The following is a 461,373-nucleotide window of genomic DNA, read 5'->3' as shown; positions in this document are numbered from 1 at the left end:
GCCCCTAAAAACGGATATGTTTATTAACTCTATAAATAAAAACATAAGATTTAAAGGTACTGTTGATAGAATTGACATATGCGATCAAACACTTCGAATAATTGATTACAAAACTGGAAAAGTTGAAAAGGAGCAGTTGAAAATGGACGATTTTTCTGTTATTCAAGAATCCTATAAATACACGAAGGCATTGCAAGTTATGCTATACGCTAAAATGTTTCTTGATACTTATCCAGAATATGCGAATAAAAAAGTTCATGCAGGAATTTATTCATTTAAGAATTTAGGTTCTGGATTTCTTCAAATGAATTTTGCTCCAGGTAGAGGTAAAGACTATGATATAACTTCAGATAGGATTGACGATTTTATGACGATACTAGATGAGATTCTTTTTAACATATTTGATTCTTCAATACCTTTTATAGAGAATTTAGAGAAGAGTTATGGCTAAAAGTTTAGTATATACGTCATCTGATATTTCGTTGAAAAATATTAATAGATTGGCAATTCCGGCTATAATAACGGGTATTGCAGAACCTATTTTATCAATTACAGATACCGCCATAGTTGGCAATGTGCCTGTTAACGCCACAGAAGCACTCGCAGCAGTTGGAATAGCAGGTTCATTTATATCTGCCATAATATGGATATTGGCTCAAACAAGAACTGCAATTTCTGCTACCATAGCAAAATATCTAGGAGCTAAAAAGTTGCGTCATGTACTAAAACTTCCTTCTCAGATTATTTTTTTTAATCTCATTTTAAGTTTGATTATTTATGGATTAACTTCTTATTTCGCATATACTATTTTCGGTTGGTACAATGCAAAAGGCGTAGTTCTAGATCAAGCAGTTTCGTATTATAAAATCCGTGCATTAGGCTACCCATTAACACTCTTTGCTTTTGCGATATTTGGTGTGTTTAGAGGGATGCAAAACACCTTTTGGCCTATGGTAATTAGTATAGTAGGAGTAATACTAAATATTGCCTTGGATTTAATTTTAGTATTTGGTATTGATACCTTAATAGAGCCGATGCATGTGGAAGGAGCTGCTTGGGCAAGCGTAATTGCTCAAGCTGTAATGGCCTTAATGGCATTGGTATTATTCATAAAAAAAACTCCATTTTCTTTCAAAATTGAAGGGAAATTCCACCCTGAGATTCCTACCATTGTGAGTTTGAGCTTTAATTTGTTTTTGCGAACATTGTTTTTAAACATTGCGCTGTATTTCGCCAATGCCTATGCTACAAAGTATGGAAATCAATATATAGCCGCTCAAACAATCGCGTTCCAAATTTGGTTGTTCTTCGCTTTTTTTATTGATGGATATTCAAGTGTTGGTAACATTATGTCAGGTAAGTTGTTGGGAGAAGAAGATTTCTTCTCTATGAAGAAACTGAGTATTCGTTTGAATAAGGTAGCATTGGTAATTTCAGTATTCTTAATTGTAGTTTGTGCTATTTTCTATCAAAAAATTGGGGTTGTGTTTAGTAAAGAAGAAGCCGTACTTAGTTCTTTTAAAGATGTTTTTTGGATTGTGTTGTTAATGCAGCCAATAAATGTGATTGCATTTATTTTTGATGGTATTTTTAAAGGGTTATCAGAAGCTTCAATTTTGAGAAACTTATTAGCAGCAGCAACTTTTTTTGGATTTATACCTAGTTTATTATTGGGAGACTATCTTGGTTGGAAGCTATACGGAATTTGGTTTGCCTTTTTTGTATGGATGCTCATCAGAGGGGGAGTTTTAATCATCATATTTAAAAGAAAATATTTAGCAAAAATCACGTAAATTTGTACCCTATGGAACAAGGTTCAATTGATGTTGTAATAAAGGATAGGGTAGCAAGAGTTGCCTTTTATCACCCTGCTGGAAATTCTTTTCCAAGTAGTTTATTACAGTCTTTAACCAATCATTTAAATAAGCTTTCACAGGATAATTTGGTTGCGGTAATTTTATTACAGAGCAAAGGAGAAAGGGCATTTTGCGCAGGTGCATCCTTTGATGAGTTAGTGGCAATAGAAAATATGCAACAGGGTCAAAATTTCTTTATGGGTTTTGCAAATGTTATCAACGCAATGCGTACTTGTAAAAAACCAATAATTGGTCGCGTACAAGGAAAAGCAGTTGGTGGAGGTGTAGGACTTATTGCTGCTTGCGATTTCGTTTATGCTACACAATATGCTGCGGTTAAATTATCTGAATTGGCAATTGGAATTGGCCCTTTTGTTATTGAGCCTGCTTTAGAACGCAAAATTGGTAGAGCTGCCGTTTCAACAATGGCCTTTAATCCTACAGAATGGTATACCGCTGAATGGGCAGAAACTAAAGGATTGTTTAGTAAGGTGTTTGAATCAACTGAGATTATGGACGAACAGATCTATAAGCATATTGCTAAATTATCAAGTTATAACGTACAGGCTTTAGAAGATTTAAAGGCTACTCTGTGGCAGGGTACTGGAAATTGGGGTGCTTTGTTAAGTGATCGTGCCGCAATTAGTGGAAAATTAGTGTTGTCTGAAGCTACAAAATCGGCATTGCAACAATTTAAAAATAAATCGAAATAAATCGAGATGAGTAAAATTCGAATTACAAAACAATTTGATTTTGAAACAGGTCATGCATTATATGGCTATGATGGAAAATGCAAAAATGTGCACGGTCATAGTTACAAACTTTCAGTTACCGTTATTGGTACTCCAATAAGTGATAGTAATGAAGTTAAATTCGGAATGGTTATCGATTTTACCGATTTAAAGAAAATTGTAAACGAAGAAATTGTAGATAAATTTGATCATGCCACAGTGTTTAACCAAAACACACCACATCTAGAGTTAGCTAATGAGTTGATCAAAAGAGGACACAATGTAATTTTAGTAGATTATCAGCCTACGAGTGAGATGATGATTATTGATTTTGCAGAAAAGATTAAAGCCCAATTACCCGAGAATATAGAATTACATTCCTTAAAGCTACAGGAAACAGCTACTTCTATTGCGGAGTGGCATGCAAGTGATAATACCTAAAATTATTTGCCATTAAAAGTATTCATGGTGTTATTTGCACCAGCTGTACCAAACGATTTTATCAAAGAGCGTGAGGTTTCTAGCCTTTCAATAAGTTGAGATGCTTCTTCAGAACTCCATTCGCCAAGTACAAAATCTATTTGCCTACCTTTTGAATAATTGTTGCCTACGCCAAATCTAAATCTAGCGTAAGATTGGGTGCCAAGTTTCTCATTAATGTCTTTTAATCCGTTATGCCCACCAGCACTTCCTTTTGTTTTTAATCTAATAGTGCCAAAATCAATATTTAAATCGTCACAGATTACCAAAACATTTTCAAGTGCGATTTTTTCCTTAGTCATCCAATACTTAACAGCTTTGCCACTTAAGTTCATGTATGTAGAAGGCTTGAGCATTACAAAGGTTCTGCCTTTAAATTTAAAAGTTGCAGTACTACCAAGTTTGTTATCTTCAAACTTACAGTCTTCTTCTTTTGCTATATAATCTAATATTTTAAACCCGATATTATGACGTGTATTATCGTATTTAGGACCAATATTTCCGAGTCCTACGATTAATAACTTTTTCATGTCTAATTCTTGTTTTGGTGATTTAAATAAAAAGGATAACCAATTTTTAAAGGACATTGTATAAATTAAAAAAGCGCTATAAAAATAGCGCTTTTAATTTCATTGTAAATTTTCTTTACTCTGCTGCAGTTTCTTCTACTGCCTCCTCTTCGCCTTCTTCTGCTTCGTTCATCATAGAGTTACGAGATTGTCTTACTTGCACAACAACAGTATTGTCTGGGTGTAAGAAAGTACAACCGTGATTGTCTATCTCAGTAACATACAATTTGTTTCCAATTGCCAATTTAGAAATATCAGCAGAAAAGAAATCTGGTAAATTAGCAGGTAAACCTTTAGCTCTTAATTTACGTTTTGGGAAACGTAAAGAACCACCGTTCATAACACCTGGTGAATTACCTTGTAATTTCACAGGAATGTTCATTGTTACTTCTTTATCTTCAAATAATTGATAGAAGTCAATGTGTAAAATTTTATCAGTTACTGGGTGAAACTGGATATCTTGTAAAATAGCGTTAAAAGACTCGCCACCTTCCAATTCAATCTTAGCAGTATATACATTAGGCGTATATACCAACCCTTTAAATGATAACTCCTCAGCTGAAAAGTGTATAGGTTGATCACCTCCGTATAAAACGCAAGGTACCTTTCCAGCATTACGTAAGGCTTTAGTAGCTACTTTGCCTACGCTTTCTCTTTTAGATCCTTTGATTGTAATTGATTTCATTACAGTTTAAATATTTAATAATTATAAAATAAATTTATCGCTTATTGATGTATTATTTTGAACATTATACATCACCTCTGCAAATAAAGTGGCGCAAGATACAACTTTTATTTTAGATGACGTTCTGTTTAAAGGAATTGTATCTGAAATAATTAACTCTGTTAATTTGGAATTTTCAATACGTTCTATAGCCCCACCAGATAAGATACCGTGAGTAGCTAATGCACGTACACTAATCGCACCTCTTTCCATCATTAAATCAGCAGCTTTTGTCAATGTTCCTGCGGTATCAACCATATCATCAACCAATACAACATTCTTACCTTGTACGTCACCAATTAATTCCATATGAGCGATTACATTTGCCTTTAAACGCTGTTTGTAGCAAATTACCACATCACTTTTTAGGTGTTTAGAATAGGCATAAGCTCTTTTAGAACCACCCATGTCTGGAGATGCGATTGTTAAATTGTCTAATTTCAATTCCTTTAAGTGAGGCATGAAAATAGTTGATGCAAATAGGTGATCAACTGGTTTTTCAAAGAACCCTTGAATCTGATCTGCATGTAAATCCATAGTAGCAATTCTTGTTGCTCCTGCAGCTTCTAACATTTTAGCAACTAATTTTGCTGTAATTGGTACTCTAGGCTTGTCTTTTCTGTCTTGACGTGCCCATCCAAAATAAGGCATTACAGCAGTAATGTGTCTTGCAGAAGCTCTTTTAGCAGCATCAATAATCATCAGCATTTCCATTAAATTATCTGCTGATGGAAATGTAGAACCAATTATAAAAATTCTACGACCTCTAACAGACTCTTCAAAGGCTGGTTGAAATTCACCGTCGCTGTATGTTGAGAAATTAATGTTACCTAACTTAGCTCCGTAAGCAGTAACAATTTTTTCAGCCAATTCTGTACTCTGTCTACAAGCAAAGAATTTAGGCTCTAAAGAAGTGGTTGGCATACTGTGTGTTGTTTAAAGTGTGTGTATGCAAAATTAAAATAATTTATTTGGATAGAACTCTTTAAAAAAGAGAAATAATTTATAGATTTGCAGTCCAATTTTGAAGCCTTGGTGGCGGAATTGGTAGACGCGCTGGATTCAAAATCCAGTTTCTTCGGAAGTGTGGGTTCGATTCCCACCCAAGGTACAAAAACCATAGTATTTTACTGTGGTTTTTTTGTTCTTAGTAGGTTTATCTCAAGTAATTTTATTATACATTTAACTCTCAAATAAATTATTTCTAATTATTTTCGTCAGATTGAAATTTTGCGATGAGTAAAAAACAAAAACGCTACGATATAGCATACATGAAAATGGCTTTTGAATGGGCGAAACTTTCCCATTGTGAGCGTAAGCAAGTTGGTGCATTAATTGTTAAAGACCGTATGATAATATCTGATGGATATAATGGAGCGCCAACCGGATTTGATAATTGTTGTGAAGATGAAAAAGGCGAGACTAAATGGTACGTTTTACATGCCGAAGCTAATGCAATTTTAAAAGTAGCTGCATCAACTCAATCTTGTAAAAATGCCACGTTATATATTACATTATCACCTTGCAAAGAATGTAGTAAATTAATTCATCAGGCAGGAATAACAAGAGTGGTGTATGCCAATGCATATAAAGATTTGTCGGGTGTTGAATTTTTAAGAAAAGCGGGTGTAGAACTAACACGTTTAAAGTTTGACGATGAAAGAAAGTAGAACTCCATTATATATTGGTATAGCCGTAGCTTTCGGTATTTTGATTGGTAGCGTTTTAAATTTTAATAATAGAGCGGGCTCTATTTTTAGTAAAAGCTCAGAAGAAGCTAAGATTAAAAGGCTTATAGATTATATAAAATATGATTATGTAGATCAGGTTGATACAGATCATCTATTAGATGGAGCCATCAATCAAGTAGTAAGTAAATTAGATCCTCATTCGGTGTATTTTACAAAGGAAGAATTACAAGCTGAAAACGAACAATTTCAAGGGAATTTTGTTGGTATTGGTGTGCAGTTTGTAATGAATCAAGATTCAGTAGTGGTTACCAAAGTACTCAAAGGGGGACCGAGTGAAAAAATTGGATTAAAAGCAGGGGATAGAATTGTTCAGGCAAATCAAGATTTGTTATCTAGCGCTGGATTAACAAGTAAAGATGTAATTAGCATTTTAAAAGGGGAACCAGATACTGATGTAAATTTAAAGGTGTATAGGCCTTCAGATCAGAAATTACATACTTATAGACTCGAACGTGGAGAGGTGCCAATTATTAGCGTAACTGCCAATTACATGTTAAATGATTCATTGGGTTATATTAAGATAGAGCGATTTGCCAGAACTACTTATGATGAGTTTAAAACAGCTTTAGATGGGTTGATAGAAGATGGCATGAAAAAATTGGTTTTAGACTTGCGAAACAATCCAGGAGGATATATGGATATTGCCAATGATATTGCAGATGAGTTTTTAGAAAAAGGAAAATTAATAGTATTTACAAAGAACAAAAAAGGAGATATCCGCGAAGATTTTGCAACCGAAAAAGGAGTATTTGAAAATGGAGAAGTCTATATTTTGATTAATGAGAATTCTGCTTCTGCTAGTGAAATTATTGCTGGAGCACTTCAAGATAACGATCAAGGTCATATTATTGGTCGCAGGTCGTTCGGCAAAGGATTAGTTCAGCAGACCATGGATTTAGGTGATGGTTCTGCAGTTAGACTAACGACATCTAGGTATTATACTCCTACGGGAAGATCTATTCAAAAGCCTTATAATCTGAGTGAAAGTGATAAGTATTACGATCAGTTTTCAAAGCGATATGAAAATGGAGAACTTATTAGCGCAGACAGTATTAAGGTGAACGATTCGCTAAAATTTACGACACCTAAAGGTAAAGTTGTTTACGGTGGTGGTGGTATTATTCCTGATGTGTTTGTGGCAATTGATACCACAAAATATGTAGAAAATAGATACTTAATAGGTATGAACAGATTCGCATTTGATTATGTAGATGCAAATCGTGAGGAAATGCAGCAATGGTCTGTTGAGCAATTTATAGAGAATTTTGATAAGGAAGAGATAATTTTAAATGAATATCTCAATACTTTAGATGTAAATACAAGTTTCTTGTCATCTAAAAAACGCGCATTGATTAAAGAGTATTTAAATGGAGTTTTTGCTCAAAATATGTTTGACGAAAATGGCTTCCATCAAGTTGTTCAACAAGATGATAGAATGATTGATCAAGTCAAACAAATTGAAAACTCCAACTAATATCCGTACTTTTCAGATTAATTATGAAGTCGTCTAAAAAGATTTATTTCGCCTCAGATCAACACCTTGGTGCACCAACGCCAGAAGAGAGTTTACCTAGAGAATTAAAATTTGTTCAATGGTTAGATAAGGTTAAAAAAGATGCAGAAGCCATCTTTTTATTGGGCGATTTATTCGACTTTTGGTTTGAATATAAAAAAGTTGTTCCAAGAGGCTTTGTAAGGGTGTTGGGTAAGCTTGCCGAAATTAAAGATAGCGGTGTTCCAATCCATTTTTTTGTAGGTAATCACGACCTTTGGATGGCAGATTATTTTGAAAAAGAATTACAGATTTCTGTATACCACAAACCTAAAGTTTTTGAGTTTAATAACAAGTCTTTTTTTATCGGTCATGGTGATGGTTTAGGCCCTGGAGATAAAGGTTATAAGCGTATGAAAAAAGTGTTTGTTCATCCGTTTTCAAAGTGGTTATATCGTTGGTTGCATCCTGATATTGGAGTAAGTTTAGCCCAGTATTTATCTGTTAAAAATAAATTGATTTCTGGAGACGAAGATGTTGTGTTTTTGGGAGAAGAAAATGAATGGTTGGTACAATACGCTAAACGTAAGTTAGAGAGTCAACATTACGATTATTTTTTGTTTGGACATAGACACTTGCCTATGGAAATTGAACTGAATAATACCTCAAAATACATCAATACGGGCGATTGGATTTCACACTTTACATATGCAGTTTTTGACGGTGAAGAATTGCATCTTAAAACCTTTAAAAACTACGGATTTTAGTCTTTTATAAGGGTATTTTTAACCTATTTTTAACAGCGAAAAAAAAATTATTTCTGCTTCTTGCATCACTCAAGAAAGCATAGTAAATTCACGCTTTAAATTTTTTGACATGATAGAAGAGAATAACCAATCAGTTGACATCAGAGCCATCAATGAAAAAATTGAAAAAGAGAGCGCTTTTGTCGATTTGTTGATGTTAGAAATGAATAAGGTAATTGTAGGTCAAAAACACATGATCGAACGATTGCTTATAGGGTTGTTAGGTAACGGACATATTCTACTTGAAGGGGTACCAGGGTTAGCAAAAACGCTTGCCATTAATACACTTTCTCAAGCTGTAAAAGGAGATTTTAGTAGAGTGCAGTTTACGCCAGACTTATTACCTGCCGATGTTATTGGAACCATGATTTACAACATGAAAGACAATGACTTCTCAATTAAGAAAGGACCAATTTTCGCTAATTTTGTTTTAGCAGATGAGATTAACAGAGCGCCAGCTAAAGTGCAATCTGCATTGTTAGAAGCTATGCAGGAACGTCAAATAACTATTGGTGACGAAACCTTTAAGTTAGATGAGCCTTTCTTGGTAATGGCAACTCAAAATCCAGTGGAGCAAGAAGGTACCTATCCTTTACCAGAAGCGCAGGTAGACCGTTTCATGTTAAAAGTTGTGATAGACTATCCTAAATTAGATCACGAACAACTCATTATGCGTCAAAACTTAAATGGAGGTTTTGAGAAGGTAAAATCAGTAGTGAGTTTAAAAGATATTATCAGTGCGCGTTCTGCAGTGAAAGAAGTGTATATGGATGAGAAAATTGAAAAGTACATTCTCGATATCATTTTTGCTACGCGTTATCCTGAAAAATACAACTTAGCAGATTTACAAAACTTAATCAGTTTTGGAGCGTCGCCAAGAGGTAGTATCAATTTAGCTATGGCTGCTAAATGTTATGCCTTTATCAAGCGTCGCGGATATGTGATTCCAGAAGATGTTAGGGCGGTAGTAACAGATGTGTTGCGTCACCGTATCGGAATTACCTATGAAGCCGAAGCTGAAAATGTAACTTCAGTTGATATCATCAACAAAATTGTAAATGAAGTAGAGGTGCCTTAGAGGTTTAAGACATTCCTACTGGAATACGCTGTTAAGATATAGCACACCAAACAAAATATATTTAGAATCCTTTCTCAAAAGGAAAGGGTTAGATTGGGTAAAATGGATACGAAAGAAATACTTAAAAAAGTACGAAAAATCGAGATTAAGACACGTAGGTTGTCTGATCATATTTTTTCGGGGGAATACCACAGTTCCTTCAAAGGTCGTGGTATGACATTTTCTGAAGTACGGCAATACCAGTTTGGAGATGATATTCGTACCATAGATTGGAATGTAACGGCGCGTTATAACGAACCTTATGTAAAGGTGTTTGAAGAAGAGCGAGAATTAACCATGGTTTTAATGGTTGATATAAGTGGTTCTGAATTATTTGGTACAACCCAGCAATTTAAGAGAGATACTATCACAGAAATTGCAGCTACCCTTGCATTTTCTGCAATACAAAATAATGATAAAGTTGGCTTGCTTTTATTTTCTGATGATATAGAGTTGTTTATTCCTCCTAAAAAAGGAAAAAGCCATGTGTTAAGAATTATTAGAGAGTTGATTGAATTCAAACCTAAGAGTAATAAAACAGATATTGGTAATGCGTTAAAATATCTTTCTAACGTAATGAAGAAAAAAGCCATTGTTTTTGTGCTTTCTGATTTTATGGATGACAACTACGATCACTCCCTAAAAATTATGGGTAATAAGCATGACCTTACCGGAATTAGGGTGTTTGATAAGCATGATGAAAAGTTGCCAAACCTTGGAATGCTTCCTGTAAAAGATGCAGAAAGTGGTGCAACAGTGTTGGTTAATACCATGTCTAAAAGTGTCAGAAATAGTTATCATGCTAACTATTTGAAAAGTGTAGATTACTACGAGAAATCATTTAGTAGAAGTGGTGCAGGTACCATAAGTACTAGAGTAGATGAAAGCTATGTAAAGAAACTATTGGGTTATTTTAAACGTAAAGGTGCAAAGTAAATTGAATAGATTTTTTAAACATATAAACTCCTTAAAAGCAGCAACTACTTTCTTTTTAATATTGGTATTTGCTGTTTCTGTAAATGCTCAAGAACAAGTGCGTGTTGAGGTAGATACTACTTTTATTAGAATTGGTGAGCAAATAAATTATAAGATTACAGCTGATAAAATAGAAGGTGTTCAGTTTCCTAAATTGAAAATGGATAGCCTTAAAAAAGTTGAAGTTGTAAAATCCTTGCCTGTTGATACCACGTCAAACAGTTATGTTAAAGAATACATTCTTACAAGCTTTGATAGTGGTCAATATTTAATACCAAAACAAGCTGTTTTTATCAATAGTAAAAAGCATGTACTAGACTCATTATTGGTAAATGTTACTACAGTGCAGGTTGATACTTTAAAGCAACCTTTGTTTGCTGCAAAGACCATTCAAGAACAGCCAATTATATTTGATGATTATAAGCATATAGTATACATTGTGCTGGCGGTGCTATTGGTTATTGCCGCTATTGTTGCGTTTATCATTTACACAAGAAAAAGAAGGAATGGAGACTTTGTTAAGATGATTCCTCCTTATGAAATGGCAATGCAACGTTTGACTGAATTAGATGAAAAAGATTTAGTTCAGCAAGAAAAAATTAAAATGTATTACAGCGAACTTACAGGTATTTTAAGAACCTATATTGAACGCGAATTGCATATACCGGCATTAGAATCTACATCAGATGAATTGATGGAGTTGATTAAAGATTTCAATCAGGTGAAATCATTAGACCTTCCTAAAGATGTAATGAAGAATTTGCAATTGATGTTGCAAGAATCAGATTTAGTAAAGTTTGCTAAATCAAAACCAGATGGAGGTACCATTAATTTACATAGGTCATTTACAGAAGAAATGATTAATAAATTAAGGCCTGAACCGTCTGAAGAAGATGAAAAAGTAGAAGGAGTGAGTGAAGTTGATGTGCAAACTCCTGTAAAGAAAAAATTCCCGACAAAATTGGTTGTTACCATTGTTTCTGCCTTAATAGTTGGAACGCTATCATATTTTGGAGTAAAATCTTTAATGTCTAAAGCAATTTCAGCTTTAGATGTGCCAACACTAGTTCAAGAAATGAATGGGCAAACACCGGCAATGTTGGATAGTGAAAGCAGGTTAGAACAAGTTGTTCAAGTTTCTGATAATAGCATTCAATTCGATTTGACCTTGGTGAATTTTGAATTAGGTGCCGCAGATATTCAGACACTGACAGAGGTGTTAAAAACTGAAATAGTAAAAGGAGTTAAGAAAAGTGAGCAAATGAAATTGTTTAGAGATAAACAATTGACATTGATTTATAACTACAAAGATAAAAACGGGTATAGTGTTACAGAAATTGTAGTTGAACCAAAAGATTATGAAGAATAATGATAGGTGATTGGGGTCAAATAGAATTTACACATCCGCATTTTTTGTGGTTGCTTTTAATTGTACCAATGTTGGGGGCTTATTACTTTTTCAATCGAAATAATGCGAGCGCAACACTAACGGTATCAAGTACGAAAGCATTTTTAAAACCATCAATTTGGTCTAAATTGAAACCCTTATTATATGTCTTAAGACTATGTGCATTGGCAGCATTAGTAGTTGCATTGGCAAGACCTAGAATTACATCCGTTAGTACCAAGGTTAATACCAACAAAGGTATTGATATTGTAATGGCCATTGATGTTTCGGCAAGTATGTTGGCAGAAGATTTAAAACCAAATCGATTGACAGCCTTAAAAGAAGTTGCAAACAATTTTGTGAATAAAAGACCAAGCGATAGAATTGGTATTGTGGTTTATGCTGGCGAGAGTTTTACACAAACACCTATAACCAGCGATAAAAGAATTGTTAAAAACACCATACAAAATATTCAATGGGGCCAACTTGATGGTGGAACTGCAATAGGTATGGGGCTTGGTTCTGCAGTAAACAGATTAAAAGAGAGTAAGGCAAAAAGTAAAGTCATCATTTTATTGACAGATGGTGTAAATAATACGGGTTTTGTAGATCCTAAAACTGCCACCGAGTTAGCCAAAGAATTAGAGATTAAAACATATACAATTGGTATAGGAACTAAAGGTACAGCCTTATCTCCAGTTTCAATTATAAACAATCAATTACAGTATCAACGTGTTCCAGTAGAAATTGATGAAGAGTTGTTGCAATACATCGCAGACGAAACGGGGGGTAAATACTTTAGAGCTACAAATAATAAGAGCTTAAAAGAGATTTACGACGAGATTAACAAGTTAGAAAAAACAGAGATAGAAGAGTTCAAATACTACAATTACGACGAGCGTTTTAGAAGTTGGGTGCTGCTTGCAGGAATCCTTTTGGCTTTTGAAATGTTATTGAGATTAACAGTATTTAGAAGTTTTATTTAGAGATATGTATCAAATAGAAGAGCCGTCATATTTTATGTACCTATTGGTAATTCCAGTGATTTTCGCACTGTTTATTGCTGTTTCTTGGTGGAAAAAACGTACGCAAAAAAAATTCGCTTCCGATGTTTTATTGCGCCGTTTAGCGCCACAACGCTCAATGTTTAAGTCGTATCTTAAAATGATTGTGTTCTCGGTAGGTTTGGCATTTTTAATAATTGCCTTGGCCAACCCTAAAATGGGAACAAAATTTGAAACCGTAAAGAGGCAAGGTGTAGATATTGTTTTTGCATTAGACGTATCAAGAAGTATGTTGGCAGAAGATATTGCTCCAAACAGACTTGAAAAATCAAAACAAATTATCTCTAAGATCATCGATAAATTAGGGAGTGATAGAATAGGCATCATTATTTATGCTGGTAATGCATATCCATTATTGCCAATTACAACAGATCAGAGTGCGGCTAAAATGTTTTTGCAAAGTGCAAATCCAGATATGGTGTCTAGTCAGGGTACTGCGATCAATGAGGCTATTAAATTGGCGACCACTTATTATAATGACGATGAACAAACAAATAGGTTCTTGTTTATTATAAGTGATGGAGAAGATCATCAAGAAGACGCCTCTAGTGCTATAGATGCTGCAACCAAAGAAGGCATAAAAACGTATACCATTGGTGTTGGTAATCCTGAAAAAGGATCGCCGATTCCAATCAAACAAAATGGTAAGATAGTTGGTTATAAAAAAGACAGTAAAGGTGAAGTCGTATTAACCACCATGAATGATGCTACGTTAAAAGAAATTGCCGATAAAGGAAAGGGAGAATATTATTTAGGAAACCGCACGCAAAAAACGGTAGACTACGTAGAAGAACTATTACAAAAAGCAGAGAAAAGTGAGTTTGAATCAAAGGAATTTGCAGATTATAAAGACCAGTTTCAATGGTTTGTAGCAATCGCATTATTCTTCTTGATAATTGATGCTTTAATGTTTGAGAAAAAAACCAAATGGATTCAAAAATTAAATCTGTTTAACAAAAAATGAGAATCATAATTTTCATATTATTACTATTACCGCTGGGTTTATCAGCACAGCAAAGTGAGGCTGCTCTAAAAAGAGAGGCTCGAAAGTTGGTGCGCGAGGGTAATGAATTATACGCTCAAGAAAAGTATGCCGACGCAGAGGTTGCTTATAAGAAAGCACTTAAGAATGATCCACAATACGAAATTGCACAATACAATTTAGGAAATGCATTGTTGGCTTTAGATAGAAATGACGAGGCCAGAGCTGCCTACGATTTGGTAAATAAAATGTCTGAAAATGACCTAACCAAGGCAAGCACTTTCCACAATATTGGTAATAGTTTTTACAACGAAAAGAATTACCAAGCCGCAGTAGATTCTTATAAAAATTCATTGAGGTTAGAACCTTCGGATGAAGAGACAAGATACAACTTGGCTTTGGCTCAAAAGATGTTAGAAGATCAGCAGAATCAGCAAAATCAAGATCAGAACGACGATAACAAGGACAATAAGGATCAACAAGATAAAAATCAAGATCAGAATAACGAAAATCAGGATAATAAAGATCAAGATGATCAGAATAAAGATGAGAATCAAAACAACGATAATCAGCAAAACGATCAAAACGACAAGAAACCTGAAGACCAGAAAAAAGATCAGAAACAACAACCGCAACCAGGTAAATTATCACCTAAACAGGTACAGCAGTTGTTAGAGGCTATGAATAACGAAGAAAAGAAGACACAAGAAAAAATGAATGCCAAAAAACAAAAAGGCAAAAAAACCAAACAAGAGAAAGACTGGTAATAATGAGGCTTAAACATTTGTATATACTCAGTTTTGTGCTGTTTGCCTCGTTGCAAATGCTAGCGCAAGATGTATCTCTTACAACTACGGTTAGTAAGAGTAAATTGGGTATACATCAACGTTTAAAAGTTGAGTTTAGTTTTAATAAGCAAGGTGGGGATAATTTTAAATTACCTGAATTAAAAGATTTTGATGTTTTGGGAGGACCGAGTACTTCCGTAAGTCAGTCTTGGATTAATGGAAAGTCTTCTTATACCCAAGGGTATATCTATATCTTTAAACCTAAGCGAATAGGCACTCTTTCTATTCCACCAGCTACAATTGAATACGAAGGAGAACTTATTTCTTCTAATGAAGTTAAGGTAACTGTAGTTCCTGAATCAGAGATCCCAAAAGATCCAAATGACCCCTCATACATCGCTTCAGAAAATGTGCATTTAGTCGCAGAGATTTCTGATACCAAACCTTATGTTGGAGAAAGTGTGTATGTGGTTTATAAAATGTATTTCAGCTCTCAAGTTGGATTGAGCGATTATAAATTAACCAATGCGCCGCAGTATAATGGTTTCTGGAATCAAGATATTCAATTAAGACAACAGCGTGTAGAAACTACAACATATAAAGGAGAAAAGTATCGTTATTTAGTTTTGAGTAGGGCCTTATTGATTCCTCAGAAATCAGGAGAATTAGAAATACCTGCTGTAGGTTTAGACGCCTTGGTAGATGTACCTACTGGTAAAGGAGATTTCTTTGGTAACCCAATTACAAGACGTGTTACCTTAAGTACTAAAACTAAAGCTAGAAAAGTAAAGGTGAAGGCCTTACCGTTAGAGGGGCAACCTGAAGACTTTAATGGAGCTGTTGGTAAATACGATTTCTCAATTTCAGCTACAAAAGATATTTTAAGAGCCAATGAAACTACGCAAGTAAGTGTTAGTGTTACTGGTAAGGGTAATTTAAAGTTGTTTGAATTACCAGAAATTGAGACGCCAAATGAGTTGGAGGTCTATACTCCTGAGCATTCAGAAGATGTGAGAACTACCTTAACCGGTTTATCAGGTACAGTTAAAGACAGTTATACGATAGTACCAGAGTACAAAGGAAAATATAGAATTCCAGAAGTGTCATTCTCGTATTTTGATGTTGACGATGAAGTTTATAAAACGATAACAACAGAGCCGTTGATAATTGATGTAGCTGAAGGAAAAAGTTTACCGTCAGAATCTACTGATGAAGTAGCAGAAGTAAAGGTTACAAAAGAGCCTGTAGTTGCCGTTGCAAATGACTTTAAGTTTATACAATTGCGCAGCGCATTTCAACCTGCTACGAGATCATATTTCTTTAAATCGTCTACATTTTATACCTTATTGTTAGTTCCTTTTATCTTGATACCAATTGCTTTGTTTATCAGCAAGCGTAAAGAACGATTAGATAGTGATGTTGAAGGAAAGCGTTTGCGTAAAGCAGATAAATTAGCGAGAAAGTACTTGTCTCAAGCAAAGAAACAATTAGGTAAAAAAGAAGCATTTTACATTGCTCTAGAGAAAGCATTGCACAATTACTTAAAGGCTAAATTAAAGGTAGAAACATCTGAGATTAGTCAAGAGCGAATTTCAGAATTATTACAAGGTAGAAATGTTAGTGAGGCAACTATTAAGGAATTAATAGAAGTATTAAACGATTGCGATTTTGCGCGCTATACACCTACAACAAATGTTATGATGCAGCAAGAGTTTGATAAAGCAAAAGTGGTATTGGCTAAATTAGATAAGCAAATTTAAGATGAGGTTAGTAGTTTACATAGTAGCATTGTTGTTTTGTGTTGCGAGTTATTCGCAAGACACACAAGCCTTGTTTGAACAGGCTAACGAGCAATACCGTACGGAGAAATATCAAGATGCCATAGATAGTTACCACCAGATAGAAAATCTAGGGTGGGTAAGTGATGCCTTGTATTTTAACTTAGGGAATAGTTACTACAAACAAAATAAGGTGGGTCCTGCGATTTACTATTATGAAAAAGCGTTGCAGTTAAACCCATTGCATACCGATGCACAAACCAACCTAATTTTTGCCAATAGGTTGGCATTAGACAATATTGAACCGTTACCAAAAACCATCGGACAAAAATTCGCTGATTCAATTATCTACCCATTGAGTTTTGATATCTGGGCCGTATTAGCAGTAATCGCTTCTTTTTTAACGGTTATTTTATTCTTGTTGTATTACTTTTCTTATAGCTCAAGAGCCAAATTATTGTTTTTTAACACAAGTATTCTCAGTGCCGTTTTATTGGTGTTGAGTGTGGTATTTGCGTTTAAGGCATATGATTATAATTTAACCACCAAACACGCCGTGGTTTTTGAAAAAGTAACCGATATTAAAAATGCACCTACCTTAAATGCAGACAATGTGTTTAAACTTCATGAAGGAGCAAAAGTTGAGGTTGTAGACGCTATAGATGATTGGAAAAAAATCAAATTGGTAGACGGTAAAGAAGGTTGGGTAATTGCAGCCTATATTAAGGAGTTATAACAACTGCTGTATTTCTATATTTTAAAATTTCACTGTTTTTAGGGATTGTAGATTTAACTTTTTGTGTCTAAATTTATTTATTGTTAACTACTTGATTCAATATTGTTTTTTTCAATGATATGTTAGCCAGATATAGGATCAAAAATTTAAAAATACTTTTACCTGGAATAATATGTGTTTTAGTATTGTTTCTTACTAATATGTCAATTTGGTATTATCCTATAACTTTTGGGTTAGTCATTGGATTATTAAACTTTCGTAGACATGTTTATCAACCTTTTATTGGTGTGTTATTAAGTTTAGCGGCTTCGTTGGTTTCTTTTTGGGCAGCATATTTTTGTTTAGGCGTTTTTACTTCGCTGAGAAAGAAATTATATACTAATAATGAAATTATAGTAGATGATTTAACATTTTACGATGCTTTAATTACTCCATTTGTTATTACACCCTTACTAACATTTTTTTTCTATAGACATGTTTTTAAAATAGGTATATCAAGATCAGGTTTTTTTGTAATTATAGCAAGTGTACTATTATTAATATTGGTATTTAGTTTTTTTTGGTTTTATCTGCAAGAATTTAATTTTTCGAATAAATTGCCTTATATGATATGGCAATTAATTATGGCTACGGCTTTGCAAATTCTTATAAATAAAAAAGTTAATTGAAATTTCACTGTTTGTGGGGATTGTAGAACTATTATCTCGGCATTAAATTTGAATGAAATAATTCAACCATGAGTAATAGAATTTCAATATTGTTAATGCTTTTTTTATTAGTAGGTTCTACTGTATTCTCTCAATCTCGTGATCATTCGTTAGACTCTATTTTTTATGCTATTGTAAATCACACAGTTTCTAATCAAAGGTTCATAAGTTCTGATCTTGAAAACTTAAAGATTGAATTTCCTGAAGAGTATAAGGGAAAAAGAACTCCTAAGCTAAATTTGAATACAAAGGCTAAAAGATTAACAGATTTGATTTTTATAAACTTAAATGCTAAGCGAGATTTATATGAATTTTTTGGTATAGAATTACTTACTAATGCAATGGCTTTGAATTTAATAGATTTTGAAATGGATTCATCAAAACTATATTCAGATATCGAAATTGTAGATTCATCGCTGGGTTATACGTTTTCTCCTTTGATGCAATTGAATGAGTATTTACTAATTGCTTTTAAATATCGTTATACCTACAATAGTGCTGAAACAATGATTATGGTTTATAGATTTAATGAACAGGACAAAAGAATTGAATTTATCGATAATTTTCACCATCGAAAGATGTTTTCAATATATGATTAACAATTCCTTTTTGGTTATTTTTGTTATATGACCTTATTCGACTTACTCGACTTTATTGGTACTGCTGTATTTGCCATTTCTGGTGCCTTAGCCGCTATGCGCAGTAAATTTGATTCTTTTGGTGTTTTAATCTTGGCTGCTGTTACCGCTATAGGTGGTGGAACTTTAAGAGATGTGTTGGTGGGTAGAACTCCTGTTGGTTGGATGATTCATTGGGAGTATTTAATTGTAATATTAGTTTCGACCATAATTGCCATGATTTTTAGAAAACGCTTAGCGTATTTTAGAAAGACCATGTTTTTATTTGATGCAATTGGCTTGGGTATTTTTACAATTATCGGGTTTGAAATTGGTATGAGGTCTGGTTTACACCCTATTATTTGTGTGATTTTAGGTACAATGAGTGCTGCTTTTGGTGGAGTGATTCGAGATATCTTATGTGGTAAGGTTCCACTGATATTTCATAAAGAGGTATACGCTTCTTTAAGTATATTAGGAGCAATTACTTTTTACGTATTGTTACAAACTCCGGTACCAATTGAAATTAATTATGTAATTACAAGTGCGTTAGTAGTAGTATTGCGTATTATGGCTGTTAGATACCAATGGATTTGGCCAAAGTTTTACAAGACCATCAATTAAATTACTTCGTCTTCTTCTGGAGTATTGTCTTCTGGTTCGTTTAATTCTTTAATTTGATCTTCAACATCTTCTACAGTTAAGAAGTCTTGAAAAATAAGCGGTGCAAAGTCACGAACAGGTTCAAACAAAGTAGCGTCTTTTGTAGTGTCATCTGATACAAAAGGTAAATTTTTATTCAGCTTATCAAATACAATAAATACAACACTCAATAACAAAGCAAATTTTAAAACGCCAAAAGCACCACCTAATAATTTATTTAAAAAGCCAAGAGCTACGGCATCTGCAACTTTTGTAAAAAATCTTCCAACAAGAGAAATGATGAGGATAATGACTAAAAATGTAAGTCCAAAAGCAGCAATTGAAATATAATTATCTTCCCAATCCACATAGTTTAGCAACAAGCCTTCTGCTATGTAAGAAAAGTAAATCGCACCGTAAATTCCTGCTACTAGGGCAACCAAAGAAGCGAGTTCCATAAATAGCCCTTTGCTGAATCCGCGTATAAAGCCAATTAGCAACAAAACAATAATTACAATGTCAAATGTGTTCATAGTAGTTTGATAGGTGTTCAAATATAACGAAAAAATACCCCGTTCTATTTTGTAGTGTATCAGATTTGAATCGAGTAGATATTGTATCTTTGTACTATGATTGGAGAGCAGGAGTTAAAACAAAACTGGCAAGAAGTAGTCGCATTAATTTCAGATAAGTTTGGAGATGGCGAAACCTTAGATTTAGACGCTATTATTTATTTGATTGGAATACAAGAATTAGGAACCCCAAGAAAGTTTAAAAAAGACGAAAAAATCAATTTAATGCATATTGCTATTTGTCGTTTGTTAGAACCTTATGGTTATTACGAGTTTGATTTTTTTGACAACGATGGATGGCCGCATTATAAGGTAAAAGAAGAATTGCCAACCTTAAAACCTGGAGAACAATCTATTTTAATGAAAGAAGCTATTGTACGTTACTTTAAAGAATCTGAACTGATTTAAGTAACATTTACTTTTCTAATAATTTTTGATAACAGCCCCGGGAAGAATCGCTTGAGATAAACACTTGCTGTTTCTTTCGTACCACCAATAATTACTTCTCTTTTTTCTTGAGCAATTGCATGCATCATTTTTTTAGCAAAGACTTCAGGTAAAATGCCTTTGTCTGTAGCTGGGTCCATTTTGTTTTGCAAACTTCCATCACCAACCAGTGCATTAAATGATAGCTTGGTTCTAACATAACCAGGACAAATGAGGGTTACTTTTAATCCATCGTTAAAGGTTTCAGCTCTGAGGCTATCAAAAAAACCATGTAGTGCGTGTTTAGAGGCTGCATAAGTAGAGCGAACAGGAGTAGCCACTTTACCAACCACACTTGTTACCACAACAAAATGCCCCTTTTTTGAAGAAATAAAATAAGGTAACAGTGCCTTAGATAATGCCACAGTTCCCATATAGTTAATATCCATAATGCGTTTGTCTACTGCCAATGCAGTATCGATTGCTTTTGCGCGTTGACTCACGCCACCATTATTCACTAAAATGTCAATCGTACCGAAAAATGAAAGCGCTTCTTTTACAATAGCATCGAACTGTTCGTATTTTTCTAAATCTAAAGGAAGAATTTTAACCAGTTCTGGTTTACTGCAATTAGCCTTAACTTTTTCTAGCGATTCACGATTTCGAGACGATAAAATAAGTTGTGCATTTTGCTTCGATAATTCCAATGCCAATGCTTCTCCAATACCCGAAGAAGCCCCTGTAACCCAAACTACTTTATTGCTAAAATTCATTTCTAATTATTTGTTAGCAAAATACTCATTTTAAGTGTATTTTTGGTCGGATTCTTGTACACCTACTAAGAAACAGCTACATGATAAAAAAATGGACCTTTCTTTTATTGTTTGTGAGTTTTTACTTGCAAGCACAGCACACGGTTACTGTTGAAATTGAGTCAGAACAGCAATACGATCGTGTTATTTTGTATGGTTTATATGGTTCTTCGCAATCATATGTTGCCTTTGCAGATGTGCAATTTGGCATATTTGAATTGACCATGCCTGAAAATTCTAAGACAGGGATGTACCGTTTGTATTTTTCTAACAACGACTATTTTGATTTCATCTATAATCAAGAAAATGTAAAGGTAAAGTTTAAGGCTGAAAACCCGGAAGAAACAGCGGTTTTTGAAGTGTCTGTAGAAAATAAGATGTATCAATCTTATTTAAACGAAACAAGTGCTTTTCAATACAGAGTAGACTCAATTCAATACGCTCATTTTAGCAGCCCTTTGCCAATCAATAATGCCGCTTATGCAAAGGCTGTAGTAGCATTAGATTCGATTCAAAATTCCTTTGAAGAGGCTTCAGAAAATTTGTTAGCGCAGCATTTTATAAAAGTGAATAGAAAATACAATCAGCAAGAAATTCATTCGGATGTAAATGCATTTTTAAACGATACTAAAAATCACTTTTTCGATTATATCGACTTTTCTGATACCGCTTTATATCCTTCAACGTTTTTTGTGGACAAGGTGGTTGAATATGTGTTTTTTATCAATACAGCTGAAGATGTAAACACTGATATATTACTTAAAAAAGAAGCCATTACAAGAACTATTGAAGCTATTGGCGAAGAAGACTTTGTTAAAGGACAAATATTAGGATCTTTAATGTATGCTTTTGCTTCTGATGAACACATAGAATTGACAGAGTTTGTTAGAGCAAACTATTTAGAATTACCTGTTGAATTTCAGCAACAAGAATTACTTAAAACCATAGAAGGTATGTTGTCTACAGCTTTGGGGTCTAAGGCTCCAAATCTCTCTTGGGAAGAGGCTGGAGTTCAAAAAGATTTACATGGTTTAGAAGGGGCAGCTAACTATTTAGTAGTTTTTTGGAGCACGGACTGTTCACATTGTTTAGAAGAAATACCTCAATTGTATCAATGGGCTCAGGATAAAACAGGATTACAGATTGTAGCTGTTGCTTTAGAAGACGAACCTAAAGCTTTTGAAGAGCAAACCAAAACCATGCAAAATTGGATACATGTATTAGGATTAGGTAAATGGGAGAATGAATATGCCAAAGAGTATCAAATCAGTGCTACACCAAGTTATTTTGTGTTAGATGCTGATAAAAATATTATAGCTAAACCAGAAGAATTTAAAGACGTAAAAAGTTATTTTACGGAGTAGTATTGTAAAACTTCTCTTGATGTTTTTTAGCGTAATCCGTTAAAGTTTCAGCAATTTCTGGATTTGATTCAATCACATTTTTTGACTCCAACGGATCATTTTCCATATCGTACAATGCCAAAGGTTGCTTTAGGTCAATGTATTTTCCTGGGAGCCCATCGGCCCCAATAGAATCAAGTTCAATATAATTATGTTCTAAATGTAGTTTCCATTTTCCATCGCCAGAAGCGATTGCCTCCAAATTAGCAACGTTGCTATAAGCGTAATAGGTATGAGGAACATTTGTAAAAGATTCATTCAAATACGGCCATACGTTTTTCCCATCAATTTCGTGTTCTAAATTTATATTTGCTAAAGCACTTAGAGTAGGCAAAAGATCAATAGAATTAAATAATTTATTTGATGTGGTATTGCCTTTTAATTGAAGGGGATATTTAATAATACAAGCACTCCTAGTACCTCCTTCAAAAGAGGTGCCTTTATAAGATCTAAAAGGAGTTTTTCCAGCGTGATTGCCATATACAGCCCACGGACCATTATCTGATGTGAAGATTACTATGGTGTTTTCATCTAGATTGTTCTCTTTCAAAGTTGCTGTAATTTGACCAATGCTCCAGTCTATTTCGCTAATAACATCATAATACAAACCTTTACCTGAAATTCCTTCAAAATCATTACTAACGTATAAAGGTACATGAGGCATAGAGTAGGGTACATACAGTAAAAATGGTTCCTCTTTTTGATTTTTAATAAAGTCTACAGATTCTTGAGTAGCCCATTGCGTTAATTGTTTTTGATGTGCTCCTGTAACTTTATCTATGGTTACTTTGCCGTTTTTCCAATATTGCAAAGGAAATTTCCCCCAATATCTTGGGTTTTCCGGATGATGCTCCCACATGTCATTTGAGTACATTAACCCAGCACTATAATCAAAACCGCGATCATGCGACCTAGTGCCTTCTTGATCACCTAAATGCCATTTTCCAAAGATGCCAGTAGTATATCCATTTTGTTTAAAAATTTCAGCCATGGTTGGATAAATGGTATCCAATCCTTTTGCTTTTGGTGGATGTGCTCCAAACACTTTTGTTCTCCCTGGATAAGAACCTGTAAGTAAAGCAGCTCTTGAGGCAGAACAAATTGCTTGTGGCACATGAAAGTTTGTGTAGGTTACACCTTCTGATGCTAATTTGTTTACATGTGGTGTTTCGGCAATAACATTATTTGAGTCAGTAAATGGATTAAAGTCGGCAAATCCCGCATCGTCTAGAAAAAAGATGACAACATTTGGTTTTTCAGGAGTGGATTGTTGGGTGCAACTTATACAATAGAATCCTAATAGGATTGCAGTGAATAATACACGGAATTTCATTTGGTTGTTTTTTACGTTTGCTAAAAATATAGAAAAGCATCTACAATATGTTCTATTTTTAATTTATTTGCCTCTTTTAGAATCGCAATAATATCAAATCGAATTTCTTTGTCACTATTTTGCTCTTTTGCATAGGCATCCATAGCAAGAACTAAAAGTTGAATTTTTTTCTTAGACACAAAATCTTGTGGATCTCCGAAATAATCAGAAGATCGTGCCTTTACTTCAACAGCAATAAGGGTGTTATCTTTTTCAGCGATTATATCTACTTCAGCTTTTTGATATCGCCAATTTTTTTCAAGTATGGCATAACCATTAGTTTTGAGATGTTCAATCGCAAGTGCTTCTCCTTTTTTACCAAACTCATTGTGCTGTGCCATACACTTATTTTTTGCGAAGCTCTGTGATATAGCGTTTGGTTTCTTTGCGCACTTTTGGAGCCAGAATTACCGTAGTTAACATTGTTGGAACTGCCATAAGTGCAAAAGCACTATCTATTAAACCTAGCACTAATGTTAAACTTGTAGTGGTACCTAAAAGGATACTTGCTATATAAATGTAGTTGTAATACTTTTTTCTATGGGCTCCGAAAATAAATGACATGGCCTTGGTGCCATAATACGAATAAGAGAACAACGACGATATACTAAAAATTGCAACGCAAAGCATTAATGCGTATGTGCCATAAACGGGCATTGCATCGCTAAATGCTACAGCGGTTAAGCTAACTCCATTGACATCACTTGATTGCCAAACACCTGTTACCAAAATTGCTAAGGCGGTTAATGTACAAACCACAATGGTGTCTATAAATGGTCCGAGCATTGCTACTAAACCTTCTCTTATTGGCTCAGATGTTTTAGCGGCGCCATGTGCCATAGGGGCGGTACCAATACCAGCCTCATTTGAGAACGCGCCTCTCTGAACTCCGTAAATTATTAAGGCACCTAACGCTCCACCAAATAATGACTCATTATCAATAAAATTTGCTGAAAATGCGTCTGTAAAAATCAGTTGTAAATACTTTGGTACTTCTTCTATATGTGTAGCTAAAATGATTGCTACAAGAACAAAATAAAGTAATACCATAGCAGGAACTAATCTAGAGGTAACTTTTCCAATGCGCTTTAAACCTCCTAGAATTACAATGGAAGTTATAACAATCAATACCATACCAATGGCAATATTGGAAGTAAGACTTACCTCATAACCATTCGGAATTAAAACAATATCATTTATTGCCTGTGTTAATTGATTGACATTAAAAATAGGTAAGGCTCCTAACATTAAGCAAGCACTAAAAAATACTGCTAGAGGTTTCCATGCTTTACCCAATCCTTCGGTAATCATATACATTGGGCCACCCTGAATTTCACCGGCACTATCTTTACTACGATACATAATAGCCAAAGCAGCCGTAAAAAATTTTGTACTCATACCAACAATGGCGCTTACCCACATCCAAAAAATGGCTCCAGGGCCACCAATAGCAATAGCTACGGCAACGCCAGAAATATTACCCATTCCAACGGTTGCAGATAGGGCAGTAGTGAGCGCTTGAAAATGACTGATTTGACCTGGATCATTTGGATCGTTGTATTTACCTCTCAATAATTGAATAGCATGTCCGAAAAATCGAAATTGTAAAAAGCGAGATACAATTAACAAATACAATCCTCCGCCAATCAATAAAATCAGTAATGGAAGTCCCCAAACAAAAGAGGAGAAGTCTGAAACAAGTTGTTCGATAAAAGTCATTAAAAATCTAATGTGGTATGAACTTTAGAAACAGACAAAGTTACTTTTTTTCCAAAAATTAAAGCTCGGTTGTCGTCTTCATGACCTGCAGGAAAATTAAATGCCACAGGAAAATCATAGGAGTCAACAACATCTAAAATGAGCTGTTCTATACTGGAACCCCATTCTGTTGTATTCTCTCGAATGTTACTCATATCTCCAATAATTAAACCATTGAGATTGTCAAAATAACCAGCTCGTTTTAAACTTTGTAACATGCGATCTATATGATATGCATATTCGCCAATTTCTTCTATAAACAAGATTTTTCCATCAGTATTAATGCTAGAGCGAGAGCCTAACATTGTATGTAATAAGGTAAGGTTGCCTCCAACCAATTCGCCTTGTACGTTGCCTAATTTGTTGTATTCTGAAGCATCAATTTCATAGTTTAATTGCTCTCCAAAAAGGGCTTTTCTAAAGGTGTCAATACTTTGATCTAAGTTCTTTAAATCTTCAGTAAGACTCGTGCAAAGAATTGCTTGAATACTCTGATAACCAAGTACATTTAAATCGTTGTGTATTGCAGTGATATCGGAATAACCAATAATCCATTTCGGCGATTCTTTAAACTTGGTGTAGTCTAAATTATCTATTATTCTAACAGCGCCATAACCACCTCTTGCACACCAAATTGCTTTAATATTTGGGTTGTCTAAAGCTATTTGAAAATCTTCTGTACGTTCCTTGTCTGAACCCGCAAAATGATTTCCATCTTTAAATACATGCTGACCTACTAGAATTTCAAGCCCCCAACTTTTTAATAAATTGGTAGCACGTTGTATATGTGCTTCTTTATTTTTTAAAATTCCTGAAGGCGCAACTATTGCAATAGTATCTCCTTTTTGTAAATAAGGTGGTTGAATCATTGTTTTTTTATCATTTTGAGCCGATAAACAATTCGATAGCAATAGGGTGAAAATCAAAAGAATTAAAGGTCTCCCCATCATACATTTGGCTTTTGGTAAATATAGCGATTTCGTTGCATACAATGCATTAAAATGCCTTTAGATCTGCTGCTTTAAAACGAAGAAATTACGTACTTTTGTGCCTTCAAATAAAGACAAATGGCAAAAAGATATACTATTACTTCTGCGCTTCCTTATACCAACGGTCCGGTTCATATTGGGCACTTAGCGGGAGTGTATGTTCCTTCTGATATTTATGCACGTTATTTAAGATTAAAAGGAAATAATGTAGCTTTTGTTTGTGGTTCAGATGAGCATGGAGTACCTATTACTTTAAAAGCCAAAAAAGAAGGAATTACTCCGCAACAAGTGGTAGATAAATATCACGCCATCATTAAAAAGTCTTTTGAAGATTTTGGAATTTCATTCGATAATTATTCAAGAACGTCTGCAGAGGTTCATCATAAAACGGCATCAGAATATTTTAAAAACTTATACGAGCAAGGTAAGTTTATTGAGAAAACAGAAGAGCAGTTGTACGATGAAACTGCACAGCAGTTTTTAGCAGATAGATTTGTTATAGGCACATGTCCTAAATGCGGAAATGAAGAAAGTTATGGTGATCAGTGTGAGCGTTGTGGTACTAGCCATAATGCAACAGATCTTATAAATCCTAAAAGTGCGATTACTGGTAATGTGCCAACATTGAAACAAACAAAGCATTGGTATTTACCTTTAGATGCTTATGAGTCTTGGTTAAAAGAATGGATTTTGGTTGGGCATAAAGCAGATTGGAAGACCAATGTGTTGGGTCAAGTAAAGTCTTGGGTAGACGATGGTTTGAGACCGAGAGCAGTAACTAGAGACTTAGATTGGGGAATTCCTGTACCTGTTGAAGGGTCAGATGGCAAAGTGTTGTATGTTTGGTTTGATGCACCTATTGGTTATATTTCATCAACAAAGGAGTGGGCCGAAAAGAAAGGAATTGATTGGGAACCTTATTGGAAAGATAGGGATACCAAATTGGTTCACTTTATTGGAAAAGATAATATTGTATTTCACTGTATTATTTTCCCAGCGATGTTAAAGGCACATGGAGATTATATTCTACCAGAAAATGTGCCAGCCAATGAGTTTTTGAATTTAGAAGGAAATAAAATTTCGACTTCTAAAAACTGGGCAGTTTGGTTGCACGAGTATTTAGAAGATTTTCCCGGTAAACAAGATGTATTGCGTTATACTTTAACAGCCAATGCACCTGAAACCAAAGACAACGACTTTACTTGGAAAGATTTTCAAACAAGAAACAACAGTGAGCTAGTAGCAATCTTTGGAAACTTTATCAATCGTGTTGTTGTTCTAACAAACAAGTACTACACTGGTATTGTACCTACACCCAATGAATTTGAGGCTGTAGATGAAGAAACTCTAGCTAAAATGAAAGACTACCCGAGTATTATTGGGCATTCAATTGAGCGTTATAGATTTAGAGAGGCCCTTGGTGAATTGATGAATTTAGCCCGATTAGGAAATAAGTATTTAGCGGATGAAGAGCCTTGGAAACAAGTAAAAGAAAATCCAGAGCGTGTACAGACCATTATGTATGTTGCGCTACAAATAAGCGCTGCTTTAGCAACCTTAGCAGAACCATTTTTACCTTTTACTTCTGATAAATTGAAAGGAATTTTAAAGGTGAATTCTGAAGCAGTTCAAATTTCTTGGATTGATGTTGAAGCTAAAGAAGTATTGGTAGCTGCAGGACATCAAATTGGTAAAGCTGAGTTGTTATTCAATAAAATTGAAGATAAAGAAATTGAGGCTCAGTTGGCAAAATTGGAAGCTACAAAGCAGGCCAACGAGGCTGCAAATAAAACGGTAGAACCTCAAAAAGATACGGTTGCTTTTGATGACTTTTTGAAATTAGATATCCGCATAGGAACGATTTTAGAAGCAGAGAAAGTTCCAAAAACTAAGAAATTATTGAAGCTTAAAGTTGATGTTGGAATTGATACTCGAACAATTGTGAGTGGTATTGCCGAAAGCTTTAAATCAGAAGATATTATTGGGCAACAAGTAAGTGTGTTGGTTAATCTAGCTCCTCGAAAAATTAGAGGTGTTGAAAGTCAAGGAATGATTTTAATGACTGACACCCCTGATGGTAAATTAGCTTTTATAGAACCAGAACAAGCTGTTGAAAATGGAGAGAGTGTGAGCTAACAGTTTAAAATATTGTAATAAAAAGGGCGTGCATTTGCACGCCCTTTTTTATGTTAGTATAAATTGTAATTTAATAATTACTCAAATCAAAAAACTCAAAAGCTGGTAATGCTTCGTTATTGTTAAAAGCGTCAAAAAAAGTAGCGTTATCCCAATGAGAACCTTCTCCCCAAGCAGTTTGTGTATTTGATGTTACCCAAGCAGGTTCCCAGTATAATACACCTAATCCATTGGCATTTTTTACCTCGTTTGTTAAGTCGATTAGGTAATCTAATTGTCCTTGAGCTGTTGCTGGATAACCTGAAATCAAAGCATCATTACCAAGAATATTATTTGCGTTGTCTACATTTTGTAAACTATGCGGATAAGCAGTTTCAACAATAAATACGGGTTTCCCAAATTGGGTTTGCAAAGAAGCAATTGCTGTATCAATCTGATCCAAACTATAGTCAGACCATTTCGGGTAGTACGAAAGCGCTATAATATCAAATGCAGTTAATCCATTTTGATACGCTTGTTCAAACCACCAAAATGCATTTTCAGGTTGAGCTATGTGCAGCAAGGTTTGAATGTCTGTATTATAATTTGAATTAAAATCTTTAACGGCATTTAAGCCTGATTGCAATAATGTGCTGTTACGATCCCAATTAATTGGTCCGGGAGTGCTACCAGGATATTGCATGACTTCTATATTAATTTCATTGCCTATCTGAACCATTGTTGGCACCACGCCGGCAGTTCGAAATTGCTCTAATGTATTATAGGTATAATTATATACTGTTTCTGCCAGTTCTTCCGTATCCGTAATATGTGCCCATGTTGCAGGAATTTCTTGTTTTTGAGGGTCTGCCCAAAAGTCTGAATAATGGAAATCTAACAAGGTTTCCATTTGTGCAGCTTTTGCTCGTAACATGGTTTTTTTGACATCCTCAAAATCTGAATACCCCTTAGGTGGAGTGTGCCATAATCGCACCCGAACCATACTTGAACCTGCTTCAGAAAAGAGTGTGAAAGGATCGATTAAATTCCCATTTTTACGATATGTTGCTCCAAAATCTTCTAGTTCATTTACATAAGACAAATCTGTGCCTAGATAAAAAGCATTAGGTGTTTCAGTCGGAGGATTCGGATCTGCTTCTTGTGCATCTGAATCAGAACAGCTCGATAATGGGAGTACAAAAAATAAGATAGCTACTTTTAAGCCGATGTGGTGTATGTGTTTAAAATAATCCATGAATTTGGGCATCTATTCGCTCTATAACAGAAGCCAAATCTTCAGGATTATCGACAAAGTTTAAATTATCTACATCAATTACGAGTAATTTACCTTTGTTGTACTGACTAATCCAAGCTTCATAGCGCTCGTTTAACCTACTTAAATAATCAATGGAGATTGAGTTCTCGTAGTCGCGTCCTCTTTTGTGAATTTGCCCCACAAGGGTTTCTATGCTTCCTCTTAAATAAATTAATAAATCTGGAGGTGTTACCAAGTTTTCCATTAATTCAAATAAAGATGCATAGTTTTGAAAATCGCGATTAGTCATCAATCCCATTGCGTGTAAGTTTGGTGCGAAGATGCTTGCGTCTTCATAAATGGTACGATCTTGAATAATGTCTTTTCCACTTTTACGCAATTCTAAAACTTGACGAAATCTGCTGTTTAAAAAATATACTTGCAAGTTAAAACTCCAACGTTCCATTTCACCGTAAAAATCATCTAAATATGGGTTTTCATCCACAGATTCAAAGTGAGGTTCCCATTTGTAATGTTTGGCTAAAAGCTTGGTTAGAGTCGTTTTACCTGCGCCAATGTTTCCTGCAACAGCTATATGCATGTGTCAAATTTTTATAAGGCTAATTTAGTTATTTTTTTGATGATATTTTGTTTCTAATAAAGCTAAATATTGGTCAAAAATTAGTGATTTATTTTCACCAATTAGCGTAACAGAATTAAAATTGCTTTTCATTTCTATCGGAACAAAATTGGCAATAACAGGAGAAGAACTAATTACTTTTTTTAATTTATAATCATATAATTCTAATACCTGAGCGGTTTCGTTATAGCGCCAAATGGTATTAACAATGCCTTTGTTTACAAAAAGTATAGTTGGAATAAAGCGTAATTCATGAATTTGATTTAATCTATTATCTAGTATGACAACAGCATTAAAATCGGCATAAAAAACAACAATTTCTAACGTATTTACAAAATCTACACTGGTTACATTGCCAAGTGCTAGATTTTGGTAATTGTAGGTTTCTTGATCTGTAGTTTTATAAAGAATATTGTTTTCTAATGTATAAGTAGCACTAAAAATATCGATTCCTAATGTATCTATTTCTGTGCTTTGAGCGAAGATGGTAATACCAAAAAGAAGGGGTAAAAAGAAAGTAAAGCGCTTCATAGTATCAAAGATACTTAAATTGGTTAACATATCATTTTATAACCAAAACCTCGCACGTTTAGTATTTGAATACTGCTATCTTTCTTCAATTTTTTACGTAGTTTCGAGATAAAGACGTCCATGCTTCTCGCGTTAAAAAAATCGTCTTCACCCCACAATTTTTTAAGAATAATAGACCGATCTAAAACTTCGTTCTTTTTGCTGTACAAATGCCAAAGCAGCTGTGCTTCTCTATGAGTAAGGTTGGTGCAGTCATTTTCAAAACACAACTCTTGTTTGAGTAAATTAAAAGAGTATAGGCCAATAGCTACATCATTACTTTGTGTTTTTTGTCTTTTTAGTAGTGCATTGATTCGGACAATCAATTCCTCCATACTAAATGGTTTTTTTAGATAATCATTCCCTCCAATTTCAAAGCCTTCAACCACATCTTTCACCTGTGATTTGGCGGTTAAAAATAAAATGGGAATTTGACTATCTAACGCTCTAATTTCTTTGGCCAAAGTAAAGCCATCTTTTTTAGGCATCATGACATCTAGTACCAACAATTGCGGACTATCATTCAAATAAGCTTGCAAAGCGGCTTCTCCATCTTGACAAAACATCACTTCAAAGTTTCGAGTTTCTAAACTCTCTTTGATTATCTGTCCTAAACTAGGTTCGTCTTCTGCTAAGAGGATTTTAGTTGTCATTCCAAGTAATTTTAAAAACGGTTTTACCAGGTTCGCTAGAAGCTACAAATAAGGATGCATTATGTTTATTAAGTACTTTTTTGGTGTAGTGTAATCCAATACCGAAACCTTTTATGTTATGTACATTTCCTGTTGGGATTCTGTAAAACTGGTCAAATATCTTTTCTTGCTGATTTTTAGCAATTCCTTTTCCATTGTCAATTATCAATATTGAAGCGTCATCTTGAATAAGAATTTCTACCATTCTGTTTCCGTATTTTATGGCATTATCAATCAAATTTAATACTGCATTTTCAAAGTGGAGGATGTCTAAATTTAACTCTTTATTACTTAATGCCGAAGAAAACTGAATGGTACAAGTTGGGTTAGCAATTCGTTGCTTTTCTACTAAAGATTGAACCAATGCAACAATATCTACCAATTCTTTTTCTAGATTGAATCTACCATTTTTTAAGGTGGCTGTTTCTAGCAGTTTTTCAACCATCAAATGTAACTTGCCTAACTGCTCTTGAGACATGTTTACATATTTGTTAGCCCTTTCTGGATCTTTAATGGCATCAAAATTTTGTAATCCTTCTAAAGCAACACCAATAGTAGCAATCGGAGTTTTAAACTCATGTGTAATATTGCTGATGAGGTCGTTTTTAATATCAGATAATTTCTTTTGCTCATTAATGATTTTCAATAAATAGACCAAGCAAAGAATTACAGCACTTGATAGAATTAGTGAGAGAAAAATGCCGAAGGAACTCTTTTTTAAGGCCGATAAACTAGGGTCTTTATAATAGGTTGTGAAAAATTGATTCTGGCGTAAATAAGTAGATTTTGAACTCACTTTATACTCGAACAATTGATTCGAAGCTCTATTGGTTTGAGAGATACTATCGTTTGTTTTTAGTTCAAAATAATAGGGTGTAGAGATACTGTTTTTTGCCAACTGATTTAAAAAAAGAGAGTCCATCTGTTGGAGGTTTAAAGTATCTGTAGAAAATGCAATCATTACAGATTGAATACCTTTTAAAACTCGAATACTATCTACACTTTTTTTATCGTGGTATACACGCAACGGTTTCTTTTCAATAACTGGATCGTTCTGATTCAGTTCTTTCAACTCTGCACTATCACCATCAAATAAGAGCTCATTAATAAGTTCTGGCATTTTTGCGTACTCATTTGGATCGTCAGTTTTAATTTCTAATGAGTTGATAGTAAATTTTGCCTTTTTCTTTTTTGGTGACGAATCTGATTCTTCAGGGTAAAAATTAGCGAATAAGTTGTAGTCATTATTAAGGCTATCAACATTAATTATAGTAAGAAACTTGTCTTTTGAAAGCGTGCTGTAATACTCATCAATGGCATTGTCTAAACTACTCTGTATTTCGTTGTTTACACGTACTTTATTTTCGGAGTAATTTTTATAATTCCAATAAAATTGCACTCCAATTGTTGCTACAATTGTGAGTGCAATAGAAAGAATTATCCATTGATATTTTTTAGTATTCATACTATAAAATCAATTAAGCTTTATCTAGTTCGCGTTTCTAACTTAGAAATTTTGGACAAGGTTTTAGACATTTGTTTGGTTAATTTATCTATTTCAGATGATTTACCTGTAACCTTAAACTCAAGGTTGTCTATATAAACATCATCACCTTCTTCTTTCTCAGCTTTGTTTGTGTAAACAAATGCTAAGGTAATGGTTTCTTCAGGATTATTATTTTCAAATATTTCATGAATCGAAGCCCAGTCAAAAGAAGTTAATTCTTCAAAATTGTCGGTCTCTATTTTAAAATCTGCAACTTTAGTTATCTTGGTTTTTGTATAGGTTGTTTTTTGACTAAATCCTACATAAGAAAGCAATAAAAGAGCGATTAAAAGAATTCCGTATTTTTTCATAATTATTTGTTTTTTTGGTTTTACGTGGTTCAAAAGTAGCGAGTTAAATGCGAAGAAAAAAGGTGGTTAACACTCGTTAACACTACTTAACGCTGTGTTGTAAAAGCACCTCATACATTTGTAACGACAAAACCAAAAAACTGAAAAAATGAAAAACCTAGTATTAACATTACTATTAATTGCAACTACATTTTTTGCGAATATTTTTGCGCAAGAATTTCAAGGACAAGCTTATTATCAAACACAACGTAAAGTTGAGATTGGACTCGATGATAATAGAATGACAGACGATCAGAAAGCCAAGATGCAGGCCATGTTAAAGAAGCAATTTGAACGCACTTTTATTTTGACCTTTAATAAAGAGGCTTCCATTTATAAGGAAGAAGAATCGTTAGAAACTCCTCAGGCAAATGTGAGTTCTGGAGGAATTAGAGTGATGTCTATTGGAGGCGGTGGAGCTGGATTAAAACACTATAAAAACACTAAAACTAAAATTTATGCCGAAGAAGAAGACCTTTTTGGGAAACCATTCTTGGTAAAAGATTCACTGCGTGTCTACAATTGGGAATTAACTGAAGAATCTAAAGTAATTGGTAAGTACTTATGTTTTAAAGCGGTGGCAACTTTTGAAACAGAGGGAATGAGTATTCGTTTTGATAGTGATACTGATGAAGAAGCAGAAAAGGAAGAAACAATTGATAAACGTGAGATTGTAGCATGGTATACACCTGAAATTTCTGTTAGTAATGGTCCAGATGATTTTTGGGGCTTACCAGGATTGATTTTAGAATTGCACGATGGAGATAATATGAGTTATTTGTGTACTAAAGTTGTTATGAATAGTAAAGACAAAACCGATATAAAAGCACCAACAAAAGGGAAACAAGTTACCGCTGATGAATACGAAGTTTTAATGCGTGAAAAAATTGAAGAAATGCAAAAGAACTTTGGAGGTAGAGAACGTAAAGGAGAAGATGGAGGTACATTTAGTATAAGAATTGGGGGGTAATTTTTTAGTTTGATTTAAACCTATTGCAATTATTATAGTCTTAATTTTGGACTAATTGTAAATAGTTGTCAAATGAATCAATTTTTAAAACCAATCTTACTAACTTTTTTAGTAACTGCAAGTGCATTTGCACAAGACTTTCAAGGGAAAGCAGTTTACCAATCTAAAACTCAAATAGAATTAAACTTAGACAGTTCTCAAATGTCTCCTGAACAAAAAGAACGTATTAAAAAACGTATGAAAGACATGACTGAGAAAGAATTTGTCTTAAGTTTTACCAAAGCTGAATCTTTGTATAAAGAAGAAGAGAAATTAGAACAACCTGGTCAAAGTGGTGGTAGAATGCGCTTTGGTGGATTTGGAGCAGGAAAGACTTATAAGAACACAAAAGACCAAGTGTTTTTGCAAGAGCAAAATCTAATGGGAAAAGAGTTTTTAGTGACAGATAGTCTAGAAAACTACGTATGGGAGTTTCAAGACGAATCAAAAGTAATAGGGCAACACTTAGCATTTAAAGCTATTGCTAAAAAAATGGTTCCCAATACACCGTCATTTAGATTTGGCAGAAGAGGAGGAAATAGTCAAAATAGTGAAAATGACGAACCGAAAGACTCTCTTAAAGAAATCGAAATTGTGGCGTGGTATACTCCAGAAATTCCTGTGAGTCATGGCCCAGGTGAATATTGGGGATTACCGGGTTTAATTTTGGAGGTTAACGCAGATAATACCACCATTTTGTGTACAAAAATTGTAATAAACCCTAAGGAGAAAGCAGAAATTAAAGCACCTAAAAAAGGATCTAAAGTTACACGAGAAGAGTTTTCGGAAATACGAATAGAAAAAATGAAAGAGATGCGTGAAATGTACGGAGGCAGAAGAAGCCAAGGGCAACAGCGCAGAGGAATCTAACCAAGAATAAACGGACTTATTTATTATGAAACAACTATTTACAATTGCGATTGTATTCATATCCTTTTGTGCCTATTCTCAAACGGCACGTTTAGAAGGAACAGTAAAAGACAGTGTAGGAAATCCACTTGAATTGGCAAATATTATTGCTTTGGTTCAAGGTACGAGTAAGGTAGAATCATACTCTATTACCAATGATAAAGGTGAGTTTAAATTGGTTTTACCAACCAATCAGAGCTACAATTTGCGTATAAGTTATATTGGTTTTGTAACAGCTACAGATTCGTTGTTTATTCCGGATGGGTCCTCGGTAGAAACGCGCAATTTCACTTTGTACGAAGAAGAAAACACCTTGGATGATGTGGAACTCACGTTTGAAATGCCAGTAACTATAAAAGGAGATACCATTGTCTATAATGCAGATTCTTTTAATAATGGTACTGAAAAGAAATTGGAAGACGTTCTTAAAAAATTACCAGGAGTTGAAATTACCGAAAATGGAGAGATTGAAGTAGAGGGGAAAACAGTTCAGAAGGTTATGGTTGAAGGCAAAGACTTTTTTGATGGCGACTCCAAAGTAGCCTCTCAAAACATTCCTGCTGATGCGGTAGATAAAATTGAGGTGTTAAGAAATTATAACGAAGTAACTCCTATGCGAGGTGTTGGCGATGATTCTGATAATATAGCTTTAAACATTAAACTAAAAGAGGGTAAAAAGAACTTCTGGTTTGGAGATGTAAAAGCGGGTGTTGGCGAAGATGAAGGGTATTTAGTGCATCCTAAATTGTTTTATTACAGTCCAAAAACCAGTATCAATATTATTGGAGATATGAATAATATTGGAGAGGTGCCATTTACGCGTCAAGATTATTTTCGATTTACTGGTGGTTTCAGAAATATTATGAATAGGGGTGGCACATCATTCAACGCTGGAAATGCAGGGTTAGGTCTATCTGGTTTGCAGAACAATATGGCCAATGAAATAGAAACTAAGTTTGGCGCTGCTAATTTTAGTTATACGCCTAAAGAAGCATGGACCATTAGTGGCTTTAGTATTTTTAATGATCAAGATGTAGAGATGATTACCAATACAATAATTCAAAACATTGTTACTGGTACCATAGAAAATAGAACCAATTTAACACGTCAAAACACAAAATTAGGCTTGTTTAAATTCAGTTCTACCTATAAGCCAGATAACAATACACAATTTGATTATGATGTGTTATTAAAAACTTCAAGCTCTTCAGAAGAAGAGATGATCAACTCTCAATTAAATGATGGTACCGAAGAGAATATTGTAAATCGTCAAAAAGAAAAACCAACATCGGTAAATCAAAATTTGAATTATTATAAGGTGATGGATGATAAGAACATTTTTTCTTTTGAGGCGCAGCACATGTATCAGAATGAAAATCCATATTTGAATTTTTTAAGAAATAACCAACCGTTTGAAGATATTATACCAACTGATCCAGAGACGATTTATAATATGAATCAGAACGAGCAGAATATTACAAGTAAGTTAGATGCAAAGCTTGATTACTATTTTATTTTAAACCGTAAGAGTAATTTAAACTTTACACTTGGTACTACTTTAAGTGAACAGCGCTTTGATTCTGGTATATTTCAAATATTAAGTAATGGTGGTAAGAAAGATTTTGACGAGCCCGAATTAAACAATGATGTTACCTATAATTTTACAGATCTATTCTTAGGTGTGCATTACAAAGCGGTGGTTGGTAAATTTACATTTACACCTGGATTTAATGTGCATAATTATATTACAAAAGATCAGCAATTAGGAGATTCGTACAAACAGAACGATTTCAATTTTACTCCAGATTTATTGATTCTATTTAAGATTAAACAGTCTGAAACGCTTCGTTTTAATTATAGAATGACTAGGCAGTATACAGATATAAATAATATTGCTGAAGGCTATGTGTTAAATAATTTTAACTCGTTATTTCAAGGTAACCGTTACTTAGAGAGTTCTTTGGTAAACCGTTACTCATTAGATTTCTTTAGTTTTAGCATGTATAATTTTACCAATATAAACGCAGCGATTACTTATACCAAAACTGTAGATGCAATTAAAAATCGTTCTGTTTTTTCAGGTAGAAATCAAACAATTTCAGAACCATTTAATTCAAATTTGGCAGACGAAACATTAACGGCACGCGCTAATTATGGTAGAAGATTCGGAAAGTTTAAAGTAAATGGTCGTATTAATTTAAGCTATAATAAATTCAATGGTTTTGTTGAAGATACACCAGATGTATCTGAAAGTTATAATCAGAATTATACGGTTAGTTTTGCGACCAATTTTAAAACTGCTCCGAATATTGAAGTAGGTTACAACAAATCTTTTAATGATTACCAATCGTCCTTTAGTGAAAATAAATTTACTACAGACAGACCATTTGCGAGATTAGACGCGGTGTTCTTAAAACACTTTAGTTTTGTAGCAGACTATAGCTATTACAATTATTCAAATGATGCCGGTACTGTAGAAAATAAATATTCGTTTTTAGATGCTACTTTGTTCTTTCAAAAAACCGATAGTAAATGGGAGTTCAGTGTTTCTGGCAAGAACTTAACAGATAACGAAGCCATAAATAGAGATAATTTTGTGCCAAACTTTAGTACGAGTACTTCAAGTTATTTAGTAATGGGTAGGCGAGTAATGTTTAACATAAAGTACAATCTTTAATCATTTTTTTAAGTAGTTTTGCTGCTTAACTATTTTTTATGAAAAAGACACTTTTTATATTTTTTGGAGCACTATTGTTTACAATTGGATTTCAAGCTCAAAGTTTTGAAATAACTCCACAATTCGGATATCAAATTAATTCGAAACTGAACTATAATGGTGGTTATGTAAAACTACCTGGTGGAGAGCAATACGGAGTTACCGGAAGTTTTAATACAGGAAATCGCATAAATTTTGAATTTTCTTGGACACATCAGGACAGTGAGATTAGAATTAAAGATATTTTATTTAACCCTTATGAAGAGCGTAATTGGGGAGATGTGGCAATTAATCATTATTTGTTTGGGGCAATTCAAGACTTTGGTAATGACGATCAAGTAAAACCATTTTTTGGCGTTGCCATTGGTTGGTCTACTTTTAACCCAGAAAATAATGGAGCTGCAGAATTTAATTTGAGCTCTTATACCACATTTACATTTGCGCTTTCTGGTGGTGTAAAATACATGTTTAACGATTATTTAGGTTTTAGGTTGCAATCTCAATTACTGTTGCCAGTTTATGGCGGTGGTGTATATTACGGTGGGCCATACGGTTATGCTGGTTACTCTAAAGTGGCTGCAATGCTGAACTTTAGCGGTGGTTTAATCATTGCTTTTGGAGATAATAAAACGACATTTAATTAGAGAATTATTTTTTCTTGTAAAATATCATTACTCCTTTCGACTTTTCGGAAGGAGTAATTTATTTTAAATCAGTATCTTGTCCACAACTTCTAATATGTAACCCCCTTATATTATGAGGCAGTTCCCCAAAAATCGTAATCACAATAGAGGTATTTTTTTACATCTACTATTTGTATTATCAGTTTTAAATCTATCAAGTCAAACATGGTCTTCCTACACCTTTAACAATTCCGCAGATCTCGGCCTTATCAATAATAAAATCAAATATTTGTACATAGATGATGGAGGAGGTTATTGGTATGCTACAGATCTCGGAATATCTAGTTTTGATGGTGATTCATGGAGTTCATTAACTATTTCAGATGGTTTAGTAAATGCAAAAACAAAAGCAATTACTCAAGATGCAAGTAACAACTATTGGATTGCCACCGATGGAGGCATTAGTGTATACAACGGAAGTACTTTTACAACTTATACAAAAGAAAACACCAGTAATTTAATAGGTCATAATAAAATTAGACATATTATTAAAGATGCATCTAACGATATGTGGGTTGCAACAAGAAGTGGTGTTTCTATTTTTGATGGTTCAAATTGGACGAGATATACAACTAGTAATACGTCAAATGGTTTAGTGAGTAATAGAACAACCTATATTTTTATTGATAATGCGGGAGACTATTGGATTGCTACTGATGGAGGAGTTTCGAAATATGATGGAACTACTTGGAGCTCTTATACTATTGCAGACGGCTTAGTAAATGATAAAGTAAAGGCCATAAATCAAGATAGTTCTGGCAATTATTGGTTTGCAACAGAAGGAGGAGTTTCAAAATTTGATGGTACTGCATGGACTTCTTATACCGATCTAGATGGTTTAGCAAATAACATTGTTAGAAGTATTGAGTTTGATTCTTTAGATAATTTAGTGTTTGCAACCAATGCTGGGGTATCAGTTTTTGATGGAACTTCTGTTTGGACCACATATACAAAGGCAAGTACTTCAAGTGGGTTGTTAAATAATAAAACATTTTACGTAATAAGAAATAGCACCGATGAACTTTATTTTGCTACAAATTCTGGAGTTTCAAAGTTTAATGGTTCCGATTGGGCAACATATACGGTAAATAGTACTATAATTAATAAAGGTTTACTAAGCAACAAAGTAAAAGATATTGAAATTGATGCTTCAGATAATTTATGGATCGCTTCTGATGGTGGAGTATCTATGTTTGATGGAGTTGATTGGACGAACTATACAACCACACATGGTTTGTTAAACAATAAGGTTAAAAATATTTTAATAGATACAAATGGAGATTACTGGTTTGCAACAGATGGAGGAGTTTCCTTTTTTGACGGAAATACGTTTACCAACTACACCAAAACGAGTACTTCAAATGGAATAGGCTCCAATAGAATTAGAAAAATTTATGAGAGCACTTTGGGAGATATTTGGGTGGCTACACAATCTGGTGTTTCTAAATTTGATGGTACTACTTGGACGAGATATACCAATGGCAACACTGCTGGCGGATTGGTCAATAACAATGTACATTATATGTCAGAAGATGTTTTTGGTACAATGTGGTTTGTAACTCAAATTGGAGTTTCAAGTTTTGATGGTACTACTTGGACAAGTTATACAAACGCTTCAACATCTGGAGGATTAAATTCAGACATAGTAAGAGGAGTTGCAACAGATGCTATGGGCAATCTTTGGTTTGGCACTTCTAGTGGTGTGTCGGTTTATGATGGCGTTTCTTGGACGAGCTATTCTAATGCTTCAACTTCTGGCGGATTGGTAAATGATATTTTGAGGCAAATTGTTGTAGATAACGAGGGAGATTATTGGTTTGCAACAGATGGCGGAGTTGCACAATACGATGGCGTTTTATGGAATAGTTTTACCACCGCAAGCAGTGATTTAGTTAATAATAAAGTTAAGGCTATAAAAGTAGTGTCTGGTCAAGATGTAATTTACTTTGCCACAGATGGAGGGGTTTCTAAAGTTGAAGGATTAAATCAGGTGCTTAGTACAAATAAAGATGATGAGTTATTTGCGTTTAATGTATATCCAAATCCAACATCAGAATATGTAGAAATTGATTTGGGAAGAGAATATGGAGACATAGAAATTAAGATTATTAATATGACTGGTAAAGTGCAAATGCATTCTAAATTTTCAAATATTCGAGCGAAAAAAATTAATGTTAATAATTTGCCGAAGGGAGTGTATGTTTTGCATATTAAATCCGACTCAAAAAAAAGCTCAATTAAATTATTCAAATATTAAAGAATAGTTTAATTTCAATATATAAAAAAGCCGAAGTAAATAATGTTTACCTCGGCTTTTCACTTCTATATTTTAATAGGTTTTAAATATTGAAAGCAATTTTCACTTTCTCAACAAAATCTAATTTCTCCCAAGTAAATGTTTCTACCTCTAAACTTACCTCTCTACCTTCTGTAGAAATAAATTTCTTAGTAATAACTTCTGGTGTTCTACCCATATGACCATATGCAGCAGTTTCTAGATATATTGGATTTCGAAGTTTTAGACGCTTTTCAATAGCTGCAGGACGCATATCAAAGATTTGCTCTACTATTTTTGAAATTTTGCCATCGGTTAAATCAACTTTTGCAGTACCATAAGTTTCTACATTAATAGATGTTGGTTGAGCTACACCAATAGCATATGATACTTGAACCAATACTTCGTCTGCAACACCAGCAGCAACTAAGTTCTTTGCAATGTGTCTAGAAGCATATGCTGCAGATCTATCTACTTTACTTGGGTCTTTACCAGAAAAAGCTCCACCACCGTGTGCGCCTTTACCTCCATAAGTATCCACAATAATTTTTCTACCAGTTAAACCTGTATCACCGTGTGGTCCACCTATTACAAACTTTCCTGTAGGGTTGATATGATACGTAATATCATCGTTAAACAATACTTGTATGTTTGCTGGTAATTGCGCAACTACTCTAGGTATTAAAATGCTGATTAAATCTTCTTTAATCTTTGCTAACATGGTGTTGTCTTCATCAAACTCATCATGTTGAGTAGAAATAACAATCGTGTCTATACGTTGCGGTACGTTGTCATCTGAATACTCAATAGTAACCTGACTTTTAGCATCAGGCCTTAAATAGGTAATTTCCTTATTTTCCCTTCTTAAAGAAGCGAGCTCTTTTAAAATACGGTGACTTAAATCTAATGCCAAAGGCATATAGTTTTCTGTTTCTTTAGTTGCATAACCAAACATCATTCCTTGATCACCGGCACCTTGCTCTTCGTAAGAAGCTCGATCAACACCTTGATTAATATCTTGAGATTGTTCGTGTATAGCATTTAATACCCCACAAGAATTACCATCAAACATGTATTCACCTTTAGTATATCCAATGTTGTTAATTACATCTCTGGCAATTTTTTGAACATCTAAATAGGCAGTAGACTTCACTTCTCCTGCAAGAATTACTTGACCAGTAGTTACAAGCGTTTCACAAGCCACTTTTGAGTTTGGATCGAATGCTAAAAAACGATCTATTAATGCATCACTAATTTGATCTGCTATTTTATCTGGATGTCCTTCAGATACTGATTCTGACGTAAATAAATATGACATAGTCTTATTTTTGTTTAATAAATTAAGAATCAAAGAGAGGGATATGTCTAAAGGAAGTGCTTTTAAGTACTGCTTTAGCATTTTTTTGAAAGAGGTTGCAATCAGTCAAATTTTTCCTCGGTGATTCGGCTGCAAATTTATAACAATTAAAAATAATTAACCTCAAAAAAAAGAGTCTTTTTTTATGAATATCATTAAAATTCAAAAATTTAGAAGATTTATTTGGTGGAGAAAAATCAGTTTATCATATTTGCCTATCGAATAAGTAGAGTAATAGAGAGATTAAGATATATTTGAATTAAAACCAAACGGAGAAAGATTTAATGAGGTGACTACTTAATTGATTAATTAACTATGCAAAACCTCTGAACTTGTTCAGAGGTTTTTTAAGAACAGAACAGCAAACAAATGAATAGATATAATAACATGATAATGCCAAGGTATTGCCGCTCTTCGAAACTAGAGGTCAATGCGGTAATACCCCAAACATTTTTATAGACCCATTTCATAATATAAAAAACAAATTTTAAAATGAGTTCACAAAAATTTTCAACACAAGCATTACATGCAGGGCACGATACCACTGCAACAGCAGGTACAAGAGCTGTGCCAATTTATCAATCTACTTCCTACGTTTTTAATGATACAGATCACGCGGCAAATTTATTTTCTTTAGCTGAACCAGGATTTATTTATACAAGATTAAACAACCCTACCAATGATATTTTAGAGCAGCGATTAGCAGCTTTAGAAGGAGGAGTTGCAGCGGCAGTTTTTGCCTCTGGGACAGCGGCAATTTCTACCGCATTACTTACTTTGTTAAAAACAGGAGATCACATTGTCGCTTCAAGTTCTTTATATGGAGGGACCTTTAATTTATTGAACAATACCCTTCCAAGATTAGGGATTACGACAACATTTGTAGATGCGTCTGACCCTTCAAATTTTGGTAAGGTTATTCAAGAAAATACTAAAGTAATTTTCGCAGAAAGTTTAGGTAATCCGAAACTAGACGTTCTCGATTTAAAAGCAATAGCCAATGAGGCCAAAGCAGCAAAAATTCCGTTTATAGTAGACAATACCGTTGCAACACCCTATTTGCTGAACCCAATTGAACATGGTGCTAATATTGTTATTCATTCTCTTACAAAATACATTGGAGGTCAAGGGAATTCGCTTGGAGGTGTTATTATTGATGCCGGAACTTTTGATTGGGCGAGTGGTAAATTTCCAGAATTTACAGAGCCAAACCCGAGTTATCATGGATTAAATTATGCAGAGGCACTTGGCGCTATTGCTTACATTGCAAAAGTAAGAATAGAAGGGTTGCGTGATTATGGTGGAGCGTTAAGTCCATACAATGCTTTTCAAATTATTCAAGGTTTAGAAACCTTAGAAGTCAGAATCAAGAAACATAGTGAAAATGCACTTGCACTTGCAAAATGGCTTGAAGGTAATGAGGCTGTTACTTGGGTAAATTACCCTGGGTTAGAAAGTAGTAACTATTACAACATTGCTCAAAAGTATTTGCCAGAAGGTCAAAGCGGAATTGTAACTTTTGGTTTAAAGGGAGGCTTTGAAGCCGCAAAACAGTTAACAGATAACACCAAAATATTTTCATTGCTAGCCAATATTGGCGATACCAAGTCGTTAATAATACATCCGGCTAGTACAACACACCAACAGTTAAATGATGAAGAACAAGAGGCGAGTGGTGTGACTAAAGACTTGATCAGATTATCAGTAGGATTAGAGAACGTTGCCGATTTGATTGCTGATATTGAGCAAGCTATTCCATAAGAAAGGTTGATTTGTTTGTATAAGTATCGAGATCGAAACTAACAAAGGTTTCTTCTCGATACTTTTTTGTTTTTTAAGAAAATGAACAAAAACATTGGCGGTCACATTTTTTATGCATTACTTTGTACGCAAGTTCAGCTATTTATTGAAAATGTTATAAAGAAAGGCAGAGGGAATAGACCCGATGAAGCCTTAGCAACCCTTTATCTTTTAAAGAAGGTGCTAAATTCTACCGAGCTACGTTACTTTAAGTTTACTTAAAGTTTGGATAGATAACAATAGAGTCAATGCTATTCTACACTTTTTTTATACAATTTTCTTGAACACAATTTTAATTTAAAAATTAGTGCATTGAAACAACCATTGCATCATATTGAGGTAGATAATTTTACAACAGAATCTGGGTATACGGGTTCTTATGATATAACATATCAGGTATATGGGAAACCTTTACACACCGCACCAATAGTTCAAATAAGTCATGCGCTTACAGGAAATTCTGAAGTGGCCGGTGAACAAGGTTGGTGGAAAGGAATCATTGGGGAGGATAAACTCATTGATACGAATAAATACACGGTTATCGCCTTTGATATTCCTGGTAATGGCTACGACACAAATCCTGATAAGTTAATCAAGAACTATAAAGATTATACACCTAGAGATATCGCAGGAATTTTTGGCAACTGTTTGGAGCAATTAAATATTTTGAAATTACATGCTGTTATTGGTCCATCTTTAGGAGGTGGAATTGCTTGGGAGATGGCCGTATTATTTCCTGATTTAATCGAGCACCTTATTCCACTTGGTTCTGATTGGAAGACCTCTGACTGGATAATAGCTCATAACCTTACGCAAGAACAGATTTTAAACAACTCTAAAAACCCAATGCACGATGCCAGATTAATGGCTATGTTATTTTATAGAACACCTATTTCATTCAAAAGGCGATTTAATCGAACTAAAAATGATGAACTAGGAATCTTTAATGCAGAGAGTTGGTTATTGCACCATGGTAAACGAATTGGAGAACGTTTTGATTTTGAAGCCTATCAATTAATGAATCATTTGCTAACACATATTGATATCACCAGAGGCAGGGGAACTTTTGAAGAGGTTGCCAAACAAATTAAAGCAAAAATTACACAGGTATACATTGATCAAGATATCTTTTTTGTACCTGAAGAGAATATAGAAACTACAGAAAAATTGAATGCACTTGGTATTCAAAACAGTTTAAAAGAATTGAAATCTATTTATGGTCATGATGGATTTTTAATTGAATTTGACCAACTAGAAGAATTATTAAAAGACATATTTTAATTAAATTGAGGTATTGAGCTATTTCGATATTTCGTAATATAGAAATCATGGATAAGTACCATTTTGAAACACAGGCTATCAGAAATCAAATAGAGCGTTCACAATTTTCAGAGCATTCTACACCTATGTTTGTAACATCTAGTTTTGTATTTGATGATGCAGAAGATATGAGAGCCTCTTTTGCTGAAGAAAAAGAAAAAAATCTTTACAGTAGGTTCAGTAATCCTAATATGACCGAATTTGTTTCTAAGGTAGTTGCCATGGAGGGGGCAGAAGATGGTTATGCCTTTGCAACAGGTATGGCTGCAATTTTTTCAACTTTCGCAGCCTTGTTGGATAGTGGAGATCATATTGTTTCGGCAAGATCAGTATTTGGTTCTACCCACTCTTTATTTACAAAGTATTTGCCTAAATGGAATATCGAAACTTCGTATTTTGATATTAATAAACCTGAAACAATTGAGGGGCTTATTCAACCAAATACCAAAATTCTATATGCAGAAACACCTACTAATCCTGGTATAGATATCATAGATTTAGAATTGTTAAATGCAATTTGCAAAAAGCACAAAATATTATTAGTAATCGATAATTGCTTCGCAACACCATATATCCAGCAACCAATTAAGTTTGGGGCTGATTTAGTATTGCATTCAGCCACTAAATTAATGGATGGGCAAGGTCGTGTTTTGGGAGGTGTAGCTGTTGGAAAGAAAGAATTGATCAGAGAGATTTATCTGTTTTCAAGAAATACAGGCCCTGCAATGTCTCCATTCAATGCTTGGGTATTATCAAAGAGTCTGGAAACACTAAGTATTCGTGTAGAAAAGCACAGTAAAAACGCCTTAAAAGTGGCTTCGTTTTTAGAGGAAAACTCCAATGTAAATTGGGTGAAATACCCATTCTTAAAGTCGCATCCTCAATATGAAGTAGCTAAAAAACAAATGAAGCTTGGAGGCAATATTGTTGCATTCGAAGTTAAAGGTGGTATTGAAGTTGGTAGAGCATTTTTGAATAAACTTAAAATGTGCAGTCTTTCTGCTAATTTAGGAGATACGCGAACAATCACAACGCATCCTGCGTCTACTACCCATAGTAAGTTGAGCTCTGAAGAGAGAGCTGAAGTAGGAATTTCTGATGGATTGGTAAGAGTTTCTGTAGGATTAGAAAATGTAGAAGATATTATTGCAGATTTAAAGCAAGCACTCGAATAAAAGCCTTTAAATTCGAAGATTAGATTAATTATATTTGTAGTAAAGCTAATTACTATGAATAGAATTTTAATTTGTTTTTTATATCTTTTCACGGCATCATTGTTCGCTCAAAATGATTCAGTCTTGGTTAAAGACGAAAAAAAAGTAAGACTAGTTGGTATACCAATAATTAATTACAGTAATAGTTTTGGGGCTTCGTTTGGTGGATTCGGATCTGCTTATTATAATGTAAGTGCATCTGATACAATATCTCCGCTTTCTTCAAGTGGATTGTTTGGTATTTATTCAACCAATAAAACATGGTTTATAGCTCAGATTAATAAATTCTATTTTAAAGAAGATACATTTCGCCTAAAAACGGCAATGGGTGCTGGAACCATAAATTTTCAAACTTTTATTGGTTGGCCAAATATTATAAGTGACATTCCATATTTTGGTGGTCTTGCTTATAGTGAAACAGAAGATGATGGAGTTTTTGTGGATTATCAAACTAAGGTGTTTTTTGCTTATACGGAGTTGTTGTATAATGTTTATAAAAAGCTTTATGTTGGTCCGCAATTTGTCTATTCTCAAAACAAAACTACGTTCGAAAGTATTTTTATTCCTTCAGAAGAAATTAGTCAGTTTGGTTTTGGTGTCTCATTAGTTTATGATACCAGAGATAATCAGTTTGCTCCTGTAGATGGTTTTCATGCAAAAGCGAACAATATGAGTTTTTCGGAGAATATTGGAAGTACAAATTCATATACAAGATTAAATTTGGTCTACAATCATTATTTCTCAATTGGAGAAGAGAATACAATATTAGCAAGATTTTACAGTGATTTATCAATTGGAGATGTACCATTTTCTGGTCAGAATGTAGTTGGGAGAGATGATCTTAGAGGATATTCTGAAGGAAAATATAGAGGAGATCAAGTATATGCAGTTCAATCAGAATATAGGCATTGGTTTGCAGATCGATGGGGTTTTGTAACTTTTGCTGGGGTGGCAACTGCAGTAGATAAGTTAGATGAAATGCGTTTTGATAATTTATTGCCAGCAGCTGGTGCTGGTATCCGATTTAAAGCATTGCCTAAACAACGAATTAATATAGGAATAGATGTTGCCGTTGGTAAAGACGATTGGGGACTTTATTTCAGAATAGGAGAGGCCTTTACTCGATAACTAGATCTATTTGAATTAGAAAAGCCTCAATAAAATTGAGGCCTAAAATTTGAAATCTAATTAATCAAACTACTTTTAATTATATATAATTCCTGCTCCAAATGCGTATAATGAGTCTTTGGAGTCAAAAGGAACATCTTTTTTTTGATTTTCTACAGCTTCTTGAGAAGAAGGTGATTCAAACAGTAATTTAACCGAAGTAGTTTGTGCACCAAATAGAATGTCAGCTAGTATTTCATCTGAAGTGCCAAACTCTTCCAAAAGCGCTTTTAAATGTTATTATAGAAACTGGATAAAATATTTCTTTGTTATAATGAACAATATTAAAACGATTCATTTTTCGTTTAGCTATCATTTTAGAACAAGATGGCATTGCTAAAAAGGATATAAAGTCAAAAGTTGGAGTTGTAAAGAATGATTTATCAATTATTTTAAATTACATGTGTAAAAAAACACACAATGATGTGAAAAATATTATTGTGTATAATTGACACGCTTATTTATTACTATATTTGTCCTATGGGGAAATTAATTACATCATAATGTCAAAACGGGTTAATATTGGCAATTTACTTTCATCAATTTCAATTGATTGCGTGGTTTTTGGTTTTAAAGAAGGTAGATTGCATGTGCTTTTATTGAAGTGGAAGGGTATTGATAAATGGGCTTTACCTAGTGGATTCATACAGAAAGAAGAAAATCTTAATAATGCAGCGGTAAGAATTTTACAGACACGAACAGGGGTTTCACTCCCTTTTTTAGATCAACTTTATACTTTCGGAGATAATGATAGAAAGCATTCTAAAGAGATAATTGATAGTTTTAGCAATGAAGTGCTATCTGAGGATTTAAAAGATTGGATAATGCAGAGATTCATTAGTACTGCTTATATTTCTTTGGTAAAGATAGATGAATGTAATATTGCACCTGACCATCTATCTGATGCTTGTAAGTGGATTGCAATTGATGAAGTACCAGATTTAATTTTAGATCACAATTTGATGATTGAAAAAGGTATCGAAAAACTAAGACATGAATTGAACTATTTGCCAATTGGTTTAAATATTTTAGATCAGAAATTCACCATGAAGGACTTACAACAGCTTTATGAAAGTATTTTGGCAAGACCATTAGATAGAGGGAATTTTCAAAAAAAGATGCTTAAATTAGGGTTTTTAGATAGACATGAAAAGAAATTAAATTGTGGTGCGCACAAAGCGCCTTATCTATATTCCATAAATACTGTTAAATACAATCAAATATTGAGTCAGGGAATTGGCTTTATAAATTAGAAAATATGCTTTCAAAGAAAACGAAATACGGACTAAAAGCACTAGCCTATTTGGCAAGACACAACAATAAAGCTCCTGTTCAAATTGCAGAAATTTCCAAAAGTGAAAATATTTCTCAAAAGTTTTTGGAAAGTATTTTACTATCTCTTAGAAAGAGAGGCATTCTCGGTTCTAAAAAAGGAAAAGGTGGAGGTTATTACTTAATAAAAGATCCGTCGGATGTTTTAATGACAGAGGTTATTAGAGTATTGGAAGGTCCAATTGCTATGTTGCCTTGTGTTAGTTTGAATTTTTACGAGAAATGTGATGACTGTCCAGATGAGAATACTTGCAGTGTTCATAAACTTATGATTCAAGTTAGAGATAGTACTCTCGAGATTTTTAGAAATACAACACTAGCAGATTTAACTGCCTAAATACTTCTCAATTATTTAATGTATTTATTTCCTATTAAACTTGTAGGGTAATAAAATATTCTTACATTTGCAAATAAATCTACTAAACCGATAGGGAAAAAGAGTAATTGTAAACATTGGGAGAATGAACATACAACTTGAAAAAGAAAAAATTGCTGAGGTTAATAAAGTACTTAAGGTTAAATCGCCTCAAGAAATAATAGAATGGGCATTGGAAATGGCCAACAGACCAATAGTTACAACAAACTTTAGACCATATGAAGTAGCAATTTTATATGCTACTTCCAGGGTTAAAGGAAACTTACCTGTTGTATGGTGTGATACTGGTTATAACACGCCACAAACATATCGTCATGCGAAAGATATTATAGAACGCTTTAAATTAAATGTGCATTTATATGTGCCAAAGCAATCTGTGGCATTTAGAAATGTTGAGATGGGTATTCCTGATATAGAAAGTGGAAATCATAAAATATTTACAGAGCAAGTAAAGTTAGAGCCATTCAGAAGAGCTATGGAAGAACACCGACCAGATGTTTGGTTTACTAACCTTAGAAAAGGACAGACTGCTTTTAGAGATAGTATAGATATTGTATCGGTTAGTGCAGACGGTGTGCTGAAGGTGAGTCCCTTTTACCATTGGTCTGATACCGAATTGGATGTGTATTTAAAAGATCATGGGTTGTCAAATGAATTTAAATATTTTGATCCTACCAAGGTCTTAGAAAATAGAGAATGTGGTTTACACCTTTAAGAACTAGAAATTATGTTTAGCTTTAGAACCGAAATAGAAAATCCGATTGTTCAAAAAGATATTATTGAATTAGAACAAAAAATTAGATCCTTTAAAGAAGGTAAGGTTGATGAAGAGCGTTTTAGATCGCTACGTTTGGCGCGTGGTGTTTATGGTCAGCGTCAGCAAGGTGTTCAAATGATTCGTATTAAACTACCTTTTGGCAGAGTTTCTGGAGCACAATTGCGCAGAATTGCTGATGTGAGTGATGAGTATTCAAGAGGTAGGTTGCATATAACAACGCGTCAAGATATTCAAATACACCATGTAAGCTTAGATAGAACTCCAGAATTGTGGGCGGAATTAGAAAAAAGTGATATAACACTTAGAGAAGCATGTGGTAACACAGTTAGAAATATTACAGCTTCAGAAACTGCAGGTATTGATCCTGATGAGCCATTTGATGTATCGCCTTATGCTGACGCAATGTTTCGTTTTTTCTTGAGGAACCCAGTGTGTCAAGAAATGGGTCGTAAGTTTAAAATTTCCTTTTCTGCTACAGATGCTGATTCTGGTTTAAGTTATATGCATGATCTTGGTTTTATAGCCAAAATTAATAATGGAGTTAGAGGGTTTAAAGTATTACTTGGTGGAGGTTTAGGATCACAACCAAGGCATGCAGATGTGTTGTTCGACTTTTTAGCTGTAGATAAAATAATTCCTTTAACCGAAAGTGTTTTAAGAGTTTTTGATCGTTATGGTGAGCGAAGTAGAAGAGCGAAAGCTCGTATGAAATTTTTAATTAAAGAAATAGGTTTAGAAGCGTTTAAAGAATTGATAGCCGATGAAGAAAAAGCACTATCTAAAAAAACAGTGGCAATCGATGCTTCAAACTTTGAACAAGAAATAGAATTATCAACTTTAACTGCTCCAACAGTTCATATAGATGATGCACAGCATTATGAACAATGGAAGAAATACAATGTAATTACTCAGAAGCAATCTGGTTTGTATGCAATTGGTGTAAAAGTATTGTTGGGTGATTTTTATACTGATAAGGCGAGAAAATTGGCAGATTTGGTTACAAAATATGCTGGAGATGAAATCCGATTAAGTCTTCGTCAAAATATTTTAATCAAACATGTACAAAAGCAATTGTTACCGTTTTTCTACACAGAATTAAAGAAATTAGGTTTTGTAGAATTAGGTTACAACGCGACTCAAGATATTACTGCTTGTCCAGGTACAGATACATGTAACTTAGGTATTTCGAGCAGTACTGGTATTGCAGTAAGATTAGAAGAAGTGTTGGCGCAAGAGTATCCTCAGTACATTAACAATAAAGATATTACTATAAAAATATCGGGTTGTATGAATGCATGTGGTCAGCACAATATGGCTGAAATAGGCTTTCAAGGTATGACTATAAGAACCAAAGACAAGCAAGTGGCACCTGCATTACAAGTTTTGCTCGGAGGAGGAAATCTTGGCAATGGTAAAGGTAGGTTTGCAGATAAAGTTATAAAAGTGCCTTCGAAAAGAGGAGATGATGCATTACGATACCTATTAAATGATTTTGAAAAGAATGCGTTAAGTGAAGAACGCTTTTTAAAATATTATGACCGCCAGGGTGAGAAGTACTTTTATGAACTGTTAAAACCTTTAGCTGATATAGAAAATTTACAACCTTCTGATTTTATTGATTGGGGTAATGAAGAAAAATATGTAAAAGCAATTGGAGTAGGTGAATGTGCAGGTGTAGTTATTGATCTTGTACAAACACTAATTTTTGAGAGTGAAGAAAAATTGGAGTTGGCAGATGCAGCATTTACCAATGAGCAATGGTCAGATGCAATTTATCATGCCTATGCTGGTATAGTTAACGCTGCAAAAGCATTGTTGTTATCAGAAGGTAAAAAGACAAATACACATGCCGGAATTGTCCGTGACTTCAATACTTATTTTGTAGAAAATCAAAATATAGAATTACCAACCGATTTTAGTACTTTTGTGTATCAGATAAATAAGAACGCACCTTCAAAAGAGTTTGCTGTAAACTATATACAAGATGCTAGACTATTTATCAAAAATATAATTGCTTATAGAGAAGTTGAACTTAAAAGCGTGGTGTGATGAAAAATGAATTGTATCCTGTATTTTTGAAAGTATCAAAACTCAATGTAATGATTATTGGGGGTGGTACTGTTGGATTTGAAAAATTGTCTTTTCTTTTAAAATCAAGTCCTAATGCCAATGTAGTAGTGGCTGCAAAAGATTTTTCTAAAGAACTCATAAGTTTAGCTAAAAAGTATAAGATTCCATTAATGTGGAGGCCTTATACTAAAAACTTATTACACAAACAGCATATGGTTATTGCCGCTACAAATGATGAAGAGGTAAATAAAACAATTCATCAAGATGCAAAGCAAAAACAATTGTTAGTTAATGTAGCAGATACTCCAGAATTATGTGATTTTTATTTAGGAGGTATAGTTACTAAAGGCAATGTAAAAGTTGCTATTTCTACCAATGGTAAATCACCGACAATGGCTAAGAGATTGCGTCAATTTTTTGAGGAAGTGATTCCTGATAATATTGACGATTTAGTACAAAATTTGAATGCCTACAGAAAACTAATAAAAGGAAACTTTAGTGATAAAGTTTCGCAATTAAATAAATTAACTTCAAGTCTAGTAACTAAGAAATAAGGAGTCCCCTTATACATAGCTTATGATTAAAACAGATATATTAATAGTCGGTGCAGGCCCAGTAGGAATGTTTGCCGTATTTGAAGCCGGATTGCTAAAATTACGTTGTCATATTATAGATGCTCTACCACAACCAGGTGGTCAATGTGCAGAAATCTATCCTAAAAAACCTATTTACGATATTCCTGGTTTTCCAGAAGTATTAGCGGGTGAATTAATCGATAATTTATCAGAACAGATTGCACCCTTCGAGCCAGGATATACGTTGGGAGAACGTGCAGAAACTATTGAGAAATTAGAAGATGGTTCGTTTTTAGTTACAACTAATAGAGGTACAGAACACAATGCACCAGTAATTTTTATAGCTGGTGGTTTAGGTTCTTTTGAGCCGCGTAAACCACCTATTCCAAACATTACAGATTTTGAAGATAAAGGTGTTGAATATATTATTCGCGATCCAGAAATCTATAGAAATAAGAAAGTTGTAATTGCTGGTGGAGGAGACTCTGCATTAGACTGGTCTATATTCTTAGCCGATGTGGCGAGCGAGGTTTCTTTAGTACACCGTCGCAAAGAATTTAGAGGTGCATTAGACTCTGTAGAAAAAGTAGAGGAGCTATATAAGGCAGGAAAAATCAATTTAATTACTGATGCCGAGGTTAAAGAAATTTACGGGAATTCTCATGTAGATTCTGTATTAATTAAACATAAAACAGATGGCGATATTCTAAAGTCTACAGATCATTTTATCCCGCTATTTGGTCTTTCTCCTAAATTAGGACCTATCGCAAATTGGGGGCTAGAGATTGAAAAGAATGCCATTATTGTTAACAATGCTTTGGATTATCAAACCAATATTCCTGGAATTTTTGCCATTGGAGATGTTAATACATATCCTGGAAAATTAAAACTAATTCTTTGTGGTTTTCACGAAGCCACTATTGCAGTGCAATACGCCTATAATATCATTCACCCAGGTAAGCGTTATGTAATGAAATATACTACGGTAAATGGAGTTACTGGTTTTGATGGTGAGACTAAGAAAGCTGAGGCTGCAGTTGTAAAAAGTATTGGATAACCTCATTAAAAGAAATTCGAAATAAGTATTTTTGTGGTTCTTGTTAACACGCTGATAATAGTGTAACAAGAACCATTTTAAATAAAAAAACGATGTCCGACATAAACATAAAAATAAAAGATAGAGACGGAGTCACTCACGATATTCAAGCCCCAACAGATATGGCAATGAATGTAATGGAAGTAGTAAGAGCTTATGAGTTGGCTCCAGAAGGTACTGTTGGTATCTGTGGTGGTATGGCCATGTGTGCATCGTGTCAGTGCTATGTGCATTCAGATCACCAATTACCCGAGATGAGTACTGATGAAGATTTGATGTTGGCAGAAGCATTTTATGTTGAGGATAATAGTAGATTAGGGTGTCAAATTCAAATAACTCCAGATTTAGAAGGATTAGAAATTGAACTCGCCCCCGAATCAGACGTATAAAATTAAAACCCTCAATTATTTGAGGGTTTTTTTAAACAATCTATATAGTATTTAGTGGCGGGATTAAATATCTTTGCAGCTTGATTTTTTGTAATTAGTAAAATGGTTTAAACTAAACCTAGAGTCAAATTATATACAGCATGTCAGAAATAAAAAACATTTTAAAAGAACGTATACTTGTTTTAGATGGTGCCATGGGAACCATGATTCAACGTCATAATTTTACTGAAGAGGATTATCGAGGGGAACAATTTAAAGACTGGCACACACCTGTAAAAGGAAATAATGATATGCTTTCTATTACGCAACCAGAAGCGATAAAAGATATTCATAGACAATATTTTAATGCTGGTGCAGATATTGCCGAAACAAATACCTTCTCTGGCACAACCATTGCCATGGCTGATTACGACATGGAGGACTATGTGTATGAATTAAACTATCAATCTGCAAAAATTGCTAGAGAGGTAGCAGATGAGTTTAAAGAAACTGAACCAAATAAACCAAGATTTGTTGCTGGTTCTATGGGACCCACTAACAGAACTGCTAGTATGTCCCCAGACGTAAATGATCCTGGTTTTAGAGCAGTTACTTTTGACGAGTTGAGAATTGCTTACAAACAGCAAGTAGAGGCACTTGTAGATGGTGGAGTTGATATCTTATTAGTAGAGACTATTTTTGATACTTTAAATGCGAAGGCCGCTTTATTTGCTATAGAGGAAGTTAATGAAGAACGAGGATTGAATTTACCAATTATGGTAAGTGGAACCATTACTGATGCCTCCGGAAGAACACTATCAGGACAAACAGCAGAAGCTTTTTTGATTGCTGTTTCTCATGTAGATTTATTAACAGTAGGTTTTAACTGTGCCTTGGGAGCAAATCAATTAACGCCATATTTACAAATAGTTTCAGATAAGTCGCAATACGCAATTTCTGCACATCCAAATGCGGGATTACCAAATGCTTTTGGAGAGTATGATCAGACTCCAGAAGAAATGGCATCTCAAATAGAAGAATATTTGGACAAAGGATTAATTAATATTATAGGTGGTTGTTGTGGAACAACTCCTGATCATATAAGTGCTATTGCAGAAGTAGCATCAAAGTATTCTCCAAGAAAAATATGATTTTAGAGGTTGCCATATTAAATATTAAAAATGGACAAACTGATCAATTTGAAATTGCCTTTGAAAAAGCACAAAAAATAATTTCTTCGATACAGGGATATATTTCTCATGAGTTGAAGAAATGCGTTGAAGAGGTGAATAAATATATCCTCTTAGTGAATTGGGAATCAATAGAAGATCACGAAATAGGATTTAGAAAGTCAGAAGAATATCAGGAGTGGAAAGAATTATTACATCATTTTTATGACCCTTTTCCAACTGTACAACATTATAAGTAAAATTAGAATTGAATAGTCAAGATTTAAATACTTTGCAAAGAAAACCAATGAGATTATCTGGTTTAGAACCTTTGATTATTGATGAAAACAGCAATTTTATCAATGTTGGTGAACGTACCAATGTGGCAGGTTCTCGTAAGTTTTTGAGATTGGTGAAGGAAGAAAAATTTGATGAAGCCTTGGCTATTGCGCGTCATCAAGTTGAAGGCGGAGCGCAGATTGTTGATGTAAATATGGACGATGGTTTAATTGATGGAAAAGCAGCCATGGTTCGATTTTTAAATCTGATTGCGTCTGAGCCAGACATTGCACGGGTACCAATGATGATTGATTCCTCTAAGTGGGAAATTATCGAAGCAGGATTGCAAGTAGTTCAGGGAAAATGTGTTGTAAATTCTATCAGTTTAAAAGAAGGTGAAGCTGAGTTTATAGCACAAGCAAAGAAAATAAAGCGATATGGTGCTGCTGTAATAATTATGGCATTTGACGAAGTAGGGCAAGCAGATACTTATGATCGTAGAATAGAAATTGCTAAAAGATCGTATGATGTACTTGTTGAAAAAGTGAATTTTCCGCCAGAAGATATCATCTTTGATTTAAATATTTTTCCAGTAGCAACTGGAATGGAGGAGCATAAAAAAAATGCCATAGATTTTATTGAGGCTACGCGTTGGGTGCGTCAAAACTTACCTCATGTAAGTGTAAGTGGTGGTGTAAGTAATGTTTCGTTTTCTTTTAGAGGGAATAATACTGTGCGAGAAGCAATGCACTCGGTATTTTTATTTCATGCCATAGAAGCAGGTATGAATATGGGGATAGTTAACCCTACTATGTTAGAAGTTTATGACGATATTCCAAAGGATTTATTAGAACATGTTGAAGATGTTATTCTCGATAGGAGGGATGACGCTACGGAAAGACTTCTTGAGTTTGCAGAGACTGTAAAAGGCACAAAAAAGGAAATTGTTGAGGATTTGTCTTGGAGAGAAGAGCCACTTCAAGATCGAATTACACGAGCTTTGGTAAAAGGAATTGATGCCTATATTGAAACAGATGTAGAAGAAGCACGATTATCTGTTGCAAAACCTTTAGAGGTAATTGAGGGACATCTTATGACAGGAATGAATGTAGTAGGAGATTTATTTGGGTCTGGAAAGATGTTCTTGCCCCAAGTTGTAAAATCTGCACGTGTTATGAAAAAAGCTGTGGCATACTTACTACCTTATATTGAAGAAGAAAAAAGAGCATCGGGTTCAGATGTTTCGGATTCAAATGGTAAGATATTATTAGCTACAGTTAAAGGAGATGTGCACGATATTGGTAAAAATATTGTTGGTGTAGTTCTAGCATGTAACAACTACGAAATAGTAGACCTTGGTGTTATGGTGCCACCAGAAAAGATTTTAGAAACCGCTCAAAAAGAAGATGTTGATATTATAGGTTTAAGTGGTTTGATTACTCCATCTTTAGATGAAATGGTGTATTTAGCTAAGGAAATGGATCGATTGAATTTAAAGCTGCCATTAATGATTGGTGGAGCAACTACCTCTAAAGCGCATACCTCTGTAAAGATAGATCCTGAATATCAGAATGCAGTTGTGCATGTAAATGATGCCTCTAGAGCAGTTACCGTTGTTGGTGACCTTTTGAACAGTCAGTCTCAAAATTACGTTTCGAATCTTAAAACTGAATATCAAGATTTTAGAAGTAAGTTCTTAAGTAGAACCAAAAAGAAAAAGTTAATTGGCTTACAAGAAGCACGTTCTAGAAAGTTTAAGATTGATTGGGATAATGCTGAAATTTTTAAACCTAATAAGTTAGGTGTTTATGTTTTAGAGCATATAACCTTAGAAGAGCTTTTACCTTATATTGATTGGAGTCCGTTTTTTAGATCTTGGGATTTGCACGGAAAATACCCTGACATTTTGAAGGATAAAGTTGTAGGAAAACAAGCTACAGAATTATTTGCGGATGCTCAGAAGCTGTTAAATGAGATTGTATCTAAAAAGTTATTGCAAACTAAAGCTGTTTTTGGAATATTTGAAGCCAATTCTGTGAATTATGACGATATTGAGCTTACTCTGAAATCTAAAAGTGAAGAAGAAAAATTCACTTTTAGAACTTTAAGGCAGCAATTGGATAAAAGGGTAGGAAAGCCTAATTACGCCTTAGCAGATTTTATAGCTCCTTCTGAAGCCAATATTCAAGATTATATGGGCTGTTTTTGTGTCTCTACTGGTTTTGGGACTAAAGAATTAGCCGATAAATATGAAGCACAAGGAGATGACTATAACTCGATTATGGTAAAGGCATTAGCAGATAGATTTGCAGAAGCGTATGCTGAATTTTTACATAAAGAGGTTAGAACAAATTATTGGGGTTACGCTGCAAATGAATCCTTGTCGAACGAAGAATTAATTTCTGAATCTTATAGGGGGATTCGTCCAGCTCCAGGGTACCCAGCTTGTCCAGATCATACAGAAAAGGAGACTATTTGGGAGCTCTTAAAAGTTAAAGAGCGAATTGGTGTTGAGTTAACAGAGAGTTTAGCCATGTGGCCAGCTGCTTCTGTTTCTGGATATTATTTTGCCAATAGAGAAGCTACTTACTTTGGTTTAGGAAAAATTACCGAAGAACAAGTTGCTGATTTGGCTGAAAGAAAAGGAATGCCTCTAGAAATTGCAAAGAAATGGTTAAACCCGAATATAGTTGATAGTTAAATTATTCAGAATTTGACAAAGTATCTTGTTAAAACAGAAAGTAACTAAATGAAAGTAACAGAACATATAAAAAACGCCAACGGAAACACCCTATTCTCATTTGAAATAGTACCACCAGTTAAAGGTCAGAATATTCAGGAGCTCTATAATAATATAGATCCATTAATGGAGTTCAAACCACCATTTATAGATGTAACAACTTCAAGAGAAGAATATGTTTATGTTAAAAAAGCAGGAGGTCTTTTAGAACGAAAAACAACAAGAATGCGTCCGGGTACTGTAGGAATTTGTGCTTCTATTAAACATAAGTATGATGTAGATGCGGTGCCACATGTACTGTGTGGTGGTTTTACGCGAGAAGAGACAGAATATGTTTTGGTTGACTGTCATTATTTAGGAATTGATAATGTTATGGCTCTGCGAGGCGATAGTGCAAAACATGAACAGTATTTCAAACCAGTAGAAGGAGGAAATACGTACGCGTCTGATTTGGTAAAGCAGATTGCAGATTTGAATGAAGGAAAATATTTACACGAAACTATAGAGTCAAAATACTCATCAGATTTTTGTGTAGGTGTTGCAGGTTATCCAGAAAAACATATGGAAGCTCCGAGTATGCAAACTGATTTACATAGATTAAAACAAAAAGTTGATGCCGGTGCACACTATGTAGTTACCCAAATGTTTTTTGATAATAAGCGTTATTTTGAGTTTGTTGAAGCCGCTAGAGATATGGGTGTCACAGTTCCAATTATCCCTGGAATTAAACCTATGGCAGTAAAAAGACACTTAAATATTCTTCCTCAGGTATTTAGTTTAGACTTACCGGAAGATTTAGTGAATGCTGTAAATGCTTGTTCAGATAATAAGGCAGTTCGACAAGTGGGAATAGAATGGGCAATTCAGCAAAGTAAAGAGTTAATTGAAGCTGGAGTACCAGTAGTGCATTACTATTCTATGGGTAAATCTAGCAATATTCAAGCAATTGCTAAAGCTGTTTTTTAATATAAGTATTACTAGATTAGATAGACTATTGTGATGGTAAAATGATAGTTTAAATAGTGTTATAAATAAAAGTGATAAATTTGATATTTAGGGCATCAATAATTAACTATTTTTGCAATACAAAATGAACTTATAACAGATTAACAAATAAGATTATGGCATTAGAAATTACAGATGCTTCTTTTGATGAAGTAGTATTAAAGTCAGATAAACCAGTATTAGTAGATTTTTGGGCAGCATGGTGTGGTCCTTGTAGAATGGTAGGTCCAATTATAGAAGAAATCGCTACAGATTACGATGGTAAGGCCGTTGTTGGTAAGGTAGATGTTGATGCACATCAGGAATATGCAGCTAAATACGGTGTTCGTAACATTCCTACTGTTTTATTATTTAAAAACGGAGAAGTAGTAGATAAGCAAGTTGGTGTGGCACCAAAAAGCACGTATACTGCTAAAATAGATGCTGCACTTTAATTAGTAAGAATCTTAGAAATATAAAAAGGCTCAACAATGCGTTGAGCCTTTTTTATTTAACAACTTTTCAAGATAACACAACTATTGAAATAAGTATATTTGTTTTAATGAGTGATATTTCTGTAAAACATATAGCCGAATTAAAAAATCTAGAGCTGCTCGCTAGGGAAGTGGTGGAAGGATTTATTACTGGCATGCACAAAAGTCCGTTTCATGGATTTTCTGTGGAGTTTGCTGAGCATCGTTTGTATAATAAAGGAGAGAGCACAAGACATATAGATTGGAAACTTTTTGCAAAGACAGATAAACTTTATGTAAAACGATATGAGGAGGAAACAAATTTACGCTGTCATATTATTATAGATAACTCTGCTTCCATGCATTATCCGCAGGTAAAAGAGGTGAATTTAAATTCGTTAAACAAGATTGGATATTCGGTTTATGGTGCTGCAGCATTAATGGAAATTTTAAAACGACAAAGAGATGCTGTTGGCTTGAGTATTTATAATGAACAATTGGAATATTACACTCCAGAAAAAGGTAGTGATGCGCACAGAAGAATATTGCTGTCTCAATTAGAGAAAGTTTTAGACAATCCTTCTATTGAAGCTACAGATACTTTTAAAGTGTTGCATGAGATTGCTGAGAAAATGCACAAAAGATCGATGGTGTTTTTGTTTACTGATATGTTTCAATCAACAGTAAATCAAGAGAAGTTATTTGAAGCATTAAGGCATTTGAAATACAACAAGCATGAAGTAATTTTATTTCACACTTTTGACGGAAAATTAGAGCGTAATTTTGATTTTGATAATCGACCAAAAAAATTTGTAGATGTTGAAACAGGTGAGGCTATAAATGTTTATGCCAACAATATTAAAAAGACATATTCGGATGAGGTGAATACTTATTTTGAAACACTTAAGTTAAAGTGTATGCAGTACAAAATTAGCTATGTTCCTGTTGATATCCATCAAGGGTTTGAAGCAGTACTAATTGCTTATTTAGTAAGTAGAAAAAGTTTTTTATAAAATAGTTTGCAGATTTAAAAAACCACTGTATATTTGCATCCGCTAACAGCAACGGTTTGGTAGTTCAGCTGGTTAGAATACCTGCCTGTCACGCAGGGGGTCGCGGGTTCGAGTCCCGTCCAGACCGCAAAAGGGAAGTTTTTACTTCCCTTTTTTATTGGAGAATATTTAGTCAAATGATATAACAAAAATAGCCGCTTAAAAAGCGGCTATTTTTTATCATATTTAATTCAAAGATTCCTATTAGTGAATCACAATCTTTTGAGAAATTGGAGTTCCAAATTCGATTAAAGAAAGTCGAGCAAAATATACTCCTGTGCTTAATTGAGAAGTGCTGATTGAAGTATTGCTGTCATTTGAATTGATTTCTTGAGCATAAATCAACTTACCTGTTGCATCATAAATTTCAAGATTTTCAAGACCTTCTGTATTTGGATTTTGAATATTTAATGCTTTTGCTCCATTATCTTGGAAAATTTTTAATTCAGTTAATCGCTCATCACCAACAGATAATGAACTGTTAGTTCTAAAGGTAATCTCAAATCTATCAGAATTGGAACCTGCTTCAACAAATAATTCTGGTTGTTGCGTAATTAAATCGTAATAAATATCCTCTTGTTTGTCATGCAAATAAATTGGATTATTATCAAATTGTTGGATATCAAATAGTCTGAATCGAATGTCGAGATTATCACTTGCGTCAAGGTGTAAAGGAATAATTAAGTCATCACTGTAAGCATTAGCCTCAGAAACATATTTTATATCCCCTATGAGCCAGTGGATATCGTTTGTTAAAGTTGAAGCTGTTTTAGATTCATATCCTCTGTCATAACCAATTGTAGCTGATGGAGTAAATGTTTGTACTAATTGCCTTGTATAGGTGTTGTTAAAATCAATATTAATTCTAAATCTCATAAAGCCATTTGGAACTAAACTAAACCCATTATTTCCATATTGAATTAGATTTTCAACTTGGTATGAGTTACTTTCCTCCCTTCTATCCATTTCTAAACTAGCAGTAGCAGGCCTAAATAAGGCGGAAGATCCAGGATTACTTTCTTTAACAAAATCACGGTGAGAATTTTTAAATATTGCTGTTCCATTTGCTGTGCCTTCTACCATAAAACCTTGAGCAATTGGTAAATACCTTCTAACATCTCTTCCGCCAGGAGGTAGAGGAAGTGATGGCCCTCCGCCATTAATTGTGCCATCAACATTATAAGTTCTATAGGTTGCAGGTGTGAACGTTTCGACAGATCCATCAGAAGTTACAGTATAGCTAGCATACCCTCCATAATAATCTGCAAGCAAATGAGAATTTACTGCTCTATCTTGATCCCATAAATAAATAGTTGAGCTAATATTTGATGTATTGCTTACATCGTACAGAAAATCAACTAAATCTAAAGCAGAGGCATATGGATTACCAACTAAAGTATAATTCCCATTAAGAACATTAACAGCTATATCTCCTGAGTTTGGTTTACCTCTAAAATCATAGTTTTGAGAACCACCATGACCACTAGTTCCTTTCATAGTAAAACCATAACCAGCGGCTAATTGCCCTGTTTGACCAAGATAACTCCAATTACTATAGGAAGTACCTGGGGCAAAAGCGTATAACCAACGAGTAGAAATATTCAAAGGACTTGAAGTTCCATTAAAATTTACAGTAAAAGAGGCTAAATTACTATTCGTATCATTAACTATATCATGCAAGACATCGTTGGCAATAAACTCTTCGTTACCTGTTGTATTGGAAACTGTATTTCCTACTGGTGATCCCCAATAGTGATATTCAAATTGATCAACCTCTCCATCTTGATATAAGCTTAATTTACCGGTGCCGGAATTTCCCGTTGTTCCAGTACCTTGTATTAGTTGACTGTCATTTCTTAAATAAAAAGTTGCAGTACTTTCTTCTAAATTAACATCGTCTTCAACAAAAACAACAACATCATCTGCATAAATAAAACTAGTGTTTCTAACAGTTAATTGAGCTATTGCCTGAATACTTAAAAGAAAAATAAGTATTTGGGGGTAAATCTTTCTTTTCATGGGGTTCAGTAGATTTATTAAAATAATTGATTTTCAAATATAAACAAATATTTCCATGTATAAAGAATGTATGATTATTGTTTTTACCTTTCTTTTGATGATTATTATCCATTTCACTTTAGTAAGAAAGTATCAACCCCAAAATACGATATCGAACCAGGTCTTTTGATTGAATCATTTTCAAAACGATTTGTGTTAAGAATAATTACAATTTTATCATTAATTGTTCATCTAAAATTGGATTCTGATCAATTAAAGAATGACAAGCTATATCCAATTTTACAATGATTTTTTATGTATTTTGACGTTAAATCTTAATTGAAATCAAGTCAAAAACCTAATTTTCTTTTCTGTTTGGCAGATGACCAAGATCAATTAGATTGCAGAGTGCATAGCAACTCGAGAGTTCAAACCGCTACTTTAGATAATTTAGCTTTAGAAGGAATGCTTTTTACCAATGATAATACCATTCAAAGTTTTTGTGTTTCCTATCGAATTTGGTAAATCCTTAATGCTTAAGTTAATGGAATGAATAGTAAAGATGAAATTACAACAGTATTTCAATTTGATCCTTTATTTGTGAATGTTGCAGCTTATAATTTTTACTTTACAGCAATCAGTTCAGCAATTCATGCAATTACTGCTTCTGGATTTTTAGTAATCTTGGTAATACCATTGTTGAACAATATTTACCAAGAATCGATTTTTTGGAAATGATAGAAGTCTTACTATTACAGATATTGGGGCTATTGAGAACAGTTCTAGTTTGAATAAACCAGATTATAAAAAAAGACTATAATTTTATCCAAACCTTTCATATAATTATATTACTATTGGTAGTTTTGCTCCGGTAAATGTTGTAAAAATTTATGATGTACTCTGCTTTCTTGTATTAACTTCGAATCAATTTTGTAGAATAGATATTTCTTTGTTAAAAAGTGGGATCTATTTTGTAATAGGAACTTCCTACAAAACGAAATTAATAGCGCAATTTTTAAAGAAATAAATTTTTGTTCAACTATTAATGTTGAAAAGTTAAACAAAAAATTGTATATTCGTATCCATAAAAGTAACAATTATGGAAAAGTTTTTAATAGAACCCGCAATTAACAAGATTTCAATTGACAATTTTAGTTTAGAAGAAATTGGCGATAATCATTTATTTACCGGCTTAGAAACTCCTATGAAAAAAGATGCCTTTTCTATTTCAGATGAGGATAAAAAGGCTCAAATAGCTTTTCACTTTAAAGAGATAATGAATTTATTGGGACTTGATTTAACTGATGATTCATTGAAAGGTACTCCGAAGAGAGTAGCTAAAATGTATGTTGACGAAATATTTTCAGGATTAAATCCTAAGAACAAACCTAAGGTGGCTCTGTTCGATAATAAATACCAATATAACCAAATGTTGGTTGAAAAAAACATTACTTTTTATTCTAATTGCGAACACCATTTTGTTCCAATAATTGGTAAAGCACACGTAGCATACATTTCGAAAGGTCAAGTGATTGGTTTGTCGAAAATAAATAGAATTGTTCAATACTATGCAAAAAGACCACAAGTTCAAGAACGTCTTACAAATCAGATTGGAGTTGAATTACAGCAATTATTAAAAACAAAAGATGTAGCTGTAATTATTGATGCCAAGCATTTGTGTGTGTCATCAAGAGGTGTACAAGATGATTCTAGTGCTACGGTTACTAGTTTTTATGGAGGTGCTTTTGAAAAGCAAGAGCGCATTGTTGAATTACAAGGATATTTAGATAAATAAATTGTTATGGAAACACTTTTAGTTATTGGTGGTAGTAAAGGAATAGGAAAAGCGATTATTGAAGAAAACATTTCGGATAATTATGTTATAAATATAAGCCGAACACCTCCTGATTTGAATCACGCAAATTTAAAACACTTTTCACTCGATGCCTTGGTTGATGCATTACCCGATATTGAACAAGTTGATCGTTTAGTCTATTGCATAGGCTCTATCAATTTAAAACCTTTTAAATCTTTAAAAGAATCCATAATAATTGATGATTTTAACGTCAATGTTTTAGGGGCTGCTAGAATAATGCAAAAGTACTTGCCAAAATTAGAAGTATCTTCAAATGGTAGTATTGTTTTATTTAGTACGGTGGCTGTTAAATTGGGTATGCCATTTCATGCCAGTGTTGCGATGGCAAAAGGGGCATTAGAAGGATTGGCAAAAACAGTAGCAGCAGAATATGCCACTAAAGTAAGGTGTAATATAATTGCACCTACAATTACAGATACTCCTTTAGGGAGCAGAGTGCTTAGAAATGATAGAATGCGAGAAGCTATGGTTGAAAGGCATCCTTATAAACAATATTTACAACCTAAAGAAGTAGCGCAAATGGCAACATATCTTATGAGTCCTATTTCAAAACCTGTTTCTGGTCAAGTATTTCAGCTTGATGCCGGAATTACTACAGTGAAACTATAATTAAATAGAAATATTAGAAACTAATTGGGTTACCGTTGGGTGTTTACTTCCACCTTTAGGTTCTATGGTAATGTTTAGTGAAGTTGCATTTTCATAATAGGTAACAGCCATCATTTTGTTATCACTGTTTAATACACCCATGTTTAACATTTCTCCATCGACATCTGCCCATAATTGATAATCATGATCCTCATCTAATTCGTTCAGACGTTCGACATTTACAAATGCAATTTTTTCAACCGGATTGATATAACTAATTAAAACAGAGTTAGGAGATAAATCGTTTCCAGTTAAAGTGTATTTTTCAACGTCAGGCTGATTGATTCGCTGGTACCAATCTTGAGTAGTTTCAAAATTTGTTAATAAAGTCTCTAAATTTTCTTTTAAAAGTGTGTTAGAATCATTCACTTCTACCATCCTATTTTGTAATTCTGAAAGGTTTAAATACAAATAAGTTGTACTAACTATAAAAATCATGGCAATAGCAGCTGCGGCGTAATATAGTCTGGAATAATTAGGCAATGAAATTGTCTGATTATCTCGATTTGAAATTTTACTTACAAGATGATTCTTAATAGAAGCTGGTGGTCTTATCTTATTTTCATTTGCAACAGACTCAAGAGTTTCTTCTATGAGTGTTAACTCATTCTGCAATTCTACATTTTCGGCAATAAGAGCCTCTAATTCTAGAATTTCAGTTGCAGACAACTCTCCTAAAACATATTGGTATAAACTATCGTTTTCTAATATTTCATTTACCGAATTCATTTCTTAAAAAACACTAATAATAGCGTAGGCAATGCTTTGTAAATTGATTTTAATTCTTTTATTGCTTGTCGTATGTAAGATTTAAATGTCCCCAATGGAACATTCATTTCTTTATGCGCTTCTTCATGGGTATATCCATTGTAATATACCAGCTTTATAGCTTGTTTATGATGGTTGCTTAGCTTTAGTATGGCCCCATTAAGATTTAAATCATCACTAAGATTTAGATCTGTACTCTCAATTTTATATACACCTAAATTATCTGTATAGATGAGCTCATTCTTTTTTCTGAGTTCATTGAGACTTTTATTTCGAGCAATTCGATACATCCACGTATAAAATGCGCCTTTAGAAGGATTGTACAAATCAATCTTATTCCAAACCGAAAGAAAAGTATCTTGTAAAAGTTGCTGTGCTGTGGCTTCGTTTTTAACAATTCTAATAATTACCCCATAAATAGCTCCAGAATACAAATCGTATAGCTGAGACAGTGCTTTGTCATCTTTAGATTTTAATCGAGCTATGAGCAATTTATCCGTTGGCATATTTTGTTAAATATTTCCTAAAAATAAGAAAAAAAAGAATGTAGCTCATCTATTAAAAAAGACGAGGTGTAAATAGATTGAATCCACATTAGAAGTGGAGATTTTTAACTTAAATAATATTATCATGAAAAAAGTATTTTCTATTCTATTTGTAAGTGTTGCCTTATTTGTAAGCCAATCGATTTCAGCACAAAAAACAATTGTTGATGTGGCTGTGGGTAACGATGATTTTTCAACTTTAGTTGCGGCCTTAAAGGCAGCAGACTTAGTAGGAGCTTTGCAAAGTGACGGACCCTTTACAGTATTTGCCCCAACCAATGCATCTTTCGATAAAATTGATGCTAACACTCTAAATTCACTTTTAGAACCAGCTAACAAAAAAGCATTAAGCAACATTTTAACTTATCATGTAGTTTCAGGTAAGCTTATGGCTAAAGATGTTGCTGGGGCTTTAGAAAAGGGAAATGGTGAGGTGGAAGTTACTGCCCTAAACGGTCAAAAATTAAAGGTGCTACAAAAAGATGGTAAGATTTGGCTACAAGATCAAAATGGTGCGTATAGCCAAATTGTAGCAACAGATGTAACAGCTAATAATGGAGTAATTCATGTGATTAGCGATGTTGTAATGCCTAAATAAAACATCTCTCTAATTATTAAACCGCCGAAAAAGTCCTTGAGTTATTCGAGGGCTTTTTTTATTCGACATAATAGAGGAGTTTACTATTTATTGGATTATCATTTAATAGTAAGATAACCTGGTCGAAATAATTAATTTGAGGAGTACGTTTTTATATATTCTTTTGGACTCATTCCCACTATCTTTTTTAAGACCCGCTTCTTTTTTTTGAATAGTTAAATAATTTGTTCCCTTTGAAAATTAATATTAAAGAACTATTCAATTCTCTAGTTGAATTGTTACTTTTAGCGCCTTAACTATTTAAACTATGAAATTACTATTAGCAAAATCATGTTGCGCTATTTTGTTTGCAACCTTAATTACGGGCTGTTCAAACAAAAATAAATCAGAAGAAATAGAAGAAGTTGTGGAGAAAACTCAAGATATTATTGTAGGTACCTACACTGGAGAATCGAGTGAAGGCATTTATAAATTAGAATTTAATGCTGAAACAGGAGCTTTAGCCACACCTCAATTAATTGCAAAAGCTTCAAATCCTTCATATATTGCGATTAGTAAAGATAGGTCTAAGATATATGCTGTTGCAGAAGATGGAGAGGGCAAAGCAATGGTCTTCAAATGGAATGCAGATCAAACTTCTTTAGAATTGATTAATGAAGCGCCTACAAACGGAATGCATCCTTGCCATATTAGTTTGAATGAGTCGAATGATTTGGTAGTAGTTGCAAATTATTCATCAGGAAATGCCGCTATTTATGCAATAGATGAGAATGGTGCATTATCAGAATCACCTGAAATGCGTCAACATGAAGGCAAGGGACCGAATACTGCAAGACAAGAAGGACCACATGCCCATTTTGCAACTTTTTATAAAGATGAGTTTATCTATGTTGTGGACTTAGGTATTGATGAAATTGCCTTATACAAAATAGGAGAAAATAGAAAGGCAGTTGGAGAAAAACAAACTGCTTTAAAATTAGAAGGTGGAGCAGGCCCTAGACATATAGAGTTTCATCCAAACAAGCCATTGGTTTATATTGTAAATGAATTAACAGGAGCAGTAACAACTGCAAAAGTAGATTTGAATACAGGCTTAATGACTGCAATTAATACTATTAGTACCTTGCCAGAAGGTTTTGAAGGCGAAAATTCTAGCGCCGACATTCATATGACGAAAGATGGATCGTTTTTATACATTACCAACAGAGGTCCGAATAATATTGCAATATTTAAAGTAGATACTGATGGTATGCCAACTTTAATGGGACATGAATCAGTAAGAGGAAATTGGCCAAGAAACTTTACGCTTTCTCCTGACGAGAAATTTTTGCTTGTTGCCAATCAACTTTCAAATAACATTGTAGTATTTAATAGAGATGCGTCAACAGGTGTGCTAACTTTTAGTGGACATGAATTAGAAATGTCTATGCCTGTTTGCTTGAAATTTTAATTTTCTGATAATCAGATTTTTGAATTTGTGATAAATACTATGTGTCAAAAGTAATATATTACTAATACAAACAAGGTTAAAGTTTTTATTTGCTAAAAATATAAAGCACTTGTTGTATTTTTAATTTTAATTTTTAGATTTGTCCCTCAATAACAAAACAATGACAGTACAACGCACTTGGTTTTTTAACTATTTCTACTTTTATTTTTTCAATAAGAGATAGAGGCTTTGTGTGTTTAAGATAATAACAAAATAAATTAGTAAAGTCTCGAAGTTTTTAAGTCGAGACTTTTTTTTTGTGCATAATGAGAGTAGCAATACAAGGAACAAAAGGATCATTTCACCATATCGTAGCTCAAGAGTTTTTTAACGAAGATTTTGAGTTGATAGAGTGCATGACATTTTCTGAAATGCCAAAACTATTGATTAACAATAGAGCAGATGCATTGGTTATGGCCATAGAAAATTCTATTGCGGCTTCTATATTGCCAAACTATGCTTTGATTGATAAATATCAATTAAATATTATTGGAGAGTTTCATTTAGGGATTCAACAAAACTTAATGGCGTTAAAAGGTCAAGATATTCATGATATTAAAGAGGTGCATTCACACCCGATGGCGTTGTTGCAATGTGCTCAGTTTTTTGAGAATTACCCTCAAATAAAGTTGGTTGAAGATAAAGATACCGCGGAAACGGCAAAGAGAATTCAAGAGGGTCAACTGAAAGGTATAGCAGCTATTGCAAGTACATTGGCTGCGGATATTTATGACCTGGACATTCTCGCGCCAAGTATTCAAACCATTAAGAATAATGCAACGCGTTTTTTTGTTTTAGATAGAAATGAAGAGGTGCGTTTTGAAGAGGGAAATAAAGCCTCAATTAGATTTACTGCTTCTCATAAAGCGGGAAGTTTAGGTACAATACTTACCACCTTTGGAGAGAATAATGTGAGTTTGTCTAAGATTCAGTCTATGCCAATAATTGAAACACCTTGGCGCTATGCATTCTTTGCAGATTTAGTTTTTGATGATTATAAAAATTATGAGAAAAGTTTAGAAGAAATTGCTCATCAAGTAGAGTCGATAAAAATATTAGGAGAGTACAAAAAAAGTAAGCGATAATGATTGCAAAGGCAAAGAGATTACAAGAGGTAAAAGAGTACTACTTCTCAACTAAATTAAGAGAGGTGGCTCAATTAGTGGCAGAAGGCAAGCCTATATTAAATATTGCAATAGGTAACCCAGATTTGGCACCGTCAGAAGGAGTCTTGTCTGCCATAAAAGACTCGCTAACATTTGAAAAAGCACACGGATATCAGTCGTACCAAGGCTTGCCAAAACTAAGGGAGGTAATTGCTGCTTTTTACCAAAAAAGTTATGGAGTTGATTTGAATCCTGTAAATCAAGTTTTGCCTCTTATGGGTTCTAAGGAAGGAATCATGCATATATCTATGGCCTTTTTAAATGAAGGCGATGAGGTGTTGATTCCAAACCCTGGGTATCCAACATATACATCAGTTACAAATTTATTGGGTGCCAAACCTGTTTTTTACGATTTAGAAGCTAGCAATGACTGGCAACCAGATTTTGATGCTTTGGCAAAAAAAGATTTGTCTAAAGTAAAAATCATGTGGGTTAATTATCCTCATATGCCAACAGGAGCGAATGCTTCTATAGAACTGTATCAGAAATTTGTTGATTTTGCAAGAGCTCATAATATCTTATTGGTCAATGATAATCCTTATAGTTTTATTTTAAACAATAATCCGTTAAGTATGCTTTCTGTAAAAGGAGCAGATGGAGTTGCACTCGAGTTAAACTCTTTGAGCAAAACATTTAACATGGCAGGATGGCGTGTAGGAATGTTATTAGGAAATAAAGATTTAATACAATCAGTATTACAGGTAAAAAGTAATATGGATTCTGGTATGTTCTACGGTATTCAGCAAGGAGCCATTACTGCGTTGCAATTATCTGATAAATGGTATGCAAATATTAATAGTATTTATGCAAAGCGTAGAGAAATTGTATATGAAATTTTAGATGCTTTAAACTGTAAATATGATACCAATGCAGTGGGAATGTTTGTGTGGGCTAAATTACCAGAGGGTGTAAAAACGCAAGAAATAGTAGACGATTTGTTGTACAATAAAAACATTTTTATAACTCCTGGTACTGTATTTGGTTCTAATGGAGAAGGATATATTAGATTTTCTTTGTGTGTAAGTGAAGATCAATTGTTAGAAGCTTTAAAAAGAGTAGTATCATGAAGAATGTTGTAGTGATAGGACTTGGTTTAATTGGTGGCTCTTTTGCCGTTGATATAAAAAAGGCATTTGGGAGTCATATTGTTGGTGTTGACGCAAATGAAGAACACGGTATCAGAGCCAAAGAAATTGGTTTTATAGATAGTGTTGGTACCATTGCAGATGTTACAAAAGCAGATGCTGTTATTATAGCAACGCCTGTTCATTCAATTGCATCAATTTGTGCAGAAGTTCTAGATGCTATTGGGGGAGACACAATAGTCTTTGATGTGGGGTCTGTAAAAGAAGATATTTGTTTGGCGCTGAAGAACCATCCAAAAAGAAACCAGTTTTTAGCAGTACATCCAATTGCTGGCACAGAATTTTCTGGTCCAGAAGCGGCCTTAGAAGGGTTGTTTGATGGAAAAGTTAATATCATTTGTGAACTAGAAAAAACAAAAAGAAGTTTAGCAAATAAAGCATTTGATATTTTTGATGCTTTAGGCTTAGAATATAAATATATGAGTCCGGTGGAGCATGACAGACATATTGCCTATGTTTCACACCTTTCGCATGTGAGTTCTTTTATGTTGGGTAAAACAGTCTTAGAGATTGAAAAGAATGAGCAAAATATTTTTGATTTAGCTGGTTCTGGATTTGAATCTACTGTGCGATTGGCTAAAAGCTCACCTGCAACATGGACACCTATATTTAGTGAGAATAAAAAGAATTTATTAAAAGCACTTTCTACTTACATTGCGAATTTGAAAGACTTTAAAGAATTGATAGAAAAAAATGATTTAGACGCCTTGTATAAGGTGATGGAAGAAACCAATCATTTAAAAGATATCTTAAACGGAATCAACAACAAACATAAACATATTAATTAAAAATTGTCAATATCTTTGGCAACTCAAAACAAGTAAAAATAGAATAATGGAAAACAAAAAAGAAATGAGATCATGGTTGGATGCATTGAACTTGGATCATCCACTCGTAGTAGCAGGGCCATGTAGTGCAGAGACTGAAGAGCAAGTATTAAAAATAGCACATGAGCTAAAAGATACCGATGTAAATTACTTTAGAGCAGGTATTTGGAAACCGAGAACGCGTCCTGGAAACTTCGAGGGAGTGGGAGCTTTAGGTTTGAAGTGGTTGCAAAAAGTAAAGGCAGAAACTGGTATGAAAACTGCTACAGAAGTAGCAAATGCAGCCCATGTTAAATTAGCATTAGAGCACGATATCGATTTGTTATGGATTGGAGCTCGTTCTACAGTGAGTCCTTTCATTGTTCAAGAAATTGCAGATGCATTAGAAGGAACTGATAAAATTGTATTGGTAAAAAACCCTGTAAATCCGGATTTAGCTTTATGGTTAGGAGGTATTGAGCGTTTGTATACTGCTAATATCAAAAACTTAGGAGTTATTCATAGAGGATTCTCAACATATGAGAAAACAAAATACCGTAATATTCCTGAGTGGCAATTGGCTATTGAATTACAGAATAAGTTTCCAGATTTACCATTGATTTGTGACCCATCACATATTACAGGAAAGCGTGATATGATTTTTGACGTTTCACAAACTGCTTTAGATTTAAACTTTGATGGATTGATGATTGAAACCCATTTCGATCCAGACAATGCTTGGAGTGATGCTGCTCAACAAGTAACACCAACTTCTCTAGTTCAAATTATGAAAGATTTGAAAATAAGAAAAGAGAGTAGTGAAGAAGCCGAGTACCAACATAAATTATCGAATTTAAGAGCTCAGATAGATGTTATTGATAATGGTTTAATTGAAACTCTTGGTAAGCGCATGAAAATATCTGATGATATAGGGACTTTGAAAAAATCTGGTAATATTGCCGTTTTACAATCTAACCGTTGGAATGAAATTTTAGGACGTATGATTTTAGAAGGGGAGAGTAAAGGATTAAGTGAAGAATTTGTTTTGAGAATGTTTAAAGCCATTCACCAAGAATCAATTAATCATCAAGAAAAGATTTTAAAATCTTAAGAATAAAAAAAGGCTCGCAATTGCGAGCCTTTTAATTTATTGAATGTTGCGTTTAAATATGTATCGAGTAATAAAAATGGCATTTCCATCACCTTTTCCCGCGTCACTTTCAACACCTGTATTTACAAAAGCAAGTTCCCATCCTTCAGAAACTAGTTTGTTGATTTTAGAAGTCATTACCGCATCGTTAGCAGCAATGTTCTGAAAGCGTATACCTGTAATGTTATAGAAGTTTAACAATTTAGTTTCTTCATAATTTCGCATTCTAATATCTCCTCTGTCAGACTTATTTTTTTTGTCAGTATTTTTATCGTCTGTTCTAATTGTAGTATAGTCCTCATAGTTTTTTTCTTCATTGGCATCTATAATTCTAGATCTACCAACTCCACTTGTTACCAAAGACTCGACTGCTGTAACAACCTTATATTCAACTTGTGCAACAATATCAGAGCTGCAAATAACAATTAACAATAAGGCAAAAAAGATTTTTTTCATGTTCGGAAAGTTTGAAATTAATTATGGAAAGATAGGACTAATTGTTTGAATAAAGTGTTATTTTGTAATTTAGTTTTAGGCAGTATTTTATGACAGGGTTAGTAACAAAGTCTACAGGTAGTTGGTACTATGTAAGAACAGAGGAAGGGGTAATATATGAGTGCCGTATACCTGGTAAGTTTAGAATGAAAGGTATAAAAAGTACCAATCCTGTTTCAGTAGGAGATATTGTAGATTTTGAGCTAGAACCTCAAAAGGAAAAGGGTGTTATACAACGCATACATGATAGAAAAAACTATATTGTTCGTAAATCTGTAAACCTATCTAAACAAACTCATATAATTGCGGCAAATATAGATATTGCCTTTTTATTGGTGACGATTGATAATCCTCCAACTTTTCCAGGTTTTATAGACCGATTTTTAGCAACAGCTGAAGCCTATAATATTACCTCAGTAATTCTATTTAATAAGATGGATACCTATGATGACGATCAGTTAGAAATGGTAGAAGAGTTATATGAAATCTATAATAATATTGGGTATGAGTGTATAGAAATATCTGCTATAGAAAATGTGAATGTTGATGTAGTTAAAGCGTTAATGAAGAATAAGGTTTCAATGTTTTCAGGTCACTCCGGGGTTGGTAAAAGTACCTTGGTAAATGCTATAGAACCTGAGTTAAAGATTAAAACAGCAGAAATTTCTAAACAACACAAACAAGGGCAGCATACAACAACCTTTGCAGAAATGCATGAACTGTCTTTTGGTGGATTTATTATTGATACTCCAGGTATTAAAGGATTTGGAGTTGTTGATTTTGAGCCTCAAAATATAACAGATTACTTTCCTGAATTCTTTGCCTTAAAGAAAGATTGTAAGTTCAACAATTGCTTGCACCAAAAAGAACCTAAATGTGCTGTAAAAAAGGCGCTAGAAGAAGATAGGATTGCGCCATCTAGATATTTTAGTTATTTGCAAATGTTGAATGGCGAAGAAGAGAATTACCGTGTAAACCAATATGAAAAATGAAAGTTGTAGTTCAAAGAGTTTCTGAAGCTTCTGTAACTGTAGATGGAATTGTAATTAGCGCAATTGAAAAGGGGTTGTTGGTATTACTTGGTGTTACCCATAATGATGATGAAGAGGATATTGATTGGTTGATTAAAAAGGTCATCAATCTTCGGATTTTTAATGATGTAAACGGGGTAATGAATGAATCCTTATTACAGCAAAACGGAGATGTTATTGTAGTAAGTCAATTTACGTTACAGGCTAGTACAAAAAAAGGAAATCGACCGTCTTATTTAAATGCGGCAAAACCAGAAATAGCAATTCCTATGTATGAAAAGTTTGTTTCAGATTTAGAGATAGCCATTGATAAAAAGGTTGGAACTGGAGAATTTGGCGCAGATATGAAAGTATCATTAATTAACGATGGTCCCGTAACTATTATCATTGATTCAAAAAACAGGCAGTAATTGTTGTGGATAATTCGGTAAAACTATACATTTACTGAAAACTAACCAACAGACATTTCCTATGATACGCAAGTATTTTATTGCGATGGCTTTATGCCTTTCCATATCTACTTCTTACACCCAAGAATTTCAATACAATGTATTAACTATTTCTCCTGAATTAAAGGAGAATGCCAATGTAGTTGTTAGAAAAGATGATATGCACATCGAAATTAAGTCTCAGGATCATATGATTACTGAAACTGAATACGCGATTACCGTTTTGAATAAATTAGGTGATAGATTTAGTTCGATTAATGTATATCATGATGATTCTCGAAAGATTGAGCAAATTAGCGGTGTTGTTTACGATGCCATGGGTAATGAAATACATAAATTTAAAAAGCGAGATTTTGAAGATAGAAGCGCTTATGATGGATTTTCTTTATTTAATGATGGTAGGTATTTAAGTTATAAATATACACCAACCTCTTATCCATATACAATACATTATAAAAAGCGAGAAGTAAAATCTAGTACTGCATTTATCCCTAAATGGTATTATTTGGGGAGTTACTATACAAGTATTGAAAGTTCTGTAATGTCAATTACCTATCCAACTGATATAGGATTCAGAAAATATCATAAAAATTTCGAAGGGTATGATAATATCGAAATTAATGAAACTCCTAATAAGATTACATATACAACGCTTAATCTTCCAGCCATGGCCTATGAACCATATGCCCCAGATATAGCAGATTTTTTGCCAATTGCTTATTTTGGTATATCTGATTTTGCATTAGAAGGAGTTAAGGGTTCAGCTGCTAACTGGCAAGAGTTTGGAAAGTGGAGATACATAAATTTAAAAAATGGTAGCGGATCTATTTCTGAAGAAAATACAAGAGAAATTAAAAACCTAGTTGCAGGGGTAGAAGACCCAATTGATAAGGCTAAAATTGTTTATGAATATGTGCAAAATAGAGTGCGATACATTAGTATTCAAGAAGGTATTGGTGGTTGGACACCTTTCCCTGCGGATGAAGTTCATAGATTGAAATACGGAGATTGTAAAGCCCTCACCAATTATACATTAATGCTATTAAAAGCAGTAGGTGTGGAATCTTACTATACGGTGCTTTGGGGAGATGAATCTAAAATAAATGTTGAAAAAGAAATATTTTCAATGCAAGGCAATCATGTGATTTTAAATTTGCCTACAGAAGAAGGAGATATTTGGTTAGAATGTACAAGTCAAGATGTTCCGTTTGGAGAAATTGCAGGTTTTACAGATGATAGAGACGTACTAGTAATAAAGCCAGAAGGAGGTGTAATTAAGCACACTAGAATATATGACGATAGAGAGAATAGCCAGTACACAAATGGAAATGTTCGTGTAGGAGCCGATGGAAATTTAGAAGCAGAAGTTTCTATTATAAGTAAGGGTTCACAATTTGACAATAGATTAAGAGCTGCTAGTAATAATGAAAAAGAGAACGAGAAACTTTATAAAGAATTTTTTAGCAACATTAACAATATTGAGCTGAGAAAAATAGCAGTAACTAATAATAAAAAGAGTTCTCAATTCGAAGAAGAAATAGATTTTATAGCAACTAATTATGGAGTTATTAGTGGTACAAGAATGATTATTCCCTTAAACGTTTTTAATGTTATAGAGTCTGCTCCAAGACGTGTAAGAGATCGAAAATTGCCTATAGAAATTACTCGGGGTTTTTATGATGTAGATGAGGTTGAAATGCAGCTGCCTAATGGATATACAGTTGAAGCAATGGCCAAAGATATAAAGGTAGAAACAGAATATGGTAATTACGAAACAACCTTTGAATCGTTAGAAAATAATAAATTGAAAATAACTCGAAAATTACTATTTAAAACAGGAAACTACAGCAAAGAACAGTATACAGATTTTAGAAACTTTTACAGAAAAATCGTGAAAAGTGATAAATCTAAAATCGTACTTATAAAACAATAATTAACCAACCAATAAACATCATGAGAGCAATTATTTTTGCTGTGCTATTGGCTATTATATTGCCAATGAATGCACAAAACTACAAATTTGGTAAAGTATCAAAAGAAGAATTGCAAGAGCAATTTTATCCTTTAGATAGCAGTGCAAATGCGGCTGTATTATATAAAAAGCGACGTACCCATACAAGATCAACGGGTAGCGGCTTAGAAATTGTTACTGATATTCATGTTAGAATGAAACTGTATGATAAAGAAGGTTTTGATCATGCAACAGAAGAAGTTTTTCTATATATGGGTTCTAATTCTAATGCAGAATCTGCAGGTAGTTTTAAAGCTGTAACATATAATTTGGAAGGAGATAAAATAGTAAGTACCAAACTTGAAAAGAAAGCAATTAAAACACAAAATTTAAGCGAAAGGTTGAAAGTTAAGAAATTTACAATGCCTAACCTTAAACCAGGATCTGTTATAGAATGGTCATACACAATAATATCGCCATTTTTGTCTCAAATAGATCCATTAGAAATTCAATTGGATATTCCTGTTAAAAGGTATGAGGCAACATTAAAATTATTAGAGTGGTACAAATTTAGAAAACTTCAAAAAGGGTATATTCCGTTTAATATTAAAGAATCATATGATTCAAATATAGATTTGGATATTCGTAACCAAGTTATAACCGTAGTGGAGTCTAATATTCCGGCCTTAAAAGTAGAACCTTATGTTGATAATATTTGGAATTATGCCACTGGTTTAGAATTAGAAGTGGTAGCATTAACAGCACCTAAACTTGGTATTTATCAGAATTACGCGACAAGTTGGGAAGAAATTGCAAAAGACATTTATAATTCAGATAATTTTGGTGGTCAATTAAGTAGAAGTGGTCATTTAAAAGAAGCGGCATTAGAATTAATGACTAAATATCAAACGACTGAATCCAAATCTGCTGCAGCCTTAGACTATATAAAATCTAAAATTGCTTGGAATGGTAACTATGGAGAATATCCGCAAAATGGATTGAAAAAAGCTCTTAGGGAAGGTGCAGGAAATATTGGCGATATAAATCTGAATTTGGTGGCCCTCTTAAGAGAATTAGGCTTAAATGCAAACCCTGTACTAATAACTACAAGAAGTAGAGGTATTCCATTATTTCCTACCACCGATAAAATTAATTACGTAATTGCAGTAATAGAAACACCAAAAGGGCAAGTTTTATTGGATGCATCAGAAAAATATAGTAAACCAAATTTATTGCCTTTGAGAGCGGTAAATTATCAAGGTATAATTGTAAGAAAAAACAAAACCATTGGGTATACAGATCTTGGCTCAAATTTAAAATCTACTACAGAAAGCAATCTTTCTTATAAATTGGAAGAAGATGGTTTTGTGACTGGAATGAATAGACGTAAATATGATAATCTTAGAGCTTTAAATTACAGAAAACGAAAAGGTCGTTTAGATGAAGAGGATTTAATCAGTCAAATTGAATCGCAAGATGATGATATTGAAATAGTAAACTTCCGCTTGTCCAATAGAGATGATGTTTTTAAGCCTGTGGTTGAAATGTATAAGTTCGAAAAGGAAGATGCTGTAGAAGAGATTGGTGGTAAATTGTATTTTTCTCCTTTGTTATTTTTAGCTAACACGGAGAATCCATTTAAATTGGAAAAAAGAGAGTATCCAGTAGATTTCGGATCTCCATTCCAAAATAAAAATATTGTTAATATTACCATTCCAGCAGGTTTTGCGGTAGAAGCTTTGCCAGAAGATGTTGCTGTGGGAATGACGGATAAACTAGGTACATTTATATATAGAGTAAAAGTAGTGGGAAACAAGATTCAAGTTACTTCTATGTTCGAAATAAATGCAGGTGTTATTTCTGGATTTAATTACGAAGAATTGAAAGGATTTTATCAATTAATGATATCAAAACAAACGGAGAAAATTGTTTTGGTTCCTGTGGAAGGATAATTTTATAAAGATTATGAGTCTATTACATACTAATATTCAAATTCTTACGTTGAATAATTGATGAACTTCCGAGTATCATTCAGATTCCATAAAACTTTTGAAGCCTCCTTATTTTTTAAGGAGGTTTTTCATTAAAATAAAATTATTTTCCTAGGAATATATTTAAATTATTTTTTATATTAGCACCAGAAACATTTTAAAACTCAAATAATGAAAAAAATTATAGTTGCTTTATTAATCGCTGCTACTGCATTTTCTTGTAAAGTTGATAGTAAAAACAAAGTTGAAACATCTGATGCTAAAGAAGTAAAGGAAGTTGCCGCTGCAGATATTGCTGTTGATACTACAGCTTCAGAAGTTAATTGGAAAGGATTTAAACCAACTGGAGAACACTTTGGAACAGTAACAATTACAGAGGGAACTCTTAAAACTGCTGATGGAAATTTGGTAGGAGGTACCTTTACATTTGATATGAACTCAATTGTAGTTACAGATATGCCAGCCGATAATGAGTATAATGCAAAATTAGTAGAGCATTTAAAATCTGGAGATTTCTTTGAAGTAGAAAAATTTCCAACTGCTTCTTTTGAAATTACTGAAGTTGCTAAAGCTGAGGCAAAAATTAATATTAGTGGAAACTTAACTGTAAAAGGAATTACTAAAAACATTACAATTCCTGCAGCTGTTTCAACAGTAGATGGTGCAATGGTAATTACAAGTGATGCCTTTAAAGTAGATAGAACAGAATTCGGAATTCAATATAAGTCTACAAAGTTAGCAGACGTAATTAAAGAAAAATCAATAGATGATTTATTTGAAATGAGCTTTATAGTAAAAGCGTCAAAATAAATTAAAAAATCTAATTACTTTAAAGTCTGAGTGGTTCACTACTCAGACTTTTTTTTGTGCCCAAAAAAGCCGTAATTTGGAACTCTTAATAACTACTTTATGGCAAACAAAGACAACCTCGAATCTTTTGAAGCAGGAGGGCAAAGAATAATTGACAACAAAGAATTAAGTATTGGTGAAGCAATGATACCTGTTGTGGTATTGATTGCTTTATTAGCTTTTAACGTATCGGTTTTTAAAGATGATGCACTAGGTGGTAGTAATCAGTTTGTACTGTTGTTGGGTGCCGCCGCTGCCGCAGTTGTTGGATTTTTTAATAAGGTTTCATACAAAACCATGATAGAAGAGGTTGCAGAAAATGTTAAATCTACTGCAGGGGCAATTCTTATATTATTAATGGTTGGTGCTTTGGCGGGTACTTGGCTTATAAGTGGTATTATTCCTTCTATGATATATTATGGACTCAAAATTTTGAATCCCACTATTTTTCTCGCAGCCTGCTTAGTAATTTGTGCGGTTATTTCTATTGCAACGGGAAGTTCATGGACTACCTCTGCAACCGTAGGTATAGCGCTTATTGGTATTGGTGATGCCTTGGGAATTTCGATAGGTATGACGGCAGGAGCAGTATTGTCTGGGGCATATTTCGGTGATAAAATGTCACCAATGTCTGATACTACAAATTTAGCCCCGGCCATGGCGGGTGCAACTTTATTTTCGCATATAAAGTACATGACTTACACTACGGTTCCAACGGTTTTAATAAGTTTAGTTGTTTTTGTAATAATTGGCTTAACCTTAAATACGACTGGAGAGGCAGAAACCTCTGCAATGTTGACAGATATAGAAAAAGCATTTAATGTTACTGGGTGGATATTTCTAGTGCCAGCTGCCGTTGTATTTCTTATCGTCAAGAAAACACCACCTTTAGTTGCTTTATTGGCAGGTACTATTTTAGGAGCCATTTTTGCTTTAATATTTCAACCACAAGTGGTAGCTACTATAGCCGGTGTTGAAAGGCTAGATTTGGTATCAGCATATAGAGGAGTGATGGATGCTATAACGGTAAAAGTTTCAGTGCCTACAGATAATGAAATATTAGCAGATTTGTTTACAGCTGGAGGAATGAGTAAAATGTTGGGTACCGTATGGTTAATACTATGCGCCATGGTATTTGGTGGGATAATGGATGCTATTGGGGCTTTAGCTGCTATAAGTAAGTTTATGTTGAATTTATTTGATTCCATCTTCGGATTATTTGCATCTACAGTTTTTACCTGTATCGGGTTAAACTTTACAGCCTCAGATCAATATTTAGCAATTGTTGTTCCTGGTAAGATGTATGCTAAAGCATATGAAGATAAAGGATTGGCACCAGAAAATTTAAGTAGAACCTTAGAAGATTCTGGTACGGTTACATCCGTGTTAATTCCATGGAATACTTGTGGTGCCTACCAATCTGGTGTATTAGGAGTACCTGTTTTTGACTATGCTATTTATGCTGTTTTTAATTGGTTAAGTCCGTTTATGACATTGATTTTTGCTGCTTTTAGAATTAAAATAAAGCAATTAGTAAAAGCATAGATTCATGAGGAAACTAGTCTTTTCGATTTTAACTGTATTTATTTTGATATCGTGTTCAAAAGAACAATCTATAAGCAAACAATATTTCGAACTTTTTAGATCAAGTTATACAGGTAATTCAGCCTATGAAACCACTACTTTCGTTGAAAAGTATTGGAGAATTGCTGGAAATTCAGGGTTTAATAATTCAGTGTATTACATAGAAGAAAAACTGAAAAAGGCGGGCTATGTTTTAGAATCTAATGCAACAGAGTCAGACAGATTGGTATATCGAATAGAAGAGCGCGAGATGCGCAATCCAACTTGGGAACCAGTGAGTGCATCGCTACAAATCGTTGGACAAGATGCTCCAATATTAGAACAAATTACAAATAGAAATATGGTCTATTTGAATTCTTCATCTACTCCTTCTGAGGGAGTAAAAAGCGAGGTTATTCATATTCATGATATGAAAGACTTTGAAACGATAGATGTAGAAGGAAAGATTGTCTTTGCAGAAATGAGTCCCTATAGATTGTATGAAACTGCAATTTTAGAGGGAGGAGCAATTGGTTTAATTACATATAATAATCCTGCGTATTTACAACCTGAGAAAAATGATACTTCAATACAATTTAGAGCAATTCCGTTTAACAAAGATTATCCTGTTTGGGGCATCGCCTTATCGTATAAAGCAAAAGAAGCATTAAAAACAGAATTGCAGAAAGGATCTCTAGAAGTTGCTGTTACTATTGAAACTAAAATTTACCCTTCTAAAGAGCTTACCATAATTGCATCTATTATAGGAAGTGAATTGCCGGAAGAAAGTTTGGTAATGAGCGCTCATATTCAAGAACCAGGTGCTAACGATAATGCAACTGGAGTAGGAGTGCAATTAGAAATGGCTGAATTAGCTGCTTCTAAAATTAACGCAGGTGAGTTAGATACAAAACGAACTTTAGTCATGCTATGGGGAGATGAAATTATTTCAACTCGCAGGTATGTAAAAGAAAAAGAAAAACGCAATTCTATAATTAATTGGGGATTAAGTTTGGATATGGTTGGGGAGAACACTTCCATAACTGGGGGCTCTTTTTTGATTGAAAAAATGCCTGATCCTAGTGCAATCTGGACACGAGGTAAAGATAAGCACTCAGAATGGGGAGGTGAGGTTTTAAAAGAAGAAGATATGATGCCTCATTATTTCAACGATTTTATGATTTCAATTTTTGAGGAACAAGGTGCATTTGCAAACTGGGAAGTAAATACCAATCCATTTGAAGGAGGGAGCGATCATATACCGTTTTTAAAAGAAAATATTCCTGGTTTATTATTATGGCATTTTACTGATCAGTTTTATCATACCGATAACGATCGCTTAGACAAAGTGTCCCAAGAGACATTGAGAAATGTTGGAACAGGTGCGTTGGTAAGTGCTTTTACTTTATTAAATGCAGATACGCTAACGGCATTAGAAATTTTAAAATTACTAGAAGAACGAGCGGCTAGTAGAATAGAAGATGAATTTATTTTAAGTGCTGATATAATTAAGAATGGAGGCGAATTGGAAAGTGAATTATTAATTCTTAAATCTTGGAATAAATGGTATGTTGCAGCGATACAATCTGTTTCTGATATCTCAAATGCAGATCAAGAACAATTAAAAAAAGCAATTGAAAGTGCCACCAATCAATTGAATTTACTTACTTCTTCTAAAATTGAGGAATTGAATAATCTATAAATAAAATTACTATGACATATTCCATTTTTACAGATCAAATGTTCTTTGTAATGTTGGGTATTGGAGCCTTGTTTATTGGTATGGCATTTTTACTGAATAAAAGTAATGCTAAGTTGCTCTTATCTGGTTATAATACAATGAGTGCTGAAAAACAAGCAAAGTTTCCGATTGAAGCATATTTAAAAAGATTTAAGCAGTTTCATTTATACTTAGGTGTTTCTTTTATAGCTGTTGGAACATTAGTTGGATTGTTATTTGGCACGAGATATTTAGGTTTATTTATAGGTTTGTACCCTTTGTTTGCCTATGCCTATTTTATATATAACTCGAAGGAGTTTGACGAAAATAGAAAACGAATGTACCAATTAGCAGCTGTCTCATTAGTTGTAATGGCATTAGTTATTGCAGGTCTTTTCTTTAGAGGATTAGAGGAAACCAAAATTCAATTTTCAGAAAATGCTATTACTATTACAGGTTCATATGGACTCACTGTACAATCTAGTGAGTTAGTAGAAATTCATTATTTTGAAGACTTTTCTAAGTTTAAAGCAACCAAAAGAAATGGTTTTGCAATTGACAAGATTAAAAAGGGGAATTTTAAAACTGCTTCTGGAGATGTTTTACTCTTAATAAATGATACTTCTCAACCAGTAATTGGAATTAAACGTATGAAAGAAAAACCAATATATGTTTCGGGTACTTTTGAGGAGTTCGAACAAATATTAGAATTAGAATCTAAAAATTCTAGATAAAATAATTCCAAACAATACCCAAACGCACCGTAAAGTCGCGATAAGGATGCAATGGAGCACTGTAATAATTTCGTCCTGTAAAACCAGCAGTAATATTTTCTAAGGCAAAAAAGATGCGCATTGTTCTTACACGTGCATTGGCAAAAAAGTCAAACATTGGAAATCCTCCATAATCCTGGTCTTGTAAATAAAATTCACTCAATACAGGGTCGTACGCATTCATCTGGTATTCACTAAAGTATTTAAAGGTAATACCAGTTTGAAGATACATTGGTTTCTTTTTAAAGATGTGGTTGCTATAATACAAAGAGTTTCTTGTAACAAATGTTGGCACTCTTAAATAATCTGCGCCCTTTGTAACATTTTGATACATGATTGTGTTTTCTATAGACATACGTCTAAAGAAATTAAATGTTTTTTCAGCTTTAATTTTATAATACGCAACATTCTCATTGGCTTGTTGTGGCTTTGAGTCATGATCAAAATAAGTAAAGTTCTTAATTTGATGAATACTACCTGAAACATTAAACCATTGAACAGAGTTAAAATCTAGAGCTAGGCTACTAGTTTGAATGTTATCGAAATTAGTGTTTTGCCAATTATAGTCTACATAATCACTTTGAAAATGTAAAAAATTAAAATCTGGTGATTTTGATACATTTTGTATGCTTGCTGTTACACTAAATACGCTATCTGTTGCATAAGTTGCCGCTGCCGCCAATGTATTACCATTAATATCTCCGACTACAATACTTGATATATCGGCTTGTAAATTGAAATCTCCAATATGTGCATCCCATTCTGCTCCAATAGAAATAGCATCTCCCTCTAATTGCCTTTCAACAATAGAACCATTTCCTAAATGCACTTCTCCATTAAAGTAATGATTGTAATAATAATAAGAAGCTTTACCCTTAATTGTACCTAGAACATATGGCGAAATAATGTCGATAAATGCCATGTTATTCATAGTTCGAAGTCCAGTGTCATCGTTTATGGAACTATCATAAGAATCACCTAATAAATCATTTTGGGTTTGCTTGTATTCGTAATGTTTGGTTTCATAGCTGAAATGATGACCAACTTTTAAATTTGATTGATTTTTGACAGAATCTTTTTCTTTAAAAATTTTATAATCATGCTCAAAATGATAGCGTTTTGCTAAAATTCTATTTTCAGCATCATCAAAATTTACTTCCAATCGACCCCTATCCGTATAATCAGAATCGCCACTTTCAAACAATTCAACAGACTCATCTGTTAGTCCACCATTTTCCTCAAAACGATATTTATGAGAAACAAAATGCCCTCTAATGTAATATTGCTTATTATTAGTGAAGTAATTAAAAGTGGTTCTAAAATTACCATTACTTACTAAGGTTTCTCGATACTTACCTAAAGAACGAAGTCCCTTAAAAGAAAACGAAACATTTAGATTTGGAGACATATTCATGGCAAATTTAGCATCCAGTGTCTGTCCTTGCTTTAAACCGGTGCGCCATTGTAATTCGGTAATAGGGGTAGGAACATGGTAGTATACTACATCTTTAACTTCTTTGTAATTAATGTGCTTAGCAGTCATCCCCATTTTTGGGATGTATGAAGTTCCTAAAAAATCATATCCTAAACTATTGTATTGTTGACCCTGGTTGTGAAATGGCATGTATTCAAAATCGTCTTTTCTTACGAAATTAAATTTGTAATACTTTTTCATAGTTAAAGTGGTATCTATCAAAAAAGTATCGCGTTCGTAGGTAATTATTTTGTAATCGTTAATAGAGGTTTCACCATCTAATTCTACGGTAATCTCTTGCCGATTATTATAAAGTGAATCTTGACGTTGCGTGCTTATATCATTACTGTAATATTGTTCTTTTGTCAATCCAGTTTTAGATTTGCTTTGAGCAATAAGCGTACCAGAAAACAGTACACAAAAAAAGACCAATAAAATGTTTTTCATAATGCTTGTTAATGCAGCAAAGGTAAAGTTTTTAAACGAATAACTTCCATTGAAATTATTTGCAAAAAAGACTTATTTTTAGACGGAATATTTGGTTAATGCTAGACTTAAGATTTCAACATAAAACATTAGAAGCTGGCACTGATGAGGCGGGTAGAGGTTGTTTATCTGGACCTGTTGTTGCAGCTGCAGTTATTTTGCCCGATGGATTTTCACATCCTCTTTTGAACGACTCGAAACAGCTTTCTGAAAAACACAGAATGGAGTTAAGGCCCATTATAGAAAAAAAGGCCATTGCATGGGGAGTAGCGTTTGTTAGTCCTCAAAAAATTGATGAGATCAATATTTTACAAGCTTCAATTTTAGGAATGCATTTGTCTATTGATCAACTAAAAACAATTCCAGAATATATTGCTGTAGATGGTAATAAATTTAAGCCTTATAAAGATATTCCTCATCAAACAGTAGTAAAAGGAGACGGAAAATATATGAATATTGCGGCAGCATCTGTGTTGGCAAAAACGTATAGAGATGATTACATGGAGAAAATTCATCAAGAGTTTCCTATGTACGATTGGAATAAGAACAAAGGCTATCCAACAAAAGCACACCGTAAAGCTATTTTAGAACATGGTGCTACTGAATATCACCGTAAATCATTTCGATTATTACCTGAAGAGCAATTGAAACTATTTTAGAATCATGTTTCAATTTTGTGGGTGAAAATGTATTTTTGCTGACCTTAAAACTATTGGCATGATTAAAAGATCGAGAGCAGCAATTTCTAAATTTATTATCCATAAAGTTGGAAATAAATTCAACAGTGCAACAAACGCTTTTTCTGAAAACCCAGTAACTTTTGATCAAGAGAGTTATGAATTAATGTTGCCATTTTTATTGCGTCCTTTTGGTAATGTTTCGCAGAGTTATCGTTTTAGTCATCATGCCAATATAGAGTTAAACGAAATCAACAATTACGCAACAGAGTTGCTAAAATCGCCAGATGAGTTTGTTGAAACATCTAAGCATATTGTAAACCATTTATACGAACAGTCTAATTCTGCACAAATTAAAACAGGTGATGTAATTATAGCATTGTTTGAAGATATTGAGTATAAAGATGTAATTACCAATGCGCTTGGTATTTTTAAAATTGAAAATAAAATAGACTTCTTTCAAACATACTTAGAAGAAGACAATTTTGATGTGTTTGTGCAGAAAGGAATCAGTACGAAAAAACTAGATAAAGGCTGTTTGATTGTTAATTATACAGACGATGAAGGTAAGACAGTATTGAGTGTAGATAACAACAATTATGACGCGCAGTATTGGACAAAAAATTTCTTAAACATAAAGTTTGCTGACGATGCCAACTTGCACACCCAAAATTATATTGAGCTGTGTAAAGAATTTAGTGATGAGATATTGAAACCAGATTATGGACATCAAGAACGCAGTAAATTTTTAGCGAGTTCGGTAGACTACTTTAAGGAGAATGATCATGTAAATGTGCACAACTTTAAAGAAGAGTTGTTTGAAGACGATAACCAAAAAGAGCAGTTTGAATCGTATAAAAAGCAATACGAAACTTTACATGATGTGTTGATTAGAAATGATTTTCCGGTTTCTGAATTGGTGTTGAAGAAAGAAAAATCTAAAATCAAATCTGAAATCAAGCTAGACACCAATATTCAAATCAAGATAGATGTAGACGCTCCTGATGCGCCAACAGAATATATGGAACGTGGCTACGACGAAGAAAAGAAAATGAAGTATTATAAAGTGTACTTTAATGAAGAAAAATAGCTAAACCAATTCCGCTTCAAATAGAGCAGAAAAGTGTTTATTAATTTTTTCTTTTACTTCTTCTATAGGTATTTCTCTACCCAATTCTAATTGAAGAGAAGTTACTGCTTTACCTTTAATACCACAGGGTATAATATGATCAAAATATCCTAAATTGGTATTGACATTTAATGCAAAACCGTGCATGGTAACCCAACGTGAAGCACGTACACCTAAAGCACAAATTTTTCTAGCAAATGGCGTTCCAACATCCAGCCAAACACCAGTTTCGCCATCACTACGTGTTCCTTTTAATCCGTATTCAGCAATCGTTAGAATAATAGTTTCTTCTAGTAAACGGAGATACTTGTGAATATCTGTAAAAAAGTTCTCTAAATCTAAAATAGGATAGCCCACAATTTGACCTGGGCCATGATAGGTAATATCACCACCACGATTGATTTTATAAAAATCAATGCCTTTTTCTTTTAACTGTGTTTCGTTTAATAAAAGATTGGAAAGGTCTCCACTTTTACCTAGAGTATAAACGTGAGGATGTTCTACATATAAAAAGTGATTCTTAGTAGGTACTTCTGTATTGTTTTTGCGATTCTCAAATTTAGTATCTACTGTTTCTTGAAATAAAACAGTTTGATAATCCCACGTTTCTTTATAGTCTTTGCGTCCTAAATCTTGTATGCTTACCTTTTTCAATTATCTGGATTGTTTAGAATAATGAGAGCAGCAATTACTCCCGGAATCCATCCGCATAAAGTCAATAGAAAAACAATAATTATAGATCCGCAACCTTTATCAAAAACCGCTAGCGGCGGAAATAATATGGCACATAATACTCTTAAACAACTCATATATAAATTAAATTAAAAGTATTTAAAAACCATGATTCTATTAACTCAACGAGTGAATTAAAATTATGTTACAAAGGTCTTGAATTTTTGAGTATAAAAAAAACTTTCAAAAAATACTGAAAGTTTAGAAAATACATTATATTTGTTCCATGCAATTAGATGAAGCGAAACATAAATTTATTCAACATTGGGGTTCTTTGGGCTCTAATTGGGGCATTAATAAAACAATGGCGCAAATTCATGCATTACTTTTAGTAACACCAGAATTACTATCTACAGAAGATATTATGGAGGCATTGCAAATATCGAGAGGTAATGCCAATATGAATTTAAGAGGTTTAATTGATTGGGGTATTGTGACCAAAGAATTTAAAGTTGGAGAGCGTCGTGATTTCTTTAGGGCAGATAAAGATATTTGGGAGATCGGTAGAAAAATTATGAGAGAGCGTCAAAAGCGAGAAGTAGAGCCTGTGTTAAAATTGCTGAATGACCTAAAAAAGATGGAAGCACAAACAGAGGAAGAAAAAGAATTTACTAAAACCATAGCCGATTTAGAATCATTTACAGGTTCTTTGAACGGAGTAGTAGATAAATTTGTGAAATCGGATGAGCATTGGTTTTATAAAAATCTACTGAAAGTAATAAAGTAAATTTTTTTACACACAAACTTTCAAAAATTATTGAAAGTATAAAAAGAAAAATTATGAAAACAACCACATTTATGACCGGACATTGGACTGATTTAATTATGCGCTCTTATACTATAGAACCGGATGTATTAGTACCATTTTTACCCAATGATGTAGAACTCGATTTATTCAATAACAAAGCTGTTTTTAGTGCTGTTGCATTTCAATTTTCTAAAGTTAAATTCTTTGGAATTAAAGTGCCTTTTCATCAAAGTTTTGGTGAAATTAATTTTAGAGTGTATGTAAAATCTAAAATTGACGGTCGCAAAGGGGTGGTGTTTTTAAGGGAGTTTGCCCCAAAACCATTAATCGCATTTATTGCAAATAAGATTTATAATGAACCATTCTATTACAAATCGATTCAAATTCGTAAAGAACATAATAGTGAATCTATATATACCCAATATAACTTTCCAGGTGGAATTCTCGCGGTAAATGCCTCTCAAGAATTTATGGAGCCTGAAATAAAAAGTTTTGATCATTTTATAATTGACAGGTATGTTGCTTTTGTAAAGAATGAAGATTTAAGTTCTAAGGTGTACCTAATCCAACACAAGCTATGGGCATTCTCAAAAAATACTGAAGTATCTGAATATGGAGCAGTTTTAGATTTATTGCCACCAGTTTTTAAAAGAGCAAAATTGTTACATACTCATTTTGTAAATGGTTCTGAGGTAGGAGTTGAAATTGGGTTTCAGCAACAAGATTTTATCAAATCACCCGTTATCAGTTAAGAACATTTATATTTGCAAACATGTCTATAGAATTACAAGAAATATCTAAGAGTTATGGTACTCAAAAAGCAGTTGATACCATCAGTTTTAGCATTGATAAAGGTGAAATAGTAGGTTTTTTAGGTCCGAATGGAGCTGGTAAATCAACCACTATGAAATTAATAAACGGTTACTTAAAACCTGATACAGGAACCATTACGGTAGATGGTATAGATTTAGCTCAGGCACCATTGAACGCTCAAGCTAAAATCGGATATTTACCAGAACACAACCCGTTGTATCTAGACATGTATGTAAAAGAGTATTTGCAATTTTGTGCTCGAATCTACAAGGTGTCAAAAGATCAAATACCATTAATTATTGAAAAAGTGGGTTTAGGTGTTGAATCACATAAAAAGATAAAGCAACTTTCTAAAGGGTATAGGCAACGTGTTGGCCTTGCAGCTGCTTTATTGCACAACCCTTCTGTTTTAATTTTAGATGAGCCAACCACTGGATTGGATCCACATCAGTTAGTGGAAATTAGAAGTTTAATTAAAGAAATTGGTAAAGACAAAACAGTGCTGTTTTCTACGCATATCATGCAAGAGGTAGAGGCGCTTTGTGACCGTGTTATTGTTATAAATAAAGGGCAATTGGTTGCAGATAAGCAACTAAAAGAGTTAAAATCTAACAAACATCAAATTATTGAAGTTGCCTTTGATTTAAGAATAGAAGAGCAATTTGTAAAACAAATACCGCATTTGGTAAAAGCCAAAAACACCTTTGATTTTAATTGGGAACTGACTTTTAACACACAAGAAGACATGGCGAGTACTGTGTTTGATTTTGCAAAAAATCACGGATTAAAAATTCTACAATTACAAACCAAAAACGCAGATTTAGAAACTTTGTTTAGATCGTTGACAAAGTAATTTATCTAAAAATCAATTTCCCTTGAAATAGTTCTTCTACATTAACTGTAGTTGGTTGGTTGTATGCAATCACATCTCCATAAGAATAGATACTACCTCTAATAATATCTATAGGATAAACCAACATATCATTAGTGCTTTTATGAGTGAAAAAAACTTTATTAGCTCTTAAATTTTGACCTTCAAAACGCGAATCGCCAGCAGCAAATGTTATACTTAGTGAATTTGTGTTTCCATCAATGTAAAAATTTCCATTTCCATTTGAAATTACTCTCAACTCTTCGTTATTAATTGATAAAAAGCAATCCCCAGTATTTAAATAGTCACCAAAATAGTCTTCAATATAAACAGTTAAATTAGGGTAGGTAAGTGTTCCATCTGATCGTACTGGGAACTGTGAAGAATTTCTAATCTCGGTGATATTAGGCGATGTCACATATACTTTTGTGATATTGTAATCTCTAAAAAAATTACAACTGTTATTATCTGTTAGAATGAGTTCATTGTTTGAAACAACAGCAGTTACATCATTCAGTAAGTTACGACCTGTTTCAATCACAACCTTTTGTTCAGCACCTTCTTTTACTATTAATTCTACACCTTCATAAATTAGAATCTTATCAAAAGCGGCCACTTCAATTTCGTTTTGAATGGTGGTACCTGTGGTTTGAAAGCAGTCGCTTGCATCTTCATTGTTGCAAGCAAAAATCAATACAAAGCAAACTATGTATAAAAACTTTTTCATCATACTTTTTATTTAAAAGCGATAGCCCAGTCCGAATTCCAATCCTTCAGCCCTAAACATATTAATTTTTAAAGATAGAGCAGCAAACAAGTGCTCTCCAAATCGTTTTTTGAATCCAAAACGTTCGTAAATTCTACTCACGTATTCATAAGGGTAATACACGTGATACCCTATTTGTCCAATCACAGAAAAACTGTGCATATTCATTTCGTATCCAGCAAATAAACCTGCTCTTTTCCAATCTGCATCAGAAACTGGTTCATCATTTTGTATGCTGTCCCATTCAATATAATCTTTCATAAATACAGGAAAAAAGAAGTCTGCTCCAAAAGTAATGGTGGATACGTTTGTCAACTTTTTATCACCATATGTAGACAAGGTGTAAAATGGAAATAACCCACTTCCATTTATAAGACTTTCATTAAATCCCGCTCTTAACACTGCATTTATATGAATTGGTTCTTTTAAGGTTTCTTTTTCTAAGACTCTGTCTGGAGCAAGTGTTTTAGGGTTTAAATCATAATGTACACCAACCGTTGCTGCAATGGTATTGACACCTAAATTAGGAACATTAAAACTACCATTGGAGTAATGAATGAGAGAAAACCCAGCATTCATACCAAAATTGCCAATTAAATAATCGTGCTGGTACTGTAGTTTTAACAAAACAGCGGCCACTACTTTAGATCCTATTGCCCAATTTTTTGGATTCTCTTCTTTATCAAATGGAGAAGTGGCATAACCCAAACCAAAACCACTTGTTAATTTAAGTTGATGTGAATTGTTTCTATTTAGTAAATAGAAATTATAATGACGCAAAATAGAATAGACTTCGCCCATTTCTTCAGTTTTAAAATCTTGAAAAATGGCGGTATAACCAGCATCGGGAAAGTTGAATTGATTGCCGAAAAGGTTGTTTTCTAATAGATGTTTGTTGTACTGTAAAATAATTCCCGTAGGATGCTTTTTTATAAGCGGTTTCAATTCTGGAGCGTGTTCAATAATATTGCCATAAAAAATATGGGCATCAATAGAGTTATTGCCTTGAGAGTGCCCTTTCAAAAGGACTGTAAAAAATATGCTAAACAGAATATACTTTTTCATATTTATAAGCGAATTCCGACTCCAAATTCTACAGTTTCAGCATTGGCCGCATGTGCTTTTAGACTTATAGCAGCAAACCATTTATCTCCAAAATAGCGTTTTAATCCAAGGCGTTCGTAATACCTTGTCTCATATTTAAATGGCCAATACACATAATAACCAACTTGTGCTATTACGGAGAATTTATTTACAAATAGTTCATGTCCCACAAACAAACTTACACGAGTAATATCTGAAGTGCTAGCATCAGATTCTCCAGGAAAATTAACGTGGTAATACTCTATAAATTCATTTAGGAAAGGAGAAATAAAAACATCTGTCCCCAATTGGATGGCACTTTTTCTACTAACGCGTTTATCAGCATACCCAGAAAAAACAAAAAACGGATATAAGCCACTACCAATATTTTCGGATTCATTTACACCACCTCTAAACACAAAATTAAATTTGATAGGTTCAATATATTTGTTAGTTACATCATGTCTATAAAAAGGCGCATCTTCCTGTTCTAAATTGTAGTGTAATCCTACAGTTGCACCCCATGTATTTAAACCTGTATTAGGTGATTTATAATTTGAGTTTGACGCATGAATAAATGTTAAGCCTGCTTGAACGCCTAAATTATTAAAGATACGTTCTCGTTGGTAGTATAATTTAAAATAGGTACTTGAGTTTAGATGTGTACCAAACGAAACATTCTTATTGTTTGTTTCTTTATCATACGGATTGGTATTGTATGCTAAACCAATACCAGCTCGCAGCATTAACTGATTTTTACTAGCTCTATTTAATAGGTAAAAATTGTAATGCGCATATAGCGAGTATAAATCTCCAACAATCTCACTATTGTAATTTTGATAGGCAAAAGAAAAACCGACGTCTGGGTAATTAAATCCTTGCTCCCAAGATTCTCTACCAAAATTTTTGCGATTGTAGCTCAATATAAACCCTTGTGGATGACCTGCAACAATAGGAGCTACAGTGGGTTGATGCCTCAAAATATTACCATAGAAATACTCAGCGACAAAACTGTATTGTCGAGGTACGCTTTCATTAGGTTCCGCATCTTGAGCTTGTAATTGCAATGCAATTGCTAAAACAAATAAAAGAGCAATTATATTTTTATTTGAGCATTTAATTGAGCTTAAAGGCAACAGATTCATCTTTAAGTTGGGTTAGCAATTCGTTAGTAATGTTGACTTTTTTTGTGCGGCTATTCATAGTAACACTCGTTTTTTCTTTTAAATCATTCAATTTAAAATAAATAGGTTTTTGACCCACATTTGTAACTATGATATGTTCTAATTTTTTAAGCGTATTTTCATTGATATCATCTACAGATAAATGTAGTGTAATGTTTTTGGCGAGTCTTTCCATAACATCATGCAATAATTGCATTTCAGTAAACTTCAATTTTATATCGTCGTTATAATAGTTCTTTTGACCTGAAATTCGAATATGTAAAAATGCGTTTGGAGCCAAGAAGTGTCTAAACTTCATATACTCTTCTCCAAATATTCTAAACTCTTGTGCAGCTTGATAATCTTCAACAGTAAATGTGGCCCACCCTTTTCCTGCTTTCGAAATACGGTGTTCTACTTGAGTGATAATTCCGCCAATAGAAACGGTCCTACCATCCATGTGTTTTAGGTCACTGAAAATGCCTAAATGAGCATTGCAGAAACTGCGAAGTTCATTTTTAAAATCATCTAAAGGATGACCAGAAATATAGATGCCCACCATTTCTTTTTCTTTAGATAGTTTTTCCATCATTCCCCATTCTTCACATTCTGGAATCAACGGTTCGTCAAATTGTACTTCTGAAGCCTCTCCAAAAAGTGATACTTGCGATGAGTTTTTGTTCTCTTGATATTTTGAGCCAAATCGTATGGCACGTTCTAGGAATGTTTGACCGCGATCATCCAACATAAAATATTGGGCTCTATGTTGATTAAAACTATCAAAACCTCCAGCAAGCACAAGTCCTTCGAACGTTCTTTTGTTTGCCGCTCTGAGATCTACACGTTTGGCAACATCGAAAATTGATCTAAACGGACCATTCTCTTTTCGTTCGTTAATAAAGGCTTCAACGGCACCTTCTCCCACACCTTTAATGGCTCCCATACCAAAACGAATAGCACCTTCATTATTTACAGCAAACTTATAATAAGATTCATTAATATCTGGACCCAATACTGGCAAGCCTGCTCGTTTACACTCTTCCATAAAGAAAGTAATAGACTTAATGTCTCGCATGTTATTAGAGAGTACAGCCGCCATATATTCAGCAGGGTAGTGCGCTTTTAAATAAGCCGTTTGATAAGCAATATAGGCATAGCAGGTAGAGTGCGACTTGTTAAAAGCGTAGGCCGCAAATGCTTCCCAATCTTTCCAAATCTTCTCTAATGTTTCCTTTGGATGCCCGTTTTTTTCACCACCACCCATAAAAAGTGGTTTTAGCTTTTCTAGTAAGGCAAATATTTTTTTACCCATGGCTTTACGTAGCATATCGGCTTGACCTTTTGTAAAGTCAGCCAATTTTTGAGAAAGCAACATTACTTGCTCTTGATATACTGTAATACCATAGGTTTCTTTCAAGTATTCTTCCATTTCAGGAAGGTCATAGGTAATTTCTTCTCTACCGTGTTTTCTATCAATAAAAGAAGGAATGTACTCCATTGGACCAGGTCTGTATAGCGCATTCATTGCAATAAGATCCGCAAAAGTTGTCGGTCTTAAGTTTTTCATGTGCTTTTGCATTCCAGGAGATTCGTACTGAAAAATACCAATGGTTTCTCCTCTTTGGAATAACTCATAAGTTTTTTCATCGTCTAACGGAAAATCATCTGGAATTAATTCAACACCGTGTTTTGCCTTTACAATCTTAACCGTATCCTTTATCAAGGTTAAGGTTTTAAGACCCAAGAAATCCATTTTTAATAGTCCTGCACTTTCTACTACACTGTTGTCAAACTGTGTAACGAACATGTCAGAATCTTTGGCCGTAGAAACCGGAATTAAATTGGTGATATCTTCTGGCGTAATAATAACACCACAGGCGTGAATACCTGTATTTCTTACAGAGCCTTCTAAAGAAACTGCTTGATTAATTGTTTTTGCTGATAAATCATCACCATCTGCAATAGTAACAAGTTCTGCTACTTGTTCTTTTTCTTCACTTCTTAACCCTGCAATTTTAGACTTACTTTTTTCGTCTGTACCAAAGATGTGATTTAGTTTGGTACCCGGAATTAACTTTGCAATTCTATCTGCTTCATGAAGCGGTAGATCAAGTACTCTAGCAGTATCTCTAATAGAAGATTTAGCTGCCATGGTACCATAAGTAATAATTTGTGCAACATTACTTGCTCCGTATTTTTCAATTACAAAATCAATAACACGCTGTCTACCTTCATCATCAAAATCAATATCAATATCAGGAAGTGAAACACGATCAGGATTTAAGAAACGCTCAAAAAGTAAGTCGTAAGCAATAGGGTCTATATTAGTAATCCAAAGGCAATATGCCACTGCAGAACCTGCTGCCGAACCACGACCAGGTCCAACTGAAACATTCATTTGACGTGCTTCGTGAATTAAATCCCAAACAATTAAAAAATACCCTGGATACCCAGTTTTTTCGATAATTTCTAATTCAAAATCAAGGCGTTCAATGGTTGATTCATCCAGTTCTTTACCCCAACGCTTATAGGCTCCTTCATAAGTTAAATGTCTTAAGTAAGCATTTTCACCACGTACTCCACCATCAACAGCATCTTCTTCGTGAACAAACTGTTGTGGAATATCAAATTTTGGTAAGAGTACATCTCTTGCTAGGGGATAAGGTTCTACCTTGTCTATAATTTCTGCAATACTTAAAATAGCTTCAGGAGTATCTTTAAAGATCTCCTTCATTTCTTCCCCACTCTTGAAATAATACTCTTCGTTCGGTAGGCCATATCTAAATCCTCGACCTCGACCTTTTGGTGTGTCAAACTTTTCGCCATCTTTTACACACAACAGAATATCATGCGCAGTGGCATCGTTTTGATTGATGTAAAAAGTATCGTTAGTAGCAACTAATTTAACGGCATGTTTCTTAGAAAATTCTTGTAACACTTGATTTAAGTGCTGCTCATTTTCTTGACCATGATTGGTAATTTCTAAATAAAAATCTTCTCCAAACTGTTCTTTCCACCAAATCAGTGCTTCTTCTGCTTGTTGCTCACCAATATTTAAAATTTTACTTGATACTTCACCATAAACGTTACCACTTAAAACAATAACGTCTTCTTTATATTCTTCTATTAATTGTTTGTCAATTCTAGGGACATAATAAAATCCTTTGGTATGAGATATCGAAGAAAGTTTAGCAAGATTATGATAGCCGTTTTTATTCTTTGCTAATAGCACAATTTGATACCCATTGTCTTTGTGTGTTCTATCTAAATGATTTTCACAGACATTAAACTGACTCCCAACAATAGGAGTGATTTTCTGTTTTGGTGTATCACCTTCTTTTAATTCGGCATTATGCGTTTCAACAGATTTATTATGAGCGAGTATATCTTTCACAAAATAAAACGCCCCCATCATATTACCGGCATCGGTTAAAGCCACTGCAGGCATATTGTTTTTAATGGCTGCTTTTACAATATCTCCTACACTCGCTGTAGATTGTAAAATGGAGAATTGCGAATGGTTGTGTAAATGCGCAAAAGGCGCATCTTTTAATGCAGAAATATCTACTTTGCTTACAGAGTCAACAGGTGTATCTGTAATCTGTTCTTTTTTAAGTAGAGCACTTTCCGCTTTTAAGTTGAGGTGTTTTAATCCGATAACTTTAATTGGTTGCGGATTGTGCTCACCAAATTCTTTAAAATAGGTTTCGTCTACATCTAAACTTTCCTTTGTAAAAATGCGTTGACGAATTAATTCTAAAAAACAACGCGTTGTTGCCTCAACATCAGCGGTTGCATTGTGTGCCTCGTTAAATGCAGCACCAAACAAATGTTGGTGTAATTCTGTTAGTGTCGGAAGTTTAAAGCGACCACCTCTACCACCTGGTATTTTACATAGTTCTGCTGTTGTTTCGGTACAAGTATCTAAAACAGGAAGTTCTACTAAAGGACTTTCTACACCTTCTCGATAGAATTCACAGCCCATTATATTTACATCAAAGCCTACATTTTGTCCAACCACATGAGTAGCTTTAGAAAGTGCGATATTAAATTTTGATAAAACCTCAGCTAACGGGATACCTTTTACCTCGGCAAGTTGTGTTGAAATACCATGAATCTGCTCAGAATCATACGGAATATTGAAGCCATCAGGCTTTATTAAATAATCTTGATGCTCTATTAGATTACCCAAATTATCATGCAATTGCCATGCAATTTGAATACAACGTGGCCAATTGTCTGTATCTGTTATAGGGGCGTTGTAATTCTTAGGTAATCCAGTAGTTTCAGTATCAAAAATTAGGTACATAAATGGCCTTGGTTTGAAAGGTTAAAAGTAGCAAAAAACAGTCTTTTTTTATCGGCTTAATTCTCATTATTTATCAACAAAAAATGGGGTGATTTACGCAGGAATAATAGGTGTGTGAGATGTTTAATTCATTTGTATTTATTTGAAGCTAAAAATAGACTGCAATTTTTAAAGCATAGTGATTGTTAAAAGGAATAAAATCAGTACATTTGCACCCTCAAACCCGAAACGAGTTCGGGGAGTATTTAATAATCAAGGTCGAGTACCTTAAAATTTTAAAAAATGCCTGTAAAAATTAGATTACAAAGACACGGTAAAAAAGGAAAGCCATTTTATTGGATCGTAGCAGCTGATGCTCGTGCGAAAAGAGATGGTAAATACTTAGAAAAGTTAGGAACTTATAATCCTAACACAAATCCTGCAACTATTGATTTAGATGTTGATGGTTCAGTAAAGTGGTTACAAAATGGAGCACAACCTACAGACACAGCGAGAGCATTATTGTCTTACAAAGGAGCTTTATTAAAGCATCACTTATTAGGAGGTGTCAGAAAAGGTGCTTTTTCTGAAGAAGAAGCAGAAAAGAAATTCCAAGCATGGTTGGATGAGAAAGCTGGTTTGGTAAATGCAAAAGTTGAAGGTTTAGCAAAAGCAAAAGCAGATGCTAAAGCGGCAGCATTAGCAGCAGAGAAAGAAGTAAACGAAGCTCGTAAGAATGCAGTAGCAGAAGCTGAAGCAGCAGCTAAGGCTGAGGCTGAAGCAGCAGCGGCAGAGGCAGCGGCTGAAGAAGGATCAGAAGCACCTGCAGAGAATGCAGCTGAAGAAGCAACTGAGGAAACTGCAGAGTAGTTTAAATTTCTAACAACCATGAAAAAAGACGATTGCTTTTATCTTGGTAAGATCGTTAGAAAACACAGTTTTAGGGGAGAAGTTGTTATTAAATTAGATACAGACGAACCTCATTTATACGAAAATTTGGAATCAGTGTTTGTGCAACACGGCGCAAATCTGATTCCTTTTTTTATGGAGAAAACCTTGCTTCAAAAAGGTAATCAACTACGTGTTAAATTTGAAGGGGTAGATACAGAGGCAGATGCTGAGGCCTTAATGAAATCAAGTATTTATTTACCATTATCACTTTTACCGAAATTAGAAGGTAATAAGTTCTATTTTCACGAAGTAATTGGATTTCAATTAGAAGACGTTAATCAAGGTATAGTTGGTGAGATTACCGGTATTAATGACACTACAGCGCAACCTCTTTTTGAAGTTGATAGAGAAGGAGTGGAGCTCTTAATTCCTATGATAGACCATTTTATAAAAAAGGTAGATCGTAGTAATAGAACTATTCTAGTAGAAACTCCTGAAGGATTAATAGACCTTTATTTGGAATAAAATATTGTACTGCTAAGATTTTAGCACTTGGAGTGAATATGAGCATAGCGAGTTTTTGTATCGAGAAGTTTTCTTGTAATAAATTCTCGATATGATTTTTATCAAAATCTACTCGTACTTACCTTTCATTATAATTTATTAGATGAAACCATTTCAATTCAAACAATTTACTATTCACCAAGATCAATGTGCTATGAAAGTTGGTACAGATGGTGTCTTGCTTGGTGCTTGGGCTCAACCAAAAGATATATTTTCAATTTTAGATATTGGTACTGGTTCGGGTTTAATCGCCTTGCAAATGGCTCAAAAATCTTTTGCTGAAGTTATTGACGCGGTCGAATTGAATGAAGGTGCTTATGTACAAGCTGTTGAAAATTTTGAGCAGTCAGATTGGGGAGATCGCTTGTTTTGTTATCATGCTTCTTTTCAGGAATTTGTAGCTGAAATGGAAGGCGAAGAGTATGATTTTATAGTGTCGAATCCGCCGTTTTATACAAACACAGTAAAAGAAGGTTCTATGGTTGCTTCTAGGCAGCAAGCAAGGCATGAAAAAAGTTTACCGGCTGAAATTCTATTAGGTGGTACGGCAAAATTGTTGTCAGAACATGGCTCGTGTGCTTTTATAATTCCTTTTCAAGAAGAAGTGAAATTCTTAGAAGTCGCTCAAAAGTTTAGTTTATTCCCAAATAGAATAACCCGCGTGAAAGGCAAGAAATCTGCTCCTGTAAAAAGAACTTTATTACAGTTGTCTTTTGAAAATAAATTAATTCAAGAAGATGAATTAATTATTGAATTAGAAAGGCATGTGTATACCAAAGAATACACTGAATTGGTTAAAGACTTCTACTTAAAGATGTAAACCGCACTCAGTTTTTGGGTGGTTATTCCATCTGCCACTTCTACCTTCTCCGGGTACTGTACAATGTTTGCAACCCACAGAACTATATCCTTTTGCTACTAATGGATGAAAAGGCAATTTATGTTCTTTAATGTATACTTCTCTTTCTTCTTTACTAACATCTAGTAGTGGATAGAATTTTAAAATACCATTTCTCAATTCAAAAATGTCTAAGGTAGATCTATGGTCACTTTGCCATTCCATCAAGCCAGAAACCCATAAATTGAATCGTTGTTTTATAAGGCTTAAGGGCCTTACTTTATTGATGTCACAGCAAAACTCAGGTGTAGTTTTCCAAGTTTCATTTCGAGTGGTGAAATCGTTGTCAATTTTGTTAGCTCCAATAGATTCAACCTTCAAACCATAAAGTCTAGTTAGCTCTTCTTTGTATTTTAAGGTTTCTTCAAAATGGTATTTGGTATCGATAAAGTAAATAACTTGTTCTTTGTTTACCTGAGAGAATTCGTGTAGTAAAAAGGCTGAACTAGTAGCAAAAGAACTGGTTAACATAACCTCGTTAACATCAAAATCTTGGTATAAGGCTTTGATTCGTTCTCTAATTGTTAAGGTTCTATATTTTTTATTTAAAACCGCAATTTCTTGGGCGGTAAATGTTCTTTTCTCCACTATGCTAGTATCCATTCTAGTTGGCTATTTTTAAAACCTATCAAATATATAGAGTTTGTGTGATACTAGCTAACATTTTCTGAATTATATCCTAAAAAGGGTACTTTATACTCCTTGAATAAGATGCCATAAGGCTCTAGTTCATTTAAAATTGGAGTATAAATCTTTTTAGATATAGGGCGGAGAACTCCTTTGTTTGTAATTTCACCATTCAATATTTTTAAAGCAGCAATCGCTACAGGTAGGCCTACTGTTTTTGCCATAGCAGTATGTTCTTGATTATCCCCTAATACGACCATTTGAGCATCTATTTGCTGTTTTTCTCCATTTATTTCAAAACCAAACTTGTGATACATAACAATCATGTCTTTATCGTCTTTTTTTAGACTCCAACTTTCTGTTAGAATTTTTTGAAGCATTTGCGCTGGTGTAGCATTTTTTAGACCAATTTTTTTGTTAGGGTTGAATAAGTCAAGTTCAATGAGTTTTGCCCATAAAATATCATCTTGGTCAATTTTCAAATAATGGCGTAATTTGAGTTCAACAGAATCAGTTGGGTGATACGCTAAAAATGAATTAATAAAATCTCTGTACGACATATTTTCTGATCCCTCCATAACAAAACTATCATCGGTCATACCTAACTGGACAAAAATATTCCAAGCTCTGGAGAAACCAACGCGTCTAATAGTTCCTCTATAAAGGGTTGGAATAGTATCTAACCCATAAACGCTGCGATATTTTAGTGAATCGCGATTGGCATAGGCTTCAAATTTACCATAGCCTTCAATGCTTAAAAATTCTGTTCGTCTAAATAATTTGTGGTACGGTATGTATTTGTACTTGCCTTCTTGAATAAATTTAGCGACGCCTCCTTGACCAGATATCACCACATTTCTTGGGTTCCATGTGAATTTGTAATTCCAGAGATTGTTATCGTATTCAGGAGCAACCAATCCTCCCGTAAAAGATTCAAATAAAAGCATTTTACCCCCCTTATTTTTTATACGATCTATAACATGCATTGCACTCATATGGTCAATACCTGGGTCAACACCAATTTCATTCATAAAGGTCAGATTGTTTGAAATGGCGGCCTCATTTAATTCTTGCATTTCTTTGGAAATGTAAGAAGCCGTAACAAGATGTTTTTTATATAGAATACAGTCTTTGGCTACCTCAATATGATAATGTGCTGGCAGCATAGATATAACAATAGAGGCATTAGAAATAGCTTTCTGCCTTTCAGGTTTATTAAAAACATCCAACTCAATTGCAATTGAATTTGGGTGGTTGTTTAGTTTTTTTTGAGCATTCTCAATAGAAGTATCTGCAAGTTGTATTTGAAATTGCTCAGAGGTTGATTTATGTAATAAATAATCTATTAGTACAGCAGAAGATTTACCAGCACCGATAATTAGAATTGTTCTCATTCAAAAATTGATTGTAAAGTTTGTTTGGCTTTATCTAAGTCTGTAGCATTCACTTGGAGTCTATATCCATCAGAAAAAGATGTTCCAATTGTAGAAGTGGCATACTGATCTGCTAAAAAGCTATTAATGCCTTCAATTGCAAGTTGATCTTTTACGATTTGAACTTCATGTAATGCAGTCGTATTTAAAATAGATACTAAGTTATTTTCTTCTTTTTTCATAGTTCATGGTTTATTTTTGATGCATAAAAATTGAATCATGCAAAAAATATTAATTGCTGTAGCTATACTTGGAGCTATTACTATTGTTCTTGGAGCTTTTGGCGCACATGCCTTAAAAGAACAATTGTCTATCACACAAATACAAAGCTTTGAGACAGCTGTAAAATACCAAATGTACCATGTTTTAGTGCTACTGTTTGTAAACATATATCAGAAGTTTCCAAATAAAACTAAAAAGAATTTAAGTTTACTTTTCTTTATAGGAATCTTGTTTTTTTCTGGATCGATTTATGCGATTACCATTTTCAATATTCCGGCTTCAAAAATTTGGTATACAACACCTATAGGTGGTACAATATTAATACTCGGGTGGCTAAAATTATCAATTTCGTTTTTTAGAGCCAAATAATAACAGTCAAATTAAATATTAGGTAAAAAAATAGGTTTTAAAATGATATAATTAAAAAAGTTGCTTTAGTTTTGCCTGCAAAACCAATATTAAATTTGTAAAACTAATGGTATCTAACGATTTAATTTCGAAAACGATTTCGTTAACCGAGTATGGGATTGAAAATGTGGTGGTTCGCTACAATTTAACTCCCGATGAATTACATGCTATTTGTCTTGAAAAAGAATTAGGAAAAGAGGCTTCTACTGGAGCTTTAGCCGTAAATACAGGCGAGTTTACAGGTAGGTCACCAAAGGATAGGTTTATTGTGAAAGATGAGCTTACAGAGGATAAAGTTTGGTGGGGAGATATTAATATTCCGTTTGAAGAAGCTGCATTTGAAAAATTGTACAACAAGATTACCAATCATCTTTCTGGTAAAGAGTTATATGTAAGAGAAGCGTATGCCTGTGCAGATGACCGTTATAGAATGAACATTCGTGTAATAACTGAGTTGCCTTGGGTAAATATGTTTGCCTATAACATGTTCTTGCGTCCTTCTATAGAGAATTTAAAATCTTTTAAACCCGAATGGACAATTTTGCAAGCGCCAAGTTATATGGCAATTCCAGCAGAAGATGGAACGCGTCAGCATAACTTTGCGGTTCTTAGTTTTAAACGTAAAACGATTCTAATAGGAGGAACTGGTTATACCGGTGAAGTGAAGAAAGGAATTTTCTCAGCCTTGAATTTTATTTTACCTGTTGATAAGAATACATTGCCAATGCATTGTTCTGCTAATGTTGGAGAAAATGGAGAAACAGCTATTTTCTTTGGATTATCTGGAACTGGTAAAACCACTTTATCTGCTGATCCAAAACGAAAGTTAATAGGTGATGATGAGCATGGTTGGACTTCGGATAATACAGTTTTTAATTTTGAGGGAGGTTGTTATGCTAAAGCTATAAACTTGAAAGAAGAAAATGAGCCAGAAATATTTGGGGCTATAAAAAAAGGAGCATTGTTAGAGAATGTTGTTTTTAAAAATGGGACGAATGAAGTTGATTTTGATGATGTTTCAATTACTCAAAATACGCGTGTAAGTTATCCAATACATCATATTGATAATATTCAGATACCATCTCTTGGTAAAAATCCTAAGAACATTTTCTTTTTAACCTGTGATGCTTTTGGTGTTTTACCTCCAATTTCTAGATTGTTACCAAATCAAGCTGCTTATCATTTTATTTCTGGATATACTGCAAAAGTTGCAGGAACAGAGGCAGGGGTAACAGAACCGCAACCATCTTTTTCTGCTTGTTTTGGAGCGCCATTTATGCCGTTACATCCCGCCAAATATGCTGAAATGTTGAGTGCTAAAATGAAAGAGAGCAATGTCAATGTTTGGTTGATAAATACCGGTTGGATTGGCGGTCCATATGGTGTTGGTGAGCGAATTAAATTAAAATATACGCGTGCAATGATTAATGCAGCTTTGAACGGAGACTTAGGTAAATATTGCTATGAAGATTACCATATTCATTCTGTTTTTGGTTTGGCACAACCGCGAAAATGTCCAGGAGTTCCAGATCAAATTTTAAGTCCTAGAGCAACTTGGAATAATGATGAGGCCTACTATAAAATGGCATTTAAATTATCGAATGCATTTAGAGAAAATTTCGACAAGTTTGAAATGGCTTCAAATGAAGAGATACGACGAGGTGGACCGCAAAGATTTTCACATTAAATTAAAAAGGCTCTGAATATTCAGAGCCTTTTTAATTTAAGTAATTACAAATTGTATCTCTTTGCCTGAATAGAGGATTTATACGGATTCCAAGAATCTTCGAAAGATCTCTTAAAGAAAAACTCTTTATAGTAGGCAATTGTTCGAATAATTCTCAAATAGGTTCCAGTGTAAATAGACATAAATACCACATAAGGCCAAAGATAAAACTCTTCTTTTTTTCTCTCAGAAAATAAATAAATACTTAGCATTTGAATATATGACATTACAATGTAGAGTGTTAAGTTCATAGCTATAACAAAATAAAGTTGCCCCGTGTAATTAATGATAATATCAATTATGTATATCCACCACAACAAATCTAATACGACATTGTAAAAAACGTTTTCAGCAAGAGCAAAAAAATTAGACCATTTAAAATTTGAATTAGGGAAATATATATCGCGATGTTTTCTAATTCTAAATCTTATAATAGATTTATCCCATCTTAATCTTTGCTTAGTAAGAATCTTAAATTTAGAGGGTGCGTTAGTTAAGCAAATTGCTTCTGGTTGAAAGTATACCTGATAACCAGATTTTCTAATTTTCACCGTAATATCCCCATCCAATCCTGGACCAATATCCCAGCCACCTATGCTATCTAAAACATCTTTTCGAAAGGCTCCAAAGGCTCCGGATATGATTTTGTAAATACCCAAATAGGAGGTAACAATTCGTCCAACAGAAACGGTTTTTAAATACTCTATTGCTTGCAGTTTTGAACAAAGACTCATTTTGTAATTACGTACTTTAACATTACCACCAACAGCACCAATGTTGTTGTCTAAATAAAATGGAATTAAAACTTTTTCTACAGCGTTATAGTCAAAAGAGCAATCAGCATCTAAATGAATGATGTATTTACCCTTAGAATAACTTAAAGCTAGATTTGCAGCGGATGCTTTTCCTCCACGCATTTCATTTCTCAGAAATAAATCAATAAGTCCTAATTTTTCTAAATTTCTTCCTATGGTAGGAGTTTCATCATCAGAACCATCATCAACAATTATTAATTCAAAATTTTTAAAGCTTTGTTCAGAAAGTGATTTGGTTAATTTATATAAATGTTTACCTTCATTTTTACCGGGAATTATTACTGAAACAAATGGGTTTTCATTGTAAAGTTTGATTTTGGCATTTTGAAATGCTTGATTTCTTTTATTCTTGTTAATGAAAAAGATAAATGCAATAATATAATCTAATATGATATATCTTGTAAATTCAAAAATTACAAAATACCAAAACACTCTAATAAATTTGTTAAAACCAACTTCAAACCAATAAGAAATGTATTCTGGTGTTATGTCGTGAATACTAATGAACATTTTGAAGTAGTTTATTCACCTCTGATTTTTCTGATAATTCTTGAATATAAATATCTATTGGTTTTTGGTTAAATTCTATATTATCATTTAATAGTTTTGTTAAGTTATAGTGTATCAATTCTAATCTTTCAATTTTATTACCTTTTGTCTCGGGTAACAGTAAATAATACAGATTGAATCTTTTGCTTGTTAGGATGTCGGTATCTTTTAGATATGACGAAATGATGGATTGAATTTCAATTGAAAGCTTGGATTTAATTTTTTTATTAAGAACTTCCAATGAACTATTTTTAAATTCAATAACAACAAATTGACTTTTATTACCAAAATTTTTTATCCGAGTAATTTCTTGATTTAATAAAATTTTAAAAACAGGAATACTTATATAATCTAATTTTTCAGGATTCTGAGATAAAGATTTTCCATGTTTAAGGAAATTTTCTCCTATTTGAGTTAGACCAAATACTTTTAGATTTAGTGGTGTTAACTCATCGATTTTTTGTTCTGTATTGCAATCTATGCATAATGATTTCATCCCGTGATTTTGGAAATTTGTATTGCAAGAATTGCATTTGAATATTGAAGAAGGTTTGTCGTAGTCCACACCAATATGGCGTAATTTTCTATAGCATTTCGGACAGATTAAATCATCTTCAGATTTAAATTTTGATTCAACAGAAATGTGGGCGCAGACGAAATGATGAATCATATCTTCTTCTTCAATATCAATTGAATTACAATTTGGACAACACTCTCTTATGTTGAGATAATTTCCGTTACAATTTTTGCATAGATGTACTTGATCAAAAAACGATTGCGAAAGTAGTTTGTCCTTACTCATTTGATTTAATAAGGTTACTTGTGCTAATTCATCTTTTTCTTTAAAAAGAGTTGAGATGAATGGATATTCAAAACCAATCAAACTTTTTCTTGAGGGAAATGGTTCTAAAACTGCATTTCGAGTAAAACAGAATGCTGTTATTTTCAATTTTAACAAATCGGTGTAGTCGAGATTAAACGAATAATTTATTTGTTCAATCCTCTTGTTCATTACTGTTATAGGCTGCAAGTAAGAGGGTAGATTCTCCAATGAAATATATCCATCCGTATGATCTAAAATATTTTTAGATAATTTATAAATAGAATTAACAAATAAAGGTTTTAAAGCATTTTTTATGTTTTTTACAGTGCGTAAGTATTTAATGATTTCTAATACTCGATTCTCTTCATTCACATTAATTATAAATCCATCATAATCATTCAATTGCTCTTTTCGAAGACCATATGCACTGGAAATTAAAAGAATTGAACAATTTTCAACTCTTACAATACTTGAATTATTATGAGGACTTACGAGATTCATTTCTAGTAAAATTGATTATAAAGACATATACACTTCTTTAGGAATTCTATTTCTTTTATTTCCTCTAATGTCAAATATTAGTGTCTCAGATGTACCATTATTTAGCAACTCCATATAACTAATATCTTTATATTGTTCATGTTCTACCGCTAGTATTATTACATCAAAAATTTCCTTTGTTTCAGAAACCAGGTTTAGACCATATCTTCGTTTCACTTCTTTTGGGCACGCTAGATAATCCTGTACAATAACGTTGTAACCCTTTTTCGTTAATTTCACTGATAATTCAGCGGTTTTAGAGTTCCGAATATCGTTTACATTTTCTTTAAATGTTATTCCTCTTACTAAAATTGATATGGGTGCATTTAAAAATTTCTTTGGATAAAGTTTTCTTTCTAAAAGATGAATAATATGATTTATCATTCCTTCGTTAACTTCTCTAACCTGTTCTAATAATCTTGGGGTATATTTGTTTTCTTTCGCCTTGCTTATTAAATAATAGGGATCGACTCCAATACAATGACCTCCTACTAGACCCGGAAAGTAATTGTGAAAGTTCCATTTGGTGCTTGCTGCTTCAAGTACATCTTTTGTATTTATATTTAAAACTCCGAATATTTGCGAAAGTTCATTCATTAAGCCAATATTTACATCACGTTGAATATTTTCTACAACTTTTGCCGATTCAGCAACAACAATACTTGGAGCTTTATGGATTCCTGATTCCAAAATTTCGTCATAAATGGCTGCAATATTATTGAGAGCTTCTTCATTACTACCAGAAACAATTTTCTTTATTTTAGTGAATGTATGATTTGAATCTCCTGGATTTATTCTTTCTGGTGAATATCCAACTGAGAAATCTTTTTTGTAAGAAAGTCTAGAAATTCGTTCTAATATAGGCACACAAATTTCCTCAGTACAACCGGGAAATACGGTAGATTCAAAAACTACGTAGTCTCCTTTTTTTAAATATTTTGCGATAGTAGCTGTTGCAGATTTAAGCGGTCCTAAATTTGGTTTTTTTAATTCATCAATAGGAGTGGGTACCGTAACGATATAAAATTTTGAATGTTGTAGAATTTTCTCATTTGAGGAAAAAATAATGTCTTTGTCAGTAAAGTCCTTTGGAGATAATTCATTACAAGGATCTATTTTTTGAGAGATTTTCATAACTGTATCGACATTACAATCATATCCATTTACCTTAAATTTAGAGGCCATATGGATTGCAAGGGGAAGACCAACATATCCCAATCCAACAACCGCAACGGAATGCTTCTTGTTGATTAGTTTTTTGTAAAGATTATTCTTTTTATACGCTAGAGTAGGGTAGTTAATTAATTGTTTGCCGCTTTGGTGTTGTTTCACAGTATTCATAAATTTATTTCTTTACCACTAAAGTAAATGAAGCTATGAGTCTACCAGTATTTATTAGTTAAAGGTCTTTTTGGTTTAGGTGAATGGAGGTCTTGTTCAGTTAAATTGAATATAGGTCAATTTTAGAATTTGTACAATTTTACTTTTACATTGAGTTTGTAATATTTACTCCAATTAGTAATTTCATTCTTATTTGTAGGGATTATTTCAGCCAAGATGTTACGCTCTGTTGGTTCATATTTCTTTTGAAATTCATTCGGTGCTTCATATGTGGAAATAAATAGTTTGTTAATTATTCCTTTGGAAGTCGATTTATCTGGGAATTCAACGATTACAGCCCTTCCTTCTGAAATTGTTGCAATATCCTTAAGATTGAAATAGGCTTTTACAAAGACCTTATTGTAATCATGAATTGTCATAACATTTTCGGACTTATAACAAGATTCTTCACTATTTTTTAGAATTTGACCTATTACGCCGCTAATAGGTGAATAATAGGCGTTGCTGAATTTCGGATTATCGTAATAATTTGAATTAGTAAGTGATTTCTGTTTTTCGAGTAATTTTAATTCTCTTTCTAAAAGGTATTTTTTTGAATGTAAGCCTTGAAGATGAAGATAAACTTCATTTAATTTAGTTTTTGTATAGACATCTAAAAGAACTAATTCTTGGATTGATTCATGTTCAATTTGCTGCATTTGAATTTCATTTTCAATATGTGTAATTTCCAACTTCTTTAAATCAATTTTGTGTTGCCATTGATTTTGTAAGGAATTTCTCTTTTCTTCTTTGTCTAATGTTTTAATAACAAAATTGGCATCATTATCAAATTGATTTTGAACATAGTTAAAAAGTAATTCGCCTTTTGAAACATATTCTCCTTGTTGTATTTTTATTTCTTTGAGCCTTATGTCATTTGTGAAGTTCACATCAACTTTTTCCATATGCATTTGACCATTTCCATAAACCCATATCGTTCTTTTATATATAAAACTTGCTAACCAAAAAAATAGAATTATTAAAATGAGGACAAACAATAGTCTATCAAAATTGAATATTCTCTTTTTGATTTTAGGTTCTTTTAAAGTCCTAATAGTTGCTTTACTTTTTTGATATGAGAATTTTTTCATATTTCATTTTTTTTAAATCTTTTGAAATTAATTCACAAATAGATGTGTAATCTTCCTGACTTTCTATTAGTTCAAACGAAACATGTTTCTCGTTAAGAAAGTTTTGTGTTTCATGATCATTTCTTGCTACCAATAGGATCAAGTTTTTTTTGGCTAGACTATATTGATATTGAAATTCAAGACTGAAATCTTTATTTTTTTGGATAATAACCGGTGTGTAGTGTTTTTCAGAATTGAAATGGAAGGGTTCAATTAATTCGGAGAATTGGTAGTTAGGCAATAGGATAAATAAATTGCTTATGGTGCTGTATAACTGTCGTTTTAATTGAATTAATTGTAGTAATATTTTAAATTTTTCTTCACAATATTGTAATGCAATTATTCCTGTCTCTTTATAAAAATGGTTTTTCAACAGGGCACTAGTTCTAATATGTTCATTTATTAATTCCCAGTTGTGATATTGAATCTGGATAGCTGAAATTTTATCGCGGTACGATTTTATTTGTGTTATAAAGTTATTTTGAATTTGTGTTTTATCATCAGTTTGCTTCATCTCTAAAATTGCCATTTCAGTTTCTTTGATTTGGTTTTTTTGGTTAAATCTTAATGGAGCTTCAAATCGAAAGCCAACAGATGGATAAAATTGATTTCTAGTAAGAGAGTGATTGAAGTTTTGGCCCATATAAATACTCAGTTTTAGATCATTGGTCAATTTGTATTTTAGATCGATATTCTTTTTATCTAATGAAGTTCGTAAAGAAAATTCATTGTTTGGTGAAATACTGTCGATAATTAATTTTATTAAGGGAAGAGTTTCATACTTATACTCTGTAGAAATTTCATCTTTAAGAACTTTGTTTTCCTGGGATAAAAGTTTGATCTTATTTTCTAGAACAATTATTTCATTTGCAGTAGTCAGTAACTTTTCTTTTTCAATTAATTTTTCACTGTATAGTTCATGAAGAATATCAAAATAGGATTTTTCAAATTCAAGATATTCTTGAAGTAATTTTATTTCTTCTTGATTTACTGTATAATTCCATTCAATTCTAAATTTTTCTCTCCAATGTTTTTTTGCATTTAATTCTTGGTCAATTTTAAGCGATTCTGCTTCGTTTAGACTTATTTTGGCTTTATTTTTATTTTGAAAAAACCCCTCCCTCATGAGGTCCCATTCAATTAATCCCTTAATTCTAACTTTATTAAATACATTTGCTTCTTCATCAAAAGCATCTTCAAAATTGTAATTTGTAACAGCTTTTATTGTTAGTCCAACATCTTGATTAAACTGTTTCGCTCTTAATTCTTTTAATTTAATTTGATAGTAGTTGGTATTTGAAATTGTATCAATATTTTGAGCTGATATTATATCAATTTTTCCCTCTTTATTTGGAAAAATGAGATGGACATTTGTTTCTAAATACAAACTGTCTATCATTTCTATTAGCTCGGAATGAGTTTGGGCAAGACCTAAATGATAGAAAAGTAGAAACAATAATTGAACTCCAATCAATTTCATATTCCGAAAATAGATTGAAACTACAGTTTAACGTGTTTAAATCGTTGATTGGCAGTCTTAAATGGGTAAAATGAAGTTTTGTTCGGTTAAAGTAAATTCAGCCGTTGCATTAATTCAGTACGATTAGCTCTACTAACGGGAATAATATCTTGATTAATTAAGATGCTATTATCTTCGATATCAACAATCTTTTTGATATTGATAATATAAGATCTGTGAACTTTTAAAAAGATTTTTGGCGGTAACTTTTGTTCGATTTTTTTTAGTGTTGAATGAACAATAAAATTTTGTTGTTCAGTTTTGATTTTGATATAATCGCCATTTGCCTCAATTACTAAAATTTCTGGAATAATTATTTTAACCAGTCTTCGATCAATATTTATGTATAAGTCATTGGTTTCAGAAGAATTGGTGTTTGAGGCAGAAGCTGACAGTGATAGGTCTAATTTGGACAAAGCCAAGTCAAACCTTTCTCTAGTAATTGGTTTAGCGATATAATCCAGCACGCAATTGTATTCAAACGCGTCTAAAGCAAAACTTTTATCAGAAGAAATTAAAATTATTTTTGGAGATTTTTTAAGAGTTTTAATAAAATCAAATCCTGAAAAAGTTGGCATATGAATATCCAAGAAGATACAATCAATATTATTGTTGGTATTCAAATATTTTATAGCATCAATAGCATTAGAAAATTCTTCTATAACTTCTAATTCTTGCGATTCACTGCATAATTTGTTCACTATAGTGCGAGCAATAGCGTCATCGTCAATTATGATACATTTTTTCATAAATTAATTTTTTAATGATTTAGTAAAAACTGTTTTATTTGAACAATTATTAACTCGATTTTATTAAGATTCGATATATTGTTAGTTCTCAAATCATATTCAATTTGATTGGCTATTTGGACGCTTGATTCCATATTTAAAATATTCATTTTATGCTTAATCTTATGGATTAATTGCCCCAGTTTTTTATATTCTTTCTGATCTAAAAGGTTTTTGTACTCTTGACTTTCATGAATAATTTCTTTTCTCATTATATTCAATATTTTATTCTGAAAGTCTTCGTCTCCAGGAGCAATTTTTTTTATATAATTTAAATTAGGTTTTTCCATAATTATTTCGGTAAAGTAAAATAAAAAATGGACCCTTTATTCGGGGTCGATTCTAGCCAAATATCGCCTTCATAAAGAGTAATAATTTTTTTAACAATACTTAAACCTACTCCTGTCGAATTTTTTGAAGTATCTAACGATTGAAATACTTTGAAAATTTTACTAAAGTATTTTTTTTCAATACCTATTCCATTGTCTTCTACACTAAACTCCCATTTGGTTTCTGAATGAGATTTAAATCTAATACAAATTCTTGAATCTGGTTTGTCAGAAAACTTAATAGCATTACTTATGAGGTTTTGAAAAAGTTGATAAAATTTAAACTTATCACCAGACACTACAGGTAACGGCCTTTTAATTTCTATTAACGTATTAGAAGGGATGTTAATAGCTTCAATAATTTCGGACACTAAGGAATTTAGGTTTACTTTTTCAGTTTTAATCTCTTCTTTGTCGATACTCGCGTATTCTAAAATACCATCTATAAGATTATCCATTTTATCAATCTTTTGAAGAAGTCTTCCAAAGTTTTGAATTACTAAATTGTTCTTTGAAGCATTTGAATCTTCCATAATCCAATTTACTAAGGTATTCATACTTCTTAAAGGGGCTTTTAAGTCATGAGAAACAACATGTGCAAAATCATTGAGTTCTTGATTGCTTTTAGTTAGGTTTTTAAGAAGCTTTTCTCTTTCAGATTGCGCTTTTAAATTAGCTGTAATATCTCTAATAATACCTTGAGCAAAAGTAGGGTTACTTTCTTCGTCATATACTACACTTGCATTTATTTCAATCCATTTCAATTCTTTTATTCGATTGATTACTCGAACTCTAAAATTTTTAAAAAATCCCTTGTTAAGTAATTCTTTAAATGAGCTTTGGCCATATTCGAAATCTTCTTTGTGTAAAACAGATAAAACATTAAATGATTCTTTTTCAATATTATATCCAAAAAAATCGATGGATGCATTATTCATTTTTAAAACATTTCCATAAAGATCGATTAAAATATAAGGATCAGGAATTGTTTTAAATAGAGCTTCTAACTGAATTTCTGTTTCATTAAGGACTCTTGAAAGATTTTGATTTGTCTTATAGAGCTCTAATGATTTCTCCTCAAGAATTTTTTCAGCTTGTTTTCTTGCTAGTTTCTCACGTTTTAAAGCTTGTGTTAATATGTTGAACTGCTCATTATTCATGCTTTTGAATATTAAATCTCACTTTTGAGCCATCCTCTTTTAGTAAGGTATAATTGATTTTCGCTTTTTCTTTGTAATGCTCAAATGATTTTATCATTAAGCCATGTGCAAAAGCATACATGCATCTTGAGGAGTGATAAACCATTACTAAACTCTTTTCAGAGTGATCTAAGATTTCAAAGTAAGGTAGTTCAGCATCAGGATAAAGTTTTCTAACTTCTACGTGAATATGCGCATCAATTGAAGCAAGGAGTTCTAAAGGTGTTTTGTATGAATTCAAAATGCTTCTATAATTTTTGACTAATACATCAAAAAAATGTAAACCATAAACCATTAGTAAATCATTTTCAGAGATTTTTGTGAGGTTACTAAGATTCGATAATAAGGATACCATTTCATTAAACTTGTATGTGCCTACTGAGGTATAAACCCCATTTGATTCTAGTTTCGAATTATTAATAATTGTTTCCACCATTTCAATACCGAACTTATTTTCAACTAGATCTAAAAACTCTGTAAATACTATTCCTTTCATAGTTTATTCAATAAATTTATTTTGCCCCCAATAAGAAATTATTTTTTCAATTAACTTTTTGTAATTCTCATATCGTAGAGGTTTTATAAAATAGCCCGCAATTCCAATTTCAAAGCAATATTTAATTTCTACGTGAAAGGTAGAACTTGTTAAAATTACAATTGGAATATATTTAAGTGATTCATTCATTTTTAATGAATGAAGTAATTCTGTTCCATTCATTTTAGGCATATTTAAATCTAATATAATTAAATCAATAGTAGAATGATTTAATTTATTTAGAGCATCTTCGCCATCATATGCCGATGTAACGTGACTGCTAATATTGATTTGTTTAATAATTCGTTCAAATTTTAAACGCTCAATTTCGTCATCATCGATAAAAAGAATTTTTAATGTTTTCATAAATAGTATTTAAATATACCACTTTAAAAATCATTTTTTTATTCATTTAAATAAATGATGTTTAGTCAAAAGGTGTTTTTTTATCGATGAATGAACGATAACTTACGACGATTAAATAATTTGGAAAATGATAATACTTATACTGGCGAGGTAAAGCCCTAAAAAAATCGTATGCCATATTTATGTTCACAAAACTTAAAATAGTTATAAAGTTTGTAATTAACATCCAATCCATAATCAACTTGTGGAGAATAATCGATTTTTGATTGATAAAAATCACCCCATCTTAATGGGTCTCTGTTACGAATGTTCCATTCGTTTACATAAAATAAGTTTTTGTTTTCGTAGTACTGTTGCGTATAAAACTCTTTAGGCCTTGCAATAGTATTTAAGTAGGTGTTAAATCCGAGGTCTAGTATAATTATTCTGTATTCTAGACTGTCATTTTCAATTACCACAGGTTCTTCTTTAGGTTCTTTTACCTTGGTTGTTTTTGTTGAGCTACAAGCAGCTAAACATAAAATGCTTACTAAAATTACAATTAACTGTTTCATGACATTCCAAATTTAAAGATTAATAAAAGTTAATTGTGGGTTAAACTGATAAATTTGTAAGAAACAAGAATTATGCCTAAAAGATGTGATTGGGTAAGTTTAGATCCTTTATATATAAAATATCATGATGAAGAATGGGGTGTTCCTGTTTTTGACGATAAAACTCTCTTTGAATTTTTACTATTAGAAACTTTTCAAGCTGGTTTGAGTTGGATAACCATTTTAAAGAAAAGAGAAAATTTTAGATTGGCTTTTGATGGATTTAATTATAACGCCATCGCCAATTATGATGTAAAGAAATATGAGTCCTTGCTGAAGAATCAAGGTATTATCAGAAATAAACTGAAGATAAACTCTGCTATTACAAATGCACAGTCTTTTATAAAAATTCAAAATGAATTTGGCTCTTTCTCCAATTATATTTGGAGTTTTACCGAAGGTAAACCGATTATCAATAATTTTGAGACAATTAAAAATGTTCCAGCAAACACTGCGCTTTCAGATAAAATATCTAAAGATTTAAAGAAGAGAGGTTTTAAATTTGTAGGTGCTACAGTGGTTTATGCATTTATGCAAGCCACAGGCATGGTAAATGATCACACTACGGATTGTTTTAGATTCAAAGAAGCACAATCTGTTTAGTGAAGTGAAAATGTTATGATTGTGAACAGTGCAATTACAACAATAATTGCTAATAGAACTTTGTACACATTTTTATAATATATTCTGTGAAGTTTTAAATCCTTACGATACATAACAATCATAAAAATTGTAAATGCGATTACAAAAAAAACTGCAAATATTTTCTGACCAGGTGAGAGCATAAAAATGTATATTTATACCACAAAATTACATAAAAACATAGAATAATGAAGAGTAAAATAGGTGCAGTACAGCAATTTCATGAAGCTTTTGGTTTAGGAATTAAGCAAGAGCCAACAGCGGATTTAGGAGGTGCTAAGAATACATTGCGATTTAATTTGATGGCAGAGGAAAATGAAGAGTATTTTGAGGCTGCACAAAATGGGGATTTGGTTGAAGTTGCAGATGCTTTAGGAGATATGCTCTATATTTTATGTGGAACAATATTAGAGCATGGAATGCAATATAAAATAGAAGAAGTGTTTGAAGAAATTCAACGAAGTAATATGAGTAAGTTAGGGGCAGATGGTAAGCCTATTTACAGAGAAGATGGAAAAGTGATGAAAGGACCTAATTACTTTAAACCAAATATTAAAGAAGTGTTGGATAAATAAAATAAGAAGCTATGAAAAATTTAAAATCACAAAGATTGTTTTGGCTGGCAGCGGTTGCCTTTATGCTTGCTGTGCCTGTAACAATTGCACAATCAGAAGTAGTAAAAGTAAATTCATTTGAGAAGGTTATTATAAGCCCACATGTGGAGGTCGTTTTTCAAAAAGGAACTGAAGAGTCGGTAACCATTAATTCTATAAGTGAAAGTCGAGATAAATTAAATATTGAAGTAAATAGTAATACTTTAAGGATTTATCTAGATGATGCCAAGATGACTACTAAAAATAAAAAAGTAGATTATGAAGGTTGGAAACAGAAGGTGCCAATTTATAAGGGTACTGTAGTTCGTGCAACGGTTACTTATAAAGACATTAGTGAACTGTCATTAAGAGGAGAGGAGGAGTATAAAATTAAAGATGTTTTACAACAAGATAAATTTGTTTTATCCATTTATGGAGATTCTGAGGTTACAATAGATGAAGTTGATTTTAATAACTCCAAAACCACAATATATGGTGAATGCGAGTTTAAAATTAAAAAAGGTGCAATAGAAAATCAAAAACTTACTTTATATGGCGATAGTGAGGTTTTGCTGAGTAACGTAGAAAGTAAAACAGCTAAAATTACAGCTTACGGAGATGGAGAGGTAAAGGTTAATGTTGCAGAGAGGTTAAAAGTAACAGCTTATGGAGAAACAGAAGTCTATTATAAAGGAAATCCAAAAGTAGATAAAGGGCTTATTTTAGGAGAAGCTACGATTGAATCATTTTAAATAAAAAACCCGATGGGAAAGCATCGGGTTTTTTATTATTTAAATGGATATATTTTACTTTACAACTACTCTCCAACCATAGGGGTCTGCTGCTTTATTTGTTTGTATATCTGTAATTTTCTTTTTTAACATATCTGCGTAAGAATCATCTAGTTCTGGAAGATCAAAATCTTCATCTTTAAATCCGAATCCCGATAACGGTGATATAACTGCAGCTGTACCAGCACCAAACATTTCTTTAAGACTTCCATTTCTAGCAGCCTCAACAACTTCCGTTACCTTCAATTTGCGTACTTCTACATTAATTCCAGCATCTTGAGCAATTTGAATAATACTTTTACGGGTAATTCCATCTAAAATTCTATCACTAGTTGGACTCGTAATTAAAGTATCGTTAATTCGAACGAATATATTCATTGCACCAGCTTCCTCAATGTACTCATGTGTATTGTCATCTGTCCAAATAACTTGAGCATATCCTTTGTCTGCAGCTAATTTTGTAGGATAAAATTGCGCGGCGTAATTACCTCCAGCTTTTGCATAACCAACACCTCCATTGGCAGCACGAGCATATTTTTCTTCTATCAATACTTTAACTTTTCCTGAAAAGTAAGCACCTGAAGGAGCAGTACAAATAATCAATTTATATTCATCTGCTGGCGATGCATGAAAACCTTGGCCTGAGGCAAACATAAATGGTCTAATGTATAGAGAGCTTCCTTCTTGAGTAGGAATCCAATCGCTATCTACTTGTAAAAGTTGTTTTAGGCCATCCATAAAAATTTCTTCAGGAACCTCTGGAATCATTAATCTACTAGCAGATTTGTTAAGTCGATCCCAATTGTCTCTTGGTCTAAATAGTAGGATGTCTCCGTTAGCATCTTTATAGGCTTTCATTCCCTCAAAAATAGACTGACCGTAATGAAAGATTTTTGCAGATGGATCTAGACTAATTGGTGCATATGGTTGAATGGTGGCATTTTGCCATTCTCCATTTTTGAAATCAACTACAAACATGTGATCTGAAAATACACTTCCAAAAGCTAAATTGTCAAAATCAACGTCGTTGATTTTAGATGTAGCTACTTTCTTAACTTTGATTTTGTGTGCCATTGTGCTCTAACAATTGTATTATTAATCTAGTGTAAAGGTATGAAATTACATAAAGGCATGATTATTCTGCACATATTTTTTAACAGCATTTATTGATTGTTTACATTTGTAATCACCTTTAAAAATAATACCATGAAAAAAGTAGGAATTCTCATTTTATTTGCGGTTTTTTTAATGAATTGCAAAAAGGAAGTACAGTTAGATTATGCTTCTTTTGGTGCAACTTTTAATTCTGAAGGAGCAATTAGTAAAGAGGCTATGATGAGCAAATTCGAAAATTTACAACCTGGAGATAGTATAGAAGTTACATTTGAATCTAAAGTAAATAAAGTTTGTAAGGCAAAAGGTTGTTGGATGCAATTGGATTTAGGAGATGATCTAGAATCAATGGTGAAATTTAAAGACTATGGATTTTTTGTTCCTCTAAACTCAGAAGAGCGTGAAGTAATTGTGCATGGAAAAGCTTTTGTGAAAGAAGTATCTGTTTCTGAGTTGCAACACTACGCCAAAGATGAAGGAAAATCCGAAGAAGAAATTGCTGCTATCACAGAGGCTAAAAGAACGTATTCTTTTCTTGCAGATGGAGTTTTAATGGCAAAATAGTATGAAAAGAATAGTTGTACTATTTATTGTTGTTATAGTTTACTCTTGTTCAAATGAAAAGCCAACAGCTGAAGAGTCATTTGAAATGTATCAAACATCTGAATTGGCACAAATGATGGAAGAGATGTATGTGTTTCACGACAGTCTAAAGACACGCATTGTACTTGGAGATTCTCTTTTGCAAATGCCTTATAATTTGCAACTGATACATTCTGCTTCTATGTCTGAGAATTTTAATCGTGATGAGAATTTTACAACCTTTGCAAAAGTTTTTGAAAATTATCAAGAGCAACTTTATAGTGTCCCGAAAGATTCTGTAAAAGAGGTTTATAATCTTGCGATAAATACATGTGTTGCTTGTCATCAAACATCTTGTACTGGCCCAATACCTAGAATAGAAAAACTCAAAATTCCTTAGTGAAAAGAAAGGTAATCAAAACGGCTGATGGTTCTACAACAATTTTCTTGGAAGATTGGAACGAGCACTATCATTCAAAACATGGGGCTATTCAAGAAGCTACGCATGTTTTTATAAAACATGGATTGCATATTGTTCAACATAATACAATTAATATTCTTGAAATAGGATTTGGCACAGGTTTAAATGCTTTTATTACTTTTTTGGAATCTAAAAGGTTAAATAAATCAATAAATTATGTGGGGGTTGAGGCCTATCCAGTTGCTGCTTCTGAAGTACAAAAATTGAATTATGTAGATGCTTTAAATGCTAAACTGTATGAAAAAGAGTTTAGTAATATGCATGAAGAACAATGGGAAATTCCGATTGAGATTTCAGAGAATTTTGTCCTTGAGAAAAGGAAACAACGTTTTGAGGAAATAAATGATGTTTCAGTTTTTGATTTAATCTTTTTTGATGCTTTTGGTGCAAGAGTTCAACCAGAATTATGGTCTGAAGCAATGTTTGACCGCATGTTTAATGCATTAAAATCTGGTGGTATTTTGGTAACTTACGCTGCAAAAGGAAGTGTAAGACGAGCAATGCTTGAAGTTGGATTTCAAGTTGAAAAATTACCTGGACCCCCTGGAAAAAGAGAAATGCTAAGAGCGATAAAACCTAAATAGAGTAATTATGGAATTTGAAAGATTTAGAAAAAGAAAAAAACCTAATAAAACAAGATTAATAATTTTACTCGTTGCCTTATTAGGTGTTCTTACCATTTGGTTAAATTCAGGTGCTATAACAGAATGGTTGTTTAAAAATTAATTCAAAGCGATTTTTTTCATCATTCTCAAGGCTTCAACATACACCCATACGAGCGTCATAAGAAGACCCCAAGTGGCTACCCATTCCATATATTTTGGAACGTGATTCTTTTTTCTTTCAATGAAATCGAAATCTAAAAGTAGTGTAAACGCCGCTACTCCAGAAGCGATGATATTAAATCCGATGGATAAATAAGATGTACTATCTAATATTGTAAAAGGAGTTTCGATACTAAAATATCGTAATGTCCAACTCATTGCGTAGATGGTCATTATAATTGTTATTGCAACAACTAGAACACTTCTGAATCTTTCGGTTACCTTAACAATTTTTGCTTTATATAAAAATAACATCACAAAGAATGTTGTAATTGTAACACCAATTGCTTGTAATGGCATGCCTTTAAATTTACTTTCAGTTATTAACGTTAGTCCTCCTAAGAAACATCCTAAAGCAAATGAATATAAGGGCACAAGAACCGGTGCTAATCGATGAATAAAGGCCGTAATTAAACTAAAAAATATTGTTGCAATTAGACCACCATACATAAATAATCTTGGATTATATCCTTTGTCTGCGAATTGCCAAGTAATCCAAGTAGCACTTGCAACTAATAAAGAGCAAAAAAAAGATTTTAAAATAATGCCGTTAACGGTCATTTTGTTTGAAGAAGATGCATAGCCTTTCCATACATCTCTACTGAACGCTGGGTTCGAGGTTTTGTAATAATAAAGAGCCATAGTGTGGGGCTTAATGGGGTTGACAAGTACCAAATATATGAATAATATTCTAATTTGCAAGTATTTGCCAATAACATGCATTTTATTTAAAAAAACGAACTGTTTGTTTGCTTAGTGTTGTCTTTTATTTTTATGATCTCTAAAAGTAAATTTTAGTTTTGGATTGATTTATAAACGATTACAAACGTTGCTAGTGCAGTAAATATTAAAGCAGAAGCGATATAAATTAAACGTTCTCTCTTCTTTTTTATTTTAATTTCTTGTTTTTTAATTAGTTTGTATTCTGCTTTAATTCTGTCTTGATATTTTACAATAAACTCATCTTCTAGAGTCTCAATTGCTTTTTCATATTCTTTTGTGGTTTTCTTATCCGTTTTACTGGTAAATGCAAAGGTGAAATTTGAATATTGATCAAAATCTGAAGGCTTGTTGTATTTTCTGCTTATATCTACTTTATCAAAAAAATACATAGGGGTTATATCCCATTCGCATTCCAATTGAGTATCAAGTTTCAACTTTTGAAGAATGGCTTTTACATTATTTTCAATATTTCCAAAATTTATAGTATTTAAATCGTAGTGGTCTTTTATAAATTCTTCAATAGCTTTAGGGTAAATTTTATATGTAGTATAAGCCTTCATTTTCATTTTTGGTTTTACGGTTACAAGTATATGAAATTTGTTAAAAATGTTAAAGATTAATATCAGATTTATAAAGAGTGTCTAAGAAATGTGACTTCTATCTTTCCAGGTATAGTTTCTTTTGAAGATGGAACCAAAACTAAAGATAGTCAGCAAGAAAGGATGTATAAAACTTATAAATGGATAGAACAATAGAAATTTACATTGCCTCGACAGCAGAAGTCCCGGAAATATTAGTAAAAGATCAATAATAGATTTTAATAAAAGAAATGTTGTGAAATAATACCAAGAAACATCAAGTAATAAAGAAATAAGTAAAAATATTATAAATATCAAGTTTGATAAAAGTATTATGAATCCAATTAACTTAGTGAAATTATTTGCCATTGTTGTTTTTGAGCCCCAACGTATTCGTTGTTCTATTAACTGTTTTAAACTAAGGTTCCCATTAGTTTCTACTAAATGCTCATTAGATTTAATGTAAGTAACTTGAGTTGAATACTTTAACTGAATTTTTTGAAGCAGAAAAAAATCATCTCCTGTGGCTAAATGATTATTACCATTAAATCCACTAACATCATAAAAAACGGACTTTTTATAGCAAAGATTGGCACCATTGCACATCATAGGTTTACGATTGCCAAAACTTCCAATAGTTGAAACGAGTAAACTAATTAAATCAAAGAGCTCTACAATTTGTAAAAAATTACGAGGCTTAATATAAATGCCTCCAGCCATTAAAACAGGGTTACGCTCTTTGACGGTTGAATCAAATATATTTAACCATGATTTTGGTACGCTGCAGTCGGCATCTGTTGTTATTATCCAGTCGTATTTTGCAGCATTAATTGCATGTTCAATAGCATCTTTTTTTGGAGATTTACTTTGCCTAATATTTGCTAAAATAGTTAGCTGGATTTCTAAGTTTAGTTTATTAAATTTTTCAATAATTTCTTTTCCATTATCTGTAGATGCATCGTCAACAAAAATTATCTCAAACCTGTTTTTTGGATAGTGCAGCTTTTCAATACTGTGCAGCAATTTTGGCAAATTATCAGCTTCATTTCTAAATGGAACTATAATTGAGAATGAATTATAAAAATCATTTGTTTTTTTGGTGGCTGTTGATACCTTTAAATAACCAATAAAAAGCCAAAAAATTAATAGGCTATAAATAATAAGAATACTTCCAAAAATATAGATCATAGAATTTAATATAGCCTCCACTTTTGTTACATTTACAGCAAAGAAACAAAATATTGAGTTCAGAAAAAATCATATTAGGTATTGATCCAGGAACAACAATCATGGGCTTTGGTTTGATTAAAATTAAAGGAAAAACTATGAAGTTTATGCTTATGCATGAATTAGTTTTAAAAAAATATGACGATCACTACATAAAACTTAAACACATATTTGAAAGAACTCTTGAACTAATTGATGCCTATCATCCAGATGAAATAGCAATTGAAGCACCCTTTTTTGGCAAAAATGTGCAATCCATGTTAAAACTGGGTAGAGCTCAAGGAGTTGCAATGGCTGCAGGATTGAGTAGACAAGTGCCGGTAACAGAGTACTCTCCCAAAAAGATTAAAATGGCCATTACTGGAAATGGGAATGCTAGTAAAGAACAGGTTGCGGGCATGCTTAAAAATACTTTAGGACTAAAGGAGTTGCCAAAGAATTTAGATGCAACAGATGGCCTTGCAGCAGCGGTTTGTCATTTTTATAATCAAGGTAGGATTGGTGTTGACAAGAGCTATTCGGGTTGGAAATCGTTTATCAGTCAGAATCCAGATAAAGTGAAATAGAAAACATTTTTGGTTATATTTGGCTATGGTCAAAACGGAAAATAAAGCGTTAAAGCCATCAAAAATGGCTATAATATTTTATCGATTTATGAGGTATATACAAGTTGGAGCATTTTTACACCTTATGGCGATTTTTGGTCTGTGGCTATTTATAAATGGTTTGCAAATTCTTTTTTTATATAAGAATCAAACCATTGATTTTTATTTTTATAAATGGCTTTTGTTGACATGGATAGGTTTTGTCTTGCCCTTTTTCTCAGAATTAGATGCCTTTGGTAGGTATCAAAATTACAAGCTTATAAAAGATAAATTGCACATCAACGGATTTGATTATAGACTAGTAAGGCCATTTATGTATTCTAATTGCCAGCGCATATCTATTCTTACAGCGGCCGCAGATTTGAATTGCGCTGATAAAGTTAAAGCGTATTTCTACACTCAAGGATATCGCTGGTATCATGTATTTCCTCAAGTTTGGATAAGAAACCCTTTGGTGTTATTTCATAAAAAATTCTGGGAAAAGATTCTTTTTACGCGCTATTACCAACTCAAAAATTTTTATTGGTAATGAGTCAGTTACAAGTAACTCATTTAAGTTTATCATACGGTAAACAGGATGTTCTTAAACAAGTTTCTTTTTCACTTAAGAAAGGAAGTATTGTTGGGTTGCTAGGGCCAAATGGTGCAGGTAAAAGTTCTATTTTAAAAATTTTAGCAGGACTTGTATTTCCCGATGAGGGAATTTTGAAATATAGGAACGAAAATTTGAACTTTGATAAGTTAAAAAAGTACGCAGGCTTTCATATTGATGCTCCTTCATTTTATCCTTTTCTTTCTGCTGCAGAAAATTTAAGAATTCTTATGCGGATGAATAATCTCTCAGTTGATGTGCAAGATTTACTGAATAAAGTGGGTTTGTCTCAAGTTGGCTCAAAAAAGGTATCGCATTTTTCTACGGGTATGAAACAGCGTTTAGCGATTGCTCAAACTTTGTTGAGGTCTCCATATTTATTGGTCTTGGATGAACCATTTAACGGATTAGATCCAAATGGTTTTCAAGATTTAATTCAGTTATTAAGAGAACTAAATGAAGAAGGTATTACTATTGTTGTATCATCACACCTGTTAAATGAGTTAGAGCAATTAGCAGATCATTTTATTCTATTGCATCATGGTCAAATTGCTTTAGATATTACGAAGGAAGAACTGCAACAATCTAAGAATACCATTCAATTAGAATTTGATAAACCAATTAATGATTCAAGTAATAAATTAATCAGTGACTTAGAGGTGAAAAAAATAAATGAAACATCATATGAAGTTAAACTACCAGAGAATCAAGTTGCCATGTTAGTAAAAAAATTAGTCGATGCATCTTGTATTCCAACCCGAGTTAACACTTTAACCTTATTACAACAGAAATATCTTGAAATTACTGCATGATTGCCTTAACTAGAATAGAACTTTTTAAGTTGTTTAAATCAGGTAGAACCTATTTAACTTTTGGTATTGCCATCGTTTTAATGTTGGTAATTGATTTAGGTTTATATAGTGATGGAGAAGAGTTGTTTAATTATTTGCTACAAGCAATAAATAATTACTTCTACTTAGAAGGAAATTTGGTAAATGGGTATTTAATATCCTATCTAGCTTTAAACACATTGTGGGTGCACCTTCCAGTTCTTATTGTAATCGTAACATCGCATATTTTTGCTGGAGAATTTGAATATGGAACTATTAGATTACTCCTAACACAATCACCCAGCAGAACAAAATGCTTTATCGCAAAGTTTTTAGCAATGGTTATATATGTCATTTGCTTTATGCTTATTGTGGCTTTTGCAGCATTAATTCCTTCCATTTCGATTTTTGGTACTGGAGATGTGGTTGTGTTTATTGACGGGATACAGTTTATCCTAGAAAGTTCTTTTTTAAAGAGGTTTTTCCAAACATTAGTATTTGCAACTTTAGCCATGGTAGCCTTTTCTAGTTTGGCTATGATATTTGCTATTTGGTTTAGAAATACTTTAACTGCCATATTGGTATCTCTCGGAATTTTAATTCTATTAACTTTGTTACAAACATTTGTTTTCGGAATTTTTAGTTCTTGGCAGCCATTTTTGTTCAGTTATCACATGTCTAAATGGCAATTGTTTTTTGTACGTGATATACCGTATGATTCTATTTTAAATTCCGTTATATATTTAATTTTAATGATAGGTATTTGTTTTACAATTTGCTTATTTAAGTTTAAACGAATGAATATTACAGAATGAGATTAGTTTGCTTTTTTATTAGTTTATGTTGCTTTTCATTACATGGCCAACAGATTCTAGACGATAATATTCAGCAATTGATTGATGCTTATAGTAATGAGTCTAAAATCAAATGTGAGATTACTGTAACGATTCATGTAGAGGGAATGCAAATTCCTAGAAAGACCATTCTGGTTGATTTTCAGGAGGGACAAAAGCCAAAAGTAAAAGGAGAAGGATTGGCATTATTACCTAAAAAAGGACTGGTAAATCAATTTCAAGAACTATTTAAAACACCCATGCAAGCAATTGCTATGGGAGAAAAAGAAGGTCGTCTAGTTTATAAACTTGTTTCACTAGATGATCAGAGTCAATGGGTAACTGCAGATATAGTTTTTAACAAAGATACGTTTCAAATTTATGAAGCGATTATAAATACAAGAAAGCACGGAGCCCTGAAGGCAATTCATACTTATGAAGAGGGAAAATACCCTTCAGAATCGCTTATTACATTTAGTGTAAAGAAGTTTAAAGTTCCATTGAGATTTATTGGAAGACAGAATAAATTAGTTGATTTACCTGAAGCAGATGAACAGACAGAAGGTAAAATATTCTTACAATATGTGTATATTCCCTAATGGCAGGGATTTACCTACATATTCCGTTTTGTAAACAAGCTTGTTATTATTGTGATTTTCATTTTTCCACATCATTAAAAAAGAAGAATGAAATAATAATATGTTTGATAAAAGAAATTGAATTTCGAAAAGACGAATTAAGTGGAGAAATTATTGAGACTATTTATTTTGGTGGTGGAACTCCGAGTCTTTTGTCACAAAAAGAAATAGATGCAATTATCGATTCTGTGTTTGAAAATCATCGAGTTATTGATAGACCAGAAATTACGTTAGAGACGAATCCTGATGATTTAAGTAAGGATAAAATTGTAGAGTTATCAAAATCTAAAATCAACCGACTTTCGATAGGAATTCAATCTTTTTTTGAACGAGATTTGAAATTAATGAATCGAGCACATAATGCAGTTGAAGCAAAAGAATGCTTATCCGAGGCGATTCGTCACTTTGATAATATTTCCTTAGATTTAATTTACGGAATTCCGGGTTTGTCCCATGAAGAATGGAGAGAGAATATTCAAACGGCGTTGTCTTTTGGTGTACCTCATATCTCCAGTTATGCACTTACTGTAGAACCTAAAACTGCTTTGGCTAGTTTCGTTGAAAAAGGTATTATTGAAGATGTAAATGATGAGCAAGCACATGAACAGTTTCATATTTTGATAGAAGAGTTACAGAAGGCTAATTTTATTCATTATGAACTTTCTAACTTTGGAAAAGAAGGTTTTTTTAGTATCAACAATTCATCTTATTGGAAGGGGAAATCGTATATAGGGATTGGTCCATCGGCACATTCTTTTAACGGGAAACAAAGAAGCTGGAATGTGAGTAATAATTCAAAATATATTGAAGCGATTCAAAAAAATGAGTTGCCCATAGAACGAGAAATCTTATCCAAAACAGATCAATACAATGAAACAGTAATGACAGGTTTACGCACCATTTGGGGAGTTTCATTAAAATATGTAGAAAAGAACTTTGGAAAGTCATATCTAGAATATCTAACCTTGCAGTCTAAAAACTATCTTCAGGAAGATTTGTTGTATATTGAAAACAACTCTCTGAAGACCACCAAAAAAGGAAAGTTTTTAGCAGACGGAATAGCGTCGGAATTATTTATGTTGAATTTAACCGAAAAAAATTGAAAGCATTAATAGAATACAATTCCAGAAAAATAGAAATAGATGTATCGTTGCCCATTGATATATCTATAGCCATTGATCCGAGTAAAGAAAATATCAATGCTTGGTATATAGACGATCCAAAAATACGACCAGAAAAGTTTGACCATTGTGAGGTGACCGTTGTAAATGGAGCTGTAGTAAATTTCAACTCCATTCATTTCAACCCTCATTCACACATTACTCATACCGAATGCGTTGGGCATATTACTGAGAAAGTTCATTCTGTAAATCAAAATTTGAAGTATTATTTTCATTTAGCAGAACTCGTAACCGTTGCGCCTTTATTTCATAATGACGATTTTATTATTGGCGTAAAGCAATTAAAAACAGCGTTACGAAATAAAAAACGGGATGCGATTATTATAAGGACGTTACCTAATTTAGAAGACAAAAAGAGTATGAGATACTCTAATACAAATCCAACCTACTTATCTGAAAAAGCTGCCATTTACTTGAGAGAAAAAGGAATCAAACATTTGTTGGTGGACTTGCCATCTGTGGATAAAGAGAAAGATAATGGTCAGCTTTTATCGCACAATGCATTCTGGAATACTGATGGAGAGCTTAGAATGGACGCTACAATTACGGAGTTCATTTATGTGCCAAATGACGTAGAGGATGGTGAATATTTATTAAACCTTATGATCGCTCCTTTTGAAAATGATGCAACACCCAGTAAACCTATTTTGTATAAGATTCTCAACTCATGATTAAAAAAATAGTATCACGAAAAATTGTTTTTCTTGCAATTCTTGTGATTGTAATTTTCTCTATTTCATCATTTGTTTATTTTGATATTCCTGTTGAAGAACTCAAAAAAGATTATGCCAATGAGTTCTCGCAGTTTATTGAGCTAGATGGAATGCAAGTTCATTACCGAGATGAAGGTCAAGGATTTCCCATTGTATTAATTCATGGAACAGCTTCTTCGCTTCATACTTGGGATGATTGGACTCAAGAATTGAAAAAAGAATACAGAGTGATTCGAATGGATTTACCGGCTTTTGGTTTAACAGGTCCGAATACTTCAGGAGATTATTCTATTGAATTTTATACAAAGTTTTTAAATCATTTTATTAACGAATTAAAACTTAATACGTTTCATTTAGCTGGGAATTCTTTGGGCGGAAATATTGCGTGGAATTATACTGCAGAAAATCCCAATAGAGTCAAAAAGTTAGTGCTTGTAGATGCTAGTGGATTACCTACCAACAAACCACAACCTGCTGTTTTTAAAATGGCAAAAACTCCGTTAATTAACTCTTCGTTTTTATATATCACACCTAAGTTTTTCATTAAGAAAAACATGAGAGAGGTGTATGAAGACGATACAAAAATTACGGATGAATTGGTAACTCGATATCATCAATTGGCATTAAGAGAAGGCAATCGGCAAGCTTTTATAGATAGAGCAAAAATTGACTTTAAACCGAACGAAAAAGAAAATCTAGAGAAACTACAAAGCATTCAAAATGCTACTTTATTGTTGTGGGGAGCAAAAGATACTTGGATTCCTTTAGATAATGGAAAACGCATGGATGGTTTGCTGCCCAACTCCCAACTAAAAGTGATTCAAAACTCGGGTCATGTCCCTATGGAGGAAAATCCAAAAGAGAGTTTGAAGATTTTTAGAGAATTTATTTACTTATAAATTTCATACCTAAATCGGAAATGCATGTCAAAAAGATGTCGCTCCATGAAGGAACCAAGAGTCTTTATGAAATTATATCAAGTTCATTCATATTGAATGAGTCATTCTTTCCAAATTGAAAGTATAAAAAGTCAAATTTGTTAAAATCGAAAAGATACCGCTCATCAAAGTATGTTATATTTGAAGAGAAGGTTTTAAAATCTTATTGATTATGCACATAGAATTGCTTCGTAATTATTGTATCGCTAAAAAAGGAGTGACAGAGCACTTCCCTTTTGATGATGTTACTTTGGTTTTTAAAGTAATGGGTAAAATGTTTGCACTCTGTGGACTAGAGAAAATTCCTTTTTCTGTGAACTTGAAATGTGATCCAGAATGGTCATTAGAATTAAGAGATACATTTGGAGAGGCAATTATTGGTGGCTTTCATATGAATAAAAAACATTGGAATACAGTTACACCAGATGGCCGTATTTCAAATGATTTTTTCTTTGAATTAATTGATCACTCCTATGATTTAGTAGTACAAGGTCTACCAAAAAAAGTGCGATTAGAATTAGAGGCACTTTAAGTCAAAATAAACTTTCTATAGGTAGTTGGAGTCATGTGCTTGACTACTTTAAACTTTCGGTTAAAATTAGAGATATTGTGAAATCCAGATTGTAAAGCTACTTCAGCAACAGACAAATCTCTATCTCTATTCAGTAATTTACAGGCGTGTTCAATGCGCACTTCATTTAACAATTGAAAATATGTTTTGTTGGTACGCTGTTTAAAATACTTGCAAAAGGCATTGGTAGTCATAGAGGCTACAGAGGCAATTTTATCTAAAGTAATGTCTTGATTAAAATGACTCATGGTGTAATTAAATACAGCGCTCATACGTTTACCTTCATTATCCTTATAGTGTTTTTGATATACAAAAGATGAAATCTGCTGTGTTTTAGACTTATTAATAAGTTTCATGATTTCAAATAACAAGATAAAGCGCTCTAATTTGGTTGCTTTTTTTAGTTTTAGAAAATGAGATGCTAAGGATTTTTTGTTCGAAAGTAATTTCATACCAAAAGCGCTCTGTTTGAAAAAACGCTTTAAACTCCTAAATTCATTTAAGTCAAAAAAGCCCTCACCAAAAGAATCGTTTGTAAAAAACAACGTCATCATAAAACTTGGTTTATTACTTCCTATATCTGAGTTAAAAACATGAGGTATATTACTTCCAACTACTATAATATCTCCTGTGTTGTAGTCGGTTATTGAATCGCCAATAACCAAACTACCTTCACCACTTTTAATGTAGCTTATTTGAATTTCTGCATGTTGGTGCAGCCTATTGTAGAATTGTACTTCTTTATCTTCTTGATAAATCAATGCCTCATTTTCTGGCTTAGGTATTTTAAAGGGTAATACTTTCATTGATACAATACTAACTCTGATTGGTAGTCAAATTAAGCGATAATTATTCTAATATTCAACAAGAATAAAATATATGGATAAAAATGTACAAGTAGTGGATATTATTAATGTATGAGTTTTAAGGAGCTCCATGTAATTTTACGAAAAAATAATTCGCATACAATGAGTACACAATGGAATGGCGTAATGCCTGCTGTTTTTACATGGTTAAAAGAGTCAAATTCAGGAGCCCTTGAAATAGACTTTGATGCAACTCAAAAACAGGCTGCAGGTATTTTAAAAGTTCAAGGAAAAGGAGGGAGCAGAATGAGCGGACTTGTTGGTTCTGGAACTTTGGGTGAAAATAGTTACCTGAGTACCAAGCAGCGTCTTTCTTTACTTAAAGCTCTTTCTGAGGTTGCTAAAGAATACAATGTTCCGCTGATTAGTGGAGCAGCTGCAGAAACAAAGGAAGACCTTGCCAAAATTGTTGAAGGACTTGCGACAGTTGGAGTAGATACAGTAATGGTCATGCCACCAAAAACAAAGATGGCTCCTTCTGAAAAAGAAATGTTTGAATACTATGCGCTTTCTGAGGCTACTGCAAATAATGTGGGGGTAACAATTATGCCTTATAACAACCCTGATGCAGCCGGTTATCATGCGCTCTCAACAAATCTTCTTCTAAAGCTTGCTGCGCTTCCTAATGTAACGGCATTAAAAATATCAACTATTGATGTTTCAATTATTGAAACGATGCTATTAGCGAATAAAGAATTAAAAATTTTGGCAGGTGTAGACACAGTCACTGTGCATGCGGGACTTGCTGGAGCATGTGGTGGAATTACAGGTGTAGGTTGTATTTTTCCAAAAGCAAGTGTTACGATGCAGGAGTATGTTTTACATGGAGAATGGGCGAAGGCAAACAAAATTTCTCAAGCTTTAAATTCATTATCGTATCTAGATGCTCAGCCTTTGTTATTAGAATATTTAAAACTTGCAATGGGGATTCATCATAATGATGTTGCAGGAGGACTTCGTACCTTTGGTAAGAAATTAACGCAACAAGAGATTAATGATGTAAAAGCTAGGTATATATTAGCAAAAGAAAGGCTTGAAGTTCTAGATTTAGTTTAGGCCATTCGAATATTAAAAAAATGAAACTTTCAAACGAGTAAATTTGAAATAAATAGTTAAAAAATAAGTGAAGATGATTACCGGGAAAAACCAGATAGGAAATAAGGTATCCGCCAAAGGAACCAAAACATATAAAACCTTTAATCCGCAAACAAATACAGAAAACAGTCAGGTTTACTCAGAAGCGACTATAGAAGAAATAAATGAAGCGGTAGCTTTAGCATCTGATGCTTTTAAGAGTTTCAGTACAATGTCTGGTTCTAAAAAAGCTGCGTTTTTAAATGCAATAGCTGATGAAATTTTAGCATTAGATTCATTGTTAATAGATACGTATTGTTCAGAAACGGGTCTTCCGGCTGGTAGAGCTCAAGGAGAGCGCGATAGAACTGTTGGGCAATTGCGTTCTTTTGCAGCATTGGTAGAAGAAGGTAGTTGGGTAGAAGCAACAATTGATACAGCCGACCCAAACCGTGCGCCAATGCCAAAACCAGATGTTCGTAAAATGCTTACAGGGTTAGGTCCGGTAGTTGTGTTTGGTGCAAGTAATTTTCCATTAGCATACTCTACAGCAGGTGGTGATACAGCAGCTGCACTTGCAGCAGGTTGTCCTGTGATTGTTAAATCTCATCCAATGCACGCAGGTACAGGAGAATTGGTGGCTTCGGCAATAATTAAAGCCGCTGAAAAAACCGGAATGCCAAACGGCGTATTTTCTAATATCAACAGTAGTGGTATAGATGTTGGAACGCAATTAGTACAGCATACTGGAGTAAAGGCTGTCGGATTTACAGGGAGTATTAAAGGGGGGCGAGCATTGTTTAATTTGGCAGCTCAAAGAGAAGAGCCTATTCCTGTTTTTGCAGAAATGGGGTCAATCAATCCTGTTGTTATGTTGCCAGAAGCACTTCAAAATAGAGGGGCTGAATTGGCGTCAATTTATGCAAGTTCTATCACACTTGGTACTGGGCAGTTTTGCACTAACCCAGGTTTGATTTTAGGAATTAAGGGTGAAGCTTTAACGGCATTTGTGAATGCTTTAGGAACAGAGATCTTAAAAGTTGACCCTATGTGTATGTTGCATCCAAATATTGCTGCAGCTTATGCAGGAAATAAAGCAAATGCTATACAGCAGGCTGATGTGCAAATTGTTGGGGCTTATGAAAACGAGGTGCAAGAAAACTATGCACAACAAGCAGTAATTACTGTAGAAGGAGCCACTTTTCTAAATAATCCAACGTTGCATCATGAGGTTTTCGGGCCATTTAGTTTGATTGTACAGTGTGATAATGCAGCGCAATTAGAAACGATCATTTCAAAATTAGAGGGGCAATTAACAGGAACTGTTATTGCCGATGCTAATGAAGAAAATAATTATACCAACGTAATCAACGCACTTCAAAATAGAGTAGGGCGTTTGATTTTTAACGGAGTACCTACTGGTGTTGAGGTTTGTCCATCTATGAATCACGGTGGTCCTTATCCAGCTTCAACAGATAGCAGATTTACAGCGGTAGGTATACATTCTATAAAACGTTGGGTAAGACCTATTAGTTATCAAGATTGGCCAGATACATTATTACCTGAAGTACTTCAGAATAGCAATGTATTAGGAATTTCTAGATTGGTTAATGGCGAACAATCAACCGGTAAAATTTAATATTTGTCTTATGAGGAGCAAGCGTATTGTAGTTGTGTTTTTAATCTTATTTAGTTGTTTAACTATTAATGCGCAACGCGAATCATCCACCGATTTAGAAAAGTTAATTTTGAAATATCAAGACCATAAAGGGTATGATTATAAAGATTACCCTTTAGGTCTTTTTACAAAAGAGTATTATGAGTCCGAAGCAAAATTTGCTAAGGCCTTATTAAAAGAAGCAAATGATGTTTCTAGTGATGATTTAAAAGAAACAGATAGAATTTCTCTAGAACTATTAAAATTTGTACTTCAAGACAAAATCAATTATTTCAAGTTTGAACGTTATTTAAACCCATTGCTTTCCGATAGTGGATTTCATAGTAGTTTAGGATACAATGTTCGGTCATTGTATAATTACCGAGATGTCAAAAACTACTTAAACAAATTGAATGCGCTACCTGAATTTGTAGATCAGCATTTTGTAAATCTAAGAGCGGGTCTTAAAAAAGGAGTTTCTCAACCGCTCATAATATTTAAGGGATATGAATCTACTTATGACAATCATATAGTAGACAATTTTGAAGACAGCTATTTTTATTCGCCATTTAAGAGTTTACCATCTGATTTAACTAAAGAACAAAAAGATTCAGTATTGGTTGTTGCAAAAGAGTTGGTAGAACAAAAAGTAATCCCTCAGTTCAAGAGAATAAAGGCCTTTTTTGAAGATGAATATTATGTACAAACAAGAAAGTCAATTGGAGTGTCAGAAACTCCAGATGGGGGTGCATATTATCAAAATAGAATCAACTTTTACACTACAAGTACTCAATATACCGCTAAAGATATTCACGAGATAGGTTTAAATGAAGTTGCTCGCATTCGTGCGCAAATGGAACAAATTATTAAAGACCTAAAGTTTGAGGGGACCTTCGACGAGTTTTTCGAATTTTTAAGAACAGATCAACAATTTTACGCAAAAACTCCTGAAGAGTTGTTGATGATTGCTAGAGATATGGCCAAACGTGCCGATGCCCAATTACCACGATTTTTTAAAACTTTGCCTAGAAAACCATACGGTGTTGCACCGGTGCCAGATGCAATTGCCCCAAAATATACAACTGGGCGTTATGTTGGAACTTCTAAAAATAGTACAGAACCTGGTTATTATTGGGTAAACACATACAATTTGCCAAGTAGAACCCTATATACTATGCCGGCATTAACAGTGCATGAAGCTGTACCGGGACATCACTTACAAGGATCTTTAAACAACGAGTTAGGAGATAGTATACCGCAGTTTAGAAAAAACTTGTATTTGTCTGCCTTCGGAGAAGGTTGGGGCTTGTATTGCGAATTTCTTGCTGAAGAAATGGGAATGTATACAACACCTTATGAAAAATTTGGGCAATTAACCTACGAAATGTGGCGAGCTTGTAGATTGGTGGTAGATACAGGTATCCATGCTTTTGGTTGGACGCGTGACGAGGTTGTTAATTTTATGGCCTCAAATACGGCACTGTCTTTACACGAAATCAATACTGAAACCGATAGATATATCTCATGGCCTGGGCAAGCTTTATCGTATAAAATAGGAGAATTAAAAATTCGTGAAATGCGTTTAAAAGCAGAAGAGGCATTAGGTTCTAAATTTGATATTCGAGACTTTCATGAAATTATTTTAGAGCAAGGCACGGTAACTCTATCAATTTTAGAAACTAGAGTAAATAACTATATAGAAAGATCAAAGAATGAGTAGAAAAACATTCTTTTGCGTTGATGCACATACTTGTGGCAATCCAGTGAGAGTGGTTGCTGGAGGAGGACCTGATTTACAAGGTGCTACAATGAGTGAAAAACGTCAACATTTTTTAAAAGAGTACGATTGGATTAGAAAAGGTTTGATGTTTGAGCCTAGAGGTCACGATATGATGAGTGGTAGTATACTCTATCCACCACATGACCCTTCTAATGACGTAGCAATTTTGTTTATAGAAACTTCTGGATGTTTACCCATGTGTGGTCATGGCACCATTGGTACTATTACAGTTGCAATAGAAGAAGGATTAATAAATCCTAAAGTTCCAGGTAAAATTAGAATGGAAGCGCCAGCAGGTTTGGTGTTGATTGAGTACCAACAAACGGGTAAAAAAGTAGATTGGGTAAAGTTGACCAATGTTAAGAGTTATTTAGCGGCTGAAGGTTTGAAAGTAATGTGTCCAGAGTTGGGAGAAATTAGCTTTGATGTGGCGTATGGAGGAAATTATTACGCCATAGTAGACCCTCAACAAAATTTTAGTGGTGTTCACAATTTTACTGCGAGTAAAATAATTCAGTATAGCCAAGAAGTGCGTAAGAGGATAAATGAAAAGTATCCTGATATGTTTATTCATCCTGAGAATGAAACCATAAGAGATGTTTCTCATATGTTATGGACCGGTGATCCGTTAGACCCAACATCTTCAGGTAGAAATGCTGTTTTTTACGGTGATAAGGCAATTGATAGATCGCCTTGCGGAACTGGCACTTCGGCCAGAATGGCACAACTATTTGCAAAAGGAAAATTAAGCAAAGGAGAGCGCTATATCCATGAGAGTTTTATCGGATCTAAGTTTATTGGAACGATTGAAGAAGAAACCGTATTAAATGGCAAAAAAGCCATAGTGCCAAGTATTCAAGGTTGGGCCAAAGTTTACGGTTATAACAATATCATTATTGATGATGAAGATGATCCGTATGCGCATGGTTTTCAAGTGATTTAAAGCATTCCATTCTGTTAGGGCAGTTTGAGAATTTTATTCAAATATATCTTTGTTATGGCGTCCGTTTCGGCGGACGCTTTCCTAAATTGATGAATATGATTAAAAAATCTTTTGAATAATTATTAGCTTTTTTTTAATAGATAATAACAGATTAATTATCAAAGTGTATTTATGTTATTTAGAGAATATTTAAAAACAGCAACACAAAATTGAGATTTCAATTAGAAGTAATATGAGTAAAAATGTACTAGTTATTGGGGGCGGAATCATAGGTTTGAGTACGGCCTATTATTTACAAAAAGAAGGACATCAGGTTACGATTATAGATAAGTCTTCTATCGATAGTGGAGCATCTTTTGTAAATGCTGGATATATCACTCCAAGCCATATCATATCTTTAGCACACCCAGGTATTATAACTCAAGGAATTAAGTGGATGTTCAATTCTTCGAGTCCGTTCTATGTAAAACCTAGATTAGATGCTGATTTTATAAAATGGGCTTGGGCTTTTAAAAAATCTGCCACCAAATACAAAGTAGAAAAAGCCATACCGATAATAAAAGATATCAATGTATTAAGCAGAGCATTGTATGCCGAGATGAAAAACTCGAATGATTTTGATTTCTTTTACAAGCACAACGGATTGTTAATGTGTTATCAAACCGAAGCATCTGGAGAAGAAGAATGGCATGTTGGTCAGCGAGCAATTAAAGAAGGGTTGAAAGTTGAACTGCTTTCAAAAGAACAAGTGGCAAAATTACAACCTCATGCAAACCTCGATGTCAAAGGCGCAGTTTATTACCACTCAGATGCCCATATGACGCCACATGAATTTATGCCACAATTAATAAGTTATTTGAAGTCTAAAGGTGTTGTTTTTAAAACGAATGAAACCGTAAATAGGCTAAATCAAAGTGCCACTATTATTAAGGAGGTTGTTACCGATAAAGACACCTATCGCGCTGATGAGGTTGTTCTATCAGGAGGTGCTTGGAGTCCTCATTTGATAAAATCACTCGGTATTAAAATTCCAATTCAAGCTGGTAAAGGATATCGCATAAATGTAAAAAGAGAAACGGGGATTACATTACCTGCCATATTAATGGAAGCAAAAGTAGCTGTGACCCCTATGAACGGATTGACCAGGTTTGCAGGTACAATGGAAATAGGAGGCATCAATCATACAATTAATCCTGCACGTGTAAAAGCAATTGCTGATGCTGCAAGTCGCTATTATCACGGTTTAAAAATTAATGATATAGAACAACAAGAGGCAGCTTGCGGTTTGCGTCCTTGCTCACCAGACGGATTGCCATATATCGGTAAATCTGCTAAAGTTGATAATTTAACAATTGCCAGTGGACATGCTATGATGGGCTGGAGTTTAGGTCCTGCTACTGGTAAAATAGTTTCAGAAATAATTTCAGAAAAGAAATTGAGCATGTCTATTGATGCTTTTCATCCAGATAGAACATTTTAATTATGAGATATACACCTATTAAAAGCAACTCCACAACCGGCACATTGATTAGAAAATCCTTTTGGTTATTAGCAAGAAGTATCGGCTACTATCTTCCATTCGCCGTCAATCTTTTTGAAGATGATCATAAAAATTCCATTGGCATCACCAACGTTACGGGTTAAATAAAACTCTCCCATAACATAATAAGATTCATTTTCTATTTTGGAAATATCATTGATTTTAAACTTTAGCGTTCCAGTATTATCTGAAGTTGGGTACCCTTTTTTATACCTTTCAAAGGTGCTGTGCCAACCATAGGTTACACCGCTTTTTCCGTAGAATTTTAAATCTTTAGATTTCCAGTAGCCATCCATAAAGCCTTCGATATCATTATTAGACCATGCTTTTTCTTGCGCTTTCATTATGGAAAGGATAGCTTCTCTGTCTTGTTCTTCGGTAGCAGAGTTGCAAGATAAAAGTAGACAACATATAAAAATAGATAGTAATAAAGTTCGCATGATTATAAAGTATTGATTGATTGCATAAAATCTTCTTGAAGTACCTTTTTTAAATAGGTGAGTAGGTAATCTGCATTTTTGATGTTAAAAACTAATGGAGGTTTAATTTTAATCACATTGTGATCTGGCCCATCTGTACTCATAAGAACTCCAAATTCTTTCATTCTATTGACTAAATAAGATGTCTGATTCGCTAATGGATTCTTGTCAGAATCGACCAATTCAATACCTAAAAAGAGTCCTTCTCCACGCACATCACCAATAATAGGAAACTCTGTTGCCAGTTGTTTTAATTCTTGTTTTAGATATGTGCCAACTTCAAGCGCATTTTGTTGTAAATTTTCATTTTTTACAGTTTGTAGAACAGCTGAACCTATGGCACAAGAAACAGGGTTACCTCCGAATGTATTAAAGTATTCCATACCATTAGCAAATGCCTCTGCTATTTCTTTGGTACAAACCACTGCGGCCAAAGGATGACCATTACCCAATGGCTTTCCAATGGTAATAATATCTGGAATCACGTCGTATAATTGAAATCCCCAAAAAGATTTTCCTACACGTCCACAACCTACTTGAACTTCATCAGAAATACATACACCTCCAGCATCTCGAACAACTTGATAGGCCTCTTTTAAAAATCCCTTTGGAAGAGGAATTTGTCCCCCACAACTTATTATAGGTTCAAGAATTAATCCCCCAACCACTCTATTTAATCTTTTGATCTGGGCTACACAGTTTCTAACTTCATTGGCGTATAAAACACTAGCTTTTTCTCCTATATATTTCCCTCTGTAGGAATCTGGTAATGGGAAAATGTGAGTGTGGTCCGGACAACCGTTTCCTCCTTTTGCATCAAATTTATAAGAACTAATGTCAATACAAGCATTGGTGTTTCCATGATAACCAACTTGAGAGGCAATGATTTCTTTAGATCCTGTAACGGTTTTTACCATTCTAAGGGCAAGTTCATTTGCCTCGCTGCCTGAATTTACAAAATGAACAACACTCAATTCTGGAGGTAATGTCTCAATAATTTCCTTCGCTAACTGATTAATTTCGTTGTGTAAATAACGTGTATTGGTATTTAGAACAGCCATTTGATTTTGACCTGCCTTCACTACATATGGGTGTTCATGACCAACATGAGCGACATTGTTCACAGTATCAATATATTTTTTGCCATTTTCATCAATAAGATATACGCCTTGACCGCGAACCATATGAATTGGATTGTTGTATTGCAAGCTTAAACTTTTACCCAAGTGTTTCTTTCTAAAGTCAAGAATCTCTTTAGAATTGGTTTTGTTAAGTTCATTGAATTCAGGCAGGTTGAACAGTAAATTAGGGTTAGGGCATAAACTTTTCCAAATATCAATTTGACTATGGTAAGCGACACCCGGAAAATCATTTGTAAAATCTAAAAGAGATAACATGATTTGAAAATGTAAATGAGGTGCCCAATTACCATTTTCAGGGTAATTTCCTAGTATTGCGATTTGAGTGCCTTTCGAAATTTTATCTCCTACTTTGTATTGTAAAGCAGAATCAACAGTTAGATGTCCGTAGAGGGTAAAAAAACTAAAATTTTCTAGTTGATGTTTAAGTACAATTAGTCCGCCATATTCTTTGTTTCCAGCATCGTTAGTTGCAATAACTATTTCGCCATCAAATAATGCATGAACTGGCGTATGATGTGGTAACCAAAAATCAATACCTAAATGAATGGTTCTGCTTTGCGAACCCTTATTACCAATAGTGTCATACTCTGTTGAGGTGTATATTGGTCGCGGTTCTAAATATCCGCCAGCAATTATTTTTTGTGGTACCGATTTTTGAAGCTCGTTAATTTTAAACTGAAAATAATCTAGATTGTTAAACTCGGTTTGATGCCCAATCCAAGTGCTTGATACACTTAAATCAAGGAGGTGTATTTCATTTTTGTTGATTGTCGGGAACAAATCACTTAAAACAAAATTGTGCTGACTAGACCATTTTTCAAATAGCGATTGATTTGGGTGTGGATTGTAATTACATGCAGCTCTAAAATGATATAATGCCAATTCACTTGAGATGTTTTTCCATTTTAGTAATAACTCCCACGCACTAGCATCACTGCGTTGTAAGTAAATATTATCAGGTTCTTTTTGTTTATTAATGGCTGCTTTAGTAACAGAAATAATCAATCGCATGCCAATGCAGGTGTAAAGATGTTCTAATTCTTTTTCCTGTAAATTGAATTTGCTGTGATAGCCTTTAATTATAGAAACAGACGCCGAAAGCGGATCTTCTAAATTGACAATTGCATAAGCGCAAACAATGGCTAAATCGTTTATTGTTTGTGTGTAAATCGCATCTCCAAAGTCTATAACAGATTTAATTTTTGGTTGTATTAAATCCATAGATACAACGATATTGTCATAATTCGTATCGTTATGTACAACTTGTTTTCTAAGTAAATTATAGGATTTTAGTTGTTTTTCAAATTGATTTTGAAAGTATATAATTATTTCTTGTTCTTCTTGATTGAATAGTTGAATGTGTTTTTTTGTCCATAATGATTGAGCGATATCCCAATCAAATTTGTAATTGGCATTTTGATGTTTAAAATGTTGAAGTGAATTGGTTAAATTTCCACAATAAGTACCAAGCTGTAATCTCAAATCATCAGTTTGAGGATTCACATCAACATATATCCTTCCATCAATCCAGGATAGTAATCTTACATAACGCCTACAGCCTGATTTATCTGTATAAATAGAAATAGATTCTTGTTTTGTGTTTTCTATTATTTGGGGAGTAATAATTTCAGTAGTATCTTGAATTGATGTCAATAGAGACGATTGAAAATCTAGGGCGTTTAAATCACTATCTGGTCTAGAAATCTTTAGAACGTAGCTTTCTGTTTTAGAAACTTTTACTTTAAAATTAAAGTCTAATTCGCCCGGTAGTTCAGAGATTTCACCTGAAATTTGATATAATTTTTCAAGAATTTCAGATGCTTCTTGGAGACTGATTTTTATGTTTTTGTAGTTTCCCATTACGTGATTTTCAATCTCTAATATACATTGCTTATCTCAGAATAACCCTATTTTTCATAAGGTCTACAACAAATGTATGTGCACCTCTATTATGTGCGGTTCCTTTTTGTATAATTTCATTCATTAATCAAAAATAATGAAAAGGTGATGCTAATGAAAAAATACCCGCAAAATGGCGAAGTAAGTACTTAGGGAGGATAAAGTTGTAATAAATAGTTAATTACCTTCTAAACAATTTTCTGTTGACTCATATGAAAAGCATCGGCTTGTTGCTGCAATAACTCGCGTGCTTTCTTACGTTTGTAATTATACAATTCTTCTTCCTCTGTCAAGTCAGAATAAATTTCTTCATTCAATTGACTATCTGTTTTAAAGATTTCTTTACGCTGTTGTACTTTTTGGGCTACCCAAGTTTTAATGGCATCTTCATTATCTGCTAATTGCATGTCATAGACCCCTCTTGGAGAAATGAGTTTTGCAAAAATTGGTGCTGTTTCTATAGCTAAAAACAGTAAGAATATAAATAGTGATGGCAGCAATGGTAATTTATCTAAGGCGTTGATTCGCGCCATTAATCCATCGAATCCTGTTATTATTGGTGCAGTACTTGTCTCACGTTCTTTTTGTGCTATTTGTAATGAGGCAATGGCAGCTTCATTTGCTTCAATTTTGTCTTGATTAACAATTTTTAATTCTTTTAGTTCGGCCAAAGCTGCATCATGCTTGTCTCTTTTTTCCTTGTAAACAGGTCCCTTACCAACTAACTGTGTTCCCTTTCTCCCTTCGGCCTCAGCAATATACGTTTCATATAAAGTATCAACAGCTTGCTCTTTTAGAGCTACTTCGTTTTTTAGTTGGGCAATTCCAGCTTGTAGTTGTTGAATTTCTGGAGCATACTGAATTGCAATTTGTTTTTTATTGGCTAACAGATAATCGTTTTTTTGCTCGAGTAAAACGCGATCTATTTCTTTTTCAAAGATTTTTAATTCTAATGGTTTAGATATTACAACTGCAATGATTACTGCCAATATGAGTCTTGGAGTAGCTTGAGCAATTTCTTTCCATTTACTATCAGATTTTTTGATAGTACTAACAATAAATCGATCTAAATTAAAAATTAGCAACCCCCAAACTAAGCCAAAAATTAGGGCGATGTAAACATTGTCAAAAACAGTGTAAAGTGCATATCCAGCAGCAAGCGTTGCCATAACTGCTGTAAAGAAAACGGTGCCTCCAATACCTACATATTTTTGTTGTTCGGCTTTTGAAGATTTTTCAAGAATGTCAATGTCTGCTCCAGAGCAGATCCAAAAGAATTTAGTAAGCATGGTGAAGTATTTAAGGTTATAACGACTGTTTTTGACAAATTGTTACACGAATATGAGTATTTAACGATTTTTAACGCTTTAAAAATCAGACAAGAAGTTTTAGGGTGTATCTATTTTATTAAAACTACATTTGCGGGAAAGCTAATTTGTATGAGTTTACTTGAGGATTTAATTAAGCGAAGTAATAATTGTTGCGAGTTATGTGGAGCCACTCATGACTTAAAAATTTATGAAGTGCCACCAGTTTCAACTGGAGGATTGGATGGTAGTCTGTTTGCTTGTGAAACTTGTGTTTCTCAAAATGAAAATCCTGAATTAACCGATGTAAACCATTGGCGATGTTTAAACGATAGTATGTGGAGTGAATTTACAGCTGTGCAAGTTGTTGCATGGCGAATGCTTTCCAGATTAAAGACTGAAGGTTGGCCTCAGGATTTATTGGACATGCTATATTTAGATGACGACACTTTAAAATGGGCTCAAGCTACAGGAGAGGGGTTGGATGAAAGCGAGAAAGTGATTCACAGAGATGTAAACGGTGCTATTTTACAATCAGGAGATTCTGTAGTATTGATTAAAGACCTAAAAGTGAAAGGTTCTAGTATGGTTGCAAAACAAGGTACGGCAGTAAGACGTATATCATTAGATCCTAATAATGCAGAGTATATAGAAGGAAAAGTGGGGCCTCAAGCCATTGTGATTGTTACAAAATATGTAAAGAAATTGTAAGGCTATTCTTCGTCTTCATCTACTTTGGCAATAGTAAGAGTTGCCTTAGCACCAGTTGCTAAATTCCATTCATTAGAAGAAATTACTTGAGCTTCATCATCAAACACAACAAATGCCGCAGTATTTGGACCAGAAGTACCTTGGTTTAAAGCTTTAAATGAAATAACATTTAATCCATCTTGAAGTGGTAATGCAAACTTTTGCCAACTTGTAGTTAAAACGATATTTCGAATCACAGGTTGCTCATTTACATAAATTGTAACCGTATCTCCATCGGGATATTGAAAATCTCGACATACAATAACAACTCGATCAGATATTGTACTAAATCCTCCCAGATATTGATCGACCTTAGGATATTTTCTGTTGACTTCATTTACTTTTTGCTGTGCTCGTTGCGCTCGTAAATCTGCTGCGTTGGTAATCCCTTTATTTTTAAGATTTGCCTTGTCTTGCTCTTTTTGCATTTTGGCAAGCATCTGATCTATGGCATCTTCAATACCAGAATCATCTGTTTTTCTTGGGTCATTAAATTCTGCTTTTTCAACTTCAATATCTGGTTGAACATCTTCTAATGGAACTTTGACTTCGTTCTTCTTTCTAGGATCTTCTAACTGAGCAAAAGACTGGACGCATCCTATAAATAAGAACGCAAAAACTACTAATATGTGGAGTTTCCTAAATTTCATAAAGTAACAACGCCGACAAAAATACTATTTTAAGCAAATTGAGTCGTTAAGGTTATGATAAATTGCAATTTGTATTAAACAATAATTATGCTAAAGAAGCATTAAATCGTCAAACTTATAGCTATAATTAAGCAAAATTTGGAGTTTATCACTATTAACGATTTTATATTTTGTTTCTGAATTGTGATTAAAAACGGGTTTTTGCTTACCTAATTTTAATAGTTGCTTTGTGTAAAACGATTCGCGTGTTGGATGTGAGTTAGCACAAGCATTAAATATTTGATTCCAATGCCCGTGTTTTATTATACGTTCTAAAACTGCTAAACAATCTTCTAAGTGAATCAAATTTACAATGCCTTTAGGATTGTTTAATTGACTTTCTCTTTTGATAAAATTACCAGGATGTCTATTGGGGCCAAATAAGCCACCAAAACGAACTATGGTTGTTTTAAATTTTTTGTTTTGAATAAACAGTTGTTCAATTTTAGTGAGTGGTTTATTTATTGTTTCAGTCAATTCGGTAACTTCAGCATTATTGAAAGGATATACCGAGGTTGAACTTATGAATAATACCTGTTGTATAGATGATTGCTCAATGTTAGAAATGAACTTTTCAAAAGCTTCAATAGATTTTGAGGTAATCGCAACAATTAACGTATTTGATTCTAAAAAATCACTTATTTGATTTAAGTCTTCAATTGAGAAAATGTATGACGAAATACCATACGTCACTAATTCTTTGCGCTTTTTGTTTGAGGTATTCGACCCTTTAACTGAATAACCTTGTTGAGCCAATTTCTTAGCCAAAGGCAATCCTAGCCAACCACAACCTAATATGCTAATCTTATTATTAATACAATCAGGTTTTATTATTCAAACATTTCTGTGTAGTACTTATAGAATAATGGAATAGTTTCAATACCCTTTAAGTAGTTAAAAATACCATAATGCTCATTTGGAGAATGAATGGCGTCACTGTCTAACCCGAAGCCCATTAAAATGGTTTTACTTTTTAACTCTTGCTCAAAAAGTGCTACAATAGGAATAGAACCACCACTTCTTTGCGGAATGGCTTGAACACCAAATGTTTCAGTATATGCTTTGTTTGCTGCTTGGTAACCTATGTTGTCAATTGGAGTTACATACCCTTGTCCACCATGATGAGGTTTAACTTCTACTTTTACGGATTTTGGCGCAATGCTTTTAAAATGTTTTTTGAATAAGTCTGTAATCTCATGCCAATCTTGGTTTGGAACCAAACGCATAGAAATTTTTGCATAGGCTTTAGACGCTATTACTGTTTTAGCACCTTCGCCAATGTATCCACCCCAAATTCCATTTACATCAAGTGTTGGTCTTATTGAGTTTCTTTCGTTGGTTGTATATCCCTTTTCTCCATAAACATCGTCAATATCTAGAGCAGATTTATAAGCATCTAAAGAAAATGGAGCTTTAGCCATTTCAGCGCGTTCTTCTTTAGAGAGTTCCTCAACCTTGTCATAAAATCCTGGAATGGTTATATGATTGTTTTCATCGTGCAATGAGGCAATCATTTTGGTTAAAACATTGATTGGGTTTGCAACAGCACCTCCATATAGACCGGAATGTAAATCTCTATTTGGTCCTGTAACTTCTACTTCTACATAACTCAAACCTCTTAAGCCAGTTGTAATAGATGGTTGGGTGTTGCTTATCATTCCCGTGTCAGAAATTAAGATAACATCATTCGCAAGTTTTTCTTGATTGCGTTGTACAAACCAACTTAAGCTTTCAGAACCTACTTCTTCTTCGCCTTCTATCATAAATTTTACATTGCATGGTAATTGATCAGTGGCTGTCATTAATTCCATAGCCTTTACATGCATATACATTTGCCCCTTATCATCACACGCACCACGGGCAAAAATCGCACCTTCGGGATGTAAGTCTGTTTTTTTGATTACAGGTTCGAAAGGCGGAGAGTCCCACAAATCAATTGGGTCTGCAGGTTGCACATCGTAATGTCCGTAGACTAAAACTGTTGGTTTTTTAGGGTCAACTATTTTTTCTCCATATACAATTGGATACCCTGGAGTTTCACAAATTTCAACATGGTCGCATCCTGCTTTCTCAAGAGAAATTTTTATGGCATCAGCCGTTTTTAAAACATCTTCTTTATAAGCACTATCAGCACTAATAGAAGGGATTTTTAATAGTTCAATAAGCTCTTCTATAAAGCGATCTTTGTGCTGGTTGATATAGGAATTGATTTGTTGCATAATTCGTAAAATTTAAAGCTCAAAATTACGAATAAACTATGATTTTATTGAATCAAAACTGTTAAGAAAATCTAATGAGCATCAAGCCAATTATCGCCGGTGTCCATATCTACATCTAATGGAATTGAAAGCTTATAAGCATTTTCCATTTCATGTTTGATGATAGGTTTAATTGTATCTAATTCATCTTTAGGAACATCAAATACCAATTCATCATGCACTTGCAACAGCATTTTTGTTTTAAACTGCTCTCCTTCTAGACGATTTTGAATATTGATCATCGCAATTTTAATAATGTCTGCTGCACTACCTTGTATAGGTGCGTTAACGGCATTACGCTCATCTGCACTTCTAACTATAGAATTCTGAGAGTTGATATTTTTTAAATAGCGCCGTCTACCTAATAAAGTTTCAACATATCCATGGTCTCTAGCAAAATCTACCTGTTTAGAAATGTAGGCTTTAAGAGTTGGATATGTAGCGTAATATAAATCTATTAATTCTTTGGCTTCTTTTCTGCTTAAGTTGGTCTGATTACTCAATCCAAAAGCAGAAACTCCATAAATGATTCCGAAGTTTACTGTTTTGGCATGGCTACGTTGTTCCCTGGTTACTTCTTCTAGGGCAACATTAAAAACTCTGGCAGCGGTTGCGCGGTGAATATCTTCTCCATTGATAAAAGAAGTTTTCATTGTTTCATCTCCACTTAGCTCAGCTATCAAGCGCAATTCAATTTGAGAATAGTCGGCTGCGAGTAGCACATGGTTTGCATCTTTAGCTACAAAAGCTTTACGCACTTGTTGACCTCTTGGTGTTCTAATTGGAATATTCTGTAAATTGGGATTATTCGAACTCAATCTACCTGTAGCAGCTACAGCTTGACTATAGGTGGTGTGAATACGATGAGTGCTGTCATTAATTTCATTTGGTAAAGCATCCACATAAGTGTTTTTTAATTTCACCAATCCTCTCCATTCTAAAATATTTGAAACAATTTCATGTTTAGGAGCTAAAGAAGAAAGGACCTCTTCGTTCGTGGCATACTGACCTGTTTTTGTTTTTTTAGGTTTCTCTACCAATTTCATGTGATCAAACAATACTTGCCCTAATTGTTTTGGAGAAGCCAAATTAAATTCTACTTGTGCTTCACCATAAATTTTTTCTTCTAATGCTAGAATGTCTTTATTTAATTCTTCTGAAAGTGATTTTAGGAAATCAGCATTAACATTAATGCCTTCTAATTCCATTTTGGCAAGTACTCGCAATAAAGGAATTTCAATTTCAGTAAAAAGTTTTTCAAGCTGATCTTTTTGTAAATCTTTTTCAAAAACGGATTTCAGTTGTAAAGTAATATCGGCATCTTCAACAGCATATTCGGTTTGTTTGTTCAACTCAACATCGCGCATTGATTTTTGATTCTTTCCTTTTTTACCAATCAGGCTTTCAATTTTTATTGGTTGATAGTTTAGATAGGTTTCTGCCAATACATCCATATTATGACGCATTTCTGGATTGATTAAGTAATGCGCGAGCATAGTGTCAAACAAAGGACCTTTTACATATACCCCGTATTTATCCAAAACCTTGATATCATATTTTAAATTTTGACCTATTTTTTCAATTGACGCATCTTCAAAAAAGGGTTTGAATTGATCTACCGTTTTTTGTGCATCTTCTCTATTTTCTGAAATAGGTAAATAGTATCCTTTTCCTTGCTCGTATGAAAATGCAATTCCAACCAATTCTGCCGTCAAGGTATTAAGCCCAGTAGTTTCGGTATCAAAGCATACAGATTTTTGTTGCATCAATTTTTTGAGCAGTAAATCTTGCGCTAATTGGTTGTGAACATATTGATAAAAGTGAGATTGATTTTCTGAAGTTTTATATCCTGTTTCTATTTCTGCAGCTGCATCTCCAACTGAAGCAAATAAATCTAATTGAGGAGAGCCAGTTTGTTCTTGACTTAAATTTTTGACTTCTTCTTTTATCTCGTTATTTTGATCACTTGGCTTTTTAAAAATACGTTGAAAATTTTCTAGCGTTCTTCTAAACTCTAATTCTTGGAAAATTTCTCCTACAGCTTGGAAATCTGGCGTAGAGAGTTGGAAATTTTCTTCATGAAACTCCACAGGGCAATCCAAAATGATGGTTGCTAATTGCTTAGAAAGTATGCCCAATTCAGCATTTGCTTCAATTTTTTCTTTCATTTTGCCTTTTAACTCGTGCGTGTTGGCTAATAAGCCTTCCATAGAGCCATAGGCTTTAATGAATTTTTTTGCTGTTTTATCACCAACTCCAGGAAGTCCTGGAATATTGTCTACAGCATCACCCATCATGCCTAAATAGTCAATTACCTGTCTAGGATACTCAACTTCAAATTTCTCTTTTACTTTTTCTATATCCCAAATTTCAATACCATTACCCATCCTTGCAGGCCTGTACATAAAGACATTTTCAGTAACTAATTGCGCATAATCTTTATCGGGTGTAACCATATAGGTTTGATATCCTGCCCTATCAGCTTGAACAGATAATGTGCCAATTAAATCGTCGGCTTCAATTCCTGCAACTTCAATAATCGGAATATTCATAGCTTCTAAAATGCGATGAATATAGGGAACAGCGATTTTTATAGCTTCTGGAGTTTCTTGCCTATTTGCCTTATATTCGGGGAACGCTTCACTTCTAGCTGAAGAACCACCTTTATCAAAAGCGACCGCAAGGTGGTCTGGTTTTTCTCTACGAATAACATCGAGAAGTGAATTTGTAAAACCTAAAATGGCAGAAGTGTCCATGCCTTTTGAATTAATTCTAGGATTTTTAATTAATGCATAATAACCTCTAAAAATTAGGGCATAAGCATCTAAAAGAAACAGTCTTTTTTGTTCTGACATATTGGAAATTTAAGAATAGTAAAAATACCATTTTTTTGCAGAGAACTGTTGCGGTGAATTATTGGTTTTTTTAGGTTGTTGGTCGATTGACTGGTGCTTTTTATTGGATAAGTAGAAAATATAGATTAAAAAATATTGTTATGCTTTGATTTGTAGCTATTTTTGCCCTCGATTTAATTTAAATATGAGTCGTTCCCAATTAGCTTATTTATTAATATCAATTATTTTTTATAAAGGTTTCGGACAATATGGTGTGCACAATACAGGTGTAGTGTATATTTCTCCGGGGACTTCTGTTGCATCGATTCAAGATTTTGATAACAGAACTGGAAGTTCTTTTACTAATGATGGATTTCTTAATGTAGGAGATGATTTTTATGTAAGAGCTGAGGTTGTTGCAACTAATAATGGTGAAATGGTAGTGGTGAGAAGGTTGGTAAATAGTTTTCAATTAATCAATAATCCAGGTGCTTCAATAAGAGTGGGAGGTTTATTTAGATTAAAATCTGGAGATGAGGTCTTTAATAACGGTTTAATTATTTTTGAAGGTGATTTTAGAAATAGAGGTAACTACATAGAGAGTAGTACAGGTACATCTCGTTTTGAAGGGAACTTTGTTCAACGAATATATAGTGGAGATGATACTTTGACTTCTGTAGAATTTAATAATTTGGTAATTAATAATACGGGAGTAAATAAAGGTGTTCAGATTGAAGAGAATGCTGAATTAAGTGTTAAAGGAGTTTTGACATTAACTAATGGAGATTTGCGTTTGATTGATGAGGCGCAATTGGTGCAAGGGTTAACATCGACTGTTGTTGCAACTAATGGAAGTCTTTTAAGAGATAGGCAAGGTATTGCTTCAGCTCAAGGGTATAATTATATGTCGTCACCAGTAAATACTGGAGGTTCTTACTCTCTAGTTGGAAACTTTTACGATGGTACCGATGCTGGTGTAAATGCTTTTACTCCGCAAAATGTGCAATTTAATAATGGTTCTCCTTACAATGGGTTGCCTTCAACCTTAGACGGAGGAGGAAATGTAACCACGCCTTTAACAATAAATAAGTTTTGGTTGCATACCTATCTTGGTAACGGGGCTTATAGTCAATGGCAACGGATTAATGAAAGTATAACTTTGACTCCAGGCACAGGTTTTACAATGAAAGGAACAGGGGCAGCAACTACCGCACAAAATTATACATATAAGGGTGAGCCAAACAATGGTGATTATTCGTTTAATGTACCAAATGGTCAATCTGCTTTATTGGGTAATCCTTACCCTTCTGCCTTAGATGCGGATGCTTTTATTACCGATAATAGTGCCGTTGATAGACTGTTATTTTGGGTAGATGGAGGAAGTAATTCACATTATTTAGCAGATTATTATGGGGGTTATGCGATTAGAAATTTAACTACTGGTGCACCGCCATCTGTAATTCCTTCTATGATTGCAGGTTTAGGAAGTTCTGCTACGACACCAGCACCGGGTCAATATGTTGCTGTAGGGCAAGGATTTTTTGTTGAAAGTGTTAGTAACGATGACATTACTTTTACAAATGCTCAAAGAATTGCAAAAAGAGAAGGAGTTCCTGCAGATGATTCTAATTTTTACAGGGGACTAAGCTCATCTAACTTTGACCCAAATAAGAAAACCATCGTAAGAATAGGGTATGAAGACCCAGAAGGTTTTCATAGGCAGTTAGCGTTGGGATTTGTGCCTAATTCACCAGCATCTTTAGGTTACGATCCTAGCTATGATGCCAAAATGATTGGGACTCGAAATGATGATATGTATTTTGATATTGAAGGAGTAGAAGAGGGCTTTGTAATTCAAGGAGTAGGTTCATTTAATAATGACCTAACTTTTCCAGTAACTTTGCAGTTAGAAGAAGGAGGATCTCATAAGATTCTTTTAGATGCTTTAGAAAATTTTGATGGTCCTGTTTATCTCTATGATAGGCTGTCCCAAATTAATTACCCACTACATGAAATACCTGCACTTTTAGAGATGCCAGGAGGTCTTTATGAAGATAGATTTGAAATTGCATTTGTTGAACAATCTGAACAGGTGTTGGGAGACGAATATTTTGATACAGCTATTTTTAAAGTCTATTTTAACGAAGGTATTGTAATAAATAATCCAGAAAGCGTTGTGCTTAACAAAATAGAGATTTTTAATGTTACAGGACAATTGATTAGTGCTGTAACAAGTGAAAACCAATTAAATAGGGCATCATCAGTGCTTATTCCTTTTGAAAAGGCAAAAGGTATATATATTGTAAAGATTGTATCTGAAAATAAACAGTATTCTTTTAAAATTTTAAATTAATCACAATGAACACAATTTTTAATTTAAAAAAAGTAATAGCCGTAGCAGCTTTTTTAATTGGTGCTACTTCTTATAGTCAAATGGGTGTGGGAACTACAAGTCCTAATTCTAATGCGATGTTGGATATTGAATCTACATCAAAAGGATTATTGCCGCCCAGAATGACTACAGCGCAGAGGATAGCTATTTCTCCTGTAGGTACAGGGAATTCTGGGGATAATGGATTATTGGTTTATGATACTGATGAGAATGCTTATTATTTTTGGAATGGAAGTTCTTGGTTGGTATTAGGCGAAACTGAACGTTCAGTAGGTAATATTTATTTAACATCACCAGTTTCAAATTTTAATATTGGTTATAGCTCTACTCTAATAAATGGTGTTACTACGATGGTTAATTCAACAAATTTTGATTCTCCAAGTAATGGAAGATTGAGATATACAGGTGCTTCTACAAAGGTTTTTAATATAACTGCAACAATTTCTTTTAAAAGAAATTCAAGTAGTTCTGGTGCTGAAGAAACATTTTCTTTTGGGTTAGGTATAAATGGAGGAGCTGTAGTCGCTGCTACTTCAAGTTCTGTTAAATTTGACGACAATACCTCTACAATAGGTTTCCCTGGAGTTAAGAACAATGATTCGAAACTAGTTACCATTGTTGGAACAGTTTCTCTAGCTCAAAATGATTACATAGAGTTATTTGCATCTAATGCGAACGGAACAAATATTGATATTGACACTATTCAAATTGTTGTAGACTAATTTCTGTTAAAAAAATTCTAAGCTTTTAAATATCTTACGACGAATGGGCTAATACATTTATATTTGCCACATGCTACGTTGGATTATTTTTATCATAATTTTTACTCTAATAGATTTTTATGCATTTCAGGGTTTTAAAGCCGTGTCTAAGCATAAATCAATTTGGTGGGCCTATTGGTTATTTAGTTTATTTGTAATTTGTAATGTAATTTACCAAATCAATACAGATGATAGGACTAATGGTATGTCTCACGGACTAATGTGGAGTTTCGGTTTAATGATTTTGTCTGTTGTGCCTAAACTTTTGGTCTTATTAGTTATGTTCGGAGAAGACGTGTATCGTTTGGCCAAATTAGCAATAGATTATTTTAGAGGTGAACCATTGGAAATGGCGAGTAGAAGAGCATTTTTGGGTAAAGTTGCACTGGGTGTTGCGGCAATACCTTTTGCTTCTATTCTGTATGGAATGACCAGAGGTAAGTACAATTATCAAATTGTGAAACATACGTTGTTTTTTGATGACCTTCCAGAAGCTTTTGATGGGTATCAGCTTACGCATATTTCTGATGTACATAGTGGAAGTTTTGATAATGCTGAAAAGATTAATCATGGTATGGATTTGATTAATCAGCAGGAAAGTGATTTGATTTTATTTACTGGTGATATTGTAAATAATGTGGCTGAAGAAATGGAGCCATGGATTCCTTATTTTGCGAAATTGAAAGCGAAAGATGGTAAATACTCTGTTCTAGGAAATCATGATTATGGTGAATATGTGCGTTGGGAAAAACCTGGACAAAAAGAACAGAACTTTGAAAACATAAAAGGGATACATCCAAAAATCGGATTTAACCTATTGTTGAATGATAGTGTGCATATTCAACGAGGAGATGAGAAAATTGCTCTGGTGGGTGTAGAGAATTGGGGAACACGATTTAAAAAAGCTGGAGATTTAAATATTGCTTCTGAAAAAGTATCAAACGATGATTTCAAAATTTTAATGAGTCATGACCCATCACATTGGGATAAAGAAGTAAAATTACATTCAAATAAATACCATCTCACCTTAAGTGGTCATACGCATGGTATGCAATTCGGAATCGAGATTCCTGGTATCCGTTGGAGTCCGGTACAGTATGTTTATAAGCAATGGGCGGGTATCTATGAGAATGCCGGAAGATTTATAAATGTGAATCGTGGCTTTGGGTTTTTAGCATTTCCAGGTAGGGTTGGAATATGGCCTGAAATATCTGTAATTACTTTAAAGAAAAAGCGTTAATAATGGTTGTTTTTCGTGCTAAAATTCATCGCTTAAAACGTGTGAATAAAAATGCTATATTTGTCAGACAAAAATGTAGTTGAGGTACAGTAGTTTATAATAAATCGATTGCATTTTAGTTTACTATACAACCAACAAATTGAGTTATGGCAAAGTTTGGAGAATTAATAAGTTCTGATATTCCGGTTTTAATAGACTTCTATAAAGATTTTGCAGATGCTTCGGATGACTTACACTCTGTTTTAAGAGATGTTGCAGCCGCATTAGGAGACCGAGCAAAAGTGATTAAAATTGATGTGGATAAAAATGAAACTCTTGCTAATGCACTCCGTATTAAAGGCAATCCTACTTTCATTATTTACAAGGCTGGAGAAATGAAGTGGAGGCAAACTGGCGAGCAAGATGCCAATACACTTATTACTTTAGTAGAGCAGTACGTTTAAGATATTGCTTTAAAAACATACCCTTCTTTACTGTATTTTTCTAATACCTTTTTGAGTGAATATTTCATTCTTTCTTCTGCTTTTAAACTGTCATGAAAAACGATAATACTGCCATTTGATGTATTGGTTATAACATTTTGATAGCAACGTTCAGGAGAAATTGTTTTATCAAAATCAGCGCTAATCACATCCCACATTACCACGGTGAATCCTTCTTTTTCTATTTGTTTAATTTGTGAAGGTTTTATTTTTCCGTAAGGTGGCCTAAAAAGCTTTGACTTTTTTAAGACTTCTTGACCAATTACTTGCTCTGCTCTTAATATGTTCTGAAGATAGTTAGATGTTTTAGTTTTCCAGCCATTTCTATGGTTGTACGTATGGTTGCCAATACCGTGCTCGTCCTTTACTATTTGCTGAAATATAGTAGGATGTGCATTTACGTTTTTACCAATACAAAAAAAGGTAGCCTTCGCATTGTATTTTTTTAAGATATTTAAAACCCAAGGTGTAATCGTTGGTTCAGGACCATCATCAAAGGTGAGGTATATTACTTTTTCAGATGTAGTTAAACGCCACAATAGATTCTTGTATATTGATTGAATCCATTGTGGCGTTTTAACGAAATACCATTTCATTGGTTATTCTAATTCTTCTAAGCGCTCGCTTATGTTTTTTAATAATTGTAAATGTTCTTCTTCCAAGGCTTGAGCGTAATCAGGATCGTCATATCTTTGAGCCGTTTTAACAACTTGATCAAATAATAACAATCCGTTTTCTATCTCGTCAAAAACAGCTTCTAATTGATAACCTTCAAAACGTGCAAAAAACGTTAAGTTTTGTCTAAATTTATCAGCCATTTCTTCAAGAATCTTTCTGCCTTTTTCTGGTTTGTTAATTCTGTAATAGGCCTCAGGATATCCTAATAGCATACCGTAATGTAAGAATCCGTCTACTGGCATTTTTTCCATAGCCATATCAAGAATTTCTTCTGCTTTTACAGTGTCATTCTCAATAATCAATTGATCTACTAAACGAAGTATGTTATTTCTATAAGAAACTACATTTTTACGAGTTTCGGTATCCAAATAGATTTTACCATCGTTAATATTTTTCCAATCAACATTTTTCCAGTAATTGTAATTTAACTCGCTGTCTATGCGTCCCATATCAAATAAGCTCGCACCATTTAATGGTGTATAAATCGGAACAAATTTAAATGCCATTCCATCTGCCTGTAAATAATCTTTTAACCAAATATATTCCTCATCTGCAGAAGCTCCTCCTGTAAAATAGATTGGATGTTTCCAATTGTTATTTGCAAGAATATCCAACATCATAATGCGATTTTTCGTCAAGCCTTGACTGTCTATAGTTAAATCGATATATGGCACAATTAAATCTGCATCTTGTGGTTTTACAAGCCCACTTGCTAAAACAGCTTCTTTATCGATTTCAAAGCGAATTTTATTTGTAGGGTAGATCTTTTCTTTTTTATTGTTTTGAGTTTCGATATAGGTTATATCGTCTTTAGCTTCTATCCAACGCATAAAGAAATCCAAACTCATAACACTGTCTTTAAACTGAGGGATCGGATAATGGTATGCTAAATCCATTGTTCCCCATTTGTAATGATCTCGCGTTAATTGAGAAGGAATAGGTGGCGCTTCATAAGTAGCTCTTTTCATTTGATCGATATACCAATCAGTGGCAAACAAACTAGAGTTTACCAATTTAATATCGGTTCTGTAATTCTCTACTTCTTGCATGTACCAAAGCGGGAAAGTATCATTATCTCCAATCGTAAACATGATAGCATTTGGATCACAAGAATCTAAATACGCTTTTGCGTTTAAGTGCGAAGTGTACCTGTTAGAGCGATCGTGATCATCCCAGTTTTGCTGCCCCATAAGAACAGGTACAGCCAAAAGACACAGCACACTTGTACCTAACGCTGCTACTTTTTGAGGTGCTTTATTGCGTAGTGTATTAAAAATTGACAATACTCCAAATCCAATCCAAATCGCGAAAATATAGAAAGAACCTACTACTGCATAATCACGCTCTCTTGGTTCAAAAGGTTTTGGGTTTGTGTAAAAAATAATGGCTAATCCCGTAAAAGCAAAGAATAGTAATAAAGTGTAAAAGTTTTTTTGATCGTTTTTAAGATGAAATAGCAACCCAATGATTCCTAGAATTAATGGTAAAAAGAAATACGTATTTCGAGCTTTGTTATTTGCTATATCATCTGGTAAATCGGATTGAGGTCCTAAAAAAATTTCGTCAATAAATTTAATGCCACTTAACCAATTACCATTATGTATGTCTAGCTTACCTTGAATGTCGTTTTGGCGGCCGACAAAGTTCCACAAGAAATATCTACCGTACATATAGCCAAATTGGTAGTCTATCATAAATCGAATATTCTCGCCAAAAGTTGGTCTTCTAGTTGAGTTAGCGGGTATGCCTGCAATGGCTTTATATTGTTGATCAGAGGCAGTGCTTACCATTCTTGGTAAATACCCTTTATGTTTGTCGCTATAGTTGGCAACAGCATTTTTATAGTCGTTAACAATTACATATTTACCTTTTTTTAAATCTTTTTCATATTTAGGTTTGTCATCTACAAAAGGTTGCTTTTTATCCATTTCTCTCTTGTAAATAAAAGAGTAATACTTGTCGTAAAAAACACTTGCATCTCCATATTGTTCGCGATTGTAGTAGGCCAAAAGTTCTCTAGCACTTGAAGGATTGTTCTCATTAATTGTAGTATTTGCGTTGGCTCTAATAGGTAACATTAACCAGGAAGAGAAACCTATCATTACAAATAAAATAGCAAGTAATATGGTATTTGTACCCACAAGACCTTTTTTACGTGTGTACTTTAATCCGTAAATAAATGCACCTACCAAAATGATTGCAGCAATTATGCTTCCAGAATTAAATGGAAGGCCGATTGTGTTTACAAAGAAAATTTCTAAGATACTAAAGTACTTCAGCGTGAAAGGGAATAAAAACTTAAAAACAAATAGCAACACTAAAATAGATGCGGCATTCGCCAAAACAAACTTTTTAGTATCGATATCTTTATAGTTTTTATAGAAATAGATAAATACGATTGATGGTATGACCAACAACGATAATATGTGAACTCCAAAAGATAAACCAACAACAAAACTTATTAGTAGCAACCATTTATGACCATAAGGTTTGTCCATTTCGGCCTCCCAACGCAGTGCTAACCAAAATAATAATGCCATAAGAAAAGAAGACATAGCATATACTTCTCCTTCTACTGCACTAAACCAAAAACTATCACTAAATGTATACGCCAAAGCACCTACGGCACCGGCACCTAAAATGGCTATCATATTACTGTCAGATAACTCGCCCCATAATTTCTGAGCCATTTTTTTGGCTAAAGCCGTAATTGTCCAGAATAAAAACAGGATGGTAAAAGCACTCGCTAAAGCAGACATAAAATTAACCATTGCTGCTATTTGCTCTACATCCGATGTGAACATTGCAAAGAATGCTCCTAACATTTGAAATAAAGGAGCGCCTGGTGGATGACCAATTTCTAATTTTACGGCTGTAGATATATATTCACCACAATCCCAATAGCTAACCGTAGGTTCTAAAGTTAAAGTGTAGGTAACCAAGGCAATTACAAAAACTGTCCATCCTAAAATGATATTGAGTTTTGCATAGTTTTTTGAAGTCATAAAGTACTTTTTAGTTATGGCGAATTTAGTAAAAAATTGATACTGATAGAAACGGTCACTTGCACGGTTTCATATCAAAAATATGTTAAAAATTCTGAACCCAATAAAAAATGAAAAAATAGTTTGCAGAATTGTAAAAAGTGAGTAAATTTGCATCCGCAATTGTCCCATGGTGTAATGGTAACACTCCGGTTTTTGGTACCGTCATTCAAGGTTCGAGTCCTTGTGGGACAACAGGAAGAAAGCCACTCATTTGAGTGGCTTTTTATTTTCTATATTCTTTATCGGTAAGTGTCTTTAAAAAAACAATAATAGCATCCATTTCTTGCTGCGATAAATTAAGTTTTTCTGACGATAATGTTTGATTGGGGATTTCTATACCAAGACCAGCGCCACCACCTTCATTGTAAAAAGTTAAAACTTCTTCCAGTGTTTCAAAGCTTCCATTATGCATATAAGGAGCCGTTAATTCAATATTTCTTAGAGTTACGGTTTTAAAAGCGTGTAAAAAATGTTTGTGATCATCTCTAAAAAGCTTGTTTATACCTCTTCCTTTATCGTCATCTAGTTGTGGATTTTCAATATTTAACCCATTTGTGACTCCTAATACTTCAGATTCGGTTTCTGTATAAAATGGAGGAATAGTGCCATTAAATGTTGGGGGGAAATGACAAGTTGCACAAGCAGCTTTGCCCATAAATAAGTTAAACCCTTTTATAGCGTCTTCCGAATAATGTTCTGATTTATTGTCAATAAATCGATCAAATGAACTGCCCTTAGAGCGCAAACTACTTACATAAGCCGCAATAGCATTGCTTATAGAACGCTGGTTGATATAATCTTTTTCAATTGAACCGTATAATTCTCTAAATTGTATAGCGTAGCTTGGGTTTGATTTAATCTTATTACTTATTGTTTTAAAACTGGTATTGAATTCATTATTATTTCCAACCACATGAGCCACCTGTAATTCTAAATTAAAAGCGCGCATATCCCAAAATTGTCTTGAGGCATATGCAGAATTAATTAGGGTTGGTGTGTTTCTATTGGTTGTTTTTTTATTTCTTGTTGTTGGACTTTTTGCCAAACCATCTTGAAAAGCTTTTTCCGGTTGGTGGCAACTAGCACAAGACATTTGCCCATTATTAGAAAGATTCTTATCAAAAAATAAAGCTTCTCCAAGGGTAATGGCTTTTTCATTATTTAATGGGATGTAACTCCTGTAATTATAATATTCTGTGTTGATTAAATCTATGTCAAATATATTAGTGACATCAAAATTAAGGGCACTATGTTTTATGATGTCAGTACTAATGTTTAAGTGTTTTTGGTATTCTAATAAATCTTTAAACAACGGATTGATAACGTCTTTCAAAAAAATCATACGATTAAATTCGTTGAATGATTCTGCCTCTTTCAGTTGCTTTAATCCAAGGGTGAATTTTTTTGAAATAACATCATTTAATGAGTGAGAAGTTTTAAAAGATTTAAAATAGGAGAAAATTGCATTTAAAGCTACATGACTCTCTTTAATGCCATTACCTGATCCTGGAGTGTCAAACCCGGTAATACCATGTGTAAATATTCGGATTAAGCCAGACCTCATGGCTTCAAAAACTTCTTGATCATTTAATTCATAAGGGAAATGATTGTTGTAGCTTTCAAGTACTTTTTCATAAAGCTCAGTATTCAATTGATTTAATTTTTCTTGATGGTAATCGCTGTACAATAATTCATCAATAGTTTGAAGTCCGTTGGGTTGCCACACTTCATTTCGAGTATAAGATTGGTTGTATTTAGGTAGGGGAGATCCGTTTATGTTGTAGTAATTATAAGTAGTTTGTAAATAATCGTAAATAAATTCAATTTCTTTATAAGCGTATCGTACTTGTTTAAAGTTGCTTTTAAGAAGTGGTAAATTATTTTTTGAATAATCTGAATTATTGAAAGACTTTAATGCATTCCTAAAATTTATAAACCCTTTTTCATAATTGTCAGAAAGCTCCTTATTAATCTCTTTTGATTCAAAGTAGAAGTTGTTATACGAAAAAAGACCGAATACAAGAAAAAGATATAAAAGGGGATTTTTCATTAAACAGTTTACTTGTGCTTACGAAAATATAAAATAAAAAGGCTTGCATCGCAAGCCTTTTTAGGTTTTAATCTGCTATTCTAAAGGTAATAACCGGTTTTAATGCATGATTGGATATGTCTTTTGAAACACTTCCATTAAAAAAGTGCATTAATCCACGTCTACCGTGCGTATTAATTGCAATTACATCAGCATTTATGTATTGGCCAAAATTCAATACCCCTTCTTCAATACTGTTATCATTGAGAACATTAATTGTAAACATGTCACGATCATATCCAATTAAGAACTCTTCAATACGCGAATTTGTTTTAAGAGTTGCCTCAAATTTTTGAGGTGTATTGATTTTAGTTAAATGAACTTTTGCATTAAAAATTTTTGCAAATGCAACTACATTTGGAAATGTAGTTTTATTTTCAAGTGAAAAATCAGAAGCAAAAATAAGATTGTCAATTTTGAAGTCATCTATTTCGTTTTTGATTACTAAAACTGGTACATTAGAACTCCGAACTACTTTTTCAGTATTAGAACCGACCAAAATTTCGTTAAATCCAGAAGCGCCTTTAGAGCCCATTACAATTAAGTCTACTTCTTGCTTTTTACTTTCCTCTATAATTCCTTCAAAAGTCTCATGAAACAGTACAGAACGCGACTTTTTAACTTCTTTTAAGTAATAACGATTTATAATTTTTTCAAATTTTTCCTGAGCACGTTTTAAATATAACAACGTTGTTGGTGAGTTGTTACTGGTCCCATAATTAGATGGGTCAATGATATCGATTGGTAATTCTAACATGTGAAGTAAGTGCAATTCACTCCCTGTTTCAATAGCAATTTTTGCTGCAACCTTCAAAGCGTATTCAGCTTGTTCAGAAAAGTCTATCGGTACGAGTATCTTTTTCATTTCGATTAGTTTAAGTTGTGAGACGTTTTGTAAATATAATAAAAATTCAACGGGCGATTAAATGATTTTTATCATTAAAAAAATAATTATATATTTGCATCCGAAAACAAAGAATTATTGGAAAGTGGAGGGGACATCAAGTCCCCTCTTTTTATACAAGCAAATGAGACAGGATCGCGTAAGAGAATTAGTAGAAGAAGCCCTAGAAGAAAATAGCTCATTGTTTTTAATCGACCTATCTTTTTTGCCAAATAACAAGATTTTAGTTGAGTTAGATGGAGACGAGGGAGTGAATTTAAAAGAGTGCATACGTGTTAGTAGGCATGTAGAGCATAATTTAGATAGAGAAGAGGAAGATTTTGCTTTAGAAGTAACTTCAGTAGATATTACCAAACCACTGCAAGTGGCAAGACAATATCAAAAAAATATTGGAAGAGGCTTAAAAGTAAAAGATACAGATGGAAATAAATACGACGGTAATTTGGTTGCGGCAACAGATCAAGATATTACTCTTGAATGGAAAGCAAGAGAACCAAAACCAGTTGGTAAAGGAAAAGTAACGGTAGTAAAGAATGCTACCTTGACATATATGAATATAGCAGAAGCAAAAGTGAAGATTATTTTTTAATAAGCGATGGAGAATTTAGCATTAATAGACTCGTTTTCAGAATTTAAGGATGACAAAAGTATTGATAGGGTAACACTGATGGCCTTATTAGAAGAAGTATTTAGAGCTGCACTTAAACGTAAGTTTGGTTCTGATGACAACTTTGATATTATTATCAACCCAGACAAAGGAGATTTAGAAATATGGAGAAATCGTATTGTAGTTGCAGACGGAATGGCGGAAGATGACAATGAAGAAATTGAGTTGTCTCAAGCGAGAAAGATTGAGCCTGATTTTGAGATTGGTGAAGATGTTTCTGAAGAAGTGAAATTAATGGACTTAGGTAGGCGTGCAATTTTAGCATTACGTCAAAACTTAATTTCTAAAATTCACGAACACGATAGTACAAATGTCTTTAAGCAATTTAAAGATTTAGAAGGAGATATTTACTCTGCAGAAGTGCATCACATCAAACACAATGCAATTATTTTGTTAGATGATGAGGGTAATGAATTAATTTTACCAAAAAGCGAGCAAATCCGTTCTGATTATTTTAGAAAAGGTGAAGCGGTTAGAGGTTTGATTAAATCTGTTGAATTACGTGGTAATAAACCAGTAATTATTTTAAGTAGAACAGAACCACGTTTCTTAGAAAAGTTATTTGAGCAAGAAATTCCAGAAGTGTTTGATGGTTTGATTACTATCGAAAAAGTGGCACGTATACCTGGTGAAAAAGCAAAAGTGGCAGTAGATTCTTACGATGATAGAATTGATCCTGTTGGAGCTTGTGTTGGTATGAAAGGTTCAAGAATTCATGGTATTGTTCGTGAGTTAGGAAACGAAAATATAGATGTAATTAACTACACTAAAAACGAAGAGTTATTTATTGCTCGTGCGTTAAGTCCTGCAAAAGTAACAAACATGGAAATCTTTACTGAAGAAGATAGAGAAGATGGTAAAAAAGGGCGTGTAGATGTGTTCTTAAAACCAGAAGAGGTTTCTAAGGCAATTGGTAGAAATGGTGTAAACATACGTTTGGCAAGTGATTTAACCGGATATGTGTTAGATGTACAGCGTGAAGGAGTTGAAGACGACGATGATGTAGAATTAATGGAATTCTCTGATGAAATCGAAGAGTGGATCATTGCTGAGTTTCAAAACGTTGGATTAGATACCGCGAAGAGCGTATTAGAATTGAGTGCTGTTGAATTAGTGAAGCGTACAGATTTAGAAGAAGAAACCATTATAGAGGTTCAAAATATTTTACGTTCAGAATTTGAAAATTAATAGCTGAACACTTAAGAAAGAATTATTATTAAAGAGGAACAATAGAGTATGGCTGAAAACAAAACAATGCGACTGAATAAAGTTTTGCGAGAGCTTAATATTTCTTTAGATAGAGCTGTAGAGCATTTGGCGAGTAAAGGGCATGTCATTGAGGCACGACCTACTACCAAAATATCTAGTGAGGAGTATGAAGTGTTGCTAGATGGTTTTCAGACCGATAGAAGTAAAAAGGCTGAATCTAAAGAGGTTGGTGAAGAGAAGCGTAAAGAAAAAGAGGCAATAGCTGCGGCTCGTGCTGAGAAATTACGTTTAGAAGAAGAGGCAAAGCTTGAGGTTAAGAAAGCGGTTGCCGAAAAGATGGAAGTTAAAACTGTTGGTAAAATAGACCTTGAGCCAAAGAAAGCTGAAGAGGATAAAGAACCTATTGTTCAAGAAATTCCTGAGCCAGTTGAAGAAAAAGTTGAAGCGTCAAAAGAAGAGGCTAAAGCATTAGAAGAAGTAGTTACAGAAGCTCCAAAGGTTGAAGAAAAACCAGAGCCGGAAGAAGAAGTTCCTGCTAAAGTTGAGAAAAAAGTTGAAGCTCCTAAAGAGGTTGAAACTCCAAAGCAAGTTGAAAAGCCAAAAGCAAAGGTTGAAGAAAAACCTGAAGAGTCAAAAGGTCCTCAGGAGATTAAGACGCAATACAAAAAATTAGACGGTCCGAAGCTTACAGGTAAGATTGATCTAAAACAATTTGAACGTCCTAAGAAAAAGAAACCTGAAGATAAAAAGGCTGGTGAAGCTGGTGGTCAATCTTCTGAAAACAGAAAGAAGCGCAAGCGTATAAAGAAAGAATTTAAACCAGGTGCTCCAGGGCAAGGTAATAATAGAGGTGGTAACTTTAAAGGCCGCAATCAAGGTCAGAACAAAGGGCGTCGTCCAGTTGTAAAAGAAGAGCCGTCTGAAGAAGAAGTTCAAAAGCAAGTACGTGAAACTCTTGAAAGATTACAAGGTAAATCACGTAAATCTAAAGGTGCTAAGTATCGTAGAGAGAAAAGAGACTCTCACCGTCAGCAGTCTGAAATGGAGCAAGAAATGGCAGCTGCGGAAAGCAAGGTGCTTAAGGTAACTGAATTTGTTACAGTAAGTGAAATTGCGACTATGATGGATATTCCAGTAAATAAAATTATTGGTGCTTGTATGTCTTTAGGTATGATGGTAACGATGAATCAGCGTTTAGATGCTGAAACATTAACCATTGTTGCAGATGAGTTTGATTACAAAGTAGAATTTATTGGAGCTGAGGTAGAAGATGCTATCGAAGTTCAAGAAGATAAGGAAGAAGATTTAGCAACAAGAGCGCCTATTATTACAGTAATGGGTCACGTAGATCACGGTAAAACATCGTTATTAGATTATATTCGTAAAGCCAATGTAATTGCAGGTGAATCTGGTGGAATTACGCAGCATATTGGGGCATATGGAGTAGAGTTAGAGAGTGGTCAGAAGATTGCCTTCTTAGATACTCCAGGTCACGAGGCCTTTACGGCAATGCGTGCACGTGGTGCTCAAGTAACAGATTTAGTTATTATTGTGGTTGCTGCAGATGATGATGTGATGCCGCAAACAAAAGAGGCAATTTCTCACGCGCAAGCTGCTGGTGTGCCAATTGTATTTGCAATTAATAAGGTAGATAAAGAAACTGCTAACCCAGATAAGATTAAAGAGCAATTAGCTAATATGAATTTATTAGTTGAAGATTGGGGAGGTAAAATTCAGTCGCAAGACATCTCTGCTAAAACTGGTCTCGGTATAGATGAGTTGTTGGAGAAAGTGTTATTGGAAGCAGAGTTATTAGATCTAAAAGCGAATCCAGATAAGAATTCTGTAGGTACTGTTGTTGAGGCTTACCTTGATAAAGGTAGAGGTTTTGTTTCTACGGTATTGGTTCAAGAAGGTACGCTTAAGATCGGAGATTATATGTTAGCGGGTAAAAACAGTGGTAAGGTTAAAGCCATGTTTAACGAGCGTGGTAATAGTCTTAAAGAAGCAGGGCCTTCTACTCCAGTGTCTATTTTAGGTTTAGATGGCGCGCCACAAGCTGGTGATCGTTTTCACATTTTTGATGATGAGAGGGAGGCTAAACAGATTGCAGTTAAACGTTCGCAATTGCAACGTGAGCAATCTGTAAGAACTCAAAAACATATTACACTCGATGAAATTGGACGTAGAATTGCGTTAGGTGACTTTAAAGAACTGAACATTATTTTAAAAGGTGATGTGGATGGTTCGGTAGAGGCCTTAACAGATTCGTTCCAAAAATTATCTACAGATGAGATTCAAGTAAATATCATCCATAAGGGTGTAGGTGCAATTACAGAAAGTGATGTATTGTTAGCATCAGCTTCTGAAGCAATTATTGTTGGATTTAATGTTAGGCCAGCAGGTAATGCTAGAATGGTAGCTGATAAAGAAGAAATTGATATTAGAACTTACTCAATTATCTACGATGCAATAAACGATCTTAGAGATGCAATGGAGGGTATGTTATCTCCAGAGATTAAAGAGGAAGTTACAGGTAATGTTGAGATTCGTGAAGTGTACAAGATTTCTAAGATTGGAAATATTGCTGGTTGTATGGTTGTAAGCGGTAAAATCTTCCGTAACTCATTAATTAGAATTATTCGCGAAGGTGTGGTAGTTCATTCAGGTGAGTTAGCATCTTTAAAACGATTTAAAGACGACGTGAAAGAAGTTTCTAAAGGATACGATTGTGGATTGCAGATGAAGAACTACAACGATATTAAAGTTGGAGATGTTCTTGAAGCTTACCAAGAAGTAGCCGTTAAAAAGAAATTGAAATCATAGGTTATAAAAACAAATAAGCCGATGCAATTGCATCGGCTTATTTGTTTAGAATATATTTTAAAGTTCTATATCGGTAATTAATACAATGGCACCTCTAAATTCTTTTTTAATTTCAAGTAAAGCTCTATCAGCTTCTAATCTGGTTCGGTAATTGCCTACGCGAACTTTCCATTCAGGCGATTCATACAAGAGTTCTGCTTTCTTCTTAAACACCAATTCGTATTCGTTTTTAAAACGATAAGCTTGGGTCTCATTGCCATTATATAATTGAATTTTATATCCTTTTCCTGTTGGATTTTTCTTTTTGTATGCGCGCTTTTTTGCTAAAACTTCTGCTGCTTTTTGAGAGTCAGATTGAGCCAAACTAGAGCTGAAGGCAGTCAGCAAAATAGCTGCAAAAATTAAGTATGATTTACGATTTTTCATGTTTTAATCCGGTTTTTTTTGTCAAGTGCAAAAATGCTAATAATGCTAATTTAAAACGTTGTAAATATTAAAATATTTCTTGAAAACATCATATATTTCAAGCATTTGCAAATCTATACGTTTGTTTTCTAATTTATTAGATTTTATGTTTATTTAGAACTATTATAAATTATGTTTAACATTATTTTTAGATTTTAAATCTTACATATATGTAGTACTTTTGGGGCACTATTTTAACAGTACTGATTTCATTTGAAATTATTGTACCAAACAAGATGAAAACATATATTTATATGAAAAGCGTGAAACAACAAAGTCTAATAACGAGATTAGCGTTTAGTAGTATTGCTTTCCTATTCTTTTTCACATTAAATTTATCGGCTCAAGGAGATGCTGCGAATGGTAAGAAACTGTTCAATATGCATTGCGCTGCATGTCATAAATTAGATAAAGATTTAGTGGGCCCAGCGTTGGGTGGAATTACAGATAAGCGTACGAATGAGTGGTTGAAAGCATGGATTAAAGATAATGCTGCTTTCCAAGCGATTGATGCAGATGCAAAAGAAGCGGCTAATTACAGCCCAACTGCAATGACGGCGTTTCCGTTTTTATCTGATCAAAATATTGATGATATTTTAGCGTATACTGCAGCAAAGCCTGAAGAGAAGAAAATTGAAGGTCCTATGCCTCCTAGTGGAGATCCTACTCCGCAAGACAATACATTGCTCTATATTTTAGCGGCTATTGTTTTTGTATTGTTTTTAATGGTGGTAAATCTTTACAAAACTGTCCGAAAATTACGTGTTGATGATGATGTTGTAAAACGTAAACCAATAGGTGAGCAATTAAGTGAGCTTTGGGTTGCATTTAAAGCGAATAAATTTTTACACTTTTTGTTAACTATTTTCTTCCTTTTATCGAGTGCATATATAGTATTCTCTTGGTTTTTGCAAGTGGGTGTAGATCAAGGGTATCAACCAATTCAGCCAATTGAATTCTCTCACAAAATTCATGCGGGAGAAAATAAAATAGATTGTCAATATTGTCATTCTGCTGCTAAACATTCTAAATCATCGGGTATTCCTTCAGCAAACGTTTGTATGAACTGTCATATGAATATTTCTGAAGTAGCTGATGGTACGAAGATTGGTAACCACGGTAAAGAAGTATTAGATAAAGAAATTCAAAAATTATACGATGCTGTAGGTTGGGATAAAGACAAATTACAGTATATCGAGGGGTACGAAACAAAACCTATTGAATGGGTGCGTATCCATAACTTGCCAGACTTTGCATACTTTAATCATTCACAGCACGTATCCGTAGCTGGAGTTAAATGTCAGCAATGTCACGGTCCTGTAGAAGAGATGGACGAAGTATATCAACATGCGCCATTAACTATGGGATGGTGTATTGATTGTCATAGAGAAACAGAAGTTGATATGACAGAAAATGGATACTACAAGAAAATCCATGAGCAATTGGCTGAGAAGTACGGTGTAGAAAGAGTGACTGAAGCTCAGATGGGTGGATTAGAATGTGGAAAGTGTCACTATTAATTAAAACGATTTAAAACTGAAAAAGTTGAAAGATTTAATACAATTTAAATCTTTCTCTCATTAAATAAGTAACAAATGGCATCAAACAAAAAATACTGGAAAAGTGTTGAAGAGCTAAACGAAAATAGTTCTATTGTTGATACGTTAAGACAAAATGAGTTTGTTGAAGAAATTCCAACAGATGCGTTTTTAGGAGACAAAGAAACGTTAGATAACTCATCTACTACTCGTAGAGATTTCTTAAAGTATGTTGGTTTTACTACAGCTGCTGCTTCTTTAGCGGCATGTGAGGGTCCTGTTAAAAAGGCAATTCCTTACATAAACAAACCAAACGAAATTATTCCAGGTGTAGCAGACTATTACGCAACAGCCATTGCAGATGGGCATGATTTTGCTAATGTATTGGTTAAAGTTCGTGAAGGTCGTCCAATTAAAATAGAGCCAAACAAAGAAGCGCATGGTGAAACGAATGCTAGAGTGCAAGCTTCTGTTTTATCTTTATATGATGGATTGCGTTTAAAAGGTCCTAAATCTAAAGAAGGTGGAATTTCTTGGGCAGATGCTGATGCGCAAATCGGTGGTAAAATTGCCGCAGCAAAAGAAGCTGGTAAGCGTGTTGTTTTCTTATCTAGTACAGATGCTAATCCAACTACTGCAAGTTTAGTTGCAGACTTAGGTGCTGATCATGTGATTTATGATGCTGTTTCAGAATCGGCTGCCTTAGATGCTTATGAGGCTATGTATGGTAATAGAGCGTTGCCTTCATATGATTTTTCAAATGCTGAAGTAATTGTAGCTGTAGGTGCAGATTTCTTAGGAGATTGGCAAGGTGGTGGAGTGGAAGGGAGTTATGCAAAAAGCAGAATTCCTTCTAATGGTAAAATGTCTCACCACATTCAATTTGAATCGAACATGACCTTATCTGGAGCAAATGCAGATAAGCGTTATAAAGTAAAACCATCTGAGCAATATGCTGCGATGGTAAAATTATATCAAGGTATTGTTAAAGGCATTGCTACAAGAGAAGCAGGTCCATTAGCTGATGCCGTTGCTGGAACAGTAGCAAAAGTTAAAGCTGCAGGAAGTAAAGCAGTAGTTGTGACAGGTGTTCAAGACAAAAACATTCAGTTATTAGCGTTGGCAATTAACAACGCTATTCAATCTGAAGCGATGAATGTTGCTGTAACAAACAACACGCGTCAAGGTAACAATGCTGATGTGACTCAATTAATAAAAGATATGAATGCTGGTAAAGTTGGTGCTTTAATCATCAACAACAGCAATCCATTATATACATTGCCTAATGCTGCTGAGTTTGAAGCAGGATTGGCAAAAGTTGATGTTTCTGTTGCCTTTACAATGGCAGATAATGAAACAGCAAACGCTGTAGACTTTGCTTTAGCTACGCCACACTACTTAGAGTCTTGGGGTGTTGTTGAAATGAAAAAAGGTCATTACAGTTTAATGCAGCCAACTATTCAGCCATTATTTGATACACGTCAAGTTCAAGAGGTGTTATTAAAATGGAATGGAAGTTCACAAAACTATTTTGAGTACTTAAAAGAAGTATTCGCTTCTATGGAGGCTACTTCTTCTTGGAATCAAGCATTACACGATGGTTTCTTTACTGGTGCAGTAGCAGAAGCTCCATCTGTTGTTGATGGTTTTGATATAGATGCTGCTATGGGTGGTTACAAAAACCCACAAGGTTCTGAATTAGAATTACAATTATACACTAAAGTTGGTTTAGGTGACGGGCAACAAGCAAGTAACCCGTGGTTACAGGAGTTGCCAGATCCTATTACTAGAACAACTTGGGATAACTACTTAACCATTTCTAAAGCCGATGCTGAAGCATTAGGTCTTGAAAATTGGTATGTTGCAGACGGTGCAATGAACGGTAATTATGTTGAGTTAACAGTTGGTGATGGTGAGCCGATTACAGTTCCTGCTTTAATTCAACCAGGTCAAGCTGAAGGTTCAGTTGGTTTAGCGCTTGGTTATGGTCGTAAGGCTGGATTGAAAGAAGAAATGATTGTAGGTAAAAATGCCTATCATTTATATGCAGGTATGAATACGATGCAAACTGGAGTAAAGATTGCTAAGGTAAGCGGTACTCATAAATTTGCATGTACGCAGTTACACAACACATTAATGGGTAGAAATAATGATATTATTAAAGAGACTACCCTTGCTACTTATAACGATGCTTCATTAGATCCCAAAGAAACTTGGAATACAGTTCCTCAAGTATCGTTAAAGCACCAAGAAGTAGATGCTACTTCAGTTGATTTATGGGATGAGTTTGATCGTTCAGTTGGTCACCACTTTAACTTATCTATCGACTTAAACGCTTGTACAGGTTGTGGTGCTTGTGTGATCGCTTGTCACGCAGAGAACAACGTTCCTGTTGTAGGTAAAGCAGAAATTAGAAAATCAAGAGATATGCACTGGTTGCGTATTGATAGATATTATTCTTCTGATATGACAGAAGAGAAAGCACATGACGAAGGTGTTGGTGCAAGAGAAAAATACTTGAAAATGGAAGAGCCATCAGCGAATCCTCAAGTTGCATTCCAACCAATTATGTGTCAGCACTGTAACCATGCTCCTTGTGAAACAGTTTGTCCAGTGGCTGCAACATCACACGGTCGTCAAGGTCAAAACCATATGGCATATAACCGTTGTGTTGGTACAAGATACTGTGCAAACAACTGTCCTTACAAAGTACGTCGTTTCAACTGGTTTGATTATGCTAATAATGATGAGTTTAATTTCAATATGAATGATGACTTAGGTAAAATGGTATTAAATCCAGATGTTACTGTACGTTCAAGAGGGGTCATGGAAAAATGTTCTATGTGTATCCAAATGACTCAAGCTACTATCTTAAAAGCTAAGAAAGAAGGTAGGCCTGTTGGTGATAACGAGTTTGAGGTAGCATGTTCGAATGCTTGTAGTACTGGAGCGATGGTATTTGGTGATATCAATAACGAGAATAGTGATATCTACAAGTTAAAGAACGGTAAGAGATCATACCACTTATTAGAGCACATTGGTACAAAACCAAATGTTGTTTATCAAGTGAAAGTAAGAAACACAGAAGCGTAAAAAAGAAATACTAATTAAGTAATTATAGATAGATTATGGCGTCGCATTACGAAGCACCTATAAGAGAGCCTTTAATTAAAGGGGATAAAAGTTACCACGACATTACAGTTGAGGTAGCAGCTCCAGTTGAAGGAAAAGCAAACAAACAATGGTGGATAGTATTTGGTATATCGTTAGCAGCCTTCCTTTGGGGAATTGGGTGTATTCTTTATACTATAGGTACTGGTATTGGAGTTTGGGGATTAAATAAATCAATTGGTTGGGCCTGGGATATTACCAACTTCGTTTGGTGGGTAGGTATCGGTCATGCTGGTACGCTTATTTCAGCGGTACTGTTGTTATTCCGTCAGAAATGGAGAATGGGTATTAACCGTTCTGCAGAGGCAATGACAATTTTCTCGGTAGTTCAAGCAGGTTTATTCCCAATTATTCACATGGGTCGTCCATGGATGGGTTATTGGGTATTACCAATTCCTAACCAATTCGGTTCGTTATGGGTAAACTTTAACTCACCACTTTTATGGGATGTATTTGCGATTTCTACGTATTTATCTGTATCACTTGTTTTCTGGTGGACTGGTTTATTACCTGATTTCGCCATGTTAAGAGATAGAGCTGTTAAACCATTCCAAAAGAAAATTTATTCTTTATTGAGTTTTGGTTGGACAGGTCGTGCAAAAGATTGGCAGCGTTTTGAAGAAGTATCTTTGGTATTAGCTGGTTTAGCTACACCATTAGTACTTTCTGTACACACCATTGTATCAATGGACTTCGCAACGTCTGTTATTCCGGGATGGCATACTACAATTTTCCCTCCTTACTTCGTTGCTGGTGCAATTTTCTCAGGATTTGCCATGGTAAATACCTTGTTAATTATAATGCGTAAGGTGTCGAATTTAGAAGCATATATCACTTTACAACATATAGAATTGATGAACATCGTAATTATGATCACAGGTTCTATTGTAGGGTGTGCATATATTACAGAGTTAGTTATTGCTTGGTATTCTGGTGTAGAGTATGAGCAATATGCTTTCTTAAACAGAGCTACAGGACCTTACTGGTGGGCATACTTGTTAATGATGACTTGTAACGTATTCTCTCCTCAGTTTATGTGGTCTAAACGTTTAAGAACAAGTATCCGATTCTCTTTCTTTATCTCAATTGTTGTAAACATTGGTATGTGGTTTGAGCGTTTCGTAATTATCGTGTCTTCATTACACCGTGATTACTTACCATCTTCTTGGACGATGTTCTCGCCAACGTTTGTTGATATCGGAATTTACGTAGGTACGATTGGTTTCTTCTTTGTATTGTTCTTATTGTATGCTAGAACATTCCCTGTAATTGCGCAGGCAGAGGTAAAATCTATCTTGAAATCATCAGGTGATAATTATAAAAGATATAGAGATGCAGGAGGTGAAAATCCAGCACCATCTAATCCAGCTAAAAAATAAGAAGTATGAGTTCTAAAGTTGTACATGCACTATATAACGATGATGATGTATTAATGTCTGCCGTAAAAGAGGTACGTGCTGCGCATCATCACATTGAAGAAGTATATACACCGTTTCCGGTGCACGGGCTAGATAAGGCTATGGGCTTAGCTCCTACAAGAATTGCAATTACTGCATTCATGTATGGTTTGGTTGGATTATCTACGGCCATTTGGTTAATGAATTATATCATGATTGAGGATTGGCCACAGAACATTGGTGGTAAACCAAGTTTTTCATTCTTTTATAACATGCCAGCATTCGTGCCAATTATGTTTGAGATGACTGTATTCTTTGCAGCGCACTTAATGGTAATTACCTTTTATATGCGTAGTAAGTTATGGCCATTTAAAGAAGGAGAAAATCCAGATCCAAGAACGACTGATGATATGTTCTTAATGGAAATTCCTGTAACTGGTGACGAAAAAGAATTGACTGCATTTTTAGAAAGCACAGGTGCAGTAGAAATTAACGTAATTGAAAAGCACTAATTCAATGAAGAAAGTAATCAATACACTAGTAGTTTTGGCTGTTGCCGTGGTGATGGTTTCTTGTAATGATAAACGTACACCAAATGTACAGTACATGCCAAATATGTATGAGCCAGTACCATATGAAACATACGGAGATAATCCTAATTATGCTCCAGGTATGGAAGAGCGTTTACCAGTAGCTGGATCAATTGCAAGAGGCGCTGAGTTTGCGTTTGAATATGAGAACTCTATTGAAGGATATGAGTTAGCAAAGGCTGAATTGAAAAGCCCTTTAGCATCAGAAGATATCGATACAAAAAGAGGTAAAGCATTATATACTATTTACTGTACATCTTGTCATGGAGCAAATGGTGATGGACAAGGAGATTTAGTTAAGAACGAGAAGTTCTTAGGTGTTCCAGACTATAAGACTCGTGAAATTACAGAAGGTAGTATTTACCACACAATTATGTATGGTAAGAACATGATGGGGTCGCATTCATCGCAATTAACAGAAGAAGAGCGTTGGCAAGTAACTGCTTATGTTCAAGAATTAAGAAACAAATAATAATTCTTTTTAATTAGAATTTAGAAGATATGTATCAGTTTTCAAGTAGATTAAAAATAGCAGCCTTTGCATTAATGATTATAGGAGCTCTTGGTATTGGCTGGGGCTTCTTAAGTGCACCTTCTACTGTTGAAGAGGCTAAAGAAATTGTTGCTCATAGTAATGATGGTCACCATGGTGGTGTTGGTAGTGCAGATGCACATCACGATGCCCATGGAGATGAACATCACGATGCATCTCACGACGAGCACGTATTACACCAATTACAAAACAGACCATGGTCTGCATTATATGTAGCCATCTTTTTCTTTATGATGATTTCGCTTGGTGTGTTGGCATTTTATGCTATTCAATACGCAGCACAAGCAGGTTGGTCTATTGTATTATTTAGAGTAATGGAGGGTATCACTGCCTACTTACCAATAGGTGTAATTATTCTATTTGTTTTCTTAGTATTATCTGGTATGCACATGAACCATGTGTTTGCTTGGATGGACCCAGAATTAGTAAACCCAGATAGTCCTAAGTTCGATCATTTATTATACGATAAAAAAGCGTACTTAAATGTACCAGCATTTTTAATAAGAGCTGCTATTTATGCGATTATTTGGATTTTCTTCCAAAGAGCATTTAGAAAGAATTCATTAAAAATGGATAAAGCTGAAGCTGGGGATTTAACTTATTACAAGAAAAACTTTAGAAATTCAGCTATTTTCTTGGTATTCTTCTTAGTTACTGAATCTATGATGTCTTGGGATTGGTTAATGTCCATTGATCACCACTGGTTTAGTACATTATATGGTTGGTATGTGTTTGCAGGTATGTTTGTATCTGGTATTACTACCATTGCATTAATTACAATTTACTTAAAAGGAAAAGGTTTATTACCAGATGTTAATGATAGCCATTTGCATGATTTAGCAAAGTTTATGTTCGGTATCAGTATTTTCTGGACGTACTTATGGTTCTCTCAATTTATGTTAATCTGGTATGCAAATATTCCGGAGGAGGTTACATACTACGCACAGCGTTTTGAGGAAATTAAAATTCCATTTTTAACGATGGTGGTAATGAACTTTGTATTCCCATTATTAGTATTAATGAATAGTGATTATAAGCGTGTAAACTGGTTTATAGTTATGACAGGTATTGTAGTATTATTAGGTCACTATTTAGATGTGTATGTATTAATTACACCTGGTTCTGTTGGTAGCCAATGGAAATTAATATCTCCAGAAGTTATTGGTTCAGCATTGTTCTTCTTAGGCTTATTTATCTTAATAGTATTTAAGACATTGAGTAAAGCTCCACTGAAGATGGGAGGAAATCCGTTTATGAAAGAAAGTGAGCAATATCACTATTAATTATATATAGAAAAGTAGAAAAACATGTTAGCATTATTTTATATTTTAATAGCAGTAGGTGTAGCAAGTGTCATTTGGCAGTTGACTAATATCTTTAACTTAAAACAAGAGATTGCCACTTCAGAAGATAATGATCAGCAAGGTAAATTAATGTTTGCTTTTATGATTTTGTTTTATGCTGGAATGATATTTTGTTTCTGGAAATACAGTGCTGTATTATTACCAGAAGCAGCATCTGAAGAAGGAGTAGCATATGACAATTTATACTTAATTACGTTTGTATTAATTTTGATTGTTCAAGCAATCATGCAAGCGTTAATCTTTTACTTTGCTTATAAGTATAGAGGTTTAAAAAATACAAGAGCGCTTTTCTATGCAGATAGCCACAAATTAGAATTAATTTGGACTGTTACTCCAGCGGTTGTATTAGCAGGAATAATTATTTACGGTTTATCAGTTTGGACTGATATTACAGATGTTTCTGATTTAGAAGACCCAATGGTTATTGAAGTATATGCAAAACAATTTTCTTGGGAAGCTCGTTACGCAGGTGCAGATGGCGAATTAGGTAGAGCAAATGTTAGAAATATTGAAGGTTTAAACACTATGGGTGTTGATATGACCGATAGAAATGCTGCTGACGACGTTCCTGTAAGAGAATTACACTTGGTTAAAGGAAGACCTGTGATTTTCAAATTCCGTTCTCAAGACGTTTTGCACTCTGCTTATATGCCGCACTTTAGAGCACAGATGAATTGTGTACCTGGTATGGTGACTCAATTTGCATATACACCTTCTATGACTACAGAAGAAATGCGTTTAAACAAAAAAACTGCTGCTAAAGTTGAAAACATTAACAACATTAGAGCAGAAAAAGGAGAAGATGCTTATGAGTTTGATTACTTATTATTATGTAATAAGATTTGTGGTGCGTCACACTATAATATGCAAATGAAAATTGTAGTTGAAGAAGAAGCTGACTTTAACAAGTGGATGTCAGAGCAACAAACAATTACTCAAGTTTTAAAATAATTACTGGTTACAATAAAAAAAGATAGCGATTATGTCAGATCATCATCATAAAGAAACATTTATTACCAAGTATATCTTTAGTCAGGATCATAAGATGATTTCTAAGCAGTACTTGATTACTGGTGTATTCATGGGTATTATCGGAGTATTCATGTCAATGTTATTCCGTTTACAAATTGCGTGGCCAGAGCATTCATTTAGTATTATTGAGGCCTTTTTAGGACATCACCAATCTGATGGTGTTATGGATCCAGATATGTACTTGGCCTTAGTAACTATTCATGGTACCATTATGGTATTCTTTGTATTGACTGCGGGTTTATCAGGTACTTTTAGTAACCTATTAATTCCATTACAAATTGGAGCACGAGATATGGCATCAGGATTCCTTAATATGGTTTCTTACTGGTTGTTCTTCTTATCAAGTGTTTTAATGGTAGTGTCTTTATTTGTTGAAGCAGGTCCTGCATCAGCAGGTTGGACAATCTATCCGCCATTAAGTGCACTGCCACAAGCAATTCCTGGTTCAGGTGCTGGTATGACACTTTGGTTAGTATCTATGGCTATCTTTATTGCTTCGTCTTTATTAGGTTCTTTGAACTATATCGTAACAGTATTAAACCTACGTACAAAAGGTATGAAGATGACGCGTCTTCCGTTAACAATTTGGGCGTTCTTTATCACTGCAGTTATTGGTGTGGTTTCATTCCCAGTATTATTATCGGCAGCTTTGTTATTAATCTTCGATCGTAGCTTTGGTACATCTTTCTATTTATCAGACATCTTTATTGATGGTGGTGTTTTACACTATCAAGGAGGTTCACCAATTTTATTTGAGCATTTGTTCTGGTTCTTAGGACACCCTGAGGTATATATTGTATTATTACCTGCCTTAGGTATTACATCAGAAATTATTGCAACCAATTCTCGTAAGCCAATTTTTGGTTACCGTGCCATGATTGGTTCTATTATAGCAATTGCCTTCTTATCTACAATTGTATGGGGCCACCATATGTTTGTTACAGGTATGAATCCATTCTTAGGGTCTGTATTTACATTTACAACCTTATTAATTGCAATTCCATCAGCAGTAAAAGCATTTAACTATATCACCACACTTTGGAAGGGTAACCTCCAAATGAATCCTGCCATGTTATTCTCAATCGGATTAGTTTCTACATTCGTTTCGGGTGGTTTAACAGGGTTAATTTTAGGTGATAGTGCGTTAGATATTAATGTACACGATACGTACTTTGTAGTTGCTCACTTCCACTTAGTAATGGGGGTATCTGCTATCTACGGTATGTTTGCAGGGGTTTACCACTGGTTCCCTAAAATGTTTGGTAAAATGATGAACAAAACATTAGGTTACTGGCACTTCTGGATCACCGCAATTGCGGCATACGGAGTATTCTTCCCGATGCACTTTGTTGGTTTAGCAGGTTTACCACGTAGATATTATTCTAATACAGCATTCCCATTATTTGATGATTTAGCTGATATTAATGTGGTTATTACAATGTTTGCTATTGTAGGAGGTACAGCTCAGATTATTTTCTTAGCAAACTTCTTCTACAGTATCTTTTATGGAAAGAAAGCAGTGCAAAATCCATGGAAATCCAATACACTTGAGTGGACTACTCCAGTAGAGCATATTCACGGTAACTGGCCAGGAGAGATTCCTGAGGTACACCGTTGGGCTTATGACTACAGTAGAAGAGTAGATGATACGGATGTGAACAGTGAATTGTTACACGGTCAAGATTGGGTAGCTCAAACAACACCTTTATTAGAAGGTGAGCAATCGAGTTAAGAATTAAAAATTCTATTATATTTAAAAACCTTTCTAAGCAATTAGAAAGGTTTTTTATTTCGCTATATTTGTTTCAATTGCAATTAATACTCATTGTAGTATTAGTTTATTTACTTTGAGACTTTTAGTACATGAACGAAAATTTAAATCCTGAGAATACACATTTTAGTCAACAAGAATTAGATGTTGAAAAGAAATTACGTCCGTTAAGTTTTCATGACTTTACAGGGCAAGAACAGGTATTAGAAAATTTGCAAATTTTTGTTCAGGCAGCGAATCAAAGAGGTGAAGCCCTAGATCACACCTTATTTCATGGTCCTCCAGGATTGGGTAAAACAACTTTAGCCTATATTTTGGCAAATGAATTAGAAGTAGGAATCAAAATAACTTCTGGGCCTGTTTTAGATAAACCGGGTGATTTGGCAGGTTTACTTACCAATCTGAGTCCAAGAGATATTTTATTTATTGATGAGATTCATCGATTGAGTCCGGTAGTAGAAGAATATTTATATTCTGCAATGGAGGATTACCGCATTGACATAATGATTGAAACAGGGCCGAATGCACGCTCCGTGCAAATAGAACTTGAACCATTTACATTAGTTGGTGCAACAACACGCTCGGGACTACTTACAGCGCCTATGAGAGCGCGTTTTGGTATTAGCAGTAGATTGCATTATTACAATTCGGAATTGCTAACAACAATTGTCCAAAGAAGTGCTCAGATTTTAGGGGTGCCAATAACTATGGAAGCGGCCATTGAGATTGCCGGTAGGAGTAGAGGAACACCGAGAATTGCCAATGCCTTATTGCGTAGAGTGCGTGATTTTGCACAAATAAAAGGAAATGGTAACATTACTATAGAGATCGCTAAATATGCCTTAGAGGCTCTTAATGTTGATGCTCATGGTCTGGATGAAATGGATAATAAAATATTAGCAACAATAATTGATAAGTTTAAAGGTGGGCCTGTTGGAATAAGTACTTTGGCTACAGCAGTAGGTGAGAATAGCGAAACCATTGAAGAAGTGTACGAACCATTTTTGATTCAAGAGGGTTTTATAATGCGTACTCCGCGGGGTAGAGAGGTGACAGAGGCGGCTTATAAACACTTAGGTAGACTAAAAAACAATTCAGGAACATTATTTTAAATCAAAATAATATGAAAAAGATAGGAGTATTAATAGCTCTTTTTATAACAATATTCGCGTGTGAAAAAAAACAAATCACAACTGAGATTATTGAGGTATCTGCAGATGAATTAATTGAACTTGCTGCTGAAGTACAATTGATTGATGTGAGAACAGAAGAAGAGTATGAAGGAGGCTATATTTTAGATGCGGAAAACATTAATTTTACATCAGATGATTTCAAAGATGAGATGAATAGGTTAGATAAGAAAACACCAGTTTTAGTGTACTGTATGGCAGGAGGCAGAAGTACTAAAGCGACTGCAGTTCTTGAAAAACTGGGCTTTGAGAAAGTCTTCAATTATACAGGAGGTTATGGAGAATGGTCTGAACAAGGAAGAGAAATAACCAACAAAGAATAAGCACTATTAATTTATGGAACAAGTATTAGAAAGCAAGATTAGGGTGCGATTTCAAGATTGCGACCCTTTTAACCATTTAAACAATTCAAGTTATCTCGACTATTTTTTCAATGCTAGAGAAGATCAATTACTAAAGTTTTATGATTTAGATATTTACAAACACGCGCAAAATCAGGGAAAAGGTTGGGTAGTAGTTACAAATCAAATTAGTTATTTAAAACCTGCTTTAGTTACCGAAACCGTTACTATTCAATCTCAAATTATCAACTTTTCTCCAAGAAGTATTCAAGCAGAGTTCAGAATGTTTAACGAAGATAAATCGGAGTTAAAGGCTGTAATGTGGGGTAAGTTTGTATATTTTGATATCAGACATCAAAAAGGAGCCGATCATTCAGAAGATTTTATGAACTTGTTTGCAAAAGCGCATAAACCGATTGAAGCAAAATCATTTGATGAGCGAATCGGTAATATTCTAAAAGGGAAAGTATAAAAAAAGGAGCGCATAGCGCTCCTTTTTAATTTATTCTAATATGTTTTTAGAAGTTAATAGTTGCTCCAGCTAAGAAGTTGATAGTGGCTTGAGGATAATATCCTGCACCATCTAAAGTTGTTGTTTCACCAGGTATAGACCATGTGTCATCGAAGGTATAATAATATCCGTTTGATTCGTACTCAGCATTAAATATGTTATTTACTAATAAACTAAATACAATAGATTTAGCAATCTTATTTGTTTTTAGCTCGTAGTTTGCATTAAAATCAGAGGTAAAATACGCATCGAGAATCGATCCTTCCGTATCTACATTACCCATATATTGCTTACCAACATATTTAGATAGTAATGATAGTTGCAAGTTCTCAACTGGCATATAGTTAAATGCATTACCTGCTATAATGTTTGGAGAGAAAGAGATGTTGGTATTCCCTAAGTTTACCAATTCACCATCCCATTGAGTTGAGAAATCAACGTTCTTATTTGTACTCAATGCAACATTTGGTTGAATGCTGAATTTCTCAGAAACATTAAATAAAGCATCGATTTCAATACCCAATCTATAACTATCTCCAACATTAGCTCTGATTGGTGCACCTACATCATCAATTTCACCAGTTAATACTAACTGATTCTGATAACGCATGTAGTAAAGGTTAGAATTGATAAAGAAATTCTCTTTTTTCCATCTCCATCCTAATTCAAAATCATTTAAAGTTTCTGGTTCAGGACTACCATTTTCATAGTCTGTTCTATTTGGCTCACGGTTTGCTCGTGCATAAGAAAAGTACAAATTACTCGCCTCTGAAGCTTGATACGTAACACCAGCCTTTGGGTTGAAGAAATTGAATATATCATAGATCTCACCATCTGCTACTCCATTAGTTCTATAACCAATACGTCGGTATTGCAAATCTCCGTATAAAGACCATTGATCATCTAAATCATACGTAACTTTAGCAAAGATGTTGTAATCGGTCTTGTTACCATAGTGATCATAATAGTGATCTCTAATTTCTGAATCACTAGCGTATTCTGCCCAAATTATTTCTCCATAATGATCATTTAAATACTTGTTCCAAGCACCACCTAATGTCGCTTGAAAATCATCACCATTGGTATAGTTTAAAGAGAATGTATATCCAAAGAAGTGGTTATCTAACCATCTACGTCTAATAATATCTGTTTCATCTATCGTCTCTCCACCAATAACAATAGGTGCTAGGTTGTAATCTGAAAAAGCCTCATCTTCTTTGAATTGCTCAAAATACCCTTTACCTCTTGTGTAGTGTAAAGCAACTGTTGTAGAAAAATTATCACTAAATGTTTCATTCCAATGCAATTGGTAATGGTCTTGCTCGTAATGGTCAATCTCATTGTCATACGTGTAATAGTTCTTTGTACGGTCGTTTTCTAAATCTTCTGCTGTAACACCAAACCATGCTTGGTAGGTTTCTTCAACACCACCAAAAGCCAATGCTTTAATAAGTGTGTTGTCATCTACATAAGAACCTTGTAAGAAGTAAGATTTCAAGTCAGACCACGCATTGTCTACATAACCATCAGATTTAATTAAAGACAATCTACCCGCCAGTTCAATATGGTCATTAATCTTACCAGTAGAGAATTTTACATTGGTTCTTAACGTATTGTAAGAACCAGCTGACGCAGAAATCTGTGCATACGGTAATTCTGAAACAGCATCTGTTAATAAACTTAAGGTAGCTCCAAAAGCTCCTGCACCGTTAGTGGATGTACCAACACCACGTTGTAATTGAATGTTCTCAACAGAAGAAGAAAAATCAGGCATGTTTACCCAAAATGTTCCCATACTTTCAGAATCGTTGTACGGAATACCGTTAATGGTAACATTTACACGAGTAGCATCGCTACCTCTTACTCGAATACCAGTATAACCAATACCAGCACCAGCATCTGAAGTAGTTACCACACTTGGTAAATAGTTCATTATAATAGGAATGTCTTGTCCTAAATTACGTTTGGCAATTTCTTCTTTAGATAAGTTAGAGTGGGTTACTGGTGAAGCAGCATTTACACGTACCGCAGATACCAATGCTTCATCTAATAACTCATTTGATACTTCTAAATTAAAATCTACACCTTTTAAGTGTCCATTTACTTCAATTTCTTTTTTTGATGTTGCATAACCAATGTAGAGTACTTCTAGAGTATAGCTACCTCGTACAACGTCAAATTCGTAAACACCATCAGCATCAGAAGTGGTGAAAAAGTTACTTCCAACAAGACGTAAAGTTGCATCTGGTAAGGGCGTTCCTGTTTCGTCGAAAACCGTACCAGTTACGTTAAATGTGCTTTGAGCTAAAGCGTTTAGCCCTAACAACATTAAAAAAATTAACGAAAGTTTTTTCATTTTAAATAAAATTTAAAACGAATAAAAAGAGGTAATTATTCGGTTGTTTTTGAATAATTAATTGTTTCACGTTTCCTAAACAGCATTACCTGTTCTAGGTTCAATGGGTATAATCTCAGCCTTTAATAAAATGATGTACTATCATTTGGGCACCCCTTTTGAGACGCCGCAAAAGTAGTTTACAATTCTCAATTATCAATATGTAAAAGAAGTTTTTTTTTAATGCGCTTTAATTCGTTCATTACCAATTTAATTAGCCTACATTTGCTGTCTAAACATAGACTATGTCATTTAAATCCTTAGGATTAATTCCAGAATTGCTTAAGGCAGTTCAAAAACAAGGGTACTCCGAGCCTTCCCCAATTCAAGAAAAAACAATACCTGTAATACTAGAACGAAAAGATGTGTTAGCCTCTGCTCAAACAGGAACTGGTAAGACTGCTGGGTTTACACTTCCGTTGTTGCAAATACTCAATGCAACGCGTAAAAGAAGGCACAGACCTATTAGGGCTTTGATTCTAGCTCCAACAAGGGAATTGGCGGCGCAAGTACATGAGAATGTTAAGAGTTATAGTAAGTTTTTAGATATACGTTCAACGGTTGTATTTGGTGGAGTTAATATTAAAACTCAAATCAGAACCATACGAGGAGGAATTGATGTGTTAGTTGCTACACCGGGACGTTTGATAGATTTGGAGAACCAAAGGGCTTTATCAATAAAACGCATCGAAATTTTAGTGCTTGATGAGGCAGACAGGATGTTGGATATGGGGTTTTTAAGAGATATAAGAAAGATCATATCTTTAATGCCAAACAGAAGACAAAATCTACTTTTTTCAGCAACTTTTTCAAAAGAAATTAAAAAACTTGCTGAAGGTATTTTGTACAAGCCTATGCTAATTGAGGCGACTCCAGAAAACTCAACTGCAGAAAAGGTCGATCAAAAAATTTATAGAGTTGATAAGAAAAACAAAGTTGAAGTAACTATTAAATTGATTGCAGAGGGTAATTGGAAACAAGTATTAGTCTTTACTCGCACAAAACATAGGGCAAATCAACTAAGTACAAAATTATTAAAAGCTGGAATTTCTTCTGCTGCAATTCACGGCAATAAAAGTCAAGTAGCTAGAACCAAGGCACTGTCAGGGTTTAAAAGTCAAAAAATTAGGGTATTGGTAGCTACTGATATTGCAGCACGAGGTTTAGATATCCCATTATTGCCTCACGTTATAAATTTTGAATTACCAAACATTCCTGAAGATTATGTTCATAGAATTGGTAGAACAGGTAGAGCTGGAGCAAGTGGTGACGCAATTTCTCTTGTGGATATAGATGAAGTTGGATATGTTAAGGGTATCGAAAAATTATTAGAAGAAGAACTTTCAAGTGAAATTATTGAAGGGTTTGAGCCTTTAGATAGACCTTCAGAGAACAAGCCTAAACAACAACAACGCGGTAAAAAGAAATTTAGAAATTCTAGTAGCAACAAGTCAAAGAAAGATCAATCAAATTCAGCTAGAAGAAATAAAAAAAGATATAGAAGGTCATAAATAAAGCACTCCTGATTAAGAATGCTTTTTAATACTAACTATGGATGGCGATTTTAATTTAGAATGCTAAATTTACCTGCTTCAACTGTTGGAAAATCAATTTCTGTTTCTGCAAGGTGATTCACATAGTTGGCTAAGGTATTTGCAACTACATTTAATACTTCTTCTAAAGCGTTACCATTGTCATATCTATCATTTTTAAACGCTACAATGGCATCAGAACTTACTTGATCTCTATTACGAGTAATCTCTTGAGCAAATTGTAAAGCAGATTCTATTTTAGCATCTGACGCCAACCCTTGTCTGTTTTGCTATGTTTGTTCTTCAGATAAACCGTTCATTTTACCAATTGAAGTGTGCGCAGATAAGCAATAGTTACAGCTTTTTTCTTCTGCAATGATCAAAGCTAATTGCTCTCTAAATTTGTTGCTAAATTTTTCACCTGCTGTTAATTGACCAAGACTTAAATAAGTTTCTAGGGTGGCTGGGGAGTTACCCATTACTTTAATTAAATTAGGGGCAATACCTAATTTTTGGTTCACTGTATTAAATAATTCTTTTGCTTTACCTTTTATTGTTTCTAGATTTAATGTAATTTTTTAGGTCTTCTTATTTTTCTGAGTCAATTGCAAATACTTGTTAGGATGATAAAAAGAACAAGATATTATCTTCAAATGGGTAATGCTCGAAGTCTATATTTACAATCTTTTCCTTTTCTATCCAAAAAATACTTTACTGTTCCAGTTGCTCAGGTTTATTAAAAACACAGGCTTTTTAAAATTAGTGTACTTAATGAAAAATTGTTTTTATAGGAATAGGTTTGAATATCTTGAACTACCATACTTTGTGATTACCTTCAATTTGATCGTAAGAATAATTAAATCATTACTAGCCTAAAGGCGGCTTCTTTCTATTAGCTTTTTTATCTGATAATCTTCTTTTATTATCTAACCTTTTTTTGATGACTGCTTTTGGGACTTTAGTAGGTTTACGTCTTTTCTGAACCTTTAGACTTTGTTCTAGCAACTCAAATAAGCGAGTTACTACGAGTTCTTTATTTTTGTGTTGACTTCTAGTTATGCTGCAGGTAAGGAGAAGACAATTTTCGGAATTTAATTTGTTTTTTAATTTATAAAGTAGTCTATTCTTTTCGTCTTCAGAGAGTCCAATTGAATTGGTAATATCAAAGGTCAGAACAATTTTAGACGAAACTTTATTTACGTGTTGACCACCTGCGCCACTGCTTCTTACTGCTTTAAATACTAACTCTTTATAGATTAAATTACCATTCATTTTAATCTAAAGTTTTAGAAAAATTGTCTAAATCTTTATGGTTTTTCAAAATGTTGTCTATTGCTTTTACTGCTGTCTCAAGTCTTGATTTTTTATCTCCGGTAAGCAGCAAATATGGTCTTTCATATTTATTTAAAGCAGCTTCAAAAGCTTGAAACATTTCTTCTCTTTGGTGTGGTTTGTCGCGCAAATCATCAGCCTCCCAAGGTGTGTCTATATACGTTAGGAAATATAAGTTATATGTGTTTTCTAGAGCATGCTTTTTAAGTAAATCTTCTACGGCACCTGCATAGTAAGATTCAGAATACACCATGGTTTCTAGCAAATCTGTATCGCAAATCAACACTTTATCGGCTTTTTTTGCTAAGTCGTTTTCAAGTGCTATTTGGCCATAAGCTATTGGAAGTAAATCTTCTGGTTGACAAGTTAAACGTTCGTTGTTCCATTTATCTTGTAAGTAAGCACGTGCGTATTCAGGTACCCAAACGGTATTGTAATAGTGTGCGAGTTGCCTAGACAAGGTTGTCTTACCTGTAGATTCAGGACCGAATAACACGACCTTTATGATGTTTGCAGGTTGCTGCTTAAGTGTTTTTTCCATGCGAAATATCCAGCTATTGCTATAAAAGTAAAAACAAAATATTGAATACCAGTAAATGTAAAGCCCTTGTATAAATATAAGGGGGCAGAAATTAAATCTCCAACAATCCAGTAAATCCAATTTTCAATTTTTCTACGAGCCATTAACCACATTCCTACAAAAAATATAGCCGTTGTTAAAGTATCTACATAAGCTACCCAACTCGTCCATTTATCAAATGCTTCATACACTCCGTAAACAAACACAAGGGTAGCAATAAAGATGATAGCTGACCATTGCTTTTCTTTTTTTGTAGTTCTAGAAATTGGTGTTACATGAGTGGCGTCTACCTTACGAGTCCAGATGTACCAACCATATAAACTCATAGAGAAGTAATACGCGTTAATCATCATGTCTCCAATAAGCTCCCATTGCCATAATAGATAGACAAAAACGGCCGTACTAATTAATCCTGTTGGAAATACAAGAATACTGTTGCGTTTAGAATACCATACAGATAAAAAGCCAAAAACAACGCCTATTAATTCAAGTACTATATGCAATGTATCATACCCTTTGTATTGAGCAAAGAGTAGATCAAAAATGTGGCTCATAATCGCGACGATCAGACTTTACAATTTTCATGAATAAAATACCGCGCTCCATAAGTTCGAGTACCGCTTTTCCTTCTTTAATTAATACCGCCATTACGTCATCGTAATTACCATAAACTTGCGTGCTTAAAGGGTTTTCTAAAACTTTTAACCCACTTGCTCTAAGGCTTTTAATAAATGATATTATTGGAGTCTCGTAGTCGTTTTGTAAAGGCGTTAGTGTTAGTTCAACTGAAATATCCATGATTTAAATTTTTAGTTCTATTTAAATGTATGTGTTTTAAAAGTATTGATTACTTCTTGATTTTGTTCAAATGCAGTTCCTATTACCACAATATCAGCTCCATTCTTGTAAGCAAGTTCTAATTGCTCTTGAGAGCGAATTCCGCCGCCAACGATTAATGGAATGTCTAAATTTTCTGATACCTCTTTTATGATTTCTGTAGCAATTGGAAAATGTGCACCACTTCCAGCTTCTAAATATACAAGGCTTTTTCCGTTAAATTGAGCGGCTAAAGCAGTATCGCGAATAAGATCGATATTGCCTTGATCTATTGGTTGTGTATTGCTTACTTTTTGAACAGCTGTTTCTTTTCCCCCATTAATTAAAATATACCCTGTAGGCATAATTTCTAACGATGAATTTTTTAAAAATGGAACTGCTCTAATGTGCTGCTCTATTAGGTATTCAGGATTTCGACCAGATAGTAAAGAGAGCATTAAAACAGCATCTGCTTTATTTGTGAGCTGTGTATGCGAACCTGGAAAAAGAATTACAGGAAATGTTGTGTGTTTTTTAATCTCTTGAACACATAAAGCTGTTTGACCATTTTTAACGGTGCTGCCACCAACAAAAATAAAATCTACTTTTTGTTGATTAATAAGTGCCACTTTCTGCTTAATCTCTTCAATAGGAAGTTTATCAGGATCTAATAAAATAGCCATTAATTTTCTATGGTTGCGTTTCGCAATTCTTATATGTTCTAAAAGAAGCTGTTCCATTAATTCATGGCATACACCAGTGTAAAATTTTCAATCTGCTCAAAGAAGATATTGTACGCTTCATACAATGACTCTTTTTTAATCCAACCTTTTGTTTGTTTGTCAATTAATTGAAAACGCTCAATTGGCAAGTGTTGTTTAAAGAGTAATCCGCCATCTGGGTGAATTTTAAATAAACTCTCTTTTGCACCCCAAATAACTGTTAATTGTTCCACTAAATGGTTGTCATCTAAAAAATCAGATTCTTTACCTATAAACTTAGAGGCTATCCGAGTTATTTTATCTCTGTTCTTTTCAATATCAATTCCAACAGGATTGTTGCTAATAATGATACCTGAAAATTCAAACGAATGTGTTATTGAAATATGTTTGCCATCTTTTAAATGTGGTTTGCCATCGCTTGTGTAGAACAAATCTTTATCACTATACCCGCATTCCTTTAAGAGATATCTAATACTAACAAATCCGCGCTGGTGTAATTCAGACTTCATACTATTTGTGCGCTCTAGACTTCTTTTATTTAAAAAAATGTTACTCTTCAGAGAATCAATAGTTTCCTCAATTTTCCATACCAAAACTTTGGTGTCCTTATTGGGTTGTATTGTTTTAAAAAGAGGCATAATATTCTGAAACTATTTCGTAATTTTGCAGCTCAAAAATATACAATTATGAGCACAGAGACATCAACGTATGTAAAATATAAAGTAAAAGATATTAATCTAGCTGCTTGGGGTAGAAAAGAAATTGAATTAGCTGAAGCTGAAATGCCGGGGTTAATGAGTTTGCGCGAAGAGTATAAAGATGAGCAACCTTTAAAAGGAGCGCGCATTGCAGGTTGTTTACACATGACAATTCAAACAGCTGTTTTAATAGAGACATTAGTTGCTTTAGGGGCAGAAGTTACCTGGAGTTCATGTAATATTTTCTCAACACAAGATGAAGCTGCTGCCGCGATAGCTGCTGCAGGTGTATCTGTGTATGCATGGAAAGGATTAACTGAAGAAGAATTTGATTGGTGTATTGAACAAACATTATTCTTTGGAGAAGATAGAAAACCGTTAAATATGATTTTAGATGACGGTGGAGATTTAACCAATATGGTATTAGATAAATATCCAGAATTGGTATCAGGTATAAAAGGATTATCTGAAGAAACGACAACGGGTGTTCACCGTTTATACGAGCGTATGGAAAAAGGTACGTTGCCAATTCCTGCTATTAATATTAATGATTCAGTAACGAAGTCTAAATTTGATAATAAATACGGATGTAGAGAATCTGCAGTAGATGCTATTAGAAGAGCAACTGATATTATGTTGGCTGGTAAGCGTGTAGTTGTTTGTGGATATGGTGATGTTGGTAAAGGTACAGCTGCTTCATTTAGCGGAACAGGTGCAATTGTAACAGTAACTGAGATTGACCCAATTTGTGCTTTACAAGCTGCAATGGATGGTTATGAAGTAAAACGTTTAGAAAGTGTTGTAGCGACTGCCGATGTTGTTATTACTACAACAGGAAACAAAGATATTGTTAGAGGTGAACACTTTGAAGCAATGAAAGACAAAACAATTGTTTGTAATATTGGGCATTTTGATAACGAAATTGACGTTGCTTGGTTGAATGATAATCACGGTGCTTCTAAAGTTGAAATCAAACCACAAGTAGATAAGTATACTATTAATGGTAAGGACATTATTCTATTAGCAGAAGGACGTTTGGTTAACTTAGGTTGTGCTACTGGACACCCAAGTTTCGTTATGAGTAACTCATTCACAAATCAAACACTTGCACAAATAGAGTTATGGAAACATGCAGATAAATACGGTAACAAAGTATACATGTTACCAAAGCACTTAGATGAAAAAGTAGCAAAGTTACACTTAGCGAAAATTGGTGTTGAGTTAACAGAATTAAGAGAAGATCAAGCTGAGTATATTGGTGTAACGGTTGAAGGACCTTACAAGCCAGAATACTACAGATATTAATAGAATTATATTGTCACACAGAGTTTTTCGAAGTGTGTCTGATCATAGCATAATAAAGGCGTTCAAATTTGAGCGCCTTTGTTGTTTAAAGTTGTTCATAATCTAATTATAAGTATCTTCAATTTTGTCGGATTTAGTCGTAGCTTTGCACCTATTTATTAAGTATTTTGAATAGGTTTTTTACATTAATATATTTTTTAGTAATCGTTGGTTGTACTGATGATTCTATCGAATCTTCAATAGAGGATGCAATACCTCCTGTAATAACCTTAATTGGTTTTAATCCACAAATAATAGATTTAGGTAATAATTATCAGGAATTGGGAGCTACAGCATTAGATAATTTAGATGGAGATATTAGTGAAAGAATAATTATCAATAGTGATGCGGTGAATGTGAATCAAGTTGGTTCTTATGAAGTATTTTATAAGGTTCAAGATGCATCGGGCAATCAAACAATGGAGAAAAGAATTGTAAACATTGTTGATAATGATTTTATTCCTCATATAGAAATTGATTTCACAGATTCATTTCAAATTGGAAGTGACTTAGGATTAAATTATTTAAATGATATTACAGTAGGAGTTTTATCGTTAGATGAAGATGAGATTAAACTGATTACAGCCTCAGGAAATTCCTCTTATCTGTTAACAGGAACAAGTATTTCAAATATTTCAGAGGCTATAGAAATCGCAAGTCCAATTGAAAATTCTATATATTCCGATTATATTGGAATGGGACAATTGATAAAAGATAAGAATGGCACTATATATAGTGTTATTCATGGAGAACAACAAGATGGTTCTATTTTACCTGGAAATATCCCAGGGTTTTACGCTTCAATAGGTTTAGGTATATCTTCAGATAATGGAAACAGTTTTAGTATAAATGAAGGTCCATTAATAGAGGATTTGTATGATATTTCTATTAATAACGGATTTGCTGATGGCGGATTAGGAGAACCATCAATAACTTTTTCTCAAGACTCTACCGAAGTATTTGTTTATTATGTTGATCATAATAGAGATGGCAGAGGTGTAAATATCGCAATGTCAAAATTTAATGTTGAAGGAGATGGTACTCCCAATTTTAATGAATGTTTTTATTTGAATCAAGACAACGAGTTTACGACTGAATTGATTCGGTCGAAAGAGGTTGTAATTGGAATGGGAAATTCTGACGCCATATTTCCACATGTAACATTCAATAAGTTTTCAAATAAGTATTTGATGGTTTATTCAGAAAATAATTGGGGAGAGTTTAATAGTGGAGTCGTAAGTCCTTCGGAATCGGGTGTTTATTACAGGTATTCGAATGATGGTATAAATTGGGAAGAATCTCCGGTACAGTTATTATCTGGTTGGTCCATACCTTGGTCGATTAACCACTCTTATCTATGGCACCCAAATTTAATTTATACAAATGAGATGCAATCAGAGGGTTATCTTATTTATTCAAAGGCTGATTCATTGCAGCAAGGTCATAAAATGTATGCTGTTAAGTTTGAAATTATGCGAAATTAATTATAGCTAAAAAACAACCACACGTTGCCGCCAAATTTTGAGCGCCTTCGTTGATTTTTAGAATAGGGGATGTAGCTCAGCTGGCTAGAGCGCTTGACTGGCAGTCAAGAGGTCGTGGGTTCGACTCCCATCTTCTCCACAATAAAAGCCACTCAATTGGGTGGCTTTTTTATATATAGGAATAGGATAAAAAAGAAGCAACACTTTGGCGCTGCTTTATATATAAAACTCTCAAGCAAAAGTTTGAGAACAGGTGTTTATTAAAGATAGTCAACTTGATTAAATTAGTGACTTCAATCCTGTAACTACTACTTTTGCAAATAATATTGAGGTTGCTGCAATAGTCAACCAAGTGAAGATAAATATACTTCTGTCTAATACGTAATTCATTGTTTTCATGGCTTCAAATTTTATACTTCAAATGTACTTTGAGTGTGCCATTTTTGGAGTGAGTAATTAAGCGAAGCGACTTAAATTAGCATTGAAGTATCTAATAAATGTTTTGACGTAAAAAAAGCCCACTAAATAGTGAGCTAATTTTATTTTTAAGATTAAATGTTAAGCAAAATAATGATACAAAGTATTGTCAATAGTGTTTTTGAGTTGATTGATATCAACACCTTTGTTTCTGAAAACAGTAATGTTTTTATTTACTCTATTTCTACTCAAACTTTTTTGAATTTCTAATAGTGCAATACTGTCTAACTTTTCTAAAATAGATTTAACCGCTGTTAACTTGGCCAAATCTTTAATGTAAATTTTGATTGTTTGCTCCCTTGGAGAATTACGAATCTCAGATCTAAACGGTAACATGGTAAATAGTGTTAGGTACTTAATTATTGGCATAAATTACTGAAATTCAAAATAAAAAGCAAGTACCTGTCTTGGCAAAAGTTTATCCATTGCTTTAACGGCAGATTATTAGATTCTTAAATGATGACAGCTTTTTTTCATTTTAATATTGTAGACCCTAAACTTAACTAACAAATTATTTTGAAAACATCTAACTATTTGTTTAATCCCGCAATCGTGGTTTTAGCACTATTTTCTTCGCTATTAGCTTTTGAAAGAGTAGTACAAGATTTATCTTTACTACTCTTTTGCATTAAAAAAGGCCCGCAATGCGAGCCTTTAATTTTTATAGATCTTTTAGTAATTCGTCAACCGCCTTTTTAAGCTGTGTATCTTTACCATTGGCCTTGTCATCTGGCGCATTGTAAACAACATAATCTGGCATTGCTGGAGTAAAGTCCATGTTTTTTTCAGAAGACTTAACAAACCAACCTCTAAAAGGAACTCTTACGTAAGAGCCATCAATTAAAGTTTGACCTCCAGTAGAAATTACTGCACCAAATGTAGGAACACCTACTAGTTTCCCTAAGTTCAATTCTTTGTATGCATGAGAGAAAATCTCAGCATTAGAATATGAATTCTGATTACAAAGAGCGATAGATGGCTTCGTCCAAGAAGCTAAAGGTAAACGCTCACTATACGGATAGTACTGCGTGAAGTTTTTGTATTCTTTATCTAAATTCTTAGCAGCACCCCTTGGAATGGTAAATGCATGTTGTTGTACATTTAATACAGCCATTAAATAATCTGTAGTCCAACCACCACCGTTGTAGCGAACATCAATAACAATACCTTCTTTGCCTAAACCAGCAGCAGTTAATTCGCGCTCAAAACGCTCAAAACTTGTCCAGTTCATGCCCTGAATGTGTATATAGCCTAGACGACCGTTAGAATACTCTTCAGTTAATCGTTTACGTTCTGCAACCCAAGCTTTATAATTGTCTGTTCTTGCACTTGATTTAGGACGAATGGTAATTTCTTTTGAAGTGCCACCTCTGTTTACAGTGACTAATATTTTGTCATTAGCAGTACTTGCCAAATATTGATACATGTTGGTTGTAGCATTTACTTCATTACCATTAATAGCAGTAATTACATCGCCAATCATCATTTTACTTGCTTCTCTATCTGCTGCAGAATTTGGAACCACTGAAGACACTTTTAAAGCCCCGTTGGTATTAGTTACTTCTATACCTAAAATACCAGTACGGTCGCTTTGAGTATCTGCACGTTCTTCACCACGATACATACCCATATGACTAGCATTTATCTGTCCGAGCATTTTATTGAAAACTACTTTAAAATCAGCTCTTGTAGAGGCTTTCATGGCTAATGGCTTATAGATCTTTTTTAATTGATTCCAATCTTGATTGTGATGATTAGGGTCGTAGAATCGATCTTCAATAGTTTTCCATGCCTCTTCAAAAATCTGATTGGATTCGGCAGTGTAATCAAGAATCATTTTTGCAGAAAATGGTAAACTTTCTTTTTTACCATCTGCCGTTTTAATTCTACCCAATTTACCTCTTGATATGTTATATGCGTATTTGTCTTTTTTATCTAAAGTAATTGCTCCAGGTCTTGAACTTCCTTTAGTTAGGGCTTTACGATCTTTCCCTTCCCAAGAAATTTTAAACAGGTCGCTTTCAACATCAGGATTTCCTCTAGTACCATTGCCTGTTGTATAATAGAAAGTTTTGGCGTCTTTAGAAATACCAGCTATAAATTCAGCGCCTGTATAAGAAGTAACTTGAACTTGACGTTCGTGAATATTGTCGAAGTCTATTGAAACAATAACTTCTTTCTTTTCCTTTTTATCATCAGATTTATCTGATTTCTCTTTCTTTTCAGGTTGTGTTTCATCCCAATCTTCTTTGGTTTTTTCCCAGTCTTCTTTAGTTAACCAAATAAACCAAACATCGTAGTCACCGTTATTTCTGTTAGAAGAGAATCCTAATTTTTTACCATCAGCACTCCAAGTTGCACCAAAATCACCTTTAGGATGCATAGAAACATTTACTGGATCTTTTGACCCATCTGCTTTGTGTACATAAATTTCATCGTTAAAATACAGGTCGCTTTTTGAATATGCTAGCCATTTAGAATCTGGAGACCAAGCAATTCCTGAAGGTTGATCCCATCCTTCTAATAATGTTTTGCTACCGCTTAATTTCCCATCTTCTGAAATATTAGAAACTACTAATTTTCCGTTTCCTTCTGTATAGGCAATATGCTTACCATTTGGAGATAGCGTTGGATTACCTAATCCTGCTTTTGAATTGGTTAATTTGGTGACCTTGTGTTTTAAAGAAAAGAATAAGTTCTTCTCAGCACTATCAGAGGTCACTTTGTACAAGTTATAAACACCATCTCTATCTGATAAAAATAAAATCGTTTCATTAGTTAACCATAAAACATCAATATCTCTAGCAGGATTATTTGATAGGTTTACAGTTTTAATTTTTTTTGTATCGTTTTCAGTTACAAAAACTTCTCCTCTTATAGTAAAGGCACTGTATTTTTCATTTGGAGAAAGCGCTAATTCAGAAGCATTGCTTGTAAAAGTTTTACGCTCTTGAGGGTCAAAACGATAATCGCTTGAAATAGAGATTGCAACATCTTTAGAAGCTTTTGAATTTCTATTTACAGTACTTACTTGATCTCCAACAATCATTACAATGTCGTTGCCATTGGCGCTGAGATCATAAGACCAAAGCCCCATTTTTGTAAGATTCGTAATTTGAGAAATAGCACCAGACTTTTTACCTGTATCATCTAGATCTACTTGATGTACATTGTATTTACCACTTCTTGCAGATTGAAATACAATGGTGTTGTTATCGGCCCATTGTGGATCTAAATCCTGACCTTGATCAGTTGTAATTTGATTGTATTGCTTTGTTTGTGTATTGTACAGCCAAATATCTCTATTTGCAGGACCCCTGTAAGCCTCGCGCTCTATTCTGCATGTACCTCTGGTAAACGCAATAAAATTACCATCTGGAGATAATGTTGCATCAAAACCTACTGCGTCTAACAATCTAAATGGAGTTCCACCATTTATGTTAAGGTGATGGATTTCTGATTCTCTTTCAATTTGAACAAAATTTCGAGAAGTTGTAAAAAAAATATCACCATCTTTAGTAACATCAGTAACACGATCACTGGCTGAATGATGCGTAAGACGTTGAGGTGTGCCTCCGTTTGCTGCAATTTTGTAAATATCGCTATTGCCATAACGTGTGCTATTAAATACAATTGTTTTACCATCTGCACTCCAATGTGGATTCTCATCATAGGCTTCGTGAATGGTTAAACGTTTTAAGTTTTGTCCGTTTGTGTTAATAGTCCAAATATCTCCTTGATAGTTAAATGCGATGCTACTGCCATCAGGACTTAATGTAGGTGTGTTAATTAAGGGTTTTTCTTGTGAGAACAGTGAAAGTGTCGACACTAGCACAAGACCTAGTGCACTATAGAATTTGTTCATAAGTGTATGATTGAAATGTTCTTTCAAAAATATTGAATATATAAACGTATTTTTTTTTGTTAAGAGATTTTTAACAGAGTTGTTTAACCCAACCACCCCTCTCTATCTAAGCTCCGGTATTGAATGGCCTCTGCGATATGATGATTTGAAATGTTTTGAGCACCTTCTAGATCGGCAATAGTGCGGGTAACTTTTAGAATTCGATCGTATGCCCGTGCGGATAGTTTGAGTTTATCCATGGCGTTTTTAAGCAAGGATTTAGAATCATTATCTAACTCGCAGAATTTACTTATTTGCTTTGTACCCATTTGAGCATTGTAATGTATATGTTCAATTTCCTTAAATCTGATGGATTGTAATTCTCTAGCCTTTGATACACGAGTTCTAATTTGTTCACTAGGCTCGCCTATACGTTCTTCTGTTAATTTTTCAAATGGTACAGGTTGAACTTCAATATGAATATCAATTCTATCTAATAATGGTCCTGAAATTTTACTCATATACCGTTGCATATCATGATTAGAAACAAATGTTGCTTGTTCACTGTCAGCAAAATAGCCACTTGGTGAAGGATTCATGCTGGCAACAAGCATAAAACTACTTGGGTAAGTAATCGTAAATTTTGCTCTCGAAATAGTCACTTCTCTGTCTTCTAACGGTTGACGCATAACTTCGAGAACAGAGCGTTTAAATTCCGGTAATTCATCTAAAAATAGTACTCCGTTGTGTGAAAGTGAAATTTCACCTGGTTGAGGATAAGTTCCTCCACCAACCAAAGCGACATCAGAAATGGTGTGATGCGGACTCCGAAAAGGCCTTTGAGTCATTAAACCTCCATGATCTTTAATTCTGCCTACAACTGAATGTATTTTTGTGGTTTCTAAAGCTTCATTTAAAGTCATAGGAGGGAGGATAGTTGGCAATCTTTTGGCAAGCATTGTTTTACCACTCCCAGGAGGGCCAATTAAAATAATATTATGGCCTCCAGCTGCGGCTATTTCCATACAACGTTTTATCGACTCTTGTCCTTTTACATCAGAAAAATCAAGTTCAGAGTTTTGTATGGATTTGTAAAATTCTTGACGTGTATCAATTAAAAGAGGATCAAAGGTTTCAGTTTCTTCAAAAAACTGAATGACTTCAGTTATATTATCCATACCATAAACGTCGAGATTGTTTACTATTGCAGCTTCTTCTGCATTTTGTTTGGGTAGAATAAATCCTTTAAAACCCTCTTCTCTTGCTTTAATGGCAATGGGTAATGCCCCTTTGATAGGTAGCAAACTTCCATCTAAAGATAATTCACCCATAATTATATAATCAGAAACTTTATTCGATTTAATTTGTAGTGAAGCAGATAAAATACCAATGGCTAAAGTTAAATCGTAGGCACTACCTTCTTTCCTCAAATCGGCAGGTGCCATGTTGATTATTATTTTTTTTCCAGGTAATCGATATTCATTATTGGCGAGCGCTGCAGAAATACGATAAGAACTTTCTTTAACGGCATTATCTGGAAGCCCAACAAGATGATATCCTATTCCTTTATCAATATTAACTTCAACAGAAATAGTGGTGGCATCTACCCCAAAAACGGCAGAGCCATAAACTTTAGCTAGCATATTTTTTTGTTTTTATAAAAATACGAAAATATGCTAAGTAACTAATATTAAGTGGATTGACGAATTATAAGGTCCGTAGGAAGAATAAATCTTTCGGGTTTTGGTTTTTCATTATCGTTTTTCTGTTGAATTTCCTTTAGAAGCAGCTCAATAGATTTACGTCCCATTTCAAAACCAGGTTGATTTACTGTTGAAAGTGATGGTGTAACTACAGAGGACATAAACCAATTGCTAAATCCGAAAACAGCAACATCATCAGGAATTACAATACCATTGTCATTAAGATATTTTGAAACTCCAACGGCAATCACATCGGTAACAGCAAATACGGCATCTACACCTCCAATTGCATGATGTTTGATTAATTTTTCACCATTAGTATAGCCATCTTGATATTCCGATTTTGCATCGCACAAATAAGTTAAGTCTTCATCAAAAGGAATACGGTATTCTTTTAGAGCCTGTTTGTAACCTGCTAAACGTTGACTAAAGTTTTGAGCTACTAGAGAGCCACCAAAGTAAGCTATACGTTTATAACCCTTTCTAATCAGATAGCTCACTGCATCATATGCGGCCTTTTTATCGTCTATAATTACTTTGGAGCAATTGATGTTTTTAGAAACCTTATCATACATAACCAAAGGAATCCCTCTTTTTTGGATTCGCGCTATATGCTCAACATTTTTTGTTTGCACAGACAACGAGATAAGAATTCCATCAACTTGTTGTTGTATTAATAGATTTAGTTGTTTTTTCTCCATTTCATAATTGTCATTGCTTTGCAACAATAAAACCATGTAACCATTGGCTTCGGCTTCTTTAATAATACCATCAATAACATTTGAAAAGAAATGATGCACAATGGTTGGTACAATTACACCAATAGTTTTGGTATTCTGTGTTCTAAGATTTGAGGCAACTACATTTGGAGAAAAGTTGAGTTTTTCTGCAAGTTCAACCACAGCTTTTCTGGTTTTTTCACTTACATCAGGATATCCTTTAAGTGCTTTTGATACTGTGCTTACAGAAATGTTTAATTCGTAAGCAAGATCTTGTAAGGTAATTTGCCCCATAGTTAAATTAGAAATCTAAACTCCAGCCTTTTCGATATTCGCGTTTTACAAATCTATTGGCAGGATTGTAATTAGTTACTTTCATTTTGTCACTATCCCATAGCAGTCTTTTTCTTCCATCAAAGTTTTTATCTGTTTTGGTCATATAACTTCGAATGGCTAAATTACCAATTAAAATGGATTCTGTTAATGGACCAGCATAATCAAATGATGAGGTTAAGTCTTTGTATTCTTTTGAACCAAACCCTGCTTTACAAGCCTCTGTCCAAGCAACTTGGTGTCCGTTTTCAGGAAGAGTATTTTTGTATTTTTTTTTATTTAAAGTTAAAATTTCACCAGAGTTTAAATAAACTTTGGCATCTCTAGCGTAGGTTCCGCAGGTCATAATACCTTTTTCTCCAATCATTAATACACCATTTGAGCTATCGTTATCTCCTAAAGGATGATCTGCAGGAATTAATTCAGGATGAAATGGTCTTAATCCACCATCTGTCCATGTCATACTAACTTCAACGGGATTTATATCAGTAGCTTCAAATTTTAATTGTGTTCTAGAAGAAGGAGGACAAGAGTCTGGTAAATAATCAGGTGTCCAATCTTGAGAGAACATTGCACCAACACTACTTTCTACTTCCTTAGGATATTTTAATCCTAGTACTCTAAATGGTGGGTCTATTAGATGACAGCCCATATCACCTAATGCACCTGTGCCAAAATTCCACCAACCTCTCCATTTAAATGGATGGTACAAAGGATGATAGTCCACCATTTCCGCAGGACCAACCCATACATCCCAAGCCAAGCCATCTATCATTTTTGATTTATCTGTTGGAGTTTTAATTCCTTGAGGCCAAACAGGTCTATTGGTCCAAACCTCTACATCTTTTACGTTTCCAATAACTCCTGCCTTAAACCAATCAATCATTTGTCGTACATCTGCACTAGATGCTCCCTGGTTTCCCATTTGACTTACAGATTTATATTTGTTGGCTGCTTCGGTAAGCACTCTTGCTTCATGAATATTATGAGTTAGTGGTTTTTGAACATACACATGTTTACCTTCTTGCATTGCTGCTAAGGTTATTACAGCATGCGTATGATCTGGAGTTGAAACAGTAACTGCATCAAATTCATTGCTAATTTCCATTAGTTTACGGTAGTCTCTAAATTTCTTAGCATTAGGAAATTTATTCATTAGTTTTTTAGACATATTGTAGTCTACATCACAAATAGCAACAATATTATTGGCACCATTGTTCCAAGCTCTTATAGCATCGGAATGGCCTTTACCACCGCCACCAATTACGGCGATATTAAGTTTGTCACTTGGAGCTAAGAAACCACGTCCTAAAACATGACGAGGGATGATTGATATTCCCGCAGCCGTTACAGCAGATTTTTTTATGAATGAACGACGACTTTGCGAGTTTGATTGCATTAGTTTTAGTTAGTTTGAGATATTAATAAGTTAATTATTTGCTGCTCACTCTAATTGCTTAAGCATTAATGGGAGTGAAGATACACTTTTTTGATGAAAAAGATTTTGAACAAGGATATAAGGCGTTTTTATTTTATTAGTTCATATGATGCCAACTTCTATCATGAAAATGGATGTTAAATGTTCTCATGAGGAGGTAAATTATTGGTCTATATCCCATTTTTTGTATTATTTTGAATTATTCTTAATTGAAAGAAATGTAAAATTTAGGTTAATTAGTCATAACTAATTGATTTTGGATTCGAGAATGAAAAGCATATTTGATAGGTGTTTGAGCTGTGTCTACTAGTTGTAAAATACTTCTCAAAAATTAATAAAAAATCAAAATATCACGTTTTTTTTGAATAAAGTATAAAATTCAATCTTTTAAATTTTATATTAAATAAAAAAGCGAAAACGTTTTCGTAATGATGGCAAGGTATTTATGGATTTTATGTGTTAGATTGCGTATTCGAAATTAACTAAAATTTAACTTGAGTAGACTAATTTGCTTTACTTACCAAATATCATTCTTATTAAAAAAAAGGTTCTTTATTCTAGAAGCTAAATTTATTTGTGCCGTTTGTCGATAAATTTGATGCTTCTGTCGGAGACCTTGTGCTGTTTTTATTTGTGAATTTTACTTTGGCTGTAAGAAATCTATATAAAGTTTGCTTTTGATGAAGTTAAATTTTGATAACTAAAAATTAATTTAAATTAACTAAGTATGAAAAACAATTTACTTAAAAAAATGTTTTTTGTTGCATTTATGCTCACTGGCAGTGTCATATTTGCTCAGACAGTTTCTGGTACAGTATCGGATAGTAGTGGTCCGTTACCTGGTGCCAATGTAGTTGTGAAAGGGACTACAAATGGTGTTACTACCGATTTTGACGGTAAGTACACTTTAGACAATGTTCCGTCTGATGCTGTTCTTGTATTCAGCTTTATTGGGTATGCCGCTCAAGAAGTTGCTGTTGCAGGTCAGTCTACGGTGGATGTAACATTAGAAGAAGACTCATCTGAATTAGATGAGGTGGTAGTATTTGGGTATACTGCTCAAACTAGGGGAGATGTAACAGGTTCTGTTGCATCAGTTGATTTGGACGAAGCTCTAAAGGCTCCAGTTGCAAATGCTGGAGAAGCACTACAAGGTCGTGTAACGGGTGTGACTGTTACAAATTCTGGTGCCCCTGGAGCTGCTCCTAAGATTGTAATTCGTGGTTTAGGTACAACAAACAATACCGATCCATTATACATAATTGATGGAGTGCAAACTACGGATGCTAATGTTTTAAATAGTATTAATCCGGCTGATATAGAGCAGATGAACGTCTTAAAAGATGGTGCTGCTGCTATTTATGGTTCGAGAGGTGCTAATGGAGTTGTGATTGTTACAACCAAAAGTGGTGGGTATAATCTTGCAGGTACAAGTTTAACAGTTGATATGTATGCTGGTATGTCTAGAGCTGCAAATTTACCAGACAATTTAAATGCGCAACAGCATGGCGATATGATTTGGCAAAGCTTACTAAATGATGGTGCAACTTTAACACATCCTCAATATGGAAATGGTGCTTCACCAGTTGTTCCTGCCACGTTAAATGGTCTTCCTGTTCCTGTAACAGTAAATCCAAATGGAACTAATTGGATTGATGAAGTGACACGCGCTGCACCAACTCAAAATATTTCTCTTTCAATGGAAAGTGGAAGTGAAAACGGTAAATACTTGATGTCTGTTAACTATTTTAATAGAGAGGGTATTATTAAACATACAGGTTTTGAGAGAGTTACGACAAAATTGAATTCTGAATTTAAAATTAAGGATATCATAAGAATTGGGGAGCACTTAAATGTTGCTTACTCAAATGGAAATTCTGGCGATGCAAATGCGATAGAAGTAGCGAACAGATCAAGCCCATTATTGCCAGTAAGAGATGATAATGGAGATTTTGCTGGTCCGTATAGTAACTCTACTGGTTTGTCAAACGCTTATAATCCATATGCAAGTTTGTATAGAGGAAGAGATAACTTTAGTAAATCTATGAGAGTATTTGGTGATGTTTATTTAGAAGCCGATTTGGGAGAAGACTTTACATTTAGAACTAGTTATGGTGTTAGTTTAAATAATGTTGATTACAGAAATTTCAATGCTTTAGATCCAGAGTCTGCAGAGCCTAGATCAACTAATACTTTAACGGAAGGTGATCAAAGCAGTTTTGAATGGACATGGACGAATACTTTAGTTTGGCAAAAATCTTTTGGAGACCATAATATTAATGCTGTAATAGGTCTTGAAGCAGTTGAAGACGGAGGAAGAGGTAAAGAAGTTTCTAGAAATGGTTACTTATTTGAGAATCCTGATTTTTATAATTTATCTACAGGTTCTTCTCCTGCAAATATTAATTTTGCATACGAGTATAACAATACTTTATTTTCTTATTTCTTTAATGCTAATTACGACTACGCAGGCAAATATTTTGCTAGTGTAACTGTTCGTAACGATAAGTCTTCTAGATTTAGAGGTAGTAACAAATCGCAAGTATTCCCTTCATTTAGCGCAGGATGGTTAATAAGCGGGGAGGATTTTTGGAATGATGATGCTTTTGTGAATAGATTAAAATTAAAAGCTTCTTATGGTAAAATTGGTAACCAGGTTGTTCCAGGAAGTAACCCTACATTAAATATTTTTAATTTAAATGAGCAATTTGGTAATTATGCCATAAATGGTTCGTCTATTGCTACAGGTGCTGTTTTAGGATCTTTTGGTAATGAAGATTTAAAATGGGAAACATCAAATACAACTAATATTGGTATAGAGGCAGATTTTCTTGATAATAAGTTATCTGCTGGATTAGAGTGGTATCAGATTGTTACTTCAGACTTGATTGCTCAAGATTTTAGTCTTGTTAGTGCAACTGCAATTGATGCTGCCCCACCATACGTTAATTTAGGAGAAATGAAAAATACAGGTATTGATTTTAACTTAGGATACAACAATACATGGGACAACGGTTTAAGCTTAAACGCTTCTGCAAATATTTCTCATTACAAGAATGAAGTAGTTGATTTAGTAAGTGCATTTCAGCTAGGTAATGGAGGATTTAGAGGTGGAGCTGTAACAAGAACTGAGGTTGGAGAATCAATTTCTCAATTCTATGGAAGGGTTGTAACAGGAATTGACAATTCTGGACGTTTTACCTATAAAGATGTGAATGGAGACGGAACTATAAATGATGAAGATAGAACTTACATTGGTTCGCCTCATCCTGATTTTGTTTATGGTCTTAATTTTACTTTGAATTACAAAGGATTTGATATGGCATTATTCTTTAATGGTTCTCAAGGAAATGATATTTACAATTACCAAAAGATTTATACAGATTTTCCAACATTCTTTAATGGAAACAGAAGTACTAGAGTTTTAGATTCTTGGACTCCAAACAATACTGATGCATCTTTACCAGCTTTAAGTGCATCAATTAGAAATAATGAAACAGATCCTAATTCTCATTTCGTAGAAGATGGTTCTTATTTTAGACTGAAAAATTTACAAATCGGTTATACTTTCCCAAATGAAATAGCTGAAAAATTAAGTATGCAATCTTTAAGAATTTATGCTACAGGAACTAATTTATTCACTATTACAGGTTATGATGGTATTGACCCAGAAATTGTATCTTATGACAACCTTACATTGGGTGTAGATAATCAAATATATCCAGTGTCTCAGATTTATACATTTGGTATTAATTTAAAATTTTAAGAAATAATGAAAAATAAAATATTTTATATCGCTTTTGCGCTTTTAGGAATTGTTTCTTGTAGTGAAGAATTTTCAGAAACTCCTGCATACGGGGCTTTAAGTGCAGATGCATTACAAAATGAACAAGGTATTAATTTAATGTTGATTGGTGCTTATTCGTTGTTAGATGGTAATAGTAATACCGGAGGATCAGATTACGCTAGAGCTGCCGATGGTTGGTGGTTAGATGTTATGTCTGATGACGCCCACAAAGGGAGTACCAATGGTGACCAGCCAGATTTATATGATTTTGAAATAATGAACTGGACTACAACTAATGGTTATTTAGACGCTAAATGGAAAGGTTTATACGCAGGAGTAAATAGAGCAAATGCAGTTATAGACCTTATCTCAAGAGTGCAAGAAGGAGACTTTACCCAACAGCTGGCTGAAGCGCGCTTTTTAAGAGGTCACTTTAACTTTGAATTGGTAAAAGTTTTTCATAATGTAGCTTACATTTCTGAACAAAATTTTGCAGATGTTGAATTTAACCAGCCTAATACTGGTCCTATTTGGGATGAAATTGAAGCGGATTTCGATTTTGCTGTTAGAAACTTACCTGATACGCAATCAGATGTTGGAAGACCAACTAACTGGGCTGCTACTGCTTTTTTAGGTAAAGTTCATTTATTTCAAGGTGAGTATACAGAAGCTTTAGGTTACTTAACTACTGTAATAAACCTAGGACCGTATCAATTATTGACTGAATATGCAGATAACTTTAGATTGGCTGGTGATAATAGTTCTGAATCTGTTTTTGCAATTCAGTTTACAGCGGATGGAGGGTTATCTTATAACGGTAATATTGGAGGAACTCTTAATTATCCAGGTCCAATTAACTGCTGTGGTTTTTACCAGCCAACGCAGGATTTAGTTAATGCATATCAAACTGATGGTTCTGGTTTGCCTTTACTAGACGATTATGCAAATAATACTGTTCCAGACGTGGCAAATGATTACGGAATTACATCTGCTCAACCTTTTGTGCCTCATGCAGGTCCGCTTGATCCAAGATTGGATTATACAGTTGGAAGAAGAGGTATTGAATATAATGGTTACGGAGTTCATCCAGGAAAGGATTGGGTGCGATCGAATTTTTCTGATTTGTCAGGTCCTTACACTCCGAAAAAGAATGTTTATCAAGCTGATGAATCTGCGAACATGGGTGCTGGAGCATGGGGTGAACAAAGATCTGGTATCAATTATCATTTCATGCGTTATTCTGATGTTCTTTTAATGGCGGCTGAGGCTGCAGTTGAAACGAATGATATTCCAAATGCTTTAACTTGGGTAAATATGGTAAGAGATAGAGCGAGATTAATGACATATGTTTCAAATGATGGTGGTGCTACTCCAGCTGCTAATTATCAAATAGAAGCTTATCCATCTTTTCCAGATCAAGAATATGCTAGACGTGCAGTAAGAATGGAGCGTCGTTTAGAATTTGGAATGGAAGGTCATAGACTATTTGATATTAGAAGGTGGAATGTGGCTGGAACGACAATGTCAAACTATTTCGTAAATGAAGGTCGAACAGTTACTTCTTTTGCGGGATTGCCTGCTGCATATGAAAATAAGCATGATTTAGCTCCAATTCCTGTTGGTGCCATCGATTTAAGTGGTGGAATTTTAAACCAAAATCCTGGTTACTAGGAAATAAATAAAATTTAATTTATTCGGAACACTAAGCTTTAGTGTTCCGTTTTTTTTTAAATTGTTTTCGATAATATAAAAGAGTAAGTGAGGATATGAGAAACGTTTTTTTTGTAGTTGTATTGGTCTTAATTGTTAGTTCTTGTGTATCGAATAGTAAAGAACAAGTGAAAGAAAATTTCAAAAAATTACACCCAGATTTTACCGGAATTCATTTTAATAACGCTTTAACTGAGAATGATTCACTAAATTATATGAGTTATGCTTATATGTATATGGGTGGTGGTATTGCTGTGGGAGATATTAATAATGATGGCCTTAAAGATTTATTTTTTACAGGAAATATGGTGTCAAATAAGTTATACTTAAACAAAGGAAACTTGCAATTTGAAGATATTTCTGATCAGGCAGGAGTAGCTGGCGATAATAGATGGTTTACCGGAGTAACAATGGCAGATATTAATGATGATGGTTTTATGGATATATATTGCTCTGTGAGTGGAAAATTTGAGCCGCATACTAATTTACTTTACATAAATAATGGTGATAGCACTTTTACAGAAATGGGTAAAGAATATGGTTTGGATGAATCTGGAGAATCTGTGCACTCAACTTTTTTTGATTATGATTTAGATGGTGATTTAGACGTTTATATTGGAAACTATCCGAAAACCCATTTCAGTGTTCCAAACAGTCATTATTTGTATAAAATGAATAATATATCAGATCTAGAAACAGATAAATTATTTAGAAATGATGGTAATAATACATTTACTAACGTAACAGACGAAGCTGGTGTCAGATCTTTTGGATTAACACTTAGCACTACCGTTGGAGACTTGAATAACGATGGCTGGCCAGATCTTTATGTTTCAAATGATTTCAGTACACCAGATTATATGTATATAAATAATCAAGATGGTACTTTTACAGAATCTGTTAAACAGTCTACAAAGCATATCGCTTTTTATGGAATGGGAGTTGATATTGCCGATTTTAATAATGATTCTTTTCTTGATATTTTACAAGTTGATATGATGGCTCAAAACAATCGCCGACAAAAAGCTAATATGGCAAGTATGAACCCAAAGTTATTTTGGGGTACTGTTAATTCAGGGTTTCATTATCAATATATGCAAAATAATTTGCAATTAAATAATGGTGTTTTAACCGATGGAATACCAAATTTTAGTGATATATCAAGAATAACAGGAATGTCTTCAACAGATTGGAGCTGGGGTCCTTTAATTGTTGACTTGGATAACGATGGGTTAAAAGATGTTTTTATTTCTAATGGAACTAGACGCGAAGTAAATAACAGAGATTATTTTAATCAACTAAAAGTTGAAAAATTTGGTCAAGATGAATTTTTAGAAAAATCATTAGCAATTCCATCTGAAAAGATAGACAATTTTGTATACAGGAATAATGGGAATCTTGACTTTGATCAAGTTAATAAGGAGTGGGGTATAGAATACGAAGGATTTTCTAATGGAGTGGTTTATGCTGATTTGGATAACGATGGAGACCTAGAAATTGTACTAAATAATATTGATGATAAAGCAGTTATTTTTGAAAACTTAAGTGCCGAAAATAATAATTATTTAACCGTAGACTTTGATGGTATAAAAGGAAATAGAAATGGCTTAGGTAATAGAGTGACGATTACTACAGGTAGTGAAGTTCAGATGCAAGAATTAACTCTGAGTAGGGGTTTTCAGTCATCCGTAGCACCAGAATTGGTTTTTGGATTGGGTAAAAAGGAACTTATTGATGAATTGAAAGTGAGGTGGACAGATGGAAAAACCCAAACTTTAAAAGATGTGAATTCAAATCAGAAAATTACACTTAAATATACTGAAGCTGTTGAAGAAGAACTTGTTAGCGAAGAAGAGAATACAAAATTGTTTGTAAATCAAAAAGATGTATTTCCTCAACATTTACATGTAGAAAATCAGTATGATGATTTTGAAGACCAAGTATTATTGCCGCATAAAATGTCTCAATTCGGTCCGGCTTTGGCTATTGGTGATTTAAATGGTGATGGATTGGAAGATTATTTTATAGGAGCGGCATCCAATTATACAGGTAAGGTATACTTGCAGACAAAAAGCGGTTTTAAAATTAATGAAGTTTTGGATTTTGAAAAAACTTTAATGAGCGAAGATGTACATGCAACAATTTTTGATGCAGATCAAGATGGGGATAATGATTTATATGTTGTAAGTGGAGGTTATGAGTTTGATCCAGATTCTAAATGGTTACAAGATAGGCTGTATATTAATGACGGCAAAGGTAATTTGACTTTAGAATTGGGTGCTTTACCAAAAATGATAACAAGTGGTTCAAAAGTATATGCTGAAGATTTGAATAATGATAACAAATTAGATTTGGTTATTTTAGGAAGACAGATTCCTAAAAATTATCCGTCTCCAGCCGATTCCTATATTTTATATAATATGAGTGAGAATGGTAAACCTAAATTCAAAAATGTTACTGAAGAAGTAATCGGTGGATTTAAAAATTTGGGTATGGCTACTTCAGCTGAAATTGTAGATTTTAATAAGGATGGTGATAAAGATATAATAGTTGTAGGGGAATGGATGCCAATTAGAATTTTTGACAATGAGAATGGTATATTCAATGAAGTTTCTGAGAAAGTTGGCTTATCTAATGATACCACAGGCTGGTGGTGGAGTGTAAAGTCAGCGGATTTTGATAATGATGGAGATATTGATTTTATGGTTGGAAATAATGGCTTAAATTATAAATATAAAGCATCCGAAGATGAAACATTCGACATTTATATTAATGATTTTGATAAGAATAGTAAAAATGATATTGTTTTGAGTTATTATAACGATGGTGTTCAATATCCTGTTAGGGGTAGAGAATGTTCTTCACAACAGATTCCAGCAATCAAAACGAAATTTAAAAATTATGAAAGTTTCTCAGAGGCGACTTTGATTGATGTTTACACTGAAAAAGATCTAGAGAGCTCTGTGCATTATCAAGTTAAATCCTTTGCTAGTATTTATCTAGAGAATAATAATGGGGAATTTGAACTTCATTATTTGCCAAGAATAGCACAGTTGTCTAGTGTAAATCAAATATTAATTAACGATTACAATAAAGATGGGAATCTAGACGCATTGGTTGCAGGTAATCTTCATATGTCAGAGGTTGAAACTACAAGAAATGATGCTTCCTATGGAGCTTTGTTATTAGGTGATGGGCAAGGTAATTTCGAAGGTATTTCGGCTGCAGAAAGCGGTTTCTTTACTCCTGGAGATGTTAAAGATATGGAGACAATTCAAGTTCAAGATATTACTTATATCATCACGGTTAAAAACAATGATTTTGTACAATATACCAAATACAATGAACCAGAATAATGATATAAAAATTATGATATGATAAAAATCCCAACTATTGTAAAATAGTTGGGATTTTATATTTGAATTAATCTAGTATTTTACATTGTTACAAAGACCAAGCATTTCCGTTTCCGGCCTCTTCTACAGGTATACATGCTTGATACACTCCTGGTATTGGATCGTAGTTTAAAATAGTTTCACCAACCAATTCAGATGTATAATAACCCCATAACGTGTATCTTCTAGTCTCCGTTAAGAATTTGTAGGTTAAATACATATCTAGTTTTTTGCCTTCTAAATTTGATTTATCTTCACTCAATAAGGCAAAAATTTCATCTTGTTGTTGCTGAGGTATATCAAAATAGGTTCCTAACAACTCAGCAAATTCTTCCTTAGTGCCATCACCAGCATCCTTCTTATATACTTCTTTAAATTTTGCTGCAAATGCACTTGCTCCTTCTTTATAAAGGTTTTTAGTATGGTCTTCAACTATTTCGTTAAAAAGTTTATCCATAAACTCAGGTACATTAACATCTAAAGCTCCTGCTATATCTGATTTTGGTAGAATAATATCTGTTAAATGTGTAATCATGTGACCTTCAGTTTTAGAAAAATAAACAGGTTGCCAAGTGGCAACATCTGAGGTGCAAGATTGTAAAACGCTCAACATTGTGGGTGTGGCTGCCGCAACACCTAAGCTTAAACTAATGTTTTTTAGTGCCTTTCTTCTATCCATAATTATGCGTTTTTAAAACTGTTGTTTTTTAATTGTTTAATTGCGTGCTCAGCTGCTCTAGCAGTAAGCGCCATATAAGTTAATGAAGGGTTCTGGCAAGCAGCAGAGGTCATACAAGCCCCGTCTGTAACATATACATTTTTACAAGTATGCACCTGATTGTATTTGTTTAATACCGAAGTTTTAGGGTCTCTACCCATTCTAGCAGTTCCCATTTCATGAATCCCCAAACCTGGGTAACTCATACCGTCCCAACCGTGTACATCTTCAAATCCTGCAGCCTCTAACATAGCAACTGCTTCATTTTTCATGTCTTCACGCATTTTAAATTCGTTTTCTTTCCACTCGCAATCAAAATTAACGGTAGGCAGTCCCCATTGATCAAGATTATCATAATCTAGTGTCATTTTGTTTTCGTGGTAAGGTAAGCACTCGCCAAAAGCAGTCATACCTATAGACCAGTCTCCTGGTTTTAAAAGTTCTTTCTTTAAATCATCACCATAAGAAAGTTCTGCAACAGTTCTGTTCCATCCAGATCTACTTGCTCCTCCTTGGTAACCAAAACCTCTTACATAATCTTTGTCAGTTTTTCCACCAAGGTTCACAAATCTAGGAATGTAGAAACCTGCAGGTTTACGCCCTTTGTAATATTTATCATTAAATTCTTTAGAAACTTTCGCAGATGCACCAACTTTAAAATGGTGGTCCATTAGATTGTGACCTAATTCTCCACTATCATTTCCTAAACCATTAGGGAACCTGTCAGATTTAGATTGCATTAAAATAGCTGTTGAATTAACCGCAGAAGCACAGCAGAAAATTACTTTTGCCTTATACTCGGTTTTTTCTTTAGTAACAGCATCAATTACGCGAACTCCAGTTGCAATTTTTTTACTATCGTCATAAATTATTTCATGAACAATAGAATTAGGGCGCAACACCATATTTCCAGTTCTTTCTGCAGCTGGTAAAGTAGAAGAAACAGAACTAAAGTACCCTCCAAACGGACATCCTCTCATACATCTGTTTCTAAACTGACAATTGCTTCTACCTTCGTGAACCGCATCTCCAGTTTTATGAGCAGTTCTTGCATGCGCAATTATCCTTCCATCATCAAAAGAATCAGCCACTGCATCAGCAAAATGTTCTTCTACACAGTTAAATCCAAACGGAGGTGAATACTTACCATTAGGTAAAGGTTTGATATCCATATTCTGACCTTGTACACCAATATATTCTTCAACTTTATCGTACCATGGAGAAATGTCGTGATACCTAATTGGCCAATCTACTCCATTACCATCTAGTTTATTTTCTTCAAAGTCGCGAGCACTCCATCTATAGCAATGACGCCCCCAAGTAATTGAGCGCCCTCCAACATGATAACCTCTAATCCAGTCAAAACGTTTGGTCTCACTATACGGGTGGTCTATATCGTCAACAAAGAAATGCTCAGAAGAAGGATCTGTTACATAGCCGGTTCTATCTTGCTTATATTTTCGCTCCTTGACTTCTTTCGTTTTTTGCTGTCTATTGGGGAAATCCCATGGATCCATATTCATGGTTGGGTAATCCTCAATATGCTTAATCATTCGTCCACGTTCTAAAACCAACGTCTTTAATCCTCCTTCGCAAAGTTCTTTTGCTGCCCATCCTCCTGAAATTCCGGAGCCAATTACAATGGCATCGTAAATTTCATTGGTTTTTACAGTTGAATTTTCTGTCATCTTTAAAATAGTTATTTAAGTCCTGAAAAATAAGAAACCCAAGAAATGAAATTCTTTTTGAAAAATGTGTTAAATGTTTCTTATAACGGGCAAATTAATTATTTTGCATTGCTTTATTGTTCAAATTTTTTCAGTGAAAATAAATGTACAGAAAATACAACCCTATATTGCAGATGATATAGTGTATCATGCAGACACCTGTTTGCCTTTAATTGATGCAGTTGAAAGAAGGAAGTTAAAGTTTAAAGCTTTGGCTAGATATACCTATCCTGGAGATCGTTTGACAAGCGATACTCGAGGTATTAGTTCTATTGGATATTGGGATGCTGATGAACCTCAAGATTGGGGGTTAGATTGGCATCGAAATGAGGGGATTGAAATACATTTTTTAGAGTCTGGTTCAATGCCTTATGCTCAAGGAGATGAGCAAGTAAAGTTGTTGCCAAACCACATTACAATTACTAGGCCATGGGAGGCGCATAAAGTTGGAGCTCCTAATATAGGTATGGGTAAATTTTACTGGGTAATTATTGACTTAGGGGTACGTAGACCACATCAAAAATGGCAATGGCCAGATTGGATTATGTTAACTGAAGATGATTTATTTAGATTAACGCAATTATTAAGGCATGACGACAAATGGTTGTGGAAAAGTAATAAGAAGATTGCGGCTTGTTTTCAAGCGTTAGGTAAGGTTGTTGAAACAGATGTTAATGGAAGTAATGCTTCTAAAATACGATTGATAATAAACGAATTGTTGTTGGCGATTTTAGAATTATTAGATACTAATGAGGTTGTTTTAAATGAATCTCTTACGGATAGTTCTAGAAGTGTACAATTGTTTCTTAAAGAGCTGGAAAGTAAACTTTCTGAAGCGTGGACTATTGAGACGATGGCTGATTCTGCCGGTGTTGGTTTAACACGATTTACACATCATTGTAAGAAATTAACAAACTTAACGCCTATGCGTTATTTAACTATGCGAAGACTAGAGTTGTCTAAATCGGTTCTGCTCGAGAACCCCGAACTTACCGTAGCGCAAGTTGCATATACTTGTGGTTTTGCAACTGGGCAATATTTTTCGACTGTTTTTAAAAGACATGAAAAGTGCACGCCTCTAGAGTATAAAAAAAAAGAATCTATTGCCGTTTAGCAGCTGTTTAAGGTGTTCTTTTGGGTTTGTATAAATTCTTTCACTGAATAAAAACAAACAATATTCACGATTCTAAATACTATCTTCACTCACAAATTAACTATAAGAACTAAATTGTGTATGAAGCGTAGAGCTTTTATTACTAAATCGGCGCAATCTGGATTGGCACTCTCTGTGCTTGGTATGTATGCTTGTACCTCTAAAAAGAGTTCAGATGCTATTGAAATCATTAAGGAGTCAGCACCATTTTTTAAGTTGTCTTTGGCGCAGTGGTCTTTTCATAAAGCCATTAGAGATGCAAAAACATTGTCTGCTTTTGATTTTGCAAAAAAGGCAAAGTCAATGGGGTTTGAAGGAGTTGAGTATGTAAATCAATTATATCAGATTGATAAGAATAACAGGTTAGCTTCTATTCAAAAGTTGGCTAAAGAGTTAAAATTGAGAAGTGATGATGTTGGTATTGAAAATGTTATGATTATGATTGATCATGAGGGAGATTTATCAGTATCAGATAAGTCGATTCGAGATGCTACTATCGCACAACATACTTCATGGGTTGATGCAGCTGCTGAAATGGGGTGTAGTTCAATTAGGGTCAATTTGTTTGGAGACGAGGGAGAAAAAGATGAGCAGGCATGGCACGATGGGTCGGTAGATGGAATGGGAAGATTGGCAGAGTACGCTGCAAAAAGTAATATAAACGTAATTGTAGAAAACCATGGAGGTTTATCTTCTGATGCTGGGAAAGTTGCAAAAGTATTAGCTGAAATTAATATGAGTAACTGTGGATCGCTTCCAGATTTTGGAAATTTTTGTGTTAGAAATGATAACGGACAACGCTGGGGTGGAAACTGTATAGAGCAATATGATATTTATAAAGGAACCGAAGAATTGATGCCTTTTGCAAAAGGAGTAAGTGCAAAGGCACATGACTTCAATGAAGCTGGTTTTGAAACAACTATTGATTTTGTAAAAATGATGCAAATTGTAAAAGATTCAGGATTTAAAGGATTCGTAGGAGTAGAATATGAGGGCAATAGATTGTCTGAAGAAGAAGGTATTTTGACTACAAAAGAACTGTTACTTAAGGTGGTAAATCAGTTAACATAAAAATCAAATTAAAAAATAATAATTCAAAAAATGATTAAAAACGTATTATCTAAATCAGTATTACTGCTATTGGCTATTACAATGGTGGTAGCTTGTGAAAAGAAAGAAGAAAAGAAAGTTGAGGTTACTGTTAAAGAAGAGCAAACAGTTGAACCATTCTTTAAAATTTCTCTGGCACAATGGTCTTTAAACCGAGCTTTTAGAGGAGGTGAAGCAGATCCTATGGATTTTGCTAAGATTTCTAAAGAGCTTGGAATTGATGCAATTGAATATGTAAGCCAATTGTATAAACCGTATTTTTCTGAAGGAAATAAAAAGGAAAAGATTGCTGAATTGGCACTAAAACTAAAAGCTGAGAGTGATAAGCACGGTGTAACCAATGTACTAATAATGGTGGATAGAGAAGGGGATTTAGCTTCGCCTAAAAAGTCAAAAAGAGATGAGGCAATAGAAAATCACAAGATGTGGATTGATGCAGCAGCTGTTTTAGGTTGTACTTCTGTTAGAGTAAATCTAGCACCAACTAGAAATGTTGATCCGGCTGAGTGGCATGCAAATTCTGTTGATGGTTTGGGTAGATTAGCTGCATATGGAGCTTCTAAAAATATTAATGTAATTGTAGAAAATCATGGAGGTATTTCTTCAGATGCAGGAAAATTGGCTACGGTTATGGCTGAAATTAATATGCCAAATTGCGGTACGTTACCAGACTTCGGAAACTTTTGTATAGATGGTCACCCTAGAGATAATTGTAAAGTAGATTACAATAGATATAAAGGAACAGAAGAGTTAATGCCTTATGCAAAAGGTGTGAGTGCAAAGTCTTATGATTTTGATGAAGCTGGTAACGAAACTAAAATGGATTACAGAAAATTATTGCAAATTGTTAAAGATGCTGGATATACTGGATACATTGGTGTTGAGTACGAAGGTCAGCGTTTAGGAGAAAAAGAAGGAGTTTTAGCAACGAAAGAATTATTACAAACTATCGCCGCAGAAATGGCTAAATAAAAATAATTAGAATGGAAAATATAAACAAGAATAGACTTTTCCTAGCAGCATGTATTTCACTTGTTGTAACCGCTATGACCTTTGCTATTAGAGCAGGTATTTTATCGCAATTAGGTGTAGATTTTGGATTAAGTGATAGGGAATTAGGTTTTGTAAACAGTATGGCCTTTTTTGGATTTCCAATTGCAACAATATTTGGCGGTTTGGTTTACAACTCATTAGGACCTAAAAAGTTGATGTTGATTGCTTTTATTTCGCATTTAGTTGGGTTGGTTATGACCATTTATGCTGGTGGTTTCTGGACACTTTTAATTTCAACTTTCTTTATTGGCTTTGCCAATGGTTCTGTTGAAGCCGCTTGTAATCCAATGATTACTGATATGTATACAACTAACAGGACTACTATGTTAAATAAGTTTCATGTTTGGTTTCCAGGAGGTATCGTAATCGGAGCGTTAGTTTCTAAATTCATGACGGATGCCGCTATGAGTTGGCAAATGCAAATTGGCGTTATGATTATTCCAACAATTCTTTATGGAATATTATTTTTCAGGCAAAAATTTCCAACAAGCGAGAACATCGTTTCGAACACTCAAGAAAATGCCAAAGCACTTTTATCACCATTATTTATTTTCATGGTGTTGTGTATGACATTAACTGCTACAACGGAGTTAGGAACACAGCAATGGGTGGAAAAAATTCTAGGGAATTCGGGAGCACATCCAATGTTAATCTTAGCTATGATAACTGGATTAATGGCTGTTGGACGTTTCTTTGCAGGTCCGGTAATTCATACCCTAAGTCCTCCTAAAGTATTATGGGTTTCATCCATCATATCTGTATTAGCTATTTATCTTATGAGTATTTCTACCGGTAACATGGTGTATTTTTCAGCAGTTTTATTTGCAGTTGGAGTTATGTATTTCTGGCCTACAATGATTGGATTTATTGCAGAATATGTACCGAAAACAGGAGCATTAGGAATGTCTATTATAGGTGGAGCAGGAATGTTTGCAACAGGTATTTGGCAACCAGTTATTGGTTCATGGTTAGATGATGCTAGATCAGAGGCCTTGGCAAGTGGTGTTGCTGAAGAAGCCGCAGAACTAGTTGCAGGTCAAGCAACTCTGGGTAAAATCGTCTATTTTCCAATAGTGTTGGTGGTGTGTTTTAGTGTGTTACTTGTTATGCGCAAAAAAGTAGAAGCGGGTAGAGTAGCCCAAGATCATTAATAAAATTTGAGAGATATAAAATGATTAATAAAATAAGATTAGGAATATTAGGAGGAGGAGGTGACTCTCTTATTGGAGTGTTACATCGTGTGGCTGCAGCCATGTTTGATCAATATGAAGTTGTTGGAGGTGTTTTTAATCCAGACTTCGAAGCAAATGTTGGGTTTGCAAAAGAAATTGGAATTGCAACAGATAGGATTTATGTTGATTTCGATACGATGGTAGAAGAAGAATCAAAGCTTCCAGAAGATCAACGTATGCAGGTGGTGTCTATATTAACACCAAACTTCTTACATTTTCCAATGGCAAAAAAGTTAATTGATTCCGGATTTAATGTAATTTGCGAAAAACCAATGACTACAACTTTTGAAGAAGCAAAGATTTTAGAAGCTGCTTTAGAAAAGTCAGGTACTGTTTTTGCCTTAACACATACGTATACAGGATATCCAATGGTACGTCAAATGCGTGAAATGATTAAAGCTGGTGCTATAGGTAAGATTCACAAAGTTGACGCTCAGTATTATCAGGGGTGGATCAATCCAATTATTCACGATGAAGAAAAACGTAAATCAACATGGCGATTAGATCCTGAAAAGGCAGGAATTAGTTGTTGCGTCGGAGATATTGGAGTGCATGCTTTTAATCTTGTAGAGTTTACTACAGGTTTAACAGTAGATACCATTTTAGCTGATTTCAATTACTTATATGGCGATAATAAAATGGATATAGATGCTTCTATTTTAATTAGAATGTCTGAGCATGTAAAAGGTATAATTCGTTCAAGTCAAGTAGCAACAGGAGAAGAAAACGGAATTACCATAGCTATTTATGGCGATAAAGGTGGATTGCGTTGGGAACAAGAAAATCCAAATTATTTATATGTACTAAGTGATGATAAGCCGTTGCAGGTATTTAAACCAGGACATGCTTATAACAGTGAATTGTCTTTAGACGGCACAAAGTTACCTCCTGGACATCCAGAAGGAATTTTTGATGCTATGGGTAATATTTACAAAGGTACTGCCAGAGCAATTAGAGGAGAGACCTATAATTCTGGGGAATTTCCAACCATGCGGGATGGAGTTAGAGGTATGAGTTTTATTGAAAAAACTGTTGAGTCTAATGCCAAAGGAAATGTTTGGGTAAAAGTAGAAGATTAAACAAGTCAACCAATGAAAACAATTAAAGGACCTGCGGTATTTTTAGCGCAGTTTGTAGATAGTGAAGCACCATTTAATACTTTAGAAGGTATGTGTAAATGGGCTGCAGATTTAGGATATAAAGGAATACAGATTCCAACTTGGGAAAATTTCTTAATAGATATTGATAAAGCAGCAGAAAGTAAAACCTACTGCGATGAGTTAAAAGGAACAATAAATTCGTGCGGATTAGAAATTACAGAATTGTCAACCCATTTGCAGGGGCAGTTGGTTGCTGTAAATCCAGCCTATGATGTAATGTTCGACAACTTTGCTCCAGTCGCAGTAAAGAATAATCCTAAAGCTCGAACAGAGTGGGCAATAGATGTTGTTAAAAAGGCAGCTACTGCTAGTAAAAATTTAGGTATTAAAGCACATGCCACATTTTCAGGAGCTTTACTCTGGCATACTGTTTACCCTTGGCCTCAAAGACCAGCAGGTCTTGTTGAAATGGGTTTCGAAGAATTGGCCAAAAGATGGTTGCCTATTTTAAATCATTTTGATGAGCAAGGTGTAGATGTGTGTTATGAGATTCATCCTGGAGAAGATTTACACGATGGAGTTTCTTTTGAACGCTTTTTAAAGGCTACAGGAGATCATAAGCGAGTTAATATGTTATACGACCCTAGTCATTATGTATTACAAGGCTTAGATTACATTTCATTTATTGATCATTATTATGAGTTTATTAAAGCGTTCCATGTAAAAGATGCCGAATTTAATCCTACAGGTAGACAAGGTGTGTATGGAGGGTACTCAGATTGGATTGATCGTGCTGGTAGATTTAGATCATTGGGTGATGGTCAAGTAGATTTTAAAACTATTTTCTCAAAGTTAACCCAATATAATTGTGATGTTTGGGCTGTAATGGAATGGGAATGCTGTATGAAATCGCCTGAGCAAGGAGCACGAGAAGGTGCTGGATTTATTCAAAAACACATTATTGAAGCAACAGAGAAAACTTTTGATGATTTTGCTGGTGCAGAAATTGATAAAGAAACTTTGAAAAAAATATTAGGATTGTAAATGCAGATACTTGAACCCACTGAAAAATTTGATGTCATAATCGTCGGTTCGGGAGCCGGCGGTGGTATGGCGACTAAAGTATTATCTGAAGCCGGATTAAATATTGCTGTTATTGAGGCTGGTCCTTATTTTGACCCTGCAAATCCTGAACATCAAACCCAATTGAAATGGCCTTATGAGTCACCAAGAAGAGGGGCTGGAACTACCCGTGCCTTTGGTGATTTTGATGCGGCTTATGGAGGTTGGGAAATAGATGGAGAACCCTACACACGTAAAGGAGGAACTAGTTTCGATTGGTTTCGATCTCGAATGTTAGGAGGTAGAACCAATCACTGGGGGCGTATCTCTCTGCGTTTTGGGCCATTGGATTTTAAGCGAAAAAGTATGGATGGGTTAGGAGAGGATTGGCCTATTTCATACGAGGACGTAAAACCATATTACGATAAAGTTGATAAGTTGATAGGTGTCTTTGGTAGTAAAGAAAATTTACCTAACGAACCAGATGGGTTTTTCTTGCCTCCACCAAAACCTAGATTGCACGAACTGTATTATATTAAAGGAGCGCGTAAAGCGGGTATTCCCGTAATTCCTTCTAGATTATCAATTCTTACAAAAAAAATAAACAATGATAGAGGTGTTTGTTTTTATTGTGGGCAGTGTAATAGGTCTTGTAGTGTTTATGCCGATTTTTCTTCTGGTTCTTGCTTGGTATTTCCTGCTCAAAAGGCCGGAGGTCAAATTAGGCTTTATACAGATTCAATGGTGCGAGAAGTTACTACTGATGAAAGTGGAAAAGCTACGGGAGTAATTTTTATTAATAAACACGATAGAAAAGAATACAAGTTAGCAGCAAAGGTAGTTGTGCTAGCAGCTTCCGCATGTAGTTCTGCGAGAATTTTATTGAATTCTAAGAGTAAGGTTCATAAAGACGGACTTGGTAATAGTAGTGGACTCATTGGTAAATATTTACATGATTCTACTGGAACAGATCGTATGGCTTTTGTGCCTGAATTAATGAATCGTAAGATTTACAATGAAGATGGTGTTGGCGGTATGCATGTTTATACACCATGGTGGGGTAATAATAAGAAACTTGATTTTCCAAGAGGATATCACATAGAAGTATGGGGAGGTATGGGAATGCCTTCTTATGGTTTTGGATTTAGTCCGAATTGGTTGAATGAATATGTTGGAGGAGAAATAGGTGGATATGGCGATTCTCTTAGAGACGATGTTAAAAGATTTTATGGGTCTTTGATTGGGGTCTCAGGAAGAGGAGAGAGTGTTCCTATGGAGTCTAATTATTGTGAGATTGATCCTGACAAGGTAGATGAATGGGGTATTCCTGTATTGAGATTCCACTACAATTGGACGGATTATGAGCGCAAACAAGCCAAACACATGCACGATACATTTGAAGAAGTTTTAGAAGGTATGGGTGGTGTGCTCATTGGAGATAAGCCTACAGCTGAAAGCGATCATGGATTGCTTGCGCCAGGGCGTATAATTCATGAAGTGGGAACCACGCGTATGGGTAACAATCCAAAGACTTCAGTTACCAATAAATTTCAAAGATTACATGATGTGGAGAATGTGTATGTAGTTGATGGAGGTCCATTTGTGTCTCAAGCAGATAAGAATCCAACATGGACTATTTTAGCGCTGTCTTGGAGGGCATGTGACCATATTATAGAAGAATTAAAGAAACAAAATATTTAAAGTTTGTTATGGATAGAAGAGATACGATAAAATCATTATTCCTTGGTTCTGTAGCTGCAGGATTGGCTTTAAATAGTTGTTCTGATACTAGTACTTTTTCTGAAACTTCCAAGGGGTTGGAACTACCAGTTTACGGTAGAACCGAACCGGAGAAAAAACGGGATAGTAAATTAGTTTCAGAAACTTTTTTTACGGAACACGAGTTGTTAACCATTGCCACTTTGAGTGATATTATATTGCCTAAGAACAGTTCTTTTGGTTCTGCAACAGATGCAGGTGTTCCAGAATTTATAGAGTTTATTGTTAAAGATATGCCGTACCATCAAACACCCATTAGAGGAGGTGTTATGTGGTTAGATGCATTCAGCAATAGAATTAATGGAAAAGCATTTATTGACTGTACAGAAAGTGAACAACTTTCAATTTGTGATCAAATAGCATTTCCTAATAAAGTGGCACCAGAATTACAACAAGGGGCTTCCTTTTTTAGTACAGTTCGTAATTTAACTATGACTGGTTATTTTACATCGAAAATGGGAATTGAGGATTTAGGCTATAAAGGTAATTCGCCAACAGTTTGGGATGGTGTACCAGAAGAAGTGTTAAAAGAACATGGGTTATCATATGATAAAGAGTGGTTAGACAAGTGTGTTGATCAGTCTAAACGTGGAGATATTGCTCAATGGGATGAAAATGGAAATTTAATAAGCTAATCATATTTGTAAAATGCGAAAAATAGTTTTTAGTGTAGTTGCAGCTTTAGCATTAATAGGCTGTGCAAAAGAAAAGAAACAAGAGGTAACAACTGAAGTTGAGGTTTTAGAAGTAAAACCTGTAGAAGATTGGATTACCTTGTTTGATGGTTCTAATTTTGATCAATGGAAAGGCTATTTGCATGATGGTATGCATCCAGAATGGTCTATTGATGGTAATGCTATGAAGTTTACTCCAGGTGAAAAAGGAGGTAAGAATATTATCACAAAAGAAAAATTCAAAAGTTTTGTTTTATCATTAGAATGGAAGATATCTGAAGCTGGAAATAGTGGTATTTTTTGGGGAGTTTTTGAAGATGAAAAATATCCAGAAGCTTATCAAACAGGACCTGAAATTCAGGTGTTAGATAACGAGCTTCATCCTGATGCGAAAGCAAATCCAAAGTTTCACCAAGCAGGTGCTTTGTATGATATGGTGCAGCCAGAACATGACGTATGCAATCCTGCAGGAGAATGGAATAAAGTTGTGCTGACTGTAGATCATACCAACAATAAAGGTAGCGTTGTGCTAAATGATACTGAGATTGTAAAATTTCCGGTGCATGGCGAAGGTTGGGATGCTCTTGTAGCGAATTCAAAATTTAAAGATTGGGAAGGTTTTGGGAAATACCCAGAAGGGCATATTGGTTTACAAGACCACTCAGATATTGTTTGGTATCGCGATATTAAAATAAAAAGGTTGGATTAAGGATGTATTTGAATTAATTAATCAAACTGAGAAAGCACCTTATGAATTGAGGTGCTTTTTTTACATTTATAGCAAATCATTTAGCATATGAAACAGATTTTTTTATGCCTTATTCTAGGTTTTTATATGTAGGGCTATTTTGGATACATCAAGAGGTTGAAGAGTCAAAAAAGCTATAAGAAAAGCAGGTTTACAAACCTTAAGTACCAGCGATTAAAGTTCATTCCGAGACAAGTGTTCCATCTGATGCCGTTGTCCTGTTTGATGGCAGTAATTTGGAATCATGTAAAAGAGAGAACAATGGTAATCCTGCTCCACAATTTGATAAAAATGGCAAAAAGACAAAGTCTGGAGCGATCACTGTTTTGCACAATGGTGTGTTGATTCAAGATCACTATGAGATTAAAGACACGTCTCAAGCTCCAATTTATCTTGAGGATCATGTAGGTTATAGTAGAGTGAGTTATAGAAATCTTTGGGTATGCAGATTAAATTAGTCTTGTGGGTATTTAAGACCTATTTGTTCTCTGATTTCATCGAGTAACGTAATGAGTTCAAGACTATTTTGGTGGCTCCAGAGTTTACTTTCAATTTGATTGTTATCAAGACATTTATGACATTCTTCAATCTCATGAAAATAACCTCCACCAGTTTTAGGTAAGTGATAGGTGCAGTTTTCATGCTCTTTGATAACTGTGTAATGGTCAGATTGGTGCCATCTATCTTCAATATGAATATTACCATCAGTTGCACTTATTCGTGCTATCATATCAGAATTTGAAGTCAAGCCGCAATATAAAATAGCTTGTGCATTGTCATATTGAAGAATGATTGAAGTTTGAATATCACAACCTGTTTGCTCGTGAAATTTAGAATTAGCTCTAATGTTCTTTGGTTTACCTAATAAGGCATAGCTTAAAAATACTGGGTATATACCAATATCTAATAAAGCACCTCCACCTAAATTTATATTAAACAATCGTCCTTCTATAGGGTGGTTCGATTTAAATGCAAAATCAGCATTGATGTATTGAATCGCCCCAATGTGACTATCATCAATTAGAGATTTTACTTTTAAAAATGTAGGGTTAAAACACGTCCAAAGGGCTTCCATAAAAAAGCGTTTCTGCTTTTTTGCAGCAGCAATAATTGCTTCAGTTTCTTTAGCATTAATTGCAAGTGGTTTTTCGCAAAGTACGTGTTTGCCATGTTTGAGTGCTTCAATACTTAAAGTAGCATGTGAAACATGAGGTGTAGCGATATATACAATATCAATTGTTGGGTCTTTAAAAAGCTCTTGATAGCTGTCATAGGCTTTTTTTGCGCCATGTTTATCGGCAAAAGCTTGGGCTTTCTCAAGAGATCTTGAAGCTACGGCTCCTATACTAGCAGATGAGTTTAAAACCAAATCTGGGGCAAATTTATTGGCTATGCCTCCACAACCAATAATGCCCCAGTTATAATTTTTATGATTCATAAGATGATTTTAGCTCCAGAATAAAGCGTATAACACCGTTAATATAATCATTACTGTAAATGCACCAATATTAAATACTGGAGATGTTTTAAATATGCTCTTACTTAATGTTATTCCTTTGGCATCTTCAGCACCTTTGTTTTGAGCAAAACTTACTAAGGCAATAACCACCATTGTTAATAAGGCTGTATATCCCATCTGATCCATAAATGGTACATCTACAAAAATAGCAGCATCAGACCAACCTTTAGGAGCTACTTTAAAGTATAATGCAATAGGAATAGATACTAATGCACCAACAATTGCTCCGCGGTTTGTTGTTTTTTTCCAGAATAAACCTAAAATGAATACGGCTAAAATACCTGGACTCACAACTCCTGTATATTCTTGAATGAATTGGAATGCTTGATCGATACCTCCTAAAAGTGGCGCCATAATAGAAGCAATTACTAAGGCAACTGCTGCAGATAATCTACCTACACCAACAGTTTGCTTGTCTGAGGCATTTGGATTCATATATTGCTTATAGATATCCATAGTAAAGATGGTAGAAGTAGAATTTAACATAGATGCTAAAGAAGATACAATTGCAGCAGCCAATGCGGCAAATGCAATTCCTTTAAGACCGACAGGTAGGAATTGTAATAGCCATGGATAAGCTTTATCTGCTTGGTCTGCAGAAGGTAAGTTTTGCATACCTGCTTCTCCTAAACTCGCCATAATTTCTGGATCGTTTACCATTACATATGCTGCAATACCAGGAATTACAACAATTAGTGGAATTAATAATTTTAAGAATGCTGCTAACAAGATACCCTTTTGAGCTTCTTTTAAAGATTTTGCAGCTAATGTACGTTGTATGATATACTGGTTGAATCCCCAGTAATATAAGTTTGCAACCCACATACCACCAACAAGAACTCCAATACCTGGTAAGTTTTTAAACTCAGGATTAGATTCATCTAATATCATGGCAAAACGTTCTGGAACCTGGTCATAAACTGTTTGTAAACCAGCAATTACACCTTCGCCTCCAGAAACAGTATTTAAGGCTAAATACGTTGTTACTAAACCACCAAGTACTAAGAAAACTACTTGAATTACATCGGTCCAAGCAACTGCAGATAATCCTCCATATAACGAGTATGCAGCAGCAAAACAGGCTAATCCAATAACACCGTAAATCATTTTGATTCCCATAATTGTTTCAAGTGCTAAAGCACCTAAATACAATACAGAAGCCAAGTTTACAAATACGTATAAGGCTATCCAGAATACTGCAAGAATAGTTTTTAGGTTCGTTGAGAATCGTTTTTCTACAAATTCAGGAATGGTGTACAATCCTTTTTCGATAAAGATTGGTAAGAAGAATTTACCAACAATAATTAAGGTAAGAGCCGCCATCCACTCATACGATGCAATTGCTAACCCTGATGCAAAACCAGAACCTGACATACCAATAAACTGCTCTGCAGAAATATTGGCAGCAATTAACGATGCACCAATGGCCCACCAAGGCAAAGATTTACTTGCTAAGAAATAATCTTCTGCATTTTTTTGATGTCCTTTTTTATCTCTTGATACCCAAAGTCCTACTCCTAGGATTAAAATAGCGTAAGCGATAAAAATGACGTAGTCTAATGTTTCAAAATTAGAGTTCATAATTTAATTAAGTTGTTTTTAAAGTTTTTGTTAATGTACGTTAATTTTTCGGTTTCAAAACCAATAGTGTTGATACCTTTTCAATTTCTTCTTTATTCATTTTCATTTTTCTGAATTCGCCCGCGTTGTATTTTTGCGATTGATCTTTATAGTATTTACTAAACGGATTTCCTGAATTTCCAGTTGGTAAAATGCTCATGCTGTTTTCTACATCTGCAAAGTCAACAATTCGTCTAGTAGAAGGGCCAGCATTTACTTTATAATACCCTTCATCATTATAATGTGTTTTAAGATTGTTTATCACTCCACTAGACCCCTGAATCGGAAAAGACCCTACGTTAAAAAACGGTCTAAATAGTTTAACAGTGCCTAATGGATGTTCATGTTCTAATAGATGTACTCGATCCCATGTCCAACTATTCATGTCTTCTCCTAGTTGTTCTTCTAGAGCTTCTAGTGCATCTTTTAAAGACTTATATACAATGCTTGTTTTATCTTCTAACTGAGTTGTGTGAATATTGTTAAACCAAATGGATGTATCTTTTGTCATTTGTGCAGCAATCATGCGCTTCATTAAGTGGGTATTGATAAAATCTTTAAACACCTCTTCTCCTAACTCATCTTCAAAAGTATTCGCCATAAACTTATACATGAATCTAATGTATATAGTAGGTGCAATTCCTTCCTTATTGAAATCTCCATCCCAATCTTTTAATATATTTAATGCTTTACGTTCTTCTTGAGAAAGATCTAAACCATTTATGGTGTTGTACGCATCGGCTACAACGTGAGTAGCTACTGCAGATTTTGTGTCATTTATCATCTGCATAAAATCTTCTATAGACCAATTGTTATTTGGCTCTAAAAGTTCAACTATACGTCTCCCGCGGTCTTCAGGTAAATAATAGCCTGGGTATAATATGCCTGCAATTGAATCTGGTTGGTTGTTTGCAGAATATACATAATTCCATTTAGGATTGATTGCTTGGGGATTTTGTGAAAAATCTAAAAATTCTTGAATTTCTTGAGAGCCACTGCCGTCTAAATACATTTTAGTGTTACTCCCTTCGGGTAGTTTGTATAATAATCCAGCAGCCCACCAAGCAACATTTCCGTTTGCATCTCCATACATTATGTTTAAACCTGGAGCGTGAATTTTTGAGGCACCATTTTTCACATCTTCCAGAGATTTTGCCCGAGACATTGCATGTACTGCTTGTAATAATTTATTTGGATGTTTGGTGTAAATCCATGACATGCTCACCGGATACGATGTTTTGATTTGACCAATCGCATCGTTCATAATTGGGCCATGAACGGTAGAGCGAACATTAAAGTTAAGGTCTTCTCCATCTTTAACTTTTACAGTATATGAATTCTTGTTGTAGTTCAAGAATTCTTCTTTAAACTTGTATTGGTTTTTATTGTCTTTATTTGGCTGTTCTAAATAAAAGTCGATATCATCATTTTCGAACATTGTTAGACCATAGGCAAAATCGCGATTGTGCATTAGCAAAGGAAATGGTACACCTGCCATGTAATAACCATAACCTTCATATGTTGGTGTGTTTACATGTGCTTCGTACCAAACGGATGGAGAAGCAAATGCTATATGCGGATCATTTGCGAACAATACTTTACCTGTTGATGATTTTTCACCATTTACAATCCAACTATTACTCCCTATAAAAGGAGGGGCAAAAGCGTTACTGGTTATTTTATTTAATGCCGTTGCAATTTCTGTGGTTGCGGGATTGAAGTTTTTAATTAATGTGGTGTTTGCAGGAATTTCGATTTCTAATTCCTTTAAATAATCTTCGCCAAGAGTGGCTTGTAATTTAGATAATACGGGGTCGGTTTTGTGTGCCATTGCAAAACTAAATGCCATATATCCCACAATATTATAGGTGTCTTTTAAAGTAAATGGTGTTTTATCAATACCGAGAATATAGAATTCAATAGGGGTAGGACCTTCTTCTATAAATTGATTGATGCCGTCTATATAGGCAGCTGCCAATTTGTAAGTTTCGCTATTAGTATCTAATTCGTCTACAGATTTTTGTGAATAAGCATCAATTCCCATACTTAAAAATAGTCTGTCATTTTCTGTTGCGACTTCTCCAAAAATTTCAGATAATTTACCGGGAGCAATACGTCGCATTAATTCCATTTGCCACAATCTGTCTTGTGCATGAGCAAAACCCAGAGCTCTTTGGGCATCTAATTCATTATCTGCATAGATGTGAGGAATGCCATAATCATCAAAATAAACAGAGGTCCTTGCTGAGAGATTTGCAAGCTTTTGACTGCCTTTATAATCTGGTTCTAAGCTACTTTTAAATAAAAATCCACTAAATACAAGCAAAATGATAAGCACAGTAAGTACTATCAAAATTGTGAGGATTCGTTTTTTCATAAATAGTTAGGCTAAAAATCTAGCTAAAAGTAACTAATTTATCTGAATGATTACTGGTTACAGGTAACGTGACTTTAGAATTTCTATATGATGGTTTTCATGACCAATAATAATAAATGCTGCAGCTCTTGCAGTGAGCGGATTGCCGCTTGCTCCACCAATGTTTGCAAAATTGGTTGAAGAAATAGATTTGAAAAGGCTTATAGTATTGAGTCTACTAGCAGCATAATCTTCTATCAAATCTTGTTTTAATTTAGAATTTGCTTCAGCAGTCTCATTAAACTCATCTTGATCAAACCCTGGTAACATAGTTTTGTCATTTCTTGCAATACGCAATGCTCTTATTGCAAAAATACGTTCGGTATCAATAATGTGTTGCAAAAGTTCTTTGATTGTCCACTTACCTTCGGCATAGGCAAAATTAAATTTTTCTGCTGTCAACCCTTGCAAAAGCTCAAGAGTTGAATTGAGATTGTTGTTTAAACAAGTAATCAAATCATGCTCTTGAACCTTTGAAATATAGGTTTGATAAAAGTTATTGTACTCTGTTGTATGCAGTACTGAAACATTCATATTATGCAGAGTTTCTGCTTGCATTGATATTTCCAAATAATGAACGCGTTACCATTTTTTCAAATGTTTCCATTCTTGCAGGATCTGCTTTGGCATCTTTTTTCATCTTTTGAATTTCTCTTAATGCGTATTGTTGAATTGTTAATAAAGGTAATACAATATGCTCTCTTACTTCAATAGAAGCTTTTCCTTCAGGGCTATTCTCCATTAATTTGGTAAAGCCTGCAACTTCTAGTATCAATCTCTTAGACAACTTGTATTCTTCATAAATTAATTTCCAGAATTCTCCATACTCAGGGTCATCTGCCATATAAGAAGTAAGTTCGAAGAATGATTTTGATAAAGACATCATACTGTTTTCTAGTAATGTCTTAAAGAAATCAGATTGATTGTAGAGGTCTTTAATTTTCTGTATTTCTCCTTTCTCTTCATATTTCTGTATGGCTGTACCAACTCCAAAGAAACCAGGTACATTTTGCTTAAGCTGACTCCAAGATCCTACAAACGGAATTGCTCTTAAGTCTGAGAAATTTAGAGATGATGATTTTGATCGTTTTGATGGTCTAGAGCCAATATTGGTTTTAGCATAATACTTTAGCGTACTCATTTGTTCTAAATATGATAAGAACTTAGGATGCGCTTTGAATGCACTATAGGCTTCATAACTAGTTTCGGCCATATCATTGATTAAGGCTTTCTGTTCATCTGACAACTTGTTTCGATCTCCTTTAAACAATTGATTTGAGATTCCGGCACTTAACAATTGCTCTAAATTATATTGAGAAGATTCTAGTGTTCCAAAATTAGAACTAATAGTTTGTCCTTGAATCGTTAATTGTATTTCTTGATTTTCTATTGCTGGTCCGAACGAAGCATAGAACTGATGTGTTTTACCGCCACCACGAGCTGGAGGTCCTCCTCGGCCATCAAAGAAGATTACTTTAATGCCATATTTTCTAGACATTGCAGTAAGATTTTCTTTGGCTTTGTAAATACCCCAATTGGCCATTAAATAACCACCATCTTTTGTTCCGTCAGAAAAACCTAACATTATAGTTTGCTTGTAGTTACGGTTTTTTAGATGTTTCATGTATGCCTTGTTCTGGTACAATTGTTCCATTACTTTATCTGCAGCCATTAAATCGTCTACCGTTTCAAAAAGCGGCACAACATCAACAGGAAGTTTGCTGCCGAATCCACATAGATTCAACATTGCAAAGGTTTCCATTACGTTTAAGGCAGTTTGGTTGTTACTAATAATGTAACGATTACAGCCCACTTCACCATTTTTCTTTTGAATGGTTTTTAATGCGTAAATAGAACCAATGGTTTTATCTACAACCTCATTTTTATAGCCTTCGGTCTTAATTTTACCTTTAACAGTCGATAAGAATTCAACCTGTTCTTCAGCACTATAATTATCAAATTCAACCGGGAAAGTAGTGTCTCCTTCTGCTCTTAATTCATTAATTAATTCTGTAAATGCAGCATGGTGAACTCTACTGTCTTGTCTGATATCTAAAGTAGCAAAATGGAAGCCGAATAGATTTACTTTATTGATTAAATCATCTAACTCATCTAAGAATAATGATTTGTGAGTTGAGATTAAAACTTCTCTTACCTTTAGTAGTGCGCTTTTAAACTCATCTAATTTTAATTGTTTACGTTGCGATACAGGGAATGTAATTTCTTCGTACACACGTCTTTCTAAATCAAATATGGTATCTTTAACACCTTCAAACGTTAATCTACGCTTTAGTTTACGCAAATCTCTGAAATAGTTAATCATAACGGTATGACGTAATCTTTCTGCAACTTTAAGGGTAATTTCAGTAGTAACAAATGGATTCCCATCTCTATCACCCCCTGGCCAGAAGCCAATATTTACAACCTCATTTTCTAGGCTCATATCTGAAGCGATATTGTGCTGAATATAGTTTGTGATTTTTGAAAATGAGTGGTAAAACACATTTTCTAAATACCATATTAGGTTTACAGCCTCATCAAATGGAGTAGGTTTGTATTGTTTAAAAAATTGTGTTTTTCCTAATTGAGCTAGTAATTTTTTAATAATTACCAAATCACCTTCTTTAATTGCAGCTGTTAAATCTGTAATAATACCTAATACGGCACCTGGATAAAACTGAGTTGGGTGAGCTGTTAAAACTATTCTCACTTTAAACTCATTTAAAAGTTCAATTAACTCTTCTTTCTTATGTGTCGATTTGGCAATTTCTTTTACATTTCTTAGCGTACCTAAACCATTCATATTGTTAATGATCGGGAATGCAGAATCTTCAATAGCATCAAATAATACTACTTGGCGTTCTATATATTGAATAAATCTAAAAAGTAAATCAATTTGTTCTGTTTCTGACGGATTGTCTTGGTATTTTTTGAAAAAATGTTCTACAATCTCAGTTGGGTTTTTTTTGTTTTGAAAACCTTTAACACAAGTTTCGTGAAATAAAGGAAGCAAAACACCGGTATTGTTTATACTATCAAAAGGCAAACCGGTGAATACGCTGTTGTACATTTGAAATTTATCGAGTACACTATCGTTAAAGCGTTTTAATTTTGTTTTAGTTGCCATTGTGTTTATTGCATGTTTTGCACGAAATTACAACAGAAAGCTTAATAACTATATACGAGTGTTGTAGATTTCAACTTAATTTATTGATTTGACTACTTATTCATTAATATCAAAAAAAAGAGAGTGATATTTTAAGGTATTAACAATATTAAAATTAAGTATTGTTGCTGTTTATTAAAAACAAATGTTTGATAAATTTTACATAAAGTAAAAAAAACTTTACATTTGATAAAAATTAAATCAATTATTGATATGAAAACACGTTTCTTATTTCCCTCAAAATATAAAAAGTTAGGTTGGTTATTATTTGGATCTGGATTCATTCTAGGTGTTATTTTATTAGCAAATGAATTTGAAGTTCCAACTATTAAAGTATTGGTATTTCCTTTATTAGGTGAGGATGGAGGGTTGTTTACCGTAAATGAATCCTTAAAATGGTCAACCAATAACATTGCTGATGAATTAGCTTCTGTGCTTTTAATTATTGGTGGTTTACTGGTAGGTTTTAGTGCAACAAAGCAAGAGGATGAATACATTAGCAAAATCAGAACAGAGTCTTTACTTTGGTCTGTGTATGTAAATTATGCCTTCTTATTGTTCGCTATAATTTTTGTTTTTGATTCACCTTTTTTAAAAGTGATTATTTACAATATGTTTACCATTCTTATTATCTTTATAATACGTTTCCATTATATGTTATATAAAACTTCAAAATTTATGGCACATGAAGAATAACTTAAAGGTGGAACGTGCCATAAAGAGTATAACTCAAGCACAATTGGCAGAAATGATTGGGGTTAGTAGGCAAACAATTAATGCGATGGAATTGAATAAATATGTGCCATCTACAGTATTAGCATTAAAGATAGCTGCTATTTTTGGAAAGAATGTAAACGATATATTTTTCTTAGATGAGAATGACTAGGCAAGAGAAATGTTAATTGCTTCGTCGATATTTGTTGTCATAAACCTTCTGTCTTGCCTGTGATTGATAATCCAAATAACAGCTCCGTCTCCGTTTACTAATACCCAAGTTTTTTCTTTTTCTAACAAAGAGAACTTTTGATCTTTGAAGTACTTGCTAATTTTCTTTTTGCCTTCCATTCCTGTAGGATAGAAAAAATCGCCGTCTTGTTTTTTTCTAATAACAAGAGGGTAGATTAATTTGTTAGTCGCAATGTTTATACCTTCTTCTTTAGGGCTGTTTGAAATATTAAAACTGAATTCTGGAAGTTCAATTATTTTGGTACCTCTGCTAATTTCAAAAATGCTTTTGTCTTTTTGTTCAATTTGTTTTTTAGAAGATAGTAGTAGGCTTTCTCTATCCTTTAAAAGGCGATGTGTTTTGCTATAAACGACTTTTCCGGACTGTGCAGAAATCAAATGATTGATATCATTCCATTCTGTAAATCCATAAGTTTTGAGCATTTCATAAAGAATAAATTCTTGGTCTGAATAACTATTTAATTTATTCAAAGAAATTTTAATTACGTCTGAATCTGATTCAATTACATCTTTAAATATGGTATTGATTTGATTTTTTATAAAAGATTTTGACTTCTCTAAATGTTTTGTTGTTTCTTCAAAATTCTTTAAAAATTGAGGATTCAATTCTTTTAAGTTAGGTGTAATTTGATGCCTGATTTTATTGCGAAGGTATTTAATGTCTTTATTACTTTGATCTTCTCGCCATTTCAAATTTTGAGATTTGGCATACCTCAAAATAGTTTCTTTAGAAAAGGGTAGTAGTGGTCTGATAATTTTGTTATGCTGTTTTTGAATACCAGTTAATCCATTTATACCAGTGCCTCTGCTTAAGTTAATAATAAAAGTTTCTAATGCATCATCTTGATGATGTGCAGTTGCAGTAAAATCAAATTTGTGCTCAGTAACTAATTCTTTAAACCAAGTGTATCGAAGTTCTCTTGCAGCCATTTGGATAGAGATCTTCTGGTTGGTAGCGTAGGATTTGGTGTCAAAATCTTTTCTGTAAAATACAATTTTATTTTTCTTAGCCCATTCTGCTACAAAAATTTCATCAGCATCGCTTTCTTCACCTCTTAAGTTAAAGTTGCAATGTGCGATACTAAAATTGATGTTTAATTTTTTCAGTAAGTCACAAAGTACCATACTATCTATTCCTCCTGAAACTGTTGCTAACACTTTACAGGTCTCCAATTGCGGAAATTGTTTTTGTATATGTACTTTAAAAGTATTGATCACAGTATAAAGTTACGAATCGATATCTAATAAAACTTGTCGCATTGCTCTTGCTTTTAACAAGCACTCTTCATATTCTTTTTCAGGATGGGATTTGGCCGTAATAGCACCGCCAACAGAGAAAGAAACATATTTGTTAGTTGCATTGTAAAGAATACTTCTTATTACAACATTAAAATCGAAATCGCCATTAGGGGCAATGTATCCTACGGCTCCAGAATACAAACCTCTTTTTGTGCTTTCAAGGTTTTCAATAATGTTCATAGCAGCGTATTTTGGCGCACCGGTCATACTCCCCATTGGAAATAAATCCTTAATTACATTAATAGAATTAGTAGTTGGAGCTACTTCTGCTACTACTGTTGATATCATTTGATGTACTTGCTTAAATGGATATACTTTGCACAATTCTGTAACTTTAACACTTCCTTTAATTGCTATTTTAGAAAGATCGTTCCGTACTAAATCAACAATCATAATATTTTCAGCTCTTTCTTTTACATCTGCGGCTAATTGATTTTTGAGTTGTTTGTCTTCTTCTGAGTTTATTCCTCTTTTGATAGTCCCTTTTATGGGCTGAGATATAATTTGGTTACCAACGCGTTTTAAAAATCGTTCGGGAGAGGCAGACAATAAAAACTTGTCTTTAGTCCTTAGAAAAGTGGCAAATGGAGGTTGTGAGATTTCGTTTAGTTTGTTATAAATTTCTAATGGCTCAATTTGGGTTTCTCTAGCATAAAATTCTTGACAAAAATTTAGTTCATATACATCTCCGCGTTGAATATGTTGAATAGCTTTTTGAACATTTTTTAAGTATTCAGCTTTGTTAATTCTAGGGACAATACTTGTTTTGATTGGAGCATAAGTATTATTGTTAACACCATTTAAAATAGCTTCAATGTCACCTTCAATATCCATTTCATAATCTAAGTGATACCGAAGCTCTACTTCATTTTGATGAAAAAAAAATAATTTTTTGGGCTGAAAAAATAAGAGGTCTTTAAAGTTAAGATTGTCATTATTGTTAGAGCTTAAAGCTTCAATATCATTTTTTAAATCGTAACCTAGGTAACCAAAAATATAGTCTTTGGCATTGTTATGAAAATGAGTGAGTCTTTCAAAAGCATTTCTATAATTCAGTTCTAATAATTGATGGCTTCCTAAAGCTAATACGCCATCAAAACTAGAATACTCTTTGCTATTTAAGCTTCGTTGCTCATTTGAATCTAACCAAACAATAAACTCTTCTTGCTGCGCCCATTGCAACAATTTGCTTTTAAAACTTGTTTGATTTGAAATACGTATTTTCTTGCTAATTCGCATATTAACAAAAATAAAAAAGTCCTTTCATTTAGAAAGGACTCTATATTGAGATTCAATTATTTTAACTGTGAATTGCTCGTCCGTCTACTGCTAAACAAGCCTCTTTAATAGCTTCTGTAAAAGTTGGGTGAGCATGAGAGCTTCTTGCAATATCTTCGGCAGATGCTCTAAATTCCATGGCAATTACAGCTTCAGCAATCATATCTGCTGCTCTTGCTCCTATCATGTGCACACCTAAAATTTCATCAGTTTCTGCATGTGCTAATACTTTTACTTGACCATCAATGTCCATACTAGCTCTTGCTCTTCCTAAAGCTCTCATAGGAAAACTTCCTGCTTTATATTTAATACCTTCTTCTTTAAGTTTTTCTTCAGTTTTTCCAACTGCTGCAACTTCTGGCCATGTATAAACAACACCTGGAATTAAGTTGTAGTCAATATGTGGTTTTTGACCTGCAATAATTTCAGCAGCCATGGTTCCTTCTTCTTCTGCTTTATGGGCTAACATTGCACCTTTTACTACATCTCCAATTGCGTAGATATTTGGAACATTGGTTTGTAAATGATTATTCGTTTCTACTTGACCTCTGTCATTAACATTTACACCAGCATTTTCTAATCCTAATTTATCTGTATACGGTCTACGGCCTACAGATACCAGACAATAGTCTCCTTCAAAAGTTATTGGATTTCCTTTTTTATCATCAGCAGTTACTACCACTTGATCTCCCTTGTTTTCAACAGAAGTAACTTTATGACTAGTGAAAAATTTAATACCTTGCTTTTTTAAAGACTTTTGTAATTCTTTAGAAAGCATACCATCCATACCCGGTACAATTTTCGGCATGTATTCTATAACAGAAACTTCAGAACCTAATCTGCTATATACTTGACCTAGTTCTAATCCGATAACACCACCACCGATAACCACTAACTTCTTTGGAATTTCTTTTAAGCTAAGAGCTTCTGTAGAAGTTATAATGCGTTCTTTATCAATGGTAATAAAAGGAAGTGAACCTGGTTTTGAACCAGTAGCAATTATGGTTTTGGCAGATTCAATAGTCTCCGTTTTATCTTTTGAAGTGATGTTGATATGAGTAGCATCTTTAAAACTTCCAAATCCTTTATAAACATCAATTTTATTTTTGTTCATTAAGAAGTCAACACCAGCGCATGTTTGCTCAACAACTTCATTTTTGCGATTAATCATCTGTGCAAAATCTACTTTCAATTCTCCAGTACCTATACCATGCTTTTCAAAGTGATTTACAGCATCGTGATAATGATGTGATGAATCTAATAAAGCTTTCGAAGGAATACATCCAACATTTAAACATGTACCTCCTAACGTATCGTATTTTTCAATAATCGCTGTTTTTAATCCTAGTTGTGCGCAACGTATCGCAGCAACATAACCACCTGGTCCTGAACCTATAACGGTTGCATCGTATTTGTTCATAGTTTCTGAAAATTTATTGGGTAACAAATGTAAGGCAAATAGTTTTATTTGGGCCTAAATATTTGTCTTTTAAGGTAGAAATATGGCTTTCATTTCATTTGTATTATCCCTCCTTTTTATTAATTAATTCTATTACTCCCATTCCTTTAGTTAAATATCTTATTAAAGATAATTGAGAAGAATAGTAAGTTTAACTTTAATTTATGAATAATTAGTATTTTTTATAGATGCGAGAAATTCTAGAAAATTACCATATATAGTATTTTTAGCCCCTAGCTTATATTTGAGATTCGTTTTTTATTTTGTTGTAAAAAAGACTTAATAATTTAAATTTCGAATCGAATTATTTACAATAGATTAACTATTAGATTCTCTTATGTTGAATCAGTCTATAAAAGACTAGATGAATGTATTTGAGATATTAGTTCGATACTTTTTAACGATATGATTTATCAGATTGAAGTAATGAAAAGAAAAATTGAATTTTCCTACGTATTTTTAGTAAATTAAAGATAAATTATGAAAGAATCAGTCATACTTCTTATTGCTTTTGTCTTTATAGGTGTTTCAGCTGTTGGTCAAACTTCTAGACAGAAAAAAGCAGATCATTTTTTTAATAATTTCGCCTTTGTAAAAGCTGTTGAGCAATATCAAAAGATGATTGATAATGAAGATAACATTCAGTACGCTCAGCGAAAATTGGGTGATGCTTATTTAATGTTACGACAACCTGAAAATGCACTGTCAATATATAAGGATGTTGTTGCTCAAGAAAATGTTCCTTCAGAGTACTATTATTACTATGCATTGGTGTTAAGGGCTACTGGAAATTATAAAGCCTCTAAAAAGTGGATAAAGCTATTTAGAGATAAAGGAAATAAAGATGATTCTAGATTAAAAGAATTCTTTAATAATGAGGATCTGGCAAGTGGTATTTTCAATAGTTATGAAAGATATACACTTCATGCAATGAATATTAATACAGAATACAATGAATATGGAGCCTTTGATTTAGGAGATAAAATAGTGTTTACTTCATCACGAGATGATGGAGTAACGACTAAAAGAATATATGCTTGGGATGAGCAGCCACATCTAGATATCTATATTACAGACAAAGAAAATGCTACAGTAGTAAACACAGCTCCTTTAGAAGGAGAAGTAAATACACCAATGTTTCACGATGGTTCTGTGAGTTTTACATCAGATGGTACAACAATGTATTTTTCCAGAAATAATCATAAAGGAAATAAAAAAATTAAAGATGATGAGGGCACCGGACAAGTGGGTATATATACAGCTACATTGAAAGAAGGTTATTGGGTAAATGTTGAGCCAATAGTTCTAAATAACCCAAATTATTTGGTATACAACCCTTCTGTAAGTGAGGATGGAAAACAGTTGTATTTTGCATCGGATATGCCAGGTGGGTATGGTGGCACAGATATATATTTAGCTACTGTTAATGAAGATGGTAGTATTAGAGAAGCAGAAAACTTAGGGCCAATTGTAAATTCTGAAGGAAATGAAAGCTTTCCTTTTATTCATTCTGATGGAGTATTGTATTTTTCATCTGATGGACATGTTGGTATGGGGTTATTAGATGTGTTTGCAACGGTGAAAGATGAAAACGGAGTGTTTTTGAATGTGATTAATTTAGGTGCACCTATAAATAGTAAAAAAGATGATTTTGGTTACTTTTTAGATACAGAAGGTTTTAAAGGCTATATTTCTTCGAATAGATTTGGCGGTATTGGTAACGACGATATTTATAGGTTTAATAGAATCCCTCCTTTAAGGTTAAAAGGACATATATTTGATAATGCAAATGATAATCCCATTGCAAGAGCGAAAGTTATTTTAAAAAGAAAGAACGGTGAAGAGTTAGCTTACTTTATAACAGAAGAGGACGGAAGTTATGAGCATTTAATACCGCGAGATGAGAACTTTATTTTAGAAGGAGCTAAAGAGAAATATACCAGTATGACTAAAGAGTTCAATTCACATGGTATTGATGAGCAGAAAGAAATTATAGTTGATCTAAACATTGGATTAGCTCCAATTGAAAATGTTGAGTTATTGGCAAATTTAGAGACGATATATTTTGATTTAGATAAGTCTTTCATTAGGCCAGATGCAGCAAAAGAGTTAGATAAAGTTGTTGCTTTAATGCAAAAATATCCGGATATGGTAATTAGACTTGAGTCACATACTGATAGTAGGGCTTCAGACGTTTATAATTTAACACTCTCTCAAAATAGAGCAAGATTAACCTATAAATACATTGTTGAACAAGGCGTTTCAAAAGATCGAATTACCAAATACGAAGGTTTGGGAGAGTCTAATTTAGTAAATAATTGCACCGATGGGGTAAAGTGTTCTGAAGAGGAGCATCAATTAAATAGAAGAACTGAATTTATTATTTTGAAAATGAAATAATGTAGCAATTGCTAAACGGCTCAAGCTATTCGTTGTTGTGGGGACAATAAGATTCTTGAGTTAGCAATTGTTTAGCAGTCGCACGTGATGACTTTAAAATTATTGTTGTGGGGACTAGAATTTTAAAGTGTGTGACTGCTTTTTTATATCAATAAAGCATGCTACGCTCAAAGAGGAGGCATGTTATTTTTTTATAAAATATGTGTAGAATAATTCTGGTTGAATTCGTTTTAGTCGACTGCAATTTCCATATCTGTATGATTTAGATTTTAAGATTTGAATAAGAAACATTTGAAGTGTCAGACTTTTAATGTTCATTTATTGAAGCCAAATATTAATCATTCGGATTTGTAATCGAGTAGAAATAAATTACAATTAAGAATAAAACTTTGTTAACTTCAGTTAATATGGATGAGAAAAGCTAGAAAACTTAGAATAAACCTAGTCGCAACTTTTGTGTAAAATGCTTACTGTGGGAATAATCATTTTACCTGTTACGACTGATTTATCCTTTCCTACTAAAATGTATTTTAAAAGTCTTACGTTTTCTAATTAATAAAAAACCTATGCTTTTTTGTTCTCTTTTTAAGAGAACAGTCCCAACTCGTAATAATGAAAAAATTTTTCGGATGCTAATCGCTGTTAGACTTACCTTTTCTGGTGGAACAGGTCGAACTACTGAAGAACTCAGTAAAAAAGCGTTAGGTTTGGTTAAAATTAATTCCATTTTTGTGGGGAATTGTGGGGTTTTGAAATAATTTTACACTACAATAGTAAGGTATTTATATTTCTCCTCCAAATTTTATTTGAAAAAACATACCATTTATTGTTAAAAACATGCATTTTGTTAATTTAAGAGGACGGTTAGTTTAATTGTAAATGAATGTGATCATCGTGTCTAACTGCTTGACAGCCATGAAATTTCAGCTTGTTTGAGTCAATTGAGAGTTGATTAATGAGGTGGGGTTCAATGAAAACCTTTTTAACACTTTGTTGTTTTAAAATAGAAATAATTAGATCTCGTGTCGCCATTCTATTGAACTCCACAGTCGTATTTTTTGGGCCAGTGAGGTATTTGGTGAAGTCATATTGCCGGAACCCTTTTCGCTTGCATAGTTCTGTCATTTGTACTTCTTTAGAATTTGGCTCTTCAAAAATACCGTAACCAGTATAGCTTCGTTTTTTAGTCGTAAGTTGACCATTTTTATCGGTGTAGATAAAGCTTAAATCAATTTTATCTCCATCATTATGCGAAAGATGAGGTAGTAAAGGGAAACCTTTAATAAAAGGGAAACAAGCGTCTAGGTAAACTATTTGGATTTTATATTTAGAATTAAATTCTTTACTTATGTTTTTTAGCGTTTGATTAAGTTCGATAGATGTATAATTGCGAAAAAATAGTGGATACCAAAAATTAACTGGAATTATGTTTTCGGTTTTAGTTCTAGGCAACGGAACTCTACCAAATTTTTTTGCAATAATTGGAACAAATAGAAAGTTGGCCACTAAATAAATTATTACGAAAACATATCGGAGTTTTAGTTTCCAAAAATGTCTAATGATGAGAGCAACTACCCATAGTATTCCGCCAACTTGGGTAAGTATAGTAAGAAAAGTAAATATTAAAAAGTGAACTAAAAAAGTAAAGACGCGCATTACCAAAAAACGCGAATCATTTACAATTTATTTTAAAAGTCCTGCTCTTTTTAACAAAGCTTCATTAGAAGGTTTTTTACCTCTAAAGGCAACATATAAATCCATTGGCTTTTGGGTGCCTCCTTGTGATAGAACATGCGTCTTAAATTTATTGGCAACCTCTTTATTAAAAATACCTTCTGATTTAAAGAATTCAAACGCATCTGCATCTAATACTTCTGCCCATTTGTAAGAATAGTAACCAGAAGAATAGCCACCTTGAAAAATATGAGAAAAGGCAGTACTCATACAGTTTTCAGCTACATCTGGATAGAGAGAAGTATTTTTAAATGCCTTATTTTCATATGCTTTTACATCTGTTATTTCCGAGGGATTAACACCATGCCAATTCATATCTAAAATACCAAAACTCAATTGACGCATTGTCGCTAATCCTTCTAGAAAGCTAGAGGCATCTTTAATTTTTTTAACCAATTCCATCGGGATTGTTTCATTAGTTTCAAAGTGCTTTGCAAAGAGACTTAGCGCTTCTTTTTCATAACACCAATTCTCTAATATTTGACTCGGTAATTCAACAAAGTCCCAACGCACACTTGTACCAGACATACTTGGATAAACTGTGTCAGCTAACATACCGTGCAATGCATGACCAAATTCGTGAAATAAGGTGGTAACCTCATTAAATGTTAGTAATGATGGTTTAGATTCAGTAGGTTTTGTAAAGTTGCATACAATTGAAATATGTGGTCTGGAGTTCTCTCCATTACACTTCCATTGATCTTTAAACGAAGTCATCCATGCACCATTTCTTTTACCTTCTCTAGGAAAAAAATCTGCATAAAAAATAGCAACCAGTTCATCATTTTCATTAGTTACTCTATACGTCTTTACATCCTCATGATACGTGTCTATTTCAGAAATAGGTTCAAAGTTTAAATCAAAAAGTTTATTCGCAACTTCAAAGACACCATTTAAAACATTCTCTAGCTTGAAATATGGCTTTAATTGCTCTTCATCAAAATTGAATTTTTGCTTCTTTAATTTTTCAGAATAGTAAGCGCCGTCCCATTTTTGTAGAACCTCAATTCCATCTTTTTTTGCCAATTCTTCAACCTCCGAAAACTCTTCTTGAGCAGCTGGTTTTGCTTTTTCTAAAAGATCATTTAAAAATTCAGTTACCACCTGGGGCGACTCTGCCATACGTTCTTCTAACACAAAATCAGCATGCGTTTTATAACCTAATAATTGCGCTCTTTCAAATCGGAGTTGCGCAATTTTTAATACAGTTTCTTTATTGTCATTGCCATCACCTTTAAACCCTTTAGCGCCAAATGCCTTTGATAATTCTTCTCTAAGTTTTCTATTATCTGCATAAGTCATAAAAGGCACATAGCTTGGATAGTCAAGTGTAAATACCCATCCATCTTTATTGCGTTGTTTAGCCGTTAAAGCTGCAGCTTCTTTGGTTCCCTCAGGTAAACCAGCTAAATCATTTTCATCTGTAAGATGCAGTTCAAAAGCATTGGTATCTGCCAACACATGCTCTCCAAATTTTAAAGATAATGTAGATAATTCAGTATCTATTTTTCTCAGATTCGCTTTTTCATCCTCATTTAAATTTGCACCATTACGTACAAACATTTTGTATTGATTGCTCAATAACATGGTTTGTTCAGGATTTAGATTTAGTTCAGACTGAGCATCAAAGATTACTTTTACTCTTTTGAATAAATCTTCATTCAAACGAATGTCATTTCCAAACTCAGCAAGTAAAGGTGAAACTTCTTGCGCTATTTTTTGAATTTCAGAATTGGTTTCAGCAGAATTCAAATTGAAAAAAATACTACTAATGCGTTTCAATTGCATTCCTGCAAATTCTAACGCTTCAACGGTGTTTTCAAAAGTAGGTTCACTTTTATTTGATGTTATTTCATCAATCTCTTTTTTTGCATTTGCAATTGCTTTAACAAAAGCAGGTTGAAAATGCTCGTCTTTAATTTGAGAGAAAGGAGCAGAAGTGAATGGAGTATTAAAATCTTGTAATAGCGGATTCATAAAAGTAGGATGAATTAATAGCGTTATATCTATTTTTTAAGTTCTTCTGAGGCTTTAATTACTTTAGTTTTTAAACTTTCTTTGTAAACCAAAATTTTATCTAAAACACATTTATCAGCTGCTCCTATAATTTGAGCGGCTAAAATACCAGCATTAGTGGCACCATCAAGTGCAACAGTTGCAACAGGAACTCCTGATGGCATTTGTAAGATAGATAGCACAGAATCCCATCCATCAATTGAATTTCTCGATTTTACAGGAACACCAATTACAGGTAATGGGCTCATAGAAGCCACCATACCTGGTAAGTGAGCAGCCCCACCTGCTCCAGCAATAATAACAGAGATACCTCTTTCATGTGCATTTTTTGCATAGTCAAAAAGTTTTTCTGGTGTTCTGTGTGCCGATACAATATCAACCTCTGTTTGAATATCGAATCCAGCTAATATATCAATAGCTCCTTGCATAACAGGTAAGTCTGAATTACTTCCCATTATGATACCTACTTTACCCATAATCTAAATTTTAATTATTATGATTTGCTAATTACTTTAATTGTTTGTTTTACGGTGGCTGCCAATTTTCTAGCTTCATTTACATCAGGGTGTATAATTGTAACATGTCCCATTTTTCTGAAAGGCCTTGTTTGTTTTTTACCGTAAATATGTGGAGTAACTCCTGGTTTACTTAAAATAGCATCCATCCCTTCGTATACAACTTCTCCTGTATGACCTTCAGCTCCAACTAGATTAACCATAACTCCTGCAACCTTACTAGCTGTGTCGCCTAAAGGTAAATTTAATACGGCTCTAACATGCTGTTCAAACTGACTTGTGTTAGAAGCTTCAATGCTATAATGTCCGCTATTGTGCGTGCGAGGCGCTACCTCATTCACCAATATTTCATTATCTTGTGTTTGAAACATTTCTACGGCTAATAGTCCAACAAAATCAAATGCCTCTGCAACAGATAATGCAACCTTCGTTGCTTTTTCTGCAACACTATCTTCAATTCTAGCAGGACAAATCACATACTCTACTTGATTTGCTTCTGGATGAAATTCCATTTCTACCACAGGGTAGGTTTTTATGTTTCCGTTAGCATTTCTTGCTACGATAACTGCTAATTCATTTTTAAAAGGAACTAACGCTTCTGCAATACATTCTGTGTCAGCTAAGTTTTGTAAATCACTTTCTGACTTTACAATTTTAACTCCCATGCCATCATAACCAAATTGAGCACTCTTCCAAACAAAAGGAATGCTTACCATTCCATCTGAAACAGCCGATTTTAATGCTTCAACAGTTTCAAATCTTTGAAATGGAGAAGTTGGAATATTATTACTGTCAAAAAATGCTTTTTGTGTAGCCTTATTTTGAATAGTTCTTAAAATAGAAGGTTTTGGATAAACCGTTAATCCTTCATTTTCTAATTTTTCTAAAGCGTCAACATTTACACCTTCAATTTCAATGGTTAGTAAATCAACCTTTTTACCAAAGGCATAAACATCTTCAAAATTCATTAAATCTCCTTGATGGAATTCGTGGCATATTTTAGCACAAGGTGCATCTGCAGCCTTGTCTAAAACGGCGGTATGAATATCAAATTTTTGTGTTTCTGTAAGTAGCATTTTACCGAGTTGACCACCTCCTAAAACACCTAATTTAAAGTCTGAAGAATAATAATTGCTCACGTACAAAGTTTCGCACAAAAATAGGGATTTCCGATTTTTTTAGAAAGAAATAATTGGTTGAACTTAAAAGTTAGAAACATCCAAAATATTGTTGTTTACTTGCGTAACTCTAAATTCGCAAACCGCAACTGTTACCCCTTCAGTTTGAGGGGTTCCATCCAAAATACTGAATTCACTATCATCGCAAGGGCACACCATTTTAATGTCGTTTTCAACAATCATTTGTTGCGTACAATTATTATTGATTGGGCATTCTCTACTGAATGCTTTGTACGATGTACCTGCATTGTATAAAATTATTCCATACGGTCCTCCAGCAGAATAGGCCCAACCACCTGGTGTAAGTAAATTTGAAAATTGCGGATTTACCAAATTAACTGTTACGTTGTTTATGATGTCGCAATTCTGAAAGGAATCGTCGTTATCACAAGAAAACAGGCTGATTGCACAGAAGATAAGAAGGTTTTTTTTCATGTTAAATTTGAAATGGTGCCTTTAAAACGTGCGTAATTTACAAATATTTTATACATTTGTAATAAGTCTCAAGCCGTTATGGTATTGAGATTTTTTAGTTAAAAATGAAGCGTTATGAGTGAAATTTCTTATTACACCCCAGAAGGATTCCAAAAATTAAAGGAAGAGTTAGAGTATTTGGAAAATGTTGAGCGCCCAAGAGTATCACAAGAAATTGCTGATGCAAGGGATAAAGGTGATTTAAGTGAGAATGCAGAATACCATGCTGCGAAAGAAGAGCAGTCTTTATTAGAGTTAAAAATTGCGAAACTTAAGAATGTATTTTCTAAAGCCAGAATAATAGATGAATCTAAATTAGATACATCTAAAATATTAGTATTGTCTAAAGTAAAGATAAAGAATGTTGCCAATGGTATGGAGTTTAATTATACGTTGGTGGCTGATTCTGAATCTGATTTAAAGCAAGGGAAAATATCTGTTAATTCACCAATAGGTAAAGGTTTACTTGGTAAAAGTCAAGGCGAAATTGCAGAGATACAAGTGCCTAATGGAGTTATGAAATTTGAAATAATTGAAATTTCTCGCTAATGGCATCTATATTCACAAAAATTATAAATGGCGAAATACCTTGTTATAAGGTGGCAGAAAACGATGATTTCTTTGCTTTTTTGGATATCAATCCAAATGCAGCTGGACATACATTAGTTGTACCTAAAAAAGAGATGAACAAAATTTTTGATTTAGATGAAGCTACTTATAATGGACTAATGTCTTTTGCAAGAGAAATAGCTTTGGCAATGAGACAAGTTATTCCATGTGAGCGAATCGGTATGACTGTTATTGGCCTGGAGGTACCGCATGTACATGTACATTTAATTCCATTACAATCAATGGAAGACATTCGATTTACAAAAAAGGAACAACTAAGTCAAGATAAGTTTAAAGCAATAGCTTCTAAAATAGCTGAAGCATTATAAGATGGAGCTGTTGATTTCTATATCAACAAGCTCCCAAACTTTTTCAAACTTTTCCTTTACCATTTCAGCTTCGTTCATCTTGTTTTGACCAATCAAACTATGATGAAGCCCTATTAATGACCATCCATTATCACGATAATATTCGAGATCTTGAAAATAAATACTTTCAGCTTTTTGGTACTTTTTGGCTTTTAATAAATAAAATCCTAACGTTTGCCTTGTAGGTATATACCAAACAGTAGGTTCATCATAAGGTAATTGGTCTTCAAATGCAACAGCACTTTCAAAATGCGAAATAGCCTTGTCAAGATTTCTTTCAGTCGCAGCTATTTCCCCAGCTAATATTTCCATCGCAACCTTAGCCACAGTTTCTATTCTATCATCATCGTTAGAACTATCTCTATTATGAATTGATTCTAGTTCTTCTTTGGCTTGTATAATATTGTTTTTTCCAACGCTGCTTTTGCCTCTGGAATATTTGGTGAAGGATTCCCTTGCTTATCCCAATAATCCCATGGTACTGTATTCATAATAGATGCCGCGTATAGTGTAAGAATGTCTACATCGTTTGGATATAGTTTAATAACTTTAGTCATAGCCTACATATATGCTTTGTTTAATTCTTTTACATCAGTAGAATCATTGCTATACCTATATGTTAATGCTTTAATTAATGCTTGTTCTTTCTTAGTTGAATTCACAGCGAGTTTAAAAGCTTTTTGAACAGCTGCGTAAGATTTGTTTCTTCGTTCTTCATCTGGAAATTGGTCATTAATATTTGGTCCTAGAGCATATGCTTGACCCCAATATCCCATGGTCATATTGTTATCTTATCTCGTGGCTTCCAAAAATGCACGATGCGCCTTAGAATGATTAAAGGCATAGGTTAAATTTAGTCCTTGATTAAAAAATTCTTGTGCTCTTTTTTTTGAAGAGCTTATACTGTATGAGTGATTGCCTAAATCGTTAAATAGTGGCGCAATTTGTTTAGTGCTATCTATTGGATCTAATAAAAATTTAGTTGAAGTACATTTGATAAAACTTGCAGCGGCAATTTCTTTTGGCTTTTGCGGTTTTTGAGAATGATTAATTAAATATATTGATACAATTAAAGGTGTGCACAAGAGAACGAGTAATTTTTGTTTCTGAGACATGTCACACAAATTTTGAGTTTGATGAGTAAGGAGGGATGTCTCGAAATTACAAAAAAATACTGTAAATCAGCTACTTAATAGATTTGTTTAATAGGATACTAAATGTTGTTCCTTTACCTATTTCTGATTTTTGAACGGTAATTTTTCCTTTGTGGTAAACTTCAATTATTCTTTTTGATAATGATAGTCCCAAGCCCCAACCTCTCTTTTTGGTTGTAAAACCAGGAGTAAAAATCTTAGTGTATTGCGATTTTGGAATACCTTTTCCTGTATCGCTAATCAATATTTGAATATGTTTTAGATGAGTTCCAATTTTAATGGTTACAGTGCCTTTACCTTGCATTGCGTCAATTGCATTTTTCACTAAATTTTCGAGTACCCAACCAAAAAGCTGTTCGCTAATTTCTGATTCATAATTCGGATTGTCTGTTTCGAAAACAAACTTTATTTGTTTAGAACTTCTTGCCTTTAAATAGGAAAAAGCATTTTTCGTAACATCTACTACATTAGAAATTTCTAGTTTAGGAATGGAACCAATTTTTGAAAAACGATCTGCAATTACATTTAAGCGAGTTACATCTTTTTCTATTTCTACTATGGTTTCTTCAGGAACATTTTCCATTCGTAAAATTTCGATCCAACCTAAAAGAGAAGACAAAGGCGTTCCTATTTGATGAGCGGTTTCTTTCGCCATACCTGTCCAAAGTTTGTTTTGATCTGCAATTCTAGATGATTTAAAGAATAAAAAAATCACACTTGAAAATAGAATTAAAATTAAAACAAGAGCTAAAGGATAATATTTCAATTTGTCGAGTAAATCAGAATTTTTGTAATATATAAACTGCTGAATGTTTACCCCTTCTACTTTATAACTCACATCTATTGGAGGGTTTTGGCTTCTCATAATTTCTAATTGTTTACGAAGCGCCAAACGATCTTTAATTTCTATATCACCATAAGAAAGTGTATCTACAATTTTTAGGTTGCTCCATAAAGTAATCTGATCGTTACCATCTGTAATAATCATTGGTATAGTATTGTTGCTACCTTGGATAAAGCGTTCGAGTTCTACATCTGCATTCAAGTCTACTTTACCAAAACGCTCATAAGTTTTACCTAATATTTCCATTTTTAAGCGTTCTTCTTCCTTAAATTTTTGGAAAAATATATAGGTGTTCCAAAGTATAAGAGAAACTATGCCAAAAGAGGCAAGAATAGAAATGAATCGAGTGATTTGGGTATTTTTAAGGGCAGCCATTTACACAAATATACTATTAATAATGAGTTGCTTTTATCTGCAAACGAGAAAGCTGCTTTATTGGTATAAAATTGGTTAAAAGTTTTGGTAAACTGTTAATAACTCAACACAGAAAAACAGGTTTTAATATGTACATTTGTAGCTACTAAAATTAAAAGAATGGAAGTTACAGGAAAGATTAAAATAATTAATGAAACTCAAACGTTTGGAGCTAGTGGTTTTAGAAAAAGAGAATTGGTTCTTACTACAGATGAGCAATATCCGCAAATGTTATTGATTGAGTTTGTACAAGATAAATGTGACATCTTAAACAATTTTCAAGTTGGGCAAGATGTGAAAATTGCTATCAATTTAAGAGGTAGAGAGTGGGTAAACCCAGAAGGTGTTGCTAAATACTTTAACTCTATTCAAGGTTGGAGAATTGAAACATTACAGCCAGCATCTGCAGGTGGAGAGATGCCTCCAATGGAGCAAATGCCAGCTTCAGAATTCTCTTCTGATGAGCCAGATGATTTACCATTCTAACTGGTAAAGATAATATAAAGTAAAGCGCGTCATATTGATGCGTTTTTTTATTTTTATTCTATGCATATATTGTCTGCAGATATAAAATTTCCTCCAGTGTCAAAGGCCAATGAATATGGTATGCTAGCCATTGGTGGAGATTTGTCTATTGAGCGTTTAAAATTGGCATACAATAGTGGGATTTTTCCATGGTATTCTGAAGGAGAACCAATTGTTTGGTACAGTCCATTGGAGCGTATGGTGTTGTTTCCTGATGAACTGAACGTTAGTAAGAGTATGCGTAAAGTTTTGAGAGATGGCGGTTTTGAGGTAACGGTTAATAAAGCTTTTGATGAGGTGATTCGTAATTGTAAGTACATATCAAGAAAAGATGAATTTGGGACTTGGATTACAGATGAAATGCAAGAAGCTTACATCGATTTAAACAGGTTGGGTATGGCTAAATCTATAGAAGTATGGCAGCACAAAGAACTTGTTGGTGGATTGTACGGTGTAGAAGTAGGTACGGTTTTTTGTGGAGAAAGTATGTTTAGTAAAGTGAGTAATGCTTCTAAGGTGGCCTTTATTTATTTAGTGCAACAGCACAATTATGAATTAATAGATTGTCAGATTTATAATGACCACCTTGCTAGTTTGGGCGCTAGAGAAATTGATAGAGAAGAGTTTATGGCTCACTTAAATAAGGGAGATTTTTAGGTTTTTAAAACCAACCTTTCAACAGTTTCTATATCTTTACGGCTTCATAAAATTTTGATTGTAAAATGGACATTCAAGGAGCACAATTAGCAGTAGATAATTGGATTAAAGAGCATGGTGTTCGTTATTTTAACGAACTGACCAACATGGCCCAATTAACAGAAGAAGTTGGCGAGGTAGCTCGAATTATCGCACGTAGATATGGTGAGCAAAGCGAGAAAGAATCTGATAAAAACAAAGACCTTGGTGAAGAATTAGCCGATGTTTTATTTGTAGTGCTTTGTTTGGCCAATCAAACAGGTGTAAATCTGCAAGAGTCCTTCGATAAAAAGTTGGATATCAAAACCAAACGCGATCATGATCGTCATCATAACAATCAAAAATTAAAGTAAATAGATATGTCGTCTAATCCTTATAAAAATGCTTCATTTTTTAAATTAGCCTTGCGCTTTTTACTCGTGTTCTTTATTGCTGTAAGTATATTAAGAATATTTATTGGTGTTTTTAAATTTGATGGAATAGGAGGTATGATAGATACTTATTTTGCAAACGACAATTGGAAACAATTTCTAACCTTACAGGGCGCATTGGCCTTGTTATACGGTTTATTTTTAGCAGGATACTATAAATTTATTAAGAAATAATGGCTAATAAAACGCTAACACAATATTCAAAGTCTTTATCAGGTAATATTCAAATTACGGGGTCTAAAAGTGAATCGAATAGGTTATTAATCCTACGGCAATTCTTCCCTAATTTGACAATTGAAAATCTAGGGAATTCAGACGATGCCCAATTAATGCAAAAGGCACTTGGTTCTGACGCTCTCGAGATTGATATTCATCATGCAGGTACTGCCATGCGCTTTTTAACTGCGTATTATGCGGTAGCTGAAGGTAGAGAAACCATACTTACAGGTTCTAAAAGAATGAAAGAGCGCCCGATTAAATTATTGGTTGACGCCTTACGTTCTTTAGGCGCGGATATTGAATATTTAAGTAATGAAGGATATCCACCTTTAAAAATTAAGGGTAAAAAGTTAGAAGATTATAAAGTTACGATTGATGGCGGTGTTAGTAGTCAATATATATCGGCTTTATTATTAATTGCTCCAAGTTTAGAAAATGGTATTGAAATTACATTTGAAGGTAAGGTAACTTCAATTCCTTATATCAACATGACATTGGGTTTACTAACTGAATTAGGGATTGAAAATAGTTGGGAAGGCAATACGGTAAAAGTAAGCCCCACACCTACAATTGCAGATACTACAACAACAGTAGAATCAGATTGGAGTTCAGCTTCATATTTCTATAGTCTTGCGGCTTTAAGTGAAGGAGCAGAGATTACTATTAATTCTTATAAAGAAAAAAGCTTACAAGGAGATTCTTCTTTAGTTACTTTGTACAAGGAATTAGGTGTTTCTTCTGAGTTTAAAGGTACCTCATTAACACTAAAAAAAGAATTGCCAATTAAAAGTCATATCGATTTTGACTTGAGTTCTTCGCCAGATATTGCACAAACAATTGCTGTTACTTGTTTTGGATTGGGTGTTTCTTGTGACCTAACAGGATTACATACTTTAAAGATTAAAGAAACAGACCGATTGGAGGCTTTAAAAAGTGAGCTTACAAAGTTAGGAGCTGACATTTCTGTGACGGATAAAAGTTTGCATTTAAAAGCTTCGAACAGTATTAATTCGAATCAAATCATCAAAACATTTGATGACCATAGAATGGCAATGGCTTTTGCCCCATTGTTGTTAAAAACACAGTTAATCATTGAAGACGCTGAAGTGGTGTCTAAATCTTATCCAGATTTCTGGACGGACATAGCGTATTTAACCAAATAGAAACGATCGTTTCTATTTTTTAAGTTTAGGTTGAAAATAAAAAACTTTTCGGCGAAACACTTGACAACGCCTATAGCGATGTTGTATATTTGCACCCGGTAAAAAAATACTTGAAACACATATGAAATTATCACAATTCAATTTTGAACTTCCACCAGAATTATTGGCAGAATACCCAGCAGAGCACAGAGATGAATCTCGCTTAATGGTATTAAACAGAAAAGATCAAACTATTGAGCACAAGATGTTCAAAGACATGATTGATTATTTTGATGAAGGAGATGTGATGGTATTAAATAATACCAAAGTTTTTCCTGCTAGAATGTATGGAGAGAAAGAAAAAACTGGTGCAAGAATTGAAGTGTTTTTATTACGTGAGTTAAATGCAGAACAACGTCTTTGGGATGTTCTTGTTGATCCAGCACGTAAGATTAGAATCGGGAACAAATTGTTTTTTGGAGATGACGAGAGTTTGGTAGCAGAGGTTATTGACAATACAACTTCTAGAGGTCGTACCTTAAGATTTTTATTTGATGGTTCGTACGAAGAGTTTAGAAAACGATTGAATGATGAAGGAGAAACGCCATTACCAAAATATATCAAACGTGCAGCTGAGCCATCTGATATAGAGCGTTACCAAACAATTTATGCAGAGCACGAAGGTTCTGTTGCAGCGCCAACTGCAGGTTTACACTTTTCTAAGCATTTATTAAAGCGTTTAGAAATTAAAGGTGTTGATTTTGCGAATGTAACTTTACACGTTGGTTTAGGAACTTTTAATCCTGTGGAGGTTGAAGATTTATCAAAACACAAAATGGATTCTGAGCAAATCATTATTCCTCAAGCGGCGGTTGATACTGTTAATAACGCACTTGATGCGAAACGTAAAGTGTGTGCTGTTGGTACTACAGCTATGCGTACCCTAGAAAGTTCTGTTTCTACAGCTAGTAGATTGAATCCGTATGAAGGGTGGACAAACAAATTTATTTTCCCTCCGTATGATTTTGGTATCGCTAATTGTATGATTACCAATTTCCATATGCCAAAGTCTACTTTATTAATGATGACTTCTGCTTTTGCTGGTCACGATTTAATGATGGAGGCTTACGATCAAGCCGTAAAAGAAGGATACCGTTTCTATTCTTATGGAGATGCTATGTTGATTCTTTAAGAATCGCAGTTTAAAATATTTGAGCTGGTATAACTTAGGTTGTACCAGCTTTTTTAATTGTACCTTTACCAAATAAATAATTTTAGATTGACTAAAAAGAAAGACATTCGTTCTTTAACTAAAGAACAATTGCGCGAATTTTTTGAAGCTCAAGGAGATAAAGCCTTTAGAGGGAACCAAGTTTACGAATGGTTGTGGCATAAAGTAGCGCATTCGTTTGAAGATATGACCAATATATCTAAGGCTACTCGTCAAATGCTTGAAGACAATTTTGTAATCAATCATATTAGTGTTGATACGATGCAACGTAGTAATGATGGTACTATTAAGAATGCTGTTAGACTGCACGATGGACTAATGGTAGAATCAGTTTTGATTCCTACACCTTCTAGAACCACCGCTTGTGTATCGAGTCAAGTAGGTTGCAGTTTAGATTGTAAATTCTGTGCAACGGCACGTTTAAAACGTATGCGTAATTTAAATCCGGATGAGATTTACGATCAAGTGGCAGCTATTAATCAAGAGAGCTTGTTGTATCACAATAGAAAATTGACCAATATCGTATTTATGGGTATGGGCGAGCCATTGATGAATTACAATAATGTTTTAAAGTCTATCGATAAAATTACCTCTCCAGAGGGATTGGGCATGTCGCCTAAGCGTATAACGCTTTCTACTTCTGGTGTTCCTAAAATGATCAAGAAACTAGCAGATGATAAAGTGAAATTCAATCTAGCAGTTTCTTTACACTCTGCAATAGATGAGGTGCGTACTCGTATTATGCCTTTTAATGAGAAATTCCCATTAGAGGATTTAAGAGAAGCGCTAGAATATTGGTATGCTAAAACCAAGCGAATGATAACTTATGAATACATTGTTTGGGCTGGAATTAATGATCGAAGAGAAGATATAGACGCATTGGTACAATATTGTAAATACGTTCCTGCAAAAGTGAACCTAATAGAATACAATCCAATTGATGATGGAGAGTTTCAACAAGCTTCAAGTAGGGCCATAGATGATTATGTGGCTATTTTAGAAATGAATGATATTGTTGTAAATGTGCGTAGAAGTAGAGGTCAAGATATTGATGCTGCTTGCGGACAGTTGGCTAATAAATCGTCTTAAAAACTCTTTTATTCTAACAAATTCTTTTCTTACTTTTGATTTTTAATGAAAGTCGTAGAACAAATTAAACTCCCTATTCTTCAAGAGATGGAGAACTTTGAAGAGAAATTCAAAGCTTCTATGGCTTCAAAGGTTCCGTTACTTAATAGAATTACCCATTACATAGTTAGAAGAAAAGGAAAACAGATGCGTCCTATGTTTGTTTTTCTAGTTGCCAAAATGGTTTCTAATGGAAATTTTAATGAAAGAACATATAGAGGTGCAGCGATTATTGAGTTGATTCATACTGCAACTTTAGTGCATGATGATGTGGTTGACGATTCAAATAGACGAAGAGGATTCTTTTCTTTAAACGCTCTTTGGAAAAATAAGATTGCTGTTTTAGTAGGTGATTTTTTATTGTCTAAAGGCTTACTGCTTTCTATAGATCATGATGATTTTGATTTGTTAAAGTTAATTTCTGTTGCCGTAAGAGAAATGAGCGAAGGAGAGTTGCTGCAGATTGAAAAAGCTCGTAAACTAGACATCACTGAGGAGGTGTATTTTGAGATTATTCGTCAAAAAACAGCAACGCTAATTGCAGCTTGTTGTGGTATTGGAGCAGCATCAGTAGGTGCAAAAGAAGAGGAGATTGAACAAATGCGAACCTTTGGTGAATTAATTGGAATTGCCTTTCAAATAAAAGATGATTTGTTTGATTATACCGATGCTAAAATCGGGAAACCTACAGGAATAGATATCAAGGAGCAAAAAATGACCTTACCTCTTATTTATGCGCTTAATAACTGCGATTCAAAAGAGCGAAAGTGGCTCATCAATTCTGTAAAAAATCACAACAAGAATAAAAAGCGTGTAAAAGAAGTAATTGCTTTTGTAAAAGAAAAAGGAGGGATAGAATATACTACCCAGAAAATGTTAGACTACCAACAAAAGGCAATAAGCATTTTAAACGCATATCCAGAATCAGAGTTTAAATCATCTCTTAATTTAATGGTCAATTATGTTATTGAACGTAAGATTTAAATTCAATTGTATTTTATTTCTATGTTCAATGCTTCTTATAGTCTCTTGTTCGAGCTATACCATTTCTCCATTAACTTTTAAAGAACAAATAAAAGTAAATCCACATTTGGCTCAAACATCGTTTGATCTATATAATGCACCCTGTAGTGGCGATCTTTTGAAAGAACTAGAGATTTAAAATCAAATGGATATGTCGTTATATAAAGTGCAAAAGAGGCTGTCTTATTAAATGTAGAAAAAACGAATGGCTCTAAAGCAAGGTTTTGCTTAAATAGTGTGGTGGTCTCTAATGATACTTTGAGAGGTATGAGCCCTACATATTTGGTTGGAGGAATGATTCACGTTGTGCCTTTAGCTGATATTGTTGAAATTAAGGTGAAGCCTTAGTTGCTCGTAACAATGCTTAATTGTAACAATTCTTCCATAAAATTTCGTTTGTTAGAAAGTCTTGGTATTTTGTGCTGACCACCTAATTTGCCTTTCATTTTAAGCCAATCATAGAACAGTCCTTCTCGCGCATAATGTACTTTGGGCATAGCGAGTGTCATATTGTTATAGCGCTTTGCTTCGTAATCAGAATTAATTGCCTTAAGTGCATTGTCTAAAAGTTCGGTAAAGTAATTAAGATTGCTAGGTGGTTTACTAAATTCAATCATCCATTCATGAGCACCGTTTTTATTTTCACTCATAAATATTGGAGCAACAGTATAATCTAGAATTTGTGCATTTGTTTTTGTACAAGCTTGCTTAAGAGCTTCTTCGGCATTTTCAATAATCAACTCTTCACCAAAAACATTTATAAAATGTTTAGTTCTTCCGGTTATCTTAATTCTATAAGGATCTAGACTTGTAAATTTAATGGTATCTCCAATTAAGTATCTCCAAAGTCCTCCGTTGGTTGTTATAACCAATGCATAATTGGTGTTGAGTTTAACCTGCGAAATTGGAATGGCTTTCGAGTTTTCTCCGGCGTATTCATCCATTGGAATAAATTCGTAGAATATGCCATAATCCAACATCAGTAACAATTCATCAGAATTGTTTTGATCTTGAATCGCAAAAAAGCCCTCTGAGGCATTATAGGTTTCGTAATATTTAAAATCCTTTTTAGGAATGAGTTTTTTGAACTGCTCCCTGTATGGATTAAAGTTAACACCTCCATGAAAATAAACTTCAAGATTCGGCCATACTTCTAAAATATTGTCTTTGCCCGTTACTTCTAAAACCCGATTTAATAAAACCAACATCCAACTCGGTACACCCACAAGACTCGTTATATTTTCGTTGATGGTTTCTTCAATAATGGCCTCCATTTTGGTTTCCCACTCACCCATTAATGCCACTTCTTGTTTTGGTGCCGAACTAAAATCTGCCCAGAAAGGCATGTTTTCAATTATGATGGCAGAAAGGTCTCCGAAGTAAGAATTGTTGTCTTCATAAATGGCAGAACTGCCACCCAAGCGAAGTCCTTTACCTGTGAATAGTTGTGTGTCTGGATTGTTGTTAATATACAAGCACAACATATCCTTACCCGCTTTAAAATGGCAGTCTTCTAAAGCTTCATCACTTACAGGTATAAACTTACTTTTGGCATTTGTTGTACCACTACTTTTTGCAAACCATTGAATATAGGAAGGCCAAAAAATATTTTGTTCACCTTTTCTATTTCGCTCGATTAATGGCGCAACAGATTCATATTTGTTTATAGGTAATCTAGAAGAAAAGTCATCGTAATTAGCAATGGTTTTGAAATTGTATTTTCTACCGACTACGGTATTCTTAGAGTGGTTCACTAATTTTAATAACAACTCATGCTGTACATCTATAGGGTACTTTAAAAACAACTCCATTTGATGGCTTCGCTTTTTTAGAAACCACGAAATAATAGAATTGACTATAGGTAATGGCATAGTTTAATTAGTTATCTTTAGCAAAGCTAAAAATACAAATTCACAATGACCTATCAAGGAGTACTTAAAAAAATGATGACTTCCTTAGAGTCTGAGGTTCAGTACTATTTAGACATGCCTTCAGATTTTATTCATATGAATCAATTGATAAATAAAGAAATTACGCTGACTTTTAAAACCTATGAATGTTTGAATTGTGGGTTAGAAAAGAAAATTTACCGTCAAGGATTTTGTCAATCTTGTTTTTTTGAGACTCCCAGAGCAGGAGATTGGATTATGCGTCCTGAGTTGAGTAAGGCACATTTAGGAGTTGAAGATCGCGATTTGGAATTTGAAAAAGAAATGCAATTAAAACCTCACATTGTGTATTTGGCAAATTCAAGTAATGTAAAGGTTGGAGTAACTAGAAAATCACAAGTTCCTACGCGTTGGATTGATCAAGGAGCACATGAGGCTATTGAGATTGTTGAGGTGCCTAATAGGTATTTGGCAGGGGTGACTGAGGTTGCTTTAAAAGATCATGTAGCAGACAAAACCAACTGGAGAAAAATGTTAACCAAATCCAATGAAGATGTGAACTTAGTGGAGGTAAAAGAAGAATTAGCGCAATATATACCAGAGGAAGTAAAGGAATATTACCTAAAAGCAAACTCTGATGAAATTCAGATTAATTTTCCCGTAACTCAATATCCGGAAAAAGTAAAAAGTTTGAATTTATTGAAAACACTAAGTTACACAGGGGTGTTAAAAGGGATTAAAGGGCAATACCTCATTTTTGAAGATGCAACAGTTTTTAATGTACGTGCGAATGAAGGGTTGGTAGTAGATTTGAAAATCAAGTAATTAGATTTATATCAATTCTACACAATTGAGAATTAAGTCAAATCAATCTCCTCTCCCACTTTTAATCCAAAAGTTTTTCTAAATATATATACCAAAAGGTAAAGAATTGGGGTGTCTAAAGCCGCGATTATTACTTTAAATAAAAAGCCGCTTAAAAGCAATCCTCCAAACATTTCCCATGGTAATACTTTAAAAATACACAGTAATCCTACAACGGTAAATGTATCTATAAACTGCGAAGTAAAAGTCGAAAAATTATTTCGTAACCATAAATGTTTTCCTTTGGTTTTTGCTTTCCAGAAATGAAAAATTCGAATATCGATAAACTGCGCAAAAAGATAAGCCATCATAGAGGCAAGTACGCCAATTGGTGATAAGCCAAAGACTTTAGTAAACGTACCATCGTCAACAGGAGAATTGGGTATTGCCGGTGCAATATTGGCCATATAAATAATTCCCATAGAAAATACAGAGGCAGCTATACCTGCAACAACTACTTGATTCGCCTTCTTTTTACCATAAATTTCTGAGATGATGTCGGTTACTAAAAAGGTGATAGGGTATGGTAAAATACCAACAGATATTTCAAATCTGAACAACCCAAACGGATTCCAATAGAAGAATTTTTGAAAAATAAGATTCGATGCCACCAAAGCGGCAATAAACATGCCTGCTAGTATTAAGTATATATTAAAAGCTAAGGCCTTCTTTTTTGGAGTCATAGGTTACGATTGATTTACGAATATATTAAAAATTAGATGATAATATTTCTTAATTTTGCACCGCTAAACAAGAATAAAACATTTAAATATGAAAGCATATATTTTTCCAGGTCAAGGAGCACAATTTTCAGGTATGGGTCAAGACTTATACGAGAATTCAGCAGAGGCTAAAGCACTGTTTGAAAAAGCGAACGAAATTTTAGGTTTCTCGATTACAGATGTAATGTTTAATGGTACGGCAGATGAGTTAAAACAAACCAAAGTAACTCAGCCTGCAATCTTTTTGCACTCTGTGATTATGGCAAAAGTTTTAGGCGACGATTTTAAACCAGAAATGGTTGCTGGACACTCATTAGGTGAATTTTCTGCATTGGTTGCTAATGGCGCTTTAAGTTTTGAAGATGCACTTACATTGGTTTCTAAAAGAGCCATGGCTATGCAAAAGGCTTGCGAAATTCAAGAGTCTACAATGGCTGCAGTTTTAGGTTTAGAAGATGCAGTTGTAGAAGAGGTTTGCGCTAGTATTGATGGAGTAGTGGTTGCAGCTAATTACAACTGCCCTGGTCAGTTGGTTATTTCTGGTGAAATAGAAGCTGTAAATAAAGCATGTGAAGTCTTAACAGAAAAAGGAGCTCGTAGAGCTTTAGTTTTACCTGTAGGAGGGGCATTTCACTCACCTTTAATGGAGCCAGCAAGAGAGGAATTAGCGGCAGCTATAGAATCTACTACATTTAACCAACCAACATGTCCGGTGTATCAAAATGTAGTTGCAAAAGCAGTGTCTGACCCAGCAGAGATTAAAGCAAATTTAATCGCACAGTTGACTGGACCGGTAAAATGGACTCAATGTATTCAAGCAATGATTGCTGATGGTGGAACTGAATTTATAGAAGTTGGACCAGGTAAAGTATTATTTGGATTGATGCGAAAAATAGACAGAAGTGTTCAAGCTTCTAGTGCAACTATCGAGTTTTAGGTAGCTATTGTCAAAATAAAAAAAAGCCCATTCAACAGAATGGGCTTTTTAGTTTATAATGTTTCTTGCCATTTCCAAGAACTGGCTAAACTATCTTCTAAAGTTAATTCTGCTTTCCATCCTAATTCTTTATTTGCTAAAGAAGTATCTGCATAAGCAGCGGTTATATCACCGGCTCTTCTAGGAGCCATTTTATAAGGTACTTTTTTGCCAGTAGCTTTTTCAAAAGTATTTACAATTTCTAATACAGAACTTCCTTTACCTGTGCCAATATTAAAATACTCGCAAGCTTTTTTGTTGTTTCTCTCTAACAATCTATTTAAGGCAGCAATATGTGCTTTTGCAAGATCTACTACGTGAATGTAATCTCTAACAGCAGTTCCGTCAGGAGTATCGTAATCATCGCCAAAAATTGATAATTCTTTTCTAATACCCGCCACAGTTTGCACTACAAACGGTACTAAATTTTGAGGTACACCAAGCGGTAACTCTCCAATTTGAGCAGTTTCGTGCGCACCAATTGGATTAAAGTATCTTAAGGCAATTGCATTTAAGTCCGTTGCCTTAGTAGTATCTTCAATAATTATTTCGCCCATTCGCTTGGTTGCACCATAAGGAGATTCTGCTGGTTTTGGAGGTGCATCTTCTGTAATTGGCAATGCATCTGCTTGACCATAAACCGTACAAGATGAGCTAAAAATAAAGTTCGTTACCTCATTTGCTAACATTTCTTTAAGCACATAGGTAAGGGTAGAGATATTATTCTCGTAATACTTCAAAGGTTCATTCACACTTTCACCTACCGCTTTTGATGCTGCAAAATGAATAACACCATCTATGTTATAGTATTTAAAGAAATGGGCAACTGCTTGCTTATCTTTTAAATCGATTTGTTCGAATTCTGGTTTTATACCAGTAATAGAAGTTATTCTGTCTAGTACTTCAATAGACGAATTTGATAAATCATCTATAATTACAACTTTAAATCCTTCGTTTTGTAATTCTACTACTGTGTGCGAACCTATGTATCCTAATCCGCCAGTTACAAGTATGGTTTTGCTCATTGGTTTATTTTGGGGGTCACTGTGCGAAGTCTAAGTGACGATTATTAAATTTATTTTAATGTGTCTTTAACCTCGCTCAGACACTAGTTATTTTAAAAAGTCATTTACTGTATCAGTAATATGCTTTAATTGTTCTTCATCAAATTCTGTATGCATTGGTAATGAAATTACAGTTTGCACTAATTCATTGGTAACAGTAAAATCATTTTCGTTATAGCGCTCATCTGCATAGGCTTTTTGACTGTGCAATGGCACTGGATAATATATTGCGTTAGGAATATTATTGTCTAACAAATACTGATGTAATTCATCTCTTTTTTCATTTGTAATCTGCAATGTGTATTGATGAAAAACATGACAATTACAGTTTTCGCAGATAGCACCACATTTTTTAGTAGTTGGTGTTACGATATTTGGATTGTTCGCAAATGCATTGTTGTAATATCTTGCAGCATTTCTTCTTTGCTCACAATACGTATCAAGATTTCTTAGCTTAATTCTTAGAATAGCTGCTTGAATACTATCTAATCTAGAGTTTACTCCAACTACGTCATGGTAGTATCTTCTATACATACCATGGTTAACCATACCTCTAATAGTATGTGCTAAATCATCATCATTTGTAAATATTGCACCACCGTCTCCATAACATCCTAAATTTTTAGAAGGGAAAAATGACGTTGTTCCAACATCTCCAATGGTACCTGCTTTTTTTGTAGAACCATTAGCAAATGTATAATCTGCACCAATAGCTTGAGCATTATCTTCAATTACAAAAAGATTGTGCTCTTTTGCAACCTCTAAAATGGCTTCCATATTTGCACACTGACCAAATAAATGAACAGGAACTATAGCCTTTGTTTTTGGCGTGATTGCCTTTTTTAAAGCATCAATATTCATGTTGAAAGTATCTTTTTCAACATCAATAAGTACAGGTGTTAGTTTTAATAGAGCAATTACTTCAACGGTTGCAGCAAAAGTAAAATCAACCGTAATAACTTCGTCGCCTTGTTCAAGACCTAATCCCATCATGGCGATTTGCAATGCATCTGTACCATTTGCACATGGAATAACATGTTTTACATCAAGATATGTTTCTAAATCTTTTTGAAAAGCATGAACTTCTGGTCCATTAATATAAGCACTAGATTCAATAACATTTAATACTGCTGAATCTACTTCTGATTTTATTTTTTCATACTGACCTTTAAGGTCTACCATTTGAATTTTTTTCATTGCTCCACTGTATTTATTCGTAGTGCAAAAATACGGAATCTACTGCGGAAAACTCGCAATATTTGTAGAAACCAATCATACAGTAATGAGACAGATTGTAGGTGTTTTTCCCTACTCAAATAAATCAGAAGACAAGTAGCGATCACCTCTATCACATATAATAGCTACTAAAAGACCTTTATCTAAATTTTCGGCAAGTTTTAATGCTGTTGCTACGGCACCTCCACTACTCATACCGCAGAAAATACCTTCTTCTTTGGCAAGTCTTTTGGCCATGGCTCGCGCTTCTTGTTCACTTACCTCAAAAATTTGATCAACTTTTGAGCGATTGAATATTTTAGGAAGGTATGCTTCAGGCCATTTTCTAATACCAGGAATTTTTGAACCATCTGTTGGTTGCGCTCCAATTATTTGAACTGATTTGTTTTGCTCTTTCAAAAAAGTTGAGGTGCCCATTATGGTACCAGTTGTTCCCATAGCAGAGACAAAGTGTGTTATTTTACCATTGGTATCTTTCCAAATTTCTGGTCCTGTTGTTTTGTAATGTGCTTTCCAGTTATCATCATTTGCAAATTGATTGAGCATAAAAAAACCTTCGTTAGCAACTTTAGATTCTGCGTAATCACGAGCACCTAATATACCTTGTTCAGCTGGGGTAAGGGTAACTTTTGCACCATACGCTCGCATAGTTTGAACACGTTCTTTAGTTGCGCTCTCACTCATCACTAATTCTATTTGTAATCCAAAAAGTTGGGCAATCATAGCCAAGGCAATACCAGTGTTGCCACTCGTTGGTTCTATTAATTTCGTGTCTTTATTGATTGTGCCTCGATCTAAAGCCGAACGAATCATATTATAAGCAGCACGATCTTTAACACTTCCTCCAGGATTGTTGCCTTCTAATTTTACATACAATTCAACCCCTGGTTTATTTAAAATATTTCGTGTTTTTATTAAAGGTGTGTTGCCGATTAAATCTGTGATAATACTCATGAAATAGATGTGGTAAGTTTGAGATTATTTCTTCTTTTTCATTTTTATTTCAGGTACGTGGTATACAAAACAATTAGATGCAACTGATTCGGTAATCCACGTGTTTCCTCCAATGGTACTGTTTTCTCCAATAATTGTGTCTCCACCTAATATGGTGGCATTGGCATAAATAATTACATTTTTTTCAACGGTAGGGTGGCGTTTTGTGTTTTGTAAACTCTTTTTAACCTGCAAGGCTCCTAAGGTAACACCTTGATAAATCTTGACGTTTTCTTTTATGACCGTAGTTTCTCCAATCACAATACCTGTAGCGTGATCAATAAAAAACGAGTCTCCAATAGTGGCTCCTGGGTGAATGTCTACTCCAGTAACTCCATGTGCGTATTCGCTCATGAGTCTTGGAATTAATGGAACATTCATTAAATATAATTCGTGACTAAATCTGTGAATTGCAATTGCAAAAAAGCCAGGGTATGCAATGTATACTTCTTCAATAGAGCGAGAAGCTGGATCAAAATTTAGAGATGCTTTCGCATCTAAATTTAATTTTTCAAGTATAGAGGGGAACAAGTGTAAATAAGCATCCCAAACATCTTTGCAAGGTCTCGACTTATCAAAGCAGGCCATGTTGTATATTTCCCTGAAGTGAGTTTCTAAAAGATCAATATTCTGCTCAGTGCATCTTTGAGTATCAAAAAGGGTATAGAATAAATCTTCCGTAAACTTTTCAGTTTTATGCTTGATCCTAAAGTCAAGTTGAGGTGTAACTTGATTAGAAATTATTTTGTCTATGATTGCGTTTTTGGTCATTCCCCAAATTTTGGTTAAAACTACAAAATGTAGTCATTAAAAAAGGGAATAATTGAAATAATCTACAAAACTAGTAGAGATTTAACGATTCTATAACAACGCTTTGTTGCTATCCATAATTTGATGAATACCTTCGTCATTCACTTCTTTATGAACATCAGCAAATTTTAAGAATTCTGGATAAATAGCATCTAATTGGTCTTTTGTTAATTCGTAACCAATATTTTTAGCTCTGTAGGCTAAGGCAGCTCTACCCGAACGTGCTGTAAGAATAATTGCTGATTCTGTAACACCTACATCTGCAGGGTCCATGATTTCATATGTCTCACGGTTTTTAATAACTCCATCTTGATGTATACCAGAACTATGAGCAAATGCATTATCTCCAACCACCGCTTTGTTTGGTTGAACAATCATACCCATACTTTCTTGAACCAATTTACTCAGTCCAAATAGCATTTGTGTATTGATGTTTGTATCTAAGTTTAAATTAGGGTGCTGCTTCATAATCATTACCACCTCTTCCAAAGAAGTATTTCCGGCACGTTCTCCAATTCCGTTAATAGTACATTCTATTTGACGTGCTCCGTTTTGAACACCAGCAATAGCATTGGCAGTGGCCAAACCTAAATCGTTATGGCAGTGGCAAGAAAGTACTACATTATCAATACCAGCTACATTTTCTTTTAAGTATTTGATTTTTGCTCCGTACTCTTCAGGTAAGCAATATCCAGTGGTGTCCGGAATGTTTAGAACAGTTGCTCCCGCTTTAACAACGGCTTCACAAACTCGCGCTAAATATTCGTTGTCAGTTCTCCCTGCATCTTCTGCATAAAACTCCACATCTTCTACAAAAGATTTAGCATAGGCAACAGCCTCTACTGCGCGCTCAATAATTTTTTCTGGAGTAGAATTAAATTTGAATTTAATGTGTGAATCAGAAGTTCCAATTCCAGTATGAATACGTGGTCTTTTTGCATATTTTAATGCGTTAGCAGCAACTTTAATATCATTTTTATGAGCACGAGTTAAACCACAAACAGAAGCGTTCTTAACCAGTTTAGAAATCTCTTCAACTGATTTGAAATCTCCTGGACTTGAAACAGGAAATCCAGCTTCAATAATATCAACCCCTAATAAATCTAACTGCTCTGCAATTACTAACTTTTGAGATGTGTTTAATTTACATCCTGGTACTTGCTCGCCATCACGCAATGTGGTGTCAAAAATTTGAACGTGGTTTGTACTCATTATTAAATAATTTTTATCACTTTTGAATTACCAAAAATACATAATGTAGTTCATTATGCAATTATTTTGAATGGATTTTATTACTATATCCAAGGATGAATTGAACTGCTTTAAGTCTTGGTATTAAAGGGAATAAATACATTTATTTACAATGGCTACAGAAAAAAAAGATGCCTTATTTACATTAATAAAGTCACTGTCTAAATCAGAGAAGCGGCAATTCAAATTATATGTAGGTAGATTGGGTGGAAACGCTGAATCTAATTTTCTTGCCCTATTTAACGTAATGGATAAAATACCTGCATACGATGACAAGGTAATACTTCAAAAAACCAACATAAAAAAACAACAACTTTCCAATTCTAAGGCGCATTTATACAAGCAATTATTAGTAAGTCTAAAATTGAGTCCGTTGCATAGTAATGTGCGTAGTCAAATTAGAGAGCAAATTGATTTTGCAACTATTCTTTATAACAAAGGGCTTTACAATCAAAGTCTAAAATTATTGGCAAAGGCTAAGAACATTGCTATAGATAATGAAGAAAGTAATTTGGCCTATGAAATTGTAGAATTTGAGAAAACCATAGAATCACAATACATTACTCGAAGTTTAAGTAATCGAGCAGATAGTTTAGCTGTTGAAGCTAAAAATTTGAGCTTAAAAAATGTGATGACAAGTAAGCTTTCTAATCTATCCCTGCAATTGTACAGTTGGCTCTTGAGAAAGGGCTATGCCAAAAATGAGGAAGATTTGGAAATAGTTATGCACTATTTTAATGCGCGTTTGCCTCAATATAAAATATCTGATTTGGGCTTTAAAGAAAAGCTCTTTTTATACAAGGCGTATTTATGGTATAGTTTAATTACACAAGATTTTGTAAGTAGTTATCGCTATGCGCAAAAATGGATGGACATTTACGATGCAAAGCCAGAAATGAAACAAGTGAATCCTGTTTTCTATTTAAAAGGATATAACTACTTGTTAGAATCACTTTTTATGATCAAGCATTATAAAAGGTTCGATAAAGTTTTGGCCCAATTTGGTGAAGATATCCAAGAGAAGAAATTCATGCAGAATGAAAATACAATGGCTATAGCTACATTGTATTATTATCAAAATGTATTGAATGGTCATTTTCTATCTGCAACATTTGTCGATGGAGTAACAAAGGTTCCAGAGGTTTTAAAAGCTTTAGATAACTATAAGCGTAAAATCGATCAGCATCATATTATGGTGTTTTATTACAAGATTGGTTGTATGTTTTTTGGTAATGGCGATTATAAAAACTGTATCTTATATTTAAACAAGATTATTTCTAATAAAGAATTAGCACTGCGTGAGGATTTGTTGTGCTATTCAAGAGTGCTAAATTTAGTGGCGCACTACGAGGCTGGATTGGATGAAAATATTGAACAACTTATCAAGTCAACGTTCAAGTTTTTAATTAAATTGAATGATTTACACGAAGTTCAGAAACGCATGATTTCATTCTTGAGAAGCTTAACAGACATGTATCCTAGTGAATTAAAACAAGCGTTTAGAGACTTGCATACAGATCTAAAGCAATTTGAAAATCATCCGTATGAAAAGCGTTCATTTTTGTATTTGGATATATTATCTTGGTTAGAGAGTAATATTGAGAATAAGCCTATTGCAGAAATCATAAAAAGAAAAATTTGAAAAAATAACACCCACCTGTAAATTGTATTGCTAAATTTTATAGGTTTGTTGACTCAAATGAGAAACATCGTATTAAATATTATTTCTATTGTCATTATTTCAGTGGTTATTATCGCTTGAAAGTAATAGGAATGTTAGAATATCGCACATATAATTATGACCTTCCTTGAAAAAGGAAGGTTTTTTTATGGAATAAAGAAAAGTTAGTAATCAAAAAAAATCTTGATTGCTGTAAAATATAATTATTTAAATACCTGAAAAATAGAGTGTTAAATGAATCAATCAACATTTAACTGTTGTAATTGATTTTTAAGAAAAATAAACATTAAACGAACTGAAAGTATTTTTGAATTAAATAAGTCTATACTCAATGGAATTAAACAAACACAGTAAAAGATTAACACAAGATCCTTCTCAGCCAGCATCGCAAGCAATGTTATATGCTGTTGGGTTATCTGATGAAGACATGAACAAAGCTCAAGTGGGTATTGCAAGTACCGGTTACGACGGTAACCCTTGCAATATGCATTTAAATAATTTGGCATATGAGGTAAAAACCGAATGTAATATTGCAGGTCAAGTCGGTTTAGTGTTTAATACGATTGGTGTGAGTGATGGAATTTCTATGGGTACTTCAGGTATGAACTACTCCTTAGCATCTAGAGATATCATTGCAGATTCTATGGAAACTGTTATGAATGCTCAGAGTTATGATGCATTGGTAGCAGTAGTAGGATGTGATAAAAATATGCCTGGGGCAGTTATTGCAATGTTGCGTTTAAACCGTCCATCAATTATGATGTATGGTGGTACAATCGCATCGGGAAAATACAAAGGAAGAAAATTAAACATTGTATCGGCATTTGAGGCCTTAGGTCAAAAAGTAGCGGGAGAGATTGATGAGGCTGAGTACAAAGAAATCATTAAAAGGGCAATTCCAGGAGCTGGTGCTTGTGGTGGTATGTATACAGCCAATACGATGGCCTCGGCAATTGAAGCGATGGGATTTGCATTACCGTATAATTCTTCTATTCCAGCTGAGAATCCTAATAAACTATCTGAAAGTGAGCGCACCGCTAGAGCAATTAAGAATTTATTAGAATTAGATTTAAAACCTTTGGATATTATTTCAAAAAAATCAATTGAAAATGCCATAGCTATTGTAAATGCTTTAGGAGGATCTACAAATGCTGTACTGCACTTTTTAGCAATTGCATATGCTGCTGATATTGATTTTACATTAGAAGATTTTCAGCGCGTAAGTGATAGAACACCTTTAATTGCAGATTTAAAACCGTCAGGTAAATATTTAATGGAAGATGTACACGGAGTTGGAGGTACACCTGCAGTTATGAAATACTTATTAGAAAATGGGTATTTGCATGGAGATTGTATGACTGTAACGGGAAAAACATTGGCAGAAAATTTAGCCGATGTTGAGCCTATTTCTTTTGAAAAAGATTCACAAGATGTGATTTATCCTAAAGAGCAAGCATTAAAAACATCAGGAAATCTTCAGATACTTTATGGGAATCTAGCTTCAGAAGGAGCTGTAGCTAAAATTAGTGGTAATGAAGGTTTGCATTTTGAAGGGAAGGCAGTTGTATATGATGGCGAGCAAGAAGCAAATACTGGTATTGGAAATGGCGAGGTAGAGAAAGGTGATGTAGTCGTCATTAGGTATGTTGGCCCAAAAGGTGGTCCGGGTATGCCAGAGATGCTAAAGCCTACTTCTATGATTATGGGAGCAGGATTGGGTAAATCTGTTGCCTTGATTACTGATGGTCGATTCTCTGGAGGAACACACGGTTTTGTGGTGGGACACATTACTCCAGAAGCACAAACAGGAGGTACTATTGCGCTTTTAAAAACAGGTGATAGAATTAAAATTAGTGCCGAAGATAATTCAATAAATGTATTGTTGTCAGAAGAAGAATTGGCAGAAAGAAGAGCAAATTGGACTGCACCACCATTAAAGCACAAAAAAGGAATATTATATAAATACGCAAACACAGTGGCATCTGCATCTGAAGGTTGTGTAACAGATAAATTTTAAAGAACTATGAGTACAGAAAGAATAACTGGGGCAGAAGCGGTAATACGTTGTCTTTTAGAAGAAGGCGCCGACTTAGTGTATGGATATCCTGGTGGAGCCATCATGCCCGTTTACGATGAATTGTACAAATATCAAGATAAATTGAATCATGTACTTACACGACATGAGCAAGGTGCAACGCATGCGGCGCAAGGATTTGCAAGAGCTACCGGTAAAGTAGGTGTTGCTATGGCTACGTCTGGTCCAGGTGCTACAAACCTAATTACTGGTATTGCAGATGCGCAGATTGACTCTACACCAATGGTGTGTATTACTGGTCAGGTGGCGCGTCATCTATTAGGCTCAGATGCATTTCAGGAAACAGATATTGTCGGTATTTCTACTCCAGTAACAAAGTGGAACTATCAAATTACGCGTGCTGAGGAAATTCCTGAAATCATGGCGAAAGCCTTCTATATTGCTCGTTCAGGACGTCCAGGTCCTGTATTGGTAGATATCACAAAGAATGCTCAAATTGAAGAGTTTGATTTTTCGTATAAAAAATGTGAAGGTGTTCGCAGTTATAAACCTGTTCCAGAGGTAGTGCCTGAAAAAGTTCAAGCAGCAGCAGATGTTATTAATGCCGCCAAAAAACCTATGATTGTATTCGGTCAAGGGATTATTTTAGGTGAAGCTGAGGCGGAATTAAAAGCATTTATTGAGAAAGGAAATATTCCTGCAGCATGGACCATTATGGGATTGTCTGCTTTAGAGACGAGTCATCCATTAAATGTTGGAATGGTGGGGATGCATGGAAATTATGCTCCCAATATTTTAACCAATGAATGTGATGTTTTAATCGCATTAGGAATGCGTTTTGATGATCGTGTAACAGGTGATTTAAACACTTATGCAAAACAAGCGAAAGTTGTTCATTTCGAAATAGATCCTGCTGAAGTAGATAAAAATGTGAAGACTGATGTTGCCGTTTTAGGTAATGTAAAAGATACTTTGGCTCAAATTTTACCATTGATAGAAGAAAAAGATCATTCAGCATGGAGAAATGAGTTTAAAGAAAAAGATAAAGTTGAATTCGAAAAAGTAATCAAAGACGATTTATATCCAACAAAAGAAGGGATGACCATGGCAGAGGTGTTGGAGGAAATCAATAAAGCATCTGGTGATAATGCGGTCATTGTTTCAGATGTAGGTCAGCATCAAATGTTTGCTTGTCGTTATGCCAAGTTTAGTCAAACAAAAAGTAACATTACATCTGGTGGATTAGGAACTATGGGATTTGCATTGCCAGCCGCTATTGGGGCAAAAATGGGAGTGCCAAATCGTGAAGTTGTTGCAATTATTGGAGATGGTGGATATCAAATGACCATTCAAGAATTGGGAACGATTTTCCAAACCAAAACGGCAGTTAAAATAGTAGTTTTAAATAACGAATTTTTAGGAATGGTACGCCAATGGCAGCAGTTGTTCTTTGATAAGCGTTATGCATCTACAGAGATGGTGAATCCTGATTTTATAACAATTGCAAAAGGTTATAATATTCCGGCAAATCGAGTAACAAAGCGTGAAGATTTAGCAGGTGCCGTTCAAGAAATGATGGAGTCTAAGGACGCCTATTTCTTAGAAGTATGTATAGAGAAAGAAAATAATGTATTCCCAATGATACCAACTGGAGCATCAGTTTCGGATATCAGATTAAGCTAAGCAAGTCATGGAAGAAAATAAATTTACAATATCCGTTTATTCCGAGAATCATTTAGGATTGTTAAATCGTATTTCGGGCATCTTTTTAAAGCGTCATATCAATATTGAAAGTTTAACCGTATCTGAATCTGAGATTGAAGATGTATCTCGTTTTATAATTGTGGTGCGAACTACAGAAGTGTACGTTAAGAAGATTGTTGGGCAAATTGAAAAGCAAGTTGAGGTAATTAAAGCGTTTTATCATACGAATGATGAAACTATTTACCGTGAATCAGCATTATTTAAAATTGCCTCAAGTTTGTTGTTTGACGAGCGTCAAATTCAAAATATAATTAAAGAAAGCAATGCTGAAATTGTAACGGTGTCGCGAGAGTTTTTTGTTCTTTCAAAATCTGGAAGAAGAAGAGAGATTCAAGCGTTATACAATGCTTTAAAACCTTATGGTATTATGCAATTTGTACGATCAGGTAGAATTTCGGTTTCAAAAGAAGAAATGAAAATTTCAGAATTATTAAAATATTAATCACAACACAACATTTTAAAATTTAGAAAAAATGGCAAATTATTTTAACACCCTAACCTTAAGAGAACAATTAGCACAATTGGGTGTATGTGAATTTATGGACCGTTCAGAATTTGCTGACGGTGTAAATGCTTTAAAAGGCAAGAAAATTGTTATTGTAGGGTGTGGAGCACAAGGATTAAATCAAGGATTGAATTTACGTGATTCTGGTTTAGATGTTTCTTATGCATTGCGTCAAGGAGCGATTGATCAAAAAAGACAATCGTATTTAAATGCAACGGAAAACGGATTTACTGTAGGTACTTATGATGAGTTAATTCCTACGGCTGATTTTGTATCTAATTTAACTCCAGACAAACAGCATACTGCTGTTGTTTCTGCTGTAATGCCATTAATGAAAGAGGGGGCTACGTTATCGTATTCTCACGGATTTAATATTGTTGAAGAAGGGATGCAGATTCGTAAAGATTTAACGGTGGTTATGATTGCGCCAAAATGTCCAGGTTCTGAAGTGCGTGAGGAGTATAAAAGAGGATTTGGTGTGCCAACACTAATTGCAGTGCACCCAGAAAACGACCCTCAAGGTATTGGTTTTGCGCAAGCAAAGGCATATGCAGCTGGTACAGGTGGTCATAGAGCAGGTGTTCTAAGATCATCTTTTGTAGCTGAGGTAAAATCAGATTTAATGGGTGAGCAAACTATTTTATGTGGTTTGTTACAAACAGGTTCTATTCTGTGTTTCGATAAAATGGTGGAGAAAGGTATTGATGCTGGCTATGCTTCTAAATTGATTCAGTATGGTTGGGAAACAATTACTGAGGCAATGAAGTATGGTGGAATTACAAATATGATGGATCGTCTTTCTAACCCAGCAAAAGTAAAAGCTTTTCAATTGGCAGAAGAATTAAAAGATATCATGCGTCCGTTATTCCAGAAGCATATGGATGATATTATGAGTGGCCATTTCTCAAAAACTATGATGGAAGATTGGGCAAATGATGATAAAAATCTTTTAACTTGGAGAGCTGCTACTGGTGAAACAAATTTTGAGAAAACTCCTGCTGCAGATGTTGAAATTTCTGAGCAAGAGTACTTTGATAATGGTGTGCTTATGGTTGCAATGGTAAAGGCTGGTGTTGAGTTAGCTTTTGAGGCTATGACGGATGCTGGAATTATTGATGAGTCTGCTTATTACGAGTCTTTGCACGAAACACCTCTTATTGCAAATACAATTGCACGTAAGAAATTGTTTGAAATGAACCGTGTGATCTCTGATACTGCTGAGTATGGTTGTTATTTATTTGATCATGCTTGTAAGCCATTATTAGCTGATTTCATGAAGACGGTAGATACAGATATTATTGGTACGGCTTACGGTGCTGGTAATGGTAACGGAGTAGATAATAAAACATTAATTGAGGTAAACGATGCTATACGTAACCACCCAGTGGAATATGTTGGATTCGAATTACGTCAATCAATGACTGATATGAAAAAGATTGTTTCTTAGTTTATATTGTTTAGGTTAACGCTATGGCGAAAGAAAGAAACATAGTGCCACTTTCTTTAATAAAAGAGGCGCGTGAGAATATTAAAGGTGTTGTGAAAGCAACACCTTTACAGTTTATTCAGTCTTATTCTGAAGCCTACAGTGCTAATATTTATTTTAAACGAGAGGATCTTCAAGTTGTGCGCTCTTATAAGCTTAGAGGAGCATACAATAAAATTAGCCGACTTTCATTAGAGCAATTGCGAAACGGAATTGTTTGTGCCAGTGCTGGCAATCATGCGCAAGGAGTCGCTTTTGCTTGTAACGAATTAAAAGTGAAGGGGGTAATTTTTATGCCTGTAACCACACCACTGCAGAAGATACAGCAAGTAAGAATGTTTGGTGGTGTATTTGTTCAGATAGAATTGGTTGGCGATACTTTTGATGAAAGTTTTGTAGCTGCTAAAGAATTCTGTGAAACTAATAAAAGCAGTTTTGTTCATCCTTTTGATGATATCGATGTAATTGCAGGTCAAGGCACAGTTGGTCTAGAATTGATAGATGATGCACAAGAATCAATTGACTATTTAATATTGCCAATTGGAGGTGGTGGATTGGCTTCAGGTGTTGCTTCCGTCTTTAAGTATTTGAGCCCTAAAACCAAAATTATAGGTGTAGAGCCCACTGGTGCTCCATCTCTAAAAGTGTCTTTAGAAAAAGGAGAAAATACGGAACTCGATCAAATAGAAAAATTTGTTGATGGTGCTGCTGTTAAGCGGCTTGGTGATCAGAATTTTGAATATTGCCGAGATTTGCTAGATGAGATCTTAACAATAGATGAAGGCTTGATTTGTGGTACTATTTTAAAGGTGTATAACGAAAATGCATTGGTAGTTGAGCCAGCAGGAGCTTTAAGTATTTCAGCCTTAGAATTGCTAAAAGAAACTATAAAAGGAAAAACAGTGGTTTGCCTTGTGAGTGGTGGTAATAACGATATTACCCGTATGGAAGAAATGAAAGAACGAGCGCTGTTATACCAAGGATTGAAGCACTATTTTTTGGTGAAATTTCCTCAACGTCCAGGAGCTTTGAAAGAATTTGTGGTTAATGTTTTAGGGCCCAATGACGATATCGTTCACTTTGAGTATACTAAAAAAAATCAGCGTTCTACATCAACGGCACTGGTGGGTATAGAGTTAAAAAACACCAATGCTTTTGAGCCGTTACTCCAAAGAATGGAGACTTTAGGATTTTTGGGAAAATACCTAAATAAAGACGAACGTTTGTTTGAGTTTATTGCGTAATTCTTTTTAGTAACTCATTTTTCTAAAATTGCAAAACAACTTACCTTTGTTGTCTTAACCTAGGCTATGAAGCAACTTTACGATACATCGCATATACCTGCGAAATATCAATTTGACTTTACCAATCAAGATTCCTATTTGCTCAATGGGGAATTAAAGAAATGGTCGGGACCAGTGACCGAAGTAAAATCGGCCGTGTATCTAAAAGGTGTTAGTGGTGAACTTGAACCCGCAACACTAGGTACCATTCCAAATATGAGTGAAGTTGAAGCTCTAAATGCCTTAGATGCGGCAGTAGATGCATATGACAATGGAAAAGGGTGTTGGCCTCAACTATCATTATTAGAAAGACTTTCTCATATAGAAGATTTTTTAGAATATTTAAAACCTACAAAAGAGGCTGTTGTTAAGATGATGATGTGGGAAATTGGGAAGTCATATGAAGATTCATGTGCAGAATTTGATAGAACTATAACTTATATAGAAGATACTATACGAGAAGTTAAGATTCTAGACAGTATACAAAATCAAATTCAATCGCATAGTGGTATAAATGCCATTGTCAAAAGATCTCCTCTGGGTGTAGTGTTATGCATGGGTCCTTATAACTATCCGTTAAATGAGGGGTTTTGTTTATTAATTCCTGCACTACTTTGTGGTAACACTGCGGTTTTTAAACCAGCGAGATACGGTGTTCTTTTATTGGTGCCTTTGGTACAAGCATTTCAAAAATGTTTTCCGAAAGGGGTAGTAAATTTTATTTATGGCTCTGGGCATACATTAGCAACTCCCATTATGAAATCAGGAAAAGTTGATGTGTTGGCCTTAATAGGCAATAGTTCTTCAGCAAATGCACTTTTAGGGTTACACCCAAAACCAAATAGATTAAAGTTGGTGCTTGGTTTAGAGGCAAAAAATGTTGCAATAATTTTAAAAGACTCCGATTTAGATGTCGCTGTAAATGAAACGGTTCTTGGTTCTTTGGCTTTTAATGGCCAGCGTTGTACCGCTTTAAAAATCATTTTTGTTCAAGAAGAAATTTCCGAAGAGTTTAATGAAAGATTTGCTAAAAAGGTTGATGAATTAAAGATTGGTATGCCTTGGGAAAAAGGTGTGCAAATTACTCCGTTGCCTGAGCCGCATAAACCAGATTATATTCAAGAGTTAATAGATAATGCAAAAAAGTATGGGGCTGATATTTTGAATATAAATGGAAATATCAAAATTAAAAATTTAGTATTCCCTACAGTTGTATATCCATCGAACGAAAAGATGAAAGTTTTTCATGAAGAACAGTTTGGGCCAATAGTGCCAATAGCATCATTTAAGTCTGCAGAGGAAGCCTTAGGTTATATCGAAAATTCCAGATATGGTCAGCAAGTGAGTTTGTTTAGTGGTTCATCTGATTCTTTAGACCCCTTAGTTCGTATTTTACAACATCAGGTGAGTCGAGTTAATATTAACACAAAGTGTCAGAGAGGTCCAGACGTTTATCCTTTTGTAGGTAGAAAAGATTCTGCTGTAAGTGCTTTAAGTGTTTTAGATGCTATTGAATCATTCTCAATAAAATCCATGATTGCTTTACGATCTGGTTCTAAACGTAGTAATTTTTTAAAAGAGTTGCTTTAAAGTCGATGTAAAGCTGTATTTTTTCAATTTATTAATTGTTATATTTGAGTGATTCAACTAACTAAATAAAGAATTGCTCTATGAAATTTCAACAATATGACCCTATTAAACTATCCTTTTTAATTTGTGTTTGTTTGATGTTTGCTGATGTTACTTTTGCGCAAATATCATATCAAAATGTTTCTAATAAGAATGTTTCATTAGGTTCTTATGGTCGTGTAGGAGTGGATTGGTCTTTTGAAAATGGAGGGTCGATAGGTAGGCGTTTAAACTTAAATAATATGGGTAGTATTGGTGGACGCTTGGAAGAACAAGATTATTTGGAGATAGCACCAGCATTTCATTGGAAGCCTAAAGAAAAGGATAGTACAAATATTTTTGCGCAAGTACGTTTTTCGATGTACTCTAACAGTTTAACCTATTTTGGAAATAGTTCAACCACTAGTTTGGGAGGGTTAACAATTGCTATCCCAGAAATTTTTGTGGAGGCGAGAAAAATTAAAGGGAAAGATTTGAGTATTTGGGTGGGCTCAAGATTATACCGTGGTCCGGATGTGCATATTGCAGACCACTTTTATTTTAATGATCATAGTGGACAAGGATTTGGTGTAGAGTATAAAAAAACACGTTTTGCTACTCTGTTTGTGGCAAAAACAGATACAACTTCTACTGTGCCGCCATACTTTTATTTGAATATAAAAACGGGTACGCCGAGTGCAGAATTAAGACAGCGTACTGTGATGATTTTAGAGCAAGATTTTGAAATTAATGAAGATCATAGGATAACAGTTTTGGCAGAATATCATAGAATGGCAGATGCTGGTTTTGATGAAGATGATCCTGTAATTTTACCAGAAGGCCCTGAAATAATTACTAATTTCCCAAAAGATCACGGTTTTGTCTTAGGTGCTCGGCATACCATGAATCTTAAGAAAATGAAGCCTGGATCCTTTAATGATTTTGCTATTAGATATGGAACGGGAATAGCCAATGGTGGAGATGGAGGAATTTCTCAAACTTGGGCTACATTTGGAGCACCAAATTTGGATGAACTAAATTTTAAAGGCGCGTATTCGTGGTCTTTAGTAGATCATGTTCTTATAAACTTTTCTGATAATTATGCACTTAATGGCTATGCTATAATGACCACCAGTAAAGGAGGGGCTGATACCAATGGATTAGCGAAAACCTATTTTGGTAGAGAAGTGTATAATAAGAAATTTGACCTCACATTTGGTGTTCGAAATCAACATTTTATTTCCGACTCTTTCCATATTCTTACAGAATTGCATTATTCTCAAAGGAAGGATGGTGACAATCCAAATGCTAGCATGACGAAGTTTAGTGTAGCGCCAGTATTAGTGCCAACGGGTCAACGCGATGTTTGGGCTAGACCACAATTGCGTTTTGTGGCATCAGCTGCTTATTATAATGATTATGCAAAAGAAACACTATATTCTCCCTATTTGCAATTTGCAGGAGAAAAACAATGGGGGTATTATTTTGGTGTGAAAGCTGAGTGGTGGGTTTGGAATTAATTTTATAAGTTGATTTTTAAAGTTGTACTTAGATGTTTTTTCTTCACTTGGCTAGTGTGTTTTGATGGGTGCATCATTATTTGTTAACTTTAAGTAAATAATACATGCTATGAGTTTAATATTTCTTCTTTACGTATTGGCTTTTTTTATGCTCTTTAAGAAAGACAAAGGAAAAGCTTATTTCTTCTTTGTATTAGCTACAAGTGCTAGTATATGTATGTTTGTATACCATGCTAATTCTTCTTTAAATTTAAGTTTTTAGATTATGAAGAGATTAAAATTTATTAATAGTGCGAGTATACTTATTGTATGTAGTGTGCTGCTAGGGGCATTTTATTTTCAATTTGCATTGAGTGAAGATCCTTGTCCATTATGTTTATTGCAACGTATGGGTATGATAGGAGTGATTTTCGGACTTTCATTAAATGTATTTTTCGGATTTGATTCCAAACATTTTGGTGTTGTAATTATTTCAGCCATTGTTGGGGCAATGTTTTCTGTAAGACAGGTATTGATACATATATGTGGAAGAGATGGAGATGTTGGCTATGGAACTCCCTTTTTTGGTATGCATTTGTATACATGGGGTGTTCTTATTTTTGTTGCGAGTATTTTAGGTTCGGCGATTTTTCTATTCTTTAATAATAAGTTTAAAAAGGAAGGCGAAAATGTAATTCAAAATTATGAAAGATACGTAGTTTTGTTAGCAATGTTAATCGTTTTAGTGAACGTAGTTGCTGCATTTTTTGAATGCCAATTTGGTCCGTGTTGTGAAAATGGCCCTTGTTTATAGTTAATTTATGTAAAAGGTTAAAAAGAGTAATCTTGAATTATAGATAGTATTTATTCGCACGCTTCCCAAATAACATCTTTTGGCACTGGGGCGGTGATTGTTATTTCTTCTTTAGTTACAGGGTGTGTAAATGCAATTTTTCTAGCGTGTAGGTGGATACTGCCGTCTTTATTGCTGCGATTAAACCCATATTTTAAATCTCCTTTAATTGGGCATCCAATTCTTGCTAATTGACTTCTAATCTGATGATGTCTTCCTGTTTCTAAGTCTATTTCAAGTAAAAAATAACTATCGAGTTCTTTTTTTAATTGATAATGTAGAATGGCTTTTTTACTACCATCAATTTCTTGTTTAAATGCTGTAGACTTATTGTTTTTTGGATTCTTTTTAAGCCAATTGATTAAAGTGTCTTGAGATTTTGGAGGTTGGTTTTTAACGATAGCCCAATACGTCTTATCAATTTTTTTATCTCTTAGCATTTTATTAAGACGCTCTAAAGCTTTGGAAGTGCGAGAAAATATTACCACGCCACTTGTAGGTCTGTCCAATCTATGAACAGTACCAAGATATACATTGCCGGGTTTGTTGTATTTATCTTTTAAATAACCTTTAACAACCTCATTAAGAGGAGTATCTCCAGTCTTATCGCCTTGAACAATATCTCCTGAGCGTTTATTGACTATAATGAGGTGATTGTCTTCAAAAAGTACTTGTAAGTTATTTTTGTTGCTTCTCATTTTTAATTAAAATTAGAAGCAACATCTTGATTTACTTGGTCAATAAAATTTAGAATTTCTTCTCTTCCCATTCCGGTTTCAGAAGAGGTAATGAAATGTTGAGGTGCGCTTTCCCAAGTCTGCAATAATGCTTTCCTATATTTGCTAATGTTTTTATTTAAAGTCGAACTTCCAAGTTTATCTCCTTTGGTAAATACAATCACAAAAGGAATTCCACTTTCACCCAAAAATTGCATAAATTCTAAATCAATTTTTTGAGGTTGATGTCTGGAATCAACTAAAATGAAACTACAAACTAGCTGTTCACGCATTAAAAAGTAATCTTTAATAAATCGTTGAAATTGCTGTCTTTTTGTTTTAGAAACTTGCGCGTATCCATATCCGGGTAAATCAACCAAAAACCAATTTTGATTTATTTTAAAATGATTGATTAACTGAGTTTTACCAGGTTTTCCCGAAGTTTTTGCCAATTTCTTGTGGTTGGTGAGCATGTTAATTAAACTCGACTTACCAACATTGGATCTACCAATAAATGCGTATTCTGGAATATTGTCTTTTGGGCATTTTGAGACATCAGTGTTGCTGATGATAAATTCTGCCGAATTAATTTTCATGGCAATTAAATATTGCGTGTCTTAAACCAATCTTCAATAATAGAATTAAATTCTTCTGGTAGTTCCATCATTGGAGCATGTCCACATTTGTCAATCCAGAACAAATCTGCATCAGGCATTAACTTATTGAAATCTTCTGCAACCTCTGGTGGAGTAACTTTGTCTTGTTTACCCCAAATTAAGCAAGTTGGAATATTCATGTCGGGTAACTTATCTGCCATGTTATGACGAATTGCACTTTTTGCAATCGATAAGGTTTTAATAGCTTTAACTCGATCGTTAACAATGTCAAAAACTTGATCTACCAATTCTGGTGTAGCAATTTTTGGATCGTAAAAAACCTCTTCAACTTTACCTTGTATAAATTCTTTATTTCCTCTTTTTGGGTAAGTATCACCCATAGAGTTTTCATACAGCCCAGAGCTACCTGTTAAAATCAATGCCTTAACATTTTTTAGATTGTGTTGAGTGAAATAAAGGGAGATATGTCCACCTAAGGAATTGCCTAAAAACACCACTTGGTCTAGACCTTTGTGATTGATAAATTCTTTAACGAACTTAGATAGGTTCTTTACATTGGTCTTTATTAAAGGTAATGTATATAATGGTAGTTCTGGTATTAATACCTTGTAGCCAATCTTAGAAAAGTGTGCTACGATACCATCAAAATTACTCAATGCGCCCATTAATCCGTGAAGCACAATCAAAGGTTGCCCTTCACCTTCTTCAACGTAATGAAATTTGCCTTCTGTTTTTAAAGTATAACTCATTAAGTATCTATTTGTTTATAGAGCGTGCAAATGTAATCATTTTAATGCAAAGTACGATTTTTTATCGAAAATCTAATACAAGCATCTTTAGGTGTAATAATCAATTGTAAGTCAGTGAGATGTTATCTGTATTGGACTTGTGTTAAAAGTTATCAACAAAGTGGTAAAAAGTGGTAAAAAGTGGAAAATTATTTCTACTTTTGAAAAAGAGTAGCGCTAATCAAATGATAAATATCATAGGTACATACGAGTGTAAGGCAGATGCCAAGGGAAGGCTAATGCTGTCGGCTGCATTAAAAAAGCAGTTGGCTCCTGTTTTGCAAGATGGCTTTGTGATTAAGCGTGCTGTTTTTCAACCTTGTTTGGAATTGTATCCGATGTCCGAATGGAATGAAATGATGGCTAAGGTGAGCAAATTGAACAGGTTCGTAAAGAAGAACAATGATTTCATTAGAAGGTTTACGGCTGGTGTAAAAATGGTTGAGTTAGATGCTAGTGGTCGTTTACTTATACCGAGTGATTTGCAAAAGTTTGCGGGAATAACCAAAGAGGTAACGCTTTCTTCTGCAGTTAATATTATTGAGATATGGGATAAAGGGCGTTATGAAAACGCAATTGATGAGGCGGCCATTGACTTTGGTGAATTGGCTGAGCAGGTGATGGGAAATGTAATGGATGATGAAGATGGAGTATCATAATCCGGTATTACTAAAAGAAACAGTAGATGGATTGGCTATAAAGCCTGATGGAATATATGTTGATGTGACTTTTGGTGGAGGAGGTCATTCAAAAGAAATTTTGAGTAGGCTTGGTGAGAATGGAAAGTTGTTTGGGTTTGATCAGGACCCTGATGCGCAACAAAATGCATTGAAAGATGATCGCTTTGTAATGATATCTGAAAATTTCAGATATATAAAAAGGTTCTTAAGGTTTTATGGTGTTCAGAAGGTAGATGGAGTGTTGGCTGATTTGGGTGTTTCGTCGCATCAATTTGACGAAGCGGATCGCGGATTTTCTACACGTTTTGATGGTGTGTTAGATATGCGAATGAATCAGCAAGATGAGATTTCTGCTTATAAAGTAGTGAACACTTATAAAGAAGAAGTTTTAGGTAATGTTCTTTTTAATTATGGAGAGTTGCGAAATGCAAGAGCTTTGGCTAAAGCAATTGTAAGTGCTAGAATGAAAAAGCCAGTAAAAACTACTGAAGATTTAAAGGTGGTTTTAAAACAGTTTTTGCCAAATGCTAAGGAACATAAGATATTGGCTCAAATTTTTCAAGCAATTCGAATAGAGGTTAATCAAGAGATTGAGGTGTTAAAAGAGTTTTTAGAACAAATACCTGAATTGTTGAATGATGGTGGTCGATTAAGTGTGATTTCGTATCACTCTTTAGAAGATCGATTGGTAAAACGATTCATTCGAAATGGAATGTTTGATGGGGAGCCTGAAAAAGATTTTTACGGCAATGTGTCAGTTCCTCTAAAAAAAGTAGGAAAAATGATTATTCCTACTGCGGAAGAAATAAAACTTAACAATCGCGCTCGTAGTGCAAAATTACGAGTAGCTGTTAAATAATTATTGTGTGATAATAATGTGTGGTTAATTAAGTGATGAATTTGTCATTCCTGTTCATGTATTGTGTGTGGTTTATTAAGTATGGCAGGAATGACATTTTCAAATTCAAAAAATCATGTCAAAAGCAAAACAAGGAGTATATAATTTTTTAAAAGGTAAGTTCTTAGTAGGTAAAGATGCATTTAAGAATTGGCGAATCATAGCTTTTGTAGTGGCTCTTTTAATGATTATGATTTCAAGAGCGCATACCACAGATAAGAAGGTGTTAAAAATCGCACAGTTGAATCGGGAGATACGAGAATTGAAAGCCGAATTCTTAGATACTAGAACCAAGGTGATGCAGCTCGAATTAGAATCAACAGTACAAAAGAAAGTAGCGCAAAGAGGATTGCGACCAACTCAAAATCCTCCAAAAAAAATAAAAGTAGTACAGAAAAAAGAAAACTAAGAGTGGCAGTTAAAAAGAAAAACATATTAAATCGTTTATATATTGTTTTTGTCTTCTCGACCCTTCTTTTCGCCGCTGTAATTTTTCAACTATTTAATATCCAGTATGCTGAGGGGGATTTGTATCGCACTAAGTCTGAAGTGTTAACAAAGATTGATACAATCAAAGCCAATCGAGGTAATGTGTATGCTGATAATGGAAGTCTCTTGGCAACTTCTATGACGCGATATGAAATTCGAATGGATGCTTCAAAACCTGATAGCGATGAAGTGTTTGAAGAAAATATTCAAGAGTTGTCTATTGAATTGTCAAAATTATTAGGGAATGCTCCAAATTATTATGTCCGTAAAATTAGAAGTGCCAGAAATAGAAAGCCTAAACCAAATAGGTATTTATTAATTGCTAGAAACATAGGGTATTTAGATTATCAAAAAATGAAAACCTTCCCAATATTCAATTTAGGAATGTATAAGGGTGGTTTTATAGCAGAGCAATCAACAAAAAGAGAGCATCCTTTAGGTAAAATTGCTGAGCGAACAATTGGTTATGATGATTATAGAGGAGGCCCAGGAATCGAAGGAGCTTACAGTAGATATTTAAGAGGGCAATCTGGATGGCGCTTAAAAAGACGTATAGCTCAGGGACAGTGGAAGCCAATAAGTGATACAAATGAATTAGAGCCGCAAGATGGTCGTGATGTAATAACTACAATTAATGTAAATGTGCAAGATATTGCCCATGATGCTCTATTAGAGCAATTAGAAAAGTTTGAGGCCGAACATGGTTGTGTGGTGGTGATGGAAACTAAAACGGGGGAAGTTAAGGCAATTGCAAATTTGGGGCGCACTTCAGATGGTAAGTATTACGAAAAAAGAAATTATGCGGTTTATGAAAAGCATGAACCAGGATCAACTTTCAAGCTAGTGAGTATGGTTGTTGGTCTAGAAGATAAACTAATAGATACTGCTCAAGTAGTAGATACAGAAAAAGGGATATATAAAATTTATGGAAAATCTGTAAGAGATTCTCATAAGGGAGGATTTGGAGTAATTTCAGCTGCTCGTGCTTTTGAAGTTTCTTCTAATGTTGGCTTGGTAAAATTAATTTATGAGAATTATAAAGATCAGCCTGAAAAGTTTTCAGATAGATTACGCTCTTATGGATTGCACAAACCGCTTGGTCTTCCAATTAAAGGAGAGGGTATTCCTAAGATACCGCACCCAGAAGATAAAGATTGGAGTGGTATTTCTTTGCCATGGATGGCCTATGGGTATGGCGTTGAATTAACACCTTTACAAACACTTACTTTTTACAATGCAATTGCTAATAATGGTCAAATGGTGAAGCCGCGATTTGTAAAAGAAATTAGACATCAAAATAAGGTAGAGCAAGTTTTTGAAAAGGAAGTGCTTAACGAAAAAATATGTTCTCAAGAAACCATAGATCAAATGAAAGTGATTATGGAAAACGTGGTTAAAAGAGGTACAGCAGACAATATATATTCACGTAATTTTTCCATGGCAGGAAAGACCGGTACTTGTCAGGTAGATTACGGTGATCCAAATACCCCGACTCAGTATATAGCTTCATTTGCAGGGTACTTTCCTGCAGATGACCCTATATATTCATGTATAGTTGTAATCCATAGGCCTAATAAACGTAAAGGGTATTATGGAAATATAGTAGCTGCTCCTGTGTTTAAAAAAATAGCTCAAGAAATATATACTGCGGAACCTGAAGTTCAATTTGTCGCAGAAGCCACAGAAGAATCAGGTGGTATTTTAAAATCGTATGAAAAATACTATGAAATGGAGAATGCTTCTAAGATGCCAAATCTTAAGGGTATGGCGGCAATGGATGCAGTTGCAGTATTAGAAAACTTAGGATTGAAGGTAGATTTTGAGGGTGTTGGTAAAGTAACGTGGCAATCTGTTAAGCCAGGGAAAGCTATACAAAAAGGAGTAACAGTAAAATTGAGTGTGGTTTAATGAAGGTGTTGAAAGACATATTGTATAAAGTAGCCGTAGAAGTTATTGTAGGCACAACGCAAGTTGCAGTTAAAGATGTGACTTTTGACTCAAGAGCTGTTTCTAAAGGAAGTCTTTTTGTAGCAGTAAAGGGTGTACATGTAGATGGTCATCAATTTATAGAAAATGCCATTAATGCTGGAGCTACTTCTGTGGTGTGTGAAGAAATGCCTGAAAAAAAACACGCTCAAGTAACTTATGTTCAGGTAGGACAATCAGAGAGTGCTTTGGCTGTTATAGCTTCAAATTATTATGACAATCCTTCAAAGGAATTGACATTAGTAGGAATTACCGGAACCAATGGTAAAACAACCATTGCAACCTTGTTGTATAAATTATTTAACAAAGGAGGGGATAAAGTCGGATTGCTTTCCACCGTCAAGATAATGGTTGATGAAACAGAATATATGGCAACGCATACAACCCCTGATTCTGTTTCAATCAATCGTTACTTACGGAAAATGGTTGATCAAGGCGTATCTTACTGTTTTATGGAGGTTAGTTCTCATGGTATTCACCAAAAGAGAACGGAAGGTCTTCAATTTGCAGGTGGTGTATTTACCAACTTAACACATGATCACCTAGATTATCATGAGACATTTGCAGAATACCGAGATGTAAAAAAGGTTTTCTTCGATCAATTACCAAAAGAATCATTTGCTTTGGTGAATTTAGATGATAAGAATGGTATGGTGATGGTTCAAAACTCTGCGGCAAAAAAGTACACATATGCCATGAAATCAATGGCAGATTACAAAGTGCGAATTCTTGAGAATCAGTTTTCAGGATTGCTGCTAAACATGAATGGATCAGAGGTTTGGGTGAAATTAATAGGCAGTTTTAATGCCTATAACTTACTAGCGATTTATGCAGTTGCTGAGCAATTGGGAATGGATAAACTCGAAGCACTGAAATTAATAAGTGAGTTAGATAGTGTTGCAGGAAGATTTCAGTATTTCAAATCTGAAAAAGGTATTGTAGCCATAGTTGATTATGCGCATACACCAGATGCTTTAAAGAATGTATTGGCAACCATAAATGATATAAGAACGGGTAATGAACAAGTAATTACTGTAGTGGGTTGTGGGGGTGATAGAGATAAATCTAAAAGGCCGAAAATGGGTTATTTCGCTTCTCAATTAAGCACACAAGTAATTTTTACATCAGACAATCCGCGTTCTGAAAAACCAGAAGAAATTATTAGAGATATAGAATCTGGTGTATCAGCAGAGAATTATAAAAAAACTATTTCAATAATAGATAGAGAGCAGGCTATTAAGGCTGCGAGTGCTATGGCGCAAGTGGGTGATATCTTATTAATTGCTGGAAAAGGGCATGAAAGTTATCAAGAAATCAATGGTGTAAGAACCGATTTTGACGATTATCAAAAAGTAAAATCAATATTAACCCAATTACAGAAGTAGCATGTTGTACTATTTATTTGAATACTTAGAATCGCATTACCAACTCACAGGAGCAGGATTGTTTCAATATATATCTTTTCGTTCTGCAACTGCCTTTGTGTTGTCGCTTTTGATTTCAACGGTCTATGGTAAAAAAATTATCAACTACTTGCGTAGGCGACAAGTGGGAGAGTCTGTTAGAGACTTAGGTCTGGAAGGTCAGTCAGAAAAAGCGGGTACTCCAACTATGGGGGGGGTCATTATAATTTTGGCAACCTTAATTCCTGTCCTTTTAATTGCAGAATTGTCAAACATATATATTGTTATTCTGATAATTACTACTGTTTGGATGGGTGCTATAGGTTTCTTAGATGATTACATAAAAATATTTAAAAAAGATAAAGAAGGGCTGAAAGGTCGATTTAAGATTTTGGGTCAAGTGGGGCTTGGAATTATTGTTGGTAGTATGCTGTACTTTCATCCTCAAGTAACCATCAAGGAAAAGTTACCTCAAGACTCTATTGTGCAAGTCGATGAAGGTGAAATACGAACACTCTTCGGTGAGGCCCACCAGTCTACTAAAACAACGATTCCATTTTTTAAGAATAATGAGCTTGATTACGCTTCTATTTTGACATGGATAGATGAAGATTTGAGAGAGTATGCTTGGTTAATTTTTATACCGATCGTAATTTTTATTATCACTTCAGTTTCTAATGGAGCAAATCTAACAGATGGTATAGATGGTCTTGCAGCAGGATCCTCGGCAATTATAGCAGTTGCCCTTGGTATTTTTGCTTGGGTGAGTGGTAATATCATCTTTGCTGATTATCTCGATGTGATGTATATACCCGAATCTGGTGAAATGGTAATATATATAAGTGCCTTTGCGGGTGCTTTAATAGGGTTCTTGTGGTATAACACCTATCCAGCTCAAGTATTCATGGGAGATACAGGTAGTCTAACGATTGGAGGAATTATTGCAGTGCTGGCTATAGCTACGAGAAAAGAACTATTGATTCCAATATTCTGCGGAATCTTTTTGGCAGAGAATTTATCAGTGATTTTGCAGGTTAGTTATTTTAAATACACCAAGAAAAAATATGGTGAAGGTCGTCGAATTTTTAAAATGTCGCCTTTGCATCATCACTACCAAAAGTCTGGATATCACGAAAGTAAAATTGTGACGAGATTTTGGGTTGTAGGTATCATGTTGGCGGTTTTAGCTATTGTGACATTAAAACTGCGCTAGATGAAATTAGTGGTTTTAGGTGGAGGAGAAAGTGGAGTTGGAGCTGCAATATTAGGAAAGAAAAAAGGATATGAAGTATTTGTTTCGGATTATGGAGCAATCAAAGAAAAATACAAAAACGTTCTTATAAATCATGGAATTGCTTTTGAAGAAAAGCAGCATACAACCGCAGAGATTTTAAAAGCATCTATAGTGGTAAAGAGTCCTGGAATACCAGATAACGTCTCAATAATTAAGCAAATTGTTGAACTAGGGATTTTGGTGATATCAGAAATAGAATTTGCAGCTCGATATACCAGTGCAACTATTATTGGAATTACGGGGTCAAATGGTAAAACAACCACTACTATGTTAACGCATCATCTGCTGAAAAGAGGAGGATTAGATGTAGGGATGGGAGGAAATATTGGCGATAGTTTCGCAATGAAAATAGCAGAACAAAATCAGCCTAATTATGTGCTTGAACTCAGTAGTTTTCAGTTGGATGGTATAATCGATTTTAGACCGCACATTGCTGTAATCACTAACATTAGTCCAGATCATTTAGATAGATACGAGTATGATATGCAAAAGTATATCGCGGCAAAATTTAGAATCACAGAAAATCAAACGAATGAAGATTATTTGATTTATGATGCTGATGACGATACAATTCAAGATTGGTTAGAAACACATGAAATAGCTGCTCAAAAACTGCCATTTTCATTAACAAAGAAAATAGGAAACGGCGCCTATATGGCCGGTAAACATATAGTTATAACAATAAATAACACAGAATTTAAGATGGGAATTACATCGTTGGCATTACAAGGGAAACACAATGTTAAAAACGCTATGGCGGCAGCTATGGCAGCACAATTATTAAATGTTCGCAAGCAAACAATACGTGAGAGTTTAGAAGATTTTGAAGGAGCTGAACATCGATTAGAAAGTGTTTTAAAAATTAGTGGCGTAGAATATATAAACGATTCAAAAGCAACTAATGTGAATGCTACATACTATGCATTAGAAAGTATGAAAACTCCAACAGTATGGATAGTTGGTGGTGTAGATAAAGGAAACGATTATTTTGATTTAATGCCATTGGTAAGAGAGAAGGTAAAAGCGATCGTATGTTTAGGTCTTGACAATCAAAAAATCATTCAAACCTTTAGCAATGTTATTGATTTAATTGTTGAAACAGCAGGTGCTGAAGAAGCTGTTAAAGTTGCTTACAAAATTGCAGAAAAAGGTGATACTGTTTTATTATCTCCAGCATGTGCAAGTTTTGATTTGTTTGAGAGTTACGAAGACAGAGGTAATAAATTTAAAAATGCAGTAAGAGCATTGTAAATTAATGCAACAAATATTTAGGAACATACAAGGAGATCGTGCAATTTGGATTGCAGTTGCATTTTTAGCAGCATTTTCATTTATGCCTATTTATAGTGCAAGCACCAACTTGGTATACGTTGTTAAAACGGCTTCAAGTCCTACAGCCATATTAATTAAACATGCTTTTTTATTAATAATGGGATTTGTAATCATGTATGGTGTGCATAAGATACCCTATCGTTATTTTAGCGGAGGTTCTGTTTTAATGTTGCCTATTGTGGTAGTCTTATTAATATATACACTAGCGCAAGGTACTACCATTGGAGGGGCAAATGCGGCGAGGTGGATTAACATCCCTTTTGTTGGAATAGGATTTCAAACATCTACGCTAGCAGGATTAGTTATAATGACATATGTTGCTAGATATCTAGCAAAGAATAAGGAGCTTGAAATTTCTTTTAAAGAAAGTTTGTGGTATTTGTGGGTTCCTGTAGGTGTAGTTTTAGGATTAATATTACCAGCTAACTTTTCTACAACAGCTATCCTGTTTGTAATGGTTATGCTATTGGCATTTATAGGTGGTTACCCTTTGAAATATTTAGGTTTTGTAGTCGGAATCGGAACTTTAGCGTTGTCATTTTTTATACTGATTGCTGTAGCATTTCCAGATGCAATGCCAAATAGGGTTGACACATGGAAAAGTAGAATTGAAAATTACTCAAGTGGTGACGCTCAAGAAGCGTATCAGGTTGAAAAAGCAAAAATAGCGATTGCTACTGGAGGAGAATTTGGTAGAGGTCCTGGTAAAAGTGTACAGAAGAATTTCTTGCCACAGTCGTCTTCAGATTTTATATATGCGATTATTGTTGAAGAATTTGGTTTATTAGGAGGTGCAGGAGTTGTGTTAGTATATCTCTTTTTATTTTTCAGAATTTTAATTGTTGCAAAGAAATCGCAGACCATATTTGCAACGCTCTTGGTTATAGGAATCGGATTGCCAATTGTGTTTCAAGCTGTCATAAACATGATGGTAGCAGTAAGCCTGTTGCCGGTAACAGGTCAAACTTTACCACTGTTGAGTAGTGGTGGAACTTCAATTTGGATGACTTGTTTTGCTATCGGAATGATTATAAGTGTGAGTGCAGAGAAGCCTTCTAAAGAAGAGCCTGTAGAACACGAGAATCCTTTAAATGTATTGCATGAAGCCATCGATTAACATACTACTTAGTGGTGGCGGGACTGGAGGCCATATCTACCCAGCAATTGCGATAGCAAATGAATTAAAGAAACGCTATCCTAATGCAAAGATTTTATTTGTTGGAGCACAGGATAAAATGGAAATGGAAAAAGTGCCACAAGCTGGCTATGAAATAAAAGGATTGTGGATTTCTGGAATTCAAAGAAGTTTGTCAGCTAAGAATTTATCATTTCCTTTTAAATTGATTAGTAGCATATTTAAAGCTCGAAAAATCATTAAAGCTTTCAAACCTTCTGTGGTTATTGGTACCGGAGGTTTTGCGAGTGGGCCTACATTATTTGTTGCGGCTCAAAAAAAGATACCCACACTTATTCAGGAGCAAAACTCTTTTCCAGGAATTACGAATAAACTGCTTTCTAGAAAGGTGGATAAAATATGTGTCGCCTATGATGGGTTAGAGCGCTTTTTCCCTAAGAATAAAATGATTAAAACAGGTAATCCTGTGCGTCAAGATTTACAAGACGTTTCAGAGCATCGTAAAGCAGCAATAAAAGTATTTGGATTACATCCTAAAAAGAAGACACTGCTGGTGTTGGGTGGTAGTTTGGGAGCAAGAGCAATTAACAAACTAATTTCTGAAGAAGTAGATTGGTTATTAGATCAAGGTATTCAAATAATATGGCAGACAGGAAAATTATATTACGAAGAATACAAGCAGTTTTCTGAAAAAGAACATATACAAACCCATGCTTTTTTGAGTAATATGAATGAAGCATATGCAACTGCAGATTTTATTATAAGTAGGGCAGGAGCAAGTTCTATTTCTGAATTGTGTTTGGTGGCAAAGCCTACTGTTTTTATTCCATCACCAAACGTAGCAGAAGATCATCAAACAAAAAATGCATTAGCAGTTGTAGAGCATAATGGAGCTGTTTTATTAGAAGAGCAAAATGTAAGTATGTTTCAAACAGTGATGAAAGGTTTGTTGGAGGATATAAAGCAACAAAGAGCATTAGCTAAGAATATGAAATCTTTGGCATTGCCAAAGGCTACTGAAACCATTGTGGAAGAAATTGAAAAACTCATTATTAATTGAAGTTAAAAGATATACATAGTATTTATTTTATTGGCATAGGAGGTATTGGTATGAGTGCACTTGCGCGCTATTTCAATGCCCAAGGATTTAAGGTTGCAGGATACGATAAAGTGGCTTCTGATATAACGAGGAGTTTGGTTGAAGAGGGGATTAAAATTTGGTATGATATGTCTAGCGATTTTATACCTAATGAATTTAGAAATAGGGAAGAGACATTGGTTGTGTATACACCAGCAGTCCCCAATTCACATGAAGTTTTACAGTTTTTTAAGTCTGAAGAATTTAGAGTTTTAAAGCGTTCGGAGATGCTAGGTCTAATAACTAAAGATACTTTTTGTTTAGCAGTAGCAGGTACTCATGGTAAAACAACTACAAGCACAATATTAGGCCATATTTTAGAGTACAGTGGAGTTGGAGCAACTTCATTCTTGGGTGGAATATCAGAAAACTATCACTCTAATTTAATATTAGGAAATGAACCTGTTAGTGTGGTTGAGGCAGATGAATTTGACCGCTCTTTCTTGAGATTAGACCCTAACATAGCATGTATCACCTCTATTGATGCAGATCATCTAGATATTTATGGTGAATCTTCAGAATTAGAACAGTCTTTCAAAGATTTTGGAGCTAAAGTTACAGATATACTTTTTGTAAGAAAAGGATTGCCAATAGAAGGGGTGACTTTTGCGGTAGAAGAAAAAGCAGATTATTACGCTGACAATATTACAGTAAAAGATGGAGTGTATGTATTTGATATAATAACTCCAAAAGAAATAATTACAGATGTAAATTTTTATTTACCTGGAAAACACAATGTGCTAAATGCTGTAGCTGCTTTGGCAATGGCTAACACTTATGGAGTACCACTTCAAGTCATTGCCGAAGCATTACGTTCTTTTAAAGGGGTAGAGCGCAGGTTTAGCTATAAAATTAAGCGAGATGATTTAGTGTTGATTGATGATTATGCACATCATCCAACCGAAATAGATGCCGTTGCGAATGCAGTTTCTGAAATGTATTCAGAAAAGAGAACTCTAGCAGTTTTTCAACCACATTTGTATTCTAGAACTCGTGATTTTGTCGATGATTTTGCTAGAAGTTTAGCTCAGTTTGATGAGATAATATTATTAGATGTCTATCCGGCTAGAGAATTACCTATTCCTAATGTGAATTCAAAGTGGTTGTTAGATAAAATAAAACATCCAAAAAAGAAGTTATCTTCTAAAGAAGAATTGTTAATTAATATACAACAATGTGATGCTCAAGTAGTAGTAGTAATGGGGGCTGGAGATATAGGGTTATTAGTTGAAAATATTCAAATATCTTTACAATGAAAATGAAGTGGCATTTCATAAAAGGTGTATTTTTGCTGGCTTTTGTAGCCACTCTTTACGGCTTTGCTAATTATCAAAATGAGCAACAAGTTGTGAAGGATGTTAAGGTTCGATTCGAAGAGGGAGAAAATCTCTTTATGAGTTACCAAATGGTTAATAAGTTGTTAATACAAAATAATGACACGCTTCAAAAGAAAACGAAATCATTAATAGATTTGAATGAATTAGAGGCGCAAGTTTTAGCTCACCCAATGGTTGAGAATGCTAAAGCATATATTACAGTTGAAGGGAGACTAAATTTTAGTATCAAACAACGAACACCAATCGGAAGAATTGTTACTAATACTAATGCGGTTTACATAGATAGGCAGGGTTCTTTAATGCCTCTGTCATCCAATTATTCGGCTAGAGTACCACTAGTTACTGGAGTATTTAATGCCGATGACACCAATAGTTTATATGAATTATTAATCTATATCTGGGGTGATGATTTTTGGAGAAAGCAAATTGTAGGTGTGCATATTTTACCAAATGATGAATACCAACTGAGAACACGTGTGGGGAATCAAAAAGTAACTTTTGGTACATTGAATAAGTTAGAGAAGAAATTTGAAAACTTAAAGGCGTTTTATTCATATGCGATGCACAATGAAACGCTCAAAAATTATAAAGAACTAAACTTAAAATACAACCAACAGGTTGTAGCAACTAAAATAGGAGTATAATGAATCGTGATGATATTGCAGTAGGCCTCGATATTGGAACCACAAAAATTGTGGCTATGATTGGTCGTAAAAATGAATACGACAAAATTGAACTTCTTGGTATTGGTAAAGCTAAAAGTTTAGGAGTTCACCGTGGAGTGGTAAATAACATTACCCAAACTATTCAATCAATTCAACAGGCCGTAGATGAGGCTATTGCTGTGTCTGGAGTAGAAATATCAGAGGCTATTGTTGGTATCGCGGGGCAGCATATTAGAAGCCTGCAACACAGCGATTACATAACGAGGCCAAATTCTGAAGAGGTAATTGATGAAAATGATTTGGAGCAATTGGAAAATCAAGTTCATAAATTGGTTATGCTCCCAGGTGAGGAAATTATTCATGTTCTACCACAAGAATTTAAAGTTGATGGTCAGGCTGAAATTAAAGAACCGATTGGTATGTACGGAGGCAGACTTGAAGCAAACTTTCACGTAGTTGTTGGTCAAGTATCGTCTATTCGAAATATAGGTAGATGCATTAAAAGTGCAGGTTTAAACCTAGCGGGTATTACGCTGGAGCCATTGGCATCTGCCGATGCTGTTTTGAGTCAAGAGGAAAAAGAAGCTGGAGTTGCTTTAATTGATATCGGTGGTGGAACAACTGATTTAGCTATTTTTAAAGATGGTATTATAAGACATACTGCAGTTATACCTTTTGGAGGTAATGTTATTACAGAGGACATTAAAGAAGGATGCTCAATTATTGAGAAGCAGGCAGAATTATTAAAAACAAAATTTGGTTCTGCATGGCCAGGAGAGAATAAAGATAACGAGATTGTTTCAATTCCAGGATTACGAGGTAGAGATCCAAAAGAAATTACGCTAAAGAATTTATCGAAAATTATTCACGCAAGAGTAGTTGAGATTATAGAACAAGTATTTGTTGAAATCAAAAATTATGGGCACGAAGAAGCTAAGAAAAAACTAATTGCAGGTATTGTGTTAACTGGTGGTGGAGCTCAGTTAAAACATATCAAGCAATTGGTAGAATATATTACAGGTATGGATACAAGAATAGGGTATCCTAACGAGCATTTAGCAGGAGATTCAGATGAGGCTATTTCAAGCCCTATGTATGCAACTGCGGTGGGATTATTAATGAAAGGTTTGAGCGCTAAAAAACGTTTGTTAGAAGAGCCTGTAGTTGAAGAGTCTATTGAGGCAACTATTGATGCAGAGTCTACTGCTGAAGAAGTTGAAACAAGTAAAGAAAAAGAAGAAGTAAAAATCGCTGTAACTAAGAAACCCTTATTTGAACGTTGGGCAGATAAGTTTCGGGACTTTCTTGATAACGCAGAATAAATTATTAAAAAACAACCTACTATTATGCCAGAAAATATGAACTCTCAATTTGGTAACATTCAGTTTGATTTACCTATCAACCAATCGAATGTTATAAAAGTAATTGGTGTAGGTGGTGGAGGTAGTAATGCCGTAAACCACATGTTAACACAAGGAATTAACGGAGTAGATTTTGTAATATGTAATACTGATGCACAGGCATTACAAAACAGTCAGGTGCCAACTAAAATTCAGTTAGGGGTTTCTTTAACAGAAGGACTTGGTGCAGGAGCAAACCCCGATGTGGGTTATGAATCTGCATTAGAAAGTGAGGTAGAAATTAAGCAAATGCTAGGAAGTAATACCAAAATGGCCTTTATTACTGCTGGTATGGGGGGTGGAACCGGAACAGGGGCAGCACCAGTAATCGCGCGATTTGCAAAAGAAATAGATTTGTTAACTATTGGTATTGTAACCATACCATTTGGCTTTGAGGGTAAAGCTAGACAAGAACAAGCTCAGAAAGGAATAGAACAATTAAGAGAATACGTAGATTCTTTAATAGTAATTAATAATAATAAACTCCGCGATGTTTATGGTAATCTCGGATTTAAAGCAGGATTCTCCAAAGCAGATGAAGTTTTGGCTACAGCCTCCCGAGGTATAGCCGAAGTAATAACACACCACTATACCCAGAATATTGATTTACGTGATGCTAAAACTGTACTGGCTAATAGTGGTACAGCTATAATGGGGTCTGCAAAGGCATCCGGTAAGAATAGAGCTGAAGAGGCCATAATGAAAGCTCTAGATTCACCATTACTAGACGATAATAAGATTACAGGAGCAAAGAATGTGTTACTGTTAATTGTGTCTGGGACTGATGAAATTACGATCGATGAAATAGGAGAGATTAACGATTATATTCAAGCAGAGGCTAAATCCGGAGTTAACATTATTATGGGTGTTGGTGAGGACGATTCATTAGGAGATGCTATTGCTGTTACAGTAATCGCCACTGGATTTAAAAAAGAGCAACAAAATCTTTTGATTCAAAAAGAACCTAAAAAAGTAATTCATGTACTCGAATCTGATCAGCAAGCAACGGTTGATTTATCCTCTTCTGAGGAGTTTATTGCGCAGACAGATGATAGAGTTATACACACATTAGAAATTGAAGAAGAGCTAGAAGATCGTGTAGTTCATGTTTTAAAAGAAGAAATTGAAGAATCACTTGATTTAATTCCTACCTCAGAATTAATAAAGAATATTGATGTTGTTTATGAAGAAGTATCACATGAGGCTATAGATGATTTTGTAATTACATCTGTAAATGATATAGAAGTGAATGATTACGAGATTGTTGAAGCATCGAAGCAAACAACGTTTGTTTTTGATGCCCCATTAGAAGTTACAAACAATGCCAATGATATAGAGGTTATTCAGCACGAAGAAATTATACCTGTAGCTTCAGAGAAAAAGGAAGAGCAACAAATTGTATTTCATTTAGGACAAATCGAAAGTACCCAAAACGATTCAATTAAAAAAGTTGTTAAAGAAACTCCTGTTGCCTCAGAAGAGGAGCCCCAATTGGTTGTAAGAACTGAAGCACCTGAGGAGCTCAAAACTGATTTAAAAGAAGAAGTCGAAGAAGATGATGTTTCACCTCTGCATTTAACTATTTCTGAATTACAAAAAAAGGCAAATGATAGGAAAGAAAAAATGAAGCAATTCAATTACAAGTTTAACAGTAAGGTAAAGCCAAGTAATATAGAGGAAATAGAGCGTGAACCTGCTTATAAAAGAATGGGTGTTGAATTGGATACTTCTCTAAAATCATCGGAATCAAATCAATCTAAAACAACCTTGAGTGTTGATGAGAATAACGATTTGCAATTTAGATCTAACAATTCTTTTTTACATGACAATGTAGATTAAAAGGTAGCCCAAAGACCCGTCTCACATCAAAAACTCGAATGTATACCACTTAGGAAAAGCGTTCGAGTTTTTTTATCTTCGCAGACTAAAATAAAGAATATTATGAGTTTACAAGCGCAAATAATGGCTAAAATGAAAGAAGCAATGAAAGCGAAAGATGCTGTTGCTTTGCAATCTCTAAGAGCCATTAAATCAGAGTTGTTATTAGCACAGACTAAAGAAGGAGCAGGCGATCTAACAGAGGAAGATGAAATTAAGTTATTGCAAAAATTAGTAAAACAACGTAAAGATAGCGCTACCCTTTTTTCTGAGCAAGGTAGAGAAGATTTGGCAGAACCAGAATTGGCTCAAGCTAAAGTGATTGCTCAATTTTTACCAGAACAAATGAGTGCTGATGAATTAGAGATGTTTATTAAAGAAGTAATTGCAAAAGTCGGAGCGAGCTCTATGAAAGATATGGGGAAAGTTATGGGTATAGCTTCTAAAGATTTAGCTGGTAAAGCTGATGGTAAAGCAATTGCTACAATAGTGAAACAATTATTATCATAAAGTATAGGCCCCGTAGTTCAACTGAATAGAATATCAGATTTCGGCTCTGAGGGTTGCAGGTTTGAATCCTGCCGGGGTCACTACTAATATATAAAAGCAAGCAAAATAAAGCTTGCTTTTTTGTTGCTGGACTTTTTTTACATCTAAAGATCTATTGAGTATAATCTATTAAATTTAATAATTATTGTACTATATTAGATGTTTCACATACCCCGCAACATTTTGGTACAAGTATTACAATCTATATATAAAAATTGGCGTCGAATAGAACTGTTTCCAGATAAACTTCCTGAAGCTCTGCAATCTGAACTTTTAATGGAGAATGTTTTTTATGCAAATCTCAACGCGCGAAACAAACGTTTTTTTGAGCATAGAGTGCTAGATTTTATGGAGACGTATACCTTTGTAGGAAGAGAAGGAGTACTAATTACTGATAGTTTAAAATTGAGAATTGCTGCTACAGCAATTCAATTAACTTTTGGTTACAGACATTATTTGTTTTATAAAATAGATACTATTGTTGTATACCCTTCTAGTTATTTCTCTCCTTTTGGAAATCAGAAACACGATGGAGAAACGAATCCAAAATATAAAGTTGTGATATTTTCTTTAGAGCATTTTGAGCAAGGAAATGCGATAGCAGATGACAATTTGAATCTTGGGTTACATGAGTTTACCCATGCCATGCATTTAAGTTTTATGGCGACCAATAATAGTAGTGCCCGATATTTTAAAAGGCATTACAGAAACTTACTTTCGTTTATGGAGAGTAGAAAAGAGCAGCGCAAACTTATTGAAGCTGGATATGTAAGAGACTATGCGTATGAAAATCAATACGAGTTTTTAGCAGTCTTAATTGAACACTTTTTTGAAACTCCAGAAGAGTTTAAAGTAAAACTTCCGGAGATATATAATCACATAAAAAAAATTCTAAGAATTCGATTCTAATATGATAATTATCATTGTTCTAACTGTTTAAAGAAGTTGGCTTTAAACTGAATTTAGAATCAAGTATCATGAAGAAAAGAATGCCCATTTCGCACATTATTACAAGGGATGTAGTAACCTTGAATTATACAGATGATGTGGTAACTGCAGAACTATTAATTAAAGAAAACAATATTAGTCTTATACCTGTAGGCTAGTGGAGCTGCTATTATTTGTACCCTTAGTTTTACAGAATTGCTAAGTATAAGTTTCGCTGATGCATTCCATGAAGGAGATGATACTGTAGATACTGTTGTTTACAATATGTTTACTATTGAGCAAGTAATGGCAAAGAATTTGGTAAGTGTAGGGTCAAGTACGCTTATTAAGGAGGTAGCAGAAATATTGAGTAAACGCGATTTTCATGCCTTGCCTGTTATTGATGGAGGTAAATTAGTAGGTATAGTAACTACAACAGATTTAATTATTTACTCGAATAATATTGATGAGTTGATAGTTATAGCGTTAAGTTATGAAAACATAATTAGCAATAAAGAATCGTTCAGTTAAGTGGTCTGTAATTTTTTGTGTTTCATTATTGAGGTCATCTAATCGAAACTGTTAGGGGTACTTTTCTTTTTAAACTATTTATTGGCTAAAGCTTTTAAATCTTTAATGGTAGCAGTAGGGTTTTCTGCTTTAAAAACGAAACTACCTGCAACTAATACATCTGCACCTGCAGTTGCTAATTTATGAGCATTTTGATCTGTTACACCACCATCAATTTCAATTAAGGTAGAAGCACCTGATTTTTCAATAAGATCTTTAAGTTGAATTACTTTTTTGTAGGTGTTCTCAATAAAGCTCTGACCGCCAAATCCTGGGTTAACACTCATTAAGCAAACAACATCAATATCTCTTATTACATCTTCTAAAACTGCTATAGGAGTGTGTGGGTTTAACGCTACTCCAGCTTTCATTCCTTCTGCTTTTATGGCTTGAAGCGTTCTATGTAAATGCGTACAAGCTTCGTAATGCACCGTTAAAATATCTGCACCAACTTTTTTAAATGTTTCGATGTACCTGTCTGGGTCAACAATCATTAAATGCACATCCATGGTTTTTTTAGCATGTCTTTGCATTGCCTGAATTACGGGCATGCCAAAAGAAATATTGGGTACAAAAACTCCGTCCATAACATCAATGTGAATCCAATCTGCTTCACTATTGTTTAACATTTCAATATCTCTTTGAATGTTGGCAAAGTCTGCTGCTAAAACTGAAGGTGCAATTAATTTTGTCATTGTTAGAAGTGCTAATTTAATTTGATGCAAAGATACGCAAGCCGACTAGAATGTAATTGTAAAACCAAAATTTTTATAAATAAAAATGCCAACCAGATAGGTTGGCATTACAACTTGAAATAGGAATTTCTTAACCTAAATAGGTTTTTAATATTTTACTTCTAGAAGTATGCTTTAATCTTCTAATAGCTTTTTCTTTTATTTGACGAACACGCTCGCGCGTTAAATCGAATGTTTCACCAATTTCTTCTAGGGTCATTGGATGAGCATCACCTAAACCAAAGTACAATTGTACAACATCAGCTTCACGTGGAGTTAATGTTTCTAAGGCACGAATAATTTCAATTTTTAAAGAATCGTGTAACAAGGTTTTATCTGGATTTGGAGACTCTCCTGTATTTAATACATCGTACAGGTTTGAATCTTCACCTTGAATTAATGGAGCATCCATAGATACGTGACGACCTGAATTTTTCATTGATTCTTTTACATCAGAAATGGTCATATCTAATTTCTTAGCAATTTCTTCTGCAGATGGAGGACGCTCATTTTCTTGCTCTAAAAAAGCGTACATTTTATTGATTTTATTGATAGAACCAATTTTGTTTAATGGTAAACGTACAATTCTAGATTGTTCTGCTAATGCTTGCAATATAGATTGACGAATCCACCATACAGCATATGAAATAAATTTAAAACCACGAGTTTCATCAAAACGTTTAGCGGCTTTAATCAATCCCAAGTTTCCTTCGTTAATCAAGTCTGGTAATGTTAATCCTTGGTTTTGGTATTGTTTAGCTACAGAAACCACAAAACGCAAATTCGCTTTTGTTAATTTTTCTAATGCTACTTGATCTCCAGCTTTGATTCGTTGTGCTAATTCAACTTCCTCATCGGCTGTAATCAAATCTACCTTTCCAATTTCTTGTAAATACTTGTCTAATGAAGCGGTTTCTCTATTGGTAACCTGCTTGGTGATTTTAAGTTGTCTCATTTACTAATTTTTTTCTGTCAATTATATATACGTGCGTAAAGAAAGTTTTGTTACAAAATGTCATAAAAAAACCTCGAAAAATTTTCCGAGGTTTTATAACTATCTAAAAAAGAACTATTTAATTAATCTCTTTTTTTATCACGATTACGATTGTCTTTTCTGTTATCGCGTCCGTTATTTCTGCTATTATCTCTAGGTGGTCTTGCTACATAACCTTCAGGTTTTGGTAATAAGGCTTTTCTAGAAACTTTTTCTTTACGAGTTCTTGGGTCAACACCAAAGTATTTTACATCAAATACATCACCCATATTTACAACATCAGTAACATTTTCTGTACGTTCCCAAGCTAATTCGCTAACGTGTAATAATACTTCATTACCTGGAGCTTCCATATATTCTACAACAGCACCAAAATCAAGCATCTTAATTACTTTAACTTCGTAAACACTTCCTTTTTCTGGCTTGAACGTAATAGAATCAATTTTAGCTAATACAGCATCGATACCTTCTTGAGAAGTACCTAAGATTTCAACAATTCCTTCTTCGGTTTCTTCGTCTTCGTTAATAACGATTGTTGTATTTGTTTCTTTTTGTAATTCTTGAATTACTTTACCACCTGGGCCAATTAACGCACCAATATAGTCTCCAGGAATAACTCTTGTTACCATTCTTGGAGCGTGTGATTTTACATCTGCATTTGGCTCAGCAATTGTATCTGTTAACTTCTCTAAGATATGTAAACGACCTTCTCTTGCTTGTTCTAAGGCTTGTACTAAAACATCGTAAGAAAGACCTTTTATCTTAATATCCATTTGACAAGCAGTAATACCATCAGCAGTACCAGTTACTTTAAAGTCCATATCACCTAGGTGATCCTCATCTCCTAAGATATCGGATAATACGGCAAAGTTTCCTGTTTCTTCATCTGAGATTAATCCCATTGCAATACCAGAAACAGGTTTCTTTAATTGCACACCAGCATCCATTAATGCCATAGTACCAGAGCATACAGTAGCCATAGAAGAAGAACCATTAGATTCTAAAACTTCACTTACTACACGAACTGTATATGGGCAATCATCAGGAACCATTCCTTTTAATGCGCGTTGTGCAAGGTTTCCATGACCAACCTCTCTACGTGAAGTACCTCTTAGAGGTCTTGCTTCTCCTGTTGAGAAAGGAGGGAAGTTATAATGTAAATAGAATGTTTCTTCACCTTGGTAACTTGGCATATCAATTTGATTGGCCTCTCTTGAAGTACCTAAAGTTACAGTAGCTAATGCCTGAGTTTCACCACGCGTAAAGATTGAAGAGCCATGTGTAGATGGTAAATAATCAACTTCACACCAAATCGGACGAATTTCAGTCGTTTTTCTACCGTCTAAACGCAACCCTTCGTTAAGTGTAAGATTGCGAATCGCATTCTTTTGTGTTTTACTGTAGTATTTAGAGATCAATCCTCCAAACTCTTCAACTTCTTCTTCTGAGAATGTAGCTACTAATTCTTCTTTAATTTCAGAAAATGCAGCACCTCTTTCGTGTTTAGAACTTCCTTGTTTTGCTACTTCATAAATTTTGTCGTAAGCAAAATTGTTAATTCTTTCAGCTAATTCATCATTGGTTACTTCAGGTTCGTACTCACGAGTTTCTTTTTTACCAAATGCTTCAGCTAATTTGCGTTGAGCAACACATTGTACTTTAATTGCTTCGTGTGCAAAACGAATAGCATCAGCCATTTCTTGTTCGCTACACTCATCCATTTCTCCTTCAACCATCATAACAGAATCTTCTGATGCACCTACCATCATATCAATATCTGCTTGCTCTAATTGCGCTCTATTAGGGTTAATAATAAATTCGCCATTTACTCTTGCTACTCTTACTTCAGAAATTGGAGTTTCAAAAGGAATGTCACTTAATTGAATGGCAGCAGATGCAGCTAAACCAGCTAATGCATCAGGCATTACATTTTCGTCATGCGACATTAATTGAATCATTACCTGTGTTTCTGCGTGGTAATCTTTTGGGAAAAGAGGTCTTAAACAACGGTCTACTAAACGCATTGTTAAGATTTCTTCTGTACTAGGTCTAGCTTCTCTTTTAAAGAAACCACCAGGGTATCTACCTGCTGCGGCAAATTTTTCTCTATAATCTACTGTTAAGGGTAAGAAGTCTACATCAGCAGCATCGTAGTTAGAAACTACGGTACATAGCAACATAGCATTCCCCATTTGAACAACAACCGAACCATGCGCTTGTTTTGCAAGCTTTCCTGTTTCGATAGAAATTTCTCTTCCATCACCAAGGTCTACGACCTCACGATAAACTTTTGGAATCATAAATGTTTTTAATTTTAAATTAAACTAATTGGTTTGTTGTTGTGTTGTGTTGGTTTACCAATGAAAAGTTTAACTTACTTTTTTTGAATTCACTAAGAGTAGAAATAAAAAAAGAGGCGCATAGCCTCTTCTCGATTATTTTCTTAATCCTAATTCCTTCACAATTGCACGGTACCTTAAGATGTCATTTTTCATTAAATAATCTAAAAGACTTCTTCTTTTACCTACTAATTTAACTAGAGAACGCTCAGTGTTAAAATCTTTGTGATTGTTTTTTAAGTGCCCTGTTAAATGATTAATACGATACGTAAATAATGCAATTTGTCCTTCTGTAGAACCTGTGTCTGTTGCTGATTTACCATGCTTGGCAAAAATTTCAGCTTTTTTTTCTTTTGTTAAATACATGCTAACATTAAATTTTAATAATTGTTATGTAATTTATTTGATTCTTTAATCAAGGCGCAAAGATAAGATTAATAAAAAGATTAACAATATATATTTGAATAATTTAATATTGATTTAGTTCTTGTTCAAGTGATATGAAGATTTCTGAGGTAGGAGAATTTTAAATTGGGTTGTTCTATAATTGATTAAACCTTTTAATTAAGTACGAGTCACAATAGTATAAAAACAACTCAAAATTATAATTTTATGAAAAGAGCATTTTTAAAAGCAGGACTATTTTTAGCAGTATTAACTTTTATAGCCTGTGATGAGACCGACACACCAACTGAAATTTCTGAACCTGTTTCAACTGAAGATATTAGTGCCATAGAGGCAATTGATATTGCAGTTGAAGAAGTAAATATTCAAGTAGAACAAGCTTATTTAGAAGAGGAGGAACCACTGGTTACTACAAGAGGTGGTGGTAATGACTTTTTTCCTGAGTGTTTGACTAAAACTGTTGTAAGAACTAATAATAGTAAGATTATTACTCTAGACTTTGGTGATGGTTGCGAAGTAAGAGGACATTTTATTGCGGGTGTTCTGATAATGGAGTATAATAAAAATAGAGAAGAGCAAACCAAAACTATTACTGTTACTTATGATGGATATCGTATAGATAATAAATTAATAGAAGGTGCTCAAAGTATATTACGAGAAAAAGAAAATCAAAACGGTAATCCACAATCAACAGCTGATTTTGATATTATGGTAACCTGGGATAATGGTGATACTGCAAGTAGAGTAGGTAACAAGGTGAGAGAGTGGATTGAAGGAGTAGGTTCTGGAAATTGGGGCGATAATGTTTATGAAATCACCGGTAATTGGACTACAGTAAGACGAAATGGAACTATTATTACGGGTGAAGTAATAGTACCTTTAAGGAGAGAATTATCATGTAGATTTTTAGTAAGTGGAGAAATTGCTTTGACTAAAAATAATAGAAGTGGAATTTTAAATTATGGACAAGGTGAATGCGATAATATGGCAACTTTAACACTGGATGACGGAACTGTTGTCGAAATTACTCTAGGATAGTTTAGTTTAATACATATTTCAAACAGTGGTAGTTAAGGAGGTTTTGCGACCTCCTTTTTTTAATCAATATATGGTAAGAGTATATTCATTTTTACTTCTCCTTCAAACTTTTTAATTAGTTTATTGTCTTTTGAAAATATTAGAATACTTGGGGCAGAATTAACTTCAAATTTATCATCGAATGTTACTCTACTATCTTGAAGAAAGATACAGTTGTTTTTGTTGAAGTTGTATTTTTCTTTAAAAGCAGCAATAGCATTCATTTCTTCAAATGACACAAAAATCATTTGCAAGTTTTTATATAACTCAGGATTAGAATTCATTCTTCTTGAAAGCCATTTTGCTTGTTTTTGGCAATGGTTACACTCAGAATTGAAGTAGAAGAATAATTTCTTTAGAGAGTTACTTATACTATCCCTAACAAAAGGTTCTTTGTTGAGTTTATAAAAAGTAAAATACGGAATAGTATTAGCTCCTTCTTCTGATTGGGGATATACCTCCATTGAACAAGCCATCAACACAATTGCTAAAACTATTCTGTATAGTTTCATTTGATTAGGCTCTTATCGGTTGGTTTAAGATAAGATCTATGTATTTATTTACCTCTTTCTTTAGGTCTTTACGCTCTATAATTTTGTCTAAGAAACCATGTTCTAATAAAAATTCAGCAGTTTGAAAACCTTCTGGTAATTCTTGTCCAGTTGTATCTCTTACAACACGAGGTCCAGCAAAACCAATTAAAGCACCAGGCTCAGAAATATTAATGTCTCCTAACATTGCAAAAGATGCTGTTGTACCACCTGTAGTTGGATCTGTGCATAAAGAAATATAAGGAATCCTTGCATCTGCTAATTGTGCTAGTTTGGCAGATGTTTTTGCCAACTGCATTAAAGATAAAGCGGCTTCCATCATACGGGCTCCACCAGATTTTGAGATGATCATAAAAGGAGTTTGATGCTTTAAGGCATAGTCTGCTGCTCTAGCAATTTTCTCACCAACAACACTACCCATTGAACCTCCAATAAAAGAAAAATCCATAGCGGCTACAACTAAGTCGTTACCATAAGATTTGCCGACAGCGGTTCTTACTGCATCTTTTAATTGTGTCTTTTCTTGAGCAGCTTTAAGACGATCTGGATATTTTTTTGTATCAACAAACTTCAATGGATCTTTAGAGCTTAAATCTGAATCTAGCTCTTTGAATTTGTTATCGTCAAATAATATTTCAAAGTATTCTTTACTACCAATTCTTGTATGGTATCCATCTTCTGGACTCACATAAAAATTTTCTCTTAATTCATCGGCATCAACTATTTTACCACTAGGTGTTTTATGCCACAACCCCTTTGGTACATCTTTCTTTTCTTCGGTAGGTGTTTGAATTCCTTTATCTTTTCTTTTAAACCAAGACGACATATGATCGAATTTTTAAATTAAAGTGGATGCAAGTTACTAAAAAAAAGTAAAGAGGAACTAAATTTAGTTCCTCTTTACTTTATAAATAATTGTCTTAAAAACAGGTGTTTACAAGGTGTTTACATTGTTTAAATCTTCAAAAGCTTGTTTTAAACGCGCTTTAAAAGTCAATTCACCTTTACGCAACCAATTTCTTGGGTCGTAATATTTTTTGTTAGGTGAGTCTGCACCTTCTGGATTTCCAATTTGAGATTTTAAGTACTCAGCATTTTCTCCAAAGAAATCTCTGACACCTGTTGCAAATCCATATTGTAAATCAGTATCGATATTCATTTTAATAACACCGTAACCAATTGCTTCTCTAATTTCTTCTAGTGTAGAACCAGAACCTCCATGGAATACGAAGTCAATTGTGTTGTGTTCTACATTGTATTTTTCTGAAATGAACTCTTGCGAATTCTTTAAGATTTTTGGCGTTAATTTTACATTACCTGGTTTGTAAACTCCATGTACGTTGCCAAAAGCAGCAGCAATGGTAAACTGTGGGCTTACTTTTAACAGCTCTTCGTATGCATAAGCAACTTCTTCTGGCTGTGTGTATAATTTAGAAACATCAACATCAGAATTATCTACACCATCTTCTTCACCACCTGTAATACCTAATTCTATTTCTAAAGTCATACCCATTTTACTCATTCGCTTTAAGTACTCTTTACAAATTTCAATATTTTCTTCTAAAGGTTCTTCAGATAAGTCAATCATATGAGAACTGTATAGTGGTTTACCTGTTTCTGCAAAATGTTGTTCACTCGCATCTAATAAACCATCTATCCATGGTAATAATTTTTTAGCACAATGGTCTGTATGTAAAATTACAGGTACTCCATAAGCTTCTGCTATTAAATGTACGTGCTTTGCACCAGCTATAGCACCAGCAATCGCAGCTTTTTGACCATCGTTAGATAACCCTTTACCAGCATTAAATTGTGCACCACCATTAGAAAATTGGATAATAACTGGAGCGTTTAATTCTTTTGCAGTTTCTAATACTCCGTTTATTGTGTTTGATCCAATAACATTAACCGCTGGTAAAGCAAAGTTCTTTTCTTTGGCTAGTTTAAAAATTTCTTGAACTTCTGCTCCGGTTGCAACTCCGGCTTTGATATTGTAACTCATGTTGTTTTGTGTTAAAAATTGTTTTGCAAAATTAACAAAACTTGACAGATTAACACTCTATTGCGGAGTTGTTGTGTGTTAAACTTAAAAAATAATTGATATTTGAATTATACGCGTTATTTGCAGGTAATATTGCATAATTACCTCTATTTTGTTGCAAATATTAAAATGGATAATTGATGCCTATATTATATACGGCACTACCAAAGTTATAGTTTGTAAACCATTTACTACCATTAGGTTGATAAGGTTCGTATGTTTTAAAACCAATATCCAATCGCACTACTAAAAAGTTAAAATCATAACGGACACCAAAACCTGTGCCCACGGCTATATCTGCCAATGATTTAAGACCTGTAAACTTACCTTCGTCTTCAATTAAATCTGAATCAGTAATATCCCAAATGTTTCCTGCATCCATAAAAAGAGCACCTTTAAAACTGTTAATTAGTTTGAATCGATATTCAAAACTTGTTAAAAATTTCATACTACCTACATTATATTCTAGACCCGTATTTGTACCACCAGGACCAAGGTCATAAATTTTCCAAGCACGAATATCATTCGCTCCACCTGCAAAGTAACTTCTACTAAAAGGTAAATCATCTGAATTTCCGTATGGTATTGCAATTCCTAGAAAAGTACGAAGAGCTAGCATATGATCTGTAGATCTACCCCAGAATTTTTTGTATTCTAAATCTGTTTTTATGTATTGAGCTACTGGAATACCTAGAACTTCCTTTTTACCTCCATCTTCAGGTTTTTTAATAAAGGCCGTTGTTAATGCTCCGGCCGATGCTATTCTTGCTCTAAAGAATGAAAAATTCGCATCGTTAAAATTTTCTCTATTATTATATGTGAATTCATATGAAATTAAAGGAACTAAAACATTCTCTGTAATAATATTGTATTGTGCCTGAATATTTTGAGTGTCGTTAAACTCGTTAGGGTGTGTGTTCTCAAAACTATTGGTTGGTTCTAAAACATAATCAATAAATGGTTCTGGAATTAGTTCCCCATTTTCATCATAATACTCTGGTGGTATTGGAGAAGTTTCATCTATTGAATCTGCTATTTCAACCAAATCATTGTACTCTGATCGATAAATATTAAAGTAAGAACTAACATTTAAGTTTTTTATAAACTGTGCATTAAGTAAATCTAATCTGTGCGAATTGGTTTTGGTTGAACGCCAATTGTAATTCATGATACCGGTAAAGAGTTGTTTGTCTAATCCAATATTTTTTTGAAAACTTGTACCAAGTGTAAATTGAGTTTGAGGTAACATTTTTTTAGAAATAAACTTTTCTAAATTTACGGGAAATAAAATTCTAGGAATATCTAAAGAAACGTCTCCACCAAATTCCCATGCATTAAAAAATGACTTATCGGTATCTGCAGCATCAGTAGAATTAAAAAATGATCCCTGGACAGAAAATTGCAAGTTACTGGCGTCTTTAAAAATATTTCTTGTCATTAGAGATATTTTACCAGATACTCCAAGTTGTTTGATGTTTGAATGAGTTAATTCTGTATCTAAAGCAAGTGAATACTTTTTAAGTGGTGTTAAATAAATATTGGCTTCAAGATTTGTTGAGTCGATTTCTTCATATTTAATATTTACCAATCTAAAGTTTTTTAGACGCCTTATATTCGTTCTTGTTAGGTCTGTATGAATATCACTATAAACACTTTCTGGTTCAGTAAATAAAAACTTATTAAAATATTTTGGATTGTATTCTAATAGATCATGAGATAGATAGGTGTAACCATCTTTTTCATTAGAATAACTGTATGGCCGATCTTTATCTTTAAATGTATAATCGGTAAAAACATTTACTTTTTTTATACGCTGAATATAATAAGGGGTAGTAACTAGAGTATCATTTTTAGTAACAATCCTATTATTTACAAACATTTTAATATCTGACTTGTAATTATTGGATGTAGAATCTCCTTCAAATGTTATAGAGCTTTTATTAAAATGGTAAACTCCAGAGTTTCTATAAAGTTTTGTAATTCTATCGGCTTCATCTTCAAAAGTGTATAAATTAAAATCTTCCCCATTTTTAATTAATGAATTTATAATATCATTCTTAAAAATTGAATCAAGAATATGAGATTTTATATAATGACTAACACTATCAATTTTAAATATGGTATCAGTACTAATGTCGTATACTACTTGAGCTTTTTTCTTAGGATCGTTAAACTCTTGCTCATAAGAAACTTTGGCTCTAAAATACCCTCGGTTTTTAAATTCTTCTTGAAGGTTTAAGGCTGTTTTACGAGATTTTATAGTATCTAAAATTACTGGTGCCTCTCCTTTTTTAAAGAACCATTGGTTCAAGTTATACCTGCTTCTTCTGTAGGCTCTAGCTTGTTTCTCAGAAAAAATTGCAACCATAGTAGCTTCTCTCCCCGGCAGCGAATCTTTCCAAACTTCATAAGGATTTAGAAAATCTTTATTTCCTAAGTTGTAAAAGTGTAAACTCAATGGTACTCCTAATGTACTTCTATTAGGGCGTTGTATGACGTAATCTTTGAGTCCGTTATTAAATTTATTTTTACTGTTTACAGTTACGGTATTCTTGGTAAGAAGATATTCGTTGTCTGCTACATATTTAATCGTATTACAAGATGAAAGTATAATAAAAAAAACACCCAGAAATAAGATTCGTATTGAGCAGTTGGTTTTCAATAAATAAGAGTTTTATATTTGCTCAAAAATAACACTTTATAATGTTATCCAAAAGTCAAATCAAGTTAATAAAAAGTTTATATCAAAAAAAATACCGAGTTAAAAATAGCTTGTTTTTGGTAGAAGGAATCAAAGGTGTAAACGAGTTTTTAAACTCATCTTTTCAATTAGAAAATTTATTTGCAACTGAGCAATACCTTCAATCTTATAATGGGACAAAAGGTGAAATTATTACTGATGAAGAACTGAAAAAAGTGAGTCAGTTAAAAAGTCCGAATGAAGTGTTGGCGATTTTTAAAATTCCAGAAAAATCTACAATCGATTTAAATACGTTTAGTGTTGTGTTAGATGGGATTAATGATCCCGGAAATTTGGGAACAATTATAAGAATGTGCGACTGGTTTGGAGTTGAACAGTTGATTTGTTCAAAAGATACTGTAGATTGCTTTAATGCGAAAGTTGTACAAGCGACTATGGGGTCTTTGGCTAGAGTGCGGATCGTATATGCTGATTTAATGTCTTTTCTTGACAAAACAGAATTGCCTTCATATGTTACAATAATGGATGGTAAAAATGTGTATGCTTCTCAATTACCTGAAAAGGCTAACCTTATTATGGGAAATGAAGCACATGGAGTGAGTAGTGAGATTCTTGAAAAAATAGAAAAGTCGTTAACCATTCCTCAATTTGGATTGGGTAAAACTGAGAGCTTAAATGTGGCGACTGCCACGGCAATTTTACTTAGTGAATTTAAACGTAGCTAGTGGAAAGCTAGATTTATAAAAACACCTCTTGTTCCAAAATAATCAATAGGACCAGTCCATGGACTATTAGGATCGTTATCGTAAACAAGTTCGTTATTTATAGCGAATGTACCTCTTATGGAAGGAGAAAAAACGAAATAAGGTAGGTAAATATCCATGCCTAAACCAATCTCATAACTAAAGTTACTAGATTTCATTCTAAACTCCCCACTTGAATTGTCATCAGGATTTTTTTCATTGCTCGAGAAATTATAATCATAAGCAAAACCACCAATAAGATAAGGTCTAATATTGCCCATTCGATTGGTGTTTAATTTTAGTAGCAAAGGAATATGCAAATAAGTAGCTCCTATTTTACGAATACTGTCTCGCTCTCCACCCGGAATGTTTGTGAAAGCAAGTGTCTTGGTATTACTCGATAACCCCGGTTCAATTCTAAGTGTTACATTTTTATGCATTCGCCATCCACCAATTAAACCAACGTTAAAACCAACGCTAGGTTCAACTTCTATGTAAGTATCTGGAGTAGTATATTCTATTTTTAAAGACTTGTTGTTAAGTCCTAAATAATAACCCCAATGTATTTTTTTATTATCAAATTTCGTTTGATATTCTATTACCTCTTTTTGCGCATTTGCGCTCCAAGAACCAATAATAAGACTCATTAAAACTAGTAGGGTTAAATTTCTCATAATTATTTAGTAGCAGTATAAATGGTTGCTACACCAAATGTTTGGGGATTATTTTGCACTTCTTTAAACCCAATTTTGCGTAAAATATTGTTGAGGGCTTCACCATGTGGAAAATGAGCGGCAGATTCAGACAAATATGAATAAGCAGATTGTTCTTTAGAAAATAATTTTCCAAGTAATGGTAACACATTGTTACAATGGAAATGGTAAAACTGTTTAAACGGAGGTTTAGTAGGCACAGAGGTTTCAAGAATAATGAACAATCCATTTGGTTTTAATACTCTCAGTATTTCCGACAACCCTTTTTCTAAGGTCTCAAAATTTCTAACTCCAAAAGAAACTGTAATGGCATCAAAACTACTATCTTCAAAAGGTAGGTTTTCAGAATCGCCAACTACCATTTCTATGCGCTCATCCAACCCTTCTTTTGCTATTTTTTCTTTTCCAACAGCCAACATTCCTGCTGAAATGTCTAAGCCAATTATTTTGGCGGCATTGGTGTTTTTTGCAAAATTAATTGCCAAGTCACCTGTGCCAGTGGCAATATCTAAAACATTATTTGCCTCACTTTCTCTAACAAGTTTAACAACCTTTTTACGCCATTTTACATCTATTCCAAAAGAAATCATACGATTTAAACCATCGTAATTTTCTGAAATATTATCGAACATTTGAGCAACTTGCTCTTTCTTGCCAAGATCAGAATCTTTATAGGGTGTGATTTCTTTTGCCATATTATCCGTTAATAGCCACTACTGACTCAATTTTATTAGGTATCATTTGCTTAAGCATTGTTTCTATACCACTTTTTAATGTAAGAGTAGAGGAAGGGCAGCCACTACAAGCACCTTGTAAAACAACTTCTACTACCTTGTTATCTGCATTATAAGAGGCAAACTGAATATTACCGCCATCAGATGCAACAGCAGGTCGAACATACTCTTCTAAAATACTAATGATTTTTTGAGAAGTTTCATCTAAATTAGAAATGTCAGAAATGTTTGATTTTTCTTCAACAGCTTTGGCAGACTCTTTAACAAGAACATTGCCATCTGCAATATAATTTCTAATAAAACTTCTTACATCCGCAGTAACCTGTGGCCACTCTGCAACTTCAAATTTAGTGATAGAAATATAGTTTTCTGAGATAAAGACTTCCTTTACAAATGGTAGTTTAAATAACTCAATTGCAATAGGCGCATCTTTGGCTTCATCAATATTTTTGAATTCGTAAGATTTAGAAGTTAATCTTTTATTAGAAACAAATTTTTGAACAGCAGGATTAGGTGTGGTTTCAGCATACACTTCAATAGCTGTCTTTTTTCCTGTTTTTTCTTCATCATTAATAATTACACCACCTTCTTTAAGGTAGGCTTCAATTTGTTCTCGAACTTCATTTTGTACATCTTCCCAAGCAACTATATCAAAACGCTCTATTGCAATAAAATTGGCAGTTACATATATCTTCTTAACAAAAGGTAAATAAAACAATTGTTGCGCAAGCTGTGAATTTTTTGCTTCGTCAATATTATTATATTCATAACTACCATTAACCGAAATCTGTTCACTAGTAAATTTTAAGATTGCAGGATTGGCTGTTGATACTATTTGAACCGTCGTACTCATATCAAAAATTTTGTGCAAAAGTACTAAATCTATCGCTATCAATTTTGGTATATTTGTCCAAATTACAATCAGTCAAACTTAGCGGTAGATAGTTCTAAGTTTAGAATTTTCTATTATTCCTAATATTTGTTAATATAATGGCGTTTGGCAAATTAAAGGTGTTACTCAAAGTTTTTTGAGTCAAGTCAAGTGCATATATTCGATAGGTTTGTTAAGTTGATAACTTCTATAGATCCTCAATCTGGTTGGGAGATTATTTATATTGGTGAAATTTTACCATCATTAGATTATTAGTTTACGGCAGAATTAGCGATAGAGATGGAAACCTGCGCAGCAGAAGGGGGCATTTTAGTTTGATAAGACGATAAAAGTTTAGGATAATAATTAAACCTTTTATATAAAATAAAAGTCTTAATATGCATATTCAGACTTTTTATATTTATAGATGAAAACCCTACAGCTTAACTTGCTATTATTTAGATGTTTATGCTTTTTATTCATATCGTTTAATGCGAGTGCTCAATTGAGTAACACGCACTTTATTCCACCATTAACTGCAGCTGACGAGACTTCTTCTCAACCTGGAGGACAATATATTTATATTTCTACTCCAAGTACAGCAATGATTGAATATACCATTAAACCGCTTGGTCAACCAAGCACCTCTTGGATTACGGGTTTGGTTTCTAATACAACACCGCAAGAAGTTTTTGTTGGAAATGGATTTGGGCAGTTGTTTGTAGATCCTAGCACAACTAGTACCGTGCAAAATGACAAAGGATATTTTGTTGAAGCGAACTCTCAAATTTATGTATCGGTTCGTGTAGTCAGTGCAAATGGGGCTCAAGCAGGTGCTTTGGTTAGCAAGGGTAATGCAGCTTTAGGTTATGAATTTAGAATAGGAGCTTATACCAATGAAAATGGAACATCTAATTATTTAAGTTTTGCTTCTATTTTGGCTACTGAAGATAATACTATTGTTGAAATATCTGATATTTCTAATAGCACAGAGGTTGATAATTTTACTGGTATTTTCCCTTTGAACCTTGTGTTAGATGAAGGTGAGACTTATACAATTGCCATGAATAGTTTTTCGACTTCATTCCCTACTAATAATAAAGATGGTTTAATTGGAGGCTTGATCCAATCTGATAAACCTATTGTGGTAAATAGTGGATCGGCTAATGGAAGTTTTCATAACGGAAATTCGAGAGATTATGGTTTTGATCAGATTACAGGTGCCAATAAAATTGGAGATGAGTACATTTTAGTAAAAGGGGATGGAAATGATAACTGGGAGAACGTATTGGTTGTTGGACATTATGATAATACGGATATCTCAATTAATGGAAACTTTGAAACAACGATTAATGCTGGAGATTATTATTTAATAGAAGGAGATCGTTATTCTTCTAATGGAAATATGTTTGTTAATACTTCACAAAATGTTTTTGTTTATCAAGGCATTGGAGCCACCAATGGAGAAGCCAATCAAGGAATGTTTTTTGTGCCTCCTCTAAGTTGTGAAACTCGCGGAATCTTAGATAACATTGCTCAAATAGATGATATTGGAAGCACTAATTTCGATGGTGGAATTACAATTGTATCCGATGTTGGAGCAACAATAACTATTAATGGGTCACCAATTAGTTCATTTAATACTTTTGGTCCTTTTTCCGTAACAGGTAATCTAAATTATGAAACATATAAAGTACTTGATTTAACAGGTAATATTACTGTGCAAACAACGGGAGAATTGTACTGTAGTTATTTTAATTATGACGGAGCTGCAAGTTCTGGAGGATTTTACTCTGGATTTCCAACTGCTCCAGAAATTAATTTCGATACAGCTTTTGTAACCTTAGGAAATTGTATTCCTAATGTTGAACTGGAAGTAGGTAACGATTCTAGTTTTGATAGTGTAGAATGGTTTTTTGATGATGGTACCGGGTATGTTTCAACTGGAAATACGGGCTTAACACACACCCCAACGCTACCTGGAAATTATAAATTAGTCGGTTATTTAAACTGCTCAGGATTAGTGTTAGAATCTCAAGAAGTGCCTGTGAGTATTTGTCCTGATGATACAGATAATGATGGTATTCCAGACAATATTGATATTGATAATGATAACGATGGTATATTAAATTGTATTGAGTCTAATGGGAATCAAATTATAGATTTAACTGATCCTTTAACCGGAACAATTCCTGTAGGAGGATATACCTATTCAGGAAATATACAGACGGTCGGTAATACTTCTGCCACTCCTATAGCTGGAAATAATTTAGGGCTTTTCGTTTCTACTATTCCTTCAAATTTAGGGACCACAGAATCAAGTGTTGAGTATCAATTACAATTCAATAATCCGTTGCATTTAGAATTAACTTACGCTCCAGATAATTCTATTGGAGGCGATTTAGATGATTTAGAAGAATTTCAAATTCAAGTGCCGTCTGATAGAACTATAACACTTGAAGATCCTGATGATCAATTGTTGGTGGATACCAATTATGATGGTGTGTATGAAACAGGAATTACTCAAATTTCTGGTTTTGATATTCGAGTTAAATTAAATGGAACCTCAATAGCTTTTGGTAGTACCACATTTAGATTTAGAGCAAATACAGTTACAGAAATTTCTATAAAACATATTAATTTATCAGATACATCCTCTAATGAAGCCGCTTTTCAATTAACAGCAACCTGCCTTCCATTGGATTCAGATTTAGATGGCATTGAAGATGCTTTTGATCTGGATGCTGAGAATGATGGTATACCCGACACCTATGAATTCTTTGGAGTTTATTATCCTTTAAGTGGAGTAGATGTAAACCAAGATGGACTTGACGATATATTTCCTGCAGTTAATGTTGGAGATGATTTTGATGGAGATGTAATACCGAATTATTTAGATATCGATAGTGATAATGATGGAATATACGATTTGTATGAATCTGGTGGTCATGGTTCTCATTTATCTGATACGGATTGGGACGGTGTTGTGGACTCGCCTGTTGTTGGAACGAATGGGTTAGTAGATTTAGCAGAAACCACTCCTGACAGCGGTATAATAGATTATTCAGTCTTAGATTCGGATGGTGATGCCGCTTTTGATTTTATAGATTCTGATAGTGATGGAGATGAATGTCCTGATGTGAATGAAGCAGGATTTTCTGATGCTAATGAAGATTTGTTTTTAGGAGATGTACCTCCCTTGGTAAATACCTTAGGTAAAGTAACAAATGCTTCTGATGGTTACACTTTACCAAATACAGATTATGCAACTGCCGCCCTAATAGACATTTTACAGCAACCTGAAAATCAAAATGGTTGTAATGGTTTGTCAGTTCAGTTTGATATAGATGTACCTACAGCAGAAACTTTTCAATGGGAAGAATCCTTGGACGGGGGTGTTAATTGGAATACCTTAACTAACGGAGGTAATTATAGTGGGACACAAACCTCAAGTTTAATGGTTTCTAATTTGGTTATGACCGATACAGGGAAGCAATATCGTGTGTTTTTAACAAGAACAGGTAATTCGTGTGGCTTATACTCTAATCCTGCAACCATAGAAGTATTTGAACAGCCTACAGCAAATATGCCACCACCTATCATTTTATGTGATGATAACAATGATGGTAATATGTTATTTGATTTAACAATTCAAACTGCATTGATAAATGCAACTCCAGGAATGACCGTTACGTACCACGAAACTATGTTAGAAGCAGATAGTGGTGCAAACCCTATCACAACCTATACTGGTGCTGGGGGAATTTCTATTTATGCAAGAGTAAGTAACGATTTAAATATTGGATGTTATACTACAACATCTTTTGGCCTAGAATTGTATGATTCTCCTTTTCCAACAGATAGTGCAACTATAACTCCTTTGCAGATGTGTGATGATGTAAGTGTAGGTGCAATAGACGATGGTTTTGTAATTACTGATTTAACTCAAAAAGAGATTGAGATTTTAAATGGTCAGTCAAACACTACTTTTAATCTTTCATATTACACAGATAGTGGTTTTGTTAATTTGATTATAGATCCAATAAATTTTCAAAACACGGTTGCTGGTGGTCAAACAATTTATGTGCAAATGGAAAACATAAATGAAACTAGTTGTGTAGCTACAACTTCTTTTGAGCTTGACATATTTGAACAGCCTGCAGCAAATATGCCTCCACCTATTATTTTATGTGACGATAATAATGATGGTAGTATGCTTTTTGATTTAACAGTTCAAGATGCATTTATAAATTCTACTCCAGGTATGACCGTTACATACCACCTTACAATGCCAGAAGCAGATAGCGGTGCAAACCCTATCACAACCTATACTGGTGTTGGGGGAATTTCTATTTATGCAAGAGTAAGTAACGATTTATATTCGCTATGTTATGCTACTACAAGTTTTGGATTGGAATTATATGAAAGTCCTTTTCCTGCAGATGCTTCGGTTATTACGCCGATTGAAGAATGCGATAATACAAGTTTTGGATCAGATACAGATGGAATTATTACGGTAGATTTAACTCAAAAGTCTAACGAAATTTTAAACGGACAAAATGCCTTAGATTTTACTTTAACTTATTTTACTGATGCAGGTTATTTAAATCAAATTCCAAATCCTTCAAGTTATTCAAATTCTAGTTTTTCAGGAGGACATACAATTTTTGTTAGAATGAATAATAATTTGGAGCCTAATTGTTTTGCTGATACTTCTTTTGAATTGGTTGTTTTCGAATTGCCAACTTTGAGTTCTGGGCCATATATATTAGAACAGTGTGATGATGATTTTGATGGGTTTAACATATTTAATTTGACCGAAATTAATGAGGAAATCATTAACAATATTACTGATGAGACTTTTACATATTATGAGTCTAATGCTGATGCTTTATCTGGTTCAGATCCAATAACAAATGAGTTAACATACCAAAATAAAACAGTTAATGTAGATGCAGATGTTTGGGTTAGAGTAGAAAATTCTGATGGATGTTTTAGAGTTGTGCAAATTGAACTAGTTGTTAAACCATCGGCAATCCCAAGTAACTTCTTAGAGACTTTTTATGCTTGCGATGATGGAGTAGATACTAGTGATGACATTGCTACATTTGATTTTAGCAGTGTTACTGCACAAATTGAAGCTATATTTCCTATAGATATTACAGTTCATTATTATGAGAATGAAGCAGATGCTACAAGTGAGGTAAATGAAATACCTGATCCCTCAAACTATATGAATACAAGTAGTCCAGGTGTGCAGGAGATTTGGGTGAGAGCAGATAGTGAGGTCGGTAATGACTGTTTAGGTAACGGACATCATGTTACATTAATTGTAGAGCCTGTGCCTCAGTTTGAGGTGATACCTGAAGCAACAGTGTGTTTAAATCTCCCACCAATTACTTTAGAGACGTTTAATGCTATTGGAGTTTATGACTATGAATGGGCCAATGAAGTGGGAGCAGTTATTAGTACAGACCCAACAGCAGAGGTTAGCTCAGGTGGTGTTTATACTGTTGTAGCTAGTTACACAAGTAGTGCAGGAATTTGTTATTCTGATGAAAGAACAATTACTGTATCTGAATCTGTAGTTGCTACTATTACACCAGCAGATATTACGATTGTAGATGACTCAGATAATAATACTATAACTATTGATACTGCAAATTTGGGAATTGGAGATTATGAGTTTGCTTTAGATGATGGGAATGGAGGAATTGGATTCTATCAAGATGAACCATATTTTGACAATGTTGCTCCTGGAGTGAGGACTATTTATGTAAATGATAAGAATAATTGTGGAGTTGCGGAAATTGAAGTTGCCGTAATAGGGTTCCCTAAATTCTTTACTCCTAATAACGATGGTCAAAACGATGTTTGGAAAATTCAAGGTATAACTCCAAATTTCTTTAGTTCAAGTCAGATTCACGTATTTGATCGCTTTGGAAAATTACTTGCCAGCATAGACCCTGATATTGGTTGGGATGGAATATACAATGGTGAGATGTTGCCTAGTACCGATTATTGGTTTACTGCTACATTGACTGAACAAAACGGAAATGTAAGAGTAAGAAAAGGAAACTTTAGCTTGATAAGAAGATAAAAAAAGCACCGGTTCAACCGGCGCTTTTTTTTATTATAAATTAAAGACTAAAGATAATGTCCATTTGGAGGTATCAAAATCGAGTTCAGCAGCATCTACTTCATCGTACTGAGGATAAAAGTCGTAAACATCGGTTCTTTGCGTATTTTCATATGCAAAATCAAACTTTGCAAATCCAAAATTATAACCTGCTCCTACTGAAAAACCAGTTAAATTGTCAGAAGATATTGCATCCTTGTAAGGATTCTGTTTGTAATTATATCCTCCTCTTAGGCTCAAACGTTTAACCCTCCATTCTGCACCTGCTCTAACTTCTGATGTTCCTTGAAGATTGTTAGAAAAGAATTGATTTTCTGGTTGAAATTCATTTGAGGGTTCTAGTTTAATATTGCTATAGTTTCTATACGTATAGTCAACACTTATTAAACCGTTTTTTCCAAATATATATGCAAAACTCCCGGTATATTTACTCGGTGCTCTCATATCATAGCGGAAACCGTTTAAGAAACCGTTATTATCAAAAAATTCTTCAGTTAAATTATACCATACAGGAGATCTATAAGCTAAACCTAAACGTACATTGTCCGTTGGTTTTACGATAATACCTAATCCGAACGAAAATCCATAACCAAAAGTTGAAAGTTCTTCATTCAAATTTGATAGATATATTGGTAAAGGTTCACCTAAATCATTGTAATTATCTTCAACTAAATAAACACTTTGATAATGTCTTATATCATGTGATGTGAATGAAGCTCCCAAGTATAACTTATCTTTATATTGTGATGCAAAAGTGAAGGTGTATTTATTTGTTTGTCCACTGGTATAATTCTCATAATATTGACCATCCGTGTTTAAATACAAATTATCTTCATCCATATCTTCATTATATATAAATGTTGCATAATCACTGTTTCCTTGAGCAATCCAAAAATCATCAAAGTCATTAGATAAACTATAGTTAAACCCTATACCCATATTAGACCAATCAGAAATATTATTTTTAAATACGAATACAGTTCCTATTTGCGATAAATTGGTGTAATCATCTTCTATAGTTGTATTTGTGCCATAGTAATTGGAGTTAATAGATTGATTTCTAATATTCATAGAAATTCCAAATTCACTTTTTAAGAATACGGCAGTTCCTGCTGGATTTATTTCTATTGCACTTAAGTCTCCGCCCAAAGCTCCAAAGGCTCCACTCATTGCTCTAAAACGGGCAGTACCGTTGTCTTGCTCGTTGGTAAATAAAACTCCTAAGTCGTTATAGCCTAAAGATTGAGCGTTCAATGCGAGGACACATATTAGTGTCAAAAGTGTAAATAAATGTTTCATAGGGAATGTCTTTTAGTTTCTTCTTCTTGAGGTTGATGATGATGTGCTTCTAGACGAAGATCTGCTGCTACTTGAGCTATAAGAACTTCTATTACTTGAACTTCTACTAGATTTAGTATAGCTTTTACTAGAAGAATTTTTAGTACTTGAATTAGAATAACTGTTTCTATTATTAGAACTGTTTCTAGAGTAATTTGTTGTACTTTTTCTTGAAGATGTATTTCTTCTGTTAGATATATTTCCCGAGTTAGAATCAGATTTTCTCACATAGGTTACATACCTTCTTGAACCATTGTTAGAAGACTCACGCGTCGCACTAGTTGGTGGAGTTGTGGTATTAACCTGTCTTCTAACTCCACCTGAGCGTCTCATAGATCCCGAAGATCTAGAAGGTGAGTAGCTTCTTGATGGTGTGTAACTTCTACTAGGAGCAGATCTTGAAGGCGTATAGGTTCTTCTCGTACTATTACTTCTTGTGTTTTGAGTACTTGATCCTCTTGAATTTGTACTTCTCGTATTTCTAGTATTGTTTGTATTATTATACGTTCTTCTGCTGGTTGAAGTAGTAGAGCGAGTATTTCTTGTGTTATTTGTGGTGCCATATCTTCTTACAAAATCCGAATTGTTTACTGAACTCGTTCTTCTTCCAGAATTGGCATTATCATATCCTCTTCTTGTATTATATGCGGTTTGTCTTTTTCCATAACTATCGTAAGCACGATAATAATATGGTGGGTAACCTCCCCAATATGGTGGGTAACCTCCCCAATATGGTGGGTAACCTCCCCAATAAGGTGGGTAACTTCCCCAATAAGGTGGGTAACCTCCCCAATAAGGTGGGTAACCTCCCCAATAAGGTGGGTAACCTCCCCAATAAGGTGAATAGCCTCCCCAACCCCAGCCATAGCCATAGTATGGAGCTCCAAAACCAAAACCAACTCCAAAGCTAAAATTAACAGAAACATCGCTAGTAGTTTGTCCCCAAGGCTCATTACTTTCTACATAAATTACCTGTGTTATTGTATCATGAACTTCGCTCTCCTCAGGTGTATAGAAATAAGCGTCTACATCTGTTATTAATTCTCCATTTTCGGTTACACCAGTACGTTCTAATTCATCCATAAAGTAATTAGAATTAGATGGAGATTGCTCAACTATAACCACTTTAGTTTTGTAGCTACCATCGCTGTAAATTCCATCGTCATCATTATAGGCACTTTCGTAAGTTCCACAAGATGTGAAAATAAAGGCTCCAAGAGCTATTATTAGATAGGGGTGTAATTTTGTAATAAGAGGGCGAAAAAGTTTCATAATACATTAATTTTATTATGTCGAACTACTAAAAATAAGTAGTTTTGTCGAAATTTAAGTTATTATAATAAAGGTTACAACATTTGTGCCAAACTTTTAACTATGGGCAATAGATTAACATCGAGATCTGAGGATTATTCAAAATGGTATAACGAGTTGGTTGTAATGGCCGACTTAGCTGAAAATTCAGGAGTAAGAGGTTGTATGGTTATTAAACCATATGGCTATGCTATCTGGGAGAAAATGCAAGCAGAGTTGGATAGAATGTTTAAAGAAACAGGACATGAAAACGCATATTTTCCATTGTTTATTCCAAAGTCGTATTTTTCTAAAGAGGCAAGTCATGTAGATGGTTTTGCAAAGGAATGCGCTGTTGTAACGCATTACAGATTAAAGAATGATGATGACGGAAAAATTGTGGTTGATGAAAAAGCAAAACTAGAGGAAGAACTGATAGTTAGGCCAACTTCAGAAACTATAATTTGGGATACATATAGAAAGTGGATTGAGTCTTATAGAGATTTACCAATATTGGTAAATCAATGGGCAAATGTAGTTCGTTGGGAAATGCGAACTCGCTTGTTCCTTAGAACTGCAGAATTTTTATGGCAAGAAGGCCATACGGCACATGCAACAGAACAAGAAGCAATAGAAGAGTCTAAACAAATGCAAGGGGTATATGCTGATTTTGTAGAAAATTTTATGGCTGTACCTGTTATAAAAGGCAAGAAATCTGAAAGTGAGAGATTTGCTGGTGCATTAGAGACGTATACTATTGAAGCGCTTATGCAAGATGGTAAAGCATTGCAAGCAGGAACATCACATTTTTTAGGTCAGAACTTTGCAAAAGCGTTTGATGTTCAGTTTACATCTAAAGAAGGTAAGAGAGAACATGTTTGGGCAACTTCTTGGGGAGTGTCTACAAGGTTAATGGGTGCCTTAATAATGACTCATTCAGATGATAATGGTTTGGTATTACCTCCAAATTTAGCTCCAATACAGGTAGTTATTGTCCCTATTTACAGAAAGCAGGAGCAATTAGATGCGATTTCAGATAAAATTTCTGGATTGATTAAAGAATTAAGATCAAAAGGGGTGTCTGTTAAATTTGATAAGCGAGATACGCATAAACCGGGATGGAAATTTGCGGAGTATGAATTAAAGGGGGTGCCAATGCGAATTGCTATGGGACCAAGAGATCTTGAAAATGGAACAGTTGAGGTTGCAAGAAGAGATACATTAGAAAAAGAAATAGTATCTATTGATGGGATTGTAGAACATGTTACAACTACGTTAGAAGCTATTCAAGAAAATCTGTATAAAAAAGCTGTTGATTATAGAAACAACCATGTCACTAAGGTAGATACTTTTGAAGAGTTCAAAGAGGTGCTAGAAACTAAAGGTGGTTTTATTTCTGCACATTGGGATGGTACTGCTGCAACTGAAGATAAAATTAAAGATTTAACAAAAGCAACTATTAGGTGTATACCTAATGATGCTGAGGTAGAGGAGGGTACCTGTGTATTGTCAGGTGCTCCTTCTAAGATGCGCGTATTGTTTGCTAAAGCGTATTAGAAAAAAAGTAATTTTTTTTCAAAAATGTTTTGCAAACTCAAAATTAGTTGTACATTTGCATCCGCTAACGAGAAAGAAATTAATGGTCCGTTCGTCTAGGGGTTAGGACGCCAGGTTTTCATCCTGGTAACAGGGGTTCGATTCCCCTACGGACTACAAGTTAAAAATTGAGAATAATATTTAATTATGGCAAACCATAAGTCTGCATTAAAGAGAATTAGAAGTAACAGAGCGAAGCAGTTGAGAAACAAATATCAACACAAGACTACGCGTAATGCTGTTAGAGATTTGAGAGCTACTACTAATAAGAGTGAGGCTGAGGCTTTATTACCTAAAGTAAGTGCTATGTTAGACAAGTTGTCTAAGAACAATATTATTCACAAGAACAAAGCAGGAAACTTAAAATCTAAGTTAGCTAAGCACGTTGCTGCTTTATAAGAAGAAGTTTCCCAAAGATTTATAAACCGTTGCAATTTGCAGCGGTTTTTTTATGTCAAAAGTTTAAATATTATTCGATACTTCAGTCTTTAATTACCATTCAAAAGATCTATTTGCATCTAGTCTTATAAAAATAAATAGTAGTAGAGTAAAGCCCCATAAGGAAGATCCTCCATAACTAAAAAATGGAAGTGGAATACCAATTGTTGGTAATACACCTATCACCATTCCTATATTTATTGTGAAATGAAAAAAGAAAATGGTTGCAATACTATATCCATAAATTCTACTAAAATTGGATTTTTGTCGATGGCTTACAATTAATATTCGGAAAATAAATACTATGAATAATAATATTACAGCCACTGAGCCAATAAATCCCCACTCTTCTCCAACGGTTGTGTATATATAATCGGTATGTTGTTCTGGTACAAAATCTCCTTGAGTTCGATCTCCTTCTAGAAACCCTTTGCCTGTAAAACCTCCAGATGCAATTGATTTTATTGATTGGTCTGTATTGTAACCAATTTCTTTTGTATCGGTAGTTTTTCCTAATACAATATTGAAACGGTCTCTATGTCTTTGTTCAAATACATTGTTGAAAATAAATGGAATTAAGAATATATATCCAATTGTAATTAACGCAATTAATGTTATGGAAATCCAGTTACGTTTCAAATATACTTGTTTGTAAGAGGCGGCGTAAAGTATGAATAGAATGGCTATTATAACAACTGAAATTGCAGTTGTTGGTATTCCGTAAATGGAACCAAACATAAGAGTAAATAAGAACAATAAAACTGCAGTTATTCCAATTAGAAAATAATATGTTGGTAGTCCCTCTCTGTAGAATATGAAGAAGAAAGAAAGATAGACCAGAGCAGACCCAGGATCGGGTTGAAGTGTAATTAGCAAAGCTGGAAGCGTTATTAAGAAAATAGCCTTTACATGATTTTTAAACGGCTTAAATGTAAAAGCCTTATCACTTAAAAGTTTAGCAACTGCCAAGCATGTGAATGCTTTTGCAAACTCTGCGGGCTGAAGCGTAAATTGCCCAATAGCATACCAAGAAGTTGCGCCATTAATATTTTTGCCAAAAAGAAATAATCCTATTAATAATAATATTGCACCAATGTAGAATATTGATGCAAAACGTTCGTAGAATCGTGTTTCTATAAATAGTACAATTGTTATGATGGGTATAGAAAGTCCTATCCAAATAAGTTGTTTGCCATAGCGTGTGCTAAAATCTAAGATCTCTTGATTCGGACCCTCAACAGAGGCTGCATAAATATTTAACCAGCCAAGGCCAACTAAAATAGCATAAAGCGCAATTAGCCAAAAATCGACTCCTGAAAATATATTATTTTTTACTCTCTGCACGGTATTCTGGATCGTTTAACTGTCTGTAATATTCATCTTGCAAGCTACCCTCAAACATACGTCTTTCTATATATGGTCTTTTGGTTTCTCCGTTTAAGTATTTTTCAATCATAAGTGTCGCTATTGGCCCTGCCCAACGAGAGCCCCAATAACCATTTTCGACAAATACTGCAACAGCAATTTTTGGATTATCTTTTGGAGCAAATGCTACAAAAATTGAATGATCCGTCAGTTTAACTCGTTCACCATCTATTCTAGTGTAATTTTCTGCAGTCCCTGTTTTACCACAAATTTCAATACCTGGAACCCTTGATGAATATGCTGTTCCATTTGGGTGCTCAAACACGTCGAATAACCCTTCTACAACTGGTTCAAAATGTTCTCTATCTATGGTTGTTTTATGTCTTGTTGTATATTTTTTATCTACAGAGTTGCCATCTATTTTTTTAACAATGTGAGGGGTGTAATAATACCCTCTATTTGCGATGGCGGCGGTCATATTAGCTAATTGAATAGGGGTAGTTTCGACTTCTCCTTGTCCAATTGCATTAGACAAGGTATAGGTTGCTTGCCAACTAGTATTTGGATACCATATATTATAGAAATTTGAATCAGGAATCCTACCTTTTCTTCCGACAGGAAGGTCGTACCCTAAAAAATTGCCGAGGCCAAAACTTTTAGCATGTTTGCTCCAAACATCAGTTCCCACTTGAGCTGTAGGATATTTGTCTATGATGTTTCTATAGGTTTGTGCAAAGTATGCATTGCATGATGTATACAAGCCAAAATTTAAATCAACTGTACTCGCATGAGGATGGCAGCCCATAAAACTACCTTTTCCGTACCGGTATCCGTTATAGCATTTAACTATGGTTCTTTCGTCTATAACCCCCTCCTGAAGTCCAATAAGAGCTGTAATAATTTTAAATGGGGAACCTGGAGCATATTGTGCTTGAAGTCCTCTGTCGTACATTGGGCGGTTAATAGAATCTCCAAATAGTAATGTAGAATTCACCTGTCGCTTTCTACCAACCATATCATTTGGGTCGTATGTAGGTGCAGATACGAGTGCTAAAATTTCACCTGTCGAAGGCTCTAATGCTACTATGCCTCCCCGTTTATTAACCATTAAACTATCACCATATTGTTGAAGAACTGCATCTAAAGTTAGCGTGATATCTTTTCCAGGAATTGATAATGTATCGTAATCTCCATCCTTATAAGAGCCGATTTCTTTATTAAATTTATTTCGCTGAATGCGTTTTACACCTTTAACGCCTCGCAAGTAATTTTCATATGTTTTTTCAACACCTAAAAACCCTATAAGTTCACCTTGCTGATAGTAGCTATTTTCTCTTAATTTTCTCTGGTCAACTTCACTAATGTATCCAACAACATTTGCAGCTGTTTTTAAAGGATAATTTCTAATAGATCTTTTTTGCGCATAGAAACCTATGTATTTATGCATTTTTTCTTGTAAAACAGCGAAGTCTTCTTTTGAGACTTGAGGAATTAAAACTGAGGGTAGCCTTCTAGAGTATCGTTTTGCCCGATCTATTTTATTAAGAAAATATTCTTTGTCAATATTTAGTAATGAACAAAATTCTAAGGTATCTAAGTTTTTAACTTCATTAGGAATCACCATGATATCGTAAGACTGTTCATTGGATACCATAAGTTTGCCATTGCGATCGTATATATATCCTCTTTCGGGATAATCATATACTCGTTTTATTGAAGCGTTGTTCAGTGGAGCAATTTTGTAAGGGTTATCAAGAATTTGTAAATAAAACAAACGACCGATAAAAATGATTCCAACTGAGATTATTGAAAAGTATAAAACTAAATCTCTTTTCATTATTTTCTTGAAAATAAAACAATACTGAGTACTAAGATAAGCACAGTAAATATGGTACTTAAAATGGTGGTTGTTATAATTTTACTAAAATTAGAAAAACTAAAATACTCCAAACTGTACAGAATGAAATGATGTATAAATGTCATCACAAAAATATACGAAAGCATTTTGCTTATTGATAAATTTTTTAGTTTAAAAGATTGTAAATCGAAATCTGATTTATTTAAAATTTTATTTAATACTGGTATTCTTATATAAGCAATAAACAGAGTTGCAGCGGCATTAATACCCCCTGAATTCGAGAAAAAATCAATAGTTAGCCCCAATACAAAGCTTAAAATTAGAAAAAATCCACCTTCTTTTTTTAAGGGATAAATTAATACAAAAAGAATATAAATATAAGGATTGAGGTAATTAAATAAGTTTATGTTGTTCAACAATAAAACTTGTAATAATACCAGCATAAATAGTAATATGATATTTTGTAAGGAGCCGCTATTCATTTAATTCTTGCTCTAATGTTTCAATTTCTTTTTTAAAATTGTTTTTAATTACTTGAATGTTGTTAATGGTACTCATATCGTTAAATAGAGTCACATCTACTTTTTGAATTACTTGGTTGCTTCTTTCGATATTTTTAACTACTCCGATTAAGATACCTTCTGGGAAAATAGTAGATCGCCCACCAGTAGTAATGGTGTCACCAATTGCTACTTGTGTTTCTCTAGGTAAATCATTTAATTGTACCCTTCTATAATCTCTTCCATCCCACGATAAAGAACCATAAAAGTTATTCTTTTTAATTTTTGCATTAATTATTGCAGATTCATTTAAAACAGATATTACTGTAGCAAAATTATTAGAGACGCTTTTTGTTATTCCAACAATTCCTTTACTATTAACAACTGCCATTTCAGGAGCAATACTATCGCGTTTTCCTTTACTAATAGTAAGATAATTGTTACGTTTTGTATAACTATTATTGTAGACTTTGGCAGGAATATAAAAGTATCCTTTTTTATAAAAAGTACTGTCAGTTTTAAAATTAGATTGAGCAATACTATTTTTTAAAAAAGCATTTTCTTGAGCTAATCGTTTGTTTTCCTTTTTAAGGCTGAAAAATTCGTTTATAGCATGAACCTGTTTGTATAAGCCGCCTGTAATATTGTTCGCAGAATTTACAAATTTACTTTTATGGTAAGAATGGCTTTGAATTGTAAAAAATAAAGCGATAAATTCAAGCAATAGGAATAACAAAAAGTAACGGTACTTTTTAATAAATCTAAATATCTGCTGCATGCTCGAGTATAAAGTAAATTAGCGCATCAATACTGTTTTGTATTTTTCAAGACTCTTTAGAGTAATTCCAGTGCCTCTTACAACAGCTCTTAACGGATCTTCAGCAACATAAACAGGTAAATCGGTTTTACGAGATAAGCGTTTATCTAGACCTCTAAGCATAGAGCCGCCACCAGCTAAATAAATACCTGTATTGTAAATATCAGCAGCTAATTCTGGTGGAGTTTGAGATAAGGTTTCCATTACAGCATCTTCAATTCTTAAAATAGATTTATCAAGGGCTTTAGAAATCTCTCTAAAAGAAACTTTTGCTTGTTTAGGCTTACCACTTAATAAGTCCCTACCTTGTACTTCCATATCTTCTGGAGGTGTTTCTAGATCTTCTGTGGCAGCTCCTATTTTAATTTTAATATTTTCTGAAGTTCGCTCTCCAATATGGAGGTTATGTTGCGTGCGCATGTAATATGCAATATCATTAGTAAATACATCACCAGCAACTTTTACAGATTTATCACAAACAATACCGCCCAAAGCAATTACTGCTATTTCTGTTGTACCTCCACCTATATCAATAATCATATTTCCTTTAGGCTGTGTAATATCTAATCCAATACCAATAGCTGCTGCCATAGGTTCATGAATCAAATAAATTTCCTTTGCATTCATGTGCTCTGCTGAATCACGTACAGCACGTTTTTCAACTTCTGTAATCCCTGAAGGAATACAAATTACCATGCGAAGCGCAGGAGTCCAGAATTTCTTTTTAATCGAAGGAATGTTTTTGATAAACTCCTTAATCATTTGTTCAGAAGCCTCAAAATCGGCAATTACTCCATCTTTAAGAGGTCTAATTGTTTTGATATTGCCATGGGTTTTACCTTGCATTAAGTTGGCTTCTTTTCCTACAGCAATAATTTTTCCTGTAGTTATATCTCTGGCAACTATTGATGGTTGATCTACAATCACCTTACCATCGTGTATTATAAGTGTATTTGCAGTTCCTAAGTCAATAGCAATGTCTTCGGTCATGAAGTCAAAAAAACCCATATCTAATAATGTCTTTTGAGGTTAATTTACAAATTTAATAAAATATCACTCCAATATACAGCCAATATTGCCAAAAATGCAAAAGTTTTTTAGCTAATTTTAAGTTGATATTTGATTGTCGAAACACACTGACAATTATAATATTTTCAGAGAATCAAAATTTATTTTCTAGTAGGAATATTAATGCTTGAAATGACGTGTTCCCGTCATTACCATAGACATATTATTTTCGTTGCAATAATCAATTGATAATTGATCTTTAATCGAACCCCCTGGTTGTATTACAGAGGTAATTCCGGCATTTTTTGCAATCTCTACACAATCCGGAAATGGAAAGAAAGCATCACTAGCCATCACTGCATCGTTTAATTCAAAATTAAAATGTTGCGCTTTTGCAATTGCTTGATTTAATGCATCAACTCTGCTGGTTTGTCCTGTTCCACTTGCTAATAATTGTTTGTTTTTAGCTAAAACTATAGTATTCGATTTTGTGTGCTTACAAATTTTAGAAGCAAATAATAAATCTGCAATATCGTCTTTAGAAGGGGTAGAATTAGTAACTGTTTTTAAGTCTTCTGCAGCATCTGTTTTGCTATCGATATCTTGAAATAAAACACCGTTCAATGCTGTTCTATATTGCGTGTTTGGCAATGCGATTTCTTTTTGAATAAGAATTATTCTGTTCTTTTTGCCTTTTAAAATTTCTAAGGCCTCAGCATCATAACTAGGTGCAATAACTACTTCGCAGAAAAGCTTATGAATTTCTTCTGCTGTTGCAACATCAATTGCAGTGTTAGAAATTAAAATACCGCCAAATGCAGAAACAGGATCACCAGCCAAGGCATCTACATAGGCTTGATGGATAGTTTCTCTTTGGGCTAAACCACAAGCATTGTTGTGCTTTAAAATGGCAAAAGTTGGAGCCTCTCCTTTGAATTCTTTCATCAAATTAACCGCAGCATCAACATCTAATAAATTGTTGTAAGAGAGTTCTTTACCATGCAATTTGTCAAAAAGCTCATCAAGATTTCCAAAGAAGAATCCTTTTTGATGGGGATTCTCACCGTAACGCAAAGTACTTGATACATCAAAACTTTGTCTAAATACTATTTCTTCAGCATTTAAATAGTTAAAAATTGCTGTGTCGTAATGACTAGAAACACCAAAAGCCTTTGCTGCAAATCTTTTGCGATCTTCTATTGAGGTAGCTCCCTGATTTTCAGAAATGATATTTAAAAACTCATCATACTGATCCATTGAAGAAACACAAATAACATCTTTAAAGTTTTTAGCTGCTCCTCTAATTAGAGAAATACCTCCAATATCAATTTTTTCAATAATATCTTGTTCAGAAGCACCACTTGCAACTGTTTTTTCAAAAGGATATAAATCTACAATTACAATATCTATTTCAGGTATTTCGTATTGTTCAATTTGTTGAACATCTCCTTCATTGTCTCTTCTTGTTAAAATTCCACCAAAAACTTTTGGGTGCAAAGTTTTTACTCGTCCACCTAATATAGATGGGTAAGAAGTAAGGTCTTCTACAGGTACAACGTTAATACCTAAATCTTTAATAAATTTTTCTGTTCCTCCAGTAGAGTAAATGGTAACTCCTAATTCGTCAAGTTTCTGAACTATAGGGCCTAATCCATCTTTGTGAAATACTGAAATTAGTGCAGATTTTGCTTTTTTGTGTGTGCTCATGTTGTGTTGAAAATTTGCAAACAAATGTAGAAAATCAACAGAGGTTCTACAACCTATATTACAACTAAATAACTGTTAATTTTTAAACAATTTTAGCAACTTGTTCACAAACGTATTCTAATAGAACTTCGTCTTCTTTTACAAAAGGATTTTTGCTATGTGAGTCTATATCAATTTGACCAATATTCTCACCATTTTTAAACATCGGAATTACAATCTCAGATTTCACTTTCCAACCACAAGAAATATAATTGTCTTGCTCACTTACATCCTGCACAACAAAATTCTCATTACTAACAGCTACTTGCCCGCAAATACCTTTACCAAAAGGAATAATGGTATGTTCAGTTGGTTCTCCTGCAAATTGAGCCAATTTTAATTCCTCCTTATCTCCGTTTTTAAAATAAAAACCAACCCAGTCATAGTACGAAATTTCACCTTTTAAAAAGTCACAAATACCTTGTAAGGCTTCACTTGTGTTAGTTGCTTTTGAAATTATTGAATCAATATTGTTTTTTAAAATTGCTATTTCCATAGTTTGTTTAAATTTGATGCAAAACTAATACCTTTTGATTGAATAAGAATAAGGCTGTCATACAATTTTTACTTCGTTTTTTTACTGTATATATAACGCTAACTGTCTTGTATAGTTTGTATTTAAATAGTGCCCAAGAAACTAATAGTTTTTTTGGTTGCGCCCCTATAACAAAAGTTGTTGCAGAACAGTCTAAATCTGTGGTTGAAGTCTTAGGTTATAACGTTGAACTTTCACAAAGTATAAACGAACTTTCTATATTGTTTACTATAAATCAAAGCTCCGTAGCAAAAATTGTTGAAGGTTGCACTGCTGTGAGTGTAATGATTTTGTTTTTGGCTTTTATTATTGCTTTTAAGGGCAATTATAAGAATACTGTTTTGTTCGGTATTATTGGATTGCTTATAATTTATGTAGCTAATATTTTAAGAATTGCAATATTGGCAATTGGTATTTATCACTACCCTGAATATTCTGATTTTTTACATGGTGTTGTTTTTCCAGGTATTATTTATGGAATGGTGTTTTTATTATGGGTAATATGGGTAAAGAAATATGCTATTAAATCTCAAAAGAAATGAGTGTTGTTTCAAGGATTGTAGGTGTGCTAGGGGCTGTATTATTGCTAGTTTTAATTAGGGCATTTGCTGCCAATCTATTTTATGATCCCTTTATTATTTACTTTAAAAATGAATTTTTGCAAGGAGGATTTCCGGAAGTTGATTTGCCAAAATTGGTAATGTCTCTTTTTTTACGATTTGCATTAAATACTGGAATTTCACTGCTAGTTATTTATTATGCTTTTTTGGATTTGGATTTGGTGAAGTTTTCTATGAAAGTATTTCTTTTATGCTTTTTAATTTTATCAACCATATTCGTTGTTTTGGTGTCAACAAAATTTTCTTCAGGATACTTATTTCCATTTTATATTCGTAGAATATTAATTCATCCAATTTTATTATTGCTTCTGCTGCCGGCATTTTATTTTCAAAAAAGGTAAAACAGTAACAGGATTAACTTTAACATTTTATTTTAGTTTGATTGCGTATTTTTGTTGCATCGTGAAAAAAGTGATATCTAAAATAGGAGCAATGTTAATGGGGCTAGTCGTGCTGTTTTCTAGTTTTTCTTATACTGTTAATACGCATTACTGTGGAGATACTATAGTTGATACTGCAATATTTGCCAAGGCAAAGTCTTGCTGCGGAATGGATATGAATCACGAATCTAAAAGTGAAGAAAATTCTTCTTCTACACATTGTGATGACAACGAAGCTATGCGTTGTAAAGATACTAAGCAAATAATAGATGGTAATGATATAGAGCAGCAAGCAGCTCAATCTGAGCAACTACCAGATGTTTATTTTTCTTTAGCTTTAGCCTATGTTTATACTGCTTTTGATGTTCAAAAAACAGAGGCCTCTAAAGAAATTACTTTTTATAAGCCTCCACTTCAGCAGGAAAACATAACAGTGTTATTTGAGAATTTTAGAATTTGATTCACACCTTTATTTAAAAGGTGAAGAATGAATTTGTAAAATTAAATCTCAAAAAATGAAAAATGTATATATATATCTAGTATATATGTTATTGCCAATGGGTCTCTTTTCACAATCTACTTTAAAGGGAATGGTAATGACAGAAGAAAATAGTAATGTAACTCCATTACCAGGAGCCAACGTGCATTGGCTCAATACCAATATTGGTTCTACTACCGATCTAGACGGTTTGTTCGAAATTGAATTGTCGCAAGAAAGTAGGGAGCTTGTTATTAGTTATGTGGGCTATCAAACAGATACCATTACAGTAGCAACACCTATTGAAATACATCATATTTTAAAACCACAGGGTCAGTTAGATGAAGTAACTATTCAGGCCAGAAAACGAACAAGTTTTGTGTCGTATACTGCAACGGCTAATGTATCTAAAATTACAAGTGAAGAGCTGTTAAAAGCAGCTTGTTGTAATTTATCAGAAAGTTTTGAAACCAATCCGTCGATTGATGTGAATTTCTCTGATGCCGTTACTGGAACAAAACAAATTAATATGTTAGGTTTAAACAGCCCTTATATATTAATAGCACAGGAAAATATACCAAATGTTCGTGGAGCTTCTCAAGCTTACGGATTAACATTTACTCCTGGTACTTGGGTTGAGAGTATCCAAATTACTAAAGGAGCTGGTAGTGTTGTAAATGGTTTTGAAAGTATTGCAGGGCAAATTAATGCTGAGTTGGTAAAGCCAGCAACTGATGATCAGTTATTTATTAATGCCTATGGTTCTTTAATGGGGCGTTTAGAATTAAATACACATTTTAATCATATTTTAAATGATAAATGGAGTACTGGTATTTATGTACATGGTAATCACAGATCATTAGAAGTAGATCAGAATGATGATGGCTTTTTAGATGTGCCTTTGGCAAATCAAATAAATGTGATGAACCGTTGGCAATACCAAAACCTTGATAAAGGTTGGGTTGGCTTTTTTAACGTGAGGTATATGGGCGATTCAAAACAGGCAGGTCAAGCGGATTTTAATCCTGATACAGATAAAATGACGACCAACGCTTGGGGGAGCGAAATAGATACCAGAAGATTTGACACAGCCCTAAAAATTGGTTATGTATATCCTGAGATTCCATACCAAAGTTGGGGGTTTCAAACAGCTTATAGTTTTCATGAGCAAGAAGCCTATTACGGATTAAGAACGTATGACATTACCCATAATAGTATGTATTCAAGTTTACTGTTTAACTCAATTATTGGAGATACTAGAAGTAAGTTTAAAACAGGGTTGACCTTTACATATGACAAATATGATGAGCTTGTGAATACTGCAAATTATGGTAGAGCAGAGAATAGTATTGGTGGATTTTTTGAATACTCTTTTGACAACGTAGATGATTTTAGTATTACAGTAGGTATTCGTGCCGATCAGCACAATGTGTTAGGATTTTTTGTAACGCCTAGACTGCATGTGCGCTATGCTCCTTGGGAAAAAGGTGTTTTAAGAGCTTCTGCTGGTAAAGGTAAAAGAAGTGCAAGTGTGTTTGCAGAAAATCAACAATTGTTTGCTTCTAACAGGGCTATCATGATTGAAAATACTGGTGATGGTGCATACGGATTGGATCCTGAAACGGCTTGGAATTATGGAGTTAGTTTTTTGCAGGGATTTAATTTGTTTGGTAGAAAAGGAGATGTGATTGTGGATTATTATCTAACAAATTTTACAAATCAAGTAGTTGTTGATTGGGAAAATCCACAAGAGATTAACTTTTATAATTTAGATGGAGATAGTAATGCTAATAGTTTTCAAGTAGAGTTGAGTTATGAGCCTTTTAATAGATTTGATGTGAAGACATCGTATAAATACTATGATATTACGACTGATTATAAATCAGGTAATTTAGAGAAGCCTTTAATTCCAAAGCATCGTTTTTTCGCAAATTTGGGATATCAAACAGAAATTAGAAATAATAGTAATTGGAAATTTGATGTTACTTATAATTGGGTTGGTGAGCAACGTTTTCCATTTACAGGAAGTAATCCTGAAGAATATCAAAAGCCCGAATACTCTGGAGTGCAAAACTTATTGAATTTTCAAGTTACCAAAGTTTTTTCTCCTAAATTTGAAATCTATGTGGGGGGTGAAAACATTACCAATACAACTCAAGACAATCCAATTGTGAGTGCAGACAACCCATTTGGACCTTACTTTGATAGTACTATGATTTATGCGCCAATTAATGGAGCTAATTATTATACAGGATTAAGATTTAAAATAAACTAAAATTAAAACAATGAAGAAATTATTAGTAATAGCGTTTGTATTTGCCATGTTAATGCCAGCAATGGCACAGAATAAAAATGCAAAAGTAGAATTTGAAGTGGCAGGAGTTTGCGGTATGTGTAAAAAGCGTATTGAAAAAGCTGCTTTAAGTGTAAAGGGTGTAAAGTTTGCGAGTTGGAGTGTAGAGAGCCATCAATTATCATTAATTATAGATGAGCGTAAAACTACTCCTATAGTAATCAAGCAAAAAATAGCTGAAGTTGGGCATAGTACTGCAGAAGTAGAAACTACAGAAAAAGCTTACGATGCGCTAGATCCTTGTTGTAAATACAACGACCCAGATGTAGTTAAGGACCATGAAAAACCAGGAGAACATTAAATAATTCAACCATGAAAAAAATAATATCAAGTGCATTAATAATTGTGGCTGTTAGTTTAACAAGCTGCTCTAAAGAGAAAAAAGAAGAGCATAAACATCCGCATGAGCATCAAACAGAAGAGGTAGCTGCTGCATATTATTGTCCTATGGAATGCGAAGGAGATAAAACATATGCAGATAAAGATGCAAAATGCCCAGTATGTAAAATGGATTTAGTTGAGAAAAAATCTGAAGAGCATGATGGTTATAAAAAAGAAGGTGAGGGTCATGATAATGAGCATAAACATTCTTAAGAATCGCATTGAAACTAAAAAACCCGCCTTTTAGGCGGGTTTTTTGTTTTATTGATTAAAGACATTACATCATCCCTGGCATACCACCACCCATTGGAGGCATTGCAGCAGCAGGAGCATCTTCTTTGATATCTACTAAGGCACATTCAGTTGTTAGAATCATACCAGAAACAGAAGCAGCATTTTCTAATGCTACACGAGTTACTTTCTTAGGATCAATAATTCCTGCTTCTAACATATTAACATATGTGTCAGATTTTGCATTGTATCCGTAATCACCTGAACCTTCTAGAACTTTAGATACTACAACAGAACCTTCTTTACCCGTATTTTCAACTATTTGACGTAATGGCTCTTCAATAGCTCTGTCAATAATTTTGATACCAGTTACTTCGTCTAAATTATCTGTAGTAATGCTTTCTAATGTTTCTTTAGATCTAACTAAAGCAACTCCACCGCCTGCAATAATACCTTCTTCAACAGCAGCTCTTGTTGCATGTAAAGCATCATCTACACGATCTTTCTTTTCTTTCATCTCAACCTCAGAAGCAGCGCCAACATATAAAACGGCAACTCCACCAGCCAACTTAGCTAAACGCTCTTGTAATTTCTCTTTATCGTAATCTGAAGTAGTGGTCTCAATTTGAGATTTGATTTGAGAAACTCTAGTTTTAATAGTATCTGCATCACCAGCACCATTTACAATTGTAGTGTTGTCTTTGTCGATAGTTACTCTTTCAGCAGTACCTAACATATCTAGAGTTGTTTTCTCTAAAGATAATCCTAGCTCTTCAGAAATCACGGTACCACCAGTTAAGATAGCGATATCTTGTAACATTGCTTTTCTACGATCTCCAAAACCTGGAGCCTTAACAGCAGCAATTTTTAATGCACCTCTTAACTTGTTCATTACCAAAGTAGCTAGAGCCTCACCTTCAACATCTTCTGCAATAATTAATAAAGGTTTACCGCTTTGAGCAACTGGCTCTAAAACAGGTAATAAATCTTTTAAATTAGAGATTTTCTTTTCGAATAATAAAATATACGGACTCTCTAAATCAACTAACATTTTATCAGTATTGGTAACGAAGTAAGGAGATAAATATCCTCTGTCAAACTGCATCCCTTCAACTACATCAACATACGTAGATGTACCTTTAGCTTCTTCTACAGTAATAACTCCTTCTTTACCAACTTTATCAAAAGCTTCAGCAATTAACTCACCAATAGTGTTGTCGTTATTTGCAGAAATAGAAGCTACTTGTTTTATTTTTTCGCTATTGCTACCTACTTCTTGAGTTTGCTCTTGTAAGTTCGCAACAATTGCTGTAACTGCTTTGTCAATACCGCGTTTCAAATCCATAGGATTTGCTCCAGCAGCAACATTTTTTAATCCTTCTTTTACGATTGCTTGTGCCAATACAGTTGCAGTTGTTGTACCGTCACCAGCTAAATCATTAGTTTTAGAAGCTACTTCTTTAACCATTTGAGCTCCCATGTTTTCTAATGCATCTTCTAACTCAATTTCTTTTGCTACCGATACACCATCTTTGGTTACAGCTGGCCCTCCAAAAGCTTTCCCGATAACTACATTTCTTCCTTTTGGTCCTAAGGTAACTTTTACTGCATTTGCCAATGCATCAACACCGCGTTTAAGTCCGTCGCGTGCTTCAATATCAAATTTAATATCTTTTGCCATGTCTTTTAATTTTTTTGATTAGATGATTGCGAAAATGTCGCTCTCTCTCATGATTAAATAATCTGTTCCTTCAAAGTTAAGTTCTGTTCCTGCGTATTTTCCGTATAAAACAGTATCGCCAACTTTAACAGTTAAAGGTTGGTCTTTAGTGCCATTTCCAGCAGCAACAACAGTTCCTCTTTGTGGTTTTTCTTTTGCAGAATCTGGTATGATAATACCGCTAGCAGTAGTTGTTTCAGCTGGAGCAGGCTCTACAAGAACTCTGTCAGCTAAAGGTTGTATTTTCACGTTACTCATAGTTGAATAATTTTAAATTATAATTCGTTATTACAGGTTGCCTTTTTTCCAAAAGTATGCCAAATGAAAATCTATGCCAAATGGTAAAAAAAAATGCCATCGTGTCATTACGATGGCATTTTAATTGTAGAATTTTATTGATTATTGTACACTATCACCTTGAGTTGTTACAGGAACAGCATCATTTTCTTCTGTAGTGAAATCTTGAACCTCTCTTTCATCAAGAGTGTTCTGAATTGTAGTGTCATCTTGTAAGTTGTTACCTCTAGGAGCAACAATGTTAGATGATAAGATTAATGCTAATAATACAATAGATAGCGTCCAAGTACTTTTGTCTAAAAAGTTAGTTGTACTCTGTACACCACCTCCTAAAGATTGCGCTCCTCCGCCACCTCCAAAAGAAGAAGATAACCCTCCGCCTTTTGGGTTTTGAACCATAATGATTAAAACAAGTAATACTGCAATTGCAATGATTAAGATTAAAAAGATATTAAACATAATTATTTATTTTCTAAGATTTTGATCGCTTTAATTCGGTCTGCAAAGAAAGTACTTTTTTCTGGATATTTCAAACTTAATATTTCATAAGCTTTTATCGCGTTTTTGAACTTTTTTTGCTCTACATAAATCTGCGCTAAAGTTTCTGTCATTAAGCTGTTGTAGTCTGTTATTACATCTGCTTTATTAGCTGGTTGTATACCATCTTTTTTAACCGGGGAAATTTTAGGATTATTAGCTATAAAACGATCTATTAGGTCAAATTTACTCGGAGTTTTTACAACTGGTTTTTCGCGAACAACAGGTTTTATTTTACTTAATTGCAACCACTCATTAAATGAAAATACTTCTGCTTTGTTAAAGGTAAGAGGTTTGCCAATTTCTAAAGCCTCATGGGCTTCTTCAATTGTTTCTACTCCTACAACATCTATAGCATTAATACTATGCTGTTGAGCTGTTTTTTGAAACAGTGAAGAGGTAATTAAATCAAAAAGAACTGATCTATCACTAGTATACGCCGCTGTTGTTTTTAAACTTTGATTGTAATGTATGCTATTACTGTTTTTTAACCCTAATAGTTGTAAAGCTCTTGCAGACTGTAAAAAAGGGAATTCTTTAATCAATGCAACTAACTGCGTTTGTTGCTCTTCTGAAATATTATCAGGGTGTTGTAATAGATATGTATAGTCCGATACTGTCATTACCAGTTGGCCACAGATGCATTAAATATATCTTGAGTAATACGTTCTAAAATATCAGCAAAAGCATCTTGAAGAACACTACCAACTAACTGTGCATTTCCATCATAATCATGGTAATGTGTAAAGCGTTGCTCAAAGTTTTTATCCTCTTCATACTTATTGAAGTAACGCACATTAACTGTAACTGTCAATCTGTTTTGAGCGGCAGTTTGTTCTGCAGTTGCAGTCATTGGATTTATGCGGTACCCTACAATCTCTCCTTCAAAATGTATATCACCACCAGACTTTACCATGTCTAAATTGGTCTGACTAATAAAAATGTCTTGTAGGGCCAAGGTAAATGCCTGACTTAAAGTTGGTTCTATCAAAGGAGCATTGTTAGGAAAAAAGTCTACTTGAACTGTTTTCACTCTACTATCTAGAGTTACACCACCAAAAGTGTAGCAACTTTGGGTTGTAACTAATAGGGTAAATGCAAAAAAAGAGAATAAATATGTTCTTAGTCTTTTAGAGGTCATATTGTTTGATTTTTCGGTACAAGGTACGTTCAGATATACCCAATTCTTTAGCTGCTAATTTACGTTTTCCGTTGTTGCGTTCTAAAGATTTTTTAATTAATTCGAATTCTTTGTCCTGTAAAGATAGCGATTCGTGTTCTTCTACCGTTTCTGCAAAATCATAACTTGGAGTTTCGGTAGCATAATTCGTTTCTTTAGGATAAACTACTTCAACGTTTGTAGGTTCATTTTCTTTTGGAGCTTGATAGATCTTTTCAATTAAATGACGATTCTCTTCTTGAAATTGAGCACTGTTACCACTTTTCATTAACTCCATGGTTAGTTGCTCTAAGTTTTTGATGTCATTTCTCATGTCAAACAAAATCTTGTACATAATCTCACGTTCATTAGCGAAATCTGAACTCGACTTTTTGTCTTCGATTACAGAAGGTAAATTAGGGTTGTTGTAGATGGGTAAATACTGACGTAGTTTTTCTGCATCTACACTTCTATTTTCTTCAACTACAGATATTTGTTCGGCTATATTTCTTAACTGTCTAATATTACCAGGGAAATTGTAGCGTTGTAATAGTTGAATGGCATCATCTGTTAATCTGATAGTTGGCATTTTGTATTTCTGAGCAAAATCTGCAGCAAACTTTCTAAATAATAAATGGATATCTTCGTTTCTGCTGCGTAAAGGAGGGAGATCAATTTCTATAGTACTTAACCTGTAGTAAAGGTCTTCTCTAAACTTCCCTTTTTCAATAGCTTCTTGCATTTTTAGGTTAGTTGCAGCTACAATACGCACATCTGTTTTTTGCACCTTACTTGAACCTACTTTAATAAATTCACCATTTTCTAAAACACGCAATAAGCGAACTTGTGTGGTTAACGGTAATTCACCAACTTCGTCTAGAAAGATAGTTCCTCCATCTGCCACTTCAAAATATCCGCTTCTAGTTGAAGTAGCGCCAGTAAAAGCCCCTTTTTCATGACCGAATAATTCACTGTCGATGGTTCCTTCAGGTATAGCGCCACAGTTTACTGCAATATATTTCGAGTGCTTTCTATGCGAAAGTGCATGAATAATTCTAGGAATACTTTCCTTACCAACACCACTTTCACCTGTTACTAAAACGGATATATCAGTAGGAGCAACACGAGTGGCTTTTTCTAAAGCTCGGTTGAGGTAGGCATCGTTTCCAATAATGCCAAAACGTTGTTTAATGGCTTGTAATGATTCCATAGCTTAATTATTTGACGAGTACTCAACAGCAGTACCTATTAAGGTTGCCGATGTGCAATCTTCAATGTTTACATTTACAAATTCACCTAGTTTGTAATTTTCTTTAGGGAAAACTACTACAGTGTTTTGAGAGTTACGGCCTTTCCAATGCGCATCCGATTTTTTAGATGTTCCTTCAATTAATACCTCAACAGTTTTTCCAACAAATTGTTTCGTTCTAAAATAACCGTGCGCTTGCTGCAGCTGAATGATTTCATTTAATCTTCGCTTTTTAACATCCATTGGCACATCATCTGGCATTTTTTTAGCAGCAGGCGTTCCAGGACGCTCAGAATAAGCAAACATAAAACCGAAATCGTATTTAACATATTCCATCAGGCTCAAGGTGTCTTGGTGGTCTTGTTCAGTCTCCCCACAGAAACCAGCAATCATATCTTGACTTAAAGCACAATCAGGTACTATTTTACGCACATTGTCAATTAACTCAATATATTCTTCACGCGTGTGCTGACGGTTCATAGCTTTTAGCATATTTGTACTGCCACTTTGAACTGGTAAGTGAATGTATTTACAAATATTTTTATGCTTAGCCATAGCGTGCAACACGTTTAGGCTCATGTCTTGTGGATTAGAAGTTGAGAATCTGAATCGTGTTTTAGGAAAAGTAGTGGCACATAAATCAAGTAGCTGCGCAAAATCGATAGCCGTTGCTTGAGCAATAGCTGAGGCTTTCTTAAAGTCTTTTTTCAACCCACCTCCATACCAAAGGTAGCTATCTACATTTTGACCTAATAGAGTAACTTCTTTATAGTTATTATCTACTAATTCTTGAATTTCTTTTACGATACTTTGCGGATCTCTACTACGTTCTCTACCTCTAGTAAAAGGCACAACGCAAAATGTACACATATTATCACACCCTCTTGTAATAGATACAAATGCAGATACTCCATTGGTGTTTAATCTAACAGGAGATACATCGCCATAAGTTTCGTCTTTAGATAAAATTACATTTACAGCATCTCTACCAGCATAAATCTCTTCTAAAAGGTTTGGTAAATCTCTATACGCATCAGGACCAACAACAAGATCAACAATCTTTTCTTCTTCTAAAAATTTCTCTTTTAAACGTTCTGCCATACAACCTAAAACACCAACCTTCATTTGTGGATTGATTTTTTTAACTGCGTTGTATTTTTGTAAACGTTTTCTTACAGTTTGTTCTGCCTTTTCTCTAATTGAGCAAGTGTTCACTAAAACTAAATCTGCTTCTTCCATTTGAACTGTGGTATTAAAACCTTGTTCAGATAGAATAGATGCTACAATTTCACTGTCGTTTAAATTCATTTGACAGCCATAGCTTTCAATATATAGTTTACGCGTATTACCTGCTTTATTCTCAGTAATAAGTGCTTGTCCTTGCTTTTTTTCTTCAATTACATGTTCCGTTGCCATATCTAAAATTCTTGGTTTGCAAAGATACAACCAATTTCTGAAAAGCGTGACATATTGGCAGAAAATAGTAGATAGAACTTTGCCTTAGGAGTTTAAAAAAACACTTCTTAATTTGTATTAAAAAAAAACTATCTACATTTGCAATCCGAAAACTCCCAATGTATATAAAGGTATACAAGGGGTAAATTGAAATGATGTATGGCAAAGAATTTAGTTATAGTTGAGTCACCAGCAAAGGCAAAAACCATAGAGAAATTTTTAGGTAAAGATTTCCAAGTTGAATCTAGTTTTGGACATATTGCAGACTTACCTTCTAAAGAATTAGGGATTAATGTTGAAGGCGACTTTATGCCTAAATATAAAGTATCAACAGATAAAAAAGCTGTTGTTAAGAAACTTAAAGATATTGCAAAAAAAGTTGATACGGTTTGGTTGGCAAGTGATGAGGATCGAGAAGGAGAAGCTATTGCGTGGCACTTGTTTGAACAACTAAAACTAAAGCCTGAAAATACAAAACGTATTGTTTTCCACGAGATTACTAAAAAAGCTATTCTTAGAGCCGTAGAAAATCCACGTAGTATTAATTACAATTTAGTTAATGCCCAGCAAGCGCGAAGAGTACTAGACAGACTTGTAGGATATGAGTTGTCTCCAGTATTATGGCGTAAAGTTAAAGGTGGGCTTTCTGCAGGTAGAGTGCAATCTGTTGCTGTACGATTAATTGTAGAGCGTGAACGTGAGATACAAGCATTCAATCCGATTCCTTCTTTTAGAGTGGTTGCGGAGTTTACAAATGCTGATGGTAAAAAATTCAAAGCAAAGTTGCCTAAGAATTTTGAATCTAGAGAAGAGGCAGAGAACTTTTTATCAAGCTGTGCAGGCACAACATTTTCTATTGCTGATTTAAAGAAAACTCCAGCTAAAAAATCTCCTGCACCTCCATTTACAACATCTACATTACAGCAAGAGGCATCAAGAAAATTGTATTTTCCAGTTGCTAAAACCATGATGATGGCGCAGCGTTTATATGAGGCTGGTTTGATTACATATATGAGAACAGATAGTGTAAACTTATCTGATGATGCTATGAGTGCAGCGCAAGAAACTATTACAGATTTATACGGTGCTAAATACAGCAAGCCAAGAAGTTATACAAATAAATCAAAAGGAGCTCAAGAGGCGCACGAAGCGATTCGACCAACCAATTTGGAGCGTCAAGCAGTGTCTGTTGATTATGATCAAGATAGATTGTATGCACTAATTTGGAAGCGCACAGTTGCTTCTCAAATGAGTGATGCCCAATTAGAAAGAACAAATGTTCGTATTAAGAATACGAGCAATGATAAAATATTTACTGCTAATGGTGAAGTGATTTCTTTTGATGGATTTTTAAAAGTCTATTTAGAAGGAACAGATAATGAAGACGAAGAGCAAGAAGGAATGCTGCCCAAATTAGCAATTGGTGAGGAGGTAAATCAGCAGTATATAACAGCTACAGAAAGGTATTCTAAACCACCATACAGATATTCTGAAGCGGCACTTGTAAAACGTTTAGAAGAATTAGGTATTGGTAGACCTTCAACATTCGCCCCAACAATTTCTACTGTTCAACGACGTGGTTATATAGAAAAAGGAACAGTTGAAGGGGTTGAAAGAAACTACGAACAATTAACGCTAAAAGAAGGAAATGTTACTTCTACTACTTTAACTGAAAAGGTTGGTAGCGATAAAGGTAAATTGGTTCCAACGGATATAGGTAATATCGTTAACGACTTTTTAGTGGCGCATTTTACTACCATTTTAGATTATGGCTTTACAGCAAAAGTAGAGACAGAATTTGATGAGATTGCAGAGGGTAAAGAAGACTGGACCTCTATGATTAAAGATTTCTACACTGGATTTCATGATAGGGTAGAAGATGTAGCTGCAAATGCAGAGAGAGAGTCAGGTGAACGGATATTAGGAGTGCATCCAGAGTCTGGTAAAACTGTCTTAGTGCGCTTAGGTAAATTTGGGCCAATGGTTCAAATTGGAGATAGAGAAGATGAAGAAAAGCAATTTGCAAGTTTACAGGGTGATCAAACTTTGGGTACTATTTCAATAGAAGAGGCTCTTGATTTATTTTTATTACCAAAGAGTGTTGGTTCATATGAGAATGAAGAAGTGATTATTTCTAACGGTAGATTTGGACCCTATGTTCGATTTGGAAAAATGTTTGTTTCCTTGCCTAAAGATGAAAACCCTTTATCAGTTGATTTAGATAGAGCTATAGAATTAATCGAGGCGAAGAGAGAAGCAGATGCACCTATTGCAGAATATGAAAATTTACCTGTGCAAAAGGGTGTTGGTAGATTTGGACCTTTTATAAAATGGAACAATACTTTTATCAATGTCAATAAAAAATACAATTTTGATAACCTAAGCTATGATGATATTGTTGAATTAATAGAAACTAAAAAACAAAAAGATATTGAGAAAATCGTCCATAACTGGGAAGATGAAGGAATTAGAGTGGAAAAAGCCCGATGGGGACGTTTTAATATCATTCAAGGAAAGGTAAAAATTGAATTGCCAAAGACAACAAAAGTAGCAGAAATGTCTTTAGAAGAGGTGAAAGATATTATTGCTAAAAAAGCTCCAAAGAAGAAAACCACTAGAAAAAAAGTGTCCAAAAAGAAATAAATTCTTACTTTGCAGAGCTTTTAAACCCCTAAAAAGACAAATAAACATTATGAACCCCGACTTCTTGACTCCTGTTGATGATGCGGTTTTTGCACATGCTATGTTGCAATCTGATCAGACTCTAGGACATCATATAGCCATACATTCGCAGCAAAATGGATTGCCTGATTTAAAGGGGGTGCGTGTTGCTATTGTTGGTGTTCAAGAAGGGCGTAAGGCAATAGATAATGAGGATACGGGTTCTACCTTTGCTCCAATAAGAAAAGCGCTGTACCAATTATACCCTGGCAGTTGGGCCACAACAATCGCGGATATAGGAAATATACAGCAAGGGAATACAGTAGAAGATACTTATTTTGCTGTAAAAGATACGTTGAGCAGTTTATTAAAACAGCATATTTTGCCAATTGTAATTGGTGGAGGTCAAGATTTAACCTATGCTAATTATAGAGCTTACGATATACTCGAGCAAACTGTTAATCTTGTTTGTGTTGATAGTAAATTTAATTTCGGATCTATACAAGATGGAGTAACATCAGAATCCTTTATGAGTAGTATTATTATGGATAAACCAAACAATTTATTCAATTACTGCAATATTGGATTTCAAACTTTTTTTAATTCTCAAGAAGAAATAGATCTAATAAATGATTTGTTTTTTGAAGCCTACAGACTAGGTGAAGTTGCTAATCAAATAGAATTGGTAGAGCCAATTATGAGAGATGCAGATATCGTATCTATAGATATTAGTGCAGTAAGAAACAGTGAAGCGCCTGCAAATAATAATGCATCACCAAATGGATTTTATGGAGAAGATTTATGCGCAATTGGACGCTATGCTGGCATAAGCGATAAAGTTTCTTCTTTCGGAGTTTATGAATACAATGCCAAATACGATCAAAAGAGTCAAACAGCACAATTAATTGCTCAAACCATTTGGTATTTTATTGAAGGAGTGAATTGTAGAGCAAATGATTATCCATTTGGAACAAGAGATCAGTATCAGAAATTTATGGTTCCAATAGATGATGACGTTCTTAATTTTTACAAGAGTGATAAGAGCGGAAGATGGTGGTTAGAAATTAATTTTAAAAAGAATAATAAATACCAAAGACATTCGTTAATACCATGTACCTATCAGGATTATTTGAACGCAAATGAACAGGAAATACCAGAGAGGTGGTTTAAAACAATGAAGAAGGTGGTGTGATAAAAAGCAATAAATAAAGTAAAATTTTGAATTGCTATTAAAAAAATAATTTATAGGTTTACGCGAATTTAGAAGAGATACATTTTAACTATGAGAAAATTATCATTGTTTATACTGTTAGCAACCTTTATGATTAGTTGTGGTAAAAGCGACAAAGGAGAGCTAGTGGGTGTAAAAACCAAAAGTCAGTGGCATGCTGAAAAACCGTTTGGAATGACTTTAATTCCTGGTGGTTCTTTTACCATGGGTAAACAAGATGAAGATGTTTCTGGAGCATTAAATACCCCAACAAGAACTGTAACAGTGCGTCCGTTTTATATGGATGAAACAGAAATTACCAATAGCGAGTATAAAGAATTCGTGCATTGGGTTCGTGATTCAATTGCGCGTACTCAATTGGCTCTTTTAGCAGATTTGTACTCTGATCCAAATGATCCAGCTGCTCCTTTAGCTGCATATCAGTTTAAAGCAGCTGATACTGCAAATGCATCTGTATACGAAAAGTATATGATGGATACATACGGTAGTTTAGGAAATGTAAACTCTCCAACGCAAGGTCGTTTTTTAAATTGGGAAGAAGACCTGATTTGGGATAAAAATGATTTTCCAGATGAATACTATACTGAGGTAATGGTTGATTCTATGTATTTACCAATAGAAGAAAGTTTTGATGGAAGAAGAATGTTAGATGTAACCAGATTAAAATATACGTACTCTTGGTTAGATAGAGAATCTGCGGCAAGAGATAGAGGTAATAGAAGTGATTATATTAAGCATGAAGTTGTTGAAGTATATCCAGACACTACAGTATGGGTGAAAGACTTTATGTATTCTTATAACGACCCAATGCATCAAGACTATTTTTACCACCAAGCTTATGCAGATTATCCTGTAGTTGGTGTTACTTGGGGGCAAGCAAAAGCGTTTTGTAGCTGGAGAACTAAAAAGAAAAACGATTATTTAAGTACTAAGAAAAACGTAGTAAGAGTTCCTGCATTTAGATTGGCAACTGAGTCTGAGTGGGAATATGCAGCTCGTGGTGGTCTAGACTATGGTAAGTTTCCGTGGGGTGGTCCATATGCTACAAGCGACAGAGGATGTTTCTTAGCTAACTTTAAGCCTAGTAGAGGTGATTACGCAGTTGATGGTGCGTTGTACACGGTAGAGGCAAAATCCTACAATCCAAATGATTATGGATTGTATAATATGGCTGGTAATGTGTCGGAATGGACGAATACCGCCTACAACGAAGCTTCATTCTATTTAGGTTCAACTATGAACCCGAATGTAGAAGATAGAGAGAATAAAAGAAAGGTAATCAGAGGAGGCTCATGGAAAGATGTGGCTTATTTCTTGGAAGTAAGTACAAGAGACTACGAGTATGCTGATACAGCAAGAAGCTATGTGGGCTTTAGAACTGTGCAAGATTATCTTGGAACTAACCTTAATCCTTAAATTAAACCCCACTAATCATTTAAAACTAAAATTATTATGGCACAATCAAAATCGACAAAGAAGATCTTTAATATGGCTTACGGACTAGGAGCTGCAATTGTAATCTTAGGAGCCTTATTTAAAATATTACACTGGAAATTTGGTAACGAAATGCTTATGATCGGTATGATAGTAGAAGCATTGGTATTCGCAATTTCTGCATTTGAACCAGTTGAAGACGAATTAGACTGGACGAAAGTTTACCCAGAATTATCTGGAGGAAAAGCTAAAGAGAAAGGTGATGTTCAAGGAATGTTATCTCAAAAATTAGACGATATGTTGCAAGAAGCAAAATTAGATGCAGGTTTAATGAAAAGTTTAGGAGATTCAATTCAAAACTTTAAAGGTGCTGCAGAAAATATTGCTCCTGCTGTAGATTCTATTGCTGCTACAAATAAATATAGTGAGCAACTATCTTTAGCTGCCTCTCAAATGGAGTCTTTAAATAGTTTATACCAAGTACAATTAGAAGGTGCTTCTCGTCAAGCAGAAATTAATAAAGAAGCTGCTGAAAATGCTGGTAAGTTAAAAGAGCAAATGGAATCATTAGCTACTAACTTATCTTCACTAAATGGCGTTTATGGCGGAATGTTATCTGCTATGTCTAAGAATTAATTCAAATTTAGTCTAACCATTAACCCTAAAAAGAATTAATTATGGCAGGAGGAAAACTATCACCAAGGCAGAAGATGATTAATCTGATGTACTTAGTCTTCATTGCAATGATGGCAATGCAGATGTCTAAAGAAGTACTTACAGCCTTTGGTATTATAAATGAGCGCTTGGTTACTTTTAATGAAAATCAAGTAGTAAAGAATGAAGCTAGCTTAGCTAGTTTAGCACTTAAAGCAAGTGAGCAACCAGATAAATTTGGTGATGAGCTTGAGAAGGCAGAGCAAATCAAGGCTTTGTCAGCTGAGTTATATACGGCAATAGATACTGTTAAAGCAAAAGTTTTAGAAGGTATTGAAGAAGAAGATTTGAAGAATTACGAGGCAATGGATAAATCTGACAACTTAGATATATACTTTTTCCAAAAAGGTTCAATAACTGAGGATGGTCAAGCCTTTTTAGATGCAATTGCTAAATATCGTGATGGGGTTACTTCTATTTTAGGAGACGAATTTGCTGCTGAAGCAAAATCTGTAAATGAGTATTTTGCCACAGATGATGTTACGGATTCAGAAGGTGTTACAAAAACATGGATTGATTATAATTTTGTAGGCTTTCCAGCGGTAGCTTCTTTAACAAAATTAAGTGTAATGCAATCTGATGTGCGTTCAGCGGAGCGTAACATTTTAAATGCTATGTTAGGTGGTCAGTTAGCTACAGATGCAAGTGTAAGTGCTAACACTTATCAAACAATTTTTATTCCAGAGAAACCAACATTCTTCCCTGGAGAGCGTGTTAAAGGTGAGATTGTATTAGGTCGTTATGATGCTTCTTTAAAACCAAAAGATGTTATTGTTAATGGTCGTTCGGTTGACGGTAGACAAAATGGAGCTGCTTATTTAGACATTACTGCAGGTAATGTTGGAGAAAATTCTATAAAAGGTAAGTTTACTTTTATGCAGGATGGTGAAGAAGTAGAAATTCCTATTGATACTAAGTACACGGTTGTAGGTAAACCAAGTGACGCAGTTATTTCTGCAGATAAAATGAATGTGGTATACCGTGGATTGCCGAATCCTATGACCATTTCTGTACCAGGTGTAGCTGATAAAGATGTAACTGCAAATGCAGCTGGTTTAAAGAAGGCAGCAGGTTTAGGTAAGTATATGATGACACCGAGTACAGGTAGAGAAGTAAAGATCAATGTATCTTTTAAATTACCTGATGGTTCAACAGAAGCAAGTCAAAAAACCTATAGAATCAAAGACATACCTACACCAATGGCTACGGTAAGAAAAGAAGCAGGATTGGTTAAAATGTCTAAAGCGAGTTTAGAAAAAACAACAGTACGTGTTGAATTGCCAGATTTCTTATTCGACTTAGATTTTAAAATTCAAAGTTTTAAGATTAAGGTTCCTGGTCAAGCAACCATTACTGTTAATGGTAATAAATTAAATGCTCAAGCTCAGGCAGCTGTAAAGCGTGCAAGGGTGGGTGATTTAGTTGCTATTTTTGACGTTAAATCAAGTATTGTTGGTATTAGTACAAATTTAAAAGTGCCAAATGCCTTACCAGTAAATATTGAGATTCAATAAAAGAAATACATTATGAAGATGAATTGGACGCGTTTAGTTTTAGTATGTAGTACTGTGTTTTTTACAGCAACTATTTCAGCGCAAACAAATTTGTTAAATGCTGCAACGCCAGATGAAATTGGCAAAAAGACAGAAGAGCAGTTGGCAGCGGATAATGACAAACCATTAGCTTATGGCTATATAGATGACAGAGATATGTTATGGTCGAAAGTGGTTTGGGAGTATATTGATTTGAACGAGCGTTTAAATCTTCCGTACTACTATCCAGTTCATGAAAATAGCACTTCTGCAAATAGAAAATCTTTATACAAAACTTTATTAGATGCTATTGCAGATGATGATATAACAGAAGTGTATGACGATTCTTATTTTACGAATAAATTAACGAAAGCGGAAATTGATGCTAAGTTATTTAGAGTAGATACAACAGAAGCTGGTATTAGAGAATTGAATGCAGATCCAAATGCGAATATTGAGGAGTATATCGAAAAAGTGGAAATCACTTCTAGAGATATTGAGGCCTTCAAAATAAAAGGGGTTTGGTATATAGACAAACGTCAAGGTGAAATGAAGTACCGTTTATTGGCAATTGCGCCAATTGCTCAAGATGTTCAAACAAAAGGACGTCAGGAGTTGGTGAATGCTACTGAAAAATTACCAATCTTTTGGGTTTGGTATCCAGGTGCACGTGATATAATGCATGATATGAAAGTGTTTAATGAAAAGAATTCTGCATATCCTATTTCTTTTGATCACATGTTAAATGCGCGTAGGTTTAACGCGATTATTTATCGGGAAGAGAATATCTATGGAAATAGAGATGTAGAGCAATATGTTAAAGGAAATGCTTTATTCCAAGTATTAGAATCTAATAGAATTAGAGAAACAATTAGAGACAAAGAGTTAGATCTTTGGAACTACTAATCTAAAAAAAAACTATAAAGAACCTCTTGAGACATCAAGAGGTTTTTTTGTGTTTTAACTTCAATAGAATTTAGTAAGTCAAATACCTATTTTTGTAAAATGAAAGTTGATTATATAGTTGTTGGATTGGGGTTGGCTGGAATTGCATTTACAAGAGAATTGAAAGCCAATAACAAATCTTTTATTGTTTTTGAGAATAACTCACAGTATTCGTCTGTTGTGGCTGGTGGAATGTATAATCCTATTATCCTAAAACGATTTACCGCTGTTTGGGATGCCCAACATCAATTGGATATTGCCTTGCCATTTTATGCAGAATTAGAACGTGACTTAAATACAACTTTTGATATTCCTGTTGGAGTTAAGCGTCTATTTACTTCTATAGAAGAACAGAACAATTGGTTTACGGCTTGCGATCATCCCGCTCTGCAAGACTATTTGGTTTCCAAAATAGATTCCTCACCATACCATGGAATTAATGCGCCCTTTGGCTATGGTACTGTTAATAAAACAGGACGTGTCGCCACAAAAAAGTTAATAGAAGCCTATACATTATATTTAAAAGATCTAGGAGTTTTAAATAATGAATCTTTTGATTACGAATTGTTGGAACACACAAAGGATACTGTACAATATGGTACTGTTAAAGCAAAAAGAATTGTTTTTTGTGAAGGATATGGTTTAAAGAAAAATCCATTTTTTGGTGATTTACCCCTCAATGAGGCCAAGGGTGAGTTGATTAAAATTAATGCACCAGAATTGGCTATAGACTTTGTGTTAAAGTCATCGGTGTTTATTATGCCTTTAGAAAAGGATGAATTCTTGGTTGGGGCTACCTTTAATTGGAAAGACAAGACCAACAAACCAACAGCAGAAGGTAAAGCAGAACTTCTTGAGAAATTGGATAAAATTATTAAGGTGCCTTATGAAGTTGTAGATCATGTTGCAGGCATTAGACCCACAGTAAAAGATAGAAGACCCTTACTAGGCATTCATCCAAAATACGAACATTTGGCTATTCTAAATGGTTTAGGCACACGTGGTGTAATGATTGCTCCAATGGCAGCAAAAGAGCTCTACAATTATTTAGAAGAGGGCACTTCCTTAAGGCCTATTTTAAATATTCAGAGGTTTCAAGATTGGGTTTTGGCAAATGCCTAAGCATCTTTGTTGTATTTTACAAAAATGTTTATCCAAATTAGACGAGACAATCGCATAGTTAAAGGAGTTAGTAAAACAATAGTTATAACTATAGCGATAAAACTGTTTAATAGTCCTAAGCCAACTCCTAAATGAGCAATAAGAAAGGTAATGATGGCCAACCCAACGGTTAATGCATAATTTACATACATAGCCCCGTAAAAGAAGGATGGTTCCATCATATAATTCAACCCACAATTTGGGCATGGACTATTTAATTTTAGAAGTTTTTTTAGTTTGAATAAAGAACCGTATTCAAAGAAATCACCTTCATGACATCTCGGACATTTATTGTTGAAAATACTGTACAATTTGCTTCCTTTTCCTAACATTCTTAATCTAAAAAATACCTTACTTTTGCAAAGGTAGTTTTAAAAATTTTGTTTAAAGTAAGAACACTAACATTTCATGTTAAATATTCATAACGTTACTGTTTCATTTTCTGGAGAAGATTTATTTTCTGGCATTACATTTCGATTAAATGCTGGAAATCGTGTAGGATTGGTTGGTAAAAATGGAGCAGGTAAATCTACCTTGCTAAAAGTTATTGCCGGAGATATAGAGTATGATGGAGGCACTATGGCTTTTGAAAGAGATATAAAAGTTGGTTTTTTAAGACAAGACATAGACTTTGTGTTTGGTCGCACCATCTTAGAAGAAGCCTATGAGGCATTTACAGAAATTAAAGAGGTAGAACGAACGCTTGAAAAAGTAAACGAAGAGCTTGCTACAAGAACAGATTATGAAAGTGATAGCTATACAGAGTTAATCAATCAAATGACGGATCTAACCCATCGTTTTGAGGTTATTGGTGGGTATAATTATCAAGGTAATACAGAAAAAATCTTACAAGGTTTAGGGTTTCAGCGCGAAGATTTTGATAAACTTACTGACACCTTTTCTGGTGGATGGCGTATGCGAATCGAATTGGCAAAACTCTTATTACAGAATAATGATATTTTATTATTGGATGAGCCAACAAACCACTTAGATATTGAATCGATTATTTGGTTAGAAGATTTCTTGAAAAATTATCCAGGTGCAGTAATGTTAGTATCACATGATAAGATGTTTTTAGATAATGTAACCAATCGAACTATTGAGATTTCTTTAGGTAAGATTTACGATTTTAAGCAGCCTTATTCAAAATACTTGACGTTGAGAAATGAGATTCGCGAGAAGCAATTGCAAGCTCAAAAAAATCAAGAAAGAGAAATCAAACATACAGAGCAACTAATTAATAAGTTTAGGGCCAAGGCTAATAAAGCATCTATGGCGCAATCTCTTATAAAGAAACTTGACAAAGTAGAGCGAATAGAAGTAGATGTTGAAGACAATGCGGTAATGAATGTACGTTTTCCACTTTCTATTCAACCGGGAAAAATAATTGTTGAAGCTGAGAATTTAGGGAAATCCTATGGTGATAAGCAAGTATTGCAAAATGTTGATTTATTAATCGAGCGAGGTAGTAAAATAGCTTTTGTAGGTCAAAATGGACAAGGTAAGTCCACTTTGGCAAAAATTTTAGTTGGCGAGATTGATCATACCGGACATTACAAGATTGGACATAATGTGCAATTGGGATATTTTGCTCAGAATCAATCAGAGTATCTAGATGGCGAAAAAACCATTTTGCAAATAATGGAAGATGCTGCTACTGATACTAATAGAGCTAAAGTTAGAGACATGCTTGGAGCCTTTTTATTTGGAGGAGACGATGTAGACAAAAAAGCAAAGGTATTATCTGGTGGAGAGCGAAATAGATTGGCACTGTGTAAATTATTATTACAGCCAATCAATACCCTAATAATGGATGAGCCTACCAATCACTTAGACATCGCTTCTAAAAATGTTTTGAAAAATGCATTAAAAGATTTTGAAGGTACCTTAATTGTTGTATCGCATGATAGGGAGTTTCTTCAAGGCTTAACAACTACCGTTTACGGATTTAAAGACAAAGAAATTAAAGAGTATTTAGGCGATATAGATTATTTCTTAGAAGAGCATAAATTAGAAAGTTTGCGTGAAGCTGAGAAAAGAACGGTTGTTGTAGATGAGAAAAAGGAAGTTTCAAACGCGAAAGAGCAAAGAGTTTTAGATAAAGAGCAAAAGAAATTGCAGAATAAATTGTCTAATCTCGAGAAGAAAATATCGCAATTAGAAAAAGAGATTATTGATTTAGATGCTCAGATTGCAGAAGACTTTGAAAAAGTAAATGAAGACCCAGAATTTTTTCTAAACTATCAAGCCAAAAAGGATTTATTAGATGAAGTGATGGAACAGTGGTCTGAATTAGATGATGCGATAAATGCTACAACCTGAAAATAGTATCATACAACCCATTATACTAGATGAGATATTTAACATAAATGTTGATATTTCTATTAAGAGAGACGATTTAATTCACCCTCAAATTTCAGGAAACAAATACCGAAAATTAAAGTATAACATTCTTAAAGCCGGTATTGAAGGTAAAACTACTTTACTAACATTTGGTGGTGCCTTTTCCAATCATATTGCCGCAGTTGCAGCAGTAGGTAAAGAATATGGATTGCAGACAGTTGGAATAATTAGGGGAGAAGAATTAGGGTTGGATTTAGAAACTACCCTAGCGAGTAATACAACTTTGCGTTATGCTCATACTTGCGGGATGCAATTTGAATTTATAAGTAGAACTGATTATAGAAATAAGCATGAACATTCCTTTCTAGAAATCATAGAAAAGAAATATCCGAATACTTATATAATACCTGAAGGAGGTACCAATGATTTAGCTGTAAAAGGATGTAGAGAAATTTTGGACGACAGAACTAAGGGGTTTGATATTATTTGTGCTCCAGTAGGAACTGGAGGCACGTTGTCTGGACTTATAGAAGGAGCTAACAAGTATCAAAAAGTGTTGGGTTTTCCTGCCTTAAAAGGAGATTTTTTATCCGAAGAAATTAAAAAGTTTACCACTAAAACTAATTGGCAATTAATTGGTGAATATCATTTTGGTGGTTATGCGAAAACATCAGAAGAATTAATTACATTTATCAATAGTTTTAAGAGAGAAACGGTAATTCCTTTAGACCCCATCTATACCGGTAAAATGATGTATGGATTGGTAGATATGATTAAAAAAGGCATGTTTGAAGAAGGAACCAACATATTGGTAATTCATACTGGTGGTTTGCAAGGAATTAAAGGTATGAATGCAATTTTAAAAAAGAAAAATAGTTTAATTATAGAAGAATAAAGTCAACTCCATGAAAATTAGATTACTAGGGCTTGTTTTATTGGCGCTTTTAGCTGGATCTTGTAAAAGTAAAAAAGTTAGAAAGTCAGAGAAAAAAACAACTAAAACAGAAGTTGTAACTCCTAAAGAGAAGAAAGAAGTAACTACAAAAAAGACGCCGCCTAAAACTTATAGTAATCCAAAATTAGCTTACATAGATCGCTATAAAGACATCGCCATGCAAGAAATGCGAACCTATAAAATTCCGGCTAGTATTACGCTTGCACAAGGTATATTAGAATCTTCTAGTGGACAAAGTCAATTAACAAGACGCTCAAATAATCATTTCGGTATCAAATGTCATAAAGGATGGACAGGTGGAAGGACCTATCATGACGACGATGAAAAAGGGGAGTGCTTTAGAGTATATAAAAAACCAGAAACATCTTTTAGAGATCATTCATTGTTTTTAGCAGAAAGAACACGTTACGCAGATTTATTTAAGTTGCGAATTACAGATTATAAAGGATGGGCAAAAGGGTTGCGAAAAGCAGGATATGCAACCGATAAAAAGTATCCTGAAAAGTTGATTCAAATTATAGAAGAGCATGAACTTTATCGATACGATAAGCAAGTACTTGGTAAAAAATATAAAAAAGTAGACTACCCAAAAGAACCAGCATACCATATTGTTGAAAAAGGAGATACGCTGTATAGTATTTCTAGACGTTATAATTTGTCTGTAGAACAATTGCAGTCTATAAACGGATTAGATAATGCAGTTATTAGTATTGGGCAAAAGTTGTATTTAAGTAATTAAAAAATCCCCTTGACATAATCGCCAAAGGGATTTTAAAACTAATTCTCAACGAATTTTACTAACTAACCTCTCTCTTTTCTGCGTTCTTGGTGGTGCTTCATTTTTTTATTGACCATCTTGGCTCTTTTATCGCGAAGCTCTTTCCACTGCGAATATTGTTCTTTGTTTAAAAAACTTTTCATTTGCTCTTGTATAGCAATTTGCTCGTCTAATCGCGCTATTCTAAAAGCGTGTTTCTCATCGTCGCTCATTGCTTTTAACTCTTCTTTTTTTCCACGCATTTCTGCTCTTTTCTTTGCCTGCTCAAGCGCAATCTTCTCAACTTTTTCTTGTTGAGCTGCGTTTAAATCTAGCTTTAAAGTCATTTCTTTTACTTGTAACTCTGCTGCTTGCTCAGGGGTTAAATCCATGCGTTGCTTTTTTTTCTCCTGTGCAACGCCACTTAATGTGATAAGTGTTACTAATACAAAAACTATTTTTTTCATTTTGTTGGTTTTTACAAATTATATACTTCTATGACTTGCTTCCATCTAAAAGGTTTAACTTTGGAAGAACTATTAAATCTTAAATTCTTGTTAAATGAAATTGAAACTACTTGCTTTGGGTTTTACAGCTTTATTAGTTGGATGTTCTCCAAATAACGAAACCAGAAAGCCTACCAAACAAACTACAGTAACTTACGATAATACAGAAATGCAACGTCTTCTAAATAAATATGTATCTGTTACCTTAACTACAGATATAACAAAATTATCCGATAACGAGCGTAAAATGTTACCCCTTCTTATTGATGCTGCTCATAGAATGAATGATCTTTTTTGGTATGAGGCCTATGGTGCTCAAAAAGATAGCTTATTGGCCTCTGCTGCTAATCCTGCAACAAAACAGTTTATAGAAATTAATTACGGCCCGTGGGATCGATTAAACAACAACGCTGTTTTTGTTGAAGGTGTTGCTTCTAAACCAGCCGGTGCTAATTATTATCCGGTTGATATGACGAAAGAAGAATTTGAAAATTCAAATCTTTCTAATAAAGAGAGTTTGTACACTTTTATCAGAAGAGACGCATCCGGAAATTTAAAAGCCATTCCATATCACGAACAATTTAAAGAAGAAGTAGCAGAAGTTTCAAAACTTTTAAAAGAAGCCTCTGAATTGGCCGAAGATGCTGGGTTAAAAAAGTATTTAGAATTACGTTCAGAAGCTTTGTTAGACGATAATTATCAACCTAGTGATTTAGCATGGATGGATATGAAAACAAATACACTTGATATTGTTATTGGTCCTATAGAAACATACGAAGATCAGTTGTTTGGTAATAAAGCTGCTCATGAGGGATATGTTTTAATTAAAGATCAAGAGTGGAGTGCAAAACTTGCTAAATTTAGCAAGTACTTACCAGAATTACAGAGAGGATTACCAGTTGATCAAGTTTATAAGGCTGAAACTCCGGGTACAGATTCTGATTTAAATGCCTATGATGTGGTGTATTATGCAGGCGATTGCAATTCTGGGTCAAAAACAATTGCAATTAACTTACCAAACGATGAAGAGGTGCAATTGGCTAAAGGTACAAGGAGGTTGCAATTAAAAAATGCAATGCGCGCTAAGTTTGATAAAATATTATTGCCAATCTCAGAGGTTCTGATAGATGAGAGTCAACGTCAGTATATTACTTTTGACGCCTTTTTTGCGAATACAATGTTTCATGAAGTAGCTCACGGATTGGGAATTAAGAACACTATAAATGGTGAAGGTACAGTAAGATCTGCTTTAAAAGAGCATGCAAGTGCATTAGAAGAAGGGAAGGCAGATATTTTAGGTCTGTATATGGTACAACAACTCGCTGCTAAAGGAGAGTTAGAAGAAGACTTTAAAAATAACATGGTCACTTTCTTAGCTGGTATTTTCCGTTCAGTGAGATTTGGAGCTTCTTCTGCGCATGGAAAAGCAAATATGATACGGTTTAATTTCTTTAAGGAAAAAGGAGCATTTACCAGAAATGCTGATGGTACTTATAAAGTGAACTTTGATAAAATGGAAACTGCTATGACAGAATTGTCAACGATTATTTTAACCTTACAAGGTAATGGTGATTACGATGGTGTGTCTGAATTAGTTGCCAAGAGCGGTGTTATTTCAGATGGATTACAAGCTGATTTAGATAGATTAGGTGCTGCTAATATTCCGGTAGATATTGTATTCGAACAAGGTGTTAAGGTTTTAGGATTGGAATAAAAATATGAAGTAAATGGATTAAAAAATCCTGCTCATAGCAGGATTTTTTTATTCAGCATCGGCTGTATATTGTTCAAAAGGTTCAAAGTTGTCAATTACAATATTTCTAATCTTTTTGTTCAAAGATGTCATGGCATTATAACTCGTATGCTCTAAAATAATAACTACCAAGTCATCTTCTGGATACTGTGTTAAAGCGGTGCTAAACCCATTCCAACGTCCGTAATGATATACTTGATTATTATCTCCTTTGTCGTTTATTCTAAATCCAAAGCCATATGGTATTTTACGCCCATATTTGTTTTCACTTTTAGAATACATCATATCTACATAGGGTTCAGATAAAAGATCTCCGTTGTTTAAAGCATTTACCCATTTAAGTAAATCTTCTGTTGTAGAATATACATTCTTATCGCCAACAACAGCATCATTTACGGTACCTCTTATTTTCGCATGACGCCAACCTCTATAAAGTCGATAACCAATTAATTGGTTGTCTGATATTTTATCATGTTCAAAGCTATAAACATAGCTATTATTCATTTGAAGCGGTTCGAAAATATGTTCATCAACAAAGTCAGCAAATGATTTTTTTGACACTTGCTCAACAATAGATGCTAAAACAAAATACGCAGCATTAGAATAATCAAACCGTCTTCCCGGAGTAAAGAATCTCTCAACATCGCTGGTTTCCATTAAATCCATCATTTCAGCATTGGTTGGTGCCTGTTCACCTTTCCATTTATGCTCTGCAATCCAAAAGTAATTTGGTAACCCTGCTGTATGATTAAGCAAATGTTTAATGGTAACTCCTTCGTACGGAAAATCAGGATAATAGCAAGTTACATAATCATCTATATGTAACTCTAAATCTTCTGCAAGCATTAAAATAGCTGCAGCTGTAAATTGTTTGCTCACTGATGCTAACTGAAAAATTGAATTTTCATCAATCTCTTCTTTTGTTCTAAAATCTCTTAGTCCAACATGATTGTTGTAAATTAATTTTCCGTTTTGAGCAACCAATACAGACCCATGAAAATCGTGGCGTTTGTTTATGCGTTTCAGAAGTGAATCTAATTTATGATGCACAAATACAGTTTCTGCAGGTTCAAAAGATTCAATAATAACTTCTTTTTTAACTGGAGCTGATGGTCTTTTTGATGGTGCAATTTCAGTAGCCGAGTTATTCATTTGTTCAATTTTAATAGAAGAAATGATGTAGCCACTAGAGATAATGATAAATACTAAAGTAACGTAACGTTTATACTTTTTCAATGAGATAAACCGAATTTTAGGGTTGCTGCAAATTACTAAAGAAGCAGTATACTGCAAAGTTAAAGTAGTGTTTTAACTTTTATTTTAAAGTGTTCGTATTTAAGAAGTTAAATTTTTACGAAGTTTACTATTTTTGTGGCATGAATTTTAAGGAGTTACCCCCATTAGAGCCCGATGATTTTTACTTCAATAAACAGGGTTTTAAAGTTTTTACTGAAAAATATCACTTAAAAAGAGGGTATTGTTGTAAAAGTAGTTGTAAACATTGCCCTTACGGATATGATAAAAAAACCGATAGGTTTATATCTTAATAGTTAATACCTTCAAATTTTGGCAGGTCTTCTGCAGAAGTTTTTATTACTGATATTTTTTCAATAGAATCCTTCCAAAGCAGAACTTCGCAAAAGCCAATAGCAATTTTAATTGTTAAAATATAGTAGGAAAAACCATCTTTGTTTTCAGACAGAATATTGACACTATTTATTTCTAGCACATGGTTCGCTAGTTTCTTTTTAGAATTAGAAATAACTGTATTATTATGAGCCATTAAGTAGTCAAATGTGTTGTCATCATTAGAGTTGGCATCGTGAACACTGCAAGCAGATTTGTTGCTAATGTACAATCGTATTTTTTCTGGATCGACAATGTCCATATCAAGATAGTAGCTATATTTTTTTCAACTCCTGTTCTTAGGCTGTTTAGAATTATAAAACTGTCGTATTGTCTGGGAATTCATTATTTTTTAGCTACAAGTATATCTCTTTTAATTGATTTGTCTACGATATGTAAAAAATTGCCGTATGGTGTTTCATTCAAGACTTTAAAACCTGCCTGTTCGAGAATGCCACTTAGCTGTTTTTTAGAATTTATAAAACTATTCCACCCTAGTACTAAAGTGCCTCCAGATTTTAAAAGTTTGTACCATTGTTCGGCACTTTCACTAACCAATTGTTCTGCACTCATGCTTGGAGTCACACCTTTTTTTGAAGTGTTTTTATGCTTAATACCATAGGGCAGATCACCAACAATTAAATGAAATGTTTGTTGTTTAAAATAATTGCCACACGAAGTTGTACTACCATTAATTAAACTTAAATGTCTGCTGTTCTCTTCTGTTTTAAAATCTTGTTTATTCTTGGCAAATCGGAAGTGCTGTGCATAAATAGCCTCTTGTTTGTTTTTTCCAAAAACTTGTCTTTTCTCAAATTCGTACTTAAAGCGTTCAGATTGTAAATACTGTTTAAAAAATGTACTTGATTCTAATACTGATTTATTATTGAGCTCAACACCAATAGCATGATAACCATATATAATAGCTTCAAAAAGTGTAGTGCCCTTACCAGCCACAGGATCTAATAATAAAAGAGGTTCCTCTATTGAAAAATCGGAAGACAATACTGCTACATGAATCATCATTTTGGTGAACAATTCATTTGTTTTTCCAGGATATTTCCATAGGGTACTTAGTTTATCATCAACAAATTCATAAGACGATTTCATTATTGGGATTAAGCAATTGTCTTTCAGCTGAAATAGAGCAAAAAAAAATGAGAGTCTAGAAAGTTTTGTGAGTTCTACTTCATTTAAATTCTCTTCTAATTCTATTTTAAGATATCTTATTCCAGCTATATGAGTTATTGAAATATCGTTTGATGCAACGTTTAGGTTTCCAATTGCCAATTGCAATTCGGCTAAGGCCAATTTATCAGCAGTATTGTAATATACTCTATTATGCCCAGGATGCTGAAGAATGAGATATGAATTCATACTTATTGAATTGAGAATTACAAAAATAAGTTAAGAATTAGAAAATAAAAAAACCTCCTACTTTTAAGTACGAGGTATAAATGCTTAATAAAGGAACTGTTATTTTGGATCTAGAATTGTATCAATTCTAGCCATTATTCTATCGATATTGTTTCTATTTGCATTTCGAGGTCTAGCTTTATTGGCGAGTCTCGGGTAATAAAAAAAGCCTTGCATTGCAAGGCTTTTTTTATTTAGTATTTTTAGTAAATACAAATTAGTTTTATTGAGTGTCAGTATTTATTGTGTTTTCACAATTTTATAGTTTTTTGTGTTTTTACCAATTGTTACGTTGGTATAATAAACTCCATTTTTTAATTGCTCAAAATTGATACTTGTTTCTAGTTTATTCGGTTCTATTTTAAAGATTTCTTGACCTAATGTATTGTATATGCAAACGAGTTTTATTACTTCATTCGATTTAATTGTCAATAGATCTTTTACTGGATTAGGGTACAGAGATACTTGAGCAAAATCTTCAAAACTTTCTGTAGATAATGGAGAGCCACAAAGTGACCAACCCATATCTTCCATAAAAGCAAGGGTAACCGTACCTGGATTGTGATTTGCTTCACCGTATCCTACTTGAGGTGTCATTAACGCTTGTGGATTCCCAGAAGGATAATAGTTTTCATCCCAATGAGAATAACTAGACCCGCTGTTCCAGGTATTTGGAGCATATATTTTTGGTTTTACATTACCATTTAATACTGTAGCTTGAGCTCCGTTACTAAATAAATCATCACTAGTTAATTGACCGTATAGAGCAACTGAAGGGTCTGGGTAGTTCGAGGTGCTAATAATTGATGTTGGAGTGCTATTTTCGATATGATGGTCCCAAATGCCTGCAAAACCACTATAACGAATAGCTCCTTCTCCTGTTGGATTATCGTTTATGTCTAAAACTTCTCTTCCAAATCCTGCAATGCCCAAGCCATGCCCAATTTCGTGTAATACAACGGTAACAAAATCTATTTGCCCCGAAGGTGTTGCTCCATCGGTACCAAAGTAAAAATTAAATGTATTACTAAACGTTGCATTAATGTCTGGGTCGTTAATTCTTTGATCAGAGCCTAATAGGCTGTTTGCAAGTGCAATAGGGTGAAAGGTGACTTCAGGAAGTGAACCTCCAGTTAATCCTAAATATGTAAAGGCACCAGCGCTACCTATTACTCCTGGACCTAAAGGGCCAAATGTGGCATTAATTTCAATTGGTACTGAAGTGTCTATGAGACTTGCCCATATATCTACAGCATATTGAAAAGCTGTTTGTGCCTCTGTTGTGAATCCTGTATAGGTAACATTAATTGTTGAACAGGCAGAACTTCTGTCTTGAGAATCAATTTTATCTCTTATCACTTTTGGCACAGGCACATAACTAGGATTGGCAAAAGGGTTTGGTTTATAAATACAGATATCGTGGTTAATTGTTTTAGAATCGACTATTTGAAGGGCTTCTTGTGCATTTGCTAAAAAGTTAATCATAACTATTGCAAAGAAGCATAGTGCTTTTATAGGGGTTAAATTCATTTTGACTTATTATTTGATACTACTAAAAATGGAATATAATTAATTGTTCCCCTCGAAGATAATAAAAATAAGATTGACTCCCAATCTTATTTTTAATTTCATTTTGAAATACCTTCTAAATCGAACATAAAGCTATAGACTAATGCTGTGCGTTTGTATTTCTCATACCTTCCAGAAGCACCTCCGTGTCCAGTATCCATATTGCAGTCCATGATCAATAGATTGTCATCAGTTTTTAATTCTCTAAGTTTTGCAACCCATTTTGCCGGTTCCCAATATTGAACTTGACTGTCCCAATATCCCGTGGTTACTAATAAATTAGGATAGTCTTTAGCCTCTATATTATCGTATGGAGAATAAGACTTCATATAATGGTAGTATTCTTCATTTTTCGGATTACCCCATTCATCAAATTCAAAAGTAGTTAAGGGGATTGTTTCGTCTAACATTGTGGATACAACATCTACAAAAGGCACAGCAGCTACAATACCATTGTATAAATCTGGTCTCATATTGGCAATTGCTCCCATTAGTAATCCACCTGCAGATCCGCCATATGCATACAATTGGTCATTATTTGTAAAATCTTCTTTTATTAAGAATTCTGCAGTATCGTTGAAATCTGTAAAGGTGTTTATTTTATTCAGTAATTTTCCGTTTTCATACCAATCGCGTCCCATTTCTTCTCCACCTCTTACATGCGCAAGAGCATAGACAAACCCGCGATTTAACAGAGTTAATCTCGTACTGCTAAATGTAGCATCTTGACTACTTCCATACGATCCATAAGCATACAAAAGCAATGGATTTTTACCATCTTTATTCAATCCTTTTTTGTACACAATCGAAACAGGAATTTTTGTTCCATCTGCAGCAGTAGCGAATAATCTCTCAGAAACATAGTTTTCTGGAGTAAAACTATCATCGAGCACTTTTTGTTGCTTAAGTACAGTTTCTTCTTTAGTGTTCATATTATGTTCTATAGTTCTGCCGGGAGTTGTCATAGAGGTATAATAATACCTTAAGATATCTGTGTCAAAATCTAAATTTGAAGTGGTATAAGCATCATAGGCAGGATCGTTAAATTCCATTTTATAAGAATCGCCACTCCATTTTTTAATAATAATATTCATTAGTCCGTTTTCACGTTGACTAATCACTATATGATTTTTAAACAAATCAAATCCAACAAAGAAGTTTTTATCATTATGTGGAATTACATCTACCCAGTTTTCTTTGTTAGTTTTTGAAATAGGAGTTTTAACCAATTTAAAGTTTTTTGCATTGTGATTTGTTCTGATATAGAAATGATCCTTGTAATGATCAACACTATATTCAAGATTCACTTCTCTAGGTTGAATTAATTTAAAATTTTCGTTTGGTTTATTGGCATTAATAAACATTAGCTCTGTAGAAAGCGTTTGTCCGTTATAGATAAAAATATACTCGTTAGATTTAGATTTGTAAATACCTGTAAAGAAGGTTTCATCTGTTTCTTCATGTACTAAAACATCGTCTGATTGTGATGTGCCTAGTGTGTGGCGCCAAACTTTATTGGCTCTTAATGTAACAGGATCCTTTGTTGTGTAAAAAACAGTTTTATTATCGTTTGCCCATACGGTACTTCCGTTATTATTGGTTAGCTGATCTGGCAATAATTCTCCAGTTTCTAAATTTTTAAAATAGATATTATACTGTCTTCTCGAAACGGTATCAACTGCGAAAGATAATAGCTTGTTGTCAGGACTTACACTTCTACCACCCATCCCAAAATAGGAATACCCTTGTGCCATTTCCGGTCCATTTAACATAATTTCTTCTTGATCTGTATCAATCTTTTTACGGCAGTAAAGAGGGTAATCTTTACCTTCTTCATAACGCGAATAATACAAATATCCATTAGACTTAACAGGTACAGATTGCTCATCTTTTACCAAACGACCTACCATTTCATCATAGAGCTTTGATTGAAAAGCTTCTGTGTGTTTCATTGAAGTTTGTAAGTAGTCATTCTCTTCATTTAAATAATTTAAAACATCCTGAGTTTGAGCATCAGGAGTTTCTGCATTTTTTTGTTCATCACTCAAGCGCATCCAAAAATAGTTGTCGATACGTGTATCGTTATGAATTGTTAAAGTATCAGGAATTTTTTTAGCAACTGGAGCAGTTGGTCTAATCGATTCTTTTGGAGTACAGGAAAAAAGTATGCTTAAAACGGCTAGTACCAGTATTTTTTTCATTTTAATGTTTGATTTTAGGGACTATAAAAATAGACAATAAAAAAAGGCACTACAATTTTGTAGTGCCTTTTTGTTGGTCTATATTGCTTTTATCATTAAATAAAAAGCAAATAATATATTTTTAAACAATTGAAACAAACAAACCGTCATCGGTTTTTTCAACTTTGGCAAGGTTGTTTTTTGTCAATCCTTTAATGGTTTTATCCCATTTCTTGTTTGATAATGTACTTTGAGATTTCAATTCGTTTAAGTCTATTTTTTCTTCTTTTTGAATAATTGCTAAAACTGCTTTTTCCTCATCACTCAATTCCACAGCAGGCGCTTTTTTCTCAGGTTTCATTTGAGGGAAGAACAATACTTCTTGAATAGAGCTGTTGTTAGTCATAAACATTACTAATCTATCAATACCTATACCAATACCAGATGTAGGAGGCATGCCATATTCAAGAGCTCTTAGGAAATCTTGGTCAATAAACATTGCTTCATCATCTCCTTTTTCAGAAAGCTTTAATTGGTCTTCAAAACGCTCTCTTTGATCGATAGGGTCGTTTAACTCAGAATACGCATTGGCCAACTCTTTACCATTCACCATTAGCTCAAAACGCTCTGTTAACGCAGGATTATCTCTGTGCTCTTTTGTTAATGGACTCATCTCTTTTGGATAGTCTGTAATAAAAGTTGGTTGAATATAGTGGTGCTCACATTTTTCACCAAATAGTTCATCTATCAATTTACCAACTCCCATGGTTTCATCAACCTCAATACCTACTTGCTTACATACATCTCGCAACTCTTCCTCGTTCATTCCGGCTACATCGTGTCCTGTATGTGTTTTAATAGCCTCTAAAATTGGAACGCGCGCATAAGGAGCTTTAAAGTTTACTTTATGCTCGCCAATTTGAACCTCAGATGCACCGTTTGAATCAACTGCCACCTTTTCTAACAACTGTTCGGTCATTTCCATCATCCAGTTGTAGTCTTTGTAGGCTACATACAATTCCATTACTGTAAACTCAGGATTATGCGTACGGTCCATTCCTTCGTTTCTAAAGTCTTTAGCAAACTCATACACAGCTTCAAATCCACCAACAATCAATCTCTTTAAATACAATTCATTGGCAATTCTCAAATACAACGGAATGTCTAATGCATTGTGATGCGTCATAAAAGGTCTTGCAGCAGCACCCCCTGGAATAGGTTGTAAAATAGGCGTTTCAACTTCTAAATATCCTTTTTCGTTAAAGAACTGACGAATAGAATTCGTGATTTTAGTTCTCTTAATAAAGGTGTCTTTTACATGATCGTTTACAATTAAATCAACATAACGTTGACGATAGCGTTGCTCAGCATCACTAAATGCATCATGCACTTTACCTTCAGCATCTGTTTTAACAACAGGTAATGGTTTAAGTGATTTAGATAATAAAGTAATTTCAGTAACCTTTACTGAAAATTCACCTACTTGTGTTTTAAAAACAGTTCCTTTAATACCTATGATATCTCCCATATCCAATAATTTTTTGAATACGGTATTGTACAATGTCTTGTCTTCATCAGGGCAGATTTCATCTCTATTGATATAAATCTGCATTCTATCTGAGCTATCTTTTAATTCAGCAAATGAAGCTTTTCCCATGATTCTTCTACTCATGATTCTACCTGCAAGCACAACTTCTTTACCTTCAAAAGCATCAAAATCTGAAAGAATTTCCTTAATGTAAGTCGTAGTTTTAAATTCTGCCGCTGGATACGGTTGAATACCTAATTCTCTCAATTTTTCGAGCGATTGTCTTCTTACAATTTCTACTTCTGATAACTGCATGTTACTGAATTTAAAATGGTTTAAATATTTAGTTTGCAAAGATACAACCTCTAAAGCAATTACAATTCAAAGAATTTATAAAATATGCCTATCAAAAATGCGAATAGTTAAAAAAAAGCTCTATGTTTGTGGTCTGTATTGAAAAGTACAGATTAGTTGTGTTGTTGACGTTGAAAAACGTCGTAGGTTTATTAAACCAATGGAAAGCTTCCCGTTACTTCGGGACGCTTTTTTTGTTTTAAAGAGTTTGTATTGTTCTAATTCTTATGTAGAGCACTCTTAAAAGAACTCACCAAAATTTCTCCAAGCATCACTTAAAAAGAAGTATACAAAAACAAGACTGGTTCCAAATTTAAGACCAGTAGAAAGTAAAAACCCAATAAAAGAACCTATAGCTGCTTTAAGTGCGCGTTTACCATCTTTGCTATTATAGATTAATTCACCTACTAGCGCTCCAAAGAAAGGGCCTAAAATAATTCCGAAGGGAGGAAAGAATATGAGTCCTAGGATTAAACCAATCATGGTGCCCCAAACACCGTACTTACTACCGCCAAACTTTTTTGTACCCCAAGCGGGAATGACATAGTCTATGCCCCAAACAAATATGGATACTGCTAATGTTATTCCAAGAAATGTCCAATCCATAGGGATTACAGAAGTTAGATGTAAGAATAATAATCCGAACCAACCAGTTATTGGACCTGGTAATACTGGTAAGAAAGAACCAACAATGCCGAGTAAAACAAAAACGAATCCGAGAATTAAAAGAAAAATATCCATAAGGGTTCAATAATAATGTAAATGTAAGAAGGATAAATTGAATAGGCTGATTTAATTTATTTATATTCACGTTCGGATTAAGTCAATATTTAAAAAATGAAAAATTTCTTCCTCATTATTGTTTGTGTATATTTTATTCAATGTACAGGTTATGGCCAAGAATCAAATAATTCAGTTAAAACCATCGGGTTTGCTATGGTTGAGAAAGCTCCAATTTTTCCTGAATGTGAAAATGGTTCTCCAAATGAAATGAGAAGTTGCTTTAGTAGATATTTGTCCAAATTAATTATTGAAAATTTAGATTTATCAGATATTGAAAAAGGAGGTAAAAGAATCAAAAAAGTAATTGAAACATTGTCAACAGTTACACCTGGAAAGCAAAATGGAAAACCAAGAAATATTATGTTAGTATTACCAATTTTATCGAATAACATTCAAGGAAATGTGAAATGAATAAAAGCCAAAGCAATCTGCTTTGGCTTTTTTGTTTATAGCTTTATAATGTGCCGAATAATTGTATATTTACCTGCAACTAAGTCCCTCACTTACGAGCACATACTAACAGTAGTTTCACTTTTATTAAACAATCATGTTTCATGAAAAACACCATTTTGTGTTGGCTTATATTTTGTAGTGCCTTTCTTTTTGCACAAGAAAAAAACATCATATTAGATTCTTTGTATCAACATGCAAAGGATGCAATCGATCTAAAGCAATATGACACTGCTAAAAATGCAATTGATCAATTACAAAGACAAGATTATTCTGATTTTAATAAACTAGAATTTGATTTGTTAAAGGCCGAATTATTAGTGGCACAAGACGATGATGAAGGAGCACTTACTTTATTATTAGAAGATACTGAAGTATTAGAAAATTATAAGGATAGAGCAGTCTATTCAGATTATAAAGAAACTATAGGTCGCATTTTTACTAGAGCACAGAATTATTCTAAAGCGCAGACTTATTTTGTTGAATGTCTTCAAAGTGCAGAATCACGAAGTGATTCTATCAGTATGGCCAGTGCTAATTTAAATTTAGGTAGCTTATACCAAATGCAATCTAAAATGGACTCTGCTGCATTTTATTACGATAAGGTATTGAAAGTGTATCCAGAAAACTCTAAAGATGTTTCTACATTGGCTACCGTATACAGTAATTTAACGGGTATTGCTGTCTCGCGTGGTCAATTTCAAGAGGGAGAAGATTATGCTTTAAAGTCTTTTGAAATGTACACTCAACAGAAAGATACATTAAAAATGGCGGGTGTATTATCTAATCTTGGATCTGTTAAAATGTACCTGCAAGATTACAATGCCTCTGAAAAATACTATCTACAAGCACTAGATTTGTTGCAGAATGCTGACTCTAGTAAAGAATTACAGATAAAGTCAATGGCGCTATATAACGTGTCTCAAGTAGATTATTTAAAGGGAGATTTTGAAACAGGGTATAATTATTTATTTGAAAGTGTTGATGTGGAAAAAATGTTTCATCAAAAAACCTTAAAGAATCAGGTAACTGAAATTGAGGCTAAATATAATCTAGCAAAAGAGGAGAAAGAAATTGCGATTGAGAAGAGTAAAAGGCAACGTGCTGAATTTATGAGTTATCTTTTTGCGAGTATCATTTTTGCCTTGTTAGTTTCATTCTCATTAGTATACAGTAGAAATAAATATAAAACTCAAAAGCAAGCATTTGACTTTGAAATGGAAAAAATGCGTCAGATTCGTGAAATGGAGCAGGTGCAAAATGAAAGTCAAATTAAAATATTAAATGCCACCCTAGATGGTAAAGAAGCTGAGAGAAAACATATCGCTGAGATTTTACACGATAATGTAAGTACACTTTTGTCTTCGGCAAATATGCATTTATATGCTATAAAAACTGAGTTAAAGGGCAATGCACCATCTGAAATGCCTAAAATAGAAGCTATAATAGATGAAGCTTCTGATAAGATTAGAGATTTATCTCATAAGTTAATTTCTTCTGTATTATTGAAATTTGGTTTGGCTGCTGCAACTGAAGATTTGTGTGAAAAATATTCTAATTCGTATTTAATGTTTAATTGTGAGTCTACCAATGTAGTGCGGTATAATCAAAGTTATGAAATCAAGATTCACAATATTATTGATGAATTGGTGAATAATATTATTAAGCACAGTAATGCTACGTTGGCTAGAATTTCTATAGTTGATACCCATGGTAACTTGAATTTGAAAATTCAAGATAATGGCGATGGGTTTAAAATGTCTGAAGTTGCGAGTAAAGATGGTTTAGGATTAACTCAGGTAAAGGCTCGAATTAAGATGATGAATGGTAGTATTAAAATTACTTCGTCTAAGGATAATGGAACTGAAATAAAAATGGTCATACCAATTCAACCAGAATAGTTATTTTTAGGGTATGAATAAAAGGTTTGTTGTTTTATTAGTAGTAATTGGTACAATGTATTCTTGCGAGTTTTATACCAAGAAAACATTAGCTCCAGAGCAATTAGCCGATACAATAATAAACTATAAATCTGTAGACTTATTTCCTTTATTTCCTGATTGTAAGTTAATAGAAGACTTGAAAGAACAGCAAAAGTGTTCACAAGAAAAGATTGTAAGACATATTTATAGCTCTCTTTCTAATGCAAATATTATTACTGAAAAACGTATTAATGATACAGTATATTTAGATTTGATTATTCAAAAAGATGGTAAAGTAGTTCTAAAGAAATTTGAAAGCTCTAAAAAGATGCAAGCTCAAATTCCAAACTTAGATTCTTTAATTTCGGCAAGTGTAAATTCTTTACCCGCATTAGAACCAGCAATTAAAAGAGATTTTCCAGTAAGCACTCAAATGAGTTTACCAATTATAATTAAGAATTAAGCATTGCCCACAACTTATCTTTAAGTTCTGTAAGACCAACGTAAGCAGCCGATGAGATAAATAATGTATCAATACCTTTAGGTAATTCTTCAGCAATTGCATCTTGTAATTCTTCATCTAGTAAATCAGATTTAGAAACTACTAGTAAACGCTCTTTGTCTAACAACTCTGGGTTGTGCATTTTAAGTTCGTTTAGCAGGATATCGTACTCTTTAGCGATGTCATCGCTATCTGCAGGAATTACAAAAAGCAATGTAGCATTACGTTCTATATGTCTTAAAAAATAATGCCCCAATCCTTTACCTTCATGGGCTCCTTCAATAATACCAGGAATATCGGCCATTACAAACGATTTAAAATCGCGGTACTCAACAATACCTAAATTAGGTTTTAAGGTGGTAAACGGATAGTCAGCAATTTTTGGTTTTGCAGCAGTTAAAACAGAAAGTAGGGTAGATTTACCTGCATTCGGAAATCCGACCAAACCAACATCTGCCAATACTTTTAATTCTAAAAGATACCAACCTTCTTCACCAGGAATACCAGGTTGTGCATATCTAGGTGTTTGGTTGGTAGACGATTTAAAATGCCAATTACCTCTACCGCCTTTACCACCTTCGCGCAATACGCGTTCTTCTCCTTCTTCGGTAATTTCAAACAACACCTCTTGAGTTTCACCATCTTTAATAATGGTTCCTAAAGGCACATCTACATAAACATCTTCACCATCTTTTCCAGTGCTTCTAGCAGATGAACCATCGCCACCATGTGTTGCTTTAAAATGCTTTTTGAATTTTAAATGAAATAAGGTCCAAAGGTTTTTGTTACCACGTACAATTACATGCCCACCACGACCACCATCGCCACCATCGGGTCCACCTTTGGCGTTGTACTTTTCGCGATGCAAGTGCGCAGAACCTTTACCTCCTTTACCAGAGGCTGCATGAATTTTAATATAGTCTACAAAATTTCCTTCGGTCATAATTGCAATTAAAGCTTATCGATAATCGTGCTTAAACGCGATGTAATATCATCTATAGAACCAACACCATCTACACCAAAGTATTTGTTTTGTTCTGCATAAAAATCTTTAAGAATTGCAGTTTTGGTATTGTATTCGTTAAATCTGTTTCTAATTTTACTTTCGTCTTGATCGTCTGATCTACCACTTGTTTTACCACGTTCTAACAAACGCTCAACCAATAAATCTTCTGGTACCTCAAGAGCAATCATACCATTAATTGTTTCACCTTTTTCTGCTAAAAATGCATCTAAGGCTTCTGCCTGTGAAGTTGTTCTAGGGAAACCATCAAAAATAAAGCCTTTAGCTTGAGGGTTCTTTTCAACTTCTGCCTTTAACATGTTAATAGTTACTTCATCAGGAACCAAATCTCCTTTATCCATATAAGATTTAGCAAGCATACCTAATTCTGTTTCATTCTTAATGTTGTATCTAAATACATCTCCAGTAGAAATATGAATTAATTGGTATTGATCTTTTAAAAGTGTTGCTTGTGTTCCTTTACCGGCACCTGGAGGGCCAAATAATACGATGTTTTTCATTGAGGGTGTTGTTAATTTATAAATACTTGCAAGATTTCTTCCAAGGTTGTTATAGTCTAGTCCGTAACCAACTATAAAGGCATCGGGTATAGACAAGCCAATATAGTCTATGGGTAATTCTTTTTTGTATACGTCTGGTTTAAAAAATAGGGTTGCTATTTTTAATGTCTTAACATTTTTATTTTTAAAAATCTCATAGATTTTTTGAAGCGTATTACCTGTATCGATAATATCTTCTAAAATAACTACAGTTCTTCCAGTAAGATCTTCGTTTATACCTACAAGTTCATTTACTTTACCAGTAGAGCTTGTTCCTTCATAAGAAGCCATTTTAACAAAGGATACTTCACATGCCCTTGGGTATTTTCTAATAAAATCTGCGGCAAACATAAATGAGCCATTTAAAATACCTATAAATAAAGGGACTTCGTCTTGACAATCATTTAATACTTGTTGTACTAAAGTATCTACGGCAGTATCTATTTGAGCTGTGCTTAAGTATGGGTTAAAGTACTTGTCGTGTAATTTAATTGTACTCAATGTGTAACTATTTTAAGACTTTTTAATCAATGTGTTACCACTAAAATGGTAAGGTGCAAAAATACAAAACCGTTCCGATTTAACGGAACGGTTTTGTATACTAAAAACTATAAAAGTTTATTTTTTCTTTTTATCGTCTTTTTTACTCGTATCATACATAATAGGCGATGCTATAAATAATGATGAGTACGTACCAACTACAACCCCTACAATTAGGGCAAACATAAATCCTTTAATAGAATCTCCACCAAATAAGAAGATTGCAGATAATACTACTAAAGTAGTAATAGATGTGTTGATTGTTCTTCCTAAAGTATTACTTAAGGCACTGTTTACAATACGGTTGAATTTCCAAGAAGAATGTAATTTAGTATACTCTCTAATACGGTCAAAAATTACCACGGTATCGTTTAATGAATAACCAACTACAGTTAATATTGCTGCAATAAACGATTGACCAATCTCCATGTCAAATGGCATGAACTTGTATGTAATAGAGAAAATAGATAATACAATTAATACATCGTGGAATACCGCAGCTACGGCACCTAAACTGTATTGCCATTTTCTAAATCTGATTAAGATGTATAAGAATACAAAGAATAAAGATCCAAAGATAGCCCAACCAGCAGCAGCTTTAATATCATCTGCAATTGTTGGTTCAACTTTAATTTGACTTTCTATACCAGCTGTACGCGCTCCATTATAGTCTACTTTAAACTCATCTAAAGTCATACCATCTGGTAAATATGTTTGTAATCCTGTAAATAATAAATCTCTTACTTCGTCATCAATTGAGTTTCCTTCAGCATCAATTTTATACTTAGTTGTAATTTTTAATTGGTTTACTTCACCATAGGTTTTAACCTCTGGAGCATCTCCAAATGTTTCACCTAAAGCAGAAGCAACTTCTGAAGCATTCATCGCTTGGTCAAACTTCACAACATAAGATCTACCTCCAACAAAGTCTACACCGTAGTTTAAGCCGTTTGTAGTTAAAGAACCTATACCTAAAACAATAATAGCTCCTGAGATAATGTAAGCAAGTTTACGTTTCTTTAAGAAGTCTATGTTAATGTTTCTAAACCAGTTTTTACTAATACCAGTATTGAATGTTAAATCGCCATTTCTCTTCGTATAGCTGTCTAGAATTAAGCGTGTAATAAATACAGCTGAGAAGAAAGATGTTACAATACCTAAGATTAATGTATAGGCAAATCCTTTAATTGGTCCTGTTCCAAAAGAGTATAAAATAACACCAGTTAATAAGGTAGTAATATTAGCATCTACAATTGCTGATAAAGCTCCTCTTAAACTAAACCCACCAGAGATGGCTTCTTTTAAACCTTTTCCACCAGATAATTCTTCTTTAATACGTTCGTAAATAATTACGTTCGCATCTACAGACATACCAATGGTTAAAATAATACCTGCAATACCTGGTAAAGTTAATACGGCTCCAAAAGAAGCTAACCAACCAAATAATAATAAGATGTTAACTGCTAGGGCAATGTTGGCAAATAAACCAGCTTTACCATAATAGAATACCATCCAGATTAATACCAATATTAATGCAATTCCGAAAGAACGGAATGAGCTATCAATTGCTTTTTGACCTAAAGATGCTCCAACAACAGCTTTCTCAACAATATGAGCAGCAGCAGGTAATTTACCAGCTTTTAAAATGTTGGCTAAATCTTGAGATTCACTTAAAGTCATGTTACCACCAGAAATACTAGTTCTACCATTTAAGATAGGGTCGTTTACACTTGGTGCAGTATGAACTTCATTATCTAATACAACGGCAACAAAACCACCGTTTGCATTGTCTGTAGTCATTTTAGCCCAAAGTCTAGTTCCATAAGTATTCATAGTCATGCTTACTTCTGGAGCTCCAGTGTATGGGTTAAATGTATCAGTTGCGTCGCTAATTACATCTCCTTCAATTGGAGCAACGTCTTGACGGTTACCTTTAATTGCGTATAAACCAATTACATCTCCAACTGCAGGCTTAGCATCCCATAAGAATTTAACGTAACGTAATTCGCTTGGTAATAAAGCACGTACTTCTTTGTTAGCTAAGAACTCATTAACTCTAGCAGTATCTTTTACCATAGCTTGTGCTACTAAAGAGCTCGTTTGATTTGCTTGGTAAGATGGATTTGGTCTTAAGTAAGAGAACAATCTATTTGGTAATTCAGGTGTCTTTAAAGAATCTGAAACCTGACCTAATAAACTTTCTACATCTTCTGTTTGTGTTGTGTCTGCAACTTCTTCAGTAGCTGCAAATAATTCAGCAGTTTTAGCATCTGCATCATATAAGAAACCTTGCACATCTGCATTTGTAAACACTTCCCAGAATTGTAACTCTGCAGTACTTTGCAATAATTTTTCTACACGGTCAATATCTTTAGCTCCTGGTAATTCAATTAAGATTCTACCAGATTTACCAATTCTCTGAATGTTAGGCTGTGTAACTCCAAACTTATCAATACGGCTTCTCAATACAATAAATGCCGTTGAGATAGATGCATCAATTTGATCTTCTAAATGAGGTTTTACAGCAGCATTATCGTCAGTAAAAGTAAATTTACCTTCAAAGTTTTTATTACCAAAAATAGTAGGGTCGCTTAACTTAACAGTCCCGTTGCTCGCTTCTACAAATTCGTCGTAAAAAGAATCAAAAAATGTTTTATTACTTGATTTCTGAGCGGCCGTTGCGTTGTTTAAAGCCTCAACAAAAACTGGGTTTTTAGAGTCGTTAGAAAGCCCAATTAAGATGTCGCGTACAGAAACCTGTAGTGTTGCATTAATACCACCTTTTAGGTCAAGACCTAAATTCATGGCATTGCTCTTAATATCGTTGTACGTAAAGTTGATTAAAGGAATGATGGTGTCATTCTCTATTGAGTCAATGAATACGCGCTCATAAGTAGCTAATTTTGATACATCACCATCAGATTTTTCAATGGCAAACTCCTTCGCTTTCTTCTCCACATCGTTTGCAAACCAAGTAAAAGATAGTTGGTACAAACTCACTAATCCAAACAGGATTGCAAATAACTTGATAAGTCCTTTGTTTTGCATGCTCTTCTAATTTATAAATCTTCTATTTTTAATAAACGTGCAAATATAAAATTTCCAATGGCAATACCCAATGTTTTTTAACATTTATTGAATAGCCTGAAAACCAATAAATTTAGCTAGAAAAAGAGGGTTTAGAGACTACTTTAAATTCTTCTAATGAATGGGTAATTTCACTTTTTATAGTAGTATATTTAAGGGCTAAAAATAGGGGAACTATGAGCCACAAAACAGATATTGAAATTGCACAAGAAGCGCATTTATTGCATGTAAAAGAAATTGCAGAAAAATTACATGTTTCAGAAGATGATTTAGAGTTGTATGGAAAACATAAAGCCAAACTACCTTTACATTTAATTGATGAAGAAAAGATAAAACAAAACAATCTAGTTTTGGTAACAGCCCTTACTCCAACTCCTGCGGGTGAAGGTAAAACCACGGTTTCTATAGGTTTAACAGAAGGTTTAAATAAAGTTGGTAAACAAGCAGCTGTGGTGTTGCGAGAACCTTCTTTAGGGCCTGTTTTCGGTATAAAGGGTGGAGCCGCTGGAGGAGGTTATTCTCAAGTTGTTCCAATGGAAGATATCAACTTGCATTTTACAGGAGACTTTAATGCTATAGAAAAAGCCAATAATTTATTGTCAGCTTTAATAGATAACAATCTGCAAACTAAGATTGGCAATCTTAATATTGATCCTAGAACCATTTTATGGAAACGTGTGATTGATATGAATGATCGCGCCCTCAGAGATATTACTATAGGGCTTGGAGGAACCGCAAATGGTATTCCAAGGCAAGATGGTTTTAATATTACACCAGCATCAGAAGTGATGGCCATTTTATGTATGGCCACAGATTTTGATGATTTAAAGAAACGCTTAGGCGATATTTTTGTTGGATTCACCTTTGATAAAAAACCAATCTTTGCGCGTGATTTAAAAGCCGAAAATGCAATGGCTATTTTATTAAAAGATGCCATAAAACCAAACTTGGTGCAAACCCTAGAAAAAAATCCTGCTATTATTCATGGTGGACCATTTGCTAATATTGCGCAAGGAACCAACACAATTATTGCTACTAAAATGGGATTATCTCTGAGCAATTATGTAGTTACAGAAGCTGGATTTGGAGCTGACTTAGGTGCAGAAAAATTCTTGAACATTAAATGTGCTGCCGCAGGATTGAATCCAAAAGCAGTTGTTTTAGTAGCGACTATTAGAGCTTTAAGACACCACGGTGGTGCTAAAAAAGAAGAATACAATACACCAAGTGTTGAACGCGTAACAGAAGGTTTCAAGAATTTAGAAAAGCACATAGAGAATGTTCGAAAATTTAATATAGAACCTGTTGTTGCAATTAATTCATTTATTTCGGATTCGCAGGAAGAAGTTGATTTTATTAAAAATGCTTGTGCAGATTTAGGAGTGCAAGCTGTAGTATCTGAAGGATGGGCCAAGGGAGGTGAAGGCACACAAGAATTGGCAAAAGCTGTGATTGATGTGGTAGAGAATCAAGCAACGCAATACAAAGCTTTGTACAATTGGGATGCTCCTGTAGTTGAGAAAATCGAAATAATTGCAAAAGAAATCTACGGAGCAGATGCTGTAGTGTTTGATAAGAAAGCACAGTTAAATTTAAAACGTATTGACAGATTAGGTTTTAACAATTTTGCCGTGTGTATGGCAAAAACACAGAAATCCTTTTCTGATGTCGAATCTTTAATAGGTAGGCCTTTTGGGTTCAAAGTGACTGTAAGAGAAATTGAGATTGCTGCTGGCGCTCAATTTGTAATTCCAATTCTTGGTAAGATGATGCGTATGCCCGGGTTACCCTCAGTTCCAGCATCTACAAATATGGAGATTGATAAAAATGGTGTAATCTCAGGCTTGTCTTAATGTGGATTATTAGAGAAGCTTTTCCAAAAGAATATTATGAATTAGGAACCCTGATGGTTGATGTGTATAGTCAGCTGCCAGGGTTCCCTGGTTTAGATGAAATACCTGAGTACTATGATACCCTTAGAAATGTAGGTGAATTCGCAACCCAATCAGGTGTTAAGTTATTTATTGCAGTATCTAATGATGGTGAAATAGGTGGTGGGTTGGTGTATTTTGGTAATATGCAAAACTATGGTGCCGGTGAGCCCATTACTTTAGAGCAAAATGCAGCCGCTTTTAGATTATTAGCAGTGCGTTCTAATCTTCGCGGACAAGGCTTAGCTTCTACACTTATTGATAAATGTTTAGAGCAGGCTAGAGAAGAAGGGCATCAAACTCTTATGATTCATTCAACCCAATACATGAAAGCTGCCATGGAAATGTATAAACGCAGAGGTTTTGAAAGATTTCCCTTAATAGATTTTGAAAGGGCAGGTGTATATGTTTATGGATTTAAAATCAATCTTTTATAACTTTATTTCAATAGGTTTTTATAAAAGCTATCAATTAAATTTAATCAATTCCTTATTCATTAATTTAAACCATAAAGGAGGTACTAATGCTAGATACATCATTCCAGGATATCCTGTTTTCATTTGTGGAGACTCTGAATGCGAATCTAACAATTGATAGGGTTTATTGGCTCGATGATGGTGGTCAGAATGCCTAGACAATTCAAATAGTAATAACCTGCCTACTAAATGATCTGAATTCCAAGAATGAGTGGGATTCACAACCTCGTATCTTCCAGATTTTTTTTGTTTTCTAAGTAATCCGTAATGTTCAATGTAATTTACGGTCTCTAATAATAAAATGCCAATAAGGGCTGCTAATAGAAAATACGCTAAAATTAATGCTCCAAAGTAAGTATAAATGACAGTGCAAAGTGTTACTTGTGCAACTGTATACCACAGCATTCTGCTCATTAAAACATTTTGCTTTTTGATTTTAAGTCTTTTTAAATCCATTTGCCATGCTTTGAAATAACTACTTATCTGAGAACGAAACCAAAAGCTATAAACCCATTCATTTTTACGTGCAGTTGCTGCATCATTTGGAGTTGCTACATCAAAGTGATGACCATAATTGTGATACGGTAGAAAATGAGTCTCAAGAGAGGTTAATAATAAAATTTCACCAAGAAATTGCTCCCACCGTTCATCTTTATGTCCGAGTTCATGGCCAACATTAATTCCGAATACACCACACATAATTCCCATAGAGGCAATTCGTCCAATAATTTCACTCGTCGTAAAATCCTGATTCCAAGTGGTCAGAAAAACAAACAATAAAATCAATTGAATCGGCACAATGCTGTACAATATGATACGGTAATACCAGTTTTTAGAGGCAAGTTCTTTTTCAACAGTATCTAAATTAGAATGGTCTGGTTCAATAAATAACTCCAATATTGGAACAGTAACAAAAGCAATAAAAAATGGCAAATGTGTTAGCCAACCTTGTGAGGTGAAAGATATATATGCGGCAATTGGCAGTATAAAAATGATGAGGTATTTTAACTTTTTCATTCTTTAAATGATTCAGGTAAATATACTCAAAAACAAAACATCCTCACTTGTTAATAAATAAGGATGTTGAAGTTTCGTTATTCTGAACTAAATTCAGAATCTCAATAGTTTATGCAGTAGCTAATTATGCTTCTAATAAACCGTTGGTCTTTTTAACACCAACAGCACTTTCAGCTAATTTTGCTTTTTCACCTTCGCTTAATTCAATTTCAACGATTTTCTCAATACCGTTTTTACCTAATACAACAGGTACACCAATACATAAATCGCTTAAACCATATTCGCCTTCTAATAAAGCAGAACAAGGGAAGATTTTCTTAGAATCTAAAGCAATTGCTTTTACCAATTCTGATACTGCAGCACCTGGAGCATACCATGCACTTGTACCTAATAAACCAGTTAATGTAGCACCACCAACTTTAGTATCTGCAGCAACTTGCTCTAAACGCTCTTCTGATAAGAACTCAGAAACACGTACACTATTTCTAGTTGCTAAGCGAGTTAATGGAACCATTCCTTTATCTGAGTGACCTCCAATTACCATTCCGTCTACATCAGAAATTGGAGCTTCTAAAGCCTCTGCTAAACGGTATTTAAAACGAGCACTATCTAAAGCACCACCCATACCAATAATACGGTTTTTAGGTAAGCCTAAAGATTTGTGAGTTAAATAGGTCATTGTATCCATTGGGTTAGAAACCACAATAATAATTACGTTTGGAGAATGCTCTAATAAACTAGTAGAAACACTTTTTACAATACCAGCGTTGATGCCAATTAATTCTTCGCGAGTCATTCCTGGTTTACGAGGAATACCACTTGTAATAACTGCTACATCACTTCCAGCTGTTTTAGAATAATCGCCAGTTGTACCAACAATCTGCGTATCAAAGTGATTTAAAGATGCAGTTTGCATTAAGTCCATTGCCTTTCCTTCTGCAAAGCCTTCTTTAATATCAAGAATTACAACTTCAGAGGCAAAGTCTTTCATAGCGATATATTCAGCACAACTTGCACCTACGGCACCTGCACCAACTACTGTTACTTTCATATATAAAAATTTAGAATGTTAAAATTTATTGAGTCGCAAATTTAGTGAATTTAATGCCCTTTTAAAAAGAATAAAAGATTGAATTTTAAGGCACAAAAAAAGCCTCGATAAACGAGGCTAATAATGTATTTATGCGATGTTTTTTAAACATCAATATTCGCATACTTCGCATTGTTTTCTATAAACGCTCTGCGTGGCGGAACGTCGTCTCCCATTAGCATAGAGAAAACTCTGTCGGCTTCAGTGCCATTATCAATAGAAACCTGACGTAACGTTCTAAATTCAGGATTCATAGTAGTATCCCATAATTGCTCTGCATTCATCTCACCAAGACCTTTATATCTCTGAATTGTTGCAGTACCACCCATTTTTTGAACAATTAAGTCGCGTTGGTCATCATTCCAAGCGTATTCACGTTTTTGTCCTTTTTTAACTAAGTACAAAGGAGGAGCAGCAATATACACACATCCTTCCTCAATCAATTCGCGCATATAGCGGAAGAAGAACGTTAAGATAAGTGTTGCAATGTGACTACCATCGACATCGGCATCACACATTATTACAACTTTTCTATAGCGCAACTTCGATAAGTTTAATGCTCTAGGATCTTCTTCTGTTCCTATAGTAACTCCTAAGGCAGTAAACATGTTTTTGATTTCTTCATTTTCAAAAACTTTGTGTTGCATTGCTTTCTCAACGTTCAAGATTTTACCTCTTAATGGTAAAATAGCTTGGAACATTCTATCTCTACCTTGTTTTGCAGTACCACCCGCCGAGTCACCCTCAACTAAGAAGATTTCACATTTTTCTGGATCAGTCTCAGAACAGTCACTTAGTTTACCAGGTAAACCACCAATAGACATTACCGTTTTACGTTGCACCATTTCACGTGCTTTACGAGCGGCATGACGTGCTTGCGCTGCTAAGATTACTTTTTGAACAATGGTTTTAGCATCATTAGGGTTTTCTTCTAGGTAATCAGTCAACATTTCAGATACCGCTTGACTTACTGCAGAAGTAACTTCTCTGTTTCCTAATTTAGTCTTAGTTTGACCTTCAAATTGTGGTTCAGCTACTTTTACAGAAACAATGGCTGTTAACCCTTCACGGAAATCATCACCAGCAATCTCAAATTTTAGATTCTTTAACAACCCAGAGTTCTCTGCATATTTTTTCAATGTAGAAGTCAAACCACGTCTAAAACCAGAAAGGTGTGTACCACCTTCATGCGTATTAATATTATTTACATATGAATGCAGATTTTCTGCGAACGAGGTGTTGTATACCATTGCTACTTCCACAGGAATTCCATTTTTCTCTCCTTCCATAGAAACAACACCTGCCGTTAATTGCTCACGAGTTGCATCTAAGTATTGAATAAATTCAGGTAAACCAATATCACTGTAAAACGATTCACTTACAAATTCACCTTCATCATTGGTACGTCTTTTATCAGTAATCGTAATTGTAATTCCTTTATTCAGATACGATAATTCACGTAATCTAGCTGCTAAAGTATCGTAGCTGTAAGTAGTTGTGGTAGTAAAAATAGAGTCGTCTGGAGTAAAAGTTACTATGGTACCATTATCTTCTGTTTCTCCAACTGCTTTAACAGGGTATAAACGTTTACCACGTTCGTACTCTTGTTCCCAAATTTTTCCTTCTTTATATACAGTAGCTTTTAAGTGGTTTGAAAGTGCGTTAACACACGATACACCAACACCGTGTAGACCACCAGAAACCTTATAAGAGTCTTTATCAAATTTACCACCGGCTCCAATTTTAGTCATTACAACTTCTAGAGCAGATACGCCTTCTTTTTTATGGATTCCAACTGGAATACCTCTACCATTATCTTTTACTGTAATTGAATTGTCTTCGTTAATCCAAACATCAATTTTATCACAATGTCCAGCCATGGCCTCATCAATAGAGTTATCTACCACCTCATATACTAAGTGGTGTAAACCGCGCACTCCAACATCACCAATATACATCGACGGACGCATACGTACGTGCTCCATCCCTTCTAGTGCCTGAATACTGTCGGCTGAATAATTGTGTTTTTTTGCTTCTTCACTCATAAAATAAGTATGTTTTTGTTCTACAAAATTCCTATCAAATATAACTTTTTAACCACCCAATTTAGTCGTAAAATCAGTGGATTATTTTCAAGTTATCAACAAATTGTGAAAAGTAGAAAGTCTCTTAAAACGGCTAAAAAGCACCTTAAATGGGAAATGAGTGTATTTTTAAACGGAGTTCAAGCCTAAAATAATTAAAGTGTTTTACAGCTTAAATATGAGGTTTGTTTTTGTGGCTATATCAAGTGATAAAAACAAAAAATTAGCAGTAAAAAGTCGCGTGTAAAGACATTTGTAATTTCACTTAAAAATCCGTTGAAAATTAGTGCGAAGTTGGTAGTACGATTTTTAAATTTAGTTTATTTTTGCGCATGCAACACAAAGTACTTATTCTAGATTTCGGTTCGCAGTTCACGCAATTAATTGCACGTAGAGTTCGAGAGCTCAACATATACAGCGAAATACATCCATACAACAGTTCAAAGTTTAATATTTCAGATTTTAAGGCGGTGATTCTTTCGGGCAGTCCACACTCTGTTAGAGGTGATCAAGCTCCTCAAATTGATCTATCTGAAATTAAAGGTAAAATGCCTTTATTGGGTGTTTGCTACGGTGCACAGTATTTGGCACATAATTTTGGTGGAGAAGTTGGAGCTTCTAATACAAGAGAATATGGTAGAGCCAACTTATCTTTTATCGCAAACGATGAGGCCTTGTTTGAAGGTATCAATCAGGGGAGTCAAGTTTGGATGAGTCATAGTGATACGATTCTTTCATTACCAGATAATTATACAATGATTGCTAGTACAGAAGACGTGGCAAATGCAGCTTATAAAATTGAAGGAGAAGCTACGTACGCAATTCAATTTCATCCTGAGGTTTATCATTCTACAGATGGGACCAAATTGTTAGAAAACTTTTTGGTAAATATTGCTGGTTTAAAACAGGAATGGACTCCTGATTCTTTTGTAGAATCTACGGTTTCTTACTTAAAAAATAAGATAGGAAACGAAAAAGTTGTTTTAGGACTATCTGGTGGAGTTGATTCAACAGTGGCGGGTGTTCTTTTAAATAAAGCAATAGGAGACAACTTGTACTGTATTTTTGTGAACAATGGTCTTTTGCGTAAGAACGAATTTGAAAGCGTATTGAAGCAATACGAAGGAATGGGGTTAAACGTGAAAGGTGTTGATGCTAGTGATCGATTTTTGGGTGAATTGGCAGGAGAGAGTGATCCAGAAAAAAAGCGTAAAATTATAGGACGCGTTTTTATTGAAGTGTTTGATGATGAAGCGCACAAAATAGAAGACGTAAAATGGTTGGCGCAGGGTACTATTTATCCTGATGTTATAGAATCTGTTTCTGCAACTGGAGGACCAAGTGCTACAATTAAAAGCCATCATAATGTAGGAGGCTTACCTGACTTTATGAAATTACAAATTGTAGAACCGCTAAGAATGATTTTTAAAGATGAGGTAAGAAGGGTTGGAAAATCTATGGGTATTGATCCTGAGTTATTAGGTCGTCATCCTTTCCCTGGTCCTGGTTTAGCGATTAGAATATTAGGTGATATTACTGCAGATAAAGTGCGTATGCTTCAAGAAGTAGATGCCATATTTATTAACGGGCTTAAAAAATGGAATTTGTATAACGATGTTTGGCAAGCAGGTGCAATGTTGTTACCGGTAAATTCTGTTGGTGTAATGGGCGATGAGCGTACTTACGAAAAATGTGTAGCTTTAAGAGCGGTAGAGTCTGTGGATGGTATGACCGCTGATTGGGTTAACTTGCCGTATGAATTTTTGCAAGAAACTTCTAATAAGATAATAAATAACGTAAGAGGCGTTAATAGAGTAGTGTATGATATTAGTTCAAAACCACCTGCAACAATAGAATGGGAATAGTTTTTGAACTTTAAACCAAAAAACTTTATATGAAATTAACTAGGTGGCTATTTGTAGTTGTACTTTTTGTTGTTACGAGTTTAGCGGCACAAGAGAAAAAATACATTTCTTATACCGTTAAGCAAGGAGAAACTTTAAAGAGTATTGCGAAAGAATTAGGTGTTAAGCCTAAAGAATTGATGAAGCTCAATCCGGATGTTTCAAAAAAGCCGGCGGCAAAAACGGTAATTATTGTTCCAAATAAAAATTTTGGTAAGACTCCCGTTGTAAAGGCAGAGGGGCAAAGAACACATACGGTTGCGCGTAAAGAAAGTTTGTTTGGTATAGCCCAGAAATACGTTGTTTCTGTTGATGCACTTAAAGCAGTAAATGATTTAACCGGTAATGCGATAAGTGTAGGGAGGGTCTTGATTATTCCTGAAAAAGTTGATCCAATTGTTGAAGAGGTGATGACTCCAACTATAGATTCTACTCATATTACGCATTTGGTTGTAAAAGATGATACGGTTTTTAATCTTACGAAACGATATGACATATCTGAAGATGCCTTGTATGAATTGAATCCTCATTTAAAAGATGGATTGAATTTAGGGATGACTTTAATTGTTGGAATTAAATTTTCAGAAGAAGAGAGTTCCATTGTATATTTTAATGATTCGATAACGGATAGAACATTAAATGTTGTGCTAATGTTACCATATAGGTTTAATGATATTGATTTAGAACCTAGAGAGTCAGAAGAAGAGGATGGAGAACCGATTCCGTTTGAATGGGATAACAGATTGTTGAATATTGTTACAGATTTTCATGCTGGAGCAGAGGTGGCGATTGACTCTCTTAGAATGCAAGGATTAGACATTAATGTAAGTGTGTTAGATACTGAAAATAGCAATCAGAAATTACAAGCTTTAGTGAGGGCAGATGAGGTTAAAGATGCAGATGTAATTATTGGTCCCTTATTTTTAAAGAATGCAAAGTTTGTTTCAGATAAAGTAAATGTGCCTGTGGTTGCTCCATTGTATTCAAAATCACAAACACAAGTAAGTGATAAGAATTTGGTAAAAGTGGCTCCAAACAAATCGTTATTAGAAGAGAAAGTTGTGGAGTATATGCTAGATAATTATAACGGTGAAAAAATTATTATTTCTGGGGATGCAAAACCTGCAACTACAACAAAAATCAATCATTTGATTGCAAAATTTAAAACTCATGATTCAATAAACGACATAACTATATTACAACCAGAAGAGGGGTATATTAAGAAAGAGCGTTTTATAGAAGTGATAGATACCATAGAATTAAAGAATTGGGTATTGCTTTTAGGTGATGACAATATTGTAACTGCGGATGTAGTAAACAATTTAGGTGTTATGCCTTTAGAAAAAAGAGATATTCAATTGTTTAGTTTTGGCAAAGGCAAAAGCTACGATAATGTAAATAACGATCATTTAGCTAGGTTGCATTTTACATATCCTCAGGTTTCTTTTAAAGATGTTACACGAGTTGAAACAAGAAGTTTTGAGAAGTTGTATAAAGAGAAGAATTATGTAAGACCAAATCAATTTGCTGCAACAGGTTTTGATGTTACCTATGATACACTGTTGCGATTAGCTTCTGAAAAACAGATTGAAAATACAGCTGAAGGTGTTTCGAGAAGAGTAGCAACCATTTTTGCTTACGATAAACGCCTCTTTGGTAGTTTAGAAAACAACGGAATATTCCTTTTGCAATATCAAGACAACTTAGATTTGATAAGTATAGAATAAAAAAAAGAGCAACCAATTGGTTGCTCTTTTTTTATTATTCTACATTATCTATTAATTGATTCAAGATTTTTAATTATCTAAATCCTTTACGACCTCCACGCATTTGTTGCATTTGATGGTGTCCTACCATTCCGCCACGCTTCATCTGATCTTTCATCATTTTCATTTGATCTTTTAGCATACCGTGTTTGTCTAGTTTTTTAGCATCGCTCATTAATTTATTAGCCTCTTGACGTCTGTTTTTAGACATAGCTATTCCCGCTAATTGAAGCTTAGCCATCGCCAAATCGTGATTCATAGACAATCCTAATTCAATGGCTCTTCTAAAGAATTTTTCTGCTTGTGTTAAGTTGGTTTGAGAAACCATTATACCTTGCAAGAAATTGTAATATCCTTCTTGTTTTTTAACCAAAGCAGCACTTGGGTTTTTAATATAGCTCAGCCACTTTTGACAACCTGCAAAGTTTTGTTTACGCAATTGTAAGAAGGCTAAAAGAATAAACTCATTCTTAAAATAGAAGAATACAAAAACTGCAGCTAATAAGATTAATGAGATTCCGTTACCAATATTTCCATCTGCAAATTGAAAACCAGACCATACTAAAATGGCTGTTGCAATTACTAATTTTATATACTTATGAAACATAGTTTAAATTTTTTCAGACGCAAATGTACACCTTTTCTTAAAAGTTACTTTTTATAATGCATTCTATTTTTAAAGAACGCCAATACACTTAATCCTACAACAATTGCTAACCAAGTCCAGATTTGATATGGAATCTTAGCAGCTTCACCTTGTGCATATGAATGTAAACCAGATAATAAGTGGTTTACACCTAAGTAAGTCATTAATATAGATGCAAAAGAAATTGCTGCAGCTACATTAAATAAATAACGACCTCTTAAACTAGGAATTAAACGCATATGCAAAACAAAGGCGTAAATCATAATACTTACTAATGCCCAAGTTTCTTTAGGGTCCCAACCCCAATAACGGCCCCAAGACTCATTTGCCCATATAGCACCTAAGAAGTTTCCTATCGTTAAAAGAACCAATCCAACCGTAATAGACATTTCGTTGATTACAGTTAATTCTTTTAACTGCAATTCAACCTTCTTTTTATTTCCTTTAGTGGTAATCGCTATTAAAAACAATGCAATTAGTCCTAAAATCATACTCAAGGTAAACGGACCATAACTTGCTACAATAATAGATACGTGAATCATTACCCAATAAGAATCTAGTACTGGTACTAAGTTTGCAATTTCTGGATCCATCCAGTTCATATGTGCAAACATTAATATCATAGATGTTACAAAGGCCGTTGCAGCAACTGTTAAAGTTGATTTTCTACCAAAGATTAATCCGAATAACATAGTAGCCCATGCCACATAAATCATGGATTCATAACCATTACTCCATGGTACGTGTCCTGATATATACCATCTAATTCCTAAACCTACTGTATGATATACAAACAATAAGATGAGTATTACATTCAGTATTTTAACGATAATATCTACAAACCTAGAACTTGTGAAAATCTGTGAAATGATAAAGATTAACATTACAACACCAGCTAACATATAGTAGACAAATAAGCTCTTAAAGATGTCGTTTTTATTATAGAATATCTCAAGATCTACTTTTCTATCTGACGGATGTACATCGGCACCAAACTTCTTTTGAAACAACGATATGCCATCTAAAATTTCTATTGCTTGTGTGTAGTCTCCACTTTCTTTGGCCATGGTTACCGTTTGTAAATAGGCAGGAAGCATTTGCTTAACATATACCGAGTCTTGCCCCTTAAAACCAATAGAATGTAGTTCGTGTTGTGTTACCCATTTGTTATTCGGATCTCCAGGTACTGGGAATAAGGTTAGTAAATCACCATAAACAGCAGAGTATAATAAGTTAACACGTCCGCTGACATCCAAAACGCTCTGTTCAAATTTTGACTTAATACGCTTTTTAAACGCCTTTTCTTGAAGCTCTCCAATTTTATAATTCCCCTCTCCGTCAAAAAAGTCAGAAAGTCTAGCATACTTTTGTTCGTGAGGTATTCCTAAAATATCTCGTAAACGTGTATTGTCTTTCTTGATGTAAATCATTGGAGCTTCAAACCAAAATCTAGGATTTTGCTGAATCGAAATAAAAACCTGATTTGCATCAAGACCATGGTAAGTGTCTTTCTTAGTAACTTTTCTCAACAACTGCGAGGCAAACGTGTGCACAGGTTTCATTCTACCTCCGGCATCCTGAATTACTAAATGGCTAAATTTTTCGGCATGTACAGCCTCAACTTTATTTGCTTGAAGAATAGAGTCAAATTGTGCGTCTGTTAAATGAGCTCCTGTATGTTGTGCATTCCCCAGACCAAACGTTAGTATGGCGGCAATTGTTAAAGCAGCTTTTTTCTTTTTTATTTTGTCTAAACTCCTACGTAAATCATCAAACCTACTGCCTTTAAAGAACAAAATAAAGGTCATGCAGAAAAACAATAAAATGTATCCAATATAGGTAATTGTTGTACCCCAAGCATCGTGATTTACAGACAAACGTGTTTCTTCGTATTCTGGGGTTATATTGTAACTTGATTGAAAGAATTTATACCCTTTGTAATTCAAAATATTGTTCATGAATATTCTAAAATCAAACGTTTCTTTCGGGTCTATCACTGTTATTTCACTGGCATAAGACATTGGGCTTTCTGATCCTGGGTAATAGTCAAGCTGAAAGTCTCTCAATTTTATATTAAAAGGCAATTCGATTTCCATAGAGCCATAATTCACTCTAAAGTTTAAATCGCCCACTGTTATTCTTGCAGGAGCTTCGATATTGTACTGTGCTCCATCAACTTGAAGTTGTTTTGTTTCATTACCAACAGTAACATCAAAAATTAAACGGTCTAAAGGATTTTCATCTTTATCGCCCTTAACTGTTTTGTATGTGCCCTTAATAGCTGTTTGAGGAATTACAAAGTTTAATCCAGCTACATTGTGCAAAGACAATAATTGAAGATCCATAATAGAGTCTTTTGCTATGGTGCCTTCAAACTGATCAGCCATTCTTAAAAAAGTACCTTCATGTGCAGATTGTAGTTTTAGTTGATCATCAACAGTTGTAATGTCTATGCTATTCGTGCCAGGGTTATCATAACCAATAAGAACATTGTGGATTAACTGACTTGTTCCTTGTTTGATAAAATGATCATGACGACCTCCATTTGAAGACTCTACAAATTTTAAATAATTATCTCCGTCTTCAACTTCTGTAAACTCTTCTTTAAAGTTTGGAATATATTCAACTAAATCAAATTCAAATTTTGTTGCTCTGAAATTATCTTTAAAAGTAAAGTTGGGTTCACCCTTGGCAGACAATAATACTTTTTCAGGTACAGATTTACGCTGATCTTTATTGTCGTGCGTTGTAACCTGAAAATAGATAGCCTCAGAATACATTTTGTTAGAAGATTCACCTTCTTTAATAGGCATAATTCCTTCGTAACTAATGTATCTGGTAATTCCAGCACCTAGAATTATTAAAATAAATGCCAAGTGAAACAGTAAAACGCTTAGTTTTTCTTTTCTGAATAAACGGTATCTGAAAATATTACCTACAAAGTTTAAAACAAACAAGACCATAATGGCTTCAAACCACCAAGCATTATACACCAGTTTTTTGGCTGTCTGTGTACCATAATCGTTTTCTATAAACGTGGCAATTCCCATTGCCGCAGCATAGACAATAAACAAAATTCCGGTAAGTCTGGTTGAATATAAAAGAGCAAAAATTTTCTTCATTTTTTACCTCAAAAAAAGTTTACGCAAAAATACGCATTAGTGTTGTTATTTAATAAAGATTTAGCAAGAATTAACAGCTACACTCTTGGTCGTAATTACATTTAAAAACCTAAATTTGAACAGCTTTTTTTTAAACACAAAAAACATGTATATAAACGATCATGCTCCAATGCCAACATATGTGGCTGCAGAAAATAGATATAATGAAATGAAATATCGAAGATGTGGTAAATCTGGTATTTTATTACCATTAATTTCTTTAGGTTTATGGCACAACTTTGGGGATTCAGATGACTTTTCTAAAGCGAGAAACATTTTAAGAAAGGCTTTTGATTTGGGTATTACTCATTTTGATTTGGCCAATAATTATGGACCACCATTTGGGGCTGCTGAAGAAAATTTTGGACGAATTTTTAAGAAAGATTTTAAGTCGTATAGAAATGAATTATTTATTTCTTCTAAGGCAGGTTGGGATATGTGGAATGGACCATATGGCAACTTTGGTTCTCGCAAGTATTTAATTTCGAGTTGTGACGATAGTTTAAAGCGCATGGGCTTAGATTATGTAGATGTATTTTACCATCATCGTCCGGACCCGCATACACCGCTTGAAGAAACTATGGGTGCTTTAGATCATTTGGTACGTCAAGGTAAAGCTTTATATGTTGGGATTTCTCAATACAGTGCAGAAGATACTGCCAAGGCATCTAAAATTTTAAAAGAATTGGGTACCCCATGTTTAATTCATCAACCTAGATACAATATGTTAGATCGTTGGGTTGAGGATGGTTTGTTGCAAACCTTAAATCAAGAGGGTATTGGTTCTATTGCATTTTCTCCATTGGCACAGGGAATGCTTACAAACAAATACATCAAAGGGATTCCTGCTGATTCTAGAGCAGGAACTGCAACTAGTTATTTAGGAAGTGATCAGATTACACCCGAATTAATTACTAAAGTTCAAAAACTAAATGCACTTGCCGAAAAGCGCGGGCAGAGTTTGGCACAAATGGCAATCGCTTGGATTTTGAGGCACCCTGAAGTTACTACTGTTTTGGTCGGAGTAAGCAGGGTAGAGCAGTTAGAAGACAATGTTCGTGTGATAGATAATTTAGCGTTCTCAGATTCAGAATTGACTGAAATTGAAAGTATTTTAAATTCATAAGTTAATATTGCATATAAATATAACAATATCCTAAAGGTTTCTTTACAAGTAGTAGCTAATTTTGTCGTGTTGAATTAAATCAAAATCAAATTACTAATGGCACTACTAAAAAAGTACTTGAAATCGAAACCAGTTTGTAAAGTAACATTCGAATTAGCTGATGTGGAAGCTGATAATGTTGCTGTATTAGGATCTTTTAATGAGTGGACAGTAACTCCGCTTAAGAAATTTAAAAACGGAAAATTTAAAACTACCGTAGATGTACCAGCTGCTGGTTCTTATGAGTTTAGATATATTATTGATGGTGAATATACAAACGATACAGAAGCAGACGCTTATTTATGGAATGACTATGCAGGCGCAGAGAATTCTGTTTTAACCGTGTAGTTGATTAAGAATATAAATTAAAAGTCCCGCAACATTTGTTGCGGGACTTTTTTTATTCGTCGACATTTTCAATGAGTTTTTCTAGAATATCAATAGCAGCCTTAGAAATTTTAGTTCCAGGTCCGAATACTCCAGAAACGCCTACATCAAATAAATATTCGTAGTCTTGTTGAGGTATTACACCACCTGCTATCACCAAAATATCTCCTCTGTCGTAACTTTTTAATGCTTTAATTACTTGAGGTATTAATGTTTTGTGTCCAGCAGTTAAAGATGAAACTCCTAAAACATGAACGTCGTTTTCAACGGCTTGTTTTGCTACTTCTTGTGGTGTTTGAAACAAGGGGCCAACATCAACATCAAAACCTAAGTCAGCAAAACTAGTTGCTACAACTTTTGCTCCTCTATCATGGCCATCTTGCCCCATTTTGGCAACCATAATTCTTGGTCGCCTTCCGTCCATTTCAGAAAACCGATCTGCTAATTCCGTAGCTAATTTAAAATAAGGATCTTTTACCATTTCTCTCTTATACACACCTGTTATAGTATTGGTAGTTGCCTTAAATCGTCCAAAAACAGATTCAAGTGCAGCAGATATTTCACCTAAAGTAGCTCTGCATCTCGCTGCTTGTACTGCCAAATCTAATAAATTTTGATTACGCGATTTAGCAGCATTGGTTAATGCTTCTAATGTTTTAGTTACTTCTTCAGAATTTCGATTTGCTTTTAAAGCAGTTAATCGTTCTATTTGAGATGCGCGTACTGCATTATTATCTACCTCTAGTATATTAATAGCTTCTTCGTTTTCAACCTGATATTTGTTTAATCCTACAATTACGGCTTCGCCATTATCAATCTGACCTTGTTTTGTTGCGGCCGCTTCTTCAATTCTAATCTTTGGAATGCCTTTTTCTAATGCTTTCGTCATTCCTCCTAATTCTTCAATTTCTTCAATCAGCTCCCAAGCTTTGTTCGCAATATCAGATGTCATTTTTTCAAGGGCATGACTACCACCCCAAGGATCTACAGTTTTGGTAATATAAGTTTCATGCTGCAAAAACAATTGTGTGTTTCTCGCAATACGCGCAGAAAAATCTGTAGGTAATGCAATGGCTTCATCTAATGCATTGGTGTGTAAACTCTGGGTGCCTCCAAATGCAGCAGCCATGGCTTCTATGTTGGTTCGGGCCACATTGTTAAAAGGGTCTTGTGCTGTTAAACTCCAACCACTAGTTTGACAGTGCGTGCGCAACATCAATGATTTTGGGTTTGTTGGATTGAATTGTTGTATCAATTTAGCCCATAACATTCTACCTGCTCGCATTTTTGCAATCTCTTTAAAATGTTGCATGCCAATTGCCCAAAAGAACGAAAGTCTCGGTGCAAATTCGTCAATCTTTAAACCTGCCTTTAAACCTGTTCTTACATATTCTAATCCATCTGCAAGTGTATAAGCCAATTCAATTTCTGGAGTGGCCCCTGCTTCTTGCATATGGTAACCCGAAATAGAAATACTATTAAATTTTGGCATATGTTGTTTGGTGTATTCAAATATGTCAGCAATAATTTTCATAGAAGGTGTAGGTGGGTAAATATATGTATTGCGCACCATGAACTCCTTAAGCACATCATTTTGAATTGTACCTGTTAACTGTTCTGGAGATACACCTTGTTCTTCTGCAGCAACGATATAAAATGCTAAAATTGGTAATACAGCACCATTCATGGTCATTGAAACAGACATTTTATCTAATGGAATCTGATCAAATAAGACTTTCATATCTTCCACAGTGTCTATAGCTACACCGGCTTTACCAACATCTCCATGTACACGGTCGTGGTCTGAATCATAACCTCTATGTGTTGCTAAATCAAAGGCGACAGATAATCCCTTTTGTCCTGCAGCCAAATTACGTCTGTAGAAAGCATTACTCTCTTTAGCAGTAGAAAATCCGGCATACTGACGAATAGTCCAAGGTCTTCTAACGTACATGGTGCTATATGGACCTCGTAAAAAAGGTGTGAATCCAGCAGCGAATTTAGAATGATTTTCTTGGGTAGACAAAACCTCTTTTTGCCCAAGCTTTATGTCTTGTACATCAATTCGTTTCATCTGATAATCTTTTTTGTTCGTACTTAGCTGATAACCTTTTTGGCACTATTGGAGCAATTAGAGTTTTTACTACTCTTTTGTTAGGAAAAGGTGAGCGCTCTAATGAATTGGACATTTTATCATCTGAATTAGGATGCAAGTTTGTTCCTAATAATTGAAGTTTTTGTTGATCAAAAAGTGATTGTTCTTTTTGGGCACTTTCTTTAATTTTTCTTTGAATAGTGCCTTGGTGCAATTGTGCCATAAATCCACCGCCTTTTTCTATATCTTTAAAAATAGCTAAAGCCTTATTTGCAATTTCTTCCGTAAGACTCTCGATATAATAACTTCCAGAGGCAAAATCTTTACTAAGTATATCGGTTTCTTCTTTTAATACTATTAGTTGGTTTCTAGAAATGCGTTCTCCAAATTCGTTTTTCTTGTGAAACAAGTGGTCATAAGATACATTGCTAATTGTATCTGCGCCACCTAGTATTGCACTCATACACTCACTGGTGGTGCGAAGCATATTGTTATTGTAATCATAAATTGATTTATTACGAAGCGTAGGTTGTGCAAAAATGTGAATCTTCGTTTGAAGATTTAAATGGTTGAGAATTGATTTAAAACTGACTTTAAAGGCTCGTAATTTTGCGATTTCGAAAAAATAATTGCTCCCTTGAGCAAAAGAAAAAACAAATTTAGAAGGAACTTTTATATTATTTTGAATAATATAATTGAGGTATTCTACACCATGAGCTAAAGCATAAGCTACTTGTTGCGTAATGGTTGCTCCAGCATTTTGATATAAAATAGTATCTATCTTTAAAAATGTATGCGCTGCATGAAGCATATTATCATTTAGTAATGTAAAATCAGATTTTACATTTTTAAACCAATTTCCTGTTTTAGCTAAATGACTTATGGGGTCGTAATTGATATGTATTAACCTATCTTCTATAGCCAACTCTTCAAAAAATGATTTTGAAGCGAAAGTTAACTCGAAAAAAAGAGGAGTTTCTTTAGGAATGTCTTTCAATAACACCTTTATGTCAAAAGGATTTGATGCGATAAAAGTAATGGCTTCGGCACCTCGATTTAAGGCATCTAAGGCTAACTTATTAGATAGTTTTTCTTTTGTAATGTATAGCTTTTGACAAATATAAAAATCGGTTGTTTGCTGAAGTTCTATGTCATTTTTTGCTGCATCGAAATGGTAAAAAGGGTTGATATTTATTCCATCTATGGTTTGGGTTACAAGTGTCTCATTATAATCTAATCCACCTAACTCAAACTGAATTTTTTGTTTCCACTGTTTCGAACCAACAGACGGGAATTCATCAAATGATATTTTATCCATAGCAAGAATTTATTCTTTGATAGAATCATATTCAATAATGAAAACATCTTCGTTTTCTTTTTTCATATGATAGACCTCGCGAGCGTAGGTATCTAGTTTTGTAGAATCTTCCAGTTGCTCTATTTTTTGTTTGTCTTTATTGATTTCAGATTGATAGAATTTTTTATCGGTCTCAAGTTCTTTAATTTCTTTGTTAAATTGATGGTCTACTAAAAATGAATTTTCGTCAAAGAAAATCATCCAAACAAGAAAGACAATAGAAATAAGTACATAGCGATTTGTGAAAAATCGAATGTATTTATTTTGTCTCACCTTTTTTAACCCCATATTAAATCAGTTTGTCGTTGATTACTGTTTTAACGATATCTATTGCCACTGTATTATATCGATCATTTGGTATAATAATATCGGCAAAGTTTTTAGTTGGCTCAATAAATTGATTGTGCATTGGTTTTAAAGTGTCTTGATACCTATTGAGTACTTCATTTAAATCTCTACCACGTTCCTGAATATCGCGTTTTAATCTTCGTATTAAACGCTCATCTGCATCGGCATGTACATAGATTTTAATATCACATAAGTCTCGTAATTCTGGATTGTTGAAAATAAGAATTCCTTCAACAATAAGCGCTTTTGTTGGGTGCGTTTTTAACGAATCTTTTGTGCGATTGTGCTTTACAAACGAATACACCGGTTGTTCAATTGTCTCACCTTTTTTAAGCGCTTTTAAATGTTTTACTAATAATTGGAAATCTATTGCTCTTGGATGATCAAAATTAATTTTTGTTCGCTCTTCATAAGATAGATTGTCTGTAGATTTGTAATAAGAGTCTTGCGAAATTACACCTACTTCATTCTCTGGCAGTTCATTTAAAATTTGATTTACAACGGTAGTTTTACCACTACCTGTACCTCCTGCAATTCCTATTATAAGCATGTGTTTTCTTGTTTAAGACCAAAACAAAAATAGCAATTTTAAACAGATAAATTCATTGCTGTAAGTATCGAGTGTTAATAGTTATAAACAAAAAAAGAGCCTTAAAAAAGACTCTCTTTGGAAATTACTTTTTTCCTAATTCAGATGAATTCCTAGTCCAACGGAGATAGAATTAATACTTCCGAAACCAGTTTCGGCAACAATTCCAAATTTATTCGTAATTAGGAACTCAGCACCCATATGTCCTTGAATGTTGAAGTCTCCTCCGTCAAAATTTACATTTGTGTCTAACCCAGCAAAAATGTCCCAAGCTTCGTGAAGTTTCAGTAATCTATCAAAATAATAGTCACCTCGAACACCTAGACCAAATCCATCGTAGTCTCCAAACCAAATATTAACAACTGGAGATACAGTAATGTCTGGGTGAACTTCAAATTCGTAATAACTAGATATTGAAGTAGTTTCTCCAAATCCAAAAAATACGTTAAGAGCATTTCCGTGCGGTCCACCGCGATCCTGTGCATGACTCGTGTTAATAAAAGCACACATAGCCAATACAATACATAGTGTAATTTGTTTTTTCATAACTTTTTTTTTCAAAAATAAGGAAAAAACTAAAATATTTATTGCAGAATTAATTATAAAGAAATTCTAGCTCTACCTCCAAAATACCACAAACTTGATTCATCAGGATTCAACGTGGGATTTTTAATCCATTGAATATCTGGTGTAATTGCAAAGCGTCTTGTTAATTGAAACCGGTAAAAAAGCTCACCTGTTAACTGGTTTTTTGTTCCATCTATGTTTGGTTCTGCCCAAGAAAAAGAAATTCCGAATAGGTCATGATTCTTAAAATTTAAACCATAACCCAATTGCACATCTTTCGTATAAAAAGTGTTTTCTGCTTTACCGCCAGAAAACCCGAATCTTAAGAACGGCATGTGAGTTTCATTAAATAACCAATAGGAGCTAAAGGCAATACCTAAATCATCTTCATATTCTGCTCCAGTATGACTTGTATAAGATGGACTGCGCCAAAAAGTTAAACTAAAGTTTTTAGTAAAAATCTCATCAATGGTTGGGGCCCATCCTATTTCTGCCCAAGTTTGAATATCGCCATTAAAAAAGTTGCGTCCAAAATCTAAGAAATTACCGTCTTGATATAAATCACCATAAACATCTGTAAAGGCAAGCTTTAGATATAAAGATTTGGTTAAAACTGCTCCCACACCAACTCCAAAACCGGGATTGTGCATGTTTACCGTACCACTTCCAATTGAACCATAATTTATAAATGCCTTGGTAGGAATCCCTAAACCATGAAAGTTAAAATAATTTGCAGGATCTATTTTACCAACAATAGTGTTTATTCTTCCCTCGAGAAATTGTTGAGAATAATGTAGCTCTAAAATTCTAAATGTATAATGCAAGTATCCTGTGCCTGTTAATCCATAATAGCCCGATTCATCTAGACCATGAAACATAGGGCTGCTTTCACCATTATATCTATGTCGACTACTTAAAAGAACTGCAAAAGTTCCTTGATTTTTTTCTTTTTTTCGATTTACAATAACTTTATTAGCCCTTATGTTTAATATTCCGCTACTTGTTAATTTATCATTAATTTCTTCATCTATCACATCAGTTGCAACCAAAGCAAGTGATACGTATTCAATACCTAAACCAATACCGGTCTGTTCATTAAATTTCTTTTTCCAATCATACCAGGGTTTTGTATATTTTACTGGTAAACGGTAATATGGGTCAATGTCATTATCAAACTTTAATATTTCTGCAATAGAGGTAGGACCGTTAAGTTTTGATTTACTTTCGTATATATATTCGGTACTGTCCTTTTTGGTTTCTTTTTTTTCTTGAGTGTAAACTATACCAAATGAAAATAAAAGAAGACACAGCATAATTTTCGATTTCATAGCAATAGTTTTAGGTAAAAATAATGAAAAAAGCATTTCACTGAGAAATGCTTTTAATCTGATAGAATTCTGATATTGAGTTATTTTAAGGTGTTTTTATAAACAACACCATCTTTCATAATTAGTTTCATGCTTTCTATACCCTCTCTTACCGGTGCATCAAACCACTTTTCATTACCTCCAATAAGCGTGATGTCTTTAAGTGGATTACCATCTACTATTAACAAGTCAGCATAGGCACCAACTTCTATAACACCAAGTTTCCCTTCTGGATATGGGTCCATTACTTCGCCACTTAACTTCACGATTTCTCCGTTTACAGACGTCAATGCTTTTAAATAATAATGGTTTCCAAAAAAGTTCGCACCCAAATAAATTTGGTGGTCGTTTTGTTTATTACATGCCTCTGGCATTCCAACACAATCTCCTTGAAACCCTAATTTAGGACGGTATTTTTTTACATTATCTATATAGTTTGCAAAAGCCTTTTGAGCTGAATCAGCTTTTCTTGCAGAAGCTTTACTTGCCGAAATTGCTGAAACTTGAGAAAGTGCAGGAGAAAAGGCTTGCATGTTTGTTGTCATGTACGCATTTTTTTCTTCCATTAAAGCGGCAACATCACCATCAAACATAAAACAATGTTCTATGGTTTTAACACCATTGTTTAAACAACGCATAATTGATTTTTTACTATATGCATGAGACATTACATAGGAGCCATATGCATTTGCAGCTTCAACAGCAGCTCTAATTTCTTCTGCGTTGTAGGCATCTAATTGCCATGGGTCAAATTGGGATACAACGCCACCACTTGACATGATTTTTACTTGTGATGCACCTTGCATAAAATTTTGCCTAACAGCTGCTTTAATGGCATCTACTCCATCTGCTGTTAGTGTCATTCCTAACCTGCCACCATTAGATTGGGTGCCATTCATACTTTCGTTCGGCGTATTAAAATTTCTAAAATCTGCATGAGATCCTGTAGGGCCAATAAAACCACCAGAAGGGTAAATTCTCGGTCCTTTTAGCAAGCCTGCATCAATGGTTTTTTTAAGGCCAGCTCCCATACCACCAGCATCTCTCCAAGTTGTAAACCCAGACATTAATGCATTTTCTGCATTCACCACTGATCGTACGGCTAGTTCTTCCCAATTTCTATTATTTTCAATATCATTAATAGAAGTTCCATTCATTTGTAAATGACCGTGTCCTTCAATAAGACCAGGCATTACTGTTCCACCTTTACCATCAATAACCATGGCGTCTTTAGGAGCCTTAGCATTCTTTTTAATTTCTTTGATTAAGTTATTTTCAATTAGCACGTCGGCATCTATTAAACTCTCGCTCGTGCCATCCCAAACTTTTACGTTTGTTATTAAAATATAATTTGAAGATTCATTTTGTTGGGCAAATACAATTGCAGAGCAACATAAAAATAGGGTTAGACAAATTTTAAAGACCTTAGATTTCATAGATTTTATTTTAGTTAAATAAGTTCTTTTAAAGATAAAAAAAGCATTTCAGAAATGAAATGCTTTTTTTATAAAATATTGTTTTATTCAATATTAATGACTTGTAAATCAATGAAGACTTAAACAAGATTATTAAAGACCAAACCTGTAGTTTGCAGATAACATAAGTTGTTGTTTAGATTTTAAGAATCCGTACTCTGCTCTAAATTGCCAACGTTCGTTGTGTTGGTAATTAAAACCTAATAACATGTTCCATTCATATTCTAAACGTTTATTAAACTTGTAATATACATTAGAATCTATAGTTCCTGTAACTAGATTATACGCACTAGTCCTCAGAGCTTGTTCCGATTCACTTAGATCACTCCAATATACATCACGTCCAAGAAAATCTTGACGTACTACAATTTCATCATTTTGAACAGCATTCCAATGGTTTTCTAAAGCCTGTTTATCTTCTTCTGTAATTCCTAATGCCTCGTCAAAGGCAATATTACCTGAGGTACGACTATCTAAATTTTGAAATTGAGCTCCTGCCCAAACTGCCCAAAATCTGCCTTTCTTTTTTGTTTTAATTTGTTTGATAACACGAATACCACTAACATTTATCAGTACGGGTTTATCTAATCTCTCATTTGTAGTCCAAGACCAAGAATAATCTGCAGCAATATTAACTGGCCCAAGAGGTGCAATACCTAATAAATTTAAACCATAATACTTTCCTTCAATATCAGTTGTACTTGTAAAATAATCACTTCCTACCACACTAAATCTGATGTCTTGTTCTCCCCAAACATTACCATAATACACACCTACTGATAAAAAGGGTAATATCCAAGCATCTATTCTCGCATTAATGGTGTTGATTCTACCTTCTGAGGGGCCAAAATCTAAAATTCCATCTAAAGCAAAATATTGATCTGGTGGCGTACCATCGTTGCTAAAGGCCATTTCAAAATCTTCAAGTACCAAACCTTGCTTATTAAAAACACTTCCTATCATTACACCAAAAGGCTTTTGTAGTTCATAACCTTTTGCATATGCTTTTTTACCTAGAATAGGCAAAACATATGGATACTCCTTGCCGATTTGAGTACTGTCTATAGTTTGAGAATATACAGGGTTCGACTGTAACAAAAGAATGGCTAATGCCCCGAATAACAATTTTAGTAGCTTCATAGTAAAAACAAATATAATAGATTTACTGCTAACTCTTTATAGTAATTTTATTTTCGTTATTCTACACTCTTGAACTCTTTTATAGCTTGGTTGGGTTCGATTACATTATAACCATTCCAAAATTCTGGGTCGTAATGTGGTAAATATGTAGGGGTCACTTTTGGAGCTTCTTTAAAAGTATCGAATTCATTTTTCTCTATGGCACTGCTTTCAAATACTACGAGTTCTTTTTTTTCTATAACGGCTAATTGAAAGTTTAGATCTCCAGAAACTTCGTTTTGTTTTCTGCGACCTTTAATGTTTTTATTTTTCTCAATGATTTTGAGTGGTCTTTTAATGCCAAAACGATTTCCCATAGTACTTTCAGCGTAGGTAAGAACATATTTATCTGCTGTATTCTTAGCATAAATAAAAGTACCTTTGTGCAGATGAGCTTGATACATTAAACCGAGAAGTTTAAAGCTTTTAATATTCTTTACATTTTCAAAATCTAAGCGCTCAATTCCAAAATCTTGAGGATTTATATACATGGTTCCTTTATAATCTGCAGTACCTTTAGGAACAAAACTTATTTTATAAACGTAGTTGTTATTTAAAAAGGCATAGTCTTCAAGTGTAAACCTGTATTTTTTTGATTTTTCTAAAAAGTTTAGAGATGGTTCTTCATAAATTAAACTAGAATTTTCTAAATTCTTGATGCCATTTCTTCTCCATTTTAAGAAGTTCTCTTTTCTATCTTTCTCTTTTTTCTTCTCTTCTTCAATTAATGCGGCTGCTTCTTTGGATTCGGGATCTTGAAATAGCGTAGAGTCCATTTCTTCTTTTGTGCCGAATAAGCCAGATTTAATTTTAAAATACGAATCTGGTTTTACATTGTTTTTAATAATGTTCGTCAAACGTTCTTCAAAACTTTCAAAGGTAATTTCGTTGTTTTTGTCATATAACTCAGATGCCTTTAAGATATCTAGTTTATAGCCATCATCAATTTTGTGATTCGAGTATTTTTCTGATAATACCTCTGTATAATGATCAGATTTTTCTGGCATAGCTGCAAGTATGCTGTCTATTAAGCCTTGGTTAAATTCTGGTATTGTCGACTTTTTTAAATTGATTTCTTTTGTTAATACATCAGTATATTGAGATTCTCGATAGAATAAAGTGCTCTTAATATAGTCTGTATCGTAATTCAATTTGAGATTGGTTTTAACGCGTTCAATAATTTCTTCGGCCGTTAAATTTTCTTTGGTTACAACAACTTCATGTAATTCAAAAGTTTTGGGCGATAACAGTACAATGCTATCTTTAAAAGAGCTTGCTGCCACTTTTAGAGTTTCGTAACCTAAGCAACTAAATTGAAGTGTATCTTGTTCAGTTGGAGATTTTTTTAAATGCATAACAAAATAGCCTTCATTATTGCTAATTACACCAAAACCTTCATTTAGAGTTATAGATGAAAATGGTATGGTTTGAAGGTTTGTTGAATCTTTTATTACTGCACTAATTTCAGATTGGCTAAAAGTAATAGTTGTTACAAATACTAGTAAGAGGGTAAGGTAGTTGTGTTTCATTTCAATTAATTTTTCTCGAAAATAATACAACTAATTCATAAGTAGAATTATACATAACTCTAATTAAGTCATTTTTAACATCAATCTTCTAAATCTTGTTAATTCTATTATAAATTCCAAATGAGAGGCAACCAAAAATAAGTTGCAAGCGTCAGCAAAATGATAGAGATTATATTTAGACAAAACCCTTTTTTAACCATATCGCTTATCTCTAAATATTTAGATCCAAAAACTACGGCATTAGGTGGTGTTGCAACTGGAAGCATAAAAGCACATGAGGCTGCAACAGTTGCTCCAATTAACAATATATATGGATGAAATTCTAGACTAGAGGCTACAGCAATTAGTATAGGTAAAAGCATTGCCGTGGTTGCCATATTAGAGGTCATTTCTGTCATAAAATTTACAGAACCTATAATAATTAATAATACCACAAATAAATGCACACCAGATAATGCGGTAATTTTATTTCCTAGCCATAGTGCCAAACCACTACTCTCAAATCCCGCAGCTAATGCCATACCCCCTCCAAAAAGCAATAGAATACCCCAAGGCAATTTAATGGTGTCTTCCCAATTCAAGATCATTTTAGATTCCTTTGCGGGTATTATAAATAAAAGGATGCATGCTATAACAGCAATAATTGTATCATCTATAGCTGGGAAGATGGGTTTTAAAATATAAGGTCGACAAATCCATGCAAGTGCTGTTGCAACAAAAACGAGTAGAATGCGTTTTTCTTCAAATGATATTTTTCCGAGTTGCTTCAACTGTTTTTCAATTTCCATTTTACCTCCCGGAAAAATTGATTGCTTAAAATTAAAAGCAAAATGCGTTAGATAGTACCAACAAATTATTAATAGTACTACACTTATTGGAAATCCAAATTGAAACCATTGAAAGAAACTGATTTCAGCATTTAAAGAAGATTCTATAACGCCTGCTAATACAAGGTTGGGAGGTGTGCCAATTAAAGTAGCCATACCTCCAATAGATGCAGCATAGGCAATGGCGAGCATCAAAGCTTTTCCAAAAATGTTATGCTCGTTTACAATTGTTTTTGGATTGTCTTTTAATTGAGAAATAATTGCCATACCAACTGGCATAATCATTACCGCTGTTGCTGTATTTGAAATCCACATTGATAAAAAAGCTGTGGCTACCATAAAACCTAATATTATAGATTTGATATTTGTGCCCACCAATTTTATAATATTTAAAGCAATACGTTTGTGAAGGTTCCATTTTTCAATGGCAATACCTAAAGCAAATCCTCCAATAAATAGAAAAATGTATTTATGTCCATAAGCTGCCGTAGTGTTTGTTAATTCCATTCCACCAGATAATGGAAACAATACGATTGGTAAAAGTGCAGTTACGGCCATTGGAATTACTTCACCTATCCACCAAATGGCAATCCAAATAGTTACTGCTAAAATAGCATTTGCCTCATTTGTAAGTCCTTCTGGATAAAAATAAAATCGAATTAAAAAGAATGATAAAGGCCCTAAAAGAAACGGGAGTACTTTTTTAAAATTCATAAACCTCAGTTAGCACTCAAATTTAAAAATAGTTTTCTTTTAAAATTTGCTAACTACGAAGTTTTTTAAATAAAAAAAACCTTCTCTAATTAGAGAAGGTTTTTGTCGGGGTGGCAGGATTCGAACCTGCGACCTCCGCGTCCCAAACGCGGCGCGATAACCGGGCTACGCTACACCCCGAAAAACCAATCAATTGGTATTATTTTCGGGTTGCAAATATACAGCTTTATCTCAATTGTAAAAGCTATTTATTACAATTTTATTAATTTTTCCTGAAGCAGTATTTTTTCTTCTTCATCTTGAATAAGAAGTATGTAGGTTCCTGTTTTTAAATCAGGTAAATCCAGTGTGCTTAAATACTCTTGTAATTGCAAAGATTTGTTATAAACGGTAGCTCCAAACGCATTAAAAATTTGAATTTGAACCTTACTAGAAATAGTGTTGTATAAAGTAATCTCATCTTGTATGGGGTTTGGATAAACCAAAATTTCTGAAATTACGTCGTTACCAGTACAATCTTCATCAATACCATTTCCTATGATTTCTGGGGCATTTGGATATACATTAGGGTTTGTGTCATCGCAATCTTCAAAAGCCAAAAAGCCATCTCCGTCCGTATCCTTATAAAAATAAGAGGCTGCAAAATAGAAAGCTTCAACTCCAATCTGTTCCCCAATTAACCTTCCAGGAATATCATCAATTGGCGGATGAATACCTCCCCAAATTCTCGAAAGACTACATTGGTCTGAGGCATCTCTATAGGTTGCCCATTGTAATATTAAGTTTTCACTCGGACCATCTTCAAAAACTAAAAACTCATTTTGATTTGCATCAAATGTTCCCATGCCTCCTGGAAAAAATGCATCTCCAGTTAATAAAGTCATTAATTCTGCTGCTGCACGAGAATAAGTAGAGTGCCCCGAAACATAACCTGCAAATGGTGGGGTAACAAATGAAGGACGTTGGTATGGCATCCAATTTTCAGCTAAAATCCAATCAACTCCTGCAACATCTGAATCTGGATCAAAAATATACGAAGGGCCTTTCCAAGCATATAATTTAATTTTTCCAACATTATTAAGCTGATTAAATGCAAGAGGGTCATCGGCTTCTACCACTTCAATAAAGTTTGGTATTAATGGGATGCCTTCTGGATGGTAATTACTCAAATTTGGGTTGCTACTTTGTCCTTTATCCGCCATATATCGAATTGCAGAAATAGGTCTAGTATAGTCGTAATATCCTTTAATACCCCATGCTGAAATAGCGACATCGTGCATGGTGCCACCCATAAGTAAATAAGATTTTACATCCCACTCTAAATCATCGAGAATAGGCCCTTTACCATTAAATCTTTTTTCTAAATCTGGATGATCATTTACATAATTTAGAATAGTGAACCAATGCCCTGGCGGTGTTTCAGAATCTGGTCCGTCAGCCCAAAATTCCGCCAAAACACGCGCGTAATCTGCACGCGGAACCATCTGTTCGCTATAGACGTTGCCTGTATGCGGATTGATGTCATGACCAATACTTGCATCACCTCCAAATTCTAAATTGTAAAATGCTTTATAAGACTCAAAATCATTTGGGAATTCTTGAATGTTTCCAATGCTAGCGGGTGAAATATCTATCATTACACCATCACTGGGGTCTAAGTGAGATGACCAAACGGATACAAGTGCAAAGCCCCATTTATAAGGGTCTTCAATTCCATCTATATCATTACTGTTTTGTATATAACTCGGTGGACCTGGGTTGTGATATACATTATAGTCAAATCCGTCTCGTTCAAAAATAGAGGCATCTTCTTCTTTTAATGAAAATGGGACTACTTGACCCCATTCAGGACTTAAAAAGTCTGGAGTGGCAATTGGAAATGCATTTCCACTTTGATCAATAAAGGCTTCCAATGTTAGTGGTTGCCATCTATTGGGTTCTACCATTCTAGGATTGCCAGCTAAATCAATTATTAAAGATTCATTTACAGGTTGATAATATTCATTGTCGTATCCATTTTCTTCATTCGCGCCATCCGTCAAACCAAATTCAATAATTTCAGATGCGATATAGTTACCTAAAGCGGCCGCAGAACCATTGCTGTAATCTCTTGATTCAATTGAAATCTCATAACCTAATTCAATCATAAAATCATCATAAGCTTGTTGCAAGTAATCAGCATTTGGAGAATTTTGAAAACGATGACTTAATATTCGATATGTAGCATAACTTATGGCTTCTTTTTGAGCATTGTAGCTATTGTTTGGAGCGGTGATTCCTTGGTAGTTACAAGTGTAATCACCGAGAGTTTTTCCTAAGAAAAAAGTTTCTGCTTCTGTATTAAAAGCAGCCCAAGCATCATACATAGCCAAAGATATGTGAAATAAATTTCGCGCATGAACGGTAGGTCTTGCATAATCTTTTCGAATGGATTCTAATAATAATTCATTCCATTCTCGTGCTATTGAATGTTGTGCGTTAGACGTGATATATAGCACTACTAATAGTGCTGAACATAGTAATTTTTTTATCATTTAGCGTGGTTGATTTGAGGCTAAAGATAGCACTTTTTTGGTGGTGCAAGCAACTACTATTTTAGCGATGAAATCACACGATTAAATGCAGTGATATTATCATTGTAAAAACTTATAAACAATTGACAAGTGACATGTGAAAATCGGCTATTTTTGTCGAGCTTAAACAAAATAACACAAATATGTCTGATACAATTGAAAGAATAAAATGTTTGATTATAGGGTCTGGACCTGCTGGATATACTGCAGCTATTTATGCAGCTAGAGCAGATTTGAAACCGGTTATGTATACGGGTATGCAAATGGGAGGTCAGTTAACAACTACTACTGAAGTTGAAAACTATCCAGGTTACCCTGAAGGTACTGATGGTACTATGATGATGGAAGATTTCAAAAAGCAAGCAGAGCGTTTTGGAACGGATGTTCGTTTTGGAATGGTATCTAAAGTAGATTTGAGCAACGAAGTTGGAGGTATACATAAAGTGGTTGTTGATGAGACAAAAGAAATTGAAGCGGAAACGATTATAATTTCAACAGGAGCAACAGCTAAATACCTTGGCTTAGAAAGTGAGCAACGCTTAATTGGAGGAGGTGTGTCTGCTTGTGCAACTTGTGATGGATTCTTTTATAAAGATCAGGATGTTGTGGTAATTGGTGCAGGAGATACTGCTGCTGAAGAAGCTACATATTTAGCGAATATCTGTAAGTCTGTTACGATGTTGGTTCGTAAAGATTATATGAGAGCCTCGAAAGCTATGCAGCACAGAGTAGAGCGAACTGAAAATATTAAAGTATTGTACAATACGGAGATGGATGAGGTATTAGGAGAACAAGTTGTAGAGGGTGTTGTTGCTAGAAATAACCAATCTGGAGAAAAAACAAATATTCCTGTAACAGGTGTGTTTGTTGCCATCGGTCATAAACCAAATACAGACTTGTTCAAAGGAGTTTTAGATATGAATGATACTGGATATTTAATTACAAAAGGAAAGTCTACTAAAACCAATTTGCCTGGGGTGTTTGCTGCAGGAGATGTGCAAGATCACGAATATAGACAAGCTGTTACCGCCGCAGGTACGGGTTGTATGGCAGCTTTAGATGCTGAAAGATATTTAGGAGCATTGATTTAATCAAGTGTTTATATAAAAAATTAAAGCCCTCATTTGAGGGCTTTTTTATGTCTTAAATTTTTTCAGGTAAGGTATATGTTCTACCTTGGTTTTGTTCTTTTAAATAGCCCATTAGAGGTTCAAAGTAATCGAGCATTGGTTTGGCACTCATGCCACTTCCAACACTTTCTTTTAATACTTTATTCCAATCACAATTGGCGCCTTGTTTCATAATGTCATACAAAAAGGTTCCCACTTCTTTATTTCCAAAATAATTGGTTGCATGAGGATCTTGTTTTAAGATGTTCTTGGCTATATGATCATGGAATTGGAATAATAAAATATACGAAATTGCATAATCATAATATTGAGCAGCATCATTGTTAATATGAGTTTTTGAGGCAGCGTCGCAAAACTCTTCTCCTCTTTCTGTTGGAGGCACCAGACCCTGATATTTCTTTGCTAATTCCCACCATTTTTTATTATATTCAGATTTAGGTAAATTCTCTGCATATAAAGCATTTTCAAATTCACTCATTACCCCGGCCGAAAACGGTAAGAATACAACATAACTTAAAGCCTCTTTCAACAAGTTTTGAGTTTGATCTACTTGTGCATCTTCTGCAACCAATCCTTTAGCAGCCAAAAAAGGTTTTTGCATAGCTGCCAACCCTAATAAACTTCCTATAGCTTCGTGATAACCTCTATTTGCACCACCTCTTAATAAAGGAGGCACTTCATCATTGGTATAAGCTTGATAATAATAAATGTGTCCTAATTCATGATGAATAGTTTCGTAGTATTCAGCTGTTGGTTCTACACTCATTAAGCAGCGTAAGTCATTTTCTAAATCCATATGCCATGCACTAGCATGGTTGTTTTTTTTGAAGTCTGCATCCGCTGGAGCAGGAAACATACTCGATTTTTCATAAAAACTTTTTGGAAGTGGATCAAAACCGATACTTACAAAGAAATCTTCACCTTCTTTCACAATCCATTCTTCATTTTTGTCGCTTAAAGCACCATCAATATCAAGTCCGTCAACACGTACTAAAGCACTCCAGTCTTGTCCCCATCTGTTTGGTAGCCAATGAGCTGGTAGGTAATCTGGTATATCTTTATTAAAATTACCAGCTAACTCATAACGAGCCCAAGTATGCAATTCTCTATAGAGAGGCCATATTTCTTGAACCATTTTTTTCATTTCAATCATCATCTCACCACGGGTCATACCGTAATCAGAAACTTGATAAGAGAAATAGTCATCGTACCCTAACGCTTCTACTGTCTGATTTCTTAGACTTACTAAATTTTCTAGTCCATCTTTTAAATCAACTCCAACGGCTTTAGAAGCTTCCCAATATTGTAACCGTTCTTCTTCATCCTCAGAATTTCTTAAAACAGCATCTACATCACCTGTGGTGATTGGTGTGCCATCTACTTGAAAATTAAATCCGAAAAGTGTTTCGTCTTGTGCGGCTTGAGCTGCAATTTTTGCGTTTACTATTTCTGCTACAATTTCTGGGTTGCCTGCGGCTCCGTATAAAATACCTTCTAATTGTCTAACCTGAACCAAATCTAATTGATCTTTATTTTCTATGAAGGAACGTGTTTTTTCTATAACATCTTTACTCCCTGTAAAAGCGGCAAATGCCTCTCCTGTTTTTTGAACGCGGTAGGCATTCATGGTATCTCCTTCAACGATTCTAGTATTAGCAGCCCATTCAGCTTCAGCTGATTCGTAATATAATTTCTTATAAGTTTCTGTATAAGACTCTAAGAACTTTTGAGCTTCTGCTTTTCTAGTCTGAGTAGCAGAATTTTCACAACTTATAAATAGTAATAAAAGGCCAAATATGTAAAATGATTGTTTCATTTGATTGTGGATTTGATATAGTTTCTCAAAAATACAAATTCAATGGTTATTGCATGTTATGGCTTTGTAAGTTTGTCAGTTACTTTAAAAAAGTTTTAAAATTCTATTTCCGAATAATTAGGATAATGAATACTTAGAACAGATTCCAAAGAACCACAAACGTGATAAATGATGGCCACGTTTCAAAGGAGAAATTATTTGAAATATGATCATTTAATTGCCATTGCATATTCTTCCATAAGGTGGAGAAGAAAATGTTGATTGCGAGGATGATGAAAATCACCAATACACCGATTAAAAATTCTGAAGTACGTTTCAAATTTGGGATGACCCCTAACACGATAATGTGTTTTTTTTTCAATAAAAAATAAGAGCACCCAAGAGACTGCTATTATTACTAATAACCCAATCATAATTGTATGTTTTAAGAATTTAAACTGTTAGTGTTCTCAAGAATGGAATGGAAAGCGGATAGTAACAGGTGCCTCTATTAATTGCATTTAACACGTTAATAATGGTCATAATGATACCGAATAAAACTACGGCTCCTGTTAAAAAGAAATTGTATCCTGGAAAGGGAAAAAATAAGAGCAATGACATGATAAAATACAAGGTTATTGAACTGTGAAAGTTTACAACCGCCCTACCATGCATATCATAAATTTTATTGTCTTTCGCTTTGTGAATCCAAAGAAATAGAGGAAACAATATATTGCCAAAAGGAATAAAACCTAAAAAAGGTGTGCCATGTAAAAGAAGCATCCATTTCTTTTGAATAGTTTCTTCATTCGGATTGTCTATCACCAATAAATCTTCTATACAAACATCTAAAGCATTGGCTAAGAGTTTTACAGTTTGTTTATGAGGTGATACTTCTTCCTTTTCAATTCGTTGAATAGTCCTGATTCCGACAGTTGAGGTATCTGCAAGTTGTTCTTGAGTCAACCCCTTTAATGTGCGTTGGTATTTTAATCGTTTACCTAATGTTGCGTTTTCCATTTTTCTTGATTTGATGATGCAAATCTATGGCGAACCTATAGTTTTCCTTACGCCATTTAAATGTCACCTATCTGTCAGTTTCAGTATTTACGGGCTATTCAGCGAATATAATACAAAATTGAATATAATTTCACCGATTTATTAGATTGATTGAAAGACTCCATTTTATATTTAAATACTTCATAAAATAGTCTTATCATTCTTTTTATAATTCTTTTGTTTTATTGAGAATATTGCAAAAAAACGAGATTCTTCTATACTAAAATAGTAGGTTAATAAAAAGCAAGTGGTGTTGAGGTCTTAATTGCCTAATAATGTTGGTATAGCCATAAAGTTTTCTAAATTTGTTGGCTTACATAAATCGCATTAAAATTATGAGTAAAATTATGACAGTCGACATATTGTCGAGTATAAAAGGAGCACAGCCATCTGAGGCTGTAAACAAGTTATTTGGTGAAATCAAGAATGCACAATCTTCAAATAATAATTCTTTTAATAATGTCAATTATAATAATGCGGTATCAATTGATAATTTGAGAGAAGATGTAGTTGTAGAGAGTTCAGTAGTTGAAAGAATAATTATCAAAGAAAACTTTCCGCAGCAAAAAGATGGATATTTAGTTGTTGCAAAAGTTATAGAAGGGTAGGGAGATGGATTCGCAAATAAGAAAGATACACGAGCAACTCGTGTCTAAAGAGATATCTTGTACTGCTCTGGTACAAGAAAAACTAGCACTTTTAAAAGAAAACGCTTATAACTCAGTAAATGCTGTGTTGGAGGATATGGCTTTAGAATTGGCAGCAAAGGTTGATGCTAAAATTGAGGCTGGAGAAACAATTGGGTTATTGGAAGGAATTCCTTTTGGAATTAAAGATGTGTACATGGTTCAAGGTACTACAACAACGGCCTCGTCTACCATGTTAAAAAACTATAAATCGGCCTACACAGCAACGGCCATTCAAAAGTTATTAGATGCTGGCGCCATTCCATTGGTAAAAGAGAACTGCGACAGTTTTGGTCATGGCTCTTCAAGTGAGAATACTATTTTTGGCGCAGTAAAAAATGCAGTAAATCCGGAGTTAGTAGGTGGAGGTTCAAGTGGAGGTTCTGCTGTAAACGTTGCTTTAGATTATACTACTTTCTCTATTGGTGGAGATACTGGAGGTTCTATTCGTCAACCAGCAGGTTACAATAAAATTTATGGTTTAAAACCAACGTATGGTCGTATCTCTAGATATGGATTAATGGCCTATGCTTCCTCTACCGATTGTGTAGGACCTTTAGCAAAATCAGTAGAAGACATTCGTATTGTGTTGAATGTAATGAGTGGTAAAGATGTAAAAGATCAAACTACTATTGAGTCACAAGAAATCGCTGAGGATGCTGTAAATGATGGTGGGCAAGAATTAACCGTTGGATACTTTAAAAACTTTATTGAAGGCGATGCTATTGATGCTGATGTAAAAGCAGATTTTTTAACGGCTATTGATAAAATGAAAGCCAAAGGCATTGCTGTAAAAGAATTAGATTTCTTTCAAGGCAATACACTTGTTTCTACTTACTATACACTGGCAATGGCGGAAACAGCCTCAAACTTATCTAGATTAGACGGAACCAATTATGGAAATAGAATTGCAGGCGATAACTTGATTGATAGTTATGCAGTTACGCGATCAGAAAGTTTTTCGGAAGAATCTAAACGCAGAATTGTTGGAGGTAACCAAGTGTTATCTCAAGGATTTTCTGATGAAATATATTTAAAAGGTTTGGCCTTGAGAGATGAAATTTCAGCCAATTTTGAAGAGGACTTTAAAAAGGTAGATATTATTATTTCTCCGGTCACACCAAGTGCTCCACCTAAAATAGGAGAGAGTTTAAAAGATCCACATGCCATGTATTTATCTGATGCATATACTGTAGGGTTTAGTTTAGGGCAATTACCAACCTTAACAATTCCGCAAGGCACTGTAACTGGTTTGCAATTAACGGCTGCTAAGAGTAAAGAAGAGGTGATACTGAAGTTTGCAAACTTCTTAAAAGACGTGATATAATGGAGTTAGAGCAATTAGATGCGGCGTTAAAAGCCCACGAGTTAGAATTGGTAATCGGACTAGAAACACACGTTCGATTAAATACCAAAACAAAGTTGTTTTGTTCTTGTCCAAATGAAGAATCTGAAACACCTAATGAACATATCTGTTCGGTTTGTACTGGTCAAATGGGTGTGCTTCCGGCAGTAAATAAAGAGGCGGTTACAAAGGCCATTTATTTTGGTAAAGCGGTTAAATCGACATTTGAGAATGAAGTGATTTCATGGGATCGTAAGCATTACGAATATCCAGATAATCCAAAAAATATTCAAATTACACAGTTTCATAACCCAGTTATTCCAGATGGGCAAGTTTCGTGTTATAGAAACGATGGAACACAGTTTACAGTTAATCTTACTCAAGTGCATATTGAGGAGGATGCTGCAAAATTGATGCACGAGAAAAAAGTGTCTTTAGTAGATTTTAATAAGGCAGGTGTGCCTCTAATTGAAATTGTAACAGAGCCATGTATTCGTCATATTGAAGACGCATCAACTTATGCGCAATACATACAACGTATTGTTCAGAATTTAGGAATTTCTGAGGCAAACCTTGAAAAAGGGGAGTTTAAATCAGATGTTTCTGTGTCGCTGCGTAAGAAGCATACATATAATTTAAATCCTCGTACCGAAATCAAAAACTTGAACTCGTTTAAGTTTATGGTAGAGGCATTAAAAGAGGAAGTTGAAAAACAATTCAACTACTATATAGAACATAAAGAGTTTAGACCAGATCAAACTACCGTATTGTGGGATGCTGATTTAAAGCAAACCAAAACAATGCGTAAAAAAGAGTTTGAAGCAGACTATAGGTTTATTTCTGAACCAGATTTACCATTCGTAAATATCAAAGAAGTGGTAGATACGATTAAAGTAGATTCAAGTCTATTGCCTTATGCAGTAGAATCTATTTTAATTAAAGGAGGAGTATTACCGCAAGATGCTAAATTCTTTACAGCAGATGCAGTACGTTCTAGAACCTTTATGACAATCAATAATGTGTTAAGAGACCCATTATTTGTCGCGAAGACTTTGGTTAATAATATCGGTGCTGATGAGTATAGCGATATCCATCGAATTGAACATTTGATTGAAATCTTCCAATTGTTTAAAGAAGAGAAAATTACCTCAGTATTGGTTCAAAATGCGATTACTTCATATTTAAAAGACCGCGATTTTGATTACAACAAGTATTTCAAAGAGAATACTATTTCAAGAGAGCAAATCGAAAATACGATTGCCAAGGTAATTGAAGAAAACGAGGCAATTGCTGCTGACATTAAAACAGGTAATCAAGGTAAGGCAGGTATTTTAGTAGGAAAAGTGATTGCCATAATTGGTAAAGGAGCATCAGGTAAGGTTATTCGTCAATTGATATTAGATCAGTTAAATGCTGGCACAACTGTGACTTCTTCAAGCAAGAGTTCTGGTGGAGTAGGTAATGGAAAGTCTGCTAAAGGGCAGGAGACAAAAACTGCCGAAGAAGAAGTGTTGCCTGAAATACCGATGGTGGTAAAAGAGGAGTACCGCACTCATGTTGTTACACAATTATCTCAAGAAAGTATTTCTGAAACAGTAATTTTAGCAGGGTGGGTTTCTAGTGTTAGAGATCACGGTGAATTGATATTTATTGATTTGAGAGATTCTAGTAACGAGATATTTCAAGTACGATTGAGTAGAGAATCTTTCCCGAATTTAGACGAACTTGTGAAGTTAAAACCAGAATCTGTAATTACGGTTACTGGTACTATAGTACAGCGTAAAGAAGACGATTATAATCCTGCTTTAAGAACGGGTACTATTGAGTTAGAGACATCTGAATTAGAAATATTAAACCTATCTAAAACATTGCCTTTTGAAATTAAAAGAGCAACAAAGTCTAATGAAAATGTACGTTTTCAATACAAGTTCTTAGATCATAGAAATGATGATGTGCGTAGGGCAGTAGTAAACCGTCATAGAGTTATAAAACTCTTACGAGATATTTTAGATGAGCAAGAGTTTTTAGAAATAGAAACACCTATTTTAACTGCAGGTACCGATGAAGGTGCACGTGAATTTATTGTGCCAACGCGTAAACAAGCAGGTTCATTTTACACATTGCCACAGGCACCACAGCAGTTTAAGCAAATGTTGATGGTAGGTGGATTTGAAAAGTATTTCCAAATCGCACGTTGTTTTAGAGATGAAGATTCGCGAGGAGATCGTCAACCTGAATTTACACAGTTAGATATTGAAATGGCCTATGCGAGTATGCAGCAAATCATTGATTTAAATACGCATATGTTCAATGAAATTGTATCAAAAATTTACGGTAAAAAATGGATTTTAAAACCGTTTGAAATCTTGACCTATAAAGAGGCAATGGATCAATACGGTTGCGACAGACCAGACTTACGTTTTGGTTTGCAAATGCAAGACATTACAGATATTGTTAAAGATACCACGTTCCAAGTATTTAGTAAACCAATTGAAGATGGTGGTATTGTTAAATGCATCAAAGTTTCGGCAGAAGAGCAAGGTAAAAAACGTATGTCTAAAGGGCAGATTGAAAAGTTGACCGCTATTGCTCAGGATCACGGATTAGGCGGATTGGCATATATTATTGTAAACGAAGAGGAGTTACAATCGCCAATTATAAAATTCTTAGGAGAAGATATTGCAGAAAACATTATTAAAACTGCTAATGCAGCAATAGGTGATATTGTATTTTTCTCTGCGGCCGATTATGCCACTGCTAATAAAGCCTTAGATGCAGTGCGTCAAGAAATGGGACGTATGCTGAAGTTAATTAATAAGAAAGAATTACGACCAGCCTGGGTAGTTGATTTCCCAATGTTTGAAAAAACAGATGAAGGACGTTGGACATTTACACACAATCCATTCTCAATGCCTGCTATTTCGGATTTAGAAAAGCACTTAAACGGTAAAGAAGAAGAGATTGGAAGTATTATTTCTCAGCAATATGATTTAATCTTAAACGGTTACGAAATTGGAGGAGGATCTGTACGTGCACACAAACCAGAAATATTAGAAGCAACCTATAAAAACATGGGTTATAACAAAGAAGAGATGATGCAAAGTGTGGGTACTATGTACAAAGCATTCCATTACGGAGCACCACCTCATGGAGGTATAGCTTGGGGTGTAGACCGATTGATGATGATTTTAGAAAAGAAAGCATCTATCAGAGAGGTAATGGCATTCCCAAAGACAGGAACAAGTGAAGATTTATTATTTAAATCTCCTTCGCCTTTATCAGATAAAAAAGTAGAAGAAATGAATGTGAAAGTTATTCGATAATTAAAAAAGCAAGTGATTCAGATTTTTATTGATAATTTGAGTCTAATTGTTTGAATTGTTTAAAAACTATTTTACATTTGTGTCATACAATTACAAATGACAAGAATTACAAACATATGGTGGTGGAACTCTCTTAATTCATAAGTGAGAAATACCTTGTATGTTATAATTTAAAAATAAATTAAAAAGGCTTATCTCACGATAAGCCTTTTTTTATATAGATATGTCACACTGAGCGAAGTCGAAGTGCAGTTTAAGTGTCGCATAATAAAGATTCTGAAATAAATTCAGAATGACGAAAACGAAATATGAAACAATTAAATTTTAAAACTTTTAGCAAAAAACGCATCTCAGATACGGTAACTCCAGTAGGATTGTATTTGAGATTTCGAGATAAATATCCGAACACGCTGTTGCTAGAAAGTTCAGATTATCACAGTAAAGAAGAGAGCTTTTCTTTTATCTGTATTGAGCCTGTTGTAACCATTAAAACTGAAGAGCATCGTCTTCAATTGGTTCATAAAGGAAACAAGGTCGCCGACCAAGAAATAGGTCGTAATTTCAATACGCTTTTTCAAGAATACTCACAGAGTATTGCATTAGATTGTCCCGCTGAATTAAAGTCGTTTAACGGACTTTATGGATATACCACTTATGATAGTGTGCAGTATTTTGAAACCATTGCTTTTAAAAATCCACCAGCACCTTCTGCTATTCCGTTCTTACAGTATAGTTTTTACAGGTTTATCATTGCGATCAATCACTTTAATGATGAAATGACATTGATTGAGAATCTTGAAGAAGGAACTGAGGCACGCATCGATGAAATTAAAACCATTATAGATGCTCAGGCCTTTAATACGCAAGAATTTGCTATGGTGGGTGATGAGACATCTAACTGCACCAATCAAGACTTTATTGAGTATGTGCGAAATGCAAAAGCACATTGTAAAAGAGGAGATGTGTTTCAATTGGTGTTGTCACGTCAGTTTCAGCAATCGTTTAAAGGCGATGAGTTTAATGTGTACAGAGCGTTGCGTTCTATAAATCCTTCGCCGTATTTATTTTATTTTGATTACGGTAGTTTTAAGTTAATGGGTTCTTCACCTGAAGCACAAATTAAAATTACCAATGGTAAAGCCATTATTAATCCCATTGCAGGTACGTTTAGAAGAACAGGAGATATGGCCGAGGATATTAAACTTGGTAAGATTCTTTCGGAAGATAAAAAAGAGACTGCGGAACATGTAATGTTGGTAGATTTGGCTCGAAATGATTTGAGCAAGCATGCCAATCATGTAAATGTTGAGGTATTTAAAGAAGTACAATATTTTTCTCATGTCATCCATTTGGTTTCAACCGTACAAGGTGAAATTAAAGGGGATCCGATAGAGATTGTTGGAGATACTTTTCCAGCAGGAACTTTAAGTGGTGCTCCAAAATACAAAGCCATGGAATTGATAGATAAATATGAAAATCAGCAAAGAGGATTTTATGGAGGTGCAGTTGGAATAATTGGCTTAGATGGTTCAGTTAATTTAGCCATCGCTATTCGATCATTTGTAAGTAAAAATAACACCTTGTATTACCAAGCAGGTGCCGGAATAGTGATACATAGTGACGAACAAAAAGAATTACAAGAAGTAAACAATAAATTAGCAGCGCTTAAAAAGGCGTTGGTTTTAGCAGAAGAGATTTAAGATGAATATTTTAATAATAGATAATTACGATTCGTTTACCTACAACCTTGTGCATATGGTTGAAAAAATTACTGGTGTTTTTCCTGCGGTTTACAGAAACGATGAAATTAGTGTTGAAGCCGTTGGTAATTATGATTTAATTATGTTATCACCGGGACCTGGTATTCCTGATGAAGCAGGAATTTTGAAAGAGGTTATTGCAACTTATGCTGGTAGAAAACCCATTTTTGGAGTTTGCCTTGGTCTACAAGCGATTACTGAAGTTTTTGGCGGAACAATTATCAATTTAGAAGATGTGTTTCATGGGGTTGCTACAGAAATGAAAGTTACAGATACCAATGCCACCATTTTTAAAGATATTCCCGAATCATTTCTAGCGGCACGTTACCATTCTTGGGCTGCAACAGATGTTGGTTTTCCTGAAGAAATAATAGTGACAGCAAGAGATGAGGATGGATTAATTCAAGCCATTGAGCATAAAGAATATATGATTAGTGCAGTTCAATTTCATCCAGAGTCAATTTTAACGGAGGTGGGAGAACAAATGGTTAGAAATTTTATTGATGCTAGTAAGTAATGAAACAGATTTTAAACAATTTATATCAGCATAAGCGATTAACGAGAGAAGAAGCAAAATCAATATTGATCGATATTGCTCAAGAAAAATACAACGATGCGCATTTGGCTTCGTTTATGACTGTTTTTATGATGCGTCCTATTACGGCAGATGAGTTAGGTGGTTTTAGAGATGCCTTAAAGGAATTGGCAGTTACCGTAGATTTATCTGAATTTAATACCATAGATATTGTAGGTACTGGAGGCGATGGAAAAGACACCTTTAATATCTCAACCATGACCTCGTTTATTGTTGCAGGTACAGGTCAAAAGGTAGCGAAACACGGTAATTATTCGGTGTCTTCAAAATCGGGTTCTTCTGATATGTTGCAGTATTTCGGATATGAGTTTACCAATGATGAAGCAATTTTAAAACAACATTTAGAAAAAGCGAACATTTGTTTTTTACATGCCCCGTTTTTTCATCCTGCAATGAAAGCAGTAGGACCTACTCGAAAGGCCTTGGCTTTAAAAACGTTTTTTAATATGTTAGGGCCATTGGTAAATCCGAGTTCCCCACAAAATCAATTGTTAGGTACATTTAATCTAGAAGTAGCACGATTGTATAATTATATATTGCAAGAAGAAGACTCTAATTATGGAGTAGTTCATGCCTTAGACGGTTATGATGAAATTTCTTTAACCGGTGGATTTAAGTTGTTTACCCGTTCTGGAGAAAAATTAATATATCCAGAAGATTTGGGCCAAAAGACTTTTAAGCAGTCGGATATTTATGGAGGTAATTCTGTTGAAGAAGCGGCTGCAATATTTAAGAATATCATTGAAGGAAATGGTACAGAGGCTCAAAATAGTGTGGTGTTAACAAATGCGGCTATTGCTTTGCAAATTGTGGATGATGCTAAGAGTTTTCAAGATAGTTTTGAATTGGCAAAAGAGTCACTATTTGGCGGGAAAGCGAAAGCGTGTTTAGATAATTTAGTTAAAAAATAATACTGTGAATAATATATTAGAAACCATAGTTGCACACAAAAAGCAAGAAGTTGCACGTGTGATGTCAGAGATAGAAGTTAGTACATTGGTCAAGAGTCCGGGGTTTCAACGAGAACCGATTTCACTAAAAAAGTCGTTGTTGGATCCTAAAGGATCTGGAATAATTGCTGAGTTTAAACGGCAATCACCTTCAAAAGGAATTATTAATGACAAAGCTGAAGTTGAGGAGGTAACAGAAGGGTATTTGAGTGCTGGAGTTGCTGCACAGTCTATATTAACCGATCAAGAATTTTTTGGTGGTACAATCTTAGATTTGGTAAAAGCTAGAGATATAAATACAACAAAGCCAATTTTACGTAAAGATTTTATTGTAGATGGTTATCAAATTGTTGAGGCAAAAGCCATTGGTGCTGATGTGATTTTATTGATAGCAGCTTGTTTATCGGAGCAACAATTACGTCAATACGGAAATTTGGCAGAAGACCTAGGATTAGATGTATTATATGAAGTGCATAATCAGGAAGAATTAGATAAGATTGGCGACTTAGATAATAAGATTATAGGAATTAATAATCGCAATTTAAAAACCTTTGAAGTAGACCTAGAACATTCAATCGCATTGGCTTCTCAAATTCCAGATACGAGCATTAAAGTATCTGAGAGTGGCATTAGTGATCCAAGAACTATTATAGGTTTAAAAGAATATGGTTTTCAAGGATTTTTAATTGGAGAGAATTTTATGAAAACAGAAGACCCAGGTTTTTCGTGTCAAGAATTTATTAAGCAATTGGGCTAATGAAAATAAAGGTTTGTGGCATGCGCGAAGCGCAAAATGTTGAAAAGCTAATAAATTTGAAGCCAGATTATATAGGCTTTATATTTTACGGTAAATCAAAAAGATATATATCGCAATTTCCACAAGTCAAGATTCCAAACTCCATTAAGAAAGTAGGAGTTTTTGTGAATGAATCTGTAGGTGAGGTTATTCGTATTATTAAAGAATGCGATTTGCAGGTTGTTCAATTGCATGGCGATGAAACTGTAGAGTATTGCTCTAATTTATTGCGAGCTATCACCGATACTTCACCCAATTTTGTTGCAATTATCAAAGCGTTTTCTGTTGATGATCACTTTGATTTTGAAAAAACAAAAGCCTATGATCCGTTTTGTAACCTATTTATTTTTGATACAAAAGGTGTAGGGTATGGTGGAACTGGATTAAAATACGATTGGAATTTACTAGAAAAATATAACGGAAACACACCATTTTTACTAAGTGGTGGTATAGGAGTAAACGATGTAAATGCTGTTTTGGATTTTCAACATGTAAAAATGGTTGGAGTAGATTTAAACAGTGGTTTTGAAGATGCTCCTGGGGTAAAAAACATTGAGAAATTACATTCATTCATTAAGAGTGTGAAAAAACAAAAAATATGAAGTCAGAATTTCAAGTTGACGAAAATGGATACTATGGGCAGTTCGGGGGAGCGTTTATCCCAGAACTTCTATTTCCTAATGTAAAAGAATTGGAGGATAACTATTTGGATATTATCAATTCTGAAGAATTTCAAAAAGAGTATACGTATTTACTAAAGGACTATGTAGGTCGTCCAACGCCTTTATATTTGGCTCCTAGACTTTCAGAAAAGTATGGTGGTACTATTTATCTTAAACGTGAAGATTTAAATCATACAGGAGCACATAAGGTGAATAATACTATTGGACAAATCCTAATTGCAAAGAAATTGGGTAAGAAGCGCATTATTGCTGAAACTGGAGCAGGACAGCATGGTGTTGCAACTGCTACTGTGTGCGCCTTAATGAATATGGACTGTGTGGTGTTTATGGGTGAGACGGATATTAAGCGTCAAGCTCCAAATGTTGCACGTATGAAAATGCTTGGAGCTACTGTTGTTCCCGCAACAAGTGGAAGCAAAACTTTAAAAGATGCAACAAATGAGGCCATTCGTGATTGGATTGGAAACCCTGAGGACACCTATTATTTGATAGGTTCAGTAGTTGGACCACATCCATATCCTGATATGGTGGCACGTTTACAGGCCATTATTAGTGAAGAAATGAAATGGCAATTAAAAGAAAAAACAGGAAAAGAGAATCCCGATACAGTGATTGCATGTGTTGGTGGAGGCTCGAATGCAGCAGGAGCATTTTATCATTATCTAGATGATAAGGAGGTGCAGTTAATTGCTGTTGAAGCCGCTGGATTAGGAGTGCACAGTGGCGAGAGTGCTGCAACTTCTCAATTGGGTGATGTTGGTGTATTACATGGAGCTAAAACCATTTTAATGCAAGATACTTATGGTCAAGTGGTAGAGCCTTATTCTATTTCTGCTGGTTTAGATTATCCAGGAATCGGACCATTGCACGCCTTTTTAAACGAGAGTGGAAGGGCTGATTTTATGAATGCAACAGATGCGGAGGCATTGGAGTCTGCGTATGAACTAACAAAATTAGAAGGGATCATTCCTGCACTTGAAACTGCACATGCATTGGCTGTATTAAAGAAAATGGAAATATCAAAAGATCAGGTAATCATTATTAATTTATCTGGAAGAGGAGATAAAGATTTAGAAACTTATATTAAGCATTTAAAAGATGAGTAAGTTACAAGCATTATTTAGTAAGAAAGATTATAACCTATGTTCGGTATTCTTTACTTCTGGGTTTCCTAACCTCGAGGATACCACAACAATTATTGAAAAGTTAGGAGAAAGTGGTGTGGATTTTATTGAAGTAGGGTTGCCTTATTCAGACCCTATGGCAGACGGACCTACCATTCAACATAGTAGCTCGATGGCTTTAAATAATGGGATCAATTTAGATGTGATATTTGACCAATTAAAATCCATTAAAGAAACAAATGAAACCCCTTTAGTGTTAATGGGATATTTGAATCAGGTTTTGAAATACGGAGAAGTTACATTTTGTGAACAATGTGTTGCATGTGGAATAGACACTGTTATTTTGCCAGATTTACCAATGATTGAATACGAATCAAAATATAAAGCGCTTTTTGCTAAGTACGGTATTTCTAATGTATTTCTAGTCACGCCTCAAACATCAGAGGAGCGAATACGTAAAATCGATGCCATGACAGAGGCTTTTATTTATGTAGTAGCTTCTGCCTCTATTACAGGTGCAAAAGGAGAGATTTCTGAACAACAAATCAATTATTTTGAACGAATCAAATCCATGAATCTAAAAAGTAAATTAATAGTAGGGTTTGGTATATCGAATAACAATACGTTTAGCAAGGCTTGTGAGTATATGAATGGTGCCATTATTGGGTCGGCTTATATTAAGTTCTTAGGAGAACATGGAGTAGAAAAGACGGGTGATTTTGTAAATGGTATTTTGAATTAGAGCAAACAATCCATCCAATCAGCGAACATATGTAATAGTAGCCCAATGGCTACTATTCTTGTTTTTTTCTGGATCAATCCAATTAAATACATTGCGATTGCAGGATAGGAATGCAATGGGTGGAAACCAATGCTACATCTGTTAGGGTCAAAAATGGGGTTAGCCCATAAATGATCCAAATCTACTAACATAGTGGTAACTAAAATCAAGGAGACTTTCATCCACTGTTTTTTATAGAAAAGATACGCAATTAACAATGGTGCTATAAAATGCAGTCCGTAATGGATGATGAATTTAAGGTTCATATTGCAAAAGTACAGTTATTAAAACCACTCACTGTATTGATCTACCCGAAAATCGAACGTGGTGTATTTTGGGTTTTCTAGTTTTCGTTTCTTGTATAGGGGATTGCTCCCTATTGCTCTATTTGCTGAGCCAGAGGGAGAGGTAAGTGAAACGGTTTTTACAATTAGATTATTCTCCAATCTAACTTGATGTAACCTTGGAATATCATTGGAAACCAAATCTAATTTTAAATTATAATCCTTTAAATGTTTTCTAAAGAAATACTCTGGACCATTCATAGAATTTCCGCCTGTGAAAAGAAGTGTGTGGATACTAGGATGTTTTTTTATGTATCCAATTAAATCTCTTAGTTGGACGTTTCTCATTCCTACATCCGAGGCATCAATTTTTTCTCGTGTACAAGAGTCTACGATATCGCAAACTCCGATTTTATGTTTGCGCAAGAAATTCTTGCGCTGTTCTATGGCCAAATGAGTATTGTTGTATTCTAAATTGAGGGCATAGATTTTATCGATATACAACCATAGGGAATTGTAAAAACTTCCATAACAAAAATCAACATCTTGAGGCAATAACTCACCGGTACTAAACCGAGGAGGCGGTAAGGTGCCAACAATCAGTTTTTCTGTGTCTTCAAAAATAAATGGAGCATATGGGAGTTTGTGTTTAAACATTAATACACTTTTTCACCATTTACATAGGTAGCAATTACTTTTGTGTCTGGAATTATTTTTAAATCAACCTCCATAAGGTTGTTCTCTAAAATGGTGAAATCTGCAAATTTACCCACTTCAATACTCCCTTTTTCGTTTTCTTCAAAATTGGCATAAGCAGCCCAAACAGTCATTCCTTTAATTGTTTCTTCACGGGTTAAAGCATTCTCAATTTGAAAACCACCTTCAGGATAACCTTTGGTGTCTTGTCTTGCAGTTGCTGCATAAAACGTTAAAAAAGGATTTACATATTCTACCGGAAAATCCGTGCCTAATGTTATTTTACCGTGTTGTTTAAGCAAGTCTTTAAAAGCGTAACCACCTTTTAAACGTTCTGCTCCTAATCTATCTTCGGCCCAATACATATCGCTTGTGGCATGGGTTGGTTGAACAGAAGGAATAACATTCTTAAAACTCTCAAAATCTTCTGGCGAAACAATTTGCGCATGTTCAATGCGCCATCTACGATTTGTTTGGCCCTCTAATTCTCTTTTATAAATGTCTAAAAGTAAATGATTGGTACTATCTCCAATGGCGTGTGTATTCATTTGAAATTTTGATTTCGCAATGCGTTTAGCAGTTGTTTCAAAGAATTCTATACTATTGCTTAATGTACCATGATGATGTGCTCTATCGCTATATGGTTTTCTTAAAGTAGCCCCTCTTGAGCCTAAAGCTCCGTCACCATAAATTTTAAAAGAACGAACATTCAATCGTTCTGTTTTATAAAGACCTTTTTCTAAATAGTAATCTAAGTTTTTTGTAGTACCACTAACCATGGCATATACGCGCATTTTTAACTCATTTATTTGTTGAAGGCTATCTATCAATTCAATAACAGATCTGTCTAATCCCGCATCAGTCACTGTCGTTAGTCCGTATGAAAAGCATTCTCTTTCTGCTTGTTTGAGTGCCGCTATTTTTTCTGTTGTAGTAAATTCAGGTCTCTTTGCTAAAACGTAATCTGCTGCTGCATCAAGCAGAACTCCAGTTAATTGTCCATTTGAGCGAATAACTTCTCCACCAGCTATTTCAAAATCATTAGAAACAGAGGCTAAATCTAGCGCAGCTTGATTTGCAATAATAGCATGACCATCTACACGTTCAAGCGCAACTGGTGTATTTGGAAAAAGAGCATCTAATTCTTTTTTTGTGGGAAACTCTTTTAGTTCCCAATCGTTTTGATCCCAACCACGGCCATAGATATAAGACACCTGACGTTCTTTTTGAAAATTTTGTACACGTTCTAAAATCTGCGCATAGCTATTTGTTCCCATTAAATCAACCGCTAACATATTGGTTCCTAAACCATAAAAATGGCAATGACCATCTATCAACCCTGGGAAGATTGCTTTACCTTTTGCATCGATAAGTTTAGAAGTACTATAGTTGCTCTGAATCTGTTTGACACTTCCCACTGCTATAAACTTTCCATTTTTAACAGCAAAGGCTTCTGCTGATTCAAAAGTATCATTTATCGTATAAATGTTACCGTTGGTTACTATTAAATCAACCTCTTCTTTTGACGCACAACTCCAAATTAAAAGAGTCAATGCCACATATATTATAGATTTCATGGTTCTATTGTTTAATGGGTTCAACATCTAAATATGTATCCATTAAATAAATTAATGAAGTCATTGCAGCAGCACCCAATTCTAATTCTCTTTTATTTACTTGTTCAAAAGTATCTATTGAAGTATGATGATAATCAAAATACCTCTGGCTATCAGGTCTGTAACCAGCTAAGGTAATGGTGCCATCTTTTAAGGGAGAAATATCTGCGCCAGCACCTCCTTTAGACCAATCGTGTAAACCATAAGGTTCTAAAAGTGACTTCCAACTCATAAACAAGGCTTTGTTATCTTCATTTCCATCATAAGAAAATCCACGAGGTGTAAATCCACCTGAATCAGATTCTAAGGCAGCTACATGAATTTCTTTTTTCAATTTGGCTTCTTCTGCATATTTTTTAGCGCCTCTAGTTCCGTTTTCTTCGTTCATAAACAATACGACTCTAATGGTATGCTTAGGTTTGATGCCTGATAGTTTTAACAAGCGTAATACTTCTAAAGATTGTACTATACCTGCTCCATCATCGTGCGCACCTTCACCTAAATCCCAAGAGTCTAAATGACCGCCAACTGTGATGTATTTATTTGGATGTTCAGTACCTACAATTTCTCCAATTACATTAAAAGAAGGAGCGTCTGGTAAGGTCTTGCAACTTTGCTTAAAGTAAAATTTGAGATTCGGATTCTCTTTTAAATCGGCACTTAATTGCTCTGCAGCTTTTGTGCTGATTGCTGCAGTTGGAATATATAGCTCTTCTGGAATATCACCATAGCTCATGGTGCCAGTATGCGGATAGTCATCAATACTCAAGGTCATTGAGCGCACAATTGTACCTACGGCACCAAAGGGAGCACAAATACGAGCGCCTGAAAATCGTTGGTCAACACAACCACCATAGGCTCTAAAAGTATTGATAAGGGTCGCATCAAACGGACGATTAAAAAAGACGATTTTACCTTTTAACTTATCTCCTAATTGCTCTGCTTCTTCAAGACTTTTTACTTCAATAACTTCTGCAGTTATTCCTGTGCTTTTTGTTGCTATAGAGCCACCTAATGCGCAAATAGCAACCTCTGTTTTTTGTCCATTAATGGTATAGTAGGCTTCTTCTTTTTCGCCACGTTCCCAATGAGGCACCATTACAGGTTGCAAGGTTATATTTTCAAATCCTTCTTCTTTCATAATTCGTTCTCCCCATTCTACAGCCATTTGAGCTTCTGGAGAACCTGATAATCTTCCACCGATATTTTGAGTTAAATCACGCAACCACTCATAGGATTTTCCTTCGGTTAACCCCTTATTAAAAATGGATTTGATTTGAATAGAATCTTTTGGATGCGTAGCATTATTAACTGTGGTTTTAGAGGTGTTGTTTGGCGAGCAAGCCATGAAAAAAATAGCTGCTATCGCCAAAAGGTTGAAGTGTTTCATTAGGTTGTTTGTTTTGTAAGTGCTAAAGGTAGTAAATAGCAAAGAAGTTTACAGAATTATATCCTGAAAACAGTAGGTTACTTCCTTGCTACCTGAAGTTGGAGCAGGATAATTTCTAAATGTTTTCTCACCAAGTTTAAAAGAAACAGGGGATTTGAAAATTGGGCCATCAAAGCAAAAGGTGTGGAATTCACCATTTTCGCCGCACGGATCTACGTTTTTGGGTAAACTTTCTAAAAATGTTTGGTCGATTGCTTTTCCAACAAAATGTGCTGGTACTAAATTGGTGTTGGCACAAATAATGACCGTCTTAAATCCTAAACTTAGAAATTCTTGCAATAACGATCTAGTATCAATTTTCCAAAGAGGGTAGAGACTTTTGAATCCATATGGTTGTATCAGTTTTTCGCGATAGTCTTTTAAATCCTCTAAAAAAATATCGCCAAATGCAGTGTGAGTGTAACCTTGATTTTTGAGGCATTCATACTTTTTGCCTAACCTTTCTTCATATGTTTTCATAGTGGCCTTTTCTGGTAATTCAATGGTGTCTAGAGGAATATCTAAACAAGTCGCTTGCGCTTTTAAAACATCGATGGGTAGTCCATGTATGGTAACTCGTTGGTAGTGTTTATTAACTGTAGTTACCAATTTGTCTACAGCAATATTTTGGGATTTGAGTTTGTATAAAGCTAGAGCAGAATCTTTTCCAGAGCTCCAATTAAAAAAGGTTTTTTCTTGCATTACTTCTAAATGTAAAGTCTTAAATTTTTTTCCAATTTAAAATGATACCGATAATGGTAATTAGAATTCCAAAAATTAAAAAGACATCTGCCAAATTAAAAACGACGGCATTTAAAAATCCTTTTTCGATGAGAATAAAATCTACAACTTCTGAGCTAGAAAGACGATCTATAATATTGCTAATACCACCTGCAATTGCAAAACCAGCTCCAAATGTTGTGAGTCTTGAGAAGTCTGAATTTTTATATATAAATCGAATCAAGTATAATAAGAATAAGGCTGGTATTATTTGAAAGTAAATTCCTTTAATCAGAGGAGAATGATTTGAGCCAAAACTCAAAGCACCACCTGTATTCATCATTATTTTAAACGATAGTAGATTGTCTATTACTGAAACTACTTCATTTTTAATCAAATTTGATTGAGCCCAATATTTTGAGTATTGGTCGATGAGTACGCCAATAACAACAGTAGAAATAAATAAAACATTTCGTTTGGTTGGGGCAAATTTCATGTGAGTACGCCTCTAGTCGATTAATTGCTGTACCACAAAGTTAAAAATCAAATTTATATATAACACCACCTAGTGCTTGAATTCCTTGCACTTCAAAATTTGTATAACGCTCGTAGTTGGTGCTAATGATATTATTTAGTCTTACAAACGCAGATAATCTATCAGTAAACTTATAGCCTCCATTTAAATTTAAATCTACATAGGCATCTAACTTTACCTCTTCTGGAGTGCCACCAAACGGAACTACAAAATCATAGCGCTCATTAGCAAAATATAAGTCTGCACCGGCATACCATTTTTTTGTGGTGTAATTTGCACTGGCAGTTGCAGTAAGTGTTGGAAGGTTCCATGCTTTAGATTGCTCGTCTGTGGTAAAGTTGTTATAGGTAACATTACCATCTACTGTCAATTCTTTAGAAATATAAAATTCTAAATTAGCTGCTACTCCTAAGGTTTTTACATCATCGTATACTACCCCAAAAGAGTTTCCTGCTTCATAAGCATTTGTAGGAAGTATGGTGCCATCTGTTTTAGTAGGGTTATTGATAAACATTGCTTTGTTTCTTTCGCTTTGATAAGAAGCTTTAAAGTTATAGCCAACATTCGCAGCCAATTTACCTTTAGCTCCTAAAAATGCATTGTATTGTTGATCTGTTTGCTGCATGTTTAAAGTTGGAGCTACAAAAGGATTGTCTTGAGTGAATTCTCTATAACTATTTTGTTCTAAATCTCCTGTTGCGCCTACATAAGCAATTAATGCTTCTTCCATGATTTTGTATGAAGCAGTTATATTTGGATAAGCGTAAAATTGATTTTCTTGATTTTCTAAATCAAAACTATAATATACTCTTGCTCCTAAATTAATTGATAAATTGTCTCTCAAAACTTCTAATCCAGGACTAGCACCAATATTTAAAAAGCTGTAGTTAATATCATCATTGGTCAGATAATTTTGATTGAAAGACCCTGTGATGTATTCTAATTTAGTTGGCATGTTTATTAGTTCTGAAGAAATTGGGAATTCAATTTCGGGAGTCACACTAGCTTGAATTTCTGAACTGCTGTAATCATCTCCAAAATAGTTGATCTTAAGATCTCCTCCTTTAAAAATTCCGCTTTCAAATCTGATTTTACCATTGGCAAAAACATTTAAATAAGACTGCTTTGAGTCAATTGAACTAATAAAATTATCGTCGTAAGTAATGTCTTGTGGAAGACCATACCAGTTAAATATTTGATGATTTAAGCCAAGCTGTGTTTCCCAATTGTAATCACGTTCAAACTGTTTGTAAAATAAAGTTAAATGAGTGTCTGAAAAATTATCATCTACCAAAACATCTTTAATTCCACCACTAGAAGAATGGTGTTTTAAAAAGGCACCAAAATCATTTGATCTGCTGCTACTGCTATGTACAAAAGCTTCAACATGTGGTGTGGTATAATTACCAAAACCTACAGCCACAAAATTATCGTAAATCTTATCGATTGGTTCACGTACAACACTCTGTGCTTTTCCTTTACTAGGAGTAAAGGTTGAGGCAACAGGAACAGAGAAAAACGAGTACGTAATGCTGTCTTTCTGTTGATTGTTATTATCTATACTCGGATTATCTTTTAATTTAAAGGCATCTGAAATAGTTGGTGTATATGGTTTAACCACCACAATTTCATCAGTTCTTAACGTATCTCTTTCTTGCTGAGCAAAAGGAGTAGCGGCGAACAAGAAAATTAGGGTTATGCTAAATAAATTTTTCATTGTAAATCTGATTCTTTGTGGGTTGGTTATTCTGGTTTTACTGAATCGTTTGTTTTTGCTTCTTCTGCTTTAATTCGTGCCAATTCAGTTTCTGCATCTTCAACAACATCTTCGTATTGTTCAAAGTTCTTCATCACACTTTCTAAAATGTAGGTAGCTTGAAAAGCATCGTCTAGATTGTAAAAATTCTTTGCCATAATTACCAATCCTTTTCCACCCCAATATTTATAAGCAGCATATTCTGCGGCAATTTTTTGTACAATTTTATTCGAGACTCTATAGCTACCATCAGTATGTTCGAAATAAGCATCAAAGTACAAGGCTTCCGCCATTAACTCGCCTGTAGCGGTTGCTTCTACTTTTTTATAAGCAGCTCTCGCTTTATTTAAATCGCTGGTTTCTATAGCGGATCTCGCAATAATAATTTGCGCATCTGAAGTGACGATATCGTCTATCTTAGGCAGTGCCAATACTTCTTCGGCATAACTTACGGCATTGGTGTATTCTTGCTGTTGGTAATACCCTTTCATTAAATTAGATTTCGCAAAAATGGTGTTTTGATCTGAGCTACTTGTTTGCTCTAATTGCTCTAAGGTTGGTATGGCTTCTGTCCAAGCTTCTTCTTCTAAAAGAACTTGCGCATATTTTGCTAAACTTTGTTCTGTATATTCATTTTGTTCTTGATCTATTACATATTGGTAATGGATTTTCGTTGCTTCTAACTGCTCTTCGGTAAATAAAGTTTGCGCTAGGTAGAAATGAGATGGCAAGGCATGCAAACCATTTGGAAATTCTTTTAAATATTTTTCGAAAGCAGTGATAGCTCTATTTCTATTGCCTTGCAAATATTGACGTTCTGCTGACTCATACATGTCGTTGTCTAAATCTGCATCGGTTACATTTACATAGTCTATATTTTTAACCCACGACGCGTATTCATCTGCTCTTCCTAAATCAACATAAATTTGACGAACACTCGCAACGGCTTGTTTTGCCTCTGGCGTATTTTGATAAGTGTCTGCCACTCGTTTGTAAGTGGTTAAGGCTTTTTCATTTAAATCGTTATTGTAAAATAATGCACCTTTTTTAAGCATAGCTTTTGGCACAAGTGGACTACGACCTATCTCTGAAATAAGTGCGTTATAATTTTCGATGGCCTTATCAGTATTATTGGCATCAATGTATTCATTTGCTAAAACATAATAGGCATCATCTCTATAGGCCGAACGATTAAAGTTGCTTAAAAAGGTTTCTAAATCAGCAATTTTCTTTGGGTCTTGACTTAAATAGCCATAACATACGGCTCTTTGAAATAAAGCATAGTCAGAGTCTGGAGCTTGGGAGGTATAGATTTTAGTATACGTTTCAATGGCTTTTTCATAATTACTAGCCACAAAGTAGGTGTCAGCTAAACGAAGATAACTATCGTTCAATTTATTACTGTCTGTTGGATTTTTAAGAAGGTAATTCTCGAATTCTACACCTGCTTTTTCGTAATCTTTTATTTTGAATAAGGTGTAGGCTAAGGCGTAATTAATATTGTTGTACTCTTCGGTGTTTTTAGCATCAGCACTAGCATAGAATAAATTAAAGTTGGTTAGCGCAATTTCAAATTCATTAAGCTGATAATTCGATTCTGCCAACCAATACCTACTTCTCAATTCTAAAATTTTATCAGATGGTGTTTCTAATGATTTTTGAAATAAAACAGAAGCTTTATCAATTTTATTTTCATTGTACAGCTGAATTCCATTATAAAAAGTAGCTTTTTGATACAAAGGACTATTGGTGTTTTTTTTGTCTTCTAAATAGCCAACAGCTCCTTTATAATCTTGTGAGCTTAAGAATGAACTGATAATTAATGACTCAATATGAGCAACCTCTTTTGATTTAGGATATTTATCTAAATACTCTTGTAATACTTCTGGCACACTTTTATATGGATTACCAATATCATAGCTCAACTTGGCATAGTTTAAAAATGCTTCTTCTTGAATGGTTGGGTCAAAATCCATTTGGGCTGTATTTCTAAATGCATTTAATGCTTCAGACTTTTTATTTGATTGTAAATAGCATTCTGCTAAATGGTAATATGCATTTTGGGCAACAGCATTTTTGCCACCAATGATTCTGTTGAAATATGAAATGGCATTTTCGTAATCTTTTAAGGCGTAATATGAATATCCTAATAAATAATAATCGGTATTATTCCATTTGCCACGTGTTCCCTTATAGTTTTTTAGATGAGGAATAGCCTCTTCGTATTGCTCTAAATTAAAATAACTCTCTCCTATAATCTTAGATAGTTGTGAATGTTCTTCTCTTTTAGTAGATGCTAGCAAAGGTTTTCCTAAGTCTAAAGCTTTTTGGAATTTTCCCAATTTAAAATTCATGTCTGCTAGGTAATACGATACATTTTTTTGATAATTAGCATCAGTAACAACTTGACCTAAATATTGGTCTGCAGTATCATAATCATCTTCCGAATATGCAATGTATCCATAATAGTATTTAGCTTGAGATCCATATTCAGGTGAGTCTAAAATTTTAACAAAGTAATCTTTAGAAGCGTTATAGTTTCTTGTAGCAAATAAAGAATAGCCATATTTGAAATTGTACTCCTCTTGTTGGTGCGAAGGCAAACCATTTAAATTTACTTTTTTATACCATTTTAGTGCATATGGGTATTTACCTACTTTATAGTAGTAATCTGCAGTTTCTATAAACGCATTGTTTTGCTTTGTGCTTGTTGGATATTTTTTTACAAATTCTAGCATTAAATTATCTGCGTTTTGCTGATTCAATCTAATGGCGCAATTGGCAATATAATATTCACAATTCGCTTGATATTCAGATCCTTTTTCAAATGTATCAGACAAATTGTGAAACACTTGTTGAGAAGCTAAATAAGCTTTGTCTTTGTATAGTGTTAGGGCACGTTTGTATTCTTTTAAAGGCTCTGTATAGGTGGCAGATTGTTGACTAAATGAGTGTAATGTTACTGTTAATATACAGCAAGCAAGTAGGGTTTTTAAGTTCATTTTCAACGCGTTTAGTGCAAGTTTGGTTTTGTAAAGTAATTATTACAATAACGTGCAATTTGCCTTAAATTGCATATGAAAATGTTAATTTTTTTTAAAATTAATTAACAGAATTTAAGTGCCTTATTCACATCTATTCTGCTAAAAGCTCATCTATTAACGTATTGAATTCGTTTATAAAATCAAGGTAATAGTCGCCTGTTGCAGGACCAGAAAAACCAGTGTGTATATTTCTTACGTTTCCTTTTTTGTCAATTACAATTGAAGTTGGAAAAGACATTACATGATTAAGCATAGGAAGTGTTTTAGCCGCATCGCTTTTAGAGGAAGTTCCTGCAACGACATAATCATAACCCACATTGTATTTTTCTTTCATCACTTTAACACGATTACTTGCATAGTCAAAATCATCTTTTACCTCATAGGCCAAACCTATTATTTCAATTCCACGATTTTTGTTTTTGTTGTACCATTCGGTAAGAAAAATAGTTTCATCCATACAATTTGGGCACCACGTCCCAAAAAGTTGAAGCACAACTACTTTATTTTGATATTTTTCATCATTTAATGATACGGGGTTACCATCTAAATCGGGGAAGGTAAATTCAATTTTATCAAAACCTTCTTTTAGGTAGGTTAAACTATTGGCATCTGGTAAACTTGCGTTTTCATCTCTTGTTGCTTTAAATTTTTTGTTACCTGTTTTACCAGACCAATATTCACCAGATAGAGAAATAGGGTCATCTAATTGTGCTTTAAAAATATACATGTGATTACCGTCAAAAGCGTAGAGTGTGAAGTCATTATCAGTCGCTATTCCTTCTAAAAACCTGTAGTCGCCAGTTTTACTTAGAATAGTTCCTTTTAATTTATTTTCTTCAGAATTAAAGATGGCAACTTTTTTATTGTTTTCATCATCTGTATCAAATTGAAAAGACCACTTTCCATTAAACGCATCAGAAGTTTGAGGTTGGTCCAAACGCTCTTTTTTACCAAAGTTTGCCTTAAAAGGCAGTACGTAATCTTGAGCATAATTCTTTGTATAGGTGCCAGCAAGCGAGTTGCCTTCTATTTTTGCAGCCACATCTATATCAAATATATGCATGGTGAAAAAAACAGAATCATTTACAACCTGTACTTCGTCCAATTCAATAATATTATCTCCATCATGCAGATTAATTCGATATTGGTTGTTTTCATTTTTTACCTCAAATACAAATGGTAATTGCTGATTTTGAATAGTGATTTCTCCTCGCCAAAATCCGGATTTAAACTCGGTTGGTTGGATTTCTTTATTGCAAGAAGTCAACAGTATAAGTGATACAATGAAAAATAGAACAGTTGAGCGCATTTTATGTGGATTTAGTTTATGTATGGTGTTTGCTAACACAGGCGTAAAATCGGAAATTTCTTTGAAAGGTTACATATATTTAGCTAAGTTTGTGAATCGTTAAGCCAACAGCATGCAAAACCCTATACTTTTTTTAAAAGAAGCCGCAATTTTTCAAAGAGATAATCTCGTGTTAAAAGATGTGAATTTGGAAATTACTGAAGGTGATTTTGTGTATCTGATTGGCAAAACAGGTTCAGGTAAAAGTAGTTTGATGAAGACTCTATATGGCGATTTACCATTAAAAGAAGGTAGAGGAGCGATTGTTGGTTTTGATTTGTCTGTTTTAAAGGAAAAACAAATTCCCCATTTAAGAAGAAAGATTGGTATTGTATTTCAAGATTTTAAATTGTTAAATGATAGAAGTATTGAGGCAAATTTAAGATTTGTTTTAAGAGCTACAGGTTGGAAATACAAAGAAAGAATTGATGCCAAAATATCAGAAGTTCTTGAAAAGGTTGGGATGCATACAAAAGGATTTAAAATGCCATTTGAAATTTCTGGAGGTGAGCAGCAAAGAGTGGCTATTGCAAGAGCCTTATTAAATGATCCTGAATTGATTATTGCCGATGAACCAACTGGAAATTTAGATCCTAAAACTTCGGTTGAGGTTATGAATGTATTGGAAGAGATTCATAAATCGGGTAAAACGATTTTGATGGCAACGCACGACTACGCCTTGATTATGAAATACCCTCATAAAACATTAAAGTGTGAGGGCGATGAATTGTACGAGGTAGTACAGCAAACAAATGTGTAGTTTATGGCCAAAAAAGTTGTACTCACTGTAATTAATGATGTTTCAACAGATCAGAGAGTGCATAAAATTGCTTCTTATTTTGAAGAAAAGGGATTTGAGGTTCAGGTATATGGAAGACTATTACCAAATACCATTTTTGTTGAGAGATCTTACGAAATAGTTCGGAAAAAACATTGGTTTAATAATAACTTTCTATTCTACGCCGAATATAATTTTCGATTATTTTTTTATTTGCTTAAAACTAAACATGATTTACTTTATGTAAATGATTTAGATACATTGTTAGCCTCTTATATAAGTACAACTTTTCACAAGTCAGATTTAATTTATGATAGTCATGAATATTTTATTGAAACTCCAGAATTGCAGGGGCGTAAGTTTGTACAGCGTGTTTGGAAATTTGTGGAACGATCTATTTTACCTAAATTAACCAAAGCTATTACTGTAAGTGAGCCTATTGCAGGTGAATACCGAAAGTCATATGGAATTGAAATGAAGGTTATTCGCAATTTACCAATATTAGAGGAGCAAAAAGAATACAAACAAGTTAGTTTTCCTACGAAGCATCGAGTAGTGTTGTATCAAGGTAAATTAAATCCTGGTAGAGGACTGAAACCTATGATTAAAGCATTACATCATGTGAACAAAGTTGATTTGGTAATTATTGGATTTGGAAAAGTACAAAATGCTTTGAGGTCATTTGTAGAAAAAGAGGGACTAGAACAGAGAGTCCATTTTTTAGGTAGAATTCCCTATAACGAGCTTTATAATTATACCATTAAAGCCGATATAGGAATGGTTCTGGAAGAACCATATGGCAAAAGTTTTAAGTATAGTTTACCAAATAAACTCTTTGATTTTATCCATTGTGGAATTCCTATTTTGGCGTCAAATTTACCGGAAGTTGAGAGGATAGTGAAATCATATAATGTTGGATTGATAGTACCATCTCACAATCCAGTTGATATCGCGAACTCAATTAGGAAACTGTTAGACAGCCCTAAACTTAGAACTGAATACATCGAAAATCAGAAGGTAGCAAGAAAAGAGTTAAATTGGCAAAATGAGATTAACCAATTAGATGAATTTTTAAATTAGATTTCGTATTAAACCTATAGTTTCAATAATAATTCCTTCTTTCAATCAATTTTCTAAATTGAAAACTTGTTTGAAGAGTATAGAACAGCAAACCTTTCAAGATTTTGAAGTTATAATAGTAGATGGAAGTTCTACAGATGGAACGCCTAATTATCTCAAAAAATTACAATACCCTTTTCGAGTATTATGCGAACCAGATGATGGAGTTTATGATGCTATGAATAAAGGAATTGTTCTTGCCCAAGGAGAGTGGTTGTATTTTATGGGTTGTGACGATAGATTAATAAGTAAAAATATTTTGGAAATTTTATTTCAAAAGAATCTTTCAAATACCGATTTAATTTTGGGTTCGATTAAATATGAAAATTCAAGTAATAATTCATTTTTTTTAAATAGAAAAAGTCGAATGGTTTATCCATCGTGGGGAATAAAACTTTGGATAAAGAATTCGATTCATCATCAAGGTGCATTTTATAAATCGGAACTATTTGACCAAGAAAAGTTTGACTTAGCATATAAAATACTAGCAGATTACAATTTAAACTTACAACTTTTTAGAAGAGGTGTCAATGTGCGCAAATTGGAGGAACTCATAGCTATTTGTGGTCCAAATGGATTGTCAAAATCAAATGAATGGAAAATTTATAGAGAGGAAATTAGATTAAAGGTGAATAATAGTACTTTTATCTTTAAACCTCTCTTTTTCTTAATTAGTTTGAGTAAATATTTAATAAAACAACTATCACCTACTTCTTACTCAAATAATACAGGTTCAATCCAAGAATAAATCCGTTCGTTATTATAATTGGCCAAGACGTAGCTAGCATAAATCCGTAAATGATAAATAATAGTGCGCCTACAGAATTTACTTTTCGAAGCGTATTTACATTTTTCATTATGAATGAAACTATCAATACAGCTGAGGCTAAATAGCCAACCCATTCGGTGTAAGAAATTCCCAATATCATTTGCAGTAATTTTAATGCGAAAATACAATTTTCAGATAGAATTGTTAACGGTTTTTTGAATCAACAGTTTTTAGTTAACTTGCCACTATGAAACAATTTTTATTTGCACTTACACTTATATTATTAATTGGGTGTAGTAAAAAAACTGAAATGACTTCGCCGGAAGTTGTTCAAGTAGATTATGAGAAGCTAACGCCATATTTACAAGCTGTAGAAGGGAAAGTTAGAATCATTAATTTTTGGGCTACCTGGTGTAAACCGTGCGTTGAGGAGATACCTGAGTTTCAGGAATTATATGCTAATTACAAGGATAAGAATGTAGAGTTAATCATGGTGAGTCTTGATTTTGAAAACCAATATGAGGCAAAATTACTTCCATATATTGCAGAGCATCAGTTGCAAGGGATACAATTACATATGATAGATCCCGCCCAAAATACTTGGATATCTCAAGTTTCAAAAAGTTGGACCGGGGCCATACCTGTCACCATAGTTGTGAGCGAAAATAAAAGTGAGTTTTTCGAACAACCTTTAACTTATGAAGAATTAGAAACAGTGTTAAAAACACACCTAAATAAATAGTATGAAAAAATATATAATGGGTTTAGCAGTGCTAATTGTTGTGGCGTTTGCTTTTACCAAAGTACCATCTGCGGGATATAAAATTGGTGATATTGCCACAGATTTCAAGTTATTGAATATTGACGATACGACAGTGTCGATGTCAGATTTTACAGATGCCAAAGGTTTTATTGTTGTATTTACCTGCAACAGCTGTCCGTATTCTGTGGTGTATGAAGATCGCATTATTGCTTTAGATAAAAAGTATAAAGAGCTTGGATTTCCCGTAATTGCAATCAATCCTAATAATCCAGAAAAATCACCAAAAGATGATGTTGCTGGCATGAAAGTCAGAGCTAAAGAAAAGGGATTTACCTTTCCTTATTTGTTTGATGAAGGTCAGCGTATTTACCCATTGTATGGTGCAACAAGAACTCCTCACGTTTATATCCTTCAAAAAGAAAGCGATTATTATATGGTTGAGTATATAGGAGCCATTGACGATAACGCTCAGAACGCATCAGCGGTAAAAGAAAAATTTGTAGAAAATGCTGTAGATGCTCTTTTAGCTGGAGAAGAAATTGACACTAAAACTACAAAGGCAATTGGTTGTACCATTAAAAAGTAATAGATATATATCGAAATATAGAGAAGAGGCCACTGGCCTCTTTTTTTATGGTTTTACCTTTCATTTTGAGATTGGGCCACTTTAACTATCAAAAAAGACATTTCATCTAAAAAGTGAAGTTTGAGCTAATAGAACCGTCATACATTTGTAGTATAAAACAAAGAGAATAAGTTTTTATAACATATATATTCGATTAAAGAGAGTTTTTCATAGTAATTAGTTAAGTTAGTTTTTCATGGACTGTCGAGAGTGTGGATTCTCGACAGTTTTTGATTTTGTTAGCTCCTTAAACTTCTATAAACAAAAAAGCATGCAAATTTTGTCTGAAATTAAGAATATACTACTTTTAGAAAAAACATATGCAATGCGGTTACCACCGGTTAAACAATCTCTTTTAATTTTAATAGCAGTATTAGTAGCAATTCTTGGAATCATTCCAAGAGCATTGGCTCTTTTTGAAGTAACCAATATGATAAACGCAACGTATGTTCCGGTAACATTTGAAGACGTAGCTATTCGTTTTTCATTTACTATTATTTATGGTTGGATCATTCTTCAGTTTAATGTAAATATTAAAGAGCGCTACAAACATCTCCAAATTGTATTGCGAACCTTTATAACTTTTTGTATCAATTTGGGTATAATGGTAGCCACTGTTATACTATTAATAAAAGTATATGGATATATATTAGAAATTGAGGTCCCTCCAATGCAGAAAGATAGATTTTATTATTCGTATTTCGCTATCTTTTTGATTGTTTATTTTATCTCCGGAATACTAAGATATCAACGATTGAACCAACAACAGATTATTGAAAACGAAGAGTTAAAGAGACAGAATTTGGTAAACGAATTATCAGCTTTACGAAATCAAATCAATCCACATTTTTTATTTAATTCTTTAAATTCTCTTAATTCCTTAATAAGGGATAATAAATCTGCAACACAATTTGTAAATAAATTGTCGTTTATGTATCGCTATATATTGCAGAGTAGCGATCGAGAGGTTGTGAGTTTAAGAGAAGAACTGAAGTTTTTAGAAAGTTATATTTTCTTGATAAAAACACGCTATAGAAATCGTTTTGATATTCATATAGATATTAACGAAATATATTGGGAGTGCGAAGTGCCAGCTTTGTCTTTGCAATTATTATTGGAGAATGCAGTAAAACACAACGAAATTTCGGATGCTAATCCGCTGTTAGTAAAAGTATACGACAAGAATGGATATATTTGTGTTGAGAATAAAATTAAATTGCGAAAAACCTTGGTCGATAGTACTGGTAAGGGATTATCTAACCTCAACAAGCGCTACTTACTTTTAAAAGATAGAGAAATTAATATTAGTGATACTAATGGAGTGTTTAAAGTACAATTTTTAGTAGCCGAAAAAACCGAACTTAGCTAATGAAAATAATTATTTTTGAAGATGAAATAGCAGCGAGTGATAACCTTACATATATGCTTCAAGCTATTGATCCGTCTATAGAAATTGTAAAAGTACTGGCTTCAGTGGCAGATGCAGTAACTTATTTTGAGGGTATCTATAAGGCAGATTTAATTACCATGGATATTCACTTAGCTGATGGACTTTCATTTGAAATATTTGAAAAAGTTAAAATCGATATTCCTGTAATTTTCACAACAGCCTACGATCAATACGCTATTAAGGCATTTAAAGTAAATAGTATTGACTATTTATTGAAACCAATAGATGAAGATGAGTTAAGAGAAGCACTTCAAAAATTTAAGAATTCAAGAGATAAGATTGATTCTAATACAGTTTCAAACCAAATGCAAGGGCTTATTGATATGCTTCAATCACAACAAAAGCCAGCATATAAAACTACATATTTAGTGCATCATAGAGATGAATTGTTGCCTTTGAAAACTGATAATATTGCTTATTTCTATATAGATTTAGGAATGGTTAAAGCTGTGTCTAAAGAAAATCAAACCTTTATCCTAGATAAGAAGTTAGAGGATATAGAGGCAGAACTACCACCTGAAATATTCTTTAGAGCCAATCGACAGTTTATTTTAAATAAAGCGGCAATTAGCAATATTAAATTTTATTTTAACGGAAAACTAATCGTTAATACAAAACCACCTTCAAAAGAACGAATTGTCGTTAGTAAAGCTAAGGCAACACTGTTTAAAACTTGGGTAGATTCATAGTGAGAATGGTCAAATAAAACCATTGATTTCTCTAAATTCTTTTATGAATTATTTAATAGGATTCGCAAAAATTTAAGCTACATTTGTTTAAGTATAAATTAACTTATTACATGAAAAAACTGAATAAATCTCTGGTGCTGTTTTTTGCAGTATTAATGTTGGTGTCTTGTGGTACAACAGTTAAATTAAAAGATTCATGGAAATCTGAAACTTTTGATGATGTAAAAGGACAAAAAATTCTTGTACTAAATAGAGGTAAACATGAAGGAGTAAGACAACGTGGAGAAAGAACTATTGCAGATGAGTTACGCAGTTTAGGTCTTGATGCTGTTGAAGGATTTGTTGCTTTTCCAAATATGGTTGAAAAAGATCGTACACAAGAAGAAATAGACACTCTTATTAAAAATGTGCTAGATGCAGGATATGAAACAGTAGTTGTAACAAGACTGCGCAATCAAGACGAAGCTAAATCTACATCAACTAGATTAACAGAGCAAAGTCAACCTGCTGGTAAATTAGGAGAATCTGAAAAATATTATGAAACTTCGGAATATGGTAAATATCCTTTATCTTTTGGTGTTTACTATAACAGTCCAGATAATTTAATACCTACAAAAACTCCTGGTCCAAGTGAATTAGAAGAAACTACAACTAATTATACAGAAATATATAGGTTAGAAACAGTAACATACGATTTATCTAATGCAAGCCAGTTGAAAGGAGTGGTTAGTATTAATGTTTCTGATCCAGAAAGTTTGACAGAAGTTTTAGAAAAATATGCTACTTTAGTAGCTAAACAGTTTAAATAAAGAACAAACACTAAATTAATTAAGATGAAAAACAAAAAATTGTACATGATTCTTGCTTTGGTAGTAGTGACCCTCATGTCTTGCTCATCAGCCATAGAATTAAATGATGAATGGAAAAATGAAAACTTTAAAACCTTAAATGGTAAAAAAGTTTTGGTGATATATAAAACAGATAATATGGTTACAAAGCAACGTTTTGAAAAAGATGTAGCGGAACAATTAAAAAAGATTGGAGTAGATGCTACACCTAGTTACATTGCTTTTCCAGAATATATGCAACCTCAAAAAAAGCAGCCTACGAAAGCTGAGGTAGATGTAATTATTCAAAAAATTCTTGATGCAGGATATTCTGGTGCTGTTTTATCTGCTTTAAAAGATCAATCGAAGCAAACAGAGAGTACAACTACTGGAGGCTATACTACAGGTGGTTATTATCCAGCTTATTATGGAGGATATTACAGAGGATTTGGTTCTTATTATGGTTCTGTTTATGGTTACCCTTATGGTTATGGCTATGGAGGGACATATGTACCGCAAGAAACGACAACAAGAGTTGTAGATGTATATTTATTTGAAACTGTTATTTACAACCTAGAATTAAACGATAAAGAGGAATTGGTTGGTGCAGTATCTGTTAAATTAACTGACCCTGATTCTTACAGTCAAGTTGCCCCTAAATATGCAAAGATTATTGCAAAGCAATTTGAAGATGTACAAGAGAAAAAATAATTTTTTGATTTAAGATATAAAAAGCTCAAGATTTATCTTGAGCTTTTTATTTTTATAATTCTATGCAATCAATCCGTATATACCTGCCACTATTGATATGTGTTTTTATGTTAAGTTGTACTTCTTCAAAAGAGAAAAGGCAAGTACAGCTATATAATTCGTATTGTGCTAGTTGTCATATGGCACCAGATATAAAATCATTACCAAAGAATTTGTGGGATACACAAATCTTACCAGAAATGGCTGCTCGATTAGGCATTAAAGAAAAAGGGTATGATAAGTATAAAGGTATGAGCTTTGAAGAAATGGAGGTAATTTTTACATCTGGTAGTTATGCCAATTCACCTGTAATTTCTCAGGAAGATTGGACGCTTTTAAGAGGTTATATCATGTCTATGGCTCCTGATTCTTTGACCAATACTGTTATTGCAGATAATGTTCAAATAACAGATCAATTCGAATCTCATATTGTAAATGTAGATCATAATCCAGGTACGTTTATTACTTATTTGAATTACAATGAGCCGCAAGTTGTTATTGGTGAATTGAATGGTGCAATACATAATTTTGATTATTCTAATAACTCCTTTCAACTTTTAGATTCAATAGATACAGCGGTTACAGGGTTTGAACAAATTGGTGGTACATCATATATCACGGGAATAGGTATTTTAGAACCATCTGATCTATCTAGAGGTGTTATGTACAAATCTTTTTCAGAATCTAATTTGAAAATATTAGATAGTCTCCATAGACCTGTACATAGTATTATTCGAGATTTAAATGTAGATGGATCAAAAGAAATTGTAGTATCAGAATTCGGCCATCAAACTGGAGAATTAAGTTTATTCAAGAGAATGAATGAGCAATACATCAAGCAAACGCTTGTTAATTTACCTGGAATTATAAAGACTGAAATTCATGATTTAAATAATGATGGATTGTTAGATATTATTGCTTTGAGTTCTCAAGGAGATGAGGGAGTACTCGTATTTTACCAGCAGAAAGATTTGCAATTTTCAATGAATAGATTGATTCGTTATAGCCCAGTTTATGGCACAAGTTGGTTTGAAATGGTAGATTATAACAACGATGGATTTTTAGATATTGTTACAGTTCAAGGAGATAATGCAGATAAAACCTATGTACAAAAACCCTATCACGGTTTACGTATACATTTAAATGATGGTTCAAATAATTTTACTGAATCTTATTTTTATCCATTAAACGGAGCAACGAGGTTTGCTATTGAAGATTTTGATAAAGACAATGATTATGATCTAGCCTTAATATCTACGTTTCCTGATTACGATAATCATCCAGAACTTTCATTTGTATATTTAGAGAATATTGGTGGTAATGTTACTTTTGAGTTTAATACAGAAATTATAAAAGAAGCAAACGAAGGTAGATGGTTATTGATGGATAAAGGCGATGTAGACCAAGATGGCGATACAGATATTATTCTAAGTTCATTTAGTTATTCGTTTACTCCAGTGCCTCAAAATTTGGAAAAGCAGTGGCAAGAAAACAATGTAGACTTGCTTATTCTTGAAAATCAACTAATTAATTAATCTTGGTTTCAATAGTTTGATTTTTATGAACAATAGTTCTATATGGAAATGGTATTTCTATTCCTTCTTTATCAAATCGTTTTTTGAGAGACTCTAAAATATCACATTCCATTATGAAAGCATCTGATGCATTATTTGCCCAAGCCCAAGCTCTTAATGTCACAGAAAAATCACCTAGTAATATTACTCTTACATGAACCTGCGGTGTGCCATTGGATATTTCTAATTCTGTTCTATTATCAATTAATAAAGGATGTTTCAATATCTCTGAGGCCATTAATTCTTTAGCAAAATCAATATCACTATCATAACTAATACCTACTTCAATCCATTTGCAAATCTTATCATCAACTAAATTTGAGTTAATAATAATTTCATTACTAACAATAGCATTTGGAATTATAATTCGTTTATTCTGAAAGTTACGAATTACAGTATGTCTTAAGGTGATATCTTCAACCGTACCGTTCAGTGCTTGAATTTGAATTCTAGAACCAATCTTAAATGGTTTGAATACAATAATAAAAACGCCGCCTATAATATTTCCTAATGCATCTTTTGCAGCAAAACCAATAGCAATACCTGCTATACCCGCTCCAGCTAATAAAGAGCTTGCAATATTTCTTAAGCTTGGAATTGTATAAATGGCTAAACTTATACCAATTAGATATATAATTGCATTTACAGAATGTCTTAAAAATTGATGTTTTGTAGTATCCAGCTTTAATTTTTCTGCTGAAGTGTTAATTAATTTTCTCATTAATTTGTTGTAGAGAAAAGAAATAAGCACGGTAACTATAATAATTATTGTAAATGTTAACCATTGAAATTTAGCAGAATTTAAATACTCTTCCATAGCTTATAAAATTAAATATATCTAAAAGTGATGTACTCAAAGTTAATAAATAGCTTTTTGATGTACAATTAGTTTTAACCTGGTACATTCAGGTTTGTTCAAATCCGAAATATCTTAAAACAATAAATCATTATTCTTTCATTTTTTTCCGACACTTTTTTTTCGCAGTATTCCCAAAGAAACAACTCTACATTTTTTGAATAGTAAAAAAGTAAGTTTAACAGATTACTATAACTACGTTGGCGCAGCTGGCGGCTGGGGTGGTGCAATGGTAGAAGATAATATCTATCAAACAAGCCCATACTTTGATGCTGACGGTAAGTACGAGATGACATTTAAAGACCCTAAAGCTATTTCATTCTGGTCTGCTACAGTTTACAACTACGACGGTCGCATGTTTAACGATGTAGCTAACATTTCAAGTGAAATGAATCCGGTTAAAAATCCTGATGGTACAATTACAATTCGTTTTGGCTGTGAGGGCGAACCAAACAACATACCAATTGTTGAGGGGAATACTACAGGAAAATTTAATGTACTAATGCGTCATTACAACCCGAGTAAAGAAGTAAGTAATGGAGAAGAAGGGTACAACCCAACCATTTTAATAAAGAGAATCGATAAATAGATGTTGTCAAACACAGCGATAAAACTCGGTCGAAAGGCCGAGTTTTTTTGTTTAAATTTGGATTAAGTAGATTCGTATTTGTAAAATCGATTAAACATAGTGGTTGAATTAAATAATCTTACTAATTCTCTTTGGGAAATATATTTAGAAGAGGATTATGATACTGTTTTTAAAAAAATAAAAAGTTGGTTTTCTAAAAAGACAAGGGTTAAAAATGAAGAATTATTGTTCTTAATAGCAATTTCTAGTGTTTCAAATCAAAAGATAAATTCAAGGCTGTTTTGGAAACATTTTATTTATGGACATCGTTACGATATATTTGGAAATAGAATATATAAAGATTTAAGAAAAAAATTTTCTGATCGATGGGAAGAACTAATATATCAAGACTTTATTGATGCAAGAGATTTTTGGTCATTTTATTTTCAAGATATAAGGTGGAAGAAAACTTTTCCGAAACAAAATTTTGTATCCGTTTATGTTGAAAGTCATGAATGGAGCTATTATATTGAAAAAATAAGTGAATCAGAAGGTGTTAAGTATAACAAGTATTATAACGAAGTTCAATATTACCTTGAAGATTTTGAAAATGACGAAAGATTTGTTGAAGGAGAATTTACTTATAAAAATAGTGCAAAGTATTTTGCAAAATCATGTCTGATATATCATTTAAGAAATACTTTCGAAAAAGTGGTTGATCAATTTATTCTTGAAGGTTTTATTGAAGAAATAAAAGGGAAATGGGTTAGTGAGCATAATTTATACCTTAAAATAAAAAATCATTTAACATCTTTTAATGTTATACCACAGGGAAGTCCAAAATTTTTAAATGGTCAGAGGTTTGATATTTGGATACCTGAATTAAGTTTGGCAATTGAGTATAATGGCTTACAACACTATAAACCTGTAGATATCTTTGGCGGTATAGAAGGGTTTAATGCTACAAAGGAACGAGATAAAATGAAAAGGGAAAAATGTCGAATGAATAATGTAGAATTGATTGAAGTTCGTGAAAATTATGATTTCAAGGAGTTAATTTCTAAAATTGAGAAATTAATCTAATTAATAAAGAGTGTTTGATAAAGTGGAGGCGGAGGGACTCGAACCCTCGTCCAAACAAGCAACCAAAGTGCTTTCTACATGTTTAGTTTTTATTTGTTTTTAGACACTAAGCTGATTAAAAACTACCCACTTAATGCTTAGTCACTTTTAGTTTCAGAAACTGCTCGTGACTCGCTGTTTCCTATGTTAACTTTTACGATGCCTCTATTACAAACGCCGCTAACCAAGGCTTTTGAGAGACATTTAGCTTGCACACCTTGTGTGCCTGGGCTTGAACTTACTATAATTCAGTTATTAAGCAGCTAAAGCGTAGTTATTCTCGCCGTTTAAAAAGTTGAAATGATTTTTAGGAGTACTATTTCAATGCTCCACATGCTTACAGTTTGACTGACCTCGCTGTCAAAACCAGTCGCCCCCAAATTTGTCAAAGATCTTAAAAATCAAGTGTGCGAATTTATTAAAAAAATACCACTTGCAACAACTTGGTTCTACTTTCAAATTCAGTTACCTTAGCATCACTAAAAAATTTATGCTAGCTATATGAAGATAGGAATCATTAAAGAACGCAAGAATCCACCCGATAAGCGCGTGGTGTTTACTCCTTTAAAATGTAAAGAGCTCATAGCCAATTATCAAGACTTGGAAATTGTTGTTGAGTCATCTGATATTCGTACGTTTTCAGATGCAGATTATCGTGCTCAAGGTGTTGAGGTGGTAACAGATGTTTCTGATTGTGATGTGTTATTGGGGGTAAAAGAAGTTCCTATTGATGCATTGATTCCAAATAAGAAATACTTTTTCTTTTCGCACACCATTAAAAAACAGCCGTACAATCGTGAGTTATTACAAGCTATTTTAGAAAAGAATATTAGTTTATTCGATCACGAAACACTTACCAACCAAAAAGAGCAAAGGGTAGTAGCCTTTGGTCGTTACGCAGGTATTGTAGGCGCTTATAACGGATTGAGAGCATACGGTATTAAGAACGCTTTGTTTGCCTTGTCTAAAGCAGAACATTTAACCGATCAAGCAGCACTTATTGCTGAATTAAAGCGCGTGCATTTGCCTGAGATTAAAATTGTTTTAACAGGTAAAGGACGTGTGAGTTATGGAGCAAAAGAAATGTTGGATGGTATGGGTATTCGTGAAGTTGGTGTTGATCAATTTGTAAATGAATCGTACAATGAGCCTGTATATGTGCAGTTAGATGTGTTAGACTATAACAAGCGCAAAGATGGAGTTGTGATGAATAATGTGGACTTTTTTAATCATCCTGAGGCCTATGAAAGCAACTTTATGCGATTTGCAGAGGTGTCTGATTTGTTTATAGCAGGTCATTTTTATGGTGATGGTTCGCCTTATTTATTTACAAGAGCAGATGCAAAATCATCGAGTTTTAAAATTAATACAGTAGCAGATATAAGCTGCGATATTGACGGTCCTGTGGCATCTACTATAAAGCCATCTACCATAGCAGACCCTATTTATGGCTACAATCCTCAAACGGAATCAGAAGATGATTATATGAGTAGTAAAGTGATTGCAGTAATGGCTGTAGATAATTTACCTTGCGAGTTGCCAAGAGATGCTTCAGAAGGGTTTGGAAATCAGTTTGCTGAACATGTAATTCCATCTTTTTTTAACAATGATGAAAAAGGAGTGTTGCTCAGAGCACAGATGACAAAAGAAGGGAAGTTAACATCGCGTTATGGGTATCTTCAAGACTATGTAGACGGAAAAGAATAGTGCAACCTGATCATAATATACTTTTAGAATTAGCGAAAGCTAAAATGCCCTATGGTAAATTCAAAGGGCGCTATTTAATTGATTTACCAGAACCCTATGTTGTTTGGTATTACAACAAAGGGTTTCCTGCAGGTAAATTGGGTAAACAACTTGGTTTACTTTATGAAATTAAGGTAAACGGATTGGAGTATTTGATTCGCGAGCTTCAATAATGAATTATATGAATCCTGTAGAACAGCATATTTTTAAACAGCAAGAACCATATCAATCTATGATGTTGTATGTGCGCGATGTATTAAAGGATACCGTGCCCGAAGTTGTGGAGAAATACAGTTTTAGACTTCCTTTTTATCATTATAAAAAAAAGTCATTGTTGTATATGAATGTGCTAGGAGGTACCAATTATTTGGATGTCGCCTTTTTAGATGGTGCCATTTTACAAAAAGAATATCATCAGTTAAAAGACTTTAATAAAAGAAAACGGGTACGTTCTTTACAGTTTCATTCACTTGAAGACATAGATGAGCAGTTATTAAGGTCTGTTATAAAAGCTGCTGTTCGTTTAATAGATACCGGAAATACTACCAAGTACAATTAGGCCAATTGGTTAACAACCTTTCTAATTTCGGTAAGGTTTGTTAAGAGGCGTTCAAGATGTGCCAAATCTAACATGTTTGCACCATCACTTTTTGCATTCGCCGGATCAAAATGTGTTTCGATAAATAGACCATCAACATTATTTACAACTCCAGCACGCGCAATAGTTTCAATCATTTCTGGTCTACCACCTGTTACACCGCTACTTTGATTTGGTTGTTGTAACGAATGCGTTACATCTAAAACCACAGGCGCAAAGGCTTTCATTTCTGGAATACCTCTAAAGTCTACAATCATGTCTTGATAGCCAAACATGGTGCCTCTATCTGTTACCCATGCTTTATCGCTACCGCTATCTTTAACTTTTTGAACCGCGTGTTGCATTGCAGAAGGACTCATAAATTGTCCTTTCTTTAGATTGACAACCTTACCAGTTTTAGCCGCAGCAACTACTAAGTCCGTTTGACGAACTAAAAATGCAGGAATTTGCAACACATCAACGTATTCTGCAGCCTTGGCAGCATCAGAAACTTCGTGAATATCGGTAACAGTCGGAACTTTAAAAGTTTCAGAAACTTTGCGTAATATTTTTAAGGCTTTCTCATCACCAATTCCCGTAAAACTATCAATTCTACTTCTGTTGGCTTTTTTAAAACTGCCTTTAAATACATACGGAATGTTCAATTTATCAGTAATGCTAACTACCTGTTCTGCTATGCGCAAAGCCATGTCTTCTCCTTCTATGGCACATGGTCCAGCAAGTAAAAAGAAGTTGTCAGAATTAGCGTGTTTTATTTGTGGTATAACTGATAAATCCATACTGTTAAATTTTCGGCAAAAATACGAATTAATTATATCTTTGATATACAAACGTTATTTTACTAGAATGAAAGAATTAAAAATTTTTGGCCTTTGTTTTATCCTTGTTTTGGCAATTGGCTGTACTGAAAACAAGAAGGAAGTAATTACCATTGAAACTATTACAAAACATTTAGAAACATTGTCTTCTGATGAAATGCAAGGACGCAAACCTGGTACAGAAGGTATTGAAAAAGCGGCACAGTACATCGAAAGTGAATTTGAAAGAATTGGTTTAAAACCGTTTAATGGTGCAACCGATTTTAGACAACGATTTTCTCAAAATGTAAGAGGCGAAGATTTAGATTTATTTAATGTCATTGGAATGCTAGAAGGTAAGAGTAAGAAAGATGAGTATGTAATTGTTTCTGGTCATTACGATCATCTAGGAATTGCTAAAAACCCTGTTGAAGGAGATTCTATTTATAATGGAGCAAATGACGATGCTTCTGGTATTACAGGAGTGCTTGCCTTAGCAGAACATTACAAAGAACATGGTTCAGAAAGATCGATAGTTTTTATTGCATTTACTGCTGAAGAATTAGGATTGGTTGGTTCAAATTATTTTGGATCAACTATTAATCCCAAGGAAATAGTGGCAGGAATTAATTTAGAAATGATTGGTAAGACACCAAGTTTTGGCCCAAATACTGCTTGGTTGACGGGATTTGACCGTTCTGATTTTGGAACAATCATTCAAAAGAATTTAAAAGGTTCGGAATTTAAATTACACCCAGATCCATATACAAAATTCCGTTTATTTTTTAGAAGTGATAATGCCTCTTTGGCCTATTTAGGTATACCGGCACACACATTTTCTACAACAGCAATTGACCAAGATCAGGATTATCATAAAGTAACAGATGAAACAGAAACGTTGGATATGCAGGTTATAACCCAAACTATTAAGGCCGTTGCCTTGGGTACAGAATCTATTATAAATGGAAAAGATACACCAACAAGGGTTCAGCTTACCGACCAAGAACTCGAGAGATTAAAGAAAGTAAAGGAGCGAAGAGAGAAGGTAGCTAAAGAAGCAAAGAAAGAATCATAATGCCTTATAACACATTTATTGCAGATCGAATAAAGCAGTTGTTAGAAGAAAAACACACAAACTTTTACGAGAAGAAAATGTTTGGAGGTTTGTGCTTTATGGTAAATGATAAAATGTGCTTAGGTGTTGTAAAAGATGAGGTCATGGCTCGCATAGGTGGAGATGCCTATGCCAATGCCTTTACTAAACTAGGTTGCAACGAAATGAATTTTACTGGTAGACCTATGAAGGGATTTGTTTTTTTTAACGGATGAAGCAACTGATCTCGATAAAGATTTGGAATACTGGGTACAGTTGGCGTTGGATTTCAATCCGCTGGCCAAAGCGAGTAAAAAACGAACTTAAAAATACCTTGGAGACTTGTATTTAGTCGCACCAAGAAATACGTCATACAGTAAAAACACTTCATGGGAGCCACTACTGTAATTGCCTAGATTAGAAAGAGTATAATCATAAGCATATCCAAATTTTAAATTATTTGTTATTCCAATACTCATTAGGGCACTAAGAGCATCTTCTGTTCTATAGGCTATTCCAACTTCAAATCGATCATTGTAAAGAGCGTTTAAGGTAAAGTCAACTGAAAGAGGAGCCCCTTTAACAGCTTTCATCATTACAGCAGGTTTTAGCTTGAAAGAAGCGTTAAGTTGAAGAACATAACCACCTGTTGCATACCAATGAACTTCTTCTACACCTTTGTATTGTCCATTGCTTGAAGTAGTATGTGTAGCGCGAATCATATTTGGTGCAGAGAGGCCGATGTAATAGTTTCTATTATTTAGGTATAGACCAGCGCCCATATTGAAAAAAGTTTCATTTCGATTTTGAAAGGCAATTCCAAAATCACTAGGGTCTTCTAATTGAAAATTCGCAAAATCTACATCAAAAAGGGTAACGCCAGTTTTTAATCCAAAAGATAGATTCGTTCGTTTATTCACATTAATGGAATAAGCAAAATCTGCATAAATATTATTTTCTTTAACAGCTTTACCTATTTGATCATTGGTAATTGATACGCCTAAATCAATCTTGTCAGAAACTGCTCCATGAGCAAAAAAAACATTGGTTACTGGGGCTCCATTAACACCAGTCCATTGGTTTCTATGCATGACTCCTAATTGTAAAACTTCATCATCATCTAATGTGTATGCAGGATTTATAACACTCATATTGTACATGTAATGAGTGTATTGCGGATCTTGTTGCGCCCAAGTTGTAACGTTTAAGATCAGAAAAAATACTACAAGTAAATTGATAAATGTGGTACGATTCATACAAGTATAAAAATAATGAAATGAAATAAGAATCACGCTTTTTAAACTAAGGCGTATTGTGTACATTTGATTGAATTTAATTCAGACAAAATGCGCGTACATTTTATTGCAATAGGCGGAAGTGCCATGCACAATTTAGCTCTTGCTTTGCATGCAAAAGGATATCATGTAACAGGTAGTGACGATGTAATTTTTGAACCTTCAAAAAGTAGGCTAGATGCCAAAGGATTATTACCCCAAAGTTTTGGTTGGTTTCAAGAAAACATTACATCAGATTTGGATGCTATTATTTTAGGAATGCATGCAAAACCAGATAATCCTGAATTACTTAAAGCGCAAGAACTCGGTTTGAAAATATATTCATATCCAGAGTTTCTTTACGAGCAATCAAAACTAAAAACACGTGTGGTAATTGCAGGTTCTCATGGTAAAACTTCAATCACTTCAATGATTTTACATGTGCTAAACTACCATGATAGAGATGTAGATTATATGGTGGGTGCGCAATTGGAAGGATTTGATACAATGGTGCATTTAACTGAAGAGAACGACTTTATAGTGCTTGAGGGAGATGAGTATTTGTCTTCGCCAATTGATAGAAGACCTAAAATTCATTTGTATCAACCGAATATTACATTGATTAGTGGAATTGCTTGGGATCATATTAATGTGTTTCCAACATTTGAGAATTATGTATCGCAATTTGAAACGTATATCAACACCATTACTAATGGTGGTATTCTGGTATATAACGAAGAAGATGAGGAGGTACGAAAGCTGGCAGATGCAACAGAACGTCCTATTCAAAAATATCCGTATGGTACGCCTGAATCAACAATTGTTAATGGCATTACTTATTTAGATACTCCAGATGGTGAATTGCCGCTAGAAATATTTGGAAAACATAATCTACAGAACTTAGCAGGAGCAAAATGGATTTGTCAGCACATGGGTGTTGATGAGGAAGATTTTTATGAGGCTATAGGCACGTTTAAAGGTGCCAGCAAGCGATTAGAGAAAATTGCCGAAAACAAATCAACGGTGGTTTTTAAAGATTTTGCTCATTCGCCTTCTAAAGTGAAAGCTACAACTGATGCTGTAAAAGCACAATACAAAGAGAGAACTGTTTTAGCATGTTTAGAATTACATACGTATAGTAGTTTAAATGCAGAGTTCTTGAATGAATATGTTGGAGCTCTAGATGCAGCTGATAAGGCTGTTGTATTTTATTCGCCTCATGCGGTAGAGATAAAAAAGTTGGAAGAGGTGAGTGCTAGTCAAATTCTAGAGGCATTTAAAAGAGATGATTTAATAGTATATACCAACCCGCAACAATTCAAAGAATTTTTGTTTCGTCAGAATTTAGAAAATACTGCTTTGTTATTAATGAGTTCGGGTAATTATGGCGGCTTGTCTTTTGATGAGGTTGCCGAAAAGGTTCAATAGGATTTACATACATAAACCCTATTGAAAACTAATTGAAATTATTCTTTTCTTTTGAAAACGGAATTCCCTTCTTTATAAGTTTCTAACACCTTAATGTCTTTTAATGTCATAGGGTCTACTTTTAACGGGTTATGATCTAAAACCACCATGTCAGCAAGTTTACCTTTCTCTAAAGTTCCTTTTTGATCTTCTTCAAAATGTTGCCATGCGCTCCAAGTAGTAATGCATTTTAAAGCTTCGTATGGTGTTAAGCGTTCATCTGGACCAATAATAGTTCCACTTCTACTAACTCGATTTACGGTAGTGTGCAATATCATCATTAAATTAGGTAATGCCACTGGAGCATCTGTATGACTCGTAACAGGAATACCCATATCTAAGGCAGACTTAATTGGACTAATAAGTTGTGCTTTTTCTGGTCCAATAATTTTTTTATACCAATCGCCCCAATAAAAAGTATGCATTGGAAATAGAGAGGCTACCATATCATATTTTTTGATACTGTCTAATTGGTCTTTACGTATTAATTGACCATGTATTAATACAGTTCTTCTATCTCCTTTTCCATAGATTTTTTCTGCATTAGCGACTGCATTAATTAATTGATCAGCTGCCGCATCTCCGTTGGTATGCGACAATAATTGCCAATTGTTTTCAAATGCCAAATCAACTAATTTTTGTACATCTTTATCATCTGGTATTGCTGGATAGCCATGATAACCATGTGATTGTCCATCTGGTGGTAGCAAATACGGCTCAGTTCTCCAAGCAGTTCGTCCTTGTGGTGAACCATCTAATGTAAGTTTAATTCCAGCTACTCTATAACCGTTAGTATAAGTTGTACTATTCCATTTCGTTTTTAAGTATTCGGGCTTACTGTAATCTATATAACTAGCAACATCTAGATAAAACTTTCCTCTAGTTGCATAATCTGCAAGTTGTTCGTGATTGCCCATGGCACGCCCTTCTTGAACCGTGGTATAACCATAGCTAGCTGCTAATTCTTGTCCTTTATCATAATAGTAATCTACAACATCAGGTTCCGTAGGGGTTATGTTTTTTAACATATATGGTATGGATGCTAATTCTTCAAGAACTCCATTTGGTGTTTTACCATCATCCTCTCTTCTTATGATTCCTCCTTCTGGGTTAGGTGTTTCAGATGTTATTCCAAGTAATTCTAATCCTTTTGTATTAACCACGCTAAAGTGTCCCGAAATATGGACAATCATTACCGGAAGTTCAGATGAAACCTGATCTAGTTCATGTCTGTTTGGGAATCTGTTTTCTGCTAGAACAGCATCATCAAATCCAAGACCTAAAATCCATCCTTTCGTTTTATCTGTTCCATTTGTGTTATACCAATCTTTTAATACTTGAATTAAAGTGGATATATCATTTACTTTCCCATCTGGACTCGCCAATAGGTTCGCCATAATTGCTTGAGCACCAAATGCAGCAAAATGACAATGCCCGTCAATAAATCCTGGAAGTAAAGTTTTGCCATTAAGATCAACTGAGTTGTAGCTTTGTTTTACTATCTCTTGCGCCTCTTTTAGGGTGCCTGTAAAATATATTATGCTGTCTTTTATAACTAGAGATTCAACATATTGAGGTTTATCTCCTGTCATGGTAATTATATCTCCACCTGAATATATAGTGTATGAACTACTATCTGATTGGTTTGTACAAGCAATTAATAAGGCGCAGCATAGTGCGCTAAATAATTTATAGAATTTCATAGCATAAGAATTATTTGATTTGTACGAAGTTACGACTTTTAAATTTTTATAGGTCTATTGAAGATTAATTTTAATTATGTAGCTATCAGCTTTAATAAATAAAACAGATTGATCTTTATTAAAAGTGCAGTTTGATGTTGCTTGTCCAGTTGCAATAATTCCTACATGAGTGTCATCTGGATGAAAAATTAAAATCCCTCCAGGGCCTGAAGCAAAGATGATTGCTTCTTTGGAAACTTTTAGACCATCTGCTAATCATTTTCTTTTACCCACTAATGAGGTAACGTCAAAAAAGGTTTTGCCATTAATTAAGTTGTCATTTGAGTCAACATTATATACTTTCCAAATAGCCATTTTTGGGTCTGAATTGGCAACATATAATTTCCTATAATCCGGTTAGAACGTTATGCCATTTGGTCAAATGAGTGTGCTGTCTAATAATTTAGTTTTTCCTTCTGTAGATAAACTTTATACGACTTGAAATGTAATTTACTTAGATGGTGGGCTCCTCTCTTTTTAGTAAGCCATATTGTGGGTCTGTAAAGTAATAATTTCCCTTTTTATTTATTGCAATGTCGTTAGGGCTGTTGAATTTTAATCCATTGTAATTATTTGTAATAGGTTAAAACTTTGACTCCGGAGCATGCATTTTTGCCACTTGTCTATTACCGTGCTGACATAAAATTAATTCACCTTTTAGATTTAGAGTTAAGCCATTACTTCCTGGTTCTGAAGAATACTTATCATTTCCTGAATATCCGGAAGGGTTTAAATATTCTGAAACACCATTTTCTTTGTTCCAGATATGAATAGTATTTTTTGGAACATCAGAAAAGAGTAGACTAATTAATTCGGACACCTAAAGAGGGCCTTTAGACCAATCATGTCCTTCTGCAATTATTTCAAGTGGATTATAAGCATTCAGAACTTTAAGAAGCCTTAGATCTATTACTTCGATGATTGCTACAAGATTTTTCTGAGCAAAAGTGAATTGAGAAATCAAGCAAAATAATAGTTTTATTCATCTTAATTCATTTTCCAGAAGTATGGAGTTAATAGTACGAGAACAGTAAATAGTTCTAGTCGACCAATTAGCATTAAGAAAGAACAGAAAATTTTTGCAGCATCAGATAGTGCTGAGAAATTATCAACTGGGCTTAAAGTACCCAATGCAGGACCAACATTTCCTAAAGAAGAGGCTGCAGCCCCCAATGCAGATATAAAGTCAAGTCCTAAAAAGGTGAGCATAACAGTACTCAAAATAAAAATGAGCATGTATAGCACAAAAAAGGACAATATATTAAAAACAATGTTTTGTTTGATGGCCTTACCACCATATCGCACTGGTATAATCGCATTAGGGTGAAGCAGTTTTTTAAGTTCTAAAAAGCTACTTTTAATCATTACAATCTGTCGAACCACTTTAACTCCGCCGCTTGTTGAACCTGCAGAACCCCCAATAAAGAAAAGAGAAAATATAAAAGCAGTGGCAAAATAATTCCACATGGTAAAATCAGCACTAACAAAACCGGTGGTGGTAAATACTGCGATAATTTGAAACAGCGCATGTCGAATCGCACTTTCAAATTCGCCATATGGTTTGGGGTGTTCTATTGTTGTTTGTAAGTTAGGATCTTGGAAAAATAAAATAAGAATAACCAAGCAAACAGTTAGCCAAATGGTGCCGAAGAAGTACCATTTAAATTCTTCATTTTCTAAAATTTTACGCACTTTCCCTTTAAAACTAAAATAGGTTAGCATAAAGTTCGTACCAGCCACAAACATGAAAAATATAATAATATATTGAATAAGAGGACTTCCGTTATAATGTGCGACACTTGCATTTTTTGTAGAGAACCCACCTGTACTCATGGTTGCCATGGCATGGTTTATTGCATCAAACCATGTCATACCTGTAATTTTTAGGAGTAAAAATTCTGCAATAGTTAATGAGAAATAGATAAACCATAAACGTTTTGCTGTCTCTGTAATTCTCGGGTGCATTTTATCTGCAGATGGGCCCGGAGCTTCGGCCATAAACAACTGCATACCACCAATACCTAATAATGGTAAGATTGCAATGGTAAGTACAATAATTCCCATACCTCCAATCCAATGAGTAGCACTTCGCCAAAACAAAATGCCATGTGGCATAGATTCTATATCTGTTAATATAGATGAACCAGTTGTAGAATATCCAGACATGGTTTCGAAAAAGGCGTCAACAAAATTTGGAATGGCTCCAGAAAGTAAATAGGGTAAGGTTCCTGTTAATGATAGCGTTAACCAACCAAAAGTTACAATTAAATATCCTTCTTTTTTTTGAAGATTTTTTTGAGCATTTCTGTTAGAGAACCATAAGATAAAACCTAGAACTATTGTTATTAAACCAGCAGCAACAATTCCCCAAGAGGCATCTTCTTTATGATACAGACTAAATGGAGCAGCGAGTAGCATAAAAACACCATTTAGAATGGATGTTAATCCTAAAAAGCTTAAAATTATTTGATAGTTTAAAGTTTTAAAAAAGCCCATTGATTAGCTAAGGTTATCTAAAAAGTTCTTCAACATCTTGTATGGCATCTGGTAAGCAGAAAACGACCACTTTATCACCGGCTAAAATTTGGAAATCTCCAAAAGTCATCATTGCTTTACTATTTCTTATTACGCCACCAAAAACTGCGCTTCTAGATAATTTAATATCCTTTATTTGGTTTCTAGTAACAGCTGAATTTTCATTGACCTCAAATTCTAAAACTTCAGCATCAACATGTTTTAAATTCGCTAAGGCTAGTACTTCGCCACGTCGAACATGTTTAAAAATTTCACTTGCCGCTAGTAGTTTTTTATTGATTAATGTGTCAATTCCAATTGTTTGAGAAATATTAATATAATCCATATTCTCAACCAGGGCAATGGTTTTTTTAACTCCTTTTGATTTGGCAACTAAGCACGACATGATATTGGTTTCTGAATCTCCTGTTACAGCAATAAAGGCATCCATGTCTCTTATGTTCTCTTCTTCTAATAATTCTAAATCTCTACCGTCTCCTTGAATCACAAGTGTGTTTACCAATCGCTCTGCTAAATTAAAAGCCTTGTCTTTATTCTTTTCAATTAACTTAACTCGATATTTTTCTTGGCAAAGTTTTCTTGCAGATTTTTCACCTATTTTGCTACCTCCTAAAATCATAACATTTTTAACAGGAATATCTTCTTTGCCTATCAGGGTGTGTAGTTTAGAAGTACTTTCTTTTGGACATGAAAAATAGACCTCATCCGCCATTTCAAAAATTGTATCTCCCCGCGGAATGATAGTCTGCGATTCTTCAAATCTTTTAACCGCAATAGTTATAAAGTCTATTTCAGAGAATTTATTTTTAGCTTGCTGAACAGATAAATTTAAAATTGGAGACCCTTTACTTAGGACGCCTCCAACCATATTTAGCTCACCATTCTCAAATACTATAGAATCGTTAAATGCGGATCTATTTAAAAGAGTTTTAATTTCATTGGCAGCTAATTCTTCTGGAGAAATAACAGCATCTAAGCCTAAATCATTAAAATTAATGTATGGATTGTTTATAAATTCTGGATTATTTATACGAGCTACGGTTTTGATTGCTCCTAACTTTTTACCTATAACAGCAACGGTAAAATTTGTATTTTGAGAATCTGTAACTGCAATTAATAAATCTGCGCGATCAACACCAACATCTAATAATGTTTGAATTGAAGTGGCATCTCCTTTGGTTGAAATAACATCTAAATGAGTGTCTAAATAATTGAGTTTCTCGCTATCCTGATCAATTACGTAGATATCTTGAGATTCGTATGACAGCAATTTTGCAAGGTGAAATCCGACGTCGCCGGCACCAGCAATAATGATTTTCATGTTCTGAATTATTTAAGACAAAGATATAAAACTTATCTTTGGTACAAAACGCAATGCTATGAAGTATCCAACAGATTCTTTCTCCATAAAACAGTGGAAAGAGGATGACAGACCGCGTGAAAAATTAATGACAAAAGGTCGTCAATCTCTTTCAGATACTGAGTTGTTGGCGATACTTATTGGTTCCGGATCAAGAAATGAAAGCGCAGTATCTTTATCTAAGCGCATTTTGTTATATGTACAAAACAATTTGAATGAATTGGCAAAATTAAATGTTGATGCCCTAAAATCATTTAAAGGAATAGGAGATGCCAAAGCGATTGCAATAATAACAGCTTTGGAGTTAGGGAGGAGAAGAAGACTAGAAACGGCGCTTGAACAACCCGTAATTTCCTCTAGTAAATCGGCATTTGAAATATTACAACCATTAATTGCGGATTTAGAACATGAAGAATTTTGGGTTTTATTTTTAAATAACTCAAATAAGGTAATTGATACTTTGCAAATGAGTAAAGGAGGGCTTACAGGAACAGTTGTAGATACGCGATTGATATTTAAAAAAGCTCTAGCCAATGGAAGTACGAGTTTAATTTTAGGACATAATCACCCTTCAGGAAGTCTTAAACCTAGTGCATCAGACAAGCAATTAACAGAAAAAATTAAACATGCTGGCTCAACTTTAGATATTAAAGTATTAGATCATCTTATAGTGACTCCTCAAAATTATTACAGTTTTGCTGATGAAGGCAGCTTGTGATATGCATGATTTTTTGTAGGTTTATACCTATATTGGATTTAAACCACTTTTCATGAAAATCAGAATTTTTCTGTTATTAATTGTTTTAACAATTTGTAGTTCGTGCTCTTTAGAATCATCAAAAAAAAATGATAATCAAAGTTTTCAAATTGATAAAAAATACAAGATTGAAGAGGCTTATCCCAAAATTGATAGAGATTTAGATGATATTTTAAAAGATGGCAAAATTCGTGTATCAACGACCTATAGCGGTACGAGTTACTTTTTATATAAAGGCAAACCAATGGGATTTGAATATGAACTGTTAGAGCGTTTTGCGGATCATATTGGATTAAATATTGAAATTATTGTTGCAAATGATATAGACAGCCTTATTAGAAATGTTAATAATGGTAAAGTAGATTTAATTGCCCATGGATTGACGATTACTGAAGATAGAAAACAGGATGTTTTATTTAGCGATTATATTTATTTGGCACATCAGGTCTTAGTGCAAAAGAAACCAGATAATTGGCGAACCATGAAAAAGCACGAAATAGCTCGTGATTTAATTCAAGATGCTATTGAATTAGATGGGCAAACTGTTTCAGTTAGAGGAGAAACAGCTTATAGTGCAAGATTGAAAAACTTATCTCAAGAAATGGGTGGAACCATTTTTATTGATACTTTAAATGGTACGTTTACAACTGATGAGATCATTAAAATGGTGGCAAATGGACAGGTTGAGTATACTATTTCTGATAATAATATAGCCAATATATTAGCTTCCTATTATCCAATATTAAATGTTGATGTACCCATAAGTTTTTCTCAGAGAAATGCTTGGGCAACTAGAAAAAGCTCACCCAAATTAAATCAGGCTGTTAATGAGTGGTTGTCTGAATTTAAAAAACAAGTTGATTACTATGTTATTTACAACAAGTATTTTAAGAACGAACGAGATTTTCGAAGACGTGTAAAGAGTGATTTTTATAGTTTATCTTCTAACTCAATTAGTAAATATGATGATGTGGTAAAGTTATATGCAAATAATATAGATTGGGATTGGCGTATGCTTTCATCTTTAATATATCAGGAGTCAAGGTTTGATCCGTATGCAGGTTCATGGGTTGGTGCTGTGGGTTTAATGCAAATGATGCCAGCTACGGCTAAAGAAATGGGCGTTAAGAATAGAAAAGATCCACATGATAATTTGAATGGAGGTACTAAATATTTGCAGCATTTATGGGAGCGATTTGGAAATATACCAGATGAAGAACAACGATTAAAATTTACTATGGCCTCGTATAATTGTGGTTATGGTCATGTATTAGATGCCCAAAGATTAGCAGCTGAAAAGGACTTGGATACATTAACTTGGGATGATAATGTAGATTTAATGATATTAGCATTAAGTTCGCCAAAAAACTATAACAAACCCGGTATCCGTTATGGGTATGTTAGAGGCATAGAACCGTATACGTATGTCCAGCAAATTTTTGAGCGATACAATCATTACGAACAATTTATTACTGAATAATATTGCTACTTGTTTATACCCATAAGATAACACCTCGTTTAAATTATATTTTTAAACAGATTTTTGTTCGTATCATTCAGATTCCTATTGATTTTACAACTAGTATTGAAGCTTTTGTTGCGCATAACGGACCTAAAATGAGTTACACCAACAAACCTTTGGGTAGTGAGTTTCATATTAGAAGTCATCAATTATTGTTTGATCAAGGTATTAATGATTTAGAAATTAATGTATTTGATTGGGAAGGAATCCCTTGTTTCTTTGCAACTGGGAAATCATCGGCAATTCCGTTTGATTTGTTTGCTGCTAGTTTTTATTTAATAAGTAGGTACGAGGAGTATTTACCCTATGTTCAAGATGCACATGAACGATTTTCTGCAGAAGACAGTTTAGCCTATAAATTTAAGTTTTTAGAAAGACCTTTGGTAGATATCTGGGCATTTAAATTTTTAGAATCAATTAAAGAAAAATTTCCCGATTATACATACAGCTCTAGAACTTTTGAATTTGTTCCAACTTTTGATATAGATAATGTATATGCATATAAACATAAAGGAATTATTAGAAATACGGGTGGTTTCTTTAGAGACATTCTAAGGTTTCAGTTCCCTAATTTGCTAGAACGAATATTGGTATTGTTAAGGGTTCGGAAAGATCCATACGATACGTATCAATTTATATTAAATCAAACGAAAAAATATAATTTAAAAACTATTTTCTTTTTTTTAATCGGTGATTACACTACCTATGATACCAATGTATCGTCTACAAATTCAAATTATAAATCCTTAATTAAATCTATAGCAGATTATGTAGATGTAGGTTTGCATCCGTCTTATTTTACGATGACGAATACAAAAAAACTAAAAACGGAAAAGAGTAGGTTAGAATCGATTGTTAATAGGCCAATTACCAAATCAAGACAACATTATTTAAGAATTAAAATGCCAGATACGTATCAGAATTTAATTGATTTGGATATAACGGAAGACCATTCCATGGGGTATGCAAATCGATATGGATTTAGAGCAAGCACGTGTACACCATTTTATTTTTATGATTTAGATTTTGAGATTCAAACTCCCTTAAAGGTTGTGCCGTTTGCTGTAATGGATGGCACCTTAAATTATTATTTGAAATTGGTGCCAGCGGTATCTAAAGTTAGAATTTGTCAAATGATAGATGAGGTTAAAAACGTTAATGGCAAGTTTGTGTTATTATTTCATAACGAAACTTTAAGTGAAACGGATGTTTGGAAAGGTTGGCGGAAGTTGTTTCGAGATGTGTTAAAGTATGTATATGATTAGGTATGTAAAGCGTGTTGATTTAAATGTTGAAAAGTATGATGTCTGCGTAGAAAGATCATTGAATTCAAGAATTTATGCTTATTCGTGGTATTTAGACATTGTTGCCGATAATTGGGATGCATTAATTCTAAATGACTATGAGGCAGTTATGCCTTTGCCTTGGCGGAGCAAGTATTTTATAAAGTATATTTATCCGCCTTGTTGGACGCAGCAGTTGGGAATTTTCGCATCATTCAAAATTACCTCGGATTGGACATTAAAATTTGTAAAATCAATTCCGAAAAAGTTTAAGAAAGTGACAATTGCATTTAATTCTGAGAATGATTGCACAGGATTAAAAGTAAAAAAGAAGAATAATTATATTTTGGATTTGAATAGGCCTTATGAAGAATTGTATAAAAATTATAGGAAAGGAAGAAAGGCAAAATTAAAACAAGCAAAAAGATCTGAATTGTACATAAAGGAAATTCCGATCAAAACTCTGATCGAATATTCTAAAATGTTTTATAAAAATATTGGATTCAAAGAATTGGATTATTTAAAACTATCAATCCTTTGTGAAGAATTAATTTTAAAAAACAGAGGCAAACTTGAAGGAGTATTTGCAGCGGATGGTGAATTATTGGGAGGAGTACTGTTTTTATTTGAAGATAAAAGAATTACATATTTGTTATCTGCTTTTTCTCCCAAAGGGAAGAATCATCAGGCGACTTGCTTTTTAATTGATAAAAAAATAAAACAGTTTGTAAATAGAGATTTGTTATTCGATTTCGAGGGTTCTATGGTAGATGGAATAGCTTTTTTTTTTAAAACCTTTGGATCTTCGAAAGAAAATTATTCGAGTTATACAAAAAATAAGTTTTTATGAAGTTAAAGGAGTATTTTATTTTTTTTGGGAATTTAATTCCCTTTAGTACTAAACAGCTTGTGATGTTGTCAGGTAAAAAAATAATATTTCCATTTTATCATGCTGTTGAGAATAGTAATAAAACCCATTTGAGGTATTTATATAAAGTAAAAAATGAGAGACAATTTAAGAATGATTTAGACTATTTATTAAAAGTGTTCAAACCAATTTCTGTTAAGGATTTTATAGATGGTCTTTATATGAAAAAAAGAGAAGTCTTCTTTTTATTAACTTTTGATGATGGATTGAGTTCATTTAAAGAAAATGTTGTTCCTATTTTGCTGAAAAGGAAAATTACCGCAATTAATTTTTTGAATTCAAAATTTATTGACAATGGAGATTTATTTTATCGGTATAAAGTAAGTATTTTAATTGATAAGTTAGAAAATTTTGATAATAAAACTGCCAAATATAAAGCTGTTGGACGGTTGTTGAATGTTGAAAAGAATAATTATAAAGAGTTGAAGCAAAAATTACTTACACTCAAATTTAAAGATAGCTTATTAATAGATGAGATTGCTAGTATTTTGCATATATCATTTGAAGATTTTCTTAAGAATGAGAGGCCTTACCTTGGAGCAAAAGATTTGATAGACCTTTTTAACTTGGGGTTTCAATTCGGAGGTCATAGTATTGATCATCCTTTATATAATGAAATAAATGAGGAAGAACAACTTCATCAAACTATACAGAGTATTGATGCAGTAAATAATATTACATGCCAAACTCAAAAAATATTCTCTTTTCCTTTTTCTGATGATGGAGTTAAAAGTTCTTTATACATGAGCTTAGAAGAAGGGAGTATAATTAGTTTTGGATCAGCTGGCATAAAAAATAAAATTCATAAAAACCATTTTCAAAGAATTCCGATGGAGTATGGAAGTATTTATACGGCTAAACAAATTATAAAAGGCGAGCTATTTTACTATTTACTAAAAAAGATATTTAAAATCTTATAACAATAATTTCTAATCCAAATATTTATTAGGTATTGATAGATGTCCACTCAAAATTTCATCACTAATAAGGGAATGATTATATAGAGAAGGTTTTTATAAAAAGAAAAACCTTTTATGAAATTTTCGAAGTTTTATCATGTTTGTTGAAATAATAGTAAAATAGAATTGCACACGCAAAACTGGTTAGCCACATTAAAGATGCTGTAGTAATTGCTGCACCTTGAATTCCATATTTAGGAATTAAATAGATATTTGATAAATAATTTAATCCCAGTGAAACGAATGTAATAAAAAAGTTTACATAAGCTTTACCTAAAGAAGATAGTAAATTTCCGTATATCCCTCTAAACATCAGTATACCACAAACACCAATACTCAAAATGAGTAATGAATTATAGTAACTAACATATTCACTCTGGAATAAATACAATAACTTTTTACCAAAAAGAATGATAAAGAAAATGTAAGTTATACTTATAAATGTAAATAGCTTTATATAATTTAAAATATATTTCTTTAAATAAGTTTTATCATGTATTTTTTCGGTGAAAGTAACAAAGTCTGTTGTAATGACAATTTGAGATAAAATAATGACGCTAAAAGGTATTAAACTAACATATCTAAAAGCGGTAACATTTTGCATGTCTAGCATAATATTCCCAATAAGAATTAAATCTATTGCTATAAGCATATTAGTAGTTACATTTGATAATCCGGCAAAAAATCCATACCTCCAAAAAGTGAAATTAATTATTTTGGGAATTGTTACTTTTTTATTTTTAGTGGAGAATTTTCTAAAATTTATTAAATAAGCTAAAAGAGGTGTGCAAATTAATGCTAAAGCATAGCCGGTAGCTCCATATGCATAACTTAAACTAAAAACCAATAAGATTAATATAAAATTATATAAAAAATCTGTTAAAGCGTATGTTTTATTCTTCTTAAGAACACGAAGTCGGATCTGTCCTATTTCAAATAAGAAATTAGTTACATAAGCTAAACTTAATAGTGACAGATAAAATTGAGTATTTGAATTTTTAAATGTGTAAAAATAAGCGATACAAATGGTTGTAATACTAGAAATAAGGCATAAAATTATTCCTTTTCGAAAAATATAGCTGTAGAGGTTGTTTTTATCCCCATCATTACCCATTAATGGAGCATATCTTATCAATCCTTGATTTAAACCAAAATTAGAAATCGGCATAATAAAAAGAATGATTTGATATGCATAAATAATAACTCCCAATTCATCCTTCACAATTAATTGTAAGGCTATCCATGAAGCAAAAAATGAAAGTAACCTAGATGCTATACTAGCAACGAAAATATAATTCCCTGAACGATTGATGAAATTTTGAATGAAATTAAATAGACTTTTCACAAGTTGCTTAATATTTAATCAAAAAAGTTCTTTAGCCAAATTTCTGTAGAGACTAATTGCCATATTTTTTTTTCATCATTAGAATGAAGAATAGTATCTAAATTATCATTATTAAAAATACAACGGGTCTTTAAATCATTAACAGTATCATTGGTAAATTCTCTAAGTCTAGAGTTTATCCAATATTTTAATGGTAAAATTAGACCTTTTTTCTTCATTGACATTACTTTTTTTCCTACATATTTTGATGCAACTTGCTTTAAAATATATTTTTGAGTATTCCATTTTAACTTTAATCTTGGAGGAATTCTATAAGCGAGTTCAATAAAGTTGTGGTCTAACAAAGGAAATCTACCTTCAATAGAAAAATGCATTGTAAACTGATCTAAGGTGCGCATTTGATGATTTCCAATATATGATTTAAGGTTGTAATAACTTATTTTATCAAAGCTATTGGCAAAATTCATATCTGAATAGTTATATAAATTAGATAATGTTGAATTTGTTTCGTAATAATTTGATTTAAATAAGGTCTTAATTTCTTTATCGTTAAAGGTAGAGTAATAGTGTGCGTAAAATTCTATCTCATTATCGTAATTGGCAATTGATTTTATGCGATTAAATTTATTATTGATAGTAGACACTCTATTTATTATCGCTCTTTGTGATTTTAAATGATTCCAATATTTTAATTTATTATAAACATCATATCCCCCAAATAATTCATCGCCACCAAGTCCACTTAAAAC

The 461,373-nt window shown here is 33.9% G+C and carries 411 protein-coding genes, 7 tRNA genes, 1 other RNA gene, 2 pseudogenes and 1 riboswitch (2 of these 422 cut by a window edge); of the genes and pseudogenes, 241 read left to right on the top strand and 180 right to left on the bottom strand.

Going from position 1 to position 461,373, the window contains the following annotated elements; genetic code table 11:
• The 4 genes in view from ACYQ5R_RS03740 to ACYQ5R_RS03725 are tightly spaced (at most 11 nt apart) and all read left to right on the top strand, a layout consistent with a single transcriptional unit that may run on beyond the window.
• Positions 1-451, top strand: the 3' end of a protein-coding gene (locus ACYQ5R_RS03740) for a PD-(D/E)XK nuclease family protein (protein WP_460189569.1). Its footprint begins 2,279 nt before the window's first position; the window shows 451 of its 2,730 coding nt (coding positions 2,280-2,730); the start codon falls outside the window, past its left edge; it ends in the stop codon at positions 449-451.
• Positions 444-1,793, top strand: a complete 1,350-nt coding sequence (locus ACYQ5R_RS03735) for an MATE family efflux transporter (RefSeq protein WP_460189568.1) — start codon at positions 444-446, stop codon at positions 1,791-1,793. The genes ACYQ5R_RS03740 and ACYQ5R_RS03735 overlap by 8 nt, the downstream gene beginning before the upstream one ends.
• 11 nt (positions 1,794-1,804) lie before the next feature.
• The gene (locus tag ACYQ5R_RS03730) at positions 1,805-2,569 is read left to right on the top strand and encodes an enoyl-CoA hydratase/isomerase family protein (RefSeq protein ID WP_460189567.1); all 765 of its coding nucleotides are present in this window, start codon (positions 1,805-1,807) and stop codon (positions 2,567-2,569) included.
• Positions 2,570-2,575: 6 nt separating this feature from the next.
• Entirely contained in the window at positions 2,576-3,028 is a 453-nt protein-coding gene (locus ACYQ5R_RS03725; protein ID WP_460189566.1) for a 6-pyruvoyl trahydropterin synthase family protein, read from the top strand.
• 2 nt (positions 3,029-3,030) lie between these two features.
• On the opposite strand, the gene pth is transcribed toward ACYQ5R_RS03725, so the two are convergent.
• The 3 genes from pth to ACYQ5R_RS03710 form a co-directional block, all read right to left on the bottom strand.
• Positions 3,031-3,597, bottom strand: coding sequence for an aminoacyl-tRNA hydrolase (gene pth, locus ACYQ5R_RS03720; RefSeq protein WP_460189565.1), 567 nt, complete (start codon positions 3,595-3,597; stop codon positions 3,031-3,033).
• A 115-nt stretch (positions 3,598-3,712) separates the two neighbouring features.
• On the bottom strand, positions 3,713-4,321 hold the full coding sequence (locus ACYQ5R_RS03715) for a 50S ribosomal protein L25/general stress protein Ctc (RefSeq protein ID WP_460189564.1): 609 nt from the start codon (positions 4,319-4,321) through the stop codon (positions 3,713-3,715).
• Between the two features lie 21 nt (positions 4,322-4,342).
• On the bottom strand, positions 4,343-5,284 hold the full coding sequence (locus ACYQ5R_RS03710) for a ribose-phosphate pyrophosphokinase (protein ID WP_460189563.1): 942 nt from the start codon (positions 5,282-5,284) through the stop codon (positions 4,343-4,345).
• A 105-nt stretch (positions 5,285-5,389) separates the two neighbouring features.
• Between ACYQ5R_RS03710 and ACYQ5R_RS03705 the strand changes: the two genes are divergently transcribed.
• The 15 genes from ACYQ5R_RS03705 to ACYQ5R_RS03635 all read left to right on the top strand — a co-directional run bounded on the left by ACYQ5R_RS03705 (position 5,390) and on the right by ACYQ5R_RS03635 (position 19,184).
• Positions 5,390-5,471, top strand: a tRNA-Leu gene (locus ACYQ5R_RS03705).
• 124 nt (positions 5,472-5,595) lie between these two features.
• A complete protein-coding gene (locus tag ACYQ5R_RS03700; RefSeq protein ID WP_460189562.1) occupies positions 5,596-6,030 on the top strand; it encodes a deoxycytidylate deaminase in 435 nt (144 codons plus the stop codon).
• Complete coding sequence (locus ACYQ5R_RS03695; RefSeq protein ID WP_460189561.1) at positions 6,017-7,585, top strand: S41 family peptidase; 1,569 nt, start codon at positions 6,017-6,019, stop codon at positions 7,583-7,585. The genes ACYQ5R_RS03700 and ACYQ5R_RS03695 overlap by 14 nt, the downstream gene beginning before the upstream one ends.
• 23 nt (positions 7,586-7,608) lie before the next feature.
• Positions 7,609-8,370, top strand: coding sequence for a UDP-2,3-diacylglucosamine diphosphatase (locus ACYQ5R_RS03690; protein ID WP_460189560.1), 762 nt, complete (start codon positions 7,609-7,611; stop codon positions 8,368-8,370).
• A gap of 109 nt (positions 8,371-8,479) precedes the next feature.
• Positions 8,480-9,487, top strand: a complete 1,008-nt coding sequence (locus ACYQ5R_RS03685; protein ID WP_460189559.1) for an AAA family ATPase — start codon at positions 8,480-8,482, stop codon at positions 9,485-9,487.
• 102 nt (positions 9,488-9,589) lie between these two features.
• Positions 9,590-10,462: a DUF58 domain-containing protein gene (locus ACYQ5R_RS03680; protein ID WP_460189558.1), complete on the top strand. Its 873-nt coding sequence runs from the start codon at positions 9,590-9,592 to the stop codon at positions 10,460-10,462.
• Between the two features lies 1 nt (position 10,463).
• Positions 10,464-11,870 (top strand): hypothetical protein, encoded by a 1,407-nt coding sequence (locus ACYQ5R_RS03675; protein WP_460189557.1) that lies wholly within the window; start codon positions 10,464-10,466, stop codon positions 11,868-11,870.
• Entirely contained in the window at positions 11,870-12,874 is a 1,005-nt protein-coding gene (locus tag ACYQ5R_RS03670) for a vWA domain-containing protein (protein WP_460189556.1), read from the top strand. Before ACYQ5R_RS03675 ends, ACYQ5R_RS03670 begins: the two co-directional genes overlap by 1 nt.
• A gap of 4 nt (positions 12,875-12,878) precedes the next feature.
• On the top strand, positions 12,879-13,916 hold the full coding sequence (locus tag ACYQ5R_RS03665; RefSeq protein ID WP_460189555.1) for a vWA domain-containing protein: 1,038 nt from the start codon (positions 12,879-12,881) through the stop codon (positions 13,914-13,916).
• A complete protein-coding gene (locus ACYQ5R_RS03660) occupies positions 13,913-14,701 on the top strand; it encodes a tetratricopeptide repeat protein (RefSeq protein ID WP_460189554.1) in 789 nt (262 codons plus the stop codon). The genes ACYQ5R_RS03665 and ACYQ5R_RS03660 overlap by 4 nt, the downstream gene beginning before the upstream one ends.
• Before the next feature lie 2 nt (positions 14,702-14,703).
• Positions 14,704-16,482: a BatD family protein gene (locus tag ACYQ5R_RS03655; RefSeq protein WP_460189553.1), complete on the top strand. Its 1,779-nt coding sequence runs from the start codon at positions 14,704-14,706 to the stop codon at positions 16,480-16,482.
• Between the two features lies 1 nt (position 16,483).
• Entirely contained in the window at positions 16,484-17,236 is a 753-nt protein-coding gene (locus tag ACYQ5R_RS03650; RefSeq protein ID WP_460189552.1) for an SH3 domain-containing protein, read from the top strand.
• A 119-nt stretch (positions 17,237-17,355) separates the two neighbouring features.
• Positions 17,356-17,904 carry a hypothetical protein gene (locus tag ACYQ5R_RS03645; RefSeq protein WP_460189551.1) on the top strand — a complete coding sequence of 183 codons (549 nt, stop codon included), beginning with the start codon at positions 17,356-17,358 and terminating at the stop codon, positions 17,902-17,904.
• Between the two features lie 68 nt (positions 17,905-17,972).
• Positions 17,973-18,542: a hypothetical protein gene (locus ACYQ5R_RS03640; RefSeq protein ID WP_460189550.1), complete on the top strand. Its 570-nt coding sequence runs from the start codon at positions 17,973-17,975 to the stop codon at positions 18,540-18,542.
• Between the two features lie 27 nt (positions 18,543-18,569).
• Entirely contained in the window at positions 18,570-19,184 is a 615-nt protein-coding gene (locus ACYQ5R_RS03635; protein WP_460189549.1) for a trimeric intracellular cation channel family protein, read from the top strand.
• Here ACYQ5R_RS03635 and ACYQ5R_RS03630 read toward each other — a convergent pair.
• On the bottom strand, positions 19,181-19,735 hold the full coding sequence (locus tag ACYQ5R_RS03630; protein ID WP_460189548.1) for a CvpA family protein: 555 nt from the start codon (positions 19,733-19,735) through the stop codon (positions 19,181-19,183). The two genes, ACYQ5R_RS03635 and ACYQ5R_RS03630, sit on opposite strands and share 4 nt — an antisense overlap.
• Before the next feature lie 96 nt (positions 19,736-19,831).
• On the opposite strand from ACYQ5R_RS03630, the gene ACYQ5R_RS03625 reads away from it, so the two are divergent.
• The gene (locus tag ACYQ5R_RS03625; RefSeq protein WP_460189547.1) at positions 19,832-20,182 is read left to right on the top strand and encodes a hypothetical protein; all 351 of its coding nucleotides are present in this window, start codon (positions 19,832-19,834) and stop codon (positions 20,180-20,182) included.
• Here ACYQ5R_RS03625 and ACYQ5R_RS03620 read toward each other — a convergent pair.
• Positions 20,179-20,973, bottom strand: a complete 795-nt coding sequence (locus ACYQ5R_RS03620; RefSeq protein WP_460189546.1) for an SDR family oxidoreductase — start codon at positions 20,971-20,973, stop codon at positions 20,179-20,181. The genes ACYQ5R_RS03625 and ACYQ5R_RS03620 overlap by 4 nt on opposite strands.
• A gap of 80 nt (positions 20,974-21,053) precedes the next feature.
• On the opposite strand from ACYQ5R_RS03620, the gene ACYQ5R_RS03615 reads away from it, so the two are divergent.
• Positions 21,054-22,376: a TlpA family protein disulfide reductase gene (locus ACYQ5R_RS03615; protein ID WP_460189545.1), complete on the top strand. Its 1,323-nt coding sequence runs from the start codon at positions 21,054-21,056 to the stop codon at positions 22,374-22,376.
• Here ACYQ5R_RS03615 and ACYQ5R_RS03610 read toward each other — a convergent pair.
• The 4 genes from ACYQ5R_RS03610 to ACYQ5R_RS03595 are packed head-to-tail and all read right to left on the bottom strand — an operon-like array spanning position 22,366 to position 26,414.
• Positions 22,366-23,748, bottom strand: a complete 1,383-nt coding sequence (locus ACYQ5R_RS03610; RefSeq protein ID WP_460189544.1) for a sulfatase-like hydrolase/transferase — start codon at positions 23,746-23,748, stop codon at positions 22,366-22,368. The genes ACYQ5R_RS03615 and ACYQ5R_RS03610 overlap by 11 nt on opposite strands.
• Before the next feature lie 20 nt (positions 23,749-23,768).
• Positions 23,769-24,128, bottom strand: coding sequence for a YraN family protein (locus ACYQ5R_RS03605; protein ID WP_460189543.1), 360 nt, complete (start codon positions 24,126-24,128; stop codon positions 23,769-23,771).
• Between the two features lie 4 nt (positions 24,129-24,132).
• Positions 24,133-25,506, bottom strand: coding sequence for an alanine/glycine:cation symporter family protein (locus tag ACYQ5R_RS03600; RefSeq protein WP_460189542.1), 1,374 nt, complete (start codon positions 25,504-25,506; stop codon positions 24,133-24,135).
• Positions 25,506-26,414 carry a S66 peptidase family protein gene (locus ACYQ5R_RS03595; protein WP_460189541.1) on the bottom strand — a complete coding sequence of 303 codons (909 nt, stop codon included), beginning with the start codon at positions 26,412-26,414 and terminating at the stop codon, positions 25,506-25,508. The genes ACYQ5R_RS03600 and ACYQ5R_RS03595 overlap by 1 nt, the downstream gene beginning before the upstream one ends.
• Before the next feature lie 198 nt (positions 26,415-26,612).
• Between ACYQ5R_RS03595 and metG the strand changes: the two genes are divergently transcribed.
• Positions 26,613-28,670, top strand: a complete 2,058-nt coding sequence (gene metG / locus ACYQ5R_RS03590; RefSeq protein WP_460189540.1) for a methionine--tRNA ligase — start codon at positions 26,613-26,615, stop codon at positions 28,668-28,670.
• Between the two features lie 70 nt (positions 28,671-28,740).
• Here metG and ACYQ5R_RS03585 read toward each other — a convergent pair whose 3' ends face one another.
• Genes ACYQ5R_RS03585 through ACYQ5R_RS03560 form a run of 6 tightly spaced genes read right to left on the bottom strand, consistent with a single transcriptional unit; the run spans position 28,741 to position 33,663 of the window.
• Positions 28,741-29,904, bottom strand: a complete 1,164-nt coding sequence (locus ACYQ5R_RS03585; protein WP_460189539.1) for a glycoside hydrolase family 53 protein — start codon at positions 29,902-29,904, stop codon at positions 28,741-28,743.
• On the bottom strand, positions 29,891-30,505 hold the full coding sequence (locus tag ACYQ5R_RS03580; RefSeq protein ID WP_460189538.1) for a deoxynucleoside kinase: 615 nt from the start codon (positions 30,503-30,505) through the stop codon (positions 29,891-29,893). Before ACYQ5R_RS03580 ends, ACYQ5R_RS03585 begins: the two co-directional genes overlap by 14 nt.
• Positions 30,506-30,529: 24 nt before the next feature.
• Positions 30,530-31,075, bottom strand: a complete 546-nt coding sequence (locus tag ACYQ5R_RS03575) for a hypothetical protein (RefSeq protein ID WP_460189537.1) — start codon at positions 31,073-31,075, stop codon at positions 30,530-30,532.
• Positions 31,076-31,098: 23 nt separating this feature from the next.
• The gene (locus ACYQ5R_RS03570; protein WP_460189536.1) at positions 31,099-31,767 is read right to left on the bottom strand and encodes a response regulator transcription factor; all 669 of its coding nucleotides are present in this window, start codon (positions 31,765-31,767) and stop codon (positions 31,099-31,101) included.
• Complete coding sequence (locus ACYQ5R_RS03565; protein ID WP_460189535.1) at positions 31,757-33,271, bottom strand: sensor histidine kinase; 1,515 nt, start codon at positions 33,269-33,271, stop codon at positions 31,757-31,759. The genes ACYQ5R_RS03570 and ACYQ5R_RS03565 overlap by 11 nt, the downstream gene beginning before the upstream one ends.
• Positions 33,272-33,291: 20 nt before the next feature.
• A complete protein-coding gene (locus tag ACYQ5R_RS03560) occupies positions 33,292-33,663 on the bottom strand; it encodes a hypothetical protein (protein ID WP_460189534.1) in 372 nt (123 codons plus the stop codon).
• A gap of 148 nt (positions 33,664-33,811) precedes the next feature.
• Here ACYQ5R_RS03560 and ACYQ5R_RS03555 point away from each other — a divergent pair, with 148 nt between their 5' ends.
• The 5 genes from ACYQ5R_RS03555 to ACYQ5R_RS03535 all read left to right on the top strand — a co-directional run bounded on the left by ACYQ5R_RS03555 (position 33,812) and on the right by ACYQ5R_RS03535 (position 41,276).
• Positions 33,812-34,672 (top strand): GLPGLI family protein, encoded by an 861-nt coding sequence (locus ACYQ5R_RS03555; RefSeq protein ID WP_460189533.1) that lies wholly within the window; start codon positions 33,812-33,814, stop codon positions 34,670-34,672.
• A gap of 72 nt (positions 34,673-34,744) precedes the next feature.
• A complete protein-coding gene (locus ACYQ5R_RS03550; protein WP_460189532.1) occupies positions 34,745-35,581 on the top strand; it encodes a GLPGLI family protein in 837 nt (278 codons plus the stop codon).
• Positions 35,582-35,606: 25 nt separating this feature from the next.
• Entirely contained in the window at positions 35,607-38,297 is a 2,691-nt protein-coding gene (locus tag ACYQ5R_RS03545; protein WP_460189531.1) for a TonB-dependent receptor, read from the top strand.
• A gap of 38 nt (positions 38,298-38,335) precedes the next feature.
• Positions 38,336-38,980 carry a hypothetical protein gene (locus ACYQ5R_RS03540; protein ID WP_460189530.1) on the top strand — a complete coding sequence of 215 codons (645 nt, stop codon included), beginning with the start codon at positions 38,336-38,338 and terminating at the stop codon, positions 38,978-38,980.
• A 112-nt stretch (positions 38,981-39,092) separates the two neighbouring features.
• The gene (locus ACYQ5R_RS03535) at positions 39,093-41,276 is read left to right on the top strand and encodes a T9SS type A sorting domain-containing protein (RefSeq protein ID WP_460189529.1); all 2,184 of its coding nucleotides are present in this window, start codon (positions 39,093-39,095) and stop codon (positions 41,274-41,276) included.
• A gap of 82 nt (positions 41,277-41,358) precedes the next feature.
• Here ACYQ5R_RS03535 and metK read toward each other — a convergent pair whose 3' ends face one another.
• Positions 41,359-42,612, bottom strand: a complete 1,254-nt coding sequence (gene metK / locus ACYQ5R_RS03530) for a methionine adenosyltransferase (protein ID WP_460189528.1) — start codon at positions 42,610-42,612, stop codon at positions 41,359-41,361.
• Positions 42,613-43,143: 531 nt separating this feature from the next.
• On the opposite strand from metK, the gene ACYQ5R_RS03525 reads away from it, so the two are divergent.
• The 4 genes from ACYQ5R_RS03525 (at position 43,144) to ACYQ5R_RS03510 (ending at position 48,113) form a co-directional block, all read left to right on the top strand.
• The gene (locus ACYQ5R_RS03525) at positions 43,144-44,412 is read left to right on the top strand and encodes an O-acetylhomoserine aminocarboxypropyltransferase/cysteine synthase family protein (RefSeq protein ID WP_460189527.1); all 1,269 of its coding nucleotides are present in this window, start codon (positions 43,144-43,146) and stop codon (positions 44,410-44,412) included.
• A gap of 151 nt (positions 44,413-44,563) precedes the next feature.
• A riboswitch (SAM riboswitch) is annotated at positions 44,564-44,691 on the top strand.
• A 72-nt stretch (positions 44,692-44,763) separates the two neighbouring features.
• The gene (locus tag ACYQ5R_RS03520; RefSeq protein ID WP_460189526.1) at positions 44,764-45,732 is read left to right on the top strand and encodes an alpha/beta fold hydrolase; all 969 of its coding nucleotides are present in this window, start codon (positions 44,764-44,766) and stop codon (positions 45,730-45,732) included.
• A gap of 47 nt (positions 45,733-45,779) precedes the next feature.
• Complete coding sequence (locus ACYQ5R_RS03515) at positions 45,780-46,946, top strand: trans-sulfuration enzyme family protein (protein ID WP_460189525.1); 1,167 nt, start codon at positions 45,780-45,782, stop codon at positions 46,944-46,946.
• Positions 46,947-47,000: 54 nt separating this feature from the next.
• The gene (locus ACYQ5R_RS03510) at positions 47,001-48,113 is read left to right on the top strand and encodes a BamA/TamA family outer membrane protein (protein WP_460189524.1); all 1,113 of its coding nucleotides are present in this window, start codon (positions 47,001-47,003) and stop codon (positions 48,111-48,113) included.
• A gap of 75 nt (positions 48,114-48,188) precedes the next feature.
• Here ACYQ5R_RS03510 and ACYQ5R_RS03505 read toward each other — a convergent pair whose 3' ends face one another.
• The gene (locus ACYQ5R_RS03505) at positions 48,189-48,374 is read right to left on the bottom strand and encodes a hypothetical protein (protein ID WP_460189523.1); all 186 of its coding nucleotides are present in this window, start codon (positions 48,372-48,374) and stop codon (positions 48,189-48,191) included.
• A gap of 281 nt (positions 48,375-48,655) precedes the next feature.
• On the opposite strand from ACYQ5R_RS03505, the gene ACYQ5R_RS03500 reads away from it, so the two are divergent.
• From ACYQ5R_RS03500 to ACYQ5R_RS03435, 14 genes are all read left to right on the top strand, one after another.
• On the top strand, positions 48,656-49,405 hold the full coding sequence (locus tag ACYQ5R_RS03500) for an NUDIX hydrolase (RefSeq protein ID WP_460189522.1): 750 nt from the start codon (positions 48,656-48,658) through the stop codon (positions 49,403-49,405).
• A 5-nt stretch (positions 49,406-49,410) separates the two neighbouring features.
• A complete protein-coding gene (locus ACYQ5R_RS03495) occupies positions 49,411-49,821 on the top strand; it encodes an RrF2 family transcriptional regulator (RefSeq protein ID WP_460189521.1) in 411 nt (136 codons plus the stop codon).
• 124 nt (positions 49,822-49,945) lie between these two features.
• Positions 49,946-50,575, top strand: coding sequence for a phosphoadenosine phosphosulfate reductase domain-containing protein (locus tag ACYQ5R_RS03490; RefSeq protein ID WP_460189520.1), 630 nt, complete (start codon positions 49,946-49,948; stop codon positions 50,573-50,575).
• 12 nt (positions 50,576-50,587) lie between these two features.
• On the top strand, positions 50,588-52,687 hold the full coding sequence (locus ACYQ5R_RS03485; RefSeq protein ID WP_460189519.1) for a HEPN domain-containing protein: 2,100 nt from the start codon (positions 50,588-50,590) through the stop codon (positions 52,685-52,687).
• Positions 52,684-53,262: a precorrin-2 dehydrogenase/sirohydrochlorin ferrochelatase family protein gene (locus tag ACYQ5R_RS03480; protein ID WP_460189518.1), complete on the top strand. Its 579-nt coding sequence runs from the start codon at positions 52,684-52,686 to the stop codon at positions 53,260-53,262. The genes ACYQ5R_RS03485 and ACYQ5R_RS03480 overlap by 4 nt, the downstream gene beginning before the upstream one ends.
• Positions 53,263-53,284: 22 nt before the next feature.
• Positions 53,285-54,340 (top strand): NAD(P)/FAD-dependent oxidoreductase, encoded by a 1,056-nt coding sequence (locus tag ACYQ5R_RS03475; RefSeq protein WP_460189517.1) that lies wholly within the window; start codon positions 53,285-53,287, stop codon positions 54,338-54,340.
• A gap of 92 nt (positions 54,341-54,432) precedes the next feature.
• Entirely contained in the window at positions 54,433-54,768 is a 336-nt protein-coding gene (locus ACYQ5R_RS03470; RefSeq protein ID WP_460189516.1) for a 2Fe-2S iron-sulfur cluster-binding family protein, read from the top strand.
• 140 nt (positions 54,769-54,908) lie between these two features.
• Positions 54,909-55,898 carry a homocysteine S-methyltransferase family protein gene (locus tag ACYQ5R_RS03465; protein WP_460189515.1) on the top strand — a complete coding sequence of 330 codons (990 nt, stop codon included), beginning with the start codon at positions 54,909-54,911 and terminating at the stop codon, positions 55,896-55,898.
• Positions 55,895-56,176, top strand: a complete 282-nt coding sequence (locus ACYQ5R_RS03460) for an antibiotic biosynthesis monooxygenase family protein (RefSeq protein WP_460189514.1) — start codon at positions 55,895-55,897, stop codon at positions 56,174-56,176. Before ACYQ5R_RS03465 ends, ACYQ5R_RS03460 begins: the two co-directional genes overlap by 4 nt.
• Before the next feature lie 47 nt (positions 56,177-56,223).
• On the top strand, positions 56,224-58,896 hold the full coding sequence (metH, locus tag ACYQ5R_RS03455) for a methionine synthase (RefSeq protein WP_460189513.1): 2,673 nt from the start codon (positions 56,224-56,226) through the stop codon (positions 58,894-58,896).
• A 48-nt stretch (positions 58,897-58,944) separates the two neighbouring features.
• Complete coding sequence (gene metF, locus ACYQ5R_RS03450) at positions 58,945-59,901, top strand: methylenetetrahydrofolate reductase [NAD(P)H] (RefSeq protein WP_460189512.1); 957 nt, start codon at positions 58,945-58,947, stop codon at positions 59,899-59,901.
• Positions 59,902-60,056: 155 nt separating this feature from the next.
• Positions 60,057-60,374, top strand: coding sequence for a thioredoxin (trxA, locus tag ACYQ5R_RS03445; RefSeq protein ID WP_460189511.1), 318 nt, complete (start codon positions 60,057-60,059; stop codon positions 60,372-60,374).
• 107 nt (positions 60,375-60,481) lie between these two features.
• Complete coding sequence (locus tag ACYQ5R_RS03440) at positions 60,482-61,405, top strand: DUF58 domain-containing protein (RefSeq protein ID WP_460189510.1); 924 nt, start codon at positions 60,482-60,484, stop codon at positions 61,403-61,405.
• 53 nt (positions 61,406-61,458) lie between these two features.
• Positions 61,459-61,532, top strand: a tRNA-Asp gene (locus tag ACYQ5R_RS03435).
• A 116-nt stretch (positions 61,533-61,648) separates the two neighbouring features.
• On the opposite strand, the gene ACYQ5R_RS03430 is transcribed toward ACYQ5R_RS03435, so the two are convergent.
• Positions 61,649-63,463, bottom strand: coding sequence for a T9SS type A sorting domain-containing protein (locus ACYQ5R_RS03430; RefSeq protein WP_460189509.1), 1,815 nt, complete (start codon positions 63,461-63,463; stop codon positions 61,649-61,651).
• A 318-nt stretch (positions 63,464-63,781) separates the two neighbouring features.
• Here ACYQ5R_RS03430 and ACYQ5R_RS03425 point away from each other — a divergent pair, with 318 nt between their 5' ends.
• From ACYQ5R_RS03425 to ACYQ5R_RS03410, 4 genes are all read left to right on the top strand, one after another.
• Entirely contained in the window at positions 63,782-63,967 is a 186-nt protein-coding gene (locus ACYQ5R_RS03425; protein ID WP_460189508.1) for a hypothetical protein, read from the top strand.
• Between the two features lie 24 nt (positions 63,968-63,991).
• Positions 63,992-64,180, top strand: a complete 189-nt coding sequence (locus tag ACYQ5R_RS03420) for a hypothetical protein (protein ID WP_460189507.1) — start codon at positions 63,992-63,994, stop codon at positions 64,178-64,180.
• Between the two features lie 361 nt (positions 64,181-64,541).
• The gene (gene folE / locus ACYQ5R_RS03415; protein WP_460189506.1) at positions 64,542-65,237 is read left to right on the top strand and encodes a GTP cyclohydrolase I FolE; all 696 of its coding nucleotides are present in this window, start codon (positions 64,542-64,544) and stop codon (positions 65,235-65,237) included.
• A 6-nt stretch (positions 65,238-65,243) separates the two neighbouring features.
• On the top strand, positions 65,244-65,927 hold the full coding sequence (locus ACYQ5R_RS03410; RefSeq protein WP_460189505.1) for an SDR family NAD(P)-dependent oxidoreductase: 684 nt from the start codon (positions 65,244-65,246) through the stop codon (positions 65,925-65,927).
• Here ACYQ5R_RS03410 and ACYQ5R_RS03405 read toward each other — a convergent pair whose 3' ends face one another.
• Together ACYQ5R_RS03405 and ACYQ5R_RS03400 are read right to left on the bottom strand one after the other, a co-directional pair.
• Positions 65,928-66,695 (bottom strand): anti-sigma factor domain-containing protein, encoded by a 768-nt coding sequence (locus tag ACYQ5R_RS03405; RefSeq protein ID WP_460189504.1) that lies wholly within the window; start codon positions 66,693-66,695, stop codon positions 65,928-65,930.
• Positions 66,692-67,240, bottom strand: a complete 549-nt coding sequence (locus ACYQ5R_RS03400; RefSeq protein WP_460189503.1) for an RNA polymerase sigma factor — start codon at positions 67,238-67,240, stop codon at positions 66,692-66,694. Before ACYQ5R_RS03400 ends, ACYQ5R_RS03405 begins: the two co-directional genes overlap by 4 nt.
• Before the next feature lie 124 nt (positions 67,241-67,364).
• On the opposite strand from ACYQ5R_RS03400, the gene ACYQ5R_RS03395 reads away from it, so the two are divergent.
• From ACYQ5R_RS03395 to ACYQ5R_RS03370, 6 genes are all read left to right on the top strand, one after another.
• Positions 67,365-67,877 (top strand): fasciclin domain-containing protein, encoded by a 513-nt coding sequence (locus ACYQ5R_RS03395; RefSeq protein ID WP_460189502.1) that lies wholly within the window; start codon positions 67,365-67,367, stop codon positions 67,875-67,877.
• 307 nt (positions 67,878-68,184) lie between these two features.
• Positions 68,185-69,327: a lactonase family protein gene (locus tag ACYQ5R_RS03390; RefSeq protein ID WP_460189501.1), complete on the top strand. Its 1,143-nt coding sequence runs from the start codon at positions 68,185-68,187 to the stop codon at positions 69,325-69,327.
• 305 nt (positions 69,328-69,632) lie between these two features.
• Positions 69,633-70,451, top strand: coding sequence for a prephenate dehydratase (locus tag ACYQ5R_RS03385; RefSeq protein ID WP_460189500.1), 819 nt, complete (start codon positions 69,633-69,635; stop codon positions 70,449-70,451).
• Positions 70,451-71,599: a pyridoxal phosphate-dependent aminotransferase gene (locus ACYQ5R_RS03380; RefSeq protein WP_460189499.1), complete on the top strand. Its 1,149-nt coding sequence runs from the start codon at positions 70,451-70,453 to the stop codon at positions 71,597-71,599. Before ACYQ5R_RS03385 ends, ACYQ5R_RS03380 begins: the two co-directional genes overlap by 1 nt.
• A complete protein-coding gene (locus tag ACYQ5R_RS03375; protein ID WP_460189498.1) occupies positions 71,596-72,465 on the top strand; it encodes a prephenate dehydrogenase in 870 nt (289 codons plus the stop codon). The genes ACYQ5R_RS03380 and ACYQ5R_RS03375 overlap by 4 nt, the downstream gene beginning before the upstream one ends.
• Positions 72,466-72,511: 46 nt before the next feature.
• Entirely contained in the window at positions 72,512-73,594 is a 1,083-nt protein-coding gene (locus ACYQ5R_RS03370) for a chorismate mutase (protein WP_460189497.1), read from the top strand.
• Positions 73,595-73,630: 36 nt separating this feature from the next.
• Here the strand turns inward: ACYQ5R_RS03370 and ACYQ5R_RS03365 are convergent, their stop codons facing one another.
• Positions 73,631-74,089, bottom strand: coding sequence for a hypothetical protein (locus tag ACYQ5R_RS03365; protein WP_460189496.1), 459 nt, complete (start codon positions 74,087-74,089; stop codon positions 73,631-73,633).
• Positions 74,090-74,178: 89 nt separating this feature from the next.
• On the opposite strand from ACYQ5R_RS03365, the gene rsgA reads away from it, so the two are divergent.
• From rsgA to ACYQ5R_RS03325, 8 genes are all read left to right on the top strand, one after another.
• Positions 74,179-75,120, top strand: a complete 942-nt coding sequence (gene rsgA / locus ACYQ5R_RS03360) for a ribosome small subunit-dependent GTPase A (RefSeq protein ID WP_460189495.1) — start codon at positions 74,179-74,181, stop codon at positions 75,118-75,120.
• Positions 75,117-75,569, top strand: a complete 453-nt coding sequence (dtd, locus tag ACYQ5R_RS03355) for a D-aminoacyl-tRNA deacylase (protein ID WP_460189494.1) — start codon at positions 75,117-75,119, stop codon at positions 75,567-75,569. The genes rsgA and dtd overlap by 4 nt, the downstream gene beginning before the upstream one ends.
• Before the next feature lie 61 nt (positions 75,570-75,630).
• Complete coding sequence (locus tag ACYQ5R_RS03350) at positions 75,631-77,541, top strand: DUF3857 domain-containing protein (protein WP_460189493.1); 1,911 nt, start codon at positions 75,631-75,633, stop codon at positions 77,539-77,541.
• A gap of 20 nt (positions 77,542-77,561) precedes the next feature.
• Positions 77,562-79,511: a DUF3857 domain-containing protein gene (locus tag ACYQ5R_RS03345; RefSeq protein WP_460189492.1), complete on the top strand. Its 1,950-nt coding sequence runs from the start codon at positions 77,562-77,564 to the stop codon at positions 79,509-79,511.
• 210 nt (positions 79,512-79,721) lie between these two features.
• Positions 79,722-80,360 (top strand): YceI family protein, encoded by a 639-nt coding sequence (locus ACYQ5R_RS03340; protein WP_460189491.1) that lies wholly within the window; start codon positions 79,722-79,724, stop codon positions 80,358-80,360.
• A 99-nt stretch (positions 80,361-80,459) separates the two neighbouring features.
• The gene (gene nhaC / locus ACYQ5R_RS03335) at positions 80,460-81,944 is read left to right on the top strand and encodes a Na+/H+ antiporter NhaC (RefSeq protein ID WP_460189490.1); all 1,485 of its coding nucleotides are present in this window, start codon (positions 80,460-80,462) and stop codon (positions 81,942-81,944) included.
• A 4-nt stretch (positions 81,945-81,948) separates the two neighbouring features.
• On the top strand, positions 81,949-83,664 hold the full coding sequence (locus ACYQ5R_RS03330) for a M28 family peptidase (RefSeq protein ID WP_460189489.1): 1,716 nt from the start codon (positions 81,949-81,951) through the stop codon (positions 83,662-83,664).
• 11 nt (positions 83,665-83,675) lie between these two features.
• Positions 83,676-84,416 (top strand): DUF3784 domain-containing protein, encoded by a 741-nt coding sequence (locus ACYQ5R_RS03325; protein WP_460189488.1) that lies wholly within the window; start codon positions 83,676-83,678, stop codon positions 84,414-84,416.
• Here ACYQ5R_RS03325 and ACYQ5R_RS03320 read toward each other — a convergent pair.
• On the bottom strand, positions 84,409-86,376 hold the full coding sequence (locus ACYQ5R_RS03320; protein ID WP_460189487.1) for a putative porin: 1,968 nt from the start codon (positions 86,374-86,376) through the stop codon (positions 84,409-84,411). The two genes, ACYQ5R_RS03325 and ACYQ5R_RS03320, sit on opposite strands and share 8 nt — an antisense overlap.
• Before the next feature lie 98 nt (positions 86,377-86,474).
• On the opposite strand from ACYQ5R_RS03320, the gene ACYQ5R_RS03315 reads away from it, so the two are divergent.
• Both ACYQ5R_RS03315 and ACYQ5R_RS03310 read left to right on the top strand, forming a co-directional pair.
• The gene (locus tag ACYQ5R_RS03315) at positions 86,475-87,074 is read left to right on the top strand and encodes a ribonuclease HII (RefSeq protein ID WP_460189486.1); all 600 of its coding nucleotides are present in this window, start codon (positions 86,475-86,477) and stop codon (positions 87,072-87,074) included.
• Positions 87,075-87,132: 58 nt separating this feature from the next.
• The gene (locus ACYQ5R_RS03310; RefSeq protein WP_460189485.1) at positions 87,133-88,182 is read left to right on the top strand and encodes a nucleoid-associated protein; all 1,050 of its coding nucleotides are present in this window, start codon (positions 87,133-87,135) and stop codon (positions 88,180-88,182) included.
• Here ACYQ5R_RS03310 and lipB read toward each other — a convergent pair whose 3' ends face one another.
• The gene (gene lipB / locus ACYQ5R_RS03305; protein WP_460189484.1) at positions 88,183-88,875 is read right to left on the bottom strand and encodes a lipoyl(octanoyl) transferase LipB; all 693 of its coding nucleotides are present in this window, start codon (positions 88,873-88,875) and stop codon (positions 88,183-88,185) included. It abuts the gene before it with no gap.
• Positions 88,872-89,030, bottom strand: coding sequence for a YqaE/Pmp3 family membrane protein (locus ACYQ5R_RS03300; protein ID WP_460189483.1), 159 nt, complete (start codon positions 89,028-89,030; stop codon positions 88,872-88,874). The genes lipB and ACYQ5R_RS03300 overlap by 4 nt, the downstream gene beginning before the upstream one ends.
• A 149-nt stretch (positions 89,031-89,179) precedes the next feature.
• On the opposite strand from ACYQ5R_RS03300, the gene ACYQ5R_RS03295 reads away from it, so the two are divergent.
• Genes ACYQ5R_RS03295 through gldA form a run of 3 tightly spaced genes read left to right on the top strand, consistent with a single transcriptional unit; the run spans position 89,180 to position 91,367 of the window.
• On the top strand, positions 89,180-89,680 hold the full coding sequence (locus ACYQ5R_RS03295) for a GbsR/MarR family transcriptional regulator (RefSeq protein WP_460189482.1): 501 nt from the start codon (positions 89,180-89,182) through the stop codon (positions 89,678-89,680).
• Positions 89,681-89,733: 53 nt separating this feature from the next.
• Positions 89,734-90,453: a YqjF family protein gene (locus ACYQ5R_RS03290; RefSeq protein WP_460189481.1), complete on the top strand. Its 720-nt coding sequence runs from the start codon at positions 89,734-89,736 to the stop codon at positions 90,451-90,453.
• 20 nt (positions 90,454-90,473) lie between these two features.
• Positions 90,474-91,367, top strand: a complete 894-nt coding sequence (gldA, locus tag ACYQ5R_RS03285) for a gliding motility-associated ABC transporter ATP-binding subunit GldA (RefSeq protein WP_460189480.1) — start codon at positions 90,474-90,476, stop codon at positions 91,365-91,367.
• A 1-nt stretch (position 91,368) separates the two neighbouring features.
• Here the strand turns inward: gldA and ACYQ5R_RS03280 are convergent, their stop codons facing one another.
• The 4 genes from ACYQ5R_RS03280 to dnaE are packed head-to-tail and all read right to left on the bottom strand — an operon-like array spanning position 91,369 to position 98,706.
• Positions 91,369-92,115, bottom strand: coding sequence for a head GIN domain-containing protein (locus ACYQ5R_RS03280; protein WP_460189479.1), 747 nt, complete (start codon positions 92,113-92,115; stop codon positions 91,369-91,371).
• 9 nt (positions 92,116-92,124) lie between these two features.
• Positions 92,125-93,216, bottom strand: a complete 1,092-nt coding sequence (locus ACYQ5R_RS03275) for an acyloxyacyl hydrolase (protein ID WP_460189478.1) — start codon at positions 93,214-93,216, stop codon at positions 92,125-92,127.
• Positions 93,217-93,218: 2 nt separating this feature from the next.
• Positions 93,219-94,379 carry an acyloxyacyl hydrolase gene (locus ACYQ5R_RS03270; protein WP_460189477.1) on the bottom strand — a complete coding sequence of 387 codons (1,161 nt, stop codon included), beginning with the start codon at positions 94,377-94,379 and terminating at the stop codon, positions 93,219-93,221.
• A complete protein-coding gene (gene dnaE, locus ACYQ5R_RS03265) occupies positions 94,351-98,706 on the bottom strand; it encodes a DNA polymerase III subunit alpha (protein ID WP_460189476.1) in 4,356 nt (1,451 codons plus the stop codon). Before dnaE ends, ACYQ5R_RS03270 begins: the two co-directional genes overlap by 29 nt.
• 282 nt (positions 98,707-98,988) lie before the next feature.
• Here dnaE and ACYQ5R_RS03260 point away from each other — a divergent pair, with 282 nt between their 5' ends.
• The 3 genes from ACYQ5R_RS03260 to ACYQ5R_RS03250 all read left to right on the top strand — a co-directional run bounded on the left by ACYQ5R_RS03260 (position 98,989) and on the right by ACYQ5R_RS03250 (position 100,960).
• Positions 98,989-99,555: a 30S ribosomal protein S16 gene (locus ACYQ5R_RS03260; RefSeq protein ID WP_460189475.1), complete on the top strand. Its 567-nt coding sequence runs from the start codon at positions 98,989-98,991 to the stop codon at positions 99,553-99,555.
• Positions 99,556-99,573: 18 nt separating this feature from the next.
• Positions 99,574-100,101 carry a ribosome maturation factor RimM gene (gene rimM / locus ACYQ5R_RS03255; RefSeq protein WP_460189474.1) on the top strand — a complete coding sequence of 176 codons (528 nt, stop codon included), beginning with the start codon at positions 99,574-99,576 and terminating at the stop codon, positions 100,099-100,101.
• A 142-nt stretch (positions 100,102-100,243) separates the two neighbouring features.
• Positions 100,244-100,960: a tRNA1(Val) (adenine(37)-N6)-methyltransferase gene (locus ACYQ5R_RS03250; RefSeq protein ID WP_460189473.1), complete on the top strand. Its 717-nt coding sequence runs from the start codon at positions 100,244-100,246 to the stop codon at positions 100,958-100,960.
• On the opposite strand, the gene ACYQ5R_RS03245 is transcribed toward ACYQ5R_RS03250, so the two are convergent.
• From ACYQ5R_RS03245 to ACYQ5R_RS03235, 3 genes are read right to left on the bottom strand one after another with little or no spacing between them, the layout of a single operon-like run.
• Positions 100,949-101,641, bottom strand: coding sequence for a phosphoadenylyl-sulfate reductase (locus tag ACYQ5R_RS03245; RefSeq protein WP_460189472.1), 693 nt, complete (start codon positions 101,639-101,641; stop codon positions 100,949-100,951). The genes ACYQ5R_RS03250 and ACYQ5R_RS03245 overlap by 12 nt on opposite strands.
• A gap of 50 nt (positions 101,642-101,691) precedes the next feature.
• Positions 101,692-103,059, bottom strand: a complete 1,368-nt coding sequence (locus tag ACYQ5R_RS03240; RefSeq protein ID WP_460189471.1) for a saccharopine dehydrogenase family protein — start codon at positions 103,057-103,059, stop codon at positions 101,692-101,694.
• On the bottom strand, positions 103,056-103,280 hold the full coding sequence (locus tag ACYQ5R_RS03235; RefSeq protein ID WP_460189470.1) for a putative signal transducing protein: 225 nt from the start codon (positions 103,278-103,280) through the stop codon (positions 103,056-103,058). The genes ACYQ5R_RS03240 and ACYQ5R_RS03235 overlap by 4 nt, the downstream gene beginning before the upstream one ends.
• Positions 103,281-103,317: 37 nt before the next feature.
• On the opposite strand from ACYQ5R_RS03235, the gene ACYQ5R_RS03230 reads away from it, so the two are divergent.
• Together ACYQ5R_RS03230 and pckA are read left to right on the top strand one after the other, a co-directional pair.
• Positions 103,318-103,689 (top strand): DUF423 domain-containing protein, encoded by a 372-nt coding sequence (locus ACYQ5R_RS03230; RefSeq protein WP_460189469.1) that lies wholly within the window; start codon positions 103,318-103,320, stop codon positions 103,687-103,689.
• Positions 103,690-103,795: 106 nt separating this feature from the next.
• Positions 103,796-105,415 (top strand): phosphoenolpyruvate carboxykinase (ATP), encoded by a 1,620-nt coding sequence (gene pckA / locus ACYQ5R_RS03225; protein ID WP_460189468.1) that lies wholly within the window; start codon positions 103,796-103,798, stop codon positions 105,413-105,415.
• Positions 105,416-105,459: 44 nt separating this feature from the next.
• On the opposite strand, the gene ACYQ5R_RS03220 is transcribed toward pckA, so the two are convergent.
• From ACYQ5R_RS03220 to ACYQ5R_RS03170, 11 genes are all read right to left on the bottom strand, one after another.
• Complete coding sequence (locus tag ACYQ5R_RS03220) at positions 105,460-106,779, bottom strand: glycosyltransferase family 2 protein (RefSeq protein WP_460189467.1); 1,320 nt, start codon at positions 106,777-106,779, stop codon at positions 105,460-105,462.
• Positions 106,769-108,142 carry a TackOD1 domain-containing metal-binding protein gene (locus ACYQ5R_RS03215; protein ID WP_460189466.1) on the bottom strand — a complete coding sequence of 458 codons (1,374 nt, stop codon included), beginning with the start codon at positions 108,140-108,142 and terminating at the stop codon, positions 106,769-106,771. Before ACYQ5R_RS03215 ends, ACYQ5R_RS03220 begins: the two co-directional genes overlap by 11 nt.
• A 15-nt stretch (positions 108,143-108,157) precedes the next feature.
• On the bottom strand, positions 108,158-109,522 hold the full coding sequence (locus ACYQ5R_RS03210; protein WP_460189465.1) for a nucleotide sugar dehydrogenase: 1,365 nt from the start codon (positions 109,520-109,522) through the stop codon (positions 108,158-108,160).
• A gap of 122 nt (positions 109,523-109,644) precedes the next feature.
• Positions 109,645-110,466, bottom strand: coding sequence for an HlyD family efflux transporter periplasmic adaptor subunit (locus ACYQ5R_RS03205; RefSeq protein WP_460189464.1), 822 nt, complete (start codon positions 110,464-110,466; stop codon positions 109,645-109,647).
• Between the two features lie 157 nt (positions 110,467-110,623).
• A complete protein-coding gene (locus ACYQ5R_RS03200) occupies positions 110,624-112,171 on the bottom strand; it encodes a hypothetical protein (protein ID WP_460189463.1) in 1,548 nt (515 codons plus the stop codon).
• An 86-nt stretch (positions 112,172-112,257) separates the two neighbouring features.
• Positions 112,258-112,959, bottom strand: coding sequence for a LytR/AlgR family response regulator transcription factor (locus tag ACYQ5R_RS03195; RefSeq protein WP_460189462.1), 702 nt, complete (start codon positions 112,957-112,959; stop codon positions 112,258-112,260).
• Between the two features lie 11 nt (positions 112,960-112,970).
• Positions 112,971-113,288: a hypothetical protein gene (locus ACYQ5R_RS03190; protein ID WP_460189461.1), complete on the bottom strand. Its 318-nt coding sequence runs from the start codon at positions 113,286-113,288 to the stop codon at positions 112,971-112,973.
• A 2-nt stretch (positions 113,289-113,290) separates the two neighbouring features.
• Positions 113,291-114,487 carry a sensor histidine kinase gene (locus ACYQ5R_RS03185; protein WP_460189460.1) on the bottom strand — a complete coding sequence of 399 codons (1,197 nt, stop codon included), beginning with the start codon at positions 114,485-114,487 and terminating at the stop codon, positions 113,291-113,293.
• A complete protein-coding gene (locus ACYQ5R_RS03180) occupies positions 114,480-115,022 on the bottom strand; it encodes a heme NO-binding domain-containing protein (RefSeq protein ID WP_460189459.1) in 543 nt (180 codons plus the stop codon). The genes ACYQ5R_RS03185 and ACYQ5R_RS03180 overlap by 8 nt, the downstream gene beginning before the upstream one ends.
• 3 nt (positions 115,023-115,025) lie before the next feature.
• On the bottom strand, positions 115,026-115,427 hold the full coding sequence (locus tag ACYQ5R_RS03175; protein WP_460189458.1) for a response regulator: 402 nt from the start codon (positions 115,425-115,427) through the stop codon (positions 115,026-115,028).
• 158 nt (positions 115,428-115,585) lie between these two features.
• Positions 115,586-115,981, bottom strand: coding sequence for a DUF6146 family protein (locus tag ACYQ5R_RS03170; protein ID WP_460189457.1), 396 nt, complete (start codon positions 115,979-115,981; stop codon positions 115,586-115,588).
• A 72-nt stretch (positions 115,982-116,053) separates the two neighbouring features.
• On the opposite strand from ACYQ5R_RS03170, the gene ACYQ5R_RS03165 reads away from it, so the two are divergent.
• The 3 genes from ACYQ5R_RS03165 (at position 116,054) to ACYQ5R_RS03155 (ending at position 118,007) form a co-directional block, all read left to right on the top strand.
• On the top strand, positions 116,054-116,623 hold the full coding sequence (locus ACYQ5R_RS03165) for a DNA-3-methyladenine glycosylase I (RefSeq protein WP_460189456.1): 570 nt from the start codon (positions 116,054-116,056) through the stop codon (positions 116,621-116,623).
• Between the two features lie 227 nt (positions 116,624-116,850).
• Positions 116,851-117,237: a pyrophosphohydrolase domain-containing protein gene (locus ACYQ5R_RS03160; RefSeq protein WP_460189455.1), complete on the top strand. Its 387-nt coding sequence runs from the start codon at positions 116,851-116,853 to the stop codon at positions 117,235-117,237.
• 11 nt (positions 117,238-117,248) lie between these two features.
• On the top strand, positions 117,249-118,007 hold the full coding sequence (locus tag ACYQ5R_RS03155) for a head GIN domain-containing protein (protein ID WP_460189454.1): 759 nt from the start codon (positions 117,249-117,251) through the stop codon (positions 118,005-118,007).
• Between the two features lie 54 nt (positions 118,008-118,061).
• On the opposite strand, the gene ACYQ5R_RS03150 is transcribed toward ACYQ5R_RS03155, so the two are convergent.
• On the bottom strand, positions 118,062-119,120 hold the full coding sequence (locus ACYQ5R_RS03150; RefSeq protein ID WP_460189453.1) for a branched-chain amino acid aminotransferase: 1,059 nt from the start codon (positions 119,118-119,120) through the stop codon (positions 118,062-118,064).
• Positions 119,121-119,252: 132 nt separating this feature from the next.
• On the opposite strand from ACYQ5R_RS03150, the gene ACYQ5R_RS03145 reads away from it, so the two are divergent.
• From ACYQ5R_RS03145 to ACYQ5R_RS03130, 4 genes are read left to right on the top strand one after another with little or no spacing between them, the layout of a single operon-like run.
• Positions 119,253-119,723 (top strand): DUF4920 domain-containing protein, encoded by a 471-nt coding sequence (locus ACYQ5R_RS03145; protein WP_460189452.1) that lies wholly within the window; start codon positions 119,253-119,255, stop codon positions 119,721-119,723.
• 1 nt (position 119,724) lies between these two features.
• Positions 119,725-120,141 (top strand): hypothetical protein, encoded by a 417-nt coding sequence (locus tag ACYQ5R_RS03140; RefSeq protein WP_460189451.1) that lies wholly within the window; start codon positions 119,725-119,727, stop codon positions 120,139-120,141.
• Positions 120,141-120,806, top strand: a complete 666-nt coding sequence (gene mnmD, locus ACYQ5R_RS03135; RefSeq protein ID WP_460189450.1) for a tRNA (5-methylaminomethyl-2-thiouridine)(34)-methyltransferase MnmD — start codon at positions 120,141-120,143, stop codon at positions 120,804-120,806. Before ACYQ5R_RS03140 ends, mnmD begins: the two co-directional genes overlap by 1 nt.
• Before the next feature lie 7 nt (positions 120,807-120,813).
• Positions 120,814-120,948 (top strand): hypothetical protein, encoded by a 135-nt coding sequence (locus ACYQ5R_RS03130; RefSeq protein ID WP_460189449.1) that lies wholly within the window; start codon positions 120,814-120,816, stop codon positions 120,946-120,948.
• Here the strand turns inward: ACYQ5R_RS03130 and ACYQ5R_RS03125 are convergent.
• The 3 genes from ACYQ5R_RS03125 to ACYQ5R_RS03115 form a co-directional block, all read right to left on the bottom strand.
• The gene (locus tag ACYQ5R_RS03125) at positions 120,945-121,688 is read right to left on the bottom strand and encodes a Bax inhibitor-1/YccA family protein (protein ID WP_460189448.1); all 744 of its coding nucleotides are present in this window, start codon (positions 121,686-121,688) and stop codon (positions 120,945-120,947) included. The genes ACYQ5R_RS03130 and ACYQ5R_RS03125 overlap by 4 nt on opposite strands.
• Positions 121,689-121,840: 152 nt before the next feature.
• Entirely contained in the window at positions 121,841-122,335 is a 495-nt protein-coding gene (locus ACYQ5R_RS03120) for a hypothetical protein (RefSeq protein ID WP_460189447.1), read from the bottom strand.
• 75 nt (positions 122,336-122,410) lie between these two features.
• Entirely contained in the window at positions 122,411-123,535 is a 1,125-nt protein-coding gene (locus ACYQ5R_RS03115) for a glycosyltransferase (RefSeq protein WP_460189446.1), read from the bottom strand.
• Positions 123,536-123,588: 53 nt separating this feature from the next.
• On the opposite strand from ACYQ5R_RS03115, the gene ruvC reads away from it, so the two are divergent.
• The 9 genes from ruvC to ACYQ5R_RS03070 all read left to right on the top strand — a co-directional run bounded on the left by ruvC (position 123,589) and on the right by ACYQ5R_RS03070 (position 130,436).
• The gene (gene ruvC / locus ACYQ5R_RS03110; RefSeq protein ID WP_460189445.1) at positions 123,589-124,140 is read left to right on the top strand and encodes a crossover junction endodeoxyribonuclease RuvC; all 552 of its coding nucleotides are present in this window, start codon (positions 123,589-123,591) and stop codon (positions 124,138-124,140) included.
• Positions 124,141-124,204: 64 nt separating this feature from the next.
• A complete protein-coding gene (locus ACYQ5R_RS03105) occupies positions 124,205-124,708 on the top strand; it encodes a hypothetical protein (RefSeq protein WP_460189444.1) in 504 nt (167 codons plus the stop codon).
• A complete protein-coding gene (locus ACYQ5R_RS03100) occupies positions 124,708-125,583 on the top strand; it encodes an ABC transporter ATP-binding protein (protein WP_460189443.1) in 876 nt (291 codons plus the stop codon). The genes ACYQ5R_RS03105 and ACYQ5R_RS03100 overlap by 1 nt, the downstream gene beginning before the upstream one ends.
• Positions 125,580-126,416 (top strand): ABC transporter permease, encoded by an 837-nt coding sequence (locus ACYQ5R_RS03095; RefSeq protein WP_460189442.1) that lies wholly within the window; start codon positions 125,580-125,582, stop codon positions 126,414-126,416. Before ACYQ5R_RS03100 ends, ACYQ5R_RS03095 begins: the two co-directional genes overlap by 4 nt.
• Entirely contained in the window at positions 126,413-127,033 is a 621-nt protein-coding gene (locus ACYQ5R_RS03090; RefSeq protein ID WP_460189441.1) for a hypothetical protein, read from the top strand. Before ACYQ5R_RS03095 ends, ACYQ5R_RS03090 begins: the two co-directional genes overlap by 4 nt.
• On the top strand, positions 127,033-128,175 hold the full coding sequence (gene hemW, locus ACYQ5R_RS03085) for a radical SAM family heme chaperone HemW (protein ID WP_460189440.1): 1,143 nt from the start codon (positions 127,033-127,035) through the stop codon (positions 128,173-128,175). Before ACYQ5R_RS03090 ends, hemW begins: the two co-directional genes overlap by 1 nt.
• The gene (locus ACYQ5R_RS03080) at positions 128,172-128,924 is read left to right on the top strand and encodes a cyclase family protein (RefSeq protein ID WP_460189439.1); all 753 of its coding nucleotides are present in this window, start codon (positions 128,172-128,174) and stop codon (positions 128,922-128,924) included. The genes hemW and ACYQ5R_RS03080 overlap by 4 nt, the downstream gene beginning before the upstream one ends.
• Complete coding sequence (locus ACYQ5R_RS03075; RefSeq protein WP_460189438.1) at positions 128,921-129,865, top strand: alpha/beta fold hydrolase; 945 nt, start codon at positions 128,921-128,923, stop codon at positions 129,863-129,865. The genes ACYQ5R_RS03080 and ACYQ5R_RS03075 overlap by 4 nt, the downstream gene beginning before the upstream one ends.
• A 211-nt stretch (positions 129,866-130,076) precedes the next feature.
• The gene (locus tag ACYQ5R_RS03070) at positions 130,077-130,436 is read left to right on the top strand and encodes an MmcQ/YjbR family DNA-binding protein (RefSeq protein WP_460189437.1); all 360 of its coding nucleotides are present in this window, start codon (positions 130,077-130,079) and stop codon (positions 130,434-130,436) included.
• Here the strand turns inward: ACYQ5R_RS03070 and ACYQ5R_RS03065 are convergent.
• Positions 130,433-131,281 (bottom strand): AraC family transcriptional regulator, encoded by an 849-nt coding sequence (locus tag ACYQ5R_RS03065; protein WP_460189436.1) that lies wholly within the window; start codon positions 131,279-131,281, stop codon positions 130,433-130,435. The two genes, ACYQ5R_RS03070 and ACYQ5R_RS03065, sit on opposite strands and share 4 nt — an antisense overlap.
• Before the next feature lie 162 nt (positions 131,282-131,443).
• On the opposite strand from ACYQ5R_RS03065, the gene ACYQ5R_RS03060 reads away from it, so the two are divergent.
• The 5 genes from ACYQ5R_RS03060 (at position 131,444) to ACYQ5R_RS03040 (ending at position 138,275) form a co-directional block, all read left to right on the top strand.
• Complete coding sequence (locus ACYQ5R_RS03060) at positions 131,444-132,397, top strand: dihydrodipicolinate synthase family protein (protein ID WP_460189435.1); 954 nt, start codon at positions 131,444-131,446, stop codon at positions 132,395-132,397.
• A 73-nt stretch (positions 132,398-132,470) separates the two neighbouring features.
• Positions 132,471-134,054 (top strand): aldehyde dehydrogenase (NADP(+)), encoded by a 1,584-nt coding sequence (locus ACYQ5R_RS03055; protein WP_460189434.1) that lies wholly within the window; start codon positions 132,471-132,473, stop codon positions 134,052-134,054.
• A 10-nt stretch (positions 134,055-134,064) separates the two neighbouring features.
• Positions 134,065-135,792 carry a DUF885 domain-containing protein gene (locus ACYQ5R_RS03050; protein WP_460189433.1) on the top strand — a complete coding sequence of 576 codons (1,728 nt, stop codon included), beginning with the start codon at positions 134,065-134,067 and terminating at the stop codon, positions 135,790-135,792.
• Positions 135,785-136,795: a 4-hydroxyproline epimerase gene (locus ACYQ5R_RS03045; RefSeq protein WP_460189432.1), complete on the top strand. Its 1,011-nt coding sequence runs from the start codon at positions 135,785-135,787 to the stop codon at positions 136,793-136,795. The genes ACYQ5R_RS03050 and ACYQ5R_RS03045 overlap by 8 nt, the downstream gene beginning before the upstream one ends.
• A 232-nt stretch (positions 136,796-137,027) precedes the next feature.
• The gene (locus tag ACYQ5R_RS03040; protein ID WP_460189431.1) at positions 137,028-138,275 is read left to right on the top strand and encodes an NAD(P)/FAD-dependent oxidoreductase; all 1,248 of its coding nucleotides are present in this window, start codon (positions 137,028-137,030) and stop codon (positions 138,273-138,275) included.
• 68 nt (positions 138,276-138,343) lie between these two features.
• Here ACYQ5R_RS03040 and ACYQ5R_RS03035 read toward each other — a convergent pair whose 3' ends face one another.
• The 3 genes from ACYQ5R_RS03035 to ACYQ5R_RS03025 form a co-directional block, all read right to left on the bottom strand.
• A complete protein-coding gene (locus ACYQ5R_RS03035; protein ID WP_460189430.1) occupies positions 138,344-138,775 on the bottom strand; it encodes a YybH family protein in 432 nt (143 codons plus the stop codon).
• Between the two features lie 2 nt (positions 138,776-138,777).
• On the bottom strand, positions 138,778-141,816 hold the full coding sequence (locus ACYQ5R_RS03030; protein WP_460189429.1) for an aminotransferase class III-fold pyridoxal phosphate-dependent enzyme: 3,039 nt from the start codon (positions 141,814-141,816) through the stop codon (positions 138,778-138,780).
• A 227-nt stretch (positions 141,817-142,043) separates the two neighbouring features.
• A complete protein-coding gene (locus ACYQ5R_RS03025) occupies positions 142,044-143,144 on the bottom strand; it encodes a DUF4407 domain-containing protein (protein ID WP_460189428.1) in 1,101 nt (366 codons plus the stop codon).
• Positions 143,145-143,294: 150 nt separating this feature from the next.
• On the opposite strand from ACYQ5R_RS03025, the gene ACYQ5R_RS03020 reads away from it, so the two are divergent.
• Positions 143,295-143,873 carry a PhnA domain-containing protein gene (locus ACYQ5R_RS03020; protein WP_460189427.1) on the top strand — a complete coding sequence of 193 codons (579 nt, stop codon included), beginning with the start codon at positions 143,295-143,297 and terminating at the stop codon, positions 143,871-143,873.
• Between the two features lie 2 nt (positions 143,874-143,875).
• On the opposite strand, the gene ACYQ5R_RS03015 is transcribed toward ACYQ5R_RS03020, so the two are convergent.
• The 4 genes from ACYQ5R_RS03015 to polA form a co-directional block, all read right to left on the bottom strand.
• Positions 143,876-144,562 (bottom strand): hypothetical protein, encoded by a 687-nt coding sequence (locus ACYQ5R_RS03015; protein WP_460189426.1) that lies wholly within the window; start codon positions 144,560-144,562, stop codon positions 143,876-143,878.
• Between the two features lie 90 nt (positions 144,563-144,652).
• Positions 144,653-145,399: an NAD(P)-binding domain-containing protein gene (locus ACYQ5R_RS03010; RefSeq protein WP_460189749.1), complete on the bottom strand. Its 747-nt coding sequence runs from the start codon at positions 145,397-145,399 to the stop codon at positions 144,653-144,655.
• Between the two features lie 32 nt (positions 145,400-145,431).
• On the bottom strand, positions 145,432-146,820 hold the full coding sequence (locus ACYQ5R_RS03005; protein WP_460189425.1) for a dipeptidase: 1,389 nt from the start codon (positions 146,818-146,820) through the stop codon (positions 145,432-145,434).
• 71 nt (positions 146,821-146,891) lie between these two features.
• Positions 146,892-149,714 (bottom strand): DNA polymerase I, encoded by a 2,823-nt coding sequence (gene polA / locus ACYQ5R_RS03000; RefSeq protein ID WP_460189424.1) that lies wholly within the window; start codon positions 149,712-149,714, stop codon positions 146,892-146,894.
• Between the two features lie 184 nt (positions 149,715-149,898).
• Between polA and ACYQ5R_RS02995 the strand changes: the two genes are divergently transcribed.
• The 4 genes from ACYQ5R_RS02995 (at position 149,899) to ACYQ5R_RS02980 (ending at position 154,529) form a co-directional block, all read left to right on the top strand.
• A complete protein-coding gene (locus ACYQ5R_RS02995) occupies positions 149,899-152,046 on the top strand; it encodes a T9SS type A sorting domain-containing protein (protein ID WP_460189423.1) in 2,148 nt (715 codons plus the stop codon).
• Positions 152,047-152,051: 5 nt separating this feature from the next.
• On the top strand, positions 152,052-152,807 hold the full coding sequence (locus ACYQ5R_RS02990; RefSeq protein WP_460189422.1) for a hypothetical protein: 756 nt from the start codon (positions 152,052-152,054) through the stop codon (positions 152,805-152,807).
• A gap of 70 nt (positions 152,808-152,877) precedes the next feature.
• On the top strand, positions 152,878-154,086 hold the full coding sequence (locus ACYQ5R_RS02985; RefSeq protein ID WP_460189421.1) for a metallophosphoesterase: 1,209 nt from the start codon (positions 152,878-152,880) through the stop codon (positions 154,084-154,086).
• 146 nt (positions 154,087-154,232) lie between these two features.
• Positions 154,233-154,529 (top strand): thioredoxin family protein, encoded by a 297-nt coding sequence (locus ACYQ5R_RS02980; protein ID WP_460189420.1) that lies wholly within the window; start codon positions 154,233-154,235, stop codon positions 154,527-154,529.
• Here the strand turns inward: ACYQ5R_RS02980 and ACYQ5R_RS02975 are convergent.
• Positions 154,526-155,164 (bottom strand): polysaccharide deacetylase family protein, encoded by a 639-nt coding sequence (locus ACYQ5R_RS02975; protein ID WP_460189419.1) that lies wholly within the window; start codon positions 155,162-155,164, stop codon positions 154,526-154,528. The genes ACYQ5R_RS02980 and ACYQ5R_RS02975 overlap by 4 nt on opposite strands.
• A gap of 3 nt (positions 155,165-155,167) precedes the next feature.
• A complete protein-coding gene (locus tag ACYQ5R_RS02970; RefSeq protein WP_460189418.1) occupies positions 155,168-158,251 on the bottom strand; it encodes a protein O-mannosyl-transferase family in 3,084 nt (1,027 codons plus the stop codon).
• A gap of 163 nt (positions 158,252-158,414) precedes the next feature.
• Here ACYQ5R_RS02970 and ACYQ5R_RS02965 point away from each other — a divergent pair.
• Positions 158,415-158,485 (top strand) — tRNA-Gln (locus ACYQ5R_RS02965).
• A 31-nt stretch (positions 158,486-158,516) separates the two neighbouring features.
• Here the strand turns inward: ACYQ5R_RS02965 and ACYQ5R_RS02960 are convergent.
• Together ACYQ5R_RS02960 and ACYQ5R_RS02955 are read right to left on the bottom strand one after the other, a co-directional pair.
• On the bottom strand, positions 158,517-160,343 hold the full coding sequence (locus tag ACYQ5R_RS02960) for a cytochrome-c peroxidase (RefSeq protein WP_460189417.1): 1,827 nt from the start codon (positions 160,341-160,343) through the stop codon (positions 158,517-158,519).
• Between the two features lie 67 nt (positions 160,344-160,410).
• On the bottom strand, positions 160,411-161,247 hold the full coding sequence (locus ACYQ5R_RS02955) for a universal stress protein (protein ID WP_460189416.1): 837 nt from the start codon (positions 161,245-161,247) through the stop codon (positions 160,411-160,413).
• A 163-nt stretch (positions 161,248-161,410) separates the two neighbouring features.
• Here ACYQ5R_RS02955 and rimP point away from each other — a divergent pair, with 163 nt between their 5' ends.
• Genes rimP through infB form a run of 3 tightly spaced genes read left to right on the top strand, consistent with a single transcriptional unit; the run spans position 161,411 to position 165,988 of the window.
• A complete protein-coding gene (gene rimP, locus ACYQ5R_RS02950; RefSeq protein ID WP_460189415.1) occupies positions 161,411-161,875 on the top strand; it encodes a ribosome assembly cofactor RimP in 465 nt (154 codons plus the stop codon).
• 6 nt (positions 161,876-161,881) lie between these two features.
• Positions 161,882-163,141: a transcription termination factor NusA gene (gene nusA / locus ACYQ5R_RS02945; protein WP_460189414.1), complete on the top strand. Its 1,260-nt coding sequence runs from the start codon at positions 161,882-161,884 to the stop codon at positions 163,139-163,141.
• A 48-nt stretch (positions 163,142-163,189) separates the two neighbouring features.
• A complete protein-coding gene (gene infB / locus ACYQ5R_RS02940) occupies positions 163,190-165,988 on the top strand; it encodes a translation initiation factor IF-2 (RefSeq protein WP_460189413.1) in 2,799 nt (932 codons plus the stop codon).
• A 57-nt stretch (positions 165,989-166,045) separates the two neighbouring features.
• Here the strand turns inward: infB and ACYQ5R_RS02935 are convergent, their stop codons facing one another.
• Complete coding sequence (locus ACYQ5R_RS02935; RefSeq protein ID WP_460189412.1) at positions 166,046-166,414, bottom strand: SPOR domain-containing protein; 369 nt, start codon at positions 166,412-166,414, stop codon at positions 166,046-166,048.
• A gap of 293 nt (positions 166,415-166,707) precedes the next feature.
• Here ACYQ5R_RS02935 and ACYQ5R_RS02930 point away from each other — a divergent pair, with 293 nt between their 5' ends.
• From ACYQ5R_RS02930 to ACYQ5R_RS02880, 11 genes are all read left to right on the top strand, one after another.
• Entirely contained in the window at positions 166,708-167,973 is a 1,266-nt protein-coding gene (locus ACYQ5R_RS02930; protein WP_460189411.1) for a c-type cytochrome, read from the top strand.
• 75 nt (positions 167,974-168,048) lie between these two features.
• The gene (locus tag ACYQ5R_RS02925) at positions 168,049-171,084 is read left to right on the top strand and encodes a TAT-variant-translocated molybdopterin oxidoreductase (protein WP_460189410.1); all 3,036 of its coding nucleotides are present in this window, start codon (positions 168,049-168,051) and stop codon (positions 171,082-171,084) included.
• Between the two features lie 35 nt (positions 171,085-171,119).
• Entirely contained in the window at positions 171,120-172,541 is a 1,422-nt protein-coding gene (nrfD, locus tag ACYQ5R_RS02920) for an NrfD/PsrC family molybdoenzyme membrane anchor subunit (protein ID WP_460189409.1), read from the top strand.
• Between the two features lie 5 nt (positions 172,542-172,546).
• On the top strand, positions 172,547-173,071 hold the full coding sequence (locus ACYQ5R_RS02915) for a DUF3341 domain-containing protein (RefSeq protein WP_460189408.1): 525 nt from the start codon (positions 172,547-172,549) through the stop codon (positions 173,069-173,071).
• A gap of 4 nt (positions 173,072-173,075) precedes the next feature.
• Positions 173,076-173,621 carry a c-type cytochrome gene (locus ACYQ5R_RS02910; protein ID WP_460189407.1) on the top strand — a complete coding sequence of 182 codons (546 nt, stop codon included), beginning with the start codon at positions 173,076-173,078 and terminating at the stop codon, positions 173,619-173,621.
• Between the two features lie 29 nt (positions 173,622-173,650).
• Positions 173,651-174,985: a quinol:cytochrome C oxidoreductase gene (locus ACYQ5R_RS02905; RefSeq protein ID WP_460189406.1), complete on the top strand. Its 1,335-nt coding sequence runs from the start codon at positions 173,651-173,653 to the stop codon at positions 174,983-174,985.
• A 24-nt stretch (positions 174,986-175,009) separates the two neighbouring features.
• Positions 175,010-176,017 (top strand): cytochrome c oxidase subunit II, encoded by a 1,008-nt coding sequence (locus ACYQ5R_RS02900; protein WP_460189405.1) that lies wholly within the window; start codon positions 175,010-175,012, stop codon positions 176,015-176,017.
• A 31-nt stretch (positions 176,018-176,048) separates the two neighbouring features.
• Positions 176,049-177,830, top strand: coding sequence for a cytochrome c oxidase subunit I (locus ACYQ5R_RS02895; RefSeq protein WP_460189404.1), 1,782 nt, complete (start codon positions 176,049-176,051; stop codon positions 177,828-177,830).
• Between the two features lie 131 nt (positions 177,831-177,961).
• Positions 177,962-178,981, top strand: coding sequence for a Holliday junction branch migration DNA helicase RuvB (gene ruvB, locus ACYQ5R_RS02890; protein WP_460189403.1), 1,020 nt, complete (start codon positions 177,962-177,964; stop codon positions 178,979-178,981).
• Between the two features lie 11 nt (positions 178,982-178,992).
• Positions 178,993-179,382: a rhodanese-like domain-containing protein gene (locus ACYQ5R_RS02885; RefSeq protein ID WP_460189402.1), complete on the top strand. Its 390-nt coding sequence runs from the start codon at positions 178,993-178,995 to the stop codon at positions 179,380-179,382.
• Positions 179,383-179,395: 13 nt separating this feature from the next.
• Complete coding sequence (locus ACYQ5R_RS02880) at positions 179,396-179,872, top strand: acyl-CoA thioesterase (RefSeq protein WP_460189401.1); 477 nt, start codon at positions 179,396-179,398, stop codon at positions 179,870-179,872.
• Between the two features lie 46 nt (positions 179,873-179,918).
• Here the strand turns inward: ACYQ5R_RS02880 and ACYQ5R_RS02875 are convergent, their stop codons facing one another.
• On the bottom strand, positions 179,919-182,267 hold the full coding sequence (locus tag ACYQ5R_RS02875) for a TonB-dependent receptor (protein ID WP_460189400.1): 2,349 nt from the start codon (positions 182,265-182,267) through the stop codon (positions 179,919-179,921).
• A gap of 284 nt (positions 182,268-182,551) precedes the next feature.
• Here ACYQ5R_RS02875 and ACYQ5R_RS02870 point away from each other — a divergent pair, with 284 nt between their 5' ends.
• Positions 182,552-183,817 carry a DEAD/DEAH box helicase gene (locus ACYQ5R_RS02870; protein WP_460189399.1) on the top strand — a complete coding sequence of 422 codons (1,266 nt, stop codon included), beginning with the start codon at positions 182,552-182,554 and terminating at the stop codon, positions 183,815-183,817.
• Positions 183,818-183,870: 53 nt separating this feature from the next.
• On the opposite strand, the gene ACYQ5R_RS02865 is transcribed toward ACYQ5R_RS02870, so the two are convergent.
• The 8 genes from ACYQ5R_RS02865 to ACYQ5R_RS02830 all read right to left on the bottom strand — a co-directional run bounded on the left by ACYQ5R_RS02865 (position 183,871) and on the right by ACYQ5R_RS02830 (position 187,926).
• On the bottom strand, positions 183,871-184,113 hold the full coding sequence (locus ACYQ5R_RS02865) for a carboxymuconolactone decarboxylase family protein (RefSeq protein ID WP_460189398.1): 243 nt from the start codon (positions 184,111-184,113) through the stop codon (positions 183,871-183,873).
• Positions 184,114-184,128: 15 nt separating this feature from the next.
• A complete protein-coding gene (locus ACYQ5R_RS02860) occupies positions 184,129-184,359 on the bottom strand; it encodes a carboxymuconolactone decarboxylase family protein (RefSeq protein ID WP_460189397.1) in 231 nt (76 codons plus the stop codon).
• A 346-nt stretch (positions 184,360-184,705) separates the two neighbouring features.
• Complete coding sequence (gene arfB, locus ACYQ5R_RS02855) at positions 184,706-185,110, bottom strand: alternative ribosome rescue aminoacyl-tRNA hydrolase ArfB (protein WP_460189396.1); 405 nt, start codon at positions 185,108-185,110, stop codon at positions 184,706-184,708.
• Between the two features lies 1 nt (position 185,111).
• Positions 185,112-185,711 (bottom strand): AAA family ATPase, encoded by a 600-nt coding sequence (locus ACYQ5R_RS02850; RefSeq protein ID WP_460189395.1) that lies wholly within the window; start codon positions 185,709-185,711, stop codon positions 185,112-185,114.
• Positions 185,672-186,304: a nicotinamide riboside transporter PnuC gene (gene pnuC, locus ACYQ5R_RS02845; RefSeq protein ID WP_460189394.1), complete on the bottom strand. Its 633-nt coding sequence runs from the start codon at positions 186,302-186,304 to the stop codon at positions 185,672-185,674. The genes ACYQ5R_RS02850 and pnuC overlap by 40 nt, the downstream gene beginning before the upstream one ends.
• A complete protein-coding gene (locus tag ACYQ5R_RS02840; protein ID WP_460189393.1) occupies positions 186,288-186,548 on the bottom strand; it encodes a thiamine-binding protein in 261 nt (86 codons plus the stop codon). Before ACYQ5R_RS02840 ends, pnuC begins: the two co-directional genes overlap by 17 nt.
• Positions 186,549-186,565: 17 nt before the next feature.
• The gene (locus ACYQ5R_RS02835) at positions 186,566-187,306 is read right to left on the bottom strand and encodes a phosphoglycerol geranylgeranyltransferase (RefSeq protein ID WP_460189392.1); all 741 of its coding nucleotides are present in this window, start codon (positions 187,304-187,306) and stop codon (positions 186,566-186,568) included.
• The gene (locus ACYQ5R_RS02830; RefSeq protein ID WP_460189391.1) at positions 187,306-187,926 is read right to left on the bottom strand and encodes a 4'-phosphopantetheinyl transferase family protein; all 621 of its coding nucleotides are present in this window, start codon (positions 187,924-187,926) and stop codon (positions 187,306-187,308) included. Before ACYQ5R_RS02830 ends, ACYQ5R_RS02835 begins: the two co-directional genes overlap by 1 nt.
• Positions 187,927-187,974: 48 nt before the next feature.
• Here ACYQ5R_RS02830 and ahcY point away from each other — a divergent pair, with 48 nt between their 5' ends.
• The 3 genes from ahcY (at position 187,975) to ACYQ5R_RS02815 (ending at position 190,953) form a co-directional block, all read left to right on the top strand.
• Positions 187,975-189,291, top strand: a complete 1,317-nt coding sequence (gene ahcY / locus ACYQ5R_RS02825; RefSeq protein ID WP_460189390.1) for an adenosylhomocysteinase — start codon at positions 187,975-187,977, stop codon at positions 189,289-189,291.
• A 167-nt stretch (positions 189,292-189,458) separates the two neighbouring features.
• The gene (locus tag ACYQ5R_RS02820) at positions 189,459-190,814 is read left to right on the top strand and encodes a DUF5011 domain-containing protein (RefSeq protein ID WP_460189389.1); all 1,356 of its coding nucleotides are present in this window, start codon (positions 189,459-189,461) and stop codon (positions 190,812-190,814) included.
• 65 nt (positions 190,815-190,879) lie between these two features.
• Positions 190,880-190,953, top strand: a tRNA-Ala gene (locus ACYQ5R_RS02815).
• Between the two features lie 419 nt (positions 190,954-191,372).
• Here ACYQ5R_RS02815 and ACYQ5R_RS02810 read toward each other — a convergent pair.
• The 5 genes from ACYQ5R_RS02810 to ACYQ5R_RS02790 all read right to left on the bottom strand — a co-directional run bounded on the left by ACYQ5R_RS02810 (position 191,373) and on the right by ACYQ5R_RS02790 (position 199,289).
• On the bottom strand, positions 191,373-191,627 hold the full coding sequence (locus ACYQ5R_RS02810; protein ID WP_460189388.1) for a hypothetical protein: 255 nt from the start codon (positions 191,625-191,627) through the stop codon (positions 191,373-191,375).
• 325 nt (positions 191,628-191,952) lie between these two features.
• The gene (locus tag ACYQ5R_RS02805; RefSeq protein ID WP_460189387.1) at positions 191,953-195,156 is read right to left on the bottom strand and encodes a S41 family peptidase; all 3,204 of its coding nucleotides are present in this window, start codon (positions 195,154-195,156) and stop codon (positions 191,953-191,955) included.
• A gap of 83 nt (positions 195,157-195,239) precedes the next feature.
• Positions 195,240-196,778: a YifB family Mg chelatase-like AAA ATPase gene (locus tag ACYQ5R_RS02800; protein WP_460189386.1), complete on the bottom strand. Its 1,539-nt coding sequence runs from the start codon at positions 196,776-196,778 to the stop codon at positions 195,240-195,242.
• A gap of 47 nt (positions 196,779-196,825) precedes the next feature.
• The gene (locus ACYQ5R_RS02795; RefSeq protein ID WP_460189385.1) at positions 196,826-197,851 is read right to left on the bottom strand and encodes a LacI family DNA-binding transcriptional regulator; all 1,026 of its coding nucleotides are present in this window, start codon (positions 197,849-197,851) and stop codon (positions 196,826-196,828) included.
• A 7-nt stretch (positions 197,852-197,858) separates the two neighbouring features.
• Positions 197,859-199,289, bottom strand: a complete 1,431-nt coding sequence (locus ACYQ5R_RS02790) for a Gfo/Idh/MocA family protein (protein ID WP_460189384.1) — start codon at positions 199,287-199,289, stop codon at positions 197,859-197,861.
• Between the two features lie 766 nt (positions 199,290-200,055).
• Between ACYQ5R_RS02790 and ACYQ5R_RS02785 the strand changes: the two genes are divergently transcribed.
• The 3 genes from ACYQ5R_RS02785 to ACYQ5R_RS02775 all read left to right on the top strand — a co-directional run bounded on the left by ACYQ5R_RS02785 (position 200,056) and on the right by ACYQ5R_RS02775 (position 208,181).
• Positions 200,056-203,094: a SusC/RagA family TonB-linked outer membrane protein gene (locus ACYQ5R_RS02785; RefSeq protein WP_460189383.1), complete on the top strand. Its 3,039-nt coding sequence runs from the start codon at positions 200,056-200,058 to the stop codon at positions 203,092-203,094.
• 6 nt (positions 203,095-203,100) lie between these two features.
• The gene (locus tag ACYQ5R_RS02780) at positions 203,101-204,786 is read left to right on the top strand and encodes a RagB/SusD family nutrient uptake outer membrane protein (RefSeq protein ID WP_460189382.1); all 1,686 of its coding nucleotides are present in this window, start codon (positions 203,101-203,103) and stop codon (positions 204,784-204,786) included.
• Between the two features lie 95 nt (positions 204,787-204,881).
• Positions 204,882-208,181 (top strand): FG-GAP-like repeat-containing protein, encoded by a 3,300-nt coding sequence (locus tag ACYQ5R_RS02775; RefSeq protein ID WP_460189381.1) that lies wholly within the window; start codon positions 204,882-204,884, stop codon positions 208,179-208,181.
• Positions 208,182-208,269: 88 nt separating this feature from the next.
• Here ACYQ5R_RS02775 and ACYQ5R_RS02770 read toward each other — a convergent pair whose 3' ends face one another.
• A complete protein-coding gene (locus ACYQ5R_RS02770) occupies positions 208,270-208,899 on the bottom strand; it encodes a gluconate 2-dehydrogenase subunit 3 family protein (RefSeq protein WP_460189380.1) in 630 nt (209 codons plus the stop codon).
• A gap of 2 nt (positions 208,900-208,901) precedes the next feature.
• A complete protein-coding gene (locus ACYQ5R_RS02765) occupies positions 208,902-210,626 on the bottom strand; it encodes a GMC oxidoreductase (protein ID WP_460189379.1) in 1,725 nt (574 codons plus the stop codon).
• A 133-nt stretch (positions 210,627-210,759) separates the two neighbouring features.
• Here ACYQ5R_RS02765 and ACYQ5R_RS02760 point away from each other — a divergent pair, with 133 nt between their 5' ends.
• The 10 genes from ACYQ5R_RS02760 to ACYQ5R_RS02715 all read left to right on the top strand — a co-directional run bounded on the left by ACYQ5R_RS02760 (position 210,760) and on the right by ACYQ5R_RS02715 (position 221,034).
• On the top strand, positions 210,760-211,779 hold the full coding sequence (locus tag ACYQ5R_RS02760) for a helix-turn-helix transcriptional regulator (protein WP_460189378.1): 1,020 nt from the start codon (positions 210,760-210,762) through the stop codon (positions 211,777-211,779).
• 120 nt (positions 211,780-211,899) lie between these two features.
• Complete coding sequence (locus tag ACYQ5R_RS02755) at positions 211,900-212,889, top strand: sugar phosphate isomerase/epimerase family protein (RefSeq protein ID WP_460189377.1); 990 nt, start codon at positions 211,900-211,902, stop codon at positions 212,887-212,889.
• 30 nt (positions 212,890-212,919) lie between these two features.
• Positions 212,920-213,900 carry a sugar phosphate isomerase/epimerase family protein gene (locus ACYQ5R_RS02750; RefSeq protein WP_460189376.1) on the top strand — a complete coding sequence of 327 codons (981 nt, stop codon included), beginning with the start codon at positions 212,920-212,922 and terminating at the stop codon, positions 213,898-213,900.
• A gap of 11 nt (positions 213,901-213,911) precedes the next feature.
• On the top strand, positions 213,912-215,132 hold the full coding sequence (locus ACYQ5R_RS02745) for an MFS transporter (RefSeq protein ID WP_460189375.1): 1,221 nt from the start codon (positions 213,912-213,914) through the stop codon (positions 215,130-215,132).
• A 20-nt stretch (positions 215,133-215,152) separates the two neighbouring features.
• Positions 215,153-216,292: a Gfo/Idh/MocA family protein gene (locus tag ACYQ5R_RS02740; protein ID WP_460189374.1), complete on the top strand. Its 1,140-nt coding sequence runs from the start codon at positions 215,153-215,155 to the stop codon at positions 216,290-216,292.
• 12 nt (positions 216,293-216,304) lie between these two features.
• Positions 216,305-217,357 carry a sugar phosphate isomerase/epimerase family protein gene (locus tag ACYQ5R_RS02735; RefSeq protein WP_460189373.1) on the top strand — a complete coding sequence of 351 codons (1,053 nt, stop codon included), beginning with the start codon at positions 216,305-216,307 and terminating at the stop codon, positions 217,355-217,357.
• Positions 217,358-219,076, top strand: coding sequence for a GMC family oxidoreductase (locus ACYQ5R_RS02730; RefSeq protein ID WP_460189372.1), 1,719 nt, complete (start codon positions 217,358-217,360; stop codon positions 219,074-219,076).
• Between the two features lie 8 nt (positions 219,077-219,084).
• The gene (locus ACYQ5R_RS02725) at positions 219,085-219,789 is read left to right on the top strand and encodes a gluconate 2-dehydrogenase subunit 3 family protein (protein WP_460189371.1); all 705 of its coding nucleotides are present in this window, start codon (positions 219,085-219,087) and stop codon (positions 219,787-219,789) included.
• Between the two features lie 13 nt (positions 219,790-219,802).
• Positions 219,803-220,537, top strand: a complete 735-nt coding sequence (locus ACYQ5R_RS02720; protein ID WP_460189370.1) for a 3-keto-disaccharide hydrolase — start codon at positions 219,803-219,805, stop codon at positions 220,535-220,537.
• A 275-nt stretch (positions 220,538-220,812) separates the two neighbouring features.
• The gene (locus ACYQ5R_RS02715) at positions 220,813-221,034 is read left to right on the top strand and encodes a hypothetical protein (protein ID WP_460189369.1); all 222 of its coding nucleotides are present in this window, start codon (positions 220,813-220,815) and stop codon (positions 221,032-221,034) included.
• Here the strand turns inward: ACYQ5R_RS02715 and ACYQ5R_RS02710 are convergent.
• Genes ACYQ5R_RS02710 through ACYQ5R_RS02690 form a run of 5 tightly spaced genes read right to left on the bottom strand, consistent with a single transcriptional unit; the run spans position 221,031 to position 229,258 of the window.
• Positions 221,031-222,014, bottom strand: coding sequence for a Gfo/Idh/MocA family protein (locus ACYQ5R_RS02710; protein ID WP_460189368.1), 984 nt, complete (start codon positions 222,012-222,014; stop codon positions 221,031-221,033). The two genes, ACYQ5R_RS02715 and ACYQ5R_RS02710, sit on opposite strands and share 4 nt — an antisense overlap.
• A gap of 9 nt (positions 222,015-222,023) precedes the next feature.
• Positions 222,024-223,676, bottom strand: a complete 1,653-nt coding sequence (locus ACYQ5R_RS02705; RefSeq protein ID WP_460189367.1) for a sodium/sugar symporter — start codon at positions 223,674-223,676, stop codon at positions 222,024-222,026.
• A gap of 40 nt (positions 223,677-223,716) precedes the next feature.
• Positions 223,717-226,092, bottom strand: coding sequence for a penicillin acylase family protein (locus tag ACYQ5R_RS02700; RefSeq protein WP_460189366.1), 2,376 nt, complete (start codon positions 226,090-226,092; stop codon positions 223,717-223,719).
• Positions 226,093-226,149: 57 nt separating this feature from the next.
• The gene (locus ACYQ5R_RS02695) at positions 226,150-226,665 is read right to left on the bottom strand and encodes a DinB family protein (RefSeq protein WP_460189365.1); all 516 of its coding nucleotides are present in this window, start codon (positions 226,663-226,665) and stop codon (positions 226,150-226,152) included.
• A gap of 1 nt (position 226,666) precedes the next feature.
• Complete coding sequence (locus ACYQ5R_RS02690; protein WP_460189364.1) at positions 226,667-229,258, bottom strand: phosphoenolpyruvate carboxylase; 2,592 nt, start codon at positions 229,256-229,258, stop codon at positions 226,667-226,669.
• Positions 229,259-229,510: 252 nt separating this feature from the next.
• Between ACYQ5R_RS02690 and ACYQ5R_RS02685 the strand changes: the two genes are divergently transcribed.
• Positions 229,511-229,993, top strand: coding sequence for a hypothetical protein (locus tag ACYQ5R_RS02685; RefSeq protein WP_460189363.1), 483 nt, complete (start codon positions 229,511-229,513; stop codon positions 229,991-229,993).
• A complete protein-coding gene (locus ACYQ5R_RS02680; protein WP_460189362.1) occupies positions 229,983-230,183 on the top strand; it encodes a helix-turn-helix transcriptional regulator in 201 nt (66 codons plus the stop codon). The genes ACYQ5R_RS02685 and ACYQ5R_RS02680 overlap by 11 nt, the downstream gene beginning before the upstream one ends.
• On the opposite strand, the gene tilS is transcribed toward ACYQ5R_RS02680, so the two are convergent.
• From tilS to lpdA, 3 genes are all read right to left on the bottom strand, one after another.
• Positions 230,180-231,436, bottom strand: coding sequence for a tRNA lysidine(34) synthetase TilS (gene tilS, locus ACYQ5R_RS02675; protein WP_460189361.1), 1,257 nt, complete (start codon positions 231,434-231,436; stop codon positions 230,180-230,182). The two genes, ACYQ5R_RS02680 and tilS, sit on opposite strands and share 4 nt — an antisense overlap.
• 54 nt (positions 231,437-231,490) lie before the next feature.
• Positions 231,491-232,801 carry an anthranilate synthase component I family protein gene (locus tag ACYQ5R_RS02670; RefSeq protein ID WP_460189360.1) on the bottom strand — a complete coding sequence of 437 codons (1,311 nt, stop codon included), beginning with the start codon at positions 232,799-232,801 and terminating at the stop codon, positions 231,491-231,493.
• A gap of 61 nt (positions 232,802-232,862) precedes the next feature.
• Entirely contained in the window at positions 232,863-234,260 is a 1,398-nt protein-coding gene (gene lpdA, locus ACYQ5R_RS02665; RefSeq protein WP_460189359.1) for a dihydrolipoyl dehydrogenase, read from the bottom strand.
• 519 nt (positions 234,261-234,779) lie between these two features.
• Between lpdA and ACYQ5R_RS02660 the strand changes: the two genes are divergently transcribed.
• Positions 234,780-236,699, top strand: coding sequence for an OmpA family protein (locus ACYQ5R_RS02660; protein WP_460189358.1), 1,920 nt, complete (start codon positions 234,780-234,782; stop codon positions 236,697-236,699).
• An 864-nt stretch (positions 236,700-237,563) separates the two neighbouring features.
• On the opposite strand, the gene ACYQ5R_RS02655 is transcribed toward ACYQ5R_RS02660, so the two are convergent.
• The 5 genes from ACYQ5R_RS02655 to ACYQ5R_RS02635 all read right to left on the bottom strand — a co-directional run bounded on the left by ACYQ5R_RS02655 (position 237,564) and on the right by ACYQ5R_RS02635 (position 242,577).
• Entirely contained in the window at positions 237,564-238,205 is a 642-nt protein-coding gene (locus ACYQ5R_RS02655; protein ID WP_460189357.1) for a hypothetical protein, read from the bottom strand.
• 177 nt (positions 238,206-238,382) lie between these two features.
• Positions 238,383-240,410, bottom strand: a complete 2,028-nt coding sequence (locus tag ACYQ5R_RS02650) for a M3 family metallopeptidase (RefSeq protein WP_460189356.1) — start codon at positions 240,408-240,410, stop codon at positions 238,383-238,385.
• 29 nt (positions 240,411-240,439) lie between these two features.
• Positions 240,440-240,925, bottom strand: coding sequence for a 5-(carboxyamino)imidazole ribonucleotide mutase (gene purE, locus ACYQ5R_RS02645; protein WP_460189355.1), 486 nt, complete (start codon positions 240,923-240,925; stop codon positions 240,440-240,442).
• 17 nt (positions 240,926-240,942) lie between these two features.
• Positions 240,943-242,103 carry a 5-(carboxyamino)imidazole ribonucleotide synthase gene (locus tag ACYQ5R_RS02640; RefSeq protein ID WP_460189354.1) on the bottom strand — a complete coding sequence of 387 codons (1,161 nt, stop codon included), beginning with the start codon at positions 242,101-242,103 and terminating at the stop codon, positions 240,943-240,945.
• Between the two features lie 63 nt (positions 242,104-242,166).
• Complete coding sequence (locus tag ACYQ5R_RS02635) at positions 242,167-242,577, bottom strand: Rieske (2Fe-2S) protein (protein WP_460189353.1); 411 nt, start codon at positions 242,575-242,577, stop codon at positions 242,167-242,169.
• Positions 242,578-242,691: 114 nt separating this feature from the next.
• Here ACYQ5R_RS02635 and greA point away from each other — a divergent pair, with 114 nt between their 5' ends.
• The gene (greA, locus tag ACYQ5R_RS02630) at positions 242,692-243,165 is read left to right on the top strand and encodes a transcription elongation factor GreA (RefSeq protein ID WP_460189352.1); all 474 of its coding nucleotides are present in this window, start codon (positions 242,692-242,694) and stop codon (positions 243,163-243,165) included.
• The gene (locus tag ACYQ5R_RS02625; RefSeq protein WP_460189351.1) at positions 243,165-243,554 is read left to right on the top strand and encodes an HIT family protein; all 390 of its coding nucleotides are present in this window, start codon (positions 243,165-243,167) and stop codon (positions 243,552-243,554) included. Before greA ends, ACYQ5R_RS02625 begins: the two co-directional genes overlap by 1 nt.
• Here ACYQ5R_RS02625 and ACYQ5R_RS02620 read toward each other — a convergent pair.
• From ACYQ5R_RS02620 to ACYQ5R_RS02600, 5 genes are all read right to left on the bottom strand, one after another.
• Complete coding sequence (locus tag ACYQ5R_RS02620; RefSeq protein ID WP_460189350.1) at positions 243,549-243,920, bottom strand: tetratricopeptide repeat protein; 372 nt, start codon at positions 243,918-243,920, stop codon at positions 243,549-243,551. The genes ACYQ5R_RS02625 and ACYQ5R_RS02620 overlap by 6 nt on opposite strands.
• Before the next feature lie 50 nt (positions 243,921-243,970).
• Positions 243,971-244,150: a hypothetical protein gene (locus tag ACYQ5R_RS02615; protein ID WP_460189349.1), complete on the bottom strand. Its 180-nt coding sequence runs from the start codon at positions 244,148-244,150 to the stop codon at positions 243,971-243,973.
• 3 nt (positions 244,151-244,153) lie between these two features.
• Entirely contained in the window at positions 244,154-244,369 is a 216-nt protein-coding gene (locus ACYQ5R_RS02610) for a hypothetical protein (protein WP_460189348.1), read from the bottom strand.
• 15 nt (positions 244,370-244,384) lie between these two features.
• The gene (locus ACYQ5R_RS02605; RefSeq protein WP_460189347.1) at positions 244,385-244,708 is read right to left on the bottom strand and encodes a hypothetical protein; all 324 of its coding nucleotides are present in this window, start codon (positions 244,706-244,708) and stop codon (positions 244,385-244,387) included.
• A gap of 70 nt (positions 244,709-244,778) precedes the next feature.
• A complete protein-coding gene (locus ACYQ5R_RS02600; protein ID WP_460189346.1) occupies positions 244,779-245,837 on the bottom strand; it encodes a sensor histidine kinase in 1,059 nt (352 codons plus the stop codon).
• Positions 245,838-245,864: 27 nt separating this feature from the next.
• On the opposite strand from ACYQ5R_RS02600, the gene ACYQ5R_RS02595 reads away from it, so the two are divergent.
• The 9 genes from ACYQ5R_RS02595 to ACYQ5R_RS02555 all read left to right on the top strand — a co-directional run bounded on the left by ACYQ5R_RS02595 (position 245,865) and on the right by ACYQ5R_RS02555 (position 252,361).
• On the top strand, positions 245,865-246,035 hold the full coding sequence (locus ACYQ5R_RS02595) for a hypothetical protein (RefSeq protein ID WP_460189345.1): 171 nt from the start codon (positions 245,865-245,867) through the stop codon (positions 246,033-246,035).
• Between the two features lie 90 nt (positions 246,036-246,125).
• Positions 246,126-246,491: a DUF3127 domain-containing protein gene (locus ACYQ5R_RS02590; RefSeq protein WP_460189344.1), complete on the top strand. Its 366-nt coding sequence runs from the start codon at positions 246,126-246,128 to the stop codon at positions 246,489-246,491.
• Positions 246,492-246,551: 60 nt separating this feature from the next.
• Positions 246,552-247,187 (top strand): leucyl/phenylalanyl-tRNA--protein transferase, encoded by a 636-nt coding sequence (gene aat, locus ACYQ5R_RS02585; protein WP_460189343.1) that lies wholly within the window; start codon positions 246,552-246,554, stop codon positions 247,185-247,187.
• Positions 247,188-247,252: 65 nt separating this feature from the next.
• Positions 247,253-247,579, top strand: a complete 327-nt coding sequence (locus tag ACYQ5R_RS02580; RefSeq protein ID WP_460189342.1) for a nucleotide pyrophosphohydrolase — start codon at positions 247,253-247,255, stop codon at positions 247,577-247,579.
• 6 nt (positions 247,580-247,585) lie between these two features.
• Positions 247,586-247,831, top strand: a complete 246-nt coding sequence (locus ACYQ5R_RS02575) for a hypothetical protein (protein ID WP_460189341.1) — start codon at positions 247,586-247,588, stop codon at positions 247,829-247,831.
• The gene (locus ACYQ5R_RS02570; RefSeq protein WP_460189340.1) at positions 247,831-249,039 is read left to right on the top strand and encodes a 3-phosphoshikimate 1-carboxyvinyltransferase; all 1,209 of its coding nucleotides are present in this window, start codon (positions 247,831-247,833) and stop codon (positions 249,037-249,039) included. Before ACYQ5R_RS02575 ends, ACYQ5R_RS02570 begins: the two co-directional genes overlap by 1 nt.
• Positions 249,040-249,160: 121 nt before the next feature.
• A complete protein-coding gene (queA, locus tag ACYQ5R_RS02565) occupies positions 249,161-250,210 on the top strand; it encodes a tRNA preQ1(34) S-adenosylmethionine ribosyltransferase-isomerase QueA (RefSeq protein ID WP_460189339.1) in 1,050 nt (349 codons plus the stop codon).
• 87 nt (positions 250,211-250,297) lie between these two features.
• A complete protein-coding gene (gene rlmN / locus ACYQ5R_RS02560) occupies positions 250,298-251,338 on the top strand; it encodes a dual-specificity RNA methyltransferase RlmN (protein WP_460189338.1) in 1,041 nt (346 codons plus the stop codon).
• Between the two features lie 45 nt (positions 251,339-251,383).
• Positions 251,384-252,361 carry a polyprenyl synthetase family protein gene (locus tag ACYQ5R_RS02555; RefSeq protein WP_460189337.1) on the top strand — a complete coding sequence of 326 codons (978 nt, stop codon included), beginning with the start codon at positions 251,384-251,386 and terminating at the stop codon, positions 252,359-252,361.
• Between the two features lie 383 nt (positions 252,362-252,744).
• On the opposite strand, the gene ACYQ5R_RS02550 is transcribed toward ACYQ5R_RS02555, so the two are convergent.
• On the bottom strand, positions 252,745-254,271 hold the full coding sequence (locus ACYQ5R_RS02550) for a GH3 auxin-responsive promoter family protein (RefSeq protein WP_460189336.1): 1,527 nt from the start codon (positions 254,269-254,271) through the stop codon (positions 252,745-252,747).
• A gap of 45 nt (positions 254,272-254,316) precedes the next feature.
• Between ACYQ5R_RS02550 and ACYQ5R_RS02545 the strand changes: the two genes are divergently transcribed.
• Positions 254,317-255,114: a DUF2797 domain-containing protein gene (locus ACYQ5R_RS02545; RefSeq protein ID WP_460189335.1), complete on the top strand. Its 798-nt coding sequence runs from the start codon at positions 254,317-254,319 to the stop codon at positions 255,112-255,114.
• A gap of 32 nt (positions 255,115-255,146) precedes the next feature.
• Here ACYQ5R_RS02545 and ACYQ5R_RS02540 read toward each other — a convergent pair whose 3' ends face one another.
• A complete protein-coding gene (locus ACYQ5R_RS02540; RefSeq protein WP_460189334.1) occupies positions 255,147-255,836 on the bottom strand; it encodes a queuosine precursor transporter in 690 nt (229 codons plus the stop codon).
• Between the two features lie 88 nt (positions 255,837-255,924).
• Between ACYQ5R_RS02540 and fabD the strand changes: the two genes are divergently transcribed.
• Positions 255,925-256,812, top strand: a complete 888-nt coding sequence (gene fabD, locus ACYQ5R_RS02535) for an ACP S-malonyltransferase (RefSeq protein ID WP_460189333.1) — start codon at positions 255,925-255,927, stop codon at positions 256,810-256,812.
• A 53-nt stretch (positions 256,813-256,865) separates the two neighbouring features.
• On the opposite strand, the gene galE is transcribed toward fabD, so the two are convergent.
• From galE to ACYQ5R_RS02510, 5 genes are all read right to left on the bottom strand, one after another.
• Positions 256,866-257,876 (bottom strand): UDP-glucose 4-epimerase GalE, encoded by a 1,011-nt coding sequence (gene galE, locus ACYQ5R_RS02530; RefSeq protein WP_460189332.1) that lies wholly within the window; start codon positions 257,874-257,876, stop codon positions 256,866-256,868.
• Positions 257,877-257,963: 87 nt separating this feature from the next.
• The gene (locus ACYQ5R_RS02525; protein WP_460189331.1) at positions 257,964-259,112 is read right to left on the bottom strand and encodes a DegT/DnrJ/EryC1/StrS family aminotransferase; all 1,149 of its coding nucleotides are present in this window, start codon (positions 259,110-259,112) and stop codon (positions 257,964-257,966) included.
• Between the two features lie 111 nt (positions 259,113-259,223).
• Positions 259,224-260,105 carry a cysteine synthase CysM gene (gene cysM / locus ACYQ5R_RS02520; RefSeq protein WP_460189330.1) on the bottom strand — a complete coding sequence of 294 codons (882 nt, stop codon included), beginning with the start codon at positions 260,103-260,105 and terminating at the stop codon, positions 259,224-259,226.
• A 24-nt stretch (positions 260,106-260,129) separates the two neighbouring features.
• A complete protein-coding gene (gene epsC, locus ACYQ5R_RS02515) occupies positions 260,130-260,915 on the bottom strand; it encodes a serine O-acetyltransferase EpsC (protein WP_460189329.1) in 786 nt (261 codons plus the stop codon).
• Between the two features lie 90 nt (positions 260,916-261,005).
• Entirely contained in the window at positions 261,006-262,166 is a 1,161-nt protein-coding gene (locus tag ACYQ5R_RS02510) for a 2-isopropylmalate synthase (protein WP_460189328.1), read from the bottom strand.
• Between the two features lie 151 nt (positions 262,167-262,317).
• On the opposite strand from ACYQ5R_RS02510, the gene ACYQ5R_RS02505 reads away from it, so the two are divergent.
• From ACYQ5R_RS02505 to ACYQ5R_RS02460, 10 genes are all read left to right on the top strand, one after another.
• Positions 262,318-263,847 carry a hypothetical protein gene (locus ACYQ5R_RS02505; RefSeq protein WP_460189327.1) on the top strand — a complete coding sequence of 510 codons (1,530 nt, stop codon included), beginning with the start codon at positions 262,318-262,320 and terminating at the stop codon, positions 263,845-263,847.
• A gap of 370 nt (positions 263,848-264,217) precedes the next feature.
• A complete protein-coding gene (gene ilvD / locus ACYQ5R_RS02500; protein ID WP_460189326.1) occupies positions 264,218-265,903 on the top strand; it encodes a dihydroxy-acid dehydratase in 1,686 nt (561 codons plus the stop codon).
• A gap of 6 nt (positions 265,904-265,909) precedes the next feature.
• Complete coding sequence (ilvB, locus tag ACYQ5R_RS02495; protein WP_460189325.1) at positions 265,910-267,604, top strand: biosynthetic-type acetolactate synthase large subunit; 1,695 nt, start codon at positions 265,910-265,912, stop codon at positions 267,602-267,604.
• A gap of 7 nt (positions 267,605-267,611) precedes the next feature.
• The gene (gene ilvN / locus ACYQ5R_RS02490) at positions 267,612-268,127 is read left to right on the top strand and encodes an acetolactate synthase small subunit (RefSeq protein WP_460189324.1); all 516 of its coding nucleotides are present in this window, start codon (positions 267,612-267,614) and stop codon (positions 268,125-268,127) included.
• Between the two features lie 31 nt (positions 268,128-268,158).
• Entirely contained in the window at positions 268,159-269,637 is a 1,479-nt protein-coding gene (gene ilvC / locus ACYQ5R_RS02485) for a ketol-acid reductoisomerase (protein ID WP_460189323.1), read from the top strand.
• Positions 269,638-269,660: 23 nt separating this feature from the next.
• Positions 269,661-270,920 carry a threonine ammonia-lyase IlvA gene (gene ilvA, locus ACYQ5R_RS02480; RefSeq protein ID WP_460189322.1) on the top strand — a complete coding sequence of 420 codons (1,260 nt, stop codon included), beginning with the start codon at positions 269,661-269,663 and terminating at the stop codon, positions 270,918-270,920.
• A gap of 66 nt (positions 270,921-270,986) precedes the next feature.
• The gene (locus ACYQ5R_RS02475) at positions 270,987-272,549 is read left to right on the top strand and encodes an aldehyde dehydrogenase family protein (RefSeq protein ID WP_460189321.1); all 1,563 of its coding nucleotides are present in this window, start codon (positions 270,987-270,989) and stop codon (positions 272,547-272,549) included.
• Between the two features lie 80 nt (positions 272,550-272,629).
• Positions 272,630-274,087, top strand: coding sequence for a carbohydrate porin (locus ACYQ5R_RS02470; protein WP_460189320.1), 1,458 nt, complete (start codon positions 272,630-272,632; stop codon positions 274,085-274,087).
• 109 nt (positions 274,088-274,196) lie between these two features.
• Positions 274,197-274,349 carry a DUF5993 family protein gene (locus ACYQ5R_RS02465; RefSeq protein WP_460189319.1) on the top strand — a complete coding sequence of 51 codons (153 nt, stop codon included), beginning with the start codon at positions 274,197-274,199 and terminating at the stop codon, positions 274,347-274,349.
• A 3-nt stretch (positions 274,350-274,352) separates the two neighbouring features.
• Positions 274,353-274,880, top strand: coding sequence for a disulfide bond formation protein B (locus tag ACYQ5R_RS02460; protein ID WP_460189318.1), 528 nt, complete (start codon positions 274,353-274,355; stop codon positions 274,878-274,880).
• 50 nt (positions 274,881-274,930) lie between these two features.
• On the opposite strand, the gene ACYQ5R_RS02455 is transcribed toward ACYQ5R_RS02460, so the two are convergent.
• From ACYQ5R_RS02455 to ACYQ5R_RS02445, 3 genes are read right to left on the bottom strand one after another with little or no spacing between them, the layout of a single operon-like run.
• A complete protein-coding gene (locus tag ACYQ5R_RS02455; protein ID WP_460189317.1) occupies positions 274,931-275,617 on the bottom strand; it encodes an RluA family pseudouridine synthase in 687 nt (228 codons plus the stop codon).
• Between the two features lie 2 nt (positions 275,618-275,619).
• Positions 275,620-276,231: a ribosome biogenesis GTP-binding protein YihA/YsxC gene (yihA, locus tag ACYQ5R_RS02450; RefSeq protein WP_460189316.1), complete on the bottom strand. Its 612-nt coding sequence runs from the start codon at positions 276,229-276,231 to the stop codon at positions 275,620-275,622.
• Between the two features lie 5 nt (positions 276,232-276,236).
• Positions 276,237-277,001, bottom strand: a complete 765-nt coding sequence (locus ACYQ5R_RS02445; protein ID WP_460189315.1) for an alpha/beta fold hydrolase — start codon at positions 276,999-277,001, stop codon at positions 276,237-276,239.
• Between the two features lie 224 nt (positions 277,002-277,225).
• On the opposite strand from ACYQ5R_RS02445, the gene ACYQ5R_RS02440 reads away from it, so the two are divergent.
• The 17 genes and pseudogenes from ACYQ5R_RS02440 (at position 277,226) to ACYQ5R_RS02360 (ending at position 294,682) form a co-directional block, all read left to right on the top strand.
• Positions 277,226-277,699, top strand: a complete 474-nt coding sequence (locus ACYQ5R_RS02440; RefSeq protein WP_460189314.1) for a division/cell wall cluster transcriptional repressor MraZ — start codon at positions 277,226-277,228, stop codon at positions 277,697-277,699.
• Positions 277,686-278,579 (top strand): 16S rRNA (cytosine(1402)-N(4))-methyltransferase RsmH, encoded by an 894-nt coding sequence (gene rsmH, locus ACYQ5R_RS02435; RefSeq protein ID WP_460189313.1) that lies wholly within the window; start codon positions 277,686-277,688, stop codon positions 278,577-278,579. Before ACYQ5R_RS02440 ends, rsmH begins: the two co-directional genes overlap by 14 nt.
• Before the next feature lie 115 nt (positions 278,580-278,694).
• On the top strand, positions 278,695-279,027 hold the full coding sequence (locus tag ACYQ5R_RS02430; protein WP_460189312.1) for an FtsL-like putative cell division protein: 333 nt from the start codon (positions 278,695-278,697) through the stop codon (positions 279,025-279,027).
• A 2-nt stretch (positions 279,028-279,029) separates the two neighbouring features.
• Positions 279,030-281,015 (top strand): penicillin-binding protein, encoded by a 1,986-nt coding sequence (locus ACYQ5R_RS02425; RefSeq protein ID WP_460189311.1) that lies wholly within the window; start codon positions 279,030-279,032, stop codon positions 281,013-281,015.
• On the top strand, positions 281,015-282,478 hold the full coding sequence (locus ACYQ5R_RS02420; protein WP_460189310.1) for a UDP-N-acetylmuramoyl-L-alanyl-D-glutamate--2,6-diaminopimelate ligase: 1,464 nt from the start codon (positions 281,015-281,017) through the stop codon (positions 282,476-282,478). Before ACYQ5R_RS02425 ends, ACYQ5R_RS02420 begins: the two co-directional genes overlap by 1 nt.
• A 1-nt stretch (position 282,479) precedes the next feature.
• Positions 282,480-283,709, top strand: coding sequence for a phospho-N-acetylmuramoyl-pentapeptide-transferase (mraY, locus tag ACYQ5R_RS02415; protein WP_460189309.1), 1,230 nt, complete (start codon positions 282,480-282,482; stop codon positions 283,707-283,709).
• Positions 283,710-285,041, top strand: coding sequence for a UDP-N-acetylmuramoyl-L-alanine--D-glutamate ligase (murD, locus tag ACYQ5R_RS02410; protein ID WP_460189308.1), 1,332 nt, complete (start codon positions 283,710-283,712; stop codon positions 285,039-285,041).
• 4 nt (positions 285,042-285,045) lie between these two features.
• Positions 285,046-286,239, top strand: a complete 1,194-nt coding sequence (locus ACYQ5R_RS02405) for an FtsW/RodA/SpoVE family cell cycle protein (protein ID WP_460189307.1) — start codon at positions 285,046-285,048, stop codon at positions 286,237-286,239.
• Positions 286,223-287,317 carry an undecaprenyldiphospho-muramoylpentapeptide beta-N-acetylglucosaminyltransferase gene (murG, locus tag ACYQ5R_RS02400; protein ID WP_460189306.1) on the top strand — a complete coding sequence of 365 codons (1,095 nt, stop codon included), beginning with the start codon at positions 286,223-286,225 and terminating at the stop codon, positions 287,315-287,317. The genes ACYQ5R_RS02405 and murG overlap by 17 nt, the downstream gene beginning before the upstream one ends.
• On the top strand, positions 287,314-288,651 hold the full coding sequence (gene murC / locus ACYQ5R_RS02395; RefSeq protein WP_460189305.1) for a UDP-N-acetylmuramate--L-alanine ligase: 1,338 nt from the start codon (positions 287,314-287,316) through the stop codon (positions 288,649-288,651). The genes murG and murC overlap by 4 nt, the downstream gene beginning before the upstream one ends.
• The gene (locus ACYQ5R_RS02390) at positions 288,648-289,376 is read left to right on the top strand and encodes a cell division protein FtsQ/DivIB (protein ID WP_460189304.1); all 729 of its coding nucleotides are present in this window, start codon (positions 288,648-288,650) and stop codon (positions 289,374-289,376) included. Before murC ends, ACYQ5R_RS02390 begins: the two co-directional genes overlap by 4 nt.
• Complete coding sequence (gene ftsA, locus ACYQ5R_RS02385) at positions 289,376-290,719, top strand: cell division protein FtsA (RefSeq protein WP_460189303.1); 1,344 nt, start codon at positions 289,376-289,378, stop codon at positions 290,717-290,719. The genes ACYQ5R_RS02390 and ftsA overlap by 1 nt, the downstream gene beginning before the upstream one ends.
• Positions 290,720-290,743: 24 nt before the next feature.
• A complete protein-coding gene (gene ftsZ, locus ACYQ5R_RS02380) occupies positions 290,744-292,636 on the top strand; it encodes a cell division protein FtsZ (RefSeq protein WP_460189302.1) in 1,893 nt (630 codons plus the stop codon).
• 102 nt (positions 292,637-292,738) lie between these two features.
• Positions 292,739-293,185 (top strand): GatB/YqeY domain-containing protein, encoded by a 447-nt coding sequence (locus tag ACYQ5R_RS02375; protein ID WP_460189301.1) that lies wholly within the window; start codon positions 292,739-292,741, stop codon positions 293,183-293,185.
• 6 nt (positions 293,186-293,191) lie between these two features.
• Positions 293,192-293,265, top strand: a tRNA-Arg gene (locus ACYQ5R_RS02370).
• Positions 293,266-293,407: 142 nt separating this feature from the next.
• Positions 293,408-294,133: a zinc-dependent peptidase gene (locus ACYQ5R_RS02365; RefSeq protein WP_460189300.1), complete on the top strand. Its 726-nt coding sequence runs from the start codon at positions 293,408-293,410 to the stop codon at positions 294,131-294,133.
• A 68-nt stretch (positions 294,134-294,201) separates the two neighbouring features.
• Positions 294,202-294,682 (top strand): annotated as a pseudogene (locus tag ACYQ5R_RS02360) (CBS domain-containing protein).
• Positions 294,683-294,756: 74 nt separating this feature from the next.
• Here ACYQ5R_RS02360 and rpe read toward each other — a convergent pair.
• From rpe to rpsO, 4 genes are all read right to left on the bottom strand, one after another.
• Positions 294,757-295,416 carry a ribulose-phosphate 3-epimerase gene (gene rpe, locus ACYQ5R_RS02355; RefSeq protein WP_460189299.1) on the bottom strand — a complete coding sequence of 220 codons (660 nt, stop codon included), beginning with the start codon at positions 295,414-295,416 and terminating at the stop codon, positions 294,757-294,759.
• A gap of 130 nt (positions 295,417-295,546) precedes the next feature.
• Positions 295,547-296,410 carry a sigma-70 family RNA polymerase sigma factor gene (locus tag ACYQ5R_RS02350; RefSeq protein ID WP_460189298.1) on the bottom strand — a complete coding sequence of 288 codons (864 nt, stop codon included), beginning with the start codon at positions 296,408-296,410 and terminating at the stop codon, positions 295,547-295,549.
• Between the two features lie 122 nt (positions 296,411-296,532).
• Complete coding sequence (locus tag ACYQ5R_RS02345) at positions 296,533-298,749, bottom strand: polyribonucleotide nucleotidyltransferase (protein ID WP_460189297.1); 2,217 nt, start codon at positions 298,747-298,749, stop codon at positions 296,533-296,535.
• A 135-nt stretch (positions 298,750-298,884) separates the two neighbouring features.
• Positions 298,885-299,154 (bottom strand): 30S ribosomal protein S15, encoded by a 270-nt coding sequence (gene rpsO / locus ACYQ5R_RS02340; protein WP_460189296.1) that lies wholly within the window; start codon positions 299,152-299,154, stop codon positions 298,885-298,887.
• Between the two features lie 246 nt (positions 299,155-299,400).
• On the opposite strand from rpsO, the gene ACYQ5R_RS02335 reads away from it, so the two are divergent.
• Positions 299,401-300,231: a hypothetical protein gene (locus ACYQ5R_RS02335; protein WP_460189295.1), complete on the top strand. Its 831-nt coding sequence runs from the start codon at positions 299,401-299,403 to the stop codon at positions 300,229-300,231.
• 59 nt (positions 300,232-300,290) lie between these two features.
• Here the strand turns inward: ACYQ5R_RS02335 and ACYQ5R_RS02330 are convergent, their stop codons facing one another.
• From ACYQ5R_RS02330 to tamL, 4 genes are all read right to left on the bottom strand, one after another.
• The gene (locus ACYQ5R_RS02330) at positions 300,291-300,782 is read right to left on the bottom strand and encodes a redoxin domain-containing protein (RefSeq protein ID WP_460189294.1); all 492 of its coding nucleotides are present in this window, start codon (positions 300,780-300,782) and stop codon (positions 300,291-300,293) included.
• A 4-nt stretch (positions 300,783-300,786) separates the two neighbouring features.
• Positions 300,787-301,647 (bottom strand): acetyl-CoA carboxylase, carboxyltransferase subunit beta, encoded by an 861-nt coding sequence (gene accD, locus ACYQ5R_RS02325; RefSeq protein ID WP_460189293.1) that lies wholly within the window; start codon positions 301,645-301,647, stop codon positions 300,787-300,789.
• A 108-nt stretch (positions 301,648-301,755) separates the two neighbouring features.
• Entirely contained in the window at positions 301,756-302,823 is a 1,068-nt protein-coding gene (gene fbaA, locus ACYQ5R_RS02320) for a class II fructose-bisphosphate aldolase (RefSeq protein WP_460189292.1), read from the bottom strand.
• 163 nt (positions 302,824-302,986) lie between these two features.
• Positions 302,987-305,524: a translocation and assembly module lipoprotein TamL gene (gene tamL / locus ACYQ5R_RS02315; RefSeq protein ID WP_460189291.1), complete on the bottom strand. Its 2,538-nt coding sequence runs from the start codon at positions 305,522-305,524 to the stop codon at positions 302,987-302,989.
• A 41-nt stretch (positions 305,525-305,565) separates the two neighbouring features.
• Between tamL and ACYQ5R_RS02310 the strand changes: the two genes are divergently transcribed.
• The gene (locus tag ACYQ5R_RS02310) at positions 305,566-306,288 is read left to right on the top strand and encodes a TrmH family RNA methyltransferase (protein ID WP_460189290.1); all 723 of its coding nucleotides are present in this window, start codon (positions 305,566-305,568) and stop codon (positions 306,286-306,288) included.
• On the opposite strand, the gene porT is transcribed toward ACYQ5R_RS02310, so the two are convergent.
• From porT to ACYQ5R_RS02295, 3 genes are read right to left on the bottom strand one after another with little or no spacing between them, the layout of a single operon-like run.
• Positions 306,285-306,980: a type IX secretion/gliding motility protein PorT/SprT gene (porT, locus tag ACYQ5R_RS02305; RefSeq protein ID WP_460189289.1), complete on the bottom strand. Its 696-nt coding sequence runs from the start codon at positions 306,978-306,980 to the stop codon at positions 306,285-306,287. The genes ACYQ5R_RS02310 and porT overlap by 4 nt on opposite strands.
• 2 nt (positions 306,981-306,982) lie before the next feature.
• Positions 306,983-307,714, bottom strand: coding sequence for a bifunctional demethylmenaquinone methyltransferase/2-methoxy-6-polyprenyl-1,4-benzoquinol methylase UbiE (gene ubiE / locus ACYQ5R_RS02300; RefSeq protein WP_460189288.1), 732 nt, complete (start codon positions 307,712-307,714; stop codon positions 306,983-306,985).
• Position 307,715: 1 nt separating this feature from the next.
• Complete coding sequence (locus ACYQ5R_RS02295) at positions 307,716-308,606, bottom strand: NifU family protein (RefSeq protein WP_460189287.1); 891 nt, start codon at positions 308,604-308,606, stop codon at positions 307,716-307,718.
• A 445-nt stretch (positions 308,607-309,051) separates the two neighbouring features.
• Here ACYQ5R_RS02295 and ACYQ5R_RS02290 point away from each other — a divergent pair, with 445 nt between their 5' ends.
• Positions 309,052-314,724 (top strand): T9SS type B sorting domain-containing protein, encoded by a 5,673-nt coding sequence (locus tag ACYQ5R_RS02290; protein WP_460189286.1) that lies wholly within the window; start codon positions 309,052-309,054, stop codon positions 314,722-314,724.
• Between the two features lie 33 nt (positions 314,725-314,757).
• Here the strand turns inward: ACYQ5R_RS02290 and ACYQ5R_RS02285 are convergent, their stop codons facing one another.
• Together ACYQ5R_RS02285 and ACYQ5R_RS02280 are read right to left on the bottom strand one after the other, a co-directional pair.
• The gene (locus ACYQ5R_RS02285) at positions 314,758-316,062 is read right to left on the bottom strand and encodes an OmpP1/FadL family transporter (RefSeq protein ID WP_460189285.1); all 1,305 of its coding nucleotides are present in this window, start codon (positions 316,060-316,062) and stop codon (positions 314,758-314,760) included.
• A gap of 12 nt (positions 316,063-316,074) precedes the next feature.
• On the bottom strand, positions 316,075-317,373 hold the full coding sequence (locus tag ACYQ5R_RS02280; RefSeq protein WP_460189284.1) for a hypothetical protein: 1,299 nt from the start codon (positions 317,371-317,373) through the stop codon (positions 316,075-316,077).
• A 102-nt stretch (positions 317,374-317,475) separates the two neighbouring features.
• Between ACYQ5R_RS02280 and proS the strand changes: the two genes are divergently transcribed.
• From proS to rpsT, 3 genes are all read left to right on the top strand, one after another.
• Entirely contained in the window at positions 317,476-318,948 is a 1,473-nt protein-coding gene (gene proS, locus ACYQ5R_RS02275; RefSeq protein ID WP_460189283.1) for a proline--tRNA ligase, read from the top strand.
• Between the two features lie 84 nt (positions 318,949-319,032).
• Positions 319,033-319,104: transfer RNA gene (locus ACYQ5R_RS02270), tRNA-Glu, on the top strand.
• A gap of 30 nt (positions 319,105-319,134) precedes the next feature.
• The gene (gene rpsT, locus ACYQ5R_RS02265; protein WP_460189282.1) at positions 319,135-319,386 is read left to right on the top strand and encodes a 30S ribosomal protein S20; all 252 of its coding nucleotides are present in this window, start codon (positions 319,135-319,137) and stop codon (positions 319,384-319,386) included.
• Between the two features lie 93 nt (positions 319,387-319,479).
• Here rpsT and rodA read toward each other — a convergent pair whose 3' ends face one another.
• The 7 genes from rodA to ACYQ5R_RS02230 all read right to left on the bottom strand — a co-directional run bounded on the left by rodA (position 319,480) and on the right by ACYQ5R_RS02230 (position 327,215).
• Complete coding sequence (gene rodA / locus ACYQ5R_RS02260) at positions 319,480-320,769, bottom strand: rod shape-determining protein RodA (RefSeq protein ID WP_460189281.1); 1,290 nt, start codon at positions 320,767-320,769, stop codon at positions 319,480-319,482.
• Positions 320,750-322,627: a penicillin-binding protein 2 gene (gene mrdA / locus ACYQ5R_RS02255; protein ID WP_460189280.1), complete on the bottom strand. Its 1,878-nt coding sequence runs from the start codon at positions 322,625-322,627 to the stop codon at positions 320,750-320,752. Before mrdA ends, rodA begins: the two co-directional genes overlap by 20 nt.
• Complete coding sequence (gene mreD, locus ACYQ5R_RS02250) at positions 322,627-323,091, bottom strand: rod shape-determining protein MreD (RefSeq protein ID WP_460189279.1); 465 nt, start codon at positions 323,089-323,091, stop codon at positions 322,627-322,629. Before mreD ends, mrdA begins: the two co-directional genes overlap by 1 nt.
• A 31-nt stretch (positions 323,092-323,122) precedes the next feature.
• On the bottom strand, positions 323,123-323,926 hold the full coding sequence (gene mreC, locus ACYQ5R_RS02245) for a rod shape-determining protein MreC (protein ID WP_460189278.1): 804 nt from the start codon (positions 323,924-323,926) through the stop codon (positions 323,123-323,125).
• Between the two features lie 18 nt (positions 323,927-323,944).
• The gene (locus tag ACYQ5R_RS02240) at positions 323,945-324,973 is read right to left on the bottom strand and encodes a rod shape-determining protein (protein ID WP_460189277.1); all 1,029 of its coding nucleotides are present in this window, start codon (positions 324,971-324,973) and stop codon (positions 323,945-323,947) included.
• Positions 324,974-325,153: 180 nt separating this feature from the next.
• Positions 325,154-326,680, bottom strand: a complete 1,527-nt coding sequence (gene purH, locus ACYQ5R_RS02235) for a bifunctional phosphoribosylaminoimidazolecarboxamide formyltransferase/IMP cyclohydrolase (RefSeq protein ID WP_460189276.1) — start codon at positions 326,678-326,680, stop codon at positions 325,154-325,156.
• A gap of 82 nt (positions 326,681-326,762) precedes the next feature.
• A complete protein-coding gene (locus tag ACYQ5R_RS02230; protein ID WP_460189275.1) occupies positions 326,763-327,215 on the bottom strand; it encodes a GAF domain-containing protein in 453 nt (150 codons plus the stop codon).
• A gap of 38 nt (positions 327,216-327,253) precedes the next feature.
• Between ACYQ5R_RS02230 and xrtF the strand changes: the two genes are divergently transcribed.
• The 6 genes and pseudogenes from xrtF to ACYQ5R_RS02200 form a co-directional block, all read left to right on the top strand.
• Positions 327,254-327,796: an exosortase family protein XrtF gene (gene xrtF, locus ACYQ5R_RS02225; protein WP_460189274.1), complete on the top strand. Its 543-nt coding sequence runs from the start codon at positions 327,254-327,256 to the stop codon at positions 327,794-327,796.
• A complete protein-coding gene (locus tag ACYQ5R_RS02220) occupies positions 327,793-328,215 on the top strand; it encodes an exosortase F system-associated membrane protein (protein WP_460189273.1) in 423 nt (140 codons plus the stop codon). The genes xrtF and ACYQ5R_RS02220 overlap by 4 nt, the downstream gene beginning before the upstream one ends.
• A gap of 61 nt (positions 328,216-328,276) precedes the next feature.
• The gene (locus ACYQ5R_RS02215) at positions 328,277-328,714 is read left to right on the top strand and encodes an HYC_CC_PP family protein (protein WP_460189272.1); all 438 of its coding nucleotides are present in this window, start codon (positions 328,277-328,279) and stop codon (positions 328,712-328,714) included.
• A gap of 55 nt (positions 328,715-328,769) precedes the next feature.
• Complete coding sequence (locus ACYQ5R_RS02210) at positions 328,770-331,007, top strand: TonB-dependent receptor (RefSeq protein WP_460189271.1); 2,238 nt, start codon at positions 328,770-328,772, stop codon at positions 331,005-331,007.
• A 10-nt stretch (positions 331,008-331,017) separates the two neighbouring features.
• Complete coding sequence (locus tag ACYQ5R_RS02205; RefSeq protein ID WP_460189270.1) at positions 331,018-331,386, top strand: heavy-metal-associated domain-containing protein; 369 nt, start codon at positions 331,018-331,020, stop codon at positions 331,384-331,386.
• Between the two features lie 134 nt (positions 331,387-331,520).
• Positions 331,521-331,610: pseudogene (locus ACYQ5R_RS02200) on the top strand (heavy metal-binding domain-containing protein); the annotation flags it as partial.
• A 133-nt stretch (positions 331,611-331,743) separates the two neighbouring features.
• Here ACYQ5R_RS02200 and groL read toward each other — a convergent pair.
• The 7 genes from groL to miaB all read right to left on the bottom strand — a co-directional run bounded on the left by groL (position 331,744) and on the right by miaB (position 338,075).
• Positions 331,744-333,378, bottom strand: coding sequence for a chaperonin GroEL (gene groL, locus ACYQ5R_RS02195; protein ID WP_460189269.1), 1,635 nt, complete (start codon positions 333,376-333,378; stop codon positions 331,744-331,746).
• An 18-nt stretch (positions 333,379-333,396) separates the two neighbouring features.
• The gene (locus tag ACYQ5R_RS02190; protein ID WP_460189268.1) at positions 333,397-333,675 is read right to left on the bottom strand and encodes a co-chaperone GroES; all 279 of its coding nucleotides are present in this window, start codon (positions 333,673-333,675) and stop codon (positions 333,397-333,399) included.
• 141 nt (positions 333,676-333,816) lie between these two features.
• Positions 333,817-334,179, bottom strand: coding sequence for a preprotein translocase subunit SecG (secG, locus tag ACYQ5R_RS02185; protein ID WP_460189748.1), 363 nt, complete (start codon positions 334,177-334,179; stop codon positions 333,817-333,819).
• A complete protein-coding gene (locus ACYQ5R_RS02180) occupies positions 334,176-334,874 on the bottom strand; it encodes a hypothetical protein (protein WP_460189267.1) in 699 nt (232 codons plus the stop codon). The genes secG and ACYQ5R_RS02180 overlap by 4 nt, the downstream gene beginning before the upstream one ends.
• Positions 334,874-335,392, bottom strand: coding sequence for an LptE family protein (locus tag ACYQ5R_RS02175; protein WP_460189266.1), 519 nt, complete (start codon positions 335,390-335,392; stop codon positions 334,874-334,876). The genes ACYQ5R_RS02180 and ACYQ5R_RS02175 overlap by 1 nt, the downstream gene beginning before the upstream one ends.
• Positions 335,382-336,620: a sigma-54 interaction domain-containing protein gene (locus tag ACYQ5R_RS02170; protein ID WP_460189265.1), complete on the bottom strand. Its 1,239-nt coding sequence runs from the start codon at positions 336,618-336,620 to the stop codon at positions 335,382-335,384. The genes ACYQ5R_RS02175 and ACYQ5R_RS02170 overlap by 11 nt, the downstream gene beginning before the upstream one ends.
• A gap of 3 nt (positions 336,621-336,623) precedes the next feature.
• Positions 336,624-338,075 carry a tRNA (N6-isopentenyl adenosine(37)-C2)-methylthiotransferase MiaB gene (gene miaB / locus ACYQ5R_RS02165; protein ID WP_460189264.1) on the bottom strand — a complete coding sequence of 484 codons (1,452 nt, stop codon included), beginning with the start codon at positions 338,073-338,075 and terminating at the stop codon, positions 336,624-336,626.
• 198 nt (positions 338,076-338,273) lie between these two features.
• Here miaB and topA point away from each other — a divergent pair, with 198 nt between their 5' ends.
• The 7 genes from topA to ACYQ5R_RS02130 all read left to right on the top strand — a co-directional run bounded on the left by topA (position 338,274) and on the right by ACYQ5R_RS02130 (position 347,753).
• The gene (topA, locus tag ACYQ5R_RS02160; RefSeq protein ID WP_460189263.1) at positions 338,274-340,757 is read left to right on the top strand and encodes a type I DNA topoisomerase; all 2,484 of its coding nucleotides are present in this window, start codon (positions 338,274-338,276) and stop codon (positions 340,755-340,757) included.
• Between the two features lie 49 nt (positions 340,758-340,806).
• Positions 340,807-341,967 (top strand): formimidoylglutamase, encoded by a 1,161-nt coding sequence (locus ACYQ5R_RS02155; protein ID WP_460189262.1) that lies wholly within the window; start codon positions 340,807-340,809, stop codon positions 341,965-341,967.
• Between the two features lie 90 nt (positions 341,968-342,057).
• Positions 342,058-343,422: a T9SS ring complex lipoprotein PorK/GldK gene (gene porK / locus ACYQ5R_RS02150; RefSeq protein WP_460189261.1), complete on the top strand. Its 1,365-nt coding sequence runs from the start codon at positions 342,058-342,060 to the stop codon at positions 343,420-343,422.
• Positions 343,423-343,458: 36 nt separating this feature from the next.
• On the top strand, positions 343,459-344,076 hold the full coding sequence (porL, locus tag ACYQ5R_RS02145) for a type IX secretion system motor protein PorL/GldL (protein ID WP_460189260.1): 618 nt from the start codon (positions 343,459-343,461) through the stop codon (positions 344,074-344,076).
• A 41-nt stretch (positions 344,077-344,117) separates the two neighbouring features.
• Positions 344,118-345,668: a type IX secretion system motor protein PorM/GldM gene (gene porM / locus ACYQ5R_RS02140; RefSeq protein ID WP_460189259.1), complete on the top strand. Its 1,551-nt coding sequence runs from the start codon at positions 344,118-344,120 to the stop codon at positions 345,666-345,668.
• A 12-nt stretch (positions 345,669-345,680) separates the two neighbouring features.
• A complete protein-coding gene (gene porN, locus ACYQ5R_RS02135; RefSeq protein ID WP_460189258.1) occupies positions 345,681-346,592 on the top strand; it encodes a type IX secretion system ring subunit PorN/GldN in 912 nt (303 codons plus the stop codon).
• A 99-nt stretch (positions 346,593-346,691) separates the two neighbouring features.
• Complete coding sequence (locus ACYQ5R_RS02130) at positions 346,692-347,753, top strand: NAD(P)/FAD-dependent oxidoreductase (RefSeq protein WP_460189257.1); 1,062 nt, start codon at positions 346,692-346,694, stop codon at positions 347,751-347,753.
• Here the strand turns inward: ACYQ5R_RS02130 and ACYQ5R_RS02125 are convergent.
• Positions 347,750-348,124 carry a DUF983 domain-containing protein gene (locus ACYQ5R_RS02125; protein WP_460189256.1) on the bottom strand — a complete coding sequence of 125 codons (375 nt, stop codon included), beginning with the start codon at positions 348,122-348,124 and terminating at the stop codon, positions 347,750-347,752. The genes ACYQ5R_RS02130 and ACYQ5R_RS02125 overlap by 4 nt on opposite strands.
• A 76-nt stretch (positions 348,125-348,200) precedes the next feature.
• Between ACYQ5R_RS02125 and ACYQ5R_RS02120 the strand changes: the two genes are divergently transcribed.
• From ACYQ5R_RS02120 to ACYQ5R_RS02110, 3 genes are read left to right on the top strand one after another with little or no spacing between them, the layout of a single operon-like run.
• Complete coding sequence (locus tag ACYQ5R_RS02120; RefSeq protein ID WP_460189255.1) at positions 348,201-350,114, top strand: ABC-F family ATP-binding cassette domain-containing protein; 1,914 nt, start codon at positions 348,201-348,203, stop codon at positions 350,112-350,114.
• Positions 350,101-351,030 carry a 1-aminocyclopropane-1-carboxylate deaminase/D-cysteine desulfhydrase gene (locus tag ACYQ5R_RS02115; RefSeq protein WP_460189254.1) on the top strand — a complete coding sequence of 310 codons (930 nt, stop codon included), beginning with the start codon at positions 350,101-350,103 and terminating at the stop codon, positions 351,028-351,030. The genes ACYQ5R_RS02120 and ACYQ5R_RS02115 overlap by 14 nt, the downstream gene beginning before the upstream one ends.
• 10 nt (positions 351,031-351,040) lie before the next feature.
• A complete protein-coding gene (locus tag ACYQ5R_RS02110) occupies positions 351,041-351,829 on the top strand; it encodes a glucosaminidase domain-containing protein (protein ID WP_460189253.1) in 789 nt (262 codons plus the stop codon).
• A gap of 62 nt (positions 351,830-351,891) precedes the next feature.
• Here ACYQ5R_RS02110 and ACYQ5R_RS02105 read toward each other — a convergent pair whose 3' ends face one another.
• Positions 351,892-352,314 carry a hypothetical protein gene (locus tag ACYQ5R_RS02105; RefSeq protein ID WP_460189252.1) on the bottom strand — a complete coding sequence of 141 codons (423 nt, stop codon included), beginning with the start codon at positions 352,312-352,314 and terminating at the stop codon, positions 351,892-351,894.
• 94 nt (positions 352,315-352,408) lie between these two features.
• Between ACYQ5R_RS02105 and ACYQ5R_RS02100 the strand changes: the two genes are divergently transcribed.
• Positions 352,409-354,067: a dipeptidyl-peptidase 3 family protein gene (locus tag ACYQ5R_RS02100; RefSeq protein ID WP_460189251.1), complete on the top strand. Its 1,659-nt coding sequence runs from the start codon at positions 352,409-352,411 to the stop codon at positions 354,065-354,067.
• 48 nt (positions 354,068-354,115) lie between these two features.
• Here ACYQ5R_RS02100 and ACYQ5R_RS02095 read toward each other — a convergent pair whose 3' ends face one another.
• Positions 354,116-355,342 carry a serine hydrolase domain-containing protein gene (locus ACYQ5R_RS02095; RefSeq protein ID WP_460189250.1) on the bottom strand — a complete coding sequence of 409 codons (1,227 nt, stop codon included), beginning with the start codon at positions 355,340-355,342 and terminating at the stop codon, positions 354,116-354,118.
• Between the two features lie 140 nt (positions 355,343-355,482).
• Between ACYQ5R_RS02095 and ACYQ5R_RS02090 the strand changes: the two genes are divergently transcribed.
• Positions 355,483-355,653, top strand: a complete 171-nt coding sequence (locus tag ACYQ5R_RS02090; RefSeq protein ID WP_460189249.1) for a DUF5522 domain-containing protein — start codon at positions 355,483-355,485, stop codon at positions 355,651-355,653.
• Here the strand turns inward: ACYQ5R_RS02090 and ACYQ5R_RS02085 are convergent.
• From ACYQ5R_RS02085 to ACYQ5R_RS02060, 6 genes are all read right to left on the bottom strand, one after another.
• On the bottom strand, positions 355,650-355,994 hold the full coding sequence (locus tag ACYQ5R_RS02085) for a hypothetical protein (protein ID WP_460189248.1): 345 nt from the start codon (positions 355,992-355,994) through the stop codon (positions 355,650-355,652). The two genes, ACYQ5R_RS02090 and ACYQ5R_RS02085, sit on opposite strands and share 4 nt — an antisense overlap.
• Positions 355,995-356,077: 83 nt before the next feature.
• Positions 356,078-357,109, bottom strand: a complete 1,032-nt coding sequence (locus ACYQ5R_RS02080) for a TRM11 family SAM-dependent methyltransferase (protein WP_460189247.1) — start codon at positions 357,107-357,109, stop codon at positions 356,078-356,080.
• Positions 357,110-357,388: 279 nt separating this feature from the next.
• Positions 357,389-358,678, bottom strand: coding sequence for a T9SS type A sorting domain-containing protein (locus ACYQ5R_RS02075; RefSeq protein ID WP_460189246.1), 1,290 nt, complete (start codon positions 358,676-358,678; stop codon positions 357,389-357,391).
• A gap of 98 nt (positions 358,679-358,776) precedes the next feature.
• Entirely contained in the window at positions 358,777-360,918 is a 2,142-nt protein-coding gene (locus ACYQ5R_RS02070) for a S9 family peptidase (RefSeq protein ID WP_460189245.1), read from the bottom strand.
• 121 nt (positions 360,919-361,039) lie between these two features.
• Entirely contained in the window at positions 361,040-362,740 is a 1,701-nt protein-coding gene (gene lysS, locus ACYQ5R_RS02065; RefSeq protein ID WP_460189244.1) for a lysine--tRNA ligase, read from the bottom strand.
• Between the two features lie 279 nt (positions 362,741-363,019).
• Positions 363,020-363,520 (bottom strand): DUF456 domain-containing protein, encoded by a 501-nt coding sequence (locus ACYQ5R_RS02060; protein ID WP_460189243.1) that lies wholly within the window; start codon positions 363,518-363,520, stop codon positions 363,020-363,022.
• Positions 363,521-363,616: 96 nt separating this feature from the next.
• Between ACYQ5R_RS02060 and ACYQ5R_RS02055 the strand changes: the two genes are divergently transcribed.
• The 3 genes from ACYQ5R_RS02055 to ACYQ5R_RS02045 all read left to right on the top strand — a co-directional run bounded on the left by ACYQ5R_RS02055 (position 363,617) and on the right by ACYQ5R_RS02045 (position 366,397).
• Positions 363,617-363,973 carry a hypothetical protein gene (locus ACYQ5R_RS02055; protein ID WP_460189242.1) on the top strand — a complete coding sequence of 119 codons (357 nt, stop codon included), beginning with the start codon at positions 363,617-363,619 and terminating at the stop codon, positions 363,971-363,973.
• Positions 363,974-364,116: 143 nt separating this feature from the next.
• On the top strand, positions 364,117-365,913 hold the full coding sequence (locus ACYQ5R_RS02050; protein WP_460189241.1) for a sensor histidine kinase: 1,797 nt from the start codon (positions 364,117-364,119) through the stop codon (positions 365,911-365,913).
• A 13-nt stretch (positions 365,914-365,926) separates the two neighbouring features.
• Entirely contained in the window at positions 365,927-366,397 is a 471-nt protein-coding gene (locus ACYQ5R_RS02045; RefSeq protein WP_460189240.1) for a hypothetical protein, read from the top strand.
• Here the strand turns inward: ACYQ5R_RS02045 and obgE are convergent.
• The 3 genes from obgE to secDF all read right to left on the bottom strand — a co-directional run bounded on the left by obgE (position 366,387) and on the right by secDF (position 371,587).
• A complete protein-coding gene (obgE, locus tag ACYQ5R_RS02040) occupies positions 366,387-367,379 on the bottom strand; it encodes a GTPase ObgE (protein WP_460189239.1) in 993 nt (330 codons plus the stop codon). The genes ACYQ5R_RS02045 and obgE overlap by 11 nt on opposite strands.
• 8 nt (positions 367,380-367,387) lie before the next feature.
• Complete coding sequence (locus ACYQ5R_RS02035; protein WP_460189238.1) at positions 367,388-368,500, bottom strand: adenylate kinase; 1,113 nt, start codon at positions 368,498-368,500, stop codon at positions 367,388-367,390.
• A 117-nt stretch (positions 368,501-368,617) separates the two neighbouring features.
• The gene (gene secDF, locus ACYQ5R_RS02030; RefSeq protein WP_460189237.1) at positions 368,618-371,587 is read right to left on the bottom strand and encodes a protein translocase subunit SecDF; all 2,970 of its coding nucleotides are present in this window, start codon (positions 371,585-371,587) and stop codon (positions 368,618-368,620) included.
• A gap of 215 nt (positions 371,588-371,802) precedes the next feature.
• Here secDF and ACYQ5R_RS02025 point away from each other — a divergent pair, with 215 nt between their 5' ends.
• Complete coding sequence (locus ACYQ5R_RS02025) at positions 371,803-373,479, top strand: formate--tetrahydrofolate ligase (RefSeq protein ID WP_460189236.1); 1,677 nt, start codon at positions 371,803-371,805, stop codon at positions 373,477-373,479.
• Positions 373,479-373,994 (top strand): GNAT family N-acetyltransferase, encoded by a 516-nt coding sequence (locus ACYQ5R_RS02020; RefSeq protein ID WP_460189235.1) that lies wholly within the window; start codon positions 373,479-373,481, stop codon positions 373,992-373,994. Before ACYQ5R_RS02025 ends, ACYQ5R_RS02020 begins: the two co-directional genes overlap by 1 nt.
• A gap of 30 nt (positions 373,995-374,024) precedes the next feature.
• Here the strand turns inward: ACYQ5R_RS02020 and ACYQ5R_RS02015 are convergent, their stop codons facing one another.
• The 3 genes from ACYQ5R_RS02015 to gyrB form a co-directional block, all read right to left on the bottom strand.
• Complete coding sequence (locus ACYQ5R_RS02015) at positions 374,025-375,050, bottom strand: alkane 1-monooxygenase (protein WP_460189234.1); 1,026 nt, start codon at positions 375,048-375,050, stop codon at positions 374,025-374,027.
• A 124-nt stretch (positions 375,051-375,174) separates the two neighbouring features.
• A complete protein-coding gene (locus ACYQ5R_RS02010) occupies positions 375,175-376,101 on the bottom strand; it encodes a malate dehydrogenase (protein WP_460189233.1) in 927 nt (308 codons plus the stop codon).
• A gap of 143 nt (positions 376,102-376,244) precedes the next feature.
• Positions 376,245-378,185 carry a DNA topoisomerase (ATP-hydrolyzing) subunit B gene (gene gyrB / locus ACYQ5R_RS02005; protein WP_460189232.1) on the bottom strand — a complete coding sequence of 647 codons (1,941 nt, stop codon included), beginning with the start codon at positions 378,183-378,185 and terminating at the stop codon, positions 376,245-376,247.
• 371 nt (positions 378,186-378,556) lie between these two features.
• Here gyrB and guaA point away from each other — a divergent pair, with 371 nt between their 5' ends.
• Together guaA and ACYQ5R_RS01995 are read left to right on the top strand one after the other, a co-directional pair.
• Positions 378,557-380,089 carry a glutamine-hydrolyzing GMP synthase gene (gene guaA, locus ACYQ5R_RS02000; RefSeq protein WP_460189231.1) on the top strand — a complete coding sequence of 511 codons (1,533 nt, stop codon included), beginning with the start codon at positions 378,557-378,559 and terminating at the stop codon, positions 380,087-380,089.
• A 29-nt stretch (positions 380,090-380,118) separates the two neighbouring features.
• A complete protein-coding gene (locus ACYQ5R_RS01995) occupies positions 380,119-381,855 on the top strand; it encodes a LysM peptidoglycan-binding domain-containing protein (protein ID WP_460189230.1) in 1,737 nt (578 codons plus the stop codon).
• 73 nt (positions 381,856-381,928) lie between these two features.
• Here ACYQ5R_RS01995 and ACYQ5R_RS01990 read toward each other — a convergent pair whose 3' ends face one another.
• Complete coding sequence (locus ACYQ5R_RS01990; RefSeq protein ID WP_460189229.1) at positions 381,929-382,501, bottom strand: DUF2892 domain-containing protein; 573 nt, start codon at positions 382,499-382,501, stop codon at positions 381,929-381,931.
• Positions 382,502-382,545: 44 nt separating this feature from the next.
• Positions 382,546-385,662 carry a c-type cytochrome biogenesis protein CcsB gene (ccsB, locus tag ACYQ5R_RS01985; protein ID WP_460189228.1) on the bottom strand — a complete coding sequence of 1,039 codons (3,117 nt, stop codon included), beginning with the start codon at positions 385,660-385,662 and terminating at the stop codon, positions 382,546-382,548.
• Between the two features lie 145 nt (positions 385,663-385,807).
• Between ccsB and mgrA the strand changes: the two genes are divergently transcribed.
• Positions 385,808-386,827 carry an L-glyceraldehyde 3-phosphate reductase gene (gene mgrA, locus ACYQ5R_RS01980; RefSeq protein WP_460189227.1) on the top strand — a complete coding sequence of 340 codons (1,020 nt, stop codon included), beginning with the start codon at positions 385,808-385,810 and terminating at the stop codon, positions 386,825-386,827.
• 96 nt (positions 386,828-386,923) lie between these two features.
• Entirely contained in the window at positions 386,924-387,214 is a 291-nt protein-coding gene (locus ACYQ5R_RS01975; RefSeq protein ID WP_460189226.1) for an isoamylase early set domain-containing protein, read from the top strand.
• Between the two features lie 52 nt (positions 387,215-387,266).
• Here the strand turns inward: ACYQ5R_RS01975 and scpA are convergent, their stop codons facing one another.
• From scpA to ACYQ5R_RS01915, 12 genes are all read right to left on the bottom strand, one after another.
• A complete protein-coding gene (gene scpA, locus ACYQ5R_RS01970; RefSeq protein WP_460189225.1) occupies positions 387,267-389,327 on the bottom strand; it encodes a methylmalonyl-CoA mutase in 2,061 nt (686 codons plus the stop codon).
• Positions 389,314-390,666 carry a methylmalonyl-CoA mutase subunit beta gene (locus ACYQ5R_RS01965; protein ID WP_460189224.1) on the bottom strand — a complete coding sequence of 451 codons (1,353 nt, stop codon included), beginning with the start codon at positions 390,664-390,666 and terminating at the stop codon, positions 389,314-389,316. The genes scpA and ACYQ5R_RS01965 overlap by 14 nt, the downstream gene beginning before the upstream one ends.
• A 9-nt stretch (positions 390,667-390,675) precedes the next feature.
• Entirely contained in the window at positions 390,676-390,993 is a 318-nt protein-coding gene (locus ACYQ5R_RS01960) for an FtsB family cell division protein (RefSeq protein ID WP_460189223.1), read from the bottom strand.
• 1 nt (position 390,994) lies between these two features.
• The gene (gene udk / locus ACYQ5R_RS01955) at positions 390,995-391,603 is read right to left on the bottom strand and encodes a uridine kinase (protein WP_460189222.1); all 609 of its coding nucleotides are present in this window, start codon (positions 391,601-391,603) and stop codon (positions 390,995-390,997) included.
• Positions 391,604-391,738: 135 nt separating this feature from the next.
• A complete protein-coding gene (locus ACYQ5R_RS01950) occupies positions 391,739-392,188 on the bottom strand; it encodes a hypothetical protein (protein WP_460189221.1) in 450 nt (149 codons plus the stop codon).
• Positions 392,189-392,241: 53 nt separating this feature from the next.
• Complete coding sequence (locus tag ACYQ5R_RS01945; RefSeq protein ID WP_460189220.1) at positions 392,242-393,537, bottom strand: carbohydrate porin; 1,296 nt, start codon at positions 393,535-393,537, stop codon at positions 392,242-392,244.
• 80 nt (positions 393,538-393,617) lie between these two features.
• A complete protein-coding gene (locus tag ACYQ5R_RS01940; protein ID WP_460189219.1) occupies positions 393,618-395,012 on the bottom strand; it encodes a metal-dependent hydrolase family protein in 1,395 nt (464 codons plus the stop codon).
• A gap of 132 nt (positions 395,013-395,144) precedes the next feature.
• Entirely contained in the window at positions 395,145-396,191 is a 1,047-nt protein-coding gene (locus tag ACYQ5R_RS01935; protein WP_460189218.1) for a hypothetical protein, read from the bottom strand.
• 56 nt (positions 396,192-396,247) lie between these two features.
• Positions 396,248-397,759, bottom strand: a complete 1,512-nt coding sequence (locus tag ACYQ5R_RS01930) for a carboxypeptidase-like regulatory domain-containing protein (RefSeq protein WP_460189217.1) — start codon at positions 397,757-397,759, stop codon at positions 396,248-396,250.
• A 107-nt stretch (positions 397,760-397,866) separates the two neighbouring features.
• A complete protein-coding gene (locus ACYQ5R_RS01925) occupies positions 397,867-399,300 on the bottom strand; it encodes an SLC13 family permease (RefSeq protein WP_460189216.1) in 1,434 nt (477 codons plus the stop codon).
• A 105-nt stretch (positions 399,301-399,405) separates the two neighbouring features.
• A tRNA-Pro gene (locus ACYQ5R_RS01920) sits at positions 399,406-399,480 on the bottom strand.
• Positions 399,481-399,551: 71 nt separating this feature from the next.
• Entirely contained in the window at positions 399,552-401,834 is a 2,283-nt protein-coding gene (locus ACYQ5R_RS01915; RefSeq protein ID WP_460189215.1) for a T9SS type A sorting domain-containing protein, read from the bottom strand.
• A gap of 182 nt (positions 401,835-402,016) precedes the next feature.
• Between ACYQ5R_RS01915 and trxB the strand changes: the two genes are divergently transcribed.
• The gene (gene trxB, locus ACYQ5R_RS01910) at positions 402,017-402,964 is read left to right on the top strand and encodes a thioredoxin-disulfide reductase (protein ID WP_460189214.1); all 948 of its coding nucleotides are present in this window, start codon (positions 402,017-402,019) and stop codon (positions 402,962-402,964) included.
• A 52-nt stretch (positions 402,965-403,016) separates the two neighbouring features.
• Here the strand turns inward: trxB and ACYQ5R_RS01905 are convergent, their stop codons facing one another.
• Positions 403,017-404,819 carry a M2 family metallopeptidase gene (locus ACYQ5R_RS01905; RefSeq protein ID WP_460189213.1) on the bottom strand — a complete coding sequence of 601 codons (1,803 nt, stop codon included), beginning with the start codon at positions 404,817-404,819 and terminating at the stop codon, positions 403,017-403,019.
• Between the two features lie 432 nt (positions 404,820-405,251).
• Complete coding sequence (locus tag ACYQ5R_RS01900) at positions 405,252-405,818, bottom strand: DUF4870 domain-containing protein (RefSeq protein ID WP_460189212.1); 567 nt, start codon at positions 405,816-405,818, stop codon at positions 405,252-405,254.
• 386 nt (positions 405,819-406,204) lie between these two features.
• Between ACYQ5R_RS01900 and ACYQ5R_RS01895 the strand changes: the two genes are divergently transcribed.
• The 10 genes from ACYQ5R_RS01895 (at position 406,205) to trpA (ending at position 417,861) form a co-directional block, all read left to right on the top strand.
• On the top strand, positions 406,205-406,465 hold the full coding sequence (locus ACYQ5R_RS01895) for a hypothetical protein (protein ID WP_460189211.1): 261 nt from the start codon (positions 406,205-406,207) through the stop codon (positions 406,463-406,465).
• Positions 406,466-406,469: 4 nt separating this feature from the next.
• Positions 406,470-407,870, top strand: a complete 1,401-nt coding sequence (locus ACYQ5R_RS01890) for an amidase (RefSeq protein ID WP_460189210.1) — start codon at positions 406,470-406,472, stop codon at positions 407,868-407,870.
• Complete coding sequence (gene gatB/aspS / locus ACYQ5R_RS01885; protein WP_460189209.1) at positions 407,870-411,211, top strand: bifunctional amidotransferase subunit GatB/aspartate--tRNA ligase AspS; 3,342 nt, start codon at positions 407,870-407,872, stop codon at positions 411,209-411,211. The genes ACYQ5R_RS01890 and gatB/aspS overlap by 1 nt, the downstream gene beginning before the upstream one ends.
• Positions 411,212-411,519: 308 nt before the next feature.
• The gene (locus tag ACYQ5R_RS01880; protein WP_460189208.1) at positions 411,520-412,911 is read left to right on the top strand and encodes an anthranilate synthase component I family protein; all 1,392 of its coding nucleotides are present in this window, start codon (positions 411,520-411,522) and stop codon (positions 412,909-412,911) included.
• Between the two features lies 1 nt (position 412,912).
• Positions 412,913-413,488, top strand: a complete 576-nt coding sequence (locus ACYQ5R_RS01875) for an anthranilate synthase component II (protein WP_460189207.1) — start codon at positions 412,913-412,915, stop codon at positions 413,486-413,488.
• A complete protein-coding gene (trpD, locus tag ACYQ5R_RS01870) occupies positions 413,488-414,477 on the top strand; it encodes an anthranilate phosphoribosyltransferase (RefSeq protein ID WP_460189206.1) in 990 nt (329 codons plus the stop codon). Before ACYQ5R_RS01875 ends, trpD begins: the two co-directional genes overlap by 1 nt.
• A gap of 4 nt (positions 414,478-414,481) precedes the next feature.
• On the top strand, positions 414,482-415,273 hold the full coding sequence (gene trpC / locus ACYQ5R_RS01865; protein ID WP_460189205.1) for an indole-3-glycerol phosphate synthase TrpC: 792 nt from the start codon (positions 414,482-414,484) through the stop codon (positions 415,271-415,273).
• Positions 415,273-415,914, top strand: coding sequence for a phosphoribosylanthranilate isomerase (locus ACYQ5R_RS01860; RefSeq protein ID WP_460189204.1), 642 nt, complete (start codon positions 415,273-415,275; stop codon positions 415,912-415,914). The genes trpC and ACYQ5R_RS01860 overlap by 1 nt, the downstream gene beginning before the upstream one ends.
• Positions 415,911-417,101 (top strand): tryptophan synthase subunit beta, encoded by a 1,191-nt coding sequence (gene trpB / locus ACYQ5R_RS01855; protein WP_460189203.1) that lies wholly within the window; start codon positions 415,911-415,913, stop codon positions 417,099-417,101. The genes ACYQ5R_RS01860 and trpB overlap by 4 nt, the downstream gene beginning before the upstream one ends.
• Positions 417,094-417,861: a tryptophan synthase subunit alpha gene (gene trpA / locus ACYQ5R_RS01850; protein WP_460189202.1), complete on the top strand. Its 768-nt coding sequence runs from the start codon at positions 417,094-417,096 to the stop codon at positions 417,859-417,861. Before trpB ends, trpA begins: the two co-directional genes overlap by 8 nt.
• Here the strand turns inward: trpA and ACYQ5R_RS01845 are convergent.
• From ACYQ5R_RS01845 to ACYQ5R_RS01805, 9 genes are all read right to left on the bottom strand, one after another.
• Positions 417,858-418,166 carry a DUF6122 family protein gene (locus ACYQ5R_RS01845; protein ID WP_460189201.1) on the bottom strand — a complete coding sequence of 103 codons (309 nt, stop codon included), beginning with the start codon at positions 418,164-418,166 and terminating at the stop codon, positions 417,858-417,860. The two genes, trpA and ACYQ5R_RS01845, sit on opposite strands and share 4 nt — an antisense overlap.
• 18 nt (positions 418,167-418,184) lie before the next feature.
• The gene (locus tag ACYQ5R_RS01840) at positions 418,185-418,841 is read right to left on the bottom strand and encodes a uracil-DNA glycosylase family protein (RefSeq protein WP_460189200.1); all 657 of its coding nucleotides are present in this window, start codon (positions 418,839-418,841) and stop codon (positions 418,185-418,187) included.
• Positions 418,841-420,457 carry an amidohydrolase gene (locus ACYQ5R_RS01835; RefSeq protein WP_460189199.1) on the bottom strand — a complete coding sequence of 539 codons (1,617 nt, stop codon included), beginning with the start codon at positions 420,455-420,457 and terminating at the stop codon, positions 418,841-418,843. Before ACYQ5R_RS01835 ends, ACYQ5R_RS01840 begins: the two co-directional genes overlap by 1 nt.
• A gap of 4 nt (positions 420,458-420,461) precedes the next feature.
• On the bottom strand, positions 420,462-421,886 hold the full coding sequence (locus tag ACYQ5R_RS01830; RefSeq protein WP_460189198.1) for a M20/M25/M40 family metallo-hydrolase: 1,425 nt from the start codon (positions 421,884-421,886) through the stop codon (positions 420,462-420,464).
• Between the two features lie 48 nt (positions 421,887-421,934).
• Positions 421,935-422,627 (bottom strand): Dph6-related ATP pyrophosphatase, encoded by a 693-nt coding sequence (locus ACYQ5R_RS01825; protein ID WP_460189197.1) that lies wholly within the window; start codon positions 422,625-422,627, stop codon positions 421,935-421,937.
• Positions 422,628-422,646: 19 nt separating this feature from the next.
• A complete protein-coding gene (gene lspA, locus ACYQ5R_RS01820) occupies positions 422,647-423,141 on the bottom strand; it encodes a signal peptidase II (protein ID WP_460189196.1) in 495 nt (164 codons plus the stop codon).
• A gap of 40 nt (positions 423,142-423,181) precedes the next feature.
• Positions 423,182-424,897: a TonB-dependent receptor gene (locus tag ACYQ5R_RS01815; RefSeq protein ID WP_460189195.1), complete on the bottom strand. Its 1,716-nt coding sequence runs from the start codon at positions 424,895-424,897 to the stop codon at positions 423,182-423,184.
• A 26-nt stretch (positions 424,898-424,923) separates the two neighbouring features.
• The gene (locus tag ACYQ5R_RS01810; RefSeq protein ID WP_460189194.1) at positions 424,924-427,938 is read right to left on the bottom strand and encodes a tetratricopeptide repeat protein; all 3,015 of its coding nucleotides are present in this window, start codon (positions 427,936-427,938) and stop codon (positions 424,924-424,926) included.
• Positions 427,939-428,071: 133 nt separating this feature from the next.
• Complete coding sequence (locus tag ACYQ5R_RS01805; RefSeq protein WP_460189193.1) at positions 428,072-429,289, bottom strand: peroxiredoxin family protein; 1,218 nt, start codon at positions 429,287-429,289, stop codon at positions 428,072-428,074.
• A gap of 112 nt (positions 429,290-429,401) precedes the next feature.
• Between ACYQ5R_RS01805 and ACYQ5R_RS01800 the strand changes: the two genes are divergently transcribed.
• The 10 genes from ACYQ5R_RS01800 (at position 429,402) to ACYQ5R_RS01755 (ending at position 438,633) form a co-directional block, all read left to right on the top strand.
• Positions 429,402-430,088: a cell division ATP-binding protein FtsE gene (locus ACYQ5R_RS01800; protein WP_460189192.1), complete on the top strand. Its 687-nt coding sequence runs from the start codon at positions 429,402-429,404 to the stop codon at positions 430,086-430,088.
• A gap of 3 nt (positions 430,089-430,091) precedes the next feature.
• Complete coding sequence (locus ACYQ5R_RS01795; RefSeq protein WP_460189191.1) at positions 430,092-431,186, top strand: glycosyltransferase; 1,095 nt, start codon at positions 430,092-430,094, stop codon at positions 431,184-431,186.
• Complete coding sequence (locus tag ACYQ5R_RS01790) at positions 431,182-431,973, top strand: glycosyltransferase family 2 protein (RefSeq protein WP_460189747.1); 792 nt, start codon at positions 431,182-431,184, stop codon at positions 431,971-431,973. The genes ACYQ5R_RS01795 and ACYQ5R_RS01790 overlap by 5 nt, the downstream gene beginning before the upstream one ends.
• Positions 431,974-432,304: 331 nt before the next feature.
• On the top strand, positions 432,305-432,736 hold the full coding sequence (locus ACYQ5R_RS01785; protein ID WP_460189190.1) for a TlpA family protein disulfide reductase: 432 nt from the start codon (positions 432,305-432,307) through the stop codon (positions 432,734-432,736).
• A gap of 1 nt (position 432,737) precedes the next feature.
• Positions 432,738-433,343, top strand: a complete 606-nt coding sequence (locus ACYQ5R_RS01780; protein ID WP_460189189.1) for a thioredoxin family protein — start codon at positions 432,738-432,740, stop codon at positions 433,341-433,343.
• 310 nt (positions 433,344-433,653) lie between these two features.
• Entirely contained in the window at positions 433,654-434,751 is a 1,098-nt protein-coding gene (locus tag ACYQ5R_RS01775; RefSeq protein ID WP_460189188.1) for a sensor histidine kinase, read from the top strand.
• Positions 434,751-435,521, top strand: a complete 771-nt coding sequence (locus tag ACYQ5R_RS01770; protein ID WP_460189187.1) for a LytR/AlgR family response regulator transcription factor — start codon at positions 434,751-434,753, stop codon at positions 435,519-435,521. The genes ACYQ5R_RS01775 and ACYQ5R_RS01770 overlap by 1 nt, the downstream gene beginning before the upstream one ends.
• Before the next feature lie 110 nt (positions 435,522-435,631).
• Entirely contained in the window at positions 435,632-436,330 is a 699-nt protein-coding gene (locus tag ACYQ5R_RS01765) for a hypothetical protein (protein WP_460189186.1), read from the top strand.
• Between the two features lie 24 nt (positions 436,331-436,354).
• Complete coding sequence (locus ACYQ5R_RS01760) at positions 436,355-437,059, top strand: hypothetical protein (protein WP_460189185.1); 705 nt, start codon at positions 436,355-436,357, stop codon at positions 437,057-437,059.
• Between the two features lie 179 nt (positions 437,060-437,238).
• Positions 437,239-438,633 carry an FG-GAP repeat domain-containing protein gene (locus tag ACYQ5R_RS01755; protein ID WP_460189184.1) on the top strand — a complete coding sequence of 465 codons (1,395 nt, stop codon included), beginning with the start codon at positions 437,239-437,241 and terminating at the stop codon, positions 438,631-438,633.
• Here the strand turns inward: ACYQ5R_RS01755 and ACYQ5R_RS01750 are convergent.
• Positions 438,626-439,393, bottom strand: coding sequence for a mechanosensitive ion channel family protein (locus ACYQ5R_RS01750; protein ID WP_460189183.1), 768 nt, complete (start codon positions 439,391-439,393; stop codon positions 438,626-438,628). The genes ACYQ5R_RS01755 and ACYQ5R_RS01750 overlap by 8 nt on opposite strands.
• Before the next feature lie 292 nt (positions 439,394-439,685).
• On the opposite strand from ACYQ5R_RS01750, the gene ACYQ5R_RS01745 reads away from it, so the two are divergent.
• Entirely contained in the window at positions 439,686-440,117 is a 432-nt protein-coding gene (locus tag ACYQ5R_RS01745; RefSeq protein WP_460189182.1) for a DUF1214 domain-containing protein, read from the top strand.
• A gap of 99 nt (positions 440,118-440,216) precedes the next feature.
• Positions 440,217-441,179: a PDDEXK family nuclease gene (locus tag ACYQ5R_RS01740; RefSeq protein WP_460189181.1), complete on the top strand. Its 963-nt coding sequence runs from the start codon at positions 440,217-440,219 to the stop codon at positions 441,177-441,179.
• Between the two features lie 20 nt (positions 441,180-441,199).
• On the opposite strand, the gene ssrA is transcribed toward ACYQ5R_RS01740, so the two are convergent.
• Positions 441,200-441,596: a transfer-messenger RNA gene (gene ssrA, locus ACYQ5R_RS01735) on the bottom strand.
• A gap of 123 nt (positions 441,597-441,719) precedes the next feature.
• On the opposite strand from ssrA, the gene ACYQ5R_RS01730 reads away from it, so the two are divergent.
• From ACYQ5R_RS01730 to ACYQ5R_RS01720, 3 genes are read left to right on the top strand one after another with little or no spacing between them, the layout of a single operon-like run.
• Positions 441,720-442,925: an NAD(P)-dependent oxidoreductase gene (locus tag ACYQ5R_RS01730; RefSeq protein ID WP_460189180.1), complete on the top strand. Its 1,206-nt coding sequence runs from the start codon at positions 441,720-441,722 to the stop codon at positions 442,923-442,925.
• Positions 442,925-443,137: a DUF3820 family protein gene (locus ACYQ5R_RS01725; protein ID WP_460189179.1), complete on the top strand. Its 213-nt coding sequence runs from the start codon at positions 442,925-442,927 to the stop codon at positions 443,135-443,137. Before ACYQ5R_RS01730 ends, ACYQ5R_RS01725 begins: the two co-directional genes overlap by 1 nt.
• Positions 443,138-443,145: 8 nt before the next feature.
• Positions 443,146-443,523: a DUF1801 domain-containing protein gene (locus ACYQ5R_RS01720; RefSeq protein ID WP_460189178.1), complete on the top strand. Its 378-nt coding sequence runs from the start codon at positions 443,146-443,148 to the stop codon at positions 443,521-443,523.
• Here the strand turns inward: ACYQ5R_RS01720 and kdsA are convergent.
• Positions 443,520-444,341, bottom strand: a complete 822-nt coding sequence (gene kdsA, locus ACYQ5R_RS01715) for a 3-deoxy-8-phosphooctulonate synthase (RefSeq protein ID WP_460189177.1) — start codon at positions 444,339-444,341, stop codon at positions 443,520-443,522. The genes ACYQ5R_RS01720 and kdsA overlap by 4 nt on opposite strands.
• Positions 444,342-444,408: 67 nt before the next feature.
• Here kdsA and ACYQ5R_RS01710 point away from each other — a divergent pair, with 67 nt between their 5' ends.
• Positions 444,409-445,434 carry a M28 family peptidase gene (locus ACYQ5R_RS01710; protein ID WP_460189176.1) on the top strand — a complete coding sequence of 342 codons (1,026 nt, stop codon included), beginning with the start codon at positions 444,409-444,411 and terminating at the stop codon, positions 445,432-445,434.
• Complete coding sequence (locus tag ACYQ5R_RS01705) at positions 445,434-445,688, top strand: TfoX/Sxy family protein (protein ID WP_460189175.1); 255 nt, start codon at positions 445,434-445,436, stop codon at positions 445,686-445,688. The genes ACYQ5R_RS01710 and ACYQ5R_RS01705 overlap by 1 nt, the downstream gene beginning before the upstream one ends.
• A gap of 87 nt (positions 445,689-445,775) precedes the next feature.
• On the opposite strand, the gene ACYQ5R_RS01700 is transcribed toward ACYQ5R_RS01705, so the two are convergent.
• Positions 445,776-446,708 (bottom strand): PorP/SprF family type IX secretion system membrane protein, encoded by a 933-nt coding sequence (locus tag ACYQ5R_RS01700; RefSeq protein ID WP_460189174.1) that lies wholly within the window; start codon positions 446,706-446,708, stop codon positions 445,776-445,778.
• A 90-nt stretch (positions 446,709-446,798) separates the two neighbouring features.
• Between ACYQ5R_RS01700 and ACYQ5R_RS01695 the strand changes: the two genes are divergently transcribed.
• Positions 446,799-448,154 carry a UDP-N-acetylmuramate--L-alanine ligase gene (locus tag ACYQ5R_RS01695; protein ID WP_460189173.1) on the top strand — a complete coding sequence of 452 codons (1,356 nt, stop codon included), beginning with the start codon at positions 446,799-446,801 and terminating at the stop codon, positions 448,152-448,154.
• Positions 448,155-448,192: 38 nt separating this feature from the next.
• Here ACYQ5R_RS01695 and ACYQ5R_RS01690 read toward each other — a convergent pair whose 3' ends face one another.
• The 4 genes from ACYQ5R_RS01690 to trkA form a co-directional block, all read right to left on the bottom strand.
• On the bottom strand, positions 448,193-449,896 hold the full coding sequence (locus tag ACYQ5R_RS01690) for an amidohydrolase (protein WP_460189172.1): 1,704 nt from the start codon (positions 449,894-449,896) through the stop codon (positions 448,193-448,195).
• A gap of 622 nt (positions 449,897-450,518) precedes the next feature.
• The gene (locus ACYQ5R_RS01685; protein WP_460189171.1) at positions 450,519-450,755 is read right to left on the bottom strand and encodes a hypothetical protein; all 237 of its coding nucleotides are present in this window, start codon (positions 450,753-450,755) and stop codon (positions 450,519-450,521) included.
• A gap of 167 nt (positions 450,756-450,922) precedes the next feature.
• Positions 450,923-452,431: a TrkH family potassium uptake protein gene (locus ACYQ5R_RS01680; protein WP_460189170.1), complete on the bottom strand. Its 1,509-nt coding sequence runs from the start codon at positions 452,429-452,431 to the stop codon at positions 450,923-450,925.
• Positions 452,432-452,444: 13 nt separating this feature from the next.
• Positions 452,445-453,791, bottom strand: coding sequence for a Trk system potassium transporter TrkA (gene trkA, locus ACYQ5R_RS01675; protein WP_460189169.1), 1,347 nt, complete (start codon positions 453,789-453,791; stop codon positions 452,445-452,447).
• A gap of 58 nt (positions 453,792-453,849) precedes the next feature.
• Between trkA and radC the strand changes: the two genes are divergently transcribed.
• From radC to ACYQ5R_RS01650, 5 genes are all read left to right on the top strand, one after another.
• On the top strand, positions 453,850-454,548 hold the full coding sequence (gene radC, locus ACYQ5R_RS01670) for a RadC family protein (protein ID WP_460189168.1): 699 nt from the start codon (positions 453,850-453,852) through the stop codon (positions 454,546-454,548).
• Between the two features lie 52 nt (positions 454,549-454,600).
• On the top strand, positions 454,601-456,067 hold the full coding sequence (locus ACYQ5R_RS01665) for an MltF family protein (RefSeq protein ID WP_460189167.1): 1,467 nt from the start codon (positions 454,601-454,603) through the stop codon (positions 456,065-456,067).
• 137 nt (positions 456,068-456,204) lie between these two features.
• Positions 456,205-457,374, top strand: a complete 1,170-nt coding sequence (locus tag ACYQ5R_RS01660) for a polysaccharide deacetylase family protein (protein ID WP_460189166.1) — start codon at positions 456,205-456,207, stop codon at positions 457,372-457,374.
• A complete protein-coding gene (locus ACYQ5R_RS01655) occupies positions 457,367-458,242 on the top strand; it encodes a hypothetical protein (protein WP_460189165.1) in 876 nt (291 codons plus the stop codon). The genes ACYQ5R_RS01660 and ACYQ5R_RS01655 overlap by 8 nt, the downstream gene beginning before the upstream one ends.
• A complete protein-coding gene (locus ACYQ5R_RS01650) occupies positions 458,239-459,240 on the top strand; it encodes a polysaccharide deacetylase family protein (RefSeq protein WP_460189164.1) in 1,002 nt (333 codons plus the stop codon). The genes ACYQ5R_RS01655 and ACYQ5R_RS01650 overlap by 4 nt, the downstream gene beginning before the upstream one ends.
• A gap of 112 nt (positions 459,241-459,352) precedes the next feature.
• On the opposite strand, the gene ACYQ5R_RS01645 is transcribed toward ACYQ5R_RS01650, so the two are convergent.
• Together ACYQ5R_RS01645 and asnB are read right to left on the bottom strand one after the other, a co-directional pair.
• Positions 459,353-460,624: an MATE family efflux transporter gene (locus ACYQ5R_RS01645; RefSeq protein WP_460189163.1), complete on the bottom strand. Its 1,272-nt coding sequence runs from the start codon at positions 460,622-460,624 to the stop codon at positions 459,353-459,355.
• Between the two features lie 14 nt (positions 460,625-460,638).
• Positions 460,639-461,373: the final stretch of an asparagine synthase (glutamine-hydrolyzing) gene (gene asnB / locus ACYQ5R_RS01640; protein ID WP_460189162.1), read on the bottom strand. The gene runs 1,161 nt beyond the window's last position; only the last 735 of its 1,896 coding nucleotides appear in the window; its start codon lies beyond the right edge, outside the window; it ends in the stop codon at positions 460,639-460,641.

The organism is Urechidicola sp. KH5, from assembly GCF_054661455.1.
The sequence above is the reverse complement of the archived record's forward strand: the minus strand, read 5'-3'. Positions and strand labels throughout refer to the sequence as shown.

Coding starts and splice junctions, on each gene's coding strand:
- ACYQ5R_RS02700 (WP_460189366.1), bottom strand. CDS start 226,092: ATGAAAAAACGAATCCTCACAATTTTGATAGTACTTACTGTGCTTATC.
- ACYQ5R_RS02775 (WP_460189381.1), top strand. CDS start 204,882: ATGAGAAACGTTTTTTTTGTAGTTGTATTGGTCTTAATTGTTAGTTCT.
- mrdA (WP_460189280.1), bottom strand. CDS start 322,627: ATGAAAAGAGATTTAGTTTTATACTTTTCAATAATCTCAGTTGGAATC.
- ACYQ5R_RS01720 (WP_460189178.1), top strand. CDS start 443,146: ATGAATCCTGTAGAACAGCATATTTTTAAACAGCAAGAACCATATCAA.
- rpsO (WP_460189296.1), bottom strand. CDS start 299,154: ATGTATTTAACAAAAGAAAAAAAAGCTGAAATTTTTGCCAAGCATGGT.
- ACYQ5R_RS03125 (WP_460189448.1), bottom strand. CDS start 121,688: ATGGCTCTTTATTATTACAAAACCTCGAACCCAGCGTTCAGTAGAGAT.
- ACYQ5R_RS02870 (WP_460189399.1), top strand. CDS start 182,552: ATGTCATTTAAATCCTTAGGATTAATTCCAGAATTGCTTAAGGCAGTT.
- ACYQ5R_RS03205 (WP_460189464.1), bottom strand. CDS start 110,466: ATGGAAAAAGTTGATGTGAACTTCACAAATGACATAAGGCTCAAAGAA.
- ACYQ5R_RS03470 (WP_460189516.1), top strand. CDS start 54,433: ATGTCCGACATAAACATAAAAATAAAAGATAGAGACGGAGTCACTCAC.
- rpsT (WP_460189282.1), top strand. CDS start 319,135: ATGGCAAACCATAAGTCTGCATTAAAGAGAATTAGAAGTAACAGAGCG.
- nrfD (WP_460189409.1), top strand. CDS start 171,120: ATGGCGTCGCATTACGAAGCACCTATAAGAGAGCCTTTAATTAAAGGG.
- polA (WP_460189424.1), bottom strand. CDS start 149,714: ATGTCAGAACAAAAAAGACTGTTTCTTTTAGATGCTTATGCCCTAATT.
- kdsA (WP_460189177.1), bottom strand. CDS start 444,341: ATGGATTTATCAGTTATACCACAAATAAAACACGCTAATTCTGACAAC.
- ACYQ5R_RS03735 (WP_460189568.1), top strand. CDS start 444: ATGGCTAAAAGTTTAGTATATACGTCATCTGATATTTCGTTGAAAAAT.
- ACYQ5R_RS03700 (WP_460189562.1), top strand. CDS start 5,596: ATGAGTAAAAAACAAAAACGCTACGATATAGCATACATGAAAATGGCT.
- ACYQ5R_RS03275 (WP_460189478.1), bottom strand. CDS start 93,216: ATGAAAAAGTATATTCTGTTTAGCATATTTTTTACAGTCCTTTTGAAA.
- ACYQ5R_RS01755 (WP_460189184.1), top strand. CDS start 437,239: ATGGCACCAGATATAAAATCATTACCAAAGAATTTGTGGGATACACAA.
- ACYQ5R_RS02440 (WP_460189314.1), top strand. CDS start 277,226: ATGATAAATATCATAGGTACATACGAGTGTAAGGCAGATGCCAAGGGA.
- ACYQ5R_RS02755 (WP_460189377.1), top strand. CDS start 211,900: ATGAAGCGTAGAGCTTTTATTACTAAATCGGCGCAATCTGGATTGGCA.
- fabD (WP_460189333.1), top strand. CDS start 255,925: ATGAAAGCATATATTTTTCCAGGTCAAGGAGCACAATTTTCAGGTATG.
- ACYQ5R_RS02850 (WP_460189395.1), bottom strand. CDS start 185,711: ATGGAAAAAACACTTAAGCAGCAACCTGCAAACATCATAAAGGTCGTG.
- miaB (WP_460189264.1), bottom strand. CDS start 338,075: ATGGCAACGGAACATGTAATTGAAGAAAAAAAGCAAGGACAAGCACTT.
- dnaE (WP_460189476.1), bottom strand. CDS start 98,706: ATGTACCTAATTTTTGATACTGAAACTACTGGATTACCTAAGAATTAC.
- ACYQ5R_RS02975 (WP_460189419.1), bottom strand. CDS start 155,164: ATGAAATGGTATTTCGTTAAAACGCCACAATGGATTCAATCAATATAC.
- ACYQ5R_RS03140 (WP_460189451.1), top strand. CDS start 119,725: ATGAAAAGAATAGTTGTACTATTTATTGTTGTTATAGTTTACTCTTGT.
- secDF (WP_460189237.1), bottom strand. CDS start 371,587: ATGCAAAACAAAGGACTTATCAAGTTATTTGCAATCCTGTTTGGATTA.
- ACYQ5R_RS03615 (WP_460189545.1), top strand. CDS start 21,054: ATGATAAAAAAATGGACCTTTCTTTTATTGTTTGTGAGTTTTTACTTG.
- ACYQ5R_RS02695 (WP_460189365.1), bottom strand. CDS start 226,665: ATGAATGTTTCAGTACTGCATACAACAGAGTACAATAACTTTTATCAA.
- ACYQ5R_RS03610 (WP_460189544.1), bottom strand. CDS start 23,748: ATGAAATTCCGTGTATTATTCACTGCAATCCTATTAGGATTCTATTGT.
- ACYQ5R_RS02130 (WP_460189257.1), top strand. CDS start 346,692: ATGAAAGTTGATTATATAGTTGTTGGATTGGGGTTGGCTGGAATTGCA.
- ACYQ5R_RS02070 (WP_460189245.1), bottom strand. CDS start 360,918: ATGAAAAAAATACTGGTACTAGCCGTTTTAAGCATACTTTTTTCCTGT.
- ACYQ5R_RS02020 (WP_460189235.1), top strand. CDS start 373,479: ATGTGGATTATTAGAGAAGCTTTTCCAAAAGAATATTATGAATTAGGA.
- ACYQ5R_RS03485 (WP_460189519.1), top strand. CDS start 50,588: ATGTTTAGCTTTAGAACCGAAATAGAAAATCCGATTGTTCAAAAAGAT.
- ACYQ5R_RS02805 (WP_460189387.1), bottom strand. CDS start 195,156: ATGAACAAATTCTATAGTGCACTAGGTCTTGTGCTAGTGTCGACACTT.
- ACYQ5R_RS02335 (WP_460189295.1), top strand. CDS start 299,401: ATGAAAAGAGCATTTTTAAAAGCAGGACTATTTTTAGCAGTATTAACT.
- ACYQ5R_RS03195 (WP_460189462.1), bottom strand. CDS start 112,959: ATGAAAAAATGTATCATAATTGACGATGACGCTATTGCTCGCACTATA.
- ACYQ5R_RS02015 (WP_460189234.1), bottom strand. CDS start 375,050: ATGAAAAAGTTAAAATACCTCATCATTTTTATACTGCCAATTGCCGCA.
- ACYQ5R_RS02230 (WP_460189275.1), bottom strand. CDS start 327,215: ATGGAAATAGCAATTTTAAAAAACAATATTGATTCAATAATTTCAAAA.
- ACYQ5R_RS02445 (WP_460189315.1), bottom strand. CDS start 277,001: ATGAGTTATACTTTAAAAACAGAAGGCAAATTTCATTACGTTGAAGAA.
- ACYQ5R_RS01875 (WP_460189207.1), top strand. CDS start 412,913: ATGAATATTTTAATAATAGATAATTACGATTCGTTTACCTACAACCTT.
- ACYQ5R_RS02090 (WP_460189249.1), top strand. CDS start 355,483: ATGAATTTTAAGGAGTTACCCCCATTAGAGCCCGATGATTTTTACTTC.
- ACYQ5R_RS01860 (WP_460189204.1), top strand. CDS start 415,273: ATGAAAATAAAGGTTTGTGGCATGCGCGAAGCGCAAAATGTTGAAAAG.
- ACYQ5R_RS02295 (WP_460189287.1), bottom strand. CDS start 308,606: ATGAGTACGACGGTTCAAATAGTATCAACAGCCAATCCTGCAATCTTA.
- ACYQ5R_RS02985 (WP_460189421.1), top strand. CDS start 152,878: ATGCTACGTTGGATTATTTTTATCATAATTTTTACTCTAATAGATTTT.
- ACYQ5R_RS01930 (WP_460189217.1), bottom strand. CDS start 397,759: ATGAAACACAACTACCTTACCCTCTTACTAGTATTTGTAACAACTATT.
- pth (WP_460189565.1), bottom strand. CDS start 3,597: ATGAAAAAGTTATTAATCGTAGGACTCGGAAATATTGGTCCTAAATAC.
- ACYQ5R_RS01810 (WP_460189194.1), bottom strand. CDS start 427,938: ATGAACTTAAAAACCCTACTTGCTTGCTGTATATTAACAGTAACATTA.
- ACYQ5R_RS03170 (WP_460189457.1), bottom strand. CDS start 115,981: ATGAAACAGTTAATTGTAATTTTAGTAAGCATTTTATGTTTAGCTGCT.
- ACYQ5R_RS03385 (WP_460189500.1), top strand. CDS start 69,633: ATGAGAGTAGCAATACAAGGAACAAAAGGATCATTTCACCATATCGTA.
- ACYQ5R_RS02735 (WP_460189373.1), top strand. CDS start 216,305: ATGAAAACAATTAAAGGACCTGCGGTATTTTTAGCGCAGTTTGTAGAT.
- ACYQ5R_RS03725 (WP_460189566.1), top strand. CDS start 2,576: ATGAGTAAAATTCGAATTACAAAACAATTTGATTTTGAAACAGGTCAT.
- metK (WP_460189528.1), bottom strand. CDS start 42,612: ATGTCATATTTATTTACGTCAGAATCAGTATCTGAAGGACATCCAGAT.
- lysS (WP_460189244.1), bottom strand. CDS start 362,740: ATGCAGTTATCAGAAGTAGAAATTGTAAGAAGACAATCGCTCGAAAAA.
- ubiE (WP_460189288.1), bottom strand. CDS start 307,714: ATGGCAAAAGAAATCACACCCTATAAAGATTCTGATCTTGGCAAGAAA.
- ACYQ5R_RS03660 (WP_460189554.1), top strand. CDS start 13,913: ATGAGAATCATAATTTTCATATTATTACTATTACCGCTGGGTTTATCA.
- ACYQ5R_RS03515 (WP_460189525.1), top strand. CDS start 45,780: ATGGATAAGTACCATTTTGAAACACAGGCTATCAGAAATCAAATAGAG.
- ACYQ5R_RS02770 (WP_460189380.1), bottom strand. CDS start 208,899: ATGGATAGAAGAAAGGCACTAAAAAACATTAGTTTAAGCTTAGGTGTT.
- ACYQ5R_RS01660 (WP_460189166.1), top strand. CDS start 456,205: ATGAGTTACACCAACAAACCTTTGGGTAGTGAGTTTCATATTAGAAGT.
- ACYQ5R_RS02990 (WP_460189422.1), top strand. CDS start 152,052: ATGAACACAATTTTTAATTTAAAAAAAGTAATAGCCGTAGCAGCTTTT.
- ACYQ5R_RS03180 (WP_460189459.1), bottom strand. CDS start 115,022: ATGAAAGGAATAGTATTTACAGAGTTTTTAGATCTAGTTGAAAATAAG.
- ACYQ5R_RS03230 (WP_460189469.1), top strand. CDS start 103,318: ATGCAAAAAATATTAATTGCTGTAGCTATACTTGGAGCTATTACTATT.
- ACYQ5R_RS03190 (WP_460189461.1), bottom strand. CDS start 113,288: ATGGAAAAACCTAATTTAAATTATATAAAAAAAATTGCTCCTGGAGAC.
- obgE (WP_460189239.1), bottom strand. CDS start 367,379: ATGACCGAAGGAAATTTTGTAGACTATATTAAAATTCATGCAGCCTCT.
- ACYQ5R_RS02115 (WP_460189254.1), top strand. CDS start 350,101: ATGCTACAACCTGAAAATAGTATCATACAACCCATTATACTAGATGAG.
- ACYQ5R_RS03070 (WP_460189437.1), top strand. CDS start 130,077: ATGCACATAGAATTGCTTCGTAATTATTGTATCGCTAAAAAAGGAGTG.
- ACYQ5R_RS03630 (WP_460189548.1), bottom strand. CDS start 19,735: ATGAACACATTTGACATTGTAATTATTGTTTTGTTGCTAATTGGCTTT.
- mraY (WP_460189309.1), top strand. CDS start 282,480: ATGTTGTACTATTTATTTGAATACTTAGAATCGCATTACCAACTCACA.
- ACYQ5R_RS03645 (WP_460189551.1), top strand. CDS start 17,356: ATGTTAGCCAGATATAGGATCAAAAATTTAAAAATACTTTTACCTGGA.
- ACYQ5R_RS02570 (WP_460189340.1), top strand. CDS start 247,831: ATGGCTAATAAAACGCTAACACAATATTCAAAGTCTTTATCAGGTAAT.
- queA (WP_460189339.1), top strand. CDS start 249,161: ATGAAATTATCACAATTCAATTTTGAACTTCCACCAGAATTATTGGCA.
- mgrA (WP_460189227.1), top strand. CDS start 385,808: ATGTATATAAACGATCATGCTCCAATGCCAACATATGTGGCTGCAGAA.
- ACYQ5R_RS02980 (WP_460189420.1), top strand. CDS start 154,233: ATGGCAAAGTTTGGAGAATTAATAAGTTCTGATATTCCGGTTTTAATA.
- ACYQ5R_RS03365 (WP_460189496.1), bottom strand. CDS start 74,089: ATGAAAAAAATCTTTTTTGCCTTATTGTTAATTGTTATTTGCAGCTCT.
- ACYQ5R_RS01990 (WP_460189229.1), bottom strand. CDS start 382,501: ATGTTTCATAAGTATATAAAATTAGTAATTGCAACAGCCATTTTAGTA.
- ACYQ5R_RS03245 (WP_460189472.1), bottom strand. CDS start 101,641: ATGGATACTAGCATAGTGGAGAAAAGAACATTTACCGCCCAAGAAATT.
- ccsB (WP_460189228.1), bottom strand. CDS start 385,662: ATGAAGAAAATTTTTGCTCTTTTATATTCAACCAGACTTACCGGAATT.
- ACYQ5R_RS02525 (WP_460189331.1), bottom strand. CDS start 259,112: ATGAAAAAAATTCAAATGGTAGACCTTAAAGGTCAGTATGAAAAAATA.
- galE (WP_460189332.1), bottom strand. CDS start 257,876: ATGAGCAAAACCATACTTGTAACTGGCGGATTAGGATACATAGGTTCG.
- ACYQ5R_RS02905 (WP_460189406.1), top strand. CDS start 173,651: ATGTATCAGTTTTCAAGTAGATTAAAAATAGCAGCCTTTGCATTAATG.
- ACYQ5R_RS01805 (WP_460189193.1), bottom strand. CDS start 429,289: ATGCGCTCAACTGTTCTATTTTTCATTGTATCACTTATACTGTTGACT.
- ACYQ5R_RS01690 (WP_460189172.1), bottom strand. CDS start 449,896: ATGAAATTCTATAAATTATTTAGCGCACTATGCTGCGCCTTATTAATT.
- ACYQ5R_RS03695 (WP_460189561.1), top strand. CDS start 6,017: ATGAAAGAAAGTAGAACTCCATTATATATTGGTATAGCCGTAGCTTTC.
- ACYQ5R_RS02930 (WP_460189411.1), top strand. CDS start 166,708: ATGAAAAGCGTGAAACAACAAAGTCTAATAACGAGATTAGCGTTTAGT.
- porL (WP_460189260.1), top strand. CDS start 343,459: ATGGCACAATCAAAATCGACAAAGAAGATCTTTAATATGGCTTACGGA.
- ACYQ5R_RS03040 (WP_460189431.1), top strand. CDS start 137,028: ATGAGTAAAAATGTACTAGTTATTGGGGGCGGAATCATAGGTTTGAGT.
- aat (WP_460189343.1), top strand. CDS start 246,552: ATGCATATATTGTCTGCAGATATAAAATTTCCTCCAGTGTCAAAGGCC.
- ACYQ5R_RS01775 (WP_460189188.1), top strand. CDS start 433,654: ATGCAAATTTTGTCTGAAATTAAGAATATACTACTTTTAGAAAAAACA.
- ACYQ5R_RS01760 (WP_460189185.1), top strand. CDS start 436,355: ATGAAAAACAAAAAATTGTACATGATTCTTGCTTTGGTAGTAGTGACC.
- dtd (WP_460189494.1), top strand. CDS start 75,117: ATGAAAGTTGTAGTTCAAAGAGTTTCTGAAGCTTCTGTAACTGTAGAT.
- ACYQ5R_RS02970 (WP_460189418.1), bottom strand. CDS start 158,251: ATGACTTCAAAAAACTATGCAAAACTCAATATCATTTTAGGATGGACA.
- ACYQ5R_RS02910 (WP_460189407.1), top strand. CDS start 173,076: ATGAAGAAAGTAATCAATACACTAGTAGTTTTGGCTGTTGCCGTGGTG.
- folE (WP_460189506.1), top strand. CDS start 64,542: ATGGAAAAGTTTTTAATAGAACCCGCAATTAACAAGATTTCAATTGAC.
- ACYQ5R_RS02555 (WP_460189337.1), top strand. CDS start 251,384: ATGAAAGTCGTAGAACAAATTAAACTCCCTATTCTTCAAGAGATGGAG.
- ACYQ5R_RS03650 (WP_460189552.1), top strand. CDS start 16,484: ATGAGGTTAGTAGTTTACATAGTAGCATTGTTGTTTTGTGTTGCGAGT.
- ACYQ5R_RS02205 (WP_460189270.1), top strand. CDS start 331,018: ATGAAGAAATTATTAGTAATAGCGTTTGTATTTGCCATGTTAATGCCA.
- ACYQ5R_RS03500 (WP_460189522.1), top strand. CDS start 48,656: ATGTCAAAACGGGTTAATATTGGCAATTTACTTTCATCAATTTCAATT.
- cysM (WP_460189330.1), bottom strand. CDS start 260,105: ATGAGTATTATCACAGATTTAATCGGCAACACACCTTTAATAAAAACA.
- ACYQ5R_RS03345 (WP_460189492.1), top strand. CDS start 77,562: ATGAGAGCAATTATTTTTGCTGTGCTATTGGCTATTATATTGCCAATG.
- radC (WP_460189168.1), top strand. CDS start 453,850: ATGAAGTATCCAACAGATTCTTTCTCCATAAAACAGTGGAAAGAGGAT.
- ACYQ5R_RS01825 (WP_460189197.1), bottom strand. CDS start 422,627: ATGCAAGAAAAAACCTTTTTTAATTGGAGCTCTGGAAAAGATTCTGCT.
- ACYQ5R_RS02210 (WP_460189271.1), top strand. CDS start 328,770: ATGAAAAATGTATATATATATCTAGTATATATGTTATTGCCAATGGGT.
- ACYQ5R_RS03585 (WP_460189539.1), bottom strand. CDS start 29,904: ATGGATTATTTTAAACACATACACCACATCGGCTTAAAAGTAGCTATC.
- lspA (WP_460189196.1), bottom strand. CDS start 423,141: ATGAAATTTGCCCCAACCAAACGAAATGTTTTATTTATTTCTACTGTT.
- ACYQ5R_RS03185 (WP_460189460.1), bottom strand. CDS start 114,487: ATGAATAATGAGCAGTTCAACATATTAACACAAGCTTTAAAACGTGAG.
- purE (WP_460189355.1), bottom strand. CDS start 240,925: ATGGGTAAAGTAGGTATCATAATGGGAAGTAATTCAGACTTACCTGTT.
- ACYQ5R_RS03215 (WP_460189466.1), bottom strand. CDS start 108,142: ATGAATCTCGTAAGTCCTCATAATAATTCAAGTATTGTAAGAGTTGAA.
- ACYQ5R_RS02590 (WP_460189344.1), top strand. CDS start 246,126: ATGGAAGTTACAGGAAAGATTAAAATAATTAATGAAACTCAAACGTTT.
- gatB/aspS (WP_460189209.1), top strand. CDS start 407,870: ATGGAGTTAGAGCAATTAGATGCGGCGTTAAAAGCCCACGAGTTAGAA.
- ilvB (WP_460189325.1), top strand. CDS start 265,910: ATGAGTACAGAAAGAATAACTGGGGCAGAAGCGGTAATACGTTGTCTT.
- ACYQ5R_RS02610 (WP_460189348.1), bottom strand. CDS start 244,369: ATGGGATATTGGGGTCAAGCATATGCTCTAGGACCAAATATTAATGAC.
- ACYQ5R_RS02795 (WP_460189385.1), bottom strand. CDS start 197,851: ATGGGGCAAATTACCTTACAAGATCTTGCTTACGAATTAAACATTTCT.
- ACYQ5R_RS03535 (WP_460189529.1), top strand. CDS start 39,093: ATGAGGCAGTTCCCCAAAAATCGTAATCACAATAGAGGTATTTTTTTA.
- ACYQ5R_RS02730 (WP_460189372.1), top strand. CDS start 217,358: ATGCAGATACTTGAACCCACTGAAAAATTTGATGTCATAATCGTCGGT.
- ACYQ5R_RS02390 (WP_460189304.1), top strand. CDS start 288,648: ATGAAAATGAAGTGGCATTTCATAAAAGGTGTATTTTTGCTGGCTTTT.
- ACYQ5R_RS03015 (WP_460189426.1), bottom strand. CDS start 144,562: ATGAAATTTAGGAAACTCCACATATTAGTAGTTTTTGCGTTCTTATTT.
- ACYQ5R_RS03120 (WP_460189447.1), bottom strand. CDS start 122,335: ATGAAAATGAAGGCTTATACTACATATAAAATTTACCCTAAAGCTATT.
- ACYQ5R_RS03680 (WP_460189558.1), top strand. CDS start 9,590: ATGGATACGAAAGAAATACTTAAAAAAGTACGAAAAATCGAGATTAAG.
- ACYQ5R_RS02350 (WP_460189298.1), bottom strand. CDS start 296,410: ATGAGACAACTTAAAATCACCAAGCAGGTTACCAATAGAGAAACCGCT.
- ACYQ5R_RS03575 (WP_460189537.1), bottom strand. CDS start 31,075: ATGAAGCGCTTTACTTTCTTTTTACCCCTTCTTTTTGGTATTACCATC.
- rpe (WP_460189299.1), bottom strand. CDS start 295,416: ATGACAAAATTAATTGCACCTTCAGTTTTAGCAGCAGACTTTGCCAAC.
- ACYQ5R_RS03430 (WP_460189509.1), bottom strand. CDS start 63,463: ATGAAAAGAAAGATTTACCCCCAAATACTTATTTTTCTTTTAAGTATT.
- trpB (WP_460189203.1), top strand. CDS start 415,911: ATGAAGTCAGAATTTCAAGTTGACGAAAATGGATACTATGGGCAGTTC.
- ACYQ5R_RS03340 (WP_460189491.1), top strand. CDS start 79,722: ATGAAAAAAATTATAGTTGCTTTATTAATCGCTGCTACTGCATTTTCT.
- ACYQ5R_RS01695 (WP_460189173.1), top strand. CDS start 446,799: ATGCGCGTACATTTTATTGCAATAGGCGGAAGTGCCATGCACAATTTA.
- ACYQ5R_RS02840 (WP_460189393.1), bottom strand. CDS start 186,548: ATGGATATTTCAGTTGAACTAACACTAACGCCTTTACAAAACGACTAC.
- ACYQ5R_RS01665 (WP_460189167.1), top strand. CDS start 454,601: ATGAAAATCAGAATTTTTCTGTTATTAATTGTTTTAACAATTTGTAGT.
- ACYQ5R_RS03550 (WP_460189532.1), top strand. CDS start 34,745: ATGAATCAATTTTTAAAACCAATCTTACTAACTTTTTTAGTAACTGCA.
- ACYQ5R_RS01950 (WP_460189221.1), bottom strand. CDS start 392,188: ATGAAAAAACAAATTACACTATGTATTGTATTGGCTATGTGTGCTTTT.
- ACYQ5R_RS02615 (WP_460189349.1), bottom strand. CDS start 244,150: ATGACTAAAGTTATTAAACTATATCCAAACGATGTAGACATTCTTACA.
- ACYQ5R_RS02650 (WP_460189356.1), bottom strand. CDS start 240,410: ATGAATCCGCTATTACAAGATTTTAATACTCCATTCACTTCTGCTCCT.
- ACYQ5R_RS02605 (WP_460189347.1), bottom strand. CDS start 244,708: ATGTCTCAGAAACAAAAATTACTCGTTCTCTTGTGCACACCTTTAATT.
- ACYQ5R_RS01785 (WP_460189190.1), top strand. CDS start 432,305: ATGACTTCGCCGGAAGTTGTTCAAGTAGATTATGAGAAGCTAACGCCA.
- ACYQ5R_RS01945 (WP_460189220.1), bottom strand. CDS start 393,537: ATGAAATCGAAAATTATGCTGTGTCTTCTTTTATTTTCATTTGGTATA.
- ACYQ5R_RS03020 (WP_460189427.1), top strand. CDS start 143,295: ATGAGTTTACTTGAGGATTTAATTAAGCGAAGTAATAATTGTTGCGAG.
- ACYQ5R_RS03475 (WP_460189517.1), top strand. CDS start 53,285: ATGATTAAAACAGATATATTAATAGTCGGTGCAGGCCCAGTAGGAATG.
- ACYQ5R_RS02465 (WP_460189319.1), top strand. CDS start 274,197: ATGAGTTTAATATTTCTTCTTTACGTATTGGCTTTTTTTATGCTCTTT.
- ACYQ5R_RS02885 (WP_460189402.1), top strand. CDS start 178,993: ATGAAAAAGATAGGAGTATTAATAGCTCTTTTTATAACAATATTCGCG.
- ahcY (WP_460189390.1), top strand. CDS start 187,975: ATGAGCACAGAGACATCAACGTATGTAAAATATAAAGTAAAAGATATT.
- ACYQ5R_RS03050 (WP_460189433.1), top strand. CDS start 134,065: ATGAGGAGCAAGCGTATTGTAGTTGTGTTTTTAATCTTATTTAGTTGT.
- metG (WP_460189540.1), top strand. CDS start 26,613: ATGGCAAAAAGATATACTATTACTTCTGCGCTTCCTTATACCAACGGT.
- ACYQ5R_RS02220 (WP_460189273.1), top strand. CDS start 327,793: ATGAGTGTTGTTTCAAGGATTGTAGGTGTGCTAGGGGCTGTATTATTG.
- ACYQ5R_RS03670 (WP_460189556.1), top strand. CDS start 11,870: ATGATAGGTGATTGGGGTCAAATAGAATTTACACATCCGCATTTTTTG.
- ACYQ5R_RS03035 (WP_460189430.1), bottom strand. CDS start 138,775: ATGCGAACTTTATTACTATCTATTTTTATATGTTGTCTACTTTTATCT.
- ACYQ5R_RS02955 (WP_460189416.1), bottom strand. CDS start 161,247: ATGAAAAAGATACTCGTACCGATAGACTTTTCTGAACAAGCTGAATAC.
- ACYQ5R_RS01650 (WP_460189164.1), top strand. CDS start 458,239: ATGAAGTTAAAGGAGTATTTTATTTTTTTTGGGAATTTAATTCCCTTT.
- ACYQ5R_RS03555 (WP_460189533.1), top strand. CDS start 33,812: ATGAAAAACCTAGTATTAACATTACTATTAATTGCAACTACATTTTTT.
- ACYQ5R_RS02680 (WP_460189362.1), top strand. CDS start 229,983: ATGAAGAATAACTTAAAGGTGGAACGTGCCATAAAGAGTATAACTCAA.
- ilvN (WP_460189324.1), top strand. CDS start 267,612: ATGGAAGAAAATAAATTTACAATATCCGTTTATTCCGAGAATCATTTA.
- ruvB (WP_460189403.1), top strand. CDS start 177,962: ATGAACGAAAATTTAAATCCTGAGAATACACATTTTAGTCAACAAGAA.
- ACYQ5R_RS02995 (WP_460189423.1), top strand. CDS start 149,899: ATGAGTCGTTCCCAATTAGCTTATTTATTAATATCAATTATTTTTTAT.
- rimM (WP_460189474.1), top strand. CDS start 99,574: ATGAAAAAAGACGATTGCTTTTATCTTGGTAAGATCGTTAGAAAACAC.
- ACYQ5R_RS01730 (WP_460189180.1), top strand. CDS start 441,720: ATGAAGATAGGAATCATTAAAGAACGCAAGAATCCACCCGATAAGCGC.
- ACYQ5R_RS02110 (WP_460189253.1), top strand. CDS start 351,041: ATGAAAATTAGATTACTAGGGCTTGTTTTATTGGCGCTTTTAGCTGGA.
- ACYQ5R_RS01940 (WP_460189219.1), bottom strand. CDS start 395,012: ATGAAATCTAAGGTCTTTAAAATTTGTCTAACCCTATTTTTATGTTGC.
- ACYQ5R_RS02725 (WP_460189371.1), top strand. CDS start 219,085: ATGGATAGAAGAGATACGATAAAATCATTATTCCTTGGTTCTGTAGCT.
- ACYQ5R_RS02050 (WP_460189241.1), top strand. CDS start 364,117: ATGAAAAACACCATTTTGTGTTGGCTTATATTTTGTAGTGCCTTTCTT.
- ACYQ5R_RS02085 (WP_460189248.1), bottom strand. CDS start 355,994: ATGGACATTGTCGATCCAGAAAAAATACGATTGTACATTAGCAACAAA.
- ACYQ5R_RS01795 (WP_460189191.1), top strand. CDS start 430,092: ATGGCCAAAAAAGTTGTACTCACTGTAATTAATGATGTTTCAACAGAT.
- ACYQ5R_RS03320 (WP_460189487.1), bottom strand. CDS start 86,376: ATGAAAAACATTTTATTGGTCTTTTTTTGTGTACTGTTTTCTGGTACG.
- pnuC (WP_460189394.1), bottom strand. CDS start 186,304: ATGAGCCACATTTTTGATCTACTCTTTGCTCAATACAAAGGGTATGAT.
- ACYQ5R_RS02685 (WP_460189363.1), top strand. CDS start 229,511: ATGAAAACACGTTTCTTATTTCCCTCAAAATATAAAAAGTTAGGTTGG.
- porK (WP_460189261.1), top strand. CDS start 342,058: ATGAGAAAATTATCATTGTTTATACTGTTAGCAACCTTTATGATTAGT.
- ACYQ5R_RS03075 (WP_460189438.1), top strand. CDS start 128,921: ATGATTAAAAAAATAGTATCACGAAAAATTGTTTTTCTTGCAATTCTT.
- ACYQ5R_RS02800 (WP_460189386.1), bottom strand. CDS start 196,778: ATGCTAGCTAAAGTTTATGGCTCTGCCGTTTTTGGGGTAGATGCCACC.
- ACYQ5R_RS02375 (WP_460189301.1), top strand. CDS start 292,739: ATGAGTTTACAAGCGCAAATAATGGCTAAAATGAAAGAAGCAATGAAA.
- ACYQ5R_RS03100 (WP_460189443.1), top strand. CDS start 124,708: ATGAGTCAGTTACAAGTAACTCATTTAAGTTTATCATACGGTAAACAG.
- pckA (WP_460189468.1), top strand. CDS start 103,796: ATGGTATCTAACGATTTAATTTCGAAAACGATTTCGTTAACCGAGTAT.
- yihA (WP_460189316.1), bottom strand. CDS start 276,231: ATGAAAATTAATTCGGCAGAATTTATCATCAGCAACACTGATGTCTCA.
- metH (WP_460189513.1), top strand. CDS start 56,224: ATGAGATTATCTGGTTTAGAACCTTTGATTATTGATGAAAACAGCAAT.
- ACYQ5R_RS01895 (WP_460189211.1), top strand. CDS start 406,205: ATGACAGTCGACATATTGTCGAGTATAAAAGGAGCACAGCCATCTGAG.
- ACYQ5R_RS02475 (WP_460189321.1), top strand. CDS start 270,987: ATGAAGCAACTTTACGATACATCGCATATACCTGCGAAATATCAATTT.
- ACYQ5R_RS03300 (WP_460189483.1), bottom strand. CDS start 89,030: ATGAGTTGTTTAAGAGTATTATGTGCCATATTATTTCCGCCGCTAGCG.
- ACYQ5R_RS03350 (WP_460189493.1), top strand. CDS start 75,631: ATGATACGCAAGTATTTTATTGCGATGGCTTTATGCCTTTCCATATCT.
- ACYQ5R_RS03200 (WP_460189463.1), bottom strand. CDS start 112,171: ATGAAATTGATTGGAGTTCAATTATTGTTTCTACTTTTCTATCATTTA.
- ACYQ5R_RS02080 (WP_460189247.1), bottom strand. CDS start 357,109: ATGAATTCATATCTCATTCTTCAGCATCCTGGGCATAATAGAGTATAT.
- ACYQ5R_RS01700 (WP_460189174.1), bottom strand. CDS start 446,708: ATGAATCGTACCACATTTATCAATTTACTTGTAGTATTTTTTCTGATC.
- ACYQ5R_RS03250 (WP_460189473.1), top strand. CDS start 100,244: ATGAAACCATTTCAATTCAAACAATTTACTATTCACCAAGATCAATGT.
- ACYQ5R_RS02790 (WP_460189384.1), bottom strand. CDS start 199,289: ATGCAATCAAACTCGCAAAGTCGTCGTTCATTCATAAAAAAATCTGCT.
- ACYQ5R_RS01780 (WP_460189189.1), top strand. CDS start 432,738: ATGAAAAAATATATAATGGGTTTAGCAGTGCTAATTGTTGTGGCGTTT.
- ACYQ5R_RS03580 (WP_460189538.1), bottom strand. CDS start 30,505: ATGCATATAGCTGTTGCAGGAAACATTGGCGCAGGTAAAACGACTCTA.
- ACYQ5R_RS02705 (WP_460189367.1), bottom strand. CDS start 223,676: ATGAACTCTAATTTTGAAACATTAGACTACGTCATTTTTATCGCTTAC.
- ACYQ5R_RS01840 (WP_460189200.1), bottom strand. CDS start 418,841: ATGTTTAAACACAAACTCCCATATGCTCCATTTATTTTTGAAGACACA.
- ACYQ5R_RS02900 (WP_460189405.1), top strand. CDS start 175,010: ATGTTAGCATTATTTTATATTTTAATAGCAGTAGGTGTAGCAAGTGTC.
- ACYQ5R_RS01705 (WP_460189175.1), top strand. CDS start 445,434: ATGCCTTATAACACATTTATTGCAGATCGAATAAAGCAGTTGTTAGAA.
- ACYQ5R_RS02455 (WP_460189317.1), bottom strand. CDS start 275,617: ATGAGAAGCAACAAAAATAACTTACAAGTACTTTTTGAAGACAATCAC.
- ACYQ5R_RS02780 (WP_460189382.1), top strand. CDS start 203,101: ATGAAAAATAAAATATTTTATATCGCTTTTGCGCTTTTAGGAATTGTT.
- ACYQ5R_RS03710 (WP_460189563.1), bottom strand. CDS start 5,284: ATGCCAACCACTTCTTTAGAGCCTAAATTCTTTGCTTGTAGACAGAGT.
- ACYQ5R_RS03090 (WP_460189441.1), top strand. CDS start 126,413: ATGAGATTAGTTTGCTTTTTTATTAGTTTATGTTGCTTTTCATTACAT.
- ACYQ5R_RS02550 (WP_460189336.1), bottom strand. CDS start 254,271: ATGCCATTACCTATAGTCAATTCTATTATTTCGTGGTTTCTAAAAAAG.
- ACYQ5R_RS03380 (WP_460189499.1), top strand. CDS start 70,451: ATGATTGCAAAGGCAAAGAGATTACAAGAGGTAAAAGAGTACTACTTC.
- ACYQ5R_RS01935 (WP_460189218.1), bottom strand. CDS start 396,191: ATGAAGCTACTAAAATTGTTATTCGGGGCATTAGCCATTCTTTTGTTA.
- ACYQ5R_RS03060 (WP_460189435.1), top strand. CDS start 131,444: ATGAGTACACAATGGAATGGCGTAATGCCTGCTGTTTTTACATGGTTA.
- ACYQ5R_RS03370 (WP_460189497.1), top strand. CDS start 72,512: ATGGAAAACAAAAAAGAAATGAGATCATGGTTGGATGCATTGAACTTG.
- ACYQ5R_RS03105 (WP_460189444.1), top strand. CDS start 124,205: ATGGCTATAATATTTTATCGATTTATGAGGTATATACAAGTTGGAGCA.
- ACYQ5R_RS02745 (WP_460189375.1), top strand. CDS start 213,912: ATGGAAAATATAAACAAGAATAGACTTTTCCTAGCAGCATGTATTTCA.
- ACYQ5R_RS02740 (WP_460189374.1), top strand. CDS start 215,153: ATGATTAATAAAATAAGATTAGGAATATTAGGAGGAGGAGGTGACTCT.
- ACYQ5R_RS02710 (WP_460189368.1), bottom strand. CDS start 222,014: ATGAATCATAAAAATTATAACTGGGGCATTATTGGTTGTGGAGGCATA.
- ACYQ5R_RS03595 (WP_460189541.1), bottom strand. CDS start 26,414: ATGATTCAACCACCTTATTTACAAAAAGGAGATACTATTGCAATAGTT.
- ACYQ5R_RS03460 (WP_460189514.1), top strand. CDS start 55,895: ATGATTTTAGAGGTTGCCATATTAAATATTAAAAATGGACAAACTGAT.
- ACYQ5R_RS02690 (WP_460189364.1), bottom strand. CDS start 229,258: ATGGCAACTAAAACAAAATTAAAACGCTTTAACGATAGTGTACTCGAT.
- ACYQ5R_RS03280 (WP_460189479.1), bottom strand. CDS start 92,115: ATGATGAAAAAGTTTTTATACATAGTTTGCTTTGTATTGATTTTTGCT.
- ACYQ5R_RS01925 (WP_460189216.1), bottom strand. CDS start 399,300: ATGAATTTTAAAAAAGTACTCCCGTTTCTTTTAGGGCCTTTATCATTC.
- ACYQ5R_RS03685 (WP_460189559.1), top strand. CDS start 8,480: ATGATAGAAGAGAATAACCAATCAGTTGACATCAGAGCCATCAATGAA.
- ACYQ5R_RS01710 (WP_460189176.1), top strand. CDS start 444,409: ATGAAAGAATTAAAAATTTTTGGCCTTTGTTTTATCCTTGTTTTGGCA.
- ACYQ5R_RS03400 (WP_460189503.1), bottom strand. CDS start 67,240: ATGCCAACGGATAAATTGCTCATAGCTCGATTAAAATCTAAAGATGAC.
- ACYQ5R_RS03730 (WP_460189567.1), top strand. CDS start 1,805: ATGGAACAAGGTTCAATTGATGTTGTAATAAAGGATAGGGTAGCAAGA.
- ACYQ5R_RS03405 (WP_460189504.1), bottom strand. CDS start 66,695: ATGAATTCGGTAAATGAAATATTAGAAAACGATAGTTTATACCAATAT.
- ACYQ5R_RS01890 (WP_460189210.1), top strand. CDS start 406,470: ATGGATTCGCAAATAAGAAAGATACACGAGCAACTCGTGTCTAAAGAG.
- ACYQ5R_RS01845 (WP_460189201.1), bottom strand. CDS start 418,166: ATGAACCTTAAATTCATCATCCATTACGGACTGCATTTTATAGCACCA.
- ACYQ5R_RS02875 (WP_460189400.1), bottom strand. CDS start 182,267: ATGAAAAAACTTTCGTTAATTTTTTTAATGTTGTTAGGGCTAAACGCT.
- ACYQ5R_RS02540 (WP_460189334.1), bottom strand. CDS start 255,836: ATGACTCCAAAAAAGAAGGCCTTAGCTTTTAATATATACTTAATACTA.
- ACYQ5R_RS01765 (WP_460189186.1), top strand. CDS start 435,632: ATGAAAAAACTGAATAAATCTCTGGTGCTGTTTTTTGCAGTATTAATG.
- ACYQ5R_RS03270 (WP_460189477.1), bottom strand. CDS start 94,379: ATGAATCTGTTGCCTTTAAGCTCAATTAAATGCTCAAATAAAAATATA.
- trxA (WP_460189511.1), top strand. CDS start 60,057: ATGGCATTAGAAATTACAGATGCTTCTTTTGATGAAGTAGTATTAAAG.
- ACYQ5R_RS02720 (WP_460189370.1), top strand. CDS start 219,803: ATGCGAAAAATAGTTTTTAGTGTAGTTGCAGCTTTAGCATTAATAGGC.
- murD (WP_460189308.1), top strand. CDS start 283,710: ATGAAATTAGTGGTTTTAGGTGGAGGAGAAAGTGGAGTTGGAGCTGCA.
- ACYQ5R_RS03620 (WP_460189546.1), bottom strand. CDS start 20,973: ATGAATTTTAGCAATAAAGTAGTTTGGGTTACAGGGGCTTCTTCGGGT.
- ACYQ5R_RS02105 (WP_460189252.1), bottom strand. CDS start 352,314: ATGAAAAAAATAGTTTTTGTATTAGTAACACTTATCACATTAAGTGGC.
- ACYQ5R_RS02240 (WP_460189277.1), bottom strand. CDS start 324,973: ATGGGTTTTTTTGACTTCATGACCGAAGACATTGCTATTGACTTAGGA.
- porT (WP_460189289.1), bottom strand. CDS start 306,980: ATGAGAAATTTAACCCTACTAGTTTTAATGAGTCTTATTATTGGTTCT.
- ACYQ5R_RS03045 (WP_460189432.1), top strand. CDS start 135,785: ATGAGTAGAAAAACATTCTTTTGCGTTGATGCACATACTTGTGGCAAT.
- ACYQ5R_RS02290 (WP_460189286.1), top strand. CDS start 309,052: ATGAAAACCCTACAGCTTAACTTGCTATTATTTAGATGTTTATGCTTT.
- ACYQ5R_RS01680 (WP_460189170.1), bottom strand. CDS start 452,431: ATGGGCTTTTTTAAAACTTTAAACTATCAAATAATTTTAAGCTTTTTA.
- murG (WP_460189306.1), top strand. CDS start 286,223: ATGAAGCCATCGATTAACATACTACTTAGTGGTGGCGGGACTGGAGGC.
- proS (WP_460189283.1), top strand. CDS start 317,476: ATGGGCAATAGATTAACATCGAGATCTGAGGATTATTCAAAATGGTAT.
- ACYQ5R_RS03220 (WP_460189467.1), bottom strand. CDS start 106,779: ATGTTCATTAGTATTCACGACATAACACCAGAATACATTTCTTATTGG.
- mreC (WP_460189278.1), bottom strand. CDS start 323,926: ATGCAGCAGATATTTAGATTTATTAAAAAGTACCGTTACTTTTTGTTA.
- ACYQ5R_RS03115 (WP_460189446.1), bottom strand. CDS start 123,535: ATGATCTATATTTTTGGAAGTATTCTTATTATTTATAGCCTATTAATT.
- ACYQ5R_RS02460 (WP_460189318.1), top strand. CDS start 274,353: ATGAAGAGATTAAAATTTATTAATAGTGCGAGTATACTTATTGTATGT.
- ACYQ5R_RS02100 (WP_460189251.1), top strand. CDS start 352,409: ATGAAATTGAAACTACTTGCTTTGGGTTTTACAGCTTTATTAGTTGGA.
- ACYQ5R_RS03420 (WP_460189507.1), top strand. CDS start 63,992: ATGAATAGTAAAGATGAAATTACAACAGTATTTCAATTTGATCCTTTA.
- ACYQ5R_RS02635 (WP_460189353.1), bottom strand. CDS start 242,577: ATGAAAAAAAACCTTCTTATCTTCTGTGCAATCAGCCTGTTTTCTTGT.
- ACYQ5R_RS03160 (WP_460189455.1), top strand. CDS start 116,851: ATGAAGAGTAAAATAGGTGCAGTACAGCAATTTCATGAAGCTTTTGGT.
- ACYQ5R_RS03410 (WP_460189505.1), top strand. CDS start 65,244: ATGGAAACACTTTTAGTTATTGGTGGTAGTAAAGGAATAGGAAAAGCG.
- ACYQ5R_RS02405 (WP_460189307.1), top strand. CDS start 285,046: ATGCAACAAATATTTAGGAACATACAAGGAGATCGTGCAATTTGGATT.
- ACYQ5R_RS03540 (WP_460189530.1), top strand. CDS start 38,336: ATGAAAAAGACACTTTTTATATTTTTTGGAGCACTATTGTTTACAATT.
- ACYQ5R_RS03565 (WP_460189535.1), bottom strand. CDS start 33,271: ATGAATACTAAAAAATATCAATGGATAATTCTTTCTATTGCACTCACA.
- metF (WP_460189512.1), top strand. CDS start 58,945: ATGAAAGTAACAGAACATATAAAAAACGCCAACGGAAACACCCTATTC.
- ACYQ5R_RS03065 (WP_460189436.1), bottom strand. CDS start 131,281: ATGAAAGTATTACCCTTTAAAATACCTAAGCCAGAAAATGAGGCATTG.
- ACYQ5R_RS02055 (WP_460189242.1), top strand. CDS start 363,617: ATGAAAAATTTCTTCCTCATTATTGTTTGTGTATATTTTATTCAATGT.
- ACYQ5R_RS02960 (WP_460189417.1), bottom strand. CDS start 160,343: ATGAAAAATCCCCTTTTATATCTTTTTCTTGTATTCGGTCTTTTTTCG.
- ACYQ5R_RS01835 (WP_460189199.1), bottom strand. CDS start 420,457: ATGAAATCTATAATATATGTGGCATTGACTCTTTTAATTTGGAGTTGT.
- porM (WP_460189259.1), top strand. CDS start 344,118: ATGGCAGGAGGAAAACTATCACCAAGGCAGAAGATGATTAATCTGATG.
- ilvC (WP_460189323.1), top strand. CDS start 268,159: ATGGCAAATTATTTTAACACCCTAACCTTAAGAGAACAATTAGCACAA.
- ACYQ5R_RS02420 (WP_460189310.1), top strand. CDS start 281,015: ATGAAGGTGTTGAAAGACATATTGTATAAAGTAGCCGTAGAAGTTATT.
- gyrB (WP_460189232.1), bottom strand. CDS start 378,185: ATGAGTGAAGAAGCAAAAAAACACAATTATTCAGCCGACAGTATTCAG.
- trxB (WP_460189214.1), top strand. CDS start 402,017: ATGTCTGATACAATTGAAAGAATAAAATGTTTGATTATAGGGTCTGGA.
- groL (WP_460189269.1), bottom strand. CDS start 333,378: ATGGCAAAAGATATTAAATTTGATATTGAAGCACGCGACGGACTTAAA.
- ACYQ5R_RS03495 (WP_460189521.1), top strand. CDS start 49,411: ATGCTTTCAAAGAAAACGAAATACGGACTAAAAGCACTAGCCTATTTG.
- greA (WP_460189352.1), top strand. CDS start 242,692: ATGAGTGAAATTTCTTATTACACCCCAGAAGGATTCCAAAAATTAAAG.
- purH (WP_460189276.1), bottom strand. CDS start 326,680: ATGAGCACACACAAAAAAGCAAAATCTGCACTAATTTCAGTATTTCAC.
- ACYQ5R_RS02765 (WP_460189379.1), bottom strand. CDS start 210,626: ATGACAGAAAATTCAACTGTAAAAACCAATGAAATTTACGATGCCATT.
- ACYQ5R_RS03465 (WP_460189515.1), top strand. CDS start 54,909: ATGTCAGAAATAAAAAACATTTTAAAAGAACGTATACTTGTTTTAGAT.
- ACYQ5R_RS02430 (WP_460189312.1), top strand. CDS start 278,695: ATGTCAAAAGCAAAACAAGGAGTATATAATTTTTTAAAAGGTAAGTTC.
- udk (WP_460189222.1), bottom strand. CDS start 391,603: ATGCTTATAATAGGAATTGCAGGAGGTACAGGTAGTGGTAAAACTACC.
- guaA (WP_460189231.1), top strand. CDS start 378,557: ATGCAACACAAAGTACTTATTCTAGATTTCGGTTCGCAGTTCACGCAA.
- rsgA (WP_460189495.1), top strand. CDS start 74,179: ATGACAGGGTTAGTAACAAAGTCTACAGGTAGTTGGTACTATGTAAGA.
- ACYQ5R_RS02075 (WP_460189246.1), bottom strand. CDS start 358,678: ATGAATTTAACCCCTATAAAAGCACTATGCTTCTTTGCAATAGTTATG.
- ACYQ5R_RS03570 (WP_460189536.1), bottom strand. CDS start 31,767: ATGACAACTAAAATCCTCTTAGCAGAAGACGAACCTAGTTTAGGACAG.
- ACYQ5R_RS02175 (WP_460189266.1), bottom strand. CDS start 335,392: ATGACCTCTAAAAGACTAAGAACATATTTATTCTCTTTTTTTGCATTT.
- ACYQ5R_RS03095 (WP_460189442.1), top strand. CDS start 125,580: ATGATTGCCTTAACTAGAATAGAACTTTTTAAGTTGTTTAAATCAGGT.
- ACYQ5R_RS01815 (WP_460189195.1), bottom strand. CDS start 424,897: ATGAAAAATTTATTTAGCATAACCCTAATTTTCTTGTTCGCCGCTACT.
- ACYQ5R_RS03165 (WP_460189456.1), top strand. CDS start 116,054: ATGCCTAAAAGATGTGATTGGGTAAGTTTAGATCCTTTATATATAAAA.
- ACYQ5R_RS02580 (WP_460189342.1), top strand. CDS start 247,253: ATGGACATTCAAGGAGCACAATTAGCAGTAGATAATTGGATTAAAGAG.
- ACYQ5R_RS03665 (WP_460189555.1), top strand. CDS start 12,879: ATGTATCAAATAGAAGAGCCGTCATATTTTATGTACCTATTGGTAATT.
- ACYQ5R_RS02915 (WP_460189408.1), top strand. CDS start 172,547: ATGAGTTCTAAAGTTGTACATGCACTATATAACGATGATGATGTATTA.
- ACYQ5R_RS01900 (WP_460189212.1), bottom strand. CDS start 405,818: ATGGAAAACGCAACATTAGGTAAACGATTAAAATACCAACGCACATTA.
- ACYQ5R_RS01800 (WP_460189192.1), top strand. CDS start 429,402: ATGCAAAACCCTATACTTTTTTTAAAAGAAGCCGCAATTTTTCAAAGA.
- ACYQ5R_RS03655 (WP_460189553.1), top strand. CDS start 14,704: ATGAGGCTTAAACATTTGTATATACTCAGTTTTGTGCTGTTTGCCTCG.
- ACYQ5R_RS03240 (WP_460189471.1), bottom strand. CDS start 103,059: ATGAGAACAATTCTAATTATCGGTGCTGGTAAATCTTCTGCTGTACTA.
- ACYQ5R_RS02880 (WP_460189401.1), top strand. CDS start 179,396: ATGGAACAAGTATTAGAAAGCAAGATTAGGGTGCGATTTCAAGATTGC.
- ACYQ5R_RS02810 (WP_460189388.1), bottom strand. CDS start 191,627: ATGTTACCGTTTAGATCTGAGATTCGTAATTCTCCAAGGGAGCAAACA.
- ACYQ5R_RS02045 (WP_460189240.1), top strand. CDS start 365,927: ATGAATAAAAGGTTTGTTGTTTTATTAGTAGTAATTGGTACAATGTAT.
- ACYQ5R_RS01965 (WP_460189224.1), bottom strand. CDS start 390,666: ATGGATAAAATATCATTTGATGAATTCCCGTCTGTTGGTTCGAAACAG.
- ACYQ5R_RS03005 (WP_460189425.1), bottom strand. CDS start 146,820: ATGCAACAAATCAATTCCTATATCAACCAGCACAAAGATCGCTTTATA.
- ACYQ5R_RS03055 (WP_460189434.1), top strand. CDS start 132,471: ATGATTACCGGGAAAAACCAGATAGGAAATAAGGTATCCGCCAAAGGA.
- ilvD (WP_460189326.1), top strand. CDS start 264,218: ATGGAATTAAACAAACACAGTAAAAGATTAACACAAGATCCTTCTCAG.
- nhaC (WP_460189490.1), top strand. CDS start 80,460: ATGGCAAACAAAGACAACCTCGAATCTTTTGAAGCAGGAGGGCAAAGA.
- ACYQ5R_RS01960 (WP_460189223.1), bottom strand. CDS start 390,993: ATGGGGTTAAAAAAGGTGAGACAAAATAAATACATTCGATTTTTCACA.
- ACYQ5R_RS03260 (WP_460189475.1), top strand. CDS start 98,989: ATGCCTGTAAAAATTAGATTACAAAGACACGGTAAAAAAGGAAAGCCA.
- trkA (WP_460189169.1), bottom strand. CDS start 453,791: ATGAAAATCATTATTGCTGGTGCCGGCGACGTCGGATTTCACCTTGCA.
- ACYQ5R_RS03130 (WP_460189449.1), top strand. CDS start 120,814: ATGGAATTTGAAAGATTTAGAAAAAGAAAAAAACCTAATAAAACAAGA.
- ACYQ5R_RS02330 (WP_460189294.1), bottom strand. CDS start 300,782: ATGAAACTATACAGAATAGTTTTAGCAATTGTGTTGATGGCTTGTTCA.
- trpA (WP_460189202.1), top strand. CDS start 417,094: ATGAGTAAGTTACAAGCATTATTTAGTAAGAAAGATTATAACCTATGT.
- ACYQ5R_RS02180 (WP_460189267.1), bottom strand. CDS start 334,874: ATGACAGTATCGGACTATACATATCTATTACAACACCCTGATAATATT.
- accD (WP_460189293.1), bottom strand. CDS start 301,647: ATGTCGTCTTGGTTTAAAAGAAAAGATAAAGGAATTCAAACACCTACC.
- ACYQ5R_RS01975 (WP_460189226.1), top strand. CDS start 386,924: ATGGCACTACTAAAAAAGTACTTGAAATCGAAACCAGTTTGTAAAGTA.
- ACYQ5R_RS02785 (WP_460189383.1), top strand. CDS start 200,056: ATGAAAAACAATTTACTTAAAAAAATGTTTTTTGTTGCATTTATGCTC.
- ACYQ5R_RS01830 (WP_460189198.1), bottom strand. CDS start 421,886: ATGAAACACTTCAACCTTTTGGCGATAGCAGCTATTTTTTTCATGGCT.
- ACYQ5R_RS01995 (WP_460189230.1), top strand. CDS start 380,119: ATGAAATTAACTAGGTGGCTATTTGTAGTTGTACTTTTTGTTGTTACG.
- fbaA (WP_460189292.1), bottom strand. CDS start 302,823: ATGAGTTACAATATCAAAGCCGGAGTTGCAACCGGAGCAGAAGTTCAA.
- ftsZ (WP_460189302.1), top strand. CDS start 290,744: ATGCCAGAAAATATGAACTCTCAATTTGGTAACATTCAGTTTGATTTA.
- ACYQ5R_RS03395 (WP_460189502.1), top strand. CDS start 67,365: ATGAAAAAAGTATTTTCTATTCTATTTGTAAGTGTTGCCTTATTTGTA.
- ACYQ5R_RS03330 (WP_460189489.1), top strand. CDS start 81,949: ATGAGGAAACTAGTCTTTTCGATTTTAACTGTATTTATTTTGATATCG.
- ACYQ5R_RS02155 (WP_460189262.1), top strand. CDS start 340,807: ATGAACCCCGACTTCTTGACTCCTGTTGATGATGCGGTTTTTGCACAT.
- ACYQ5R_RS03600 (WP_460189542.1), bottom strand. CDS start 25,506: ATGACTTTTATCGAACAACTTGTTTCAGACTTCTCCTCTTTTGTTTGG.
- mreD (WP_460189279.1), bottom strand. CDS start 323,091: ATGCTGGTATTATTACAAGTTTTATTGTTGAACAACATAAACTTATTT.
- ACYQ5R_RS01750 (WP_460189183.1), bottom strand. CDS start 439,393: ATGAGAAAATTAATTAACACTTCAGCAGAAAAATTAAAGCTGGATACT.
- ACYQ5R_RS02895 (WP_460189404.1), top strand. CDS start 176,049: ATGTCAGATCATCATCATAAAGAAACATTTATTACCAAGTATATCTTT.
- ACYQ5R_RS03155 (WP_460189454.1), top strand. CDS start 117,249: ATGAAAAATTTAAAATCACAAAGATTGTTTTGGCTGGCAGCGGTTGCC.
- ACYQ5R_RS01880 (WP_460189208.1), top strand. CDS start 411,520: ATGAAACAATTAAATTTTAAAACTTTTAGCAAAAAACGCATCTCAGAT.
- ACYQ5R_RS03510 (WP_460189524.1), top strand. CDS start 47,001: ATGAATAGAATTTTAATTTGTTTTTTATATCTTTTCACGGCATCATTG.
- ACYQ5R_RS03175 (WP_460189458.1), bottom strand. CDS start 115,427: ATGAAAACATTAAAAATTCTTTTTATCGATGATGACGAAATTGAGCGT.
- ACYQ5R_RS01770 (WP_460189187.1), top strand. CDS start 434,751: ATGAAAATAATTATTTTTGAAGATGAAATAGCAGCGAGTGATAACCTT.
- ACYQ5R_RS03290 (WP_460189481.1), top strand. CDS start 89,734: ATGAAAACAACCACATTTATGACCGGACATTGGACTGATTTAATTATG.
- ACYQ5R_RS02280 (WP_460189284.1), bottom strand. CDS start 317,373: ATGAAACTTTTTCGCCCTCTTATTACAAAATTACACCCCTATCTAATA.
- ACYQ5R_RS02505 (WP_460189327.1), top strand. CDS start 262,318: ATGGCTACAGAAAAAAAAGATGCCTTATTTACATTAATAAAGTCACTG.
- ACYQ5R_RS02935 (WP_460189412.1), bottom strand. CDS start 166,414: ATGAAAAATCGTAAATCATACTTAATTTTTGCAGCTATTTTGCTGACT.
- ACYQ5R_RS03440 (WP_460189510.1), top strand. CDS start 60,482: ATGAGTGATATTTCTGTAAAACATATAGCCGAATTAAAAAATCTAGAG.
- ACYQ5R_RS02660 (WP_460189358.1), top strand. CDS start 234,780: ATGAAAGAATCAGTCATACTTCTTATTGCTTTTGTCTTTATAGGTGTT.
- ACYQ5R_RS01655 (WP_460189165.1), top strand. CDS start 457,367: ATGATTAGGTATGTAAAGCGTGTTGATTTAAATGTTGAAAAGTATGAT.
- ACYQ5R_RS03295 (WP_460189482.1), top strand. CDS start 89,180: ATGCAATTAGATGAAGCGAAACATAAATTTATTCAACATTGGGGTTCT.
- ACYQ5R_RS03310 (WP_460189485.1), top strand. CDS start 87,133: ATGATTAAAAGATCGAGAGCAGCAATTTCTAAATTTATTATCCATAAA.
- nusA (WP_460189414.1), top strand. CDS start 161,882: ATGGAGAATTTAGCATTAATAGACTCGTTTTCAGAATTTAAGGATGAC.
- ACYQ5R_RS02170 (WP_460189265.1), bottom strand. CDS start 336,620: ATGGAATCATTACAAGCCATTAAACAACGTTTTGGCATTATTGGAAAC.
- porN (WP_460189258.1), top strand. CDS start 345,681: ATGAAGATGAATTGGACGCGTTTAGTTTTAGTATGTAGTACTGTGTTT.
- ACYQ5R_RS01915 (WP_460189215.1), bottom strand. CDS start 401,834: ATGATAAAAAAATTACTATGTTCAGCACTATTAGTAGTGCTATATATC.
- ACYQ5R_RS03640 (WP_460189550.1), top strand. CDS start 17,973: ATGAGTAATAGAATTTCAATATTGTTAATGCTTTTTTTATTAGTAGGT.
- ACYQ5R_RS03235 (WP_460189470.1), bottom strand. CDS start 103,280: ATGAAAAAAGAAGAAAATAACTTAGTATCTATTTTAAATACGACTGCA.
- ACYQ5R_RS03145 (WP_460189452.1), top strand. CDS start 119,253: ATGAAAAAAGTAGGAATTCTCATTTTATTTGCGGTTTTTTTAATGAAT.
- ACYQ5R_RS02835 (WP_460189392.1), bottom strand. CDS start 187,306: ATGGAACAGCTTCTTTTAGAACATATAAGAATTGCGAAACGCAACCAT.
- ACYQ5R_RS03490 (WP_460189520.1), top strand. CDS start 49,946: ATGAACATACAACTTGAAAAAGAAAAAATTGCTGAGGTTAATAAAGTA.
- ACYQ5R_RS02625 (WP_460189351.1), top strand. CDS start 243,165: ATGGCATCTATATTCACAAAAATTATAAATGGCGAAATACCTTGTTAT.
- ACYQ5R_RS03390 (WP_460189501.1), top strand. CDS start 68,185: ATGAAATTACTATTAGCAAAATCATGTTGCGCTATTTTGTTTGCAACC.
- rimP (WP_460189415.1), top strand. CDS start 161,411: ATGAGACAGGATCGCGTAAGAGAATTAGTAGAAGAAGCCCTAGAAGAA.
- ACYQ5R_RS03690 (WP_460189560.1), top strand. CDS start 7,609: ATGAAGTCGTCTAAAAAGATTTATTTCGCCTCAGATCAACACCTTGGT.
- ACYQ5R_RS02010 (WP_460189233.1), bottom strand. CDS start 376,101: ATGAAAGTAACAGTAGTTGGTGCAGGTGCCGTAGGTGCAAGTTGTGCT.
- ACYQ5R_RS02285 (WP_460189285.1), bottom strand. CDS start 316,062: ATGAAACATTTATTTACACTTTTGACACTAATATGTGTCCTCGCATTG.
- ACYQ5R_RS03605 (WP_460189543.1), bottom strand. CDS start 24,128: ATGGCACAGCACAATGAGTTTGGTAAAAAAGGAGAAGCACTTGCGATT.
- ACYQ5R_RS03325 (WP_460189488.1), top strand. CDS start 83,676: ATGACATATTCCATTTTTACAGATCAAATGTTCTTTGTAATGTTGGGT.
- ilvA (WP_460189322.1), top strand. CDS start 269,661: ATGGCGAAAGAAAGAAACATAGTGCCACTTTCTTTAATAAAAGAGGCG.
- infB (WP_460189413.1), top strand. CDS start 163,190: ATGGCTGAAAACAAAACAATGCGACTGAATAAAGTTTTGCGAGAGCTT.
- ACYQ5R_RS03150 (WP_460189453.1), bottom strand. CDS start 119,120: ATGGCACACAAAATCAAAGTTAAGAAAGTAGCTACATCTAAAATCAAC.
- ACYQ5R_RS02470 (WP_460189320.1), top strand. CDS start 272,630: ATGAAATTTCAACAATATGACCCTATTAAACTATCCTTTTTAATTTGT.
- ACYQ5R_RS02830 (WP_460189391.1), bottom strand. CDS start 187,926: ATGCCTCTTTTTAAAACAATACAACCCAATAAGGACACCAAAGTTTTG.
- ACYQ5R_RS03030 (WP_460189429.1), bottom strand. CDS start 141,816: ATGGGAAACTACAAAAACATAAAAATCAGTCTCCAAGAAGCATCTGAA.
- ACYQ5R_RS02600 (WP_460189346.1), bottom strand. CDS start 245,837: ATGGAAATATTAGGTAAAACTTATGAGCGTTTTGGTAAAGTAGACTTG.
- ACYQ5R_RS01905 (WP_460189213.1), bottom strand. CDS start 404,819: ATGAAACAATCATTTTACATATTTGGCCTTTTATTACTATTTATAAGT.
- ACYQ5R_RS03210 (WP_460189465.1), bottom strand. CDS start 109,522: ATGAATACTGTGAAACAACACCAAAGCGGCAAACAATTAATTAACTAC.
- hemW (WP_460189440.1), top strand. CDS start 127,033: ATGGCAGGGATTTACCTACATATTCCGTTTTGTAAACAAGCTTGTTAT.
- ACYQ5R_RS02750 (WP_460189376.1), top strand. CDS start 212,920: ATGATTAAAAACGTATTATCTAAATCAGTATTACTGCTATTGGCTATT.
- ACYQ5R_RS02345 (WP_460189297.1), bottom strand. CDS start 298,749: ATGATTCCAAAAGTTTATCGTGAGGTCGTAGACCTTGGTGATGGAAGA.
- scpA (WP_460189225.1), bottom strand. CDS start 389,327: ATGAAACGAATTGATGTACAAGACATAAAGCTTGGGCAAAAAGAGGTT.
- arfB (WP_460189396.1), bottom strand. CDS start 185,110: ATGAATGGTAATTTAATCTATAAAGAGTTAGTATTTAAAGCAGTAAGA.
- gldA (WP_460189480.1), top strand. CDS start 90,474: ATGTCTATAGAATTACAAGAAATATCTAAGAGTTATGGTACTCAAAAA.
- ACYQ5R_RS03560 (WP_460189534.1), bottom strand. CDS start 33,663: ATGAAAAAATACGGAATTCTTTTAATCGCTCTTTTATTGCTTTCTTAT.
- ACYQ5R_RS02575 (WP_460189341.1), top strand. CDS start 247,586: ATGTCGTCTAATCCTTATAAAAATGCTTCATTTTTTAAATTAGCCTTG.
- rsmH (WP_460189313.1), top strand. CDS start 277,686: ATGGAGTATCATAATCCGGTATTACTAAAAGAAACAGTAGATGGATTG.
- ACYQ5R_RS03635 (WP_460189549.1), top strand. CDS start 18,570: ATGACCTTATTCGACTTACTCGACTTTATTGGTACTGCTGTATTTGCC.
- ACYQ5R_RS03525 (WP_460189527.1), top strand. CDS start 43,144: ATGAGTTCACAAAAATTTTCAACACAAGCATTACATGCAGGGCACGAT.
- epsC (WP_460189329.1), bottom strand. CDS start 260,915: ATGACCAAAAACGCAATCATAGACAAAATAATTTCTAATCAAGTTACA.
- ACYQ5R_RS02310 (WP_460189290.1), top strand. CDS start 305,566: ATGTTATCCAAAAGTCAAATCAAGTTAATAAAAAGTTTATATCAAAAA.
- trpD (WP_460189206.1), top strand. CDS start 413,488: ATGAAACAGATTTTAAACAATTTATATCAGCATAAGCGATTAACGAGA.
- ACYQ5R_RS03315 (WP_460189486.1), top strand. CDS start 86,475: ATGCTAGACTTAAGATTTCAACATAAAACATTAGAAGCTGGCACTGAT.
- ACYQ5R_RS02025 (WP_460189236.1), top strand. CDS start 371,803: ATGAGCCACAAAACAGATATTGAAATTGCACAAGAAGCGCATTTATTG.
- lpdA (WP_460189359.1), bottom strand. CDS start 234,260: ATGAACAAATACGATGCAACCGTTATAGGTTCAGGACCAGGTGGTTAT.
- ACYQ5R_RS02120 (WP_460189255.1), top strand. CDS start 348,201: ATGTTAAATATTCATAACGTTACTGTTTCATTTTCTGGAGAAGATTTA.
- ACYQ5R_RS03025 (WP_460189428.1), bottom strand. CDS start 143,144: ATGCTTACTAAATTCTTTTGGATCTGCTCTGGAGCAGACATTGACATT.
- ACYQ5R_RS03545 (WP_460189531.1), top strand. CDS start 35,607: ATGAAACAACTATTTACAATTGCGATTGTATTCATATCCTTTTGTGCC.
- ACYQ5R_RS03375 (WP_460189498.1), top strand. CDS start 71,596: ATGAAGAATGTTGTAGTGATAGGACTTGGTTTAATTGGTGGCTCTTTT.
- ACYQ5R_RS02125 (WP_460189256.1), bottom strand. CDS start 348,124: ATGTTAGGAAAAGGAAGCAAATTGTACAGTATTTTCAACAATAAATGT.
- topA (WP_460189263.1), top strand. CDS start 338,274: ATGGCAAAGAATTTAGTTATAGTTGAGTCACCAGCAAAGGCAAAAACC.
- ACYQ5R_RS03715 (WP_460189564.1), bottom strand. CDS start 4,321: ATGAAATCAATTACAATCAAAGGATCTAAAAGAGAAAGCGTAGGCAAA.
- ACYQ5R_RS02060 (WP_460189243.1), bottom strand. CDS start 363,520: ATGGATATTTTTCTTTTAATTCTCGGATTCGTTTTTGTTTTACTCGGC.
- ACYQ5R_RS03625 (WP_460189547.1), top strand. CDS start 19,832: ATGATTGGAGAGCAGGAGTTAAAACAAAACTGGCAAGAAGTAGTCGCA.
- ACYQ5R_RS02925 (WP_460189410.1), top strand. CDS start 168,049: ATGGCATCAAACAAAAAATACTGGAAAAGTGTTGAAGAGCTAAACGAA.
- ACYQ5R_RS02510 (WP_460189328.1), bottom strand. CDS start 262,166: ATGAGTACAAACCACGTTCAAATTTTTGACACCACATTGCGTGATGGC.
- ACYQ5R_RS02670 (WP_460189360.1), bottom strand. CDS start 232,801: ATGCGAATTAGCAAGAAAATACGTATTTCAAATCAAACAAGTTTTAAA.
- ACYQ5R_RS02545 (WP_460189335.1), top strand. CDS start 254,317: ATGACCTATCAAGGAGTACTTAAAAAAATGATGACTTCCTTAGAGTCT.
- ftsA (WP_460189303.1), top strand. CDS start 289,376: ATGAATCGTGATGATATTGCAGTAGGCCTCGATATTGGAACCACAAAA.
- ACYQ5R_RS02190 (WP_460189268.1), bottom strand. CDS start 333,675: ATGAGTAACGTGAAAATACAACCTTTAGCTGACAGAGTTCTTGTAGAG.